The sequence below is a fragment of the Streptomyces sp. NBC_01260 genome (genome assembly GCF_036226405.1).
Classification (GTDB): domain Bacteria; phylum Actinomycetota; class Actinomycetes; order Streptomycetales; family Streptomycetaceae; genus Streptomyces; species Streptomyces laculatispora.
Genome location: NZ_CP108464.1, coordinates 6,226,343 through 6,687,715 on the forward strand (window position 1 = coordinate 6,226,343; position 461,373 = coordinate 6,687,715).

Annotated in this window: 397 protein-coding genes, 2 tRNA genes, 2 pseudogenes and 2 riboswitches (2 of these 403 only partly in view); of the genes and pseudogenes, 244 read left to right on the plus strand and 157 right to left on the minus strand. The window is 71.2% G+C overall.

Annotation, left to right across the window (positions count from 1 at the left end; genetic code table 11):
* Positions 1–107, plus strand: partial view of an NADPH-dependent F420 reductase gene (gene npdG / locus OG322_RS27805; RefSeq protein ID WP_123470336.1) — the end only. 604 nt of this gene lie to the left of the window's left edge; 107 of the gene's 711 nt are visible here — the last part of the coding sequence; its start codon lies beyond the left edge, outside the window; the stop codon is at positions 105–107.
* Between the two features lie 81 nt (positions 108–188).
* Positions 189–380, plus strand: coding sequence for a hypothetical protein (locus OG322_RS27810; protein WP_123470335.1), 192 nt, complete (start codon positions 189–191; stop codon positions 378–380).
* Between the two features lie 17 nt (positions 381–397).
* Here the strand turns inward: OG322_RS27810 and OG322_RS27815 are convergent, their stop codons facing one another.
* The gene (locus OG322_RS27815; protein WP_329307166.1) at positions 398–1,195 is read right to left on the minus strand and encodes a site-2 protease family protein; all 798 of its coding nucleotides are present in this window, start codon (positions 1,193–1,195) and stop codon (positions 398–400) included.
* 202 nt (positions 1,196–1,397) lie between these two features.
* On the opposite strand from OG322_RS27815, the gene OG322_RS27820 reads away from it, so the two are divergent.
* Positions 1,398–4,721, plus strand: coding sequence for a BTAD domain-containing putative transcriptional regulator (locus OG322_RS27820; RefSeq protein ID WP_329307167.1), 3,324 nt, complete (start codon positions 1,398–1,400; stop codon positions 4,719–4,721).
* Positions 4,722–4,731: 10 nt separating this feature from the next.
* Here OG322_RS27820 and OG322_RS27825 read toward each other — a convergent pair whose 3' ends face one another.
* The 3 genes from OG322_RS27825 to panB all read right to left on the minus strand — a co-directional run bounded on the left by OG322_RS27825 (position 4,732) and on the right by panB (position 7,602).
* Positions 4,732–5,589: an ABC transporter permease gene (locus OG322_RS27825; protein ID WP_123470326.1), complete on the minus strand. Its 858-nt coding sequence runs from the start codon at positions 5,587–5,589 to the stop codon at positions 4,732–4,734.
* Entirely contained in the window at positions 5,586–6,596 is a 1,011-nt protein-coding gene (locus OG322_RS27830; RefSeq protein ID WP_329307168.1) for an ATP-binding cassette domain-containing protein, read from the minus strand. The genes OG322_RS27825 and OG322_RS27830 overlap by 4 nt, the downstream gene beginning before the upstream one ends.
* Positions 6,597–6,717: 121 nt before the next feature.
* Complete coding sequence (gene panB, locus OG322_RS27835) at positions 6,718–7,602, minus strand: 3-methyl-2-oxobutanoate hydroxymethyltransferase (RefSeq protein WP_123470322.1); 885 nt, start codon at positions 7,600–7,602, stop codon at positions 6,718–6,720.
* Positions 7,603–7,801: 199 nt separating this feature from the next.
* Here panB and OG322_RS27840 point away from each other — a divergent pair, with 199 nt between their 5' ends.
* From OG322_RS27840 to OG322_RS27855, 4 genes are all read left to right on the plus strand, one after another.
* Positions 7,802–9,418 (plus strand): DHA2 family efflux MFS transporter permease subunit, encoded by a 1,617-nt coding sequence (locus tag OG322_RS27840; protein WP_329307169.1) that lies wholly within the window; start codon positions 7,802–7,804, stop codon positions 9,416–9,418.
* Between the two features lie 117 nt (positions 9,419–9,535).
* The gene (locus OG322_RS27845; RefSeq protein WP_266412154.1) at positions 9,536–10,228 is read left to right on the plus strand and encodes a TetR/AcrR family transcriptional regulator; all 693 of its coding nucleotides are present in this window, start codon (positions 9,536–9,538) and stop codon (positions 10,226–10,228) included.
* Positions 10,229–10,418: 190 nt separating this feature from the next.
* Positions 10,419–11,441: an endonuclease/exonuclease/phosphatase family protein gene (locus OG322_RS27850; RefSeq protein WP_123470316.1), complete on the plus strand. Its 1,023-nt coding sequence runs from the start codon at positions 10,419–10,421 to the stop codon at positions 11,439–11,441.
* A gap of 236 nt (positions 11,442–11,677) precedes the next feature.
* The gene (locus OG322_RS27855) at positions 11,678–12,883 is read left to right on the plus strand and encodes an MFS transporter (RefSeq protein WP_123470314.1); all 1,206 of its coding nucleotides are present in this window, start codon (positions 11,678–11,680) and stop codon (positions 12,881–12,883) included.
* Between the two features lie 81 nt (positions 12,884–12,964).
* Here OG322_RS27855 and OG322_RS27860 read toward each other — a convergent pair whose 3' ends face one another.
* The 6 genes from OG322_RS27860 to OG322_RS27885 form a co-directional block, all read right to left on the minus strand.
* Positions 12,965–14,719: an NAD+ synthase gene (locus tag OG322_RS27860; RefSeq protein ID WP_123470313.1), complete on the minus strand. Its 1,755-nt coding sequence runs from the start codon at positions 14,717–14,719 to the stop codon at positions 12,965–12,967.
* 79 nt (positions 14,720–14,798) lie between these two features.
* Complete coding sequence (locus tag OG322_RS27865; protein ID WP_329307170.1) at positions 14,799–16,370, minus strand: multicopper oxidase family protein; 1,572 nt, start codon at positions 16,368–16,370, stop codon at positions 14,799–14,801.
* An 83-nt stretch (positions 16,371–16,453) separates the two neighbouring features.
* Positions 16,454–16,855, minus strand: coding sequence for a DUF6153 family protein (locus tag OG322_RS27870; protein ID WP_123470309.1), 402 nt, complete (start codon positions 16,853–16,855; stop codon positions 16,454–16,456).
* 102 nt (positions 16,856–16,957) lie between these two features.
* A complete protein-coding gene (locus tag OG322_RS27875; RefSeq protein WP_123470307.1) occupies positions 16,958–17,383 on the minus strand; it encodes a CBS domain-containing protein in 426 nt (141 codons plus the stop codon).
* Positions 17,384–17,521: 138 nt separating this feature from the next.
* A complete protein-coding gene (locus tag OG322_RS27880) occupies positions 17,522–18,274 on the minus strand; it encodes a DUF305 domain-containing protein (RefSeq protein WP_124283886.1) in 753 nt (250 codons plus the stop codon).
* On the minus strand, positions 18,271–18,957 hold the full coding sequence (locus tag OG322_RS27885) for a DUF3105 domain-containing protein (RefSeq protein WP_443066563.1): 687 nt from the start codon (positions 18,955–18,957) through the stop codon (positions 18,271–18,273). The genes OG322_RS27880 and OG322_RS27885 overlap by 4 nt, the downstream gene beginning before the upstream one ends.
* A 242-nt stretch (positions 18,958–19,199) precedes the next feature.
* Between OG322_RS27885 and glnA (OG322_RS27890) the strand changes: the two genes are divergently transcribed.
* Both glnA (OG322_RS27890) and OG322_RS27895 read left to right on the plus strand, forming a co-directional pair.
* The gene (gene glnA / locus OG322_RS27890) at positions 19,200–20,561 is read left to right on the plus strand and encodes a type I glutamate--ammonia ligase (protein WP_123470305.1); all 1,362 of its coding nucleotides are present in this window, start codon (positions 19,200–19,202) and stop codon (positions 20,559–20,561) included.
* A gap of 167 nt (positions 20,562–20,728) precedes the next feature.
* A complete protein-coding gene (locus OG322_RS27895) occupies positions 20,729–21,952 on the plus strand; it encodes an NADH:flavin oxidoreductase (protein WP_123471461.1) in 1,224 nt (407 codons plus the stop codon).
* Positions 21,953–21,982: 30 nt separating this feature from the next.
* On the opposite strand, the gene OG322_RS27900 is transcribed toward OG322_RS27895, so the two are convergent.
* Entirely contained in the window at positions 21,983–22,573 is a 591-nt protein-coding gene (locus OG322_RS27900; RefSeq protein WP_123470303.1) for an acyl-CoA-like ligand-binding transcription factor, read from the minus strand.
* 159 nt (positions 22,574–22,732) lie between these two features.
* Between OG322_RS27900 and OG322_RS27905 the strand changes: the two genes are divergently transcribed.
* From OG322_RS27905 to OG322_RS27915, 3 genes are all read left to right on the plus strand, one after another.
* Positions 22,733–24,232: an MDR family MFS transporter gene (locus OG322_RS27905; RefSeq protein WP_123470301.1), complete on the plus strand. Its 1,500-nt coding sequence runs from the start codon at positions 22,733–22,735 to the stop codon at positions 24,230–24,232.
* Positions 24,233–24,357: 125 nt separating this feature from the next.
* A complete protein-coding gene (locus tag OG322_RS27910; RefSeq protein ID WP_123470299.1) occupies positions 24,358–24,585 on the plus strand; it encodes a hypothetical protein in 228 nt (75 codons plus the stop codon).
* A gap of 262 nt (positions 24,586–24,847) precedes the next feature.
* On the plus strand, positions 24,848–25,642 hold the full coding sequence (locus OG322_RS27915; RefSeq protein ID WP_329307171.1) for a putative protein N(5)-glutamine methyltransferase: 795 nt from the start codon (positions 24,848–24,850) through the stop codon (positions 25,640–25,642).
* 35 nt (positions 25,643–25,677) lie between these two features.
* On the opposite strand, the gene OG322_RS27920 is transcribed toward OG322_RS27915, so the two are convergent.
* Entirely contained in the window at positions 25,678–26,217 is a 540-nt protein-coding gene (locus OG322_RS27920) for a pyridoxamine 5'-phosphate oxidase family protein (RefSeq protein ID WP_329307172.1), read from the minus strand.
* 300 nt (positions 26,218–26,517) lie between these two features.
* Between OG322_RS27920 and OG322_RS27925 the strand changes: the two genes are divergently transcribed.
* A complete protein-coding gene (locus OG322_RS27925) occupies positions 26,518–29,508 on the plus strand; it encodes a bifunctional [glutamine synthetase] adenylyltransferase/[glutamine synthetase]-adenylyl-L-tyrosine phosphorylase (protein WP_266412174.1) in 2,991 nt (996 codons plus the stop codon).
* 131 nt (positions 29,509–29,639) lie between these two features.
* On the opposite strand, the gene OG322_RS27930 is transcribed toward OG322_RS27925, so the two are convergent.
* Both OG322_RS27930 and OG322_RS27935 read right to left on the minus strand, forming a co-directional pair.
* Positions 29,640–30,536 carry a phosphatase PAP2 family protein gene (locus OG322_RS27930; protein WP_123470292.1) on the minus strand — a complete coding sequence of 299 codons (897 nt, stop codon included), beginning with the start codon at positions 30,534–30,536 and terminating at the stop codon, positions 29,640–29,642.
* A gap of 135 nt (positions 30,537–30,671) precedes the next feature.
* The gene (locus OG322_RS27935) at positions 30,672–31,739 is read right to left on the minus strand and encodes a LacI family DNA-binding transcriptional regulator (RefSeq protein ID WP_123470290.1); all 1,068 of its coding nucleotides are present in this window, start codon (positions 31,737–31,739) and stop codon (positions 30,672–30,674) included.
* Between the two features lie 370 nt (positions 31,740–32,109).
* Between OG322_RS27935 and OG322_RS27940 the strand changes: the two genes are divergently transcribed.
* From OG322_RS27940 to OG322_RS27980, 9 genes are all read left to right on the plus strand, one after another.
* Positions 32,110–33,387 (plus strand): extracellular solute-binding protein, encoded by a 1,278-nt coding sequence (locus OG322_RS27940; RefSeq protein ID WP_123470287.1) that lies wholly within the window; start codon positions 32,110–32,112, stop codon positions 33,385–33,387.
* A 21-nt stretch (positions 33,388–33,408) separates the two neighbouring features.
* The gene (locus OG322_RS27945) at positions 33,409–34,428 is read left to right on the plus strand and encodes a carbohydrate ABC transporter permease (RefSeq protein WP_123470285.1); all 1,020 of its coding nucleotides are present in this window, start codon (positions 33,409–33,411) and stop codon (positions 34,426–34,428) included.
* Positions 34,425–35,303 (plus strand): sugar ABC transporter permease, encoded by an 879-nt coding sequence (locus tag OG322_RS27950; protein WP_123470283.1) that lies wholly within the window; start codon positions 34,425–34,427, stop codon positions 35,301–35,303. Before OG322_RS27945 ends, OG322_RS27950 begins: the two co-directional genes overlap by 4 nt.
* 105 nt (positions 35,304–35,408) lie before the next feature.
* Positions 35,409–37,091 carry a glycoside hydrolase family 13 protein gene (locus OG322_RS27955; protein ID WP_123470281.1) on the plus strand — a complete coding sequence of 561 codons (1,683 nt, stop codon included), beginning with the start codon at positions 35,409–35,411 and terminating at the stop codon, positions 37,089–37,091.
* Positions 37,076–38,134, plus strand: coding sequence for a LacI family DNA-binding transcriptional regulator (locus OG322_RS27960; RefSeq protein ID WP_123470279.1), 1,059 nt, complete (start codon positions 37,076–37,078; stop codon positions 38,132–38,134). Before OG322_RS27955 ends, OG322_RS27960 begins: the two co-directional genes overlap by 16 nt.
* Positions 38,135–38,623: 489 nt before the next feature.
* Positions 38,624–40,336, plus strand: coding sequence for a carbohydrate-binding module family 20 domain-containing protein (locus OG322_RS27965; protein WP_123470277.1), 1,713 nt, complete (start codon positions 38,624–38,626; stop codon positions 40,334–40,336).
* 77 nt (positions 40,337–40,413) lie between these two features.
* Positions 40,414–45,741 carry a pullulanase-type alpha-1,6-glucosidase gene (gene pulA, locus OG322_RS27970; protein WP_329307173.1) on the plus strand — a complete coding sequence of 1,776 codons (5,328 nt, stop codon included), beginning with the start codon at positions 40,414–40,416 and terminating at the stop codon, positions 45,739–45,741.
* A gap of 196 nt (positions 45,742–45,937) precedes the next feature.
* The gene (locus OG322_RS27975; protein WP_329307776.1) at positions 45,938–47,974 is read left to right on the plus strand and encodes an ATP-binding protein; all 2,037 of its coding nucleotides are present in this window, start codon (positions 45,938–45,940) and stop codon (positions 47,972–47,974) included.
* A gap of 78 nt (positions 47,975–48,052) precedes the next feature.
* Positions 48,053–48,403, plus strand: coding sequence for a 5-carboxymethyl-2-hydroxymuconate Delta-isomerase (locus OG322_RS27980; RefSeq protein ID WP_123470271.1), 351 nt, complete (start codon positions 48,053–48,055; stop codon positions 48,401–48,403).
* A gap of 2 nt (positions 48,404–48,405) precedes the next feature.
* Here the strand turns inward: OG322_RS27980 and OG322_RS27985 are convergent, their stop codons facing one another.
* The 5 genes from OG322_RS27985 to OG322_RS28005 form a co-directional block, all read right to left on the minus strand.
* A complete protein-coding gene (locus OG322_RS27985) occupies positions 48,406–49,128 on the minus strand; it encodes a TetR/AcrR family transcriptional regulator (protein ID WP_123470269.1) in 723 nt (240 codons plus the stop codon).
* Between the two features lie 60 nt (positions 49,129–49,188).
* Entirely contained in the window at positions 49,189–50,265 is a 1,077-nt protein-coding gene (locus OG322_RS27990; protein ID WP_185095737.1) for a PDR/VanB family oxidoreductase, read from the minus strand.
* Between the two features lie 8 nt (positions 50,266–50,273).
* A complete protein-coding gene (locus OG322_RS27995) occupies positions 50,274–51,179 on the minus strand; it encodes a metal-dependent hydrolase (RefSeq protein WP_123470265.1) in 906 nt (301 codons plus the stop codon).
* Between the two features lie 76 nt (positions 51,180–51,255).
* The gene (locus OG322_RS28000; RefSeq protein WP_124283875.1) at positions 51,256–53,226 is read right to left on the minus strand and encodes a hypothetical protein; all 1,971 of its coding nucleotides are present in this window, start codon (positions 53,224–53,226) and stop codon (positions 51,256–51,258) included.
* Between the two features lie 120 nt (positions 53,227–53,346).
* On the minus strand, positions 53,347–53,892 hold the full coding sequence (locus tag OG322_RS28005; protein WP_266412176.1) for a carboxymuconolactone decarboxylase family protein: 546 nt from the start codon (positions 53,890–53,892) through the stop codon (positions 53,347–53,349).
* Positions 53,893–53,961: 69 nt separating this feature from the next.
* Between OG322_RS28005 and OG322_RS28010 the strand changes: the two genes are divergently transcribed.
* Both OG322_RS28010 and OG322_RS28015 read left to right on the plus strand, forming a co-directional pair.
* Positions 53,962–54,480 (plus strand): MarR family winged helix-turn-helix transcriptional regulator, encoded by a 519-nt coding sequence (locus tag OG322_RS28010; RefSeq protein WP_266412177.1) that lies wholly within the window; start codon positions 53,962–53,964, stop codon positions 54,478–54,480.
* A 146-nt stretch (positions 54,481–54,626) separates the two neighbouring features.
* A complete protein-coding gene (locus OG322_RS28015) occupies positions 54,627–56,300 on the plus strand; it encodes an alpha-L-fucosidase (protein WP_206432303.1) in 1,674 nt (557 codons plus the stop codon).
* Here OG322_RS28015 and OG322_RS28020 read toward each other — a convergent pair.
* Both OG322_RS28020 and OG322_RS28025 read right to left on the minus strand, forming a co-directional pair.
* On the minus strand, positions 56,297–56,944 hold the full coding sequence (locus OG322_RS28020) for a response regulator transcription factor (protein ID WP_123470255.1): 648 nt from the start codon (positions 56,942–56,944) through the stop codon (positions 56,297–56,299). The genes OG322_RS28015 and OG322_RS28020 overlap by 4 nt on opposite strands.
* Entirely contained in the window at positions 56,929–58,197 is a 1,269-nt protein-coding gene (locus OG322_RS28025) for a sensor histidine kinase (RefSeq protein ID WP_123470252.1), read from the minus strand. The genes OG322_RS28020 and OG322_RS28025 overlap by 16 nt, the downstream gene beginning before the upstream one ends.
* A 237-nt stretch (positions 58,198–58,434) precedes the next feature.
* Between OG322_RS28025 and OG322_RS28030 the strand changes: the two genes are divergently transcribed.
* Positions 58,435–60,567 carry an MMPL family transporter gene (locus OG322_RS28030; protein WP_329307174.1) on the plus strand — a complete coding sequence of 711 codons (2,133 nt, stop codon included), beginning with the start codon at positions 58,435–58,437 and terminating at the stop codon, positions 60,565–60,567.
* Between the two features lie 65 nt (positions 60,568–60,632).
* On the opposite strand, the gene OG322_RS28035 is transcribed toward OG322_RS28030, so the two are convergent.
* The 5 genes from OG322_RS28035 to OG322_RS28055 form a co-directional block, all read right to left on the minus strand.
* Positions 60,633–61,250 (minus strand): winged helix-turn-helix domain-containing protein, encoded by a 618-nt coding sequence (locus OG322_RS28035; protein WP_329307175.1) that lies wholly within the window; start codon positions 61,248–61,250, stop codon positions 60,633–60,635.
* A 281-nt stretch (positions 61,251–61,531) separates the two neighbouring features.
* Positions 61,532–61,834: a hypothetical protein gene (locus tag OG322_RS28040; RefSeq protein ID WP_123470248.1), complete on the minus strand. Its 303-nt coding sequence runs from the start codon at positions 61,832–61,834 to the stop codon at positions 61,532–61,534.
* 79 nt (positions 61,835–61,913) lie between these two features.
* Positions 61,914–62,948 carry a glutamine synthetase gene (gene glnII / locus OG322_RS28045; protein ID WP_123470246.1) on the minus strand — a complete coding sequence of 345 codons (1,035 nt, stop codon included), beginning with the start codon at positions 62,946–62,948 and terminating at the stop codon, positions 61,914–61,916.
* 132 nt (positions 62,949–63,080) lie between these two features.
* The gene (locus tag OG322_RS28050; protein ID WP_123470244.1) at positions 63,081–64,214 is read right to left on the minus strand and encodes an ARPP-2 domain-containing protein; all 1,134 of its coding nucleotides are present in this window, start codon (positions 64,212–64,214) and stop codon (positions 63,081–63,083) included.
* Positions 64,211–65,689, minus strand: coding sequence for a hypothetical protein (locus tag OG322_RS28055; protein ID WP_443066564.1), 1,479 nt, complete (start codon positions 65,687–65,689; stop codon positions 64,211–64,213). The genes OG322_RS28050 and OG322_RS28055 overlap by 4 nt, the downstream gene beginning before the upstream one ends.
* A gap of 210 nt (positions 65,690–65,899) precedes the next feature.
* Between OG322_RS28055 and OG322_RS28060 the strand changes: the two genes are divergently transcribed.
* Positions 65,900–66,808 (plus strand): Gfo/Idh/MocA family protein, encoded by a 909-nt coding sequence (locus OG322_RS28060; RefSeq protein ID WP_123470240.1) that lies wholly within the window; start codon positions 65,900–65,902, stop codon positions 66,806–66,808.
* 29 nt (positions 66,809–66,837) lie between these two features.
* Here OG322_RS28060 and OG322_RS28065 read toward each other — a convergent pair whose 3' ends face one another.
* Complete coding sequence (locus OG322_RS28065; RefSeq protein ID WP_123470238.1) at positions 66,838–67,197, minus strand: arsenate reductase family protein; 360 nt, start codon at positions 67,195–67,197, stop codon at positions 66,838–66,840.
* Between the two features lie 119 nt (positions 67,198–67,316).
* On the opposite strand from OG322_RS28065, the gene OG322_RS28070 reads away from it, so the two are divergent.
* A complete protein-coding gene (locus OG322_RS28070) occupies positions 67,317–67,586 on the plus strand; it encodes a hypothetical protein (protein ID WP_123470236.1) in 270 nt (89 codons plus the stop codon).
* A 78-nt stretch (positions 67,587–67,664) separates the two neighbouring features.
* Here the strand turns inward: OG322_RS28070 and OG322_RS28075 are convergent, their stop codons facing one another.
* A complete protein-coding gene (locus tag OG322_RS28075) occupies positions 67,665–68,105 on the minus strand; it encodes a hypothetical protein (RefSeq protein WP_123470234.1) in 441 nt (146 codons plus the stop codon).
* Between the two features lie 129 nt (positions 68,106–68,234).
* On the opposite strand from OG322_RS28075, the gene OG322_RS28080 reads away from it, so the two are divergent.
* Complete coding sequence (locus OG322_RS28080; protein ID WP_123470232.1) at positions 68,235–68,720, plus strand: hypothetical protein; 486 nt, start codon at positions 68,235–68,237, stop codon at positions 68,718–68,720.
* Positions 68,721–68,875: 155 nt separating this feature from the next.
* Positions 68,876–69,106, plus strand: a complete 231-nt coding sequence (locus OG322_RS28085; protein ID WP_329307176.1) for a hypothetical protein — start codon at positions 68,876–68,878, stop codon at positions 69,104–69,106.
* Positions 69,107–69,140: 34 nt separating this feature from the next.
* Here OG322_RS28085 and glnA (OG322_RS28090) read toward each other — a convergent pair whose 3' ends face one another.
* The gene (gene glnA / locus OG322_RS28090) at positions 69,141–70,550 is read right to left on the minus strand and encodes a type I glutamate--ammonia ligase (protein WP_123470227.1); all 1,410 of its coding nucleotides are present in this window, start codon (positions 70,548–70,550) and stop codon (positions 69,141–69,143) included.
* A 276-nt stretch (positions 70,551–70,826) separates the two neighbouring features.
* Here glnA (OG322_RS28090) and OG322_RS28095 point away from each other — a divergent pair, with 276 nt between their 5' ends.
* Positions 70,827–71,294, plus strand: a complete 468-nt coding sequence (locus OG322_RS28095) for an RDD family protein (protein ID WP_123470224.1) — start codon at positions 70,827–70,829, stop codon at positions 71,292–71,294.
* A gap of 150 nt (positions 71,295–71,444) precedes the next feature.
* Here the strand turns inward: OG322_RS28095 and OG322_RS28100 are convergent, their stop codons facing one another.
* The 4 genes from OG322_RS28100 to lipB form a co-directional block, all read right to left on the minus strand.
* Positions 71,445–72,155, minus strand: a complete 711-nt coding sequence (locus tag OG322_RS28100; protein WP_123470222.1) for a DUF4191 domain-containing protein — start codon at positions 72,153–72,155, stop codon at positions 71,445–71,447.
* A gap of 19 nt (positions 72,156–72,174) precedes the next feature.
* A complete protein-coding gene (locus OG322_RS28105; protein ID WP_123470220.1) occupies positions 72,175–72,375 on the minus strand; it encodes an SCO2195 family GlnR-regulated protein in 201 nt (66 codons plus the stop codon).
* Positions 72,376–72,669: 294 nt separating this feature from the next.
* Positions 72,670–73,650, minus strand: coding sequence for a lipoyl synthase (lipA, locus tag OG322_RS28110; RefSeq protein ID WP_123470218.1), 981 nt, complete (start codon positions 73,648–73,650; stop codon positions 72,670–72,672).
* A gap of 132 nt (positions 73,651–73,782) precedes the next feature.
* The gene (lipB, locus tag OG322_RS28115) at positions 73,783–74,595 is read right to left on the minus strand and encodes a lipoyl(octanoyl) transferase LipB (protein WP_123470216.1); all 813 of its coding nucleotides are present in this window, start codon (positions 74,593–74,595) and stop codon (positions 73,783–73,785) included.
* Positions 74,596–74,860: 265 nt separating this feature from the next.
* Here lipB and OG322_RS28120 point away from each other — a divergent pair, with 265 nt between their 5' ends.
* Positions 74,861–76,591 (plus strand): regulator, encoded by a 1,731-nt coding sequence (locus OG322_RS28120; RefSeq protein ID WP_123470214.1) that lies wholly within the window; start codon positions 74,861–74,863, stop codon positions 76,589–76,591.
* Between the two features lie 28 nt (positions 76,592–76,619).
* Here OG322_RS28120 and OG322_RS28125 read toward each other — a convergent pair whose 3' ends face one another.
* On the minus strand, positions 76,620–77,969 hold the full coding sequence (locus tag OG322_RS28125) for an NAD(P)/FAD-dependent oxidoreductase (RefSeq protein ID WP_329307177.1): 1,350 nt from the start codon (positions 77,967–77,969) through the stop codon (positions 76,620–76,622).
* A gap of 262 nt (positions 77,970–78,231) precedes the next feature.
* Positions 78,232–79,131: a TIGR01777 family oxidoreductase gene (locus OG322_RS28130; RefSeq protein WP_123470210.1), complete on the minus strand. Its 900-nt coding sequence runs from the start codon at positions 79,129–79,131 to the stop codon at positions 78,232–78,234.
* Positions 79,132–79,184: 53 nt separating this feature from the next.
* Between OG322_RS28130 and OG322_RS28135 the strand changes: the two genes are divergently transcribed.
* On the plus strand, positions 79,185–79,712 hold the full coding sequence (locus tag OG322_RS28135) for a GNAT family N-acetyltransferase (RefSeq protein WP_123470208.1): 528 nt from the start codon (positions 79,185–79,187) through the stop codon (positions 79,710–79,712).
* 25 nt (positions 79,713–79,737) lie between these two features.
* Here OG322_RS28135 and OG322_RS28140 read toward each other — a convergent pair whose 3' ends face one another.
* Positions 79,738–80,367, minus strand: a complete 630-nt coding sequence (locus tag OG322_RS28140; protein WP_124283865.1) for a TetR/AcrR family transcriptional regulator — start codon at positions 80,365–80,367, stop codon at positions 79,738–79,740.
* Between the two features lie 140 nt (positions 80,368–80,507).
* On the opposite strand from OG322_RS28140, the gene OG322_RS28145 reads away from it, so the two are divergent.
* Positions 80,508–81,278 (plus strand): SDR family NAD(P)-dependent oxidoreductase, encoded by a 771-nt coding sequence (locus OG322_RS28145; RefSeq protein ID WP_124283864.1) that lies wholly within the window; start codon positions 80,508–80,510, stop codon positions 81,276–81,278.
* Between the two features lie 28 nt (positions 81,279–81,306).
* On the opposite strand, the gene OG322_RS28150 is transcribed toward OG322_RS28145, so the two are convergent.
* The 7 genes from OG322_RS28150 to OG322_RS28180 form a co-directional block, all read right to left on the minus strand.
* Positions 81,307–81,828: a DUF4240 domain-containing protein gene (locus OG322_RS28150; protein ID WP_123470202.1), complete on the minus strand. Its 522-nt coding sequence runs from the start codon at positions 81,826–81,828 to the stop codon at positions 81,307–81,309.
* Between the two features lie 80 nt (positions 81,829–81,908).
* Entirely contained in the window at positions 81,909–82,889 is a 981-nt protein-coding gene (locus OG322_RS28155; protein ID WP_123470200.1) for a helix-turn-helix transcriptional regulator, read from the minus strand.
* Between the two features lie 261 nt (positions 82,890–83,150).
* Positions 83,151–85,820 carry a pyruvate dehydrogenase (acetyl-transferring), homodimeric type gene (aceE, locus tag OG322_RS28160; protein WP_123470198.1) on the minus strand — a complete coding sequence of 890 codons (2,670 nt, stop codon included), beginning with the start codon at positions 85,818–85,820 and terminating at the stop codon, positions 83,151–83,153.
* 299 nt (positions 85,821–86,119) lie between these two features.
* Positions 86,120–86,743 carry a GntR family transcriptional regulator gene (locus OG322_RS28165; RefSeq protein WP_266412193.1) on the minus strand — a complete coding sequence of 208 codons (624 nt, stop codon included), beginning with the start codon at positions 86,741–86,743 and terminating at the stop codon, positions 86,120–86,122.
* A gap of 149 nt (positions 86,744–86,892) precedes the next feature.
* Entirely contained in the window at positions 86,893–88,728 is a 1,836-nt protein-coding gene (gene sucB, locus OG322_RS28170) for a 2-oxoglutarate dehydrogenase, E2 component, dihydrolipoamide succinyltransferase (protein WP_329307178.1), read from the minus strand.
* A gap of 61 nt (positions 88,729–88,789) precedes the next feature.
* Positions 88,790–90,178: a dihydrolipoyl dehydrogenase gene (gene lpdA, locus OG322_RS28175; RefSeq protein WP_123470192.1), complete on the minus strand. Its 1,389-nt coding sequence runs from the start codon at positions 90,176–90,178 to the stop codon at positions 88,790–88,792.
* A gap of 490 nt (positions 90,179–90,668) precedes the next feature.
* Entirely contained in the window at positions 90,669–92,204 is a 1,536-nt protein-coding gene (locus OG322_RS28180; protein WP_123470190.1) for a leucyl aminopeptidase, read from the minus strand.
* A 247-nt stretch (positions 92,205–92,451) separates the two neighbouring features.
* On the opposite strand from OG322_RS28180, the gene OG322_RS28185 reads away from it, so the two are divergent.
* On the plus strand, positions 92,452–93,297 hold the full coding sequence (locus tag OG322_RS28185; protein ID WP_123470188.1) for an endo alpha-1,4 polygalactosaminidase: 846 nt from the start codon (positions 92,452–92,454) through the stop codon (positions 93,295–93,297).
* 19 nt (positions 93,298–93,316) lie between these two features.
* On the opposite strand, the gene OG322_RS28190 is transcribed toward OG322_RS28185, so the two are convergent.
* On the minus strand, positions 93,317–94,096 hold the full coding sequence (locus OG322_RS28190) for an adenosylcobinamide-GDP ribazoletransferase (protein WP_124283860.1): 780 nt from the start codon (positions 94,094–94,096) through the stop codon (positions 93,317–93,319).
* Positions 94,097–94,184: 88 nt separating this feature from the next.
* Between OG322_RS28190 and OG322_RS28195 the strand changes: the two genes are divergently transcribed.
* Positions 94,185–94,946 (plus strand): hypothetical protein, encoded by a 762-nt coding sequence (locus OG322_RS28195; RefSeq protein WP_123470184.1) that lies wholly within the window; start codon positions 94,185–94,187, stop codon positions 94,944–94,946.
* Here OG322_RS28195 and OG322_RS28200 read toward each other — a convergent pair.
* The 5 genes from OG322_RS28200 to OG322_RS28220 all read right to left on the minus strand — a co-directional run bounded on the left by OG322_RS28200 (position 94,889) and on the right by OG322_RS28220 (position 100,854).
* Positions 94,889–95,620, minus strand: coding sequence for a hypothetical protein (locus tag OG322_RS28200; protein ID WP_123470182.1), 732 nt, complete (start codon positions 95,618–95,620; stop codon positions 94,889–94,891). The two genes, OG322_RS28195 and OG322_RS28200, sit on opposite strands and share 58 nt — an antisense overlap.
* Entirely contained in the window at positions 95,617–97,428 is a 1,812-nt protein-coding gene (locus OG322_RS28205; protein WP_123470180.1) for a phosphatidylglycerol lysyltransferase domain-containing protein, read from the minus strand. The genes OG322_RS28200 and OG322_RS28205 overlap by 4 nt, the downstream gene beginning before the upstream one ends.
* A 91-nt stretch (positions 97,429–97,519) precedes the next feature.
* On the minus strand, positions 97,520–98,653 hold the full coding sequence (gene cobT / locus OG322_RS28210) for a nicotinate-nucleotide--dimethylbenzimidazole phosphoribosyltransferase (RefSeq protein ID WP_123470178.1): 1,134 nt from the start codon (positions 98,651–98,653) through the stop codon (positions 97,520–97,522).
* Positions 98,654–98,782: 129 nt separating this feature from the next.
* A complete protein-coding gene (locus OG322_RS28215; protein WP_123470176.1) occupies positions 98,783–99,610 on the minus strand; it encodes a class I SAM-dependent methyltransferase in 828 nt (275 codons plus the stop codon).
* Positions 99,611–99,651: 41 nt separating this feature from the next.
* Entirely contained in the window at positions 99,652–100,854 is a 1,203-nt protein-coding gene (locus OG322_RS28220) for a bifunctional adenosylcobinamide kinase/adenosylcobinamide-phosphate guanylyltransferase (RefSeq protein WP_123470174.1), read from the minus strand.
* A gap of 128 nt (positions 100,855–100,982) precedes the next feature.
* On the opposite strand from OG322_RS28220, the gene OG322_RS28225 reads away from it, so the two are divergent.
* The gene (locus tag OG322_RS28225; protein ID WP_123471458.1) at positions 100,983–101,192 is read left to right on the plus strand and encodes a hypothetical protein; all 210 of its coding nucleotides are present in this window, start codon (positions 100,983–100,985) and stop codon (positions 101,190–101,192) included.
* A gap of 73 nt (positions 101,193–101,265) precedes the next feature.
* On the opposite strand, the gene OG322_RS28230 is transcribed toward OG322_RS28225, so the two are convergent.
* The 3 genes from OG322_RS28230 to OG322_RS28240 form a co-directional block, all read right to left on the minus strand.
* Positions 101,266–102,351 (minus strand): S1C family serine protease, encoded by a 1,086-nt coding sequence (locus tag OG322_RS28230; protein ID WP_329307179.1) that lies wholly within the window; start codon positions 102,349–102,351, stop codon positions 101,266–101,268.
* 167 nt (positions 102,352–102,518) lie between these two features.
* A complete protein-coding gene (locus OG322_RS28235) occupies positions 102,519–103,271 on the minus strand; it encodes a class I SAM-dependent methyltransferase (RefSeq protein ID WP_329307777.1) in 753 nt (250 codons plus the stop codon).
* 89 nt (positions 103,272–103,360) lie between these two features.
* A complete protein-coding gene (locus tag OG322_RS28240; protein ID WP_123470168.1) occupies positions 103,361–103,960 on the minus strand; it encodes a DUF3043 domain-containing protein in 600 nt (199 codons plus the stop codon).
* A 296-nt stretch (positions 103,961–104,256) separates the two neighbouring features.
* On the opposite strand from OG322_RS28240, the gene OG322_RS28245 reads away from it, so the two are divergent.
* From OG322_RS28245 to OG322_RS28265, 5 genes are all read left to right on the plus strand, one after another.
* Complete coding sequence (locus OG322_RS28245; RefSeq protein WP_123470166.1) at positions 104,257–105,039, plus strand: PspA/IM30 family protein; 783 nt, start codon at positions 104,257–104,259, stop codon at positions 105,037–105,039.
* A gap of 9 nt (positions 105,040–105,048) precedes the next feature.
* Positions 105,049–105,327 (plus strand): PspA-associated protein PspAA, encoded by a 279-nt coding sequence (gene pspAA / locus OG322_RS28250; RefSeq protein ID WP_123470164.1) that lies wholly within the window; start codon positions 105,049–105,051, stop codon positions 105,325–105,327.
* Between the two features lie 148 nt (positions 105,328–105,475).
* Complete coding sequence (locus OG322_RS28255; RefSeq protein ID WP_329307180.1) at positions 105,476–106,738, plus strand: sensor histidine kinase; 1,263 nt, start codon at positions 105,476–105,478, stop codon at positions 106,736–106,738.
* The gene (locus OG322_RS28260) at positions 106,735–107,430 is read left to right on the plus strand and encodes a response regulator (protein ID WP_123470160.1); all 696 of its coding nucleotides are present in this window, start codon (positions 106,735–106,737) and stop codon (positions 107,428–107,430) included. The genes OG322_RS28255 and OG322_RS28260 overlap by 4 nt, the downstream gene beginning before the upstream one ends.
* A gap of 165 nt (positions 107,431–107,595) precedes the next feature.
* Positions 107,596–110,751, plus strand: coding sequence for an efflux RND transporter permease subunit (locus OG322_RS28265; RefSeq protein WP_329307181.1), 3,156 nt, complete (start codon positions 107,596–107,598; stop codon positions 110,749–110,751).
* Between the two features lie 95 nt (positions 110,752–110,846).
* Here OG322_RS28265 and OG322_RS28270 read toward each other — a convergent pair whose 3' ends face one another.
* The 3 genes from OG322_RS28270 to nadA form a co-directional block, all read right to left on the minus strand.
* On the minus strand, positions 110,847–115,901 hold the full coding sequence (locus OG322_RS28270; RefSeq protein ID WP_124283856.1) for a tetratricopeptide repeat protein: 5,055 nt from the start codon (positions 115,899–115,901) through the stop codon (positions 110,847–110,849).
* Entirely contained in the window at positions 115,891–117,300 is a 1,410-nt protein-coding gene (locus tag OG322_RS28275; RefSeq protein ID WP_124283855.1) for a lipase/acyltransferase domain-containing protein, read from the minus strand. The genes OG322_RS28270 and OG322_RS28275 overlap by 11 nt, the downstream gene beginning before the upstream one ends.
* A gap of 162 nt (positions 117,301–117,462) precedes the next feature.
* Positions 117,463–118,659: a quinolinate synthase NadA gene (gene nadA, locus OG322_RS28280; protein ID WP_123470152.1), complete on the minus strand. Its 1,197-nt coding sequence runs from the start codon at positions 118,657–118,659 to the stop codon at positions 117,463–117,465.
* A gap of 237 nt (positions 118,660–118,896) precedes the next feature.
* Between nadA and OG322_RS28285 the strand changes: the two genes are divergently transcribed.
* A complete protein-coding gene (locus OG322_RS28285; RefSeq protein WP_123470148.1) occupies positions 118,897–119,253 on the plus strand; it encodes a HesB/IscA family protein in 357 nt (118 codons plus the stop codon).
* A 145-nt stretch (positions 119,254–119,398) separates the two neighbouring features.
* On the opposite strand, the gene OG322_RS28290 is transcribed toward OG322_RS28285, so the two are convergent.
* Positions 119,399–120,862 (minus strand): hypothetical protein, encoded by a 1,464-nt coding sequence (locus OG322_RS28290; RefSeq protein WP_329307182.1) that lies wholly within the window; start codon positions 120,860–120,862, stop codon positions 119,399–119,401.
* A gap of 162 nt (positions 120,863–121,024) precedes the next feature.
* Complete coding sequence (locus OG322_RS28295) at positions 121,025–121,222, minus strand: hypothetical protein (RefSeq protein WP_123470144.1); 198 nt, start codon at positions 121,220–121,222, stop codon at positions 121,025–121,027.
* A gap of 181 nt (positions 121,223–121,403) precedes the next feature.
* On the opposite strand from OG322_RS28295, the gene OG322_RS28300 reads away from it, so the two are divergent.
* Positions 121,404–122,378 carry a carbohydrate kinase family protein gene (locus tag OG322_RS28300; protein WP_123470142.1) on the plus strand — a complete coding sequence of 325 codons (975 nt, stop codon included), beginning with the start codon at positions 121,404–121,406 and terminating at the stop codon, positions 122,376–122,378.
* Between the two features lie 20 nt (positions 122,379–122,398).
* Here the strand turns inward: OG322_RS28300 and OG322_RS28305 are convergent, their stop codons facing one another.
* Positions 122,399–123,781, minus strand: a complete 1,383-nt coding sequence (locus tag OG322_RS28305; RefSeq protein WP_123470140.1) for a cysteine desulfurase/sulfurtransferase TusA family protein — start codon at positions 123,779–123,781, stop codon at positions 122,399–122,401.
* Positions 123,782–124,051: 270 nt separating this feature from the next.
* Between OG322_RS28305 and ctaC the strand changes: the two genes are divergently transcribed.
* The 4 genes from ctaC (at position 124,052) to OG322_RS28325 (ending at position 128,517) form a co-directional block, all read left to right on the plus strand.
* On the plus strand, positions 124,052–125,014 hold the full coding sequence (gene ctaC / locus OG322_RS28310; RefSeq protein ID WP_123470138.1) for an aa3-type cytochrome oxidase subunit II: 963 nt from the start codon (positions 124,052–124,054) through the stop codon (positions 125,012–125,014).
* The gene (gene ctaD, locus OG322_RS28315; protein WP_123470136.1) at positions 125,011–126,747 is read left to right on the plus strand and encodes an aa3-type cytochrome oxidase subunit I; all 1,737 of its coding nucleotides are present in this window, start codon (positions 125,011–125,013) and stop codon (positions 126,745–126,747) included. The genes ctaC and ctaD overlap by 4 nt, the downstream gene beginning before the upstream one ends.
* A complete protein-coding gene (locus OG322_RS28320; protein WP_123470133.1) occupies positions 126,744–127,142 on the plus strand; it encodes a cytochrome c oxidase subunit 4 in 399 nt (132 codons plus the stop codon). Before ctaD ends, OG322_RS28320 begins: the two co-directional genes overlap by 4 nt.
* Positions 127,143–127,263: 121 nt before the next feature.
* On the plus strand, positions 127,264–128,517 hold the full coding sequence (locus tag OG322_RS28325; protein ID WP_123470130.1) for a L,D-transpeptidase: 1,254 nt from the start codon (positions 127,264–127,266) through the stop codon (positions 128,515–128,517).
* A 59-nt stretch (positions 128,518–128,576) separates the two neighbouring features.
* On the opposite strand, the gene OG322_RS28330 is transcribed toward OG322_RS28325, so the two are convergent.
* On the minus strand, positions 128,577–128,978 hold the full coding sequence (locus OG322_RS28330) for a hypothetical protein (protein ID WP_124283854.1): 402 nt from the start codon (positions 128,976–128,978) through the stop codon (positions 128,577–128,579).
* A gap of 211 nt (positions 128,979–129,189) precedes the next feature.
* Between OG322_RS28330 and ctaE the strand changes: the two genes are divergently transcribed.
* From ctaE to OG322_RS28360, 6 genes are all read left to right on the plus strand, one after another.
* Positions 129,190–129,810, plus strand: coding sequence for an aa3-type cytochrome oxidase subunit III (ctaE, locus tag OG322_RS28335; RefSeq protein ID WP_123470126.1), 621 nt, complete (start codon positions 129,190–129,192; stop codon positions 129,808–129,810).
* Between the two features lie 63 nt (positions 129,811–129,873).
* Positions 129,874–130,683, plus strand: coding sequence for a cytochrome bc1 complex diheme cytochrome c subunit (gene qcrC, locus OG322_RS28340; RefSeq protein ID WP_123470124.1), 810 nt, complete (start codon positions 129,874–129,876; stop codon positions 130,681–130,683).
* Positions 130,680–131,732, plus strand: coding sequence for a cytochrome bc1 complex Rieske iron-sulfur subunit (qcrA, locus tag OG322_RS28345; RefSeq protein WP_123470121.1), 1,053 nt, complete (start codon positions 130,680–130,682; stop codon positions 131,730–131,732). The genes qcrC and qcrA overlap by 4 nt, the downstream gene beginning before the upstream one ends.
* Positions 131,729–133,354 carry a cytochrome bc1 complex cytochrome b subunit gene (gene qcrB / locus OG322_RS28350; protein WP_123470119.1) on the plus strand — a complete coding sequence of 542 codons (1,626 nt, stop codon included), beginning with the start codon at positions 131,729–131,731 and terminating at the stop codon, positions 133,352–133,354. The genes qcrA and qcrB overlap by 4 nt, the downstream gene beginning before the upstream one ends.
* A gap of 126 nt (positions 133,355–133,480) precedes the next feature.
* Entirely contained in the window at positions 133,481–134,545 is a 1,065-nt protein-coding gene (gene trpD / locus OG322_RS28355) for an anthranilate phosphoribosyltransferase (RefSeq protein ID WP_123470117.1), read from the plus strand.
* A gap of 83 nt (positions 134,546–134,628) precedes the next feature.
* A riboswitch (SAM riboswitch) is annotated at positions 134,629–134,746 on the plus strand.
* A gap of 172 nt (positions 134,747–134,918) precedes the next feature.
* Positions 134,919–136,334: an aminotransferase class V-fold PLP-dependent enzyme gene (locus tag OG322_RS28360; RefSeq protein ID WP_124283853.1), complete on the plus strand. Its 1,416-nt coding sequence runs from the start codon at positions 134,919–134,921 to the stop codon at positions 136,332–136,334.
* A 62-nt stretch (positions 136,335–136,396) separates the two neighbouring features.
* On the opposite strand, the gene OG322_RS28365 is transcribed toward OG322_RS28360, so the two are convergent.
* Entirely contained in the window at positions 136,397–136,678 is a 282-nt protein-coding gene (locus OG322_RS28365; protein WP_123470113.1) for an Lrp/AsnC family transcriptional regulator, read from the minus strand.
* Positions 136,675–137,412: a rhomboid family intramembrane serine protease gene (locus OG322_RS28370; RefSeq protein WP_185095694.1), complete on the minus strand. Its 738-nt coding sequence runs from the start codon at positions 137,410–137,412 to the stop codon at positions 136,675–136,677. Before OG322_RS28370 ends, OG322_RS28365 begins: the two co-directional genes overlap by 4 nt.
* Before the next feature lie 161 nt (positions 137,413–137,573).
* Between OG322_RS28370 and OG322_RS28375 the strand changes: the two genes are divergently transcribed.
* The 5 genes from OG322_RS28375 (at position 137,574) to OG322_RS28395 (ending at position 143,065) form a co-directional block, all read left to right on the plus strand.
* Entirely contained in the window at positions 137,574–137,816 is a 243-nt protein-coding gene (locus OG322_RS28375; protein WP_024494175.1) for a hypothetical protein, read from the plus strand.
* Positions 137,817–137,853: 37 nt separating this feature from the next.
* The gene (locus tag OG322_RS28380; protein WP_329307778.1) at positions 137,854–139,215 is read left to right on the plus strand and encodes an NYN domain-containing protein; all 1,362 of its coding nucleotides are present in this window, start codon (positions 137,854–137,856) and stop codon (positions 139,213–139,215) included.
* 284 nt (positions 139,216–139,499) lie between these two features.
* On the plus strand, positions 139,500–140,525 hold the full coding sequence (locus tag OG322_RS28385) for a C40 family peptidase (RefSeq protein WP_123471456.1): 1,026 nt from the start codon (positions 139,500–139,502) through the stop codon (positions 140,523–140,525).
* A 237-nt stretch (positions 140,526–140,762) separates the two neighbouring features.
* Positions 140,763–141,794 (plus strand): C40 family peptidase, encoded by a 1,032-nt coding sequence (locus tag OG322_RS28390; RefSeq protein WP_123470105.1) that lies wholly within the window; start codon positions 140,763–140,765, stop codon positions 141,792–141,794.
* 17 nt (positions 141,795–141,811) lie between these two features.
* Positions 141,812–143,065: a hypothetical protein gene (locus OG322_RS28395; protein WP_185095693.1), complete on the plus strand. Its 1,254-nt coding sequence runs from the start codon at positions 141,812–141,814 to the stop codon at positions 143,063–143,065.
* Here OG322_RS28395 and OG322_RS28400 read toward each other — a convergent pair.
* Positions 143,022–144,254, minus strand: coding sequence for a glycosyltransferase family 87 protein (locus tag OG322_RS28400; protein ID WP_123470101.1), 1,233 nt, complete (start codon positions 144,252–144,254; stop codon positions 143,022–143,024). The two genes, OG322_RS28395 and OG322_RS28400, sit on opposite strands and share 44 nt — an antisense overlap.
* Before the next feature lie 101 nt (positions 144,255–144,355).
* Here OG322_RS28400 and OG322_RS28405 point away from each other — a divergent pair, with 101 nt between their 5' ends.
* Positions 144,356–145,498 (plus strand): glycosyltransferase family 4 protein, encoded by a 1,143-nt coding sequence (locus OG322_RS28405; RefSeq protein ID WP_124283851.1) that lies wholly within the window; start codon positions 144,356–144,358, stop codon positions 145,496–145,498.
* A 96-nt stretch (positions 145,499–145,594) separates the two neighbouring features.
* On the opposite strand, the gene OG322_RS28410 is transcribed toward OG322_RS28405, so the two are convergent.
* Positions 145,595–147,391 carry an AMP-dependent synthetase/ligase gene (locus tag OG322_RS28410; RefSeq protein ID WP_123470097.1) on the minus strand — a complete coding sequence of 599 codons (1,797 nt, stop codon included), beginning with the start codon at positions 147,389–147,391 and terminating at the stop codon, positions 145,595–145,597.
* A gap of 279 nt (positions 147,392–147,670) precedes the next feature.
* Here OG322_RS28410 and OG322_RS28415 point away from each other — a divergent pair, with 279 nt between their 5' ends.
* The 6 genes from OG322_RS28415 (at position 147,671) to OG322_RS28440 (ending at position 152,704) form a co-directional block, all read left to right on the plus strand.
* On the plus strand, positions 147,671–148,477 hold the full coding sequence (locus OG322_RS28415; protein ID WP_329307183.1) for a metallophosphoesterase family protein: 807 nt from the start codon (positions 147,671–147,673) through the stop codon (positions 148,475–148,477).
* A gap of 122 nt (positions 148,478–148,599) precedes the next feature.
* A complete protein-coding gene (locus OG322_RS28420) occupies positions 148,600–149,049 on the plus strand; it encodes an SRPBCC family protein (RefSeq protein ID WP_123470095.1) in 450 nt (149 codons plus the stop codon).
* A gap of 4 nt (positions 149,050–149,053) precedes the next feature.
* Positions 149,054–150,292, plus strand: a complete 1,239-nt coding sequence (locus tag OG322_RS28425) for an ArsA family ATPase (protein WP_123470092.1) — start codon at positions 149,054–149,056, stop codon at positions 150,290–150,292.
* 94 nt (positions 150,293–150,386) lie between these two features.
* The gene (locus OG322_RS28430) at positions 150,387–150,845 is read left to right on the plus strand and encodes a DUF5304 domain-containing protein (protein WP_123470090.1); all 459 of its coding nucleotides are present in this window, start codon (positions 150,387–150,389) and stop codon (positions 150,843–150,845) included.
* 73 nt (positions 150,846–150,918) lie between these two features.
* Positions 150,919–151,860, plus strand: a complete 942-nt coding sequence (locus tag OG322_RS28435) for an ROK family glucokinase (protein ID WP_123470088.1) — start codon at positions 150,919–150,921, stop codon at positions 151,858–151,860.
* A gap of 82 nt (positions 151,861–151,942) precedes the next feature.
* Positions 151,943–152,704 (plus strand): endonuclease/exonuclease/phosphatase family protein, encoded by a 762-nt coding sequence (locus tag OG322_RS28440; protein ID WP_329307184.1) that lies wholly within the window; start codon positions 151,943–151,945, stop codon positions 152,702–152,704.
* Between the two features lie 15 nt (positions 152,705–152,719).
* Here OG322_RS28440 and OG322_RS28445 read toward each other — a convergent pair.
* The 3 genes from OG322_RS28445 to OG322_RS28455 form a co-directional block, all read right to left on the minus strand.
* Positions 152,720–153,651 (minus strand): IS5 family transposase gene (locus OG322_RS28445; protein WP_266411293.1). Its coding sequence is split into 2 segments (ribosomal slippage): positions 152,720–153,301 and positions 153,304–153,651, totalling 930 coding nucleotides; the frame shifts between segments, so codons are not numbered across the junction.
* Positions 153,652–153,733: 82 nt separating this feature from the next.
* Positions 153,734–154,414, minus strand: a complete 681-nt coding sequence (locus OG322_RS28450) for a hypothetical protein (RefSeq protein WP_329307185.1) — start codon at positions 154,412–154,414, stop codon at positions 153,734–153,736.
* The gene (locus OG322_RS28455; protein ID WP_329307186.1) at positions 154,407–155,186 is read right to left on the minus strand and encodes an alpha/beta hydrolase; all 780 of its coding nucleotides are present in this window, start codon (positions 155,184–155,186) and stop codon (positions 154,407–154,409) included. Before OG322_RS28455 ends, OG322_RS28450 begins: the two co-directional genes overlap by 8 nt.
* A 282-nt stretch (positions 155,187–155,468) precedes the next feature.
* Here OG322_RS28455 and OG322_RS28460 point away from each other — a divergent pair, with 282 nt between their 5' ends.
* From OG322_RS28460 to OG322_RS28480, 5 genes are all read left to right on the plus strand, one after another.
* On the plus strand, positions 155,469–156,242 hold the full coding sequence (locus OG322_RS28460; RefSeq protein WP_241199941.1) for a lysophospholipid acyltransferase family protein: 774 nt from the start codon (positions 155,469–155,471) through the stop codon (positions 156,240–156,242).
* Positions 156,243–156,274: 32 nt separating this feature from the next.
* Positions 156,275–157,492: a MacS family sensor histidine kinase gene (macS, locus tag OG322_RS28465; RefSeq protein WP_123470076.1), complete on the plus strand. Its 1,218-nt coding sequence runs from the start codon at positions 156,275–156,277 to the stop codon at positions 157,490–157,492.
* On the plus strand, positions 157,489–158,187 hold the full coding sequence (locus OG322_RS28470; RefSeq protein WP_123470074.1) for a response regulator: 699 nt from the start codon (positions 157,489–157,491) through the stop codon (positions 158,185–158,187). Before macS ends, OG322_RS28470 begins: the two co-directional genes overlap by 4 nt.
* A gap of 118 nt (positions 158,188–158,305) precedes the next feature.
* On the plus strand, positions 158,306–159,334 hold the full coding sequence (locus OG322_RS28475) for a 6-phosphofructokinase (RefSeq protein WP_124283848.1): 1,029 nt from the start codon (positions 158,306–158,308) through the stop codon (positions 159,332–159,334).
* Positions 159,335–159,476: 142 nt separating this feature from the next.
* Positions 159,477–160,481, plus strand: coding sequence for a 2-hydroxyacid dehydrogenase (locus OG322_RS28480; protein WP_123470070.1), 1,005 nt, complete (start codon positions 159,477–159,479; stop codon positions 160,479–160,481).
* A 27-nt stretch (positions 160,482–160,508) separates the two neighbouring features.
* Here OG322_RS28480 and OG322_RS28485 read toward each other — a convergent pair whose 3' ends face one another.
* The 3 genes and pseudogenes from OG322_RS28485 to OG322_RS28490 all read right to left on the minus strand — a co-directional run bounded on the left by OG322_RS28485 (position 160,509) and on the right by OG322_RS28490 (position 165,443).
* Positions 160,509–162,401 (minus strand): anthranilate synthase family protein, encoded by a 1,893-nt coding sequence (locus OG322_RS28485; protein ID WP_124283847.1) that lies wholly within the window; start codon positions 162,399–162,401, stop codon positions 160,509–160,511.
* 101 nt (positions 162,402–162,502) lie between these two features.
* Positions 162,503–162,559 carry a trp operon leader peptide gene (locus OG322_RS41660; protein ID WP_073735655.1) on the minus strand — a complete coding sequence of 19 codons (57 nt, stop codon included), beginning with the start codon at positions 162,557–162,559 and terminating at the stop codon, positions 162,503–162,505.
* 94 nt (positions 162,560–162,653) lie between these two features.
* A pseudogene (locus OG322_RS28490) lies at positions 162,654–165,443 on the minus strand (N-acetylmuramoyl-L-alanine amidase).
* A gap of 196 nt (positions 165,444–165,639) precedes the next feature.
* Between OG322_RS28490 and OG322_RS28495 the strand changes: the two are divergent.
* Together OG322_RS28495 and OG322_RS28500 are read left to right on the plus strand one after the other, a co-directional pair.
* The gene (locus tag OG322_RS28495; RefSeq protein WP_164494414.1) at positions 165,640–166,986 is read left to right on the plus strand and encodes a class II 3-deoxy-7-phosphoheptulonate synthase; all 1,347 of its coding nucleotides are present in this window, start codon (positions 165,640–165,642) and stop codon (positions 166,984–166,986) included.
* 171 nt (positions 166,987–167,157) lie between these two features.
* Positions 167,158–167,442 carry a (2Fe-2S)-binding protein gene (locus OG322_RS28500; RefSeq protein WP_123470060.1) on the plus strand — a complete coding sequence of 95 codons (285 nt, stop codon included), beginning with the start codon at positions 167,158–167,160 and terminating at the stop codon, positions 167,440–167,442.
* A gap of 34 nt (positions 167,443–167,476) precedes the next feature.
* On the opposite strand, the gene bfr is transcribed toward OG322_RS28500, so the two are convergent.
* Positions 167,477–167,956, minus strand: coding sequence for a bacterioferritin (bfr, locus tag OG322_RS28505; RefSeq protein WP_123470058.1), 480 nt, complete (start codon positions 167,954–167,956; stop codon positions 167,477–167,479).
* Between the two features lie 154 nt (positions 167,957–168,110).
* Between bfr and OG322_RS28510 the strand changes: the two genes are divergently transcribed.
* Complete coding sequence (locus OG322_RS28510) at positions 168,111–168,743, plus strand: sulfite oxidase-like oxidoreductase (protein ID WP_123470055.1); 633 nt, start codon at positions 168,111–168,113, stop codon at positions 168,741–168,743.
* Positions 168,744–168,772: 29 nt separating this feature from the next.
* On the opposite strand, the pseudogene OG322_RS28515 reads toward OG322_RS28510, so the two are convergent.
* From OG322_RS28515 to thiO, 6 genes and pseudogenes are all read right to left on the minus strand, one after another.
* Positions 168,773–169,138: pseudogene (locus tag OG322_RS28515) on the minus strand (DUF4396 domain-containing protein); the annotation flags it as partial.
* A 42-nt stretch (positions 169,139–169,180) separates the two neighbouring features.
* Entirely contained in the window at positions 169,181–170,038 is an 858-nt protein-coding gene (locus tag OG322_RS28520; protein ID WP_329307187.1) for a deoxyribonuclease IV, read from the minus strand.
* Between the two features lie 6 nt (positions 170,039–170,044).
* Positions 170,045–171,964, minus strand: coding sequence for a Stk1 family PASTA domain-containing Ser/Thr kinase (pknB, locus tag OG322_RS28525; RefSeq protein ID WP_329307188.1), 1,920 nt, complete (start codon positions 171,962–171,964; stop codon positions 170,045–170,047).
* 288 nt (positions 171,965–172,252) lie between these two features.
* On the minus strand, positions 172,253–173,047 hold the full coding sequence (locus OG322_RS28530; protein ID WP_266412211.1) for a thiazole synthase: 795 nt from the start codon (positions 173,045–173,047) through the stop codon (positions 172,253–172,255).
* A 2-nt stretch (positions 173,048–173,049) separates the two neighbouring features.
* Positions 173,050–173,268, minus strand: coding sequence for a sulfur carrier protein ThiS (thiS, locus tag OG322_RS28535; RefSeq protein WP_266412212.1), 219 nt, complete (start codon positions 173,266–173,268; stop codon positions 173,050–173,052).
* Complete coding sequence (gene thiO, locus OG322_RS28540) at positions 173,265–174,443, minus strand: glycine oxidase ThiO (protein WP_124283843.1); 1,179 nt, start codon at positions 174,441–174,443, stop codon at positions 173,265–173,267. The genes thiS and thiO overlap by 4 nt, the downstream gene beginning before the upstream one ends.
* A riboswitch (TPP riboswitch) is annotated at positions 174,441–174,553 on the minus strand. It overlaps the preceding gene by 3 nt.
* 213 nt (positions 174,554–174,766) lie before the next feature.
* On the opposite strand from thiO, the gene OG322_RS28545 reads away from it, so the two are divergent.
* From OG322_RS28545 to OG322_RS28570, 6 genes are all read left to right on the plus strand, one after another.
* Complete coding sequence (locus OG322_RS28545) at positions 174,767–175,963, plus strand: NAD(P)/FAD-dependent oxidoreductase (RefSeq protein ID WP_398914071.1); 1,197 nt, start codon at positions 174,767–174,769, stop codon at positions 175,961–175,963.
* Positions 175,964–176,069: 106 nt separating this feature from the next.
* Positions 176,070–177,818, plus strand: coding sequence for a peptide-N4-asparagine amidase (locus OG322_RS28550; protein ID WP_329307189.1), 1,749 nt, complete (start codon positions 176,070–176,072; stop codon positions 177,816–177,818).
* A 42-nt stretch (positions 177,819–177,860) separates the two neighbouring features.
* Complete coding sequence (locus OG322_RS28555) at positions 177,861–178,226, plus strand: Rv2175c family DNA-binding protein (protein ID WP_123470033.1); 366 nt, start codon at positions 177,861–177,863, stop codon at positions 178,224–178,226.
* Positions 178,227–178,323: 97 nt separating this feature from the next.
* A complete protein-coding gene (gene thiE, locus OG322_RS28560; protein ID WP_123470031.1) occupies positions 178,324–178,977 on the plus strand; it encodes a thiamine phosphate synthase in 654 nt (217 codons plus the stop codon).
* A gap of 139 nt (positions 178,978–179,116) precedes the next feature.
* Entirely contained in the window at positions 179,117–180,034 is a 918-nt protein-coding gene (gene metF, locus OG322_RS28565; protein ID WP_123470029.1) for a methylenetetrahydrofolate reductase [NAD(P)H], read from the plus strand.
* Positions 180,035–180,083: 49 nt separating this feature from the next.
* Complete coding sequence (locus tag OG322_RS28570) at positions 180,084–181,019, plus strand: hypothetical protein (protein WP_329307190.1); 936 nt, start codon at positions 180,084–180,086, stop codon at positions 181,017–181,019.
* Between the two features lie 90 nt (positions 181,020–181,109).
* Here the strand turns inward: OG322_RS28570 and OG322_RS28575 are convergent, their stop codons facing one another.
* The 5 genes from OG322_RS28575 to OG322_RS28595 form a co-directional block, all read right to left on the minus strand.
* Positions 181,110–182,624, minus strand: coding sequence for a phytoene desaturase family protein (locus tag OG322_RS28575; RefSeq protein ID WP_329307191.1), 1,515 nt, complete (start codon positions 182,622–182,624; stop codon positions 181,110–181,112).
* A 31-nt stretch (positions 182,625–182,655) separates the two neighbouring features.
* Positions 182,656–183,273, minus strand: a complete 618-nt coding sequence (locus OG322_RS28580) for a DUF4126 domain-containing protein (protein WP_123471453.1) — start codon at positions 183,271–183,273, stop codon at positions 182,656–182,658.
* 362 nt (positions 183,274–183,635) lie between these two features.
* Positions 183,636–184,247 carry a TetR/AcrR family transcriptional regulator gene (locus tag OG322_RS28585; RefSeq protein WP_123470026.1) on the minus strand — a complete coding sequence of 204 codons (612 nt, stop codon included), beginning with the start codon at positions 184,245–184,247 and terminating at the stop codon, positions 183,636–183,638.
* 29 nt (positions 184,248–184,276) lie between these two features.
* Positions 184,277–186,364 carry a YhgE/Pip family protein gene (locus tag OG322_RS28590; protein ID WP_123470023.1) on the minus strand — a complete coding sequence of 696 codons (2,088 nt, stop codon included), beginning with the start codon at positions 186,362–186,364 and terminating at the stop codon, positions 184,277–184,279.
* Positions 186,336–187,151 (minus strand): ATP-binding cassette domain-containing protein, encoded by an 816-nt coding sequence (locus OG322_RS28595; RefSeq protein WP_266412219.1) that lies wholly within the window; start codon positions 187,149–187,151, stop codon positions 186,336–186,338. The genes OG322_RS28590 and OG322_RS28595 overlap by 29 nt, the downstream gene beginning before the upstream one ends.
* Before the next feature lie 166 nt (positions 187,152–187,317).
* Here OG322_RS28595 and OG322_RS28600 point away from each other — a divergent pair, with 166 nt between their 5' ends.
* From OG322_RS28600 to OG322_RS28610, 3 genes are all read left to right on the plus strand, one after another.
* The gene (locus tag OG322_RS28600) at positions 187,318–187,842 is read left to right on the plus strand and encodes an SAV_6107 family HEPN domain-containing protein (protein ID WP_123470018.1); all 525 of its coding nucleotides are present in this window, start codon (positions 187,318–187,320) and stop codon (positions 187,840–187,842) included.
* 103 nt (positions 187,843–187,945) lie between these two features.
* Positions 187,946–188,704, plus strand: coding sequence for a methyltransferase (locus OG322_RS28605; protein WP_123470015.1), 759 nt, complete (start codon positions 187,946–187,948; stop codon positions 188,702–188,704).
* Between the two features lie 284 nt (positions 188,705–188,988).
* On the plus strand, positions 188,989–189,387 hold the full coding sequence (locus OG322_RS28610) for a DUF3040 domain-containing protein (protein WP_123470013.1): 399 nt from the start codon (positions 188,989–188,991) through the stop codon (positions 189,385–189,387).
* A gap of 212 nt (positions 189,388–189,599) precedes the next feature.
* Here the strand turns inward: OG322_RS28610 and OG322_RS28615 are convergent, their stop codons facing one another.
* The 4 genes from OG322_RS28615 to OG322_RS28630 all read right to left on the minus strand — a co-directional run bounded on the left by OG322_RS28615 (position 189,600) and on the right by OG322_RS28630 (position 195,259).
* Positions 189,600–192,008, minus strand: coding sequence for a transglutaminase TgpA family protein (locus OG322_RS28615; protein WP_123470011.1), 2,409 nt, complete (start codon positions 192,006–192,008; stop codon positions 189,600–189,602).
* A 10-nt stretch (positions 192,009–192,018) separates the two neighbouring features.
* Positions 192,019–193,404, minus strand: a complete 1,386-nt coding sequence (locus OG322_RS28620; RefSeq protein ID WP_123470008.1) for a DUF58 domain-containing protein — start codon at positions 193,402–193,404, stop codon at positions 192,019–192,021.
* Positions 193,404–194,453: an AAA family ATPase gene (locus OG322_RS28625; RefSeq protein WP_123470005.1), complete on the minus strand. Its 1,050-nt coding sequence runs from the start codon at positions 194,451–194,453 to the stop codon at positions 193,404–193,406. Before OG322_RS28625 ends, OG322_RS28620 begins: the two co-directional genes overlap by 1 nt.
* 242 nt (positions 194,454–194,695) lie before the next feature.
* The gene (locus OG322_RS28630) at positions 194,696–195,259 is read right to left on the minus strand and encodes a beta-class carbonic anhydrase (RefSeq protein ID WP_266412222.1); all 564 of its coding nucleotides are present in this window, start codon (positions 195,257–195,259) and stop codon (positions 194,696–194,698) included.
* A gap of 402 nt (positions 195,260–195,661) precedes the next feature.
* Here OG322_RS28630 and rsmH point away from each other — a divergent pair, with 402 nt between their 5' ends.
* The 16 genes from rsmH to OG322_RS28710 all read left to right on the plus strand — a co-directional run bounded on the left by rsmH (position 195,662) and on the right by OG322_RS28710 (position 213,693).
* Positions 195,662–196,627: a 16S rRNA (cytosine(1402)-N(4))-methyltransferase RsmH gene (rsmH, locus tag OG322_RS28635; protein ID WP_123470001.1), complete on the plus strand. Its 966-nt coding sequence runs from the start codon at positions 195,662–195,664 to the stop codon at positions 196,625–196,627.
* A gap of 103 nt (positions 196,628–196,730) precedes the next feature.
* On the plus strand, positions 196,731–197,291 hold the full coding sequence (locus OG322_RS28640) for a cell division protein FtsL (RefSeq protein ID WP_329307779.1): 561 nt from the start codon (positions 196,731–196,733) through the stop codon (positions 197,289–197,291).
* A 4-nt stretch (positions 197,292–197,295) separates the two neighbouring features.
* Positions 197,296–199,284 (plus strand): peptidoglycan D,D-transpeptidase FtsI family protein, encoded by a 1,989-nt coding sequence (locus tag OG322_RS28645; RefSeq protein ID WP_329307192.1) that lies wholly within the window; start codon positions 197,296–197,298, stop codon positions 199,282–199,284.
* An 18-nt stretch (positions 199,285–199,302) separates the two neighbouring features.
* Entirely contained in the window at positions 199,303–201,021 is a 1,719-nt protein-coding gene (locus OG322_RS28650; RefSeq protein WP_123469997.1) for a UDP-N-acetylmuramoyl-L-alanyl-D-glutamate--2,6-diaminopimelate ligase, read from the plus strand.
* A 4-nt stretch (positions 201,022–201,025) separates the two neighbouring features.
* Entirely contained in the window at positions 201,026–202,432 is a 1,407-nt protein-coding gene (locus OG322_RS28655; RefSeq protein WP_123469994.1) for a UDP-N-acetylmuramoyl-tripeptide--D-alanyl-D-alanine ligase, read from the plus strand.
* Positions 202,429–203,499 (plus strand): phospho-N-acetylmuramoyl-pentapeptide-transferase, encoded by a 1,071-nt coding sequence (gene mraY / locus OG322_RS28660; protein WP_123469991.1) that lies wholly within the window; start codon positions 202,429–202,431, stop codon positions 203,497–203,499. Before OG322_RS28655 ends, mraY begins: the two co-directional genes overlap by 4 nt.
* Positions 203,481–204,923: a UDP-N-acetylmuramoyl-L-alanine--D-glutamate ligase gene (murD, locus tag OG322_RS28665; protein ID WP_241199940.1), complete on the plus strand. Its 1,443-nt coding sequence runs from the start codon at positions 203,481–203,483 to the stop codon at positions 204,921–204,923. Before mraY ends, murD begins: the two co-directional genes overlap by 19 nt.
* Positions 204,924–205,038: 115 nt before the next feature.
* Complete coding sequence (gene ftsW / locus OG322_RS28670) at positions 205,039–206,481, plus strand: putative lipid II flippase FtsW (RefSeq protein ID WP_266412223.1); 1,443 nt, start codon at positions 205,039–205,041, stop codon at positions 206,479–206,481.
* A 6-nt stretch (positions 206,482–206,487) separates the two neighbouring features.
* Entirely contained in the window at positions 206,488–207,582 is a 1,095-nt protein-coding gene (murG, locus tag OG322_RS28675) for an undecaprenyldiphospho-muramoylpentapeptide beta-N-acetylglucosaminyltransferase (RefSeq protein WP_123469986.1), read from the plus strand.
* Between the two features lie 50 nt (positions 207,583–207,632).
* Entirely contained in the window at positions 207,633–208,427 is a 795-nt protein-coding gene (locus OG322_RS28680; protein WP_123469984.1) for a cell division protein FtsQ/DivIB, read from the plus strand.
* Between the two features lie 276 nt (positions 208,428–208,703).
* Positions 208,704–209,918: a cell division protein FtsZ gene (gene ftsZ / locus OG322_RS28685; protein ID WP_123469982.1), complete on the plus strand. Its 1,215-nt coding sequence runs from the start codon at positions 208,704–208,706 to the stop codon at positions 209,916–209,918.
* Positions 209,915–210,673, plus strand: coding sequence for a peptidoglycan editing factor PgeF (gene pgeF, locus OG322_RS28690; protein WP_206432298.1), 759 nt, complete (start codon positions 209,915–209,917; stop codon positions 210,671–210,673). Before ftsZ ends, pgeF begins: the two co-directional genes overlap by 4 nt.
* A 6-nt stretch (positions 210,674–210,679) precedes the next feature.
* Positions 210,680–211,399, plus strand: coding sequence for a YggS family pyridoxal phosphate-dependent enzyme (locus tag OG322_RS28695; RefSeq protein WP_123469980.1), 720 nt, complete (start codon positions 210,680–210,682; stop codon positions 211,397–211,399).
* A gap of 125 nt (positions 211,400–211,524) precedes the next feature.
* On the plus strand, positions 211,525–212,136 hold the full coding sequence (locus tag OG322_RS28700) for a cell division protein SepF (protein ID WP_073735522.1): 612 nt from the start codon (positions 211,525–211,527) through the stop codon (positions 212,134–212,136).
* Between the two features lie 71 nt (positions 212,137–212,207).
* Positions 212,208–212,492 carry a YggT family protein gene (locus OG322_RS28705; RefSeq protein ID WP_123469979.1) on the plus strand — a complete coding sequence of 95 codons (285 nt, stop codon included), beginning with the start codon at positions 212,208–212,210 and terminating at the stop codon, positions 212,490–212,492.
* A 49-nt stretch (positions 212,493–212,541) separates the two neighbouring features.
* On the plus strand, positions 212,542–213,693 hold the full coding sequence (locus tag OG322_RS28710; protein ID WP_123469977.1) for a DivIVA domain-containing protein: 1,152 nt from the start codon (positions 212,542–212,544) through the stop codon (positions 213,691–213,693).
* A 296-nt stretch (positions 213,694–213,989) separates the two neighbouring features.
* Here OG322_RS28710 and ileS read toward each other — a convergent pair whose 3' ends face one another.
* Positions 213,990–217,136, minus strand: a complete 3,147-nt coding sequence (gene ileS / locus OG322_RS28715; RefSeq protein ID WP_123469974.1) for an isoleucine--tRNA ligase — start codon at positions 217,134–217,136, stop codon at positions 213,990–213,992.
* Positions 217,137–217,684: 548 nt separating this feature from the next.
* On the opposite strand from ileS, the gene OG322_RS28720 reads away from it, so the two are divergent.
* The 4 genes from OG322_RS28720 to OG322_RS28735 are packed head-to-tail and all read left to right on the plus strand — an operon-like array spanning position 217,685 to position 220,682.
* Positions 217,685–218,527 (plus strand): TraR/DksA family transcriptional regulator, encoded by an 843-nt coding sequence (locus tag OG322_RS28720; protein WP_185095689.1) that lies wholly within the window; start codon positions 217,685–217,687, stop codon positions 218,525–218,527.
* A gap of 57 nt (positions 218,528–218,584) precedes the next feature.
* The gene (lspA, locus tag OG322_RS28725) at positions 218,585–219,238 is read left to right on the plus strand and encodes a signal peptidase II (RefSeq protein WP_124283835.1); all 654 of its coding nucleotides are present in this window, start codon (positions 218,585–218,587) and stop codon (positions 219,236–219,238) included.
* A gap of 23 nt (positions 219,239–219,261) precedes the next feature.
* On the plus strand, positions 219,262–220,203 hold the full coding sequence (locus OG322_RS28730; RefSeq protein WP_123469968.1) for an RluA family pseudouridine synthase: 942 nt from the start codon (positions 219,262–219,264) through the stop codon (positions 220,201–220,203).
* Positions 220,200–220,682: a GNAT family N-acetyltransferase gene (locus tag OG322_RS28735; protein WP_329307193.1), complete on the plus strand. Its 483-nt coding sequence runs from the start codon at positions 220,200–220,202 to the stop codon at positions 220,680–220,682. The genes OG322_RS28730 and OG322_RS28735 overlap by 4 nt, the downstream gene beginning before the upstream one ends.
* A 24-nt stretch (positions 220,683–220,706) precedes the next feature.
* On the opposite strand, the gene OG322_RS28740 is transcribed toward OG322_RS28735, so the two are convergent.
* Positions 220,707–223,022, minus strand: coding sequence for a glycosyl hydrolase family 95 catalytic domain-containing protein (locus tag OG322_RS28740; RefSeq protein ID WP_329307194.1), 2,316 nt, complete (start codon positions 223,020–223,022; stop codon positions 220,707–220,709).
* A gap of 241 nt (positions 223,023–223,263) precedes the next feature.
* On the opposite strand from OG322_RS28740, the gene OG322_RS28745 reads away from it, so the two are divergent.
* Entirely contained in the window at positions 223,264–224,850 is a 1,587-nt protein-coding gene (locus tag OG322_RS28745) for a Na+/H+ antiporter (RefSeq protein ID WP_123469960.1), read from the plus strand.
* A gap of 21 nt (positions 224,851–224,871) precedes the next feature.
* On the opposite strand, the gene OG322_RS28750 is transcribed toward OG322_RS28745, so the two are convergent.
* Positions 224,872–225,993, minus strand: a complete 1,122-nt coding sequence (locus tag OG322_RS28750) for a mechanosensitive ion channel family protein (RefSeq protein ID WP_329307780.1) — start codon at positions 225,991–225,993, stop codon at positions 224,872–224,874.
* Positions 225,994–226,030: 37 nt separating this feature from the next.
* On the opposite strand from OG322_RS28750, the gene OG322_RS28755 reads away from it, so the two are divergent.
* Complete coding sequence (locus OG322_RS28755) at positions 226,031–226,609, plus strand: dienelactone hydrolase family protein (RefSeq protein WP_329307195.1); 579 nt, start codon at positions 226,031–226,033, stop codon at positions 226,607–226,609.
* Positions 226,610–226,670: 61 nt separating this feature from the next.
* On the opposite strand, the gene OG322_RS28760 is transcribed toward OG322_RS28755, so the two are convergent.
* The 3 genes from OG322_RS28760 to OG322_RS28770 all read right to left on the minus strand — a co-directional run bounded on the left by OG322_RS28760 (position 226,671) and on the right by OG322_RS28770 (position 229,661).
* Positions 226,671–227,486, minus strand: a complete 816-nt coding sequence (locus tag OG322_RS28760) for a DsbA family protein (protein WP_329307196.1) — start codon at positions 227,484–227,486, stop codon at positions 226,671–226,673.
* A 52-nt stretch (positions 227,487–227,538) separates the two neighbouring features.
* Positions 227,539–228,270 (minus strand): hypothetical protein, encoded by a 732-nt coding sequence (locus OG322_RS28765; RefSeq protein WP_185095736.1) that lies wholly within the window; start codon positions 228,268–228,270, stop codon positions 227,539–227,541.
* 65 nt (positions 228,271–228,335) lie between these two features.
* Positions 228,336–229,661 (minus strand): DUF2252 domain-containing protein, encoded by a 1,326-nt coding sequence (locus OG322_RS28770; protein WP_123469952.1) that lies wholly within the window; start codon positions 229,659–229,661, stop codon positions 228,336–228,338.
* Between the two features lie 181 nt (positions 229,662–229,842).
* Here OG322_RS28770 and dnaE point away from each other — a divergent pair, with 181 nt between their 5' ends.
* Complete coding sequence (dnaE, locus tag OG322_RS28775; RefSeq protein WP_123469950.1) at positions 229,843–233,379, plus strand: DNA polymerase III subunit alpha; 3,537 nt, start codon at positions 229,843–229,845, stop codon at positions 233,377–233,379.
* A gap of 98 nt (positions 233,380–233,477) precedes the next feature.
* On the opposite strand, the gene OG322_RS28780 is transcribed toward dnaE, so the two are convergent.
* The gene (locus OG322_RS28780; protein ID WP_123469948.1) at positions 233,478–233,657 is read right to left on the minus strand and encodes a hypothetical protein; all 180 of its coding nucleotides are present in this window, start codon (positions 233,655–233,657) and stop codon (positions 233,478–233,480) included.
* Positions 233,658–233,935: 278 nt separating this feature from the next.
* Between OG322_RS28780 and OG322_RS28785 the strand changes: the two genes are divergently transcribed.
* The 7 genes from OG322_RS28785 (at position 233,936) to OG322_RS28815 (ending at position 239,139) form a co-directional block, all read left to right on the plus strand.
* Positions 233,936–235,267, plus strand: a complete 1,332-nt coding sequence (locus OG322_RS28785) for an NYN domain-containing protein (protein WP_123469946.1) — start codon at positions 233,936–233,938, stop codon at positions 235,265–235,267.
* A 182-nt stretch (positions 235,268–235,449) separates the two neighbouring features.
* On the plus strand, positions 235,450–235,653 hold the full coding sequence (locus tag OG322_RS28790; protein WP_241199939.1) for a hypothetical protein: 204 nt from the start codon (positions 235,450–235,452) through the stop codon (positions 235,651–235,653).
* 5 nt (positions 235,654–235,658) lie between these two features.
* A complete protein-coding gene (locus tag OG322_RS28795) occupies positions 235,659–236,120 on the plus strand; it encodes an ATP-binding protein (RefSeq protein ID WP_260147521.1) in 462 nt (153 codons plus the stop codon).
* A complete protein-coding gene (locus OG322_RS28800) occupies positions 236,117–236,311 on the plus strand; it encodes a hypothetical protein (RefSeq protein WP_123469944.1) in 195 nt (64 codons plus the stop codon). The genes OG322_RS28795 and OG322_RS28800 overlap by 4 nt, the downstream gene beginning before the upstream one ends.
* 99 nt (positions 236,312–236,410) lie before the next feature.
* Positions 236,411–237,385, plus strand: a complete 975-nt coding sequence (locus tag OG322_RS28805; protein WP_124285122.1) for an ABC transporter ATP-binding protein — start codon at positions 236,411–236,413, stop codon at positions 237,383–237,385.
* A gap of 85 nt (positions 237,386–237,470) precedes the next feature.
* Positions 237,471–238,349: an ABC transporter permease gene (locus OG322_RS28810; RefSeq protein ID WP_443066565.1), complete on the plus strand. Its 879-nt coding sequence runs from the start codon at positions 237,471–237,473 to the stop codon at positions 238,347–238,349.
* Between the two features lie 34 nt (positions 238,350–238,383).
* Positions 238,384–239,139 (plus strand): ABC transporter permease, encoded by a 756-nt coding sequence (locus tag OG322_RS28815; protein WP_329307197.1) that lies wholly within the window; start codon positions 238,384–238,386, stop codon positions 239,137–239,139.
* Between the two features lie 238 nt (positions 239,140–239,377).
* On the opposite strand, the gene ybaK is transcribed toward OG322_RS28815, so the two are convergent.
* The 4 genes from ybaK to OG322_RS28835 form a co-directional block, all read right to left on the minus strand.
* Positions 239,378–239,881, minus strand: a complete 504-nt coding sequence (ybaK, locus tag OG322_RS28820) for a Cys-tRNA(Pro) deacylase (RefSeq protein ID WP_123469937.1) — start codon at positions 239,879–239,881, stop codon at positions 239,378–239,380.
* A 22-nt stretch (positions 239,882–239,903) separates the two neighbouring features.
* Positions 239,904–240,647, minus strand: a complete 744-nt coding sequence (locus OG322_RS28825) for an LON peptidase substrate-binding domain-containing protein (RefSeq protein WP_123469935.1) — start codon at positions 240,645–240,647, stop codon at positions 239,904–239,906.
* Positions 240,648–240,652: 5 nt separating this feature from the next.
* Complete coding sequence (locus tag OG322_RS28830; protein ID WP_123469932.1) at positions 240,653–241,690, minus strand: hypothetical protein; 1,038 nt, start codon at positions 241,688–241,690, stop codon at positions 240,653–240,655.
* 244 nt (positions 241,691–241,934) lie between these two features.
* The gene (locus OG322_RS28835; RefSeq protein WP_123469929.1) at positions 241,935–243,536 is read right to left on the minus strand and encodes an oxidoreductase; all 1,602 of its coding nucleotides are present in this window, start codon (positions 243,534–243,536) and stop codon (positions 241,935–241,937) included.
* 177 nt (positions 243,537–243,713) lie between these two features.
* Here OG322_RS28835 and hisD point away from each other — a divergent pair, with 177 nt between their 5' ends.
* The 14 genes from hisD to OG322_RS28905 all read left to right on the plus strand — a co-directional run bounded on the left by hisD (position 243,714) and on the right by OG322_RS28905 (position 258,956).
* A complete protein-coding gene (gene hisD, locus OG322_RS28840; protein WP_123469926.1) occupies positions 243,714–245,036 on the plus strand; it encodes a histidinol dehydrogenase in 1,323 nt (440 codons plus the stop codon).
* Entirely contained in the window at positions 245,033–246,205 is a 1,173-nt protein-coding gene (locus OG322_RS28845; protein WP_123469923.1) for a histidinol-phosphate transaminase, read from the plus strand. The genes hisD and OG322_RS28845 overlap by 4 nt, the downstream gene beginning before the upstream one ends.
* Positions 246,202–246,804 carry an imidazoleglycerol-phosphate dehydratase HisB gene (hisB, locus tag OG322_RS28850; protein WP_123469921.1) on the plus strand — a complete coding sequence of 201 codons (603 nt, stop codon included), beginning with the start codon at positions 246,202–246,204 and terminating at the stop codon, positions 246,802–246,804. Before OG322_RS28845 ends, hisB begins: the two co-directional genes overlap by 4 nt.
* Entirely contained in the window at positions 246,801–246,968 is a 168-nt protein-coding gene (locus OG322_RS28855; protein ID WP_164494307.1) for a hypothetical protein, read from the plus strand. The genes hisB and OG322_RS28855 overlap by 4 nt, the downstream gene beginning before the upstream one ends.
* An 8-nt stretch (positions 246,969–246,976) precedes the next feature.
* Positions 246,977–247,618: an imidazole glycerol phosphate synthase subunit HisH gene (hisH, locus tag OG322_RS28860; RefSeq protein WP_123469919.1), complete on the plus strand. Its 642-nt coding sequence runs from the start codon at positions 246,977–246,979 to the stop codon at positions 247,616–247,618.
* The gene (priA, locus tag OG322_RS28865; protein WP_123469917.1) at positions 247,618–248,343 is read left to right on the plus strand and encodes a bifunctional 1-(5-phosphoribosyl)-5-((5-phosphoribosylamino)methylideneamino)imidazole-4-carboxamide isomerase/phosphoribosylanthranilate isomerase PriA; all 726 of its coding nucleotides are present in this window, start codon (positions 247,618–247,620) and stop codon (positions 248,341–248,343) included. The genes hisH and priA overlap by 1 nt, the downstream gene beginning before the upstream one ends.
* Positions 248,340–248,738, plus strand: a complete 399-nt coding sequence (locus tag OG322_RS28870; RefSeq protein WP_123469915.1) for a RidA family protein — start codon at positions 248,340–248,342, stop codon at positions 248,736–248,738. The genes priA and OG322_RS28870 overlap by 4 nt, the downstream gene beginning before the upstream one ends.
* Complete coding sequence (hisF, locus tag OG322_RS28875; RefSeq protein ID WP_123469913.1) at positions 248,735–249,490, plus strand: imidazole glycerol phosphate synthase subunit HisF; 756 nt, start codon at positions 248,735–248,737, stop codon at positions 249,488–249,490. Before OG322_RS28870 ends, hisF begins: the two co-directional genes overlap by 4 nt.
* Before the next feature lie 192 nt (positions 249,491–249,682).
* Positions 249,683–250,612: a bis(hydroxyethyl) terephthalate hydrolase gene (gene bdeA, locus OG322_RS28880; protein ID WP_123469911.1), complete on the plus strand. Its 930-nt coding sequence runs from the start codon at positions 249,683–249,685 to the stop codon at positions 250,610–250,612.
* A 224-nt stretch (positions 250,613–250,836) separates the two neighbouring features.
* Positions 250,837–253,647 carry a helix-turn-helix transcriptional regulator gene (locus OG322_RS28885; protein WP_124283826.1) on the plus strand — a complete coding sequence of 937 codons (2,811 nt, stop codon included), beginning with the start codon at positions 250,837–250,839 and terminating at the stop codon, positions 253,645–253,647.
* Positions 253,648–253,842: 195 nt separating this feature from the next.
* Positions 253,843–255,219, plus strand: coding sequence for a PucR family transcriptional regulator (locus tag OG322_RS28890; RefSeq protein ID WP_123471446.1), 1,377 nt, complete (start codon positions 253,843–253,845; stop codon positions 255,217–255,219).
* A 221-nt stretch (positions 255,220–255,440) separates the two neighbouring features.
* Complete coding sequence (locus OG322_RS28895) at positions 255,441–257,039, plus strand: sodium/solute symporter (protein ID WP_329307198.1); 1,599 nt, start codon at positions 255,441–255,443, stop codon at positions 257,037–257,039.
* A 38-nt stretch (positions 257,040–257,077) separates the two neighbouring features.
* Positions 257,078–257,665, plus strand: a complete 588-nt coding sequence (locus OG322_RS28900) for an ArsR/SmtB family transcription factor (RefSeq protein WP_123469907.1) — start codon at positions 257,078–257,080, stop codon at positions 257,663–257,665.
* Positions 257,666–257,690: 25 nt separating this feature from the next.
* Entirely contained in the window at positions 257,691–258,956 is a 1,266-nt protein-coding gene (locus OG322_RS28905) for an MFS transporter (RefSeq protein WP_123469905.1), read from the plus strand.
* A 35-nt stretch (positions 258,957–258,991) separates the two neighbouring features.
* Here OG322_RS28905 and OG322_RS28910 read toward each other — a convergent pair whose 3' ends face one another.
* A complete protein-coding gene (locus OG322_RS28910; RefSeq protein ID WP_123469903.1) occupies positions 258,992–259,624 on the minus strand; it encodes a TIGR03085 family metal-binding protein in 633 nt (210 codons plus the stop codon).
* Positions 259,625–259,708: 84 nt separating this feature from the next.
* On the opposite strand from OG322_RS28910, the gene hisI reads away from it, so the two are divergent.
* From hisI to lgt, 11 genes are all read left to right on the plus strand, one after another.
* The gene (gene hisI / locus OG322_RS28915) at positions 259,709–260,092 is read left to right on the plus strand and encodes a phosphoribosyl-AMP cyclohydrolase (protein ID WP_123469901.1); all 384 of its coding nucleotides are present in this window, start codon (positions 259,709–259,711) and stop codon (positions 260,090–260,092) included.
* A gap of 11 nt (positions 260,093–260,103) precedes the next feature.
* Entirely contained in the window at positions 260,104–261,591 is a 1,488-nt protein-coding gene (locus tag OG322_RS28920; RefSeq protein ID WP_123469899.1) for an anthranilate synthase component I, read from the plus strand.
* An 85-nt stretch (positions 261,592–261,676) separates the two neighbouring features.
* Positions 261,677–262,336, plus strand: a complete 660-nt coding sequence (locus OG322_RS28925; RefSeq protein WP_123469897.1) for a TIGR02234 family membrane protein — start codon at positions 261,677–261,679, stop codon at positions 262,334–262,336.
* 138 nt (positions 262,337–262,474) lie between these two features.
* Positions 262,475–262,723, plus strand: a complete 249-nt coding sequence (locus OG322_RS28930) for an HGxxPAAW family protein (protein WP_123471445.1) — start codon at positions 262,475–262,477, stop codon at positions 262,721–262,723.
* A gap of 80 nt (positions 262,724–262,803) precedes the next feature.
* Positions 262,804–263,418, plus strand: a complete 615-nt coding sequence (locus tag OG322_RS28935) for a DUF2752 domain-containing protein (RefSeq protein ID WP_443066566.1) — start codon at positions 262,804–262,806, stop codon at positions 263,416–263,418.
* Positions 263,419–263,533: 115 nt separating this feature from the next.
* Positions 263,534–264,343, plus strand: a complete 810-nt coding sequence (trpC, locus tag OG322_RS28940; RefSeq protein WP_123469893.1) for an indole-3-glycerol phosphate synthase TrpC — start codon at positions 263,534–263,536, stop codon at positions 264,341–264,343.
* Positions 264,340–264,567, plus strand: coding sequence for a tryptophan biosynthesis modulator TrpM (gene trpM / locus OG322_RS28945; RefSeq protein ID WP_370375325.1), 228 nt, complete (start codon positions 264,340–264,342; stop codon positions 264,565–264,567). Before trpC ends, trpM begins: the two co-directional genes overlap by 4 nt.
* Before the next feature lie 137 nt (positions 264,568–264,704).
* A complete protein-coding gene (gene trpB, locus OG322_RS28950; protein ID WP_329307199.1) occupies positions 264,705–265,991 on the plus strand; it encodes a tryptophan synthase subunit beta in 1,287 nt (428 codons plus the stop codon).
* Positions 265,988–266,800: a tryptophan synthase subunit alpha gene (gene trpA, locus OG322_RS28955; protein WP_123469886.1), complete on the plus strand. Its 813-nt coding sequence runs from the start codon at positions 265,988–265,990 to the stop codon at positions 266,798–266,800. Before trpB ends, trpA begins: the two co-directional genes overlap by 4 nt.
* Positions 266,801–266,875: 75 nt before the next feature.
* Positions 266,876–267,703, plus strand: coding sequence for a thioredoxin domain-containing protein (locus OG322_RS28960; RefSeq protein ID WP_123469466.1), 828 nt, complete (start codon positions 266,876–266,878; stop codon positions 267,701–267,703).
* A gap of 98 nt (positions 267,704–267,801) precedes the next feature.
* Complete coding sequence (lgt, locus tag OG322_RS28965; RefSeq protein WP_329307200.1) at positions 267,802–268,836, plus strand: prolipoprotein diacylglyceryl transferase; 1,035 nt, start codon at positions 267,802–267,804, stop codon at positions 268,834–268,836.
* A 165-nt stretch (positions 268,837–269,001) separates the two neighbouring features.
* Here the strand turns inward: lgt and OG322_RS28970 are convergent, their stop codons facing one another.
* Genes OG322_RS28970 through OG322_RS29000 form a run of 7 tightly spaced genes read right to left on the minus strand, consistent with a single transcriptional unit; the run spans position 269,002 to position 276,929 of the window.
* Complete coding sequence (locus OG322_RS28970) at positions 269,002–269,823, minus strand: HpcH/HpaI aldolase/citrate lyase family protein (protein ID WP_123469462.1); 822 nt, start codon at positions 269,821–269,823, stop codon at positions 269,002–269,004.
* Positions 269,820–271,019 carry a CaiB/BaiF CoA transferase family protein gene (locus OG322_RS28975; protein WP_123469460.1) on the minus strand — a complete coding sequence of 400 codons (1,200 nt, stop codon included), beginning with the start codon at positions 271,017–271,019 and terminating at the stop codon, positions 269,820–269,822. The genes OG322_RS28970 and OG322_RS28975 overlap by 4 nt, the downstream gene beginning before the upstream one ends.
* The gene (gene rbsK / locus OG322_RS28980) at positions 271,016–271,900 is read right to left on the minus strand and encodes a ribokinase (RefSeq protein ID WP_123469458.1); all 885 of its coding nucleotides are present in this window, start codon (positions 271,898–271,900) and stop codon (positions 271,016–271,018) included. Before rbsK ends, OG322_RS28975 begins: the two co-directional genes overlap by 4 nt.
* Positions 271,897–273,279 (minus strand): ADP-ribosylglycohydrolase family protein, encoded by a 1,383-nt coding sequence (locus OG322_RS28985; protein ID WP_123469456.1) that lies wholly within the window; start codon positions 273,277–273,279, stop codon positions 271,897–271,899. The genes rbsK and OG322_RS28985 overlap by 4 nt, the downstream gene beginning before the upstream one ends.
* Positions 273,276–274,478, minus strand: coding sequence for an ADP-ribosylglycohydrolase family protein (locus OG322_RS28990; RefSeq protein WP_329307201.1), 1,203 nt, complete (start codon positions 274,476–274,478; stop codon positions 273,276–273,278). Before OG322_RS28990 ends, OG322_RS28985 begins: the two co-directional genes overlap by 4 nt.
* Positions 274,405–275,715, minus strand: coding sequence for an ADP-ribosylglycohydrolase family protein (locus OG322_RS28995; protein WP_241199936.1), 1,311 nt, complete (start codon positions 275,713–275,715; stop codon positions 274,405–274,407). The genes OG322_RS28990 and OG322_RS28995 overlap by 74 nt, the downstream gene beginning before the upstream one ends.
* Complete coding sequence (locus OG322_RS29000) at positions 275,712–276,929, minus strand: ADP-ribosylglycohydrolase family protein (RefSeq protein WP_329307782.1); 1,218 nt, start codon at positions 276,927–276,929, stop codon at positions 275,712–275,714. The genes OG322_RS28995 and OG322_RS29000 overlap by 4 nt, the downstream gene beginning before the upstream one ends.
* Positions 276,930–277,193: 264 nt before the next feature.
* Here OG322_RS29000 and OG322_RS29005 point away from each other — a divergent pair, with 264 nt between their 5' ends.
* From OG322_RS29005 to OG322_RS29015, 3 genes are all read left to right on the plus strand, one after another.
* The gene (locus tag OG322_RS29005) at positions 277,194–277,928 is read left to right on the plus strand and encodes a VIT1/CCC1 transporter family protein (protein WP_123469452.1); all 735 of its coding nucleotides are present in this window, start codon (positions 277,194–277,196) and stop codon (positions 277,926–277,928) included.
* Positions 277,929–278,338: 410 nt separating this feature from the next.
* Positions 278,339–282,907, plus strand: coding sequence for a glutamate synthase large subunit (gene gltB / locus OG322_RS29010; protein ID WP_123469450.1), 4,569 nt, complete (start codon positions 278,339–278,341; stop codon positions 282,905–282,907).
* A complete protein-coding gene (locus tag OG322_RS29015) occupies positions 282,900–284,444 on the plus strand; it encodes a glutamate synthase subunit beta (protein WP_123469448.1) in 1,545 nt (514 codons plus the stop codon). Before gltB ends, OG322_RS29015 begins: the two co-directional genes overlap by 8 nt.
* 119 nt (positions 284,445–284,563) lie before the next feature.
* Here OG322_RS29015 and OG322_RS29020 read toward each other — a convergent pair whose 3' ends face one another.
* The gene (locus OG322_RS29020; protein ID WP_123469446.1) at positions 284,564–285,487 is read right to left on the minus strand and encodes a rhomboid family intramembrane serine protease; all 924 of its coding nucleotides are present in this window, start codon (positions 285,485–285,487) and stop codon (positions 284,564–284,566) included.
* Positions 285,488–285,623: 136 nt separating this feature from the next.
* Between OG322_RS29020 and OG322_RS29025 the strand changes: the two genes are divergently transcribed.
* The 5 genes from OG322_RS29025 to OG322_RS29045 all read left to right on the plus strand — a co-directional run bounded on the left by OG322_RS29025 (position 285,624) and on the right by OG322_RS29045 (position 289,839).
* Positions 285,624–286,208 (plus strand): HutD/Ves family protein, encoded by a 585-nt coding sequence (locus tag OG322_RS29025; protein ID WP_123469444.1) that lies wholly within the window; start codon positions 285,624–285,626, stop codon positions 286,206–286,208.
* Between the two features lie 89 nt (positions 286,209–286,297).
* The gene (locus OG322_RS29030; protein WP_124283820.1) at positions 286,298–286,804 is read left to right on the plus strand and encodes a pyridoxamine 5'-phosphate oxidase family protein; all 507 of its coding nucleotides are present in this window, start codon (positions 286,298–286,300) and stop codon (positions 286,802–286,804) included.
* A gap of 68 nt (positions 286,805–286,872) precedes the next feature.
* On the plus strand, positions 286,873–287,484 hold the full coding sequence (locus OG322_RS29035; protein ID WP_266412238.1) for a TetR/AcrR family transcriptional regulator: 612 nt from the start codon (positions 286,873–286,875) through the stop codon (positions 287,482–287,484).
* A gap of 289 nt (positions 287,485–287,773) precedes the next feature.
* Entirely contained in the window at positions 287,774–287,977 is a 204-nt protein-coding gene (locus OG322_RS29040) for a cold-shock protein (RefSeq protein WP_015607926.1), read from the plus strand.
* Between the two features lie 242 nt (positions 287,978–288,219).
* A complete protein-coding gene (locus tag OG322_RS29045; RefSeq protein ID WP_123469438.1) occupies positions 288,220–289,839 on the plus strand; it encodes a DEAD/DEAH box helicase in 1,620 nt (539 codons plus the stop codon).
* A 112-nt stretch (positions 289,840–289,951) separates the two neighbouring features.
* Here the strand turns inward: OG322_RS29045 and OG322_RS29050 are convergent, their stop codons facing one another.
* The 3 genes from OG322_RS29050 to OG322_RS29060 form a co-directional block, all read right to left on the minus strand.
* Positions 289,952–290,935 (minus strand): ankyrin repeat domain-containing protein, encoded by a 984-nt coding sequence (locus OG322_RS29050; protein WP_266412241.1) that lies wholly within the window; start codon positions 290,933–290,935, stop codon positions 289,952–289,954.
* Positions 290,936–290,986: 51 nt separating this feature from the next.
* Positions 290,987–291,895 carry a hypothetical protein gene (locus tag OG322_RS29055; protein WP_266412242.1) on the minus strand — a complete coding sequence of 303 codons (909 nt, stop codon included), beginning with the start codon at positions 291,893–291,895 and terminating at the stop codon, positions 290,987–290,989.
* A 76-nt stretch (positions 291,896–291,971) separates the two neighbouring features.
* A complete protein-coding gene (locus tag OG322_RS29060) occupies positions 291,972–293,798 on the minus strand; it encodes a glycoside hydrolase family 35 protein (protein ID WP_329307202.1) in 1,827 nt (608 codons plus the stop codon).
* Positions 293,799–294,018: 220 nt separating this feature from the next.
* Between OG322_RS29060 and OG322_RS29065 the strand changes: the two genes are divergently transcribed.
* Together OG322_RS29065 and OG322_RS29070 are read left to right on the plus strand one after the other, a co-directional pair.
* A complete protein-coding gene (locus tag OG322_RS29065) occupies positions 294,019–294,897 on the plus strand; it encodes a helix-turn-helix domain-containing protein (protein WP_124283817.1) in 879 nt (292 codons plus the stop codon).
* Between the two features lie 35 nt (positions 294,898–294,932).
* Positions 294,933–295,268: a chorismate mutase gene (locus OG322_RS29070; protein WP_123469428.1), complete on the plus strand. Its 336-nt coding sequence runs from the start codon at positions 294,933–294,935 to the stop codon at positions 295,266–295,268.
* Between the two features lie 31 nt (positions 295,269–295,299).
* Here the strand turns inward: OG322_RS29070 and OG322_RS29075 are convergent, their stop codons facing one another.
* Entirely contained in the window at positions 295,300–295,449 is a 150-nt protein-coding gene (locus tag OG322_RS29075; protein WP_241199935.1) for a hypothetical protein, read from the minus strand.
* A gap of 348 nt (positions 295,450–295,797) precedes the next feature.
* On the opposite strand from OG322_RS29075, the gene OG322_RS29080 reads away from it, so the two are divergent.
* The 6 genes from OG322_RS29080 (at position 295,798) to pepN (ending at position 305,830) form a co-directional block, all read left to right on the plus strand.
* Positions 295,798–298,317, plus strand: coding sequence for a sensor histidine kinase (locus OG322_RS29080; RefSeq protein ID WP_123469426.1), 2,520 nt, complete (start codon positions 295,798–295,800; stop codon positions 298,315–298,317).
* Between the two features lie 250 nt (positions 298,318–298,567).
* On the plus strand, positions 298,568–298,657 hold the full coding sequence (gene kdpF / locus OG322_RS29085; protein ID WP_123469424.1) for a K(+)-transporting ATPase subunit F: 90 nt from the start codon (positions 298,568–298,570) through the stop codon (positions 298,655–298,657).
* Positions 298,658–298,669: 12 nt separating this feature from the next.
* Positions 298,670–300,334, plus strand: coding sequence for a potassium-transporting ATPase subunit KdpA (gene kdpA, locus OG322_RS29090; protein ID WP_266412245.1), 1,665 nt, complete (start codon positions 298,670–298,672; stop codon positions 300,332–300,334).
* Positions 300,334–302,463: a potassium-transporting ATPase subunit KdpB gene (gene kdpB / locus OG322_RS29095; RefSeq protein WP_329307203.1), complete on the plus strand. Its 2,130-nt coding sequence runs from the start codon at positions 300,334–300,336 to the stop codon at positions 302,461–302,463. Before kdpA ends, kdpB begins: the two co-directional genes overlap by 1 nt.
* A 34-nt stretch (positions 302,464–302,497) precedes the next feature.
* A complete protein-coding gene (kdpC, locus tag OG322_RS29100) occupies positions 302,498–303,127 on the plus strand; it encodes a potassium-transporting ATPase subunit KdpC (RefSeq protein WP_311317003.1) in 630 nt (209 codons plus the stop codon).
* Positions 303,128–303,325: 198 nt separating this feature from the next.
* Positions 303,326–305,830, plus strand: a complete 2,505-nt coding sequence (pepN, locus tag OG322_RS29105) for an aminopeptidase N (RefSeq protein WP_123469418.1) — start codon at positions 303,326–303,328, stop codon at positions 305,828–305,830.
* Positions 305,831–306,005: 175 nt separating this feature from the next.
* On the opposite strand, the gene OG322_RS29110 is transcribed toward pepN, so the two are convergent.
* Positions 306,006–306,665 carry a TetR/AcrR family transcriptional regulator gene (locus tag OG322_RS29110; protein WP_123469416.1) on the minus strand — a complete coding sequence of 220 codons (660 nt, stop codon included), beginning with the start codon at positions 306,663–306,665 and terminating at the stop codon, positions 306,006–306,008.
* Between the two features lie 187 nt (positions 306,666–306,852).
* Here OG322_RS29110 and OG322_RS29115 point away from each other — a divergent pair, with 187 nt between their 5' ends.
* The 3 genes from OG322_RS29115 (at position 306,853) to OG322_RS29125 (ending at position 311,124) form a co-directional block, all read left to right on the plus strand.
* Positions 306,853–307,971 (plus strand): serine hydrolase domain-containing protein, encoded by a 1,119-nt coding sequence (locus tag OG322_RS29115; RefSeq protein ID WP_329307204.1) that lies wholly within the window; start codon positions 306,853–306,855, stop codon positions 307,969–307,971.
* Between the two features lie 322 nt (positions 307,972–308,293).
* A complete protein-coding gene (locus OG322_RS29120) occupies positions 308,294–309,691 on the plus strand; it encodes a pyridoxal phosphate-dependent decarboxylase family protein (protein WP_124283813.1) in 1,398 nt (465 codons plus the stop codon).
* Positions 309,688–311,124 (plus strand): lysine N(6)-hydroxylase/L-ornithine N(5)-oxygenase family protein, encoded by a 1,437-nt coding sequence (locus tag OG322_RS29125; protein WP_123469412.1) that lies wholly within the window; start codon positions 309,688–309,690, stop codon positions 311,122–311,124. Before OG322_RS29120 ends, OG322_RS29125 begins: the two co-directional genes overlap by 4 nt.
* A 79-nt stretch (positions 311,125–311,203) precedes the next feature.
* On the opposite strand, the gene OG322_RS29130 is transcribed toward OG322_RS29125, so the two are convergent.
* On the minus strand, positions 311,204–313,015 hold the full coding sequence (locus OG322_RS29130) for a bifunctional metallophosphatase/5'-nucleotidase (protein WP_329307783.1): 1,812 nt from the start codon (positions 313,013–313,015) through the stop codon (positions 311,204–311,206).
* Positions 313,016–313,180: 165 nt separating this feature from the next.
* On the opposite strand from OG322_RS29130, the gene OG322_RS29135 reads away from it, so the two are divergent.
* Both OG322_RS29135 and pyk read left to right on the plus strand, forming a co-directional pair.
* A complete protein-coding gene (locus tag OG322_RS29135; protein WP_123469410.1) occupies positions 313,181–313,879 on the plus strand; it encodes an SIMPL domain-containing protein in 699 nt (232 codons plus the stop codon).
* 125 nt (positions 313,880–314,004) lie between these two features.
* Positions 314,005–315,438 carry a pyruvate kinase gene (gene pyk, locus OG322_RS29140; RefSeq protein WP_123469408.1) on the plus strand — a complete coding sequence of 478 codons (1,434 nt, stop codon included), beginning with the start codon at positions 314,005–314,007 and terminating at the stop codon, positions 315,436–315,438.
* A 6-nt stretch (positions 315,439–315,444) separates the two neighbouring features.
* Here the strand turns inward: pyk and OG322_RS29145 are convergent, their stop codons facing one another.
* Both OG322_RS29145 and OG322_RS29150 read right to left on the minus strand, forming a co-directional pair.
* Positions 315,445–316,206: a helix-turn-helix domain-containing protein gene (locus OG322_RS29145; RefSeq protein ID WP_123469406.1), complete on the minus strand. Its 762-nt coding sequence runs from the start codon at positions 316,204–316,206 to the stop codon at positions 315,445–315,447.
* Between the two features lie 109 nt (positions 316,207–316,315).
* A tRNA-Leu gene (locus OG322_RS29150) sits at positions 316,316–316,390 on the minus strand.
* 97 nt (positions 316,391–316,487) lie between these two features.
* Here OG322_RS29150 and OG322_RS29155 point away from each other — a divergent pair.
* A complete protein-coding gene (locus OG322_RS29155) occupies positions 316,488–317,138 on the plus strand; it encodes an ANTAR domain-containing response regulator (RefSeq protein WP_123469404.1) in 651 nt (216 codons plus the stop codon).
* Positions 317,139–317,209: 71 nt separating this feature from the next.
* Here the strand turns inward: OG322_RS29155 and OG322_RS29160 are convergent, their stop codons facing one another.
* The 7 genes from OG322_RS29160 to OG322_RS29190 all read right to left on the minus strand — a co-directional run bounded on the left by OG322_RS29160 (position 317,210) and on the right by OG322_RS29190 (position 326,373).
* Complete coding sequence (locus OG322_RS29160; RefSeq protein ID WP_124283812.1) at positions 317,210–317,926, minus strand: ABC transporter ATP-binding protein; 717 nt, start codon at positions 317,924–317,926, stop codon at positions 317,210–317,212.
* Positions 317,923–318,819, minus strand: a complete 897-nt coding sequence (locus tag OG322_RS29165; RefSeq protein WP_185095684.1) for an ABC transporter ATP-binding protein — start codon at positions 318,817–318,819, stop codon at positions 317,923–317,925. Before OG322_RS29165 ends, OG322_RS29160 begins: the two co-directional genes overlap by 4 nt.
* A gap of 5 nt (positions 318,820–318,824) precedes the next feature.
* A complete protein-coding gene (locus tag OG322_RS29170; RefSeq protein ID WP_329307205.1) occupies positions 318,825–320,624 on the minus strand; it encodes a branched-chain amino acid ABC transporter permease in 1,800 nt (599 codons plus the stop codon).
* Between the two features lie 5 nt (positions 320,625–320,629).
* Entirely contained in the window at positions 320,630–321,559 is a 930-nt protein-coding gene (locus OG322_RS29175; RefSeq protein WP_124283810.1) for a branched-chain amino acid ABC transporter permease, read from the minus strand.
* Positions 321,560–321,660: 101 nt separating this feature from the next.
* The gene (locus tag OG322_RS29180) at positions 321,661–322,872 is read right to left on the minus strand and encodes a branched-chain amino acid ABC transporter substrate-binding protein (RefSeq protein WP_329307784.1); all 1,212 of its coding nucleotides are present in this window, start codon (positions 322,870–322,872) and stop codon (positions 321,661–321,663) included.
* Between the two features lie 647 nt (positions 322,873–323,519).
* On the minus strand, positions 323,520–323,990 hold the full coding sequence (locus OG322_RS29185) for a PaaI family thioesterase (RefSeq protein ID WP_123469392.1): 471 nt from the start codon (positions 323,988–323,990) through the stop codon (positions 323,520–323,522).
* 109 nt (positions 323,991–324,099) lie between these two features.
* Positions 324,100–326,373 carry an FdhF/YdeP family oxidoreductase gene (locus OG322_RS29190; RefSeq protein WP_329307206.1) on the minus strand — a complete coding sequence of 758 codons (2,274 nt, stop codon included), beginning with the start codon at positions 326,371–326,373 and terminating at the stop codon, positions 324,100–324,102.
* A gap of 157 nt (positions 326,374–326,530) precedes the next feature.
* Here OG322_RS29190 and polA point away from each other — a divergent pair, with 157 nt between their 5' ends.
* The gene (polA, locus tag OG322_RS29195) at positions 326,531–329,242 is read left to right on the plus strand and encodes a DNA polymerase I (protein WP_123469388.1); all 2,712 of its coding nucleotides are present in this window, start codon (positions 326,531–326,533) and stop codon (positions 329,240–329,242) included.
* A 28-nt stretch (positions 329,243–329,270) separates the two neighbouring features.
* Here polA and OG322_RS29200 read toward each other — a convergent pair whose 3' ends face one another.
* Entirely contained in the window at positions 329,271–330,143 is an 873-nt protein-coding gene (locus OG322_RS29200) for a DUF4184 family protein (RefSeq protein ID WP_329307207.1), read from the minus strand.
* Positions 330,144–330,329: 186 nt separating this feature from the next.
* Here OG322_RS29200 and OG322_RS29205 point away from each other — a divergent pair, with 186 nt between their 5' ends.
* The 3 genes from OG322_RS29205 to OG322_RS29215 all read left to right on the plus strand — a co-directional run bounded on the left by OG322_RS29205 (position 330,330) and on the right by OG322_RS29215 (position 333,385).
* Complete coding sequence (locus OG322_RS29205) at positions 330,330–332,012, plus strand: lytic transglycosylase domain-containing protein (protein ID WP_329307208.1); 1,683 nt, start codon at positions 330,330–330,332, stop codon at positions 332,010–332,012.
* A 137-nt stretch (positions 332,013–332,149) separates the two neighbouring features.
* A complete protein-coding gene (locus tag OG322_RS29210; protein ID WP_123469382.1) occupies positions 332,150–332,287 on the plus strand; it encodes an SPW_0924 family protein in 138 nt (45 codons plus the stop codon).
* Between the two features lie 90 nt (positions 332,288–332,377).
* Positions 332,378–333,385, plus strand: coding sequence for a DUF3068 domain-containing protein (locus OG322_RS29215; protein ID WP_123469379.1), 1,008 nt, complete (start codon positions 332,378–332,380; stop codon positions 333,383–333,385).
* Here OG322_RS29215 and hrpB read toward each other — a convergent pair.
* Positions 333,372–335,873 carry an ATP-dependent helicase HrpB gene (gene hrpB, locus OG322_RS29220; protein WP_123469377.1) on the minus strand — a complete coding sequence of 834 codons (2,502 nt, stop codon included), beginning with the start codon at positions 335,871–335,873 and terminating at the stop codon, positions 333,372–333,374. The two genes, OG322_RS29215 and hrpB, sit on opposite strands and share 14 nt — an antisense overlap.
* A 78-nt stretch (positions 335,874–335,951) precedes the next feature.
* On the minus strand, positions 335,952–336,764 hold the full coding sequence (locus OG322_RS29225; RefSeq protein WP_123469375.1) for a class I SAM-dependent methyltransferase: 813 nt from the start codon (positions 336,762–336,764) through the stop codon (positions 335,952–335,954).
* Positions 336,765–337,161: 397 nt separating this feature from the next.
* Between OG322_RS29225 and rpsA the strand changes: the two genes are divergently transcribed.
* The gene (gene rpsA / locus OG322_RS29230) at positions 337,162–338,682 is read left to right on the plus strand and encodes a 30S ribosomal protein S1 (protein ID WP_123469373.1); all 1,521 of its coding nucleotides are present in this window, start codon (positions 337,162–337,164) and stop codon (positions 338,680–338,682) included.
* Positions 338,683–338,776: 94 nt separating this feature from the next.
* Here the strand turns inward: rpsA and OG322_RS29235 are convergent, their stop codons facing one another.
* Positions 338,777–339,739 carry a right-handed parallel beta-helix repeat-containing protein gene (locus tag OG322_RS29235; protein ID WP_329307209.1) on the minus strand — a complete coding sequence of 321 codons (963 nt, stop codon included), beginning with the start codon at positions 339,737–339,739 and terminating at the stop codon, positions 338,777–338,779.
* Between the two features lie 513 nt (positions 339,740–340,252).
* On the opposite strand from OG322_RS29235, the gene OG322_RS29240 reads away from it, so the two are divergent.
* The 3 genes from OG322_RS29240 (at position 340,253) to OG322_RS29250 (ending at position 342,360) form a co-directional block, all read left to right on the plus strand.
* Positions 340,253–341,191, plus strand: coding sequence for a PAC2 family protein (locus OG322_RS29240; protein WP_185095670.1), 939 nt, complete (start codon positions 340,253–340,255; stop codon positions 341,189–341,191).
* 131 nt (positions 341,192–341,322) lie between these two features.
* Positions 341,323–341,925 (plus strand): dephospho-CoA kinase, encoded by a 603-nt coding sequence (gene coaE, locus OG322_RS29245; protein WP_329307210.1) that lies wholly within the window; start codon positions 341,323–341,325, stop codon positions 341,923–341,925.
* 66 nt (positions 341,926–341,991) lie between these two features.
* Positions 341,992–342,360, plus strand: coding sequence for a tetratricopeptide repeat protein (locus OG322_RS29250; RefSeq protein ID WP_123469365.1), 369 nt, complete (start codon positions 341,992–341,994; stop codon positions 342,358–342,360).
* Between the two features lie 44 nt (positions 342,361–342,404).
* Here OG322_RS29250 and OG322_RS29255 read toward each other — a convergent pair whose 3' ends face one another.
* Positions 342,405–342,683 carry a DUF6343 family protein gene (locus OG322_RS29255; RefSeq protein ID WP_405701516.1) on the minus strand — a complete coding sequence of 93 codons (279 nt, stop codon included), beginning with the start codon at positions 342,681–342,683 and terminating at the stop codon, positions 342,405–342,407.
* Between the two features lie 78 nt (positions 342,684–342,761).
* On the opposite strand from OG322_RS29255, the gene OG322_RS29260 reads away from it, so the two are divergent.
* Together OG322_RS29260 and OG322_RS29265 are read left to right on the plus strand one after the other, a co-directional pair.
* Positions 342,762–343,880, plus strand: a complete 1,119-nt coding sequence (locus tag OG322_RS29260; protein WP_329307211.1) for an ADP-ribosylglycohydrolase family protein — start codon at positions 342,762–342,764, stop codon at positions 343,878–343,880.
* Positions 343,881–343,971: 91 nt separating this feature from the next.
* The gene (locus OG322_RS29265; protein WP_123469361.1) at positions 343,972–344,682 is read left to right on the plus strand and encodes a class I SAM-dependent methyltransferase; all 711 of its coding nucleotides are present in this window, start codon (positions 343,972–343,974) and stop codon (positions 344,680–344,682) included.
* On the opposite strand, the gene OG322_RS29270 is transcribed toward OG322_RS29265, so the two are convergent.
* A complete protein-coding gene (locus OG322_RS29270) occupies positions 344,666–345,013 on the minus strand; it encodes a hypothetical protein (protein ID WP_123469867.1) in 348 nt (115 codons plus the stop codon). The two genes, OG322_RS29265 and OG322_RS29270, sit on opposite strands and share 17 nt — an antisense overlap.
* A gap of 264 nt (positions 345,014–345,277) precedes the next feature.
* Here OG322_RS29270 and OG322_RS29275 point away from each other — a divergent pair, with 264 nt between their 5' ends.
* The 3 genes from OG322_RS29275 (at position 345,278) to OG322_RS29285 (ending at position 350,804) form a co-directional block, all read left to right on the plus strand.
* Positions 345,278–346,300 carry a slipin family protein gene (locus tag OG322_RS29275; protein ID WP_123469359.1) on the plus strand — a complete coding sequence of 341 codons (1,023 nt, stop codon included), beginning with the start codon at positions 345,278–345,280 and terminating at the stop codon, positions 346,298–346,300.
* Between the two features lie 188 nt (positions 346,301–346,488).
* Positions 346,489–349,494 carry a DEAD/DEAH box helicase gene (locus OG322_RS29280; protein WP_329307212.1) on the plus strand — a complete coding sequence of 1,002 codons (3,006 nt, stop codon included), beginning with the start codon at positions 346,489–346,491 and terminating at the stop codon, positions 349,492–349,494.
* A complete protein-coding gene (locus tag OG322_RS29285) occupies positions 349,491–350,804 on the plus strand; it encodes an SWIM zinc finger family protein (protein ID WP_123469355.1) in 1,314 nt (437 codons plus the stop codon). The genes OG322_RS29280 and OG322_RS29285 overlap by 4 nt, the downstream gene beginning before the upstream one ends.
* A 4-nt stretch (positions 350,805–350,808) precedes the next feature.
* Here OG322_RS29285 and OG322_RS41665 read toward each other — a convergent pair whose 3' ends face one another.
* Positions 350,809–351,483, minus strand: coding sequence for a hypothetical protein (locus OG322_RS41665; protein ID WP_405703433.1), 675 nt, complete (start codon positions 351,481–351,483; stop codon positions 350,809–350,811).
* 230 nt (positions 351,484–351,713) lie between these two features.
* On the opposite strand from OG322_RS41665, the gene OG322_RS29295 reads away from it, so the two are divergent.
* The gene (locus OG322_RS29295; protein WP_123469353.1) at positions 351,714–352,445 is read left to right on the plus strand and encodes a DUF7873 family protein; all 732 of its coding nucleotides are present in this window, start codon (positions 351,714–351,716) and stop codon (positions 352,443–352,445) included.
* Positions 352,446–352,478: 33 nt separating this feature from the next.
* Positions 352,479–352,565, plus strand: a tRNA-OTHER gene (locus OG322_RS29300).
* A 314-nt stretch (positions 352,566–352,879) separates the two neighbouring features.
* Here the strand turns inward: OG322_RS29300 and OG322_RS29305 are convergent.
* Positions 352,880–353,515, minus strand: coding sequence for a peptidase (locus OG322_RS29305; RefSeq protein ID WP_124283803.1), 636 nt, complete (start codon positions 353,513–353,515; stop codon positions 352,880–352,882).
* Positions 353,516–353,536: 21 nt separating this feature from the next.
* On the minus strand, positions 353,537–354,748 hold the full coding sequence (locus tag OG322_RS29310; protein WP_123469349.1) for a pyridoxal phosphate-dependent aminotransferase: 1,212 nt from the start codon (positions 354,746–354,748) through the stop codon (positions 353,537–353,539).
* An 85-nt stretch (positions 354,749–354,833) separates the two neighbouring features.
* Here OG322_RS29310 and OG322_RS29315 point away from each other — a divergent pair, with 85 nt between their 5' ends.
* The gene (locus OG322_RS29315) at positions 354,834–355,511 is read left to right on the plus strand and encodes a winged helix-turn-helix transcriptional regulator (RefSeq protein WP_123469347.1); all 678 of its coding nucleotides are present in this window, start codon (positions 354,834–354,836) and stop codon (positions 355,509–355,511) included.
* 107 nt (positions 355,512–355,618) lie between these two features.
* Complete coding sequence (locus OG322_RS29320; protein WP_123469345.1) at positions 355,619–356,110, plus strand: cupin domain-containing protein; 492 nt, start codon at positions 355,619–355,621, stop codon at positions 356,108–356,110.
* 64 nt (positions 356,111–356,174) lie between these two features.
* On the opposite strand, the gene OG322_RS29325 is transcribed toward OG322_RS29320, so the two are convergent.
* Positions 356,175–356,540 carry a nuclear transport factor 2 family protein gene (locus tag OG322_RS29325; protein WP_123469343.1) on the minus strand — a complete coding sequence of 122 codons (366 nt, stop codon included), beginning with the start codon at positions 356,538–356,540 and terminating at the stop codon, positions 356,175–356,177.
* 40 nt (positions 356,541–356,580) lie between these two features.
* Here OG322_RS29325 and OG322_RS29330 point away from each other — a divergent pair, with 40 nt between their 5' ends.
* Positions 356,581–357,243 carry a nucleotidyltransferase domain-containing protein gene (locus tag OG322_RS29330; RefSeq protein WP_241199931.1) on the plus strand — a complete coding sequence of 221 codons (663 nt, stop codon included), beginning with the start codon at positions 356,581–356,583 and terminating at the stop codon, positions 357,241–357,243.
* Positions 357,244–357,328: 85 nt separating this feature from the next.
* A complete protein-coding gene (locus OG322_RS29335; protein WP_123469341.1) occupies positions 357,329–357,976 on the plus strand; it encodes a uridine kinase in 648 nt (215 codons plus the stop codon).
* A 692-nt stretch (positions 357,977–358,668) separates the two neighbouring features.
* Here the strand turns inward: OG322_RS29335 and OG322_RS29340 are convergent.
* Positions 358,669–359,679: a hydroxyacid dehydrogenase gene (locus OG322_RS29340; RefSeq protein WP_123469339.1), complete on the minus strand. Its 1,011-nt coding sequence runs from the start codon at positions 359,677–359,679 to the stop codon at positions 358,669–358,671.
* A gap of 483 nt (positions 359,680–360,162) precedes the next feature.
* Between OG322_RS29340 and OG322_RS29345 the strand changes: the two genes are divergently transcribed.
* The 9 genes from OG322_RS29345 (at position 360,163) to OG322_RS29385 (ending at position 369,869) form a co-directional block, all read left to right on the plus strand.
* Positions 360,163–361,491, plus strand: a complete 1,329-nt coding sequence (locus OG322_RS29345; RefSeq protein WP_123469337.1) for a sugar ABC transporter substrate-binding protein — start codon at positions 360,163–360,165, stop codon at positions 361,489–361,491.
* Positions 361,488–362,459, plus strand: coding sequence for a carbohydrate ABC transporter permease (locus tag OG322_RS29350; protein WP_123469335.1), 972 nt, complete (start codon positions 361,488–361,490; stop codon positions 362,457–362,459). The genes OG322_RS29345 and OG322_RS29350 overlap by 4 nt, the downstream gene beginning before the upstream one ends.
* Positions 362,456–363,322, plus strand: coding sequence for a carbohydrate ABC transporter permease (locus OG322_RS29355; protein WP_123469333.1), 867 nt, complete (start codon positions 362,456–362,458; stop codon positions 363,320–363,322). The genes OG322_RS29350 and OG322_RS29355 overlap by 4 nt, the downstream gene beginning before the upstream one ends.
* Positions 363,323–363,456: 134 nt before the next feature.
* On the plus strand, positions 363,457–364,803 hold the full coding sequence (locus OG322_RS29360) for an alpha-L-fucosidase (RefSeq protein ID WP_123469331.1): 1,347 nt from the start codon (positions 363,457–363,459) through the stop codon (positions 364,801–364,803).
* Between the two features lie 45 nt (positions 364,804–364,848).
* Entirely contained in the window at positions 364,849–366,282 is a 1,434-nt protein-coding gene (locus OG322_RS29365; RefSeq protein ID WP_123469329.1) for a polysaccharide lyase 6 family protein, read from the plus strand.
* A gap of 32 nt (positions 366,283–366,314) precedes the next feature.
* The gene (locus OG322_RS29370) at positions 366,315–367,739 is read left to right on the plus strand and encodes a polysaccharide lyase 6 family protein (protein ID WP_123469327.1); all 1,425 of its coding nucleotides are present in this window, start codon (positions 366,315–366,317) and stop codon (positions 367,737–367,739) included.
* Positions 367,740–367,847: 108 nt separating this feature from the next.
* Complete coding sequence (locus OG322_RS29375; protein ID WP_123469325.1) at positions 367,848–368,687, plus strand: sugar phosphate isomerase/epimerase family protein; 840 nt, start codon at positions 367,848–367,850, stop codon at positions 368,685–368,687.
* Between the two features lie 61 nt (positions 368,688–368,748).
* A complete protein-coding gene (locus OG322_RS29380) occupies positions 368,749–369,396 on the plus strand; it encodes an SGNH/GDSL hydrolase family protein (protein WP_123469323.1) in 648 nt (215 codons plus the stop codon).
* A 110-nt stretch (positions 369,397–369,506) separates the two neighbouring features.
* Positions 369,507–369,869: a cupin domain-containing protein gene (locus OG322_RS29385; RefSeq protein WP_123469321.1), complete on the plus strand. Its 363-nt coding sequence runs from the start codon at positions 369,507–369,509 to the stop codon at positions 369,867–369,869.
* A 66-nt stretch (positions 369,870–369,935) separates the two neighbouring features.
* Here the strand turns inward: OG322_RS29385 and OG322_RS29390 are convergent, their stop codons facing one another.
* The 3 genes from OG322_RS29390 to OG322_RS29400 all read right to left on the minus strand — a co-directional run bounded on the left by OG322_RS29390 (position 369,936) and on the right by OG322_RS29400 (position 372,944).
* Positions 369,936–371,234 carry an MFS transporter gene (locus OG322_RS29390; RefSeq protein ID WP_123469319.1) on the minus strand — a complete coding sequence of 433 codons (1,299 nt, stop codon included), beginning with the start codon at positions 371,232–371,234 and terminating at the stop codon, positions 369,936–369,938.
* A gap of 76 nt (positions 371,235–371,310) precedes the next feature.
* The gene (locus tag OG322_RS29395) at positions 371,311–371,853 is read right to left on the minus strand and encodes a methylated-DNA--[protein]-cysteine S-methyltransferase (protein WP_124283800.1); all 543 of its coding nucleotides are present in this window, start codon (positions 371,851–371,853) and stop codon (positions 371,311–371,313) included.
* An 89-nt stretch (positions 371,854–371,942) separates the two neighbouring features.
* Positions 371,943–372,944: a glycerophosphodiester phosphodiesterase gene (locus OG322_RS29400; RefSeq protein WP_329307213.1), complete on the minus strand. Its 1,002-nt coding sequence runs from the start codon at positions 372,942–372,944 to the stop codon at positions 371,943–371,945.
* Positions 372,945–373,154: 210 nt separating this feature from the next.
* On the opposite strand from OG322_RS29400, the gene OG322_RS29405 reads away from it, so the two are divergent.
* From OG322_RS29405 to OG322_RS29425, 5 genes are all read left to right on the plus strand, one after another.
* Positions 373,155–374,030, plus strand: a complete 876-nt coding sequence (locus OG322_RS29405) for an MHYT domain-containing protein (protein ID WP_123469315.1) — start codon at positions 373,155–373,157, stop codon at positions 374,028–374,030.
* Between the two features lie 39 nt (positions 374,031–374,069).
* Positions 374,070–376,187, plus strand: a complete 2,118-nt coding sequence (gene uvrB, locus OG322_RS29410) for an excinuclease ABC subunit UvrB (RefSeq protein ID WP_123469313.1) — start codon at positions 374,070–374,072, stop codon at positions 376,185–376,187.
* A 131-nt stretch (positions 376,188–376,318) separates the two neighbouring features.
* Positions 376,319–376,897: a TerD family protein gene (locus OG322_RS29415; protein ID WP_123469311.1), complete on the plus strand. Its 579-nt coding sequence runs from the start codon at positions 376,319–376,321 to the stop codon at positions 376,895–376,897.
* Positions 376,898–377,135: 238 nt separating this feature from the next.
* Complete coding sequence (locus OG322_RS29420; protein ID WP_123469309.1) at positions 377,136–379,061, plus strand: TerD family protein; 1,926 nt, start codon at positions 377,136–377,138, stop codon at positions 379,059–379,061.
* A gap of 259 nt (positions 379,062–379,320) precedes the next feature.
* Positions 379,321–380,313: a TerC family protein gene (locus tag OG322_RS29425; RefSeq protein WP_123469307.1), complete on the plus strand. Its 993-nt coding sequence runs from the start codon at positions 379,321–379,323 to the stop codon at positions 380,311–380,313.
* An 80-nt stretch (positions 380,314–380,393) separates the two neighbouring features.
* Here OG322_RS29425 and OG322_RS29430 read toward each other — a convergent pair whose 3' ends face one another.
* Positions 380,394–381,050 carry an MBL fold metallo-hydrolase gene (locus OG322_RS29430; RefSeq protein WP_329307214.1) on the minus strand — a complete coding sequence of 219 codons (657 nt, stop codon included), beginning with the start codon at positions 381,048–381,050 and terminating at the stop codon, positions 380,394–380,396.
* A 10-nt stretch (positions 381,051–381,060) separates the two neighbouring features.
* Positions 381,061–381,753 (minus strand): maleylpyruvate isomerase family mycothiol-dependent enzyme, encoded by a 693-nt coding sequence (locus OG322_RS29435; protein WP_266412268.1) that lies wholly within the window; start codon positions 381,751–381,753, stop codon positions 381,061–381,063.
* Between the two features lie 175 nt (positions 381,754–381,928).
* Here OG322_RS29435 and uvrA point away from each other — a divergent pair, with 175 nt between their 5' ends.
* Together uvrA and OG322_RS29445 are read left to right on the plus strand one after the other, a co-directional pair.
* Positions 381,929–384,988: an excinuclease ABC subunit UvrA gene (gene uvrA, locus OG322_RS29440; protein ID WP_123469301.1), complete on the plus strand. Its 3,060-nt coding sequence runs from the start codon at positions 381,929–381,931 to the stop codon at positions 384,986–384,988.
* A 258-nt stretch (positions 384,989–385,246) separates the two neighbouring features.
* On the plus strand, positions 385,247–385,675 hold the full coding sequence (locus tag OG322_RS29445) for a Rieske (2Fe-2S) protein (RefSeq protein WP_329307215.1): 429 nt from the start codon (positions 385,247–385,249) through the stop codon (positions 385,673–385,675).
* Between the two features lie 100 nt (positions 385,676–385,775).
* Here OG322_RS29445 and OG322_RS29450 read toward each other — a convergent pair whose 3' ends face one another.
* On the minus strand, positions 385,776–386,702 hold the full coding sequence (locus OG322_RS29450; protein WP_329307216.1) for a hypothetical protein: 927 nt from the start codon (positions 386,700–386,702) through the stop codon (positions 385,776–385,778).
* Positions 386,703–386,929: 227 nt separating this feature from the next.
* Here OG322_RS29450 and OG322_RS29455 point away from each other — a divergent pair, with 227 nt between their 5' ends.
* From OG322_RS29455 to OG322_RS29520, 14 genes are all read left to right on the plus strand, one after another.
* Positions 386,930–387,547 carry a papain-like cysteine protease family protein gene (locus tag OG322_RS29455; RefSeq protein WP_123469295.1) on the plus strand — a complete coding sequence of 206 codons (618 nt, stop codon included), beginning with the start codon at positions 386,930–386,932 and terminating at the stop codon, positions 387,545–387,547.
* 4 nt (positions 387,548–387,551) lie between these two features.
* Positions 387,552–388,451 (plus strand): hypothetical protein, encoded by a 900-nt coding sequence (locus OG322_RS29460; protein WP_329307217.1) that lies wholly within the window; start codon positions 387,552–387,554, stop codon positions 388,449–388,451.
* Positions 388,452–388,605: 154 nt separating this feature from the next.
* Positions 388,606–390,681, plus strand: a complete 2,076-nt coding sequence (gene uvrC, locus OG322_RS29465; RefSeq protein WP_124283797.1) for an excinuclease ABC subunit UvrC — start codon at positions 388,606–388,608, stop codon at positions 390,679–390,681.
* Entirely contained in the window at positions 390,678–391,643 is a 966-nt protein-coding gene (gene rapZ, locus OG322_RS29470; RefSeq protein ID WP_123469289.1) for an RNase adapter RapZ, read from the plus strand. The genes uvrC and rapZ overlap by 4 nt, the downstream gene beginning before the upstream one ends.
* A complete protein-coding gene (locus OG322_RS29475) occupies positions 391,640–392,674 on the plus strand; it encodes a gluconeogenesis factor YvcK family protein (RefSeq protein ID WP_123469287.1) in 1,035 nt (344 codons plus the stop codon). Before rapZ ends, OG322_RS29475 begins: the two co-directional genes overlap by 4 nt.
* The gene (whiA, locus tag OG322_RS29480; RefSeq protein WP_123469285.1) at positions 392,665–393,654 is read left to right on the plus strand and encodes a DNA-binding protein WhiA; all 990 of its coding nucleotides are present in this window, start codon (positions 392,665–392,667) and stop codon (positions 393,652–393,654) included. Before OG322_RS29475 ends, whiA begins: the two co-directional genes overlap by 10 nt.
* Positions 393,655–393,911: 257 nt before the next feature.
* Positions 393,912–394,919: a type I glyceraldehyde-3-phosphate dehydrogenase gene (gap, locus tag OG322_RS29485; RefSeq protein ID WP_123469283.1), complete on the plus strand. Its 1,008-nt coding sequence runs from the start codon at positions 393,912–393,914 to the stop codon at positions 394,917–394,919.
* Positions 394,920–395,027: 108 nt separating this feature from the next.
* Positions 395,028–396,239, plus strand: a complete 1,212-nt coding sequence (locus tag OG322_RS29490) for a phosphoglycerate kinase (RefSeq protein ID WP_123469281.1) — start codon at positions 395,028–395,030, stop codon at positions 396,237–396,239.
* A gap of 6 nt (positions 396,240–396,245) precedes the next feature.
* Positions 396,246–397,022: a triose-phosphate isomerase gene (tpiA, locus tag OG322_RS29495; RefSeq protein ID WP_123469279.1), complete on the plus strand. Its 777-nt coding sequence runs from the start codon at positions 396,246–396,248 to the stop codon at positions 397,020–397,022.
* A gap of 114 nt (positions 397,023–397,136) precedes the next feature.
* Entirely contained in the window at positions 397,137–397,373 is a 237-nt protein-coding gene (gene secG, locus OG322_RS29500; RefSeq protein WP_072483071.1) for a preprotein translocase subunit SecG, read from the plus strand.
* Between the two features lie 108 nt (positions 397,374–397,481).
* Positions 397,482–397,817 carry an RNA polymerase-binding protein RbpA gene (locus tag OG322_RS29505; RefSeq protein WP_078617917.1) on the plus strand — a complete coding sequence of 112 codons (336 nt, stop codon included), beginning with the start codon at positions 397,482–397,484 and terminating at the stop codon, positions 397,815–397,817.
* Between the two features lie 153 nt (positions 397,818–397,970).
* The gene (gene pgi / locus OG322_RS29510; protein WP_123469859.1) at positions 397,971–399,623 is read left to right on the plus strand and encodes a glucose-6-phosphate isomerase; all 1,653 of its coding nucleotides are present in this window, start codon (positions 397,971–397,973) and stop codon (positions 399,621–399,623) included.
* A gap of 4 nt (positions 399,624–399,627) precedes the next feature.
* A complete protein-coding gene (locus OG322_RS29515; protein ID WP_123469277.1) occupies positions 399,628–400,131 on the plus strand; it encodes a PH domain-containing protein in 504 nt (167 codons plus the stop codon).
* Complete coding sequence (locus OG322_RS29520; protein WP_123469275.1) at positions 400,128–401,696, plus strand: PH domain-containing protein; 1,569 nt, start codon at positions 400,128–400,130, stop codon at positions 401,694–401,696. The genes OG322_RS29515 and OG322_RS29520 overlap by 4 nt, the downstream gene beginning before the upstream one ends.
* Before the next feature lie 177 nt (positions 401,697–401,873).
* Here the strand turns inward: OG322_RS29520 and pgl are convergent, their stop codons facing one another.
* The 5 genes from pgl to tkt are packed head-to-tail and all read right to left on the minus strand — an operon-like array spanning position 401,874 to position 408,483.
* Entirely contained in the window at positions 401,874–402,659 is a 786-nt protein-coding gene (gene pgl, locus OG322_RS29525) for a 6-phosphogluconolactonase (RefSeq protein WP_123469273.1), read from the minus strand.
* Complete coding sequence (opcA, locus tag OG322_RS29530) at positions 402,656–403,693, minus strand: glucose-6-phosphate dehydrogenase assembly protein OpcA (RefSeq protein WP_123469271.1); 1,038 nt, start codon at positions 403,691–403,693, stop codon at positions 402,656–402,658. The genes pgl and opcA overlap by 4 nt, the downstream gene beginning before the upstream one ends.
* The gene (gene zwf / locus OG322_RS29535; RefSeq protein ID WP_123469269.1) at positions 403,690–405,222 is read right to left on the minus strand and encodes a glucose-6-phosphate dehydrogenase; all 1,533 of its coding nucleotides are present in this window, start codon (positions 405,220–405,222) and stop codon (positions 403,690–403,692) included. The genes opcA and zwf overlap by 4 nt, the downstream gene beginning before the upstream one ends.
* A 5-nt stretch (positions 405,223–405,227) precedes the next feature.
* A complete protein-coding gene (gene tal / locus OG322_RS29540) occupies positions 405,228–406,346 on the minus strand; it encodes a transaldolase (RefSeq protein WP_123469267.1) in 1,119 nt (372 codons plus the stop codon).
* Between the two features lie 34 nt (positions 406,347–406,380).
* Positions 406,381–408,483 carry a transketolase gene (gene tkt, locus OG322_RS29545; RefSeq protein WP_123469265.1) on the minus strand — a complete coding sequence of 701 codons (2,103 nt, stop codon included), beginning with the start codon at positions 408,481–408,483 and terminating at the stop codon, positions 406,381–406,383.
* 435 nt (positions 408,484–408,918) lie between these two features.
* Here tkt and OG322_RS29550 point away from each other — a divergent pair, with 435 nt between their 5' ends.
* Both OG322_RS29550 and OG322_RS29555 read left to right on the plus strand, forming a co-directional pair.
* Positions 408,919–409,872: a heme o synthase gene (locus tag OG322_RS29550; protein WP_123469263.1), complete on the plus strand. Its 954-nt coding sequence runs from the start codon at positions 408,919–408,921 to the stop codon at positions 409,870–409,872.
* A 97-nt stretch (positions 409,873–409,969) separates the two neighbouring features.
* Positions 409,970–410,326 (plus strand): hypothetical protein, encoded by a 357-nt coding sequence (locus tag OG322_RS29555; protein WP_123469261.1) that lies wholly within the window; start codon positions 409,970–409,972, stop codon positions 410,324–410,326.
* 318 nt (positions 410,327–410,644) lie between these two features.
* Here OG322_RS29555 and OG322_RS29560 read toward each other — a convergent pair whose 3' ends face one another.
* The 3 genes from OG322_RS29560 to OG322_RS29570 all read right to left on the minus strand — a co-directional run bounded on the left by OG322_RS29560 (position 410,645) and on the right by OG322_RS29570 (position 413,456).
* On the minus strand, positions 410,645–411,655 hold the full coding sequence (locus OG322_RS29560) for a COX15/CtaA family protein (protein ID WP_123469259.1): 1,011 nt from the start codon (positions 411,653–411,655) through the stop codon (positions 410,645–410,647).
* A gap of 89 nt (positions 411,656–411,744) precedes the next feature.
* On the minus strand, positions 411,745–412,512 hold the full coding sequence (locus OG322_RS29565; protein ID WP_329307218.1) for an ABC transporter permease: 768 nt from the start codon (positions 412,510–412,512) through the stop codon (positions 411,745–411,747).
* Positions 412,509–413,456: an ABC transporter ATP-binding protein gene (locus OG322_RS29570; RefSeq protein WP_329307219.1), complete on the minus strand. Its 948-nt coding sequence runs from the start codon at positions 413,454–413,456 to the stop codon at positions 412,509–412,511. The genes OG322_RS29565 and OG322_RS29570 overlap by 4 nt, the downstream gene beginning before the upstream one ends.
* A gap of 263 nt (positions 413,457–413,719) precedes the next feature.
* Between OG322_RS29570 and OG322_RS29575 the strand changes: the two genes are divergently transcribed.
* From OG322_RS29575 to OG322_RS29615, 9 genes are all read left to right on the plus strand, one after another.
* The gene (locus OG322_RS29575) at positions 413,720–414,460 is read left to right on the plus strand and encodes a helix-turn-helix transcriptional regulator (RefSeq protein WP_123469253.1); all 741 of its coding nucleotides are present in this window, start codon (positions 413,720–413,722) and stop codon (positions 414,458–414,460) included.
* A complete protein-coding gene (sufB, locus tag OG322_RS29580; RefSeq protein ID WP_123469251.1) occupies positions 414,457–415,878 on the plus strand; it encodes a Fe-S cluster assembly protein SufB in 1,422 nt (473 codons plus the stop codon). Before OG322_RS29575 ends, sufB begins: the two co-directional genes overlap by 4 nt.
* Positions 415,879–415,940: 62 nt before the next feature.
* Positions 415,941–417,122, plus strand: coding sequence for a Fe-S cluster assembly protein SufD (gene sufD, locus OG322_RS29585; RefSeq protein ID WP_329307220.1), 1,182 nt, complete (start codon positions 415,941–415,943; stop codon positions 417,120–417,122).
* Entirely contained in the window at positions 417,122–417,439 is a 318-nt protein-coding gene (locus OG322_RS29590; RefSeq protein ID WP_123469247.1) for a bifunctional 3-phenylpropionate/cinnamic acid dioxygenase ferredoxin subunit, read from the plus strand. The genes sufD and OG322_RS29590 overlap by 1 nt, the downstream gene beginning before the upstream one ends.
* A 7-nt stretch (positions 417,440–417,446) precedes the next feature.
* A complete protein-coding gene (gene sufC, locus OG322_RS29595; protein WP_123469245.1) occupies positions 417,447–418,211 on the plus strand; it encodes a Fe-S cluster assembly ATPase SufC in 765 nt (254 codons plus the stop codon).
* The gene (locus OG322_RS29600) at positions 418,208–419,476 is read left to right on the plus strand and encodes a cysteine desulfurase (protein ID WP_329307221.1); all 1,269 of its coding nucleotides are present in this window, start codon (positions 418,208–418,210) and stop codon (positions 419,474–419,476) included. Before sufC ends, OG322_RS29600 begins: the two co-directional genes overlap by 4 nt.
* 20 nt (positions 419,477–419,496) lie before the next feature.
* Entirely contained in the window at positions 419,497–419,952 is a 456-nt protein-coding gene (sufU, locus tag OG322_RS29605; RefSeq protein ID WP_164494306.1) for a Fe-S cluster assembly sulfur transfer protein SufU, read from the plus strand.
* Positions 419,949–420,287: a metal-sulfur cluster assembly factor gene (locus OG322_RS29610; RefSeq protein ID WP_056783575.1), complete on the plus strand. Its 339-nt coding sequence runs from the start codon at positions 419,949–419,951 to the stop codon at positions 420,285–420,287. Before sufU ends, OG322_RS29610 begins: the two co-directional genes overlap by 4 nt.
* 161 nt (positions 420,288–420,448) lie before the next feature.
* Positions 420,449–421,843: a DUF3616 domain-containing protein gene (locus OG322_RS29615; protein ID WP_123469857.1), complete on the plus strand. Its 1,395-nt coding sequence runs from the start codon at positions 420,449–420,451 to the stop codon at positions 421,841–421,843.
* 188 nt (positions 421,844–422,031) lie between these two features.
* On the opposite strand, the gene OG322_RS29620 is transcribed toward OG322_RS29615, so the two are convergent.
* Positions 422,032–422,724: a TetR/AcrR family transcriptional regulator gene (locus tag OG322_RS29620; RefSeq protein ID WP_123469855.1), complete on the minus strand. Its 693-nt coding sequence runs from the start codon at positions 422,722–422,724 to the stop codon at positions 422,032–422,034.
* A gap of 51 nt (positions 422,725–422,775) precedes the next feature.
* Between OG322_RS29620 and OG322_RS29625 the strand changes: the two genes are divergently transcribed.
* The 3 genes from OG322_RS29625 (at position 422,776) to OG322_RS29635 (ending at position 424,793) form a co-directional block, all read left to right on the plus strand.
* The gene (locus tag OG322_RS29625; protein ID WP_123469241.1) at positions 422,776–423,900 is read left to right on the plus strand and encodes an FAD-dependent oxidoreductase; all 1,125 of its coding nucleotides are present in this window, start codon (positions 422,776–422,778) and stop codon (positions 423,898–423,900) included.
* The gene (locus tag OG322_RS41670) at positions 423,807–424,028 is read left to right on the plus strand and encodes a DUF397 domain-containing protein (RefSeq protein ID WP_123469238.1); all 222 of its coding nucleotides are present in this window, start codon (positions 423,807–423,809) and stop codon (positions 424,026–424,028) included. The genes OG322_RS29625 and OG322_RS41670 overlap by 94 nt, the downstream gene beginning before the upstream one ends.
* Positions 424,029–424,163: 135 nt before the next feature.
* Positions 424,164–424,793: an alpha-ketoglutarate-dependent dioxygenase AlkB gene (locus OG322_RS29635; protein ID WP_329307222.1), complete on the plus strand. Its 630-nt coding sequence runs from the start codon at positions 424,164–424,166 to the stop codon at positions 424,791–424,793.
* 73 nt (positions 424,794–424,866) lie between these two features.
* On the opposite strand, the gene OG322_RS29640 is transcribed toward OG322_RS29635, so the two are convergent.
* Positions 424,867–425,655: an SDR family NAD(P)-dependent oxidoreductase gene (locus OG322_RS29640; protein WP_266412283.1), complete on the minus strand. Its 789-nt coding sequence runs from the start codon at positions 425,653–425,655 to the stop codon at positions 424,867–424,869.
* Positions 425,656–425,776: 121 nt separating this feature from the next.
* Between OG322_RS29640 and OG322_RS29645 the strand changes: the two genes are divergently transcribed.
* Positions 425,777–426,358 (plus strand): TetR/AcrR family transcriptional regulator, encoded by a 582-nt coding sequence (locus tag OG322_RS29645; RefSeq protein ID WP_123469232.1) that lies wholly within the window; start codon positions 425,777–425,779, stop codon positions 426,356–426,358.
* 154 nt (positions 426,359–426,512) lie between these two features.
* Here OG322_RS29645 and OG322_RS29650 read toward each other — a convergent pair whose 3' ends face one another.
* Positions 426,513–427,475, minus strand: coding sequence for a hypothetical protein (locus tag OG322_RS29650; RefSeq protein ID WP_124283794.1), 963 nt, complete (start codon positions 427,473–427,475; stop codon positions 426,513–426,515).
* 313 nt (positions 427,476–427,788) lie between these two features.
* On the opposite strand from OG322_RS29650, the gene OG322_RS29655 reads away from it, so the two are divergent.
* A complete protein-coding gene (locus OG322_RS29655) occupies positions 427,789–432,330 on the plus strand; it encodes a DNRLRE domain-containing protein (RefSeq protein WP_329307223.1) in 4,542 nt (1,513 codons plus the stop codon).
* Between the two features lies 1 nt (position 432,331).
* Complete coding sequence (locus OG322_RS29660; RefSeq protein ID WP_123469223.1) at positions 432,332–432,781, plus strand: hypothetical protein; 450 nt, start codon at positions 432,332–432,334, stop codon at positions 432,779–432,781.
* A gap of 166 nt (positions 432,782–432,947) precedes the next feature.
* Here OG322_RS29660 and OG322_RS29665 read toward each other — a convergent pair whose 3' ends face one another.
* Positions 432,948–434,066: a DUF7847 domain-containing protein gene (locus tag OG322_RS29665; RefSeq protein ID WP_329307224.1), complete on the minus strand. Its 1,119-nt coding sequence runs from the start codon at positions 434,064–434,066 to the stop codon at positions 432,948–432,950.
* 108 nt (positions 434,067–434,174) lie between these two features.
* Here OG322_RS29665 and OG322_RS29670 point away from each other — a divergent pair, with 108 nt between their 5' ends.
* Positions 434,175–434,495: a DMT family transporter gene (locus OG322_RS29670; protein WP_123469222.1), complete on the plus strand. Its 321-nt coding sequence runs from the start codon at positions 434,175–434,177 to the stop codon at positions 434,493–434,495.
* Positions 434,495–435,031 (plus strand): TetR/AcrR family transcriptional regulator, encoded by a 537-nt coding sequence (locus tag OG322_RS29675; RefSeq protein ID WP_329307225.1) that lies wholly within the window; start codon positions 434,495–434,497, stop codon positions 435,029–435,031. Before OG322_RS29670 ends, OG322_RS29675 begins: the two co-directional genes overlap by 1 nt.
* Before the next feature lie 163 nt (positions 435,032–435,194).
* Here OG322_RS29675 and OG322_RS29680 read toward each other — a convergent pair whose 3' ends face one another.
* Complete coding sequence (locus OG322_RS29680) at positions 435,195–435,860, minus strand: tyrosine-protein phosphatase (protein ID WP_241199926.1); 666 nt, start codon at positions 435,858–435,860, stop codon at positions 435,195–435,197.
* A 97-nt stretch (positions 435,861–435,957) separates the two neighbouring features.
* Positions 435,958–436,860, minus strand: coding sequence for a winged helix-turn-helix transcriptional regulator (locus tag OG322_RS29685; protein ID WP_123469216.1), 903 nt, complete (start codon positions 436,858–436,860; stop codon positions 435,958–435,960).
* Between the two features lie 104 nt (positions 436,861–436,964).
* Here OG322_RS29685 and OG322_RS29690 point away from each other — a divergent pair, with 104 nt between their 5' ends.
* Complete coding sequence (locus OG322_RS29690; protein WP_123469851.1) at positions 436,965–438,200, plus strand: MFS transporter; 1,236 nt, start codon at positions 436,965–436,967, stop codon at positions 438,198–438,200.
* Positions 438,201–438,428: 228 nt separating this feature from the next.
* Positions 438,429–439,418, plus strand: a complete 990-nt coding sequence (dapD, locus tag OG322_RS29695; protein ID WP_124283788.1) for a 2,3,4,5-tetrahydropyridine-2,6-dicarboxylate N-succinyltransferase — start codon at positions 438,429–438,431, stop codon at positions 439,416–439,418.
* Here the strand turns inward: dapD and dapA are convergent.
* Positions 439,415–440,308 (minus strand): 4-hydroxy-tetrahydrodipicolinate synthase, encoded by an 894-nt coding sequence (gene dapA, locus OG322_RS29700; RefSeq protein ID WP_123469849.1) that lies wholly within the window; start codon positions 440,306–440,308, stop codon positions 439,415–439,417. The two genes, dapD and dapA, sit on opposite strands and share 4 nt — an antisense overlap.
* 140 nt (positions 440,309–440,448) lie before the next feature.
* On the opposite strand from dapA, the gene OG322_RS29705 reads away from it, so the two are divergent.
* Entirely contained in the window at positions 440,449–441,117 is a 669-nt protein-coding gene (locus OG322_RS29705; RefSeq protein ID WP_123469212.1) for a DUF4232 domain-containing protein, read from the plus strand.
* A 43-nt stretch (positions 441,118–441,160) separates the two neighbouring features.
* Here OG322_RS29705 and OG322_RS29710 read toward each other — a convergent pair whose 3' ends face one another.
* Positions 441,161–442,279, minus strand: coding sequence for a lipid II:glycine glycyltransferase FemX (locus OG322_RS29710; RefSeq protein WP_329307226.1), 1,119 nt, complete (start codon positions 442,277–442,279; stop codon positions 441,161–441,163).
* A 135-nt stretch (positions 442,280–442,414) separates the two neighbouring features.
* On the opposite strand from OG322_RS29710, the gene OG322_RS29715 reads away from it, so the two are divergent.
* The 4 genes from OG322_RS29715 (at position 442,415) to OG322_RS29730 (ending at position 446,982) form a co-directional block, all read left to right on the plus strand.
* The gene (locus OG322_RS29715; RefSeq protein ID WP_123469208.1) at positions 442,415–443,131 is read left to right on the plus strand and encodes an antibiotic biosynthesis monooxygenase; all 717 of its coding nucleotides are present in this window, start codon (positions 442,415–442,417) and stop codon (positions 443,129–443,131) included.
* A gap of 178 nt (positions 443,132–443,309) precedes the next feature.
* A complete protein-coding gene (locus OG322_RS29720) occupies positions 443,310–444,797 on the plus strand; it encodes a hypothetical protein (protein ID WP_329307227.1) in 1,488 nt (495 codons plus the stop codon).
* Positions 444,798–444,953: 156 nt separating this feature from the next.
* Entirely contained in the window at positions 444,954–446,432 is a 1,479-nt protein-coding gene (locus tag OG322_RS29725) for an alkaline phosphatase PhoX (RefSeq protein ID WP_329307228.1), read from the plus strand.
* A gap of 319 nt (positions 446,433–446,751) precedes the next feature.
* Positions 446,752–446,982 (plus strand): hypothetical protein, encoded by a 231-nt coding sequence (locus OG322_RS29730; protein ID WP_037711258.1) that lies wholly within the window; start codon positions 446,752–446,754, stop codon positions 446,980–446,982.
* Positions 446,983–447,110: 128 nt separating this feature from the next.
* Here OG322_RS29730 and OG322_RS29735 read toward each other — a convergent pair whose 3' ends face one another.
* The 3 genes from OG322_RS29735 to OG322_RS29745 form a co-directional block, all read right to left on the minus strand.
* On the minus strand, positions 447,111–448,319 hold the full coding sequence (locus OG322_RS29735; RefSeq protein ID WP_329307229.1) for a TerD family protein: 1,209 nt from the start codon (positions 448,317–448,319) through the stop codon (positions 447,111–447,113).
* Between the two features lie 111 nt (positions 448,320–448,430).
* A complete protein-coding gene (locus tag OG322_RS29740; RefSeq protein WP_124283784.1) occupies positions 448,431–448,649 on the minus strand; it encodes a hypothetical protein in 219 nt (72 codons plus the stop codon).
* Positions 448,650–448,700: 51 nt separating this feature from the next.
* The gene (locus OG322_RS29745; protein ID WP_329307230.1) at positions 448,701–449,510 is read right to left on the minus strand and encodes an NAD-dependent epimerase/dehydratase family protein; all 810 of its coding nucleotides are present in this window, start codon (positions 449,508–449,510) and stop codon (positions 448,701–448,703) included.
* A gap of 331 nt (positions 449,511–449,841) precedes the next feature.
* Between OG322_RS29745 and OG322_RS29750 the strand changes: the two genes are divergently transcribed.
* Together OG322_RS29750 and OG322_RS29755 are read left to right on the plus strand one after the other, a co-directional pair.
* Positions 449,842–450,822: a 5-dehydro-4-deoxyglucarate dehydratase gene (locus OG322_RS29750; RefSeq protein ID WP_124283782.1), complete on the plus strand. Its 981-nt coding sequence runs from the start codon at positions 449,842–449,844 to the stop codon at positions 450,820–450,822.
* Positions 450,819–451,997, plus strand: coding sequence for a hypothetical protein (locus OG322_RS29755; protein ID WP_124283781.1), 1,179 nt, complete (start codon positions 450,819–450,821; stop codon positions 451,995–451,997). The genes OG322_RS29750 and OG322_RS29755 overlap by 4 nt, the downstream gene beginning before the upstream one ends.
* On the opposite strand, the gene OG322_RS29760 is transcribed toward OG322_RS29755, so the two are convergent.
* The gene (locus OG322_RS29760) at positions 451,980–453,212 is read right to left on the minus strand and encodes an MFS transporter (RefSeq protein WP_123469847.1); all 1,233 of its coding nucleotides are present in this window, start codon (positions 453,210–453,212) and stop codon (positions 451,980–451,982) included. The genes OG322_RS29755 and OG322_RS29760 overlap by 18 nt on opposite strands.
* A 265-nt stretch (positions 453,213–453,477) precedes the next feature.
* Between OG322_RS29760 and OG322_RS29765 the strand changes: the two genes are divergently transcribed.
* The 8 genes from OG322_RS29765 to OG322_RS29800 all read left to right on the plus strand — a co-directional run.
* Positions 453,478–454,134 (plus strand): GntR family transcriptional regulator, encoded by a 657-nt coding sequence (locus OG322_RS29765; protein WP_123469194.1) that lies wholly within the window; start codon positions 453,478–453,480, stop codon positions 454,132–454,134.
* Between the two features lie 32 nt (positions 454,135–454,166).
* A complete protein-coding gene (locus OG322_RS29770; protein WP_329307231.1) occupies positions 454,167–455,069 on the plus strand; it encodes a dihydrodipicolinate synthase family protein in 903 nt (300 codons plus the stop codon).
* Positions 455,066–456,802, plus strand: a complete 1,737-nt coding sequence (gene araD, locus OG322_RS29775; protein ID WP_329307232.1) for an L-arabinonate dehydratase — start codon at positions 455,066–455,068, stop codon at positions 456,800–456,802. Before OG322_RS29770 ends, araD begins: the two co-directional genes overlap by 4 nt.
* 184 nt (positions 456,803–456,986) lie before the next feature.
* The gene (locus OG322_RS29780) at positions 456,987–457,916 is read left to right on the plus strand and encodes a carbohydrate ABC transporter permease (RefSeq protein ID WP_123469189.1); all 930 of its coding nucleotides are present in this window, start codon (positions 456,987–456,989) and stop codon (positions 457,914–457,916) included.
* On the plus strand, positions 457,913–458,833 hold the full coding sequence (locus OG322_RS29785) for a carbohydrate ABC transporter permease (RefSeq protein ID WP_123469187.1): 921 nt from the start codon (positions 457,913–457,915) through the stop codon (positions 458,831–458,833). The genes OG322_RS29780 and OG322_RS29785 overlap by 4 nt, the downstream gene beginning before the upstream one ends.
* Before the next feature lie 5 nt (positions 458,834–458,838).
* Positions 458,839–460,023 (plus strand): Gfo/Idh/MocA family protein, encoded by a 1,185-nt coding sequence (locus OG322_RS29790; protein ID WP_123469185.1) that lies wholly within the window; start codon positions 458,839–458,841, stop codon positions 460,021–460,023.
* The gene (locus tag OG322_RS29795; RefSeq protein ID WP_124283778.1) at positions 460,020–460,847 is read left to right on the plus strand and encodes a PmoA family protein; all 828 of its coding nucleotides are present in this window, start codon (positions 460,020–460,022) and stop codon (positions 460,845–460,847) included. The genes OG322_RS29790 and OG322_RS29795 overlap by 4 nt, the downstream gene beginning before the upstream one ends.
* Positions 460,844–461,373: the 5' portion of a glycoside hydrolase family 43 protein gene (locus OG322_RS29800; RefSeq protein ID WP_124283777.1), read on the plus strand. It continues 1,024 nt past the right edge of the window; only the first 530 of its 1,554 coding nucleotides appear in the window; the start codon lies at positions 460,844–460,846; its stop codon lies beyond the right edge, outside the window. Before OG322_RS29795 ends, OG322_RS29800 begins: the two co-directional genes overlap by 4 nt.

Below are 461,373 nucleotides of genomic sequence, written 5' to 3' on the forward strand. Positions count from 1 at the left end.
CGGGACGGCTGCGGGGCGCCCACCAGGTCGAGTCGCTGGTCGCCAACCTGATCTCGGTCAACCGCCGCTACAAGGCACACGCGGGGCTGCGCGTCACCGACGTGTGAGCCGCACCCCGCTCGGAGCGGCCGGGGGCATGGGGGACACTGGACGGGACCGCGCACCATCCCCCGACAGGAGCCGTCCCCATGCCCCGCCTCGCTCTCTACGCCGTCGTCGTCTGCGTCCTCGCCGTCGCCGCGGCTGTGCTCTCCTTCGTGCAGGGCAGCTGGCTCCTCGGGATCATCTGGGTGCTTCTGGTCGGGCTCTCGTCCAACATGGCCTGGTACTACCTGCGCCGCCGGCGCGCCACTGCCCAGGCCGCGCAGAGCGCCTCCTAGCCGCGTAAAGGGGCTTCCTAGCCGTTCAGCGAGCAGACCGCGTTCGGCGTCTGCCAGAACCGGTAGGCGTCGAGACCGCAGTACGTGTCGAAGTCGCTGACGCCGAGCGACCGCAGCAGCGCGTCGACCGCGCCGAAGAACGCCGCGTTCACCCCGGGAACCCACAGCAGGGCGAAGACCGCGATCAGCCCGAACGGGGCGAACGGCTCCACCTGGCGGCGCACCGAGTGCGAGAGCCAGGGCTCGATCACCCCGTAGCCGTCCAGACCCGGCACCGGTACGGAGTTCAGGATCGCCGCCGTCACCTGGAGCAGCGCCAGGAAGCCCAGCGCGTACCGGAAGGCGGCCGGGACCCCGTCCAGCGCGTGCAGCCAGAACGGCGCCGTGCACACGATCGCGAACAGCACATTGGTCAGCGGCCCCGCCGCCGAGATCAGGCTGTGCCGCCAGCGGCCGCGGATCCGGCCGCGCTCGATGAAGACGGCGCCACCCGGCAGCCCGATCCCGCCCATGATCACGAACAGCACCGGCAGCACGATGCTGAGCAGGGCGTGGGTGTAGCGAAGGGGATTGAGCGTGAGGTATCCCTTGGCGCCGATGGTGATGTCGCCGCTGTGCAGCGCGGTCCTGGCGTGGGCGTACTCGTGGAGGCAGAGCGACACGACCCAAGCAGCCGTGACGAAGAGGAACGTGGCGAACCCCGGCTGATCGGCGAAGTCCGTCCACACCGCCCAGCCGGACACCGCCGCGACGGCGGCGATCCCGAGGAAGACCGGGCTGATCCGCCGGTCGCTGCGCGCTGTTGCGGTGGTCATCGGCGGCTCCAGGTGGCTGCGGGAGGAACGGGAGCGGGCGGGCGGCGAGCCCCGACCGTACAGGCGACACGGCCAAAACGTCTGGCATCCTGCCGGTGGTTCCGTAAAGGGTGGGGGCATGACAGGCAGTACGGCGGACGGCCCGCACGCATACGGCCGGGCTGCGGTCCCGCTCCCGGCCCCGGTCACGGAGAATGGGCGCGTGCGCTACAGCATCCTCGGTACCACCCAGGCACTCCGCGACGACGGCACGGCCGTCGCCGTCGGCGGGGCGCGGCTGCGCGCCCTGCTCACCGTTCTCGCGCTGCGGGCCGGCCGGGCGGTGCCGGCCGCCGTGCTCGTCGGCGAGGTGTGGGACGGGGACCCGCCCGCCGACGCGCCGGGCGCCCTGCAGGCACTCGTGGGCCGGCTCCGGCGGGCGCTCGGCCACGCGGCGGTCGCCTCGACGGAGAGTGGCTACCGGCTGACCGCCGGACCGGACACCGTCGACCTGTTCCGCTTCGAGCGCCTCGCGGGGGAGGGGGCACGGGCCCTGGAGGAGGGTGATCCGGCGAAGGCCGTGACCCTCCTCGATGACGCGCTGGGCCTGTGGCGCGGACCGGTCCTCGCCGATCTCCCCGACCGGCACGCCGAGGCCGCCCGCTGGACGGCCCGCCGGCTCGACGCCCGGCGCACCCGCCTCACCGCCCTGCTCGCCCTCGGCCGGGCCGAGCAGGTGCTGCCGGAGCTGGCCGCGCTCTGCGGCGAGCACCCCATCGACGAACCGCTCCAGGCGCTTCGGCTGCGGGCCCTGCGCGACGCCGGACGCACCGCCCAGGCGCTGGCCGCGTACGAGGAGGTGCGCACCGTGCTCGCCGACCGGCTCGGCGCCGACCCGGGCGCCGAACTGAGTGCGCTGCATGCCGAACTGCTCCGCCAGGAACCGGCGCGCCCGGCCGTACCCGCGCCCCCGGCCGGCCGCCCCGCCCCCGCCGCCCCTCCCGGCAACCTCCGGGTCAGGCTCACCAGCTTCGTCGGACGGGAGAGCGACATCGACACCCTGCGCGGCGACCTCTCCGGCGCCCGGCTCGTCACCCTGCTCGGCCCCGGCGGCGCGGGCAAGACCCGGCTCTCCCAGGAGGCCGCCGAATCCGTCGATCCCGCCACCTGGCCGGACGGGGTCTGGATGGCCGAACTCGCGCCGGTCGACGATCCCGAATCGGTGCCGGAGGCCGTCCTCACCGCCCTCGGCGGCCGCGAGACCGTGCTGCGCGGTGCGGGCGCCGAGGAGCTCCGGGCCGTCGAACGGAGCGGAGGAGGCGAACCGCTCGCCCGGCTCACCGAACACTGCTCCGGGCGCCGGATGCTGCTGCTCCTGGACAACTGCGAGCACGTCATCGAGGCCGCCGCCGCCCTCGCCGACCACCTGCTGGCCCGCTGCCCGGAGCTCACCGTCCTGGCGACCAGCCGTGAACCCCTGGGCGTACCGGGCGAGTTCGTCCGGCCCGTCGACCCGCTGCCCGAGCCGATGGCGCTGCGCCTGTTCGCCGACCGGGGCGCCGCCGCGCTGTCCGGCTTCCGGGTCGACGCGGACGAGCGGACGGCGGCGGCCACCGCCGAGATCTGCCGCCGCCTGGACGGGCTGCCGCTCGCCATCGAACTCGCCGCCGCCCGGCTCCGGATGCTCACTCCGCGCCAGATCGCCGACCGGCTCGACGACCGGTTCCGCCTGCTGACCGGCGGCAGCCGCACCGTACTGCCGCGCCAGCAGACCCTGCGGGCGGTCGTCGACTGGTCCTGGGACCTCCTGGACGAGGACGAACGCACCGCCCTGCGGCGGCTGTCGGTCTTCTCCGGTGGCTGGAGCCTCGCCGCCGCCGAGGCGGTCTGCGCGGACCGGCCGCAGGACGCGCACGACGTCGCCGGAGTGCTCGGCTCGCTCGTCGACAAGTCACTCGTCGTCGCCGCGCCCGCCGCGGACGGCCGGATGCGCTACCGCCTCCTGGAGACCGTCGGTGAGTACGCCGCCGAACGGCTCGACGAGGCGGGGGAGCGGGAGTCCGTCGAACGGCAGCACCTGGTGTTCTTCCGGGAGCTGGCCCGTACCACCGACCCCGAACTCCGGGGCCCCGGACAGCTCGCCGCCATCGAACTGTTCCAGCGCGAGTACGAGAACCTGCGCACCGCCCTGCGCCACGCCGTCGCCGCCCGCGACGAGCAGGAGGCCCTGTGCATGGTGATCTCGCTCTCCTGGTTCTGGCAGATACGGGATCTGCGCGCCGACGCCCTGCAATGGGCCGAAGCGGCCGCAGCCCTCGGCCCCGATCCGTTCGCCCCGCCCGTCACCCCCGCGCCCTCCCTCCACGAACGCTGCACCGACGCGCCGCCGCCGATGGGCCCCGAACTGCTCCAGGAGGCGCGGCGCCAGGTCGCGCTGGTCCAGCTGGTCAGCATGGACCACGCGATGGACGAGTTGGTGAGCGGCCCCGGGATGGCGCGGCTGCGCATCATCGCCGCCACCTACCGGGTCGGCCAGCCGCAGACCTGCCGTACCCCGGCATCGCTGTGGTTCTTCGCGGTCCTGCTCACCGGGGACATCGCCGATCTGCGCACGATGCTGGACGAAACGGTCCTGGCCGCACGGGGGTTCGGCTACGAGTGGGAGCTGGCCGCGGCGCTCCAGATGCGCGCCAACGTACTGGCCAACCGGCCCGACTGGTCGGGTGAGGCCCGGGGGGACGCCGACGAGAGCCTGGCGGTGTTCCGCCGCCTCGGCGACGACTGGGGCACGGCCGAGTCGCTCTCCTCGCGCGGCGAGGTCAACGAGAAGACGGGCGACTACACCCAGGCGGCCGAGGACTATCTGGCCGCGGTCGGTTACGCGGAGAAGCTCGGTGCCCACGCCCAGGTGTTGGTGCTCCGCACCCGGTACGCCTCCGTGCTGACCGAGCTCGGCCGCGGCGAGGAGGGCGAGGCGATCCTGCGGGAGGTGATCGAGGAGTCCCGGCACTCGCCTCACGGCGGGAGGTCGTTCGCCCAGCTCTTCCTGGCCATGTGGCTGGGCCGGTCCGGCCGGACCGCCGAGGCCCGCGAAAACTTCACCACCCTGCGCGAGGAGTTCCACTCGGAGACCCGGGCGGTCTTCGACGGATTCGTGCTGGGCGGTGTGGCCTGGCTGGACAACCTGGACGGGCGGTACGCCGAAGCCCTGGCCGGGGGCCTTCAGTCGCTGGCACGCGCCGACGATCCGCTCGCGCAGATGGTGGCGCCGCAGATGGCCGTGACCCATCTGGTCGGCGTCGCGCGGGCACTGGGCGGACTCGGCGGGGAGCGCCGGGCCGCGCTCGCGGGGCGGCTGCTGGGCGCCTGCCGGGGGCTGCTGCCCGCCGGGCATGTGCTGACGTCGATGGAGCGGGAGAACTGCACGGCGGCCGAGGAACTGGCCCGTGCCGCTCTCGGGGACACCGCCTTCGAGACCGCGTACGCCGAGGGCGGCGGCCTCTCCGTGAAGGAGGCCACCGCCCTCGTCGAGGCGTACCGGGACTGAGCCCCGGCCGTCAGGACTTCTTGCGGAACTTGGACACCGCGATCGGGGCCATCACCGCGGTGATGACCACGGTCCAGCCGAGCGTCAGCCAGACCGAGTGGCCGACCGGGCCGCCCATCATCAGAGCGCGGGCCGAGTCGGCCAGGTTGGACAGCGGGTTGTAGTCGGTGAACGTCTGGAGCCAGCCGGGCATCGTCTGCGGCGGGGCGAAGATCGAGGAGCCGAACTGGAGCGGCATCATCACGAGCATCCCCATTCCCTGGACGGCCTGGGTCGTCTTCAGGCTCAGTCCGAGCAGGATGAAGATCCACATGATGGCGGCGCCGAACGCGGCCGCCAGCCCGATCGCACCGATCAGCCCCAGCACCGAGCCGTGGAGCTCCATGCCGAGCGCGAAGCCCATGCCCAGCAGGATCAGCGTGGCGACCATCATCCGGCCGAGCTCGACCACGATCTTGGCGATGAGCACCGAGGAGCGGGCGATCGGCATGGTGCGGAACCGGTCCATGACCCCCTTGCGGAAGTCGTCGTTGACACCGCTGCCGACGGCCATGGCGATGTTCATGCCCATCATCGCCATCAGGCCGGGGATCAGGTAGTTCAGGTACTCCTGCCGGCCGCCGCCCATGCTGCCGCCGACGGAGCCGCCGAAGACGTACACGAACAGCAGCACGAAGATGACCGGCATCAGGAGCGCGTCGAACATCGACTCCGGATCCTTCTTGATCTGGAGCAGATTGCGCCGCACCAGCGCCCCGATGTGCCGCAGGTTGTTCCGGAGCCCTATCCCGCCCTCGTCGTGGACCTTCGTGGCCGGGGCGGCGGGCGTCGTGCCGGTGGGGGTGGGCGTCAGAGTCGTGGTGCTCATGCCGCGACCTCCTGGGGAATCGTGTCGGTGACGGTGGCCTTGCCGCCCGTGATGGCGAGGAACACCTCGTCCAGGCTGGGCAGCGCGGTGGCGACGTGCGCCAGCGAGAAGCCCCGGGTGCCGAGCAGGCCGATGACGGCGGTGAGCTGCTCGTCGCTGAGGATCGGTACGTACAGCAGTCCCTCGTCCGGGACCGCCTGCGCGCCCGCGACCCCGTCCAGACCGGCCTCGCGCAGGGCCTGCGCCATCGAGGCCAGTTCGGCCGGGTCCGAGGGGCGGAGCTGCAGGGTGCGGCCGCCGACCTTGGCCTTCAGCTCGTCGACACCGCCGCGGGCGATGATCTTGCCCTGGTCGATGACGGTGAGCTCGCTGGCGAGCTGCTCGGCCTCTTCCATGTACTGGGTGGTGAGCAGCACGGTCGCCCCCTCCGCGACCATCCTCTGCACCTCGTCCCAGACCTCGTTGCGGGTGCGGGGGTCGAGCCCCGTCGTCGGCTCGTCCAGGTACAGCACGGCCGGGCTGCCGATCATGGACGCGGCCAGGTCCAGCCGGCGCCGCATGCCGCCGGAGTAGTCCATGGCGGCCTTCTTCGCCGCGTCGGTGAGCGAGAAGCGCTCCAGCAGCTCGTCGGCGCGGGACCGGGCCTTCTTGCGCGGCAGATCGAGCAGCCGCCCGATCATGTAGAGGTTCTCCCAGCCGGAGAGCTTCTCGTCGACCGAGGCGTACTGCCCGGTCAGACCGATGGTGCGGCGCAGCTGGCGGGGCTGCTTCACCACGTCGTAGCCCGCCACCACCGCGTGTCCGGCGTCGGGCAGGATCAGGGTGGACAGGCAGCGTACGAGGGTGGTCTTGCCGGCGCCGTTGGGGCCGAGCACTCCAAGGACGGTGCCCTCGCGTACGTCGAGGTCCACGCCGTCCAGAGCCTTGGTCGAGCCGTAGTGCTTGACCAGTCCCCGTACCTCGACGGCGTTCCCGCCGCTCCTGGGGTTCTTGTCGATTCGCGTCATGCCCACTATCAGAACAGTCGCCACCGACAGTCCACCGACAGCGGGCCGACAGCCCGCCGATGGGGGAAGTCGGCGGGCTGTCGGTGGTGCCGGCAGTGGTCGTCCGGCTCGTGGGATCCGGTCAGTGGAAGGTGTGCTCCGGCGCCGGGAAGCTGCCGCCGACGACCTCGTCCGCGTACGCCTTGGCGGCGTCGCCGAGGATCTGGCGCAGGTTGGCGTACTGCTTGGTGAAGCGCGGCACCTTGCCGCCGGTCAGACCGACCATGTCGGTGTAGACCAGCACCTGGGCGTCGGTGTCCGGACCGGCGCCGATGCCGACGGTCGGGATGTGCAGGGTGCGGGTGACCTCGGCGGCCAGTTCGGCCGGTACGAGTTCCAGGACGACGGCGAACGCGCCCGCGTCCTGCACGGCCTTGGCGTCGCGCAGCATCTGCTGGGCGGCCTCCTCGCCGCGGCCCTGCACCCGGTAGCCCATCGCGTTGACGGACTGCGGGGTCAGCCCGATGTGGGCCATGACCGGGATGCCGGCGTCGACCAGCAGCTTGATCTGCTCGTGGCTGCGCTCGCCGCCCTCCAGCTTGACCGCGCCGACCCCGGACTCCTTGATCAGCCGGGTGGCGTTGCGCAGGGCCTGGACGGGGCCCTCCTGGTAGGCCCCGAAGGGCAGGTCGGCGACGACGAGGGCGCGCTTGGTGCCCCGTACGACGGCGGCGGAGAGGATGGCGATCTCGTCCATCGTGACGGGCACGGTGGTCTCGTAGCCGAGGTGACAGTTGCCCATCGAGTCGCCGACGAGCATGACCGGGATGCCGGCCTCGTCGAAGACGGACGCGGTCATCGCGTCATAGGCGGTGAGCATGGGCCACTTCTCGCCGCGCTCGGTGGCGGCGGCGATGTCGTGGATGGTGATGCGGCGGTTGCTCTTGCCTCCGTACAGCGCCTTGCTGCTGTCGGTGCGGGCTCCCGCGGGAGGTGTGGACTGGTTTTGCGCAGCCTGAAGCGACATGGCCAACGGCTCCTTCGTCATCTCGAGGCGCCCTGACGGCGTCCCCGGATCCCTTCCATGGTGGCATCCCGGAGCCGGTCACGGGAAGTGGGCCCGCACACGTCGCCCGGACGGCGGTACGGCGGCGGCGAGTTCCTGCCCGGTAAAGACTTTCCAATACGAGACGGTCTCGTATCGAAATGAGGTTAGGCTCTTGCCCATGTCCATACCGTCCGGCGCTCCCGCCGTCGTGCCCCAGGTCCCGGAGGCGGTCCACCGCCGCCGCTGGGCGATCCTCGTTGTCCTGATGTTCAGCCTGCTCATCGTGGTGCTGGACAACTCGATCCTGAACGTCGCCGTCAAGACGATCGCATCCCCCGCACCCACCGGACTGGGGGCCACCCAGAGCGAGCTGGAGTGGGCGATCAACTCCTACACCCTCGTCTTCGCCGGGCTGCTCTTCACCGCGGGCCTGCTCGGCGACCGCATCGGGCGCAAGAAGGTGCTGCTCCTGGGCATCGTGCTCTTCGGCACCGGCTCGGCCTTCGCCGCCATGTCCGGCTCACCCGGCGAACTCATCACCTGGCGTGCCGTGATGGGCCTCGGCGCCGCCTTCGTGATGCCGGCCACCCTCGCCGTCCTGATGAACGTCTTCGAGCGCGACGAGCAGCCCAAGGCCATCGGCATCTGGGCCGGCAGCGTCGGTCTCGGCATCGCGATCGGCCCGATCACCGGCGGGCTGCTCCTGGAACACTTCTGGTGGGGCTCGATCTTCCTGGTCAACGTGCCCGTGGTGGTCATCGCGCTGATCGCGATGGTGGTCCTCGTGCCGGACTCCAGGGACCCCAGGCCGGGCCGTCTCGACCCGATCGGTGTGGTGCTCTCCATCATCGGCCTGGTGCTGCTGGTGTACGGCATCATCCGCGGCGGCGAGCTGGCCGACTTCACCGATGTCTCCGTGCTCCTGCCGGCCATCGGCGGCCTCGCCGTCCTGGTGGTGTTCGTCCTCCACGAGAAGCGCAGCAGCAGCCCGGCCATCGACATCACGTACTTCAGGAAGCCGGCCTTCTCCGCCGCCGTCGCCGCCATCGCGCTGGTCTTCTTCGCGCTGATGGGCGTGACGTTCTTCTCCGCCTTCTACATGCAGAGCGTGCGGGGCTGGAGCGCCCTGCAGTCCGGGCTGCTGATCCTGCCGCTGGCCGTCGCCCAGATGGTCTTCGCGCCCAGGGCGCGGCTGGTGGTCGCACGGTTCGGCGCCCGCGCCGTGTGCACCGTCGGCATGCTGATGGTCGCGGTCGGACTGGCGGCGTTCGCGCTGTTCGACGCCGACACCCCCGTCTGGCTGATGTGTGTGGTCTTCTTCGTGCAGGGCACGGGCATGGCCCATGTGATGCCGCCGGTCACCGTCGCCGTGATGCAGGCGCTGCCGCGCGAGAAGGCCGGCTCCGGCTCGGCCGTCAACAACACGTTCCGGCAGGTCGGCGGCGCGCTCGGGATCGCCGTCCTCGGATCGGTGCTGTCCGCCGTCTACCGCGGTGACATCGAGGGGCACCTCGGTGCGCTCCCGGCCGCCGCCAGGGACACCGCGGCGGAGTCCATCGAGGCGACGCTCGGCATCGCGGAGAAGATGGGACCGGCGGGCGCCCCGCTGGTCGCCGCCGCGCACGACGCCTTCCTGGACGCCATGCACGTCACGGCCATCAGCTCGGCCGTCGTCGCCCTGCTCGGCGCGATCGTGGTCGCGCTGTTCCTGCCGGGCCGGACGCCCGCCGCGCAGTCGCCCACGCGGGACGACGCGCAGGACGAGCCCACGGCGTCCGCGCCCGCGGCCCGGTGACGCCGCGGGCCCCGCACGGCTGACGGCCCACGGCCCCGGCCGGTGGCCCCGATCCGGTGGAGGCGGCCGGGCGTCGTCCGTTCGGGGAGAATCGGGGGCGGCGAAAGGTGGTTTCACGTGCAGGGTCAGGCATCGGACCGGGACGAGCAGGCTCCGGGCGAGCGCGAGCGCGACCGCGGCGACGATCAGGAGCCCCGCCGCGGCCGCCCGCGCAGTGCGGCGGCCGAGCGGGCCATCCTGGACGCCGTCGTCGAGCTGCTGGAGGCCGGCGAACCCCTCGCCGGCCTGTCCATCGAGCGGATCGCCCGCACCGCCGGGGTCGGCAAGGCCACCATCTACCGGCGCTGGACCGACAAGGAGGAGCTCTTCGTCGACGTCCTGCGTGACATCGAGCCCCCGGAACCCGATGTCTCCGGCACCGGCGGGCTCCGCGATCTGCGCGTACTGCTGGAGTCGATGCGCAGGCGCGGCCTGGCCCAGCGTTCCTCCGTACTGCTGCACAACGTCTTCGCCCAGATGAAGAGCCATCCCCGGCTCTGGTCCGAGTACCAGTGCACCGTGATAGCGCCGCGCCGCGTCGCCATGCTCGCGGCCGTCCGGCGAGCCGTCGAAGCCGGTGAACTGCGGGGCGACACGGACGTGGAGCTGATGGACGACCTGTTCCTCGGCCCCATGCTCGTACGCACCATTCACCGGCCGGACGCGCCGCTGCCCGAGGACCTCGCCGACCGCATCATCCAGCTGCTGGTCGAGGGCGTCGGGCCGCGGCCGCCGGGCGCCGGACCCGGCGAAGCCGCAGGCCACGGCTGACGCGCCCGGACCCGCGCGAGTGTGATCGTTCTGTCACAAGCCACCGCAGACCGCCTCCGGCCGGAACTCACCGCACCACCTTGTTCGTCCTGGTGGCAGTACGGCCGTCGTCGGCGGCGGGAAACGCATCGTTCATCGCCTAGGGTCGTTGGCGCGGAGATGTGCACGGCAAGGCAGTGAGGACAGCGCGATGGTGCAGGCGTACAGGGCGGACACCGGGAACGGCGGCGAGGGACCGCAGCCCTCCGGATCCCGCTTCCGGGACCTGCGCGACAGGCTGGCCCGGGACCGGGGCATCTGGCGGCGAGGGATCGTCCTGGCCGGCTGCTCGGTCCTGCTGACCCTCGTGATGCTCCTGCACGCCCACATCCCGAACACCATCGGCAACCTGGGCAGCCTCACCGAGACGTTCCTGCCCTGGATCGCCCTCTTCGTGCCGGTGCTGCTCGTGCTGGGCCTGGTGCGGCGCTCCGCGACCGCCCTGATCGCCCTGCTGCTCCCGGTCGTGGTCTGGTTCCACGTGTTCGGCGGTCTGCTCACCGACAAGTCGGGCGGGGGCGGCGATCTCACCGTCGCCACCCACAACGTCAACGCGGACAACGCCGACCCCTCGGGCACCGCCCAGCAGGTCGCGGGCTCCGGCGCCGATGTCATCGCCCTCCAGGAACTGCCCGCCGGGCAGGTGAAGACGTACGAATCGGCGCTCGCCGACCGCTTCCCGTACCACTCGGTCCAGGGGACCGTCGGCCTGTGGAGCAAGTACCCGATCAGCGACACCCGCCCGGTGGACATCAAGATGGGCTGGGTCCGGGCCATGCGGACCACCGTCGCCACGCCCGAGGGCAAGGTCGGCTTCGTCGTCGCGCATCTGCCCTCGGTACGGGTCAAGCTGCACGCCGGATTCACCGCGAACCAGCGCGACCAGAGCGCGGACGCACTCGGTGCGGCCATCGCGGACGAACGGCTCGACCGGGTCGTCCTGCTCGGCGACCTCAACGGCACCATGAACGACCGCTCGCTCAACGCGATCACCTCCCAGATGCGCTCCACCCAGGGCGCGGCCGGTGACGGCTTCGGATTCAGCTGGCCCGCGTCGTTCCCGATGGCCCGGATCGACCAGATCATGGTGAAGGGCGTCGACCCGGTGTCGTCCTGGACGCTCCCCGCGACGGACAGCGACCACCTCCCGATCGCCGCGCGCGTCAAACTCTGACGTCACGGTCCGTTCACGGCCGCTGCCGGCGGCCGTTACCTCCCGGCATAAACCGTCTGAGAGTATTTGCTCCGATCAGGGACCGAGGCCGGCCGGCGACGGAGCCGGTCCGCCGCTGTGCGCTCCGGCCCCCGCGTCCGGCAGCGTCGCCATGCCCCGGCTCCCTCCTGCGCCTCGTGCCGCGCCCGGCCTCGCCCGCCGCGGTGGACGAGCCCCCTGCGGAAAGGTCTCTCCTCATGCCTCTGGCTCTGCTCGCACTCGCGGTGAGCGCCTTCGGCATCGGTACCACGGAGTTCGTGATGATGGGCCTGCTGCCCGAGGTCGCGGACGATCTCGGCACCTCCGTCCCCACAGCGGGCTATCTCGTCTCGGCCTATGCGATCGGTGTGGTGCTCGGCGCCCCGCTGCTCACCGCCCTCGGCTCCCGTATCCCGCGCAAACGGATGCTCCTGCTGCTGATGGCGCTGTTCACCGTCGGCAACCTCGCCTCCGCGCTCGCCCCCGGCTTCGGCTGGCTGCTCGCCGCACGGGTGCTGGCCGGGCTGCCGCACGGCGCGTTCTTCGGCGTCGGCGCGGTCGTCGCCGCCCGGCTGGTCGCCGACGGGCGCCAGGCGCGGGCCGTGGCGACGATGTTCCTCGGCCTGACCGTCGCCAACATCGTCGGCGTGCCCGCCGCCACCCTGCTCGGCCAGCACCTCGGCTGGCGGGCCACGTTCCTGGTGGTCGCGGTGATCGGGCTGTGCGCGATGGCCGCGCTCGCCCGGCTCGTCCCGCGGATCCCGGCCGAGGCGCACACCGACGTCCGCCACGAGGTGCGTGCCCTGGGCAACCGGCAGGTGCTGCTCGGACTGCTCACCGCCGTCCTCGGCTTCGCCGGGGTCTTCGCCGTGTACTCCTACCTCTCGGCGATGACGACCGAGGTGATGGGCTTCGGCGAATCCTCGGTGACGCCGGTGCTGGCACTCTTCGGTATCGGCATGACCCTGGGGGCGCTCGCCGCGGGCCCGCTCACGGACCGGGCGCTGCGTCCCACGCTGTACGGATCGCTGGGCGCGCTCGCGGTCGTCCTGGCCGTCTTCCCGTTCGCCGCCCAGGTGCAGTGGGCCGCGCTGGTGATGGTGGTGCTGCTGGGAGGGGTCGGCTTCATGACGACCACGCCGTTGCAGATGCTCGTCATGAACAAGGCCAAGCACGCCCCGACCCTGGCGTCCGCCTCCAACCACTCCGCGTTCAACCTGGCCAACGCGGGCGGCGCGTGGCTGGGCGGGGTGGCCATCGCGGCAGGCTGGGGCTGGACGTCCCCGGCCCTGGTCGGCGCGGTCCTGGCCGTGGCGGGCCTCGCGGTGGCGGTCACGGCGGGCGTACTGGACCGCGACCGCGCACCGTCCAGGGTGGTGGCCGGCGCCCGGCCCGTGCGGCAGGAGTCCGGAGCGGACGTGTGACTCGAGCCCGCCCGGCGATTGAGGACAACCCCTCAGCCGGACGGGCCCGCCGTCACATCCGCAACACCCGTCCCCCCGGCGTCAGCCGGACTCGCGCCAGCGGTTCGTGATCGGCAGTCGCCGGTCCTTGCCGAAGCCCTTGGGCGAGATCTTCGTGCCCGGCGGATACTGCCGCCGCTTGTACTCCGCCGTGTCCACCATCCGCAGGGTCTTCGCGACCAGCGCCTGGTCGAACCCGGCCGCCACGATCGTGTCGATCCCCTGGTCCCGGTCGACGTACATCTCCAGGATCCGGTCCAGCACGTCGTAGTCGGGCAGCGAGTCCGTGTCGACCTGCCCAGGACGCAGCTCCGCGCTGGGCGGCTTGGTGATGGAGGCCTCCGGGATCGGCGGGGTCTGCCCGCGCTCCTCGGCGGCCCGGTTGCGCCACTTCGCCAGCCGGAAGATCGACGTCTTGTAGACGTCCTTGATCGGCCCGTACGCGCCGACGGAGTCGCCGTACAGCGTCGAGTAACCGACCGCCAGCTCCGACTTGTTGCCCGGCGCCAGGACGATCTGCCCCTCCTGGTTGGAGACGGCCATCAGCATCGTGCCGCGCAGCCGCGACTGGAGGTTCTCCTCGGCGAGACCGGTGAGCCCCAGCGACCCCATGTACGCGTCGAACATCGGCTCGATCGGTACGGTCCGGAAGTTCAGCCCGGTACGCCGCGCCAGCTCGGCCGCGTCGCCCTTGGAGTGGTCCGAGGAGTACTTCGACGGCATCGAGATGCCGTAGACGTTCTGCGCCCCCAGCGCGTCGCAGGCGATCGCCGCGACCAGCGCCGAGTCGATCCCGCCGGAGAGCCCGATGAGCACGCTGCCGAAGCCGTTCTTCGCCGCGTACGCCCGCAGGCCCACGACGAGCGCCGAGTACAGCTCCTCGTCGTCGTCGAGCCGGTCCGCGTACCCTCCGGCCAGCTCCGCCTCGTACGCGGGCAGCGGCTTCTCGGAGAGGACCACGTGGTCGATGCGCAGCCCGTCGTTCACCACACCCGACGGCGCGTCGGGCGCGGCGGCCGGCAGGTCGAGGTCGATGATCACGCTGCCCTCGGCGAACTGGGGGGCGCGGGCGATCACTTCGCCGTGCTTGTCGACGACGATCGAGTCGCCGTCGAAGACCAGCTCGTCCTGGCCGCCGATCATCGCCAGATAGGCCGTCGTGCAGTCGGCCTCCTCGGCCCGCTTGCGGACCAGTTCCAGCCGGGTGTCGTCCTTGTCCCGCTCGTAGGGCGAGGCGTTGATCGAGAGGAGCAGTCCGGCCCCGGCGGCCCGCGCGGCCGGCACCCGGCCGCCGTCCTGCCAGAGGTCCTCGCAGATCGCGAGCGCGACATCGATCCCGTGCACCCGCACGACGGGCATCGAGTCGCCCGGCACGAAGTACCGGAACTCGTCGAAGACGCCGTAGTTGGGCAGGTGGTGCTTGGCGAAGTTCAGCGCGACCCCGCCGCGGTGCAGCACCGCGGCGGCGTTGCGCGGGGACCCGGCGGGCTGGCCGTAGCGCGGCGCCGGGAAATCGGAGCGGTCGAGGTATCCGACGACGACCGGCAGTTCCCCGAAGCCCTCCTCGTCGAGACGGGCGGCGAGCGCGCGCAGCGCGTCCCGCGACGCCTCGACGAAGGACGACCGCAGGGCCAGGTCCTCGACGGGGTAACCGGTCAGCACCATCTCGGGGAACGCCACCAGGTGGGCGCCCTGCTCGGCGGAGTGCCGGGTCCAGTGGAGGATCGCCTCGGCGTTGCCGGCGAGGTCACCGACGGTCGAGTCGATCTGATTCAGTGCGAGGCGTAGTTGAGGCACGCCGCCCAGTGTAATCGTCTGATTGACGCGATGTCCTGGCGGGCCGCGCGAAGGACCGTGCGGCCCGCCAGGGGGCCGGTCAGCTGCGGTAGCCGACGACCGTCATCATGCCCGCCTCCGCGTGGTACAGGTTGTGGCAGTGGAGCATCCACAACCCCGGGTTGTCGGCGTCGAAGTCCACCGTCAGCGACTGCCGGGGCAGCACGATCGCGGTGTCCTTACGGGCCCCGGACGCGTTCCCGGCCAGCGCGAACGTGTGCCCGTGCAGATGGACCGGGTGCCACATCGCGGTCGGGTTCCGCAACTCCAGCCGGACCCGCTCCCCGGCCCGCACCGGATGGCGCTGGTCGGCGCTGTACGGCTTCCCGTCGAAGGCCCAGTCGTACGCCGCCATGGAACCGGTCAGCCTCAACCGCACCGTGCGGTCGGGCTCACGGCCGGGCAACGCCACGGACGCGTCCGGGGCCAGCCGGTCGGCCGTCACCAGCTGACCGGTCAGCTCCTTCGGCCGCACGGAGGCGCCGGGCGCCGCGCCCGTGCCGGTACGGAGCAGCGCCATCGCGGAGGCCTTCTTCCCCTCGGCCAGCGCGGTCAGCGGGAACACCCCGTCCCCGGCGGTCACCAGCACGTCGTACCGCTCGCCCATGCCGAGCAGCAGGGCGTCCGTCGTGGTGTGCCGGACCGGGAAGCCGTCCGTGTGCGTGATCGTCATCCGGTGGCCGCCGAGTGCGACGCGGAACGCGGTGTCACCGCCCGCGTTGATGATCCGCAGCCGGATCCGGTCACCGGGCCGGGCGCCGAAGGCGGACGGGTCCTGCGGAGTGCGGCCGTTGATCAGGTAGTACGGGTAGGCGACATCGCCCGCGTCACCGCCCAGCAATGTGCTGGTGGCGCCCATGAGCATGCGCGAGGGCCCGGTTCCGGTACCGGCCGAGGGGGCGGCCTCCATGGCGTGCCCGCTGTGACCGCTGCCCTTGGTGAGCTCCTGGAGCACCGCGTCGGGGGTGGAGCCGTCCACCCCGTCGAGCCAGTCGTCCAGGACGACGACCCACTCCTTGTCGTACGACAGCGGCTCCTTCGGGTCCTCGACGATCAGCGGCGCGTACAGCCCGCGGTCCAGCTGGACGCCCGAGTGCGGGTGGAACCAGTACGTGCCCGGATTCGGCACCGCGAACCGGTAGGTGAAGTCCTTGCCCGGCTCGATGGCCCGCTGGGTCAGCCCGGGGACACCGTCCATGTCGTTGCGCAGGGCGAGCCCGTGCCAGTGCAGCGAGGTCGACTGCGGAAGGTGGTTGGCGAGGGTGAGGTCGAGCGTGTCGCCCGCGGTGACCCGCACCTCCTGGCCGGGCAGCCGGTCCCCGTACGCCCAGGTGCTGACGGTGTGCCCGCCGCCCAGGTCGAACCGGGACGGGGTGGCGGTCAGGGAGACCTTGCGTACGGGACCGGAGCCCCGGCGCTCCTCGGCCGCCGCGACCTCGGGGCCGTCGGGGGCCACGTATCCCTTGGGGACCGTCGTGCCGGACGGACCGGAGTGGTCCATGCCGGAGTGGTCGGTGGACGCGGCGCTGTCGGAGCAGGCGGCGAGAACTCCGGTACCGGCAAGGGCGATCGATGCGCCGAGTACGGCGCGTCGGGTGTGCTGAGCGGACATGGCTGAGTGCACCTCAAAGATGTTGTCGGTGTGCTGAAAGGCGGACGGGGGCGCGGTGCGCCCCGGACGGGGGCGCGGTGCGCCTATATCCGCAGTACCGACAGGTCAGTGAGAACGGCCTTGCGCGGCCGTGGCGGGGGAGGGGGCCGCGGCCTCCACGACGTACGGGTCCCGGCGCCTCCCGCCACGCTGTCCGCGGGCCGCCGCGCCACCATGAGCACGGTGAGCAGGGCGAGGCCCCAGACGGAGAGCACGGCGAGGCAGACGGCCATCGGGTCCATGCCCCGCATGGGCGCCGGACGGGCGGGGCGCCGGGCGTCCGGGTGCACGGTCCCCGCGGCCGTCGCGTGCGAAGCGGTCATCGCGGCGGCACCCTGCCCGCTGTGCTCCGCCGGGTGGCCGACGGTGTGCATGGTGACGATCCCGAAGAGCAGCGCGGCGAACAGCAGCAGCTGCCCGTACCTCGCACCCCTCATTCCGAACATGCCGGCCACCCTACCCCCACCGGGTATACGAACGGGGACGGCCCGCTGCCCCGCGCGCGGCGGGAGGGCGGGCCGTCGGGTCGTGGGCGGGCGCGGTGCCGGTCAGCTGTGGGCGTAGACCTTCTCGGCCCAGCCGGCGATCTGGTCGTCGGAGAGGTGCTGCGCCAGGTCGGCTTCGCTGATCATGCCGATCAGCTTCTTGTTCTCGACCACGGGAAGCCGGCGGATGCGATGGTTCTGCATCTCCTGAAGCACATCCTCCACCTCCGCGCCCGCGTCGATCCAGCGCGGCGTGCCGTGGGCGAGGTCGCCCGCGGTCACCTTCGACGGGTCGCGACCCATCGCTACGCAGTCGACCACGATGTCGCGGTCCGTGAGGATGCCGATCATCCGGTCCTGCTCGCCGTTGGCCGAGATGGGCAGCGCCCCGACTTTGTGCTCACGCATCAGCTGGGCGGCGCGGTCGAGGGTCTCGTGCGCCGGGATCCAGGTGGCGCCGGTGTGCATGATGTCCTTGGCGATGGTCATGGGATACCTACCTCCTGCGTGCCGGTGGGCACTGCCGTACGACCCCGAGCGAACCCATCGTGAGGGGCCCGTTCGGGGTACGCGACCGCTTGCACCCATTCGGGTGCACTTGCGGCGGGAGGGAACCTTCGAGGCCCGTCAGGCGCGGGGCGCCGAGCCGCGCTTCGCCAGCATCCCGGCCATCGCGTCCAGCTCGGACTGCTGGGCCTCGACCATGCCCCGGGCCAGCCGCTTCTCCGCCTTCACGGTGCACAGGCTCGCGCAGCCGCGGGCCATGTCGATCCCGCCCTTGTGGTGGTCGGTCATCAGCTGGAGATACAGGATCTCGGCCTGCCTGCCGTCGGCCTTGCGGAGCCGGCCGAGCTCGGTGCGGGTGGCCATGCCGGGCATGAGGGACCCGTCGTGGGCCTGGTAACCGCCCCCATGCCCCGGCATCCCGCCCATCCCGTCCATATCGCCCATGTCGTGGCCGTCGTGCCCACCGGCACCGGCACCGGACCCGTCGGCCATCCAGGCCATCGGCTCCTGTCCGGTGGCCACCTTGGGCAGCTCCCACAGATCCAGCCAGCCGAGCAACATGCCCCGCTGGTTGGCCTGTGTGTTGGCGATGTCGTACGCGAAACGGCGCACGTCCTCGTCCCGCGTGCGGTCCCGCACGATGAAGGACATCTCCACGGCCTGCTGGTGGTGGACCGCCATGTCCTGGGCGAACCCGGCGTCCGCCGAGTCCGCCGCGGGCGTGCGCGGGGCGGACTCGGACCCGGTCGCCTGGAGGTCCGCCCCGTCGTCCCGCGCGGAGGCCACCGTCGCCGCCCCCGCGAACAGCACCGCGAGCGCGACGGCGGAACCCGCCACCCACCGGGTGCGCCGGGTGCGCTCCGTAACCGTCACTGGGCCCCCAGTCCGCCGGTGCACGCCGCGCCCGGCTCGGGCGTCTGCGGCCCCTGCACGTACTTGGAGAAGAACTGCGCCACCCGGGGGTCGTCGGCGCCGTCCACCGTGACCTGCTTGCCCCAGGCGCTCAGCATGATCGTGCCGGCCTGGCCCTCGTACGGGCTCATCAGCGAGTACGGGGTCTTCCCGACCCGCTCGGCGAGCTTGTCCAGGTCCGCGACCGGGGCCTTGTCCGTGTACGTCACCCACACCGAACCGTGCTCCAGCGAGTGCACGGCGTTCATGTCGGGGATCGCCTTCTTGTACACCTCGCCGTCGCAGTTCATCCAGACGGGGTTGTGGTCACCGCCGACCGGGGGCTTCATCGGGTACGTCACGGTCTTGGTGACGTGGTTGCGGGTCAGCTTCTTCGCGTCCCACGTCTTCTCGCCCTCGATCGCGCCGTCGGCCGCGTCCTTCCCGTCCGCCCCGTGCTGCTCCGACACCTTCGCGTCGGCGGACTTCTGGTCCGCGGAGGCCTCGGACCTGTCGAGCAGTGTGTAGCTGCCGAAGGCGACGAGACCTGCGACGACGACGGCGCTGAGGCTTATGGCCAGCACACGGTTGCGGCGGTCCCGCACGCGGTCGGCGTTGCGCATCTGCTCTATGCGGGTCCTGCGGTCGTGGCTCTCGTGGCTCATGTCGTGGGTCCTTCTGCGAAGGGGCGATGAGGGTCTGGGCAGGTCGGAAATCCGGTGTGCGCAGGGCGGTTGCGAGGCCGCCGCATCCCTTGCACACCATGGCCGACGATCGTAGTGGGTGGCCGAGTGCTCCATCTCACGTCGTGTGCGTAATCTGGGTGAAATCCCGGGTCGTGATACTGGAGTTTCCCCCCTATCCCGGGCGGTGGTGCACGGACCGTCTGAACTGCAAGGATGTGGCTATGGACAAGCAGCAGGAATTCGTCCTCAGGACACTTGAGGAGCGCGACATCCGGTTCGTACGGCTGTGGTTCACCGACGTGCTCGGTTACCTCAAGTCCGTGGCCGTGGCCCCTGCCGAGCTGGAGCAGGCGTTCGACGAGGGGATCGGCTTCGACGGCTCGGCCATCGAGGGCTTCGCCCGGGTCTACGAGTCGGACATGATCGCCAAGCCGGACCCGGGCACGTTCCAGATCCTGCCCTGGCGCGCCGAGGCCCCCGGCACGGCCCGGATGTTCTGCGACATCCTGATGCCGGACGGCTCGCCGTCCTTCGCCGACCCGCGCTACGTGCTCAAGCGCATCCTGGCCAAGACCTCCGACCTGGGTTTCACCTTCTACACCCACCCGGAGATCGAGTTCTTCCTGCTGAAGGACAAGCCGGTCGACGGCAGCCGCCCCACCCCCGCGGACAGCTCCGGCTACTTCGACCACACCCCGCAGAACGTCGGGATGGACTTCCGCCGTCAGGCGATCACGATGCTCGAATCGATGGGCATCTCGGTCGAGTTCAGCCACCACGAGGGAGCCCCCGGCCAGCAGGAGATCGACCTGCGGTACGCGGACGCGCTGTCCACCGCCGACAACATCATGACGTTCCGCCTGGTCATGAAGCAGGTCGCGCTGGAGCAGGGCGTGCAGGCGACGTTCATGCCGAAGCCGTTCTCGGAGTACCCCGGCTCGGGCATGCACACCCACCTCTCCCTCTTCGAGGGCGACCGCAACGCGTTCTACGAGTCCGGCGCCGAGTACCAGCTCTCCAAGGTCGGCCGCTCCTTCATCGCGGGCCTGCTCACGCACGCCGCGGAGATCTCCGCCGTGACCAACCAGTGGGTCAACTCCTACAAGCGCATCTGGGGCGGCTCCTCCCGCGCCGCGGGCGCCGGCGGCGAGGCTCCCTCGTACATCTGCTGGGGCCACAACAACCGCTCCGCGCTGATCCGGGTCCCGATGTACAAGCCCGGCAAGACCGGCTCGGCCCGCGTCGAGGTCCGCTCCATCGACTCCGGCGCCAACCCGTACCTGACGTACGCGGTCCTGCTGGCCGCCGGCCTCAAGGGCGTCGAGGAGGGCTACGAACTCCCGGCCGGCGCCGACGACGACGTATGGGCCCTGTCCGACGCCGAGCGCCGCGCGATGGGCATCGAGCCCCTCCCGCAGAACCTGGGCGAGGCCATCTCCCTGATGGAGAAGAGCGAACTGGTCGCCGAGACGCTGGGCGAGCACGTCTTCGACTTCTTCCTGCGCAACAAGAAGCAGGAGTGGGAGGAGTACCGCAGCGAGGTCACGGCCTTCGAGCTGAAGAACCTGCTGCCGGTGCTGTAACCGCGGTTCAGCGCTGACTGAGCCCGCTCGTACGTGACTTCGGGCCGACGGTGCGACACCGTCGGCCCCAAGCTGTTTCGGGTACCCCGGCCGTCCGCGGGCCGGGACGGAAACCCGCAGCCGCCCCGGTGCTGACTATTCGTCAGTTCTCTGCGGTGCTGCGCGCCATGCTGGACGATGCGGAAGCGGCGGGAGCAGCGGGTTCGGCGTCCGACGGTGCGCCTGACGTACTGGCACCGGCCCGGCTGGGGCCGCTGAGGCTGCGCAACCGGGTGATCAAGGCCGCGACCTTCGAGGGCGCCACCCCCGAGGCACTGGTCACCGACGCGCTCATCGACTACCACCTGCGCCCTGCGGCGGGCGGTGTCGCCATGACCACCGTGGCCTACTGCGCGGTGTCCCCGGAGGGCCGCACCGAGCGCCGCCAGCTGTGGATGCGCCCCGAGGCGCTGCCGGGGCTGCGCGGGCTGACGCGGGCGGTGCACGACACCGGGGCCGCGGTCTGCGCCCAGTTGGGCCACGCCGGACCGGTGGCCGACGGCCGCTCCAACGGGCTGCCCGCCCTCGCCCCGATGGCCGGCTTCAACCCGCTCAGTATGCGGCGCAACAAGGCGGCCACCGCCGACGACATCGCCCGTGTCATCGAGGCCCATGCCGAGGCGGCGTTACTGGCGGCCGAGGCCGGCTTCGACGCCGTGGAGATCCACCTCGGCCACAACTACCTGGCCAGCGCCTTCCTCAGCCCCCGGCTGAACCGCCGCACCGACGCCTTCGGCGGCTCCCTGCGCGCCCGCGCGGCCGTGGCGCTGGGCATCACCCGGGCGGTACGCGACGCGCTGGGCGACCGCCTCGCCATCACCGCCAAGCTGAACATGAAGGACGGCGCGCCGGGCGGGCTCACCCTGGACGACAGCCTCCAGGTCGCACGCTGGCTGGAGGCGGACGGCTCGGTGGACGCTCTGGAGCTGACGGCGGGCAGTTCCCTGCTGAACCCGATGTACCTGTTCCGCGGCGACGCCCCTGTCGCCGAGTTCGCGGCGAATTTCCCACTCCCGCAGCGCCTCGCGATCCGGGCGCTGGGCCGCACCTTCTTCCGCACCTACCCGTATCAGCCGCTGTACCTGCTGGACGCCGCCCGGCAGTTCCGCGCCGCGCTCGGGCTGCCGCTGATCCTCCTGGGCGGGATCACCGACCGGCAGGGTATGGACCGCGCCATGGCGGAGGGGTTCGACTTCGTCGCCATGGCCCGCGCCCTGCTCCGCGAGCCCGACCTGCTGCACCGCATCGAGCGCGACACCGCCACCCGCTCGGAGTGCATCCACTGCAACCGCTGCATGCCCACGATCTACACGGGGACGCACTGCCCGCTGATCGGCGAACGGGGGCGCTGAGCGGCACGCGGGGGACCGGCGCCAGGGGCCTCAGCCGAAGCTCCGCCCCATCTCGTCCAGGATCTCTTCGATCACCTCGGCCGGCTCCCGCGCCAGGTCCTCCTCGATCCACACCCGCATCGCGATCCGCATCGACGAGAGGAACGCCGCCGCGAGGACCAGGGGGCGGACCGGGCCCGCCGAGTGGTCCTGGCGGGCGGTCACCGCTTCGGCCAAGTCGCGTTCCAGTGCTGCGTGGTTGGCGAGCTGGCGGGCGAGCAGGGAGGGGTGGCGCATGGCCAGTCGGGTGCGGACGGCCCATTCGCGTTCCGGAGGTGCCAGCCGTTCGGCGAACGGGGCCACCGCTGCCCGCAGCGCCGTCCAGGCGCTCTCCTCGGCGGGGCGTTCACGCACCGCGCGGACGAGGTCTCCTATCTGCTGCTCCTCGCCGTACAGGAGGGCGTCCTCCTTGCCGGTGAAGTAGTTGGAGAACGTTCTGCGGGAGATTCCGGCCGCGTCCGCCACGGCCTCCACCGTGACCTGGTCGAAGCCGTGCTCGACGGTCAGCCTCAGTGCCGCTTCGTGCACTGCCTGCCGGGTGGCTTCCTTCTTGCGTTCCCGCAGTCCCACTGAGCGCTCCATGGGCGCCATTATCCACCCGCCCGGTTATTATTGCGCAGTGGGCAAAATTGCCCATCGGGCATGTATGGTGAACCCTTGTTTTCTTCGTTCCCTTGTTCGAACACCTCCTGGAGGTTGCGCGTGAGCGCTCAAACGGCCGCGCCGACCGAGGTCGCGCCCATGGACCACCGCCATATCCTGCGCGCCCTGAGCGGTCTGCTCATCGTGCTGTTCGTGGCGATGACCAGCAGTACGGTGGTCTCCGTCGCGCTCCCGCAGATCATCGGGTCGCTCAACGGGACGCAGTCGCAGTACACCTGGGTCGTCACCGCGATGCTGCTCGCCTCCACGGCCTCCACGCCGATCTGGGGCAAGCTCGCCGACCTGTTCAGCAAGAAGCTGCTGCTCCAGATAGCCATCGGCATCTTCGTCGTCTCGTCGATCGCCTGCGGATTCGCCCAGTCCACCGAGCAGTTGATCGCCTTCCGTGCCCTCCAGGGCCTCGGGATGGGCGCGCTCCAGGTGCTCGTGCAGGTCATCATCGCGGCGATGATCAGCCCCAAGGAGCGCGGCCGCTACAACGGTTACCTCGGCGGCGTCATGGCCGTCGCCACCGTCGGCGGCCCGCTGCTGGGCGGTTTCATCACCGACACGTCGTGGCTCGGCTGGCGTTGGTGCTTCTTCATCGCCGTACCGTTCACGCTGCTCGCCCTCGTGATGCTCACCCGCACCCTGCACCTCACCGAGATCCGCCGCCCCGACACCAAGGTCGACTACCTGGGCGCCTCGCTCATCGCCGTCGGCGTCAGCGTGCTGCTCCTCTGGGTCACCTTCGTCGGCAACGACTTCGACTGGCTGTCCTGGCAGACGGCCGCCATGGTCGGTGCGAGCGTCGTGATCCTCGGCGGAGCCGTGGCCGTCGAGGCGCGGGTCAAGGAGCCCGTGGTGCCGCTCCATGTCGTACGCCGCCGGGACCCCGCCCTCGCCATCGCCGCGAGCCTCGCGGTCGGAATGGCGATGTTCGGCGGGGCGGTCTTCCTCGGCCAGTACTTCCAGATCGGACGCGGCTACTCGCCGACCGAGGCCGGACTGCTCACCATTCCGCTGATGTTCGGCGTGCTGGTCTCCTCGACCGTGGCCGGCCGGCTGGTGTCGAAGACCGGCAAGGTGAAGCCGTACATCATCACCGGCGTCGTCGTCCTCACCCTCGGATTCCTGGGGCTGTCCACCATCGACCACGAGACATCGCTCGTCCTCGTCTCGATCGGCATGCTCGCGGTCGGAGTCGGTGTCGGCATGTCGATGCAGAACCTCGTCCTCGTCCTCCAGAACACCGTCCCGCTCAGCGAACTCGGCGCGGCCAGCGGCGCGATCACCTTCTTCCGCTCGCTCGGCGGCACCATCGGCGTCTCGGTCCTGGGCGCGGTGCTCGCCAACCAGGTCGCCACGAAGATCACGGCCGGGCTGACGAAGCTCGGCGTCGACCCGGCGGCCTCGTCCTCCGGCGGCTCCACGCTGAACGTGGCCGCCATGCCGCCGGAGATCCGGGAGATCGTGCGGGCCGCGTACGGCGACGCGACGGGGCACATCTTCCTGATCTCGGCGGCCATTTCGGTCGTCGGCGTGATTGCCGCCCTGTTCCTCACCCCGACCAAGCTGCGCGACAGCGTGGACCTGTAGCCGGCGCGGGCGGGGGCGGGCTCCGGGGGCGGCGTCCGCCCCCGGAGCCCGTGGTCCGGTGGACTGCACCTGTCTGATCACTGACAATGGCAGCAGCAGGGACCGCAGTTGACGACGGGGGAGTCATGACCGAGATCTTCGTGCTGCTCGGCGTGCTGTTGAGCGTGATCGTCTTCCTGATCGTGAAGCTGGTACTCAAGGAACGACGCCGCCCCACGGACAACTTCGACGGCCAGCAGATCGAGCGGGAGCACAGTGCGGAGGCGCGGCACGTCAGGGCGGCCAACACCTCGATCGCCGTCCACAACCGTTTCCTCGACGGAGGCAACGACTGGCGGCCCCGGAAGCGATGACTCGCGCCGACACCCGGCGGTACGGCGGAAGGGCCCGAGCCCCGCTGGGGTAGGGTGACGCTTCCCCGCAAGGGGCGTACCGAAGAAGAATGAGTCCCCGCACGGGGACCCAGCGAAGATCCCCGCACGGGGACGTACCGAAGGAGGTGGGACCCATTACCGCTGTATCAGGCTGGGTGCTCACCCCTCGTCAACGCGTGGCCGACCGGACATAACCGGCCCGCGGAGCACCCATCGGCATTTTCCCGAAAGGCTCCGCTTCATGCCGGTCCCGTTGTCACCGCTTGCCCTCTCCCGCCTCGTCACCACACTCCGCACCGCCGGCTGCGTATTCGCCGAGGACGAGGCGGAGCTGATCGCCTCCACCGCCGCCGGCCCCGCCGCGCTCACCGCCATGGTGGAGCGCCGCGTCGCCGGTCATCCCCTGGAACACGTCCTGGGCTGGGCCGAGTTCAGCGGGCTGCGGATCGCCGTGGACCCCGGGGTCTTCGTCCCACGCCGCCGCACCGAGTTCCTGATCCGGCAAGCCGTCGAACTGGCCTCGGGGCCGGCCGTCGTGGTCGACCTCTGCTGCGGTACCGGCGCGCTCGGCGCCGCGCTCGCCGCAGCCCTGGACGGGGTCGAACTCCACGCCTCCGACGTCGAACCCGCCGCCGTGCGCTGCGCCCGGCGCAACATCGGTGAGCTGGGCCGGGTCTACGAGGGCGACCTCTTCGCACCGCTTCCCGGCTCGCTGCGCGGGCGCGTGGACGTCCTGCTCGCCAACGTGCCGTACGTACCGACCGGCGATGTCGCACTGCTCCCCGCGGAGGCGCGCGTGCATGAGCCGCTGGTGGCGCTCGACGGAGGCGGCGACGGACTCGACGTGATGCGGCGGGTGGCCGCCGAGGCGCCGCGGTGGCTGGCACCGGGTGGCAGCCTGCTGGTCGAGACGAGCGAACGGCAGGCGGCCCGTGCCGAGGAGACCGTGGGCGGCAGCGGGCTGATTCCGCGGGTGGTCTCCTCCGACGAGCTGTACGCCACTGTCGTGATCGGAACCATGCCCGCCGCCCCCTGATCAAGGAGCGGGCGGGGTCGGCCGGTCCGGGCGGCTCAGGCGAAGCGCCACCGGGTCTGGGTGAACGGGTCGCCCTTGCCGAAGCCGAAGACCGTGCGCGGGGACACCGCGAAGACCTGGGCCCGGTTGCCCTGGGCACCCACGAACACGCCGTCGGCGACATCGAAGTGCCAGACCGATCCGTACTTCGCCTCCCAGGCCTCGGCCAGAGCGGTCAGCCGGGCCTCATCCGTCACCCGGTCCGCCCGGCCCTCCACCACCACGTCGAAGCCCTCCGCCCAGGTGTTGGTGCCGGTCGTGAGGACCACTTCGGCGCTCGCCGCGAGATTACGGGCCTTGCGCTCCTCGGCGCCGGTGCAGAAGTGCAGCGCGCCCTGCCACCAGACCCCGATCAGCGGGGTGACGTGCGGGCGGCCGTCCGGGCGCACCGTCGTCAACCAGTACAGCTCGGCGCCGGACAGCAGTCTCTGCGCGTCGGCCCAGCGGGCGGGCCCTGCGCCGGGGCTGCTGTAGCGAGGGTCCAGCTCGGTGTCCGGGCCGGTGCTCTGTTCAGTGCGCTGTTCGGGTGCGGACATGGTCGGGGCCTCCCGGCGGGCGGAACGAGACGTGCCTGTGGAGTGGAGACTGTGCAGCCGTCCCGAATTCATCGGTGCGGCACCAGGGCCCGTCCGGCGGATCATGGCCGGGGGCGCGGCGTCCGGCACGGCACCACGCCGCGTTGCCGAAACGACCGGACAGCTCCGCCGGCAGGACGCTCCGGCGCCTTGCGACGCATCGCACCGGACGCCGCGCCCTTTCCGACCCTGATTCGCCGGACAGGCCCTAGGCTCGTAGAGCTGGAACGTGATCGGGCGGCGAGCAGGAGAGAGCACGGAATGACGACGTTGCCGGGGCGCAGAAGCAGTACGTTCACCCGACTGCTGCGGCACGGATTCACCGACCCGTCCGCCGCCGAGCAGCTGCTCGACCTGCCGGACCTGTCCTCCGTACGCTCCGATCCCGTCCTGCTCGAAGCACTCGGGGCCACCGCCGACCCGGATCTGGCACTGCGCGGCGTCGTACGGCTCGTGGAGGCGGAGGAGGCCGACGAGCGGCAGATCCTGCTGGACACACTCGTGACCGCCAAGCCGCTGCGGGACCGGCTGCTCGGGGTGCTCGGGGCGTCCGAGGCGCTCGGTGACCACCTGGCCCGCCACCCGCGCGACTGGCAGGCCCTCGTCACGTACGAGGCCGCCGATCTGCACCCCGGAGTGCCCGAGTTCGAGCACGAGCTGGCCGGGGCCGACGATCCGGACGCGCTGCGCGTCGCCTACCGCCGGTGCCTGCTGTCGATAGCGGCCCGAGACGTGTGCGGCACGACGGATGTCGCCGAGACCGCCGCCGAGCTGGCCGACCTGGCCACGGCGACGCTGCGGTCCGCGCTCGCCATCGCCCGCACGGCCACGCCCGAGGACGCCGCGCAGTGCCGCCTCGCCGTCATCGCGATGGGCAAGTGCGGCGGCCACGAACTGAACTACGTCTCCGACGTCGACGTCATCTTCGTGGCGGAACCCGCCGACGGCGCCGAGGAGAGCGCGGCCATCCCCGCCGCCACCCGGCTGGCCGCACACATGATGCGGATCTGCTCCGACACGACCGTCGAGGGCACCATCTGGCCCGTCGACGCCAATCTCCGCCCGGAGGGCCGCAACGGGCCCCTGGTGCGCACGCTGTCCTCGCACCTCGCCTACTACCAGCGCTGGGCCAAGACCTGGGAGTTCCAGGCGCTCCTCAAGGCCCGGCCGGTGGCCGGCGACCCCTCGCTGGGCGCCGATTACATGGAGGCCGTCTCGCCGCTCGTCTGGCAGGCCGCCGACCGCGAGAACTTCGTCCCCGACGTGCAGAAGATGCGCCGCCGCGTCATCGACACCATCCCCGTCGACCGGGTCGACCGCGAGATCAAGCTCGGCCCCGGCGGACTGCGGGACGTCGAGTTCGCCGTACAGCTGCTCCAGCTGGTGCACGGCCGCAACGACGCCACCCTGCGCAGCGGCTCGACCCTGGACGCCCTCGGCGCGCTCGCCCGGGGCGGCTACGTGGGGCGGGTGGACGCCGCACAGCTGGACGACGCCTACCGCTTCCTGCGCGCCATGGAGCACCGCATCCAGCTCTACCGGCTGCGCCGCACCCATCTGGTCCCGGAGGACGAGCCGGATCTGCGGCGGCTCGGCCGCTCCCTCGGCCTGCGTACCGACCCCATCGCCGAGCTCAACCAGGCCTGGAAGCGGCACGCCTCCGTGGTGCGCCGGCTGCACGAGAAGCTGTTCTACCGGCCGCTGCTCGACGCCGTCGCCCAGCTCGCCCCCGGCGAGTCCCGGCTCAGCGCGAAGGCCGCCGCGCACCGGCTCGAAGCCCTCGGCTACGAGGACCCGGCGGCGGCGCTGCGGCACCTGGAGGCGCTGTCGTCCGGTGTCTCGCGCAAGGCCGCCATCCAGCGCACGCTGCTGCCGGTGCTGCTCGGCTGGTTCGCGGACTCCGCCGACCCGGACGCCGGACTGCTCGGATTCCGCAAGGTGTCCGACGCGCTCGGCAAGACCCCGTGGTACCTGCGGCTGCTGCGGGACGAGGGCGCGGCGGCCGAGAACCTCGCCCGGGTGCTGTCGGCCGGCCGACTCGCCCCCGATCTGCTGCTGCGCGCCCCCGAGGCGGTGGCGATCCTCGGCGACCCGCAGGGGCTCAAGCCCCGCAGCCGGGACGCCCTGGAGCAGGAGGTGCTGGCCGCGGTGGGGCGGGCCGAGGACGCCGAATCGGCGGTGGCGGTGGTGCGCGGGGTGCGGCGGCGCGAACTGTTCCGGACGACGTCCGCGGACCTCATCGGCTCCTACGGCACCGAGGAGAGCCCCGCCGAACCGGACCCGGGCGCGCTCGTCGACCGGGTCGGCAGCGCGGTCACCGATCTGAACGCCGTCACGATCGCCGGGGCGCTGCGTGCCGCGGTGCGCGCCGAATGGGGCGACACACTCCCCACGCGGTTCGCCGTGATCGGCATGGGCCGCTTCGGCGGCCAGGAGCTCGGATACGGCTCCGACGCGGACGTCCTGTTCGTCCACGCGCCGCGCGAGGGCGTCGACGAGCAGGAGGCGAGCCGGGCCGCGAACCGGGTGGTGGCCGAGGTGCGCAGGCTGCTCCAGCTGCCCACCGCGGACCCGCCGCTGATCATCGACGCCGATCTGCGCCCCGAGGGCAAGAGCGGACCGCTGGTCCGCACGCTGAAGTCGTACGAGGCGTACTACCGGCGCTGGTCGCTGGTCTGGGAGAGCCAGGCGCTGCTGCGCGCCCAGCCGATGGCCGGCGACGCGGATCTGGGCCGCGCGTTCATCGAGCTGATCGATCCGCTGCGCTACCCGGCGGAGGGGCTGGGGGAGGACGCGGTCCGTGAGATCCGGCGGCTGAAGGCCCGGATGGAGTCCGAGCGGATGCCGCGCGGCGCGGACCCGACGCTCCACACCAAGCTGGGCCGGGGCGGGCTGAGCGACGTCGAGTGGACGGTCCAGCTGATGCAGATGCAGCACGGCTGGGCCGAGCCGGGGCTGCGGACCACCCGGACCCGTGAGGCGCTGGCCGCCGCCTGTGCGGCGGAGCTGATCTCCGGCGAGGACGCGCAGACGCTGGACGAGGCGTGGGTGCTGGCGACCCGGGTCCGCAACGCGGTGATGCTGGTGCGGGGGAGGCCGGCCGACACGTTTCCGTCCGGGCCGCGGGAGCTGACGGCGGTGGGGCGTTACCTGGGGTACGAGCCCGGGCATGTCGGGGACATGCTGGACGACTACCGGCGGATTACGCGGCGGGCGCGGGCGGTGGTGGACGAGCGGTTCTACGGGGCCTGAGGGCGCGGTGGGCCGGTGGGGCGCGACGCCCTCGTGCGGGTGGCGGCGCTGGTGCGCCTGGGTGCTTCGGGGCTGCCGCCCCGGACCCCGCTCACTCTCGCCGGAGAGGCTTGGTTTGCGCGGGCTCGAACTCAGTTCCTGCCCGCCGCCGCCTTCGCCCGGTGGACCGCGAGCGCGGACAGGCGGGGGCGGCGGGCTGCTCCGCGGGGAATCTGTTTCGGCAGGTGGTGCGGCAGCGCTCCGTACCAGGAGTACGACACCGCGTAGCCGAAGGCCAGGCAGGCCATGCCGCCCAGCGCGTCCAGCCAGAAATGGTTCGCGGTCGACACGATGACGATCAGGGTGACCGCCGGGTAGAGCAGGCCCAGGACGCGCGCCCAGGGCGCGGAGGCCAGCGCGAAGACGGTCAGGCCGCACCACAGTGACCAGCCGATGTGCATCGACGGCATCGCCGCGTACTGGTTCGACATGTTCTTGAAGTTGCCCGAAGCCATCGAACCCCAGGTCTGGTGGACCATGACCGTGTCGATGAACCGGCTGCCGTTCATCAGCCGGGGCGGGGCCAACGGGTAGAGGTAGTAACCGGCCAGCGCTCCCGCCGTGGTCGCGAACAGGGCCAGGCGGGCTGCCGCGTAGCGACCAGGGTGGCGGCGGAACAGCCATACGAGCACGCCGATGGTGACGATGAAGTGCAGTGTCGCGTAGTAGTAGTTCATCGACACGATCAGCCATGTCACCGAGTTGACCGCGTGGTTGACCGACTGCTCGACGGCGATGCCCAGGAACCGCTCGGCCGACCAGATCCAGTCGGCGTTGGCCAGGGCAGCCGCCTTCTGCTCAGGGACGGCGTTGCGCACCATCGAGTACAGCCAGTAACTGACCGCGATCAGCAGGATTTCGAACCAGAGGCGCGGCCGCCGGGGGGAGCGCGGCGAACGCAACCCGGCAAGGCTGTGGTCACGCAGCCTGCGCATCCGGTCCATGGTGCCGGGTTGCTTCGCGTTCGCCTCCGGAGCCGCCTCGTTCACGATGGGTGACGGGGTGGCCTCCGCGGGGCCTTCCTGTGATTTCACGCTCAATTCACCCATAGGCACAGAGTCTGCCAGATTCAACCGCTTCGCCTGATGATCCTCCGGCCGGGAGCGGGCTGTACGTCCTGCGGACTACGGGTGCGCGTGGGATCCTTGGACCGGCGGGGCGGCAGAAGCCGCGTCGGGACCGGGACCCGCGGCCGTCGAGCCGCGCACGACCAGCTCGGGCATGAAGACGAACTCGCTGTGCGGGGCGGGTGTGCCGCCGATCTCCTCAAGGAGCGTGCGCACCGCGGCCTGGCCCATCGCCGTCACCGGCTGCCGGATGGTGGTCAGGGGCGGATCGGTGAACGCTATGAGCGGGGAGTCGTCGTAGCCGACCACCGACAGATCGCGCGGCACGTCCTTGGACAGCCTGCGGGCGGCCCGGATCGCACCGAGCGCCATCATGTCGCTCGCGCACACCACCGCCGTGCAGCCCCGCTCCATCAGCGCTGACGCGGCCGCCTGGCCGCCCTCCAGCGTGTAGAGGGAGTGCTGGATCAGGCCCTCCACCTCGTCCGAGGTGAGGTTCAACTGCTCCTGCATCGTGGCGTGGAAGCCCTCGATCTTGCGGACCACCGGGACGAACCGCTTGGGGCCGACCGCCAGTCCGATCCGGGTGTGGCCCAGCGATACCAGGTGCGTCACCGCCAGCCGCATCGCGGCCCGGTCGTCCGGTGAGATGAACGGCGCCTGCACCTTGGGCGAGAAACCGTTAACCAGTACGAAGGGGACTCCCTGGGCGCGCAGTTGCTCGTAGCGCTGCATATCGGCCGAGGTGTCGGCATGCAGTCCGGAGACGAAGATGATGCCCGAGACGCCGCGGTCGACCAGCATCTCCGTCAGCTCGTCCTCGGTGGAGCCGCCGGGGGTCTGGGTCGCCAGCACCGGGGTGTAGCCCTGCCGGGTCAGCGCCTGCCCGATGACCTGGGCGAGCGCCGGGAAGATGGGGTTCTCCAGCTCGGGCGTGATCAGGCCGACCAGACCCGCGCTGCGCCTGCGCAACCGTACGGGCCGTTCGTAACCCAGGACGTCGAGCGCGGCAAGGACGGATTCGCGGGTGGCAGCGGCAACACCGGGCTTGCCGTTCAGTACACGGCTGACCGTAGCTTCGCTGACCCCCGCCTGAGTTGCGATATCGGCAAGCCGTGCGGTCATGGGACTGGACTGTACCGGGAGTGGGTCGGATTGCCCACCATGCGCAGGAATCGGACGGCGGTGGGCGCACGGCCGGGCGGCAGGGCGGCCCCGCGGGTCGGTTCAGCAACATCTTGCAAGGTCTTGCGGAGTCGGCCTGCGGGCTGCGGTCAGATCGTCGCACTGCGGAATCAGGGGCCGTGGCCTGCTCCTGTCAGGGTTCGGGGGCCCGCGTCAAGAGGCTTGACGGCAACCGTGAGGACACGCGAATGTAACGATCGTCGAAGCTTGCAGAAATCTTCCGCAAACTCTTTCGGCCTTCTTTCATCCTTGTTACGTTCACGTCGACCCGGCGCCGCGACGGAGCGGTACGGCAGTTGAAGGAGTTCAGATGCGACGTGGCATAACGGCCACCGCCCTGGTCGCGGCCCTGGCGCTCGCGGCGACCGCCTGCGGCAGCGATGACGACGATTCCAACGGCACCTCCAAGAGCTCGGGCGAGCTCTCCGGCACCGTGACGTGGTGGGACACCTCCACGGTGGGCAGCGAGGACAAGGTCTTCAAGAAGATCGCCGAGGGCTTCGAGAAGGAGCACCCGAAGGTCGACGTCAAGTACGTCAACGTCCCCTTCGGTGACGCGCAGAACAAGTTCAAGAACGCCGCGCAGTCCGGCTCCGGTGCCCCCGACGTGATCCGCTCCGAGGTCGCCTGGACGCCCGAGTTCGCCGACCTCGGCTACCTCGCCCCGCTGGACGGCACCCCCGCCCTCCAGAAGGCGGACGACTTCCTGAAGCAGGCCGCCGCGTCCACCAAGTACAAGGACAAGACGTACGCGGTGCCGCAGGTCATCGACTCCATGGGCATCTTCTACAACAAGAAGATCTTCAAGGACGCCGGCGTCGAGGTCCCCAAGACCGTCGGTGAGCTGAAGACCGTCTCCAAGAAGATCAAGGACAAGACCGGCAAGACCGGCCTCTACCTGCGCGGCGACGACGCGTACTGGTTCCTGTCCTTCCTGTACGGCGAGGGCGGCGACATGGTCGACGCCTCCAACCAGTCCATCACCATCGACAACCCGGCCGGCGTCAAGGCGATGAAGGTCGTCAAGGACCTCGTCGACTCCGGCGCCGCCAAGACCGACGCGACGGACGGCTGGGAGAACATGCAGTCGTCCTTCAAGGACGGCAAGGTCGCGATGATGATCAACGGCCCCTGGGCCGTCGCCGACACCTACACCGGCAAGGAGTTCAAGGACAAGGCCAACCTGGGAGTCGCCCCCGTCCCGGCCGGCTCCGCCGCGCAGGGCGCCCCGCAGGGCGGTCACAACCTCGCTGTCTACGCCGGTTCCAAGAACCTTGACGCCTCCTACGCCTTCGTCGACTACATGACCTCCGTCAAGACCCAGGCCCAGGTCACCAAGGAGCTCAACCTCCTGCCGACCCGCACCTCGGCCTACGGCCAGGAGAGCGTCGTCGACAACGAGATCGTCGGCTTCTTCAAGCCGGTCGTCGAGAGTGCCGTCGAGCGCCCCTGGATCCCCGAGACCGGCAGCCTCTTCGCGCCGCTCGTCACCGAGTACACCAAGGTCCTCACCGGACAGACCTCCCCGGAGAAGGCCGTCAAGACGACCGGCGACTCCTACCGCAAGCTCCTCAAGGGCTGGAAGTAACCCAGGAAGGCAGGCCGGCTGATGGCTGTCCACACCAGCCAGTCGGTGGCGAAGGCCGCGGGCGACGACGTCGTCGCCCGCGGCCGGAGCCGCGGTACTGGTAACCCTCCGCCCCCGGGCAGGCTCCGGCGGGCGCTGTCGACCCACTGGTACGCCTGGACCATGGTCGCCCCGGTCGTCATCGTGATCGGCGTGATCATCGGGTATCCGCTGGTCCGCGGCATCTACCTGTCGCTGACCGACGCCAACGAGCGCAACGTCGAGCGGTCCATCGGTGTCAACCACATCCCCGCGACGTACAAGTTCGTGGGTCTGGACAACTACACCGACGTGATCTCGGGCAACGAGTTCCTCGGCACGCTCGGCTGGACCCTGGTGTGGACGGTCTCCTGTGTGGCCATCACCTTCGCCCTCGGCATGGGGCTCGCCAACATCCTCAACCGCCGGATCGCCGGTCGTTCCGCGTACCGGATGGCGCTCATCCTGCCCTGGGCCATCCCCGGCTTCGTCTCCGTCTTCGCCTGGCGCTTCCTCTACAACGAGGACCGCGGGCTGCTCAACAAGATCCTCTCGGGGAACGGCTTCGATGGCATCCCGTGGCTCAACGACCCCACCTGGGCCAAGTTCTCCGTCATCGCCGTCAACGTGTGGCTCGGCGTGCCGTTCATGATGGTCGCCCTCCTCGGCGGGCTCCAGTCCATCCCCAGCGAGCACTACGAGGCCGCCGAGATGGACGGCGCCACCGCCTGGCAGCGCTTCCGCCACATCACGCTGCCCGGACTGCGCCCGGTCTCCACGACGGTGATCCTGCTCTCCACCATCTGGACCTTCAACATGTTCCCGGTGATCTTCCTGCTGACCAGCGGCGGACCCGGAGACGCCACCCAGATCCTGGTGACGCAGGCGTACAAGTTCTCGTTCGAGATCAGCCCGCGCGACTTCGCGCTCTCCTCCACGTGGGGTGTGCTGATCCTCGTACTCCTGATGCTCTTCGCCGCTGTGTACCGGCGAGTCCTCCGCACACAGGGAGATGACTGGTGACCACGGCCCCCGCGCCCTCCGCGCGGCACTCCGCGCCCAAGGTCCGGCTGCGCGGCGAGCGTTCGCCGCTGGCCTCCACCGCACTGCACCTGACGCTCGTCGTCGCGTCCGTGATCGCCGTCTTTCCCGTGCTGTGGGTCCTGCTCACCTCGCTGAAGCCCGCCGAGTTCGCCACCACCACGGACTTCTTCAAAGAGACGACGATCGAGAACTACACGAACCTGCTCCAGAACACGAAGTTCCTGACCTGGTTCGGCAACTCGGTGGTCGTCGCCGGCCTCACCACGCTCGTCGGCGTGATCGTCTCCGCCTCCACCGGCTACGCCGTCAGCCGCTTCCGCTTCCCCGGCAAGCGCGGGCTGATGTGGACGCTGCTGATCACCCAGATGTTCCCGGTCGCCGTCCTCATCGTGCCGATCTACAACATCATGGCGGGCATGGGGCTGCTCAATAAGCCCGCCGGTCTGGTCATCACCTACCTCACCATCTCGGTGCCCTTCTGCGCCTGGATGATGAAGGGCTTCTTCGACACCATCCCGCGCGAGATCGACGAGTCGGGGCAGGTCGACGGCCTCACCCCGTTCGGCACGTTCTGGCGGCTCATCCTGCCGCTGGCCAAGCCCGGTCTCGCCGTCACCGCGTTCTACTCCTTCATCACCGCATGGGGTGAAGTGGCGTACGCCTCCGCCTTCATGGTCGGCGAGGACAACCTCACGCTCGCGGGCGGACTCCAGCTGTTCGTCAACCGGTACGGGGCCCAGTGGGGTCCGATGACCGCCGCGTCCGTGCTCATCGCGATACCCGCGGCCCTGGTCTTCTTGTTCGCGCAGAAGCACCTGGTCACCGGCATGTCCGCCGGAGCCGTCAAGGGCTGACGTCCGCGCAGCACGACCGTACGACCCGCACGCACCAGTCACGGTGGCGCCGGCATCCCGACCCGGTCCCGGCGCCGCTCCCCACCCAGACACCCCAGGGACGACATGACCCAGCACCTCGCTGCCCCCTCCACCGGCACGTCCACCGACGCCCCGGGCCACCGCACCGGCTGGTGGCAGGACGCGGTGATCTACCAGGTCTATCCGCGCAGCTTCGCCGACGGCAACGGCGACGGCATGGGCGATCTCGCAGGCGTACGCGGCAGGCTCCCGTACCTCAGGGACCTCGGCGTCGACGCGGTGTGGCTCAGCCCCTTCTACGCCTCCCCGCAGGCCGACGCCGGGTATGACGTCGCCGACTACCGGGCCATCGACCCGATGTTCGGCACCCTGCTGGACGCCGACGCCCTGATCCGCGACGCCCACGACCTGGGCCTGCGGATCATCGTCGACCTGGTGCCCAACCACTCCTCCGACCAGCACGAGTGGTTCAAGCGCGCGCTCGCCGAGGGCCCCCGCTCCGCCCTGCGCGACCGCTACCACTTCCGCCCCGGCAAGGGCGCCGACGGCGAACTCCCGCCCAACGACTGGGAGTCCATCTTCGGCGGACCGGCCTGGACCCGGACCACCGACCCGGACGGCACGCCCGGCGACTGGTACCTCCACCTCTTCGCGCCCGAGCAGCCCGACTTCAACTGGGAACACCCGGCCGTCGCCGACGAGTTCCGCTCGATCCTGCGCTTCTGGCTCGACATGGGCGTCGACGGCTTCCGGGTCGACGTCGCGCACGGCCTCGTCAAGGCCGAGGGCCTGCCCGACCTGGGCTCGCACGACCAGCTGAAGCTGCTCGGAACCAGTGACGGCGTACTGCCGTTCTTCGACCAGGACGGTGTGCACGAGATCTACCGCAGCTGGCGCACCATCCTCGACGAGTACCCCGGCGACCGGATCGCGGTGGCCGAGGCCTGGACCCCGACCGTCGAGCGCACCGCCAACTACGTGCGCCCCGACGAGATGCACCAGGCCTTCAACTTCCAGTACCTGGCCACCGCCTGGGACGCGAAGGCGCTGCGCGAGGTCATCGACACCTCGCTGAACGCGATGCGCCCCGTCGGCGCCCCCACCACCTGGGTGCTCTCCAACCACGACGTCACCCGGCACGCCACCCGGTTCGCCAACCCGCCCGGCCTCGGCACCCAGATCCGTACCGCGGGCGACCGCGAGCTGGGCCTGCGGCGGGCCCGTGCGGCCACGCTGCTGATGCTGGCGCTGCCCGGCTCCGCCTACGTCTACCAGGGCGAGGAGCTCGGCCTGCCCGACGTCACCGACCTGCCCGACGAGGCCCGCCAGGACCCGTCGTTCTTCCGGGCCGAGGGCCAGGACGGCTTCCGCGACGGCTGCCGGGTGCCGATCCCGTGGACCCGCGAGGGCAGCTCGTACGGCTTCGGCGAGGGCGGCAGTTGGCTGCCGCAGCCCGTCGGCTGGGGCGAGCTCAGCGTCGAGGCCCAGACCGGTGCGGCCGGCTCCACCCTGGAGCTGTACCGGGCCGCGATCGCCGCCCGCCGGGTGCACCCCGGACTCGGCGCGGGCACCGCGGTGGAGTGGCTGGACGCCCCCGAGGGACTGCTGATCCTCGCCCGCCCCGGCTTCGTCTGCACCGTCAACACGACGGGCTCCGCCGTCCGCATCCCCGTACGCGGCACCGTCCTGCTGTCCAGCGCCCCGGTCACCACCGACGGCGCCGAGATCGAGCTCCCGGCCGACACCACGGTGTGGTGGACGGTGTGACCGTCCCCCCGCCCAGGACCGGCAGCTCGCTGAGGCTCTCCGACATCGCCGGACAGGCCTCGGTCAGCGAGGCGACCGTCAGCCGGGTGCTCAACGGCAAGCCGGGCGTCGCGGACACCACGCGTCAGCGGGTGCTCGCGGCGCTCGACATCCTGGGCTACGAGCGCCCGGTACGGCTGCGGCAGCGCAGCGCCGGACTGATCGGACTGGTGACGCCCGAACTCACCAACCCGATCTTCCCGGCGTTCGCGCAGTCCGTCGAACAGGTCCTGGCGGGCCACGGCTACACACCGGTGCTCTGCACCCAGCTGCCCGGCGGCGCCACCGAGGACGAACTCGTCGAGCAGCTCGTCGAACGCGGCGTCGGCGGCATCGTCTTCCTCTCCGGGCTGCACGCCGACACCTCGGCCGACCCGGCGCGCTACGCCGCGCTGACCGACCGCGGCGTGCCCTTCGTCCTGATCAACGGCTACAACGAGCGGATCAGCGCCCCGTTCGTCTCGCCCGACGACACCGCCGCCGTGCGGATGGCCGTGGGGCACCTCGCCGAACTGGGCCACCGCCGGGTCGGCCTGGCGATCGGTCCGCAGCGCTACGTGCCCTCCCGCCGCAAGCGGGACGGCTTCGTGGACGCCGCGGTGTCGCTGCTCGGTATGGACCGCGCCGAGGCCGAACTCCTGGTGTGCTCGACCCTGTTCAGCGTCGAGGGCGGCCAGGTGGCGGCAGGCGCACTGCTCGACCGCGGATGCACGGGGATCGTCTGCGGCAGCGACCTGATGGCGCTGGGCGTGGTGCGGGCCGCCCGGGACCGCGGACTGGTGGTGCCGCGCGACGTGTCCGTCGTCGGATTCGACGACTCGCAGCTGATCGCGTTCACCGACCCACCGCTGACCACGGTGCGCCAGCCCGTACAGGCGATGGCGGCGGCCGCGGTGGGCGCCCTGCTGGAGGAGATCGGCGGAAGCCCCGTACAGCGCACGGAGTACGTGTTCCAGCCGGAGCTGGTGGTACGGGGGTCGACCGCGGCGCTCCGCAGCGCCTGAGGTACACGGCGGAGCCGTGCGGCGAGGTCCTGGGTCCGGAGGGGGGATCCCGGGCCTCGCCGTGCGTGCGGGTGCTTCCGGATGCGTCCGGGCGTGCAGGAGGGGCACCAGGAGTCGACCCGGATGGGTCGGCGGGGAGTGTGACCCCAGGTGCCCCTCTTGTCCGTGACCGGCCCGGCCGGACGGGCGCGTGGGGCCCGGGGTAACGGGACCCCCGGCCGACCGGACCGGAGTCGGGAGAAACGTAACAGGGCTGCAATGTTTTGCGTAAGAGCTTGCAGGAAGAAATCTGCAGTATTTCGCGGGTGTGAGCGGGATATGAGCAGCTCATGTCCAAAGGGTTGACCGGAACCTGACGGGCTCGTACGGTCGCACCGCGGCAAGGTTTGCATTCTTGCAGCAAGAACATTCAGGAGCCTTGAGGGCAGGGCGCGTTGCCGTATGAGGCTGCACCGTCACCCGCGTTTCCCCCACCGCAGGAGGAAAGACATGGCACGCAGACCCCTGTCCGCGGCGCTCGCCCTGATAGCGGGCGCCGCCGCACTCGTGGTCCCCGCCACGAGCGCCGAGGCCGCCACGCCGGGCACCAAGGACGTCACCGCCGTTCTCTTCGAGTGGAAGTTCGACTCCGTTGCCAAGGCGTGCACGGACTCCCTCGGCCCGGCCGGATACGGCTACGTACAGGTCTCGCCGCCCCAGGAGCACATCCAGGGCGGGCAGTGGTGGACCTCGTACCAGCCGGTCAGCTACAAGATCGCCGGACGGCTCGGTGACCGCAGCTCGTTCGCCAACATGGTCAGCACCTGCCACAGCGCGGGCGTCAAGGTTGTCGCGGACTCCGTCATCAACCACATGTCGGCGGGCTCGGGCACCGGCACCGGCGGCTCCTCGTACACGAAGTACGACTACCCCGGTCTGTACTCCGCGCCCGACATGGACGACTGCACCGCGCAGATCAGCAACTACCAGGACCGCTACAACGTCCAGCACTGCGAACTCGTCGGCCTGGCCGACCTGGACACCGGTGAGGAGTACGTCCGCGGCAGGATCGCCGGATACCTCAACGACCTGCTCTCGCTCGGCGTCGACGGCTTCCGTATTGACGGGGCCAAGCACATCCCCGCCGGCGACCTCGCCAACATCAAGTCCCGGCTGAGCAATTCCGGCGCCTACTGGAAGCAGGAGGCGATCTACGGAGCCGGCGAGGCCGTCTCGCCCGACGAGTACGCGGGCACGGGGGACGTCCAGGAATTCCGCTACGCCCGCAGCCTCAAGCAGGTCTTCAACAACGAGAACCTCGCCAACCTGAAGAACTTCGGCGAGGGCTGGGGCTTCATGTCCTCCTCGAAGGCCGCGGTCTTCGTCGACAACCACGACACCGAGCGCGGCGGTGACACCCTCAGCTACAAGGACGGCGCCAACTACACGCTCGCCAGTGTCTTCATGCTGGCCTGGCCCTACGGCTCGCCCGACGTTCACTCCGGCTACGAGTGGTCCGACAAGGACGCCGGTCCGCCGGGCGGCGGCACGGTCAACGCCTGCTACAGCGACGGCTGGAAGTGCCAGCACGCCTGGCGCGAGATCGCCTCCATGGTCGGCTTCCGCAACACCGCCCGCGGCGAGGGCGTCTCCAACTGGTGGGACAACGGCGGCGACCAGATCGCGTTCGGCCGGGGCTCCAAGGCGTACGTCGCGATCAACCACGAGGGCTCCTCGCTGACCCGTACGTTCCAGACCTCGCTGCCCGCCGGTGACTACTGCGACATCCAGTCCGGCAACGGCGTCACCGTAAACGGCTCCGGCCAGTTCACCGCCACGCTCGGCGCCAACACGGCCCTCGCCCTCCAGACCGGCGCCCGCACCTGCTCCGGCGGCGGCACCGGTCAGACCGATCCCGGTACGGGCACCTCCGGCGCCACCTTCGGTGTCAACGCCACCACTCAGCTCGGCCAGAACATCTACGTCACCGGCAACCAGTCCGCCCTCGGCAACTGGAACCCCGCCGCCGCGCTGAAGCTCGACCCGGCCACGTACCCGGTCTGGAAGCTCGATGTGAGCCTGCCCGCCGGTACGTCGTTCGAGTACAAGTACGTCCGCAAGGACGCGAGCGGCAACGTCACCTGGGAGAGCGGTGCCAACCGCACGGCCACCGTGCCGTCCTCCGGCAAGGCCGCGCTGACCGGTGACGTCTGGCGGAGCTGACCTCCCCGCCCCGCCCGCCGGACGGGCCGCACCGGCCCGTCCGGCCCCGCATCCGCACCCCTTCGAGGAGAACCCGAGTGATACGTCCGTCCCCGCGCGTGCCCGCGCGAAGAGCGGCGCCCGCCGCCGTCGTCGCGGCCGCCCTGTGCGCGGCCCTCGTGCCCGCGCTGCCCGCCGCCGCGGCCGGGCCCCCCGCCGCGCCGTCGGACGCCAAGCTGGCCGCACAGCCCGCCCGCCACGATCTGACCCGTGAGCAGTTCTACTTCGTGATGCCCGACCGGTTCGCCAACGGCGACACCGGCAACGACCGGGGCGGGCTCACCGGCTCCCGGCTGGAGACCGGTTACGACCCCACCGACAAGGGGTTCTACCAGGGCGGCGACCTCAAGGGGCTGACCAGCAGGCTCGACTACATCAAGGGGCTCGGCACCACCGCCATCTGGCTCGCGCCGATCTTCAGGAACCGGCCCGTCCAGGGCACCGGCAAGGACGCCTCGGCCGGCTACCACGGCTACTGGATCACCGACTTCACCCAGGTCGACCCGCACTTCGGCACCAACGCCGACCTGACGAAGCTGATCGACAAGGCCCACGGCAAGGGCATGAAGGTCTTCTTCGACGTCATCACCAACCACACCGCCGACACCGTCGACTACGCCGAGAAGACCTACGGCTACAAGCCCAAGGGCGCCTACCCGTACCTCGACCGGAACGGCCGCCCCTTCGACGACAGCGCGGGCATGGCGAAGACGGACGCCGACTCCTTCCCGTACAAGCCGGTCACCACCGGCGGCAAGACGCCGTCCTGGCTCAACGATCCGACGATGTACCACAACCGCGGTGACTCGACCTATGCCGGCGAGTCCACCACGTACGGCGACTTCTCCGGGCTCGACGACCTGTGGACCGAGCGGCCCGAGGTCGTCTCCGGCATGGAGAAGATCTACGAGAAGTGGGTCCGCGACTTCGACATCGACGGCTTCCGCATCGACACCGTCAAACACGTCGACCTGGACTTCTGGACCCAGTGGGCGACCGCCCTCGACACGTACGCGGCCAAGCACGGCCGCGACGACTTCTTCATGTTCGGCGAGGTCTACTCCGCCGACACCGCGATCACCTCGCCCTACGTCACCCAGGGACGGCTCGACGCGACCCTCGACTTCCCCTTCCAGGAGGCGGCCCGCCAGTACGCCTCGCAGGGCGCCCCAGCCTCGAAGCTCGCCGCCGTCCTCGGCGACGACTACCGGTACACCACCGACAAGGCCAACGCCTACGAGCAGGTGACCTTCCTCGGCAACCACGACATGGGCCGCATCGGCACCTTCCTGAAGCAGGACAACCCGAAGGCCGATGACGCGGAACTGGTGAAGCGGGCCCGGCTGGCCAACGAGGTGATGTTCCTCAGCCGCGGCAACCCCGTCGTCTACTACGGCGACGAACAGGGCTTCACCGGCGCCGGCGGTGACAAGGACGCCCGCCAGACCATGTTCGCCTCGAAGACCGCCGACTACCTCGACGACGACGAGCTGGGCACCGACCGTACGCACGCCTCCGACGCGTACGACACCCAGCACCCCATCTACCGCTCCATCGCCGCTCTCTCCGAGCTGACCAGGAAGAACCCGGCGCTGCGGGACGGCGTCCAGACCGAGCGGTACGCCGAGGGCTCCGTCTACGCCTTCTCCCGTACGGACCCCGAGCGCGGCAACGAGTACGTCGTCGCCACCAACAACGGCGCCGGCGCGAAGACCGTCGAGCTGCCCACCGAGTCCGCCCGGATGGACTTCCGTACGCTGTACGGCGGTTCCGGCACGGTCCGCAGCGGCGCGGACAAGAAGGTCACCGTCACCGTGCCGGCCCTGTCCAGCATCGTGCTCCGCGCCGGGAAGCCGCTGGGCGCCCCCGCCGCCAGGCCGGCGATCTCCCTGAAGGCACCGGCCGCCGGAGCCACCGGCACCGTCGAGCTCTCCGCCGACGTGGACGGCGGCTCCCTGAACCGGGTCGTCTTCGCCGCCCAGCAGGGCAACGGGAAGTGGACCACGCTCGGGTCCGCCGACCACGCCCCGTACAAGGTCACCCAGACCATCGGCGACACCACCGCCGCCGGAACACCCCTGCGCTACAAGGCCGTTGTGGTCGACCGTGCCGGGCGCACCGCGAGCGCGCTCGCCTCGTCCACCGCCGGACAGGCGGCCGCCCCGGCGAAGCCCGTCGCCGTCGAACGCGACTACGCCGTCGTCCACTACAAGCGCGCCGACGGCGACTACGACGGCTGGCAGGCCAGGTCCGGCGAGAGCGCCGCGGACTTCACCGGGCGGGACGCCTACGGCGCCTTCGCCTGGATCAAGGTGCCCGAGGGTGCCTCCTCGGTCCCGTACACCGTCGAGAGGAGCGGCACCGCTGACGGGCCGGAGCGCGCCGTCGAGCTCGCGAGGACCGGACAGGTCTGGATCGAGCAGGGCGAGGACGGTCAGGCCGAAACCGCCCCCGAGGGTGCCTACCCGCCGCAGGACACCGGCAAGGCCGTCCTGCACTACTACCGGGCCGACGGGGACTACGACGGCTGGGGGCTGCACACCTGGACCGGCGCCAAGGAGCCCACCGACTGGGCCAAGCCGCTCCAGCCGGTGAAGAGGGACGCATCGGGTCTCACGTTCGAGGTCCCGCTCACCGACGGGGCCACCTCGCTCAGCTACATCCTGCACCGGGGCGACGAGAAGGACCTGCCCAGCGACCAGTCCCTCGACATCGCGAGCCACGGGCACGAGGTGTGGATGCTCGGCGGCACACCCGGCTACCTCCTCCCGCAGACCGGCGGCGTCCCCGCCCCCGACCTCACCAAGGCCGAGGCCCAGTGGATCGACTCCGCCACCGTCGTCTGGAAGGTGAAGGCCACCGAGGCCACCAGCCAGCAGCTCGTCTACGCGAGGAACGGCGGGATCTCCGTCACCGACGGCGCACTCTCCGACGAGGGCCAGTGGCTGCGGCTCAGTCCGTCCGCGCTGACCGACGCGCAGAAGGCGAAGTACCCGCACCTCAAGGACTACCCGGCGTTCACCGTGGACGCCCGCGACCGGGACCGCGTCCGTGACGCCCTGCGCGGCCAGCTGATCGCCACCCAGCGCGCGGCCAACGGCGCCCTGCTCGCCGCCACCGGGGTGCAGAGCGCCGGCGTGCTCGACGATCTCTACGGGAAGCCGGCGAGCAGCGCCTCGCTCGGCCCGGTCTTCCGGGGCGGCAGCCCCACGCTGTCCGTCTGGGCGCCCACCGCCCGCACGGTCTCGCTCGAACTCGGCGACAGGACCGTCCCGATGCGGCGCGACGACCGCACCGGCGTCTGGTCGGTCACCGGGAAGCGGGACTGGAACGGCAAGCCCTACCGGTACGTGGTGAAGGTCTGGGCGCCCACCGTCCAGAAACTCGTCACCAACAAGGTCACCGACCCCTACTCCACCGCGCTGACCACCGACTCCGCCCGGAGCCTCGTGGTCGACCTCGACGACCGCAAGCTCGCGCCCAAGGGCTGGGACGGGCTGCGCAAGCCCGCCGCGGTGCCGCTGCGCGACGCCCAGATCCAGGAGCTCCAGATCCGCGACTTCTCGATCGCGGACCCCACGTCCAAGCACCCCGGCGAATACCTCGCCTTCACCGACACCCGCTCCGACGGGATGAAGCACCTCAAGCAGCTCGCCGACTCCGGCACCAGCTATGTCCACCTGCTGCCCGCCTTCGATATCGGCACCGTTCCCGAGAAGAAGAAGGACCAGCAGAAGCCGGCCTGCGACCTGTCCGTCTACGCCCCCGACTCCGCACAGCAGCAGGCCTGTGTGGCGAAGGCCGCCGCGAAGGACGCGTTCAACTGGGGCTACGACCCGCTGCACTACACCGTCCCGGAAGGCAGTTACGCCTCCGACCCGGACGGCACCCGGCGCACGGTCGAGTTCCGGCAGATGGTGCAGGGGCTGAACGGCGCCGGTCTGCGGACCGTCATGGACGTCGTCTACAACCACACCGTCGCCGCCGGCCAGGACGGCAAATCCGTCCTCGACCGGATCGTGCCCGGCTACTACCAGCGGCTGCTGGAGGACGGCACCGTCGCCACCTCCACCTGCTGCGCCAACACCGCACCCGAGAACACCATGATGGGCAAGCTCGTCGTCGACTCGATCGTCACCTGGGCCAGGGAGTACAAGGTCGACGGCTTCCGCTTCGACCTGATGGGACACCACCCCAAGGCCGGCATCCTGGCCGTCCGCAAGGCCCTCGACGCCCTGACCGTCGCCAAGGACGGCGTCGACGGCAGGAAGATCATCCTGTACGGGGAGGGCTGGAACTTCGGTGAGATCGCCGACGACGCCCGCTTCGTCCAGGCCACCCAGAAGAACATGGCCGGCACCGGCATCGCCACCTTCTCCGACCGGGCCCGCGACGCCGTGCGCGGCGGCTCCCCGTTCGACGAGGACCCCGGCGTGCAGGGCTTCGCCACCGGCCTCTACACCGACCCCAACACCTCCGCGAACAACGGCACGAAGGCCGAGCAGAAGGCCCGGCTGCTCCACTACCAGGACCTGATCAAGGTCGGGCTCACCGGCAGCCTCGCCGGCTACACCTTCACCGACACCTCCGGCCACACGGTCAAGGGCTCGGACGTCGACTACAACGGAGCCCCGGCCGGATACGCCGCGGCCCCCGGTGACGCCCTCGCCTACGCCGACGCCCACGACAACGAGACGCTGTACGACGCCCTCGCCTTCAAGCTCCCGGCCGGCACCCCGGCAGCCGAGCGGGCCAGGATGCAGGTCCTTGCCATGGCGACGGCCACCCTCTCGCAGGGCCCCTCGCTCTCCCAGGCCGGCACCGACCTGCTGCGGTCCAAGTCCCTGGACCGCAACTCCTTCGACAGCGGTGACTGGTTCAACGCCCTGCACTGGGACTGCCGCGCGGGCAACGGCTTCGGCCGCGGACTGCCGCCCGCCGCCGACAACGAGGCCAAGTGGCCTTACGCGAAGCCGCTGTTGACCAATGCCGCGATCAGTCCCGGCTGCGCACAGATCAACGGCGCCTCGGCCGCGTACCAGGACCTGCTCACCATCCGCGCCACCGAGAAGGACTTCGGCCTCTCCACCGCCGGGCAGGTGCAGTCCACGCTCTCCTTCCCGCTCTCCGGCAAGGACGAGACCCCCGGGGTGATCACCATGCGGCTCGGGAAGCTGGTGGTCGTCCTCAACGCCGCCCCCGGCGCCACCACCCAGAAGGTCGCCGCCCTGGCGGGCAGGAACTACGCCCTGCACCCCGTTCAGGCGGCGGGCGCGGATCTTACCGTCAAGAAGGCGACGTACGAGCGGAGTTCGGGAAGTTTCACTGTTCCGGGGCGCACGGTGGCGGTGTTCTCCCTGCGCTGACCGCAACAGGTCTACCGTGAGGCCAGCCGCCGGGGAGAGCCGCAACAGCACACTCCCGGGCGCGCCCTCCCACTCCACCCGGCCGGGTCCCGGCCCCGATCCCGTACGCACCGGCAACCGCCTCGTCGGCCCGCCGGTGCCGTACCGGGCGCGGGGGCCGGGACCCGGCCTCTCCACCTGTTCAGCGACGGTGACGATGGTGAGCTACATCCCCGAGGAGACCACGAGCTTCGTCGGACGGAAGACGGAGCTGGGCCGGATCGAACGCGCCCTCGCCACCCGTCGGCTGACCACACTCACCGGCGCCGGCGGGGTCGGCAAGACCCGGCTGGCGGTCCGCGCGGCCGGTTGCGCGGAACCCGGCTACCGCGACGGCGCCTGGTGGGCCGACCTCGCTCCGCTCCACGACGACGGACTGCTCCTCGCCACCGTCTCCGACGCGGTCGGGCTCAGCGACCACACCCTGCGGATGCCCATGGACGTGCTGTGCGAGTGGCTCGCCGACAAGCAGCTGCTGCTCGTCCTGGACTCCTGCGAACATCTGCGCCCCGCCTGCGCCCACCTCCTCGGCGAGATCCTCACCACCTCACCCGGACTCACGGTGCTCGCCACCAGCAGGCAGCCCCTCGGCATCAAGGGCGAGCAGCTCGTCGAGGTGGAGCCGCTGCCCGTCGACGGCTCCGCCGACGCCCTCACCCTGTTCCGGGACCGGGCCGCCGCGGCCGCCCCGGGCACCGTGTTCGACGCATCGGGCACCGCCGCGGCGGCCGCCGAGATCTGCCGTCGGCTGGAAGGCATTCCGCTCGCCATCGAACTCGCGGCGGCGGGCACCGGCCGCCACACCGTCGAGCAGATCGCGCTGCGGATCGGCTCCCGCCTCGATCTGCTCGCCGACGCGTCGATCCGGCCGCAGCGCCACCGCACCCTGCGCACCACCATCGGCTGGAGCCACGAACTGTGCACCCCGCTGGAACGGCTGCTCTGGGCCCGGCTGACCGTGCTGCGTGCCGACTTCGACGAGGCCACGGCCCGCGAGGTCTGCGCCGGGGGACCACTCACCGGGGACGTGGTCCGCACGGCACTGCGCGGGCTGGTGGCCAAATCGGTCGTCGTGCGCGACGGCGTGCGCCACCGGATGCTGGACACCATCCGGGAGTACGGCCGGATGTGGCTGGCCGAACTCGGCGAGGAACGGGCCGCCGCCGACCAGCACGCCGCCTGCTTCCTGCAACTGGCCCGCAGCGCCCACGCGGGCTGGACCGGCGACGACCAGATCAGCTGGTACCACCGCATCGCCGACACGCACGCCGACCTGTGCGCGGCCCTCGACCACCTGCTCGTCCACGACACCGCCGCGGCCCAGGAGATGGCCGGCCGCATCGGCTTCTTCTGGTGCTGCTGCGGTCACCTGCCGCAGACCCGCGGCTACGCCCAGCGCGCTCTGGACGTCGGCCCGGCACAGGGCCCGCACCGCACCCGGGCCCTGTGGGTGCTCGGCATCTGCGTGATGCTCCAGGGCGACTACCCGGCCGCCGAGCGGATCGGTGAGGAATGCGTACGGGCGGCGGCCGACGACGGTTGCGACGAAGGCATCCTCGCCGCCGCGTACCTGCGCGGCCTCACCCATCTGATGGTCGGCCGGCCGGAGCTGAGCCTGCGCGAGGCGGACCGGGTGCTGCGCTGCACCGAGGCGGGCACCCCGCTCGAATCGGCCTACCGGCTGCGCTGCCACCTGATCACCGTCTTCGCCCTCACCGGCCTCGGCCGGCTGGACGAGGCGGCCGAAGCGGCAGTCGTCCTGCGCGCGGCCTGCGAGGCCATGGACGAATGCTGGACCCGCAGCTACGCCGACTACCAACTCGCCCTGATCGCCCTGCTCCAGGGCCGCGCCGAGGCGGCCGCCGCGCACGCCCGGTCCATGCTCGCCGGCAAGCACCGGCTCCGCGACAGCTTCGGCATCGCCCTCGGCCTGGACATCCTGGCCGCCGCGGTCGCCGCCCAGGGCGAGGGCGCCCACGCCGCCCGGGTGTACGGCACCGGACAGCTCTACTGGCGGATGGTCGGCCACCCGCAGCGCGGCACCCCGGAGCTGGGCCCGCTGCGCGAGGCCTGCGAACGCCAGGCCCGCGAGGCCGTCGGCGACGCCGCCTACCAGCGGGCCTTCGACCGGGGCCGGGCGGACAGCGCGGAAGCGGGCCTGGCGCTCGCGCTCCACGGCGAACTGCTCACCTAGCGGGCCCGGCTTGTGCACCCTCACCGGTCAAGGGAAGAGTGGGGCGGTCACCACCCGCGCCCTGCCCAGGAGAACGCCATGCCGCAGATCACCGTCGACTACTCCTCCCAGCTCGACGAGAGCTTCGACTTCCACGGCTTCGCGGGGGCGCTGCACCCGCTGATCGCCGAGACGGTCACCACCAAGATCGCCGCCTGCAAGACGCGCTTCCGCGAGGTCGCGGGGACGGTGGTGGCGGACGCCCCCGACGGCAACGCGATCGTGCACATCGAGATCGCGCTGCTGGCCGGCCGCACCCCGGAGATCAAGGCGCAGCTCACCGAATCGGTACTGGAACTGCTGGCAGGCCACATCCGGCCGACCGACGGGCTGACCCTGCACCTCTCGGCCGAGACCCGCGACCTCGACCCCTCCTACCGCAAGAGCTGAACCTACGGCAGCCGCTGCGCGGGCACGGCCGGCATGGCGGGTGCCAGTGCGGAGAGCCGCACCAGCAGGTCTGCGAACGGCCCGTCCGCCGGCTCCTGCGCGAGGGCCCGCAGCACGATGCCCGCCATCTCCTCGTTGTACGCGGCGCTCACGGCGGTCAGCGCCGCGAAGTCGTGCACGAGCTGCAACTCCAGCTCCGCGCGCGGGATGTGCCGCCCGTCCAGCCAGATCAGGGCCGTCGACTCGGCGAGCGACACCCAGGACCGTACGACCAACTCCAGCCGGGCCGGGGGTTCCTCGACTCCCAGGTGGGCCAGGATCTGCTCGCAGGCCGCCTGCCGCACCCCGTCGATCATCGCGTTCGCCGTGGACGATCCCACGGCCGGGCCGCCCCGCATCAGCGCGGCGAACCCCGGACCGTGCTCGTCGACGAAGTCGAAGAACCGTCCCATCACCCGCAACAGCCGTGCGCCCAGGGGGCCTTCGCGCGGCTCCAGGAACCGGGTCGCCAGCTCGTCGGCGGCCCGCCGCAGCGCCGCCTCGTACAGGCTCTGCTTGCCCGGGAAGTAGTGGTAGACCAGTGGCCGCGAGATCCCGGCGGCGGCGGCGATCTCGTCGATCGACACCTCGTCCGGGGAGCGGTGACTGAACAACTCCAGCGCGACACCGATCAGCTGCTGTCTGCGCTCCTCGACGCCCATCCTGCGCCGCACCCCGGTCGTCATGAGGAACAGCGTACCGACCGGCGCGAGCGGGACACGGCTCCCGGGTCCCCTCCCGGCCGCCTACAGATCCAGCACCAGCCGCTCGCCCCGGCACCGCGACACGCAGATCAGCATCGAGTCCCGCCGCTCCGGGTCCGTCAGGAGATCGTCACGGTGGTCGACCTCGCCCGCCAGGACGCGCTGTTGGCACGTACCGCAGAAGCCCTGCTCGCAGGAGTACGCGACGTGCGGCAGCTCCGCGCGCACAGCGGCCAGCGCCGACTGGCCCGCCGCCACCCGGACCGTGCGGCCCGAGCGGCGCAGCTCCACCTCGAAGGCCGCGGAGCCGGTGGCGTCCGGGGCCGCCGCGGAGAAGCGCTCCACGTGCAGGGTGCAGCCGGGCGGCAGCGCCGCGGCGACCGCCTCCATCAGGGGCTCCGGACCGCAGCAGTGGACCGCCGTGCCCGCCGCCGCGCCGGCCAGTGCCGCGGCGACATCCGGGTGGCCCGCCTCGTCCTGCGGTACGACGGTGACCCGGTCGCCGTCCGCGTCCAGCTCCTCGATCTCCTCCAGGAAGGGCATCGTCGCCCGGCTGCGGCCTCCGTACAGCAGCCGCCAGTCGGCTCCGGAGGCGGCGAGCGCGCGCAGCATCGGCAGGACCGGGGTGATGCCGATGCCGCCCGCGACGAGGACGTACGCGGGAGCGTCCGCCAGCGGGAAGCGGTTGCGCGGGCCGCGGATCTCGGCCTCCTCGCCCTCGCGGAGCCGGTCGTGCACCTCTGAGGAGCCGCCCCGGCCGTCCTCGGCCAGCCGGATCGCGACGGTGTACGTGTCCGGGTCGGCCGGGTCGCCGCACAGGGAGTACTGGCGGATCAGCCCGGACGGCAGCACCAGGTCCAGATGCGCGCCGGGCTGCCAGCGCGGCAGGCCGGAACCCTTCAGGCGGAGCAGCACGACGCCGTCCGCGGGAGTGGACCGTTCGGTGATCAGCAGCCGCCGTCCGGTGGTCGAACGGCGCTGCGAGTGGCCGGACACGGGCTCCTCCAGCGCCGGCAGCGGCCAGAGCGGGGACTTCTCGATGCGCCGGCGCATCGCCCGCTTGGCGAGCAGCGCGGCACCGGCCAGCACGACGGCGGTACGCAGCCGGGGGAGGGGCAGGGGCATGGTCAGCCGGCTTCCGTGGTGCGGGCCTCGGCGGCGACCGCGGCGGGTGAGTGGGCGAGATAGTCGACGGCCTGCGCCGTACTGCCCTCCTGCGTGGGGTGGTACGCCCGGCTCAGATAGCGTGGGACGGAACGCAGCATCGAGGGTGTGCTGGGCAGGGTGCCGCGCCTGCCGCTGCGGTAGAACTGCCGGAAGGACGCCCTGCCGTCCAGCAGGCTCGGGTCGTTCTCCATGAAGAACCGGGTGCCGCGCTGCCAGAGGAAGGCCAGCGCGGAGAACGCCGTCGCCCAGGTCCGCACCCGCCGCCGGTATCCGCCGTCGACATGCATGAACACATCGAAGGCGACCGACCGGTGCTCGACCTCCTCCGCGCCGTGCCAGCGCAGCAGATCCAGCATCGTGGGGTCGGCGCCGCGCCGGTCCAGCTCCTCGGCGTTCAGGATCCAGTCACCGAGGAACGCGGTGTAGTGCTCGATCGCCGCGATCGTCGCGACCCGCTCCATCAGCCACCACCTGCGCGCCCGGCCCGGCGGCAGCGTCCGGTCGCCGAGCAGCTTCTCGAAGAGCCAGTCGACCTGGGCCGTGTACGGGGTCGGGTCGAGGCCCAGCGCCTTCAGGTGCGGGAGCACGTCGTCATGGGCCTGGGAGTGCATCGCCTCCTGGCCGATGAACCCGATGACGTCCTCGCGCAGCTGCTCGTCGTGGATGTACGGGAGCACCTGGCGGTAGACGTGGATGAACCAGCGTTCCCCGGCCGGGAGCAGCAGATGGAGCACGTTGATGGTGTGCGTGGTGAACGGATCACCCGGCACCCAGTGCAGGGGCGTCCTGTCCCAGGCGAAGGAGACCCGGCGGGCCTTGAGCGTGATCCGCTCCGACGCGACCGCCGCTGGCTGCGTGTTAGACATGTTGTCAATGTACTGAGGGGTAGGCCCGGGGAACAGGGGCCTGCGGCGAATTCCTGAGCCCGGCCCCGACGGGCCCTCACCGCAGTGCCCCGACCCGGCTGCCGTCCGCGAGCCGCCCGTTCAGCTCCGCCCGGTCACCCGCCCTGGCGGGCACCGCGAGCAGCCGCCCCCGCGCGCGCCCCGTCACCCCGCCCGACGTGGTCAGCGAGGTGAACTGCTCACTGCCCGCCGCGAGCACGTACCACCGGCCCCCGTGCGACTTCCACAGCACGCCCGCCAGTACCCGCGGAGTGCGCGGCCCGCACGCGGGCGAGTCCTCGGAGCGCGCCGCGACGGCCCCCGGCGGACGGCTGCCGGGCGGCGCCAGGAACTGGGCGAGGACCCGGCTCCCGGTACCCCGCCAGGTCTCCGCCCGGGTGCACAGCCACTGGGCCGAACCGCTCCCCTCGGGCAGCGGCTGCGTCGCGTACACCCAGGAGTTGACCGACCGCACACCGTGCGAACGCACCGCGGGCAGCAGGCACGCGGTCCGCGCCCAGCTCCCGAACTCGGCCCGCCCCGCCACATCGTGCGGCTCCGACGGCGGGCCCGAGGTCAGCCGGGCCGGGGCGAGTTCACCGAGATCCGTCATCAGCCGGACCGCCGTGCCGTCGGACAGCTCGACCGCGTCCCAGGACCGGCAGCCGCCCGGGGCGCCCGGACCGGCCGGTGCGTCGGTCACCCCGTCCGGGGAGAGCAGCGCGTCGGTCACCCCGTCCGGGGAGCGGTGCAGCGCGCGCGGCGCACGGTCCGGCGCGAGCAGATCCCGTACCGACACCTTCCGCACCCAGGGCGCCGTCAGATAGCGGACCCGGCCGCCCGCGCGCTCCACGACCAGGGCGCCCGAGGATGCCGCGTCCGCCCCGTCGACCCGGGCGAAGTCGAGCGCCGCGCCCCGGGACGGATCGGCGTTGCGCGGCTCCGCGTACCGCACGACGCGCAGCCCGTCGTAGAACAGCGCCACCGCCGACGCGCCCACCTCGCCCGCGTACAGCAGCTGCGGTGCCCCCATCGGCGGCCCCACGGGCGTCCGCGGCGTCGCCGACGTCCGGACCCCGCTGCCCGGCCGCGCCCATACCGTCAGCGCCCGCCGCAGCAGCCGGGTGTCCTCGGTGCGGTCGCCCCGGGTGGGCCAGGCGGTGAAGTCGGTACGCGGCGAACGCCGCCAGAACGTCGCCGTCACCATCCGCAACGCCCCTGGATCCAGCGCCTCCTCGGCGGCCGGATTGCGCGCGTACGGCGGCGCGGCCGGGTCCCCGCGCCCCCAGCCGCCGCCCGGCAGCCCCAGCAGCGTCCCGCACACCAGAGCCGCGGCGGTGGCGGCCAGCGCGGCCCGCGCGTATCTGCGGCGGCGCGGCAGGTCCGGCGGCCTGGCCAGGAGCGAGCAGGGGTCGAACTCGGGCGAGGCCAGCAGCGCGTACGGCGCCGGGACCCCGTCCGCCTCCCGCAGGGCCGCGTGCGGATCCGCCACCCCCGCGGCGGCCAGCTCCCGCCGGATCTCGCAGTCCGCGAGCGAGTCGAGGCCACGCAGGACGAGCGCGGCGCGCGCCGGTCCGCTGACCGCCGACAGCCTCTGTTCCAGCGCGAGTTCCTCGGCTCCGCCGGAGTGCGGGAACAGCCGCAGCCCCCAGACCAGCGGCAGGACGGGCGGCAGCTGCGCGCGCCGCGGCCACCACCGCAGCCGCCGCGGCTTCCCCGCCGCCAGTGCGTTGCGCAGCACCTGCCGCCGGACGTACGCGTAACCGGGACCGGCCGCCGGTGCGCGGCCGGGACGGCTCGGCAGCCGGAGGCCTGCGCAGTCCGGCGATCCGGCCGCCCTGCGCGCGGCCTGCAGGGAGCGCTGGGCCAGGGCATGGGCCGTGAGGACGCGCCGGGAGCGGCTCGGCGAGGGCGGCAGGACGAGATAGCCGAGCCGGACCAGTCGCGGGTAGTGCTCGACGAGTGAGGCCTCGGACTGCTCCGCATCGACCGGTGCAGCGGCTGACGGTACCTCTGGCAGTGGGCGCACATTCAGCTGAACGAGCGAATCGTGCGATGGTCACTCCGGGCGCACCTGCCCGGAGCCGTTGTGCCGCGCGGGCCACGGGACGGCACCGTGGTGGTCCTTGGCTGGACGGCGGCCCAACTCTCAAGCGAACTGCATAAGTTGTGGATCGATGGGCGCCGCTGTCATCCGGTTGGCCAGGGTCGACATCGTGTAGGCGCCGATCCCCAGTACCACTTCCAGCGCGTTGCGGGAGGTGTAGCCGTGCGACAGGAACGACTGGAGCGTGCCGTCGTCCACGGCCCCGCTCGCCTCGATCACGGCGAGGGTGAACCGCCGTACCTCCTCCAGGTGTTCGTCCGGCAGCGGGCTCCCGCCGCGCAGGGCGGCGATGATCTCGCTGTCCGCGCCGAGGGCGGTGAGCTTTCCGGTGTGCATCGCCACGCAGAGGTGGCAGCCGTTGCGGGTGGCCACCGTCATGATCAGGACCTCGCGGGAGAGCGGATCCAGGGTCGTCGACTCGAAGAGCGCGCTCATCTTCAGGAAGCCGTTGAGCAGCTCCGGCGACGAGGCGAGCCGGCCGACGGCGGCGGGCAGACGGCCCTGCTTCGCCGTCACGGCCGCCATGGCGGGGCGGGCGGCGGCAGGAGCGGATTCGAGGGTGTGGTCGGGGAAGGCGGATAGGGGCATGGCTGACCTCTCGCGGTAAACTCGACAACGTGATTGACGAAAAGGTAAACGAGGTTGTCGGGTTTCGCAATGGCTGAGCGCGTGGAAGGGGGGCCGGGAGGGGGTGCGGGAGAGGTCTCTCCGGGCGTCCCCGGTGCGGGCTTCGAGCTGCCCCTGCTGCTGTTCGCCGGCTTCCGGTCGCTCATCGACGACCTGCACCGCGAGCTGGCCGAACAGGGTCACCCCGAGGTGCGGCCCGCCTACGGCTACGCGCTCCAGGCGGTGGGCCGCGACGGGGCGACCGCCAGCGAGATCGGCCGACGGCTGGGGGTCTCCAAGCAGGCCGCCGGGAAGACCGTCGACCGGCTCGAAGGCCTCGGATACGTCGAGCGCGCCGACGATCCGCAGGACGGCCGCCGCAAACTCGTCCGGCTCTCCCCGCGCGGAATCGACGTACTGGTGCGCTCGGCCGAGGGCTTCGACCGGCTGCGCGCCCAATGGGTCCGGGCGCTCGGCGCCGAACGGGTCGCCGCCCTGGAGTCCGACCTGCGCGCCATGGTCCCAGCGGACGCCTTCAGGCTCGACGCGACGAGCTGGTTCAACGGCTGACCGGGGCCGGTGAAGGCTTGGACTTTACCCACAAGAGATAGGACGTATGTGACAGGCGCCCTTCCCGCGGGCCCCTCGGTGCGGCAACATGCACGCGTCGGTACCCAAGAGATCCGACCACTCGTGGTCGAGAATGGGAGGGAACCATGGCACGACGCACCCATGTGCTCAGCGCGCTCGCACTGGCGGCCGCCGCCGCGCTCATCCCCGTGACCGCCACGGCGCAGCAGCCCGCACCTCGGCAGCCGGCACCGTCCGGCACCCCGTGCGGCGCGCCCGTGAGGCCTGCCTCGCAGATGACGGTGGAGCCCTGTGACAGCCCCGGCCGGATCATCGAGAAGGCGGCGAACATCGTTCCCACTCCGGGCCAACTGGCCTGGCAGCAGCGGGAGGTCACCGCCTTCACGCACTTCGGGATGAACACCTTCACCGGCCGCGAGTGGGGCTCCGGCACGGAGGACGAGAAGCAGTTCGCGCCGAAGAGCATCGACGCCGACCAGTGGATGCGCGCCTACAAGGCCGCCGGCATCAAACAGGTCATGCTGACCGTCAAGCACCATGACGGCTTCGTCCTCTACCCGAGCCGCTACACCGACCACTCGGTCGCCCTCAGCCCCGGCAGCCCCGATGTCGTCGCCCTCTATGTGAAGGCCGCCCGCAAGGCGGGCCTGAAGGTCGGCCTCTACCTCTCACCCTCCGACGGCGCGGAACTCCCGCACGCCTGGCACGCCGAGTGGGTCGAGCAGATCCGGGCCAAGCAGGCCGAGGGCAAACCGCTGAGCCTGCCCGAGCGGATGGCGCTGGCGGACGGCGACCGCGCCCCCGCAGGCCAGGGCCGCTTCGGCAACGGCAGCGCCGTCACCGAGCGCACCATCCCCACCCTCGTCCCCGGCGACGACCGCGCCGCCCGCGTGAAGAGCGGCAAGCTGCCCGCCTTCAAGGTGAAGGCGGACGACTACGACGCGTACTACCTCAACCAGCTGTACGAGATCTTCACCCAGTACGGCCCGGTCGAGGAACTCTGGCTGGACGGCGCCAACCCCTGGTCCGGCTCGGGCATCACGCAGAAGTACGACGTCAAGCAGTGGTTCGACATGGTCAAGGCGCTGTCGCCGAACACCGTCGTCTTCCAGGGCCCGCAGGGCGTCCGCTGGGTCGGCAACGAGTCCGGCGTCGCCCGCGAGACCGAGTGGAGCGTCACCCCGCACACCACCGACCCATGGACGGGGCTCGGCAGTCTCCCCAACGACTCGACCGAACCCGACATCGGCTCCCGGGCCAGGCTCCTCGACCCGGCGATCAACTACCTCCAGTGGTACCCGGCCGAGGCCGACGTCTCCAACCGACCCGGCTGGTTCTACCACCCCGACGAAAAGCCCAAGACAGCCGCGCAGTTGATGGACCTGTACGAGAAGAGCGTCGGGCGCAACGCCTCGCTCCTGCTCAATGTCCCGCCCGCGCCGGACGGCCGGATCGCCGACGAGGACGTCGCCTCGCTGACCGCCTTCGGGGCGGGCCTGCGCAGGGTCTACGGCGCCGATGTGCGCAAGCAGGGGCGGGGGCCGTACACCTTCGACCGGGTCGCCGTCCGTGAGGACATCCGGCACGGACAGCGGGTGGAGAAGTTCGCCGTGGAGGCCCGGGTCGACGGGACGTGGCAGCGGATCGCCGACGGCACCACCATCGGCCACGAGCGCATCCTGCCGCTGCCCGGGGCCGTCACCGCCTCGGCGGTCCGGATCAAGGTGCTGGAGTCACGGGCGAAGCCGTACCTGGGGGCCACGACGCTGCACCTCACCGCCGCGCCGGCCACGTCCTAACCGCGGTCCAGATACGCGAGTACCGCGAGAACGCGGCGGTTGTCGTCGTCGGAGGGCGGCAGGCCGAGCTTCCCGAAGATGTTCGAGGTGTGCTTGGCCACCGCCCGCTCCGTGATCACCATGTGCGAGGCGATCGCCGCGTTCGAACGGCCCTGGGCCATCTGCTCCATGACCTCTCGCTCACGCGGCGTCAGCCCGCCCATCGGCTTGTCCTGCGAGCGCCGCGACAGCAGTTGCGAGATCACCTGCGGGTCCATCGCGGTGCCGCCCGCGGCGACCCGGCGGACCGCGTCGATGAACTGGTCGGCGTCGAAGACCCGGTCCTTGAGCAGATAGCCGATGGCGCCGTTGCCGTCCGCCAGCAGCTCACGTGCGTACAACTGCTCGACGTGCTGGGAGAGCACGAGCACCGGCAGGCCGGGTCTGGCCCGCCGGGCCGCCAGCGCGCACTGCAGCCCCTCGTCCGTGTGGGACGGCGGAAGCCGGACGTCGACAACGGCGACGTCCGGCTGCAACTCGGCGAGGGCTCTGGTCAGTTCCGGTCCCGTCTCGACGGCGGCCGCGATCTCGAAGTCGTACGCCTCCAGCATGCGCACCAGGCCGTCGCGCAGCAGGAAGAGATCTTCGGCTAGGACAACTCGCAAGGGATCTCCATGGTCACCATGGTGGGACCGCCCGCGGGGCTGCTGACGGCCATGATGCCGTCGAATGTACCGAGTCGGCGTTCGACCCCGCTCAGACCCGAGCCCGATCCGGTCGACGCACCGCCCTTTCCGTTGTCCGTGACGGAGATCCTCAGCATCCCCTCCGCATCGTGCAGATCCACCCAGATCCGGTCCGCGCCCGAATGCTTCGCGGCGTTCGTCAGGATCTCGCTGACCGCGAAGTACGCGGCCGACTCGACCGGGGCCTGGGCGCGACCGCTCAGCTCCACGTCGACCTCGGTCCCGATCGGCATCCGCAGCGCCAGCGCCTTGACCGCGTCCCCGAGACCGCGCTCGGCGAGGACCGGCGGATGGATGCCCCGTACGAGATCACGCAGCTCCGTGAGCGCCTCCGCGGACGACTCGCGGGCCATCGCCAGGAGCTTCTTCGCCTGCGCCGGGTCCTTCTCGACCAGCGCCTCGATGGTGCCCAGATTCATGCCCATGGCGACCAGCCGGGCCTGCGCACCGTCGTGCAGATCGCGCTCGATGCGCCGCAGCTCCGAGGCGGCGGTGTCGACCGCCTCGTGCCGGGTCTCGGTCAGCCGGTCGATGCGCAGGGCGAGCTCCTGCTCATGGGTGGGGGCCAGCACCGAGCGGGCGATCACGAAGTGCGCGTGCAGCAGCCGTTCGCTCAGCAGTACACCGGTAGCGAAGAGCGCCACCCCGAGCGCCGCGGCGGCGAGCGCCGTCGCCTGACTGTCGACCGGGACGAACCCGTACCAGTACCGGTCGTGCGTGAAGACCCGCCACAACCCCGCCGCCAGGACGAAGCCCTCCACCGGGTAGATCATCAGCGCCGCCGCCAGGATCGACACCACATAGCCGGCCGTCATGTCGACCAGGAGCCACTGGATGTCCCGCCAGGTCGCCGGGTCCTTCAGCATCAGCCCGGTCCGCTCCACCTGTCCGGTGAACCCGCTGCGGACATCCGTCGGGAAGGGCCGGTACGGGACCGGGATACGGACATCCGACCAGGTGATCGCCAGCAGCCGGCGCTGATTGGCGTGCTTGCGGACCGCCGTCAGCACGTACGGGGTGGTGACCAGCCCGATTCCCAGCGGGATGAGGGAGATGGAGACCACCGCCAGCACGAACAGCGTGACCGACCCCACGATCGAGGCGAACGACAGCACCAGCCCGCGCCCAGCGGCCAGCAGCGCGGCCCTTGTCCGTCCGTGCGGCGTGTTCATATCGGTCCCTCTTCCCTCGCCGGCACTCGTGGCAGCCCCGGTCCGCACACAGTCTGACGCCTCGGGCGGCCGAGGTGTCAGCCGTTTCGACACCCGGCCGGGGTGTACCCAGCACCACCCCCGTTACCTCGCCCTACGTCACGCGGAGTGGGGGTTCCAGCGGCTGGGGCGGCGGGCCCGGGGTTCCTAGATTCGAGGTGTCTTTTCCGACGACTACATTCAGGGGGCGAACCCGCCATGGGGCGCAATCTCGCGGCACGTATCGGTGTGTGGAGCGCACACCACCGAAAGACGGCCATTCTCGGCTGGCTGCTCTTCGTCGTGCTCGCCGCGGGCATCGGCGGTGCGTCGGGCATGGTCGAGATGACCAACGCGGAGAACGGCGCGGGCGACTCGGCGCGTGCCGAGCAGATCCTCTCCGACGCCGGCCTCAGCCACCGGTCGGGCGAGCTGGTCATGGTGTCGTCGGCCGAGCCGGACGGCTGGCGGACCGCGGCGCGGGAGCTGACCGCGGCCCTGGGGAAGACCGGTGAGGTGACGGGCCTCGCGGCTCCGGTCGCCTCCGAGAACGGCAAGGACGCACTGATCACCTTCGAGATGAAGGGGGACGCTGCCACCGCGTCCGACCGGGTGCAGCCCGTCCTGGACGCCGTCGAGGGGGTCCAGAAGGAACGGACGGACGTCACGGTCCACCAGTTCGGCGACGCCAGCGCCGGGAAGTGGCTCGGCGACCTGCTCTCCGACGACTTCAAGAAGGCCGAGTTCACCGCCGTACCCCTGGCGCTGGGCATTCTGCTGGTCGCCTTCGGCGCCGTGGTCGCGGCCCTGCTGCCCGTCGGGCTCGCGCTGACCGCCTGCCTGGCCGCCTTCGGTCTGCTGTCGCTCGCCAGCCACCAGCTGCACCTCTTCCAGACCACGTACTCCGTGATGTTCCTGATGGGCTTCGCCGTAGGCGTCGACTACTGCCTCTTCTACCTGCGGCGCGAGCGGGACGAGCGGGCGGCGGGGCGCGACGCCGAGACGGCGCTGCGGATCGCCGCGGCGACCAGCGGCCGGTCCGTCCTGGTCTCCGGGCTGACCGTCATGGTCGCGATGGCCGGCATGTTCCTGTCCGGACTGCTGCTGTTCAAGGGCTTCGCACTCGCCACGATCATCGTGGTCTTCATCGCCATGATGGGCTCCGTGACGGTACTGCCCGCACTGCTCTCCTGGCTGGGCGACCGGATCGACGCCGGACGGGTGCCGCTGCTCAACCGGCGCGGCAAACGGGGTACGAAGCAGAGCGGCCGGATCGCCGGCAAGCTGCTGCGCCCCGTCCTGTCCAAGCCGAAGTTCTTCGCCGCCGCCGCGGTCGTCGTGCTGCTCGTGCTGGCCGCGCCCGCCCTCGGTATGAAGACCGAGGAGCTCGGCCTGGAGAAGCAGTTCGGCTCCAACTCCCAGCTCGCGGTCGCCTACCGCAGCATCAGTGAGGCCTTCCCCGGCGGGCCCGCCCCGGCCCAGGTGGTCGTCGAGGCGGACGACATCGAGGCACCCGGCGTACGCAAGGCACTCGACGGCTTCGACAAGGTGGCCGTCCACCGGGCGCAGAACGTCGCGGAGATCGAGATTCCGCTGCCGCACGGCGAGAGCGATCTGACCGAACTGCGCGAGGAGCGGCTGCCGGCCGCGTTCGACGGAACGGGCGCCCGTGCCTATGTGACCGGTGAGGTGGCCGGGTCCACGGACTTCAACGACCAGCTGAAGCGCGGCATCCTGCCCGTCTTCCTCTTCATCACCGCGGTGACCTTCCTGGTGATGCTGTTCTGCTTCCGCAGCTACGTCATCGCCGTCACCGCGATCCTGCTCAACCTGCTCTCGGTGGGCGCCGCGTACGGAGTGATGGTCGCCGTCTTCCAGCACGGCTGGGGCGCCTCGCTGATCGGCTCGGAGGGCGTCGGCGCGATCGAGTCCTGGATGCCGCTCTTCGTCCTGGTCGTCCTGTTCGGGCTCTCGATGGACTACCACGTCTTCGTGGTCTCCCGGATCCGCGAGGCCCGCGGCCGCGGTCTCTCCACCCCGGCCGCGATCGACGAGGGCATCCGGCGGACGGCGGGTGCGGTGACCGGCGCGGCCGTGATCATGGTGGCGGTGTTCTCGGTCTTCGGGACGCTGTCCATGCAGGACATGCAGCAGATGGGCGTCGGCCTGGCCGTCGCGGTGCTGCTGGACGCGACGATCGTCCGGATGGTGCTGCTGCCCTCCGTGATGGCGCTGCTCGGCGAGCGGAACTGGCGGACCCCGCGCGGACTGTCCCGGCTGCCCGCCCTGGACCACAGCGAGCCGGAGCCCGGCCCCGCGGCGGACCCGGTGGGAACGGGGCTGCGCGGCTGAACCCCGGCACCCGCGGTGGGCCCCGGCTCCGGTACGTACCGGAGCCGGGGCCCACCGCGCGCTGCTCAGGGCGCGTACTTGTACCCGACGCGCCGCACCGTCTGGATCGACCGGCGGTGCTCGACGCCCAGCTTGCGGCGCAGCCGGGCGATGTGGACGTCGACGGTGCGCCCGTCGCCGACATGCCCGTAGCCCCAGACCGTGGTGACCAGCTGGTCGCGGGTGTGCACCCGGTGCGGGTGCGCCACCAGATGTGCGAGGAGCTCGAACTCCAGGTAGGTGAGGTCGAGCGTGTTCCCGTTCACCGTGGCGGTGCGCTGGACGGGGTCGATGCGCACCGGACCGGTGGCCGGGTCCTCCAGCAGTTCCGGCACCACGTACTGGGCGGCCCCGGCCGCCGCGGCCGCGAGCGCCGGCTGCTGGTCGGCGGGGACGAGCACCAGATAGCCGACCATCGGCGGCCGGCCCGGCCGCGCGGGCAGGGTGTGCTGGGGTGCGGGCAGCCAGGTCGTGCCAGGCGCCAGGAACGCGGCCACATCGGCCGGCTGGAAGACCTCGTCCGGCGCGACGGCGCGCAGCCGGTGCCGGTTGGGGGAGGGCGGACGGTTGGGGGTGGCCGCAGCGGTCGCCGTCTGCGCTGCGGTGGCAGCGGCTGCGGCGGAGAAGGTACGGGTGTTCGCCATGAGGGTCAGCTCTTTCGCGCGAAGGAGTCGTCTGTGGACGGACTTGCTGCGTGCGCGCGGACCGAAGACCGGGGTGAGCGGCTTTAGAGGGCCAGCGCGTTCAACGCGCGGCAACACACCCGGTCGAAGTCGTGATGCTGACGGGAAGGCCAGAAGGGCTCGAGGTCGCTGCGACCTGTCGAGGTGTGCTGGAAGCTGGCCATGCCCCCATTGAACCAGAGAAAACGACCCCGCAGCAGACCTCTCCCACCCGTCGATACGGACCCTTTGCGTTACCTTCCTCACCTCGGGCGCCCGTGGATCGGGCCTCCGGTGCGGACGGCCGGATTCCCCGTCCGGACCGGATTCCCCCTCCCGACCGGGCCGGGAGAGGTCCTCGCCCTCAACCCACCAGCCGCTTGCGCCGGCCACAGCCGCTCCACCAGCAGGCGTGCCTGCGCCGGGCCCACCGGGTGCACGCCGTCCTTCACCAGGCAGTCCTCGGCCGACTCGGCGAGCTCCGCCACGCTGCCGTACCCGCCGCGCGGCAACGCCCGCACCCGCTCCTCCAGTTGATCGAGGATCTCCGGCGCGATCCCCGGCACGGGCTCCGGCTCCGGCAGGCGCCACACCTGGACGAACTCGCCCGGGATGTCCGCCCCTCGTACGGCTGCTGCCGCGGGATCAGGCCTGGCCGGCCTTGTCCAGCGCGGCGCAGCAGGTGTCGACGATCAGCCGCGTGACGACGTACGGGTCGACGTTGGCGTTCGGACGGCGGTCCTCGATGTAGCCCTTGCCGTCCTGCTCGACCTGCCACGGGATACGGACCGAGGCGCCGCGGTTGGAGACGCCGTAGCTGTACTCGTTCCACGGGGCGGTCTCGTGCAGACCGGTCAGCCGGTCGTCGATGCCCGCGCCGTAGTGCTTGACGTGGTCCATCGGCTTCGAGCCCTCGCCCAGCGACTCGCACGCCGTGATGATCGCGTCGTAGCCCTCGCGCATCGCCCTGGTGGAGAAGTTGGTGTGCGCGCCCGCGCCGTTCCAGTCGCCCTTGACCGGCTTCGGGTCGAGGGTCGCGGAGACGTTGAAGTCCTCGGCGGTGCGGTAGAGCAGCCAACGGGCGATCCACAGCTGGTCGGAGACCTCCAGCGGAGCCAGCGGGCCCACCTGGAACTCCCACTGGCCGGGCATGACCTCGGCGTTGATGCCGGAGATGCCCAGGCCCGCCTTCAGACAGTTGTCGAGGTGCTTCTCGACGATGTCGCGGCCGAAGATCTCGTCGGCGCCGACGCCGCAGTAGTAGCCGCCCTGTGCGGCCGGGAAGCCGCCCTCGGGGAAGCCGAGCGGCCGGTGGCCGTCGAAGAAGGTGTACTCCTGCTCGATGCCGAAGATCGGCTCCTGGCCCGCGAACCGCTCGGCGAGCGGGCGCAGTCCGGCACGCGTGTTGGACTCGTGCGGGGTCATGTCGATATGGAAGACCTCGCACAGGACCAGGACGTCGTCACCCCCGCGGATCGGGTCCGGGCAGGTGAAGACCGGCTTCAGCACCCGGTCGGAGGCGTGGCCCTCGGCCTGGTTGGTGCTCGACCCGTCGAAGCCCCAGATGGGCAGCTCCGACACGTCGGAGGACGGGGAACCGGGCAAGATCTTCGTCTTGGAGCGGAGCTTGGCGGTCGGCTCGGTGCCGTCGATCCAGATGTACTCAGCCTTGAACGTCACGGAAGCCATCCTTCGGGGGTGCTGCGGTCTATGCAGCGCAGCTTCGCAAGACGCGATTTCCCGTCCGTTGCCCTCGTGTGAACCCCGTGTTACCGAGGTTTCCGTGCGAGAACGGGCCGGTCGCACGGGCCCTCAGCCGCGGTCCCTGAGCAGCGGCTCGAAGCCGGCCGCCCGGATCCGCCGCACCAGCTCCGCCTCGGTCGCGCCCAGCGCCACCGCGGCACGCGGGAGCTGCCAGTCCGCGTCGGCGAGCCCTCGCAGCAGATGACCGCGCCGGATCTGCGCCTCGGACAGCCGGAACGTCTTCAGGTAGGCGACCCGCCCCGAGGAGTCGGTGATCGTCTCGCCGATGTGCTGCCCGCCCCGGTTCCGCAGGAAGGGCGGCAGGAACCGCCACAGCGTGAAGGAACCCATCCGGTACACCCGGTCGAAGCCGTACGAGGTGTCCAGCAGCTCCCGCGCGAACAGCGAGTCGTGCGCCTCGGTCCACTCCCGCTCCTGCTCCCGCGCGGCCGCCCGCAGACCGGCGAGCGTGTTCAGCCCCGGCCCGTTGGCGATCCGTGCCCCGAAACCGGCCACCGGGGCGCCGTACAGCGCGTACTGGTGGACCAGCTCCCCGTACAGGTCCTGGACGAGCGACGCGTGCAGCAGGCGGTAGTCGTCGGGGTGCGGCACCACGAAGGCCGCAGCGAGCGCGTCGGCCGCGTACACCATCACCCCGCACTGGCCGGGATGGATCTCGAACACCCGCAGCGCGTCGCCCAGCCCGCGCACCGACCACCCCAGGTACGCGTCCTCGGCACGCGGCGAGAGGCCGTCGCGCAGCGCCTGCCGCGACCACTCCTCCCAGGCGGTCGACGGTCCGCCGAAGTGCAGCGAGAGATAGCCCTCCATCGCGAGGTGCAGCGGCAGGAAGCGCAGCCGGTCGCCGGGCTGCCGCTTGGCCATCCGGTGGTGGCGGTGGCGCGGCAGCCGTACGGTCCTGGGCGGCACGCTCCCCGCGTCGCCGTGAGCCGTCAGCTGCGTGCCGTACGCGGCGGTCCCGGCACCCTCGCCGGACCAGTCGGCGACGAAGCCGTGCGGGATGTACGAGGTGTAGTGGGTCCGCGGCCCCACCTCCACGACACCGCTCCCGCCGCCCGCGTACACCTCGCGGTGCAGCCGGAGCCCCTCGACCGGCTTCTCGCGCACCAGCGGCACCAGCCGGATGCCGCCCCAGACCTGCGAGGGGCGGGCGGTGAGCCCGGTCAGTTCGAGCGTGTTCACAGCGGGTCCCCTTCCTGGCCGGCCGTCACGAACCGGGCGACCCGCCGGTCCAGGTACGCGTGCAGCGCGGCGGGTCCGGTCCGGCCCTCGGAGAACCGCGCGATCTCCACCAGGGACGGCAGATCCTCCGCGTCCCGGATACCCGCCGTCGGCACACTCGGGGAGAGCCGCCGGACGTCGAAACCGTCCGCGTCGTATACAGGGTTCACATGGACCACCGCCGTACGCCGGTCCGGATCGAGCCTGGTCCGCCACACCCGCAGCACCTCGCCCGCGAGCCCGGGAGGTGCGTTGTCCCAGCCGTCCGAGACGATGACCAGCCGGTCGGGACCGTACTCCAGGGCGTCCAGCACCCGGCTGCCGAGCGGCGTCGGACCCCAGGGCACGACCAGCAGCGGATCGCCGGCGCCGGAGGTCCACAGCGGGGTGTACGCGCCCGGCGCGGCGAGTGCCTCCAGCAGGAAGTGGCAGGCCAGCGCCACGGCGAGCGGACGGCGCCGCTTCTCGCCCGAACCGGACGAGGAGTAGCTGTCGTCCAGTACGGCGGCGACCCGCCCCCAGCCCCCGGCGTGCGGGCCCGCCGCGCGGCGGGCCGCGGTGCGCAGGGCCGAGGTCAGCTCCTCGCGGTGGCGCCCGCGCAGCTCCGCGGGGAACGTCAGGACGTACAGGGCGAGCCGGGTCAGCGGCATCACGGTCAGATCGACACCCGTCGGCAGCCCCTGCGGAGCGGCCGCACCGCGCTGCCCCTGGGTGCGCAGCCGCTCCAGCCGGGTCATCCGGGGCACCATCCGCTCCAGGAACGCCTCGCGCTTCATGCCGTGCCGGGCCGCGAAGCCCTCGGCGACGGTGAAGGGGAGTTCGCCGACGGCGCCCTGCTCGTAGTGGGCGCGGCGCCAGGCGTCGAGCAGCCGGTGCCGGTAGCGGGGCAGCTTCCCGGGCCGGAAGAGGAAGTCACCCAGCTCATCGCCGGCGCCACTGGCACCGCTCTCGCCGAGCCGCAGGTGCGCGTGGCGGGCCGCGTTCTTCAGCCCCGAGCGGTACTTCACCGCGTCATGCGCCGGATCGGGCCGCGCGGCCAGCCAGTCGCGCATGATCGCGCGGGTGCGCCGGTTGTTGACCTTGGCCGCGCGCAGTCCCCGGAACAGCCGGTACACCCGCTGCGGCGGCAGCTTCGCCAGCCGCGCGGCGATCAGCCGGCCCTCGGTGCGCTTCTCCTCGGCGGTGGCCTCGACGGCGTGCTCCAGCAGCCCCTGCACGATGCGCACCGCGTTGTGGTCGTTGATGTCGAGGGCGAGCGAGGCGGCGTACACCCGGCGGTAGTTGACCCGTACGTACGCGTGCAGGAAGTCCAGCGAGAGCTGCTGCCGGTCCGCGTCCGAGTGGAACTCGCGCTGGCCGGTGGCCGTGATGGCCGCGTTGACGAAGAGGAGCACGTCCTCGGCGGCGACAAGGTCGGCAAAGGTCTCGGTCGTCATGATGAATCCCCCGTGGTGTTCCGCGAGGCGGTACGCGCAAGCGGAAGCCGGCCGGGGAATGGGGGCGCGAGCAGCGAAATATTTGCTTTACAGGCAAGTCCCGGAAGTCGCACCGGAGTCCCGCGGCCGGCCCCGCCAACGTAACCGCCCGGCCACGCACCCCGCCACCGCATTCCTTCGGGACCAGGCCGCACCGGGCACACTTGTCCCATGACGATATCCGTGACCCCCCTGCGTATCGGCCTGGTCGGTACCGGCCCGTGGGCCCGCAACACCCAGGCCCCCGCCCTCGCCGCGCATCCCGGCGCCGTGCTGAGCGGGGTGTGGGGCCGCCGGGCCGAGGCGGCGCGGGAGCTGGCCGCCGCCCATGGCGCCCCCGCGTACACCGGTGACGCGGGGCTCGACGAGCTCTTCGCCGCGAGCGACGCCGTCGCGTTCGCCCTGCCGCCGGACGTCCAGGCCCCGCTCGCCGCCCGCGCCGCGGCGGCCGGCTGCCATCTGCTGATGGACAAGCCGGTCGCCACGAGCGTCGCGGCCGCCCGCGAGGTGGCCGAGGCCGCGGAGCGGTCCCGGGTCGCCTCCATCGTCTTCTGCACGCTGCGGTTCGCTCCGGAGACCTCCGCCTGGATCGCCGAACAGAGCGCGGCGGGCGGCTGGTTCACCGCGCACGCCCACTGGATCGGCGCCCTGTGGGCACCCGGCGTGGACAGCGAGTACGCCGCTTCCCCCTGGCGCCACGAGAAGGGCGGCCTCTGGGACGTCGGCCCGCACGCGCTCTCCGTCCTCATCCCGGTGCTCGGCGAGGTGACCCGGCTGACCGCCGCGCGCGGCCCCGCCGACACCCACCACCTCATCCTCGGCCACGCCTCCGGAGCCTCCAGCACGGTGACGCTCACGCTGGCCGCCCCGGTGGCGGCGGCCGGGGTGGAGGTCGAGCTCAGGGGCGAGCACGGGACCGTCGGGCTGCCCCGGTGGGACGGCGCCGTGGGTGCCTTCCGGGCCGCGGTGGACGCGCTGATCGAATCGGTGCGCACGGGGGTGGCGCACCCCTGCGACGTACGGTTCGGGCTCCGGCTGACGGAACTGCTCGCGGAGGCCGAGGCGCAGGCGGGCGCTTAGCGGGCGCCCGCCACTGGCCCGGGTGGGGCTCAGCGCCCCATGGCGTCCCGTACCGCCTCGTCCGTGCGCGCGACCACGGCCGTGCCGTCCTCGGCCGTGATGATCGGCCGCTGGATCAGCTTCGGGTGCGCGGCGAGCGCCGTGATCCACCGCTCCCGCGCATCCGCCACGCGCGGCCACTCCTTGAGCCCGAGCTCCTTCGCGTCCGCCTCCTGCGTCCGCGTGATGTCCCACGGCTCCAGCCCGAGCCGGTCGAGCACGGCCCGGATCTCGTCCGGTGACGGCACGTCCTCCAGGTAGCGGCGGACGGTGTAGCCGACGCCCTCCGCGTCGAGCAGCCGCACCGCGCTGCGGCACTTGGAACAGGCGGGATTGATCCAGATCTCCATGGGGCCAACGGTACGGGATGGACCCGCGAAAACCCCTCTGGCCAGGGGCGATTGTCAGTCCTGGGCAGTAAAATGGAGGTAGTTCGTGAGGGTTCCACCACCGTGCCAGGAGGTTGCCAATGGCCGTTGCCGCAGTCACGACCAAGCCGCTCCACAAGCCCCTGCAGAAGAAGCGTCTCCCCGCCGGCCGCCCCCGTGAGTGGTACGTCGCCCACAACCGCCGGCTGAAGGCGATGCGCCTGGCGATCGCCCTGCTCGACACGGGAGTTCACCAGCCGTCGAGCGCGAGCAACGCCCGGATACGTACGACCGCCGAACTGCTCGGCATCCACCCGCCGTCCGACACCACCTGCCGCATGGTCCGCGCGCTCATCCGTTACGGCCGCTGACCGCCGGCCACCGATCCAACCCGCTGCGCCCCGATCCGATGGCTGCGCCCCCGGGATGTCCGGGGGCGCAGCCGCGTATCAGTACCCGTCGCACGTGGCGGTGGCGAATGCGCCGGAGGCGCGGTCGGTCCGCCGGGTGATGTCGTCCACCCTCACGGAGCAGGCGACATCGCCGCCGGACCTGCCCAGGCTGACGACGAACGAGCCGCCGTTCATGAATCCCCGCGTCTCCAGCTCCCCGGCCCACGGCAGGGTCCGCAGGGTCAGCCGCCCGGTCGACAGGGCCTCGCCCTGCCAGGTGCTGTAAGTGAGCGTCACGTCCCTGGCGGTGCCGGTGACCTCGTACCTGACTCGCAGTCTCTGCGAGCTCTGCTCGGAGATCCCGTGGGCCAGGACCGCGGAGACCGCGCCCGCGGCCAGGGCCAGGAGCACGAGGACCATCAGCAGCACCCACGGCCAGAGCCGCCGCCGAGGGGGCTGCGGCCCGTCCGGTCCGTCGTCGGTCGCCTGCTCGCTCATGCCACCACCCTCCATGCTCCCGCCCCGGCCCGCGACCCCGCCGCCCCCTCACCCGTCCGGCCCGTACCGCATGCGCCCCCACCTGACGCCGCCTTGACTTGGGGCGATGGACGAGTGCTGGGAGGCGCGATGACTGGGCGAGGCGTACGGGGCGCAGGTGCTGTGCTGGCGGCGGTCATCGTGGCGGCGACGGCGACGGCGTGCTCGCACGACGGGGGCAGCGCGTCCGGCACCGTCTCCCAAGCGGCGTCGGCAGCCTCCTCGGTGGCGTCCAAGGGCGCCGACGCGGTCGCCTCGGCGACGGCCGCCGCCGAGGACAAGCTGAACAGCTTCAAGAACGGCGTGAACGCGAGCGGCGACGTCAAGGCCGGTGCGGCGGCCACCGGCAAGGACGGCCACGCCACCTCGAAGGTCACGGTGCGCAACGGCACCGACTCGAAGCAGTCCTACGCCGTGCAGATCAACTTCCGCGACCCGAGCGGGAATCTGCTCGACACGGTCGTGGTGACGGTCGATGACGTCGCCGCCAAGGGCACCAAGGACGCCACCGCCCGCAGCAACCGCAAGCTCGAAGGCGACGTCAGGGCCGAGGTGGGCGAGGCACTGAGGCACTGAGGCGCCGCCCTCGGTCCGGGGCCGCGGATTCCGTCGATCCGGGCCCGTCGACGACGGGCCCGCCGCCCGGCACGGCTTGACCCTCCCGCGACGGACGGGCAGCGGCTTCCGGATCGACCGTTGAGAACCCGCGCTGTCCGACAGCCCTGGGGTACATGCGGGACGCCGGGGTGCGGAGCCGGATCGAGAGCTGCCCCGACACGGCGTGGGAGCGGCTGAGCGGTGCGGTGCCCGGGATCAGGACCGCCGGGACCGTGCATGTCGTCCTGGTGCTCGGCGAGCCCGGCCACGCCGGCTTCTACGACGCGGTCGCGCCGGGCCTGACCCGCCCCTGCGCCGAAGAGCGTACGGCCGAGGGCCGTCACCCTCCGCGTCGCGCGGGGTGACGGCCCTCGGCCGTACCGTCTGTCTGCGTGATCCCTAGAGGTCGAAGTAGAGCTCGAACTCGTGCGGGTGCGGCCGCAGCTGGATCGGGGCGATCTCCTGCGTGCGCTTGAAGTCGACCCACGTCTCGATCAGGTCGGGCGTGAAGACGCCGCCTGCCAGGAGGTACTCGTGGTCCGCCTCAAGGGCGTCGAGGACGGCCGGGAGGGAGGTCGGGACCTGCTGCACGTTGGCGTGCTCCTCGGGAGCCAGCTCGTAGAGGTCCTTGTCGATCGGCTCGGGCGGCTCGATCTTGTTCTTCACGCCGTCCAGGCCGGCCATCAGGAGGGCCGAGAAGGCGAGGTACGGGTTGGACGACGGGTCCGGGGCGCGGAACTCGACGCGCTTGGCCTTCGGGTTGGAGCCCGTGATCGGGATGCGCATCGCGGCGGAGCGGTTGCGCTGCGAGTACACCATGTTGACCGGGGCCTCGAAGCCGGGGACCAGACGGTGGTAGGAGTTCACCGTCGGGTTGGTGAACGCCAGCAGCGACGGGGCGTGCTTCAGGATGCCGCCGATGTAGTAGCGCGCCATGTCCGAGAGGCCCGCGTAGCCCTGCTCGTCGTAGAACAGCGGGTCGCCGCCGGCCCACAGGGACTGGTGGACGTGCATGCCCGAGCCGTTGTCGCCGAAGATCGGCTTCGGCATGAAGGTCGCGGTCTTGCCGTTGCGCCAGGCGACGTTCTTCACGATGTACTTGAAGAGCATCAGGTCGTCGGCCGCGGCGAGCAGCGTGTTGAACTTGTAGTTGATCTCGGCCTGGCCGGCCGTGCCGACCTCGTGGTGCTGGCGCTCGACCTGGAGGCCGTTCTTGTCCAGCTCCAGGGAGATCTCGGCACGCAGATCGGCGAAGTGGTCGACCGGCGGGGTCGGGAAGTAACCGCCCTTGTAGCGGACCTTGTAGCCGCGGTTGTTCTCCTCCGACCCGGTGTTCCAGGCGCCCGCCTCGGAGTCGATGTGGTAGAAGCTCTCGTTCGCCGACGTCTGGAAGCGGACGTTGTCGAAGACGTAGAACTCGGCCTCGGGACCGAAGTACGCGGTGTCGGCGATACCGGTGGAGGCCAGGTACGCCTCCGCCTTCCTGGCCACGTTCCGCGGGTCACGGCTGTACTGCTCGCCGGTGATCGGGTCGTGGATGAAGAAGTTGATGTTGACGGTCTTGTCGCGGCGGAAGGGGTCGACACGAGCGGTCGACAGGTCCGCGCGGAGCGCCATGTCGGACTCGTGGATGGCCTGGAAGCCGCGGATCGACGAGCCGTCGAAGGCCAGCTCCTCGGTCGGGTCGAAGACCGCCGCCGGGATGGTGAAGTGCTGCATCACACCGGGCAGGTCGCAGAACCGGACGTCGATGAACTTGACGTCTTCGTCGGCGATGTACTTCTTCACGTCGTCGGCGTTCTGGAACATCCAACTCCTCCTACTCCCGGCCCGGGCGGGACGGGGTTGCAGCTCGTTGTGCGGCCAGTGCGGTGGCACACGCTGGACCCGACCATAGGCAGACCGGATTTCTCAAGCATGACCCATTTGTTTCGCCGAAGTTAACCGAGCCGGGTGTGAGTAGCGCCTCGTGAGCGTACGGCGACTGGTTCCGGGCGGGTTCCGGGCCGGTTTCCCGGCGGTGTCCCAAGGCGGCGGCTCCACCCGCCCGGCAGGGGGCTCGGGCGGGCGCAGTACCGTGGTCGGGTGGACAACAGGCAAGCAATCGGATCGTGGCTCTCCGGGCCGCGTGCGGCAGCCGAGGAGATGGGCGCCGACTTCGGGTACCGGGGCAAGAGGCTCGGTCTTCCCGAGCAGGGGCCGGGGGCCGTGGCGCCGCTCGGCCGCCGCTTCGGTGCGATCTTCATCGACTGGGCCCTGTGCCTGCTGATCGCATACGGGCTGTTCGCTCGCGGTGACCAGCAGGCCGCCGGCAACTGGGCGCTGGGGATCTTCCTCGTACTGAGCCTGCTCACCGTCGGCACCATCGGCTGCACGCCCGGCAAGCGCCTCCTGGGCATCAGGGTCGTCGCCGAGGGCGGCGGGCGGCTGGGGCTCGGGAGGGTGCTGGTGCGCAGCGTGCTGCTGTGCCTGGTGATCCCGGCCCTGGTCTGGGACCGCGACGGCCGGGGCCTGCATGACCGGCTGGCCCGCGCCGTTCAGGTCCGTATCTGAGCAGGTCCGTATCTGAGCGGATCCGTATCCATGGGCCGGCCGCGCGATGCGGCGGGCCCACGGAGTCCGCCGGCTGAGACGGCACATGAAGAGGGCGGGTCACGAACTCCTGGTTCGTGACCCGCCCTCTTCATGTGCCGTCTTCGTGCGTCAGCGCATCTTTCCGCCGCGCGGCATCCGCATACCCTTCGGCATCGGGCCCTTCGGCAGCGGCATGTTGCTCATCAGGTCGCCCATCGCGCGCAGCCGGTCGTTGGCGGCGGTCACCTGGGGGCCGGTCAGGACTCGCGGCAGCTTCAGCATCTTGGTGCGCACCTTCTTGAGCGGCACCTGGCCCTCGTCGTTGCCGACGATGATGTCGTGCACGGGTACGTCGACCACGATGCGGGCCATCTTCTTCTTCTCGGCCGCGAGCAGGGTCTTCACCCGGTTCGGGTTGCCCTCGCCCACCAGCACGATGCCCGCCTTGCCCACGGCGCGGTGGACGACGTCCTGGCTGCGGTTCATCGCGACCGCGGGGGTCGTGGACCAGCCGCGGCCCACGCGGTCCAGCACCGCGGCCGCAGCGCCCGGCTGCCCCTCCATCTGCCCGAAGGCGGCCCGCTCGGCACGCCGTCCGAAGACGATCGCCATCGCGAGGAGGGCGAGCACGAAGCCCAGGATGCCCACGTAGATCGGGTGGTTGATCAGGAAACCGATCGCGAGGAGGACACCGAAGGTGACGATTCCCACACCCGCGACGACAAGACCGATCTTGCTGTCGGTCCGCCTGGTCATCTTGTAGGTCAGGGCGATCTGCTTGAGCCGCCCCGCGTTCTCGGCGCTGTCCGCGCCTTCAGTGGTTTTTGCCTTCCTCGCCATGCAATGAAGTTTACGTGGCCTAAGAACGGTGCTCGGCCACGGCCTCCAGTACGTACTCGGACTCGACCCGGTCCTTGGCCCGGCGGCGGTCCTCCAGGACGGCCGTCCAGGCGTTGCGGCGGGCGGTGCGCTGGCCGCTGCTCAGCAGCAGCGACTCGACGGCGCGGAGGGCGTTGGTGACGGTCGGAATGGCGGTGGCGCGTACCGGCGCGGCCTGCATCGTGGAAGTCCCCTCGGAACGGATGCGCGGACTGAGCGGCGCTCAGTGGGCGGACTGTGTTGCGCGGACTGGATACGGAAGCGGCGTGGCAGCGGCCGGGAAAGCCACTGCGCCGCGTGCATCCAGGGTCACTGCTCGGTGTTACCAGCGCATGACCGGTCGGTCAAACACCAATGAAACCTTGATATGGGCGCCGCGCACGTCGGCGCGGCCCATCCGCGCCTCCGACCTGCGAGGAGCGGACGGGCCGCGCCGAATCAGTTATTACTGTTCAGTAGCTTCTTGTGCCCGGTTTCACACGGACGTCTGCTGCGCGGCCGGTGCGGTGGCGGTGGCGCCGCGCCGCTCGATCGCCTGCTGGAAGAGCCGGCCCGCGCGGTACGAGGAACGGACCAGCGGCCCGGACATCACACCGGAGTAGCCGATCGCGTCGGCCTCGTCCTTGAGCTCCACGAACTCGTGCGGCTTCACCCAGCGCTCGACCGGGTGGTGGCGCGGGGTCGGCCGCAGGTACTGCGTGATCGTGATGAGCTCGCAACCCGCGTCGTGCAGGTCCCGGAGTGCCTGGCTGACTTCCTCGCGGGTCTCGCCCATGCCGAGGATCAGGTTGGACTTGGTCACCAGACCGGCCTCACGGGCCCGGGTGATGACCTCCAGGGAACGCTCGTACCGGAAGCCGGGGCGGATCCGCTTGAAGATCCGCGGCACCGTCTCCACGTTGTGCCCCAGCACCTCGGGGCGCGAGGAGAAGACCTCGGCGAGCTGCGCGGGCTCTGCGTTGAAGTCGGGGATCAGCAGCTCCACCTTGGTGTGGCCGGTCTCCCGCTCCGCCGTCAGCGCGTGGATCTGGCGCACGGTCTCCGCGTACAGCCAGGCGCCGCCGTCCTCCAGGTCGTCGCGGGCGACGCCGGTGATGGTGGCGTAGTTCAGGTCCATCGTGACGACGGACTCACCGACGCGGCGGGGCTCGTCCCGGTCCAGCTCCTGGGGCTTGCCCGTGTCGATCTGGCAGAAGTCACAGCGCCGGGTGCACTGGTCGCCGCCGATGAGGAACGTGGCCTCGCGGTCCTCCCAGCACTCGAAGATGTTGGGGCAGCCCGCCTCCTGGCACACCGTGTGCAGACCCTCGCTCTTCACGAGCTTCTGCAGCTGGTTGTACTCGGGGCCCATCTTCGCCCGGGTTTTGATCCACTCGGGCTTCCGCTCGATGGGGGTCTGGCTGTTCCGGACCTCAAGGCGCAGCATCTTGCGCCCGTCGGGTGCGACAGCGGACACTCCGGCACTCCCCTTTGCTTTCACTGCATTGGATTCTTCGGCGAACACCAGGGTACGCCCGTAGTTCATACGGCTTTACGTCTGCCCAACCTGTGGCCGGCAGGGCCTATTCCCGGAGCGGTGTTCCGAGCGTCACGCCGTGGCCACGGCATCGGCCGCGCGCTCGATGGTGCGCGGGGCCGGCTCGGCGTTCTCCAGGACGTCCCTGAGGTGCTTCTCGACGACCGGGAGCACGTCCGCGATTCCGAGGTCGCGGCCCAGCTCGTACGCGAGCGAGGTGACGCCCGCGTCCCGGATGCCGCACGGCACGATCCGGTCGAACGAGGTGTTGTCCGGGTTCACGTTGAGCGCGAAACCGTGCATGGTCACGCCCTTGGCGACCCGGATGCCGATGGCGGCCAGCTTGCGGTCCTCGCGGCGCTGGCCGGCGTTGGACGGGGCGTACTCGGGGCCGTTCAGCCGGGCGTCGAACTCCTCGTCCCGGAGCCTCGGGTCGAAGTCGAGGGAGAGGCCGCCGATCGCCGGACGCTCCTCGACCGGGTCACCGAGCACCCAGACGCCGCTGCGGCCCTCGACCCGGCTGGTCCCCACCCCGAACTCGGCCGCCGTACGGATCAGCGCCTCCTCCAGACGGCGGACGTGCGCGACCACGTCCACCGGGCGAGGCAGCTTCTGGATCGGGTAGCCGACCAGCTGGCCCGGTCCGTGCCAGGTGATCTTGCCGCCGCGGTCCACGTCGATGACCGGCGTGCCGTCCAGGGGGCGCTCGCTGTCCGCCGTGCGCCGGCCGGCCGTGTAGACGGGCGGGTGCTCCAGCAGCAGGCAGGTGTCGGGGACGGTGTCCTCGAACCGTGCCGCGTGCACCTCGCGCTGCTTCTGCCAGGCCTCCTGGTAGTCGACGGCTTCCTCGCCGAACCCCAGACGGACGAACCGAAGCTCAGTCACGGCAGCAGCCTTTCTCCTTGCGGTGCCGCGGCCGGGGGGTGTCCCCGGCGCCACGTCACCATGCACCGAATCGCGCCTCCCGCAACTGTACGACCGGTCCCGGATTGTCGGCCCGGCAGGTTGTTCCCGTCAGCGTCCCCGCAATCCTCACACGATCGGATGAATGTGAAGCGAACGTGGCCGTGGTCGCCCCGCAGGCCGCTAAATTCGCGCCGTTCCATAAGGGCTGCCCGCCCGGCCCCGAAGGCAGGAGACCGTACAGCTGATGTCGGAACGACCTCCGCAGCGCACCCCCAACCGCCGACTCGCCTCGCTCATCACCGAAGCCGGATTCTCCAACGCCGGCCTCGCCCGCCGGGTGGACCAGCTCGGCCTCGAACACGGCCTCGACCTGCGGTACGACAAGACCTCCGTGACCCGCTGGCTGCGCGGCCAGCAGCCGCGGGGGACCACCCCGGCACTGATCGCGGAGGTGTTCACCCGGCGGCTGGGGCGCAGACTCTCCGCCCAGGACCTGGGCCTCGACGCCTGCGCTCCCGTCTACGCGGGCCTGGAGTTCGCCGCCACCCCCGCCGAGGCGGTCGACATCGTCAGCGGACTCTGGCGGAAGGACTCCGGCAGCCATGCGGAGCTGCGGAAGATCGCCTTCACCCCGGCAGGACTGGTCGTCCCCAGCCGGGACTGGCTGATCGGCCGGGCGGACGAGTGGGTGGGGCGCGGTGTCGAGCCCGGAGCGGTCGTGGGCGCGGCCGGCGGACCGGTGAGGGCCGGCGGCGGGGCTCCCGGCCCCGGCGGCCGGACACACGGTGTCCAGGCGGTCGGCGGGCCACGTGGGGCGTCCGGACTGAACGGGACGTACGGCACCGGAGCGAACGGGCACTCCGGGAGCGCCGGACTCACCGCGTCCGGCGGCCTCGGCGGCGCTCTGGGCGCGGTGCCCGAACAGGGCGGCACCCCCGCCCTCGGCGGCCGTCCGGGTCACCGGGGCCCCGCTGCGCCCCGGCTCCCCGGCTCACCCGCGCTCCCCGCCCCGGCGGGCTCCCCGGTACCGCCGGGCGTCCCCCGGCAGCGGCAGACCGACCGGTGCTCCGGCCAGAAGGTCGGCAGCGGCGACGTCGCCGCTCTGCGGTCGGTCGCCGAGCTCTTCCGCACCCTCGACCACGCATACGGCGGCGGCCACGCCCGGCAGGCCCTGGTCCGGTACCTGGAGCACGAGACGGAACCGATGCTGCGCGGCACGTACAGCGAGGCCACCGGACGCCGACTGTTCGCCGCCGCCGCCGATCTGACCCGCCTCGCGGGCTGGACCTCGTACGACATCGCGGCGCACGGGCTCGCCCAGCGCTACTTCGTCCAGTCCTTACGCCTCGCCCAGGCCGCCGGGGACCGGGCCTACGGCAGCTACGTCCTGATCACCATGAGCAGGCAGGCGGTCTACCTCGGACACGGCAGGGAAGCGGTGCAGCTGGCGCGGGTGGCTCAGCAGGGCATCGGCTCGGCTGCGCCGAACGCGGTCCTGGCCCTGCTGCACGCGGTCGAGGCGCGCGGCCACGGAGTGCTCGGGGAGGCCAAGGCCTGCGCGGCCTCACTGGCGCGGGCGGAGCGCGCGCTGGAGGTCTCCCGCCTCGGGGACGAGGTGCCGCACTGGGCGCGCTACTTCGACGAGGCCCAGCTCGCCGACGAGTTCGGGCACTGCCACCGGGACCTCCAGCAGTACCGGGCCGCCGCGCAGCACGCGGAGCGCTCGCTCCAGCTTCGCGCCCCCGCGTACGCCCGCAGCCGGCTGTTCTGCCGGGTGGTGCTGGCCTCCGCGCGGCTCGGCCTCGGTGAGCTCGACCAGGCCTGCAGGCTGGGCGCGGAGGCCGCTCAGCAGGCCGCCGAGATGCGATCGGTGCGCGCCACGGAGTACGTACGGGACTTCGAGCGCCGGCTCGAACCGTTCCGGGACGCCGCCCCCGTGCGCGGATACCGCGAGCGGGTTGCTGCACTCGGGTGAGACCGGCGCCCGATCCCCCGGGCCGCCCCTAAGCGGCCCGGGGGAGTGCGGCGGCGTTTCCGTACCCGGGCCGTACGCCCAGGTCGGTGAGGATCGCCTCGGCGGCGCGGCGGGCCGAGAACAGCGCCCCCTGGACCGTGCTCGTGTCCCGGTGGTCGCCGCACACGTACAGGCCCGCGAGCAGCCGGACCGGGCGGTGCGGGTCGTGCGGGGCCTCCATCGCGGGCACCGCCTCCGGGTCGTGGTGGACGGCCAGCAGCTCCCAGTCGTCGGTGGGCGTGCCGTACAGCGCGGCGAGATGGGCGCGGACCGCGCGGTCCGGACCGGGCGGCGGGGTGCCGAGCACCGTCGAGCTGATCAGCGTCCGGCCGTGCGGGGCGCGCGCGGGGTCGACCTCGCTCATTACCGCGGTGTGCGCGACCGGGCTCGCGCGGTCGGCGTCCAGTACCAGCGACGCCCCGGTCGGCGGGGGAGCGGGGGCGGTGTGGTGAAGCACCGTCACCGGGCGGAAGGACGGCACCCGCAGACCGGGCAGCAGTTCGGCGGCGGCGCCCGCGCCGGTGGCCAGCAGCAGTGAGCGGCAGCCCAGTTCGCCGTGCTCCTTGGTGCGCACCGAGGTGATGTCGGCGGCCGTGACCTGCACGCCCGTCCGTACGGTGCCGGGCGGCAGCGCCGCCGCCAGCAGTTCGGGCAGCGTCCCCGAACCTCCCGACGGTACGCAGAGCCTGCCGCTCGCATAGCTGCGCAGGGCGAGATCGGCGCACCGGCTGGACGTGGTGAGTCCGGGGTCGCTGAGCAGCGCGGTGAGCAGGGGGCGCACAAAGTCGTTGAGCGTACGGGAGGACAGGCCGCGGCCCGACAGGGCTTCGAGCGCGGTCCGTTCGGGCCGGGCCAGGACGCGGGCCCGGGGGGTGGCGGCGAGGCGGGACAGCGCCGCGCCGAGCCTGGCCTGGTCGATCGCGCCGCCCATGACCCCGGTGATGGTCCCGCCCAGCGGTGTCCGGGGGGCGCTTGCGAGGGCGCGCGCCGCCTTGAGCGCACCCCGGGCGTTGCGCGCGCCCCGTGCGCTCCGTATCTCCCCGGTCCGGTAGCGGCGGCCCTCGCTGTGGACGAGCACGCCGGGGGCGAAGTTCCGCAGGACGAGTCCGCCGAGTTCCGGTGCCGCGTACAGCTCGGGATACGAGGTGTTGAGGAGCGGGCCGAGGCGGTCGAGCCGGAACCCGTCCACCTCCTCGGTCAGCATCCGGCCGCCGACCCGGGGGCCGGCTTCCAGGACGCTGACGCTCACTCCCGCACTGGTCAGTCGGTGGGCCGCTGACAGGCCGGCGATCCCTGCCCCGATGATGACGACGTCCGCGTGGTGTGCCGTGCTGAGCACGTGCCCTCCCCGAGTCGGCGCAATTGGTGGGAGGCTCTTGCCCTCAACAGGCCACCGGAATGCGCGAGTTCGCCATGAGGCTAGGAGTGCGGCCGGATATTGGCGCAGTCGCGCGCACCGGGGCACCGGTGCACGGGGTCGCACATCCGTCTGAATTGGCCGACGGGTGGGGTTCCTGGCGTTGCCGGGACTTCCGGGGTTCGGGAGTCCCGGCTTCCGGGGGTGGCGGCGGGCCCGCCGCCACGGCTCGGAGCGGGCCGGATCAGCGCAGTGCCGCCCGGACGGCGGCGTCGATCCCGGGGAAGGCGAACGAGAATCCCGCGTCCAGCAGCCGCCCCGGCAGCACCCGCTGACTACCCAGCACATCCTCGGCGAAGTCGCCCAGGGCGATCCGCAGCGCCGGTGCGGGCGCGGTGAAGAGCGTCGGCCGGTGCAGCACCCGGCCCATCGCCGCCGTCACCTCGGCGTTGGTGACGGGGTCGGGGCCGGTCAGATTCACCGGTCCGGACAGCTCCGGGGTGTCGAGGATGTGCCGCATGGCCGCGATGTGGTCGTGCAGCGCGATGAAGCTCCAGTACTGCCGTCCGTTGCCCAGCCGCCCGCCGAGCCCGGCCCGGAAGAGCGGGAAGAGCCGGCCCCAGGCCCCGCCCTCCCGGGCGACGACCAGTCCGGTGCGGGCGTGCACGGTCCGCACCCCGGCCTCCTCCGCGGCGGCCGTGGCCTCTTCCCACTCCACGCACACCGATGGCAGGAACCCGTCGCCGGGCGGTGCGCTCTCGTCGACCGCCCGGTCCCCGGTGTCGCCGTAGAAGCCGATCGCGGACCCGGCCAGCAGCACCCTCGGCGGTGTGTCGAGCGAGGCGACGGCCTCCGCGATCGCGGCGGTGCCCAGCACCCGGCTGTCCCGGATCTCGCGCTTGTACGCCTCGGTCCAGCGGTGGTCGCCCACCCCGGCCCCGGCGAGGTGGACGACGGCGTCGCAGCCCACCAGTCCGGCCACGTCGACGTAACTGCGTTTCGGGTCCCACTCCACCTCGTCGCCGGACCGGGCCGGGTGCCGGACCAGCCGGACCACCTCGTGCCCGTCGGCCCGCAGGGAGCGCACGAGGGCCGCTCCGATGAGTCCGGTCGATCCGGTGACGGCGATACGGGAGCGCAGCATGGTGCCATCCTGCCGTACGGACCGGGCAGGGGCGGCGTGGCACAGTTGCGCGCATGTCCGAGATTCCCGCGCACCCGGCCCACCCCGTCCGTCCCTCGGTCCTCTCCGACGAAGCCGCTCTCGGTGAACTCGACCGCTCCACCTGGTCGACGCTGCACGCCGTGTCGCCGAGGCCGCAGCCGCCGTACCCGCCGTTCTTCGACGACAGCCACCGGCCGCCGGACTTCCTGGTGGCCGAGGCACGGGACGCGGCGGGCGAGGTGCGGCTGGCCGGGTACACCAGGCTGGTCCCGCCGACCCCGCTGGCCTGCAATACGCACGTACGCCAGATACAGGGCCTGGCCGTGGCCGACTGGGCGCGCGGCCGGGGGATCGCCAGGGGGCTGCTGCGGGCCGCGATGGCGGTGGCGCGGAACCAGGGCGCTAACCGGATCACCCTGCGGGTACTCGGGCACAACACGCCCGCGCGTGCGCTGTACGCGTCGGAGGGGTTCGTCGTCGAGGGAGTGCTGCCCAGTGAGTTCTTCCTGGGCGGGCGCTATGTCGACGATGTGCTGATGGGGCGTTCGCTCGCTCCTTGAGCGGGTCGCCGCTCAGGCTCTCCGCTCAGGCCGTGAACAGCCGCATTCCGCCGGTGAGTTCATGCAGACAGCGCACCGCGAGGTCGGCGGGGGAGCCGGCCCCGGTCGTCGGGGCGTCCGTGCCCGCCCATGTCTCCAGCGCCACCCGCACCGCGTCCGTGGCGGCCGCGGCGGCGAGCCGGATCTCCAGCGGGTCCGCCCCGTCGCCCGCCAGCCGGGTCAGCACCGGCAGCAGCCGCTCCTCCGAATCCTGGTTGACTCGGTACCAGACGGCCCGTAGCGCCGGATCGTCCTGCGCTGCCCGCAGCAGCCCGCGCGTCTGGCCGAGCTGCTCCGTGGCGTGCTCGTCGCCCGGACTCAGCGCCTCCGTGACCGCCCGTTCCAGGACACCGGCGAGCGGGGCGCCCGGCTCCGCCGCCCCGAGCAGCGCCTGCCAGCGTTCGGCGCCGCCGGTGAGCAGCGGCCCCACCGCGTCCTGCTTCGAGCGGAAGTAGCGGTAGAAGGTGCGCAGCGCGACGCCCGCCCGGTGGGCGATGTCCTCCGCCGTGGTGCCGTCGGGCCCGCGCTCGGCGAAGAGCGCGGCGGCCGCGCGTGCGATGTCCAGCTGGGTCGCGGCCTTGCGGCGTTCGGTGAGTGACGGCTGCTGGGGGCTCATTCCCCGCAGATTACCCCGGCCGGGCCCGATCCGCATCGATCTGATGCGCACAATGCCGTCATGGCAAAACGTGCCACGTAGGCGTACAGTGGACAAGAAATGAGATTGTCATCGGGGGATTCGAGATCGGGAGACCTCATATGAACCGCTACGAAGGCCGACGCGTACTCATCACCGGCGCGGGCTCCGGCATCGGACAGGCCACCGTCCACCGCGTCCTCGCCGAGGGCGGCCGTGTGGTCGCCGCCGATGTCAGCGAGGCGGGCCTGAAGGCCACGTACGGCACCGCCGAGGCGAACGGCACCGCCGGCCGCCTCACCACCACCGTCCTCGACATCTCGGACGAGACCGCCGTCCGTACCGGCGTCGCCGCCGCCGTGACCGCCCTCGGCGGACTGGACGTGCTGGTCAACGCGGCGGGCATCCTGCGCTCGGAGCACACGCACAAGACGTCGCTGGAGTTCTTCAACAAGGTCATCGCGGTCAACCTCACCGGCACGTTCCTGATGATCCGCGAGGCGATACCGGCACTGCTGGCGGGCGACAAGCCGGCCGTCGTGAACTTCTCCTCGACGTCGGCGAGCTTCGCGCACCCCTACATGTCGGCCTACGCGGCGAGCAAGGGCGGCATCCAGTCGATGACCCACGCGCTGGCCGCCGAGTACAGCAAGCAGGGGCTGCGCTTCGCCGCCGTCGCGCCCGGCTCGATCTCCTCCGACATGACCAGTGGCAACGGCCCGGGGCTCCCGGCCGACGCCGACATGTCGCTCTTCGCGAAGCTGGCCCCCGCGCTGGGCGAGGGCTTCGCCAGCCCGGACACCGTGGCGGGCGTCGTCGCGATGCTCGGCTCGCAGGACGGCGCGTTCATCACCGGTACGGAGATCCGCATCGACGGCGGCACCCACTACTGATCGGGAGCGCGGGCGGGCGCGGCAGGGCTCAGACGCTGCCGAACCGCTCCTGGAGCAGCGGGAAGCGGTCGGCCAGGGCCGCGTCGTCCTCGAAGCTGAACGCGGTGCCCTCCGGCTCGGCGGGCTGGGGCGGCAGCCCGAGGTCCGGCGTGACCACCCCGGTGAGCTGCTCGTACGCCTCGTCGGCGGCGTAGCCCAGCTCTTCCGCGTCCCCGTCGAGCTCCTCGTCGAAGTCGTCGAGGAGCTCGGCGAGGCTGTCCGGATCGTGCACGGCGCCCTCGAAGATCTCTCGGCCCTGGCCGATCAGCCAGCAGCGGAAGTAGTCGAAGGCGTCGTCGCTCGCCCCGCCGAGCAGTACGGTGGCGGCGCCCCACAGATCCCAGCGGTAGGCGCGGTTGTAGCGGGCCTCGAAGTGCCGGGCGAAGTCCAGCACGGAATCGGGATCGAGCTGCACCAGGCGTTCGACCAGCAGGTCGGCGTGGTCCTCGGGGTCACCGTCGGCGGCCTCGCGGGTGCTGTCGATGAGCTCCCAGAATTCCGTCTCGTCCATCACGGGTCCAGCATCTGCCTTGGCGGCGGGCGACGCACGCGGAGACACCGAAATGAAGCCTTACGGCTCCCCCGCAACCGTTACCGGGGCCGCCGGTAGAGCGCGTTCAGCTGTTCGGCGGCGGCGGCGAAGCGGCTACGCAGCGCGGCCGGCTCCAGGACCTCCAACTCCGGTCCCAGGGAGAGCAACTGGCCGTACGCGACGTCCAGGGACTCGACCGGCAGAGTGACCGTCACCCATCCGTCGGCCCCGGGCGGGCCGGCCGCGTCCAGGGCGTCCCGGGCGGCGGCGCGGTCCACGGTGTCCGGCAGCCGGCCGGCCGCCGCCTCCGAGAGACGCAGCGTCACCTCGGTACGCAGGATCGACCGGGCGAACTGGGCCGCGCGCTCGTTCCAGAAGCCCGGCAGGTCGAAGCCCTCGTCCCGGACGAACCGGGTGTCCGACACGGCGACGGCCGTGAAGCGGTCGATCCGGTACACCCGGAAGTCGTCCGCCGCGCGGGCGCAGAGGTACCAGACCCCGGCCTTGAGCACGAGTCCGTACGGCGCCAGCTCCCGTTCCACCTCGGTGTCCTGACCGGCTCGTCGGTAGCGCGCCAGAACCGTCCGGTCGTCCCGGACCGCCTCGGCCACGGCAGGCAGCAGTTCGGGGGTGGCCGGTTCCCGGTACCAGCCGGGTGCGTCCAGGTGGAAGCGCCGGCTGACACCGGTGGAGGCGTCCCGCAGGGAGGGGAGAAGGGCCGCCGACACCTTCAGCCGGGCGGCGGACGCGGCGTCCTCCAGGCCCATCTCGCGCAGCGCGGAGGGCAGCCCGGAGAGGAAGAGCGCCTCGGCCTCGTCACGGGCGAGACCGGTGAGCCCGGTGCGGTACCCGCCGACGAGCCGGTACCCGCCCGCCCGCCCCCGCTCCGCGTAGACCGGGATCCCGGCCTCGGAGAGCGCCTGGGCGTCCCGGGTGACGGTCCGCTCCGACACCTCCAGCTCCCGGGCGAGCTCGGCGGCGGTCATGGCGGGGCGGGACTGCAGGAGCAGCACCATTCTGATGAGCCGGGCAGCACGCATGCGGCCATTGTGACCGCGCCACGGGGCGTGTGTTCCCGGGCCCGGGGCGGCGGCCGCAAGCGCCGGCCGGGGGTGGCTGCAAGCGCCGGCCGGGCTTTGAAGTGCCGCCGGACCGGCTTGAAGTGCGAGCAGCGGCACATGGCAACGCTCCGGCGGGAAAAGCAGCCCGTCCGGCGATTGAGGACAGAGCCTGTGCCGGAGCGGGGCAGACGCACGCGGAGGACGGGGCGGGCAGCCGGGCCCGCCCCGTCCTCCGGGCCGTCAGAGCCCGTACCGCTCGCGGGCCTCCTTGACCGCCGACGCGGTCACCTCACCACGGCGGGCCAGCTGGGCCAGTGCCGCGACGGTCACCGACTGCGCGTCGACACCGAAGTGGCGGCGGGCAGCCTCGCGGGTGTCGGAGAGGCCGAAGCCGTCCGTACCGAGCGAGGACCAGTCCTGCTCCACCCACTGGCTGATCTGGTCCGGCACCGCGCGCATCCAGTCGCTGACCGCGAGGACCGGACCCGGTGCGCCTTCCAGCGCCTGGGTCACGTACGGCACCCGATGCTCGCCGCGGAGCAGCGCCTCGTCGCACTCCAGCGCCTCCCGGCGCAGCTCGCCCCACGAGGTGGCGGACCAGACGTCGGCCGTGACACCCCAGTCCGCGGCCAGCAGCTCCTGGGCCTCCAGGGCCCAGTGGATCGCCGTACCGGACGCCATCAGCTGAAGGCGCGGCGCGTCCGCCTTCGCGGGCGCGCCCTCCTTGAAGCGGTAGAGGCCCTTGACGATGCCCTCCTCGACGCCTTCCGGCATCGCGGGCTGCGGCTTCGGCTCGTTGTAGACCGTCAGGTAGTAGAAGACGTTCTCGGCGTCGGGGCCGTACATCCGGCGCAGACCGTCCTGGACGATCACCGCGATCTCGTACGCGAACGCCGGGTCGTAGTTGAGCGACGCCGGGTTCGTGGACGCGATCAGGTGCGAGTGACCGTCCGCGTGCTGGAGGCCCTCGCCCGTGAGGGTCGTGCGGCCCGCCGTGGCACCGACCACGAAGCCGCGGCCGAGCTGGTCGCCCAGCTGCCAGAACTGGTCACCCGTACGCTGCCAGCCGAACATCGAGTAGAAGATGTAGAACGGGATCATCGGCTCGCCGTGCGTCGCGTACGACGTGGAAGCGGCGATGAAGTCGGCCATCGCGCCGGCCTCGGTGATGCCCTCGTTGAGGACCTGGCCGTCCTTGGCTTCCTTGTAGTACATCAGCTGGTCGCGGTCGACCGGGTCGTACGTCTGGCCCAGCGGCGAGTAGATGCCGGCCGACGGGAACAGCGCCTCCATACCGAAGGTGCGGGCCTCGTCGGGGACGATCGGAACCCAGCGCTTGCCGGTCTCCTTGTCCCGCATCAGGTCCTTGGCCAGGCGGACGAACGCCATCGTGGTGGCCAGTTCCTGCTTGCCGGAGCCCTTCTTCAGCGCGCTGAACGCGCGCTCCTCGGGCTGCGGCAGGGCCACCGCGTGCACCCGGCGGGCCGGGGCGGGGCCGCCGAGGGCGGCACGGCGCTCCTGGAGGTAGCGGACCTCGGGGGAGTCGGCGCCCGGGTGGCCGTAGGGCACCAGGCTCTCGTCCAGCTTCGAGTCCGGGATCGGCAGCTCCAGGAGATCGCGCATGGCGCGGAACTGCTTGCCGTCGAGCTTCTTCATCTGGTGGTTGGCGTTGCGCGACTCGAAGCCCGGGCCGAGCGTGTAGCCCTTCACCGTCTGCGCGAGGATCACGGTCGGCGCACCCTTGTGCTCGACCGCGGCCTTGTACGCCGCGTACACCTTGCGGGCCTCGTGGCCACCGCGCGAGGTGTGGAAACACTCGGCGATCTTCGCGTCGGTGAGCAGCTTCGCCAGCTCGGCGAGAGCGGGCTCGGCGCCGAAGAAGTGCTGCCGGATGTAGGCGACGTCGCGGGTGGCGTACGTCTGGAACTGCGCGTCCGGGACCTCCCGGAGCCGGCGCACCAGGGCGCCCGTGGTGTCGAGCTGGAACAGCTCGTCCCAGGCGTTGCCCCAGAGCGTCTTGATGACGTTCCAGCCGGCGCCGCGGAACGCGCCCTCCAGCTCCTGGACCACCCGGAAGTTGGCGCGGACCGGACCGTCGAGCCGCTGCAGGTTGCAGTTGATGACGAAGGTCAGGTTGTCGAGCTGCTCACGGGCCGCGAGGGCGAGGGCGGCGGTCGACTCGGGCTCGTCCATCTCGCCGTCGCCCAGGAAGGCCCAGACGTGCGAGTTCGACGTGTCCTTGATGTTGCGGTTGGTCAGGTAGCGGTTGAAGCGCGCCTGGTAGATCGCCGAGAGCGGGCCGAGGCCCATCGACACGGTGGGGAACTCCCACAGCCAGGGCAGCCGCCGCGGGTGCGGGTAGGACGGCAGACCCTCGCCGCCCGCCTCCTGGCGGAAGTTGTCGAGCTGCTGCTCGCTCAGCCGGCCGTCCAGGAAGGCGCGGGCGTATATGCCGGGGGAGGCGTGGCCCTGGATGTAGAGCTGGTCGCCGGAGCCGTCCCCCTCCTTGCCGCGGAAGAAGTGGTTGAAGCCGGTCTCGTACAGCCAGGCCGCCGAGGCGAAGGTGGCGATGTGGCCGCCGACGCCGAGCCGGGAGCCACGGGTGACCATCGCGGCCGCGTTCCAGCGGTTCCAGGCGGTGATCCGGGACTCCATCTCCAGGTCGCCGTCGAACGCGGGCTCGGCGGCGGTCGGGATGGAGTTGACGTAATCGGTCTCCAGCAGTTTGGGCAGCGCGAGACCGGCGCCCTCGGCATGCTGGAGCGAGCGGCGCATCAGGTATGCGGCGCGGTGCGGGCCTGCGGCCTTGGTGACGGCATCGAGGGAGGCCGCCCATTCGGCGGTCTCCTCGGGGTCGCGGTCCGGGAGCTGGTCGAGCTCGCTCGGAAGCTTTCCTACGGGGTCGGTCATGTTCGCCGCCTTCCGGTGAGGAGGGGGGTGGAGAAGTCCCTGACTGGCAGGACAGGGCGATGGGGCCGGTGGGCCCGCTGGTGAACTCTAAGTCGCCGATCGATGATCGATCAAAGGATGAAAGGCAAAACTTCTCGATATGAAGAAAGTGGCATGGGGTGCCGCAGAACAGGGCACGGAGTGACGGGGTAAATCAGACAAAACAGGCGCTCGCCTGCACAGGAGAGCGCCCCTCACGACAGATGCGTACCCGCCCGGGAGTCAGCCGGCACCCGGCCAGTACTCGGCCCTCATGCGTTTCAGGCGCGCGGTGCGCAGCCGAGCACATGCGCCTTGACCAGCACACCGATGTCCGGGTCCTTGCGCAGGAACGCCTCGATGAGCGCCTCGTGCTCCTCGGCGTACGACTTCTGCACCGTGCCGAGCCAGCGGATCGAGAGCGCCGTGAACACCTCGATGCCCAGCCCCTCCCAGGTGTGCAGCAGCACCGCGTTCCCGGCCGCCCGGACCAGCTCGCGGTGGAAACCGACCGTGTGGCGCACCTGGGCCTCGCCGTCGGCCCGCCGGTCCGCCTCGTACAGCGCCGTCACATGGGGCGCGAGCAACGAGCAGTCCTCGCCTAGCCCGGGGGCCGCCAGCTCCGCGGCGATCTGCTCCAGACCGGCCCGGACCGGATAGCTCTCCTCCAGATCGGCCGCGGTGAGATTGCGGACCCGGACGCCCTTGTTGGGTGCCGACTCGATCAGCCGGAGCGTCTCCAGCTCCCGCAGCGCCTCGCGCACGGGCGTCTGGCTGACCTCCAGCTCGGTGGCGATGCGCCGCTCCACGATCCGCTCGCCCGGCTTCCAGCGCCCGCTGACGATCCCGTCCACGATGTGCTCGCGGATCTGCTCGCGCAGCGAGTGGACGACGGGCGGGGTCATGTGTGGCTCCTTCGGGGCAAACCGGTGCTGCCTGCACCCACCCCCGCTGCCGGGGGCGACAGGTGGTGTCTAGACAATACGGCGGCGCCCCCGCCCGGGAGTGTTCCGGACGGGGGCGCCGCTGGTGAGGCTGGTTACAACTGCGGTGCTCAGAGGCCGAGCTCGACCTCGAACTCACCGGCCTCCAGGATCGCCTTGACCGCGGTCAGGTAACGGGCGGCGTCCGCGCCGTCCACCAGACGGTGGTCGTAGGAGAGCGAGAGGTACGTCATGTCGCGGACGCCGATGACGGTGCCCTCGGCGGTCTCGATGACGGCCGGACGCTTGACGGTGGCGCCGATGCCCAGGATGGCTGCCTGGTTCGGCGGCACGATGACGGTGTCGAACAGCGCACCGCGCGAGCCGGTGTTGCTGATGGTGAAGGTGGCACCGGACATGTCGTCCGGCGTCAGGCCGCCACCGCGGGCCTTGCCGGCCAGCTCGGCGGTCTTCTTCGAGATACCGGCGATGTTGAGGTCGCCCGCACCCTTGATGACCGGGGTCATCAGACCCTTCTCGGCGTCCACGGCGATGCCGATGTTCTCCGAGTCGAAGTACGTGATCGTGCCTTCGTCCTCGTTGATCCGGGCGTTGACGACCGGGTGGGCCTTCAGCGCCTGGGCAGCGGCCTTGACGTAGAACGGCATCGGGGAGAGCTTGACGCCCTCACGGGCCGCGAAGGCGTCCTTCGCCTTGTTGCGCAGCTTCATCAGCTTGGTGACGTCGACCTCGACGACCGTGGTCAGCTGAGCCTGCGAGTGCAGCGCCTTCATCATGTTCTCGCCGATGACCTTGCGCATGCGGGTCATCTTGACCGTCTGACCGCGCAGCGGGGACACCTCCAGCTTCGGCGCCTTGGAGGCGGCATGGCCTCCGGCAGGCACGGCGGCGGGTGCCGGGGCAGCGGCGGCCTTGGCGGCCTCCGCGGCGGCGACGACGTCCTGCTTGCGGATACGGCCACCGACGCCGGTGCCCTTGACCGCGCCCAGGTCGACGCTGTTCTCGGCGGCGAGCTTGCGGACCAGCGGCGTGACGTACGCGCCGTCGTCACCGGAGGTCGCGGCCGGAGCGGCCGGGGCCGCCGGGGTGACCGGAGCCGGAGCCGGAGCAGCGGCGGCGGGCGCCGGAGCGGCCGGTGCCGGAGCGGCGACCGGTGCGGCCGGAGCCGCCGGAGCCGGGGCGGCCGGCGCGGGAGCGGCCGGTGCCGGAGCAGGCGGAGCAGCCGGGGCGGCGGGCGCCGGGGCAGCGGCGGCCGGAGCCGGAGCAGCGGCGGCCGGAGCAGCGGCCGGAGCGGCGGCCGGAGCAGCGGCCGGAGCGGCACCGGGAGCACCGATGACGGCGAGCTTGGCGCCGACCTCGGCGGTCTCGTCCTCGGCGACGACGATCTCCAGCAGCACACCGGAAACCGGGGCCGGGATCTCGGTGTCGACCTTGTCCGTGGAGACCTCCAGGAGGGGCTCGTCCTCCGTGACCTCCTCGCCGACCTCCTTCAGCCAGCGGGTGACGGTGCCCTCGGTGACGCTCTCGCCGAGCGCCGGAAGGGTGACGTCGGTCCCGGCGGCGCCACCGGCCGGGGCGGCGGCCGGAGCCTCGGCTGCGGGGGCCGGAGCGGCGGCGGGGGCCTCGACAGCCGGTGCCGGTGCCGGTGCCGGTGCCGGGGCGGCCTCGGGCTCGGCGGCCGGCGCTGCTGCGGCAGCCGGCGCGCCGGTGCCGTCGTCGATGACGGCCAGCTCGGCGCCGACCTCGACGGTCTCGTCCTCGGCGACCTTGATGGCGGCCAGGATGCCGGAGGCGGGGGCCGGGATCTCGGTGTCGACCTTGTCGGTCGAGACCTCGAGCAACGGCTCGTCGGCCTCGACGCGCTCGCCCTCGGCCTTCAGCCAACGGGTGACAGTGCCCTCGGTGACGCTCTCGCCGAGCGCCGGAAGGGTTACGGAAACCGACATGGTTTCAGTTGCTCCTTACGAATGTGCGGAAGTAGGTCGGTCGTCGCGCCCGGTCGACTGATCAGTCGTGGGAGTGCAGAGGCTTGCCGGCCAGAGCCAGGTGGGCCTCGCCCATCGCCTCGTTCTGCGTGGGGTGGGCGTGGATGAGCTGCGCGACCTCAGCCGGCAGCGCCTCCCAGTTGTAGATCAGCTGGGCTTCGCCGACCTGCTCGCCCATACGGTCACCGACCATGTGGACGCCGACCACGGCACCGTCCTTGACCTGGACGAGCTTGATCTCGCCCGCGGTCTTGAGGATCTTGCTCTTGCCGTTGCCCGCGAGGTTGTACTTGAGGGCGACGACCTTGTCCGCTCCGTAGAGCTCCTTGGCCTTGGCCTCGGTGATACCGACGGAGGCGACCTCGGGGTGGCAGTACGTCACCTTCGGGACACCGTCGTAGTCGATCGGAACGGTCTTCAGACCGGCCAGCCGCTCCGCGACGAGGATGCCCTCGGCGAAGCCGACGTGCGCGAGCTGGAGCGTCGGGGCCAGGTCGCCCACGGCCGAGATGGTCTCCACGTTCGTCCGCATGTACTCGTCGACGAGGACGTAGCCGCGGTCCATCGCGACACCGGCCTCCTCGTAACCGAGGCCCTGCGAGACGGGGCCGCGGCCGATGGCGACCAGCAGCAGCTCGGCCTCGAAGGTCTTGCCGTCGGCGAGGGTCACGCGGACGCCGTCCTGGGTGTACTCGACACCCTGGAAGAACGTACCGAGGTTGAACTTGATGCCGCGCTTGCGGAACGCGCGCTCAAGAAGCTTCGAGCTGTTCTCGTCCTCGACCGGGACCAGGTGCTTCAGGCCCTCGATGATGGTGACGTCGGTGCCGAAGGACTTCCACGCCGAGGCGAACTCGACGCCGATGACGCCGCCGCCCAGCACGATCGCCGACTTCGGGACCCGGTCCAGCTTCAGCGCGTGGTCCGAGGAGATGACGCGGTTGCCGTCGATCTCCAGGCCCGGGAGCGACTTCGGCACGGAGCCGGTCGCCAGGAGCACGTGGCGGCCCTGGATGCGCTGGCCGTTCACATCCACCGAGGTGGGGGAGGAGAGCCGTCCCTCACCCTCGATGTAGTGCACCTTGCGGGAGGCGATGAGACCCTGCAGCCCCTTGTACAGGCCCGAGATCACGTCGTCCTTGTACTTGTGGACGGCCTCCATGTCGATGCCCTCGAAGGTGGCCTTGACACCGAACTGGTCGGCCTCGCGCGCCTGGTCGGCGATCTCACCGGCGTGCAGCAGGGCCTTCGTCGGGATGCAGCCGTTGTGCAGGCAGGTGCCGCCGACCTTGCCCTTCTCGATCAGAGCGACGTCCAGGCCCAGCTGCGCTCCGCGCAGGGCCGCGGCATAACCGCCGCTACCACCGCCGAGGATCACTAGGTCGAAAACGGTGCTGGCGTCGTTCGCCACGTCACGTCCTCCATGCATGTGCGCCGTACGCCGGGCCCCGTCATCGGGGTGTGACCGGCCGGTCGGCTGGTGTTCGGCCGCTTTTGTCATTCGGCCCTGTGGTGGGGGCCCTGTCCTGCCGAGAACCCATCTTCGCACTTGTTGACGGTGGGCGGGACGCGGGGCCCGGGTCTGGGACGGATGTCCGTCCGTCCCAGGTGGTTACCGCTGCGTAGGGACGGGCTGATTTCGTCGAGAGCGAAACCCGCCCGGATCCGGCCGCGGTGCCGTGGGTGGAACACGGACGGCCCCGGACGTATGCCCGGGGCCGTCCATCAGCTGCGAGCTCAGAGGCCGCCGGGTGACCTCTGACCGGGCGGCCACGCCCTGGCACGCATGCTTCCGGCGTTGTCGTCGGTCGACGACGCTCCGCGTCGCCTCCCTCCTCCGCCTTGGAATCGCACGCACCAGACCGCGTCCGCTTTCCGGTCCGAGGTCAACCGCCGGCCTCTCAGCCGAGGTCTCCGGCTGCGGTGCGCTCCGCCAGCTTCACCAGGGTGCGGACCGCGGATCCGGTGCCGCCCTTCGGTGTGTAGCCGTACGGGGCGCCCTCGTGGAAGGCCGGGCCCGCGATGTCCAGGTGGGCCCAGGCGATGCCCTCGCCCACGAACTCCTGGAGGAACAGACCGGCCACCAGGCCGCCGCCCATCCGCTCGCCCATGTTGGCGATGTCGGCGGTCGGGGAGTCCATGCCCTTGCGCAGGTCGGCGGGGAGCGGCATCGGCCAGGAGGCCTCACCGACCTCGTCGGCGATCTCGTGGATCGAGGTGCGGAAGGCGTCGTCGTTCGCCATGATGCCGAAGGTGCGGTTGCCCAGGGCCAGCACCATCGCGCCGGTCAGGGTCGCCACGTCGACGATCGCGTCCGGCTTCTCCTCGGAGGCGCGGGTCAGCGCGTCGGCGAGGACGAGACGGCCCTCGGCGTCCGTGTTGAGGACCTCGACGGTCTTGCCGCTGTACATGTTCAGCACGTCACCGGGGCGGGTGGCGTTGCCCGACGGCATGTTCTCGGCCAGCGCCAGCCAGCCGGTGACGTTGACGCGCAGGCCCAGGCGGGCGGCCGCGACGACGGCGGCGAACACGGCGGCGGCGCCGGCCATGTCGCACTTCATCGTCTCGTTGTGGCCGGCCGGCTTCAGCGAGATGCCGCCCGAGTCGTAGGTGATGCCCTTGCCCACCAGGGCCAGGGTCTTCTCCGCCTTCGGGTGGGTGTAGGCGAGCTTCACCAGGCGCGGACCGCGGGCCGCGCCCTGTCCGACGCCGAGCAGGCCGCCGTAGCCGCCCTTGACGAGTGCCTTCTCGTCGAGCACCTGCACCTTGATGCCGTGCTCCTTGCCCGCGGCGGTGGCCACGGCGGCGAAGGACTCGGGGTACAGGTCGTTCGGCGGGGTGTTGATCAGGTCGCGGGCGCGGTTGATCTCCTCGACCAGCGCGACGGCGCGCTCCGCGGCGGCCTTGAACGCCTTGTCGCGGGGCTTGGCGCCGAGCAGGGCCACCTCGGCGAGCGGCAGCTTGGCGCCACCGGCGGCCTTGGGGGCCAGCTTGTTCTCGCCGCGCTGGTAGGCGGTGAAGGCGTACGCGCCCAGCAGCGCGCCCTCGGCGATGGCCTCGGCGTCCTCGACGGAGCCGACGGGCAGCGCGAAGCCGGCCTTCTTCGAGCCTGTGAGCGAGCGGGCGGCGCAGCCCGCGGCCCGGCGCAGTGCCTCGGCGTCGTAGGCGCCGTCCTTCTCCGGGACCGGGCCGAGTCCGGCCGCGATGACGACCGGGGCCTTCAGGCCGTCGGGTGCGGGGAGCTTGGTCAGTTCGCCCTCGGCACCACAGGCGCCCAGGGTCTCCAGGACGTTGGCGAGCTTTCCGCCGAACGCCTTGTCCACGGCCTCGGCGCCCGGTGCGAGGACCAGGCCCTTGACGCCCTTGGCGACGCCGACGACGAGTGCGTCGGCGCGCAGCGTCGCCGCACCGGAGGTGCTGAGAGTGAGAGCAGTCACGGTGGTGAAATCTCGCTTCCGTAGAGTTCTTTGCCGGTCGAGGGGTGGGCCGACCGTGCCCGGCGCATCGTAGACGCCGCCGCAATGTGCCGGGAATGAGCCTACGCGCGCCCTTGCCGCCGGATCACGGCGGCGGGCCGCCAGTGCGCTCCGGCAGTCGTACGGTTGTCATGCCGGGATGATCTTCCCGGGGGAACGGGGTGCGACCGCAACGATGTTGGCGGCACCGCGGCGAGCAGGGGGAACGATGCGCGAACGGGTGGCCACACGTGTGACCGGAGGGCCGGCTGTGCTGCCCGTCACCGTACTGATTCTGCTGGCCGTGCTGGCGGGCTGTGCCCCGGCGCCGGAATCCGCCGGGTCCGGCCGGCCCGCAGCGGGGCGCTGGCGGCCCGGACCGGGCACCGACTGGCAGTGGCAGCTCTCCGGCCGGCTGGACACCACCGTGGACGCCCCGGTGTACGACATCGACGGCTTCGATCACGACGCGGCCCAGGTGTCCGGGCTGCACCGCAAGGGGCGCAAGGTCATCTGCTACCTCTCCACCGGCGCCTGGGAGGAGTTCCGGCCGGACGCGGACGACTTCCCCGCCGCGGTCCTCGGGAAGAGCAACGGCTGGGCCGGGGAGCGCTGGCTCGACATCCGCCGCACCGGTGTCCTGGAGCCGCTGATGGAGACCCGGATCGCCATGTGCGCGAAGAAGGGCTTCGACGCGGTGGAGCCCGACAACATGGACGGCTACCGCAACCGGACCGGCTTCCCGCTGACCGCCGCCGACCAGCTGCGCTACAACCGGCTCATCGCCCGCGTCGCCCACCGCCACGGCCTCGCCGTCGGCCTGAAGAACGACCTCCCGCAGATTCCGCAGCTGGTGGGGGACTTCGACTTCGCGGTGAACGAACAGTGCGCCCAGTACGAGGAGTGCGAGGACCTCACCCCGTTCGTGAAGGCGGGCAAGGCGGTCTTCCACGTGGAGTACGAGCTGCCCGTGGCGCGGTTCTGCGCGCAGTCCCGGCGGCTGGGGCTGAGCTCGCTGCTCAAGAAGTACGAGCTCGGCGTCTGGCGCAGGGAGTGCCCGGCGGCCGGGAGCTGACGGGGCGGCGGACCGGCGGTCAGCCGAGCGCCAGCCCCACCAGCGTCACGGTCGCCGCCGTCTCCGCCAGCGCCCCGAACACATCGCCGGTCACCCCGCCGAAGCGCCGCACGCAGTGGCGCAGGAGCAGCTGGGCGACCGCGAGAGCGGTCAGGGCGGCGAGGCCGTACCGCAGCGCCCCGTACCCGCCGAGCAGCGCTCCCGCGCCCGCACAGGCCGCCACCGTCACGAGCGCGACCGCCACCGCGCCGCGGACCGGGACCGTGCCGGCCACCGCGGCGCCCAGCCCTTCCGGCCGGGCCGCCGGGACCCCGCTGCGGGAAGCCAGGGTGAGGGCGAGCCGGGCGACGGCCCCGGCCGCGACGGCCGCCACCGCACCCCGCACCCAGCTCTGCGCGTACAGCTGCTGAAGGACCGCCACCTGTGCCAGCAGCACGAACAGCAGGGTGATCACACCGAATGGTCCAATGTCCGACTGCTTCATGATCCGCAGCGCGTCCTCGGCCGGCTTTCCGCTGCCGAGGCCGTCGGCGGTGTCCGCGAGACCGTCGAGATGCAGCCCCCTGGTGAGGGCCGCCGGCACCGCGGCGGAGACGACCGCGGCGAGCAGCGGCCCCGAGCCGAACAGCAGCAACAGGCTCCCGGGCACCGCCGCGAGGACCCCCACGACCAGACCGGCCAGCGGGGCGCACAGCATTCCGGCCCGCGCGGCCCCGCGGTCCCAGCGGGTGACGCGGACGGGGATCACGGTGAGGGTGCCGAAGGCGAAACGTATGCCGTGGCTGTTCAGGGAGGTCACGGCGCGCAGGCTAATCGGTGGGCGCGGCCGATAGATTGTCCAAAACGCCATGGACCGGGGCGAAAGCGGTTTATCGGGAGTGGGTGGCATGGGTCACTGGTTCGATCAGAACATCGTCGAGCCGGGGAAGCTGCCCCTGCTCCTGGCGCTGGCCTCCTTCGTGCTGACCTTCGCGATCACCCGGGTCATCACCCGGATGATCCGGGCCGGGAAGGGACCGTTCCGCAACTTCACCCCGGGCGGGGTCCATGTCCACCACGTGGTGCCCGGCGTGGTGCTGAGCGTGGTCGGCGGCTTCGGCGCGGTGGCCAGCGGGCGGCACGGCGTCACGGCCGGGATCTGCGCGGTGGTCTTCGGCACGGGCGCGGGGCTGGTGCTGGACGAATTCGCGCTGATCCTGCACCTGGACGACGTGTACTGGACCGAGCAGGGCCGCCAGAGCGTGGAGGTCGTGGTCCTCACCGCGGCCCTGGTGCTGCTCGTCCTCGGCGGGTTCTCCCCGCTCGGCGTGAACGAGTTGAGCGACGACGAGCAGCAGGGCAGGATCGGCGTCGTCCTCACCCTCGTCGTCAACTTCCTTTTTGTGCTGATCTCCCTGTTCAAGGGCAAGACGCGGATGGCGGTGGTCGGCACCCTGATCCCGTTCGTCGCCCTGTTCGGGGCGATCCGGCTGGCCCGCCCCACCTCGATGTGGGCGAAGCGGTTCTACCGGAACCGGCACCGGGCCCGCTCCCGTGCGGTGCTGCGCGCCTACCACCACGACGTCCGCTGGGCCGGCCCGCGCCGCAGGTTTCAGGACTTGATCGGCGGCGCACCGGACCGGGTCCCGGCCCCCACGTCCAAACCCTGACCGCGGCGGCGCAGCCTGCGCCGGTCGTGGCGGGCCGAGACCGCGCACAGCACGAGGGCCGCCGCGATGGCCGCCAGATGCTCCTTGCCCGCCAGGTTGCCCTTGACGGCCACCTCGCCCACCATCGCCGCGATCACCAGCGCCCCGGTGAACCAGGCCCGGTGGACATGGCAGAGGTAGACCGCCAGGGCGACCACGGCGGCTGAGGGGCCGGTGTCGACGACCAGGGAGTCGGACGCGGGCAGCCCGAGGAACCCGTCGGGGCCGACCGCGACGCCGATGCGCGCGTACAGCGTCCCGGCCAGGGTGGCGACGTACGCGATCAGCAGCGTCCGCCAAGGGCCCAGGCAGATCTCGGCGATCCCGAACACCAGCAGCAACTGTGCCAGCGCACCCCACACCGGCAGGTCCAGCGCGGGGACGAACAACGACAGCGGGGTACGCAGCAGAGCCATCCAGAGCGGGTCTTCGGCCCGCACCGCACCGAGTGCCTGTACCGGGCCGAAGCCCCATGACTGGTTCTGCACCACCTGGAGCAGCGCGGTCAGGCAGACCGCGGCCAGCGTCATCGGGACGGCCCGCAGCCGGTCGGCGACGAGCGCCGCCCGTACGGTCGTCCACAGCGGACCCCACTCCCGGCGGGCCGCACGGCCGAGGGCGCGCAGCGGTCTCATCCACGCGGTCCGAGGTGCGAGCGGTGCAGCCACTTGGGCAGACCGGGCGCCTCCAGGAACCCTTCGGCGCGTCCCGCCGCGATGCCGATGCGCAGCAGGTCGGAGCTCTTCTCGAAGAGCATGTAGCGCGGTTCCCAGATCGGCCGGTACTTGGCGTTGGCGCGGTACAGCGATTCGATCTGCCACCAGCGCGAGAAGAAGCTGAGCAGCGACCGCCACAGCCTCAGCACCGGCCCGGCGCCGAGCCGCGATCCCCGCTCGAAGACCGAGCGGAACATCGCGAAGTTCAGCGAGACCTGAGCGATGCCGATCTTCTCGGCCCGTTGCAGGAGTTCGATGACCATGAACTCCATCAGGCCGTTCTCGGCGTTCCGGTCACGGCGCATCAGGTCGAGCGAGAGGCCGTTCGGGCCCCAGGGGACGAAGCTCAGCACGGCGCGCAGCTCGCCGGGACCGTCGCCATCGGCGGGCGCGGTGTTGATGTCCCGGCATTCGAGCATCACGCACTGGCCGTCGGCCGGGTCGCCGAGCCGCCCCAGCGCCATCGAGAAGCCGCGCTCGGTCGCCCCGTCGCGCCAGTCGTCGGCCCTGCGCACCAGTTCGGCCATCTCGGCCTCGGGGATCTCCTCGTGACGGCGCACCGTCACGTCGTACCCGGCCCGCTTGACCCGGTTGTACGCCTGGCGGACGGTGCGCATCGCCCGTCCCTCCAGGGTGAACTCGGCGGTCTCCACGATCGCTTCGTCCCCGAGCTCCAGGGCGTCGAGTCCGTGCCGGGCGTAGACGTTGCCGCCCTCCTCGCTGACCCCCATCGCCGCCGGGGTCCAGCCGTGCTCGCGGGCCTCGGCCAGCCAGGGGCCGATCGCCCCGGGCCAGGCCTCCGGGTCGCCGATCGGATCACCGGAGGCCAGTGAGACCCCGCCGACCACCCGGTAGGTGACGGCCGCCTTCCCGGTCGGCGACCAGATGACGCTCTTCTCGCGGCGCAGCGCGAAGTACCCGAGCGAATCCCGCTGGCCGTGCTTGTCGAGCAGGACGCGCAACGCCTCCTCGTCCTGCGGGCTGATCGGGTCGACCGCCCGGCGGGAGCGGAAGGCCGCGTACACGACGGCGATCAGCAGCAGCGTCGACATGATGTTGATCACGACGTTGACCCAGCCGGGCGTGGTGATCCCGGGGATCAGGGTGTCGTTGTCGGCGACGGACACCAGCCGCAGCGCGCCGTAGCGCCAGCGGTCCAGGAACGTCGAACGGGCCCCGTCGTGCGCGGTGTTGGTGACCGTGACCAGAGCCGTGGCGATCAGCGAGGCGACCAGCAGCCCGACGACCGCCACCAGCGCGGCCAGTTTCGGATTGGACCGGTCGCCCTTGGCGTAGAACTCGCGCCGGCCGAGGGCCAGCGCGAGGACGAAGGAGGCGGTAAGGACCAGCGAGATCCAGTTCTGCGGGTACCGGCGGATCTCCGGGAAGCCGATCACCGCGGCGAAGAGCAGCAGGGTGAGCCCGCTCAGCGCCATGTTGACGATCCACGCGGCCCGTTTGCGCCGCCGCATGGTGACCGCGAGGAAGAGCGCCACCACCCCGGAGGAGAAGCCCGCGGTGAGCAGATAGGGCGTGAAGTAGTTCTCGGTGTTGTGACGCCGCAGATCCTGGCCCAAGGTGACCCAGACGGCGCTCAGGAAGTTGATGAACGACACGACGCGCAGGTACCAGATGGCGAAGGCCGCGCTGCGTTGCGACCGGACGGTGCTTTGCGGCTGGACGGCGCCCCGTCCGGATTCCTCGCTGGCCAATCTGACCTCTCCCATGAAAAGCGATCATATGGGGCATCACACTTCATAAGGGGCGACTCTGCGGCCGGTGTCCGGCGACCGCAGCCGATTGGCCAGCTGCTCCCCGTCAGTCCCCGGACGGTTCGTTTCCGTTGGCCCCTTCGCCGCCGGCCGTCTCCTCGCCGTCCTTCTCGTCTTCCTTCTCGTCGTCCTCGTCGGCGGCCGGTGCGCGCTCGGGCAGTTCCGCCGCCAGCGCGGCCGCGGCCTGTACGAACGGAAGTGCGAGCAATGCCCCGCTTCCTTCGCCGGTGATGACGCCGTGGTCGAGCAGCGGGTTGAGCGCCATCCGGTCCAGCGCCTTCGCCTGCGCCGGTTCACCGCTCAGCTGACCCGCCAGCCACCAGTCCGGCGCCCGGAACGCCGCCCGCTGGCCGACCAGTGCGCAGGCGGCGGAGACCACCCCGTCCAGGATCACCGGGAGCCGGCGCACCGCGGCCTGCAGCAGGAAGCCGGTCATCGCCGCCAGATCGGCGCCGCCCACCGTGGCCAGCAGCTCCAGCTGGTCGCCCAGGACCGGCCGGGCCCGGCGCAGCGCGTCCCGGACCGCCGCGCACTTGCGCATCCAGGCCAGGTCGTCGATGCCCGCGCCGCCGCGCCCGGTGACCACCGAGGCGTCGGTGCCGCACAGCGCCGCGATCAGGGTGGCCGCGGCCGTCGTGCCGCCGACGCTCAGATCGCCGAGCACCACCAGGTCCGTGCCCGAGTCGGCCTCCTCGTCGGCGATCGCCATACCGAGGCGCACCGCCTGCTCGGCCTCCTCGGCCGTCAGCGCGTCCTCGATGTCGATCCGGCCGCTGCCCCGCCGTACCCGGGTCCGAACCACCTGCTCCGGCAGCAGCTCCGGGTCGCAGTCCAGACCGGCGTCGACGATCCGCACCGGTACGGAGAACCGGCGGGCCAGCACGGCGAGCGGCGTCGCACCCTCCAGCGTGGCCCGCACCAGTTCGTGCGCGCTGCCGGCCGCACGTCCGGAGACATCCAGCGCCGCCACCCCGTGGTCACCGGCGAACAGCACCACCCGTGGCTGCTCGATCGGCCTGACCGGCACGGCCTGTTGGGCGGCCGAGAGCCACTCGCCCAGCTCGTCGAGGCGGCCGAGTGCGCCCGGGGGCACGATGAAGCGCTCCCGGCGCTCCTCGGCATCTCGCCGTACACCCCCGTCGGGGCGTTCGATCAGGTCGGAGAAGTCGTCCAGATTCACGGGGGTCTGCCTCGCGGGTCGATACGTCGTGTGGGCCGGGGAGCCCGGCGGCGGGCTCAGAGGTCGCCGGGTGGCCTCCCACTGCGGAACAGTACCTGCCGCGATTTCCGGCCCCGGCCGGTGCGCCGCTCAGCCGCCGAACCGCAGTTGGGTCATGGCGGGGGTCAGGGTCCGCACCCCGGGAAGCAGATTCTGGACGCGGATCAGCTCACCCATCGCACCGCGCCCGCGCGGCAGGCGCAGCGCACGCACCTCAGTGATCGCCGGATGCGCGCCGCGCAGCTTCTGCCGCTCGCCCGGGTCCATCGCCCAGCGCATCGGCGGGACCGTCATGCCGCCGACCTTCGAGGTGCCCGCCACCGTGCCCTTCGCGATCCACCGGGACATCGAGTCCAGGACGAACACCCCGCCCGGCAGCCGCTCGGCACAGGCCGCGATGATCCTCCGCACCTCGGCGGGCCGCAGATACATCAGCAGCCCCTGCGCGGTGACGACGACACCCCGTCCCGCCGGGTCCTCGATCCCCTCCAGCCAGGAGAGAGCGGTCGCCGATCCGGACAGCGTCCGCAGCCGGTCCGACGGGGGCAGCAGCGTCCGGCGCAGCGAGGCCACCTCGGGCAGCTCCACGCTCAGCCAGTTCAGCCGGCCGTTGTCGACCCGCCAGAACCCGGTCTCCAGGCCGTCGCCGAGCGCCACCACGGTGGCCTCCGGACGGTCGGCGAGGTACGCCTGCACAGCCAGGTCGAAGCAGCGCGAGCGCAGTCCCTGCGCCTGAGAGCTGAACGCGTTGGGCAGACCGAACCGCTCCTCGAACGGGTAGTCCAGCCCCGCCAGCAGCTGGAGCGCCATCGGGTCGTCGAGCACCGGATAGCGCCGGCCGGCCTCGTACGCCCGGTTGTACAACGTCCACAACAGGGTCTCCGGTACCCCGTCCAGCATCGGCCGCACACGCGCCATGGCTCCGCTCCTCACTCCGTCCGCCGCCGGCCGGCAGCCCGTCAGCCGCGCAGCGTCAGCGACTGCCCGGCCACCACCAGCAGCACCTGCTCGCACTCGGCGGCCACCGAGGCGTTCAGCCGGCCCAGTTCGTCCCTGAAGCGCCGCCCCGCCGCCGTCGCGGGCACCACGCCGGAGCCGGTCTCGTTGGTCACCACGACGACGGTACGCCGCGTCCCGCGGACAGCGGCCACGAGTTCCGCCGTCCGCTTCCGCAGCGTGCTCTCCCCGCCGCCCGCCCACGCCGCGTCGTCCCAGGCATCCACCCGGTCCATCGCGTCCGTCAGCCAGAGCGACAGGCAGTCGATCAGCAGCGGGGGCCCGTCCGAGGTCAGCAGTTCCACCAGCTCGCAGGTCTCCTCGGTGCGCCAGGCTGCCGGTCTGCGCTCCCGGTGCAGTCCGATCCGGGCCGCCCACTCCGCGTCGCCGTTCCGGACGCCGCCGGTCGCCACGTACACGACCTCCGGATACGTCTCCAGCCGCCGTTCGGCCTCGACCGACTTCCCCGACCGCGCTCCGCCGGTGATCAGCGTGCGCCGGGGCACATCCGGTACCGCGTGGTACCCGCCGACCGCCAGGGTGGTCCCGTCCGGCACGGCCCGCGCGCCCGCCGCCGCGAGCCGGCGGTCGAGCTCCGGGCCGGGCGGTGCGTCATGGTCCAGATGGACGGCGACCACCTCGGTGGCCGGGCCGATCGCCGCGACGGCCCGCAGCCGGGCCACCGCGTCGGGCCGTCCCACGACGTCGCCGACCACCATGTCGTACGGCTCCGCCATCCGGTCGGTGAGACCGGCCGGGGCGGCGCCCGGCGGCAGGTAGAGCAGCCGCTCGCCCTCCGGCGCCGCCACTTCGTACCCGGTCCCCGGCGCGTCCATCGGCACGGCCCGCACCCGGTGCCCGCTGATCAGCGTCAGCACTTGCCCGTCCGGCACCCGGCCCGCCGGCGGCAGTCCCGCGGGCAGCTCGACGGCGGGGCCGTCGTGCGGATGGGTGAGCAGCACCTGACGTACGCCGGTGAGCGAGTGCCCCGCGCGGGCGGCGGCGAACACGGCCCCGGGGGTGAGATCGAGCAGCAGCGCGTCGTCGACCAGCAGGGCGGTCGCGGCCCTGCTGCGCACCCCGCGGGCGGTGGCGCAGGCGGCGCAAGGGCATTCGGGCCGCGGCAGCCCGTCGGGGGCTCCGGTGCCGAGCAGAGTCAGTTCCACGGTCCGATCCTCCCGCGTACCGGCACCGGGTGCGCGACGTGGGGGGTACGGGGCGCGCGCGGGCCCCTTCCCGTGCTGGTCCGAAGCACTAGGCTGCGGGACGGAACAAAGTGACCCAGGAGGCGGACATGGCGTGGACGTGGCGGTTCGAGAAGTCCGACGGTACGGAGACGGAGCCGGCCCTTCAGCCGGAGGAATTCACGACGCAGGGTGACGCGGAGTCCTGGATCGGTGAGTACTGGAAGGAACTCCTCGACGGCGGGGCGGCCCAGGTGACGCTCTTCGACGACGCGACGAAGATCTACGGCCCGATGAGCCTCCAGGCCGAGCAGAGCTGACCCGGACGGGCGCCGGGCGGCCCGAGGGCCCGCCCGGCGCCCGCGCCGGGCGGCCTCCGCGCCTCCGCGGCCCTCAGATCTCGCCCAGCGTGACGTCCGCGGTCTTCTCCGCCTCGTCGCGCAGATACGTCACGGTGACCTTCTGGCCCGGCTTGTCCGCGGCCAGCCCCTCCGACAGGGACGTGATCGTGGTGACCGGCGTGTCCCCGAGCTTGGTGATGATGTCGCCGACCTGCAGACCGGCCTTGTCGGCCGCTCCGCCCTTCGACACGCTGACGAGTGCGACCCCGGCGGGCTGGTAGCTGTCGTCGACGACCGTACGGCCGGTGATGTCCAGCGCCGCCCGGCCCGAGTCGGTGACCTTGCCGTTCTTGATGATCTGGTCGGCCACCGTCTTCACCATCGAGACCGGGATCGCGAATCCGATCCCCGGAGCGGCGCTGCCGCCCATCTGCGGGTCCGTCGCCCCCAGCGTCGGGATGCCGATAACCTCGCTGTTCAGGTTCACCAGCGCACCCCCGCTGTTGCCCGGGTTGATCGCCGCCGAGGTCTGCACCATGTTCGCGATGGTGGCCCCGGTGCCGCCGCCCGCACTGCTCTCGCTCACGGTCCGGCCGAGTGCCGAGACGATGCCCTGGGTGACGCTGCTGGACAGCCCGAGCGGCGAACCCATCGCCAGCACGATCTGCCCCACCGCGACCTTGTCCGAGTCGCCGAACTTCGCGGCCTTCAGCCCCTTGGGTACGGTGTCGAGCCTGATGACGGCCAGGTCCTGCTCGGGATAAGCGGCGACCAGCGAGGCGCTCAGCACCTTCTCACCGGTGGCCGAGCTGACCTTGAAGGTCTTCTCCGTGCCGACGACGTGGGCGTTGGTGACGATATGGCCGTTGGTGTCGTAGACGATGCCGGAGCCCAGGCTGTCCGACGCGTCGATCTGCACCACGGACGGAAGCACGTTCTCGATGACGGACTGGTATTCGTCCTGCAGATCGCCGGTGGCCTTCGAGGCCGAGCCCTGCTGGACCGGGCCGGACTTCGTCGCGTCCGGCCCGGAGGAGTTCGAGTCGGAGCAACCGCTGACCAGCGCGATCGCACAGACACCTGCGGTCAGAGGCAGCAGCAGCCGCCGCACTTGGCTGCGGGAGTGAAAGGAATCCATGTCCGGATTATTGCTTTTAGCCCCATTGGTGGCTCGTCGAGCGCACCCGCCCGAGCACAACACGCGGTTCTGAGCCCGTCCGGCGGTCGAGGGCGGCGTTCGAGCCGGTCCGGCCATCGAGGGCAAAGCGGCCGCCGGAGGACCCCGGCGAGACCACCCCGTACCGGCTAGCCCCGTACTCCGCACAGGTGCAGCAGCGCCGCCACCCCGCGATACGGATCCGTCCGGCCCGCCCGGTCCTCGGCCGCGAGCACCCGTTCCAGCTCCGCCGCGGCGGGCAGCTCCACGTCGTTGCTCACGTTGTCCGTGAAGACACGTACCCCGTACCAGGCGTGCAGCGGCGCCGCGATCCCGGCGAGCGTCGCGGTGAGGGCGTCGAGCCGGTCCGCGCGCACGGACACCCCGAGCCGGTTGGTGTACCGGTCCGTGTCGAACGAGGCCAGTGCCGCGTCCCAGTCCCCGGCGGTCCCGGCCCGCATCGCCAGTGCGTCCGCGTTCCGCACGAGCAGCGACAGCAGGCCGCCCGGCGCGAGCATCCTGGCCAGTCCGGCCACCATGGCGTCGGGCGCCTGGACATACATCAGCACCCCATGGCAGAGCACCACGTCGAAGCTGCCGGGCAGGAAGTGCACCCCGGTGTCCTGGCCGTTGCCCTCGATGAGCCGGACTCGCTCACGGATTCCCGCGGGCTCGCCGGCGAGCGCCTCGCGGGCGGTCCGCAGCATCTCGGCGTCGGACTCCAGCCCGGTCACGGTGTGGCCGGCCCGGGCCAGGCGCAGTGCCTGCGTGCCCTGGCCCGTACCGACGTCCAGGATCCGCAGCCGCTGCCCGACGGGGAAGCGGCCCGCGATCTGCTCGTCCAGCTGCCGGGCGACCAGCTCCTGGCGAACGGTGTTGCGCAGTCCGCCGAGCCCCTCCAGCCATGCCGCAGAGGCCCCCGAAAATCCGGATACGGCATCACCCGGCGGACCGGCGGACGAACCGCCGGCCGAGCCGAAGAGATCCGTACTCAGGGCCGCTCTCCGCGCTTGACCTGCGGCTTGGGCAGCCGCAGCCGTCGCATCTGGAGCGTGCGCATCAGGCCGTAGGCGACCGCGCCCCGCTTGGGCGTATCGGGGAACCGCTCGTTCAGCTGCTTGCGCAGCCGGAACGTGAGCCCGATCGAGTCGACGACGATCAGCACGATGACGCCGAGCCAGAGCAGCAGCGAGATGTTCTGGATGCCCTGCACCTGGATCACGCTGAGAATCAGGATGATCACGGCGAGCGGCAGGAAGTACTCCGCGATGCAGAAGCGCGAGTCCACGAAGTTACGGACGAAGCGCCGCACCGGGCCCTTGTCGCGGGCCGGCAGATAGCGCTCGTCACCACTGGCGAGCGCCTCACGCTGTTTGGCCATGTCCACGCGACGCGCTTCGCGCTGGCGCTTCATGGCCTCCTTGCGGTCGGTCGGCGCTCCACTGGAGGCACGACGGCGCTGCGTTTGGGCATCGCTGCGCTTGGGGGTGGGGCGACCTTTGGGGGCCTGCGGGTCGCGGGGCGTCTTGGAGAGGTCCGCCGTCACCTTGTTGGTGGGGGCCTTCTCTTCCTTGGAGCGGCTACGGAACACAAGGCCCAAGGGTACGGGGTCGATCGCGACGACCCCAGGCCGGTCGGGAACGATCCGGCAACGGCCTGCGTCCCCAGGAGTGTGCGAGCGGGACGATACGGGCGTTGCCAGCGGTTTCCCTGACCCTCACCTACTCCCTGGGCCGGAGCGCCGACCGGTGTCAGTCGTCCTTGGGGAGGACCACATCCTTGCTCGAACAGTGCGGTAATAGAGACAGGGCCCGTACTGTGGGTTCTGTTGGAGTGCTGGAGCCCAGTTAAGTCAGAAGGGGGCGCGCGAAGCCCATGAGCGGTGTCATGAAGCGTATGGGGATGATCTTCCGCGCGAAGGCAAACAAGGCCCTTGACAGGGCCGAGGACCCGCGCGAGACCCTCGATTACTCGTACCAGAAGCAGCTGGAGCTGCTTCAGAAGGTGCGCCGCGGTGTCGCCGATGTGGCGACGTCGCGCAAGCGTCTGGAGCTGCAGCTGAACCAGCTGCAGGGCCAGACCTCCAAGCTGGAGGACCAGGGCCGCAAGGCACTCGCGCTCGGTCGCGAGGACCTGGCCCGCGAGGCGCTGTCGCGCCGAGCCGCCCTCCAGCAGCAGGTCACCGACCTGGAGACGCAGCACACCACGCTGCAGGGTGAGGAGGAGAAACTCACTCTCGCGGCCCAGCGGCTGCAGGCAAAGGTCGACGCCTTCCGCACCAAGAAGGAGACGATCAAGGCCACCTACACAGCGGCTCAGGCGCAGACCCGGATCGGGGAGGCCTTCTCGGGCATCTCCGAGGAGATGGGCGATGTCGGCCTGGCGATCCAGCGGGCCGAGGACAAGACCCAGCAGCTCCAGGCGCGCGCGGGCGCGATCGACGAGCTGCTCGCCTCCGGCGCCCTGGACGACCCGACCGGCACGGCGAAGGACGATCTCACCGCCGAGCTGGACCGGATCTCCGGTGGTACGGATGTGGAGCTGGAGCTGCAGCGCATGAAGGCTGAACTGGCCGGCGGCTCCTCCTCGCAGCAGGCCATCGAGGGCGGCCCGCAGGACGCCCAGCAGCAGTCCCCGTCCCAGTCCCCGCACAAGTTCGACAAGAATTAAGGCAGCGTCATGATCGTACGGATCATGGGGGAGGGCCAGGTACTCCTGGCCGACAGTCATCTCGCCGAGCTCAACAAGCTCGACAACGAACTGCTCGCCGAAATGGAGAGCGGCGACGGCCCCGGCTTCCGCTCCACTCTCCACGCGCTCCTCGCAAAGGTGCGCGAAGTCGGCACGCCCTTGCCGGACGACTCCCTGGAGCCGTCCGAGCTGATCCTGCCGTCGCCCGAGGCGACCCTCGAAGAGGTGCGCGCCATGCTCCGTGACGACGGTCTGATTTCCGGCTGACAACCGGCAGCTCCAGCACCCGCACCCACGGTGCCCCGCGTCCGGTCCGCCGGACGCGGGGCACCGTTGTGCGTACGGCGGGGCGCCCGGCCCCCGCTCGCCGCCGGCCGGACGGATTCCCGCGCGACACGCCGTAACGTAGCTTGACGTGACCACCCTCGGAACCGGCGTTCTGCGCGTCCGGCACTGGCTGCGCGACCATCCGCTCGCGCTGGACGGAGCGCTCGCCCTGGGCGTGCTCGTGTCCATGATCATCGGTTCGTTCGCCGATCCGAGCTCGCACAGCGGACCCACCTTCGGCACCCGCACGCCCGCCGCGAGCAGCGTGCTCCTGATGGTGCTGGGCGCCCTCGCCCTGGTGTGGCGGCGCCGCCACCCGATGGCGGTCCTGGTCGCCACCGGCGGGCTGACGGTCGTCGAGCTGGTGATGGTGGACCCGCCGGCCCCGGTGGTGATGAGCGTGGTCATCGCGCTGTACACCATCGCCGCCCGCACCGACCGGCCGACCACCTGGCGGGTCGGGCTGCTCACGATGGCCGCGCTCACCGCCGCCGCGATGTTCTTCGGATCGGCGCCCTGGTACAGCCAGGAGAACTTCGGTGTCTTCGCCTGGACCGGCATGGCGAGCGCCGCGGGGGACGCGGTGCGTTCCCGGCGCGCGTTCGTCGACGCGATCCGGGAGCGCGCCGAACGGGCCGAGCGGACGCGTGAGGAGGAGGCCAGGCGAAGGGTGGCCGAGGAACGGCTGCGGATCGCCCGCGATCTGCACGACGTCGTCGCCCACCACATCGCCCTGGTCAACGTGCAGGCCGGGGTCGCGGCCCACGTCATGGACAAGCGCCCCGACCAGGCCAAGCAGGCGCTCGCCCACGTCCGCGAGGCGAGCCGCTCCGCGCTCAACGAACTGCGGGCCACCGTCGGGCTGCTGCGCCAGTCCGGCGACTCCGAGGCACCGACCGAACCCGCCCCCGGCCTCGCCGTCCTCGACGCGCTCGTGGAGACCGTGCGCCGGGCGGGGCTGCCCGTCGAGGTGGCCTGCGCGACCGGGGACGGCCCGCCGCTGCCCGCCGCCGTGGACCTGGCCGCGTACCGGGTGATCCAGGAGGCGCTGACCAATGTGCGCAAGCACGCGGGTCCCGGAGCGAAGGCCGAGGTGAGTGTCGTACGGGTCGGGGCCACGGCCGAGGTCATGGTGCTCGACAACGGCCGCGGAAACCCGGACGGCGGGGGCGAAGGCGGCGGCCATGGGCTGCTCGGTATGCGGGAACGGGTCACGGCTCTGGGCGGCACCCTCGCCGCCGGACCCCGTTACGGCGGCGGTTTCCGCGTCCATGCGATCCTGCCCGTCAAGGCCCTCCCGCAGCAGTCGGAGCAACCGGACGTGGTGGGCCGGACGGGGGAGAACGCATGACACCGGCCATCAGGGTCCTGCTCGTCGACGACCAGGCGCTGCTGCGCAGCGCGTTCCGGGTGCTGGTCGACTCGGAGCCCGACATGCAGGTGGTCGGCGAGGCGGCGGACGGCGCGCAAGCGGTGGAGCTGGCCCGGTCGACCTGCGCCGACGTGGTGCTGATGGACATCAGGATGCCCGGAACGGACGGGCTCACCGCGACCCGGATGATCAGTGCCGACCCGGATCTCGCCGGAGTGCGCGTGGTCATGCTCACCACCTTCGAGGTGGACGAGTACGTGGTGCAGTCGCTGCGGGCCGGTGCCTCGGGCTTCCTGGGCAAGGGGGCGGAACCGGACGAACTCCTCAACGCCATCCGTGTCGCCGCGGCCGGCGAGGCGCTGCTCTCACCGGCCGCGACCAAGGGGCTGATCGCCACGTTCCTCGCACAGGGCGGCGGTTCGGACGGCGAGGGGCCGGACGCCGCGGAGTACTCCGAGCGCCTCGCGGCCCTCACCACACGGGAGCGGGAGGTGCTGGTCCTGGTCGCGGGCGGGCTCTCCAACGACGAGATCGCCGAGCGCCTGGTGGTCAGCCCGCTCACCGTCAAGACGCATGTGAACAGGGCGATGGCGAAGCTGGGCGCCCGCGACCGGGCCCAATTGGTGGTAACAGCCTACGAATCGGGCCTTGTCCGCCCCAGGGTGGAGTGAGGGTGCAGCCGCGGCGTACTCCACCTGCGGTATGCGCGGCATAAGAAAGCGACCTGGGACCGACGCTTTCGGTCCGTCGGACAAGCGATCGTATAGATGGGCCGGGTCTGTCCCCGTGTTACCCCGCCCACCTGCCGCGTAAGCCACAGAAGAGAGACCTCACCCATGTCCTGGCTGTCCAGATTCAGCCTCGCGCAAAGGGCCCTGATCGGGCTGATCTCGATCGTCGCGCTCGTATTCGGAGCGATTGCGATCCCGCAGCTCAAGCAGCAACTGCTGCCCACCATCGAACTTCCGATGGTGTCGGTGCTCGCCCCCTATCAGGGCGCGTCCCCCGATGTGGTCGAGAAGCAGGTCGTCGAACCGCTCGAGAACTCGATCAAGTCCGTCGACGGTGTCACCGGAATCACCTCGACCGCCAGCGAGGGCAACGCCGTCATCATGGCGTCCTTCGACTTCGGCGACGAGGGCACCAAGCAGCTCGTCGCGGACATCCAGCAGGCGGTGAACCGCGCCCGCGTCCAGCTGCCCGACGGTGTGGACCCGCAGGTCATCGCCGGTTCGACGGATGACATCCCGACCGTCGTCCTCGCAGTCACCTCCGGCAAGGACCAGCAGGCGCTCGCCGACCAGCTGGACCGTACCGTGGTCCCCGCACTGGAGGCCATCGACGGTGTCGGTCAGGTGTCCGTCGACGGTGTGCAGGACCTCCAGATCTCCATCACCCCCGACGACAAGAAGCTCAGCTCCGCCGGCCTGAACGCGACCTCGCTCTCCCAGGCACTCCAGGCGGGCGGCGCGACCGTCCCGGCGGGTTCCTTCTCCGAGTCGGGCAAGAGCCGCACCGTCCAGGTCGGTGGCGCCTTCACCTCCCTGAAGCAGATCGAGGACCTGCGGGTCACCGGCCAGGACCCGACGACGGGCAAGCCCGGCGAGCCGGTCCGCATCGGTGACATCGCGACGGTGAAGCAGGAGCCGTCCACCGCGGTCTCCATCACCCGTACGAACGGCAAGCCGAGCCTCGCCGTCATGGCCACGATGGACAAGGACGGCAGCGCCGTCGCCATCTCGGACGCGGTCAAGGACAAGCTCCCGGACCTGCGCAAGGACCTCGGCGCCGGCGCCGAGCTGACCGTCGTCACCGACCAGGGCCCGCCCGTCTCCAAGGCCATCTCGGGTCTGACCACCGAGGGCGCGCTCGGCCTGCTCTTCGCGGTCATCGTGATCCTGGTCTTCCTGGCCTCGCTCCGCTCGACCCTGGTCACCGCGGTCTCCATCCCGCTCTCCGTGGTCCTCGCACTGATCGTGCTCTGGACCCGCGACCTCTCGCTCAACATGCTCACCCTGGGCGCGCTGACCATCGCGATCGGCCGGGTCGTCGACGACTCGATCGTCGTCCTGGAGAACATCAAGCGCCACCTCAGCTACGGGGAGGAGCGCCAGTCCGCGATCCTCGCCGCGGTGAAGGAAGTGGCCGGCGCGGTCACCGCCTCGACCCTCACCACGGTCGCCGTATTCCTGCCGATCGGTCTGGTCGGCGGCATGGTCGGCGAGCTCTTCGGCTCGTTCTCGCTGACGATCACCGCGGCGCTGCTGGCCTCCCTGCTGGTCTCGCTGACCGTCGTCCCTGTCCTGTCCTACTGGTTCCTGCGCGCCCCCAAGGGCAGCGCCGAGAACCCGGACGAGGCCCGGCGCAAGGCCGAGGAGAAGGAAGCCCGCAGCAAGCTCCAGCAGATGTACGTCCAGGTGCTGGGCTTCGCCACCCGGCGCCGCGTCGTCAGTGTGGTCATCGCCGTCGTCGTGCTGATCGGCACCTTCGGCATGGCTCCGCTGCTGAAGACCACCCTCTTCGACCAGGGCGAGCAGGAAGTCCTTTCCATCAAGCAGGAGTTGACCCCGGGCACCAGCCTGGCGGCCGCCGACGAGGCGGCCAGGAAGGTCGAGAAGCTCCTCGCCGACGACAAGGCCGTCAAGGAGTACCAGGTCACCGTCGGCTCGTCCGGCTTCATGGCGGCCTTCGGCGGCGGCACGGGGGCCAACCAGGCCTCCTACCAGGTCACGCTGAAGGACCCGGCCGAATACGACGCCACCGAGAAGCGCCTCGGCGAGGCGCTCGGCAAGCTCGACGGCATCGGTGACACGACCTTCGGCGAGGCCGGCGGTTTCGGCAGCCAGGACCTGAGCGTCGTGGTCAAGGCCGCCGACGCGGACGTCCTGACGAAGTCCTCCGAAATGGTGCGCAAGGCGGTGGCCGGCCTCAAGGACGTCAGCGACGTCCAGAGCGACCTGTCGCAGAGCATCCCCCGGATCTCGGTCAAGGCCAACGCCAAGGCCGCCGACGCCGGTTTCACCCAGGCAGCCCTGGGAGCGGCCGTCGCCGGTGCGGTGAAGGGCACCCCCTCAGGCAAGGCGATCATGGACGACACCGAGCGTGATGTCGTCATCAGGTCCGCCCACCCGGCCGCCACGATGGCCGAGCTGAAGAACCTCCCGCTCGGCCCGGTCAAGCTCGGCAGCATCGCCGACGTGAAGCTGGTCCCCGGACCGGTCTCCATGACACGGATCGACGGCCAGCGCGCCGCGACGATCACCGCCAAGCCCGTCGGTGACGACACAGGCGACGTCAGCAAGGCGCTCCAGAAGGAGATCGACTCCCTGGACCTCCCGGACGGTGCCACCGCCACCATCGGCGGCGTCTCCGAGGACCAGAAGGACGCCTTCGTCAAGCTGGCCCTGGCCATGCTGGCGGCCGTCGCGATCGTCTTCATGCTGCTGGTCGCCACCTTCCGGTCGCTCATCCAGCCGCTGATCCTGCTGGTCTCCATCCCGTTCGCCGCCACCGGCGCGATCGGCCTGCTCCTCATCACCGGGACCCCGATGGGCGTCGCGGCGATGATCGGCATGCTGATGCTGATCGGCATCGTGGTGACCAACGCGATCGTGCTGATCGACCTGATCAACCAGTACCGGGCGCAGGGCATGGGCGTCGTCGAGGCGGTCGTCGAGGGTGGACGCCACCGGCTGCGCCCGATCCTGATGACGGCCCTGGCGACCATCTTCGCCCTCCTCCCGATGGCGCTCGGCGTCACCGGCGAGGGCGGCTTCATCTCGCAGCCGCTGGCCGTCGTGGTCATCGGCGGTCTGGTCACCTCGACGCTGCTGACGCTGCTCCTGGTGCCGACGCTGTACGCCATGGTGGAGCTCCGCAAGGAGCGCCGCGCGAAGAAGAAGGCCGCGAAGCGCGCCGCCAAGGCGGGCGGGCCGGCCCCGGCCGAGTCGGAGGAGGCCTCCTCCGAGGAGCCGGAGCCCGCGAAGGCCTGATCCGCGTTGCCCGACGAGAGGGCCCTGTCCCACGCACCCGCGTGGGACAGGGCCCTTCCCGGTTTTTCCGGCGGTTCTCCGGCGGGCGGTGAGCGTCAGGCGGCCCCGCTTCCGCTGAGCGCCTGGACGATACGGAGCCACGTCGCACCGTGCGGGTGGGCGTGCTGGACGCTGAGGGCGCAGATCTCCCTCAGCAGCCGGACCCGGATCTCCTCGCGCGCCCGGGGCAGGAGCGTGGCCAGATCGTTCGGTTCGACGCCCTCGACCGCCCCGGAGAGCACCATGCCCGCCTGGGCGTGGGTGAGGGAGGACAGCTTGTCGTCGAAGACCTGCCCCTCCACGGCGGCCGCGTGCATCAGCGCGTTGCCGTCCCCGGCCGCCAACGCCCTTTCCACGTACGCCTGGAGGGCGTCGCGGTCCTCAACGAGGCGGTACGCGGCGTCCAGTCCTTCGGTGCGGGCGACATCGAGGACGGCGACGTGCGCGAGCGGAGTGGCCCCGGACGGCTGGACCTGGAGGATGCGGGGGTGGTCCTGGAGGAAGACCCGTGACTCCGCCCAGGTGTCGCACTCCACCCACTCCGCCAACTGCTCCCTGAGGATCAGCGGATCGTAGGCGGCGGTCACGCCGTGGAGGAGGACGGCCTCGCGGAGCGCGGCGTGCTGCAGCGCGGTGCGGGGGTCCAGGAGGGCCGCTTCTTCGAGGGCGGTAGCTGTCTCCCGGCTGCTGAGGGCCTCGGCGTTCCGGGACCAGAAGTCGCGTGACTGGGGCCAGTTGGGCGCGAACATCCAGGAACTGACGAGGTTCAGAGTCTCCGGCAACAGGGTGAGCCAGGCCGGTGCGGGGGCAAGGATTTCCGTCTCCCACGCCATGCGGACCGCGTCGGGATCGCCGTACGCGCGCAGCGCCCGCCGGGCCCGTACGGTCGCGGTGTCCGCCGTACCCGGCCCTCCGGAATCCTTGTCGAGGAACACCAGCAGTTCACGTAGGCCGGCCTCGGCCCAGGGGGCGGGGCAGGACAGCAGGAAGACGGCACGCTCCACGCCGAGGCGGCGAGCGGTCGCGGGGTGGGCTGCCGCGAAGTCCTCCACGGCCGCGTCGAAAGCGCGGATCGCCGATGCGTGGTCGTCCGTGCGGGTGAGACCCTCGGCCAGGTTGTTGAGAGCGGAGGTGAACACCGTCTCGAAGGCGCCGGGGTCCGCCATGGCCAGGCTCCGCCGGATGGCGACCGCTTCCCGCGCCGCAGTCACCGCCCTGCCGTAGTCGCGGTTCTGCCCCAGGTACACGCCGATGTTGTTGAGGGCGGTGGCGAGATCGGGAAGGAAGGCATCGGCCTGGTCGGCGACGAGCTCACGCCAGAGCCGTACGGATTCATGGGCCGATGACAGCGCTTCTTGCGGACTCCCCGTCGCGGCGAGGCTCTCCGAGAGCGGGGTGAGCGCTCCTGCGAGGCCGTGGCGGAAGGAGACCGGGTCCTGTGCGATGAGTTCGCGGTGGATGGCGACGGACTCCTCGGCCGCCCGCAGTGCGGCGGCCGGGTCCCTGGCGTCGTTGAGGTGGTTGGCCAGGTTGCCGAGCGTGTCGGCAAGGTCCACGCGGAAGACGGCAGGCTGCCGCGCGACGAGTTCACGCTGGATGGCGAGCGCTTCCCGGGTCGATTCGAGCGCGCCTGACACGTCGCCGACGACAGCGCGATTGCTGCCCAGGTGGCAGAGCGTGATGGCGAGCTTGGGAGAGAAGGCGTTCGGGTCCCGTGAGACGAGGCGCCGAGTGACGCTGACCGCTTCCTCGGCCGGGGTCAGAGCCGCTGAGGCTTCCCCGGCGGAGACGAGCGCACGTGCGAGGTTGTGGAGGAAGTCGGCGAGCACCGGAAGGTGTGCGGCCGGATGTTCCGCGACCAGTTCACGTTGGACGCGTACGGCCTCTCGCACCAATGCCACAGCGGTCTCCCGGTCTGCGGCCGTTGTCGTCGAGGCCAGGGTGTTCAGGGACATGGCGAGTCCCGCGCGGAACGCACCAGGGTGTTCTGCGGCGAGCCCGGCGTACAGACGTGCCGCCTCCCGCGCCGGGGCACGCGCCGCCTCGCGCTCCCCGGTGGCGGAGATGCGCTGCGACAGAACATGGAGAGCGTTGGCCAGACCCGGCAGGAAAGCGGCCGGATGGCGCGGACCGAGGTCCCGGTAGAGGCGTACCGCCTCCCGCGCGACCGCGAGGGCCCCCTCGCGGTCCCCGGCACTGGCGCGGTGCTTGGACAAGTCGCTCAGGGAACCGGCCAACAGGGGCAGATCGGCACAGTGGCGTTCGGCCTTGGTCCGCCGGATGCGGACGGCCTCCTCCGCATGTGACAGCGCGTCCGCACGAGCGCCGGTTTCGCTGAGGTGGTCTGCCAGATTGGCGAGGGCGGAGGCGAGCTCGCCCAGAAACGCGTCCGGGTGACGTGTGGCGAGCTCGCGGTAGATGCCGACCGCTTCCTCCGTGTGCGGGAGCGCCGCCCGGTGGTGTCCGCCGGCCCCCAGATGGGCCGCGAGGTTGGCGAGTGCGGCGGCGAGACCAGGACGGAAGGCCGATGAGCTCCGCGTGGTGAGTTCACGGTAGATGCGCACGGCTTCCCGCGCCGGATCGAGGGCGCCCTCGTGGTCGCCGACGCCCGCGAGGCGGTTGCCGAGGGTGCTGAGGGAAGCCGCCAGAGCCGGGAGCACGTCGGCGGCCCCGGAATGGGCCAGTGCCCGCTGGATGAGGACCGCCTCCCGCGCGGGTGCCAGAGCCCCCGCTCGATCGCCGGTGGCGGCGCAACGGGCGGCCACACCGGTCAGAGCACGGGCCACCGCGGCCCGGTGGCTTCCCGGAGACTCTCGTTCCAGTTCCTCCCACAGGGACAGTGCCTTCCGCGCGGCGGACAGCGCTCCCTCCAGTTCTCCCGCCGCGTCCAGCAACTGCGAGAGGACGTGGAGCGCTTCGGCCAGATACGGTGCCGCGCCCACCCCGCCCCGCTCCACCAGCCCCCGCAGCATCCCGATCCCCGGTGCGCCCTCCCGCGCCGCGTGCCGCGCCAGTGCCCGCACCACGTACGGATCGACCGCCCCCCAGTCGCCGCCCACCGCCCGCCGCTCGACGTGCGCGATGAGCGCGGCCAGTGCCACCTCGCCGGCCTCGGCACGCCCCGGTCCCTCCCGGTCCGCGAGGTATGACACGAACTCGCGGTGGTACAGGCGGTACACCGCCTGCCCGTCCTCGGAGTCCTCGACGACGTAGCGGCCGTATGCGGACAGCACCCAGTCCACGTCGTCCTCGCCGTACGACACGTCACCGCCGCTCAGTGCCCCGGCGACCTCCTCCCACACGCCTCCGGCCGGCATACCGCGCCCGACGGTCCACGCGAGGGCCGTCAGCAGGTCCCTGGCGGCGGACGGCAGTTCGGTGCCGTCCGCCAGGACCCGTACCGGCCCCGCCCGCAGGTCCTCCTCGAACGCGGCCTCGATGGAGTCCGGCAGACCGGCCGGCCACTGAGCCCCGCCGGTGACACGACCCCCCGCCAGCAGCGAGCCCGCCACCAGCCGCGCGAACAGGAACCCGCCGTCCACCGCCGTCGCACGGGCCGCGACCGCGTCGCCCGCCTCCCGCGCCCGGCCCTCCGGGACACCGGCGGCCGTGCACCGGCGGAACACGTACTCACTGATGTCCGCCCGGGTGTGCGGCTCCCGCTCCAGGTCCGCGGTGGTGACACCCGCACCGATCAGCCGGGCCAGAGCGTCCGGCAGGGTCTCGTTCCCCTCCCCGTCCTCCGCGATACGGCTGCGGAACGCGCGGTCGCGGGAGCCCAGCAGGACCGGGCTCGTCCGGCTGAGCGGGAAGACCAGCTCCTCGATCATGGTGCGGAGGTGTTCGGCCGGTACTTCGTCCAGGCCGTCCAGCACCAGCACCGGCTGCGGGGACAACGCGCGGAGCTCTCCCCGCAAGTCGTCCGCGTTGCGCGGTTCCGGCAGTCCGAGTTGCCGGGCCAGCTCCGAGGCCGCCTGGAGAGGGCTCAGGCCTCGCAGATGCACGGAGGCGAGGGAGCGGCCGGGGCGCAGGCCCGGGTCCGGGTCGTCCTCGCGCAGGCCCCCGTGCGCCTCGGTCTCCCTCCGCTGCACGGGATCGGTGAGCGTCGCGATCCGGCCCAGCACGGCCGACTTGCCGCAGCCCGCCGGGCCGGTCACCAGGAAGAGCCCGGCAGCGTCCGCCTCCAGCCATGCGGCGATCCGGCCCAGCACCTCCTTCCGGCCCGTGAAGAACCAGCCCTCCTCACGGTGCCCGACCCCGCGCGCCGCGAGCACCAGGTGCTCCACCAGCCGGGCAGGGGTCCCGGGCACATGGCGCGGGTTGGGAAAGACCGGGCGCCCGGTGCCGAGGGTGGCGGGCACCGGTGTCTGGCCCTCGCCGCGCCACCGCTCACCCAGCGCCGCCAGCAGGTCCGGGCCGCTGACCAGCTCGTTGTGGGCGCTCCAGGCCGAGCGGTACTCGGTGGTGGCGGGGCCGGACCTCAGGACCCGCGCCAACGCGGTGAGCAGCGGGCCACTGCCCTCCGACGTCTCGTCGCGCCGGCAGCTCGCCATGATCCCGAACCACTTGGCCTGGCCGGGCGGCGTGGAGGTGGCCGCCCAGCGCCGCAGGGTCTTCTCCAGGCCCCGGCCCACCGCGTCCCCCGCGTAGCAGGTGTCGATGATCACCAGGATCTGGTCGGCGCCCGACGCCACCGCGTCGTTGACCAGCGTCTCGGCCGGGACGCCCCGTCTGAGAGCACGTGCGTCGCGCGTCACCTGATCGGCGTCGAGCTCCAGGTCGCAGAGCGCGAGGCGCAGTTCGTCGTCGATCAGCACGCCGTGCCCCGACCAGACGATGATCGCGGGCCTCGCCTCCCCCGTCTCCCGCCAGCCCTCGCTCCAGGCCGTGAGGGACTCGTCGAAGGCCGCCCGGGACGGGTTCCCGCCGCCCACCACATGTGCGGCGATCCCCAGACCCTCCAGCAGTGCGGCGACCTCCTCCATCTGGGCCACCGCCCCGGTCAGCCGGGGAAAGCTCCGCCTGTCGGCGTACTCCTCGCACACCACGCACAGCGCCGTCCCCACCGGCTCGTTCCCACCGTCGCCCGCCACGCCCGGCTCACGCACCATGGCCCGCCCCGTTCTCCAGTACCAGCACCAGCGCGGTCATCACGACATGGCCCGCGTTTCCCGTACTCACCCGCACCCGGTGCGGTCCGGCCGGCAGCCCGGCCAGGCGTGCCGCGTAGCGGCCCCCGCCCAGGTTGTTCAGCGTCCGCACCGGCCGGCCCCCGGGCGCCGCGAAGACGGCCACCCGGTCGTGGCCCCGTATGTCCGGCGGGACCGTGGCCCGCAGCTCGTACACCTCGCCCTCGGTGATCGCGTCCGGGGCGTCCACCACCAACGGCACCTCCACGCCCTCCGGGCCCCGGTGGACCGGCGGGTCCGGGGTGAGCCAGTTGTAGAGGGCCTGGCGCAGCGCCGTGTTGTTCTGGAGCGAGCCGTGCTTCTCCCAGGGTGTGTACGCGGGCCGCCCCGCCGCCCCCACATGGGCGCTGGAGAGCCTGGGTACGCGGCCGTCGCCGCCCTCGTCGGTCCCGTCGATGGTGAGCAGTCCGGTCAGCCTCTCGCCCCGGACCTCGGCGGTGGTCGGCGTCGGCTGGAGCACCCCGCTGACCGGTACGTACTCCACCCCGTACGCCGCCCCCGCCCCGGACTCCCGCAGCGCCCCGTGGAAGCGGGCGGCGTCCTTGAGCAGGCGCGTGTCGGTCCCGGGCAGGCCGGTCACCTCACGGGCGTACCGCAGCGGCTCACCCGGCGCGGTGATCAGCGCGGCGTAGTCGGGGACGAGCTGGTGGAGGGACGGAAGGCTGCGGGCGAACGCGCTGAGGCCGGCACCGGCCGGGCCCACCCCGTTGACCAGATGGAGCAGGGCGTCCAGGGAGCCCCGGTACGGGGTTCCGAGCGTGATCACGCGGCGCGTCGTCTCCGCGCCGCCGCCTTGCTCCACGTACTGGCGGGCGACCAGTCCGCCCATCGAGTGGCAGACGAAGACGACCCGGGCCGTGGCCCGCTGCGGTGCCGAGGCCCGCCAGCGGCCGAGCTCCTCATCCACCCGCTCGGCCGGCCGGTCCGCGTTGTACCGGCAGGAGAGCCGCCAGTCGTAGCCGAAGCCGATCAGGTTGGCGGGGGCACAGGACTCGTCCCTCACGCCCCGGCGGCGCAGTGTGAAGTGGCGCTCCAGCCAGTCCAGGAAGCCGTCGTAGCCGTCCACGAGCGTCCCGATGCCCGGCAGGCCGTGCAGGTCGCGCACCGGACCGAGCGGGCGCACGCCGTCGCCCGGGTGAGCGTCGCCCAGGTCCTTGGGAAGCGCCAGCCCCTTGACGGACCGGCCGAAGGTACGGATGCCCCGGAGGAGGGCCCGGCCCGAGAGGCCCCAGACCTCGTGCCCGTCCGCGTCCGCCAGCCGGCTGCCGAGAATGCCCGGGACGACGACCACCAGATCGTCCACCGGGCTGCGAGAAGTCATGTGGCGCCGTACCCCCGTGAATGTGCGCTGCGGTGAGTAGCAGCGTAATTACGGAACGGACATCCTGGGTGCCGTATGGGGGAAAATCAGCCCGCCGCCACCACCTGCGCGAAAGGCCCCGGAGAAACGCCCGAAGGCGCCCCGGGGCCTTGTGCGGCCGGGCTACGGCAGGGCCAGCATCCGCTCAAGCGCCAGCTTGGCGTACTTCTCCGTCTCCGGATCGACCTCGATCCGGTTCACGAGGTTGCCCTCGGCCAGCGACTCCAGCGTCCACACCAGGTGCGGCAGGTCGATCCGGTTCATCGTCGAGCAGAAGCACACCGTCTTGTCGAGGAAGACGATCTCCTTGTCCTCGGCAGCGAAACGGTTCGCCAGCCGGCGGACCAGGTTCAGTTCGGTGCCGATCGCCCACTTGGAACCGGCCGGGGCCGCCTCCAGGGCCTTGATGATGTACTCCGTCGAGCCGACGTGGTCCGCGGCCGCCACGACCTCGTGCTTGCACTCCGGGTGCACCAGCACGTTGACGCCGGGTATGCGGGCGCGCACGTCGTTGACGGACTCCACCGAGAAGCGCCCGTGCACCGAGCAGTGCCCGCGCCACAGGATCATCTTCGCGTTGCGCAGCTCCTCGGCGGTCAGCCCGCCGCCCGGCTTGTGCGGGTTGTAGAGGACGCAGTCCTCCAGGGTCATCCCCATGTCCCGTACGGCGGTGTTCCGGCCCAGGTGCTGGTCCGGCAGGAAGAGGACCTTCTCCCCCTGCTCGAAGGCCCACTCCAGCGCGCGCTTCGCGTTCGACGAGGTGCATATGGTGCCGCCGTGGCGGCCGGTGAAGGCCTTGATGTCGGCGGAGGAGTTCATGTACGAGACGGGTACGACCTGCTCGGCGACCCCGGCCTCGGTCAGCACGTCCCAGCACTCGGCGACCTGCTCGGCGGTGGCCATGTCGGCCATCGAGCAGCCCGCCGCCAGGTCCGGCAGCACGACCTTCTGGTCGCCGGTGGTCAGGATGTCCGCGGACTCGGCCATGAAGTGCACACCGCAGAAGACGATGTACTCGGCCTCCGGACGCGCCGCGGCGTCGCGCGCCAGCTTGAACGAGTCACCGGTGACGTCCGCGAACTGGATGACCTCGTCGCGCTGGTAGTGGTGCCCGAGGATGAAGACCTTCTCCCCCAGCTTCTCCTTGGCAGCGCGGGCGCGCTCCACCAGGTCCGGGTCGGACGGGGAGGGCAGGTCGCCGGGGCATTCGACGCCGCGCTCGCTCCTGGGGTCGGCGTCGCGGCCGAGCAGGAGCAGGGCGAGGGGCGACGGCTGGACGTCGAGTTCCTGGACGGGGTGGGCCGTGGTCACGTCACGCACCCTTTCTTCTCTGCGAGGAGCTTCTCTACGAGGAGCCTTTTCGTCGAATTGACGCTATCTATCATAACCGCTTCACGTCACTTTGACGATGCCGATAACGTCAATGTGACGCACCCGCCCGAGGGGCCGGTGTGCGAGCATGAATGGAACAGGCAAGCGCGCGGCCCGGAATGAATCCGCGGTTCCGGCGGTTGCAACGTCGGCAAGCAGACTCCGTACAACCCGGGAGAGAAGCAGATGTCCGTATCGGACGAGACCACCACCGTGAGCGACGGCATCCTCCTGTCCGACGCCGCCGCAGCCAAGGTCAAGGGCCTGCTGGAGCAGGAAGGCCGTGACGATCTGGCGCTGCGCGTCGCCGTCCAGCCCGGCGGCTGCTCGGGCCTGCGATACCAGCTCTTCTTCGATGAGCGCTCGCTCGACGGCGATGTCGTGAAGGACTTCGACGGCGTCAAGGTCGTCACCGACCGGATGAGCGCCCCGTACCTGGGCGGCGCCTCCGTCGACTTCGTCGACACCATCGAGAAGCAGGGCTTCACGATCGACAACCCGAACGCGACGGGTTCCTGCGCCTGCGGCGACTCCTTCAACTAGAGCGCGAAGGCCGGGCGCACATTGTGCGCACGGCGCACATCGGGCACGCGTGGCTACGGCGGCGGCCCCGGGACCGGATCCCGGGGCCGCCGCCGTACCGCTGTCCGGTTCGGCCCCTGGCGGGCCGACGTCGGCGGGCGTCACGTCACCTCTGCGCGACCGCGCCGCCCGATGCGGCGTCGACGACCTTCCGGTCGCCCAGCGGCTGGTCCAGGGTGACCGTACGGGTCAGCTCCTTGGCGATCATGACGCAGACCTTCTTCGGGTCCGGCCCGGACTCCGCCACGGTCACCCGCACCGTGTCGCCGTCCTCGCGCGCGCTCACCTTGTACGTGCTGCACGCACCGCCCCAGAGCGTCACCGAGAGGGTCCGTCCGTCGGCGCTGTACGACTGGATCGCGCCGCCCGCCCTCGTCGTTCCGCCCGCGTCCGGGGCCTTCTCCGAGGGGGCGTCCTTCGCCAGGTACTCCGGGTCCACGGCCACCTGGGTGACGGTGTTGCCCGTCCCGCCCGAGGCCGGCCGGACCGTGAAGATCCAGGACGGCACGAGCAGCTGCTTGCCGTCCACGTAGCGCGCCGCCAGGCCGAAGACGGCCTTGTCGACCGTCACCGTCGTCGGCTCCGCCCCGGTCCGCGCGCCGCAGGCGGGCCCGGACGGCTTCGTGTCGTCCTTGAGCGGCGCGACGGTCGCGCACCCGCCGATGTTCTTGCGGGCGTCCGAGGGCTGGGCGGCGTTCAGCTGCTTCAGCGCCTCGGCCGCGCCGATCACCGGATAGTCGGCGCCTTTCTCCAGGCCCTTCAACTGCCCGCCACCGCCGATCACTTCACCGTCGGTGCCGACCTGGATCCCGGTCGCCCAGCCGTATGTCGGCAGTCCGTCCACCACCGGATCCGCGTTCACCACCCGGGCCGAGCCCATGAGTTGGTGTGCGTCGAGGGCTGCGCCGTCCTGGCCGGCCGCCTTCAGTACGGGCGCCGCGGCGGCCTTGGCGGCCTTCTCGCCCACCGGTGATCCCGATCCGCCCGGAGCCACGTGCTTGCCCGAACAGGTCGTCTTGTTCCCGCAGTTGTCCGTACCGCCGGAGCCGTAACGGGCGAAGGTCCAGGTGCCGGGCGCCTGCTTGTCCACCCGCAGCACCGGACCGGAGCCGTCCCCGTCGGAGCCCACCTTCCAGGAGGTGCCCTCGGCCTGCGGGGCGCCCTTCAGGCCGAGCGCCTTCGCCAGCCGGGTCACCTCGGCCGCGGAGACGGTTCCGCTCGTGCGCTGGACGGCGGCCTTCGCCGGACCGTCCGGCAGCGCTCCGGCCGCGCGGTAGACCAGCCGTTCGCCGTGCGGATCGGGCTCGCCCGGTGCGATGCCCCGCGGCGGGGCCGATGCGCTGGGGGAGTGCGTGGCCGGTTCGCCCGTCCGCTCGTCCACGGAGAGCGGTGGGGGAGCGCCGGCGCCGCTGCCCGCGCTGTCCTTGCCGCTACCGCCGTCCGCCGCGGTGGCGGCCCAGTACGCGCCGCCGCCACCGGCCAGCAGTACGGCTGCCGCCACCGAGGCCACGGCGAGCGGCGAACGCCGCCGGGGGCCGGTCACGTCGTTGTCGGGTCGCTCGGTGCTCACCGGATCGCTCCTTCGCCTGCATTGCCGTCATATGCCTGGCCCGGCATATCGCCCGCCCCTTGGGTGCGGACACCGATGGGACGGGGCGCGGGAGCGCACGGTTCCCCCGTGGGGCGGCAGTTGCGGCGGGAGCGCGGCCGGGGAGCGGCCGGAGCGCGGTCCTCAGTCGCCGTACTCCGACATCGCGTCGATCAGTCTGGCCGAGGCGGGCGGCACGGTCACTCCGTGAATCAGGGACGGCGCCACAGGGGTGGCGGCGACCTTTGTGGGTACCACCCAGTGCGGAGCCATCCGTGCGCAGTCCGAGCGCAGGTCCGCCAGGCCGGTCTCGGACTCGTGCGGGGCGATGTGGTTCGACATATCCGCACCGTAGGCACCGCAGAGCTCAGGAAGAAAGCCCTACTATCGGGTAGTTTTTCCCATTCAGGTCACCGTAGGAACCGGTAGCGTGAGGGGGCCCCGATTTCCGGGCCCCTCATCTGTCACGCCGCCCCGGGAACGCGGACACCGTTCCCCTCGACCTCCGCAGGAGCAGTCTCCCGTGCGTATCGCAGTCACCGGCTCCATCGCCACCGACCACCTCATGACCTTCCCCGGCCGATTCGCCGACCAGCTGGTCGCCGATCAGCTGCACACGGTCTCGCTCTCCTTCCTGGTCGACAACCTGGACGTGCGCCGGGGAGGTGTCGCCGCCAACATCTGCTTCGGCATGGGTCTGCTCGGCACCGCTCCGATCCTGGTCGGCGCCGCGGGCTCCGACTTCGACGAGTACCGGGCCTGGCTCGACCGCCACGGCGTCGACACCGGATCGGTGCGGATCTCCGAGGTCCTGCACACCGCCCGCTTCGTCTGCACGACGGACGCCGACCACAACCAGATCGGCTCCTTCTACACCGGCGCCATGAGCGAGGCCCGGCTGATCGAGCTGAAGGCCGTCGCCGACCGTGTGGGCGGTCTCGACCTGGTCTCCATCGGTGCCGACGACCCGGAGGGCATGCTCCGCCACACGGAGGAGTGCCGCTCCCGCGGAATCCCGTTCGCCGCGGACTTCTCGCAGCAGATCGCCCGGATGGACGGCGAGGAGATCCGCATCCTGCTCGACGGCGCCACCTACCTCTTCTCCAACGAGTACGAGAAGGGGCTCATCGAGTCCAAGACCGGCTGGACCGACGAGGAGATCCTGTCCAAGGTCGGCCACCGCGTCACCACCCTCGGCTCCCAGGGCGTGCGGATCGAGCGCGTCGGCGAGGAGCCGATCGAGGTCGGCTGCGCGGAGGAGATGAGCAAGACCGACCCGACCGGCGTCGGCGACGCCTTCCGCGCCGGATTCCTCTCCGGTCTCGCCTGGGGCGTCGGCCTGGAGCGGGCCGCCCAGGTCGGCTGCATGCTCGCCACCCTGGTCATCGAGACGGTCGGCACCCAGGAGTACACCCTGCACCGCACCCACTTCATGGACCGCTTCACCAAGGCGTACGGCCACGAGGCCGCGGCCGAGGTCCGCACGCACCTCGCGTAAGCAGGAGGCGGGACAGCCGGTCAGGACAGCCGGCGGACCACATAGGCCGAGCCCCGGTCCGCCGGCTCCTCACCCACGTACTCCTGCTCACGCATCGCGCACCAGGCCGGAATGTCGAGCCGGGCCGCCTCGTCGTCGGACAGGACGGTCACCGTCCCGCCCACCGGTACGTCTGCGATCACCTTTGCGAGCTCGATCACCGGGACCGGGCAGCGCTTTCCGAGCGCGTCGACGACCAGGGAGGCCGCCGGGGCGGGGGAGGGGGCTGCCGCCGCGGGCGCCCCCAGTTTCTCCCGCACCCCCGCCACCACCCCGGGAAGCACGTCGAGGAAGCGGTCGACGTCCTCCTCGGTGGTGCCCGTCGGCAGCGACACGCGGACGTTGCCCTCCGACAGCACCCCCATCGCCCTGAGCACATGGCTCGGGGTCAGCGTGCTGCTCGTGCAGGACGAGCCGGACGACACGGAGAAACCCGCCCGGTCCAGCTCATGGAGCAGGGTCTCCCCGTCGACGTAGAGACAGGAGAAGGTGACCAGATGCGGCAGCCGCCGCACCGGATCGCCGACGACCTCCACATCGGGCACCAGTGCGGGTACCCGGCTCCGGATCCGCTCCACCAGCGTCCTCAGCCGCACCGACTCGGCGGCGGCCTCCGCCCGAACCGCCCGCAGGGACGCCGCGGCGGCCACGATCGCCGGAATGTTCTCGAAGCCGGCGGCCCGCCCCGACTCACGCTCGTCGGCCGGTCCTTGGACCGCGAACCGGACACCCTTGCGCACCGCCAGCAGCCCGACCCCGGCCGGACCACCCCATTTGTGGGCGCTCGCCGCCAGCAGCGACCAGCCGCCCGGCACCGGCCCCTGGCCCAGTGACTGCGCGGCGTCCACCAGCAGCGGCACCCCCGCGTCCCGGCAGAGCCCGGCGACCTCGGCCACCGGCTGCTCCGTGCCGACCTCGTGGTTGGCGGACTGGAGGCAGGCCAGCGCGGTGTCCTCGCGCAGCTCCGCTCCGTACGCCGCCGGGCTCACCGCCCCCGAGCGGTCCACCGGCACCTCCGCGACCGATCCGCCCTGGGCCTCGTGCGCGGCGGCCGAATGGAGCACGGACGAATGTTCGATCGCCGACACCACCAGATGGCGACCGACACGCCGACGCCCGGCGAGGGCCCCGGAAATTCCGGAGTGCACCGCCCGGGTGCCCGACGAGGTGAACGTGAGCTCGTCGGGACGGCAGCCGACGGCCTCGGCCGCCGCCTCCCTGGCCGCGTCCAGCAGCAGCCGGGCCCGGCGCCCCTCGCGGTAGAGCCTGGCCGGATCGGCCCAGCCCTCGTCCAGGGCGGCAAGCAGCGCCTGGCGGGCTACGGGGTGGAGGGGGGCGGCGGACGCGGCGTCGAAGTAGGGCACCCGGCCACGCTAGCCCGGTCCGGACCCCGGCTCGGGACCGGCCGCCGGCACGGTCAGGAGAGGGGGCGTCAGATGACGGCCGGAGGAGTGGATTCCACCCCTTCGGGGAGTCGGGCGGCGCGTTGGGCACCCTCCCCGCGCGACCTCAAATAGCGTCCAGTAGGGTTTGGTCCGCATAAACATCCAAACCCCTGCCCGCGTCAGGGGCGGCGACCGACAAACGAGACGGGCGCGCCGACCGTGCGGGCGAGACTCTCGGGAAGGCGCTACGTGAGTCCCAACGGCTCCGACCGCTCGTCGCGGCGCCCGATGCGGCGGAAGCTGCCGCAGGTGCTGACTGCGGGCCTGATCCTGGCGACCGCAACCGGTTGCACATACAAGGATTTCCCCCGCCTCGGTATGCCTACGCCGGTAACGGAAGAGGCCCCACGGATCCTTTCCCTCTGGCAGGGCTCGTGGGCGGCAGCGCTCGCCACGGGCGTGCTGGTCTGGGGCCTGATCCTGTGGAGCGTCATCTTCCACCGGCGCAGCCGCACCAAGGTGGAGGTTCCTCCGCAGACCCGGTACAACATGCCGATCGAGGCGTTGTACACCGTGGTCCCTCTGATCATCGTCTCGGTGTTGTTCTACTTCACCGCGCGCGATGAATCGAAGCTCCTCGAACTCTCCCCGAAGCCCGCCCACACGGTCAACGTGGTCGGCTATCAGTGGAGCTGGGGCTTCAACTACATCGAGAACGTGGACGGCTCGACCGCCACGGGCAACGAGATCCCCAAGGAGCTCGACGCCATCCCGGACCGGTTCCGCAAGGACTTCCCCAAGGGTGCTGAAGGCGTCTACGACGTCGGTGTCCCGGGAACCCGGAATCCGCAGAACGGCAACCCCGGTCCGACCCTGTGGCTGGCCAAGGGGGAGAAGGTCCGCTTCGTCCTGACTTCGCGTGACGTCATCCACTCGTTCTGGGTGGTGCCGTTCCTCATGAAGCAGGACGTCATTCCGGGCCACACCAACTCCTTCGAGGTGACTCCCAACCAGGAGGGCACCTTCATGGGCAAGTGCGCCGAGCTCTGTGGCGTCGACCACTCCCGCATGCTCTTCAACGTCAAGGTCGTCTCCCCGGAGCGCTATCAGGCGCACCTCAAGGAGCTGGCGAAGAAGGGCAACACGGGCTACGTGCCGGCCGGCATCGAGCAGACTGACCCGGCCAGGAATGCGGAGACGAACAAACTGTGAGCATCCTCAACGAACCTCAGGGTGCCGCGGCAGCAGACGACTCGTACGAGGACGAGCTGCCGGTCCGGCGCAAGCAGCCGGGAAACGTCGTCGTCAAGTGGATGACCACCACTGACCACAAGACGATCGGCACGATGTACCTGGTCACATCGTTCGCGTTCTTCTGCATCGGCGGTCTGCTCGCGCTCTTCATGCGCGCCGAGCTGGCCCGTCCGGGCACGCAGATCATGTCGAACGAGCAGTTCAACCAGGCGTTCACGATGCACGGCACGATCATGCTGCTGATGTTCGCGACGCCGCTGTTCGCCGGGTTCGCGAACTGGATCATGCCGCTGCAGATCGGCGCGCCCGACGTGGCGTTCCCGCGGCTGAACATGTTCGCGTACTGGCTGTACCTCTTCGGTTCGATCCTCGCGGTGGCCGGCTTCCTCACCCCGCAGGGTGCGGCCGACTTCGGCTGGTTCGCCTACTCCCCGCTTTCGGACGCGGTCCGCTCGCCGGGCGTCGGTGCCGATATGTGGATCATGGGTCTGGCCTTCTCCGGATTCGGCACGATCCTCGGTTCGGTCAACTTCATCACCACGATCATCTGCATGCGCGCACCCGGCATGACGATGTTCCGCATGCCGATCTTCGTCTGGAACGTCCTGCTGACCGGTGTTCTGGTCCTGCTGGCCTTCCCGGTCCTCGCCGCGGCGCTCTTCGCGCTGGAGGCGGACCGAAAATTCGGGGCGCATGTATTCGACGCGGCCAATGGCGGCGCATTGCTATGGCAACACCTCTTCTGGTTCTTCGGCCATCCAGAGGTGTACATCATCGCTTTGCCCTTCTTCGGGATCGTTTCCGAAGTGATTCCGGTGTTCAGTCGAAAGCCGATGTTCGGATACATCGGCCTGATCGGCGCGACGATCGCCATCGCGGGTCTGTCCGTGACCGTGTGGGCCCACCACATGTACGTCACCGGCGGTGTGCTGTTGCCGTTCTTCTCGTTCATGACGTTCCTCATCGCGGTACCCACCGGGGTGAAGTTCTTCAACTGGATCGGCACGATGTGGAAGGGCTCACTGTCCTTCGAGACACCGATGCTCTGGGCCGTCGGCTTCCTGATCACCTTCGCCTTCGGTGGTCTGACCGGCGTCATCCTCGCGTCGCCCCCGATGGACTTCCACGTCTCGGACTCGTACTTCGTCGTGGCGCACTTCCACTACGTGGTCTTCGGCACCGTGGTCTTCGCGATGTTCTCCGGATTCCACTTCTGGTGGCCGAAGTTCACCGGCAAGATGCTGGACGAGCGGCTCGGCAAGATCACCTTCTGGACGCTGTTCGTGGGCTTCCACGGCACGTTCCTGGTGCAGCACTGGCTGGGCGCCGAGGGCATGCCGCGTCGTTACGCGGACTACCTCGCGGCGGACGGCTTCACCGCGCTGAACACGATCTCGACGATCTGTTCGTTCCTGCTCGGTCTGTCGATCCTGCCGTTCTTCTACAACGTGTGGAAGACGGCCAAGTACGGCAAGAAGATCGAGGTCGACGACCCGTGGGGCTACGGCCGCTCGCTGGAGTGGGCGACGTCCTGCCCGCCGCCGCGGCACAACTTCCTCACGCTGCCGCGGATCCGTTCGGAATCCCCGGCGTTCGACCTGCACCACCCGGAAATCACGGCGCTCGAACAGCTGGAGCACCACTCCGAGGGTGACAAGGCCCTCGCCGGCGGCAAGGAGGCGGGCAAGTGAAGATTCAGGGCAAGCTGTTCCTCTGGCTGGCGGTCTTCATGCTCGCCATGGCCATCACGTACGGCGTGTGGTCCAAGGAGCCGGCCGGTACGACCGCGCTCGTCCTGGCCTTCGGCCTGAGCGTCATGATCGGCTTCTACCTGGCCTTCACGGCCCGGCGGGTCGACGCGCTCGCGCAGGACAACAGGGACGCCGACGTGGCGGACGAGGCCGGCGAGGTGGGGTTCTTCTCCCCGCACAGCTGGCAGCCGCTCTCGCTGGCGGTCGGCGGTGCACTCGCCTTCATGGGAGTCGTCTTCGGCTGGTGGCTGCTCTACTTCTCGCTCCCGATGCTCCTGATCGGTCTGTTCGGCTGGGTGTTCGAGTACTACCGCGGTGAGAACCGCACCCAGTGACACCGCTCCACCCGTGACACCGCTCCACCTGACGGGGGCCCGCACTTCCACGCGAAGTGCGGGCCCCCCGTTTGCAGTCACCCCGCGCGCTGAATCGAATGAACCTTCTTAGCGTGGGTTCATGAACCACACGCCGCGCATCCGTCCCGTAGTGAGCTGCACTCTGCTGGTCGTGACCCTGGTCGCAGGGATGACCGCCTGTGGGGAGTCCGACGGCCATCCGCTCTCGGCGAAGCCGTACGACGCCGCGGACGAGATCTCCTTCAACGCGCCCGACGGCGGCAAGAAGGTCGACCCGGACAAGCCCCTCGAAGTCGGCGTCGACGGCGACGACGGCCGGATCACCGATGTGGCGGCCGTCGACACCGCAGGACGCCATCTGGCGGGCGAACTCGACGCCGACGGGCAGCGCTGGCACTCCACCGCCCCGCTCGCCGCAGGCACCCGGTACACCGTCAAGGTCAGCATGGAGGACCACGACGGCGCCCCAGGGGACCGCACGCTGTCTTTCGAGACCGCCTCCGCCAAGAGGTTCCTGAAGGTCACCTTCGGCCCTCAGGCGGGCACCTACGGGGTCGGGCAGCCCGTTACGGCGCAACTCAGCGCCCCCGTCGCCGACAAGGCGGCCCGCGCCACCGTCGAGCGCGCGCTGAAGGTGCGCTCCACACCTGCCGTGACCGGCTCCTGGTACTGGGTCGACAACAAGACGCTGCACTACCGGCCGCGGGACTACTGGCCGGCGAAGGCCACCATCGAGGTCAGCAGCAATCTGGCCGGCATCAAGGTGGCCAACGCGCTGTACGGGGCTCCCGCGAAAGCGTTGAAGATCACTACCGGCGACCGGATCGAGGCCGTGACCGACGCCTCGGAGCACTCCATGACGGTCAAGCGCAACGGCGAAGTGATCAACACCATTCCGGTGACCACGGGCAAGCCCGGCTTCTCCACCCGCAACGGCGTCAAGGTCGTGCTGGGCAAGGAGCAGCAGGTACGTATGCGCGGGGAGACGATCGGCATCGCGCAGGGCTCGAGCGACTCCTACGACCTGCTGGTCTACTACGCGACCCGGGTCACCTGGAGCGGTGAGTACGTGCACGCGGCCCCCTGGTCCACGGGATCACAGGGGTACGCGAACGTCAGCCACGGGTGCACCGGTATGAGCACCAGCGCGGCGGAGTGGTTCTACAACACCGTGCGCGAGGGCGACATCGTCCGCGTCGTCGGCAGCGAGGGCGAGACCATGACGCCGTTCGACAACGGCTACGGCGACTGGAACCTGTCCTGGGCCAAGTGGCAGAAGGGCAGCGCACTGCAGAACAGCACGCCCGACCGCGTGGACACGGTTCAGGCGGCGCGACTGCGCCCCGAGGTCTGAGCGGGGAGTGCGCTGCCCCTCGGAGGGGCCGGCAGCAGGGGGAAGGGCCCGCGGGCCCCTCAGGCCCCCACGGAGAGCCTGCTGCGCAGCAGGGCGGCCAGGGCGTCCGCGAACCCGACCGGCTCGACCGGATGGGTCACCGCCGCGTCGGCGCGGCTCCAGGTGGCCAGCCAGGCGTCCTGCGGGCGCCCGATCAGCAGCAGCACCGGCGGGCAGCGGAAGATCTCGTCCTTGATCTGGCGGCAGACGCCCATGCCGCCGGCCGGTGCGGTCTCACCGTCCAACACGCAGACGTCGACGCCTCCGTGGTCCAGTGCGTCCAGGACGGCGGGCAGGGTGGCGCACTCCAGGAACTCCACCGGCGGCACGTCCGCCGCGGGCCTGCGCCCTGCTGCCAGCCTCACCTGCTCACGGGTGTGTGCGTTGTCGCTGTAGACCAGGACCGTGGCGGTCGGCTGCATTGTTCCTCCGTGACATCTGTGTCTTCGGGGCTTAGGGGCATGGGGGCTGTCCTGCGGACGGCCCCCGGACCGATGCGCGGATCGTACTCCGCCCGACAGCCTGTCAGCACCGCCCGGGACAGCGGATCCATGGGCCGTTCGGGGAGGACACACCCCTCTGACACACCGAACGGCACCCCCCGGAGTGAGGGCGGGATAAGCGACCGACATAATGTCGGTCGTGGCGACAGCAACGACAGTAGAAACCGGGCACGCGCACCCGTCGGTCAATCGGCCGAACCTCACCAGCGTCGGAACCATCATCTGGTTGAGTTCCGAGCTGATGTTCTTCGCGGCCCTCTTCGCGATGTACTTCACCCTGCGATCGGTGACCGGACCAGAACACTGGAAGGAAATGGCGTCGTCCCTGAACGTTCCGTTCTCGGCGACGAACACCACCATCCTGGTGCTCTCCTCACTCACCTGCCAGCTCGGCGTCTTCGCCGCGGAGCGGGGCGATGTGAAGAAGCTCCGCGCCTGGTTCGTGATCACTTTCGTGATGGGTGCGATCTTCATCGGAGGCCAGATCTTCGAGTACACCGAGCTGGTGAAGCAGGACGGCCTCTCGCTGTCCTCGGATCCGTACGGCTCGGTGTTCTACCTGACCACCGGGTTCCACGGTCTGCATGTGACAGGCGGTCTCATCGCCTTCCTGCTCGTTCTGGGCAGGACATACGCAGCCAAGAGGTTCACCCATGAACAGGCGACCGCTGCCATCGTCGTGTCCTATTACTGGCACTTCGTCGATGTCGTGTGGATCGGCCTCTTTGCCACGATCTACATGATCAAGTAACCGGGCCCCGAGCCCGAACCACATCCAGCATCGAAGCAGAAGATCCTGACACCGGGGTAATCCGTGAAAAAGCTCTCCGCACGACGACGCCATCCGTTGGCGGCGGTCGTCGTACTACTCCTCGCGCTGGCGGCCACTGGGGGGCTGTACGCCGCGTTTGCGCCCGCGAGTAAGGCGCAGGCCGACGACACCGCCCAGTCCCTCGCCATCGACGAGGGCAAGAAGCTGTACTCCGTCGGTTGCGCCAGCTGCCACGGAACCGGCGGTGAGGGCTCCACCGACGGGCCCCAGCTTGTCGGCGTGGGCTCCGCCGCCGTGGACTTCCAGGTCGGTACGGGCCGTATGCCGGCACAGCAGCCGGGCGCCCAGGTACCGAAGAAGAAGGTCATCTACACCCAGGCCGAGATCGACCAGCTCGCGGCGTACGTCGCGTCGCTCGGCGCCGGCCCGATCGTCCCGACCAAGAGCCAGGTCAGCCCTGAGGGCGCGGACGTCGCCAAGGGCGGCGACCTGTTCCGTACCAACTGCGCTCAGTGCCACAACTTCACCGGCGAGGGCGGTGCCCTGACGAAGGGCAAGTACGCCCCCAGCCTTGAGGGCGTGGACCCGAAGCACATGTACGAGGCCATGCAGACCGGTCCTCAGAGCATGCCGTCCTTCCCGGACTCGACGATGCCCAATCAGCAGAAGAAGGACATCATCGCGTACATCCAGACCGTGAACAGCGCGCAGGCTGAGAGCCCCGGTGGCCTCAAGCTGGGCGGGCTCGGTCCGGTCAGCGAGGGTCTGTTCGGCTGGATCTTCGGGCTCGGCGCACTGATCGCAGTTGCCGTCTGGGTCGCGGCCCACACCGCTAAGGCCAAGAAGTCATGAGTAGCCAAGAGATTCCAGAAGAGAACCTGCCCGCAGAGCAGGTCCCCGCGCACGGCGCGGTAGAGGGCGCGGACGATCCGTTCGCCGACCCGGGGCTGCCGGCCCACCAGCCGCGCATCCAGGACATCGACGAACGGGCCGCAGACCGGTCCGAGCGCGCCGTCGCGTTCATGTTCACGCTGTCCATGCTGGCGACGGTCGGCTTCATCGCCTCCTTCGTCATCTTCCCGGTCGACAAGATCGTCTACATCTTCCCGTTCGGTCATGTGAGTGCGCTCAACTTCTCCCTGGGGCTGACCCTGGGCGTGGCGCTCTTCGCGATCGGCGCGGGAGCCGTCCACTGGGCGCGCACCCTGATGTCCGACGTGGAGGTCGCCGACGATCGGCACGCGATCTCTGCCGAGCCCGAGGTCAAGGCGAAGGTTCTCGCCGACTTCGCGGCCGGTGCCGAGGAGTCCGCGTTCGGCCGGCGCAAGCTGGTCCGCAACACCATGTTCGGCGCGCTGGCCCTGGTGCCGCTCGCCGGTGTGGTGCTGCTGCGCGACCTCGGTCCGCTGCCGGAGAAGAAGCTCCGCTCCACCCTGTGGGCCAAGGGCAAGCAGCTCATCAACATGAACACGATGGAGCCGCTTCGTCCCGAGGACGTGACCGTCGGTTCGCTGACCTTCGCCATGCCCGAGGGCCTGGAGGAGGACGCGGAAGACTTCCAGACGCAGATCGCCAAGGCTGCGCTGATGATCATCCGCATCGAGCCGTCCAACATCAAGGACAAGCGCGAGCGCGAGTGGGCCCACGAGGGCATCGTGGCCTTCTCGAAGATCTGCACCCACGTCGGCTGCCCGATCAGCCTGTACGAGCAGCAGACCCACCACGTGCTCTGCCCGTGCCACCAGTCAACCTTCGACCTCTCCGACGGCGCCCGCGTCATCTTCGGTCCGGCCGGTCACGCCCTTCCGCAGCTGCGGATCGGCGTGAACAGCGAGGGTAACCTCGAGGCGCTCGGTGACTTCGATGAGCCCGTCGGTCCTGCATTCTGGGAGCGCGGATGAGTACTGCGACCGATACGAAGCGCAAGGCGCCCGCCGGTGAGAAGATGGCCGACTGGGCGGACGGCCGGCTCGGGATCTACTCCCTGGCCAAGGCCAACATGCGCAAGATCTTCCCGGACCACTGGTCCTTCATGCTGGGCGAGATCTGCCTCTACAGCTTCATCATCATCATCCTCACGGGTGTGTATCTGACGCTGTTCTTCCACCCGAGCATGAACGAGGTCGTCTACCACGGCCCGTACGAGCCCATGCAGGGCATCCGGATGTCCGAGGCCTACGCCTCGACGCTGGACATCAGCTTCGACGTCCGCGGTGGTCTGCTGGTCCGGCAGATCCACCACTGGGCCGCGCTGATCTTCCTGGCCGGCATGTTCGTGCACATGATGCGTGTCTTCTTCACGGGCGCGTTCCGCAAGCCGCGTGAGATCAACTGGCTGTTCGGCTTCCTGCTGTTCGTGCTCGGTATGTTCACCGGCTTCACCGGCTACTCGCTCCCGGACGACCTGCTCTCGGGTACGGGTGTCCGCTTCACCCAGGGCGCGATCCTGGCCACGCCGGTCGTCGGCACGTACATCTCGATGTTCCTGTTCGGCGGGGAGTTCCCCGGTGGCGACATCGTCGCCCGGTTCTACTCGATCCACATCCTGCTGCTGCCCGGCATCATGATGGGCCTGCTGGTGGCACACCTGATCCTGGTCTTCTACCACAAGCACACGCAGTTCGCGGGTCCCGGCCGGACCAACAAGAACGTCGTCGGCATGCCGCTGCTCCCGGTGTACATGGCGAAGGCCGGAGGATTCTTCTTCCTGGTCTTCGGCGTCATCGCCGTCATGGCGGCCATCGCCTCGATCAACCCGATCTGGGCCATCGGCCCGTACCGCCCGGACCAGGTGTCCACCGGCGCCCAGCCCGACTGGTACATGGGCTTCGCCGAGGGTCTGATCCGAGTGATGCCCGGCTGGGAGATCAACCTCTGGGGTCACACGCTCGTCCTGGGTGTGTTCATCCCGCTGATGGCCTTCGGACTGGTGCTCGCGATCATCGCGGTCTACCCGTTCATCGAGTCCTGGATCACCGGGGACAAGCGCGAGCACCACATTCTGGACCGCCCGCGCAACGCTCCCACCCGTACGGCCTTCGGCGTGGCCTGGATCACCGAGTACATCATCGTCTTCATCGGCGGCGGCAACGACCTGTGGGCCACGCACTTCCACCTGTCGCTGAACGCCATCTCGTGGTTCGTCCGGATCTTCATCTTCGTGGGCCCGGTCATCGCGTTCATCGCCACCCGGCGGATCTGCCTCGGCCTTCAGCGCCGGGACAAGGAGAAGGTGCTGCACGGGCGCGAGTCCGGGCTCATCAAGCGCCTGCCGCACGGTGAGTTCGTCGAGGTCCACGAGCCGCTCTCACCCGCGGCGCTGCACACGCTCACCGCGCACGAGCAGTACAAGCCGCTCGAGATCGGCCCGACGGTCGACGAGAACGGTGTCGAGCGCAAGGTGTCCCTGGTCCACAAGGTGCGGGCCAGGCTCAGCCAGAGCCTGTACGGCGAGGACAACCAGATCGCCAAGCCCTCTGCCGAGGAGTACAAGGAGATCAACAGCGGCCACGGCCACCACTGATCACCTGAACTGATCGCCACAGCAGGAGCCCCGCCCATCCATACGATGGACGGGGCTCTTCGCTGTCCCCCGCGCTCGATAGGGTGGTCACATCCCTTTATCGGCTGTGGACCCCAGGAGCGGACCATGAACGTTGTGACCCCGGTCGGCGGCGACAGCGTGGCGGCTCGTACCTGGCCCGGCGTGCTGACCCCGCTGCTGCGCGGCGAGGACCTGAGCGCCGACGACACCGCGTGGGCGATGGACCGCATCATGAGCGGTGAGGCGACCGACGTGCAGATCGCCGGCTTCGCGGTGGCCCTGCGCGCCAAGGGCGAGACCGTCACGGAGGTCACCGGTCTGGTCCGTGCGATGTACGAGCACGCCACCACGATTCACGTGCCCGGCCGTACGGTCGACATCGTCGGCACCGGTGGCGACATGGCCAAGACGGTCAACATCTCCACCATGTCCGCGATCGTCGTGGCGGGGGCCGGGGCCAAGGTCGTCAAGCACGGCAACCGCGCCTCCTCCTCGGCCAGCGGCTCCTCCGACGTACTGGGCAAGCTCGGCGTCAATCTGGATCTGCCCCCGCAGCGCGTCGTCGAGGTGGCCGAGGAGGCGGGCATCACCTTCTGCTTCGCGGTGAAGTTCCACCCCGCCCTGCGGTACGCGGCGAAGGCCCGGGCGGAGCTGGGCGCCCCGACCACCTTCAACATTCTCGGTCCGCTCACCAATCCGGCCCAGGTGCGCTCCCAGGCCATCGGGGTCGCCGACCTGCGGATGGCACCCATCGTCGCGGGCGTGCTCGCCGAACGCGGCAACTCCGCGCTGGTCTTCCGCGGCGACGACGGCCTGGACGAGCTGACCACCACCGCGACCTCCAGGGTCTGGGTGGCCCGGGACGGCGTCGTGCGCGAGCAGGCCTTCGACCCGCGCGACGTCGGCCTGGAGCTGGTACCGGTGGAAGCGCTGCGCGGCGCCGACGCCTCGTACAACGCCGATGTGGCCCGCCGGCTGCTGGCCGGCGAGACCGGTCCCGTACGGGAGGCCGTCCTGCTCAACGCGGCGGCGGCCCTGGTCGCGCTGGACCAGGGGGAGGGCACGCTTACCGAGCAGCTCGCCGCCGGTATCGCGAAGGCCGCCGAGTCCATCGACTCCGGGTCCGCCGGGCGGGCGCTGGAGAGATGGGTCAGGGCCAGCAACGCCTGAGCGCAGGGAATGTGAAGCAGGGCGCAGTCCATGATCTGGACTGCGCCTTGCGCGTTCACCCACGTATGGCAAGATGCTGGGCAGGTCATGAGTGACAGCGACTACGGCCCCGGCCCGCTGTCCGGCAACCCTCCGTCCGTGGCGGGGTGCCCCGGGTGAAGACCAGGCCGTAGGCAGCGAGGTCTGCGGCAAGCGCGGACCCCTCGACGTCGTGAGACGTCCACCCGTGGGGTCCTGGTCCTCAGGGAGCCTCTGTGAGCAAGCGAATGCGATAGGGCTTTTCGGCCCTCCTCCGCACACCCTTCTTCTTCCTTCCGTGCTGCCGCGTATCCGCGGGCACGCGGAATTCGCCTGCCTGTTACGGGAGTTCGTCATGTCTGTCTTCACCGCTGCCGCCGACCAGTCCATTTGTGCCCCGTTGCCCGTTCTGGGGAAGGATGTGACGGTTCCGCTGGTGACCGGCGGTGAGGTCACGTACGCCGCGCTGGACTACGCCGCCAGCGCCCCGGCCCTGCAGCGGGTGTGGGACGACGTCGCCGCGTACGCGCCGTACTACGGCAGCGTCCACCGCGGCGCCGGATACCTCTCGCAGCTCTCCACGGACCTCTTCGAGAGCAGCCGGGTCACCGTCGCGGAGTTCCTCGGCTGCCGCGCCGACGATCAGGTGGTCTTCACCCGGTCGACCACCGACTCGCTCAACCTGCTGGCCGCGGCGGTTCCCGCCGACTGCCAGGTCTTCGTCTTCGAGACCGAGCACCACGCGTCGCTGCTGCCCTGGCGCGACGCCCGCGTGACCTACCTGAACGCCCCGCGCACCCCCGCCCAGGCCGTCGCCGCGCTGGAGCGGGCACTCGCCGACCGCGATCCTTCCCCGAGCTCTCAGCTTCGTTCGAGCAGGGGAGGCCCCACTGGTCCCGCGCTGGTCTGCGTCACCGGCGCCTCCAATGTCACCGGTGAGCTGTGGCCGGTCAAGGAGCTCGCCGCCGCCGCGCACGCTCACGGCGCGCGGATCGTGCTGGACGCCGCGCAGCTGGCCCCGCACCACCCCGTCGACATCGCCGAGCTGGACGTCGACTGGGTCGCCTTCTCCGGACACAAGCTGTACGCGCCGTTCGGCTCGGGCGTCCTGGCCGGCCGCTCCGACTGGCTGCGCGACGCCGACCCCTACCTGGCCGGCGGCGGCGCCTCCCGCAAGGTGGCCCGGCGGGCCGGCGGCGGGGTGGACGTCGAGTGGCACACCACCGCCGCCCGCCACGAGGCAGGTTCCCCCAACGTCATCGGCGTCTACTCCATCGCCTCCGCCTGCAAGGCGCTCACCGAGGCCGGATTCGAGGGCCTGGTCGCCCGGGAGCAGCAGCTCGTCACCGCGGTCCGTGCCGGACTCGCCGAGGTCCCCGCGGTCAAGGTGCTCTCGTTGTTCGGCGACGACGCCCCGCGGGTCGGCGTCATCTCCTTCGTGGTGGAGGGCTGGAACAGCTCGCACTTCGCCGCGGCGCTCTCCGCGGAGTACGGCATCGGGGTGCGCGACGGACTGTTCTGCGCCCACCCGCTGGTGCGCACCCTGCTCGGCAGCGACCCGCAGGACGTCGGCGAGTGCGGTGCGCCTGAGGCCGATCCGGGGGAGAGGTCGCTCAACGCGATCCGGGTCAGCTTCGGTGCCGGCACGCCGGACGAGCACATCGAGCGCTTCGTGCGGGCGGTCAAGGAGCTGGTGAGCGAGGGCGCCCAGTGGAAGTACCGCACCGAGGGCGGCCGTTGCGTCCCGGACCGGGGTACCGCCCAGGTCTGAGGGGCGCAGAACGCGTTCGGCCGGGTACGGACAGCTGTCCGTACCCGGCCGAACGTATGTACCTATGCGTCCAGGCCGATGGCGAAGGCCGCCTCCAGGTCGTGCTGCGAGTACGTACGGAACGCCACGTGGGTGTCGGTCCCCTCGACGCCGGGGATCTTGCTGATCCGGCCGGGGATGACGTCGGCCAGATCGTCGTGCTTGGCCACCCGGACCATGGCGATCAGGTCGTACGTACCGGTGACCGAGAAGACCTCGCTGACGCTGTCCAGCGCTGCGACGGCCTCGGCGATCTCGGGAATCCGGTCCACACTGGTCTTGATGAGCACGATCGCGGTGATCACGGCTGGCTTTCTCCCTCGGTGGCCGTGGCTGGAGATCTCACTCTAGCGCCACGCCGGTAGCGCCCCCAGGCGTAGAGGAAGCCGATGGCGAAGCCGACCACATGAGCGAGATAGGCCACGCCGGGGCCGCTGCCGGCGCCCTTGGCGGCCAGCCACTGCAGCACGAACCAGAAGATCAGCACGATCCAGGCGGGGAAGCGCAGCGGCAGGAAGAGCAGGAACGGGAACACGCTGGTGACCCGGGCCCTGGGGAAGAGGTAGAGGAAGGCGCCCAGTACCGCCGAGATCGCCCCGGACGCGCCGACGAGCGTCTCGTCGGACGTGGCGTGCGCGGCCGCGTAGGCGAGCAGGGCGAGGTAGCCGCAGCCGAGGTAGAAGAACGCGAACTCGGTGTGGCCCATGCGCTCCTCGGCCATCGCTCCGAACACGTACAGGAACAGTATGTTGCCGAGCAGATGCAGCCAGCTGCCGTGCACGAAGAGCGCGGTCAGCGGCGTGAGCAGGGCGTGGGCGGAGCCGTCCCAGAGTTCGCTCGGGATCACGCCCCAGCGCTCGAAGTACCCGGCCTGGGCGGACAGCAGGGCGTCCGCGCTGCCGTACACCGGGTTGAGCCCGGAGAGCGGGCTGATCGCGAAGACCACGCAGCACAGGGCGATGAGGGCGTACGTCACCGGCGGCCCGCCCGAGGTGGCCGCCCGCAGGAGTCTGCCGGCCGCAGCCCGCCGATCGATCATGAACAGAGCATGACGCAACTGGAGGGAACAGGACAGACCGCCTCGCCGTGCCGGTGGTATGCGGCGAGGCCGTAGGGTTACGGCAGGACATCCGCAGTTCGACGGCGCACCGCGAAGATCCTTATGTGGCAGCACGAGGCCCGACGAAAGAGGACGCAACGATGACGACGGTTCCCCAGCCGACCGAGGCGACCCGCTGGCGCTGCACGCTCTGCGGAAACCTCACGCGATTCGACGTGACGCGCTCCTCCAAGGTCGTCGAATACGTCCATCTCGACCTGGCCGGGGAGTCGAGCGTCGAGGAACGCGAGGTGGTCAGTGAGACCATCGAGTCGGTGCGCTGTCGTTGGTGCAACGCGGTGGACCAGATCGAGCTAGTCGACAGGCCCGGTGCCGACTCCTGACGGGGCCGTGCGGACATACAGTTTGAGGTGACGGATGGTGGAGCAGCCCGCTGGCGGCGCCGCGTCGGCCGATGCGGCCGACGATGCCGTGGAGGTGCTCGACCGCCCGCTGCCCGAAGGTGTACGGCGTCGGGTCGTCGCGCTGGTCTCGGACGCGTTCGGCGGCCTCACGGTCACCGAACTCCCGGCCCAGCTCAGACAGTACGCCCGCTTCACGCCGACCCGGCGTGCCAAGTTCGCCGGGAACGCGATGGCGGCCGCCCTGGAGGGCGACGCCGCGTTCCGCCGGCGCATCGGCGAACGGCTGAGGGAGACCCAGCCGGAGCTGAGTGCCGCCCTGGAGGCCGGCTCGCCGCCCGCCGCCGCCGACCCCGTCGATGTGGCCGCCGCGGCCTATGTGCTCCGTCCGGCCGGCTGGGTGAAGCTCCTCGCCGCCGCGGGTGAGGAGGCGCAGCGGGCCGACGCCGAGCGGGCCGACGACGAGATCCGGCGCGAACTGGGACGGCTGAGCGAGGAACTCGCCCAGGCCCGCGCCCAGACGAGGAGCGAGACCGAACGGCTCCGCAGTGACCTCGACGCGGCCCGCAAGGAGGCCGAGTCGCTCCAGCGCAAACTGCGCAGCGCGGCCAACGAGGTGAAGCGCGGCGAGGCCGCGCTGCGCCAGGGCAGGGCCGAGAGCGACGCCGTACGGGCCGAGGCGGCCGCCCAGGTCTCGGCGGCGGAGAGCGAGACCCGGAGGCTGCGGGCCCGGCTCGGCGAGGCGGAGGCGTCCGTCGAGGCGGGGCGCCGGGCCGCCCGCGAGGGGCGGTCGGTCGAGGACATGCGGCTGCGGCTGCTGCTCGACACGGTGCTCGAAGCGGCCGGCGGACTGCGCCGCGAACTGGCCCTGCCGCCGTCCTCGATGCGCCCCGCGGACACCGTCGACGCCGTCGAGCCGGGCCGGATGTCACCCAAGGACATTGCCGCCAGAGCCCTTTCGGACACCGATCCGGCGCTGCTGGACCAACTCCTCGCGCTGCCGCAGGCGCACCTCATCGTGGACGGCTACAACGTCACCAAGACCGGCTATCCGCAGCTTCCGCTGGAGAAGCAGCGGCTGCGGCTGCTGGGCGGCCTGTCGATGCTCGCCGCCCAGACGGGCGCCGAGATGACCTGCGTCTTCGACGGGGCCGAGCTGGCCGCTCCGGTGCTGCTCGCGCCGCCCCGGGGGGTGCGGGTGCTGTTCAGCAGGGCGGGGGTCACCGCGGACGAGCTCATCCGGCAGCTCGCGCGCGCCGAACCGTCCGGGCGGCCCGTCGTGGTGGTCTCGACCGACCGCGAGGTGGCCGACGGAGTGGCGAAGGCGGGGGCCAGGCCCGTTGCGTCCCTCTTGCTCCTGAAGCGGCTTTCGCGCGTTTAGCGAGACTTGTTGCGGCTCGTCGGAAATTACGGAACGGGCCGTCAATTCACCGCTACACGCAGTGTGGTGCGGGTAAAGAAGTGCCCGCTGTGACGAGATTTTTCCTGCGAGGATTTGAACTGATCACAGGATGGTCACTATGGTCGGGCCTCGAACCTTCGCACGGTTGATCACCCATCCGGGGTGGCAGTGAAGGAACCGCCGAGTCCGTGATCTGCACGGAGCCGGGGATTCATGTCCCCCACAGCCCGGTAGGCGGCTCGAGGAAGAAGGAGCTCGCCTTCGTGGCGTCCCACCGTCGACCCAAGAACCCGAGCCGCACCCGTGTGACCGTGCTCACCGCGACCGCCGCTGCGGCCGTGGCCCTGACCTCCCAGGCCGCTCACGCCGACCCCAAGCCGACCAAGAGCGAGGTCAAGGCGGAGGTCGACAAGCTCTACCACGAGGCGGAGGCGGCCACCGAGCAGTACAGCGGGGCCAAGGAGAAGCAGGAGAAGCTCGAGAAGCAGGTCGGCGCGCTGCAGGACAAGGTGGCGCGCGGTCAGGAGGAGCTCAACACGCTCCGTGCCGGGCTCGGTTCGATCGCCGCCGCGCAGTACCGCTCGGGTGGCATCGACCCCTCGGTGCAGCTCTTCCTCGCCTCGGACCCGGACAGCTTCCTCGACCAGGCCTCCTCGCTGGACCAGTTGACGGCCAAGCAGGCCGAGTCGCTGACGAAGATCCAGGAGAAGCAGCGGTCCCTCGCGCAGGAGCGCAAGGAGGCCCAGGACAAGCTGAACGACCTCGCGGACGTCCGCAAGACGCTCGGCGAGAAGAAGAAGCAGCAGCAGGGCAAGCTCGCCGAGGCCCAGAAGGTGCTCAACACCCTGACCGCCGCCGAGCGCGCGAAGATGCGCGAGGACGACCTGCGCGCCAGCCGCTCCGCCGGCGACCGGGTCGACCTGGGCAGCGAGGTCCCCGCCTCCGCCCGTGGAGCCGCCGCCCTTCAGGCTGCCTCCACCCAGCAGGGCAAGCCGTACGTCTCCGGCGGTACCGGCCCCAACTCGTTCGACTGCTCGGGTCTGACCCAGTGGGCCTACCACCAGGCCGGTGTCGAGATCACCCGCACCACGTACACCCAGATCAACCAGGGCACCCAGATCGGGCGCAGCCAGTTGAAGCCCGGGGACCTGGTCTTCTTCAGCAACACCTCGCACGTGGCCCTCTACGCGGGCAACAACACCGTGCTGCACGCCCCGAAGCCGGGTGCCGTGGTCCGCTTCGAGTCGATGAACACCGTCGGCAGCTACCAGACCGCCGTGCGCATCTGATCACGCCCGAACGGGCGAATTCCCGCGCCCCGTACTGACTGCCCGCCCCGCCGGAGACCACAGGTCACCGGCGGGGCGTCGCTGTTTGTGCCTCCCGTCCGTCCGGCGCGGCTTTTGTTCGCTCCGTGATCGCGCGACTACTGTCTGGCTGCCGCGTGGCTCCATGTGTCGGTCCGCCCGCCCCGGGTGGCAGGGGCTGCGCACATCTGCGTACAGCGGAAGGGAGTGCGGCGTCCTGTGGTGTCCCATCGCCGTTCCACACAGCCCGGCCTGAACCGGAGCGCCCGGGCCACTGTCCTGTCGGCCGCGGCGGCGACCGCCGCCGCGACGCTCGGCGCGGCCACCGCGAACGCCGAACCGCAGGACACCCGGCAGAGCGCCGGGGCCCGGGTGGACCGCCTCTACGCCGAGGCCGAGCAGGCCACCGAGCAGTACAACAAGGCCGGTGAGGACGTGAGACGGCTGCGCGGTGAGGTGGACCGGGCGCAGGACCGGGCGGCCCGGGGGCAGGAGCGCGTCAACGCGATGCGTACGGAACTCGGTTCCGCGGCCCGTGCGCAGTACCGGTCCGGCGGCATCGACCCCTCGCTCGCCCTGCTGCTCTCCTCCGATCCGGACAACTACCTCGACCGGGCCGCCGTGCTGGGCCGGGTGAACGACAGCCGGGCCAACACCCTGGCCGAACTCCGCAGGGCCCAGCGGGTGCTGGCCCAGACCCGGGCGGAGGCCGCCGGTTCGCTCGCGGACCTGGAGCGCGGCCGCGCGGCCGTCAGCCGCCACAAGCGGACCGTCGTGCGCAAGCTCACCGAGGCCAGGCGGCTGCTGAAATCACTTCCCGGCGCCGACCGGGCGGCGTTCGAGCGGGCCTCGCGCACCGGCCGGGACACCGGGGCCGGGACGGTGGCCGGACTCCCGGCGGGCTCGGCGAGGGCGGCGGCCGCCGTCATGGCCGTCCACCGGGCGCTGGGCCGCCCGTATGTCTGGGGCGCGAGCGGGCCCTTCGGATTCGACTGCTCCGGGCTGATGCAGTGGGCGTACGCACAGGCCGGGGTCAGCCTGCCCCGCACCTCGCAGGCCCAGCGGTACGCCGGCCGGATGGTGCCGCTCTCCGAGGCCCGGCCCGGCGATCTGGTCACCTACCGCGCGGACGCCAGTCATATCGGGATGTATGTGGGGAACGGCCAGGTCATCCATGCCCCGTACCCCGGCGCCCCGGTCCGCTACGACCCCGTCGGCATGATGCCCGTCTCCTCGGTCACCCGGGTCTGACCCTTACCCTCGTTCCTGTGGCTGATCAGGGGCGTACCGCGGAGCGGGCGCGTGGTGGACGACGGCGCGCGGCGGGCGCCGTGCTCGCCGCGCTGTTGTGCGCCTCCGCCTGCTCGGCCCCGGCCACTGACGTCCCGGACACCACCGCCGCCGATATCCGCGCCACCCTGGACCGCCGGGCCGCCGCGGTGCTGCACCACGACCCGGACGCCTATGCCGCGGTCGTCGCCCGGGACGCCACCGATCTGCGGGCCTCGCAGCGCAGGGAGCTCGGCCATCTCGCGGACATGCCGATCGGCTCCTGGACGTACCGGCTCGACGATGTCTCGCCGCACGGCGCGGACCGGGCCACCGCCGAGGTCCGGCTCGGCTACCGGATCAAGGGTTACGACAGCGCGCCGGTCTCCGTGGACCGGGTCCTCGACCTGGAACGGGACCCGGCGGACGGCCGCTGGTACCTGACCGCCGACCGCCCGGCGGAGGGCGGCGGCCGGCAGCTCTGGCAGCAGGGCGATGTCGAGGTGGTGCGCGGCACGCACAGCCTGGTGCTGGGCGTCGGCCGCCCCCGCGAGGAGCTGACCGGGATCGCGGCCACCGCGGACCGGGCGGTTCCCGCCGTCTCCGACGCCTGGCCGGAGCGCTGGGCCGGGCGCGTGGTGGTGCTGGTCCCGGACACCGTGCAGGACATGGCGGAGCTGCTCGGGTCGCCCGCCGCGAACTACCGGGGCATAGCGGCCGTCACCACCGGCGAGACCGGCGGCTCGGGCACGGCGCCCGCGGACCGGGTGATCGTGAACCCGAAGGCGTACGCGATGCTCGGCACCTTCGGGCAGCGCGTCGTCCTCACCCACGAGACCACCCATGTCGCCACCCGCACCCGCACCTCCGCCGCCACCCCGACCTGGCTCTCCGAGGGGTTCGCGGACTGGGCGGCCTACCGGGACGGGGACCGCACCGCCGCCGAGATCGCGCCCGAACTGGCGGAGGCCGTCCGGCGCGGGGAACTGCCCGCCGCCCTGCCCATCGACGAGGACTTCGGCTTCACCGAGGACCCGGACCGGCTGGCGAAGGCCTACGAGGGCGGCTGGCTGGCCTGCGAGCTCATCGCCGACCACTGGGGCGAGGAGGAGCTGTTCGCCTTCTACCGGGCCGTCGGGGGGCACTCAGGGCGGGACGGAGCGGTGGAGCAGGCCCTGCACGAGGTGCTCGGCACGACTCCGCAGGACTTCACGGCGCGCTGGCGGGAGTACGTTCGGGACCGGCTCGGCTGACCTCGGGGGCCGGCCGCGTCACCGTGTCACGCCACAGCCGCCCGCCCGCGATCAGCGTCGCGGCGACCAGCAGTCCGTTGCGCAGGAACATCAGGGTCACGCCCGTCGCGTCGCTCGTCACCACATGGACGAACCCGAGCGGGAACTCCAGCTGGGTGACGCCCGTCGCCGCCAGCACCAGACAGGCCGGCAGCGTCATCCGGCTCTCCCGGAAGACCAGGCACACCGCGGCCAGACCGACCAGCCACAGCATGTACTGGGGGCTGATCACCCGGCTCGTGGTGGTGAACAGCAGCACCGCGGTGAACGCCGCGTCCGCCGGCGTACTCACACCGAACGTGCGCGCCTTCAGCCGCCACACCAGCAGCCAGCCGAACGCCACCACGCTCAGCCCCAGCGCGAGCGTGCTCACCAGCGGCACGTGCGGGCCCAGGAACTCCAGCGAGCCGTAATGCAGCTCCACCCGGCCCTGCCAGCCGAACTGCCGCGCCACATGGAAGACCAGCGCACCCAGCGACTCGACCTCGGTGCCCCGGTCGCGCTGGAAACCGAGAAAGGCCAGCGCGCCGGGCGCCGCCAGAGCGCACAGCGCCAGCAGCCCGAGCGCCGTCCCGGCCGCGGTCGCCCACGCCAGGCGCGTCCGGCGCCCGCGAGCCGTACCGGCGAGCAGCAGCGCCGGCCACACCTTCAGCAGCGCCCCGACCGCCGCCAGCGCCCCCAGCACCCGTGGATGCCGCACCCCGGCCAGCAGCGCCGCCACCGCGACGGCCGTCACCATCACGTCGTACCGGGCGTACGCGGTCGTACCGAGCAGCGGCACCCCCGCGACCCACACCCAGGCCCCGGCCGTCCGACGGGCGGTGCCCCGGCCCGCGTACAGCAGCAGACCCAGCACCAGCGCGTCGCAGAGGAACGCCAGGACGAAGAAGGCCGAGGCGTAGTCCAGGAACGGCAGCAGGGCGGGGGAGAGGATCGCGAGTGCCGCGAGCGGCGGGTACTGCCAGGTGACGTCGGACTGCGGGTAGCTGCCCGAGCGCAGCACGTCGTACCAGCCCTGGTAGATCACCGACACGTCGCTCGTCACGTCGGGGCCCGGCAGCGTGATCACCTTGATGACGCAGAGCAGCAGGAGAGCCCTGGTGAGGGCCCACACCACGAAGGCCGGTTGTGCGCTGCTCGAACCCGTCATGTCCCGCCCTCGTCCGTTCCATCGGTGGTACGACAGGACATGATGCCCGGCGGGTCCGTGCGAGAGCCACGAGGCGGGGCCGCCCGGTACTGTCGGCGGCGATGGACAAGACCCTGATCGTGACCAACGACTTCCCGCCCCGCCCCGGTGGCATCCAGGCGTTCCTGCACAACATGGCGCTCCGGCTGGACCCGGACCGGATCGTTGTCTACGCCTCCACCTGGAAGCGCGGCCCCGAGGGCGCCGCGGCCACCGCCGCCTTCGACGCCGAGCAGCCCTTCACCGTGGTCCGCGACCGCACGACGATGCTGCTGCCGACCCCGCGGGTGACCCGGCGCGCCGTCCAGCTGCTGCGCACCCACGGCTGCTCGTCCGTCTGGTTCGGCGCCGCCGCCCCGCTCGGGCTGATGGCACCGGCCCTGCGCCGGGCCGGTGCGCGCCGGCTGGTCGCCACCACCCACGGGCACGAGGCCGGCTGGGCCCAGCTGCCCGCCTCCCGGCAGCTGCTGCGGCGGATCGGCGAGGGCACGGACACCGTCACCTATCTCGGCGAGTACACCAGGTCCCGGATCGCCGCCGCGCTCACCCCGGCGGCGGCGGAGCGCATGGTCCAGCTGCCGCCCGGCGTGGACGAGAAGACCTTCCACCCGGAGTCCGGGGGCGATCTGGTCCGGGCCCGGCTCGGGCTCACCGACCGGCCGGTCGTCGTCTGCGTGTCCCGGCTGGTGCCCCGCAAGGGCCAGGACACCCTGATCCTCGCGATGCCCGCGATCCTGGCCGAGGTGCCCGACGCCGTCCTGCTGATCGTCGGCGGCGGACCGTACGCGGGGGAGCTGAGGAAGCTGGCCGCCGGGACCGGAGTGCTGGACTCGGTGCGGTTCACCGGAGCGGTGCCCTGGGCGGAACTGCCCGCGCACTACGGGGCCGGTGACGTCTTCGCGATGCCGTGCCGCACCCGGCGCGGCGGTCTCGACGTGGAGGGCCTCGGCATCGTCTACCTGGAGGCGTCCGCGACCGGGCTGCCGGTGGTGGCGGGCGACTCGGGCGGCGCCCCGGACGCGGTGCTCGACGGCGAGACCGGCTGGGTGGTGCGCGGCGGTTCGGCCGAGGAGGCGGCGGAGCGGATCGTCGCGCTGCTCGGCGACGCGGAGCTGCGCCGGCGGATGGGGGAGCGGGGCCGCGCCTGGGTCGAGGAGAAGTGGCGCTGGGACCTGCTGGCGGAGAAGCTCAGGGCGCTGCTCTGAGCGGGCGTCGGGCCACCCGGCGGCCTCCGGGCCCGTGCACGCGGAAGGGGCCGCCCGCACGAGATGCGCGGGCGGCCCCTTTTGGTGGTGCCCCGGTCAGGAGCGGTAGATCGATTCGACCTCGTCCGCGAAGTCCTTCGCCACCACGTTCCGCTTCAGCTTCAGCGACGGCGTGATGTGGCCCGCCTCCTCGGTGAACTGGGCGGCCAGGATGCGGAACTTGCGTACGGACTCGGCCTTGGACACCGCGGCGTTGCCGTCGTCGACCGCCCGCTGCACCTCGGCCAGCAGCTCCGGGTCCTCGCGCAGCGACAGGGCGGTGGAGCCGACCGGCTTGCCGTGCTCCTCGGCCCAGCGGCCCAGGAACTCCTGGTCCAGCGTCACCAGCGCGCCCACGAACGGGCGTCCGTCGCCGACCACCATGCACTCCGCCACCAGGGCGTGCCCGCGGATGCGGTCCTCGATGACGGCGGGAGCGACGTTCTTGCCGCCCGCCGTGACGATGATCTCCTTCTTGCGGCCGGTGATCGCGAGATAGCCGTCCTCGTCGAGGGTGCCGATGTCGCCGGTGTGGAACCAGCCGTCGGCCAGCGCCTCGGCCGTCGCCACCTCGTTGTTCCAGTACCCGGAGAACAGGTGCTCGCCGTGCAGCAGCACCTCGCCGTCGTCGGCGATCCGCACGACCGAGCCGGGCAGCGGCTGGCCGACCGTGCCGATCTTCTGGCGGTCCCACGGGTTGAACGCGGTGGCCGCGCACGTCTCGGTCAGGCCGTAGCCCTCCAGGACGGTGAAGCCGATCCCGCGGTAGAAGTGCCCGAGCCGCTCGCCGAGCGGCGCACCGCCGGAGATCGCGTACTCGCCGCGTCCGCCGAGCACGGCCCGCAGCTTGCTGTAGACGAGCCGGTCGAACACCTTGTGCTTGAACCGCAGGCCCACGGACGGACCCTGCGGTGTGCCCAGCGCGCGGCTGTAGGCGATCGCCGTGTTCGCGGCCTTGTCGAAGATCTTGCCCTTGCCGTCGGCCTGGGCCTTGGCGCGCGCCGAGTTGTAGACCTTCTCGAAGACCCGCGGCACCCCGAGGATCAGGGTCGGCCGGAACGCGGCCAGTTCATCGGTGAGGTTCTTGATGTCCGGTACGCAGCCGAGCTTGATCGGGGCCATCACGGAGGCGACCTCGACCAGCCGTCCGAAGACGTGCGCGGCCGGCAGGAAGAGCAGGACGGAGCACTCGCCGGTACGGAAGAGGGGCTTGAGCCGTTCCACCACGTTGCCGCACTCCGCGAAGAAGCTGCGGTGCGTGAGCACACAGCCCTTGGGGCGTCCGGTGGTGCCCGAGGTGTAGACGATGGTGGCCGGGTCGTCGGCCTTGGCGCTCCTGCTGCGCAGATCCACGGTCTCCTCGGAGACCTCCGTACCCGAAGCGGTGAGCACGCCGACCGCACCCTTGTCGATCTGCCACACATGGCGCAGCTCCGGCAGCCGGTCGCGCACGGAGGCCACGGCCTCGGTGTGCGCGTCGCTCTCCACCAGGACCGCGACGGCGCCCGAGTCGCCGAGGATCCACTGGACCTGCTCGGCCGAACTGGTCTCGTACACCGGCACGGTGACGGCGCCCGCGCTCCAGATCGCGAAGTCCAGCAGCACCCACTCGTAGCGGGTGCGGGACATCAGGGCGACCCGGTCGCCGGGTTCGACACCGGCGGCGATCAGCCCCTTGGCGGCGGCTCTGACCTCGGTCAGGAACTGCGTGGCGGTGACGTCGGTCCAGACGCCCGCCACTTTGCGGCTCATCACCGCGACATCGGGATGCTGAGCGGCATTGCGGCGGATGAGATCCGTCAGGTTGCCGTCCGCGGGGACCTCGTACAGGGCCGGAAGGCTGAACTCGCGCAAGACTGCTGCTCCTCATCGGGCTCCGGTGCCACGGCTCTGTGTGACGCACCGGCTGCGGTCCAAGATGGCGGGTGCTCAGTGGGGTGAGCACGACTGGACTGCCCGGACGTTACCCACCAGTACTCGGTTCCGGATAGGGGGTTCCGGCCAGATGTCTTACGCGTCACACATAGAGGCGGGCCTTTCGCGCACAGTAGTGCACCCCGGCCGGGCCCTGGAAGTAACCGCAGGTCCGGTGGCCTCTACCCAGGCGGACGCCGGAGTCCTAGGGTGATCGTCATGGGAGCCGGACCGAACAGCCGGGGGGCCGCCGCCGGGCGGCGCACCCGAATTCACGTGGTCAGCGACGTGCACGGGAACACCGAGGCGCTGGCCCGCGCGGGGGACGGCGCCGACGCCCTCGTCTGCCTGGGCGACCTGGTGCTCTTCCTCGACTACGCCGATCACTCGCGCGGCATCTTCCCGGAACTCTTCGGGGTGGAGAGCGCCGACCGGATCGTCGCCCTGCGCACCGAACGCCGTTTCGAGGAGGCCCGGGACTTCGGCCGGGGCCTGTGGGCGGGCGTGGACCGCGACGCCGCGATCGTCTCGGCGGTGCGCAAGCAGTACGCCGAGATGTTCGCCGCGCTGCCCGCCCCGACGTACGCCACCTACGGCAACGTCGACATCCCCGGCCTGTGGCCCGAGTACGCCGGCCCCGGAACCACCGTCCTGGACGGCGAACGCGTCGAGATCGGCGGCCGCGTCTTCGGGTTCGTCGGCGGTGGCCTGCAGACCCCGATGCGCACCCCGTACGAGATCAGCGACGAGGAGTACGCCGCCAAGATCGAGGCGGTCGGCGAGGTCGACGTGCTCTGCACGCACATCCCGCCCGACGTCCCGGAGCTGACGTACGACACCGTGGCGCGCCGTTTCGAACGCGGCAGCCGGGCCCTGCTCGACGCCATCCGCCGGACCCGGCCCCGGTACTCCGTGTTCGGCCATGTCCACCAGCCCCTGGTCCGCCGGATGCGGATCGGCGCCACCGAGTGCGTGAACGTCGGCCACTTCGCCTCGACCGGCAGGCCGTGGGCGCTGGAGTGGTGACCGGGCCCGGCCGCACCGGGCGTCCCGGCAGGCCCTGGGCCGAGGCACGGCGCACACGCGATAGCCTTCTGGCGGCAGGCCTCTGCCGACCGACCGGTACACCGCACTGGAGGGCCACAGCGATGGCTGAACACACCAGCTCGAGCATCACCATCGAGGCGGCACCGGCCGACGTCATGGGCGTGATCGCCGACTTCGACCGCTATCCGGAATGGACCGGCGAGGTCAAGGAGGCCGAGGTGCTCGCCTCCGACGACCGCGGCCGCGCCGAGAAGGTCCGCCTGGTCCTCGACGCCGGGGCGATCAAGGACGACCACACCCTCGCGTACACCTGGATCGGCGACTACGAGGTCAGCTGGACCCTGGTCAAGTCCCAGATGCTGCGCGCCATCGACGGCTCCTACGCACTGGCCCCGCTCGGCGACGGCGACCGCACCGAGGTCACCTACCGGCTGACCGTCGACGTCAAGATCCCGATGCTCGGAATGATCAAGCGCAAGGCGGAGAAGGTCATCATCGACCGCGCCCTGGCCGGCCTGAAGAAGCGCGTCGAGTCCGTCCCGAAGGCCTGACCGGGTGCGTACGGTCCTGGTCACCGGCCCCGGCGGCTCCGGCCGTACCACCGTCGCGGCGGCGACCGCGCTGGCCGGCTCCCGCCGCGGCGCCCGCACCCTGCTGATCTCGGCGGACGCCATACCCGGCTTCCCCTCGGCCACCGAGCCCGCACAGGTCACCGACACCCTGTGGTCCGTCCGGACCGACTCCGCGGAGCACTTCCGCGGCGAACTCCTCGCCCTCCAGGACCAGCTGTCCGGTGTGCTCGGCCTGCTCGGCGGCAACCAGCTGGACGGTGAGGAGCTCACCGAACTCCCCGGCAGCGACCAGCTCGCCCTCCTGCAGAGCCTGCGCCGCGCCGCGCGGGGCGACTGGTCCCGCGACGGCTACGACCTCCTCGTCGTCGACCTGCCGCCGCTGCGTGAAGCCCTCGCCGTACTGGCCCTGCCCGAACAGCTGCGCCGCTATCTGCGCCGGCTGCTGCCCCAGGAGCGCCAGGCCGCACGCGCCCTGCGCCCGATGCTCGCCCAGCTGGCCGGCGTGCCCATGCCCGCACAGTGGCTGTACGAGGCGGCAGCCCGGCGCGACGCCGAACTGGCCGCCGTCCAGGCACTCATCGAGGACCGGGCCACCACACTCCGGCTGGTCGCCGAACCGGGCCCGGCCGCCGAGGACGCGCTGCGCACCGCCCGGACCGGACTCGCCCTGCAGGGACTGCGCGTCGATGCGCTGGTGGCCAACCGGGTGCTGCCCCGGCACTCCGCGGACCCCTGGTTCGCGGCGCTCGCCGCACAGCAGGAGAAGTGCCTCGACCACTGGCGCGAGGAGTGGGCCGCCGAAGCCCCGCCGGTGGAGGTGCCGCACCTGGGCCGTGACCCGCAGGGCCCCGACGACCTCACCGGTCTCACCAGCACCTCCGGTCCCACCGGCACCGATGACACGCTCGACGTGCCCATGGACGGCCGGGCCCCGGGCCGTGCCGAGGATCCCTGGTGGATCGAGGAATCCGGCGCGCCGGACGGGGCCGACGGCCCGGACGGAATACTGGTCTGGTGCCTGCGGCTGCCCGGAGCGGTCAAGAAGGACCTCCAGCTGGTCCGCCGCGGCAGCGAACTCCTGCTCACCGTCGGCCCGTTCCACCGCATCGTGCCCCTGGAGTCCGCGCTGCGCCGCTGCACCGTCTCCGGCGCCGCGCTCACGGACGGGGTGCTGCGCGTCCGGTTCACGCCCGACCCGGACCTGTGGCCCAGGACGAGCTGAACGGCTCACGGCCCGCCCTGTCACCGTTCGGGTAACGTCGTAGGTACGGGTCCCGTATGCCGGGCCGCCGGCCATCACGTCGCAGGAGTCCGCCATGAGCGAAGCCACCGATCGTCCCGTCGACGACGACGCGTGGGCGCAGGCCTGCGCCGAGGACCTCGCCGCCGAGAAGGCCCGCCGCCGTGCCGAGTACGGACCGCCGCCCGGCTCCGCGGCCGAGGAGCTGCGCAAGCTGATCGACGCGGTGGCCGACAAGGTCTCCTCCCTCCAGTCGCCGCTGTTCGGCATGGCGGCGCAGGGCGCGGTGCAGCAGGTCATCAAGCAGGCGAAGTCCGCGGTCGAACCCGTCATCGAACGCAATCCAGACGTTTTCGACCACATTGCCGCAGCCGGCGGCGAACTGCTCGCCGCCTACCGCTCCGCCGTCGAGGGTCAGGAACGCCGCTGGACCCAGGGCGCGGGAGACCCCGCGGGCACCGAAAAGAAGGCGGACGACGCCACCGACCCCCGCGACGAGGGGCCCGGCACCGGCGAGCAGATCGACCTGGACTGACCGGCGCCGACGGGGCGGGGCCCGGCCTCGGGTACGGTTGCCCCAGCGGGGCTCGACCGAAACTGAGGGATTCATGGGACTCACCATCGGCGTCGATATCGGCGGCACGAAGATCGCAGCTGGAGTGGTCGACGAAGAGGGCCACATCCTCTCGACCTTCAAGGTGCCGACCCCGCCGACGGCCGAAGGCATCGTGGACGCGATCGCGGCGGCGGTGTCCGGCGCGAGCGAGGGGCACCCGGTCGAGGCCGTCGGCATCGGCGCGGCAGGATACGTCGACGACAAGCGTGCCACGGTGCTGTTCGCACCGAACATCAACTGGCGGCACGAGCCGCTCAAGGACAAGGTCGAGCAGCGCGTCGGCCTCCCGGTGGTCGTCGAGAACGACGCCAACGCGGCTGCCTGGGGCGAGTACCGCTTCGGCGCGGGCCAGGGCCACGAGGACGTCATCTGCATCACGCTCGGCACCGGGCTGGGCGGCGGCATCATCATCGGCAACAAGCTGCGCCGCGGACGCTTCGGCGTGGCCGCCGAGTTCGGCCACATCCGGGTCGTCCCGGACGGTCTGCTCTGCGGCTGCGGCAGCCAGGGCTGCTGGGAGCAGTACGCCTCCGGGCGGGCGCTCGTCCGGTACGCGAAGCAGCGGGCCAACGCCACCCCCGAGAACGCCACGATCCTGCTGTCGCTCGGCGACGGCACGGTCGAGGGCATCGAGGGCAAGCACATCAGTGAGGCCGCCCGGCAGGGCTGCCCGGTGGCCGTCGACTCGTTCCGCGAGCTGGCCCGCTGGGCCGGTGCCGGACTGGCCGACCTCGCCTCGCTCTTCGACCCGTCCGCCTTCATCGTCGGCGGCGGCGTCTCGGACGAGGGCGAACTGGTCCTCGACCCGATCCGCAAGTCGTTCCGGCGCTGGCTGATCGGCGGCGAGTGGCGTCCGCACGCCCAGGTTCTCGCGGCCCAACTGGGCGGCAAGGCCGGACTGGTGGGCGCGGCGGACCTGGCCCGGCAGGGCTGATCCACCCAGCCACCACGGACATGCCGGACGCCCGTCGCGCCCCTCTCGGGGAGCGGCGGGCGTCCGCCGTATCGTGAGCGGCATGGCCATGATGTCGCTGCCAGAATCCCGTACCGAGCAGGACGGCTCGGCCGTCATCAGAGTGCTCAGCTACAACATCCGGTCGATGCGTGACGACGGTGCGGCGCTGGCCCGGGTGATCCGCGCCTGCGCACCCGATCTGGTCCTGGTCCAGGAGGCGCCGCGCTTCTTCCGCTGGCGCAAGCGAGCCGCCCGGCTCGCCGCCGCCACCGATCTGGTGGTCCTCGGCGGCGGAGCCACCGCGGCCGGACCGCTGCTGCTCTGCTCACTGCGCGCCGCGGTGGAGCGCACCGAGGACGTCCTGCTGCCGCTCACCCCCGGACTGCACCGCAGGGGCTTCGCCACCGCGGTCGTGCGGATCGCGGGCACCCGGCTCGGAGTGCTGAGCTGCCATCTGAGCCTCCAGCGGGAGGAGCGCCTCGCCCAGGCGGAGTCGCTGCTCGGCCAGCTGGACGCGATGGGGGTGGAACACGCCGTGGTGGGCGGTGACCTCAACGACGTACCGAGCGGGCAGGCGTTCCGCCGGCTGGCCGGGCGGCTCCAGGACTGCTGGACGGTACAGCCCCGGGGCGGCGAGCACACCTTCCCGCCGCACGACCCGCGCAAGCGGATCGACGCGGTCTTCGCGACCCGGGGCATCGAGGTGCTCGGCTGCGGTGTCCCGGCCGGGCTGCCCGGCGTGGCCGAGGGCGACCTGCTGGCCGCGAGCGACCACCTGCCGGTGCTGGCCGTGCTGCGGGTGCCCGCGGCCGGTGCGTCTTAGGTCCTGTTTCTCGGATCATGTACGGAGCCAGATCATGAGTGCTGCGAGTGTGACGGTGCCGAGGTAGATGTAGGCGCGTTTCTCGTAGCGGGTCGCGACGGCGCGGAAGCCTTTGAGGCGGTTGATGGTGCGTTCGACGGTGTTGCGCTTCTTGTAGAGCTCGCTGTCGAAACCGGTAGGCCGACCGCCGCGTGAACCTCGGTTCTTGCGGTGTCTCTGCTGGTCGAGACGTTCGGGGATGGTGTGCCGGATTCCGCGTCGTCGCAGGTAGCGGCGGTTCTTCCGGGACGTGTAGGCCTTGTCCGCCAAGACATGGTCGGGCCGGGTGCGTGGCCGGCCGACTCCGGCTCGCGGCACCAGAACCTGTTCCAGCACCCGCTCGAGCTGGGGTCCGTCTCCGTAGTGTCCGGGTGTCAGGACGAAGGCGAGGGGCCGGCATCGTCCCTCGGCAACGAGGTGGATCTTGGTGGTGAATCCTCCGCGGGAACGTCCCAGACATTCGCCGACCTGACCACCTCCTCCAGGCGGATGGTCAGTCTCCGCAGTACCGGATCGACCTGGTTCGTCCCCCACTTGGCCCCCCTTTGAGGGACGGCGGCCGGGGGCGCTTTCCTCGCACCGGCGGCGTGCTGGTGGGCTCGCACGGCTGTCGAGTCCACCGACACGTCCCAGTCGATGCCGCCCTCGGCGTCCTCGGCTACCTGGATGCGAGACAGCAGCATCTGCCAGGTTCCATCGGCTGACCAGCGACGATGTCGTTTATAGACCGTCTCCCATGGCCCGAATCGCTCCGGCAGATCCCGCCACTGCACGCCGGTCCGCACCCGGTAGAGAACCCCGTTGATCACCCGGCGGTGATCGCTCCACCGACCTCCACGCGTACCACCAGGAGGTAGGAACGACTCCAGCCGATCCCACTCCGCATTCGTCAGATCCCCACGGCCCATGAACCCAGCCTGGCCCCAACACCCCTCGCAGGTCAGGAGATCCGAGAAACAGGACCTAGGCCGTGTCCGCGAGATCCCGTGCTCAGACCACCGCGCCGCGGCCGGGGTCGTCGCCGTCCTCGTCGTCGTGCTCCATCCGCGCCACCAGTGTCACGAAGCCGCCCAGGAAGCCGCCGACGCAGATCGTCGTCAGCCACCAGGTCATCTCCCACTGGAGCAGCACCGCGAGCAGCAGCAGGACCGGTCCGCCGACCACCGCGAGCCAGGCGAACTTCGCCGTGACATCGGCCTCCGGCAGCGGCGGCGGCTCCGGCGGCACGAAGTGCCCCTCGCCGCTGTCGTCCCCGTCGTCGGTGTCACCCGCTGCGGGCTCCGCCGGCTCGTAGTCGCGCGGGCCGCCCCCGACGCCGGGGGCGAACACCACCGAGCTGCCGAGCGGCTTCTCCGGCGGCTTGGGCGGCCGCTTGCCGATGCCCTTGTCCGGGTCCAGCGCGGACAGCGGACCGTCCTCCAGCAGCGCGACATCCTCGATGGACCGGAACGGCCTCGCACCCGGCGGGTCCGGCGGCTCGTCGCCGTACCCCGCGACGATCGCCTTCCAGACGGCGTCCTCGTCGACCGGCCGCTCCCCGTCGCCGCCCTGGGCCAGGCCCGGGGCCTCCGACGGGGGTGCGCCGCCGTCATCGGGGACGGCCGCTCCCTCGGCGGGGAGCGGCTCGCGCTCCTCCTCGCTGCCCGCGCGATCCGCGTCGTGCTCAGCCACCGGACGTGCTCCCCTTCTTCCCGACGCTCGGAGCGAGGCGGCCGATGAACGAATAGCTCTCGTCGAAGATCCGCTCCGCATCGTGGTCCAACGTCGCCACGTGGTAGCTCTGTTCCAGGAGGATCTCCTCGACCTCCGTGGACGAGACCCGGCTCAGGATCCGGGCCGAGTCGGCGGGCGGCACGACATGGTCCTGCGGGCTGTGCAGCAGCAGGATCGGCTGGGTCACCTGGGGCAGTTCGGCGTCGACCAGCCGGAAGAACTTCCGTACCGAGTGCGCCGCGTGCAGCGGCACCCGGTCGTAGCCCACCTCTTCGGAGCCCGCCAGGGCGATGTCGCTGGTCAGGCCCTTCGTCGTCGGCACCAGATGACGGGCGACCGGCAGCGCGTGCGCCGCGAGACCGTGCACCTTGTTGGCCGGATTGACGAGCACCAGGCCCTGGACCGCGTGACCGTGCTTCGCCGCGAGCCGCAGCGAGAGGGCGCCGCCCATGGAGAGACCGAAGACGAAGACCTGGGCGCACCGCTCCAGCAGCGACCGCAGCTCCCGGTCCACCTCCGCGTACCAGTCCTGCCAGCCGGTCACCTGCATGTCCTGCCAGCGGGTGCCGTGCCCCGGGAGCAGGGGCAGCGAGACCGTCAGCCCGCGCGCCGCCAGGTAGTCGGCCCAGGGGCGCAGCGACTGCGGGGAGCCGGTGAATCCGTGGCAGAGGAGGACGCCGACCTCTCCGCCCTCGTGGCGGAACGGCTCGGCTCCAGGAAGGACCGGCACCGGGGTCTCCTGTTCGTGAGGCTCGGAGGGGAGCGAAAGGGGGAGTGCAGAAGGATTACTTCACCGTACGCGACCGGGCCGACACCGACCAGGGCCGTCACCGGCACGGGCCGGGTACCCCGGGCCGTGCCGGGCAGGAGCACGGACGGCGGTACGGGTTAGGGTCTGTCCGGGGGATCGCAGTCGGACAGGGTGAGGCGCCGTGCCGGACGTCGCGACCGCGGCTCCGAGCCGCCGGGCAGACCCTGAGGCCTGCCGGACAGCACACAGGAGGCACCCGAGTTGATCTACGGCGCTATGAAGTTCTCCATCGGCGGGTCGCTGAAGCTCGCGTTCAGGCCGTGGGTGGAGGGCCTGGAGAACATTCCCGCGCAGGGACCCGCGATTCTCGCGAGCAACCATCTGTCCTTCTCCGACTCCTTCTTCCTGCCCGCCGTCCTGGACCGCAAGGTCACCTTCATCGCCAAGGCCGAGTACTTCACCGCGCCCGGCGTCAAGGGCAAGCTGACCGCCGCCTTCTTCAAGGGCGTCGGCCAGCTCCCGGTGGACCGCTCGGGCGCCCGGGGCGCCGGCGAGGCGGCGATCAAGGCCGGCATCGAGGTGATCGAGAGCGGCGGCCTCTTCGGTATCTACCCGGAGGGCACCCGCTCGCCCGACGGCCGCCTCTACCGGGGCAAGCCCGGCGGGCTCGCCCGGGTGGCGCTCGCGACCGGGGCGCCGGTGATCCCCGTCGCGATGATCGACACGGAGAAGATCCAGCCGCCCGGCCAGGTGGTGCCCAAGCTGTTGCGCCCGGGGATCAGGATCGGCAAGCCGCTCGACTTCAGCCGGTACCACGGCATGGAGGGCGACCGCTTCATCCTGCGCTCGGTCACCGACGAGGTGATGTACGAGATCATGAGGCTCTCCGGGCAGGAGTACGTAGACATCTACGCGACCGCCGCCAAGCGGCAGATCGCGGACGAGGCGAAGCAGCGCTCGGAGGCCGCCAAGCGGGCCGCGTCCGACGGCCGGGACGAGCAGCGGGGTACGGACGAGGACCGCGACGGCGCCTGAGCGCGCGCCGGTCCGTGCGGGGGGAGAAGATGATGGCCAAGCGCGTGCGGGTCGTGCGGATGTCGGTCGAGCAGCCGCTGTGGCGTGCCCTGACCGCGTACCGCATTCTGACGATGCTCTACGCGATCCTGCTCGCCGTCTTCGGACGCGACAAGTACGACCGGCCGTGGGTGGCCGTCGCCTTCCTGACGGTCATGGCCGTCTGGACGCTCGCCACCCTGCCGAAGGTCGCCGGCGCGGTGGCCTGCACCAAGCGTTTCCTCGGCGCCGACCTCGCCCTCGCCCTCGCCGGTATCCTCCTCACCCCGCTCGCCGACTTCCAGGCCCAGCACGTCGACGGTCCGACCCTGCCGTCGATCTGGACCGCGGGTTCCGTCCTGGCCTTCGCGATCAAGGGCGGCTGGCGCTGGGCGGCCTTCGCCTCCAGCTTCGTCGCCGTCGCCAACCTCATCGAGCGCGCCGAACCCAGCCGCGACACCCTGCACAACGTCCTGCTGGTTTGGGTCGCCTCCATCGCGATCGGTTACGTCGTCGAGGTGGCCCGCGCCAGTGAGCGAACCCTCGCCCGCGCCCTGGAGATCGAGGCCGCCACCCGGGAACGGGAACGGCTGGCCCGCGACATCCACGACAGCGTGCTCCAGGTCCTGGCGATGGTGCAGCGCCGCGGTACGGCGATCGGCGGCGAGGCCGCCGAGCTGGGCCGGATGGCCGGGGAGCAGGAGGTCGCCCTGCGCACCCTGGTCTCCAGCGGCCTGGTGCCGCCCACCCGGGTCTCCGAGGACGCCGCCGAGGGCGCCGTGGTGCGTACCGTCGAGACGGACGACGACGCGCCGGGCGAGACCGATCTGCGCTCCCTGCTCGCCCCGCACGCCGGCTCCCGGGTCAGCTTCGCGGAGCCCGGCGCCCCGGTGCTGCTCGCGCCCGCGGCGGCGACGGAGCTGGCGGCCGCGGTCAGCGCCGCCCTGGACAATGTCCGGGTGCACGCGGGGCACAGCGCCCGGGCCTGGATCCTGGTCGAGGACTGGCCGGACGAGGTGATCGTCACGGTCCGGGACGACGGGCCGGGCATCCCGGAGGGGCGGCTCGCCCAGGCCGAGGGCGAGGGGCGCCTCGGCGTCGCCCTGTCGATACGCGGGCGGCTGGCCGAACTGGGCGGTACGGCCGAGCTGATCTCGGTGCCCGGCCAGGGCACCGAGGTAGAACTGAGGGTTCCGAAGACTCCACGGGGGAAGGCGGGTTCAGTCCGATGAGTGCAGAGCACGACCGGGGTGCGGCGCAAGAGCGGCCGGCCATCAGGGTGATGGTGGTCGACGACCACCCGATGTGGCGCGACGCCGTCGCCCGTGACCTCGCCGAGTCCGGTTTCGACGTGGTGGCGACCGCGGGCGACGGCCCGCAGGCGGTCCGTCGGGCCGGGGCCGTCCGCCCCGACGTCCTCGTCCTCGACCTCAATCTGCCCGGGATGCCGGGCGTCCAGGTCTGCAAGGAGCTCGTCGGCTCGCACCCCGGGCTACGGGTCCTGGTGCTCTCCGCGAGCGGCGAGCACGCCGATGTGCTGGAGGCGGTCAAGTCCGGCGCCACCGGCTATCTGCTCAAGTCGGCGAGCACCCAGGAGCTGACCGAGGCGGTCCGGAGCACCGCCGCCGGTGACCCGGTCTTCACCCCCGGCCTGGCCGGGCTGGTGCTCGGCGAGTACCGCAGGCTGGCCTCCGAACCCGCACCCGTGGCGTCCGACGAGCCGAAGGCCCCGGAGCTCACCGACCGGGAGACCGAGGTGCTGCGGCTGGTCGCCAAGGGACTCTCGTACAAGCAGATCGCCGAACGGCTGGTCATCTCGCACCGCACCGTCCAGAACCATGTCCAGAACACCCTGGGCAAGCTCCAGTTGCACAACCGGGTGGAGCTCGTGCGGTACGCCATCGAGCGGGGACTCGACGACATCTGAGATCAATTCCGGAGAATTGCAAGGGAATTGACCGTCCGACCCATCCCGGAGTGACCTGAATCACCCTTAGGCTGACCTGTGCATGGGGGGTGGCTCACTTCGGCGAAGGGATACTTCCATGCGGGTCGGAGTACTGACCGGGGGCGGCGACTGCCCCGGGCTCAACGCGGTCATCCGTGCCGTCGTCCGCAAGGGCGTGCAGGAGTACGACTACGACTTCATCGGCTTCCGGGACGGCTGGCGCGGACCGCTGGAGGGTGTGACGGTCCCGCTCTCCATCCCGGCGGTGCGCGGCATTCTGCCACGCGGCGGCACCATCCTCGGTTCCTCGCGCACCAACCCGCTCAAGGCGGAGCACGGTGTCCGCCGGATCCGGGACAACCTCGGCAGATACGAGGTCGACGCACTCGTCACGATCGGCGGCGAGGACACCCTCGGGGTGGCGGCGACCCTGTCCGACGAGCACGGCATCCCCTGCGTCGGCGTTCCCAAGACCATCGACAACGACCTCTCCGCCACCGACTACACCTTCGGTTTCGACACGGCCGTCGGCATCGCGACCGAGGCCATCGACCGGCTGCACACCACGGCCGAGTCCCATATGCGCGTCCTCGTCGTCGAGGTGATGGGCCGTCACGCCGGGTGGATCGCGCTGCACTCGGGACTGGCCGGCGGCGCCAACGTCATCCTCATCCCGGAGCAGCGCTTCCACACCGACCAGGTCTGCGCCTGGGTGTCCTCCCGGTTCCGGGCGAGCTACGCCCCGATCGTGGTGGTCGCGGAGGGGGCCGTGCCCGCGCAGGGCGAGATGGTCCTCAAGGACGGCTCGCAGGACTCCTTCGGCCATGTCCGTCTCTCCGGGGTCGGCGAATGGCTGGCCAAGGAGATCGAGCGCCGCACCGGCAATGAGGCCAGGACCACCGTCCTCGGCCACGTCCAGCGCGGCGGCACTCCCAGCGCCTTCGACCGCTGGCTGGCCACCCGGTTCGGCCTGCATGCCATCGACGCCGTGCACGACGGCGACTTCGGGAAGATGGTCGCCCTGAACGGCACGGACATCGTGCGGGTGCCGATCGCGGAGGCGACCGCCCGGCTCAAGACGGTCGACCCCGCGCTCTACGCCGAGGCGGGGGTCTTCTTCGGCTGAGGGGCTGCCGGGCGACCCCCGGTCGGCGCACCGGGGCCCGCGGCCTTATATTCGCGATGACCGGCCCTCGCGGGGGCCGCCCCCGCACCCCGGTGCGCGCGGGCGGGCCCCCTACCTCACCCGCACAGTCACGGGAGACGCAGTGGAAATCCTGGCCTTCGGCGTGCAGTCCGACGAGAAGCCGCTGATCGAGAAAGCCTTCGCCGGGAAGCACGAGGTCCGCTGCCTGGACGTCTTCCTGAACCGGGACACCGCACCCATCGCGGCCGGCTACGAGATCATCTCCACCAGCGTCAACGCCGACCTGGGCAGCAGCGTCCTGCAGACCCTCGCGGCCGGCGGCACGCAGATGATCGCCCAGCGCTCCACCGGCTTCAACAACATCGACCTGGACGTCGCCGAGCGCCTCGCCATGCGCGTGGCCCGGGTCTCCTCCTACTCGCCCCACTCGGTCGCCGAATTCGCCTGGACCCTGGCCATGGCGGTCAACCGCCGAGTCATCCGGGCCGCGAGCCGCACCCGCGACTTCGACTTCCGCCTCGACGGGCTCCTCGGCCGGGACATGCACGGCCGCACGGCCGGTGTCGTCGGCACCGGCAAGATCGGTGAGGCCTTCACCCGGATCGCCCATGGCTTCGGCATGAATCTGCTGGGCTGGGACGTCGCCGAGAACCCGGCCTGCGTCGAGCTCGGCATGCGGTACGTCGACAAGGACCAGCTCCTCGCCGAGTCCGACCTGATCAGCCTGCACGTCCCGCTGCTGCCCTCGACCCACCACGTCATCGGCAAGGACGCCCTGGCCCGGATGAAGGACGACGCGATCCTGATCAACTCCAGCCGCGGCGGACTCATCGACACCACCGCCCTGGTCGGGGAGTTGCGGGCCGGCCGGTTCCTCGGCGTCGGACTCGACGTGTACGAGGCCGAGGCCGGGCTCTTCTTCCTCGACAAGTCGATCGAGGGCATCGACGACGACACCCTGGCCCGGCTGGTCACCTTCCCGAACGTCATCGTCACCTCGCACCAGGCGTACTACACCGAGGACGCGGTGGGCCAGATCATCGAGGCCACCGTCCAGAACGTCGACGACTACCTGGCCCGCCGCGGCAGTGACAACGTCCTGGTCCCGGCACCGCCCGGACCCTGAGCACCCGACAGGGTCCGGGCGGCCGCCTCAGCCGCGCACCGGCAGTCCGGCCAGCAGCTCGCTCACGATCGCCGAGCCGCGCAGCGTCAGCACCGACTCCGGATGGAACTGCACCGAGGCGAAGCCGTCCCCGCGCAGCGCGTGCAGCTCCCCGGTCGCCCCGTCCACGCTCACCTCGATGCCGTGCGCCGCCAGCTCGGCGGCCACGGCGTCGTCGCAGCGCGCGGTGAAACTGTTGTAGAAGCCGACCGTCTCCGGCCGCCCGAACAGCTCGATCCGGGTCTGCGCACCCTGGTACGGCACCGTCTTGCGGACGATTTCCAGCCCCAGCTCCGCAGCGATCAGCTCATGACCCAGGCACACCCCCAGCAGCCCGTGCCGGTGGTCCCGGACCAGCTCCGCCGCCAGTGCCCGCAGCTGCCGCATCCTCGGATCGTCCGGATCGCCCGGATTCCCCGGCCCGGGGCCCAGCACCACGGGCCCCTCGTGCGCCCGCACGGCCTCGCGCAGCCCCGGCTCGTCGTAGCGGCGCACCGACACATCGAGACCCGAGGCGCGCAGCAGATGCCCCAGCATCGCGGTGAACGTGTCCTCGCCGTCGACCACCAGCGCATGGCCGGACAGCTCGTCGGTGCGCTCCTGCATCCGCAGCCAGAACGGTGCGAGCCCGTCCCGTCTGGCGTCCAGCGCCGCCCGCACCCGCGGGTCCGCGGCCAGTCGCGGCGGCGCGCCCGCCGTTCTCGGCCGGCCCGGCAGCACGCCCAGCGCGGTCAGCACCCCGGCCGCCTTCGCGTGGGTCTCGGCGACCTCGCCCGCCGGGTCGGAGTGGCGCACCAGCGTCGCCCCGACCGGCACCCGGAGCTGTCCCCGCGCCGAGATGTCGGCGGTCCGGATCAGGATCGGCGAGTCCAGCGTCTGCGCCCCGTCGGGTCCCTGCCGCAGCAGGGCCAGCGCACCCGCGTAGTAGCCGCGCCCGCCGGTCTCGTACCGCTCGATGACCCGGCAGGCGTTCTGCACGGGGGAGCCGGTGACCGTCGCCGCGAACATGGTCTCCTTCAGCACCTCGCGCACATCCAGCGAGGAGCGCCCGCGCAACTCGTACTCCGTGTGCGCGAGATGGGCCATCTCCTTGAGCCGGGGGCCGATCACCACACCGCCCATGTCGCCGACGGTGCACATCATCTTCAGCTCCTCGTCGACCACCATGGAGAGTTCCTCGGTCTCCTTGCGGTCGCCGAGGAAGGCCAGCAGGCTCTCGGCGGACGGCCCTTCGGCGGGGTAGCGGTAGGTGCCGCTGATCGGATTCATCACGACCGTCCCGCCGGACATCCGCACATGCACCTCGGGGCTGGCCCCGACCAGTGTCCTGTCCCCGGTGTGCACGACGAACGTCCAGTACGCGCCCCGCTCACCGGCCAGCAGCCGCCGGAACAGCGCCAGCGCGTCCGCCCTCCCGAACCCCGGGATCTCACCCCGGAAGGTCCGCCGGATGACGAAGTTCGCGCCCTCGCCCCGGCCGATCTCGTCCTCGATGACCCGCCGGACGGTCCCCGCGTACTCCTCGTCGGCGACATCGAACGCGCCGTCCTGGACCCGCACCTCGTGCGCGGGGAGCTGCTCCAGCGTCTCGTCGAGCGGCAGCGCGTAGGTCTCGTCCGCGACCAGGACGGCCAGCGGTGTTCCGTCGTCCCGTACGTCGAAGCCGCGCTCGGTGATCTGCCGGAACGGCACCAGGGCGAGCGAGGGCCGCTCACCGACCGGGAGGTCCGCCAGCCGGTCCACCTCCCGCACCTCACCGATCAGCACCTCGACGGTGTCGTGGTCATGGCCGGGGGTACGCCTGCGGAGCAGGGCGAAGGGCGGGCAGTCCTCGCCGAGAAGTCTCCGGACGATCGTGTGCGGTGCCGGGTGCGGTGTCATGGCGGGTGTTCCTTCCACTGGAATCAGCTGGGAGGAACGGCCCGTGGACACGGAAAAGGCCGCCCCTCGGGCGGCCTCTGCGTCTTTCTGCGTACGCGCAGTCAGTGGGCCGCCGGATGAGCGGTCCACCACCAGTTACGGGTCGAGTGCGCGAACATGCCCGAACCCTAACCCACGATCGGGCACGAGGAGGCCCGTTCCACCCGATGGATGGAACGGGCCTGCGGTCCGGTCAGCTCAACTCGGCTCAGCTCAGAACAGCGAGTTGTAGATCTGCCAGCCGGTGCCGACCTGTGCCTTGGTGTCGAAGGGCTGGGCCGCGTCACCGGTGCCCTTGTAGTACCAGAGCTCTCCCGATCCGTTCACGCCGATCAGGTCCCCGATGCCGTCCCGGTTCAGGTCGCTCGGACCCAGCATCAGCTTGTAGGCGCCCCAGCCGGAACCGATCTGCACCCGCTTGGCATACGGTGCGGTGGCGCTGCCGGTGCCCGTGTAGGTCCAGAGCACACCGGACTTGTCCCGCGCCACGAAGTCGGCCTTGCCGTCACCGTTCAGATCGCCGGTGGAGACGACGGCGTCGTAGATCTGCCAGCCCGTGCCTATCTGCGCCTTGGGGGCGAAGGGCTTCGTCGGGTCACCCGTTCCCTTGTAGAAATAGATCACCCCGGAGCCGTTGCGGGCGATCATGTCCGCCTTGCCGTCCCCGTCCAGGTCGCGCATGCCCCAGATGCCGTCGTACTGGTTCCAGCCGCTGCCGACCTTGAGCCGGGCCAGATACGGCTTGTCCGGGTTGCCGCTGCCGCGGTAGTACCAGAGCACGCCGTCCTTGTCGCGGGCCGTGATGTCGCCCGTGCCGTCGGCCCGCATCGCGGTCATGGCGGTGATGGCGGTGTAGTTCTGCCAGCCGTAGCCCATGAGGTAGCGCTTGTAGTACGGGGACGTGGCGCTGCCGGTGCCCTGGTACTGCCACATGTCGCCCGCGTTGTCCCGGCCGATGATGTTGTAGCGGTCCGTCCCGGCGTCCGGGACGGTGCTGTTCGCCTGCTGGACGTCGCTCGCCTTCACCCAGGCGATGCGGTGGTTGTAGCGGATCGGGTAGAAGAGGTTCGTGCTCCCCTTGACCAGCGTCCGGTCGTTGTCGGCCGTGCCGGCGAACGTACCCGCGAACCAGTAGTCACCGGCCTGCGCCGGACCGACCTGGGGGTAGGCCTGGCCCGCGGGGACGGTGTACTTCGACAGCGACTGGTCGTTCTTGTCCTGCACCGGGACGCCGGTGCCCGCGTAGGCGGCGTCCTCCGGGTAGGCGCGCCCGTACACCGGGATGGACGTCACACCCGCCTTGGGCTTCAGCACCGGCTGGGCGGTCTTGGCGACCGCCTTGGTGAACTGGCCGCCCGGGTTCTGGAACCAGGCCTTCTTGCCGCCGTACCAGATGGCGGTCCAGTCGGCCTTGGCCTCGGCGACGACGTACTGGCCTCCGGCGACGACCTTGTTGCCCCAGTTCGGGCCGTCGGTGGCCTTCACGTTCGGGATGTACGGGTCGCTGATCATCGCGGACGTCGTGGAGGCGGAGGTGTAGAGGTAGCCGAAGTTCGTCGGCTGCTTGGCCACCGTGCTGCCGCCGTACGTCAGCGTCGGCTGGTTGGCCGTGGTGAACGGGGGCACGACCCGGACCACCTGGCCGGCCTTGACCGGGCCGCCCGCGCCACTGGCGCCGGTCGGGGCGCCGATCAGGGACATGTAGTGGTTCCAGTCCCAGAAGGGTCCCGGGTCCCAGTGCTGGCCGGCGACGTTGCCGTCCAGGACGCCGGGCACCTCGTCGTGGCCGATGATGTGCTCACGGTCGAGCGGGATGGAGAACCGGGCGGCGAGGTACTTCACGAGCGTCGCGGACGACTCGTACTGCGGCTCGGTGTACCAGCTGCCCGACTTGATCGCGTAGCCCTCGTGCTCGATACCCACCGAGTGCATGTTCACGGTCTTGTTCGCCGCGTGCCATGCCTCGTTCCTGGTCTCGACCATCTGGGTGACCAGGCCGTCCTTGGCCCGGATCAGGTAGTGCGCGCTCGCGTAGGACGCCGGGTTCTGGAAGGTGGCCAGCGAACCGTCGTACCCGCCCTCCGTGTCGTGGATGACGATGTAGCGGATGTCCTCGCCACTGCCCGGACGGTCGGCGACGTTGTAGTTGCCGAAGTCGTCCGGGGCGCTGCTGTTCTGCTTTTACCCGGCGGGCCTGAAGTCGCAGTTCAGCCCGGACGGGCACTCCGGGGCCGGGGTCGCGGTGGTGCTCGCGTTCGTCGCCGCCAGCGGCATGTTCGCGGGTTTGACCGGGGTCACCGACGGGTCGGCGGGCAGCGACAGCTGCTGGCCGTCCGCCGTCAGCCGGCTCTCGCCGTTGCGGACGGACTCGAAGACGCGGTTGGCGAAGAGCGTGGCGCCCTTGGTGTCCGGTGCCTGGCTGTAGCGCGCCACGGCCGGGTACCACTTACCGGCGTCGTCGGGGAGCGAGTCGGTGGCCTCGCGCTGGTACTTCGCGAGCAGCGCCGCGCCCGCGCGGATGGACTGCGCGGTGTCGTCCTGCACGGCGCCGGCCGGCTTGTCGATCAGCTTCGCGGCCTCGTCCAGCGTGTGCAGCTCGGCCGCGCCGGTGTCCACCCGCTTCGGCAGGGTGCGCAGGGCGCGCTCGGCGTCGAAGTGCTTCGTCACGGCAGGGTCGCCGCTCATGTTGAGGTGTGCGAGCCGCTCCGCGTCCGTCGGCTGCTCGATGTCGTCCTCGGTGACCCGGGTGAGCCCCATGACGTTGTACGCGCCACTGGTGCTCGGCTCGCCGTCGTGGCTCTCCCACAGCGTCTGGCGGTAGGAGACCGCCATCAGCACACTCTGCGGTACGTCGAACTCGCGCGCCGCGTCCTTGAACTGCGTCTGCAGCGCGGCGGCCGCGGAGGCCGGCTTGCTGTCGGTCGTCACGGTGTCCTGGGACGCCATGGCGACCGTGCCGATCGTCGCGGTCGCCACGACCGCTGCCCCCACCCCGTAGAGCATCCGTCTCTTCTTGAGGTCCTTGCGATGGTTCTGCTTCAAAACCCCACCCCTGCGGTTCATTTGCTTGAAATCCGAAAACGGTGACGCTAGCAGCCCCGACTGTGTCCCTCGTCACTGGCACGCCGCCTCGTCCGTCTCAGTCACTGAGCATCAGGAAAAGCAGTCGACAGGACCCCGTAATGTGGGACCCGTGACCGTGAACGCCAATACCTCCGTCGCCGGTGGCAACACCTGGCGAGACCTTCCCGCGGCGCAGCAGCCCGAGTACCCCGACTCCGAGGCGCTGCGCGATGTACTCGCGGACCTCGCGTCGTATCCGCCGCTCGTCTTCGCGGGCGAGTGCGACCAGCTGCGCGCCCGCATGGGAGCCGTCGCCAAGGGCGAGGCGTTCCTGCTCCAGGGCGGTGACTGCGCCGAGGCCTTCGACGCCGTGTCGGCCGAGCACATCCGCGCCAAGCTGAAGACGCTGCTCCAGATGAGCGCCGTCCTCACCTACGCGGCCTCCGTGCCCGTCGTCAAGGTGGGCCGGATCGCCGGCCAGTACTCCAAACCGCGCTCCAAGTCGACCGAGACCCGCGACGGCGTGACCCTGCCGACCTACCGCGGCGACTCCGTCAACGGCTTCGCCTTCACCGAGGCCGAGCGCGTCCCGGACCCGGACCGGCTGAAGCAGATGTACCACGCATCCGCTTCCACCCTGAACCTCGTCCGCGCCTTCACCACCGGCGGTTACGCCGACCTGCGCCAGGTGCACGCCTGGAACCAGGACTTCGTGAAGTCGTCCCCGTCCGGCCAGCGCTACGAGGCCCTGGCCCGCGAGATCGACAACGCGCTGAACTTCATGAAGGCGTGCGGCACGGACCCGGCCGAGTTCAAGGCCGTCGAGTTCTACGCCTCGCACGAGGGCCTGTTGCTGGACTACGAGTCGGCGCTGACCCGCACCGACTCGCGCACCGGCGAGCTGTACGACACCTCGGGCCACATGGTGTGGATCGGTGAGCGCACCCGCCAGATGGACGGCGCGCACATCGAGTTCGCCTCGAAGATCCGCAACCCCATCGGCATCAAGCTCGGACCGACGACCACCGTCGACGAGGCGCTCGGCTACATCGACCGCCTCGACCCCGAGCGCGAGCCCGGCCGGCTGACCTTCATCGTCCGGATGGGCGCCGACAAGGTCCGCGACAAGCTCCCCGAGCTGGTCGAGAAGGTCACCGCCTCCGGTGCCACCGTCGCCTGGGTCACCGACCCGATGCACGGCAACACCTTCGAGGCCGCGTCCGGCCACAAGACCCGCCGCTTCGACGACGTCCTGGACGAGGTCAAGGGCTTCTTCGAGGTGCACAAGGGCCTGGGCACCCACCCGGGCGGCATCCACGTCGAGCTCACCGGTGACGACGTCACCGAGTGCGTCGGCGGCGGCCACGAGATCTTCGTGGACGATCTGCACCAGCGTTACGAGACGGCCTGCGACCCGCGGCTCAACCGCAGCCAGTCGTTGGACCTCGCGTTCCTGGTCGCCGAGATGTACCGGGATCAGTAGGCGTCACCGCTGGTAGCGCAGTTGCGACTGTGGGGCACGGATCGATGTGATCCGTGCCCCACAGGGCGTTCCGGGGCTTTTGCCGCCCTGAAGTGACGGGTAAGGTTAGGTTAGCCTCACCGATTATCGGGACGGCCGCCACGATCCATCCCGCCGGGAGGTGAAACCCGCATGTACGTCTGCTCGTGCTTCGGCGTCACGGAGCAGCAGGTCAAGAAGCATGCGGAAGCCGGCGCCTGCACGCCCCGCCAGATAGCCTCCGCCTGCAAGGCGGGGACCGACTGCGGCAGCTGCGTCCGCACCATCCAGGCGATGCTGGGCCGCGGCGCCTGTCCGCGCCGCGAACTGCTCGACCGGAAGCAGCCGCCCGGCGCGGTCGAACGTCTGGACGCCGGTACCGAACCCGGCGCCGTCCCCGCTCTCGGGCCGACGGCCGGATTCCCCGAAGCCGCCTGAGCGTGGCCGGGTACGGATGCCGGCCACGCGTCGGTCAGCTCTCCGGCTGCTCGATCAGCTGCGCGATGTAGAGCGGCTCGCCGAGTTTCTCGACCAGTTCCAGCTGGGTGTCCAGATAGTCGATGTGGTGCTCCTCGTCGGCCAGGATCGACTCGAAGATGTTCGCGGACGTGATGTCGCCCTTGCCGCGCATCAGCTCGATGCCCCGCTTGAGGCGGTCGATCGCCTCCACCTCGACCTGGCGGTCCGCCTGGAACATCTCGGTGACCGTCTGGCCCACGCGTACGTGGAAGAGCCGTTGGTAGTTCGGCAGTCCATCGAGGAAGAGAATCCGGTCGGTCAGGATCTCGGCGTGCTTCATTTCGTCGAACGACTCGGATCGGGTGTACTTCGCGAGCTTCGTCCAGCCGAAGTTGTCCTGCATCTTTGCATGCAGGAAATACTGATTGATGGCAGTCAATTCGGCGGTCAGCTGTTCGTTCAGGAACTCGAGGACCTCGGGGTCGCCCTGCATCGCAGAGGCTCCTTCCAACCGGTGAACTGGGCAAGTTGGCCGCATCTTCGCATCGCACCCGATGGTCGTCCAGTAAGTACATGCTTAGTGGTACTTGCCCGAAACGTCTCTGTGCTGGTCATGACCACCCCTGCCTGTCTGTCACCATGGAGTCATGGGTCAGCCGGAAAGCCGGGAACACCGCGCATCAGAGCAGTCCGAGCTTCCGCCGGGACAGCGACTGCAGCGCGGCTGGCCGGTCACCCATTACGGGCCGGTGCCGAAGTTCAAGCCCGACCGTTGGGAATTCCGCGTTTTCGGGGCCACGGCCGACGGTGACAAGCACTGCTGGAACCATCAGGAATTCTCGGCGCTGCCCTTCTCCTCGGTCGTCGCCGATCTGCACTGCGTGACGAAATTCAGCATGCTCGGCGCCGAGTGGGGCGGGGTGCTCGTCCGCGACGTCGTGGCACTCGCGCCGCCCGCGCCCCATGTCACCCACGTGATGGTCTGGGCCGAGTACGGATTCAGCTCGAACCTCAGGATCGACGACTTCACCGCCGAGCGGGCTCTGTTCGCCACCCACAAGGGCGGTGAGCTGCTCACCGCCGAGCACGGCTTCCCGCTCCGGCTGGTGGTTCCGCAGCTGTACGCCTGGAAGGGCCCCAAGTGGGTCCGGGGCATCGAGTACATGACCGCCGACCGCCGCGGCTTCTGGGAGGAGCGCGGCTATCACAACATCGGCGATCCGTGGAAGGAACAGCGCTACTCCTACCAGGAGGAGCCCGGGGACGGCCCCGAGCTCTGACCCCCGGCCCTGCCGGTCCCCGGGCCGCCTCAGTGGTGGTACTGGTGCACCACGGCGTGCCCCTTGCCGCGGCCGATCATCCACTTGTTGACCGGTGTGGTGACGACGAAGGCCACGGCCAGCGAAAGGGTGAGCGTTCCCCAGAACAGCGCGTCCGCGAGTGTCGCGTCCATCGCACCGGGCCACAGGGTGATCAGCCCGTTGTCGATCAGCTCCATCACCGCGATGGAGAGCGTGTCGGCGGCGAGGGCGACGCGGAACGCCGTACGGAAGTCGACGCCGGCCTTCCGGATGGAGCGCAGGGTCAGCGTGTAGCCGAAGAAGAACGCCAGGACGATCGCGAGGACCATCGTCGCCATGTTGCCCCACCCGAACGCCGTGCCGATCACCATGCGTATACCCCCCTGGGGTATTCCGCATCCGTGGGCGGGATCGGATCAGCTCCGGCCGCGCAGCTCCTTCAGCCGGGCCACGTCCGCCGCGTGGCCCTCCTTGCCGCCGGGTGTCTCGATGATCAGCGGAACGCCCTCGGTGGCCGGATGGGAGAACAGCTCGCGGAACGGCTCCTCGCCGATGTGGCCCGCACCGATGTTCTCGTGCCGGTCCTTGTGGGCTCCGGCCACGTCCTTGGAGTCATTGGCGTGGATCAGCTTCAGCCGGTTCTCGCCGACCGTCTCCACCAGCAGGTCCAGCGTCTCGTTCATCCCGCCGGGACCGGCCAGATCGTGTCCCGCCGCGAAGATGTGGCAGGTGTCGAGACAGATGCCGAGTTTCGGATGGGCGTCGAGTGCGTCGAAGTACGGGCCGAAGTCCCAGGTCCGTGAGCAGAGCGAGAACCCCTGACCGGCGGTCGACTCCAGCAGCAGGAACGGGTCGTCGTCGTGCGTCAGCTCGTCCAGCAGCGGCCGCATATGGGTGCGCACCTGGGCCAGCGCCTCCTCGCGGGGGCGGCCGTTGGTCGCCGAGCCGGTGTGCACCACGACGCCCAGGGCGCCGATCTCGCGGGCCCGGCGCAGGGAGTGGCGCAGTGAGTCCACGGACTTCTCGACGGTCGCCGCGGTGTGCGAGCCGAAATTGATCAGGTACGGGGCGTGGACGTACGCCGGCAGGGACCCGGCGGCGCACTCGGCGCGGAACCGCTCGTCCTGCGCCGGACTCCCGGCCGGGGTCGCCCATCCGCGCGGATTGGCGACGAAGACCTGGACGGCCTCCGCGCCCATCTCCCGGGCGTAGGGGAGGCCGGCCTTGGCGAGGCCGCCGGCCACCGGTACATGGCCGCCGACGGGGTTGCGCATACGGATCTAGAGCCCCTTGGTCTTGATGGTGATGGTGCTGCCCTCGGGGGCCCGGTCGCCGCCGTCGACGGACTGGCTCGCGATCGTGTCGCTGAAGGGGATGAACGGGCGGTCGACCTTGACCTTGAAGCCCGCGTCCTCCAGCTCGCTGCGGGCGTCGACGACGTCCTTGCCGGTGACGTCCGGGACATCGATCAGCTGCGGGCCCTTGGAGACCGTCAGCGTGATGGTGTCGCCCTCGGCGGCCTCCCGGCCCTCGGCCGGTGACTGCTCGGCGATGTCGCCCGCGTCCTCGGGGGAGTTCACCCGGTGGGGCAGCACCTTGGCCTTCAGCCCCTCCTCGTCCAGCGCGTCGGTGGCGTCCTTGACGGAGAGGCCGGTGACATCGGGGACGTCGACCGGGCTGCCCTTGGAGACCACGATCGCGATCGCGGTGTCCGGGTGGCGCTCGGCGCCCGCCTCGGGATCCGTCCGCACCACCTCACCGGCCCCCGCGTCCTCGCTGAACTCCTTGGTGGTCATACCGGGCACCAGGCCCGCCTTCGTCAGCTTCTGCTTGGCCTCGGCCAGGGTGCTGCCCTGGACGTCGGGCACCTTCACGATCTCGGGCCCGCGCGAGACGACGAGTGTCACCGAGCCGTTGCCCCGGATCCGGGCAGCCGACTTCGGGTCGCTGTCGATCACCTTGCCGCGGTCGACGGTGTCGCTGTAGGCGCGCTCGACGCCCTTCAGTTCGAGACCGGCGTCCGACAGCCGCCCCTTGGCCGCCTTCTCGCTCTGGCCGAGCACCGAGGGGACGTGGGTGAACTGGCCGGAGTTGATGTACCAGACGCCGCCGCCGATCCCCAGGACCAGCAGCACGGCGACGACCGCCGCGACGATGCCGCGCCGCGGCCCGCCGAGGAGCCCGGTCCGGCGGTCCGGCTGTGCCGGCGGCAGCGGCGGGGGCATCTCCAGCCGGCTGGTGTGGTGGGCGGTGCCCTGGCCGGGCGGCAGCACCCGCGGGATCACGCTCGTGCGGTCCTCGGCGGCGTCGCGCACCTCGGCGAGGGCCTGCGGTGGTATGGCGTCCAGCTGGGTGTCGGTGAGGCCGGAGCGGGCCCGGCGGGACTCGGCGAGCAGTGCCACCGCGTCGAACGGCCGGACCTCGGGGTCACGCGCGGTGGCGCTCGCGACCAGTGCGTCGAGCTCGGGCGCGAGACCCGGGACGAGGGCCGAGGGGGCCGGGACGTCCTCGTTCAGATGCTGGTAGATGACCTGGGCGGGGGAGTCGCCGGTGTGCGGTTTGGCTCCGGTGAGCATCTCGTACAGCACCACACCGCACGCGTACACATCGGCGCGGGTGTCCGCGGTGCCGTGCTCGATCTGCTCGGGGGCGAGATAGGAGACGGTGCCCAGGACGGACCCGGTGGTGTTGGTGACCGTGCCCACGGCCCGTACCAGGCCGAAGTCGGCGACCTTGACCCGGCCGTCGTCGCCTATGAGCACGTTCTCCGGCTTCATGTCCCGGTGCACGAAGCCCGCCCGGTGCGCGGCGCCGAGCGCGGCGAGCACCGGCTCCAGGATGTCCAGCGCGGCCCGCGGCTGCAGTGCGCCGCGCTCGCGCAGCACATCGCGCAGCGTGCAGCCCGCGACGTACTCCATCGCCAGGTAGACGTACTGGCCCTGGGCCCCCTGGTCGAAGACCCCGACCACATTGGGGTGCGCGAGCCCGGCCACCGACTTGGCCTCACGGATGAAGCGCTCGACGAACGAGGCGTCGGTCGCCAGCGCCGGGTGCATCACCTTGAGGGCGAGCGCCCGGTCGAGCCGGGTGTCCATGGCCCGGTAGACCGTGGCCATGCCGCCCACGGCGATGAGGGCATCGACGCGGTAGCGGCCGTCGAGCAGCTGCCCGACGAGAGGGTCCTGGAGGGTCGTATCCACGCAGCGAGTCTACGAGCCGACGCGGACACGCCCGACTGGCCGGGTGATACCGCGGCCTCGGAGGCTGTCGGGTGACCTGACGGCCAGGCGGTCACCTCTCGTCGCGCACGCTTCCCGCGATACCGCTATGTCCTGATAGCTCCGCTACCGGGACCTATCAGCACCTTGGAATCGCAGGCGCGGGACCGCGTCCGCTTCGCGGTCGCAGGTCACCCGCCGGCCTGGTACTGCAGCCGAGCCGTGACAGGGACACGCGATCCACCGCTGCCGGAGTTCCGGGTTCCGGGCTCAGAACGCCGGACGCTCCGGGTCCAGCGCCGCCCGGCCCGCCATCGGCGACGACGCCTCGGCGAAGTGCCGGCGCGGTATCCGTCCCGCGCGGTACGCCAGCCGCCCGCCCTCCACCGCATAACGCATCGCGGCGGCCATCAGCTCGGGCTCCTGGGCCCGGGTCACCGCCGAGGCGAGCATCACCGCCGCGCACCCGAGCTCCATGGCGAGGGCCGCGTCCGACGCCGTCCCGGCGCCCGCGTCCAGGATCACCGGGACCCGGGCCTGCTCGACGATCAGCTGGAAGTTGTGCGGATTGCGGATGCCCAGACCCGAGCCGATGGGGGAGCCGAGAGGCATCACCGCCGCACACCCCACGTCCTGGAGCCGGCGGGCCAGCACCGGATCGTCATTGGTGTACGGCAGGACGGTGAAACCGTCGTCCACCAGGATCTCCGCGGCGTCCAGCAGCTCGATCGGGTCGGGCAGCAGGGTCCGCTCGTCGGCCACCACCTCCAGCTTGACCCAGTCGGTGCCGAGCGCCTCGCGGGCCAGCCGGGCGGTGAGCACGGCCTCGCCCGCGGTGAAGCAGCCCGCGGTGTTCGGCAGGACGCGGATGGAGAGCCGCTCCAGCACGGAGAGCACGGAGCCCCGCACGGTCGGGTCGAGGCGGCGCATCGCGACGGTGGTCAGCTCGGTGCCGGAGGCGATGAGTGAGCGTTCCAGCACATCGAGGCTGGGCGCCCCGCCCGTTCCCATGATCAGCCGGGAGCCGAGGACGCTGTCCCCGAGGGTGAAGAGGTCGTCGGACACGGTCAGCCTCCCTGGACCGCGGTCAGGACCTCGACCCGGTCGCCGTCGGCGAGCGCCGCGGCGGACCACTGGCCGCGCGGCACGACGGTCTCGTTCAGCGCGGCCGCGACGCCCGAGGGCGCCCCGGTCAGGGTCGCGACGAGGGCGTCCAGGGTGGTGCCCGCGGCGACGGCGACGGCCTCGCCGTTCACGGACACGGAGAGGGGGAGGGGCGCGGTCATGCGGGCTGCTCCTGGGATACGGGGGCGGCGGAGGGGAAACGGCCGGGGGAGAAGGGGCGGGCCACCTCGGGCAGCTCGCCGTCGGCCAGCAGCTGCGCCATGGCGTCACCGGTGACGGGAGTGAGCAGCACCCCGTTGCGGTGGTGGCCGGTGGCGAGGTGGAGGCCGGGCAGCGCGGTGCGGCCGAGCAGCGGGGCGTTGTCGGGGGAGGCGGGGCGCAGACCGGCCCGGGTCTCGGTGAGCGGCAGCTCGGTGATGCCGGGCACCAGCTCGTGGGCGTCGCGCAGCAGCTCGTACACCCCGCCCGCCGTGACGGTGGTGTCCCAGCCCATCTCCTCGCTGGTGGCGCCGATCACCAGCTCGCCGTTCTCGCGCGGCACGAGGTAGACGTGGCTGCCCCGGACCACGGCCCGCACGGTGCGGCTGAGGAAGGGGGCGTACGCGGTGGGCACGGTCAGCCGCAGCACCTGGCCCTTGACCGGGCGGACGGGCGGCAGGACGTGGTCCGGCACCCCCGCGAGCCGGGCGCTGAGGCTGCCCGCGGCGAGCACGACCTGATCGGCCGCCGGCTCCGAACCGTCGGCCAGCACGGCCCCGGTGGCCCGGTCCCGCACCACCGAGAGCCGCTCGGCCCGGTGACGGTGGAAGACGACCCCGGCCCGCTCGCACGCCGTCAGCAGCGCGGCGGCCAGCCGGCGCGGGTCGACCTGGTGGTCGCCGTCGACCCGCAGCCCTCCGCGTACGCCCGGCGCGAGCATCGGCTCCAGGCGTCGGCACTCACGGCCGGTGAGCCAGTCCGACTCCAGTCCCGACCGGCGCTGCAGCTCGTGCAGTTCCCGCAGATGGGCGCGGTCGTCGGTATCCAGGGCGACGGCCAGCGTGCCGCAGGCGCGAAAGCCGATGTCCTGTCCGCTCGCCGCCTCCAGCTCGGCCGCGAACCCCGGATAGCGCTTGGCGGAGGCGACGTTGAGGCCCAGCAGCATCTCTTCGCCGTAGTGCAGTTCGGTGACGGCGGCCAGCATCCCGGCCGCGACCCGGGCGGCCCCGCCGCCCGGCTCGGGATCGACGACCGCGGTGCTCAGACCGCGCTGCGCGGCCCGCCAGGCAGTCACCAGGCCGATGATGCCGCCCCCGATGACGAGGACGTCGGACCCGCTCGTGCGGTGGATACGCATGGGCGTCCAGCCCCTCCCTTCGCCGGCATGACCCGGATCAGGTTCGTACGGTCGGAGGCCGTCCAGCCTCCCTCTCAGCCCGGTGCGTCCGGGCTCCCGCGAGTGTTCTACGTGGGCCACCCTAGACCCCGTCCCGCGGACCCGGAAAAGTGAGCCGTCACATGGGGTCCGGGCAGGGCGGTGGGTACGGCACGGTGGCGGACCACTTTCCTGACGACCCATCAGATGATTAAGGTGGACGGGTGAGCGAGCAGCAGCGGGCAGAGCGGTCGGAGCGGCAGTCGGAGCCGGCGGGGCGGCGGGTGGTCGTCGTCGGCGCGGGCATGGCGGGTGTGCAGACGGCGGTGGCCCTGCGGGAGCGGGGCTTCACCGGCGCCGTCACACTGATCGGCGCCGAACCCCATCAGCCGTACGACCGACCCCCGCTGTCCAAGGCGGTGCTGCTCGGCAAGGCCGAGGAATCCGCCTTCGACATCGACTTCGAGGCACTGGGCATCACGTTGCGGCTGGGCTGCGAAGTCACCGGCGTACGCGCCGGCGACCATGAGCTGGACACCTCCGCCGGGCCCGTTCCCTACGACGTCCTGGTCATCGCCACCGGCGCCGAACCCGTCGTGCTGCCCGGCTCCGAGGGCGTGCCTGGCGTCCATCTGCTGCGCACCCTGGACGACGCGGCGCGGCTGCGGCCCGTCCTGGACGCGCGGCACACCGTCGTGGTCGTCGGCGCGGGCTGGATCGGCGCCGAGTTCGCCACCGCGGCCCGCTCCGCGGGCTGCGAGGTCACCGTCGTCGAGGCCGCCGAACGCCCCCTCGCGGGCGCACTGCCCGCCGAGGTCGCGGCCCCGATGGCCGCCTGGTACGCGGAGAGCGGCGCCGGACTCCTCACCGGGGCACGGGTGGCCCGCGTCGAGCCCGGCAGTGTGGTCCTGGCGGACGGCCGCACCCTCCCGGCCGACGCGGTCGTCGTCGGGATCGGCGCACGGCCCGCCACCGGCTGGCTGGCCGGCTCCGGCATCGCGCTGGGGCCCGACGGATCGGTGACCGCCGACGCGGCGCTGCGCACCTCGCTGCCCGATGTGTACGCCGTCGGCGACTGCGCCTCGTTCCCCTCCGCGCGCTTCGGGGCGCGCCTGCTCGTCCATCACTGGGACAACGCCCTGCAGGGACCGCGGACCGCGGCCGCCCACATCATCGGGGCGGCCGGCGGGGACGGGGCGGAGCCGCCCGCCTACGACCCCGTGCCCTATTTCTGGTCGGAGCAGTTCGGCCGGTTCGTGCAGTACGCGGGACACCATGACGGCGCGGACACCCTGCTGTGGCGCGGCGATCCGGCCGGTCCCGCCTGGTCGGTGTGCTGGCTGCGGGACGGCGTTCTGGTCGCGGTGCTCGCCGTCGGCCGGCCGCGCGATCTGATCCAGGGGCGCAAGCTCATCGAGGCGGGGACGCGGCTCGATCCGGAGCGGGCCGGTGACGCGTCCGTACCACTGAAGTCGGCGACCCGTCAGGAGACTCACGGATAGCGGACGTTGACGTCCGGTATGTGGACTGCCTCTTGGAGGAAGAGGGAGATTGATGCACTGTGCATCTTTTGAAGTGATCATTTTTCGTACTCTTCGAAGGACGCATATGTTTCGGCACAGATGGACCCGCGCGCTGCGCGGAATCTCCATGGCCTCGGCGTCGGTCGCCCTCGTCGGAGGCGCACTGGCCGCCCCGGCCCAGGCGGACACCGCCCCCAAGCCCGGTTCCAACCCCGCCGTCGACTACCAGGACCCGGTCGATGCGACTCCGCCGGTCTCCCGCCCGGACACCGAGCACTGTTCGGTGACGGCCGTCGACCACGACTTCGGCTACACCCTCGGCGGCCCGCCGTACACCACCACGCTCACCCCGCCCAAGAAGTGCGAGGGCCCCTGGAACAAGGTCGTCCTCGACTGGTCGGGCAGTGTGAAGGGCCGCCAGTACGACCGCCTCGCCGCGGTCTTCATCGGCGGCGCGGAGGTCTTCCGCACCAGCACGGCCGAGCCCGACGACGACGGCATCAGCTGGCACGTCGCCAAGGACATCACCGACTTCACGCCGCTCCTCAAGGACCCCCAGAAGCTCCAGCTCGAACTGGGCAACGTTGTCAACGAGACGTACACCGGCGTGTACAGGATCAAGCTGAAGATCACGTACTACCAGGCCGACCGGCGTCACCCGGCCGCCACCACGGCCGACCGCGTCGTCCCCCTCGGTGACACCGGTTCCGACAGCGCTCCCTGGATGAGTGTCGGCAACGGCGGCTCCACCCGCACCGACGTCACCTTCCCGCGCAATCTGACTGACGCGCGCCTGGAGGTCTACGCCCGCGGCGGCGGCTGCGACGAGCAGTGGTTCGACGCGGTCCCCAGTGACCTGGCGGAAACCGCCCCCGACTACCTCTGTGGCGGCGGCCCCTACCGCGAGGTGCAGGTCACGGTGGACGGGCAGCCCGCGGGCCTCGCCCAGCCGTACCCCGTGGTGTACTCCGGCGGCATCGTGCCGACCCTGTGGCGCCCGATCCCGGCCATCGACCAGTTCGGGACCGAGGCGTACGACATCGACCTCACCCCCTTCGCGGGTCTGCTGGCCGACGGCAAGCCGCACGCCATCGGCATCACCCCCTACGGAGCGGCCGACAGCTGGAACGTCGACGGTTCGCTCTTCGTCGGCACGGACGCGCACAAGGCGCGCACGAGCGGCGGGGTGACCACCAACACCCTCAGCCACACGCCGGTCGTGAAGACCGTCCAGACCCCGGGCCGGAACGGCTCCACGGACGTCTCCGTGTCGACCGGCCGCTCCTGGAAGATCTCGGGATACGTCGAGACCTCGAAGGGCCGGGTCACCACCACCGTCGAGCAGAAGTTCGCGTACACCAACACGGACAACGTCTCCGCCACCGGCAGCCACCAGGTGATGCACCAGCGTGACCACGGTTCCACCACGGTGACGACCCAGGCCCGCGGACGCACGGACGCGCAGCGCAGCACCTGGTCCTACCCCATCGACGTGGACCTGGACATCCCGTTGTACGGCGACTACAACAACTACGACATGAAGGCGGCCGTCACCCAGCGCCGCGTGATCGTCGACACGTCCCGGAAGGGCTCCGCGCGCGGGTGGCGCACGGACGCGGTCACCGACGACACCGTGGACTCGGCCGGCAGCATCGCCCGCACGGCCGGCGTCGTCCAGTCGGCCGATGGGGCCTCCACCGAGAATTACCGGGGCACCACGGACACCGGGGCCTGCTACTCGCGCTCCCTGAGGACCGCCCACGGCTGGGTCACGGCCGACCGGCAGCACCACTGCCGCGTCGCCGACGTGGCACGCGAGGCCCTGAAGGGCTGAGTCCGGGTATCGGCTGTCAGTCCGGGATGGCAGGCTTGTCCCGTGACCGAGATTGACGCAAAGATCGATGCTCTCGTCCCTGCCTGGCTCCACCTTCCCGATATCGCCGAATTGTTCGGTATCGAGGTGACGCGTGTGCGGCAGCTGGTCAAGGAGGGCCAGCTCATCGCCGTACGACGTGGTGAGAACCGGGCCCTCCAGGTGCCTGCCGCCTTCATCGACGGCGACAAGGTGGTCAAGGGTCTTTCGGGGACCCTGACGCTCCTGAGGGACGACGGCTACTCCGACGCGGAGATGCTGGAATGGCTCTTCACTCCCGACCCGAGCCTGCCGGGCACGCCCGCGCAGGCGCTGAGTGAGAATCGCGGCACGGAGGTGAAGCGCCGGGCCCAGGCGCTCGCCGTCTGACCGACAGCCGTACGGGGGATGCGGGCCGCACGGTGCGGCCCGCATCCCCTCCGCACCACCTACCGAATGCCATCGCTTTCCCGGGGGGAACCGCACCATGTCCACGCCTCGCGCGCTGCTGTCCGATGCCCGGCTCTACCTGTGCACGGACGCCCGCAGGCGCCAGGGAGACCTCCCCGGGTTCCTCGACGCGGTCCTCTCCGGCGGGGTGGACATCGTCCAGCTCCGCGACAAGGGGATGGAGGCGGCCGAGGAGCTCGAACACCTCGCGGTCCTCGCCGACGCCTGCAGGCGTCACGGCAAGCTCCTCGCGGTCAACGACCGGGCCGACGTCGCCCATGCCATCGGCTCCGACGTGCTGCACCTGGGTCAGGGCGACCTGCCGGTGCCGGCCGCCCGCGCGGTCATCGGCCAGGACGTCGTCATCGGCCGCTCCACGCATGCCGAGGCCGAGGTGGACGCCGCGGTCGCCGAGCCCGGCGTGGACTACTTCTGCACCGGCCCCTGCTGGCCCACCCCGACCAAGCCCGGCCGGCACGCGCCCGGCCTCGGCCTCGTCCGGTACACCGCCTCGCTCGCGCCCGTCCGTCCGTGGTTCGCCATCGGCGGGATCGACGCCGGCAATCTCGACGAGGTGCTGGACGCCGGAGCGCGCCGCGTCGTCGTCGTCCGGGCCCTCACCGAGGCGGCGGACCCCGCGGCCGCCGCCTCGGAACTGGCCGGAAGGATCCGGGCGCGCGCCGACGCGTGATCCTGGGGGACGCGGGCGGGACCGCCCCGAGCGACGTGTTTGGGACAACAGTGTCCGAAGCGTGGACAAGTACCGGTCAATTCGGGCAATTCCCGCCGGTTCGGTTGGGTGGCCGCCACGCCCTGGTTAACCTGCCGTTATGGCCCTTGGCACACCCTCCACCAGGACAGATCGCGCGCGCACCGTGCGTGAGATGCTCGCGACCGGCGAGACCTTGCACTCGTTCGAGTTCTGGGCGCCCAAGACCGAGAAGGGCGAGCGGAACCTCTGGAACGCGCTGCGCCGGATCGAGGCGGTGGGGCCCAGCTTCGTCTCGGTGACGTACGGAGCCGGTGGGTCCACCCGGGCCGGGACGGTGAAGGCGACGCAGGACATCGCCGACGAGTCCACCCTGACCCCGGTCGCGCACCTCACGGCGGTCAACCACTCCATCGCCGAACTGCGCAACATGGTCGGTCAGTACGCGGACGCCGGAATCCGGAACATCCTCGCCGTGCGCGGGGACCCGCCGGGCGATCCGATGGGCCCGTGGGTCGAGCACCCGCAGGGTGTGCGGTACGCGGCCGACCTCGTCCGGCTGATCAAGGAATCCGGCGATTTCTGTGTCGGCGTCGCCGCATTTCCCGAGATGCACCCGCGCTCGGCCGACTGGGACACCGACATCCGGCATTTCGTGGACAAGTGCCGCGCCGGTGCGGACTATGCGATCACGCAGATGTTCTTCGATCCCGAGGATTACCTGCGTATGCGTGACCGGGTGGTCGCTGCCGGTTGCGACACCCCGGTCATTCCCGAGGTGATGCCCCTCACGAGCGTCCGTCAGTTGGAGCGTTTTCCGCAGCTCAGCAACGCGACCCTGCCCGCAGCACTGAAAGAACGCATCCTCGCCGCCAAGGACGACCCCGCCGCTGTACGCTCCATTGGCATCGACTTCGCAACGCGGTTCTGCGCGAAGCTGCTTTCCGAGGGTGTCCCCGGGCTGCACTTCATCACGTTGAACAACTCGACGGCGACGCTCGAAATCTACGAAAATCTCGGACTGCACAAGCAGTCGTGACCGGCCGTACCCGCCACGTTCCGGGGCGGCGGCCGTAGAAGGGGCGGGCATGGGCTGGACGGTCCTCTACATCGCGTTCGGCATCGTTGCGCTGTGGCTGCTCGGTGAGGTGCTGCTCCAGTACAAGGCGCGGCTTCGCTGGCGCCTGCTCGCCTTCACCGGCTTCGTCGGTGTGGTCATCGGTGTCCTGATGCCGTCCGTGCTCGTCATCACGATCGGCGCGATCGCCTTCGCGACCGGCCAGACGTACGTCACGCTCTCGTTCCGGCGCGGTTTCTCGACCGGCTGGGCCATAGGGGGCAGCCCCGGGGAGAGCCGTCGCCGCCGTGGCAACAGCGATCGCGAGCCCCGTCTCCAGGTCTCGGACCTGGAGACGGAGTACGACCCCGGCGCACCGCCGCAGCCGTCCCACGCCCCGCAGAGTCCGGCGGCGGTCTACGAGCCGGAGCCCCTGCCGGACGACACCGGGCAGTACGGCGTCTACACCGACACCCGGCCCCAGCAGGAGCACCAGGAGCACCAGGAGCCCCAGGGCCAGCCGCAGTACGCCGCCTACGACTCCTACACCGACTACTCCGCCCACCCGGCGCAGGGCGGCCAGGACATCTACGGCGGCCAGGACGGCTACGCGGGCCAGGGCACATACGCCGGGCAGGACGGCTACGCGGGAGCCGGGCAGTACGACTACGGCACGGCCGGGCAGCAGTACGCCGCGTACTCCGACCCGTACATCGGCACCGGCACGACCGCGGGCGCGCCGCAGTACGGCACGTACGACAGCTACGGGAACCACGACAGCAACGGCGGCCGGCAGCAGTACGCCGACCCTTACGCCCAGTCCCAGCAGTACGCCCCCGAGACCCCGCCGGGCGGGGTCTGGGTGCCGCAGCAGCGCGAGGGCGAGCAGTTCCCCCCGGAGCAGCCCGTACAGCCGGCCCCGTACCCGAACGGTTACGACACCGGCCACAACGACCAGTACCGCTAATGACACCACCGGCCGGCGGGGCATTCCGATCCCGTCCGGCGATCGAGGGCGAAGCGGCCGCCGGGACGCGCCCCGCGCCCGCCCGCCGCCTCACTGGGAGCCGCGGAACGCGTCCCCCTCGACGATGAGCCCCGCGACCAACGTCCCCGACATCCCCGCGTGCGCCAGCCCGCCGCCCGGATGCGACCAGCCGCCCGCCAGCAGCAGCCCCGGCACCCGGGTGCGGTTCCCCGCGTGCAGATACCCGCCACCGGCCCCGGCCAGCGCGGGCGGTGGCACCGCGCCCCCCTCCGCGCCGGTCTCCGCGGCCGTCTCCGCGGGCGTCCGCACCTGCGCGTGGATCAGTCGGTCCCGCAGGCCGGGTACGGCCGCGTCCGCCGCGTTGATCAGGGTGTCCGCGTACCGCTCCCGCAGCGCGGCGTCCGTCCAGTCCACCGGGCCGTGCGGGGCGACCGTCGCCACCAGCGTCACGGCCTCATGGGCCGCGTCGGGACGGGTCGAGGGGTCATCGGGGCGCAGCACCGTCACCGTGGGGCGCGCGGCGAGCCGGCCCCCGAACACCGCCTCGCGCTCGGCCGCCCCGTCCGCCGGGTGCACCAGCGTCCGGTGCACGGCATCGGCGGGCCGGGCCCCGGACAGCGACAGCAGGACCTGGAACCGGCCCGCCGCCCCGCCGCCCGGCCGGCGCCGGACCGTCACATCGCCGTCCTGCCACATGTCCTGACCGGGCATCAGTCCCGGGTGCGGCTGGAAACCCAGCACCACGTGACCGGCCTCCGCGACCGTCCCGTCGGCCAGCTCCACGCCCGCCGCCCGGCCGTCCTTCTCCACCACCCGGGCCACCTCGGCACCGAAGACGAACTCCACCTTCCGCGCCAGGCACCGCTCGTACACCGCCTGCGCCAGCGCCCGCATCCCGCCGGAGACGTACCAGCTGCCGAACGTCTCCTCCATGTACGGCAGCAGGGCCGCGCTCGCCGGGGCGTGCAGCGGATCCAGGCCGTAGGACAGCGCGTACCCGTCGAGGAGGGCGGCCAGCCGGGGGTCCGCCAGCTCCCAGGAACCTACCTCCGCCACCGTGCCGGCCCGCAACGCGGGGCGCAGCAGCCGCCGTCGTGCCGGCGCCGGGTACGGATCGCGGGCCAGCACCTGCCAGTCGGGGCGCAACGGCTCCTCCAGCAACGGCCGCCTGGACCGGTCCCAGGCATCCCCGGCCCGGTCCAGGAACGCTCCCCAGCTCTCACCGGCACCGTCCCCCAGCGCGGCGTCCAGCGCTGTCACGACCCCGGCCCGCGAGGCGTTCGGCAGCGAGACCGCGGTGCCGTCCGCGAAGACGTGGCGGCTCGCCGGATCGACCTGGGTCAGGGTGACGCACCGCTCCAGCGGTTCCTTGCCCGTCTTCACGAACAGGTCGCGGTAGACCGCCGGCAGATGCAGCAGGGAGGGCCCGGTGTCGAACGCGAAGCCGTCCCGGGCATGGCGGCCGACCGAGCCGCCGAAGGTCTGCGACCGCTCGTACACCGTCACCCGGTGGCCTGCCACGGCCAGCCGGGCCGCCGCCGACATCGCGCCCATCCCGGCGCCGATCACCGCAATACGTGCCATGGCAGCGACTTTATCGGCCGCCACCGACAGCTCAGCCGCCAGGCCACTGGGAAGCGGGGGCGGTCAGCCGCTTCTCCTCCCGCCGCTGCGCCCTGCGGCGCAGGAACCGGCGGACACGGGAGGCCAGGAAGACCAGGATCAGCAGGCCGAGCAGCAGCAGCGTGCCGGCGATGCCGGCCGCGATCACCGGATGGAACAGGGCGAACGTGACCACTCCGGCCACACCCAGGTCCTCGACCGTGCTCATGGCGATATTGCTGAACGGCTCGGGGGAGGTGTTGACCGCCATCCTGGTGCCCGCCTTCACCAGATGGCTCATCAGCGCGGTGGAACCGCCGACGGCCCCCGCCGCGAGCTCCGACAGCGAACCGTCCCCGCCCGCCAGGAGTGCCGCGACGACCGCTCCGGCGAGCGGCCTGATGAAGGTGTGCGCCGTGTCCCAGGCCGAGTCCACGTAAGGGATCTTGTCGGCCACCATCTCGCACAGGAAGAGCACACCGGCCACGACGAGCACATCGGTGCGCTGGAGCGAGGCGGGCACCTCGTCGCTCACGCCGGTCGCGCCGAAGATGCCGAGCAGGAGGACCACCGCGTAGGCGTTGATCCCGCTCGCCCAGCCGCTTGTGAACACCAGAGGGAGTACGGACACGGACGCGATCGTAACCAGATGGCGCAACCCCGCGGGAGTGCTTGGGTGCCCAGGGCTGAGTATCCGTACCTAGGGGGCCAATTGAGTAGGTACGCGGATGGGCCACGACCTGCGCGGACGGCAGAGTGGGGACCACGGAAGGGGCGCTGCGCCGGTACCGCCGGCACGGGGCGGCGGAGCAGGCGTGGTGCCCCGTCCGGAACGGGGGTGCGCGACGGAGGACCCGGGACCACGGGGGACGGCGGGGTCACGGGGGAAGGTTCTCCGGCAGCACGGATGACGCCGGTCGGGCGGGGCTCGGGGGGATCGAGCCCCGTCGGACCGGCGCCGTCGTGCGTCCGGGCCGCTGCGCGGGGCGCGGGTCAGCGCCCGCTGACCCGCCCGTGCAGCAGCAGGGACAGCGCCGAGTGCACGTCGTCGATCGACCGCTCCGGCTGGAACGCCTGCCAGTCCAGCGCCGCCACCAGCACCATGCCGACCAGCGCGGCCGCCGTCAGCGGGATGTCGATCTCCTCGCTGAGCTCGCCGCCCGCGACACCCTCCTTGAGCACTCCCTCGACCACGGCGACGGCCTCCTGGCGCACCACCAGCAGGGTCGCCTGCCAGGCCCGGTTCGTCCGCCACAGCTCGGCCACGTACAGCTGGGTGAAGGCGGGATAGCGGTCGATGAACGCCAGACCGGCCCGGATCATGGCGTCCAGCGCCTCGACCCGGCTGCCACCGCGCTCGTCGGTCTCCTCGGCCGCGGAGCGCAGCGAGGAGGTGAGCAGCCCGACGCCGTGGCGCAGCAGCTCCTCGAAGAGTTCCGTCTTGCTCTTGAAGTTGTAGTAGACCGTGCCCTTGGCGACCCCGGCGCGCTCGGCGATCTCGTCCACGGTGGTGGCCGAGAAGCCCTTCTCGGCGATGAGGGTCACGGCCGCCTCGTAGAGCTTCTGCCGGGTGGCCTGGCGGCGCGTGGTGCTACTGCTTTCCATGCTCCTGATTCTCACAGGTCCCGGAGCGCTCACAGGCTCAGCTCCGGGTGCAGCCGGTCCAGCGTCCACATCTGCTTGCGGCGCGCGGAGACGGCGGTCAGCGCGAGCGCGCCCGCGGTGAAGGCCAGCAGCACCGCGCAGCCCTGCCAGACCGGGCCGAGCCCGCCGCCCGTGATCAGCCGGCGCAGCCCCTCGACGACGTAGGTCATCGGCAGATAGGGGTGGATCGCGTTGAAGAAGCCCGGACTGGTCTGCACGGGGTACGTACCCCCGGCCGAGGTCAGCTGGAGCATCAGCACCGCGAGTACGAGGATGCGTCCCGCCGCCCCGAAGCGGGCGTTCAGCCACTGTACGATCGCGGCGAAGCAACAGGTCACCAGGGCAAGGAAGCCGATCGTCCCGGCGGCCCGGACCATCTGGAGGCCGAGCCCCCAGTGCAGTACGGACATCAGCGCGGCCACCTGGAGCAGACCGATCGCGGCCACCGGCAGCCAGCCCGCGAGGGCGATCCGCCAGGCCGGGGCCCCGGCCGCCAGTGCGCGCCGGTTGAGCGGCTGGATCAGCATGTACGCCACCATCGCGCCGACCCAGAGGGAGAGCGGGATGAAGTAGGGGGCGAAGCCGGTGCCGTAGTTGGGCGCGGCGTGCAGCGACCGGGAGGCCAGCTGCACCGGGTCGGACATGACTCCCGTACGGGCGTCGCGGTCCTTCTCGTCGTAGTCGGGGATCTTGCCGACCCCGTCGTTGAGGCCCTGCGCGAGCGTGGCCGAACCGTCGCCGAGCCGGATCATTCCGCTGTCCAGGCTCGTCGCGCCCTTCTTGAGGTCACCGACGCCGGTGTTCAGTTCTGCCGAGCTCGACTTGGCCGTGGACAGGCCGGTGTGCAGCTGATCGGCGCCCTCGGCGACCTTGTGGGCACCGGTGTTGAGCGCGTTGATCTTCTTGACCGCGCTGTCCAGGTCCTCGTCGAGATGCGGTGAGCGCTCGGCGAGGGCGTCGGCCTGCTTCTGCAGGGTGGCCAGCTGACCGCGCAACTGCGTGAGGTCCCCGTGCTGGTTCTTGACCAGGACGTTCACATCGTCGGCCACGGCCGCGACATCGGCCGCCGCCGTCACGGCCCGCTTCAGCGGCTCACAGACGGTGGAATCGGGGAGCGGCTGCTCCTCGCACCGGGTGCGGTGGACATCGGTGAGATCGTCGGAGGCCGTGTGCGCGGCGGTGGCGGCGGCGGGCGCGGCCTTCACCAGCGCGTCGAGGTTGTCCCGTACGGTCTGCGAGGAATCGGAGACCAGCCGGGCCGTGTCGCCGATCGACTTCCCGTTGTCCTTCAGGAACGGGCGGACGTCGGCCGCCACCCCGTTGACCTTGTCGGCGAGCAACTGGGTGCCGCCCGCGACCTGGCGCGAGCCGGTCTCCAGATCGCCCGCGCCCGCGTTCAGTCTGACGATGCCGCCGGCCAGCTTGTCGCTGCCCGCCTTCGCGTCCTTCAGCCCGTCCGCGAGGTCCTTCGAGCCCTTCTTCGCCTTGCCGATCCCGCCCTTGAGGTCGTCGGCGCCCTTGGCGGCCTTCGCCGTCGCGTCATGGAGATCGGAGAAGTTGATGAAGATCCGGTCGAGGAAGCCGCGCGAGGCGTTGGCCGAGGCGGCGGTGCGCACCTCGGAGAAGACCGTCCGGGAGATCTGGCCGACGATGTAGTTGTTCGCGTCGTTGGTGCGCACCTGGAGGGCGCCGGTCTCGGGGGAGTCGCCCGCGCTGGACGCGATGCGCTTGCTGAAGTCCGACGGCATGGTCAGCGAGAGGTAGTACGTGCCGTCCTCGACGCCCTTGTCGGCCTCGGCGGAGCTCACCTCGTGCCAGTCGAAGACCTTGGAGTCGAGCAGCTTGCCGGTGATCTCGTCCCCGGCCGCGACGCGCTTTCCCTCGGCGGACGCGCCCTTGTCGTCGTTGACCAGTGCGACCGGGATGCGGTCCAGGCGGCCGTACGGGTCCCAGAACGACCACAGGTACAGGGCGCCGTAGAGCAGGGGCAGCAGCAGAAGTGCGGCCAGTGCCGCGCGCGGCAGCCGCCCCCTGCCGAAGCGCCTCAGCTCAAGAGTGGCCAGTCTCGGCGAACGCATCGGCCGTCCCTTCGTCGTCCGTGGGGTCCGCCGGCTCCGCGGCGTCGGGGGTCTCGGTGTTGTCGGTACTGCTGGAGGGCTGCGCAGCCCCGGTGGTGTCCGTGCGTACGGTGAGCGCGTCCTCGGGGGCCTCGCTGCAGACGGCCAGCACGGTCGTGCCGCCGGCGGCGAGGGAGCGCAGCAGCTCCCAGACCTCGGCGCGCTCGGCGCCGGAGAGTTTGAGATCGGCGTCGTCCACCGCGATCAGCGCAGGCCGGCCGATCAGCGCGAGGGCGAGCGAGAGCCGCAGCGCCTCCAGCCGTTCCAGATCCCGTACGGAGGTCCGCTCGGCCTTGGGCAGGGTGGCGGGGTCGAGGCCGGCGGCGTCCAGCGCCGCGTCGATCCGGGCCCTGGCCGTGGCGGCGCGCTCGCGGCGCGGACGCAGCAGGGCGCGCGGGGAGCCGTCGTAGCGGCGCTGGAGCAGGGCGCGTTCGCGCAGGTGCTCGGCGACCGTGAAGGCCGGGTCGAGCTCGCTGACCCCGGGCACGGGTCCCAGTGCTGCGATGCGCCGTACGGCTGCGGCCCGCCGCGGCAGGCGCAGGCCGCCGGTCTCGGCGTGGCCCTCGGTGGAGCGCATCCGGCCGGTGAGGGCGAGCAGCAGGCAGGTGCGGCCGGAGCCGGACGGGCCCTCGACCGCGATCAGGGAGCCGGGCCCGGCGCTGAAGGTCACACCGCGGAAGGCCCAGCCGCGCGGCCCCTTGAGCCCGAGGTTCTCGGCGGCGACAGCTGCCCCGTGCGGGCTGTCCACAGGCCCTCTCCGTTCTTTGAACTGACTGGTCAGTGCAAAAAGGTAGCCTGAACTCGCGATCGAAGCAAAACCCCAGGTCAGGCGGTGATCGAAGCCGATTGTCAGTGGTGGCCGTCACGATGGATACAGACGGCCACGAAGCCGTTACGAGACAGGAGGTTCTGTCATGGCCCACTCGTCCGCAGCAGCCGCTCCGCGACGCCGCGCAGACGGCCCTGCCCCCTCACCGACCGGTCCGGCGCACGATGTCCACCCCGTTCTCCGGCGCGCCACGGCGCCGCCCGCCGCTCTCGATCTCCTCGCCCAGGCCCACGCCGGCCTCGAAGAGGCAGCTGTTCTCGACGTGCCCAACGAGCGGTATGCCACCGCCCACCTCGCCGCGCTGCGCGCCGCCGCCGCGGTCCTCGCCGTCCGGGGGCGCCCCGAGACCTCGCGGCGGCGCCGGGAGAGGATCCGCAGCGCCTGGGAGGTCCTCCCGGAAATCGCCCCCGAGCTGACCGAGTGGAGCGCGCTGTTCGCCTCGGGTGCCCGGCGGCGGGCCCGTGCGGAAGCGGGCATACCCGGAGCGGCCGGCCGGCGCGACGCGGACGACCTGCTGCGGGACGCGGCCATGTTCCTGCGCCTGGTGGAGCGGCTGCTGGTCCTCCAGCCGGTGCTTCCGCAGCCCCGCGGTGAGCGGCCCGACGAGTGAGGACGGCGCGGGCGGCGTGAGGCAATAGGGTGGTCGGGACCTATCACCTGCGCTGTTCACGCTCCGCCGTCAGCGGCGGCACCGTGCCGAGGAGACAACTGCCGTGTCGGACCAGCTGCGCCCCCGCGCCTCCCTCCGTACCGCCGTGGTCTGGGAGGTCCTCAAGGACGCCCTCGACCGTCAGGTCAAGGCGACCGGCAGGGACGCCCTGGACGTACTGGACACCGGCGGCGGCACGGGCAACTTCGCCGTACCGGTGGCCCGCCTCGGCCACCGGGTCACCGTCGTCGACCCCAGCCCCAACGCGCTCTTCGCGCTGGAGCGCCGCGCCGCCGAGGCCGGCGTCGCCGACCGTGTCCGCGGTGTCCAGGGCGACATCCTCGGCCTGTTCGACGTGGTCGAGCGCGGTGGCTACGACGCGGCGCTCTGCCACGGCGTCCTGGAGTACGTGGACGACCCCGCCGAGGGCGTACGGAACGCGGTCGACGCGCTCCGCCCGGCAGGTGCCCTCAGCCTGCTCGCCGCCGGGCTGGGCGGCGCGGTCCTGGCCCGTGCGCTCGCCGGTCACTTCACCGAGGCCAGGCAGGCGCTCAGCGACCCGGCGGGCCGCTGGGGCGACGGCGACCCGATGCCCCGGCGGTACACGGCGGAGCAGCTCACCGAGCTGGTCTCGGCGGCCGGTGTCGAGGTCGGCGCGGTCCACGGTGTACGCGTCTTCGCGGACCTCGTACCGGGCGTCCTGGTGGACACCGAGCCCGGTGCGATGGAAGCCCTGCTCAAGCTGGAGACGGCGGCTGCCGAACTGCCCGCTTTCCACGCGGTGGCGACCCAGCTGCACGTTCTGGGCACCAAGCCCGCCTGAGGCACCGGCCCTATCACGCCGCTAGCGCGGCTGATCAGCAACGCAGCCGCAGACGGAGTACGGCCCAGCAGCCCCGATCGGGGCCTCGGCCCCGTATGATCGGGGGACACCATCCGGCATGACGGATCGGAGGTTGGGGAATCAACGCCTCAGCAGCTGAGCCGTCGTGGCGGCCCGGACTGGCTGATTGGCAATGAGGGCGGGTTTCACGGGGACGATTCCCTGCCTATCCTGGAAGGGCCGCATACCGGCCGCCCCCCGCGGCCGACGACGAGGAGGACTCCGTGCCGCTCTCGGAGCACGAGCAGCGAATGCTCGAGCAAATGGAGCGAGCGCTGTACGCCGAAGATCCCAAGTTCGCGACAGCGCTCGAGGGAAGCGGGCTGCGTACGTACACCCGGCGACGGGTCTACCAGGCAGTTGCTGGCTTCCTGGTGGGTATCGCGCTCCTCATGGCCGGAATGGTCGCCCAGCAGATCTGGATCAGCGTGGTGGGGTTCCTCGTCATGCTGGGCTGCGCGGTGCTCGCGGTCACCGGTTGGCGCAAAGCGCCCAAGCCCGGTGAGCAACAGACAGCCGGAACCGGTGGCGGGGGCGAGCGTCGACAGCCCAAACAGCGCCGGACCGTGATGAACCGGATCGAGCAGCGGTGGCAGCGTCGCCGCGATGAGCAGGGCCATTAAGAGCTTCGGACACTGATGTGTGAGGGGCGGTCGCATTTCTGCGACCGCCCCTCACACGTGAGTCCGCGCCGGGGCGCCGGCCGGGCGGTGTGCTTTCGATCGCCGGGCGGGCCGGAGGAGACGCCGCAAACCCCTGGCGGGCCGGAAGAACCCCTGGGCGGGCCGGCCACAGCGTCCGGGTGGGCTCGCAGCCCACCCGGACACCGGGCGGGTCAGCCCTCCTGGCGGGACGGGCGTCGCAGCCAGGCGGGGCGTCGGGGCATGCTCCATCTGGCGGTCAGGGCTGCCCGGCGATCCGAGGCCGCCCACACCACCCGAATGGCCGATCGCGGAGCCATGACCGCGCGGAGCCGGGTGAACCGGCCGACGGAGGCCCGCAGCGCGGTCCGTACCGCCCGCACATCCTCCGAAAGCCCTGCCTCGGGCCGCGGCTCCGGCGCGTAGAGCGCCTGCTCCACCGCTCCCGCCACCCGGTGGACCGCCTCGGCCCCCTCGGTGTCGAGGTGCCCCAGCCGCACGATCCGGGCCGCGGCCCTGCGCGGGGTCAGCGACTCGTCCGGGGCGATGCCGTGGTCCCACGCCGTGTCGGTGATCTCCCGCCAGGCCGCCAGCGTTCTGGCGGTGGCGTCGCCCGGCGTACGCCCGGCGGAGAAGCTCAGCCTGCGGGCCCGGGCCCTGATCCGCCAGAGCATCGGCAGCGACGGCAGCAGCAGTACGAGCAGCACCAGCAGGGTCACGCCGAGCACCGTGCCCGCCGGCGTCCCCGAATCCGTCGGCCCCACCGCTCCCGGAGCCACCGTGCTGCCGCACTCGCCCTGCTTGCGCAGCTGCGGCGGGCAGCTGTCCGAGGCGGACGGGGCGACCGGCGTCGCGGCCGACGCGCCCGTCTCCGGGCGGGCCGGATCGGCCGGATCGCCGGAAGGGGCGTCCGGCAGGGTGTACGACGGCACGGTGCCACGCGTCGGCGTCGGCTCGAAGCGGGTCCAGCCGATGCCCTCGAAATACAGTTCCGGCCAGGCGTGCGCGTCGCGCAGCCCGACCGACATCGAACCGTCCGACTGCGCGGTACCGGGAGTGAAGCCGACGGCGACCCTGGCCGGGATTCCGAGCGTCCGGGCCATCGCGGCCATCGTGAAGGAGAAGTGGACGCAGAAGCCCTGCTTGTCCTTGAGGAAGCGGCCGATCGCCGCGCTGCCGGTGCCGGAGTTCACCGAGGTGTCGTAGGTGAACCCGCCGTCCGAGGCGAAGTAGTCCTGCAGCTTCACCGCCTGCTCGTAGGCGGTACCGGCGCCCCGCGTCACCCTGTCGGCCGTCTCCTTGACCACCTTCGGCAGTGAGCCGGGCACCCGGGTGTACTCGCGCTGGAGGGCGGCCGGGGCCGGTCCCGCGTTGGCGAGCTGGTCCGACGTCGGCTGTACGACCAGGCTGGAGACCTCGTACTGCGCCCCCTGGGTCGTCTCCCCGTCGTCACCGACCAGGGTGCGGCCCTCCGACTCGTACCGCCAGCGCCCGCCGACCCTGACCTCGGTCGCCGGATAGGGGAGGGGCAGATAGGTCTGCCGGTAGGAACGGGACGCGGAGATGTTCGAGCTGATCTCCGTGACCGCGACCTCCGGGGACAGACCCCCGGGGCTCGGAAGCCGCTTGGGCACGTCCTTCAGCCGGCGGGTCGACGCCCGCCATTCGTTTCCGTTGAACTGGTCCAGCGCCAGGATGCGCAGATAGAAGTCCTGCGGACTGTTCGAGTTGGTGCGGTACGACATCACCTGCCGGTTCTCCGGCTGGTTGAGGTTGTTCTGCAGGGAGACCAGCGGGTTCACCGCGGAGATGGTGCCGCCACCGCCCCCTCTGCCGTTGCCGGCCCCCGTGCCGGCCAGCAGACCGCTGTCGAGAGCGGGCAGCGCCGCGGGTACGGCCAGGGCGATTCCCAGGGCCAGCGCGCCGATGCGGCGCCCCGTGCGCACCGGGGCCAGCGCCCCGCCGCCCGAGAGGCTGCCACCGGCCGGGCCGCCGCTGGGCCGGGCCGCTCCGGCGAAGACCCGCCCCCACTGGGAGAGCCGGTCGCGCCCCTCGGCCAGCAGCAGGAGCAGATAGCCGCAGGCGGCGAGGAGGAACCACAGCCAGTCCGCGCCGCCGTCCGACAGCCCGGCCGCGACGGAGTACAGAGCCAGCAGGGGCAGCCCGGCCGGCGCGGCACTGCGGAACGTCACCGCCAGCACGTCCACCGCCAGACCGACCAGCAGCACACCGCCCACCAGCATCAGCCGGATGCCCGCCGTGGCCGGCGCCGGAATCGCGTACCGGCCGACGTCATCGGCCCCCGCGGACAGCAGATCCACGAGCAGCCGTACGGACTGCGGACCCGGCAGGAACCCCGCCACCGCCTGCTCCCGGGCGAACGCCACGGTCAGCAGCACCAGCGTGACCAGCATCTGCGCGACGACGGTCAGCAGCCGAGGCAGCGGCACCCGGCGGCTGAGCGCACCCACCCCGAACTGGATGGCCAGCAGGAACGCGGCCTGCACCATCCAGCTGACCGGGTCGACCAGCGGCAGCATCGAACATGCCGCCATCAGCGTCGCCGCAAAGGCGCACAGCGCCAGCCGACCACGACCGCTCATGACCGTCCCCTCATGACCAACCACTGGAGAAACCTGTCGTACCGCCCGTCGCGCCGCCCACGGCGGCGGACTGCGTCAGCGAACCCAGATGGCTCGCCTGCTGCCACAGCCGGGCGAGATCCGTTCCGGGCCTCACCGCAACCGCCGTCCACCCCGACTCGCGCAGCAGCCGCAGCCGCCGCTCGGACGCCGCCTCGGTGGCGGGCGACTCACCGTGCACCCAGGCGGCGCTGTCCAGCACGAACGCGACGGCACCACCGCTGCGCTGCCGCATCCGGGCGGCCACGGCCGCCTGCTCCTCGTCCAGGTCGCCGAGGAAGGCGATCAGCAGGCCCTCGTTGCCGCCGCGCAGCACGTCGTACGCACGGGAGAGACCGCCCCCGTCGGAGTGGTCGACGACGGCGAGGGTGTCCATCATCAGCCCGGCCGCGGCCGCGGAGTCCTGGCCGGAGCCGGCGAAACCGCCCGACCCCTCACTCGGGAGCGCGCTGCCCTCGTCCGTCAGCAGCCGGACCGCGAAGCCCCGTTCCAGCATGTGCACCAGCGCGGAGGCGGCCCCCGATACGGCCCACTCGAACGCCGAGTCGGGCCCGGTCCCCTGATACGCGATCTGCCGGGTGTCCAGGAGCACCGTGCATCTGGCCCGCTGCGGCTGCTCCTCGCGGCGCACCATCAGCTCGCCGTAGCGCGCGGTGGAGCGCCAGTGGACGCGGCGCAGATCGTCGCCGTGCCGGTAGCCGCGCGGGATCACGTCGTCCTCGCCGGCCAGCGCCAGCGACCGCTGCCGCCCCTCGCCGTACCCGGAGGACTCGCCCGCCAGCCGCACCGGCGGCAGCGGTTCGGTCCGCGGGATGACGACGAGCGTGTCGTACGCGCTGAACGAACGCGTCAGCTCGCACATCCCGAACGGATCGCTCAGCCGCAGCTGCAGCGGACCGAGCGGATAGCGCCCCCGCAGATCGGACTGCACCCGGTAGGAGACCTCGCGCCGGCCGCCCGCCTCGACCCGGTCCAGGACGAAGCGGGGCCGTGGACCGAGTACGTAGGGCACCCGGTCCTGGAGCATCAGCAGACCGGTGGGCAGCCGCGAGATGTTGTCCATCCGCAGATGGACCCGCGCCTCGGTGCCCGCGGGCACCCGGGACGGCGAGAGCCGCCGGGTGCCCGCGACCCGGTAGCGGGTCCGGAAGAGCACCGTCACGCAGACCAGCGGCAGCACGGCGAGGAGCAGTCCGACGCGCAGCAGGTCCCCCTGGCCCAGCACATACGCACAGGCCGCGGCGGCGATACCGGCCGCGAGGAAGGACCGTCCGCGCGTGGTCAGCCCGCTCAGCGCGGCCCGCAGACCGCCCTTGTCGTCGCTGTCGTCCATCGCGGTTGCCCCCCCGGCGCTCATCAGAGCCGCCGCGCGCCGGGCTGCTGCCGACTGCCGTACGCGCCGCCCGGCTCATGCTGCGGCATCGGGACGGCCGCACCGCCCGCCGCGGTCGGCACCGGTGTCTGCTGGAGGATCTCCAGCACGACCTGCTCGGCGGTGCGGCGGTTCAGCTGGGCCTGCGCGGTCGGCAGCAGCCGGTGTGCGAGCACCGCGACCGCCAGTGCCTGCACGTCGTCGGGCAGGCAGTAGTCCCGGCTGCTCAGGGCCGCGGTGGCCTTCGCCGCGCGCAGCAGATGCAGAGTGGCGCGCGGCGAGGCGCCGAGCCTGAGATCGGGATGACTGCGGGTGGCCCCGACGAGCTGCACCGCGTACCGGCGGACGGCGTCGGCGACGTGGACCGTCCGCACCGCTTCGATCAGCTTCACGATGTCGTGTGCGTGCGCCACCGGCTGGAGGTCGTCCAGGGGCGAGACACCGCCGTGCACATCGAGCATCTGGAGCTCGGCCTCCGGGCTTGGGTAGCCGATCGACACCCTGGCCATGAACCGGTCGCGCTGGGCCTCGGGCAGCGGGTAGGTGCCCTCCATCTCCACCGGGTTCTGGGTGGCCACGACCATGAAGGGGTCGGGCAGCTCGTAGCTGTGCCCGTCGATCGTGACCTGGCGCTCCTCCATCGACTCCAGCAGCGCTGACTGGGTCTTGGGCGAGGCGCGGTTGATCTCGTCGCCGATCACGATCTGGGCGAAGATCGCGCCCGGTTTGAACTCGAACTCGCGGCGCTGCTGATCGAAGATGGACACCCCGGTGATGTCCGAGGGCAGCAGGTCAGGTGTGAACTGGATACGCCGCACCGAGCAGTCGATGGACCGCGCCAGCGCCTTGGCCAGCATGGTCTTGCCGACTCCGGGGACATCCTCGATCAGCAGGTGCCCCTCCGCGAGCAGCACGGTCAGCGAAAGCCGTACGACCTCAGGCTTGCCCTCGATCACACTCTCCACCGACCTGCGCACCCGCTCCGCTGTGGTGGTCAGATCTGTGAGGCTCGCTCGATCGTCATAGGTCGTCACCCGGCCCTCCTCGGCCCTGCCCCACGCTCACCAGGAGCACGGGATTCCCCTGTCACGGGCCGGTGCTCCTGTGCGGCCCGGCCCACCCCGAAATACGGACACCTCGCCTGACGACGTCCGACGGGGTGTCACACCCGCATTCTTGTTGCCGTTACCGCTTCGTGTCACTTGCCTGGGACAACTGGGGCCGATATGTCGGGTTGGGTCGGCTTTTTTGATGCCCGGCGGAGACCTTCCGGAGGTCAGGAAGCCGGAAAGATCTCGCGCAGCAGACCGGTGGTCACATCGAAGACGAAGCCGCGCACGTCATCGCTGTGCAGCAGGAACGGCGACGTGCGGACGCGCTGCATCGACTGCCGCACATCCTGGTCCGCGTCGCTGTACGCCTCCACGGCCCAGACGGGGCGCTGGCCGACCTCCCCCTCGAGCTCCTGACGGAACTCCTCGGTGATCGACTCCATACCGCAGTTCGTGTGGTGGATCAGTATCACGCTGCGGGTGCCGAGGGCCCGCTGGCTGATCGTCAGTGAGCGGATCACGTCGTCGGTGACCACGCCGCCCGCGTTGCGGATGGTGTGGCAGTCGCCGAGCGCCAGGCCGAGCGCCTTGTGCAGGTCGAGCCGGGCGTCCATGCAGGCGACCACGGCGACGCGCAGCACCGGCTTCGCGTCCATGCCGGGATCGCTGAACTCGGAGGCGTACTCGACGTTCGCCTCGACGAGGCGGTCGGTGACCGTGCCGCCGGTGCCGGCCCGGCCGGTGACGGGAACGGACGGCTCGGCAGGAGAATGCGCGGAAGTCGACATGGACAAGACGTTAGCCCGGGTCGGCCGCTCCGGCGTGGCGTGGAAGCGGACAAAGAACGTCAACGGTGTTTGTTGTGAGGTAACCCACAAGCCTCACACTCGGTCACCCGACCGGGTGAACAAAAGGGAGGGACGACGCGCTGCCGGGTTGATTGATCGGGAATCGATCGAATGGCAGGGTGGGCCAAGACCGCCTGCCGGTCGGTCTAAAGTGACGGGAAGTTACCGACACCCTGCACATTCCGAAGTTTCCCCGTGTGCGCGGCGTACGTACGGCCCGGCCCTCTCCCGCCCGCCGGTCGGCTGACGCCACTTCCCCGGCGCCGGCGGACCTCCCCTTCGCGAGCGGGCGGGGACCAGGCCGTACGTGCCGCCACCCGGGACCTGAGCCTGAGAGGGCGCATGAGCCAGACCCGACACGTCCCGGTGATGCTCCAGCGGTGCCTGGACCTGTTGGCCCCGGCTCTTGAGGCACCGGGACCGCAGCCGCCCGTGGTCGTCGACTGCACGCTGGGCCTCGGCGGACACAGCGAGGCGCTGCTCTCCGCCTTCCCCACCGCCCGGCTGATCGCGCTGGACCGGGACAAGGAGGCGCTGCGCCTCTCGGGCGAGCGCCTCGCCCCCTACGGCGACCGCGCCACACTGGTGCACGCCGTCTACGACGAACTGCCCGAGGTGCTCGACCGGCTCGGCGTCCCCAAGGTCCAGGGGATCCTGTTCGACCTCGGTGTCTCCTCCATGCAGCTGGACGAGGCCGACCGCGGATTCGCGTACGCCCAGGACGCCCCGCTCGACATGCGGATGGACCAGTCGACCGGCATGGGTGCGGCCGAGGTGCTCAACACCTATCCGCCCGGCGAACTGGTCCGGATCCTGCGGGCGTACGGCGAGGAGAAGCAGGCCAAGCGGATCGTCTCCGCCGTCGTCCGCGAGCGCGAGAAGGAACCCTTCAGCAACAGTGCCAGGCTCGTCGAGCTGATCCGTGACTCGCTGCCGCAGGCCGCCAAGCGCACCGGCGGCAACCCCGCCAAACGCACCTTCCAGGCGCTGCGCATCGAGGTCAACGGCGAGCTCAGCGTGCTGGAACGGGCGATCCCGGCCGCTGTGCGGAGCCTCGCCGTCGGCGGGCGCATCGCCGTCCTCTCGTACCACTCGCTGGAGGACCGGCTGGTCAAGCAGGTGTTCGCGGCGGGCGCCGCCAACACCGCCCCGGCCGGGCTGCCGGTCGTCCCCGAGCGCTACCAGCCCCGGCTGAAGCTGCTCACCCGGGGCGCCGAGCTGCCCACCGAGGAGGAGGTCGCCGAGAACCGGCGCGCCGCCCCCGCCCGGCTGCGTGGCGCCCAGCGGATCCGGGCGGAGGAGCGATGAGCCCTTGGAGCCCCGGTGCGCGGACACGCCCCAGGGACGGGGCGGTGCGGTGAGCAAAGCGGCCGGGCAGCTGAAAGGGCGTGCCGCACGGCTCACCCGGCTGATGCCGGCCGGGCCGAGCAACGCGGCCCGGACCCCCTTCGTCCTGCTGGTGGTCCTGCTCCTGGGCGGCGGCCTGATCACCCTGCTCCTGCTGAACTCCGCGCTCAACGAAGGATCGTTCCGGCTGAGCGAGCTGAAGAAGCGGACCACGGACCTCACCGACGAGCAGCAGGCGCTCCAGCGCGATGTCGACAGCTCCGCCGAGCCCGACGCCCTGGCCCGCCGGGCCAGGGAACTGGGCATGGTCCCCGGCGGCAGCCCCGTCTTCCTGGGCCCCGACGGCACGGTCCGGGGCGTTCCCTCGGCCGCCACCGCCGGGCCGGCCCCCGCACCGCCGCAGAAGACCCCCGCACCGCCGCAGACCCCCGCACCGCCGCCGCGGACCACCGCGAGCCCGGCGGCGCTCTCCGGTTCGCCCGGCCCCACCCCTCCGGGCGGCGCGGCGGGCACGCCCGCCGCCACACCGAGTACGTCCGCGTCGGGCGCCGACGCGGCCGGGCCGAGCGGATCGACGACCACTCGTACCCCGGCAGACCAGCCCTCCACGAGCCCCGGCAGGTGACGCAGTGCCTTCCAAGGAACCACCGCGCCGGCGGGTCCCCGGCCCGGCGCGCCCCCGTAACGCGGCGCCCCGCTCCGGCCGCGCCCGTCCCGACGCGCGGCGTCGGACCTCGTCGGCCGCCGCGCGCAGGCCGGCGCCGCGCAGCCGCTCGGGCCGTCCGCTGCGGCTGGGCAGTCCGCGCCCCAGGCTGCGGCTGGTCAGCCTCGCCCTGACACTCGTCATGATCGCGTTCGTCGTCCGGCTCCTGCAGGTCCAGGCCGTTGACGCCAACGCGTACGCGGCCAAGGCCGACAGGAACCGCTACCTCAGCTACACCGTCGCCGCCGAGCGCGGCGAGATCACCGACCGCAGCGGCATCGCGCTGGCCACCAGCGTCGACGCGTACGACATCACCGCCGACCCCAAGATGTTCACACCGGCCGACAGCAAGGCCCCGGACGCCCCCCGGCAGGCCGCCGCCCTGCTCGCGCCCATCCTCGGTGCCGACGCCGCCGAGCTGACGAAGAAGCTGGCGAAGCCGAAGAGCCGGTACACGGTGCTGGCCCGCCGGCAGACCCCGCAGGTCTGGAAGCAGATCAAGGACCTCAAGTCGGTCTTCGCCGAGAAGGCCTCGAAGGACAAGGCAGCCGGCGGCCCCGGAGCCAATGTGCTGGCCGGTGTCTTCCAGGAGGCGACCACCAAGAGGGTCTATCCCAACGGCGGGCTCGCCGCCGGGATACTGGGTTATGTCAATGCCGAGGGAAAGGGCGCGGGCGGCCTGGAATCCCAGCTGGACAAGGAGCTGGCGGGCGAGGACGGCACGATCAGCTACGCCCAGTCCGGTGGCCGCCGGGTGCCCACCGCGGGCACCAAGGAGGTCCCGGCCGTCGCGGGCTCCGACATCGAGCTGACCATCGACCGCGACATCCAGTGGGCGGCCCAGAAGGCCATCTCCGAACAGGTGGCGAAGTCCAGGGCCGACCGTGGCTACGTGGTCGTGCAGAACACCCGGACCGGCGAGGTGCTCGCCATGGCCAACGCCCCCGGCTTCGACCCCAACGACCTCTCGCAGGCCGACGCGGCGTCGCTGGGCAACGCCGCGCTCCAGGACGTCTACGAGCCCGGCTCCACCAGCAAGGTCATGTCCATGGCGGCGGTGCTGGAGGAAGGGGCCGCCACCCCCGGTACCCACGTCACCGTCCCCAACCGGCTGCACCGCGGCGACCGGGCCTTCAAGGACGACATCGACCATCCCACCTGGTACCTGACGCTCAACGGCGTACTCGCCAAGTCCAGCAACATCGGCACCATCATGGCCGCCGGACAGCTCGGGAAGACCCAGGCCCAGGCCAACAAGACGCTCTACTCCTACCTGCGCAAATTCGGCATCGGCTCACCGACCGGACTCGGCTACCCGGGTGAGACCCCCGGCATCCTCGCCAAGCCGCAGGACTGGTCGACCTCGCAGCAGTACACGATCCCGTTCGGCCAGGGGCTCTCGCTCAACGCCATGCAGGCCGCCTCGATCTACTCCACGATCGCCAACGGCGGGGTCCGGATCGCACCGACCCTCGTCCGCGGCACCAAGGGGGCCGACGGCCGCTTCACCGCCGCCGACGCCCCGGAGCAGTCCCGGGTGGTCAGCGAGAAGACAGCCAGGACACTGGCGCGCATGCTGGAGTCGGTGGTCGGTGACCAGGAGGGCACCGGGACGAAGGCCAAGATCCCCGGCTACCGCGTCGCGGGCAAGACCGGTACGGCCAACCGGGTCGATCCGGTACGCGGCGGCTACCACGGCTACACCGCGTCCTTCGCCGGTTTCGCTCCTGCCGACGACCCTCAGATCACCGTCTACTGCGCGATCCAGAACCCCACCAAGGGCGGCTACTTCGGCGGCCAGATCTGCGGACCCATCTACAAGCAGGTCATGGAATTCGCCCTCAAGACGCTTCAGACCGCACCGTCGGGCAGCGAGCCGGCCAGGCTGCCGGTGACCTTCGAACCCGGCGAGTGAACTCAGGGAGACCATCCAGTGACAACCATCACCCCTGATCCCGGGAACCGGAACGGGAACCACCGCGACCCCGGCCCCTCACTTCGCGAGAGGCCGGGTGCTCCCGGTACGCTCACCGCCGTGCCCCACGCTGAACAGTTCCGAACCACCCAGAAGGACGCCCCTGTGAACTACCCGGGAGCGCCCCGCCCGGATCGGCTGCGGCCGACCTCCATCGGTGAGCTGGCAGCCCGGCTGGGAGTCGAACCGCCTGGCACCGGCGAAGTCACCGGCATCACCCACGACTCCCGGGCCGTACGCCCCGGAGACGTGTACGCGGCCCTGCCGGGTGCCCGCCTCCACGGCGCCGACTTCACCGCCCAGGCGGCCGGCCTCGGCGCGGCCGCCATCCTCACCGACCCCTCGGGCGCCGAACGCGCCGCCGCCACCGGACTTCCGGTGCTGGTCACCGAGGACCCGCGCGGCCGGATGGGCGAACTCGCCGCCGAGATCTACGGACACCCAGGCACCGACCTGCTCCAGATCGGTATCACCGGAACCTCCGGCAAGACCACCACCGCCTACCTCATCGAGGGCGGCTTCCGCGGCGCCGGACGCAGCACCGGTCTGATCGGCACCGTGGAGATGCGGATCGGCGACGAGCGCATCAAGTCCGAGCGGACCACCCCCGAGGCCACCGATCTGCAAGCCCTGTTCGCCGTCATGCGCGAACGCGGCGTCGACGCGGTGACCATGGAGGTCTCCAGCCACGCCCTGGTGCTCGGCCGGGTCGACGGCTGCGTCTTCGACGTCGCCGTCTTCAACAACCTCAGCCCTGAGCACATGGAGTTCCACTCCGGCATGGAGGACTACTTCCAGGCCAAGGCGCGGCTGTTCACCCCGCAGCGCAGCAGGCAGGGCGTCGTCAACTTCGACGACGAGTACGGCCGCAGGCTGATCACCGAGGCGTCCGTCCCGGTCACCACCTTTTCCGCCGAGGGTCACCCGGATGCCGACTGGCGGGCCGAGGACGTCGAGGTCGGCCAGCTCGGCTCCACCTTCACCGTCGTCGGCCCCAAGGACCAACGGGCCACCGCCCGGGCCCCGCTGCCCGGACCGTTCAACGTCGCCAACACCCTGGCCGCGATCGTCACCCTCGCGGTCGCGGGCATCGACCCGCAGATCGCGGCCGACGGCGTCGCCGCCGTGCCGGGGGTGCCCGGCCGGCTGGAGCGGGTCGACGCCGGACAGCCGTACCTCGCACTCGTCGACTACGCGCACAAGACCGACGCCGTCGAATCGGTGCTCCGCTCCCTCCAGAAGGTCACCGAGGGCAAGCTGCACATCGTCCTCGGCTGCGGCGGCGACCGCGACACCACCAAGCGCGGCCCGATGGGAGCAGCCGCGGCCCGGCTCTCCGACACCGCCGTACTGACCTCCGACAACCCCCGCTCCGAGGACCCCCTGGGCATCCTCGCCGCCATGCTCGCGGGCGCCGCCGAAGTGCCCGTGCACGAACGCGGTGACGTCCTGGTCGACGCGGACCGGGCCGCCGCCATCGCCGCCGCGGTCGGCCGGGCCGGGCCGGGCGACACCGTACTCATCGCAGGCAAGGGCCACGAGCAGGGCCAGGACATCCACGGAGTGGTGCGCCCCTTCGACGACCGGGTGGTCCTGCGCGAGGCCATCGAGCGGTCCCTGGGACACGAGAGCGCCGTCCACCGTGCCCCCACCCATGAGAACAACAGTCAGGGATGACCAAGTGATCGCCCTTTCCCTCGCCGAGATCGCCGAAATCGTCGGCGGGCAGTCGTACGACATACCGGATCAGGCAGTAACCGTCAGCGGGCCAGTCGTCATCGACTCCCGGGAGGTGAAGCAAGGCAGCCTCTTCGTCGCCTTCGCCGGCGAACGGGTCGACGGCCACGACTACGCGCAGCGCGCGGTCGAGGCGGGCGCGGCAGTCGTCCTGGCCGCCCGCCCCGTCGGCGTTCCCGCGATCGTCGTGGACGACGTGGTGGCGGCGCTCGGCGCGCTCGCCCGCGCCGTCGTCGGGCGCCTCGGCACCACCGTGGTCGCCCTCACCGGGTCCGCCGGCAAGACCTCCACCAAGGACCTGATCGCCCAGCTCCTGGAGCGCAAGGGCCCCACCGTCTACCCGGCGGGCAACCTCAACAACGAGATCGGACTGCCGCTCACCGCGCTGCGCGCCACCGATGAGACCCGGCACCTGGTCCTCGAAATGGGTGCCCGCTACATCGGCGACATCTGTTACCTCACCGGCCTCGTCCCGCCCCGGATCGGCCTCGTCCTGAACGTCGGCACCGCCCACATCGGCGAGTTCGGCGGGCGCGAGCAGATCGCACAGGCCAAGGGCGAGATGGTCGAGTCGCTGCCCGCGGACGGCCTCGCCGTACTCAACGCCGACGACCCGCTCGTCCGCGCCATGACCTCCCGCACCAAGGCCCGCGTCCTGCTCTTCGGTGAAGCCGCGGATGCGGACGTACGGGGAGAGAACGTGCGGCTCACCGACGACGGCTGCCCCGCGTTCCGCCTCCACACACCCACCGGGTGCAGCGATGTGACCATGCGCCTGTACGGTGAGCACCACGTGTCGAACGCGCTCGCCGCGGCCGCCGTCGCCCATGAGTTGGGCCTGTCCGCAGACGAGATCGCCGAGGCGCTCTCCGAGGCGGGCACCCTCTCCCGCTGGCGCATGGAGGTCACCGAGCGTCCGGACGGCGTGACGTTCGTCAATGACGCCTACAACGCCAACCCCGAATCCATGAGAGCCGCGCTGCGCGCGCTGGCCGCCATGGGGAAGGGGCGTCGTACGTGGGCAGTGCTCGGCCAGATGGCCGAGCTCGGCGACGCCTCGCTCACCGAGCACGACGCGGTCGGACGGCTCGCCGTCCGGCTCAACGTCAGCAAGCTCGTCGCGGTCGGGGGCAGAGAAGCCTCCTGGCTGCAACTGGGCGCATACAACGAGGGTTCGTGGGGTGAGGAGTCGGTGCATGTGTCCGACGCACAGGCTGCCGTCGACCTGTTGCGCAGTGAACTGCGCCCGGGAGACGTCGTGCTGGTGAAGGCGTCCCGGTCGGTCGGCCTGGAGCAGGTTGCCATGGCACTGCTGGATAACGCGACCGAGGGCGAGGTCGCCGGCCGATGAGGCAGATCCTCTTCGCGGGGGCCATCGGGCTCTTCCTGACCCTGGTCGGTACCCCGCTGCTGATCAAGCTGCTGGCCCGCAAGGGATACGGGCAGTTCATCCGGGACGACGGCCCGCGCAGCCACGGATCGAAGAAGGGCACGCCCACCATGGGCGGCATCGCCTTCATCCTGGCGACGATCATCGCGTACGTCCTGGCGAAGGTGATCACCGGCGAGGACATGCGCTTCTCCGGTGTGCTGGTCCTCTTCCTGATGGCCGGCATGGGACTCGTCGGCTTCCTCGACGACTACATCAAGATCGTCAAGCAGCGTTCGCTGGGCCTGCGCGCCAAGGCGAAGATGGCCGGTCAGCTGATCGTCGGTATCGCCTTCGCGGTGCTCTCGCTCCAGTTCGCCGACGCCCGCGGCAACACCCCCGCCTCCACCAAGCTCTCGTTCGTCGAGGACTTCGGCTGGTCGATCGGCCCGGTGCTGTTCGTGGTCTGGGCGCTCTTCATGATTCTCGCCATGTCCAACGGCGTGAACCTGACGGACGGTCTGGACGGCCTCGCCACCGGTGCGTCGGTGATGGTCTTCGGCGCGTACACCTTCATCGGGCTCTGGCAGTTCCAGGAGTCCTGCGCCAACGCGGCCACCCTCACCAATCCGAGTGCCTGTTTCGAGGTACGAGATCCACTCGACCTCGCGGTCGTGGCCTCCGCCCTGATGGGCTCCTGCTTCGGCTTCCTGTGGTGGAACACCTCGCCCGCCAAGATCTTCATGGGCGACACCGGTTCGCTCGCCCTCGGCGGCGCGCTCGCAGGTCTGGCGATCTGCTCCCGCACCGAGTTCCTGATGGCGGTGCTCGGCGGCCTCTTCGTGATGATCACGATGTCCGTCGTCATCCAGGTCGGCTCGTTCAAGATGACCGGCAAGCGGGTCTTCCGGATGGCGCCGCTCCAGCACCACTTCGAACTCAAGGGGTGGTCCGAAGTCCTTGTCGTGGTCCGCTTCTGGATCATCCAGGGCATGTGTGTGATCGTCGGTCTCGGCCTCTTCTACGCAGGATGGGCAGCCAAGAAGTGAGCAACGTGGACTGGCAGGGCAAGCACGTCACGGTCGCCGGACTCGGGGTCTCCGGGATTCCGGCGGCCCGGGTGCTGCGCGGTCTCGGCGCCGTCGTCACCGTCGTCAACGACGGGGACGACGAGCGCTCCCGTACCCAGGCCGCGGAGCTGGAGGCGCAGGGCATCACCGTGCGCCTCGGCGACGGGGCCACCCTGCCCGAGTCCACCGAGCTCATCGTCACCACCCCGGGCTGGAAGCCCGACAAGCCGCTGTTCGCCGCGGCCGCCGAGGCAGGCGTCCCGGTCTGGGGCGACGTCGAACTCGCCTGGCGGCTGCGCGGCCAGGACGGCCGGGAACCGGCCCCCTGGCTCGCGGTCACCGGAACCAACGGCAAGACCACGACCGTGCGGATGCTCGCCTCGATCCTGGAGGCGGCCGGGCTGCGCACCGCGGCCGTCGGCAACATCGGCGTCTCGCTCCTGGACGCGGTCCTCGGCGACGAGACGTACGACGTACTCGCCGTCGAGCTCTCCAGCTACCAGCTGCACTGGTCGCCCTCGCTGCGCGCCCACTCCGCGGCCGTCCTCAACCTGGCCCCCGACCACCTCGACTGGCACGGCTCCATGGAGGCGTACGTCGCCGACAAGGGCCGGATCTACGAGGGCAACAGCGTCGCCTGCGTCTACAACGCCGCGGACGGGGTCACCGAGGACCTGGTGCGCGGGGCGGACGTGGAGGAGGGCTGCCGGGCGATCGGCTTCACCCTCCACGCCCCCGGGCCCTCCCAGCTCGGGGTCGTCGACGGCATCCTCGTCGACCGCGCCTTCGTGACGAACCGGCACAAGCAGGCCCAGGAGCTCGCCGAGGTCGGGGACGTGAACCCGCCCGCCCCGCACAACATCGCCAACGCGCTGGCGGCCGCGGCGCTGGCCCGTGCCTTCGGCGTCGCGCCGGCCGCCGTACGGGACGGGCTGCGGGCCTTCCGCCCGGACCCGCACCGCATCGAGCGTGTCGCGGAGGTCGCCGGGGTCACCTACATCGACGACTCCAAGGCCACGAACACCCACGCGGCCGAGGCCTCCCTGGCGTCCTACGACCCGATCGTCTGGGTCGCCGGAGGACTGGCCAAGGGCGCCACCTTCGACGAGCTGGTGACCGGGTGCGCGAAGCGCCTGCGGGGCGTCGTGCTGATGGGCGCCGACCGCGCCCTGATCCGCGAAGCCCTCGCGCGACACGCGCCCGAGGTCCCGGTGGTCGACCTCGACCGGACCGACACTGGGGCGATGTCCGAGGCGGTCCGCGAAGCGGCACGGCTCGCCCGGCCGGGAGACACCGTACTGATGGCCCCGGCCTGCGCCTCGATGGACATGTTCGTCAATTACAACAAGCGGGGCGAGGCCTTCGCGGACGCCGTCCGCGCACTGGCCGCCGAGAGCGCCTGACGGGCCCGGCCTCCGCGCCGTACCGTCCCGGAGCAACCGGGCACGTACGGCTGTGCCGCGGGCGCGGGCCCTCGGCACCGAGGCCCCGGGCACGAGCAGTGGAGGGGACAGGACCATGCCGGCCGAAGAGAGCTCTGCCGCACGCGGCAGGGACCGCTCACGGGCGACCACGGCGATCAGCCGGGCGCTCCATCCGCCCCTCCTCGCGGCCGGGGGTGCCCCGCTGCCGGGCGGACTCGCCCTGCGCGTGCGGTCGGCCTCCGGCTCCCGGCGGCCCCCCGTGGGCCGCTCCAGGACCGCGGGCGGCCCGCGCACCCCCCGCGGCGGCGGTGTGCGGCGGTTCTACGAGCAGGCACGCCGGGCCTGGGACCGCCCGCTGACCGCGTATTACCTGATCCTGGGGGCCGGGCTGCTCATCACCGTGCTCGGGCTCGTCATGGTCTACTCCGCCTCGATGATCAAGGCGCTGGAGCTCGACAAGCCGGGCACCTACTTCTTCCGCAAGCAGTTCCTCGCCGCCGTCATCGGGGCAGGGCTGATGGCGATCGCCGCCCGGATGCCGGTCAAGCTGCACCGCGCCCTGTCCTACCCGCTGCTGATGGGCGCCGTCTTCCTGATGGTGCTGGTCCAGGTGCCGGGGATAGGGATGTCGGTCAATGGGAACCGGAACTGGCTCTACCTGGGCGGGCCCTTCCAGCTCCAGCCCAGTGAGTTCGGCAAGCTCGCCCTCGTCCTGTGGGGGGCCGATCTGCTCGCCCGCAAACAGGACAAGCGGCTGCTGGCCCAGTGGAAGCACATGCTCGTGCCGCTCGTCCCGGTCGCCTTCATGCTGCTCGGGCTGATCATGCTCGGCGGTGACATGGGCACTGCGATCATTCTCACGGCGATCCTGTTCGGGCTGCTCTGGCTGGCCGGGGCTCCCACCCGGCTGTTCGCCGGAGTGCTCGCCACCGCCGGCCTGATCGGCTTCGTGCTGATCAAGACCAGTCCGAACCGGATGGCCAGGCTCGACTGCATGGGCGCCAGCGAACCCGGGCCGGGCGGCTCGTGCTGGCAGGCCGTACACGGTATCTACGCTCTTGCGTCCGGCGGCTGGTTCGGATCCGGGCTCGGTGCAAGTGTGGAAAAATGGGGTCAACTCCCCGAACCCCACACCGACTTCATCTTCGCCATCACGGGGGAGGAACTGGGGTTGGCGGGGACGCTGTCGGTACTCGCCCTCTTCGCGGCTCTAGGCTATGCGGGTATCCGCGTGGCCGGACGCACGGAGGACCCCTTCGTGAGGTATGCCGCGGGAGGTGTGACCACCTGGATCACGGCTCAGGCAGTGATCAACATCGGTGCGGTGCTCGGTCTGCTTCCGATCGCCGGTGTCCCGCTCCCGCTGTTCTCCTACGGAGGGTCGGCCCTGCTGCCGACCATGTTCGCTGTCGGGCTGCTGATCGCGTTCGCGCGAGAGGATCCCGCCGCGAAGGCGGCCCTGGCCATGCGGAGGCCCGGGGTGAGATGGAAGACGATGAGACGGCGCATCAAGAAGCGTCCGTCCGGAGAGCGGTGAATTTCGGTGCATGTCGTACTCGCCGGTGGGGGGACCGCCGGCCACATCGAGCCCGCGCTTGCCCTCGCGGACGCCCTGCGCAGGCAGGACCCGAGCGTGGGAATCACCGCTCTCGGCACGGAGCGCGGACTCGAGACAAGACTCGTACCCGAGCGGGGGTACGAACTCGCCCTGATCCCGGCCGTACCGCTGCCGCGCAAGCCCACCCCCGAACTGATCACCGTCCCGGGAAGGCTGCGCGGCACCATCAAGGCCGCCGAGCAGATCCTGGAACGCACCAAGGCGGACTGCGTGGTCGGGTTCGGCGGCTACGTGGCGCTGCCCGGCTACCTCGCCGCCAAACGCGCCGGGGTGCCGATCGTGGTGCACGAGGCCAACGCCCGGCCGGGCCTGGCCAACAAGATCGGTTCGCGGTACGCGCACGGGGTCGCCGTCTCCACCCCCGACAGCAAGCTGCGCGGTGCCCGCTACATCGGCATCCCGCTGCGCCGCACCATCGCCACCCTGGACCGGGCCCGGGTCCGTCCGGAGGCGCGTGCCGCCTTCGGGCTCGACCCCAACCTGCCGACGCTGCTGGTCTCCGGCGGCTCGCAGGGCGCCCGCCATCTCAACGAGGTGGTCCAGCGGGTCGCCCCGCTGATGCAGCGCTCCGGCATCCAGATCCTGCATGTGGTCGGCCCGAAGAACGAAATGCCGCGTGTGGACAACATGCCCGGGATGCCGCCCTACATCCCGGTACCGTACGTGGACCGGATGGACCTCGCGTACGCCGCGGCCGACATGATGCTCTGCCGCGCGGGCGCGATGACCGTCGCCGAACTCACCGCCGTCGGGCTGCCCGCCGCCTATGTCCCGCTGCCGATCGGCAACGGTGAACAGCGGCTCAACGCCCAGCCGGTGGTCAACGCCGGCGGCGGTCTGCTGGTGGACGACGCGGCGCTGACTCCCGAGTGGGTCCAGGGCAACGTGCTTCCGGTACTGGCGGATCCACACAGATTGTATGAAATGTCCCGCGCTGCCGCCGAGTTCGGCCGCCGGGACGCCGACGACCTGCTGGTCGGCATGGTGTACGAGGCGATTGCCGCACGCCGAGGCGCGTGAGGCGGACGGGTCCGGGGGCGGCGCCCCCGGACCCGGCATAAGGAGCGAGCGTGGCCGGAGCGACGACCGCCCAGCGCGGTGCAGGGCAGCAGGAGGACACCCCGGACCGGCCGCCGCGCGCGGGCGCCGAAGGGCGCCGGATGTCCCGGCGGAGGCTGCTGATCGTGATCGCCGCGGCCGTGCTGGTGCTCGGCTCCGGCGCCGTCTGGGCGCTCTACGGCTCGTCCTGGCTCCGGACCGAACAGGTCCGGATCACCGGTGTCGACGTGCTGTCACCGGCCGAGGTGGAGGCCGCCGCGGCGGTGCCGATGGGGGCTCCGCTGATTTCCGTGGACACGGACGCCGTCGCCGACAGGTTGCGCCAGAAGTTGCCTCGTATCGACTCGGTGGATGTCGTACGGTCATGGCCGCACGGCATCGGACTTAAGGTGACCGAACGAAAGCCGGTTCTCTTGGTGAAAAAGGGCGCAAAGTTCATTGAAGTGGACGCCAAAGGTGTGCGCTTCGCCACGGTGGACAAGGCGCCCGGGCGCGTACCTCTGCTGGAATTGACAGCTGGTCAGTCAGCGAGTCTGCGCCGTTTCGGCAGTGACCGGCTGGTGCGGGAAGCGGTCCGGGTCGCGGGCGACCTTCCGGGCGGCGTCGCCAGGGACACCAAGGTCGTGCGGGTCACCTCGTACGATGCGGTTTCCCTGGAACTCACTCGGGGCCGTGAGGTGATCTGGGGGAGCGGTGAGGAAGGCGCGGTGAAGGCGAGAGTCCTCACCGCCCTCATGAAAGCCGCTCCCAAAGCAGGACACTTCGACGTGAGTGCACCCACCGCTCCTGCGGTGTCGGGCAGTTGACGGACATTCGGCCTGGCCAGCACCCTGGTTGGTCAGCGCTACGGGTGATCACATAGGGTGAAAAGAAAAACGGGAGGTTCGGCGTGTTCGTTGAACGTGCGCCACTTGTCGACTTAGTGTCCTGTTCGGAAGAGTCCATGAAGCAGACACACTGGTAACCCTAAACTTCAACGTTAGGGTTTGGGTCGGCGTTCGGACCGTCCCAATCGGCATCCGTCGTCGCGGCGGGACTACCGCCAAGCGACGACACGTAACTCGAGGCGAGAGGCCTTCGACGTGGCAGCACCGCAGAACTACCTCGCAGTCATCAAGGTCATCGGTGTCGGCGGCGGTGGTGTCAATGCCATCAACCGAATGATCGAGGTCGGTCTCAAGGGCGTCGAGTTCATCGCGATCAACACTGATGCGCAAGCCCTGTTGATGAGCGACGCCGACGTCAAGCTCGACGTCGGCCGTGAACTCACCCGTGGCCTCGGCGCCGGGGCGAACCCGGCCGTCGGTCGCAAGGCGGCAGAGGACCACCGTGAAGAGATCGAGGAGGTCCTCAAGGGGGCCGACATGGTCTTCGTCACCGCAGGCGAAGGCGGTGGCACCGGCACCGGTGGCGCACCCGTCGTCGCCAATATCGCGCGCTCGCTCGGCGCCCTGACGATCGGCGTGGTCACCCGCCCGTTCACCTTCGAGGGCAGACGTCGCGCGAACCAGGCGGAGGACGGCATCGCCGAACTCCGCGAAGAGGTCGACACCCTCATCGTCATTCCCAACGACCGACTGCTGTCCATCTCGGACCGCCAGGTCAGCGTGCTCGACGCGTTCAAGTCGGCCGACCAGGTGCTGCTCTCGGGTGTCCAGGGCATCACCGACCTCATCACCACCCCGGGCCTGATCAACCTCGACTTCGCCGACGTCAAGTCGGTCATGTCCGAGGCCGGATCGGCGCTCATGGGCATCGGCTCGGCGCGCGGCGACGACCGTGCGGTGGCGGCGGCCGAGATGGCGATCTCCTCGCCGCTCCTGGAGGCGTCCATCGACGGCGCCCGAGGTGTCCTGCTCTCCATCTCCGGCGGCAGCGACCTCGGTCTCTTCGAGATCAACGAGGCCGCCCAACTGGTGAGCGAGGCGGCGCACCCCGAGGCGAACATCATCTTCGGTGCGGTCATCGACGACGCACTGGGCGACGAGGTGCGGGTCACCGTGATCGCCGCGGGATTCGACGGCGGACAGCCGCCGGCCCGTCGCGAGAACGTCCTGGGAGCGAACTCCGCCAAGCGTGAGGAGTCGGTTCCGCCGGTCCGGGCCGCCGAGCCCGTGCGCCAGACGAGCGGACTGGGCTCCGTGCCCCCGCGCGAGGAGAGCCCGGTCCAGACCGAGCCGGTTCCGGTGGCCAGTGAGAGCCACCGGCCGCCGGTCGCTCCGCCGCACGTCCCGCCGGCCCGTCCCTACCAGGACTCCCAGGCCGAAGAGCTGGATGTCCCGGACTTCTTGAAGTGATAGGTCCGCAACACGCAGTGAGCTCGAAGGATTCTGTTTCTTCAGGGGGCGGCGCCCACTTCTCCTTCACCGACAGGTGGGGCGGAGTGAGCGCCGCCCCGTATGCGGAGCTCAACCTCGGCGGCGCGGTCGGTGACGACCCCGCCGCCGTTCTCGCCAACCGCGAGCGTGCCGCCCGCAGTCGCGGGCTCGACCCGGCGCAGGTCGTCTGGATGAACCAGGTCCACGGCAGGGACGTGGCCGTGGTCGACGGGCCGTGGGGCGACACGCCCGGGATTCCCGCCGTGGACGCGGTGGTGACCGCGCGGCGCGGACTCCCGCTCGCCGTCCTCACCGCGGACTGCACCCCCGTACTGCTCGCCGATCCGGTCGCCGGAATCGTCGCAGCGGCCCATGCGGGCCGTCCGGGTCTGGTCGCCGGAGTGGTGCCCGCCGCGATCGGGGCCATGGTCCGGCTCGGCGCGGACACCTCGCGGATCATCGCCCGCACCGGGCCGGCCGTCTGCGGACGGTGCTACGAGGTTCCGGCCGCCATGCGGGACGAGGTCGCCGCGAGCGTCCCCGCCTCCTGGTCCGAGACCAGCTGGGGAACCCCGGCCGTGGACGTCACCGCCGGAGTCCATGCCCAGCTCGATGCCCTCGGAGTCACCGACCGGCACATGTCGCCCTTCTGCACCCTCGAATCGGGCGACCATTTCTCGTACCGACGCGACCGCACCACGGGGCGGCTCGCCGGATATGTCTGGTTGGACTGATAGGGCATGACGGACCGTAAGGCTCAACTCGCGGCAAATCTCGCAGAGGTGGAGGAACGCATTGCTTCCGCCTGTGCCGCCGCCGGTCGCAAGCGGGAAGAGGTGACCCTCATCGTGGTCACCAAGACCTACCCCGCGAGCGATGTGCGGATCCTGCACGAACTCGGCGTGCGTCAGGTCGCGGAGAATCGCGACCAGGACGCGGCTCCCAAGGCCGCCGCATGTGCTGATCTGTCTCTCGCATGGCACTTTGTCGGTCAATTGCAGACGAATAAGGTTCGTTCTGTGGTGAGTTATGCCGATGTCGTGCAGTCGGTGGACCGCACCAAGCTGGTGACGGCACTCTCCGCGGCGGCCGCGCGTGACGGTCGTGAACTCGGGTGTCTCATCCAGGTCGCGCTCGACGCGGAGAGCGGTGAACGGGGGGAGCGGGGCGGCGTGGCACCCGACGGGGTCGAGGAGTTGGCCGCCGCGGTCGAATCCGCCCCCGGGCTGCGGCTGGCCGGTCTGATGACCGTCGCACCGCTCGCCGGGCCGTTCGCCGGCAGGCAACGGGCGGCGTTCGACCGGTTGATGGAAATCTCATCCCGGCTGCGCGGGAACCATCCGGCTGCGAACATGGTCTCTGCAGGGATGAGTGCGGACCTTGAGGACGCGGTTGCGGCCGGAGCGACACATGTGCGCGTCGGTACTGCGGTACTCGGAGTCCGACCCGGGCTCGGGTAACGTCGCCAAGCAAGTCGGACCACAGCAGAAAATATGGTCATTACCGCCCATGGCGGATAGGCCACAGTGGATCGCGGGCACTTGGTGACAGATGCCGATCCACCACAGAGCGGAGGACTCAGAGCATGGCCGGCGCGATGCGCAAGATGGCGGTCTACCTCGGCCTCGTGGAGGACGATGGGTACGACGGTCCGGGGTTCGACCCCGACGACGAATTCGAACCCGAGCCGGAACCCGAGCGGGACCGGCGCCGGCACCAGCCCGCGCATCAGGTGGAGCGCGAACGGGACGAACCGGTACGAGCGGTGCAGCCTCCGGCGCAGCGGGAGCCGGTTCAGATCCCGGCCGAGCGAGAGCGACCCGCCCGAATCGCCCCCGTGGCATCCATCACACCTGAACGCTCGAACTTGGAGAAGAACGCACCGGTGATCATGCCCAAGGTTGTGTCCGAGCGGGAGCCCTACCGCATCACCACGCTGCACCCCAGGACCTACAACGAGGCCCGTACCATCGGGGAACACTTCCGTGAGGGCACTCCGGTGATCATGAATCTCACGGAGATGGACGACACGGACGCAAAGCGACTTGTCGACTTTGCCGCGGGACTCGTCTTCGGTCTCCATGGCAGCATTGAGCGAGTGACGCAGAAGGTCTTTCTGTTGTCGCCTGCTAACGTCGATGTCACGGCGGAGGACAAGGCCCGCATCGCAGAGGGCGGATTCTTCAACCAGAGCTGAGAACACGACACCGGGAACAACCCGGCCGAGAGGCCGGAGCTACGAGAGCCAGGGGAGAGGGAAGCGCGAGGATGGGCGTCGCTCAAAGTGTTGTCTACATCGCGTTGATGTGTTTCCTCATCGTGCTGATCTTCCGGCTTGTCATGGACTACGTCTTCCAGTTCGCACGTTCATGGCAGCCGGGCAAGCCGATGGTGGTCGTTCTTGAGGCCGCTTACACGGTCACCGATCCACCGCTCAAGCTCCTGCGGCGGTTCATTCCGCCGCTGCGTCTCGGGGGCGTGGCACTCGACCTGTCCTTCTTCGTTCTGATGATCATCGTTTCCATCCTGATCAGCGTCGTGATCAGGTTGTGAGCGATACGGTCTTGCCGACTGCCGACGACTACGTAGAGGTGAAGAAGAGATGCCGCTGACCCCCGAGGACGTGCGGAACAAGCAGTTCACGACGGTCCGCCTCCGAGAAGGCTATGACGAGGACGAGGTTGATGCCTTCCTCGACGAGGTCGAATCGGAGCTGACCCGCCTGCTCCGTGAGAACGAGGACCTGCGCGCCAAGCTGGCCGCCGCCACGCGTGCCGCCGCGCAGAACCAGCAGCAGCAAGGCATGCGCAAGCCGGAGCAGCAGGACCGGCCCGGCGCACCGGTGCCGGCCGCCATATCTGGTCCGCCGGTCCAGCAGCAGCAGCCCCCGCAGATGGGTCCCCCCCAGCTGCCCGGTGGCGCTCCGCAGCTGCCCGCCGGCCCCAGCGGCCACGGCCCCCAGGGCCCGCACGGCCCCGGTCCGCAGGGCCCGCACGGCCCCGGCCCGATGCAGGGCGGTCCCATGGGTGGCCCGATGGGCGGCCCCATGGGCGGTCACAACCCCCAGCAGCAGCAGATGCAGCAGATGCAGCAGCAGCAGCCGCCGCAGATGCAGCAGCAGCAGCCGCCGCAGATGCAGCAGCAGGGCCCCGGCGGCGACAGCGCCGCCCGTGTCCTGTCCCTGGCGCAGCAGACCGCGGACCAGGCGATCGCGGAGGCCCGTTCCGAGGCCAACAAGATCGTCGGCGAGGCGCGCAGCCGTGCCGAGGGCCTGGAGCGCGACGCGCGTGCCAAGGCGGACGCCCTGGAGCGGGACGCGCAGGAGAAGCACCGCGTGGCGATGGGCTCCCTGGAGTCGGCCCGCGCGACGCTGGAGCGCAAGGTCGAGGACCTGCGTGGCTTCGAGCGCGAGTACCGGACGCGTCTGAAGTCCTACCTGGAGAGCCAGCTGCGTCAGCTGGAGACCCAGGCGGACGACTCGCTCGCTCCGCCGCGTGCCCCGGCGACCGCTTCGCTGCCGCCGTCGCCCTCGCTGGCTCCGGCCGGTGCGGGTGCCATGGGTCACGGCATGGGCGGCAACCACGGCGGTCACGGCAACCCGTCCATGGGCGGTGCCCCCTCGTACGGTGGCCAGCAGCAGATGTCACCGGCGATGACTCAGCCGATGGCACCGGTGCGGCCGCAGGCGCCGCAGCCGATGCAGCAGGCACCTTCGCCGATGCGCGGGTTCCTGATCGACGAGGACGACAACTGAGCGGCCGTCGCGCGATGAGCGCGTAGCCGTCGGCAGGCTGAGGGCCGGGCCCCGGGGTTTCCCCGGGGCCCGGCCCTTTGCCGTGGGCGGGGCGGGGGCCCGGGGTTCTCGGGGGCTTCCCCCGGCTTGATTTGGCTCGGCGGGGCTTGATCTGCGCGCCTGGGCGTGAGACTCGGCCTCGCCGGCGTGTGAGGGCGGGGTCCGGGGCGGAGCCCCGGGTACGGGAAGGGGCGGGTGGGGGACAACAGGAAGGGCCCGGCCCGGGAAACCCCCGGCCGGGCCCTTCCTCGGTGAGGTCAGCTCGTCTTGCGGAGGCGGAACGTCAGGGACAGACCCTCGTCCTCGAACGGCTCGCCGTACGCCGTGTCCGCCTCGCCCTGTGCGTAGTCCAGGGCCAGCACCTCGTCCGCGATCAGGGACGCGTGCTCGGTCAGCGCCTCGGCCGTCGCGGGCGACGTGGACGTCCAGCGGACGGCGATGCGGTCCGCCACGTCCAGCCCGCTGTTCTTGCGGGCCTCCTGGATGAGGCGGATCGCGTCACGGGCCAGGCCCGCACGTCGCAGTTCCGGGGTGATCTCCAGGTCGAGGGCGACCGTGGCGCCCGAGTCGGACGCGACCGACCAGCCCTCGCGCGGGGTCTCCGTGATGATGACCTCGTCCGGGGCCAGCGACACCGTCTCGCCGTCGACCTCGACCGAGGCCGTGCCCTCGCGCAGGGCCAGCGACAGCGCGGCGGCGTCGGCGTTCGCGACGGCCTTGGCCACCGCCTGGACGCCCTTGCCGAACCGCTTGCCCAGCGCCCGGAAGTTCGCCTTCGCCGTCGTGTCGACCAGCGAACCGCCGACCTCGGACAGCGAGGCCACCGAGGAGACGTTCAGCTCCTCGGTGATCTGGGCGTGCAGCGCGGGGGAGAGGCTCTCGAAGCCCGAGGCCGCGACCAGGGCCCGGGACAGCGGCTGACGGGTCTTGACGCCCGACTCGGCGCGGGTGGCCCGGCCCAGCTCGACCAGCCGGCGCACCAGCGCCATCTGCGTCGAGAGCGCGGGGTCGATCGCCGCCAGGTCCGCCTTCGGCCAGCCGGAGAGGTGGACCGACTCCGGGGCGTCCGGGGCGACCGGCACGATCAGGTCCTGCCAGACCCGCTCGGTGATGAACGGCGTCAGCGGGGCCATCAGCCGGGTGACCGTCTCGATGACCTCGTGCAGGGTGCGCAGCGCCGCCTTGTCGCCCTGCCAGAAGCGGCGGCGGGAGCGGCGTACGTACCAGTTGGACAGATCGTCGACGAACCCCGAGAGCAGCTTGCCGGCGCGCTGGGTGTCGTAGCTCTCCAGCGCCTGGGTGACCTGGTCCACCAGGGCGTTGAGCTCGCTCAGCAGCCAGCGGTCCAGGACCGTGCGGTCGGCCGGGGCCGGATCGGCCGCGGACGGCGCCCAGTTCGACGTACGGGCGTACAGCGCCTGGAAGGCGACCGTGTTCCAGTACGTGAGGAGCGTCTTGCGGACGACCTCCTGGATCGTGCCGTGGCCGACGCGCCGCGCCGCCCACGGGGAGCCGCCGGCCGCCATGAACCAGCGCACGGCGTCGGCGCCGTGCTGGTCCATCAGCGGGACCGGTTCGAGTGTGTTGCCCAGGTGCTTGGACATCTTGCGGCCGTCCTCGGCGAGGATGTGGCCCAGGCAGACCACGTTCTCGTACGACGACTTGTCGAAGACCAGGGTGCCGATCGCCATCAGCGTGTAGAACCACCCGCGCGTCTGGTCGATGGCCTCCGAGATGAACTGCGCCGGGTAGCGGCTCTCGAAGATCTCCTTGTTCTTGTGCGGGTAGCCCCACTGCGCGAACGGCATCGAGCCCGAGTCGTACCAGGCGTCGATGACCTCGGGGACGCGGTACGCCTCCAGCTGGCAGCTCTCGTGCGAGCAGGTGAACGTGATCTCGTCGATGAACGGCCGGTGCGGATCGAGGCCGGAGAGGTCGCTGCCGGTCAGCTCGCTCAGCTCGGCGCGCGAACCTACACAGGTGAGGTGGTCGTCCTCGCAGCGCCAGATCGGCAGCGGGGTGCCCCAGTAGCGGTTGCGGGACAGCGCCCAGTCGATGTTGTTGTTCAGCCAGTCGCCGTACCGGCCGTTCTTGACCGACTCGGGGAACCAGTTGGTCTTCTGGTTCTCCTCCAGGAGACGGTCCTTGACGGCGGTCGTGCGGATGTACCAGGACGGCTGCGCGTAGTAGAGCAGCGCGGTGTGGCAGCGCCAGCAGTGCGGGTAGCTGTGCTCGTACGGGACGTGCCGGAAGAGCAGGCCGCGGTCCGAGAGGTCCTCGGTGAGCGCCTCGTCGGCCTTCTTGAAGAAGACGCCGCCGACCAGCGGCACGTCCTCCTCGAAGGTGCCGTCGGGGCGGACCGGGTTCACCACCGGCAGCCCGTACGCCTTGCAGACCAGGAGGTCGTCGGCGCCGAAGGCGGGGGACTGGTGGACCAGACCCGTACCGTCCTCGGTCGTCACGTACTCGGCGTTGACGACGTAGTGGGCGGGCGCGGGGAAGTCCACCAGGGCGAACGGGCGCTCGTACGTCCAGCGCTCCATCTCGCGGCCGGTGAACGACCGGCCGGTCAGCTCCCAGCCCTCGCCCAGCGCCTTCTCGACGAGCGGGCGGGCGACGACGAGCTTCTCCTCGCCGTTCGTCGCGACGACGTACTCGACCTCGGGGTGCGCGGCGACGGCGGTGTTGGAGACCAGGGTCCAGGGGGTCGTCGTCCAGACCAGGAGGGCGGCCTCGCCGGCCAGCGGGCCGGAGGTGAGCGGGAAGCGCACGAAGACCGACGGGTCGACGACCGTCTCGTATCCCTGGGCCAGCTCGTGGTCCGAGAGGCCGGTGCCGCAGCGCGGGCACCAGGGGGCGACGCGGTGGTCCTGGACCAGCAGGTCCTTGTTGAAGATCTCCTTCAGCGACCACCACACCGACTCGACGTACTCGGGGTCCATCGTGCGGTACGCGTCGTCGAGGTCGACCCAGTAGCCCATCCGGGTCGTGAGTTCGGCGAAGGCGTCGGTGTGCCGGGTGACCGACTCCCGGCACTTGGCGTTGAACTCGGCGATGCCGTACGCCTCGATGTCCTTCTTGCCGTTGAAGCCCAGCTCCTTCTCGACCGCGAGCTCGACCGGCAGACCGTGGCAGTCCCAGCCGGCCTTGCGGCCGACGTGGTAGCCCTGCATGGTGCGAAAGCGCGGGAAGACGTCCTTGAAGACGCGGGCCTCGATGTGGTGGGCGCCGGGCATTCCGTTGGCGGTCGGCGGGCCCTCGTAGAACACCCACTCGGGGCGGCCCTCGGACTGGTCGAGGCTCTTGGCGAACACCTTGCTCTCGCGCCAGAAGTCGAGCACTGCGTGCTCCAGCGCGGGCAGGTCGACCTGGGCGGGTACCTGGCGGTACTGCGGCGATGTCATGTGCGGGCTTCCTCCGGCGGACGTATTCCACTTCCGTCGGAGGGACGAGAACCGGTTGGGTTCCCGCGGTACCACCCTCCTTGGCCCCGGGTGTGCGCCCGTGGCCCCCTCATTGGGGTGCGAAGCCGGTTCTACTTGCCTTGCGGCGTTCCTCCGACGGCTCCGGGTGATCTTCACGACGCGCTCGCCCCCGGGCTCCCACCGTCCCCGGGTCGCTCCTGGCTGCGTACGACGCTACTCGTCCCATCCACGCCTCTCGCTGCCGCCAGTGTACGGGGCCCGGGGTGCGGCGGCCGACCGGTTTGACGGCGGGCCCCGGCATGACCCGAATGGCCAGACACGCCGCTCGGAGTCCCGGTGCGGCCGGCCGGGGGAGCGGAAGGCGGATTACCGGGCGGGGAGCTGGGCACAACGGATTCAGGCGCGCTGTGATCCGGACACGGGGAGGGGCGATTCGGCGGCGTGCCCCGTTGCCGCGGGGCTGGGGTCGACTTATCGTCCCAGCGAGACTCGCGAGCAAGATCACAATGTGTGAAGGGGCCGCGGCCATGGTGGCGAAGAAGACCGCCGCAAAGAAGACGGCGTCAGCGGGATCCACGGGCGCGGCAGCCGGGGAGACAACGCCGGAAGCAGGCCCGGGCGACGCTTCGGACGCGGGTACGCGGCCCGTGGCCGAGGACGGGCCCGAGCCGGCTGCCGCGACGACGAGCGCTGCCGGGAAGACCGCGAAGCAGGCTGCCAAGGAGGCAGTGACCAGGAAACCGGCGACCAGGAAGGCGGCGGCGAAGAAGGCCGCGCCGAAGAAGACCGCGGCCGGGAAGACCCCGGCCAAGAAGGCTTCGAAGAAGGCCGCCGCGGCGGCCACGGGGGCGGCCGAGGCCGCCGAGCAGACGGGAGCCCACACGGTGGTAGCCAAGAAGAGCGCGGCCAGGACCCGGACCGCCGGACGGAGCACGGCACCCGTGCCCCCGGCCCGCGCCGCCGCGACCACGCCGGGGGAGCTGGCCGTACGGCCGGGTGAGGACCCCTGGACGCCGGAGGAGGTGTCGGCCGCCCGGTCCGAGCTGACCGGCGAGATCACCCGGCTGCGCAGCGAGCTGGAGGCCTCGGGCGCGGCGCTGGCCGGGCTGATGCGGGACTCCGGTGACGGGGCGGGTGACGACGAGGCGGACACCGGCACCAAGAACATCACCCGCGAACACGAGATGTCGCTCGCCGCCAACGCCCAGGAGATGCTGGAACAGACCGAGCGGGCGCTGGCCCGCCTCGACGCCGGGACGTACGGGCTCTGCGAGATCTGCGGCAATCCGATCGGCAAGGCACGGATGCAGGCGTTCCCCCGGGCCACCCTGTGTGTCGAGGACAAACAGAAGCAGGAACGACGCGGCTGATCCCCGCCGGTGTGTCGTACCCTCGTCCTCAGTCGGGAACTAGGTTGAGGGACTCACGTGGCAGAGGCGGAGAGCATCATCGGTACGCCGGACATCCCTGAGGCTGAGGGACACGAAGGAGCCGAGCCGGAGCGGAGCGACGGGGCCGGGGCCCCGGACGGGCCGGCGGCGGACACCACCGCGGCCGGGGACGGGGAAGCGGCGGTCGACCGTTCGCCGGCCACGCGCCGGCGACGGATCATCCTGCTCTTCTGCGTCGCCGTGCTCGCCTATCTGCTCGACCTGGGCAGCAAGATGCTCGTGGTGGCGAAGCTGGAGCACCAGGAGCCGATCGAGATCTTCGGCAGCTGGCTCAGGCTCGACGCGATCCGCAACGCGGGAGCCGCGTTCGGTATCGGTGAGGCCTTCACGATCATCTTCACGATCATCGCGGCGACCGTCATCGTGGTGATCGCACGGCTCGCGCGCAAGCTCTACAGCCTGCCGTGGGCCATCGCGCTCGGGCTGCTGCTCGGCGGTGCGCTGGGCAACCTCACCGACCGCATCTTCCGTGCGCCGGGCGTCTTCGAGGGCGCGGTGGTGGACTTCATCGCCCCCGCCCACTTCGCCGTCTTCAATCTGGCCGACTCCGCGATCGTCTGCGGCGGCATCCTCATCGTGATCCTTTCCTTCAAGGGTCTGGACCCCGACGGCACCGTGCACAAGGACTAGGACGCGCAAGGCATACTCGACAGGTGAGTACGCATCCCGAGATCCGAACCCTGCCCGTACCCGATGGCCTGGAAGGCGAGCGTGTCGACGCCGCCATCTCCCGCATGTTCGGTTTCTCCCGCACCAAGGCCGCAGAGCTGGCCGCCGCCGGGAAGGTACAGGTGGACGGTTCGGTGGCCGGGAAGTCCGAGCGGGTGCACGGCGGCGCCTGGCTGGAAGTGGAGATGCCGCAGGCTCCGGCGCCGGTGCAGATCGTGGCCGAGCCCGTCGAGGGCATGGAGATCGTCCATGACGACGACGACATCGTCGTGATCATGAAGCCGGTCGGTGTCGCCGCACACCCGAGCCCCGGCTGGACCGGCACCACCGTCATCGGCGGCCTCGCCGCCGCCGGGTACCGGATCTCCACCTCGGGTGCGGCCGAGCGCCAGGGCATCGTGCACCGGCTCGACGTCGGCACCTCGGGGCTGATGGTCGTCGCCAAGTCCGAGCGTGCCTACACGCTGCTGAAGGCCCAGTTCCGGGACCGGATCGTCGACAAGAAGTACCACGCGCTGGTCCAGGGCCACCCGGACCCGATGAGCGGCACCATCGACGCCCCCATCGGCCGCCACCCCACCCACGACTACAAGTGGGCGGTCGTCGCCGAGGGCAAGCCCTCCGTCACGCACTACGACCTGATCGAGGCGTACCGCGCCGCCAGCCTCCTGGACATCAAGCTGGAGACCGGCCGTACGCATCAGATCCGGGTGCACATGTCCGCCCACCGCCACCCCTGCGTCGGCGACCTGACCTATGGCGCCGACCCGACGATGGCCAAGCGGCTGGGCCTGACCCGGCAGTGGCTGCACGCCGTCCGGCTCGGCTTCGAGCACCCCTCGGACGGCCGCTGGGTCGAGTTCTCCAGCACCTACCCGGACGACCTCCAGCAGGCCCTGGACCGGATCGCGGCGGAGAGCGAATGACCGGCACGCCTCCCTCGTACACCACCCGCACCGCCACCGGGGAGCAGGACCGCGCCGCCTGCTTCCAGGTCCGCAAGGACGTCTTCGTCGGTGAGCAGAACGTGCCCGAGGAGATCGAGTACGACGCCTACGACGCGGACGCGGTGCATGTCATCGCCGTCGCGGCGGACGGCACGGCGCTGGGCACCGGACGGCTGCTGCACGGCCCCGGCGCTGCGGCGAGGACCGGCGGTGACGTCACAGTCGGCTCGCTGGGCCGGCTCGCGGTGACCAGTGGGGCACGCGGCCTCGGGGTCGGCGCGGCGCTGGTGCGGGCCATCGAGGACGCGGGCCGTGACCTCGGCCTCGCCGCCGTCGACCTGCACGCCCAGACGCACGCGCTCGGCTTCTACGAACGGCTCGGCTACGAGGCCTACGGCCCCGAGTTCCCCGACGCGGGCATCCCCCACCGGGCGATGCGCCGGCCGCTGGAGCGCTGAGGCCCGCGGCGGCCGGCCGCCGGGTCAGCCCGGCAGGCCCCATTTCGTCCACGCCCCGTTCGACGGCACGTCGCGCGGGCCCGCCCCGGTGTGGCGGGCACCCCGTGGGGTGATCACCGCTGTGGCGCCGCGGGGCAGGTCGACCGTGATCCGGCCCGGCCCGGTCTCCCGCCGGCGCAGCGGGCGGCCGTGGGTGTCCCGTACCTCGACCGGGCCCCGGACCGAGTGGTCCAGGGTCAGCGGAGCCCCCGCCTCGCTGTGGACCCGTACCCAGCGCGTGGCACCGTCCGAGCGGTCGGCGTCCACGAGGAAGGCCCCCTGGGTGCGCAGTGACGCGATCGACGCGTCGGCCCAGCGGTCCGAGACGGACGGGAAGACCTTCACCACTCCCTCGTGTCCCTGCACCACCATGTCGAGCATCGACTGGGCGGCGGACAACGGGCTCTCCAGGGCGAGGTTCTTGCCCTCCCGGTACATCGTGTTGACCGTCATCTGGCAGTCCGCGACCACCTTCAGATCGGTGAAGAAGGTCAGGAAGTCGAGGGCCTTCTCCGGCTCGTCCGTCACCGAGTACATCGACGAGGCGGTCGCGTAGCTGTAGCCGTGCCACAACTGCTGCATGGAGACCCAGTGGTCCATGGAGCGCCGCATCACATCCCGGTCCCCGGCCCGGTCCCAGCTGCGCTCGCGCAGCGGGTACAGCCAGAGCAGGTGCGAGTGGTGGCGGTGGGAGTCGGCCAGCGGGACGTCCTTGCCGATCATCACGCCGGCCACCGGGTCCTCGGCGTACGGGGTGAGGCGCCGTTCGATGTCCTGCCAGCGCCCGAGCCGCGGGTCGTTGTTGCGCAGCAGCTTCGAGGACGCGATGAGGGTGCGCACTCCCCAGCGGATGAGCGAGAGGTCATAGGTGCAGTCCTCGGCGTTGGCGTACTCGGGGGAGCGGGTCTCCAGCAGGTGCAGCCTGCCGTCCGGGCCCTCGTGCAGGAAGTGCGCGTAGAAGTTGACGGCCTTCGCGAGGATCGGGTGCACGACGTCGCGCAGGACGGACAGGTCCATCGAGTGCCGGTAGGACTGCCAGACGTTGTGCAGCGCCCAGATGAGGTTGCCGAAGTTGTCGGAGACGTGCTCCGAGCCGGGGGCGCCGACGTCGTAGGTGTCGCCCGCGCGCAGCTGCCAGTCGGAGGGGTGGCCCAGCGCGTAGCTCTCGCCGTCGCGGTACCCGGCCGGGACCGACGTCGGGAGGTTGTGCTCGAAGCGGCGGAAGGTGCTTGTCACCGAGTCGAGTTCGGGGTGGTTGGAACCGTGGACCGGCGCCATGCCGATCTGGACGTTGAGATTCCACCAGACCGCGGTCCAGTTGTTGCCGACCTCGGGGAACCAGGGGCCCCATTCGGAGATCGTCGGCCCCCCGGCCCTGGTCGACGCGGCGAGCTTGTAGAGCTGGATGAGGTAGAAGCTCTGCAGCCGCTTGTCCGGTACGGAGAGGAAGCTGCGCCGGTAGTACGCGTGCCACCAGCGGCGGTGACGGTCCACCAGCCGGTCCGGGTCCGCGGCCAGGGTGCGGTCCACGGCCCGCAGCGCGTCCGCCGTCGCCTCGGACACCTGGCCGGGGAAGCGGTACACGAGGTGGGCGGCGAGCAGCCGGCCGGTGCCCTCGCGCCGCTCGCGCCAGGCGGTGGTCCAGCCGCCGCCCGCGAGCAGTGGCTGTTCGACGAAACCGTCGCCGGCCCGCGGGTCCGGGTTGGGCGTGTAGTCCTCGGGCTTGCCGCTGCTGCGGGTGGTGGCGGCCCGCAGCCACTGGAAGGACCAGGCCGCGGCCTCCTCGCCCGGAGTGGGCCGGGTGGAGATCAGCAGGGCACTCGTGTCGTTCTGGACGAGGGCGGAGAAGGCCAGCGAGCCGCGGGTGGTGGTGACGGTGCCGCGCAGTTCGGCGTCGTACAGGTCCAGGGTCCAGTCGACGCCGGTGATCTCCCCGGCCAGGGTCAGGGTGAAGTACCCGATGGGGAGGCGGGAGAAGCCGATGCCGCCGCGCCACTGGCCGCGCTGGTCCTGCACCTGGCTGTGGCTCAGCATCAGCTTCAGGGTGTTGGCGGACTGGCCCGCGTACAGCTGGGCGCCGAGGTGGCCGTTGGCCAGGAACGGGGCCTGCTGCCAGCCGGTGGGGAGCGTGCGCCAGGTCATGGCGGCGTCCCGGACGGTCTTCTCGTGGACGTCGGGGCCCGGTCGGCCCGCCGGCGCCGGGGCGGTCGCGGCCCACGCGGTGGGGGAGCCGGCGATCCAGAACGCGGAGGTTCCGGCAGCGGCTGCGCCGACGAAATGCCTTCGGGAGAACGCGGTCACGTGGTCTCTCCTGCCAGTCATGTATGTGGTGAGAGTTCTCGTCCCTGAATGACGCATGCCGCATACTGCCCGCCCGGAGAGGGCAGCGGAAGAGGGCTGACCGCAGAAACATCGGAGGAATGGTCGGTCAGAAGGGCTGTGTGGCGGGGGTGTTGCCGGGATTGCGCGCCTTGCGTGGCAGGCTGGAACTCCGGGTCGGCCGATCGCCGCGGCCGGCTCGCCGCGCTCCGGAAGGCACCTCGTGGACCAATTGACCCTGCTGCTCATGCTGTTGCTCGGAGCAGTGGTCACCGTGCCGCTGGGGGAGCGGTTGAGGCTCCCCGCGCCCGTGCTGATGACGCTCGTGGGTGTCGGGATGGCCCTCCTCAGCTTCGTGCCGAATGTGGACATCCCGCCTGAGATCATCCTTCCCGCGCTGCTTCCGCCCTTGCTCTACGCCTCCGTGCAGCGCACCTCCTGGCGGCAGTTCGCTGCCAATAAACGACCGATCTTTCTGCTGGCCGTGGCGCTGGTCTTTCTGACGACGGCGGCCGTGGCCACGGTCGCCAACGCGATCGTCCCCGGACTGCCCATCGCCGCCGCCGTCGCACTCGGCGCGCTCGTGGCGCCGCCCGACCCGGTCGCGGCGACCGCGGTCGCCGGTTCGGTCGGGCTGCCCCGCAGGCTCGTCTCCATCCTGGAGGGCGAGGGGCTGTTCAACGACGTGACCGCGATCGTGCTCTACCACGTGGCGATCGCCGCCGCGGTGAGCGGCACCTTCTCGCTGCCGGAGGCGTTCGGGCTGCTGTTCCTCTCCGCCGTCGTCGCCGTGGCGGTGGGCGTCGCGCTCGGCTGGCTCACCATCAAACTCATGGGCCTGCTCGGCGATGCCACGCTCCAGGTCGGGCTCACCCTGCTGGTGCCGTTCGTCAGCTATGCGCTCGCCGAGGAGCTGATGGGCTCGGGCGTGCTCGCCGTCCTCACCACGGCGCTCTTCCTTGCCGAGCACACCGCCGACGCCGACGACGTCCTGGGCCGGCTCACCGGCCGTACCTTCTGGGAGATCGTCGACACCCTCGTCACCGGTGTCGCCTTCGGGCTGATCGGCCTCGAACTGCACAACGTCTTCGGGACGGCCGACGGGCGCGGACTGGAGATGGCGGGCTGGGCCCTCGCCGTCGTCGCGGTCGTCGTCGGCGTCCGGCTGCTCTATCTGCTGCCCGCGACCTGGCTGGCCAAGCGGCTGCACACCCGCCGTGACGTCAGCGAGGAGATCCCCACCGGCTGGCGGGAGACCGTCGTCATGTGGTGGGCCGGGATGCGCGGGGTGGCGTCGGTCGCGCTGGCGCTCGCGATCCCGCTGAAGACGGACGACGGAAAACCCTTCCCGGGCCGTGACGAGATCGTCTTCATCGCCTTCGCCGTGATCATGGTCACCCTGGTCTTCCAGGGCCTGACCCTGCCATGGCTGGTGCGCAAGCTGCGGGTCCGGGCGGACACCGACGCCGAGGAGGCGCTGGAGCGGGACCTCGCGATCCGGGCCGCCACGGCCGCCCGGCAGCGGTTCAAGGAGATCCAGGAGGTCGAGGAGTTCCCCGAGGACGTCGTGGAGCGCCTCCAGCGGCTGGCCTACGACGTGGGGGCGCGGATCAGCCCCGACATGGTCGACGACGAGCGGCGCGAGGCGTACGCGAAGCGCGCCGAGCGGTTCAAGGCGGTCAGCCGCATCCAGCGCGAGATGCTGTCGGCCGCCCGCCATGCGGTGCTCTCCGCGCGCAGCGAGGCCGGTGCCGATCCCGAGGTCGTCGACCGGGTGCTGCGGCAGCTGGACGTACGCAGTCTGCGCTGACCCGCTCCCGGGGCGGGCCGGTCAGCCGCGCCCGGTGCGCGGCGCCCTGTCCCGGCCCGCCGGCTTCCCGTTCGGGTGGGTCATGACCGGCCACCCGTCCTCGGGCGGCGGCGCCGCGGGCGCCGTCGCGATCCTCGGCAGGGCGTACGGATGGTGATCGCGCAGCCAGCCGATCATCTGCTCCCGGACCGCGCAGCGCACCGTCCAGATGTCGTCCGCGTCCTTCGCGGTGACCACCGCACGCACCACGACCGTGGAGGGGGTGGTGTCGGTGACGGCCAGCGACCAGTTCCGGCCGTCCCACGCGGCGCAGTCGCCCAGGATGTCCCGCAGCTGGTCGCGCATCGCGGCGACCGGCGCCGAGTGGTCCAGGTGGAAGAAGACCGAACCGGTCATCTGGGCCCCGCCGCGCGACCAGTTCTCGAAGGGCTGGCTCGTGAAGTACGAGACCGGCATCGTGATCCGCCGCTCGTCCCAGGTCCGTACCGCGAGGAAGGTCAGCGTGATCTCCTCGATCGTGCCCCACTCGTCGTCCACCACCACCGTGTCACCGATCCGCACCATGTCGCCGAAGGCGATCTGCAGGCCCGCGAAGAGGTTGCCGAGCGTGGACTGGGCGGCGACACCCGCGACGATGCCGAGGACACCGGCCGAGGCCAGCATCGAGGTGCCCACCGTCCGCATGGCCGGGAACGTCAGCAGCATCGCGGCGACGGCGACCGTCGTCACGATCGCGGTGACCACCCGCTGGATCAGCGTCACCTGCGTCCGCACCCGCCGCACCCGCGCCGGGTCCCGGGTGTTCGCCGCGTAGCGCGCGTACACCGAGTCCACCACCGCGATGGCGATCCGCAGCACCAGCCAGGCCGAGGCGCCGATCATCACCAGCGTCAGCGCCTGGCCGATGCCCCCGCGGTGGTCGCTGATCAGATCGAGCCCGGTCTGGGTGTAGCTGGCCCGCAGCAGCGCCGTGCACAACGTGACCTGGAACGGTATCCGGCAGCGCCGCAGCAGACCCCACAACGGGGTCTCGTGATGCCGCCCGTCGGCCCGTCTGAGCAGCAGGTCCACCAGCCAGCCGACCACCAGTGTGATCACTACCGAACCGCCGAGGATGATCAGCGGACGCAGTAGGGTCTCCATCCTGTCGCTCTCCAAGCTCTCGACGGTAACTGGCACCATGGGCCTCATGAACATCATGCTTTTCCACTCGACGTACGGTCTGCGCCCCTCGGTGCACGCGGCCGCCGACCGGCTGCGTGCAGCCGGGCACGAGGTGCGGGTGCCCGATATCTTCGCGGGGCACACCTTCGAAACCGTCGAGGAAGGACTGGCCTTCCAGCAGGAGACGGGCAAGGAGGAGCTGCTGAAGCGGGCCGTGCTGGCCGCTGCGCCCTACTCCGACTCCGGACTGGTCTACGCGGGCTTCTCGCTCGGCGCGTCCGTCGCCCAGACGCTGGCGCTCGGGGACGCGAAGGCCCGCGGGCTGCTGCTCTTCCACGGCACGTCGGACATCGCTCCGAGCGCCTCGGTGGACGAGCTGCCCGTACAGCTGCACGTCGCGGACCCGGACCCGTACGAGACGCACGACTGGCTGAACTCCTGGTACCTCCAGATGCAGCGGACCGGCGCCGACGTCGAGATCTACCGCTATCCCGGCGCGGGTCACCTGTTCACCGACGCGGAGCTGCCGGACTTCGACCAGGCCTCGGCCGAGCTGGCCTGGAAGGTCGCGATCGGATTTCTCGCCACGCTGTGAGCACGCGACGGGCTCCGCGCACGGAAGTATCGCGCGGGGCCCGTCGCAGGTGCGGAGCGGATCAGCCCTTCAGCGCCGCGGTGATCGCGGTGTTGAAGTCCTCCACCGTCATCGGGGCGTTCTTCTTGTCCGAGCCGGTCAGCGTCTTGCCGTCCATCTTGAGTGTCGGGGTGCCCTGCACGCCGCTCTTGTCGAAGGCCGCGGACATCTTCATCGCCCAGGCGTCGTACGTACCGTCCTTGACGCTCTTCTGGAACGCGGCGTTGCCCTTCAGCGCGTCCACCGTGTCGGCGATCTTGATCAGGTACGAGTCGTCCTTGAACTTGTCCTCGGTCTCCTGCGGGTGGTACTTGGCGGAGTAGAGCGCGTACTTGTAGTCGAGGAAGGCCTGGGGGCTCACGTCGAGGGCGGCGCCCAGCGCGCTCAGCGCGTTCTTCGAGCCCTCGCCGTTGTCGCTGTTGTCGATGAACGTGGCACCGATGTACTTGACCTTGTACTTGCCCGCATCGACGTCCTTGTGGACCGTCTCGCCGATCGCCTGCTCGAACGTGGAGCAGATCGGGCAGCGGGAGTCCTCGTACAGCTCCAGGGTCTTCTTGGCCGTCGACTTGCCGACGACGACGGTCGTGCCGTCCTTGCCCGAGGTGTTCTTCGGCGCGGTCACGTTCTTCGCGTCCTTCGCCTCGTCCCAGTGGCCGGGCTTGTTCAGCTGCATCACGCCGTAGCTGACACCTGCGGCGATCGCCAGGACGGCGACGATCGAGACGCCGACGACGACCTGCCGGCGGGTCTTGTCCTTCTTGGCCTGGCGGTCGCGCTCGGCGCGCAGCCGCTCGCGGGCGGCGGACTTGTTGGCCTGGCTGTTGCGGTTGCTCATGTTTCGGTTCTCCGTGGAGTGCGTGGTGGTGCGACGTCAGGGACTCGTGTGCTCAGGCGGTGGCGCAGGCCGAGCGCGGCGGTCCCCTACGTCCCACGGAGTGCACGAGGAGGCGGGCGGGTGCGTGCGCGTGGGGGCCCCGGGGCGCGGGCCGGGCCGGGCGGCGCACACGGTGACGGGTCGTGCCCGCCACGGCGACCGCGACCAGCAGCGGCCGGAACGCCAGCAGCGCGAAGGCGCCCAGCAGACGGGCGAGCGCCAGCTCGCCCCGGTGCAGCCAGACCGCTGCGAGCAGCCCGACCGTGACATGGGCGGCCAGCAGCAGCCACGGCACCAGGGGGCCCGGCGAGGCCAGCAGTGCGGCGGCGTCGTGCCCGGCGCCGGTCACCGAGGCCAGCGGGGTGCCCAACTCGCCGACGTTGGCGAACTGCGTCGCGCCCGCGCCCACATCTCCGCCGCCGCAGAACACATCGACGCCCACCGACCGCAGCGGACCGGCGATCGGGCCGCCGGCGGCGCCGTAACAGAGGTGCTGACCGGTGGTGAACACGGTGTCGGCGGCCAGCTCCAGCGGCACCAGCAGCCCGGCGATCGCCCCGAAGCCGCGCTCCCGGCCGGCCAGCGCGTACGCGACGGCGAAGACCCCGCCGGCCAGTACGGCGACGAGGGTCAGCGGCAACGGGACCCGGGAGAGCAGCACATGGGACGCAGCGGAGAGCGTCACGACGAGCGCTGTGAAGAGCGCCGCGCGTACGACCCTGAGCTGCGTCCCGGAGATGTCCATCGTCGAGGAGTGTCGCATGCGAACCTGTATGCGAGCCCTGAAGGGTCCCTCCCCTGTGGGAAGGCTCAGAGCCCCGGGATCCGGCCGTTGCGGAACAGGTCCACGAAGATCTGGTGGTCCGCGCGCGCCCGTGCGCCGTAGCTGTGGGCGAAGTCCACCAGCAGGTCCCCGAACCCCTCCTCGTCCGCCGCGATCGCCGCGTCGATCGCCCGCTCGGTGGAGAACGGCACCAGCGAGTGGCCGCTTTCGTCGTCCGCCGCGGAGTGCATCGTCGCCGTCGCCCGGCCGAGGTCGGCGACGACCGCCGCGATCTCGTCGGGCTCGTCGATGTCGGACCAGTCCAGATCGACCGCGTACGGCGACACCTCGGCGACCAGCTGACCGGCCCCGTCCAGCTCGGTCCAGCCCAGCCACGGGTCGGCGTGCGCCTGGAGAGCCCGCTGCGAGATCACCGTGCGGTGCCCCTCGTGCTGGAAGTAGTCCCGCACGGCCGCGTCCGTGATGTGCCGGGAGACCGCGGGGGTCTGCGCCTGCTTGAGGTAGATCACCACATCGTTCTCCAGGGCGTCGCTGTTGCCCTCCAGGAGGATGTTGTACGAGGGCAGCCCGGCCGATCCGATGCCGATCCCGCGCCTTCCGACGACGTCCTTGACCCGGTAGGAGTCGGGCCGGGTCAGACTCGACTCCGGCAGCGTCTCCAGGTATCCGTCGAATGCCGCGAGGACCTTGTAGCGCGTCGCCGCGTCCAGGTCGATCGCGCCGCCGCCGTCCGCGAAGCGGCGCTCGAAGTCACGGATCTCGGTCATCGAGTCCAGCAGCGAGAACCGGGTCAGCGCGCGGGCGGCCCGCAGTGCCCCCAGCAGCGGGCCCTCGGCGGTGTCCAGGGTGAACGGCGGCACCTCGTCATTCTTGGCGCCGGTCGCCAGTGCGTGGATCCGCTCGCGGTAGGCCGCGGCGTAGATCCGGACGAGTTCGGTGATCTGGTCGTCGCCCAGCGCCTTCGCGTAGCCGATCAGGGCGACCGACGCGGCGAAGCGCTTGAGGTCCCAGGTGAACGGGGCCACGTACGCCTCGTCGAAGTCGTTCACATTGAAGACCAGCCGGCCGTTGGCATCCATGTACGTGCCGAAATTCTCCGCGTGCAGATCGCCGTGAATCCACACCCGGCCGGTGCGCTCGTCGAGATACGGGCCGCTGTGCCGCTCCCGCTCCAGGTCGCTGTAGAACAGGCACGCCGTGCCCCGGTAGAAGGCGAAGGCCGAGCCCGCCATCTTGCGGAACTTGACCCGGAACGCGGCCGGGTCGGCGGCCAGCAGCTCCCCGAAAGCGGTGTCGAAAACCTCAAGGATCTGCTCCCCGCGCTGCGCTGCGCCGGTCTGCGTTTCCGACATCTCTGGGTGCCTCCTGGTACCTGGCGTGCGTGACGACGTACATGACAAATGAGACGGGCGTCCCAGCTCTTCCAACGCGCGACCGTATCCCGGAGTGCCCGCCGGTTGTCACCTCGGAGACGTAGACTTCCACGCTGTCCCCCCAAGCCGTCATCCTCAGTTTTCCCGGAGGCACAGCGCCGTGACCAAGCCGCCTTTCACGCACCTTCACGTCCACACCCAGTACTCGCTGCTGGACGGTGCCGCGCGGCTCAAGGACATGTTCGAGGCGTGCAACGAGATGGGCATGTCCCATATCGCGATGACCGACCACGGCAACCTGCACGGCGCGTACGACTTCTTCCATTCGGCCGCCAAGGCGAATGTGACGCCGATCATCGGGATCGAGGCGTACGTCGCCCCGGAGTCGCGCAAGCACAAGCGGAAGATCCAGTGGGGTCAGCCGCACCAGAAGCGCGACGACGTCTCCGGCTCCGGTGGTTACACCCACAAGACGATCTGGGCGTCGAACGCGAAGGGGCTGCACAACCTCTTCAAGCTGTCCTCCGACGCCTACGCCGAGGGCTGGCTGCAGAAGTGGCCCCGGATGGACAAGGAGACGATCTCCCAGTGGTCCGAGGGACTGATCGCCTCCACCGGGTGCCCCTCGGGCGAGGTGCAGACGCGACTGCGCCTCGGACAGTTCGACGAGGCGGTGCAGGCGGCCTCCGACTACAAGGACATCTTCGGCGAGGGCAAGTACTTCCTGGAGCTGATGGACCACGGCATCGAGATCGAGCGCCGGGTCCGTGACGGGCTCCTGGAGATCGGCCGGAAGCTGGACATCCCGCCGCTCGTCACGAACGACTCGCACTACACCTACGCCAACGAGGCGACCGCGCACGACGCACTGCTGTGCATCCAGACCGGAAAGAACCTCTCCGACCCGGACCGCTTCCGCTTCGACGGCACCGGCTACTACCTGAAGACGACGGACGAGATGTACGCCGTCGACTCCTCGGACGCCTGGCAGCAGGGCTGCGCCAACACCCTGCTCGTCGCGCAGCAGATCGACACCACCGGAATGTTCGAGAAGCGCGACCTGATGCCGAAGTTCGACATCCCGGACGGCTTCACGGAGATCACCTGGTTCCAGGAGGAGGTCCGGGTCGGGATGAACCGCCGCTTCCCGGGCGGTGTGCCGGAGGACCGGCAGAAGCAGGTCGAGTACGAGATGGACATCATCATCCAGATGGGGTTCCCGGGGTACTTCCTGGTCGTCGCGGACTTCATCATGTGGGCGAAGAACAACGGCATCGCGGTCGGCCCCGGTCGTGGCTCCGCCGCCGGTTCGATCGTGTCGTACGCGATGGGCATCACCGACCTCGACCCGATCGAGCACGGGCTGATCTTCGAGCGGTTCCTCAACCCCGAGCGCGTCTCCATGCCCGATGTCGACATCGACTTCGACGAGCGCAGGCGCGTCGAGGTGATCAGGTACGTGACGGAGAAGTACGGCGCAGACAAGGTCGCCATGATCGGCACCTACGGCAAGATCAAGGCCAAGAACGCGATCAAGGACTCCGCCCGCGTCCTCGGCTACCCGTACGCGATGGGCGACCGGCTCACCAAGGCCATGCCCGCCGACGTCCTGGGCAAGGGCATCGACCTCAACGGCATCACCGACCCCAAGCACCCGCGCTACAGCGAGGCGGGCGAGATCCGGGGGATGTACGAGAACGAGCCGGACGTCCAGAAGGTCATCGACACCGCCAAGGGCGTCGAGGGCCTGGTCCGGCAGATGGGCGTGCACGCCGCGGGCGTCATCATGTCCAGCGAGCCGATCGTCGACCACGCCCCGGTCTGGGTGCGGCACTCCGACGGCGTCACCATCACCCAGTGGGACTACCCGCAGTGCGAGTCGCTCGGCCTGCTCAAGATGGACTTCCTGGGGCTGCGCAACCTGACGATCATGGACGACGCCATCAAGATGGTGAAGTCCAACAAGGGCGTCGAACTGGAGATGCTCGCCCTCCCGCTGGACGACCCCAAGACGTACGAGCTGCTCTGCCGCGGCGACACGCTCGGGGTGTTCCAGTTCGACGGCGGGCCGATGCGTTCGCTGCTGCGCCAGATGCAGCCCGACAACTTCGAGGACATTTCCGCCGTCTCGGCCCTGTACCGGCCGGGCCCGATGGGCATGAACTCGCACACGAACTACGCCGAGCGCAAGAACGCCCGCCAGGAGATCACTCCGATCCACCCGGAGCTGGAGGAGCCGCTCAAGGAGGTCCTCGGCCTCACCTACGGCCTGATCGTCTACCAGGAGCAGGTCCAGAAGGCCGCCCAGATCGTCGCCGGGTACTCGCTCGGCGAGGCCGACATCCTGCGCCGCGTGATGGGCAAGAAGAAGGCCGACGAGCTGGCGAAGAACTTCGTCCTCTTCGAGGCCGGCGCCAAGAAGAACGGCTTCTCCGACGCCGCGATCAAGGCCCTCTGGGACGTACTGGTCCCGTTCGCGGGCTACGCCTTCAACAAGGCGCACTCCTCCGCGTACGGCCTGGTCACCTACTGGACCGGCTACCTGAAGGCGAACTACCCCGCCGAGTACATGGCGGCGCTGCTGACCTCGGTCAAGGACGACAAGGACAAGTCGGCGGTCTACCTCAACGAGTGCCGCCGCATGGGCATCAAGGTGCTCCCGCCGAACGTCAACGAGTCCGAGTCGAACTTCGCCGCACAGGGTGACGACGTCATCCTCTTCGGGCTGACGGCCATCCGCAACGTCGGTCAGAACGTCGTCGACTCGATCATCCGGTGCCGCAAGGTGAAGGGGAAGTACGGCAGTTTCCCCGACTTCCTCGACAAGGTCGAGGCGGTCGTCTGCAACAAGCGGACCGTGGAGTCCCTCATCAAGGCCGGCGCCTTCGACGAGATGGGCCACACCCGCAAGGGGCTCGTCGCCCACCACGAACCCATGATCGACAACGTGGTGCAGGTCAAGCGCAAGGAGGCCGAGGGGCAGTTCGACCTCTTCGGCGGCGGTGAGGAGGACAGCGACGAGCCGGGCTTCGGGCTCGACGTGGAGTTCTCCGACATCGAGTGGGAGAAGTCCTACCTGCTGGCCCAGGAGCGCGAGATGCTCGGGCTGTACGTCTCCGACCACCCGCTCTTCGGCATCGAGCACGTGCTGAGCGACAAGTCCGACGCCGCGATCTCGCAGCTCACCAGCGGCGAGCACAGCGACGGCGCGATCGTCACCATCGGCGGTATCATCTCCGGCCTCCAGCGCAAGATGACCAAGCAGGGCAACGCCTGGGCCATCGCCACCGTCGAGGACCTGGCCGGCTCCATCGAGTGCATGTTCTTCCCCGCCACCTACCAGCTGGTCTCCACCCAGCTCGTCGAGGACACCGTCGTCTTCGTCAAGGGACGCCTCGACAAGCGGGAGGACGTGCCCCGGCTCGTCGCCATGGAGATGCAGGTCCCCGACATCTCGAACGCGGGCACCAACGCCCCCGTGGTGCTGACCATCCCCACGGTCAAGATCACTCCGCCCATGGTCAGCCGGCTCGGCGAGGTGCTCAACAGCCACCGCGGCGACACGGAGGTGCGGATCAGGCTCCAGGGCCCCCGCAAGACCACGGTGCTCCGGCTCGACCGGCACCGGGTGAAGGCCGACCCGGCGCTCTTCGGAGACCTGAAGGTGCTGCTCGGCCCGTCCTGCCTGGCCGGCTGAGACTCCCGGAGGACCGCACACGCACGAGAGGGGCGCCCCGCGAAAGCGGGAGCGCCCCTCTCGGCTACCGGCCTGTGGCCGTACCGGAGAAGTCCCGGTCAGTTGTGGCCGAAACGCCGCTGATGCTTACGCGCAACATCGGCAGGGCTGCCCTGCGACTGAGCCTGCGGCTGGTTCTGCGACTCGAAAGCCGTCGACCGCGCCTCCTGCTCACCGCGCTCCGACTCGGTAGCGCGATCCTGCTGGCTGCCCTGCTTGCGGTTCTTGTTCTTGGCCATGGTGTTCCTCCTAGGGGGACTCTCGGGGCCAGGACCGCTGTCAGATTCACATAATCGGGTAAACCCCGCATGTTGGATCATTACCGTGCGTAGCGAGGGGGTATGATGCGCCGTTTTCCGGATCCGCCACGCCGATGATCGAGTTCCGGCCGTCAACCCCCGCGCGGTCGGGCAGACTCGAAGGAAACTCTGAGTAAGCGGGTCCGGTCATCGGAGGGTGCGACGCCGCGCTCCGAACGCCGGGCCCGCTGAACCCGTTCCCGAATTCCTGGAAGAGGGTGGAACGCGTGGACCGTTGCGTCGTCCTGGTGGACGCCGGCTACCTGCTGGGCGCAGCCGCGAGCCTGCTGGCCGGAGAGCCCGCCCGTTCCCGCATCACCGTCGACCATGCGGCCCTGATCCAGGGGCTCCGGGAGCGGGCGGAGGCCGATACGGAGCAGCCGTTGCTGCGGATCTACTGGTTCGACGGGGCCCCCGACCGCGTACCGCAGCCCGAGCACCGCAGGCTGCGCGTCATGTCGCGGGTGACGGTGCGCCTGGGGGCCCTCACTCGCAGTGACGGGCGGTGGGCTCAGAAGGGTGTCGACGCGGCGATGCACGCCGAGCTCACCGAGCTCGCGCGGAACCGGGCCTGCTCCGATGTGGTCCTGGTGACCGGCGACGGCGATCTGCTGCCCGGTCTGATGTCGGCCAAGGAACACGGCGTCGCCGTCCACCTCTGGGCGGTCCAGGCCGCCGACGGCGACTACAACCAGTCGGAGGACCTCGTCGCCGAGGCCGATGAACGGCGCGTGCTGGACCGGGCCTGGATCACTCGCGCCGTACGGGCCAAGGAGACCGGCGGCCCGTGCGCGCCGCCGCCCGCCGCGCGGAATTCCGAGATCGCCGCGATCCTCTCCGCACCGCTGCCCGAGGCGGCCCTCGCTGCCTCCGCCGAGCGGGCCTCCCAGGCCCAGGCCCAGGCCCAGGCCGAGGCCGCCCGCGACGAGGCGTCCGAGCCGCCCGACGAGAACGCCGCCCACACCCCGCACAGCCACGCGGGCCGCGGCGTCCCCACCCCGAAGGACCTCGCGGGCACCCTGCGCGGACCCGGAGCCCAGCCGGCTCAGCACCCCACCCAGCCGCCGCCCGCCAACGCCACCCTGCGCTGGTCCTCGGACCGGGGCTGGGTGGAGCGCGGCGGCCCCCTCGGCGAGTCCCCGGAGACCGCGTCCCTCCCGACGCTGGCCCAGATCACCAGCGCCGAGCAGCGCTGGGCGGACCGCGAGGAGGACATCACCACGGTCGGCGGCGACCCGTTCGAGGTGGGCCAGGTCTTCGCCCGGCGCTGGATGGAACGGCTGCCGGAGACCGTCCACCTGCAGAAGCTGTCCACCATGTACCCCCGGGTCCCGCACCGCATCGACGGCGAGCTGCTGCGGTACGCCGCCCGGTTCGGGCTGCTCGCGCACAAGGACGACCAGATCGACGAGCACGACCGGTACGCGATCCGGGCGGGATTCTGGCGCGAGATCGATGTACGGGCAGCCGCGGAGCACGCGCCGCCGCTGCCCGAGAAGCACGCTCCGCCGGCGGCGCGGACGGAGAAACCGGCGCCGGCCGGGGACTGAGGCCGTATCGGGGCCGGGCCGACGGGCAGTGACGACGACCGCAGGGCCGGTTTCGCGGCGCGAGGCGCTCCAGCTTGCCGGGCACGTCGCCGTGCGGATGGGCAAGACGGACTTTGCCCTGACCAGCCTGGAGCGCGCCACAGAGGCGGCGGGGCAGTCCTCGGACCCACTGCTCCTGTGGGATGATCGTCAACTCCACCGCGTGGACCTACCAGCGGCAAGGGCGCCTGGACGACGCGCTGCGTATCGCTCTCCGTGCCGCCGACGACATGAAGCGGGCGGGCCACGCTTCGACAGCTGATGGCCTGAAGGTCTGGGGCGCACTGACCATGAGCGCCGCCACGTCAGCTGCACGGAGCGGCGACTACGAGCGGGCGGCGGCGTGATGGAGGTGGCGGAGGCGGAAGCCGTCCGGGTCTCGAAACTGTCCGACGGCGGCGGCAACCGGATGGTGAGCGTCTTCAGCCCGTCGTCCGTCCGTATCGAGCGGATCGGTCTGGCCGTCCAGTACGGGCACCCCGAAGACGTCCTGAAGCCGGCCAAGGGCATGCGGCTGAGCCAGGACACCCCGCCGTCCTGGCGGACGTGGCCGCTGCTGGACGTGTCGCGGGCCCACGCGGACATCGGGGACGCCGCTGGAGCGGTGAAGACCCTGGAGTCCCTGCGCCGGGTGGCGCCGACGTGGATGCAGCACCACGCGTTGGCGGGCGTGCTGCCGACGCATCGGGCGCCTGAGGGCGAGCACGGGCGCGGTCTCCTGCTGGTGGCGACGTTGGCCGAGAGCTGGGACACCGAGCCGCTGCCTTGGGGCAAGCGAGTGTGGGCGGAGCTGCACGGGAGGGCGCGGGGATGACCGGACGCAGGCCCTGGGTGGGCGACTTGGTCCGCGACAGGGACGCCGACCGGCTCGCTGTCGTCACGGACGTACGGGGCGGCGCTCTGTGGGTTCTGCGGCCGGAGTGCGGAGGGGGCCAGTGGACTTCGGACCGGCCTGGCCGCCTGGCCGTGGTGACGCCGCGCGAGGAGATGCGGCACCGACTGTAGATACGCGGAAAGCCCCGGGCGTCATGGGGGTGCCCGGACCCCGTACTCTCGTACCTCGTGAGTACGGGCACAGCACAGGCGCAGACGGCGAACGGCACCGTGTGCGTGGTGCGTGACCTGGTCAAGACCTACCCCGCGGCCCGGGGCCGGCGCGGCACTCCCGCCACCCCCGAGGTACGCGCCACCGACGGCATCAGCCTGGACGTCCGGCGGGGCGAGATCTTCGGACTGCTCGGCCCCAACGGCGCCGGCAAATCCACCCTCGTACGGCAGCTCACGGGCCTGATGCGGCCCGACTCCGGCAGCGTCGACATGCTCGGCCACGACCTCGTGCGCCACCCCGAGCGGGCTTCCCGGCTGATCGGCTACCTCGGCCAGGAATCGACCGCACTCGACGAGCTGACGGTGGCGCTCGCCGCCGAGACCACCGGACGGCTGCGTGGCCTGCCGGTACGGGACGCCCGTGCCGAGCGCGACGCGGTACTCGATGAACTCGGCCTCGGCGAGATCGCCGGCCGCCCCCTGAAGAAGCTCTCCGGCGGGCAGCGGCGGCTCGCCTGTGTCGCCGCCGCGCTGGTCGGGGAGCGTCCGGTGCTCATCCTCGACGAGCCGACGACCGGTATGGACCCCGTTGCCCGGCGCGCCGTCTGGGCCGCCGTCGACCGGCGGCGTGCCGAACGCGGCGCGACGGTGCTGCTGGTCACCCACAACGTCATCGAGGCCGAGACCGTCCTGGACCGGGTCGCCGTCATCGACCGCGGCAAGGTCATCGCCTGCGACACCCCGGCCGGGCTCAAGGAGCAGGTCGCGGGCGAGGTCAGGGTGGAGCTGGTGTGGCGCGAGCGGGCACCGCTGGACGTGCCCGAGGTCGCGGCGCTGCGGGCGTCCGCGCAGGAGTCCGGACGCCGCTGGGTGCTGCGGCTGGGGCCCGACGAGGCGCGTGCGGCGGTCGCCGCGGTGACCGGTGGCGCGGCCTTCGCCGCGCTCGACGACTTCACCCTGGCGACGCCCAGCCTGGAGGATGTCTACCTGGCGCTCGGCGGGGGCGCTACCAAGGGGCTGGTGAAGTCATGACCGCGATGCGTGCGACGACCGGCACGGCCGGAGCGGACCGGTGCGGGCGGGCGGCCGGGCAGGGACCGAACAGGAGCAGCGCCAGGTGACGAGCATCGTTCCCACGGAGGTGGTGTCCGGGCAGTCCGGGCGGCCGGCACACTCCGAGCCGTCCGGCAGGTCCGGCAGGTCCGGCCAGGACGGTTTCGCCGACGGCCGGAGCACGGAGGCCGCGGAGCTCGCACCGAGGGCCCGGCTGCTCCCCTCGCTGGCGGCGGTCTACCGGGCCCAGATCTCCCGGGCCAGGGTCGCCCGCATCCCGCTGCTCTTCGTGGCGACCTTCCAGTCCGTCGGGATCATGGTCCTGATGCGCGGGGTCGTCGACGGCGGCTCCGAGGCGCGGGCTGTCGTGGCCGGGTCCACCGTCCTGGTCGTCGCCTTCGTCGCGCTGAACCTGCTGGCCCAGTACTTCGGGCAGCTGCGGGCCGGCGGGGGGCTCGACCACTACGCGACCCTGCCGGTGCCGCCCGCCGCCGTGGTGCTCGGAGCGGCCGGGGCGTACGCCTCGTTCACCGTGCCCGGCACGATCGTCACGGCAGTGGCGGGCAGCGTGCTCTTCGGGCTGCCGATGACCCACCTGTGGGTGCTCGTCGCCGTCATCCCGCTCTCCGGCGCGGCCCTCTCCGGACTCGGCGCCGCGCTCGGGCTGCTCGCGCCCCGGCAGGAGCTGGCCACGCTGCTGGGCCAGCTGGGCATGTCCGCGGCCCTGCTGCTGGGCGTGCTTCCGGCGGACCGGCTGCCGGAGCCGATCGGCTGGGCGCGCGACCTGCTGCCCTCCACGTACGGGGTCGAGGCGCTCGCCCGCTCCTTCGACGCCCACCCCGACTGGGCCGTCGTCGCCCTCGACCTGGCTGTCTGCGCCGTCGTGGGCGTCCTCTCGCTGGCCGTGGCGACCTGGGCGTACCGCAGGGCAGCGGTCCGGTGAGGCGCGGCACAGGGATGCCTGGCACGATGGCACGGTGACAGCACCTCTGACGCCGCCGCACCAGCCCTCGCCCCACGACCCGTGGCAGACGCCGCCGAAAGGGGGCGGCCCCGGAGGCTCCCATCCCGGGACCCTGCTCGAGTCGCCGGAGGAGAAGGATCTCCGTGCGGATCTGCGCCGGGCCGCCCTGATCTGCGCGGTGGTGACGGTCGCCGGTGTCGCGCTCGGGCTGCTGTGGCTGTCGCTGGCCCCCCGAGTGCCGCTGATCTCCGACAACACGGCCGTCTTCCTGAGTGACAGCGAGGGCGAGGAGGCGATCGGGGCCGACGGCACCTTCGCACTGCTCGCGCTGGCCTTCGGCGCGGTCTCCGCGGTGCTGGCCTTCTGCTTCCACCGGCGGGGCGGAGTCGCGCTCGTGGTGGGGCTCGCGGTGGGCGGGGTGCTCGGCTCGGTCCTCGCGTGGCAGCTGGGGACGCGGCTGGGGCCGACCAGTGACGTGGTCGCCCACGCACGTGCGGTCGGCAAGGGCGTGATCTTCGACGCGCCGCTAGAGCTGCACGCGAAGGGGGCGTTGCTGGCGTGGTCGCTGGCGGCGATGGCCGTGCATCTGGGGTTGACGGCGATGTTCGGGCCGCGGGATCCGGAGCCGGAGTGGGGGGTGTACCACGCGCCTGGGCCCGCGCCGGTGTATGGGCCGGCGCCGTCCTCCGGGCCCGCGCCGTCTTCCGGCCCCGCGCAGCCCGGGCCGTCGTCGTCGCCCGAGCCGCCCGAGCCGCCGACGGGGTCGTAGCCGGGCGGGTGCGTCGCAGCGGGGCGGGTGTTGGCCGCTGCGCGGGGCTGTCCCCTCCCCGCCCCTTCCCGGAACCGGGGCTCCGCCCCGGACCCCGGTCCTCAAACGCCGGACGGGCTGGGTTGGCTCGTCCTCAAACGCCGTGCGGGCTGGGTTGGCTCGCCCTCAAGCGCCGGACGGGCTGGAAGGGCTCGTTCTCGAACGGAGGACGGGCTTGGGTGTCCCTCCTCCGTAGTTCCTAGCCGCGGCCGATCGCCGCGAACACCGCGCCGGTCAGCGACGCCAGGTCCGCGGGGGACAGCTCGACCTCCAGGCCTCGGCGGCCCGCCGAGACACAGATCGTCCCGTGGGTCCGCGCCGACGCGTCCAGCACCGTGGGAAGCCGCTTGCGCTGGCCCAGGGGGGAGATGCCGCCCCGGACGTAACCCGTGGTCCGTTCCGCCGCCGCCGGGTCCGCCATGGTCGCCCGCTTGCCGCCGACCGCCGAGGCGAGGGCCTTCAGGTCCAGGGAGCCGGCGACCGGGACGACCGCGACGGTCAGGTGGCCGTCCACGTCGGCCACCAGGGTCTTGAACACCCGGTCGGGGGAGACGCCCAGCGCCTCGGCCGCCTCCTCGCCGTAGGAGGCCGACGCCGGGTCGTGCTCGTAGGCGTGCACCGTGAACGGCGTGCCGGCCGCGGTCAGCGCGACCGTGGCCGGGGTGCCGCCGGACTGGTGCTGCTTCTTCGCCTTCTTCGCCACGGGGGAGTGGCCCTCCGGTCGCTCAGTTGGGGTAGGTCGGGGCGCGGGTCAGGTCCACCGCGGGCAGCGACGGCAGATGCCGGATGACGGCGGTCTCGGCACGCAGCAGCGTCAGCTCCTCGCGGAGCCGGGTCGCGGTGTCCGGGGCCTGGAGCAGACGCTGCTTGGCCGGGATGTCCAGCACGGCCGCGGCGGCGACCAGGTACGAGACGACGGACGGGTCGTCGGGCAGGTCCGCGCCGGTGGTGAGGGAACGTTCGCTCGCGCCCGCCAGCCGCTTCTGGTAGCTGCGGAAGGCCCGCAGGACGCCCTCGGCGAGCGCACCCGCGTCCTCGCCCGGATCCTCCTCCAGCTCTTCGAGCTCGGCCGTCAGACAGGGGCCGCTCGCGTCCACCGAGAGCAGCCGGACACGGGTGGTGCCGGTCGCGAGGACCTCGAAGCTGCCGTCCGACCGCTCCCGGATCTTCGCCGCGTCGGCGATACAGCCCACCCGGTGGAACGTCTGGAGGGGATCGGGGCCGAAACCGTCCGCCGGGCCGCGCTCGACGGGAACGCGCCCCGGGTCCGGCATTCCGGCGGCCGTCGGGGCGGTCTCGCGGCCGTCGCGGATGGCGACCACGGCGAAGCGGCGCGGTTCGTCCTCATCGGTCTTCAGCAGTTCGCGCATCATGGCGCGATAACGCTCCTCGAAGACGTTCAGCGGCAGCACGAGGCCGGGGAACAGCACCGCGTTCAGCGGGAACAGAGGCAGGCGAGCGGTGGTCACAACGGTCAAGCGTAATGGCCGCGGGTCCGTCCCCGGTCGGCCCGGTGTCGTAAGGGCGTCACAGACGCCACCTGGAGCCGTGCGCCGTCGCGTGCGTCGAGGAACCTGCCGAGCGGATCGTCGGACACCGAGGACCACGGGAACGAGGCGGCGTGGGGTCCGATCTGCCGGAACTGTTCCAGTGCCTCGTCCCAGCGGCCCCGTACGACCAGCACGTACGCGAGCAGATTGCGGACCTCGGCCGGCCAGGGGTCGTTGGGTTCGAAGGAGACGGAGAGGGATATCGCCAGATCCGCGGCCCGGTCGATCCGTTCCACCTGCACCGAGGTGGTCCGCACGTCCGGTCCCTCGGTCAGCACGGCGAAGGCCGCCCGCAGCGGCAGTGCCTGCACCAGGGAACTGGGCAGCGAGTCCTCGGCGGCCCGCTCGGCGAAGTCGAAGCACTCGCGGTGCGAGCCGTACCAGGCGGCGGAGAGGTACTGGAGGGCGGCGACATGACAGCCGTAGTGGTGCGTGGAGCGCTGTATGGCCTGCTCCCACAGCGTCTCGAACGTGGTGTGCGTGGCATGGGTGCCGCGGGCGTGGTCGAGCGCGAGGCGCCAGGGCACCGGATCGCGCGGATCGCACTCCGCCGCGGCCGTGATCATCGGCCCCACCTCGCGCAGCTGCTCCGCGCGGGCGGGCGACTCCCAGGCGCGCGACAGGGCGAGCTGGGCCTTGACGAGCAGCGCGTCGGGGTCGTGCGGGGCGACGGCCAGCCAGTCGCACAGCCAGCCGTCCCGGCCGCGGGCGAAGGCGACGAGCCGGTGCAGATAGCGGTCCCGGCACTCCCACTCGCCCGCGTCCCGGGTGGTGGCCAGCAGCTTCGCGGCCGGCTCGTACTCCCCGAGCGCGGCGGCGACCAGCGCGGGCGAGAGTTTCTCGTCGGGGGCGTCGAGCATCACCGCATGATCCGCGGGCAACCCGGCCGACAGTTCCGGGGTGTGCCGGATCATGCGCGCGGTACGGAGCAGAGCGCGGAGGAAAGGCATGGTGCAGACCATTGAAAAGCGCTGGTCGGGGCGACGCCAGAGGGGCGCTGTGAAACTTTGGTGCCGAGTGAATGGGTTGCCTCGGGGATGGCCAAGAAAGAGTAAAGGAAATCGTGGAATCTGGCCTGTTTCTGTTGTTCCGGGGGTAGGGGGGCGTGGCGTGCTCTGGGCGCTGGGTATGCGCTCGGATGCCGCTCCACCCGTTTGCGGAACGGGTGGAGGCCGGCTGCGGAGGTGCAGTGGAGCCGCTCGGCGGTCAGCTGCGGCGCAGCAGCCGTGAGGCGCCTGCCGCGACGGTGGTGGCCAGTATCCAACCCAGCAGGATCAGGGCGGCTGCCACCCACTGCCAGCCGCCCTCCATCAGCCAGTAGCCGTCCTGGCCGAGATTGATCACCGGCACCAGCAGATCCAGCGCGTACAGCGCGGGGTTCCACTCCGGATGCTCGCTCCCCTTGATCGCCGCCGGCCGGTACTGCGAGAAGGCCACCGCTCCCGCCGCCCACAGCACCGCCATCCACACCGCGGCCCGCCCCGGCCGGTAGCCGTACGCCACCGTCCAGTCCTGGAGGTAGCCCCAGAGCTTCGCCGCGGGCGGCAGGGTCTCGCGGCGCCGCCGCTGCTTGGCGAGCAGCACCTCGCGGGCGTCCGCGTCCTCGCCGCTGCTGCGCAGCACGGCGGCCAGCCGCTCGTACGGCTCCGGCACGTACTCCGGGGTCGCCGCCGCCACCCACTCCAGGCGCCGGGAGAGCGGGAAGTGCCCGTACGGGACGAGGTTCTCGTACACGAATCCGCCCATCGCCAGACCGCCCGGACCGGGCCAGCTGGTCGACACGTCGATCAGCGTGACGATCTTCGCCCCGTTCAGCACCACCCGGCCCTGGGCCGGGCGTTCCGGGTTGAACCTCAGCTCGGGAGCCACTATCCGGCGCAGCGACAGCTCCTCGTGGCCGACGAGGACGAAGACGGCCTTGTGCAGATCGACCGCGTCACCGAACCGCCCGTCGTCCAGCCGGACCCCGCCCCGGCACCGGAAGACCTGCGCGCGGGTGCCGTGCGCCGGCGTCGGGGACGTGACGATCCCGTACGGGGGAGTGTTGCCCTGGTTCCCGGTGTCCACGCTGACCCACGCCTCGCTCATGTACAGCGTCCGCTCCACGCTCAGCTGCGGGGCGTTCAGTGCCCGGAGCCCCTGCGTGGCCCGGAGCCGGCTGCCGCGCAAGCTCAGCGAACCGCCGACCTTCGCCCCGCGCAGGCTCAGCTCGCCGAGCGTCTCGATCATCTCGGCCTGGAGGTCCTGCGCGACGGCGAGCCCGTCGCCGATGAACGCCCGCCCCTGCCGGTCGGGGCCGATGTCGATCTGGTTGATCAGCAGATCCGTGCCGATCTGCGCGTCCGTGAGGCGGATGCCCCGCTCGACCCGGCAGCGCGGCAGATGCAGATCGCCCTCGGTGCGCAGCCGGGCCGCCTCCAGCCGTGGAATCGCGCACCCGACCATCCGCAATGTCGTGAAGTGGCACTCGGGCAGCACCACTTCCTGCTCGAAGCGGCAGCCGGTCAGTTCCACGTACGGATCCACCCGCCCGCCCGCGAGATCCAGCTTCCCGGTGATCCGCAAGCCCCGGAGCTTCAGCGCGGCCACTCGGCCGGGCCTGGCCTTCGGGCCGCTCAGCAGCAACCGGGCGACGACCCGGGCGTCCACGCTGCGTTCCAGGCCCCAGGCGAGCGGGGCGAACGGATCGTTGAGCGCCGCGTCACGGGCGCGCAGATCGTAGGTGGTGCCGTTCCTGAAGGACTGCCACATGCCCAGCTCGGCCGCGCTGAGACCGTCCGGGAAATCCCCGTCGTGCGGTTCGGTCACCGACGCCCCTTCCGCTCGGAGCCTTGGACCGACCGGCACAAAGGGGGTCGGTCGGTAACCCCGTTATTCCCTCTGAGTGACCGTATGAACGCTAATAGTCAGCCGTGACAGCGAGGGCATGTATCAGCCAGTGATACGGGCGTCCGGGCGTCTGGGGCGGTCTGAGAGAATTGCGGTGTGATCTCTCGAATCGATCTGCGCGGCGATGCCCTCCCCGAGGGTGGCGCCCTGCGCGACCTGCTGCCCCGTGCCGAGTTCGACGTGGAAGCCGCCCTGGAGACGGTGCGGCCCATCTGCGAGGACGTACGCCATCGTGGCTCGGCGGCAGTGATCGACTGGGGGGAGAAATTCGACGGGGTGCGGATCGGCTCGATCCGGGTCCCGGCCGAGGCGGTCACCGAGGCGCTGGAGCGGCTCGATCCCGCCGTGCGCGCCGCGCTGGAGGAGTCGATCCGCCGCGCCCGCCTCGTCCACCGCGAGCAGCGCCGCACCACCCGCACCACCCAGGTCGTCCCCGGTGGCACCGTCACCGAGAAGTGGGTGCCGGTCGAGCGCGTCGGGCTGTACGTGCCCGGCGGGCGCTCCGTCTACCCGTCCTCCGTCGTCATGAACGTCGTCCCGGCCCAGGAGGCGGGCGTCGAGGGCATCGCCGTCTCCTCCCCGCCGCAGAAGGAGTTCGGCGGACTGCCGCACCCGACGATCCTGGCGGCCTGCGCCCTTCTGGGCGTCGACGAGGTGTACGCGGCCGGCGGCGCCCAGGCCGTCGCGATGTTCGCGTACGGAACGGCGGAGTGCCTGCCGGTCAACCTCGTCACCGGCCCCGGCAACATCTACGTCGCCGCCGCCAAGCGCCTCCTCAAGGGCCGCATCGGTATCGACGCCGAGGCCGGGCCCACCGAGATCGCGATCCTCGCCGACTCCACCGCCGACCCGGTGCACGTCGCCGCCGACCTGATCAGCCAGGCCGAGCACGACCCGATGGCCGCCGCGGTGCTGGTGACCGACTCCGAGGAGCTCGCCGCCGCCACCGAGGCCGAGCTGAAGCCGCAGGTTGCCGCGACCAAGCACGTCACCGACCGGATCGAGCCCGCGCTGGCCGGCCGCCAGTCCGCGATCGTCCTGGTCAACGACCTGGAGGACGGCCTCAAGGTCGTCGACGCGTACGCCGCCGAGCACCTGGAGATCCAGACCGCCGACGCCGCCGCCGTCGCCGACCGGGTCCGTAACGCCGGAGCGGTCTTCGTCGGCCCCTGGTCCCCGGTCTCGCTCGGCGACTACTGCGCCGGTTCCAACCACGTACTGCCCACCGGGGGCTGCGCCTGCCACTCCTCGGGCCTGTCCGTGCAGTCCTTCCTGCGTGGCATCCACATCGTCGACTACACCCGCGACGCGCTCGCCGAGGTCACGCACCACGTCGTGACCCTCGCCGAGGCGGAGGACCTCCCCGCCCACGGCGCCGCGCTCAAGGCCAGGTTCGGCTGGAAGGTCCCGCAGAAGTGAGAGACGACAGCACCACGAACGACAGCACCACGAACGCCGGCGGTACGCACAGCGGCACCACCCGCAACGCCTGGGACGACCTCCCGATCCGGGACGAACTGCGCGGCCAGTCCCCTTACGGGGCGCCCCAGCTCGACGTACCGGTCCGGCTGAACACCAACGAGAACCCCTACCCGCTCCCCGAGGCACTGGTCGACCGGATCGCCGAACGGGTCCGCGAGGCCGCCCGCGACCTCAACCGCTACCCCGACCGCGACGCCGTCGAGCTCCGCACCGAGCTCGCCCGCTACCTCAGCCGCACCGCCGGGCACCAGGTCACCCGTGCCAACGTCTGGGCGGCCAACGGCTCCAACGAGGTGCTCCAGCAGCTGCTGCAGACCTTCGGCGGCCCCGGGCGCACCGCGATCGGCTTCGAGCCCTCGTACTCGATGCACGCCCTCATCGCCCGCGGCACCGGAACGGGCTGGATCTCCGGGCCGCGCAACGAGGACTTCACCATCGACGTGGACGCGGCCCGCGCGGTCATCGCGCGCGAGCGTCCCGACATCGTCTTCATCACCTCGCCCAACAACCCCACCGGCACCGCCGTCGACGCCGAGACCGTCCTCGCGCTGCACGACGCCGCGCAGGCCGCCCGGCCGTCGATGGTCGTGGTCGACGAGGCGTACGGCGAATTCAGCCACCACGCCTCGCTGCTGCCGCTGATCGGGGGCCGCCCCCACCTGGTGCTCTCGCGCACCATGTCGAAGGCGTTCGGCGCCGCCGGACTGCGGCTCGGCTACCTCGCCGCGGACCCCGCCGTCGTGGACGCGGTCCAGCTGGTGCGTCTCCCGTACCACCTGTCCTCCGTCACCCAGGCCACCGCGCTCGCCGCCCTGGAGCACACCGATACGCTCCTCGGGTACGTCGCCCAGCTCAAGAGCGAACGCGACCGGATCGTCACCGAGCTGCGCGCTCTCGGCTTCGACGTCACCGACTCGGACGCCAACTTCGTCCAGTTCGGCCGCTTCGCCGACAGCCACACGGCCTGGCAGCACATCCTCGACCGGGGCGTCCTGGTCCGGGACAACGGCGTACCGGGATGGCTGCGGGTCTCCGCAGGGACCCCGGCAGAGAACGACGCGTTCCTCGATGCGGTACGCGAACTCAAGAAGGAGCACGACGCATGACTCGCGAGGCCCGCGTAGGAAGAGTGGAGCGGACCACCAAGGAAACCTCCGTGCTCGTCGAGATCAACCTCGACGGCACGGGCAAGGTCGATGTCGCGACCGGGGTCGGCTTCTACGACCACATGCTCGACCAGCTCGGCCGCCACGGACTCTTCGACCTCACGGTCAAGACGGACGGCGACCTGCACATCGACTCGCACCACACCATCGAGGACACCGCCCTCGCGCTCGGCGCCGCCTTCAAGCAGGCCCTCGGCGACAAGGTCGGCATCTACCGCTTCGGCAACTGCACCGTCCCGCTGGACGAGTCGCTCGCCCAGGTCACCGTCGACCTCTCCGGCCGCCCCTACCTGGTGCACACCGAGCCCGAGAACATGGCGCCGATGATCGGCGAGTACGACACGACGATGACCCGGCACATCCTGGAGTCCTTCGTCGCCCAGGCGCAGATCGCCCTGCACGTCCACGTCCCGTACGGACGCAACGCCCACCACATCGTGGAGTGCCAGTTCAAGGCGCTCGCCCGGGCCCTGCGCTACGCCAGCGAGCACGACGGGCGCGCGGCCGGAATCCTCCCCTCCACGAAGGGCGCGCTGTGACCGGCCTCAACACCATCCTGATCCTGGTCGGCCTCTTCCTGGCCGGCGGGGTCTACTCCTTCTCGAAGCAGGGCATGCCCAAGGGCGTCATCGTGCTGCTCGGAATCGGCTCCGTGATGTGCCTGGTCGCAGGCGTCATGCGGATCCAGGGACTCTGGGACTAGGGGCGGGCGTGGACACCAAGAAGAAGGTCGTCGTCTTCGACTACGGCTTCGGCAACATCCGCTCCGCCGAGCGCGCCCTCGCCCGGGTCGGCGCCGATGTCGAGATCACCCGCGACTTCGACACGGCGATGAACGCCGACGGGCTGCTGGTGCCCGGCGTCGGCGCGTTCTCCGCCTGCATGGAAGGCCTGAAGAAGGCCCGCGGCGAATGGATCATCGGCCGCAGGCTCTCCGGCGGGCGCCCCGTCATGGGCATCTGCGTCGGCATGCAGATCCTCTTCGAGCGCGGCATCGAGCACGGCGTGGAGACCGAGGGACTCGACGAGTGGCCGGGCACCGTCGGCCCGCTCAAGGCCGACGTCGTCCCGCACATGGGGTGGAACACCGTCGAGGCCCCCGAGGACTCCCGGCTGTTCGCCGGACTCGACCCCGAGGCCCGGTACTACTTCGTGCACTCGTACGCGGCGCACGAGTGGTCCCTCGAAGTCACCAACGCCAAGATCCGTGCCCCCAGGGTCACCTGGGCCACGCACGGTGAACGGTTCGTGGCGGCCGTGGAGAACGGCGCGCTGTGGGCCACCCAGTTCCACCCCGAGAAGTCCGGCGACGCCGGCGCCCAGCTGCTGACCAACTGGATCGAGACGCTGTAATGCCGAAGCTTGAACTGCTCCCCGCCGTAGACGTCCGCGACGGCCAGGCGGTCCGCCTGGTGCACGGTGAGTCCGGCTCCGAGACCTCCTACGGCTCCCCGCTGGAGGCCGCACTCGCCTGGCAGCGCGCCGGCGCCGAGTGGCTGCACCTCGTCGACCTGGACGCCGCCTTCGGTACCGGCGACAACCGCGCGCTCATCGCCGAAGTGGCCGGTGCCATGGACATCAAGGTCGAGCTCTCCGGCGGCATCCGCGACGACGCCTCGCTCGCCGCCGCCCTCGCCACCGGCTGCCGCCGGGTCAACCTCGGCACCGCCGCCCTGGAGACCCCCGAGTGGGTCGCCAAGGTCATCGCCGAGCACGGCGACCAGATCGCGGTCGGTCTCGACGTGCGCGGCACCACGCTGCGCGGCCGCGGCTGGACCCGCGACGGCGGCGACCTCTACGAGACGCTCGCCCGCCTCGACTCCGAGGGCTGCGCCCGCTACGTCGTCACCGACATCGCCAAGGACGGCACGCTCCAGGGCCCCAACCTGGACCTCCTGAAGAACGTCTGCGCCGCCACCGACAAGCCCGTCGTCGCCTCCGGCGGCGTCTCCTCGCTCGACGACCTGCGGGCCATCTCCTCGCTCGTCCCGGCGGGCGTCGAGGGCGCGATCGTCGGCAAGGCGCTGTACGCGAAGGCGTTCACCCTGGAAGAGGCGCTCAAGGCGGTCGCCGCATGACGGACTCCGTCAACCGGATCTCCTCCGGCGCCCCCTGGGAGGAGCAGTTCGGCTACTCCCGCGCGGTCGAGCTCCCGGGAGGCCTGGTGCTGGTGGCCGGGTGCACCTCGGTGGCCGGCGGGGAGATCTCCGCCGGCGGCCCCTACGAGCAGGCCGTCGCCTCCTTCGAGGTCGCGTTCGAGGCGCTGAAGCAGGTGGGCCTCGGCCGCGAGGACGTCGTGCGGACCCGGATGTACCTCACGCACGCCCGGGACGTCGACGACGTCGGCCGCGCCCACAAGGAGCTGTTCGACGACGTGCGCCCCGCCGCCACCATGGTCATCGTGTCCGGTCTCGTGGACCCGAGCCTGGTCGTCGAGATCGAGATCGAGGCTTATCGGGCAGGTGCCCGATGACGCTCGCGGTACGAGTCATCCCCTGCCTCGACGTGGACAACGGCCGCGTCGTCAAGGGCGTCAACTTCCAGAACCTGCGCGACGCCGGTGACCCTGTCGAGATGGCGAAGCTGTACGACGCCGAGGGCGCCGACGAGCTGACCTTCCTCGACATCACCGCCTCCAGCGGCGACCGCGAGACGACCTACGACGTGGTGCGCCGCACCGCCGAGCAGGTCTTCATCCCGCTCACCGTCGGCGGCGGCGTCCGCACCACCGACGACGTCGACAAGCTGCTGCGGGCCGGCGCGGACAAGGTCGGCGTCAACACCGCCGCCATCGCCCGCCCGGAGCTGATCCGAGAGATCGCCGAGCGCTTCGGCCGCCAGGTCCTGGTGCTCTCCGTGGACGCCCGGCGCACCCCCGCCGGCACCTTCGAGGTCACCACGCACGGCGGCCGCAAGGGCACCGGCATCGACGCCGTCGAATGGGCACACCGGGCCGCCGAGCTCGGTGCGGGCGAGATCCTGCTCAACTCGATGGACGCCGACGGCACGAAGGACGGCTACGACACCGAGATGATCGCGGCCGTCCGGGGCCACGTGACCGTGCCCGTCATCGCCTCCGGCGGTGCGGGGCGGCTCGCGGACTTCGCACCGGCCGTCGGCGCGGGAGCCGACGCGGTCCTCGCCGCGTCCGTCTTCCACTTCGGCGATCTGCGGATCTCCGAGGTCAAGGGCGCCCTCCGGGAGGCCGGCCACCCGGTCCGCTGAGCACGGGCAGGCGTCACCGGCCGCGAAGACCGGTGAAGTTGCCGATGTGTGCGACCGGGGTGCACCGCGAAAGTGGCGACCGCCAGAGAAATACGGCGGTTTCCACGCGGTGCACCCCGAAGGCCCCAGGTGACGACGGGCCCCCGGTCCCTGCCCGGCGTGGCTCCCGCCACGACCGAGAGGACCCCCCTCGTGCAGCAGCACCTCCCCTCCGGCGACATCTCCCCGCGCCACCGGATGTCCAAGAGCCGCTCCCGCATCGTCAAGGGCCTGCTGGCCGCCACCGTCGCCACCGCGGGTCTGTGCACCGCGCTGACGCCGGGCGCCCAGGCCGCCGGAAACCCCTACGAGCGCGGCCCGGCCCCGAGCAGTTCGAGCATCGAGGCGAGCCGCGGTTCGTACGCGGTCTCGCAGACCAGCGTCTCCTCGCTGAGCGTCAGCGGCTTCGGCGGCGGCACGGTCTACTACCCGACGTCGACCGCGGACGGCACCTTCGGCGCGGTCGCCATCGCGCCCGGCTTCACCGCTTACCAGTCCAGCATCGCCTGGCTCGGGCCGCGGCTCGCCTCGCAGGGCTTCGTCGTCTTCACCATCGACACCAACACCACGATGGACCAGCCCGACAGCCGCGGCCGCCAGCTCCTGGCCGCGCTCGACTACCTGACGCGGACGAGTTCGGTGCGCGGCCGGATCGACACCACCCGGCTCGGCGTGATGGGCCACTCCATGGGCGGCGGCGGCACCCTGGAGGCCGCGAAGAGCCGCACCTCGCTGAAGGCGGCGATCCCGCTGACCGGATGGAACCTCGACACCACCTGGCCCGAGGTCCGTACCCCCACCCTGATCTTCGGCGCCGACGGTGACACGATCGCCCCCGTCGCCACCCACTCCGAGCCGTTCTACCAGTCGCTCCCGAGCAGCCTGGACAAGGCGTACGTGGAGCTGCGCGGGGCCACGCACTTCACCCCGAACTCCTCCAACACCACGATCGCGAAGTACAGCATTTCGTGGCTGAAGCGCTTCATCGACAACGACACCCGGTACGAGCAGTTCCTGTGCCCGCTGCCGGCGGTGAGCCTGACGGTCGCCGAGTCCCGGGGCAACTGCCCCCATACCTCGTAGTTCCTGACGGCGGATGAGGGGCCGGACCGCTAACCGCGGTCCGGCCCCTCATCCGTCCCCGGCCCCTCCCGGCGCAGGGCCCCCACTGTGTGCGCGCACAGCCGACCGCGGCCCGCGTTGGGAGGGTGCCCCGCAACCGGCCGCGGACCGGGCGGCGGCGGACGCACACCTTCCGAGCCTGTTCACGCGGAAGTAACGTGCCGGCGGTGACCCCAATGACGACCGTGCACAGTCCCCTCCGGCTGTACGGCCGCAGCGGTGAACTCGCCATCCTGGACACGCTGTCGGCGCGGCTGCGCAACGGCGACGGCGGTGCGCTGGTGCTGACCGCGCTGCCGGGCATCGGCCGCACCGCCCTCCTGGACGGAGCCGTCGCCGCGCACCGCGAACGCGCTGTCGGCCCCGTCCTGACCGCCACCGCGGCCCCCGTCGAACAACGGCTGCCCCACAGCGGGCTGCACGCCCTGCTCTGCTCCGCGCCCGGCCCGCTCCCGCTGCCGCCCGACCAGGTGCTGCGCGACGGCATCGGACCGGCGGACCTGCTCACCCTGCTGCGGGAACTCGGCGCGGACCGGCCGCTGATGGTGTGCGTGGACGACGCGCACCTCTGGGACGCCGAATCGCGCGCCGCCCTCGGTTTCGCGGCCCGCAGGCTCGGCGCGGGCAGCCGGGTGGCGGTGGTGCTCGGCGCCGGGGACGGGGCGGGCTTCGCGGGGCTGCCCGCGCTCCGGCTCGGCCCGCTCGACGACGACGCGGCGGCGGCCCTCCTGGACCGGCTCACCGGCGCCGCGGGCGCCGCGGACCACCCGGTCGACCCGGTGGTCCGCGGCGAACTGCTGCGGGAGGCGGCCGGGAACCCGCGACTGCTCACCGGACTCGCCGGCCGGCTCACCCCCGACCAGCTCGCCGGGCGGACCGCGCTGCCCTCCCCGCTGCCCGGTGGCGAGGACGTCCTGGACGCGCACGCCGCCCGCCTCGGCGGACTGCCCCCGGACACCCGCACGCTCCTGCTGCTCGCGGCCGCCGCCGAGGAACACGAGCCGCAGGGTGCGGGCGCCGACGCCGCCCTGCTGCTGCGCGCCGCCACCGCGGCCGGGCTCGGCCCGGCCGCGCTCGACCTCGCGCTGCTCACCCCCGCCGGGACCGCGGGCGCACTCCAACGCGCGGGCAACCGCGTCCACTTCAGCCATCCGCTGCTGCGCCGGGCGATCCTGCACCGCGCCACCCCGCAGCGCCGCCGCGCGGTGCACGGACTGCTCGCCACCCTGCTGGCGACGGGGACCGCAGGTCTCCGCGGCCGGGTCCGGCCCGGCGGAGCCACCACGGCGACGGGGCCGCCCGCGCTCGCGGCGCTCGTCCAGCGGGCCGGTGCGGCCGCCGGCCTCGATGCCGCGCTCGCCGACGCGCTGGAGGCGGCGGCCGTCTCGCCGCGGCCGCACGCCGAGCGGGCGGCCGCACTCGCCCGCGCCGCGATGCTCTCCACCGACGAGGGGCTGCGGGCCGACCGGTTCGCCGCGGCAGCCGAGCACACCCGGCTCGCGGGCGACGCCGGGCGGGCCCGTGCGCTGCTGGCCAGGGCCGGCGGACGGCCCCCGCACGGCGGCGCGCACCGCGTGCGCGGGCTGCTCGCCCTGCGCGACGGGCCGGCCGCCGACGCCCGCGAGGAACTGCTCACCGCCGCGGCGCTGCTCGCCCCGCACGATCCCCGCCGCACCCTCGACGCGCTCCTCGGCGCCGCCGAGGCCGCCTGGGCGATGGGCGACGCCCTCGCCTACCTCGACGCGATGGCCCGGATCACCGTCCCCGTACCCGAGCGGGCCCTCGCGCAGTACCGCGACGGAATGTGCGCGATGCTGCGCGGCCGGGTCACCGAGGGCCACGCCCTGCTGCGCCACTGCCTCGACTCCGCCGGCCGGGCGCGGGATCCCGCCGCGATGCTGCGCGCCGGGGTGGCGGCGCTGGTGCTCGGCGACATCGACGCCGCGTGCCGGTCCGGGGCCAGGGCGCTGGCCGCCGTACGGGTGACCGGTCCGGACTCCCTGCTGCCCCAGGCCCTGGAGCACCTGGCGTACGCCGAACTCCGAGCCGGGCGTCATGCGCGGGCCCGCGCCCACGCCCTGGAGGGCCTGTGTGCCGCCCGCCGCACCGGACAGCCCAACACCGCCGCCCATCTGCACGCCGTGCTCGCGCTGGCCGCCTCCGTGGAGGGCGGCACACAGCCCTGCGCCGCGCACGCCGACGCCGCCCTGGCGGGCGCCGGACCGCACGGCCTCGCCCAGGCCGCGACCCTCGCCACCTGGGCGCTCGCCCGTGCGGACCTGGCCGCCGGACGCCCCGGCGAAGCGGCGGCCAGGCTCGGCCCGCTGGTCCGGCCCGGTCCGCGGCGCGGGCACTTCGCGGCCCGGATGCTCGCCGTACCGTGCTTCGTCGAGGCGTCAGTCCTGGCCGGGCGAACGGACCGGGGCGGGGGAGTGGGCCCGGTCGCCGACGCCGTCGCGGAGTTCGCCGTCTGGGTCACGTACACCACCGACCCCGCGGCCCCCGCCCAACTGGCCCGCTGCCGGGCCCTGCTGGCGCCGCCCGGGGAGGCGGCCGGACGGTACGAGGAGGCGCTCGCCCACCACGACCGCACCGGCGGCGACTTCGAACGCGCCCGCACCCAGCTGCTGTACGGGGCATGGCTGCGCCGGCGCCGCCGCACCCGGGAGGCCAGGGAACCGCTGCGGGACGCGCTGGTCGCCTTCGAGCGGTGCGGCGCGCGGGCCTGGGCGGACCGGGCGGGCGGCGAACTGCGGGCCGCCGGCGAAGCGGTGGAGGGGGCCGCCGCCGGGCGAGCTGACCCGCTCTGTGCGCTGACCCCGCAGCAGCAGCGGATCGCCCGGTGCGTCGCCGAGGGCGCCACCAACCGCGAGGTGGCGCTGCGGCTCTCGGTGAGCACGCGGACCGTCGACCACCATCTGCGCAATGTGTTCGCGGCGCTGGGCGTGCGCTCCAGGACCGAACTGGCCACGATGCTCGGCCGCCGGAGCGGGTGACGCGGCTGCCCGCGGAGGCCGGGTCAGCGGCCCCGGAGCCGGGAGGTTGCAGGACCGTGATGAGAAGTACGCCGCAGACCCCTAGGTACCGACTGGGCGGTATGCCATTCTGCGGGCGTCAGGATCATTCGGTGTGCTCATGCCCAACGCAGGGCTGGGCGATCCGGAGCCGGCCGAATCCCGGTGGAGGCCGCCATGCCGCAGGTCGTACGTTCACGGGTCAGGGCGCTGCACGGGCCGCCCCCCGTCGCGCCGGTGCCGCGCCGCTTCCGTTCGCTGGCCGACCGGGAAGCCGTCGCCGTGCTGCACCGGGCCGCCCGGGTGCTGATCGAGGCGCTGCCGGAGCTGACGGACCGGCTCGTCGAGGCGCTGCGGGAGCGGGAACCCGCCTACCGCTCCGCGATCGAGGCGGACGCGGCGGACATCTGGCAGGAGGTGCACCACTCGCTGCGGCACAACGTCGCCTCGCTGATCCAGCCCCGGGAGTTCCGGGACGCAGCCCACCGCACCTCCCGGCGGATCGGGGAGATCCGGGCCGAACAGGGCCTGCCGCTCGACGCGGTCCTGCACGCCTTCCGGATGGGTGGCGCGATGGTCTGGCAGGACCTCGTGGACGAGACCGCACGCCGGCACCCCGACGACACCCGGCTGCTGGTCCATGTCGCCGCGGACGTCTGGAACTTCGTGGACGAGCACTGCGGCGTCGTCGCCGACGCCTACCGGCAGACGGAACGCCGGCTGGCCTGGCGCCGGGAGAACCGCCAGCGTCTGATGGCGGCGGCGCTGCTGGACGGCACCGCCCGGATCGCCGAACTGCCGGACGCCGCGGCGGTGCTGGGGCTGCCGGAGCACGGCAGGTACGCGGTGCTCGCGGTCTCCACGCCCCGCCCCGCCCCGCACGGCACCGCGCACCCGCCGATGGCGCTGCCCACGGGCACCGACGCGCTCTGGCACCCGGGCCCGGACGCGGAGTTCGCCATCCTGCCGCTGAGCCCGGGCGCGGCGGCGGAGCCCTGCGCGGCGCTCACGGACGCGGCCGGACCGGCAGCCCCGGACGAGGCCGGTACGCGGCCCGGCGCACCGGCCGGCGCGGTCGACGCGGATGCCGGACTCGCCTCCCTGGCCGCCGGGTTGTCCGCCCCGCCCGGTGCCCGGATCGGCATCAGCTCCGTCGTCGACGGGCTGGCGGCCGTCGGGGACGCCCGGCGGCTCGCCGAGACCGCCCTGCGGGCGTGCCCGGCCGGCGGCGGGGTCGTCCTCCTCGACGAACAGCTGCCCGCCGCCCTGGTCGTCTCGTCCCCCGGGCTCGGCACGGCGCTCGCCGCCCGGGTGCTGGGACCGCTGGACCGGCTGGACCCCGCCGACCGCGACGTACTCATCGAGACGCTCACCGCGTGGCTCGACTCCGACGGCTCCGCCCAGCGGGCGGGGGCCCGGCTCTACTGCCACCGCAACACCGTCCTGAACCGGCTGCGCCGCTTCGAGCAGCTGACCGGCCGCTGCCTGACCCGCCCGTCCGACGCGGTCGAGGTCTCGCTCGCCCTTGCCGCGCGCCGCCTGCTGGCCGGCTGACGGGGCCCACCCGCCGTCCGTGGCGCGGGCGGCGGCTGGGCTCCCGCACAGTTCCCGGCGCTGCGGGCTGTACCGGCGCACCGCACCCGCCCCGCCCGCTGTACGCGCGACCGGGTGCCTGATGCCGTAACGCCCATGTCTTCAGCGCCCCCGACACCCCGCACCCCCGCGAGCGCCTGCGCGCCGGCCGCGACCCGTGCCCCGGCCCCGGGAACACACCGGTGAGCGGCGCCTTCGACGCCCGGTCGCTGGCCGTGGTCGTCTTCCTCGGATTCGTCGCCGTGTCCCTGCTGCTGTGCGGGCTGGCCGCGGCGGACGAGGACGACCCGGAACACTTCTACGCGGGCGGCGACTCCGCACTCGGCCCGGCCGGCGCCGGTCTGGCCATCGCGGGCGACTACATCTCGGCGGCCACCCTGCTCTCCACCACCGGTGCCGTCGCGCTCGCCGGTTTCGACGGCATCCTGTTCGCCGCCGCCACCGTCGCCTCACTGGTGCTGGTCATGCGGATCCTGGCCGAACCGCTGCGCCGCAAGGGCGTGTTCACCCTCGGGGACTTCCTCGCGGACCGGCTCGGCGACCCGTCCGTACGCCGCGCCCCGGGCATCACGACCCTGGTCGTCCTGGCCCCGCTGCTGCTGGTGCAACTCGCCACCGCGGGACGGGTCATGGCCGCCATGTCCGGGCTGCCGGACGGGGAGCTCACCGGCTGCACCGTGGCCGGCGGTGCGCTGATGGTCTGCTACTCCGCGGTCGGCGGAATGCGCGGCACGGGGTACATCCAGATCCTGAAGGTCGCGGTGGTGCCGGCCGCCGTGACCCTGCTCGCCGGCCTGGTGCTCGCCCGCTACGGCTGGAACCCGTTCGCCCTGTTCGACGCGGCCCGGCGCGGCAGCGGGACGGGCGGCGCCTACGCGCGCCCCGGGCTGCAGTTCGGCCACACGGTCGCCGGCGCCCTGGACCTGCTCGGCTTCCAGCTCACCCTGCTCCTCGGGGCCGCGTGCATGCCGCACATCATGATGCGGCTGCACCCGATGCGCGACAGGCGGACCGTGCGCCGCGCCACCCTCTGGGCCTCGGTCCCGGTGGCCTTCCTGTGCCTGGGTGTCGTCGTGGTCGGGTTCGGCGCGTCCGCCCTGCTGGGCCGCGAGGTCCTGCGGGCCGCGGACCCGGCGGGCGGTACGGCGCTGCTGATGGTGACGGGCGCCCTGGGCCCGGGCGCCGGCGGTCCGCGGGAGAGCCTGCTGTTCGCGTGCGTGGCCTGCGCGGTGTTCGCCACGACGCTGGCCGCGGTGGCCGGCATCACCCTGGCCGCCGCCTCGTCCCTGGCCCGCGACTTCACGGCGAAGGCCCGTACCCGTACGGCCGTCCGGTCCGGCCGGTCCGCCGGACGCGAGATCCTGCGCGCCCGGCTGTTCGTCGTCCTGATCGGCGCGCTCTGCGTCTGGGTGTCGGCCTTCACCCACGACCGCAATCCGCAGGTGCTGCTCTCGCTCTCGTTCGCGGCTTCCGCCTCCGTACTGCCGCCGGTCCTGCTGTACGCGCTGTTCAGGCCGGGCTTCAGCGCGCGGGGGGCGCGCTGGACGGTGTACGGCACGCTGCCGCTGACCGTCGCCCTGATGGTGTTCTCGCCCGCGGTCTCCGGTACGCCGGTCGCGCTCCTCCCGGACCGCGACTTCCACTGGTTCCCGCTCCAGACCCCGCGGCTGATCACGATCCCGGCCGGATTCCTCCTGGGGTACCTGGGTTCCCGCACCGGCCGGGCGCGGCGGGTGCGGGAACCCGGTCGCGAGAATCGCACAGCCTTTATTGCGCAATAGATATTGCGCAAGATTTCTTTCTTATCTACCGTGGGGGCATGGCAAGCAACGAATCACGCCGGGTGTCCGACCTCGGCACGCTCAAGGCGTTCGGGCACCCGCTGCGGATGAAGCTCTACCGGGCGCTCTACATCGCCCGGCAGGCCACCGCCTCGCAGCTCGCGGAGCAGGTGGACGAGCAGGTCTCACTGGTCAGCTACCACCTGCGCAAGCTCGCCGACCACGGCCTGATCGAGGCGGCCGACGGACCGGGCAGGGACGGCCGCGAGCGCTGGTGGCAGCCCGCGTCGAAGGGGCTGAGCTTCCACGACGAGGACTTCAGCGACGCGCCGGAGAAGGCCGCCACCCACACCGCCGTCAGCCGGCTCTCGTTCGACCAGCACATCGAGCTGTACCGCCGCTTCCTGGACGCGTTCCGGAGCTGGACGCCCCCGTGGCGCAAGAGCTCCTTCGCCTCGGAGTACCTCGCCCGGCTGAACCCGGAGGAGCTCGCCGCGCTCGAACGCGAGCTGCACCAGGTCATCAACCGGTACGAGGAACAGGGCCGCGCCCGCGACGAGGCCGGAGACACGGAGAACCGCGAGAACGTCGCGATGCACCTGTACGGATTCCCGTTCCGGACCTGACCCGGCCACCCGAGAGGACGCCCCCGTGACCGTCACGCTCACGCCCGAAGAGGCTCCGGAACGCCCCGCCCACCGCGACGGAAACGTCCTGCGCTGGCTCGGCGCCTACACCGCGTCGACGATCGGCGACAGCGTCTACTACATGGCCCTCGCCTGGGCCGCCGCCCGCACCGGAAGCGCCTACCAGACCGGCCTCGTGCTGGCGGTCGGCTCCATACCCAGGGCCCTGCTGCTGCTCGGCGGGGGAGTGCTCGCCGACCGGTTCGGGCCGCGCCGCGTCGTGGTCGTGAGCGACACCGCCCGCTGCCTCGTCATCCTCGGACTGGCCGGGGCGCTGCTCCTCACCTCGCCCACCGTGTGGATGCTGATCGCCGTCGCCCTGGTCTTCGGCGCGGCCGACGCCCTCTTCCTGCCCGCCGTCGGCGCCCTGCCGCCCCGGATCACCGCAGCCGGCCAGCTCGCCCGCGTCCAGGGGATGCGCGGCCTCGCCACCCGCGCCGCCAACCTCACGGGAGCCCCGCTCGGCGGCCTCGCCGTCGCCCTCGGCGGCCCGGTCCTCGCGTTCGCCGCGGCCGGTGTGCTCTTCGCCGTCTCGCTGCCGCTGCTGCTTTCCGTACGGATGAGCCCGCTGCCCGCCCCGGAGCAGCCGGCCGAACCCGGGCAGCCGGCCGAACCCGCCGGCACGGCCTGGCGCGAACTCGTCGACGGACTGCGCCACATCCGCCGCCACCCCCTGCTGGGTCCGCTGATGCTCGTCGTCGCCGTCAGCGAACTGGGCTTCGTGGGACCGCTCAACCTCGGCCTGATCCTGCTCAGCCAGGAACGCGGCTGGGGCGCCTCCGGAATGGGCTGGGTCATCGCCGCCTTCGGCGCCGGAGCGGGCGCGTCCGCGCTGCTGCTCGCCGTACGGGGGCGGCTGCCCCGGGCCGGGCTCGTCATGTGCCTCACCGTGCTGATCGGCGCGGCCGCCATCGCCGCCCTTGCGTACGCGCCCTCCGTACCGCTCGCAGCGGGTGTCGCGGCCCTCATCGGGCTCTTCGTCGGACTCGGCGGCGCCCTGTGCGGAGCCCTCGTCCAGACCGCCGCCGACCCCGCCTACCTGGGCCGGGTCACCTCGGTCTCGACCCTGTTCACCCACGCCCTCGCACCGCTCAGCTACCCGGTCACCGGCGCGGCCGCGGCCCTCTGGGGCACCGGCCCGGTCTTCGTCGCCAGCGCCTCGCTGTGCGCGGCGGGCGCGGTGGCGGGCCTGGCGCTCGCCCCGCTGCGCCGCGCGGAACTCCCGCGCTGAGCACCGGGTGCCGCGGCCCGCCGCCGGACCCGGACCTACATACCGAGCTTCGCCGTCGTCACCCGGGAGATCGCCTCCTGGTCACCCTCCAGCTCCACCCGCGCCGCGTCCTGCCGCCCGAACGCGAACAGCAGCAGCTCGCCCGGCTCACCGGTCACCGTCACCACCGGGGTGCCCTTGTGCGCGACCGCGGTCTGCCCGTCGGGACGGCGCAGCACCAGCCCCACCGGGGCCTTCCGCCCCAGCATCCGGGCCGCCTTCTCCGTACGCGACCACAGGACATCGGCGAAGACCGGGTCCAGCTCGCGCGCCGTCCAGTCCGGCTGGGCCCGGCGCACGTCCTCCGTATGGACGTAGAACTCGACGGTGTTGGCGACCTCGTCCAACTGCTTCACGCCGAACGGGGACATCCGCGGCGGACCCGTACGGATGAGCTGGATCAGCTCCTCGTACGGCTTGGAGGTGAATTCGTTCGTGATCCGCTCGCCCCGGCTCTTCAGGGGGCCGATCACCAGCCCGGCCGCCGCGTCGGGCCTGCGCTCCCGCACCACCACATGGGCTGCCAGGTCCCGGGCCGTCCAGCCGTGGCAGAGGGTCGGGGCCTCCGGGCCCGCCGCCTCCAACAGGTCGGCGAGCAGAAGTCGTTCGCGCTTCGCATGGGTCGACATGTCCGCCAGCGTACGACCGGTGTCCAGCGTCCGCCCAGTGGACGTACGCCCGGACGGCCCTCCTCGCCACGGCACAATGGGCACATGACCAGCACGCCCACGCCCGGCACCCCACCGCCCGCCAGCGGCCTCGACCCCGCCATCGCCGCCCGCCTCAAGCGCGGCGCCGACGGACTGGTCCCGGCCATCGCCCAGCAGTACGACACCGGCGAAGTGCTGATGCTCGGCTGGATGGACGACGAGGCCCTGCACCGCACCCTGACCACCGGCCGCTGCACCTACTGGTCGCGCAGCCGCCAGGAGTACTGGGTCAAGGGCGACACCTCCGGCCACATCCAGCAGGTCAAGTCCGTCGCCCTGGACTGCGACGCCGACACCGTCCTCGTCAGGGTCGACCAGACGGGTGCCGCCTGCCACACCGGCGACCGCACCTGTTTCGACGCCGACGTCCTCCCGCTCGGACAGTAGGGTCTGCCGCCATGGATCTCGACACCTTCCGCAAGCTGGCCGTCGACCGGCGCGTCATCCCCGTCACCCGCCGGCTCCTCGCGGACGGCGACACCCCGGTCGGGCTCTACCGCAAGCTCGCGGGTGAGCGCACCGGCACCTTCCTCCTCGAATCCGCGGAGAACGGCCGCACCTGGTCGCGCTACTCCTTCATCGGCGTACGCAGCGCCGCCACGCTCACCACCCGGGACGGCCGGGCCCACTGGGCCGGCACCCCGCCGGTCGGCGTCCCCGTCGACGGCGACCCGCTCCAGGCCCTGCGCGCCACCATCGAGACCCTGCACACCCCGCACGACCCGGAATCAGGACTGCCGCCCTTCACCGGCGGCATGGTCGGCTACCTCGGCTACGACATCGTGCGGCGGCTGGAGAAGATCGGCGAGAGCGGGGGCGACGACCTGAAGCTCCCCGAGCTGACCATGCTCCTCACCTCCGACCTCGCCGTCCTCGACCACTGGGCCGGCAGCGTCCTGCTCATCGCCAACGCGATCAACCACAACGACCTGGCCACCGGCGTCGACGAGGCGTACACCGACGCCGTGGCCCGGCTCGACGCCATGGAGCAGGACCTGCGCCGCCCCGTCGAGAACGCCCCTGCCGTCCTGCCGCCCTCCGAGCTCCCGCCGTACACCGCGCTGTGGGGCGGCCCGGCGTACCAGGACGCCGTCGAGGACGTGAAGGAGCGCATCAGGGCCGGCGAGGCCTTCCAGGTCGTCCCCTCCCAGCGCTTCGAGACCCCGTGCACCGCGAGCGCGTTGGACGTCTACCGGGTGCTGCGCGCCACCAACCCCTCGCCGTACATGTACCTCTTCCGGTTCGACGGCTTCGACGTCGCGGGCTCCAGCCCCGAGGCACTCGTCAAGGTCGAGGACGGCCGCGCGATGGTCCACCCGATCGCCGGGACCCGGCACCGCGGCGCCACCCCGCAGGAGGACCAGGCCCTCGCCGAGGAACTCCTCGCCGACCCGAAGGAACGCGCCGAGCACCTGATGCTCGTCGACCTCGGCCGCAACGACCTGGGACGGGTCTGCGAACCCGGCAGCGTCGAGGTCGTCGACTTCATGTCGGTCGAGCGGTACTCCCACGTGATGCACATCGTGTCCACCGTCACCGGCCGCGTCGCCGAGGGCCGCACCGCCTTCGACGTCCTCACCGCCTGCTTCCCGGCGGGCACCCTCTCCGGCGCCCCGAAGCCGCGCGCCATGCAGATCATCGAGGAGCTCGAACCCACCCGCCGCGGCCTGTACGGCGGCTGCGTCGGCTACCTCGACTTCGCCGGGGACTCCGACACGGCCATCGCCATCCGCACCGCCCTGCTGCGTGACGGAACGGCATACGTCCAGGCCGGGGCGGGCATCGTCGCCGACTCCGACCCGGTCGCCGAGGACACCGAGTGCCGCAACAAGGCCGCGGCGGTGCTGCGCGCCGTTCACACGGCCAACCGCCTCGGCGGCGCGTGAGCCCGGCCGGCGCACGCGGGGGCGGGTCGCGGGGGCTCCATCTCACACCCCCCATGTGCCGGTCACCCCGGGGCGGTAGGGGATAGTGGAGTACGTGAGTGCTGTCCCCGTACCCCAGCCCCGTGCCGAAGCCGTCTCCGCGCCCGACAGCGCGGGAAGCCGCCGAAGCCTGGCCGCCGGCCTGCTCCTCGGGGCAGCCGGGGCCACTGTCGTCCTGCTCGCCTCCGGGCAGACCTGGGCCCAGGGCCGGGCCGAGGTCGGCGGCGGCGCCCTGCCGATGAGCGCCGACGGACAGGACGTCACCGGTCTCCCGGCAGCCCTCGCCATCGTCGGCCTGGCCGCCCTCGTCGCCGTCTTCGCCGTCCGCAGCAGCGGCCGGCTGCTCGTCGCCGGACTGCTGGCCCTCAGCGGGCTCGGCGCCGCGCTGAGCGCCTTCCTCGGCGCCTCCGACAGCGCCGCGCTCGACGAGCAGGCCGCCCAGGCCACCGGCGACACCTCCGCCACCATCGGCGCCCTCAGCCACACCGCCTGGCCCTACGTGACCGCGGCCGGCGGTCTGCTGATCCTGCTCGCCGGGCTGCTCGCCCTGCGCTACGGCAGGCGCTGGCCCACGATGTCCGGGCGGTACGAGCGCGACGGCACCCCGCGTCCCCGCAAGGCCCCCCGCAAGGCCATGGATCCCGACCGGCCCGAGGACCTGTGGAAGGCCCTGGACCGCGGCGAGGACCCGACGCGCGAGGCATGACCCCCCGTTCATTGTCCCGTCCGCACGTACGGGACAATGGCCCTGAGCTCACAGCACAGCGGCACCCACAGCGGCACCGGCTCTGCGCACTGCGACACCGAGCGATACCAACAGCGCAACACCAACGAGGAGCAACTCATGGCGGGCAGCAGCCACGGACACACCCCGGCCGCCTGGACCGGTGTCATCATCTCCTTCATCGGCTTCTGCATCGCAGGCGTCTTCATGGTCGCGGCCAACCCGCTCGGCTTCTGGGCCGGTATCGCCGTCACCGTCATCGGCGGCATCGTCGGCCTCGCGATGAAGGCCGCCGGTCTCGGTATGCCGAAGGAGTCGGCGGAGCTGGCCCAGGCCAGGGCCCGCGCCGGACAGGCGCAGACCTCCTGACCCCGTCCGCAGGACGTACGCACGCGAGGCGCAGCCCGGACCGGGCTGCGCCTTTCCGCGTCAGCGGCGACAATCACCGGGTGGACGCTTCGCCATCTCCAGCCGCCGCCCCGCCGACGCCGGGCGACGGGCCCGCCCCCGGCGCCTCCGCGGCCTCCGGCCCCCAGCCCGCTCCCGGCGGCCCCCAGCCGCCGACGGGACCGCCGTCCGTGCCCGGCGGCCAGCTGCCCGCGCCCGGTCCGCCGGCCGGGTACCGGGGCCCGTTCCCGCCGGTCTTCCCACCGGCCCCCGTCCCCGCCTCGCGGCTGCGGCGGATCGCCGGCCCGGCCGGTGTCCTGGCCGGCGTCATCGGGGCCTTCGTCGTGGTCGGCTCCGTCGACCCCAACGAGCCCGGCCACTACCCGGTCTGCCCGCTGCTCCGCTTCACGGGCATCTACTGCCCCGGCTGCGGCGGGCTGCGCAGCGCCCATGCCGTCGCCCACGGCGACATCGCGGTGGCGTTCGGCTCCAACGCCCTCGCCGTCATCGGCTACGGGCTCTTCACCGTGCTCTGGGTCCTCTGGATGGTCCGCGCGGCCGCCGGGAAGCCCGTGCGGATCGCGCTGAAGCCCGTCCACTGGTGGGGGATCGGCGCCGTTCTCATGATCTTCACCGTCGTCCGGAATCTGCCGTTCGGATCGGCGCTGGCGCCGTGAATGCCCAGGTAGTGGGACATCTGTCGGCCGGATGCGAGCCCATCGGCCTCCTGCGGATACCATCGGTATGGCTGATCCTGTTCCCTTGTAACCGTCCCGGAAGGGGGCCGCTCGCGTGAGTGTGCTCGACGAGATCATCAACGGCGTACGCGCCGACCTCGCAGAGCGGCAGGCGCGCGTCAGCCTCGATGAGCTGAAGGAACGCGCGGCGCGCGCCCCCGAGGCGAAGGACGGAGTCGCCGCCCTGCGCGGCGAGGGCGTGACCGTCATCTGCGAGGTAAAGCGCTCCAGCCCCTCCAAGGGGGCCCTTGCCGCCATCGCCGACCCGGCCGCACTCGCCGCGGACTACGAGGCGGGCGGCGCGTCCGTCATCTCGGTCCTCACCGAGGAGCGCCGCTTCGGCGGTTCGCTGGCCGACCTGGAGGCCGTCCGCGCCAAGGTCGACATCCCGATCCTGCGCAAGGACTTCATCGTCACCTCGTACCAGCTGTGGGAGGCACGGGCGTACGGCGCCGACCTCGCACTGCTGATCGTCGCCGCCCTCGACCAGGAGGCCCTGGTCTCCCTGATCGAGCGCGCCGAGTCCATCGGCCTGACGCCGCTGGTCGAGGCGCACGACGAGGAGGAGGCGGAGCGCGCGGTGGACGCCGGCGCGCGGATCATCGGCGTCAACGCGCGCAACCTGAAGGACCTCAAGGTCGACCGCTCCACCTTCGAGCGCGTCGCCCCCGAGATCCCCGACCGCATCGTCAAGGTCGCCGAGTCCGGCGTCCGCGGCCCGCACGACCTCATCGCCTACGCCAACGCCGGCGCGGACGCCGTGCTGGTCGGCGAGTCGCTGGTCACCGGCCGCGACCCGCGGGGGGCCGTCGCCGACCTGGTCGCCGCGGGCGCCCACCCGGCGCTCCGGCACGGACGGGGCTGACCGCACCCTTGTCCGCCGACCGTTCCGCCTCCCGTGTCCGGCCGGGCCTGCGCCCCGCCGGGGCCACCGGCCGGGACCCGCACGCGCCGCTGGCGCGCGGCTGCCGCCCCCGCGGCTGCCGCGCCCCCGCACGCCGTGTGCACGGCCGGCGGGTGCGGTACGTGATCGGCGACGAGCCCGGCCAGGTCAACGGCATGCGATGGCGCACGGGGTCCGCGCAGTAAGCGAGCCCCGGCCGTCGCACCCACCGCCGCACCCGGCGGAACCGCACGACCGCACCGCCCGGCCAGGCCGCGGCGGCGCTCCGCTCACGGCGCAATACGGTGAACCCACCCATTGCCATGTCGAGGAGCACGTCGAGATGTCGTCCGACTTCTTCATTCCGGACCCGGAGGGTCTGATCCCCAGTGCCGAGGGGTACTTCGGTGCGTACGGCGGAAAGTTCATCCCGGAGGCGCTCGTCGCCGCCGTGGACGAGGTCGCCGTCGAGTACGACAAGGCGAAGGCCGACCCGGCCTTCGCCGCCGAGCTCAACGAGCTCATGATCAACTACACCGGCCGCCCCAGCGCCCTGACCGAGGTGCCGCGCTTCGCCGAGCACGCCGGCGGCGCCCGGATCTTCCTCAAGCGCGAGGACCTCAACCACACCGGTTCGCACAAGATCAACAACGTGCTGGGCCAGGCGCTGCTCACCAGGCGGATGGGCAAGACCCGGGTCATCGCCGAGACCGGGGCCGGCCAGCACGGCGTCGCCACCGCGACTGCCTGCGCCCTCTTCGGCCTCGAATGCACCATCTACATGGGCGAGATCGACACCCAGCGGCAGGCGCTGAACGTGGCGCGGATGCGGATGCTCGGCGCCGAGGTCATCGCCGTGAAGTCCGGCTCCCGCACCCTCAAGGACGCCATCAACGAGGCGTTCCGCGACTGGGTCGCCAACGTGGACCGCACGCACTACCTCTTCGGTACGGTCGCGGGCCCGCACCCCTTCCCCGCCATGGTCCGCGACTTCCACCGCGTCATCGGCGTGGAGGCCAGGCGGCAGATCCTGGAGCGGGCCGGCCGGCTGCCGGACGCCGCGGTCGCCTGCGTCGGCGGCGGCTCCAACGCCATCGGCCTCTTCCACGCCTTCATCCCGGACGCGGGCGTCCGCCTCATCGGCTGCGAGCCCGCCGGACACGGGGTGGAGACCGGCGAGCACGCGGCGACCCTGACCGCGGGCGAGCCCGGCATCCTGCACGGCTCGCGCAGCTACGTCCTCCAGGACGAGGAGGGCCAGATCACCGAGCCCTACTCCATCTCGGCCGGTCTGGACTACCCGGGCATCGGCCCGGAGCACGCGTACCTGAAGGACATCGGCCGCGGCGAGTACCGCGCGGTCACCGACGACGCGGCCATGCAGTCGCTGCGGCTGCTCTCGCGCACCGAGGGGATCATCCCGGCCATCGAGAGCGCACACGCGCTGGCCGGCGCGCTGGAGGTCGGCAAGGAGCTCGGCAAGGACGGCCTGATCCTGGTCAACCTGTCCGGCCGCGGCGACAAGGACATGGACACGGCGGCCCGGTACTTCGGGCTGTACGACGCCGACGCGACCGTCGAGGCGGACGCGGCCGGCAGCAGCGCCGAGATCGAGGGGGACGTCAAGTGAGCGGCAACATCGAGCTGTTGAACACCACCCTCGCCGCTGCCCGGGCCGAGGACCGGGCGGCGCTGATCGCCTACCTGCCGGCCGGCTTCCCGACCGTCGACGGCGGTATCGCGGCCATCAAGGCGGTGGCCGCCGGCGGCGCCGACATCGTCGAGGTGGGCCTGCCGCACAGCGACCCGGTGCTCGACGGCCCGGTCATCCAGACCGCCGACGACATCGCGCTGCGGGGCGGCGTGAAGATCGCCGACGTGATGCGCACGGTCCGCGAGGCGCACGAGGCGACCGGCATCCCGATCCTGGTCATGACGTACTGGAACCCGATCGACCGGTACGGCGTCGAGCGCTTCACCGCCGAACTCGCCGAGGCGGGCGGCGCCGGGTGCATCCTGCCCGACCTGCCCGTCCAGGAGTCCGCCCTGTGGCGCGAGCACGCCGGCAAGCACGGTCTCGCGACCGTCTTCGTCGTCGCGCCCAGCAGCAAGGACGAGCGCCTGGCCACCATCACGGCGGCCGGATCCGGCTTCGTCTACGCCGCTTCGCTGATGGGGGTCACCGGCACCCGCGTCTCGGTCGGTGAACAGGCCCAGGAGCTGGTGAGGCGCACCCGCGCCACCACCGACATCCCGGTCTGCGTCGGCCTCGGCGTCTCCAACGCCGACCAGGCCGCGGAGGTCGCCGGCTTCGCCGACGGCGTCATCGTCGGCTCCGCCTTCGTCAAGCGGATGCTGGACGCTCCCGACGAGGAGGCCGGCCTGGCGGCTGTCCGCTCACTGGCGGCCGATCTGGCCGAAGGTGTTCGAAAGCGCTGACACCTGGCGTAACCCGAATGGGTGGACCTGGGACCGGGGAGGCACGCGAGTGCCTCCCCGGTTCGTTGCTGCGGTGTGAGCGAGAAGAACCAAGAGGGAAAAAGGGCCGCGCGAGACCGGCTGAACCAGCAGCGTGAGCAGATGAAGGCGCGAGAGCGCCGCCGCCGCACGCTGATCGTCTCCACCGCCGTGGTGGGTGTCCTTGCGCTGGCCGCCGTCGTCGGCGTGATCGCCGCGAACAGCGGCGGCAAGGGCAGCAAGAACAAGGCATCGGGTCCCGCCGTCGCACCGTCGGGCGCGACCGGCAAGGACAGCCTGGCCATCCAGGTGGGAGCGGACGACGCCCCGTCCACGCTCACGATCTGGGAGGATTTCCGCTGCCCGGTCTGCGCCCAGTTCGAGAACGCGTTCAGGGACACGATCCACCAGTTGGAGCAGAGCGGGCAGCTCAAGGTCGAGTACCACCTCGCCACGCTGATCGACGGCAATCTCGGCGGCAGCGGCTCCCTCAAGGCCGCCAACGCGGCGGCCTGTGCCCAGGACGCGGGCAAGTTCTCCGCGTACCACGACGTCCTGTACCGCAATCAGCCGCAGGAGGCCGACGACGCCTTCGGCGACAACAGCAAGCTGATCGACCTGTCCAAGAAGGTCGACGGGCTCGACACCCCCGCCTTCCGCAGCTGTGTCGAGGACGGCACGCACGACAGCTGGGTCCAGAAATCCAACACCGCGTTCCAGAACGGCGGCTTCCAGGGCACGCCGACGGCGCTGCTCAACGGTGAGTCGATCTTCCCCAAGAAGGGGAACGAACCCATCACCGTGGCCAACCTGAAGAAGTGGGTCGCCGAGGCCAACAAGGGCAAGCGGACGGGCACGGTCACACCCGCCCCATCGGGGTCCTGAACGGCGGATACCTGGGGAATCGATGACCGGCTCGTTACCCAGACGTTGTCGGGCGGGTTGCCGTACCTCCCGCCCGGCAAGGTAGCGTCGACCCTGCCATGGACCTTGCCTACATTCCCAGCCCGTCGACCGGCGTGATCAATCTCGGCCCGATCCCGCTTCGCGGCTACGCGTTCTGCATCATCATCGGTGTCTTTGTCGCCGTCTGGCTCGGCAACAAGCGCTGGATCGCCCGAGGGGGCAGAGCCGGCACTGTTGCCGACATCGCCGTCTGGGCCGTGCCCTTCGGCCTTGTCGGCGGGAGGCTCTACCACGTCATCACCGACTACCAGCTGTACTTCAGCGACGGTAAGGACTGGGTCGACGCCTTCAAGATCTGGCAGGGCGGCCTCGGGATCTGGGGTGCGATCGCGCTCGGCGCGGTCGGTGCCTGGATCGGCTGCCGCCGCCGCGGGATCCCGCTGCCCGCCTGGGCCGACGCGCTCGCCCCCGGCATCGCCGTGGCCCAGGCCTGCGGCCGCTGGGGCAACTGGTTCAACCAGGAGCTGTACGGCCGGGCGACCGACGTCCCGTGGGCGCTGAAGATCAGCGAGGGCCCCAACCGGGTGGCGGGCACGTACCACCCGACGTTCCTGTACGAGTCGCTGTGGTGCATCGGTGTGGCGCTCCTCGTGATCTGGGCGGACCGCCGGTTCAAGCTCGGGCACGGGCGGGCGTTCGCGCTGTACGTCGCGTCCTACTGCGCCGGCCGCGCGTGGATCGAGTACATGCGCGTCGACGAGGCCCACCACATCCTGGGCCTGCGCCTGAACGTATGGACCGCGCTGATCGTGTTCGTGCTCGCGGTGATCTACATCGTGATCTCGGCGAAGGTGCGGCCGGGGCGCGAGGAGGTCGTCGAGCCGGAAGCGGTGGACGCCGGAGGCGTCGAGGACGCGGAGGCCGGTGACGCGAAGTCCGAGGACACGAGGTCCGAGGACACGAGGTCCGGTGACGCGAAGTCCGGCGACGCGAAGGCCGAGGACGCGGAAGCCGGTGACGCGGAGCCCGGGGACGATTCCGGTGACGCCGCGGTCGAGGCCGATGCGTCGGCGTCGAAGACGAGCGGTGCGGCGGAGACGGCCAAGGGCTGACGCCGGCACACACATCGACGAGCGAGGGGCCGCCGGACCATTCGGCGGCCCCTCGCTCGTCCATGTGCGCCACGGCCACCGTCGCGGGGGTGTCCTCAATCGCCGGACGGGCTGGATTTTCCGCGAGCCGCACCTGATCCGCGCGCCCGCCGGGGCGCGGGCCGGTCAGCGCCGGCCGGGCACTGCCGTCCGCCCGGCCAGGGCGAGCGTGCGGTGGGCCGAGGCCACCACCGCCGCGTCCACGAAGCGGCCGTCCGGCAGGGCCAGCGCACCCGCCTCGGTCCGGGCCGCCTCGACGATCTCCTGAGCCGCCTCGATCTCCTGCGTCGTCGGCCGGAACGCCCGCTCGATCACCGGCAGCTGCCGGGGGTGGATCGCCGCCCGGCCGAGAAACCCCAGCGCCCGCCCACGGGCGCAGGACGCCCACAGGCCGTCCAGGTCCCGGACATCCGGGAACACCGACTGGGTGGGCGGGGCCAGCCCGGCCGCCCGCGCCGCGACCACCGTCCGGCTGCGCGACCAGTCGAGCCCCGTATCGTCCCGCACTCCCAGATCGGCCCGGAGATCCGCCTCGCCCAGGGCGATGGACCGCACCTGGGGGTGGGCGGCGGCCACCGCGTACGCGTGCTCGATGCCGAGCGCCGACTCCAGCAGCGGACAGAGCGCGACCCCGGGAGCCAGGGCCGCGATGTGATGGACGGAGGCCGCGTGCGTGATCTTCGGCAGCCGCAGTTCGCCGAGGCCCGGCAGCCCGGCCAGGGCCAGGACGTCGGCCTCGGTGTGGACCCGGACGTGGACCGGCACCGTGCCGGCGGGTTCGGAGAGGAGCTCCACGGCGGCCGCCCGTGCGTACTCCTTGCGGTCCGGGGCGACCGCGTCCTCCAGGTCCACGATCACCACGTCCGCCCCCGACTCACGCGCCTTGCGCACCACGTCCGGCCGGTCCCCGGGGACGTACAGCCAGGTGAGGGGGATCGCCGGGGTCACAGGACCCGCTCCGCACGCAGCGCCGAGATCTCCGGGCCGGTCAGGCCCAGCCCGGTGAGGATCTCCTCGGTGTCCGCCCCGTGCGGCCGGCCCGCCCAGCGGATCGCCCCCGGGGTGCCGGAGAGCCGGAACAGGACGTTCTGCATTCGCAGCGGGCCCAGCTCGGGGTCGTCGACCTCGGTGATGGAGTCCAGCGCCCGGTACTGCGGGTCCTCCATCACGTCGCGGATGTCATGGATGGGCGCGATGGCCGCCTCCGCCTTCTCGAACGCCGAGATCGCGTCGTCCCGGGTGTGCCGGGCGATCCAGTTGCCGACCGCCTCGTCGAGCTCCTCGCAGTGGTCGGCGCGTGTGGTGCCGGAGCCGAACCACGGCTCGTCGATCAGCTCCGCCCGCCCCACCAGGCGCATCACCCGCTCGGCGATGGACTGCGCGGAGGTGGAGACGGCCACCCACTGCCCGTCCGAGGTGCGGTAGGTGTTGCGCGGGGCGTTGTTGCGCGAGCGGTTGCCGGTGCGCGGCTGGACGTAGCCGAGCTGGTCGTACCAGAGCGGCTGCGGGCCGAGCACGGTCAGGATCGGTTCGATGATCGCCAGGTCGACGACCTGCCCCTCACCGGTGCGTTCCCGCCCGGCGAGCGCGGTCATCACCGCGAACGCCGTGGCGATCGCCGCGATCGAGTCGGCCAGACCGAACGGCGGCAGCGTCGGCGGCCCGTCCGGCTCCCCGGTGATCGCCGCGAATCCGCTCATCGCCTCCGCGAGCGTGCCGAAGCCGGGCCGGTGCGCGTACGGGCCGAACTGGCCGAAGCCGGTGACCCGGGCCAGTACCAGCCGGGGGTTGACGGCGTGCAGTTCCTCCCAGCCCAGCCCCCACCGCTCCAGCGTGCCCGGCCGGAAGTTCTCGATGATCACATCGGTGTCGGCGGCGAGCCGCAGCAGGATGCCGCGGCCGCCGGGCCCGGACAGATCGAGGGTCATGGTGCGCTTGTTGCGGCCGAGCAGTTTCCACCACAGCCCGATGCCGTCCTTCGTGGGGCCGTGGCCCCGGGACGGGTCGGGCCGGCCGGGATGCTCGATCTTGATCACCTCGGCGCCGTAGTCGCCGAGCATGGTGGCGCACAGGGGGCCCGCGAAGAGCGTGGCGAGATCGATGACCCGGAGCCCGGTCAGCGGCGCTGGCGCCGGCCCGGTCACGCGGCGTCGATTTCGCTGCGGTACGGCATGGAAGTGGAGGCGCCGTGCTTCTGTACGCAGAGCGCGGCGGCCGAGGAGGCCCAGGCGATGGCCTGCGGCACCGGCCGGCCCTCGCCGATCGCCACCGCGAGCGCGCCGACGAAGGTGTCCCCGGCGCCGGTGGTGTCGACGGCGGTGACGTCGGGGGCGGGGAAGTGGACGGCCGTGCTGCCCCGGGCCGCGTACAGGCACCCCTTCGAGCCGAGCGTGATGACGACCGCGGGCACCTGGCCGAGCAGCACCTCCGCCGCCGCGTGCGGTTCGAAGTGCCCGGACAGCTCGGCCGCCTCGTGCTCATTGGGGATCAGCAGGTCGACGCAGTCGAGGAGTTCGTCGGGCAGCTGCTGCACGGGGGACGGGGTGAGGAGAATCCGTACCCCCTGGGCATGACCGGCCCGCGCCCCCTCGATCACGGCGGACAGCGGCAGCTCCAGCTGGAGCAGCAGCAGATCGGCACCGGCGATGGCGGCGATCTCGCCCGGACCGAGCGCGGTGACGGCGCCGTTCGCGCCGGGGATGACCACGATCGCGTTGGAGCCCTTGGCGTCCACCACGATGTGTGCCGTACCGCTGGGCCCCTCGGCGGTGTGCAGCAGATCGGTGTCGACGCCCGAGTGCTCCAGGTTCTCCCGCAGCCGGACACCGTACTCGTCGTTGCCGACCGCACCGATCATCATCACGTCACCGCCCGCACGGGCGGCGGCGACGGCCTGGTTGGCCCCCTTGCCGCCGGGCACGGTGCGGAACTCGCTTCCGGTGACGGTCTGTCCGCGCTCCGGAGCCCGGTCGACGTAGGCCACAAGATCCATATTGGTGCTGCCGAGCACCGCGATACCGGTCATGGGCGGAGTGCCTCCTGATGGGTGAGCCGGTGGGTCAGGTCGGCGAGGGTGTCGAAGCCGACCGAGTCGAAACCGGGGACGGACGTGGCGAGACGGTTCTTCAGCGGGGTGGTCCACCGGTCGGGCAGCGCCTCGGGCCGCCCGGCCAGCAGCCCGGCGAGCGAACCGGCGGTCGCCCCGTTGGAGTCGGTGTCCCAGCCGCCGGACACCGCACGGCAGATCGATCCGGTGAAATCACCGTCGGCGTGCGTGAGCGCGGCGGCGAGCAGCGCCGCGTTGGGCAGCACATGCACCCAGTGGTACCGGCCGTACGTGTCGTGGAGCCGGTCGACGACGCTGTCGAAGCCGGACGCGTCGCGGGCCGCCGCGACACCGTCCCGGACCGCCTGCGCGAACCGCGAACGCGGTGGTACGACCCGGAGCCCGGCGGCCAGACAGCCGTGCACACCGGCCTCGCCGCCGGCCGCCTCGGCGAGCGCCGCCGCGGTGAACATCGCGCCGTACACCCCGTTCCCGCTGTGCGTGAGGACCGCGTCCCGGTGGGCCTGTTCCGCTGCCGCGCCCGGGTCGCCGGGATGCGTCCAGCCGTGCACATCGGCGCGGATCTGCGCCCCGATCCACTCCCGGAACGGATTGCGGTGCAGAGCGGTGTCCGGCGGCTCGACGCCGTCGAGCAGATTGCGGTACGCGACCCGCTCGGCGGTGAACGTCCGGCCCGCCGGAAGCTCGTCCAGCCAGAGGCGGGCGAGGTCGGCGGTGGTGAACGAACGGCCGTAGCGCTGGAGCAACACCACCGTCAGCAGCGGGTAGTTGAGATCGTCGTCCTCCGGCATCCCGTCGATGTTCTCGGCGAGCGAGGTGGTCGCGGAGCGCCGGTTCCAGGGATACGTGGCCGACAGGGCCGGGGGCAGCCCCTTGGCGGTGAACCAGGTGGAGAGCGGCCAGTTCCCGGTGGCGCGGGCCAGCGCGCGGATGCCCTCCAGCGGCAGCTTCTCCACCGGCTTGCCCAGCAGACAGCCGGCGGCGCGCCCCAGCCAGGCCGCGTGCAGCCGGTCGCGGCCCACAGCGGCCGGGTCCGTGCGGGGGAGCGGCCAGTGCGGGCAGGCGGCCCGGATCTCGTCCAGGCCGGTCGGCTCGTCGTCGGCCAACGGCGATTCCAGCAGGGCGAGTTCGTCCAGCAGGTGCTCGGCGACCGCGCGCAGTTCCGGCGGCGCGGGGGGCTCGGAGGCGCCCGCGCGGTCCGGGGCGGGCGACCCGCCGGCCTCGTACCACCGGCGCTCGATGTCCCGGGCGTCGCGCCCGTCCTCGGCGGCCTGCCGCAGCTCGTGCCCGACCAGGTCCTCCGGCTGTACCCAGGTGGCCCGCACCCTCGTGTTCACGGCGTGTCCGTCAGCGTGGCGAAGGCGCTCTCGTGGGCGCGGCGGCGGGCCGTGTCGTGTGCGAACACCTCGCGGGCGACCTCCGCCAGGGTCCGGGCCGGGGCGTGCAGGTCGAGGCGGCTGGCCCCGGCGACCGTGCTCACCCAGTCGGCGGGGATCGCCCCTTCGCCGTGCAGCGCGCCCGCGATGGCGCCGCTCATGGTGGCGATCGAGTCGCAGTCCCGCCCGTAGTTGACCGACCCCAGGACCGTGCGCCGGTAGTCCCCGTCTCCGACGAGCAGCATGCCGAGTGCGACGGGGAGTTCCTCGACGGCATGCAGCCGGGAGGGGCGCCGGGCGCCGAGCGAGGGGGCGCGGTAGTCGGGGCCCACGGTGTCGAAGGGGGCGACGGCCTCGCGCAGCGGGCCCAGGGCGGACTCGAAGTCCCGGTAACCGGATGCCGTTTCGCACACCGCCTCGATGGCGGCCTGGGTGCCGTCCTTGGCGAGTGACAGACAGGCCGCGACGACCGAGGCGGGCGTCGCCCCCGGCACGCAGGCCGCGGCGACGGCGGCCGCGAAGACTCCGGCCGCCTCCCTCCCGTACGACGACTGGTGGGCGCCCGCGACGTCCAGCGCCTCGGCGTAGGCGGCCTGCGGATGGGCCGCGTTCACCAGGCCGACCGGCGCCATGTACATCGCCGCCCCGCAGTTGACGATGTTGCCCGAGCCCGCCTCGCGCGGGTCCACATGGCCGTAGTGCAGCCGGGCGACGATCCACTTCTCCGCGAGGAAGATCCGCTGGAGCGGCAGCGCCTCGGCCTCCAGCTCCGGAATCCAGCGAGGGTTCGAGATCAGCTCCGGTACGAGGTGGTCGGCGACGGAGTACGCGTCGAGATGGCCGCGCACCTTCCCGTACACCCGGATCAGCGCATGGGTCATCAAGGTGTCGTCGGTGACGTGCCCGTCGCCCTTGTGGTACGGGGCGATGGGGCGGGCGGTGCGCCAGTCGTCGCCGTCCCAGGGGCCGACGACGCCGGTGATCCGCCCGCCGTGGCGGGCCACGATCTGCTCCGGGGGCCGGCCCTCGACCGGACCGCCGAGCGCGTCGCCGACGGCGGCGCCGACGAGCGCGCCCGCGATCCGTTCATCGAGTGTGAGCGCCGTGGGCGTCGTGGGCGGTGCGGACCTCGTGGGCGCCGGGGGCGCTGTGGATGTCATGTCCGAATTGTCCACCCCGAGGTGCCGGTTCCGTGTCTGCCAGCAGCCCGGCGAGTTCCATCAGGTCCGTGCCCGCGAAACGGGGCAGCGCACACCCCGCCAGAGTGCGGCAGGCCTCACGCCAGCCGTCGGGCACGGATCTGATCGAGCCGAGCGCACCCGTCAGCGCACCGGCCAGGGCCGGCGCCGAATCGGCGACCCTGGACAGGCAGGCCGCGGACGGTACGGCCTGAGCGATCTCGCCGCGGGCCGCGGTGGCCAGGGCGAGGGCGACCGGGACGGTCTCGGCCGCGGCGATCCCGTAGCTGTAGACGTGGTCGACGATCTGATGCTCCAGCACCGGTACGAGGGCGAAGGCGCCGGCCTTCTCACCGGCGAAGTCGCGGGCGATCCGGACCGCGTGGGCGGCGTTGCGGGCGATCTCGGTGCCCTCGGGGAGCTGCGCCAACGCGGCGTTCACCGCCGTGTCCACGTCCGCCCCGCCGAGCGCCTCGGCGATCGCGGCGGCCATCGCCCGCGCCCCGTGCACCCCGTCGCCGTCCTGGGTGTAGCGCGCGTCGAACTCGGCGAGGTCGGCCGCCGCCGCGGGGTCGCCTGGGTGGACGACGGCCAGTACGGCGGCCCGCACACACGCCGCGTCGTCGAAGTAGTGCGGGTTGTCGTGGCCGGTGGCGGGCGGGCGCAGCCCGGCGGCCAGATTGCCGAGCCCGGCCCGGACCGAGATCCGGGCCCGCAGCGGCAGGACCGCCGACTCGACCTCGGGTGCCCGGGCGGCGGCCGCGGCGACCTCGGCGGCCAGCGCGTTCCAGGCGACGTCCACCGCGGCCCGCATCCGGCGGCCGGGGGAGAGGCCGTGCAGCGGGCCGGCCGCCGAGGTCAGCACGGTCCCGGCCGCGAACGCCGCCCATTCGGCGTCGTCGGACGGGCCGAGCCGCAGGGGTTCCGGCGGCTGGTTGAGCGCGATGGGGACGGGCAGTGTGGTGGTCGCGTTCTGCTCGGCGAAGGTGTCGAGCTCGCGGGTGAGGCGCCGGGTCCACTCCGGCATCCGGGCCGCCCGGTGCCGCGCGGCCGGCCAGCCCGCGGCGTCCCCGGAGGCCAGCCCGAGCAGCAGCCCCTCGATCCGGGCCCGCCGCCCGGTGTCCGGCGGGCCGGGGGGCGGCGCGGCCGGGGTGCTGCCCTCGCGCCCGCGCGCCGGGTCCGGGTGCCCGGACCGCGAGGTGTCCTTCGCCGTGGTCATCGCCCCACCGCCGTTCCGCCCGCGACGGGGACCGGCGCGGTGCCCTCGGGTGCTCCGGGTGGCTCGGGTGCTCCGGTTGGTCCGCTGCCGTGCCCCCCGCCGCCGCCGCCGGGCTCCGGGGCCGCGGGCCCCTCCGCGCCCCGTTCGTCCGCCTCGGCCGGGGTGAGCAGCTCCGCGATGTCCAGCACGTGGTAGCCGCGCATCGACGGGAGGCAGCTGCCCCGGACCGGGCCGATCGCCTCCGCCCAGTGGCGCGGAATGGCCGAGGCCCCGTGCAGCGCCCCGGCCAGGGCGCCCGCCACCGCGGCCGTGGTGTCGGCGTCGCGGCCCATGTTGACCGCGGTCAGCACCGCCGTACGGAAGTCGCCGCGCGCCGCGGCGAACGCCCCGAAGGCCAGCCCCACCGCCTCCGGGGCCAGGTCCGTCCACGGGTAGCCGCCGACGACCACGGCCGAGCGCACCGCACGTTCCCTCGTGAGCCGGTCGGGGTACGTGCGCTGGGCGGCCGTCACCGCACGGCGCAGCGAACGAGCGGTCCAGCAGTCCATCGGTACGACGGAGAGCGCGGCCGCGATCACGGAGGTGACCCCGGCCCCCGTCATCGCGGCCGCCACCCCGGCCGCCACCGCCTGGCCGCCGTAGATGCCCTCGCCCTCGTGGCTGACCCGGCCGTCCACCGCGACCAGCCGGGCCGCCTCGGCCGGGCGGCCCGCCGCGAAGACGCCGAACGGCGCCGCCCGCATCGCCAGGCCGTCGCTCCAGGCGTGCCGGTGCTGGGCGGAGATCGGGGCGGTGAGTCCCCGGCGCAGGTTCTCCAGCGTGCCGCGCTCGCTGAACCCGGCACCGCGGAACGGCCCCTCGTCCAGGTCCGCGATCCACAGCCGCCAGGCCCGCTCGACATGGGTCACGGTCAGGGCCGAACCGTGCCGGGCCAGCAGCAGCCCGGAGAAGATCGCGTACTCCGTGTCGTCGGTGCCCGCCGGGTCGTCGCTCACGAAGCTCTCGATCCGGCCCCAGCGGCGGCGGATCTCGGAGGGCCGCATGTTCTCCGCGGGGGCGCCCAGTGCGTCGCCGACCGCGAGGCCCAGCAGCGAACCCCTGGCCCGGTCACCCGGGCCGCCCCGGACCGTTTCGCCCGGGGCCGGCGCCCCGCGTACAGCCGCCCGCCTGCCGTCCGTGTGCGGCGCTGCCGGATTTCCTGCGATCAGCTCCATCGCGTCGACCCTTCGCTCGTACCGAGCCAGTTCCCGTACCTGTGGGATCTGTGCCACGCGAAGCCATGACAGAGGCCGATAATCGCAACAAAAGGGCCACTCGGATGACGGTCTTCGGACAGCAAGGCAAGCCGTACCTACCTGGTCACGGACAGTGGTAAGTACGGCCTGCCTTGCTGGCGGGGGCCATTTTTCGTGCGTACTTTCGATGGTGTCGAGCGGGGGCGGAGCGGGCTGGACCCGCTGCCGGAGAAGGGGAGAGCTGTGTCCATCATCGAGACCGACGCCGTACTGCACGAGGCGCACCGGGACAACCACACGCACCGCGACGTGAACGGTGGCTGGCTGCGGCCGGCGGTGTTCGGCGCCATGGACGGTCTCGTCTCGAACCTCGCCCTGATGACCGGTGTCGCGGGCGGTGCGGTCTCGCACCGGACGATCGTGATCACCGGACTGGCCGGTCTGGCCGCGGGCGCCTTCTCCATGGCGGCCGGCGAGTACACCTCCGTCGCCTCGCAGCGTGAGCTCGTGGAAGCCGAACTAGACGTCGAGCGACGGGAGTTGCGCAAGCACCCGCTGGACGAGGAGCGGGAGCTCGCCGCACTCTACGAGTCCCGCGGAGTCGAGCCCGGCCTCGCCCGCGAGGTCGCCCGGCAGCTGTCGCGCGACCCGGAGCAGGCCCTGGAGATCCATGCCCGCGAGGAGCTCGGCATCGACCCGGGCGATCTGCCCTCGCCGCTCGTCGCGGCCGTCTCCTCGTTCGGCGCCTTCGCGCTGGGCGCCCTGCTGCCCCTGCTGCCGTACCTGCTCGGCGCGAATACGCTGTGGCCGGCCGTGCTGCTCGCCCTGATCGGCCTCTTCGGCTGCGGTGCGGTGGTGGCCCGGGTCACGGCCCGCAGCTGGTGGTTCAGCGGACTGCGCCAGCTGGTGCTCGGCGGCGCGGCGGCCGCGGTCACCTACGGCCTGGGCATGCTGTTCGGCGTCGCCGTCGGAGGCTGAGGCACGACGTGGGCCGGGCCGGGATCGAAACCGCGATCCCGGCCCGTTACGTGTGCGCCATCTGTGTGACGTACGTCTTGGCAGCCACCGCTGGGCGGTACGGCCTCGCGCGACGTAAAATGAGACTCTATGCAGGACTGCACATAAGTAGTCGTTACCCGGCGGTTTCGTTTGTGCTCCCGCCGGGCATGAGCCGTAGACACCGCAGGCAACGACGCCTGCTCTCTGCGGTCCCCCCGGGCGCCGATCCTCCGACTGCGACCCACTCCACCGCCATCGCGGTGTCCGTATGTTGGAACGAGCTATCCGCTTCTTGAGAAGCGTCCCATCATGTAATCTGCACGAAATTTCGCAGAGGGCCAACGTCGTCCCTCGGCTGTTCATATGCCACGACGACGACGGGAGAGCCGATGCGCACCGACGCCTGGTCGCCCATGGACGGTCGCCCCGCCCAGCAGGGGATGTACGACCCCCGCAACGAGCACGACGCCTGTGGTGTCGGGTTCGTGGCCACTCTGACCGGTGTGGCCGGCCACGAGCTGGTCGAGCAGGCGCTGACCGTACTGCGCAATCTCGAACACCGCGGCGCCACCGGATCCGAGATCGACTCCGGTGACGGCGCCGGAATCCTGCTCCAGGTACCGGACGCCTTCCTCCGCGCAGAGGTCGCCTTCGACCTCCCCGAGGCCGGTGCCTACGCCGTCGGCATCGCATTCCTGCCCGCGGACGACTCCACAGCAGCGGTCCGCGGCCTTGAGAAGATCGCCACCGAAGAGGGCCTGAACGTCCTCGGCTGGCGCGACGTCCCGGTCACCCCCGGCATCCTCGGCAAGGGCGCCCGCGCCACCATGCCCGAGTTCCGCCAGCTCTTCGTCGCGGACGGCGAGAGCACCGGGATCGTCCTGGACCGCAAGGCCTTCGTGCTGCGCAAGCGCGCCGAGCGTGAGACCGGGGTCTACTTCCCGTCGCTCTCCGCCCGCACGATCGTCTACAAGGGAATGCTCACCACCGGGCAGCTGGAGCCGTTCTTCCCGGACCTCTCCGACGACCGGTTCGCCACCACGGTCGCGCTGGTCCACTCGCGCTTCTCCACCAACACCTTCCCGAGCTGGCCGCTCGCACACCCGTACCGCTTCGTCGCGCACAACGGCGAGATCAACACGGTCAAGGGCAACCGCAACTGGATGAAGGCCCGCGAGTCCCAGCTCGCCTCCAGCCTCTTCGGCCCGGAGCAGCTGGACCGGATCTTCCCCGTCTGCACCCCGGACGCCTCCGACTCGGCCTCCTTCGACGAGGTCCTGGAGCTGCTCCACCTCGGCGGCCGCTCGCTGCCGCACTCGGTGCTGATGATGGTCCCCGAGGCGTGGGAGAACCACGACTCCATGGACCCGGCCCGGCGCGCGTTCTACCAGTACCACTCCACGATGATGGAGCCCTGGGACGGCCCGGCCTGCGTCACCTTCACCGACGGCGTCCAGGTGGGCGCGGTCCTCGACCGCAACGGTCTGCGACCCGGCCGCTACTGGGTCACCGACGACGGCCTCGTCGTGCTCTCCTCCGAGGTCGGCGTCCTGGACATCGACCCCGCCAAGGTCGTCCGCAAGGGCCGCCTGCAGCCCGGCAAGATGTTCCTCGTCGACACCGCCGAGCACCGCATCATCGAGGACGACGAGATCAAGGCGTCCCTCGCCGCCGAGCAGCCCTACCAGGAGTGGCTGGAGACCGGCGAGATCGAGCTGGAGGACCTCCCCGAGCGGGAGCACATCGTGCACACGCACGCCTCCGTCACCCGCCGCCAGCAGACCTTCGGCTACACCGAGGAAGAGCTCCGCGTCATCCTCGCCCCGATGGCCCGCACCGCCGGCGAGCCGCTCGGCTCCATGGGCACGGACTCCCCGATCGCCGCGCTGTCCGCCCGCCCCCGGCTGCTCTTCGACTACTTCACCCAGCTGTTCGCGCAGGTCACCAACCCGCCGCTGGACGCCATCCGCGAGGAGCTCGTCACCTCGCTGCGCTCCACGCTCGGCCCCGCGGGCAACCTGCTGGAGCCGACCGCCGCGGCGTGCCGCAGCGTCACGCTGCCGTTCCCGGTGATCGACAACGACGAGCTGGCCAAGCTCATACACATCAACGCCGACGGCGACATGCCGGGCATGAAGGCCGCCACGCTCTCCGGCCTCTACCGGGTCGGCGGCGGCGGCGAGGCGCTGGCCGCGCGGATCGAGGAGATCTGCACCGAGGTCGACGCCGCCATCGAGGACGGCGCCCGCCTGGTCGTCCTTTCCGACCGGCACTCCGACGCCGAGCACGCGCCGATCCCGTCGCTGCTGCTCACCTCGGCCGTCCACCACCACCTCATCCGCACCAAGCAGCGCACCCAGGTGGGGCTGCTGGTCGAGGCCGGTGACGTCCGCGAGGTCCACCACGTCGCGCTGCTGATCGGCTTCGGCGCCGCCGCGGTCAACCCGTACCTGGCCATGGAGTCCGTCGAGGACCTGGTCAGGGCCGGCACCTTCATCGAGGGCATCGAGGCCGAGCAGGCCATCCGCAACCTCATCTACGCGCTGGGCAAGGGCGTCCTGAAGGTGATGTCCAAGATGGGCATCTCCACCGTCGCCTCCTACCGCGGCGCCCAGGTCTTCGAGGCCGTCGGCCTCGACGAGGACTTCGTCGCCCAGTACTTCAACGGCACCGCCACCAAGATCGGCGGCGCCGGACTCGACGTCATCGCCAAGGAGGTCGCCGCCCGGCACGCCAAGGGCTACCCCGCCACCGGCATCTCCGCCTCGCACCGCGCGCTGGAGATCGGCGGCGAGTACCAGTGGCGCCGCGAGGGCGAACCGCACCTGTTCGACCCGGAGACGGTCTTCCGCCTCCAGCACGCCACCCGCAACCGCCGCTACGACATCTTCAAGCAGTACACCGACCGGGTGAACGAGCAGTCCGAGCGGCTGATGACGCTGCGCGGCCTGTTCGGCTTCGTCTCGGACCGCGAGGCGATCGACATCGAAGAGGTCGAGTCCGTCTCCGACCTCGTCAAGCGCTTCTCCACCGGCGCCATGTCCTACGGCTCGATCTCCCGCGAGGCGCACGAGACCCTCGCCATCGCCATGAACCAGCTGGGCGGCAAGTCCAACACCGGCGAGGGCGGCGAGGACGCCGACCGGCTGTACGACCCGGCGCGCCGCTCCTCCATCAAGCAGGTCGCCTCCGGCCGCTTCGGTGTCACCAGCGAGTACCTGGTCAACGCGGACGACATCCAGATCAAGATGGCGCAGGGCGCCAAGCCCGGCGAGGGCGGCCAGCTGCCCGGCCACAAGGTCTACCCGTGGGTCGCCAAGACCCGGCACTCCACCCCGGGCGTCGGCCTGATCTCCCCGCCGCCGCACCACGACATCTACTCCATCGAGGACCTGGCCCAGCTGATCCACGACCTCAAGAACGCCAACCCGGCGGCCCGCATCCACGTGAAGCTGGTCTCCGAGGTCGGCGTCGGCACGGTCGCCGCCGGTGTCTCCAAGGCACACGCGGACGTCGTTCTCATCTCCGGCCACGACGGCGGAACGGGCGCCTCCCCGCTCACCTCGCTGAAGCACGCGGGCGGACCCTGGGAGCTCGGCCTCGCCGAGACCCAGCAGACGCTGCTGCTCAACGGACTGCGCGACCGCATCGTCGTGCAGACCGACGGCCAGCTCAAGACCGGCCGCGACGTCGTCATCGCCGCACTGCTGGGCGCCGAGGAGTTCGGTTTCGCGACCGCGCCGCTCGTCGTCTCCGGCTGCGTCATGATGCGTGTCTGCCACCTGGACACCTGCCCGGTCGGCATCGCCACCCAGAACCCGGTCCTGCGCGACCGCTTCTCCGGCAAGGCCGAGTACATCGTCAACTTCTTCGAGTTCATCGCCCAGGAAGTCCGCGAGATCCTCGCCGGGCTCGGCTTCCGTACGATCGAAGAGGCCGTCGGTCACGCCGAGCTGCTCGACACCGACCGTGCGATCACGCACTGGAAGGCCCAGGGCCTCGACCTCGCCCCGCTCTTCCACGTCCCCGAGCTGCCCGAGGGCGCCGTCCGCCACCAGGTCGCCGAGCAGGACCACGGCCTGTCCAGGGCCCTGGACAACGAGCTGATCAAGCTCGCCGCCGACGCCCTGAAGGCCGACAGCGCCGAGAGCGCCCAGCCGGTCCGCGCGCAGATCGCGATCCGCAACATCAACCGGACCGTCGGCACCATGCTCGGCCACGAGGTCACGAAGAAGTTCGGCGGTGCGGGCCTGCCCGAGGACACCATCGACATCACCTTCACCGGCTCCGCAGGCCAGTCCTTCGGCGCCTTCCTCCCCAGCGGTGTGACGCTGCGCCTGGAGGGCGACGCCAACGACTACGTCGGCAAGGGCCTCTCCGGCGGCCGCGTCATCGTCCGCCCGGACCGCGGCGCCGACCACCTCGCCGAGTACTCCACCATCGCGGGCAACACCATCGCCTACGGCGCCACCGGCGGCGAGCTGTTCCTGCGCGGCCGCACCGGCGAACGTTTCTGCGTCCGCAACTCCGGCGCCACGGTCGTCTCGGAAGGCGTGGGCGACCACGGCTGCGAGTACATGACCGGCGGGCACGCCGTCGTACTCGGCGAGACCGGACGCAACTTCGCGGCCGGCATGTCGGGCGGCGTCGCCTACGTCATCGACCTCGACCGCGACCACGTCAACGTCGGGAACCTCGGCGCGGTCGAGGAGCTCTCCGACGCCGACAGGCAGTGGCTGCACGACGTCGTGCGCCGCCACCAGGAGGAGACCGGATCCACGGTCGCCGACAAGCTCCTCGCCGAGTGGGACAGCGCCGCCGGCGGTGCGTCCCGTTTCAGCAAGATCATCCCGTCCACCTACAAGGCAGTGCTCGCCGCCAAGGACGCCGCTGAGCTCGCCGGTCTCTCCGAGCAGGAGACCACCGAGAAGATGATGGAGGCGGCGACCAATGGCTGACCCCAAGGGCTTCCTGACCACCGGCCGAGAGGTCGCCGAGACCCGCCCCGTCGGCGAGCGCGTCAAGGACTGGAACGAGGTCTACGTTCCCGGCTCGCTGCTCCCGATCATCAGCAAGCAGGCCGGCCGCTGCATGGACTGCGGCATCCCGTTCTGCCACCAGGGCTGTCCGCTGGGGAACCTGATTCCCGAGTGGAACGACTACGCCTACCGCGAGGACTGGACGGCCGCGTCCGAGCGGCTGCACGCCACGAACAACTTCCCGGAGTTCACCGGGCGGCTCTGCCCCGCCCCGTGCGAGTCGGCGTGTGTGCTCGGCATCAACCAGCCGGCCGTCACCATCAAGAACGTCGAAGTCTCCATCATCGACCAGGCGTGGGACCGCGGCGACGTCACCCCGCAGCCGCCCGAGCGCCTCTCCGGCAAGACCGTGGCCGTCATCGGCTCCGGCCCCGCCGGACTCGCGGCCGCCCAGCAGCTGACCCGGGCCGGCCACACGGTCGCCGTCTACGAGCGCGCGGACCGCATCGGGGGCCTCCTGCGGTACGGCATCCCCGAGTTCAAGATGGAGAAGTCGCACATCAACCGCCGCATCGAGCAGATGCGCGCGGAGGGCACCAAGTTCCGCACCGAGGTGGAGGTCGGCACGGACGTCGACGCCGCCAAGCTGCGCCGCCGCTACGACGCCGTCGTCATCGCCGCCGGTGCCACCGTCTCCCGCGATCTGCCCGTCCCGGGCCGCGAGCTGAACGGTGTGCACTTCGCGATGGAGTACCTGCCGCTCGCCAACAAGGTGCAGGAGGGCGACCTGACGGTCTCCCCGATCACCGCCGAGGGCAAGCACGTCGTCGTCATCGGCGGTGGCGACACCGGCGCCGACTGCGTCGGCACCGCCCACCGGCAGGGCGCGCTCTCCGTCACTCAGCTGGAGATCATGCCCAGGCCGGGGGAGGACCGGAACGCCGGCCAGCCCTGGCCGACCTTCCCGATGCTCTACAAGGTCACCTCCGCGCACGAGGAGACCGAGGTTCTGGCGGGCCTGAAGGAGGGCGCTGAGCCGGGGCAGGGCCCCTCCTCGCCGAAGGCGGGTGAGGGACGGATCTACTCCGTCTCCACCACCCACTTCGAGGGCTCCGCGCCCGAAGAGGGACAGACCGTCGGCAACGTCCAGTCGCTCCACCTCATCGAGGTGGAGTTCAAGGACGGCAAGCTGGAGCAGAAGCCCGGCACCGAGCGGACGATCCCCGCCCAGCTGGTCACCCTCGCCATGGGCTTCACCGGCACCGACCAGGCCAACGGCCTGGTCCAGCAGTTCGGCCTGGAGCTCGACGCCCGTGGCAACGTCGCCCGCGACGACGACTACGCTACTAACGTGGACGGCGTCTTCGTCGCCGGTGACGCGGGCCGCGGCCAGTCCCTCATCGTGTGGGCCATCGCCGAGGGCCGCTCCGCGGCACGCGGCGTGGACCGCTTCCTCACCGGAGCCAGCGCACTGCCGGCCCCGATCCGCCCGACGGACCGTTCCATGACGGTCTGATCGCGGCACACCAGACGTCCCGTACAACGGCGTACGGAACTGAACGCGGCGCCTGCCCGTCCCCGACCGGACGATTCGGCAGGCGCCGTGGCGCGTCCCGGGGCAGGCGCACGGCCGGCTCAGCCCGTCAGCGCCGACGTCTTGAGGACCACCAGCAGCATCAGCACGGCGAACAGCACCACACACCCGGCGGCCTGGACCGTCGTACGGCGCTCCGCCGGGGCGTACGCGTAGACGACCGTCACCAACGCACCGGTCAGCAGCCCGCCCAGATGCCCCTGCCACGAGGTGAATCCCGCCGAGATCACCATCCAGACCAGGAACCCGGCCAGGAACCTGTTCACCGCGTGCATGTCCCGGCCCAGCCGCCGGTTGATGACGTAGAAGGCCGCCGCGAGCCCGAAGACCGCCCCCGAGGCGCCCACCGCGGTGTCCAGCGGTGCGATCAGGTACACCAGCACCGAACCGCCCAGCGCGGACAGCAGGTACAGCGCGAGATAGCGGACCCGCCCCAGTTGCTCCTCGACGACCCGGCCGAGGTTCCACAGCGCGTACATGTTGAAGACGATGTGCAGCACCCCGAACGGCACCGAGCCGAGGGAGGACTCGCCGGGTGGCAGGTGCAGGAAGGCACTGGTCAGCAGCCGGTACCACTCACCGTCCACCACCCCGATGACATCGAGGCCGGGATAGCCGCCGGTCACGTAGACGTACTGGCTGCCGTCCGGACCGGCCAGCCCCGCACCCGTCATCCCGAACCGGTCGACGATCCCCGGGCGCACCAGCTCGACCAGGTACACCAGGATGTTCAGGCCCATCAGCACATAGGTGACGAGCGGAACCGCGCTCCTGGCCACCGCCCCGCCGAAGACCGTCCGCGCCTGGCGGACCGAACGCCGCCCCTCCTTCACGCACTCGACGCAGTGGTGGCCGACCGCGGCCTCGCGCATGCAGTCCGGGCAGATGAAGCGCTCACAGCGGGTACAGCTCACATACGTCTCGTACGAGGGATGGCGGTAGCACGTGGTGATGGCGGCCTCCATGGCCGGCTCCTTCATCGGTGGACGGGCAAGAGCGGCCGGTGGGGGGCGGCGGCGATCAAGATAGCGAACCCCCGGGAGTACGGACCATCCGGGCTTAGGCTCGGGGTCCCGAACCCGTCGAGACTGGAGAACCCGCATGACCTCCGAGGCGTTCCGGATCCTGCGCGCGGCCGGCCGCGCGCAGGTGCCCTGGAAGAACGGCGGGGGAGTCACCCGCGAGATCGCCGCGTCCCCCGGCGCGGCGGCCGGCACCTTCGACTGGCGGGTCAGCCTGGCGGACGTGACCGAGGACGGGCCGTTCTCCGCGTTCCCCGGCGTCGACCGCACCCTGACCGTGGTGGAGGGCGCCGGGATGGACCTCATGGTGGACGGTGAGCACCACATCGTCGACGAGCCGTACTGGCCCCACGACTTCCCGGGCGACGTGGAGACCGACGGACGGCTGCTGGCGGGCCCGGTCGTCAATCTCAACGTGATGTACCGCAGGGACCGTACGCGGGCCGAGGTGGCGGTCGTCCGCGGCACCCTGCGGCTGATGGCGCCCGAGGGCGGGGCGGTGCTGGCCGTGGCGCTGGAGGACGGCGCCGTCATCGACGGTACGGACACCGGACTCGGCTGCTACGACGCGGTGTTGCTGCACGGCCGGGCGTCGTGCGTGCTGCGGACGCAGGGATGGGCGGCGCTGATCACGCTGACGGGACACGGGCCCGGCGGCCGGTAGCGGCACCGGGAGGCACCCGAACGGGTGGTCCGCGACAGCCGGTAGGAATCCGGACAGAGGATGTCGGGATTCCGGAGTTCGATGAACCCATGACATCGAACTCCTGGGCAGATTTCCGGACCGCGGAGCCGGACTTCGCGGACGCCGTGCGACACCGCTTCCAGCAGTACAGGCACCACGTCCTGGCGACCCTGCGCAAGGACGGGTCGCCCCGGGTGACCGGCCTCGAAGTGGAGTTCCGGCTGGGTGAGCCGTTCCTCGGCATGATGCCGAACTCCCGCAAGGCGCTGGACCTGCGCCGCGACCCCCGCTTCGCCGTGCAGGCCAACCCCGGCCCCGACTCCGAGATGGCCGACGGGGACGTCCGGATCTCCGGACGGGCGGTGGAGGTGACCGACCCCGTGGTGCTGGCCCACTTCATCGACGAGGTGAAGCCGCCGGAACCCTTCCACCTCTTCAGGATGGAGCTGACCGAGGTGGTGCACACCGGCCTTGAGGGCGGCGACACCCTGGTCATCCGGGTCTGGCGCCCCGGCCGGCCGCTGCGCTCCTTCCGCAGGGGCAACGACGACGGATCCCTGTCCGAGACCTCCTGACGGGCCCGGCAGGGCGCCCCTGGGGCCGGCAGGGCGGCGGGGGAGGCGCCCGGGCGGAGAATGGGCGGGTGCCTACCAAGAAGAAGCCACAGGCGACGCCTTCCCCCGAGCGGCGCGGCGAACTCCTCGCCACCGCCGCCGAGGTGTTCGCCGCGCAGGGATACAACGCCACGACCGTCCGCAGGATCGCGGACGCGGCCGGAATGCTCGCGGGCAGCCTCTACTACCACTTCGATTCCAAGGAATCGATGGTCGACGAGATCCTCTCCACCTTCCTGAACGAGCTCTGGGAGGGGTACGACGCCGTTCTCGACGCCGGGCTCGGCCCCAGGGAGACCATCGAGGCGCTCGTCACCGAGTCCTTCCGCGAGATCGACCGGCACCGTGCCGCCGTCGCCATCTACCAGAAGGAGTCCCAGCACCTGGCGGCCCAGCCGAGGTTCCGGTACCTCGCCGACTCCCAGCAGAAGTTCGAGAAGGCCTGGCTCGGCACCCTGGAGCGCGGCGTCGCCGACCGGGTCTTCCGCGACGACCTCGACATCCGCCTCACCTACCGGTTCGTCCGCGACACCGTCTGGGTCGCCGCCTCCTGGTACCGGCCGGGCGGACAGCACAGCCCCGAGGAGATCGCCCGCCAGTACCTGTCGATGGTCCTGGAAGGGATCGCCCTGCGCGGCTGAGGCGGTCCGGGATCTCGGGTGATCTTCGAACGGCTCCGACCCGTACGCCCCAAGGGTTCACTCGGACAACAGCCGGCCGGCGGCGTGGCGTGTCCCACCGCTGGTCGGCAGATCGTGCTACGGTGGTCCGGTTGCAGTTTTGGTACCCATGAACTTTATGTGCGCCTGACGGGAATGCTTCCTCAGGCGCTTTAATGTTTTCCGGCTTTCTCCGGGTGGGGCTCAATGCGGCGACTTGGAATTCGTAAAGTGCGGATTTCCGGCACTGCACCTGTTTTAGGAGAATGACATGGCTACTGGAACCGTGAAGTGGTTCAACTCGGAAAAGGGCTTCGGCTTCATCGAGCAGGACGGCGGCGGCGCTGACGTCTTCGCCCACTACTCCAACATCGCCACCCAGGGCTTCCGTGAGCTCCAGGAGGGCCAGAAGGTCTCCTTCGACGTCACGCAGGGCCAGAAGGGCCCGCAGGCGGAGAACATCGTCCCGGCCTAATTGCCGGACGCGTACCTCGCAGCCGGGGCCCGCACCGTGAAGGTGCGGGTCCCGGCTTGTGCTGTCCCTGGGAAGTACGGAAGTCCCGGGCGCCTTCGAGCGCCCCGCACCGGGTGCGACGAAGCACCCCGGGTGTTCCGGGCCCCCGCGCACCGCGTGCCGCAGTCCGCATTCCGCGCAGGCCCCGGCAAGTCCCAGCAGTCCCACGTAGTTCCCAGGAATCCCCAGGAGGGCAATTCCGTATGACCCGCTCCGAACGTCAGGACCGTCCCGCCCGCAATCGCCCGTCGAGGGGGCGTGGCACGGCCCAGGCAAAGGCAACCGCACAGGGTTCCGGCAAGGGATCCGGCAAGGCGTCGCCGCGTCGCAAGGCCACGCCGCCGCAGGGTGAGTTCGCCCTGCCCGAAACCATGACCCCCGCACTGCCCGCCGTCGAGGCGTTCGCCGAGCTGGACATGCCCGCCGCCCTGCTGAAAACCCTTGCCGCGCAGGGCGTCACCGACCCGTTCCCGATCCAGGGCGCCACCCTGCCGAACTCGCTCGCCGGCCGGGACATCCTCGGCCGCGGCCGTACCGGCTCCGGCAAGACCCTGGCCTTCGGCCTCGCGCTGCTGGCCCGCACCGCCGGACGCCGCTCCGAGCCGAAGGCGCCGCTCGCCCTCGTCCTCGTCCCGACCCGCGAGCTCGCCCAGCAGGTCACCGACGCACTGACGCCGTACGCGACGTCCGTCAACCTGCGGATGGCCACCGTCGTCGGCGGGATGTCGATCAGCAAGCAGTCCGGCACCCTGCGCCGCGGCGCCGAGGTGCTCGTCGCCACGCCCGGCCGGCTCAAGGACCTCATCGAGCGCGGTGACTGCCGCCTCGACCAGGTCGCCATCACCGTCCTCGACGAGGCCGACCAGATGGCCGACATGGGCTTCATGCCGCAGGTCGTCGCCCTGCTCAAGCAGGTCGAGGCGGACGGGCAGCGGATGCTCTTCTCCGCGACCCTGGACAAGAACATCGACCGGCTGGTCAAGATGTTCCTGACCGACCCCGTCGTGCACTCGGTCGACCCGTCCGCCGGTGCGGTCACCACCATGGAGCACCATGTGCTCCACGTGCTCGACGAGACCGACAAGAAGGTCGTCGCCACGAAGATCGCCGCTCGCGAGGGCCGGGTGATCATGTTCGTCGACACCAAGCGTGCCGCCGACCGCTTCGCCAAGCGGCTGCTCGCCAGCGGTGTACGGGCGGCCGCCCTGCACGGCGGCCGCTCGCAGCCGCAGCGCAACCGGACCCTGGACCAGTTCAAGAACGGCCAGGTCACCGCGCTCGTCGCGACGAACGTGGCGGCGCGCGGCATCCATGTCGACGACCTCGACCTGGTCGTCAACGTGGACCCGCCCACCGACCACAAGGACTACCTCCACCGCGGCGGGCGCACGGCGCGCGCCGGGGAGTCCGGCAGCGTCGTCACGCTGGTGCTGCCCGAGGAGAAGCGGGAGATGACCCGGCTGATGCAGGACGCGGGCATCGCGCCGCGCACCACCCGGATCAAGTCCAGCGACGAGGAGCTCACCCGGATCACCGGGGCGCGTGAGCCCTCCGGTGTCGCCATCGTGATCGAGGTCCCGCAGCCGACCCAGCCGAAGCCGCGCACGCGGCCCGGCGGCACGGGGTCCGGTGCGGGCGCCGGTGGTGGTTTCCGCTCGGGCACGCGTGGGCGCGGCCGGCGCGGCGGCGGTACGGGGGGTGCCGGAGGCGCCGGTGCGCAGGGTGCGGGTGGCGCGGGCGGTTCCGGCCGGGGCTCCGGTGCGGGGCGCTCGGGCAGCTCCGGTCGTGGCGGTGCGCCTGCGCGTGGTCGTCGCGCGGCCTAGCCGTTGTTCTCAGCCCGTCCGGCGTTTGAGGACGGAGCGTCAGCCGGGTTCGCCCGGGCGTCGCTTCCGTCCTCAGACGCCGGACGGGCTTGTTTGCGGGCGGGTTCTGTCCTCAGGCGCCGGACGGGTCCTGGCCCAGACGGGTCAGTACGTCCGCGCCGAACGCCTGCCGCAACGGGTCACCGCTTGAGCACCACGCGGCCGCCGCCTGCCGGGTCTCCTCGTCGCCGCGCTCGCGCAGCGCCTCCGCCGACGCGTGCCAGTTGTCCAGGTCCGGGCTCCCGGACCGCAGCGCCCGGCGTGCCAGCTCCTCGAACGGGGCCAGGAGACCCAGCTCGGTCTCCAGGAGCGTGGCGATCGCGCCGTGCCCCGTCTGGTGGTCCTGGCCCGCGAACGGCTCCCCGTTCCGCTCCAGTTCGACGGTCAGTGTCTCCCCGCCGTCGATGACCGCGCGGTGCACCGAGATCCGGTGCACGTCCGTGTCCCCGTACGCGTCCAGCAGTCCGCCGCGCATCTCCTGCTCCAGGTCCACCTCCAGCATCCGCCGCGCCTCGGCGAGCGCCTCCTCCAGCACCCCCTCCGGCGCTCCCGCACCGTGGTCCAGCAGTGCCCGAACCGTCTCCAGGGAGCCGCGCCGGACGGCCAGGAGGAGGGGCGCCTCGCCCCCCGGCCCCGGCAGGCAGGGGTCGGCGCCGTGGTCGAGCAGCGTCCGCGCCGTCCGCGCGTGGCCGAGCCCCACCGCCCAGCGCAGCGCCGTGAACCCGAACTGCTCGCGCAGGTCGGGCCGGGCCCCGGCGGACAGCAGCGCCTCGACCACCTCGGTGTGACCGCCGCACGCCGCGCCGCAGATCGGCAGGTCACCCGACTCCGGACCGCAGGCCCGGTCGGGATCGGCGCCGGCGGCGAGGAGCAGCCGCACCACGCCCGGCCGGTCCGAGACCGCCGCCAGGTAGAGCGGGCTCGCGCCGTTCTCGTCGGACGACTCGGCGGCTGCACCGGCGCGGAGCAGCCGCACGACGGCGTCCTCGCCCTCGTGCAACGCGTCGAACAGGCTCTGCCCGTCCGCCGCCGCCTCCGCCATCGGATCTTCTGTCACATTTCGACTGTAATACCTCTGGCGCCAAGCCCCGTTGCGGGCGGCGCCCTCTCACGTCGTGCAGTCCAGCACCGTGCGGCACAGCGCGCACCGGGCCCGCACCCGGCCGCGCACCGGAACCCTGTTGCGCTGATGGCAGGTCGGGCACGGGAAGGCGACCCGGAGCCCGTCCCGGGCGGTCTCGAAGGTGTACGGGGGCTCAGGCCCCGGGGCCGCGCCCGCACCGGGATGGTCCTGGGCGTACCGCCGGTCCTTGGCGTACCGGCGCCGGCCCGCCCAGCCGGCGGCCGTCAGCGGCGGCTGCAGCCTCTCGCGCAGGGCCTGTGCCCGGCCCTTCGTGTACGCCGTGTAGGCCTGCGGGCTGGTGAACCACGGCGAGGGGTCCTCGTCGAAGGCGAGTGCCCGCTTGGCCAGTACGTACCCGAACTCCTCAGGGGTCAGGTAGCCGAGCTTCTGGCTGGAGGTGGCGTCCTCCCGGAACGCGTCCAACAGCAGCCAGCCCGCCCCCAGATAGGCGGCCGCGGTGTCGGTGAGGATCTCGTTGTCGCGGGTGCCCGCGAACTGGAGGCCGAGCCGGTGCAGCAGCACGTGCATGACCTCGTGCGACAGCGCGGCGCCGATGTCCCTGCGGTGGGTGCGGAACCGGTCGTTGAGCTCGATGAAGTACTCCGGCCCGGCCGCGAGTTCGACGCTTCCCGCATGTTCCATCGCACGGAACGCGACGACCATGCGGGCGTCCGGCAGACGCAGGTGCTGCACCATCGCCCGCGCCACGCGCTGCGCGCCGAGATGCAGATCGTCCGAGTCGGCGAAGGCTGCGTCGGCGGGGAGGAGGCTCGGCGCGAAACGGTGGACACCGTCGTACGACAGCCGCCGGTACAGCGCGGTGATCGCCGACCGGACGGTGTCGAGGTGCGGGAAGCCGTGCACCACCGGGCTGCCGTGGGGGCTGTCGCTCACGCCCTCACCCCCGTCCGCGCCGCTCGGCTGTGCCCACTGTAACCGGGGCGGCACCGAGCGGCCCGGGTCGCGGCCCTCAGGGGCGGGCATCCTCCGGGGTGCCGGCAGCGGCAGCGGTGTCCGTCCGGACGGGCAGCCCCGGTCCCAGCTCCGCGTAGGGCGCGCCCGCGTCCTCCACCTCCAGCACCCATACCTCGTTGACGCCGTCCCGCAGGACCGGCCCCGGTACGTACAGCGTCCGCTGCGGGCCCGCCGACCAGTACCGCCCGAGGCAGAACCCGTTCACCCAGACGAACCCGCGCGTCCAGCCCGGCAGTTCAAGACCCGCGTGCCCGGTGCCGTCCGTGTCCGCGAGCTCGAAGGAACCCCGGTACAGGCCGCTGCGCCCGGACCCGTCGACCGGGACGAACGGGACGCCGGCCACCGCCGCCGCGTCCTCGAACGCGTCGAGCCGCAGCGCCCGCGCCCGTACGCCGTGCAGGAACTGGCGCTCGTGCAGCACGCCCCCGGTGATCCCCTTGGGCTCGCCGAGGCGCGGCCCGTAGTTGACCCGGCCCAGCGACTCCACCCACAGCTCGACCTCGGCGGGCCCGGCCACCGGCTCATCGAGGGTGCCGTCCTCCTCGCTCAGGACGCCCCTGCGGACACCGTCCACGTACACCACCGCCCGGTCCCTCAGGCCCGACACCCCCAGGGTGTACGGCCGTCGGGGACCCGGGACGCCGACCCGGTAGCGCACCAGGCCGCGGTCGACGCCGAGCTCCTCGAACGTGGGCGGAACACCGGACTCCGGCTGCTCCTCGTCGCCGAGTGCCTCCATGACGTCCTGCAACGACGCCCAGCCGGTCAGCGCGGCCCGCAGCGGGGCGGCGAGTCCGGCGGGCTCGTCCGGCAGTTCGGGCAGCGGTCCGTCCGCGTACTCGGCGAGGACCTTCCGCAGCAGCCAGAACTTCTCCGTGGGCCGCCCGTACTCGTCCACCGGCGCGTCGTAGTCGTACGACGTCACCGTCGGCAGGAGCTCCTGGTCCTGGAGCGGGCCCGAGCGGTTGGCGCCCGCCCAGCCGCCGAAGTTCGTCCCGCCGTGCGCCATGTAGATGTTGACCGACGCCCCGCACTCCAGGATCTCCCGCAGCGCCTCGGCGGCCTGTGCCGGATCGCGTACGACCGGCGGCGCGCCCCAGTGCTCGAACCAGCCGCACCAGAACTCCATGCACATCAGCGGGCCCGCGTCCCGGTGACGCCGGAGCACCCGGAACGCCTCGCGCGCCCCCGAGCCGAAGTTCGCCGTGGCGAGCAGACCGGGCACCGAGCCGCCCGTGAGCATGTGGTCCTCCGGCCCGTCGGAGGTGAACAGCGGGACGCTCACGCCGTACTCGCCGAGCATCGCGGCCACCTGCCGCAGATAGACCTGATCGGTGCCGTAACTGCCGTACTCGTTCTCCGCCTGGACCATGATCACCGGGCCGCCGCGGTCGATCTGCCGCTCCACGACCTGGGGCAGCAGTTCGGCGAACCAACGCCGCACCGCGCCCAGATAGCCGGCGTCGCGGGTTCGCACCCGGCGCCCGAACCCTCCGGTCACCCAGACCGGCAGACCACCGTTCTCCCACTCCGCGCAGATGTACGGACCCGGGCGGACGATCGCCCACAGGCCGGCCCGCTGGGCCGCGTCCAGGAAGCGGCCCAGTGCCGCCACGTCGTGGAACCTGCCCGGCTGCGGTTCGTGCAGATTCCACGGCACGTACGTCTCGACACAGTTCAGGCCCATCGCCCGCAGCATCGACAGCCGGTGGTCCCACTGCGCCTCGTGCACCCGGAAGTAGTGCAGGGCGCCCGACAGCAGCCGTACGGGCCGCCCGTCGAGCCGGAAGTGGTCGTCGTCGCCCACCGTGAAGTCAGCCATCGTGCTCGTTCTCTCCTGTGCGGGCGGTCCCGGAGTGCCCTGCTCCGCGACCGGTACGGCCGGAATGCGGCACGTGTGACGGAGCGGGTGAACCCGGGAGGAATGTCGCGACCCAGCCTCACCCCCTGGCGTGCGGCCGGTCCATGGACAAAGATCATTGCTGTTTGGACGCAGCACATCGCTGTCGGCGCACGACGCGAGAACCGGGGAGCGAAAGCCGATGTACCACACCTGGATGCGCTTCTTCACCCCGAGCCCGCTCCACCACCGCCTCGGCCTGGTCTGCCTCGGGGTGGGCCTCCAGCACGGCGCGCTGCCCACCGTCGGGCCCCGCACCCTGGACCACCACGTGGCCGTGGTCATCAACTCGGGCAGCGGCTGGTTCGCCGGGCCGGACGGGCGGCGGATGCCGGTCACCGGGCCCAGCCTGATCTGGCTGACCCCGGGCACCCCGCACCACTACGGCGCCGACCCGGCCACCGGCTGGGACGAGAGCTTCGTCGACTTCACCGGCCCCGCCACCACCACGTACACCGAACTCGGCTACATCGAGCCGGACCGCCCGCTGGTCCCGCTCTCCGACACGGCGGCACCGCGGGCCGCCATCGGCCGGATGGTGCGGGCGGCGCGGCGCGGGAACCCGCTGCTGGAGGTGGAGACCGGTGCGGCCGTCCATGAGCTGCTCGTCGCGCTGCGCCGGGCCCGCGCCGATGTCAGCCCCGACGGCGACCCGGTGCTCCAGGCCATGACCCGGGACGCGTTCCAGCCGCTCTCCGTCGCCGAGCACGCCGCCCGGCACGGCATGACACCCGCCGAACTGCGCACGGCCGTCCGGCGCGGTGCGGGCTGCAGCCCCAAGGACTACCTCCTCGGCATCCGGCTCGGCCGCGCCAAGGAGCTCCTCGCCACCAGCGATCTGCCGGTCGCGGCCGTCGCCCGCCGCGTCGGGTACGACGATCCGGCGTACTTCTCCCGCCTGTTCGCCCGCCGCGTCGGCACCGCCCCGGTCCGCTTCCGCGAGCAGCAGGGGCGCAGTGTGCCGGGCGGCTGGAGCGACCGGGTGCCGGACCCCGACCACCCGCCCACGATCACTCCGTAGCCCGCTCCGCCGGACAGGCCCTAAGCTCGACGACCATGACCACGAGCGACATCGACGATTCCGTAGGCACCGAGCTGAACCGGCTGCGCGAGAGCATCGACAACATCGACGCGGCAGTTGTCCACATGCTCGCCGAGCGCTTCAAGTGCACCCAGCAGGTGGGCCATCTCAAGGCCGCCCACCAGCTCCCCCCGGCCGACCCGGCGCGCGAGGGCCGCCAGATCGCCCGGCTGCGCCAGCTCGCCGAGAGCGCCCACCTGGACCCGGCGTTCGCCGAGAAGCTGCTGAACTTCATCGTGGCCGAGGTCATCCGCCACCACGAACGCATCGCCGACGAATCGGCGAACGGCACGGCCGGCACGAGGGCGTGAGCGGCGCCGGGTCCGCCCCGGTCGTCGCCGCTCAGGGCGAGCTCTCCCCCAGCGGGCGGTCCGCCGTCTCCTCGGCCAGGGTCCCCGCCACCGCCGCGCCCACCGTCCCCAGCATCACGAACACCGCCGCGACGCTGTCTCCCGCCGCGTGGACCACCGGCCAGGATCGGGCCGAGGTCACCGCGAATGCGCTGGACCCGGGCCCACGGGCGGCGCGGGCATCTGTACCTGAGCCGCTGACGAGGGCCCGTACGAGAAGGTCCCCAGCGACAGCGTCCCACTGGGCCGGCTCGACGCTCCCGATGACGAATGGCGGATCCAGCGGCTGAGCAGTGAATTGCTCAGCGGTGATCCGGACCCGGCGTTGGACCCATGGTCCGCTGGTCGTCCAGGCGTTGCGGGCCCGGCGCCGACGACAGCCGAACATCTCCGCCGCCATCGCCGGTGTCGTCGAGTGGAACGGCACTGACGGGCGCACCATGGAAGGGCGCGAACACGACGTGGGGGTGACCTGGGCAGGAGTCCGCCAGTGGCACGTGGACGGTTGCGGATCTACCTCGGGGCCGCCCCCGGGGTCGGGAAGACGTACGCCATGCTTGCCGAGGGGCAGCGGTTGCGTGCACGGGGCACGGATGTGGTCGTCGGCTTCGTCGAGCCGCACGGGCGTCGGCCGACCGCGGCCATGGCCGACGGTCTGGAGGCGACAGCCCGCCGTACGCTGAGCCACCGCGGTGCGCTCTTCACCGAGATGGATCTCGACGCGGTGCTGGCCCGCCGTCCCCAGGTCGCGCTGGTCGACGAGCTGGCCCACTCCAATGTTCCGGGGGCCCGCAACGCCAAGCGGTGGCAGGACGTCCAGGAGCTCCTGGACGCCGGCGTCGATGTTGTCACCACGCTCAATGTCCAGCACCTGGAGTCCCTCAACGACGTGGTACGGCAGATCACGGGGGTCACCCAGCGGGAGACCCTGCCCGACGAGGTGGCCCGCCGGGCCGACCAGATCGAACTGGTCGACCTGCCACCGGAGGTGCTCCGCCGCCGCCTGGTCCATGGCGACATCTATGCGCCGGACCGCATCGAGTCCGCCCTCACTCACTACTTCCGGGTCGGTAACCTCACCGCCCTGCGCGAGATCGCCTTGCTGTGGCTGGCCGACCGGGTGGAGGAAGGGCTGCAGCGCTACCGCGCGGAACATGGCGTCGTCGCTCCCTGGGAGACCCGGGAGCGCATCCTGGTGTCCCTGAGCGGCGGGCCGGAGGGCGAGACACTGATCCGCCGTGCCGCGCGGATCAGCGCTCGTACCCCCGGCACCGAGTTGCTGGCCCTCCACGTGGTCCGGGAGGACGGACTCGCCGACGTCGACCCGGCGGTACTGGACGCCCAGCGCACTCTTGTGGAGTCGCTCGGCGGCAGCTACCACCAGACCACCGGCGAGGATGTTGTCGATGCCCTGCTCCAGTTCGCCGAGGCGGAGAACGTCACCCAGATCGTGCTGGGCGCGAGCCGGCACGGTCGCCTCGCCTCCCTCCTGAGAGCAGGTGTGGGAGAGCGGACGATCAAGGGGTCCGGCCCCATCGACGTGCACATCGTCACCCATGGGGAGGCGGCAGGGGCTGCTGCGTCGAGGCTTCCGCATCCGAGCCGTGGCACGGGCCCGAGACGGTACTGGGCTGCGCTGGTCGGTGCCGTGGTGCTGCTGCCTGTACTGACGCTCCTGCTGACCGCGGTGCGTGGCCACCTCGGCCTCTCCAGCGACCTGGTGATCTATCTGCTCGCCGTCGTCGTGGTCGCCCTGGTCGGAGGGCTCTACCCCGCGTTGCTCGCCGCCATTGCCGCGGCGCTGCTCGCCGACTACTACTTCACCGCACCGGTGCACTCGCTGGCCGTCGAGCGCCCGGACGCGATTGCCGCGCTCGTGGTGTTCCTTGCCACGGCCGCTCTCGTCGGCACGGCAGCGGGAACGGCTGCTCAGCGTACGCACCAGGCAGTACGCGCGACATCTGAGGCGAGAGCGCTGAGCCGTCTGGCCGCCGCCATGATGCGTGGCCAGGACCTGACGGCACTGGTGGAGCAGATCCGGGAGAACTTCGGTCTCAGTGCGATCAGCCTGCTCGAAAGGGACCCGGAAGCATCTCCCGTGCCCCGCTGGTACGTGGTCGCCAGCGCCGGGGAGCGGCCACCGGAAAAGCCCTACGAGGCGGATGTGGAAAGCCCCGTCGACGACAATCTCACGCTGGCCGCGCGCGGCTCGGGACTGAGTACGCAGGACCAACGCGTCCTCGCTGCGTGCGCCGCCGAACTGGGGCTGGCACATGCGCGAGGGCGGATCGCCGGGTGTTCCGGTGGCACGGACGCCTTCGCTGACGCCGAACGTACCCGGGCATCCCTGCTTCTCGCGGCAGGACGCGATCTGCGTGCTCCGCTGCACACGGCCGAAGAAGCACTCGTGCGCCTGCGGAGTCGACGCGCCGTCGGGACTGTCCCGGAGGAGGCGCAGTTGCTGGAAGCTGCCCGTGCGGCGGTGCACCGTGCGGCGCAGCTGGTCACTGATCTCGACGATGTGAGCCGTCTGCACGCCGGGGCACTCGATCTCTACCTCCGCCCGGTCGACCTCAACGAGATGCTGGGTGCTGCCTTGGACGACCTCGGGCCCGGCGGTCACTCGATCATTCTGCGCCTGCCGGAACAGCTGCCCGACGTGATCGCCGACGCCGCTCTCCTCACCCGTGCGCTGACCGCCCTGGGGGCCGACGCATTGCGTCACAGCCCGTCGGACCGGCCCCCCGTCGTCACCGCCGGGGTCCAAGCCGGCCGCGTGATGATTCGGGTGGAGGACGGCACGCCCGACCGGGGCCCGGAACCGGGCCCCGGGGCTTCCCGGGCTCCGGGTCCCAGGGCCGGCAGCCTGGCCGTACGGCTGTCGCGCGACTTGGCCGAGGCCATGGACGGGACCCTGGAGACGGCCGCTGAGAGCCCCGGTTTCTCGGTGATGCTCACTCTTCCGAGCTCCGCGCCCGGCGGCAGCGCGACATCCAGCCGCAACGAGTGAATCCACGCACGTCACCGTCATCCCATCGGCGTACAGGGTGGCAGGGTAATTCCGACGCCAACTGATATAGCGTCATAAATGAATTGATCTCGTTTCCGGATCAACTCCATATGCCAGTCGGGAGGGCCCGAAAAGTCCCGTCCCTCATGACTTTGCGGGGTGCTTCGCGGGTGTCGGACATCGCGTACATCGGCCTCACGGCAGTGGTGTTCGCCCTCATCGGCCTGGCCGCCAAGGGGGTCGGACGCCTGTGAACGTGGAAAACGTCGTCGGCCTGATCGTTGCCGCGTGCCTCGTGATCTACCTGGTCATCTGCCTGATCTTCCCAGAGAAGTTCTAGGAGAAAGCCCGGATGAACGACACCCTCGCGGGCTGGCTCCAGGTGCTTGCCCTGGTGGTCGCGCTAGGTCTCTCATTTCGCCCGATGGGCTCCTACATGGCCCGCGTCCTGACCGCTGATCACCACGGGCGGGTCGAACGCCTGGTTTACCGGGCAGGCGGAGTGAACGGCGACGCCGACCAGAAGTGGTCGGTCTACCTGCGGAGCATCCTGGCCTTCTCAGCCGTATCGGTACTGTTCCTGTACGCATTTCTGCGCCTGCAGAACCATCTCCTGCTGTCCCTGGGAATGAAGCCGATTGCCGCGGACCAGTCGTTCAACACCGCGGCATCCTTCGTCACCAATACCAACTGGCAGTCGTATTCGGGTGAGTCGGCGATGGGGCATCTGGTCCAGATGGCGGGCCTCGCGGTGCAGAACTTCGTCTCCGCAGCCGTGGGGATTGCCGTCGTCGCCGCGCTGATCCGGGGCTTCAACCGGAAGAAGACCGATCGCGTCGGGAACTTCTGGGTGGACCTGACACGGATCGTGCTTCGCGTTCTGCTGCCACTGGCTTTCGTCTTCGCGATCGTTCTGGTGGCTGCCGGTGCCGTTCAGAATTTCCACGGAGTCCACGACATCACCACCATCGCGGGCGGGCACCAGGGCCTGACCGGAGGCCCCGTCGCCTCCCAGGAGTCCATCAAGGAACTGGGCACCAACGGCGGTGGTTTCTACGCCGCGAACTCCGCGCACCCCTTCGAGAACCCCAACGCCTTCACCAACCTGATCGAGATCTACCTCATGCTGGTCATCGCGTTCTCGCTCCCGCGGACTTTCGGGACGATGGCCGGCGACCACCGCCAGGGATACGCCGTCGTCGCCGTGATGGCATTGATCTGGGGCGCGTCGGTCGCCATCGTCACCGCCAACGAGCTGCACAGCGTCAGCAGCACCGCCGGTCACGCGGCCGGCGGAATGATGGAGGGCAAGGAGACGCGGTACGGGATCTGGGCCTCGGCCCTGTTCGCCGTGTCCACCACCCTCACGTCGTGCGGAGCGGCCAACTCCTCCCACGACTCGTACACGCCGGGCGGCGGCGGCATGACGATCTTCAACATGATGCTGGGGGAGATCGCGCCCGGCGGCGCCGGGTCCGGGCTCTACGGGATCCTGATCCTGGCGATCGTCGCGGTCTTCGTCGCCGGACTGATGGTCGGCCGGACACCCGAGTACCTGGGCAAGAAGCTCCGGGGCCGGGAGATGAAGTTCGCCTCGCTCTACATCCTGACCACGCCCGCGGTCGCACTGGTGGGGGCGGGGCTGGCGATGGCGCTCCCGGGGGAGAGGGCGGCCATGCTCAATTCCGGTCCGCACGGCTTCTCCGAGGTCCTGTACGCCTTCGCGTCGGCCGCGAACAACAACGGCTCGGCGTTCGCAGGGCTGAGCGTGAACACCGTCTGGTACAACACCACACTTGGTGTGGTCATGCTCGTCGGCCGGTTCCTGCCCATGGTGTTCGTCCTGGCGCTCGCCGGCTCGCTCGCAGAGCAACAACCTGTTCCGGTCACCGCGGGCACCCTGCCCACTCACCGGCCGCAGTTCGTCGGGCTGTTGACCGCAGTGATCCTCATCGTTGTCGGTCTGACCTACTTCCCCGCGCTCGCGCTCGGACCCCTGGCGGAGGGCCTGCACTGATGTCCACGACCGCCGCTCCCGCTCCCACCCCGCCCGGTGCCGGGCGTCAGCAGCATCGGGTCCCGGGCGGACTGCTCGACCCCCGGCAGCTTCTGACGTCCTTCCCCGACGCCCTGCGCAAGCTGGATCCGCGGGTGATGGTCCGCAACCCCGTCATGTTCGTGGTGGAGGTCGGGGCGGTGCTGACCACGCTGTCGGCCATCAGGGCGCCCAGCGTCTTCGCCTGGGTGATCACGGGATGGCTCTGGCTGACATCCGTCTTCGCCAACCTCGCCGAAGCAGTGGCCGAGGGGCGCGGCAAGGCCCAGGCGGAGACTCTCCGACGGGCCAGGACGACGACGGTGGCCCGCCGTCTCACCGGCTGGCGGCCAGGCGCGACCGACGCCGCGGAGCAGGAGGTTCCCGGCGCCGCTCTCCGTCTGGGTGATCACGTCGTCGTCGAGGCCGGGCAGACCATCCCCGGCGACGGAGATGTGGTCGAGGGCATCGCGAGCGTCGACGAATCGGCCATCACGGGCGAGTCTGCGCCGGTGATCCGCGAATCGGGTGGCGACCGGTCGGCGGTCACGGGCGGTACCAAAGTGCTCTCGGACCGGATCATCGTGAAGATCACCTCGAAGCCGGGGGAGACCTTCATCGACCGGATGATCGCACTCGTGGAGGGGGCCGCGCGGCAGAAGACGCCGAACGAGATCGCGCTCAACATCCTGCTGGCATCCCTCACGATCATCTTCCTGATCACGGTGGCGACCCTGCAGCCCTTCGCCGTCTTCGCCGGGGCGGAGCAGACCATCGTCGTCCTTGTCTCCCTCGTGGTGGCCCTTATCCCCACGACGATCGGCGCACTGCTCTCGGCGATCGGCATCGCGGGCATGGACCGGCTCGTGCAGCGCAACGTGCTGGCGATGTCCGGGCGTGCGGTGGAGGCCGCGGGCGACGTGAACACCCTCCTGCTCGACAAGACCGGCACCATCACCCTCGGCAACCGCCAGGCCGCCGAGTTCCTGCCGGTGGGCGGGGTGAGCATCGAGGAACTCGCGGATGCCTCGCAGCTGTCGTCAATCGCCGACGAGACACCCGAGGGCCGCTCGATCGTCGTCCTCGCCAAGCGGCGGTACGCGCTACGCGGCCGTAGCGAGGGAGAGCTGGCCCAGGCACGGTTCGTACCCTTCACCGCTCAGAGCCGGATGAGCGGAGTCGATATCAACGGTCCTCAGGAGAAGCTGTCTTTGCGCAAGGGAGCGGCGACGGCAGTGATGCGCTGGGTCCGTGACAACGGCGGCCACCCCACGGCAGAGGTCGGCGGCATCGTCGACGGCATCTCCGCGAGCGGCGGCACCCCGCTGGTCGTCGGCGAAGTGACCCGGCACGGCGACGCGCCCGGCGCCCGCATCCTCGGTGTCATCCACCTCAAGGACGTCGTCAAGGCAGGCATGCGCGAACGCTTCGACGAACTGCGCCGCATGGGCATCAAGACCGTCATGATCACCGGCGACAACCCGCTGACCGCGCGCGCCATCGCCGAGGAGGCCGGTGTCGACGACTTCCTCGCCGAGGCCACGCCCGAGGACAAGATGGCCCTCATCAAGCGCGAGCAGGCGGGCGGCAAACTCGTCGCGATGACCGGCGACGGCACGAACGACGCCCCGGCGCTCGCCCAGGCGGATGTCGGCGTGGCCATGAACACCGGCACCTCGGCCGCCAAGGAGGCCGGGAACATGGTGGACCTGGACTCCGACCCGACCAAGCTGATCGAGATCGTCGAGATCGGCAAGCAGCTGCTGATCACCCGTGGTGCGCTGACGACGTTCTCCATCGCCAACGACGTCGCGAAGTACTTCGCGATCATCCCGGCCATGTTCGCGGCTGTCTACCCGGGCCTGGACAAGCTCAACATCATGCGACTGCACAGCCCGACCTCGGCGATCGCCTCCGCGATCGTCTTCAACGCGCTGATCATCATCGCTCTGATCCCGCTGGCGCTGCGCGGCGTGCGCTACCGGCCGTCCTCCGCGGCGACACTGCTCAGCCGCAACATCTGGATGTACGGGCTCGGCGGGCTGGTACTGCCCTTCGTCAGCATCAAGCTGCTCGATCTCCTCATCCAGTTCATCCCCGGCCTGCGCTGACAGACGTCCGACGAGAGAAGAAGGCGATCCCAGGGTGTGCGCCCACCTTCCCCCCGTACTCCAGCACCATCTGACCGCCTTGCGGATGCTGCTGGCCTTCACCGTGATCACCGGCATCGCCTATCCGCTGCTCGTCACCGGCATCTCCCAGGCCGGTCTCTCCGACCGGGCCAACGGCTCGCTGCTGACGACGAACGGCACGCCGGTGGCCTCCAGCCTGATCGGCCAGAACTTCTCCCTGCCGAAGAAGAATCCCCAGGACGAGAAGGAGACACTGCGCCCCGACCCCAAGTGGTTCCAGCCCCGCCCGTCCGCCGGCGGCTACGACCCCACGGTCTCCGGTGCCTCCAATCTGGGCCCGAACAACACCGACCTGATCAAGACCGTCAAGGACCGCCGCGCAGCCGTCGCCGCCTTCGACGGGGTCCAGCCCGCGTCCGTCCCCGCGGACGCCGTCACCGCCAGCGGCTCGGGTCTCGACCCGGCGATCTCGCCGGCGTACGCCCACGAACAGGTGGACCGCGTCGCGAAGGCCCGTCATCTCGCCCCCGCCAAGGTCAAGGCACTGGTCGCCCGACACGTCCAGGGACGTGTACTCGGATTTCTGGGTCAGGAACGCGTCAATGTCGTCGAACTCAACCACGGTCTGGCCAGGCTGACGTGACCAGAATGCGGGGAGGACCGGACTCGTGCCCGTCCGCACCACGGCCCGCTGATCACCCGCCGGCCAAACCGCCGGGCCAGCACGCCCCGGCCTCAATTCCCCCCAGGGCCGTAAGCCCTCGAAGGACCTGTTACGAACCCGCTCAGCCCGCCGCGAACCCGCCTGCACACCGCGCACCGCATACGGCAGCATGGGCCCATGTCCGTACTGATGCGCGATGAAGCGCAGACCCGAGCCCAGTTCCTCGACGTACAGCGGTACACGATCGACCTCGATCTGACCGCGGGGGAGGAGACCTTCGACTCCCGCACCCTCATTCGGTTCACCGCCCTCGCGGACGGCGACACCTTCGTCGAGATCAAGCCCGCCACCCTGCGCTCGATCAGCCTCGACGGGCACCCACTCGACCCCGCGGACCTCGACGGCAACCGGTTCCCGCTCACCTCCCTGACCAGCGGCGAACACGAACTCCGCATCGACGCCGCCATGCGCTACTCCCGCACCGGCGAAGGCATGCACCGCTTCACCGACCCCGCCGACAACGAGACCTACCTCTACACCCAGCTCTTCATGGAGGACGTCCAGCGCGTCTTCGCCGCGTTCGACCAGCCCGACCTCAAATCCGTCTTCGCCCTCACCGTCACCGCCCCCGAAGGCTGGACCGTCCTCGGCAACGGCACCGCCCAGCACACCGGGGACGGCCGCTGGACCATCGCCCCCACACCGCCGATCTCCACCTACCTCGTCGCCGTCGCCGCCGGCCCCTGGCACTCCGTGACCACCGAACACGCCGGACTGCCCTTCGGTATCCACTGCCGCCGCTCCCTCGCCCCCCACCTCGACACCGACGCCGAGGAAATCCTCGACATCACCCGCGCCTGCTTCGACCGGTTCCAGGAGAAGTTCGACGAGCCCTACCCCTTCGACTCCTACGACCAGGCCTTCGTCCCCGAATTCAACGCGGGCGCCATGGAGAACCCCGGCCTCGTCACCTTCCGCGACGAATTCATCTACCGCTCCGCCGTCACCGACACCGAGCGCCAGGTCCGCGGCATGGTCATCGCCCACGAAATGGCCCACATGTGGTTCGGCGACCTCGTCACCCTCGCCTGGTGGGACGACATCTGGCTCAACGAGTCCTTCGCCGAATACATGGGCTACCAGACCCTCGCCGAAGCCACCCGTTTCACCGACACCTGGGTCGACTTCGGCGTCGCCCGCAAGGGCTGGGGCTACGACGCCGACCAACGCCCCTCCACCCACCCCGTCGCACCCGACCCGGCCGCCGTCCCCGACACCGCCTCCGCGATGCTCAACTTCGACGGCATCTCCTACGCCAAGGGCGCATCCGCCCTGCGCCAACTCGTCACCTGGCTCGGCGAGAAGGACTTCCTGGCCGGTATCAACACCCACTTCGCCCGCCACAAATTCGGCAACGCCACCCTCGCCGACTTCATCGACAACCTCGCATCCGCCACCGACCGCGACGTCCACGCCTGGGCCGGCCAGTGGCTGCGCACCACCGGAGTCGACACCCTCACCCCGCACATCACCGAAACCGACACCACCTGGTCCCTGGCCGTCGACCACCACGGCTCCCGCCCCCACCGCATCGCCGTCGGCACCTACGACCACGCCATCGACACCCAGTCCGGCCCCGACCGGCTCGTCCTGCGCGACCGCTTCGACATCGGCATCCCCCAGGACGACGCCCCCACCACCCGCCCCGGCCGCCGCCCCGCCCTCGTCGTCCTCAACGACAGCGACCTCACCTACGCCAAGGTCCGCCTCGACCCGGACTCCTGGAACACCGTCCTGAGCAGCCTCTCCGGCATCCCCGACGCACTCACCCGAGCCGTCGTCTGGAACACCGCCCGCGACATGGTCCGCGACGGCGAACTCGCCCCCGCCACCTACATCGAGGCCGCCCGCACCCACCTCCCGCACGAAACCGACCTCGCACTCCACCAGGGCGTCCTCACCTTCGCCGACACCCAGGTCGCCGGACGCTACCTCAGCCCCGAAGACCGCCCGGCCGCCCTCACCACCCTGAGCGCCCTGTGCCGCGACCTCATCCGCCGCACCGAGGACGGCAGCAACCCCGGCCTCCGCCTCATCGCCGTACGCCACCTCATCGACGCCGCCACCCAGCCCGACGCCATCCAGGGCTGGCTCACCGAAGGCACCGTCCCCGGCGGACCCGAACTCGACGCCGAACTGCGCTGGCGCATCCTCACCCGCCTCGCCGTCCTCGGCGCCACCGACGAATCCGCCATCGCGGCCGAACTCGGCCAGGACCCCAGCGCCACCGGCCAGGAAGGCGCCGCCCGCTGCCGCGCCGCCCTGCCCACCCCCCAGGCCAAGGCCGCGGCCTGGCAGGCCATGTTCACCGACGACAGCCTCTCCAACTACCTCTTCAGCGCCATCGCGCAGGGCTTCTGGCAACCCGAACAGACCGACCTCGTCAGCGCGTACGTGCCCCGCTACTACCCCGAGGCAACGAAACTCGCCGTCCGCCGCGGACCCGCCATCGCCGAAGCCGCCGGACGCTACGCGTTCCCCGCGTACGCCATCGACGCCAACAGCCTCCACCTCGGCGAAGAGGCACTCACCGACCAGGCACTCATCCCCGCCCTGCGCCGCAAACTCGCCGACCAGATCGACGACCTGCGCCGCGCCCTCGCCGTCCGCGACGCTCACTGACCCGGACCCGGCGAACCCGCACCACCCGTGCCCGGCCCGCCCTCACCACCGAGGGCAGGCCGGGCACACCCGTGCGCGGGGACGGGGCACCGAGGAGCGGCGCCGAGGGGGAGTGCCGGCAGCCGGCCGGTCGCCGGTACTGCCGGGCCGGTCGGCATGATCCGGACGAGGGCCCCTAGCCCGAGCGGACCGCGGCCTCGACGTGGGCGAGCTGGGCGGCGAGGAGCTCCACGAATGCTTCGCGGCGGTCCACCCCGAGGGGGCGGACGTCGCGGGCGAAGTGGGACAGGGCGGGGAAGCGTTCGGGGTCGGCGCCCAGGACCGCGACGCGGAACAGCTCCATGCCCTGTTCGTACTCCTGGGGGGTGATGGTGCTGACCCCGGCCTCGGAGGCGATCAACGCGGAGAGGAGAACCGCGATCCGGTGATAGTGCGCCGGGATCTTCTCGTCGGGCAGCCCTGACGCCCGCAGTGCCTGCAGCACCTCTTCCATGACCAGCCGGGAACCGGTGCCGCTCGACGCATGGCGCCCCCAGACCGCGGCGAGTTGGGGCTGCTGACCGAAGGCCTCCCTCACCCGCAGGCCCAGGGCGGTGATGCGCTGCTTCCAGTCGCCCTCGGGGCGGTAGCCGTCCATGGCGGCCAGAAGAATCCGGTCGGCGACCGCGCGCAGCAGTTCGGTCTTGCTGCGGAAGTGCCGGTAGAGGCTGGAGGAATCGGTCCCGAGGGCCGCGGCGAGCTTGCGCACGCTGAACGACTCGGCGTCGCCCGTGCGCAGCAGATCCGCCGCCGCATCCAGGATCTCCTCGGTCGACCAACGCCTTCGCCCAGTCATCCCGCTCCTCTCGTCGGGTCCCAGTCTAACTGATGCACTTGGTGTTGCACGCACTGCGTGCATAATGAGGACAAGGGTGTGCCGAGCAGCCGGCAGCAGGGCTTACCGGCATGCCACCCGTGCCCCGTCACCCGGGTCGGGCGACCTGTGCGGAGCCCATCCCGGGAACCACGAAAGGACGCATGCCATGAGGAACCCACTGGATTCCGCGGAGCTGGACGCCGCCATCGAGAACGTCCACCGCGCGGGAATGCCGGGCCTGTTCGCCGAAGTACGTGACGGCGACCAGATCTGGCGCGGCGCCGCCGGTGTCGCCGATACCGCCACCGGCCGCCCCGTGACCGCGGACATGCGGCACCGCGTCGGCAGCATCACCAAGACCTTCACCGCCGCCGCGGTGCTGCAACAGGTCGAGAGCGGCCTGATCGGCCTGGACACACCGATCGGCCACTACCTTCCGGGGCTGGTACCCGGAGAGCGCGGTGACGCGATCACCGTCCGGATGCTGATCAACCACACCAGCGGTCTCGCCGAGTACCTCCCCTACGCCTACCCCTCCCTCAAGGGGTTCCCCAGGCTCGCCGACACCGGACCCCAGAGCCTGGACGACAACCGGTTCACCCGGTTCCACTCCACCGACCTCATCGAGAGGGGAGTCGGCGCACCTGCCACCGGCGCCCCGGGCAGCACACCGGGCATCTACTCCAACACCAACTACCTGCTCCTCGGCGAACTCCTGGAACACGTCACCGGCACCACGGCCCAGCAGTGCATCACCCGAAACGTCATCGAGCGCGCCGGACTCCGGAACACCGAACTCCCCACCGGGCCGTACGTCGACGGACCGCACTCACAGATCTACGAGTCGTGGCTCGGCATGATCGACCCGCCGCGCGACTACAGCGTCTACGACATGTCGTTCGTGGGACCGGCGGCCTCGCTGATATCGACCGTCACGGACCTCAACCGCTTCTACGGCATGCTGCTGGCCGGCGAGATCGTCAGCATGTCATCGCTGGCCCAGATGCAACGCACCGTCCCGGTCGTCTCCCAGGAGGGAAAGACGATCGAATACGGCCTCGGCCTGTACCCGACCGAGGCTCCCGGCCAGGCCACCTTCTGGGGCCACGGCGGCACGGCCTGGGGCGCGGGAGCGCTGACCATGACCCGCGCCGACGGCAACCGGCAGATGTCCGTCGCGCTGAACCTGCAGAGGTGGAACACCCTCGACCCCTCCGGCAATCCGCAGCCCCACCCCATCGACGCCGCCCTCGCGGCCCTCTGCCGCGTGGCGATGTACGGCTGACCCGAACCGGAGAACGTCCCCCCAAGGCGCCACCGCGCGCCCGGAGCACGCCGCCGGGGCCGGGACCACCGGTCGCTCCCGGAGCACGTCCCCCGGGCACCCGGTGGCCCCGGCCCCGGCGTTCGTGCGCCACCGCGGCCTGCGGAACCTCCTCAACAGCCCACGAACAGCCGCACCTATACCACCCGAACCCCCACCACCACGCCCCCCTCGCACACCCGTCCCCCGTTCGAGTTCAGATCACCGGGCTCACCGGCCGCGCCACCCGAAACCCGGACAAGCTGGGATGTCCACCCATGCGCTCCGAAGGGCCACCACCGCCATGCCCACCCCGCCCCTCGCCGGAGGCACCACCGGCCCCGCCGCCCTGCGCCCCCTCCTCGACACCGTGCTCACCGCACTCCAGGACGGCGCCCTCCGACGCGACGGCCCCCTCCCCGCAGGCGGCCCCGACACCGTCACCCCCCACCTGCGCACCGCCCTCCACCCCGTCATCCCCGACCACGGCACCGGCGCCCACCACGCCCTCACCACCCTCATCAGCGCCCTCACCCAAGGCGCCGCAGACCCCGCCGACCCCCTCTGCGCAGCCCACCTCCACACCCCGCCCCTCGCCCTCGCCGCAGCAGCCGACCTCGCCGCCTCCGCCCTCAACCCCTCCATGGACTCCTGGGACCAGGCACCCGCCGCCTCCGCCCTCGAAGCCGACCTCACCACCGCACTCGCCACCGAGATCTACCCCCGCCGCACCGCACCCGACGCCCTCGTCACCACCGGCGGCACCGAAGCCAACCAACTCGCACTCCTCCTCGCCCGCGAACGCCACGGCCCCGTCCAGACCATCCGCGGTGCCAACGCCCACCACAGCATCACCCGCGCCGCCTGGCTCCTCGGCCTCCCCGAACCCATCACCATCCCCGCCCCCACCGGCGTCATGGACCTCACCGCCCTCGCCGACACCCTCGCCCGACTCCAGGGACCACTCCTCGTCACCGCCACCGCAGGCACCACCGACACCGGCCAGATCGACCCCCTCAGCGACATCGCCGACCTCTGCTCCACCCACGGCGCCGAACTCCACATCGACGCCGCCTACGGCGGACCCCTCCTCTTCAGCCCCACCCACCGCAGCAAGGTCCACGGCCTCGACCGCGCCCACAGCGTCACCCTCGACCTGCACAAACTCGGCTGGCAACCCGCATCCGCAGGCATCCTCGCCGTCCCCGACCACCACCACCTCGACCCACTCCACCACCACGCCCCCTACCTCAACGCCGACGACGACACCGAAGCCGGCCTCCCCGACCTCCTCGGCCGCTCCCTGCGCACCACCCGTCGGCCCGACGCACTCAAAATCGCCGTCACCCTCCAAGCCCTCGGCCGCACCGGACTCGCCGACCTCATCGACCGCACCTGCACCGCCGCCCACCACCTCGCCGACCTCATCACCAAAACCCCCACCCTCGACCTCTACGAACACCCCACCATCACCACCGTCCTCTTCCGCCCCACCGACACCGACGACCACACCGTCGCCACCATCCGCCGCACCCTCCTCACCCGAGGCCACGCCGTACTCGGCCGCACCCACACCAACGGCCGCCTCTGGCTCAAAGCCACGCTCCTCAACCCCCACACCACCCCCCAGGACCTCCAAAAGCTCCTCGACCTCGTCACCCACCTCGCCACAGCACTCGCGAAAGGCAGCACACCCCGATGACAGCCCGGCCAGCCCGGCCAGCCCGGTCCACCCCCGAAACCGACCAGCCACACGACCTCGTCGGCATCGGCATCGGCCCCTTCAACCTCTCCCTCGCCGCCCTCGCCCACGGCATCCCCGGCGCCCCCCACCCCCTCGCCGCCACCTTCTACGAACAACGCCCCGCCTTCCACTGGCACCCCGGCCTCCTCATCGACGGCGCCAGCCTCCAAGTCCCCTTCCTCGCCGACCTCGTCACCCTCGCCGACCCCACCAGCCCCTGGACCTTCCTCAACTACCTACGCACCCGCGACCGGCTCTTCCCCTTCTACTTCGCCGAGCGCTTCCACATCCAACGCGCCGAATACGACGCCTACTGCCGCTGGGTCACCGAACAACTCCCCGGCCTCCACTTCGGCCACCAGGTCGACGCCATCCGCTGGAACCCCGAACGCGCCCTTTTCGAAGTCGACTTCACCCAACTCGACACCCACGGCGAAGCCGAAGCGCTCGGCCGCGCCCACACCCGCCACATCGCCCTCGGCGTCGGCACCGAACCCCACATCCCCGAACCCCTCAAATCCCTCGCCGAAGCCGGATCAGTCCCCGTCATCCACTCCGCCGACTACCTCCACCACCGCGAACAACTCCTCAGCGCCGAGCACATCACCGTCATCGGATCAGGACAGTCCGGCGCCGAAATCTTCCTCGACCTCCTCCGCGCCCGCCCCGCCGGCCGCGAAAAACTCCACTGGCTCGCCCGCACCCCCGCCTTCGCACCCATGGAGTACTCCAAACTCGGGCTCGAACACTTCACCCCCGACTACACCCGCTACTTCCACGCCCTCCCCGAACCCGTACGCGACGCACTCGTCCCCCACCAATGGCAACTCCACAAAGGCATCGACCACGACACCATCACCGCCATCCACGAAGAGCTCTACCGCCGCACCCTCCACGGCGGCTGGCCCGACGCCACTCTCACCCCCGGCGTCTGCGTACGCACCGCAGGCCGCGTCGCCACCACCCGCGTCGAACTCCACCTCGAACACCCCCAACAAGGCACCCGCTCCCACCTCACCACCGACGCCGTCGTCCTCGCCACCGGCTACCGCGAACGCCCCCTCGACCAGATGCTCGACGGCCTCCACACCCACCTGCGCCGCGACACCTCCGGCCGCCCCCGCATCGACGACCAGTTCCGCCTCGACCTCGACCCCGCCATCACCGGCAACATCTACGTACAGAACGCCGAACGCCACACCCACGGCGTCGGCGCCCCCGACCTCGGCCTCGCCGCCTGGCGCAGCGCCACCATCCTCAACAACCTCACCGGCACCACCGCCTACCACCTCCCGCAACGCACCGCCTTCACCACCTTCGGCCTCACCCCCCACACCCCGAAAATCCCCGCCCAAGGCCCCGCCCTCACCCCCCTCGTGCAGAGCAACTGACACCCCCGCCCCACCCCGGCACACAGAAAAGCGGCCGCCCCCAACCCAAAAGGAAAGGAGACGGCCGCCCACCACAGACCTAGAACACCGGCGTACCGTCCCGCGTCAGCCGCCAGTCCACCGAAGCGAACTGCCCACCATCCACCGAACCCTTCGCCTGCACCCACGCAATAATGGTGTTCCGGATCTCCTCCGAATTCGCCCACAACTGCTTCGCACCCGGCACATGCGGGAAGTTGCCCCCACCACTCGCCCGGTAGTTATTCACCGCCAGCACGAACTGCGCCGTCGGATCAATCGCCTTGCCCTCGAACGAAAGGCCAACAATCCGCGAACCATTCGGCTTCGCGATGTCGATGTCATACGTCAGACCCGACACCGCGTCATAATTGTAATCCGGAGTGTTGCCCGCATTCGTCAACTTCGCCGGATCCACCGGAGCGCCCGCCGCCGTCTGCACGTAATACCGCGCCGAGAACTCCAGATAGTCCTTGATCTGCGCACCCGTCAGCAAGCGCGCCTCAAGCGTGTTCTCGAACGGATACAGACCAGCCGCATCCTTGATCGTCACGTCCCCGGCCGGAATCTGCGCCGTACGCGAGAAACACGACGCCTGCGACAACACCGGCAGCGCCGCGTACGCGCCACCCGCCAGCGCCGCCTTCACCGTCTCCGCCTGGACGACATTGATCAGATCGATGATCGGCTCGTCCTTCCACGCCGCCTCGGCCGTCGTCATCGCCGCCGTCGACGTACCGATCACCTGATTGACGTACGCCACAACCTTCTTGTGCTCATCCGCCAGCAACCGCGTGATCCGCCGGTCCTCCGCCGCCGCGTTGGAGTTCAACACCTGCGACCCCGCCTTCTCGACCACCCAGCGGCCCTTCTCCCACACCAGATCGAAGTCGAACAGCGTCAGCCGCTGCCCCCACTTCAACGGCTCCGAGAGCACGACCTTCTTACCGGTCTCCTTGTTCTCCACGAAATACTCGGGGATCTCCAGATGCGCATGGCCCACCAGAATCGCATCGATCCCCGGCACCTGCTCCGCCACCAGACCCGCGGCATTCTCCACATACGGAATCTGATCACCGTACGACGACGTCCCGCTGTTCCCCGAATGCGCCGAAACGATCACCACATCCGCACCCATCGAACGCAGCCGAGGCACAAACTTCGCCGCCTGCTCCTCCAGCCCCGGGAACACCATCTTGCCGCCGACGTTCACCTTGTCCCAGATCGCGATCCCCGGATTCGTCAGCCCCAGGATCGCCACCTTCACATCCCGGCCGTGCGGCGTGCGCAGCTTCTTGATCACATACGGCGCGAACGCCGGCTTCAACGTCTTCGCATCCAGCGCGTTCGCACCCAGCAGCGGGAAGTCGCACTGCTCCTCGAACTTGCGCAGCACCGGAATGCCGTAGTTGAACTCATGGTTGCCCAGCGCCGCCGCGTCATAGCCGATCACATTCATCGCCTGCGCCATCGGATGCACCGGACCGTGCTTCGCCGTGATCGGATCGATCTTCGCGTAGTAGTACGACAGCTGCGTGCCCTGGATCGTGTCACCCGCATCGATCATCAGGGTGTTGTGACGGCCCTTCTCCCGACGCACCTGCTCCACCAGCGTCGAGATCTTCGCCAGACCGACGTCGTTGTGATCCTTGTCGTCGAACTCCTTGTCCGTGAAATAGTCCCAATTGAAGACATTTCCGTGCAGATCGGTCGTACCCATCACGGTGAACGAGTACCGCTTCTGCGGACGTCCATGACCGTGCCCATGCCCGTGACCGTGCGCCTCGGCGGGAACCGTGGCGCCCCCCGCGATCGCGACACCGGCACCGGCCGCGGCCGATGTGCCCAGGAACGTCCTTCGATTCAGCGGCATCTTGTCTCCCACATCTCAGTTCTCTCCGTACACAACGCGCGTAGACCCCGCGCACGCGTGGACAACGCGCGTAGATAATCACCCACGCACCGCACCCGGCAACACCCCCCACAGGTTTCGTTTCGATGACCACCCGCTGTCGCACCCGGGTGCCACAGTGGACCCATGACCGACACCCCGTACCCCTACGGCACCCCCGACCACCCCCGCCTCGCCGTCCGGGGCGAAGCCCATCTCGAAATCGACCCCGAAACCGCCCGCGTCGGCATCACCGTCAGCGCCCGCGGAAAAGACCGCCGCGCCGCCCTCGACGACCTCACCCGGCGCAACACCACCGTCCTCGAACTCGCCCGCACCTACGGACAAGCCGTCGAAAAGCTCGAAACCGGCACTTTCTCCATCACCCCCGAACTCACCCAGCGCGGCCGCGACGAAAAGATCCGCGCCTACCACGGCCGCGTCCACATCACCGCCGTACTCAACGACTTCACCGCACTCGGCGAATTCACCACCCGCATCGCCGACCTCGACATGACCCGCATCGACGGCCCCTGGTGGGCCCTGCGCCCCGACTCACCCGCCCACGGCGAAGCCCGCCGCCAAGCCGTACGCGAAGCCGTCCAACGCGCCCGCGAATACGCCGACGCCGTCGGCGCCCGACTCGCCGCCCTCGTCGAACTCGCCGACCTCGGCGCCGAGAACGCCGCCCCCGCCATGCCCGCCGCCCCCGGCGGCTACGGCCGCACCCGCGGATTCGCCGGCGCGGCGGCCGAACCCGCCCCCGCACTCGACCTCGAACCACAACGCCAGACCGTCCATGCCCAGGTGAACGCCCGCTTCATCATGACCCCACCAACCCTCTGACCGGAATGCTCATCCGAGCACCCCGCCGCACAATTCAACACTTGTCAAAAACCCTTCACCCAAAGGTTGTTGAGCAGTCATGCGGAGCCAATTAACTACCCGTAGGTAAGGTCTAGGCTCAAACCATGCGCCGAGCGAAAATCGTTTGCACCCTAGGACCCGCCACCGACACATATGACCAGATCAAGGCCCTGGTCGAAGCGGGAATGGACATGGCCCGCCTCAACCTCAGCCACGGCACCTATGCCGAACACGAAGAGCGCTACCACCGAGTACGCAAAGCATCCGACGAAACCGGACGCAGCGTCGGAATCCTCGCCGACCTTCAAGGCCCGAAGATCCGCCTCGGACGCTTCCGTGAGGGACCCGTACTCCTTGAACGCGGCGACGACTTCACCATCACCGTCGAGCCCATGGAAGGTGACCGCCACGCCTGCGGCACCACCTACGAAGGTCTCAACGCCGACGTCGCCCCCGGTGAACGCATCCTCATCGACGACGGCCGCGTCACCCTCGAAGTCACCGAAGTCGACGGCCCCCGCGTCCACACCACGGTCATCGAAGGCGGGATGGTCTCCGACCACAAGGGACTCAACCTCCCCGGCGTCGCCGTCTCCGTCCCCGCCCTCTCCGAAAAGGACATCGACGACCTCCGGTGGGCCCTGCGCACCGGCGCCGACATCATCGCGCTCTCCTTCGTACGCAGCGGACGCGACATCGAACCCGTCCACCGCGTCATGGACGAGGAAGGCCGCCGCCTCCCCGTCATCGCCAAGGTCGAGAAGCCCCAGGCCGTCGAGAACATCGACGACATCGTCGCCGCCTTCGACGGCATCATGGTCGCCCGAGGCGACCTCGGTGTCGAAATGCCCCTGGAGCAGGTGCCGATCGTCCAGAAGCGCGCCATCAAGCTCGCCCAGCGCAACGCCAAGCCGGTCATCGTCGCCACTCAGATGCTCGACTCGATGATCGACAACTCCCGCCCCACCCGCGCCGAGGCCTCCGACGTCGCCAACGCCGTCATCGACGGCACGGACGCGGTCATGCTCTCCGGCGAGACCAGCGTCGGCAAGTACCCCATCGAGACGGTCCGCACGATGTCCCGCATCGTCGAAGCCGCCGAGGAGGACATCCTCGCCAAGGGCCTCCCGCCGCTCACCGACCGCAACAAGCCCCGCACCCAGGGCGGCGCGGTCGCCCGCGCGGCAGCCGAGATGGGCGACTTCCTCGGCGCGAAGTTCCTGGTCGCCTTCACCCAGAGCGGCGACACGGTCAAGCGCCTCTCCCGCTACCGCTCACCGATCCCGCTCCTGGCCTTCACCCCGGACCCGGCCACCCGCTCCCAGCTGAACCTCACCTGGGGCGTGGAGACGTTCCTGGGTCCGCGCGTGGACTCGACGGACGCGATGGTGGCGCAGGTCGACGAGGAGTTGCTGAAGATCGGCCGCTGCCGGAAGGGCGACGTCGTGGTCATCACGGCCGGCTCCCCGCCCGGCGTCGCGGGCTCGACGAACCTGGTGCGGGTGCACCACATCGGCGAGGACGACAGCCCGAAGTAGCGGTCCTCAGTACTTCGGCCCGACGTGAGCGTCCATGAGGGCGACGGACGCCCGTCGGGCGACGGAGATGTTCCTGCTGTTGGGCTGCTTCCACTCGACTCCTACCTGGTCCAGCGCACCGGTGAAGAGCCCCAGGATGTCGGCCGACAGGTTGGTGAAGAAGTAGCGCGGGTACTCGTACCGTCTGCGCTCGCCACCGACGAGGCGCGTGGTCCAGTTGGTGATCCGGCAGCCGTCGGAGTGGATGAGGCCACGGACGAACTCCCAGGGGTAGGTGTCGACGATCTCCCGCTGCCAGGGTTCGAGAGCAATCCTGCGCTCGTGCTTCTTGCCGGGGCCGTGCTGCGGGAAGAAGCAGGGCCAGTGCTTGCTGAAAGCGGTGACGTACTGACAGCCCTGCCCCTGTACCCGGAAGACCTTGTTGGCCGGGCGTGCGATCCGGACTGCTTCGGCGCAGGCATCGATGAGACCCGGCCATGCGTCGGCGCATGCGATGCGAAGGGAATAGACGCCCCGCTTGAACGAGCTGATGCAGCCGTCGCCGAGATAGAGCCCCAGGAGGTAGGAGTACGCGCAGGGGTGTTCGACCTCGGTGGCTGTGTCGCCGCACCTGGGGCATGGCCTGGCTCGCCCGTCGAGTGGTTCGACGCGGGTTTGCCAGGAGCGGATCGCGGCGCGGGACGGTCCGGTTTCCTTGCTCACGGAATTGAGGCTGCGCCCTTGCGCGACCAGCGCCAGCGCTCGCTTCCGGGTCGCCATGTCGTACATGGAGCCGAGCCTTGCGCGGTGACGGGGATCCGGCGCGGGAATACCGCACCAATAGCCGGATCAAGTGAAGTTCTTCGATTCCGCTCTTACCTTGGAATCGAAGGAAAAGTGCCCCAGGTGGGATTCGAACCCACACTGTCCGCTGTTTGAGAGCGGCCTCTCTAACCAGTTGGAGTACTGGGGCCTTAGAAAGGAAGGGCTATAGCCGCCCTGCGCGTCACTACCTTACAGGAGCTGGGTAGGCTCGTGGGAGCTGTACTTGTTCTGAACCAAGGAGCCCCGTGACCACCCCCGAGTCGCCCCAGCCCGTCGCCGACGACGACAAGTCGCACGTCCCGCCGCTGACGACCCGCGTCGTCATCGCCGAGGACGAGGCGCTCATCCGCCTCGACCTCAAAGAGATGCTGGAGGAAGAGGGATACGCGGTCGTCGGTGAGGCCGGGGACGGGCAGCAGGCTGTCGAGCTGGCCCGGGAGCACAAGCCGGACCTGGTCATCCTCGATGTGAAGATGCCGGTCCTCGACGGGATCTCCGCCGCCGAGAAGATCGCGGAGGAGTCCATCGCGCCCGTCCTGATGCTCACCGCGTTCTCGCAGCGCGACCTCGTGGAGCGGGCCCGGGACGCCGGGGCGATGGCGTACCTGGTGAAGCCGTTCAGCAAGAGCGACGTGGTGCCGGCCATCGAAATGGCCGTGTCGCGGTTCGCGGAGCTGAAGGCGCTGGAGGGCGAGGTCGCGGACCTGTCGCAGCGGCTGGAGACCCGGAAGCTGGTGGACCGCGCGAAGAGCATTCTGCAGACGGACTACGGGCTGTCCGAGCCCGCCGCGTTCCGCTGGATCCAGAAGACGTCGATGGACCGGCGGCTGTCGATGCAGCAGCTCGCCGAGGCGTTGATCGAGGACGCCGAGGAGAAGAAGAAGGCGGCCGAGTAGCCCCGTACTCGAGAGAAGGCCCGCGCCCCGGAAACAGTCCCGGGGCGCGGGCCTTCCGCGTACGCGCGGTTTCAGTCCTCGCCGAGGTAGGCCTTGCGGACCGACTCGTCGTGGAGGAGGTCCGCGCCGGTGCCGGAGAGGACGATCTTGCCGACCTCCATGACGTGGCCCTCGTCGGCCAGGGAGAGCGCGGCCTGGGCGTTCTGTTCGACGAGCAGGATCGTGGTGCCCTGGGACTTGAGCTCGACGATGGTCTCCATGATCTTCTGCATCATGATCGGGGAGAGGCCCATGGAGGGTTCGTCGAGCATCAGGAGCTTGGGCTGGCACATCAGGGCCCTGCCCATGGCGAGCATCTGCTGTTCGCCGCCCGAGAGGGTGCCCGCGGCCTGCTTCCTGCGTTCCCCGAGGATGGGGAAGAGGTCGTAGGCGCGCTGGATGTCCTTCTCGATGCCCGCCTTGTCGCTGCGGAGGTAGGCGCCGAGCTGGAGGTTCTCGGTGATCGTCAGCCGGGGGAAGATGTGCCGGCCCTCGGGGGAGTGGGCCAGGCCCAGAGCGACGATCTTGTGGGCGGGGATGCCCGCCAGCGGCTTGCCCTCGAAGAGGATGCGGCCGCCGATGGGCTTGAGCAGCCCGGAGAGGGTGCGCAGGGTGGTGGTCTTGCCCGCACCGTTGGTGCCGATCAGGGTGACGACCTGGCCGGCTTCGACGCTGAAGGAGATGCCCTTGACGGCTTCGATCTTGCCGTAGGCCACGCGGAGGTCCTCGACCTCTAGCAGTGCGGTCATCGGGTGTCCTCCTCCTCGGTGCTGGTGGTGTCGGTGGTGGTTACGGCGCCCTTGGTGGCGACGGCCTCCGCGGCTTCGACCTCGGCGAGTTCCTCGGCGCCGGGGGCGCCTTCGAACGGGGTGCCGAGGTAGGCGGCGACGACGCGTTCGTCGCTCTGGACGACGTCGGAGGTGCCTTCGACGAGCTTCTCGCCCTGGACGAGTACGGCGACGCGGTCGCAGAGGTTGAAGATGAAGCGCATGTCGTGCTCGATGACGAGTACGGCGATGCCCTGGTCGCGGATGGCGAAGATGAGCTCTTCGGTGACGCGGGTCTCCTGCGGGTTCATGCCGGCGGTGGGCTCGTCCAGGAGGAGGAGGCCGGGGTCGCTGGCCAGTGCGCGGGCGATCTCCAGCTTGCGCTGGTCTCCGTAGGGGAGATTGCGCGCGAGGTGGTCGGCCTTGTCCTGGAGGCCGATGAACTCCAGGAGCTCCATGGCGCGTTCCCGGCTGGCGTTCTCGGCCTTGGTGAAGCCGGGGAGGCGCAGGAGGGCGGACCAGAGGCCTTCCTTGGTCCTGGTGTGGCGTCCGACGAGGACGTTCTCCAGGACCGTCATGTTGGCGAAGAGCCGGATGTTCTGGAAGGTGCGGGCGATGCCTGCCTGGGTGACGAGGTGGGGCTTGGGGGGCAGGACGGTGCCCTTGTAGCTGACCTTGCCCTCGGTGGGGACGTAGAGGCCGGTGAGGCAGTTGAAGAAGGTGGTCTTTCCGGCGCCGTTGGGGCCGATGAGGCCGACGATCTCGCCCGCGTTGACGGTGAGGTCGACGTCGTGGACGGCGGTGAGGCCGCCGAACCGCATCGTGACGCCGCTGGCGTCGAGCACGGGGGTGCCGGTCTTCGTGGTGGTGGTCATGGTGGTCACGCCCCCGCCTTGGCGATACCCGCGTCGACGTCGTCGGGCTTCCGGGGTTCCGGTACGTCGAGCTGGTCGGTCTCGTGGAATTCGAGCTGCTTCCTGCGGTCGGCGACCAGTCCTTCGGGGCGCAGGCGCATCAGGAGGATGAGTGCGACGCCGAAGAGGAAGAGCTGGTAGTCCTGCATGAACTGGAGCTTGGCCGGGATGAGGTAGAGCAGCGCCGCGCCGACCAGGGGTCCGCTGAGGGTTCCCATGCCGCCGAGGATGACGGCGGCGAGGAGGAAGGCGGAGTTCGGGGGCACGGAGCCGGCGAACTGGTACTGCTCGGGCGTCACGGTGTAGTTGACGTGCGACTGCACGGTTCCGGCGAGTCCGGCGAGGGTGGCGCCGAGGGCGAAGGCGAGCAGCTTGAGCCGGAAGGCGTTGATGCCCATGGCGGTGGCCGCGGTCTCGTCCTCGCGGATGGCGACCCAGGCGCGGCCGATGCGGGATTCCCCGGAGCGGCGGAAGACGAGGACGACGACGGCGGTGAAGACGAGCATGAGCAGGTAGTAGTTGGCCGACCTGCCGAGGGTGAAGCCGCCGATGTCGTGCTTGAGCCCGAAGTCGATTCCGAAGAGGTTGAGGTCGGGGATGCTCGGGATGCCCTGGGAGCCGTTGGTGAGGTCGGGTCCGCTGTTGCCGTTGAGGTTGTTCACGGTGAGGCGGAAGATTTCACCGAAGCCGAGGGTGACGATGGCGAGGTAGTCGCCGCGTAGTCGCAGGGTTGGTGCGCCGATGAGTACGCCGAAGACGAGTGAGGCCCCGGCGCCGGTGAGGACGGCGGCCCAGAAGGGGAACTCGACGCCGATGGCCGACATGGTGGAGCCGGAGACCAGGGCGGCGGCGTAGGCGCCGACGCCGAGGAAGGCGACGTATCCGAGGTCGAGGAGGCCGGCGAGGCCGACGACGACGTTGAGGCCGAGCGCGACGGTCGCGAAGATGAGGATGTTGGCGCCGATGAGCGCGTATTCCTCTTTCTGCTGGGTGAAGGGGAAGCAGACGGCTGCGACGAGGGCCGCGGTGAGGGTGATGTTGCGGTGCTTCGCGGTCATCGCGGTGATGCGGGAGATGAGTCCGGCACGGTTCAGCGCGGTGAAGGCGAAGGCGGCGGTGATGAGGAAGCCGATGAACAGTTCGGTGTAATCGGTGTCGACGCCGTAGGCGAAGATGTAGAGGCCGATGCCGAAGGTTATGGCGATGGTGAGGATTTCGGCCCAGGCGGGGAGGGGCGCGGCGCGGCGGGCGGGCGGTGCGCTGAGGCCGTTGCGGAAGCGCTGCCAGCCGGCGTCGGGGTTTCCGGTGTCGGGGAGGGGCTGGTCGGCGGGGAGTCCGTGGGCGGCTATGACGGCGATGAGTGAGCCGATGCCGCTGACCCAGGCGCCGGGTTCGAGGTTGACGACGCCGCCGAGGTCGTAGGTGATGGCGCCGATGGTGTAGGCGGTGGTGCCGAAGGTGCCGAGTGCCAGGAGGCGGACGGGGCTGTTGGTGCCGCCGGGGGTGAGCCAGCCGAGGCCGCGGATGCCGTACCCGGAGAGGGCGAGGAGCAGGGTGAGCGCGGCGCTGATGAGGGTGAGGACCTGGAGGCCGCCGGGGTAGCCGGTGACGGTGAGGTCGCCGGGGAACTGATCGGTCCAGGTCCAGGCGAGGAAGGTGCCCACGAGGGCGACGGCTGCGCCTGCCGTGGTGGCGATGCGGGCCGCGGGGGCGGGCATCGGGATCAGGGCGGTGGCGGGGGGCGTGGTGGTGTTGTTGGTGGTCATCCGTATCACGCCCGATCCGCGACGCGTTCGCCGAGCAGGCCCTGGGGGCGGAGCAGCAGGACGATGATGAGGAGGACGAAGGCCCATACGTCCTTCCAGGCGCCGCCGCCGAAGAGTTCCATGCCGGGGACGTCGCTCATGTAGCCGGTGGCGAGTGATTCGGCGATGCCGAGTACGACGCCGCCGAGCATGGCGCCGTAGATGTTGCCGATTCCGCCGAGTACGGCTGCGGTGAAGGCCTTGAGCCCCATGATGAAGCCCATTTTGAAGCCGATCTGGCCGTTCTTGAGCCCGTAGGCGACGGCGGCGACGGCTGCGAACGCGGCACCGATGGCGAAGGCCATGACGATGATGCGGTCGGTGTTGATCCCCATGAGCTTCGCGGTGTCGGGGTCCTGGCTGGTGGCCTGCATGCCGCGGCCGGCGCGGGTCTTGGAGACGAAGAGGCCGAGGGCGATCATGCAGACGGGTGCGGTGATGAGGACGAAGATGTCGCCGCGTTGGATGTGGGCGCCGAAGATGTCGATCGCTTCGCCCTTGAACTGCGGGAAGGAGCGGTCCTTCTTGGCGTCGGGGTACCACTTCCAGATGGCCTGCTGGAGGGCCAGGGAGAGTCCGATGGCCGTGATGAGCGGGGCCAGTCGCGGTGCGTTGCGCAGCGGCCGGTAGGCGAAGCGTTCGGCGGCTGTGCTGATCGCGACGGAGCAGATGACGCCGCCGATGATCATGAGGGGGATGATTGCGAGGAGGTTGGTGCCGGCCGGCATCCAGAGGTAGACGGTGAGGGCCCCGAAGCCTCCGATCATGAAGATCTCGCCATGGGCGAAGTTGATGAGCTGGATGATTCCGTAGACCATCGTGTAACCGATCGCGATGAGTCCGTACATCGCGCCGAGGATGAGTCCATTGGCCAGCTGTTGCGGCAGTTCGTGCACCGCAGGGCCTCCGTGGAGTGGTTCGGATATGGCACCGCGCGGGAGCGCTCTTGGCGCCCCCGCGCGGTCTGGTGTCAGTCAGTGCGTGACCGGGGAGCTTGTTACGGCTTGTAGGCCTCGCTGAGCTTGGACGTCCACTTGCCGCCGTTGACCTGGTAGGCGGTCATCATGGTGTTGGTGGTGTCGCCGAACTCGTCGAACGAGACGGGGCCGGTGACGCCGTCGAACTTGACCTTGCTCATCGCGGCGAGGACCTTGGCGCGGGCGTCGTCGGGGAGCTTGCCGTCGTTGTCGGCGACGGCGATCTTGACGGCCTCGATGATGGACCAGGTGGCGTCGTAGGTGCCGCCGCCGTAGGCCTCGTAGGCGTCCTTGTATCCGGCCGTCTTGTAGTTCGCGATGAAGGTCTTGGCGGAGTCGAGCTCCTCGACGGGCTTGCCGACGGAGGTGGCGATGTCGCCCTGGGCCTTCTTGTTGAGCTTGATGAAGTCGGCGCTGTACATGCCGTCGCCGCCCATGAGGGGGATCTTGACGCTGTCCTTGAGCTGCTGGCTCAGGGGCGCGCCGGCGGGGTACTCACCGCCGTAGTAGACGGCCTTGGCGCCGGACTTCTTGACCTTGGTGACGACGGCGTTGAAGTCGCGGTCGTCGGGGTTGACGTGGTCGGCGCCGACGATCTTGCCGCCGAGGCCGGTGAAGGTCGCCTTGAAGGAGGCTGCGAGACCGGCGCCGTAGGGCTTCTGGTCGTCGATGAGGTAGACCTGCTTGATCTTCGCGTTGTTGTAGAGGTACTTCGCTGCGAAGGCGCCCTGGATCTGGTCCGTGGTGGCGGTGCGGAAGTAGGTCTTGAAGGGGCGCTTCTTGTCGCCGGTCTTCCAGTTCTCGCCCTGGGTCAGTTCGGTGCCCGTGTTGGCGGGGGAGACCTGGGTGAGGCTGGCGTCGTTGAGCGGCTTCTGCATCGACTGGGAGACGCCGGAGTTCAGGGGGCCGACGACGCCGAGGACGGTGTCGTCGTCGATGAACTTCTGGGCGTTCTGCTGGCCGACGGAGGGCTGTGCCTGGTCGTCGAGGGGCTTGACGACGAAGTTGATGCCGGGGACGGTCTTGTCCTTGTTCGCCGTCTTGGCGGCGAGGTCGGCGGAGTTCTTGATGCCGAGGCCGAGGGCGGACAGGTCACCGGTGATGGGTGCGTCGACGCCGATGACGACGGTCTGGTTGCCGCCGCTGTCGCTGCTCTTCTTGTCGTCGTCGCGCGACCCGCAGGCGGTGAGTGTCAGTGCTCCTGTGGTGAGCACTGTGGTGAGGATGAGCAAAGAACGGTGTCGCACGAAAAGTCCTTTCCCTGGCGCGGCCTCCTCTGCTTGAGGTGCCGTGTCGTTCGCCGGGCCGTACGGGTCGGTACAGGGCCGTGCCGCAGACGCGCCCGGCGGCGCGGTGACTGGCGGTGACTCTAAGGGCAGGGGCGGGGGTCGGGGATGGGTCAGCCGAATGATGTGACTGTCTTGTTATGCCTTTGAGGAAGGCTTGAGGTGGCTGTGTGGACATGTACGGCTTTTTACCGGACGGTGAAGTGACCGCATTCTGAGAACGCGCAGCTCTGCTAAGGGGCTTGAACCGATCTTGCTGCTGTCGCGCGGTGGGGGTGCTGGAGGGCGCGTGAGCGCGCGCGGAAGTGCCCGGCGCCTGCGGGGCCGGGTTCATCGGGCTGCGTCGGGGCGGGTGCACATGGCGCGATTGTTACGCAGTGTTACATCGGGGGCCGGTGCGGTCGACGCGGGGTGGCGGGTGTGCAGGCGGGGCGGAGTGCTGAGTGGGCCACAGAACGGGGTTTGTGGTCAAGGTTGTTGGCCGGTGTCGATGTGCAAGTTCGGTGTGTGGAGCCGTGGTTGTGGGCGGATATGGCGCTGCCCGGCCGGTTTGCGGTCCGGCCGGGCAGTGGTGGTGCGGGGGTGCCGGAGGGTCAGGAGCTTTCGGCCTTGGGCGCGTCACGCAGGAGGCAGGTGAGCCGGGCGGTGCAGACGCGCTTGTCGTCTTCGTCGGTGATGACGATCTCGTACGTGGCGGTGGTGCGGCCGCGGTGCACGGGGGTGGCGACGCCGGTGACGAGCCCGCTTCGTACCCCTCGGTGATGGGTGCAGTTCAGGTCGACGCCGACGGCGAGTTTGGTGGCGCCGCCGTGGAGCATGGTGCCGACGGAGCCGAGGGTTTCGGCGAGGACGGCGGAGGCGCCGCCGTGGAGGAGCCCGTAGGGCTGGGTGTTGCCTTCGACGGGCATGGTGCCGACGACGCGGTCCGCGGAGGCCTCGGTGATCCGGACGCCCATGCGTTCGCCGAGGTGGCCGGCGGAGAAGAGGGCGGGCAGGTCGACGCCCAGGGCGGCGTACTCGTCGATGATCTCCTGGGGGAACTTGGGTGCGGTGTGCTCGCCCATGGGGTCCGGCTCCGTCTCTCTGCGGTGGTTCGTTGCTGTGTGCGTTGTTCTTATCAGACGGCTGAGCGGACGCTTAGTGCGCGCTCGCGGTGAGGGCCGCCGCGCGGTGTCAGCGCAGGTTCTCGAAGCGGATCACGACGGACTTGCTGGCGGGGGTGTTGCTGGTGTCGGCGGTGGAGCCGAGGGGGACCAGGACGTTGGTCTCGGGGTAGTAGGCGGCGGCGCAGCCCCGGGCGGTGGGGTAGTGGACGATGCGGAAGCCGGGGGCGCGCCGTTGCGTTCCGTCCTTCCATTCGCTGACGAGGTCGGCGTGGGCGCCGTCGGTGAGGCCGAGGGCGGCGGCGTCGTCGGGGTTGACGAGGACGACGCGGCGGCCGCCCTTGATGCCGCGGTAGCGGTCGTCGAGGCCGTAGATGGTGGTGTTGTACTGGTCGTGGGAGCGCAGGGTCTGCAACAGGAGCCGTCCTTCGGGGAGTTCGGGGTACTCGACGGGGGCGGCGGTGAAGTTGGCCCTGCCGGTGGCGGTGGGGAAGCGGCGGGAGTCGCGGGGGCCGTGCGGGAGGGTGAATCCGCCGGGGTGGGCGACGCGTGCGTTGAAGTCCTCGAAGCCGGGGACGACGCGGGAGATGCGGTCGCGGATCGTCGCGTAGTCCTTCTCGAACTCCTCCCAGGGGGTGGTGGAGGCGGGTCCGAGTACGGCGCGGGCGAGGCGGGCGACGATGGCGGGTTCGGAGAGCAGGTGGGGGCTTGCGGGGGTGAGGTTGCCGCGGGAGGCGTGCACCATGCTCATGGAGTCCTCGACGGTGACGAACTGCTTGCCGCCCGCCTGGACGTCCTTGTCGGTGCGGCCCAGTGTGGGCAGGATCAGGGCCCGGGTGCCGGTGACCGCGTGGGAGCGGTTGACCTTGGTGGAGACGTGCACGGTGAGGCGGGCGTTGCGCATGGCGGCCTCGGTGACGTCGGTGTCGGGGGAGGCCGCGACGAAGTTGCCGCCCATGGCGAAGAAGACCTTGGCGTCGCCGTCGCGCAGTGCCTGGATGGAGCGGACCACGTCGTAGCCGTGGTGGCGCGGCGAGGTGATGCCGAATTCCTTGTCGAGGGCGTCCAGGAATGCGGGTGCGGGCCGTTCGAAGATGCCCATGGTGCGGTCGCCCTGGACGTTGGAGTGGCCGCGTACGGGGCAGACTCCGGCGCCGGTCCGGCCGATGTTGCCGCGCAGCAGGAGGAAGTTGACGACTTCGCGGATGGTCGGCACGGAGTGCTTGTGCTGGGTGAGGCCCATGGCCCAGCACACGATGGTGCGCTTCGAGGCGAGGACCATCGCGAGGGCCTGTTCGATGGCGGCGCGGTCGAGGCCGGTGGCGGCGAGGGTCTCGTCCCAGTCCGCTTCGGCGGCCGCCGCCGCGAACGCCTCGTAGCCGTGGGTGTGTTCGGCGACGAAGGGCTCGTCGACGGCGCCCTCGGTCTGCAGGATCAGCTTGTTGAGGAGCCGGAAGAGGGCCTGGTCGCCGCCGATGCGGATCTGGAGGAAGAGGTCGGTGAGGGCCGCACCCCTGATCATGCCGAGGGGGGTCTGGGGGTTCTTGAACCGTTCGAGTCCGGCCTCGGGCAGCGGGTTCACCGAAATGATCTTCGCGCCGGCGGACTTGGCCTTCTCCAGGGCGGAGAGCATCCGGGGGTGGTTGGTGCCGGGGTTCTGTCCGGCGACGATGATCAGGTCGGCGCGGTGCAGGTCCTCGAGGGAGACGGAGCCCTTGCCGATGCCGATGGTCTCCGTCAGTGCCGAGCCGGAGGACTCGTGGCACATGTTGGAGCAGTCGGGCAGGTTGTTGGTGCCGAATTCGCGGGCGAACAGCTGGAGCAGGAACGCGGCCTCGTTGCTGGTGCGCCCGGAGGTGTAGAAGAGGGCCTCGTCGGGGGAGCCGAGCGCGCCGAGCTCCTCGGCGATGATGGCGAAGGCGCGCTCCCAGGTCACGGCCTGGTACCGGTCGGCCCCCTCGGGCAGATACACAGGTTGCGTGATGCGTCCCTGCTGGCCGAGCCAGTAGCCGCTGCGGGTGGCGAGATCGGCGACCGGGTGGGCGGCGAAGAAGTCCGGGGTGACACGGCGCAGTGTCGCCTCCTCGGCGACGGCCTTGGCGCCGTTCTCGCAGAATTCGGCCGTGTGCCGCTTGTCGCCCTCGGGCCAGGCGCAGCCGGGGCAGTCGAAGCCGTTCTTCTGGTTGACCTTGAGGAGGGTCTGCGCGGTGCGGCGCACCCCCATCTGCCGCTGGGCGACGCGCAGGCTGTGGGCGACGGCGGGCAGCCCGGCGGCGGCGCGCTGGGCCGGTTCGACCTGCGGTGCGTCCTGGACCGGGTCACCTGCGGGCGGCTTGGTGGCCATCGTGTTCCCCTTTGAGCCGGCTGCGGACCGTGCGGGGTCCGCTGTGCGTGTTTCCTTGTCCTTTGATCCTGGCACGCGGCGGGGGCGGGCGGCCCGGGAGCGGTCGCGGGGCCGTCGCCGGTCCGGAATGTCAGTGGTACATGGCAGGATCGGGGGCGTGGCTGAGACGGCATCGAAGAAGACGGCAGACAACCGACCGCGCCTGCTCCTGATGGACGGGCACTCCCTGGCGTACCGGGCGTTCTTTGCGCTGCCTGCGGAGAATTTCACGACCGGGGCGGGGCAGCCGACGAACGCGGTGTACGGCTTCGCGTCGATGCTGGCGAACACGTTGCGTGACGAGGCGCCGACGCATTTCGCGGTGGCGTTCGACGTGTCCCGCAAGACCTGGCGCTCGGAGGAGTTCCCCGAGTACAAGGCGAACCGGTCGAAGACGCCGGACGAGTTCAAGGGCCAGGTCGAGCTGATCGGGGAGTTGCTCGACGCGATGCACGCCGACCGGTTCGCGGTCGACGGCTTCGAGGCGGACGATGTCATCGCCACGCTGGCGACCCAGGCCGAGGCGGCCGGGTTCGAGGTGCTGATCGTCACCGGTGACCGGGACTCGTTCCAGCTGATCACGGACAACGTCACGGTGCTGTACCCGACCAAGGGTGTCTCGGAGCTGACGCGCTTCACCCCGGCGAAGGTCGAGGAGAAGTACGGGCTCACCCCGCAGCAGTACCCGGACTTCGCGGCGCTGCGCGGTGACCCGTCGGACAACCTTCCCGGCATTCCCGGCGTCGGCGAGAAGACGGCCGCGAAGTGGATCAACCAGTTCGGCTCGTTCGACGAGCTGGTGGCGCGGGCCGAGGAGGTCAAGGGCAAGGCCGGGCAGAATTTCCGCGACCACCTGGACGCGGTGCGGCTGAACCGGCGGCTGACCGAAATGGTCCGTGACGTGGCGCTGCCGAGGACCCCGGCCGATCTGGAGCGCGCCCCCTACGACCGCACCGCGGTCACCGGTGTGCTCGATGTGCTGGAGATCCGCAACCCGAGCCTGCGCGAGCGGCTGCTGGCGGTGGACCCCGGCGCCGCCGAGGACGAGGCACCGGCACCCGCCGCGGGCATCGAGCTGGACGGCTCGGTGCTGGGCGCGGGCCAGGTCGCCCCGTGGCTGGCCGAGCACGGCGGGCAGCCGCTCGGCGTCGCCACGGTCGACACCTGGGCGTTCGGCAGCGGCACGGTCACCGAGATCGCGCTCGCCGCGGCCGGCGGGGCCGCCGCCTGGTTCGACCCCTCGCAGCTCGACGAGGCCGACGAGCAGGCGTTCGCGGCCTGGATCGCGGATGCCGGGCGGCCGAAGGTCATGCACAACGCGAAGAGCGCCATGCGGGTCTTCCCGGAGCACGGCTGGCGGATCGGAGGCGTCTCGATGGACACCGCGCTCGCCGCCTACCTGGTCAAGCCCGGCCGGCGTTCCTTCGCGCTGGACGCCCTCGCGGTGGAGTACCTGGGGCGGGAGCTGGCCCCGGCGGCCGCCTCCGACGGGCAGCTGGCCTTCGGCGCGGACGACCAGGCGGAGGCCGACGCCCTGATGACGCAGGCCCGTGCGGTCCTGGATCTCGGGGACGCGTTCACGACGCGGCTGAAGGAGGTCGGTGCCGCCGAGCTGCTCCACGACATGGAGCTGCCGACGTCCATCCTGCTCGCCCGCCTGGAACGGCACGGCATCGCGGCCGACCGGGCCCATCTGGAGGGCATGGAGCAGCAGTTCGCGGGCGCCGTGCAGCAGGCGGTCAAGGAGGCACACGCCGCGGTGGGCCGGGAGTTCAACCTCGGCTCGCCCAAGCAGCTCCAGGAAGTGCTCTTCGGCGAGCTGGGCCTGCCGAAGACGAAGAAGACGAAGACGGGTTTCACCACGGATGCCGACGCCCTGGCGTGGCTGGCCGCACAGACCGAGCACGAGCTGCCCGTCATCATGCTGCGCCACCGCGAGCAGGCGAAGCTCCGGGTGACGGTCGAGGGCCTGGTCAAGACGATCGCGGCGGACGGCCGCATCCACACCACGTTCAACCAGACGGTGGCGGCGACGGGCCGGCTCTCCTCGACCGACCCCAATCTGCAGAACATCCCCGTCCGTACGGACGAGGGCCGGGCGATCCGTCGCGGCTTCGTCGTCGGCGAGGGCTTCGAGTCGCTGATGACGGCGGACTACAGCCAGATCGAACTGCGGGTGATGGCCCACCTCTCCGAGGACGCGGGCCTGATCGAGGCCTTCACCTCCGGCGAGGACCTGCACACCACGGTCGCCTCGCAGGTCTTCGGCGTCGAGAAGCCGGCGGTCGACCCGGAGATGCGGCGCAAGATCAAGGCCATGAGCTACGGGCTGGCCTACGGTCTCTCCGCGTTCGGCCTCTCCCAGCAGCTGAACATCGAGGCGGGCGAGGCCCGCGGTCTGATGGACACCTACTTCGAGCGGTTCGGCGGGGTCCGCGACTATCTGCACCGGGTGGTGGAGGAGGCCCGTGCCACCGGCTACACGGAGACGGTCTTCGGCCGCCGCCGCTACCTGCCGGACCTGAACAGCGACAACCGCCAGCGCCGGGAGACGGCCGAGCGGATGGCGCTCAACGCACCGATCCAGGGCACTGCCGCGGACATCGTCAAGGTCGCGATGCTCCACGTCGACCGGGCGCTCACCGAGGCGAAGCTGGAGTCGCGGATGCTGCTCCAGGTGCACGACGAAATCGTGCTGGAGATCGCCGCGGGTGAGCGCGAGCAGGTGGAGCGCATCCTGCGCCACGAGATGTCGACGGCGGTGCGGCTGCGCGCTCCGCTGGACGTGTCGGTCGGCGTGGGCAGGGACTGGGAGTCCGCCGCGCACTGACGGACAGGGCTTCGGGGGCGTCCCGCCCTCAGTCGTCGGACGGGCTCGTCTTCCGGGCCCGTCCGGCGACGGGGAGCGACGGTGCGCCGGTGCCGCCGCGGCCCGGGAGCCGCATCCACACCCCGTACAGCACCAGTCCCGCCGCCAGTCCGGCGCCCGCGCCGAAGCACGCGGTCGGGATGATGTCGAGCGGTGTGTCGAGGTGCCCGAAGTACGCGTACCAGCGCGCGCACCGGTGAACGATGCCCAGCAGCACGCACAGGCCGATGGCACCGCCCGCGTACCACCGGGCCCGGCGGTCGAGCACGGGTACGGAGGCCGGCGCCGGCTGTTCGCCGGTGCGCCGCAGCGCGGACACGGTGAACCAGGTGAGCACGGTCAGCGCCAGTGCCGAAGTGCCGTACTGCACCAGCTGGAACACCGGGTACCCGCCCGCGTCTTGGCCGAGCACCGGCACCAGCCGCACCCCCCACCGGCCGTGGTGGGTGAACGCGTCCCAGACGACATGCGTACCGGCCCCGATGACCGCCGACGCCACGAACCACGCACCGTCCCGGACACTCCGCGGTCCCCGCCCCGGTGCACGGCGGGCTCCCCGCACCAGGGCGTACACCCGCCCCTGACGGTTGTGCGGCAGCAGCGCCACCAGTGGTTCGCGCAGCAGCAGCCACAGCGCCACGGTCGCCGCGGTGATGAGGACATCCACCGTGAACACGCCCCACACCGCGTGAGTCACCTGCCCGAACTCCATGGCGCCCGGAATGGCGGTGTCCGCGTAGTACGTGATGTCGGGGGCGAACGAACCGGCGACGAGGGCCGAGGCGACGAGCGGCCCGCGCCCCGTTCCGTCGCGGTGGAGCCCCGGCAGGACGGCTGCGGCATGGCTGAGGGTGAACGGCATGGTGGAAGTATGTGTGAGCCGCCGTCACACAAGCGCCGCCCCCTGTACACCTGGTGATCCGGAACGTGAGAAACCGGTGAGAAGCGGTGAGGCCGCTGTGTTCGGGCGGCACAAGTTGCCGTAGGGTCGCCTGAGTCCAGGCGCAGGGGAGCGCGGACAGCCGACGACGGGGAGGGCCCACACGTTATGGCAGTGCAATTCGGTCGCCGACTGCGCAGAGGGGCGACCACCACTGCTGTGGCCGCCGCCGCTGTCGCGGCACTCTCCGCCTCGCAGGCCCCCGGTTCGCCCCTGGTCGCGTCCGAGGACGACCAGCCGGCCGCGGGTGCGACGCCCTCGGACGACAACGCGGCCTCCGGCAACTCGCCCTACTTCACGGACCTGCCGCCGCTGAACACGCCCGGCAAGCCCGGTGCCTCAGCCGATCTGCCGGTGACGGGCAGTGCCGAATCGGGCATACCGGCCTCGATCCTGGCGGCGTACAAGAAGACCCAGCAGACCGTCGCCGGCACGGACGCCGCCTGCCGGCTGCCGTGGCAGCTCCTCGCCGCGATCGGCAAGGTCGAGTCCGGCCAGGCCCGCGGCGGCCGCGTCGACGCGCAGGGCACCACGCTGTCCCCGATCCTCGGCCCGGCCCTCAACGGCCAGGGGTTCGCCCTGATCAAGGACACCGACAACGGCGCCTACGACGGGGACTCGACGCACGACCGCGCGGTCGGCCCGATGCAGTTCATCCCGTCCACCTGGGAGACCTGGGGCCAGGACGGCAACGGCGACGGCCGCGAGGACCCCAACAACATCTACGACGCGGCGCTCGCCGCCGGACGCTACCTCTGCGCCGGCTCCCGCGACCTGTCGCTCGCCGCGGACCTGGACCGGGCGGTCCTGAGCTACAACCACTCGGACGAGTATCTGCGTACCGTCCGCTCCTGGTTCGACTACTACAAGCGCGGCACTCATGAGGTCCCGGACGGCAGCGGCGTCCTGCCGGCCGGCCCCGGCACCGGTACGGACACCCCGCGTCCCGGCCGCCCCGACACCACGACGTCGCCGTCACCGTCGCCCTCGCCGCACGGTTCGAAGACCCCGAAGCCTCCTTCGAAGCCGAGCCCCTCCCCGACGGACCCGGGCGGTCCGGCCGGCAAGCCGTCGTACCCGCCGCCGACTCCCGGTCCCACGCCGTCCCAGACCCTGGCCGGGCTGAAGAACGCGGGCACCGGCCCGCTGACCGCCACGGCGGGCGACGCCTTCGCCGAGCGGATCAAGGTGCGGGCGCGGAACGGCTTCGGCGGTCCGCTCGCCAAGGTGTCCGTGACCTTCGCCATCACCGGGGACACGGACGCGGCGTTCGCAGGCGGGAAGCGCACCGTCATCCTCGCCACCGGCGCCGACGGCACGGTCACCGCACCAGTGCTGAAGGCGGGCGAGAAGACGGGTGAGTTCGCCGTGCGCGCGACGGCCACCGGCACCTCGCTGCCCGCCGTCAGCTACCCCGCGACGGTCACCGCCCGGCAGGCCGACGCGATCGCCAGGACCGACACCGGGAAGCTGACCGCCGCGCCCGGCGCCACCTTCGCCGACATCGAGGTCGCGGCCACGTACAAGGAGGCGGTCGCCCACGGCGTCGCCGTCACCGCCACCATGATCACCGACGACGAGAAGCCGGTCGAGAACGACAAGGGCCCGTACTTCGAGGAGAAGGACGGCAAGCAGGTCCGTTCCCTCACGGACCTGAGCACCGACGCCGACGGCAAGCTCGTCCTCTCGAAGATCCACGCCGGCGACACGGCGGGCACGTACAAGCTGCGCCTCACCACCGAGGGCGGCGCCACCGTCATCATCGAGCTCACGGTCGAGGCCGCGGCCTGACCGAACCGTCACCCGGAACAGCCCCTTCGCCGAGACCCGGCGGAGGGGCTGTTCTACGTGTTCTCATCTCGCGCCCCGGTTGCTACGGTGCCCCAGCCCTGACGACCCATCAGCTACACGCTCCCGGGAGGCCGAGCATGCGTGCCCTCGTCGCCGCCGCCATCGGACTGGCCGCCGCTCTCGCCCTCGTGCTCACCATCAGCGCGGTGGGCGCACCACCCGGCGAGACCTCGCCCAAACCCCTGCTGACCACGGTCCCGGGCCCCAAGAACTAGCCGTCCGCCGCGCAACACCGTCACACCGCGCAACGCCGTCCGCACCGCACAACGCCGTCCGCACCACGGAATGCAGAGGGAGGACACCCCATGCGCCGCCGAGCCAGCCTCGTACTCCTGGCCTTCGCCGTCTTCTTCGCCGCACTGTCACCGCTGCTGCGCTGGTACGCCTTCCCGCGGCTGGCGAAGATCCCGCCGAACCAGTACCAGGAGACGGTGCTGGAGGCGAAGCCCGCGACCCTGCTCGACTACAGCACCCTCACGGCCAAGAAGGTCGACAAGATCACCATCGTGCAGACCCTCAAGGGCAATGTGGAGGAGTCCGAGAAGATCGAACGCAGCGCCGGCCGCGACGTCGTCGTCTGGGACGCCCTCTCCTATGTCCAGGGCCCCGACGGCAAGATGGTCTCCAAGATCCCCGAGCGCTACATCTTCGACGCGCACAGCCAGGCCCCGGTCCACGCCACCGGCGAAATGGTGGACGGCGACCGGGTCAGCCGCGAGGGCATCGAGTACAAGTGGCCCTTCCTCACCGAGAAGCGCGACTACGAGTACTTCGACGCCCAGACCCGCACCAGCTCACCCATCCACTACAAGGGCACCCAGACCTTCCGCGGTCTGAAGGTCTACTACTTCGAGCAGACCGTCCCGTGGACCAAGGTCCCCATGCCGAAGACGATGCCCATCAAGGGCATCACCCCGCAGCAGATCGCCAAGACCGGAATGACCCGCTGGTACACCACCAAGCGGATGTTCTGGGTCGACCCCGTCACCGGGGCGCCGGTCAACGGCGAGGAGATCCACAAGGAGGAGATGCGGAACGCGAAGGCGATGGGCATGCCCAAGGACACCGTCACCGTGTTCGCCGGGGACGTGAAGATGCGCGAGGACTACATCGCCTCGATCGTCGACCAGGTCAAGTCCCAGCGCCTGCTGGTCCTGCTGCTGACCTCGTACCTGCCCTGGGGCTTCCTCTTCCTCGGCGCCGCGCTCCTGGCCCTCGCGCTCTGGCTGGAGGCGCGCTCCCGGCGGCCGGGCACACCGAGGCCGCACATCGCACCGGATCCGGTCCCCGACCCGGAACCTACTCCCGCTTGAGCCGGGCCTTGGTGAACCGGGTCGCCTCCACCGTCGTCGGGTCCTCGGGCCACGGGTGCTTCGGGTAGCGGCCGCGGAGCTCCGCGCGCACCGCCTTGTAGCCCTCCTGCCAGAACGACGCGAGATCGGCTGTCACCGCGGCCGGGCGGCCGGCGGGGGAGAGCAGATGGACCAGGACCGGTACCCCGGCCACCCGCGGGGTCTCCTGGAGACCGAACAGCTCCTGGAGCTTCACCGCGAGCACGGGCTGCGCCCCGCCGTACTCCACCCTGATCCGCGAACCGCTCGGCACCTCGATCCGCTCCGGAGCCAGCTCGTCCAGCCGGGCCCCCTCGCCGGTCGCCCACGGCAGGAGCCGGCGCAGCGCCTGCCCGGCGTCGATCCCGGCGAGCGCGGAGCGGCGCCGGGCCCGCGACAGCTCGGGCTCCAGCCACTCCTCGGTACGGTTCAGCAGCGCCTCGTCCGACACATCCGGCCAGGGCGCGCCCAGCTCCCGGTGCAGGAAGGCCAGCCGCTCCCGCAGCGCTCCGGTGTCCCGGGTCCAGCGCAGCAGGCCGAGACCCTCCCGCCGCAGGCCCTCCAGCAGGGCCTCGCGGACCAGGGCGGGTTCCGGCTGCTTCAGCGGGCGCGCCGACAGCTCGATGGCGCCGAGGCGTTCCACCCGGCGGGCCACCACGTCGCGGCCGTCCCAGCGGACCTCCTCGCCCGCGAACCGCAGGTGCCCGGCGGCCAGCCGCGCCGTGTCCTCGTCGATCACCGCGGCGAGCCGGACCCGCGCGGACGCCGACTGGGCCGGACGGTCCGCGACCGCGACCGCGAGCCACGCCGCACTGCGCAGCCGTGAGCCGTCCCGCAGCTCCGCGCCCGTGCCGGACGCCATCAGGAACGTCCCCTCGCCCCGGGCCCGCGCCACCCGCTCCGGGAAGGCCAGGGCCGCCACCAGGCCGACGGCGGCATCGTCCGGGCCGGATCCGCCGCCGTCGGCGCCCTTGGACGAGGAGGACAGCCGCCGCACCTCCTGGCGCCAGCGGGCCGCGTAGGAGTCCTTGCCCTGGCGCGCGGTGCGCAACGCGGCCGCCAGGTCGTCCCCGTACTCCCGGGGCGGTTCCTCGCTCAGCAGCGCCACCACCTCCGCGGCCCGGCGTCCGCCGACCGAGGCCGCCCCGTCCAGCAGCGCCCTGGCCAGCCGCGGATGCAGCCCCAGCCGCGACATCCGGACACCCCGCTCGGTCACCCGCCCGTCCGGGCCCACCGCGCCGACCGCGGTGAGCACCTCGTGGGCCGCGCCCATCGCACCGGCCGGGGGCGCGTCGAGCAGCGCGAGTCCGGTTGCCCGCGGATCGCCCCAGCAGGCCGCCTGGAGCGCGAACGCCGCCAGGTCGGCCACCTTGATCTCCGGGGAGGGGAACCGCGCGAGCCGCCCGTCCTCGGCCTGCTCCCAGCAGCGGTAGACCGCCCCGGGTGCCTCGCGGCCGGCCCGGCCCGCGCGCTGGCGGCCCGACGCCTGCGAGGCCCGTACCGTCGTCAGCGCGCTCAGACCGCGGGCGTGATCGGTGCGCGGCTCCCTGGCCAGCCCCGAGTCGACGACGGTCCGCACCCCCGGCACGGTCAGCGACGACTCCGCCACCGAGGTCGCCAGCACCACCCGCCGCCCCTCGGCCGAACCGGCCAGCACCGCGTCCTGCACCGCCGCCGGGGCCCGCCCGTGCACCTGCAGCACCTCGGCCGCGATGCCGGACAGCTGCCCCGCCACCCGGCCGATCTCGCCGACCCCGGGCAGGAAGCACAGCACGTCGCCGTCCCGCTCGGCCAGCGCCCGCCGCACCACCGAGGCGACATGGGCCAGCAGCGCCGGATCGACCCTCATCCCGTGCGGCGGCTTCACCGGCCGGACCGGTGGCGCCCAGACCACCTCCACCGGGTACGAGACGCCCTGCGCCTCGACCACGGGGGCGTCGCCGAGCAGCCGGGCCCAGCCCTGCGCGTCCGTCGTCGCCGACGCGGCGACCAGGCGTAGATCGGGCCGGATCGCCGCCCGTACGTCGAGGAGGAACGCGGCCACCGTGTCCGCGTCCAGATGGCGCTCGTGGCACTCGTCGATGATCACGGCATCGATTCCGGACAGCTCCTGGTCGCGCTGGAGCCGCTGCAGCAGCACGCCGGTGGTGACCACCTCCACCACGGTGTCCGGCCCCACCACCCGTTCCCCGCGCACGGTGAACCCGACCCGCTCGCCGGCCCGCTCGCCGAGCAGCCAGGCCATCCGCCGCGCCGCAGCACGGGCCGCGATCCGCCGGGGTTCGGCGACCACGACCCGGCGCACCGGTCCGTCACCGGTCAGCCCGGCCAGGACCAGGGGGACGAGGGTGGTCTTGCCGGTGCCGGGGGGTGCGCACAGCACGGCGACACCGCGGTCGTCGAGGGCCCGCCGCAGTGCGGGCACGGCGGTGCGGACGGGCAGCTGGTCCAGGGCGTCGGTGCGGATCACGCCCCCAGTCTCGTACCCCCGGGGACCGGCCCCTTCACCGGACGGTGTTCAGCCCCGCGCGCATCAGTCCCGCACGCATCAGTCCCGCGCGCAGACGAAGATCGCGGTTCCGGGGATCAGGTTGCCGCGCAGCGGCGACCAGCCGCCCCACTCCTGGCTGTTCCAGGCGGGCCACTCCGGTTCCACCAGGTCGACCAGGCGGAATCCGCCCGCCACCACGTCCCGCACCCGGTCACCGAGCGTCCGGTGGTGCTCGACGTACACCGCGTCGCCGTTCTCGTCCTGCTCGACGTAGGGGGTGCGGTCGAAGTAGGAGGCGGCGACGGACAGGCCCTCGGGCCCCGGTTCGTCCGGGAAGGCCCAGCGGACCGGATGCGTGACGGAGAAGATCCAGCGGCCGCCGGGGCGCAGCACCCGGTGCACCTCGCGGAACACCTGGGCCGGGTCGGCGACGAACGGCACCGCGCCGTAGGCGGAGCAGGCCAGGTCGAAGCTGCCGTCGCGGAAGGGCAGCACCCCGGCGTCGGCCTGGACCAGGGGGATGCCGTCGCCGATCCGCAGGGCGTGCTGGAGCTGGCGGTGCGAGAGGTCCAGGGCGACCGGGCGGGCGCCCTGGGCGGCCAGCCAGCGGGAGCACTGCGCCGCGCCCGCACCGATCTCCAGGACGTCCAGGCCCTTGAGCGCCGGTGCGGGGCCGAGCAGTCCGGCCTCCGCCTCGTCGAGCCCCTCCGGGCCCCAGACGAACCGGTCGTCGCCGAGGAAGCCGCCGTGGTCGCTCTGGTACTCGTCCGCGTTGCGGTCCCACCAGCCTCGGCTGGCCCGGCTGCTCTCGGCCTCGTCCGCGCTGCGGCGTGTCGCCTCGGGCTCGGCCTGGTGGATCTCTTGGCTCATCGTGTCCGTCGCTGTAGTTTGCCTTCACCCCGTCGTACGCGGTACGTACCAAGGGGGACCTGTGAGTACGGAACCCGTGTGTCCGGGACATCACCGGGCCGATGTGGCCTCGGTGAACACGAGTTGTGCCGGGTATGGGGCGTTCCGCCCCTGGTGTGCGCCTTCGCGCATTGACCGTGCCCTGCTGCGCCCGTATGCTACAAGTTGCGCTGCGAGCCTGCGCGCCTCAGACCTAGCAGGCCGCGCTCGCATCTGTTGTATGTCCCCTCGGTTCACGAGGCGCCTCCCGCTCGCGGGATTCGGCGCTTCCCGGGCTGTCCGGCTTCTGCAGAGGCGATACGGGCTCACGGCGTAGCAGTACCTACGACTCACTGTCCGTACCGGAGCCCTTTCCCACATGACGAGCAGCACCGAGACCACCGCCACCACTCCGCAGGTTGCGGTCAACGACATCGGCGACGCGGACGCGTTCCTCGCGGCGATCGACGAGACGATCAAGTACTTCAACGACGGCGACATCGTTGACGGTGTCATCGTCAAGGTTGACCGCGACGAGGTTCTCCTCGACATCGGTTACAAGACCGAAGGTGTCATCCCGAGCCGCGAGCTCTCGATCAAGCACGACGTCGACCCGAACGAGGTCGTCAAGGTCGGCGACGAGATCGAGGCCCTGGTTCTCCAGAAGGAGGACAAGGAAGGCCGCCTGATCCTCTCGAAGAAGCGCGCTCAGTACGAGCGTGCCTGGGGCACCATCGAGAAGATCAAGGAAGAAGACGGCATCGTCACCGGTACCGTCATCGAGGTCGTCAAGGGTGGTCTCATCCTCGACATCGGCCTCCGGGGCTTCCTGCCGGCGTCGCTCGTCGAGATGCGCCGCGTCCGCGACCTCCAGCCGTACGTGGGCAAGGAGCTCGAGGCCAAGATCATCGAGCTGGACAAGAACCGCAACAACGTGGTCCTGTCCCGCCGTGCCTGGCTCGAGCAGACCCAGTCCGAGGTTCGCCAGACGTTCCTCACGACCCTCCAGAAGGGTCAGGTCCGCTCCGGCGTCGTCTCCTCGATCGTCAACTTCGGTGCCTTCGTGGACCTGGGTGGCGTCGACGGTCTCGTGCACGTCTCCGAGCTGTCCTGGAAGCACATCGACCACCCCTCCGAGGTTGTCGAGGTCGGCCAGGAGGTCACCGTCGAGGTTCTCGACGTGGACATGGACCGCGAGCGTGTCTCCCTGTCGCTCAAGGCGACGCAGGAAGACCCGTGGCAGCAGTTCGCCCGGACGCACCAGATCGGGCAGGTTGTTCCCGGTAAGGTCACCAAGCTCGTTCCGTTCGGTGCGTTCGTGCGCGTCGACGAGGGCATCGAGGGCCTGGTCCACATCTCCGAGCTGGCCGAGCGCCACGTGGAGATCCCGGAGCAGGTCGTCCAGGTCAACGACGAGATCTTCGTCAAGGTCATCGACATCGACCTCGAGCGTCGTCGCATCAGCCTCTCGCTGAAGCAGGCCAACGAGTCCTTCGGTGGCGACCCGGCCTCGGTCGAGTTCGACCCGACGCTGTACGGCATGGCCGCGTCGTACGACGACCAGGGCAACTACATCTACCCCGAGGGCTTCGACCCCGAGACCAACGACTGGCTCGAGGGCTTCGAGGCTCAGCGCGAGGTCTGGGAGACCCAGTACGCCGAGGCGCAGACGCGCTTCGAGCAGCACCAGGCCCAGGTCATCAAGTCCCGCGAGGCCGACGAGGCCGCTGCTGCCGAGGGCGCTGCTGCCCCGGCCGGCAGCGCTCCGGCTGCCTCGAGCGGCGGCGGTGGCGGCGGTGGCGGTTCGTACTCCTCGGAGTCCGCGGACAACTCCGGCGCCCTGGCGTCGGACGAGGCCCTGGCTGCCCTGCGCGAGAAGCTGGCGGGCGGCCAGAGCTGACGCTCTGACCCTCCGGCCGGTCATCGGCTGCAGTAGATGAAAGTGAGGCCCGCTCCCTTCGGGGGGCGGGCCTCACTCGTGTCCCCGATGGCCGCTACGGGGTGACGGCGATGTTGGTCAGGCCCTTGCCCCCGGTCACCGTGTTGCTGCCGCGGACCGTGGTGGCACAGCTCGTGCTGTAGTTGGTGACGTTGAACGCGAGCTGTTTGTCGCCCGTCGAGCCGGACAGGTCCGAGGCGTTGTCGCGAAAGACGGTCCCGCAGCCCCAGCCGCTCTGCTGGGTGTGCGTCTCGTAGCCGTTGTTGGTCGTACGCGAGCCGTGGTTGCCCTCGACCAGCACGTCGTTGCCCTTCACGTCGACCCAGGAGTCGTCGTAGTTGGCCCCGGTCAGCCCGCTGCCGTCGAAGGTGTTGCCGGCGATCCGCGCACCCGTGGTGCCCTCCTTGATGTCGACGTTCTCGCCGCCGACATCCGGACCGATCGTGTTGTCCAGGATCTGGACCCGGTCGCTGTTGTCGGAGAGATCGCCCGCCGTGCCGACGTAGACGCCCTCGCCCATGCCGCGGCCGTCGTGCCCGGTGTCGTAGATCCGCGAGTTCCTGATGACGCCGTCGCTGCTGGACTTACGGAAGTGGACGCCCTCCATGTCGAGGTCGTGCACGGTCACCGAGTCGATGACGACGCCTTTGGCGCCGTCGGCCATGATGCCCTTCTGGCCGCCGGAGACGGTGATGCCCTTCACGGTCCAGTACGAGGCGCCGTTGAGGTGCAGTCCGTAGCCGCCGCCGGCCGTGAGGACCGCCCCGGCGGAGCCGGTCAGGGTGATGCGCGCGGAGGCGGTGCCGGGGGCCGTCGCCTTGAAGTTGCCGGTGTACGTGCCGTTCGCGAGATGGATCGTGTCACCGGGACCGGCCGCGGTGAGGGCCGACTTGAGCTGGGCCGCGGTGCTCACCTCGATGACCGTCGCGGCACCGGCGCCGCCGGCCGAGGCGAGGACCGGGCCGCCGGTGGCGAGGGCGGTGGACAGCAGGGCGGGGAGCAGCGTGCGGGTGCGCATGGGGGTGCCTTCCCGTCGAAGGATTCAGGTTCAGGGTTCTCGTACATGAACGTGGGGCGAGGTTCTGAACTTGCTGCCCGTGAACGTAGGGACGGAGTGACGCCGTGTCAAGGTCTGGACCATTGCCGGGGGAATGGCGGACGGTGCGGACGGAGGGAAACACGCCCAATGCGCGCGTAACTGACGGCCCGTAACGCGGCCTCGCGGGTCGGCGAACTGCGGACCCGGCCGGATTCCGCAGTGGTCACCCTCGACTTCCGTCGTGAACTCGGCGCTCCCGTCGAGGTGTTCATCGATCTGCACGCCAACGCCTGGATCCACGAAGAGGAGGCGGGCATGAGGAGGCGGGCATGGGGCCGGGTGCGGAAGCCCGGCGCGGAAGGCCGATACGGAAGGAGGCCACCGCACTGCACTCGCGGGTACGTGGGTAAACACCCCGTGAAGGGGTGCGGCAGGGAATGCCCGTGCCCCTCGGGACGTTCTTCTTCAGGAACACAAGGAGGAGCGGTAACCGTGGCTGATCCGCAGAGTTTGTACGAATGGGACCCGAAGGGCCTGGCTGTCGTCGACATGGCGCTTGCCCAGGAGTCGGCCGGCCTGGTCATGCTCTACCACCTCGAGGGGTACATCGACGCGGGTGAGACCGGTGAGCAGATCGTCGACGGTCTGCTCGAATCGCTGCCCCACCAGGTGGTGGCCCGCTTCGACCACGACCGCCTCGTCGACTACCGCGCACGGCGTCCCCTGCTGACCTTCCGGCGCGACCGCTGGACGGCGTACGAGACCCCGACGCTGGACGTCCGGGTGGTCCAGGACGCCACGGGGGCCCCGTTCCTGCTGCTGTCCGGGCCGGAGCCGGACGTGGAGTGGGAGAGGTTCGCCGCCGCCGTCGAGCAGATCGTCGAGCGGCTCGGGGTGCGTCTGGCGGTCAACTTCCACGGCATTCCGATGGGCGTCCCGCACACCCGCCCCGTCGGCGTCACCCCGCACGGCAACCGCACCGACCTCATGCCCGGCCACCGCAGCCCGTTCGACGAGGCGCAGGTGCCCGGCTCCGCCGAGGCACTCGTCGAGTACCGGCTGATGGAGGCCGGACACGACGTACTCGGCGTCGCCGCCCATGTGCCGCACTACGTCGCCCGCTCCGCCTACCCGGACGCCGCGCTCACCGCGCTGGAGTCGATCACGGCGGCGACCGGACTGGTCCTGCCGGCCATCGCCCACGCGCTGCGCACCGAGGCGCACCGCACCCAGACGGAGATCGACCGCCAGATCGGGCAGGGCGACGAGGAACTCGTCTCGCTGGTCGAGGGCCTTGAGCACCAGTACGACGCGGTGGCGGGCTCCGAGACCCGGGGCAACCTGGTCGCCGAGCCGGTCGACCTGCCGTCCGCCGACGAGATCGGTCTCGAATTCGAGCGGTTCCTGGCCGAACGGGAAGGCGACAGCTGACCGTCGGCACCACGACCGCCCTGCGTCCGTCCGCCGCTCCGGAACGGCGACGCAGGCCGGTCGGGCCGGGCGCAGACCCGGCACCAAGGGCGCCCGCCAGGGATGACGGGACATCCCTTAGGCTGCCGCCCATGCTGAAAGTGGGCCTGACCGGTGGAATCGGCGCCGGCAAGAGCGAAGTGTCACGGCTGCTCGTCGGCCACGGAGCCGTCCTCATCGACGCCGACCGGATCGCGCGCGAGGTCGTCGAGCCCGGCACCCCCGGGCTCACCGCTCTCGTCGAGGCGTTCGGCACCGGGATCCTGACCCCGGAGGGCACTCTGGACCGGCCGAAGCTCGGCTCGATCGTCTTCTCCGACGCCGAACGGCTCGCCGCGCTCAACGCGATCGTCCACCCGCTGGTCGGTGCCCGCTCCGCCGAGCTGGAACGGGCCGCGGGCCCCGACTCCGTGGTCGTCCACGACGTCCCCCTCCTCACCGAGAACGGCCTCGCCCCCCTCTACGACCTCGTCGTCGTCGTCGACGCCGCTCCAGGGGCCCAGCTGGAGCGCCTCGTGCGACTGCGCGGGATGACGGAGGCGGACGCCCGTGCCCGGATGGCCGCGCAGGCCACCCGTGAGCAGCGGCTCGCCGTCGCCGACCTGGTCATCGACAACGACGGACCGGTCGAGGCCCTGGAGCCGCAGGTCCGCGAGGTCTGGTCGCAGCTGCTGCGGAGGGCCGCGGCGGGCTGACCCGGACCGGAATACCGGACCCTGGAGCGACGTTCACACCGAGGTGCCCGAGGGAAGGATGCGACCGTGCCCGAGAGGAACCCGGAAACCCACGTCATTGACTTCCGCGCGGCCGAGCAGCTGCTGGCCGCGCGCGATCCCCGGGGTGCCGTGAAGCTGCTCGACTCGGTGATCGCCTCCCACCCCGAGAACACCGCCGCCCGGCTGCTGCGTGCCCGCGCCTTCTTCGCGGCCGCCCAACTGCGCCCCGCCGAGCTCGAATTCGAACTGGTCCTGGAGCGGGAACCGGACAACGCGTTCGCGCACTTCGCGCTGGCCCGGACCTTCGAGCGGGCCGGCCATCCGGAACGGGCAACCCGTCACTTCAGGCTCGCGGCGGCGCTCGACCCCAACCCGGAGTACCTGAGGGCCGCCCGCTTCGACGCGGAGGGCTGAGGCCGGTCGTCGCGTACTGGCCCGCCCGCCGCCGGGGAGCGTGGTCAGTGCCCGTACCGCCGCCGTCCCCCGTGGCCCGGTTCGTGCGGCGGGACGGTGCGGCCCGGCTGGTAGCGCGGGCCCTGGTGGATGCGGTGGACGATCACGGCCAGATCCACCAGCACCAGGACGAGCAGCACACCGCACACGGCCGCCCACCCCGGGCGGCCGGTCAGGGTGAATGCCGTCAGGCCGAAGACGGCCCAGGCCAGGCCCCATAGACTCAGCCAGAGCCGCATTCGCAGAGCACTGAGTGCAGTCGTCGGTTCACTACCGGTACGCATGGCGATCGCCTCTTCTACCAGCATGGACCCGCGACGGTGGAATGCGGCGGACCGACGAGAGAGGGTGGGGTGCCGGCGATGAGCGGTACGGCATGGGGGAACGACTCCGTCCGAAGGGCCCGGGTCCGAGGGTGTCTGCTGGGCGGGGCGATCGGGGACGCGCTGGGCAATCCGGTGGAGTTCCTGTCGCTCGCGGGTATCCGGCGGGCACACGGGGAGCAGGGCGTACGCGGTCTCACGGCCGACGAGGACGGGGTGGCCGGGCGCGTCACGGACGACACCCAGATGACGCTCTTCACGGCCGAGGGGCTGATCAGGGCCCACTCCCGGGCCATGCTCAGGGGAATCGGCGGCGCCGAGACCGCGGTCATCAGGCACGCCTACCTGCGCTGGCTGGACACCCAGAACCACCCCGCGCCGCCCGGCCGCGAAGGGGATGACCCCGTCCGCACCGGCTGGCTCAGGCAGCAGCCCTGGCTGTACGCGCGCCGCGCCCCCGGCAACGCCTGCCTGACCGGGCTCACGGCCGGGCACACCCCCGACCCGATGGCCCCGCTCGGCGAGCCCGGCCCGGTCAACACCGGCTCCAAGGGCTGCGGCACGGTGATGCGCTCCGCCCCCTTCGGCCTGACCGGCCAGAACGCGGGTGCGAGCTTCGGGCTGGCCGCCCGCTGTGCACAGATCACCCACGGCCACCCCACCGGCGCCTACGCGGCCGGCGCGCTCGCGGCGATCGTCTCCCATCTCCTGGACGGCGACTCGCTGCCCGGTTCCGTACTGCGGGCCATGGAGCTGCTGGCCCGCCACCCCGGGCACGAGGAGACGACCGCCGCGCTCCGGGCGGCCTTCGAGCTGGCCGCCCAGGGCGCCCCGAGCGCGGAGAAGGTGGAGTCGCTCGGCGCGGGCTGGGTGGCCGAGGAGGCGCTCGCCATCGCCGTGTACTGCGCACTGGTTCTGCCGCGTGCCGCCCAGGTGGACGAGGCCCTGCTGCTCTCGGTCAACCACTCGGGCGACAGCGACTCCACCGGCGCCGTCTGCGGCAACCTGCTCGGCGCCCACCACGGCGACGTACACCTTCCGCCGTCCTGGCTGGTGCTCACGGAAGGGCGGGCGGTGATCGCCGAGGTGGCCGACGACCTGTCCCTGGAGTTCGAGCACGCGGTCCAGTGGCCGCCCGGCCGCTACCCGGGGTGCTGACGTGAGCTGAGGGTGCGGGTCAGCCGGTCAGCCGCCCCTGGCTACGGTTTCGGACGGGAACGGCCCCCGGCGACGGTTCGTTCGGCGATGTATGAGCGGACAACTGGTACGTGAGGGCTATTCAGGCACCGGTCCCGGCGCGATCACCCCGGACGGCTGCGCCGTGGAGTTGTACACCCGGCTGTCCGTCGGCAACGAGCCGGATGTGATCGCCGGGGCCGTGCCCGCCGGGTCGAGGATCCTCGAACTGGGCTGTGGAGCGGGCCGGGTGACGCATCCGCTGATCCGCCGCGGTTTCGACGTCACCGCGGTGGACGAGTCGGCGCAGATGCTGGAGAAGGTGCGCGGAGCGCGTACGGTGCGGAGCCCCATCGAGGCCCTGGAGCTCGGTGACGAGACGTTCGACGTGGTGATGCTGGCGTCGTTCCTGGTGCACTCGGGCGAGCACCGGGTGCGGGACGGACTGCTGCGGACCTGCCGGAGGTACGTGCGCGACGGCGGGGTGGTGCTCATCCAGCGCGAGGGTCCGGACTACCACACCGGACTCCCGAGGGAGCGCGTCGAACCGGCCGGGTACACGCTGCGGATCGTGTCCTCGCAGCCGGTCGGCGACGGGGTGCGCTCGGTGCGCGCCGAGTACGAGTTCGACGACGCCCGGTGGTCGCAGACGTTCCTGTCGCGGCCCCTGTCGAAGGAACAGTTCGAGGGGTATCTGGCGGCGGCCGGTCTGGGCGTGGACCGTTATCTCACGGATGACGGCGTCTGGGTGCGGGCCGTGCCCGGGCTCAGTGGACCGTGCTGAAGCTGCGCCAGGGCAGCGAGCTGGGCGCTCGCACGTCGGTGAGCGTGGTGGGGAGGTAGGTCGTACCGGGTCCGGTGCAGTCGCGTGTGCGGTACAGGATGATGTCGATCAGGGTCCCGTTGGCCACTTCCTTGGCACCCGCGGGGGCGAGCGGGTGGCAGCCCCGCACCGAGGGGCTGTTCACCATGATCACGGCCTCCCGCTCGGTCGTGTAGGTGACCGGACCGACAGCGGTCCGGCCGAGGCCCGAACAGCCCGCGACGGTGAGGGTCAGGAGGGCCGTCCCGGCTGCGGTGCCGAGACGGCGGCGTCGGTTGTCGATCACGGGCATGGGCAGGTCCTCGTCTGTCTCGTCCGGCTCATCCGTACGCACTCCGTCACGCCGTCCCCGTACGCCACGGGGGTACGTGCTGACGCTGGTCACCTTGCCCGCTCTCCGGCGGCCCGGCATCCGGGAGACGGCCGGGCGGGCTACGGGTGCACGGAAGGTGCGGACAGAGGTTCGACCGATACCCAAACAGGGCATACCGTGGTAATAGCGTCTTATGTGGCGCGAAGTGAGTGTTCCGATGTCTTCGGCTGGCAGGGGGCCGTCATGGTCCAGGAGCTCTTGATCGCTTTGGTTGTGGTGGTTCTGGCGGGTCTCGCGTACACAGCGGCCGCCGCCCGGGTCGTCAAGCAGTACGAGCGGGGTGTGGTGCTGAGGTTCGGCCGGCTCCGGAACGACATACGAGGGCCCGGATTCACCATGGTGCTCCCCGGCGCGGAGCGGCTGCGCAAGGTCAATATGCAGATAGTGACGATGCCGGTGCCGGCCCAGGACGGGATCACCCGCGACAACGTCACGGTGCGGGTGGACGCGGTCATCTACTTCAAGGTGGTCGACGCCGCGAGCGCGGTCGTCGAGGTGGAGGACTACCGGTTCGCCGTCTCGCAGATGGCGCAGACGTCGTTGCGTTCGATCATCGGTAAGAGCGATCTGGACGATCTGCTGTCCAACCGGGAGAAACTGAACGAGGGCCTGGAGCTGATGATCGACAGCCCCGCGGTCGGCTGGGGCGTACAGATCGACCGGGTGGAGATCAAGGACGTCTCGCTGCCGGAGACGATGAAACGCTCCATGGCGCGTCAGGCCGAGGCGGACCGTGAGAGGCGCGCCCGGGTCATCAACGCGGACGCGGAGCTGCAGGCATCGAAGAAGCTGTCCCAGGCGGCCGCGGAGATGTCCTCCCAGCCCGCGGCACTGCAGCTGAGGCTGCTCCAGACCGTGGTGGCGGTGGCCGCGGAGAAGAACTCCACACTGGTGCTGCCGTTCCCGGTGGAGCTGCTCCGCTTCCTGGAGCGGGCACAGCAGCCGACAGCGCCGCAGCAGGCCGTGCAGGCCGCGCCGCAGATGCCGAAGGCCCCGGCCGGGACAGCGCCGCCGGTGGCGCCCGCGCCGGCGTCCTCACCGGCCGAGACGCAGTCCGCGGCGCCCGCGCCTTCGCCCGCACCGCCGTCACCGGGTGCGTCCGCGACGCCGGGTCCGGCGCGAACGGCTCCCGCGCCCAAGCCCACCCCGTCTGCCGTGAGGCCCCGGCCCCGCCCCACCGGCTCGAAGCCGCTCGCCAGGCACTGATGCCACCGGCCCACGGGCCCGCCGCCGTACCCCGTCCGAACCGAGGGGGCGGCGGCGGGCCCGTTGTGGTCCGCTGTCAGACCCCCCGCCTAGACTCGCGAGTCAGAAGGGATCCGGTGCCGGTCAGGCGCCGGGGACAGCGCACTCGGAGCCCGCGACCAGGGCCTTGGACATGAGGGGAGGGGCCGGTGGCCATCGCATCACCGCCGCAGGACGCGGCCGTCGGCCGCCTGCTGCGCTGTGCGGCCGTCTTCCTCCCCGCAGCGCTGCCGAGGGAGGGACGCATCGCGTTCTGGGACCCGGAAGGGGCCCCGCTCCCCGGCCTCGGCGAAACGACCGCCCCCGGCGAAACGTCCGGCACCGGCTTCGGTTCCGGCGGCGGCCTTGCTTCCGGCCCTGGCTTCGCGGTCGGCACCGGCGACCGGGTCTCCGAGATCACGGTTGTCCGGCGGCACGGCGGTCAGGGCGACGTCCGCCGGTACACCGTGCCGGCCCTCGTGCTGCCCCTGGCCGACGCCGTACCCCTGCTGGCCCGTGCCCGGCACCAGCAGTCCGCCCACCCCGCCACCCGCTGCTGGGGCGCCGCCGCGCTGCACGCGCTCCATCTGGTGGCCCGCGGCCGGATGCTCCCCGGGCTGACGGCCGAGGACCACGACGCCTGGCGGGCCGGGCCGCGCGCCGCCGAGGACGTCGCCCATCTGCGTGCGGTCGCCGCGGCCATGCCCCCCGAGGGGTACGCGGTGCCGTTCCCCGACCGCACGCCCCTCCAGGTTCCCGACCCCGAGCCGCTCATCGCCTCCTTCCTCGACGCGGTGGCCGACACCCTGCCCCGTACCCCCGCGGCGGCGTTCGCCATGGGTGCGCCCTTCGCCGCCCGGGAGGCCCAGCACCTGCCCGGCGCCCGGGAGTGGGCCGTGGCGGTCGCGGCCGGACTGGACGCGGGCGTACGGGTGTCGCTGCGCCTGGACCTCTCCGCGTACGAACTCTTCGACACGGCCGGTTCCGATGACACGGCCGGTTCCGACGATGCGGCCGACCTCTCCGGCGCGGTGGAGATCCCCGGTGGTGACGGTCCGGCCGCCTCGCGGCATGCCGCCGCGGCCATCACCCAGGTGCACAGCCTCGCCGACCCGACCTATGTCGTCGACGCCGCCGCGCTGTGGGCCGGCGGGGCCGGCGAGCCCTTCGGCCCGCGGGCCCGGATCGACGCCGTGCTCGCGCTGCGCCGCGCCGCCCGTGTCTGGGCCCCGCTGGAACGGCTGCTGGACCAGCCCGTCCCCGACGTGCTGGCCCTCACCGAGGACGAGCTGTACGAGCTGCTGAGCGATGCCGGGGCCCGGCTCTCGGCCGCCGGGGTGAGCGTGCACTGGCCCCGGGAGCTGGCCCGTTCCCTCACCGCGGCCGCCGTGGTGCGCCCGGCGCCGGGCACCGCCACCGACCGCACGGCGTTCTTCGACGCCGAGCAGCTCTTCGCCTTCAACTGGCAGCTCTCGCTGGGGGACCAGCAGCTCACCGAGGCCGAGATGGACGTGCTCGCCGAGGCCCACCGCCCCGTGGTGCGCCTGCGGGACCAGTGGGTCGTCGTCGACCCCGCGCTCGTCCGCAAGGCGCGCAAGCGGGAGCTGGGCCTCCTCGACCCGGTGGACGCCCTCGCCGTCGCCCTGACCGGCAGCGCCGAGGTGGACGGCGAGCAGGTCGACGCCGTGCCGGTCGGCGCGCTGGCCGCGCTCCGCTCCCGCATCGTCGATGACGACACGGCGATCGCACCGCCGCCCGGCCTCGACGCGACGCTCCGCGACTACCAGCTGCGCGGGCTGGCCTGGCTGGACCGGATGACCTCGCTGGGCCTCGGCGGCTGCCTCGCCGACGACATGGGCCTCGGTAAGACGATCACCCTCATCGCCCTGCACCTGCACCGCGCCCACCCCGCGCCCACCCTGGTGATCTGCCCCGCCTCGCTGCTGGGCAACTGGCACCGGGAGATCAACCGCTTCGCCCCCGGCGTACCCGTGCGCCGGTTCCACGGCACCGACCGCACCCTCGCCGAACCCGACGGCGGCTTCGTCCTCACCACGTACGGCACGATGCGCTCCAGCGCGGCCGAACTGGCCGCGCACAGCTGGGGACTGGTCGTCGCCGACGAGGCACAGCACGTGAAGAACCCGCACTCCTCGACGGCGAAGGCGCTGCGCACCATTCCGTCCCCGGCCCGGGTCGCCCTGACCGGCACCCCCGTCGAGAACAACCTCTCCGAGCTCTGGGCGCTGCTCGACTGGACCACGCCCGGACTGCTCGGCCCCCTCAAGGCGTTCCGGGCCCGGCACGCCCGGATCGTGGAGAACACCGGCACGGCTGCCGGGATCGGCAACGACGAAGCGGTCGAGCGGCTCTCCAGGCTGGTCCGCCCCTTCCTGCTCCGCCGCAAGAAGTCGGACCCGGGCATCGCCCCCGAGCTGCCGCCCAAGACGGAGACCGACCACCCCGTCTTCCTCACCCGCGAACAGGCCACGCTCTACGAGGCAACGGTGCGCGAGACCATGGCGTACATCGAGGCGTCGGAGGGCATCGCCCGGCGCGGCCTCATCATGAAGCTGCTGGCCTCGCTCAAGCAGATCTGCAACCACCCCGCGCAGTACCTGAAGGAGGAGCCGACCCGGCTCGTCGGCCGCTCCGGGAAACTCGACCTGCTCGACGAACTCCTCGACACGATCCTCGCCGAGGACGGCTCCGTCCTCGTCTTCACCCAGTACGTGACCATGGCCCGGCTGCTCTCCGCGCATCTCACCGCGCGGGCCGTTCCCTCCCAACTGCTGCACGGCGGTACGCCGGTGGCCGAGCGGGAACGGATGGTGGACCGTTTCCAGTCCGGCGAGGTGCCGGTGTTCCTGCTCTCCCTGAAGGCGGCGGGCACCGGGCTGAACCTCACCAGGGCCGCCCATGTCATCCACTACGACCGCTGGTGGAACCCGGCCGTCGAGGAACAGGCCACGGACCGCGCCTACCGCATCGGCCAGACCCAGCCGGTCCAGGTGCACCGGCTGATCGCCGAGGGCACCGTCGAGGACCGGATCGGCGAGATGCTGCTGGCCAAGCGGGCCCTGGCCGACGCCGTGCTCGGCGCCGGGGAGACCGCGCTGACCGAGCTCAGCGACCGCGACCTGGCCGATCTCGTCTCCCTCCGAAGGCCGTCATGAGCCCCCGCGCGCAGCCCGCCCCCTCCGCCCGCGCTCCCCGGCCCGTCGCCCGGTCCCGGCCGGGCCCCGACGACCTGCGGCGGACCTTCGAGGCGGTACCCGCGCGGACGTCCGGCGACGACGAGCCGTTCGCGGACAGCTGGTGGGGCCGGTCCTGGGTGGCGGCGCTGGAAGCCCTCTCGATGGACGCGGCGAGACTCGCCCGCGGCCGTGCGTACGCGGACGGCGGGCATGTCGCCGCGGTCACCGTCACCCCCGGCCGCGTCGTCGCCTACGTGCACGGCAGCCGCCCCCGGCCCTACCGCGCCGAACTGCGGCTGCGCACCCTCACCGACGCCGACTGGGACACCTTCCTCGACGCGGTCGCCGCCCGCCCCGGCCACCTTGCCGCGCTGCTCACCAAGGAGATGCCGCACTCCCTGGCCGACACGGCGGCCGCCTCCGGGGTCGCGCTGCTCCCTGCGGCGAACGACCTGGACCCCAGCTGCTCCTGCCCCGACCACGGCTGGCCCTGCAAGCACGTGTCGGCGCTCTGCTACCAGATGGCCCGGCTCCTGGACGCCGATCCGTTCGTCCTGCTGCTCCTGCGCGGCCGGGGCGAGCGCGAACTCCTGGAGGACCTGGGCCACCGCAACGCCGCGCACTCCGCACGGGAGCGGCCCGAGGCCCCCGCCGCCCCCTCCGTACCGGCGCAGGACGCGCTCGCCGACCGCTTCCTGCCTCCGCTGCCCGCCCCGTTCCCGGTGGAGCCGCACCCCGGGCAGCCGCCGTCGTACCCGAGCCTGCCCGGCAGCCGGGACCCGCTCGCCCTCGACCAGCTCGCCACGGACGCGGCCGCCCGCGCCCATGCCCTGCTCACCACCGGCCTCGACCCGCTCGCCGGGCTCACCCCCTGGCAGGACGCGGTCCGGCTGGCAGCCGCCCGCCCCACCGCGGGGCTCACCGCCACCACCCGCGCCCTCTACCGCGAACTGGCGTCCGCCACCGGCCGCAACACCACCGACCTGGCCCGCGCCGTCGCCGCCTGGCGCCAGGGCGGGGCCGAGGGGCTGGACGTCCTGGAAACGCCGTGGGACCCCCCGGCGGGCCCGTTCGACCGGGCCCGCCCGGCTCTCGCAGCCGCCGGATTCCCCCGCTTCCAGCCCTGGCGCAACCAGCTCACCCACCCCGGCGGCACGCTCCAGCTCCGCTTCGGCCACGACGGCCGCTGGTACGGCTACGAGTCCGACCCGGGCCAGGACGAGTGGTGGCCGCGCGCCGCACCGGACTTTGACCCGGTGGGCGCACTCCTGGAGCTCAGCGGGGGCTGACCGGTCAGCCCTTCAGCAGGAACAGTAGACCGATCAGCACGAGGGCGACGATCGGCAGCACGATCAGCCGCCCCTTGCGGAACGACTCGTTCTCCTGCTGCGTCAGTCCGCGGCCGGCCCCGTGCACGGACGCCAGGTGCTCCCCGGCCATGTCGATGATCCGCTCCGTGGTCAGGAGCGACGGACACCACTCGCAGTGTGCGCAGACCAGGAAGTCGCGGTACGGGTCGTACCGGAAGTCCCGCTCGATGTTGACCGTGAAGACCTGCCCCTGCTCGGTCGTGGCGGTGAAGTGACGTATCGCGGCGCCCATGCGGCCTGCCCCCTGCTGATCGGTGTCCGGTGCTCCGGTACCCGGCCGCGGCACAGTACCCGACTGTTCAGGGCCGGTGCGGGGCGGGCGGTACAGCGTCGACGGGGGCCGCGGCGGAACCCGGCGGAACCGGTTCATGCCGCAGCAGCGCCCGCATCCGGACGGCCCGGCGATCAGGTCGAGCAGCAGCATCGGGTCCCCATCTTTGTCGATGAAGGCGAGGAACTGGCGGTCGGTCACATCCGGCCCACCGCCGGGCCGTTCGGTCCCGAAGAGCAGCCGGGTCCCGGCCGGGTTCCTCTCGCCGTTGGAGTGGGAGAGGCGGGAGAGGCGGGAGAGGCGGGAGAGGCGAGGGAGCCGGGGCATGGGGAAAGGCGTGGGGAAACCCTTCGTTCCAGGTGCGGGGGAGAGGGCGCGGACGCGCGGGACTCACTGTGGCAACTGGCCCCCGCCGGACGGCGGCCGAACAGGGGCGCCGCCGGGAAGCCACCCGAACGGACCGCCGCGCACAGGCGCACCGGACGGCGCGCCTGTGCGCATCCGGTGCGGCAAAAACCGCTGGTGCAGGGCGCGTTGCTGTTGCTAGCTTCCTGGACGTGGCGAAACTCAATCAGATCATCGCAGTGGAGAAGGGCGTCAAGTCCAAGGCTCATCAGGACCTGACGGCGGCGCATCACGGCCTCCAGAAGGCCGGTCTGCTGGCCGGGATCTCCCGGACCTACCAGCCGAAGGACGAGGAGGGCGAGCAGTTGCCGCCCGAGTCGACGCCGGTGCAGATCAAGGCCGAGGATGTGCTGCGCGACACGGCGGTGACCCTCACCCGGCTCTTCGACGTGACCGCCACCAAGGACTGGGCGAACTGCGCGGCCCGTGCCGACATCTCGGTCGACGGCCGGGTGCTGGTGGCCGGCGTTCCGGTGTCGTATCTGCTCTTCCTGGAGAAGCAGCTCACGGACATCACCACCTTCATCCGCAAGCTGCCGGTGCTCGAAGCCTCGGAGGCCTGGGCACAGGACCCGTCCACCGACTCCTGGAAGACCGAGCCGGTGCGGACCCTGCGCACCAAGAAGGTGCCCCGCAACCACGTGAAGGCGGAGGCCACCGAGAAGCACCCGGCCCAGGTCGAGGTGTACTACGAGGACGTTCCGATCGGCTACTGGACGACCGTGAAGTTCTCCGGGGCGCTGCCCGCACGGCGGATCAACGAACTGACCGACCGCGTCGAGAAGCTCCAGCAGGCTGTCAAGTTCGCCCGCGAGGAGGCCAACGGCGTGGACGTCACGGACCAGCGGGTGGGTGATGCGGTCTTCGGTTACCTCTTCGGGTGACCGGCCATGGAATCCCCGGCGGCGGTCGAAGCCGCCGGGGTGCGCGAGGAGCGCAAAGCTGAAACTGAAGTTTGTCGTGACGACGCGGTTCCGGTGGAGGTTCGAGTCCTCCCCCCGGCACTTCCGTACCTTCTTACGGATGCGGGCCGGGGTGGCCCAACTGGCAGAGGCAGGCCGCGATCAATCTCAGACTCTTGCTCCAGACTCAGCATGCGCCGCCTATCGCCGAATCGACCGGGCCCGTGCCCGTGTGCGTCGAGATGCCGGTTCGACTCCGGCCCGTGGAGCTTCGGTCCGCGGTCGTCTAAAGGCAGGACGCGACGACATAAAACTGACACGGGACCTTAAAAGTGTCGGCGTGCCGTACAGGTGGCAATCACAGGGCTCGGGGGCCGGCTACGCCCCCGGGCCCGCTCCCGTTCGGGGCCGCTGTGTCATGCCCGCACGCGCAGCGAGACCCCGCGCCCGGCGAAGAAGCGCTCGAACTCGGCCAGCGGGAGCTCCGCCGACCGGGTCGCGGCCGTCGTCCCGGACGGGTTGTGGAAGTGGACGCCCGTGCCGTCGGCCGTACGGGCGGTCAGGAGCACCAGGTGCCCGCCCCGTCCCGGTGCGGGCTGCCGCGGGCGGCGGATCGCGTAGTGCACGGAGGCCATGACGGACCGGCCCTCGTCCAGCAGGGGCGGGATCTCCTCCGGCGAGAGGTGCCGGTGGACGGTGGCGTCGAGGCCGTGCCTCTCCTGTACGTACGCGGCGAAGGGGGCGTAGACCAGGCCCCGGATCGCGCCGTCGGGGTCCTCGGTGTACGCGCCGTACCCGAGCGCCCCGTCGCGCAGCGCGAAGAGGGGCGGGGCGCCGGCGCCGAGTGCCATGCGCAGACAGGTCATCCCGCACAGATGGCCCGCCCAGCGCGCGTACTCCGCGGGCGACTTCGCGCCCGACTCGGCCCACGCGGGGTCGGCGGCCGGGTCGAGCCCGTCCTCGACGATCGGCCCGACGAGCTCGAACGAGGCGAACTGGGTGTGGACCGGCACCTGGCAGGTGGGGCAGCTGGGGCAGTTCACGATCGGCATCCGTTCATCCCCGGCATCCGGTCACTGCCGGTACCCGGTCAGGAAGCGGCCGATCCGGCTGATGGCCGCGTCAAGATCGTCAGCGTACGGGAGGGTCAGGATGCGGAAGTGGTCGGGCCGCGGCCAGTTGAAACCGGTGCCCTGCACGACCTGGATCTTCTCGCGCAGCAGCAGGTCGAGGACGAACCTCTCGTCGTCGACGAGGGGATGCACCTTCGGGTCGATGCGCGGGAAGGCGTACAGCGCGCCCCTGGGCTTCACGCACGACACCCCGGGGATCTCGTTCAGCTTCTCCCAGGCGCGGTTGCGCTGCTCGTACAGCCTGCCCCCGGGCACCACCAGCTCCCGGATCGACTGTCGGCCACCGAGCGCGGCCTGGATCGCGTACTGCGCCGGGGCGTTGGGGCAGAGCCGCATGGAGGCGAGCATGGTCAGCCCCTCCAGATAGCTGCGCGCGTGCTGCTTCGGGCCGGACACCACCATCCAGCCCGAACGGAAGCCGGCCACGCGGTACGTCTTGGAGAGACCGCTGAAGGTGAGGCAGACCAGGTCCGGGGCGAGGACCGCCACGCTGTGGTGCTCGGCGTCGTCGTAGAGGATCTGGTCGTAGATCTCGTCGGCGAACACCATCAGGCCGTGCCTGCGGGCCAGGCCGAGGATGGATTCGAGGACCTCGCGGGGGTAGACGGCGCCGGTCGGATTGTTCGGGTTGATGATCACGACGGCCCTGGTGCGGTCGGTGATCTTCGATGCCATGTCGGCCAGGTCGGGGTTCCAGTCCGAGGCCTCGTCGCACATGTAGTGCACGGCCTTCCCGCCGGCCAGCGTCGTCACCGCGGTCCACAGCGGGTAGTCCGGGGACGGGATCAGCACCTCGTCACCGTCCTCCAGCAGCCCCTGCACGGCCATGGAGATCAGCTCGGAGACACCGTTGCCGAGGAAGATGTCGTCCACGCCGACCTCGGTGAGCCCCATCGCCTGGTAGCGCTGCGCCACGGACCGGCGGGCGGAGAGGATGCCCCGTGAATCGGTGTAGCCGTGGGCCTGCGGGAGCATCCGGATCATGTCCTGGACGATCTCCTCGGGCGCCTCGAACCCGAACAGCGCCGGGTTGCCCGTGTTGAGGCGGAGCACGCTGTGACCCGCCTCCTCCAGGGCGTTGGCGTGCTCGATGACCGGTCCCCGGATCTCGTAACAGACCTCGTTGAGCTTGCTGGACTGGCGGAACTCCATGCGGTGCCTCCCCGACCCGACTGTGATACTTGGTTTTACCAAGCTTGAGCTTGGAAAGTCCAACAACATGTCTAGACTGCGTCGTATGCCACGTCAGCAACAGCACGCGACCCGACCGGCCCGCCGCCGGAGTTACGACCAGTTCTGTGCCGGCGCGCGTGCGCTGGACGCCGTCGGCGACCGGTGGACCCTGCTGATCGTCCGTGAACTGCTGGCCGGTCCACGCCGGTACACCGATCTGCACGCCGACCTTCCCGGCGTCAGCACGGATGTCCTCGCCTCCCGGCTCAAGGACATGGAGCAGGGCGGACTGGCCACCCGCCGCAAACTGCCGCCGCCCGCCGCCGCCTCGGTGTACGAACTCACCGAGCGGGGTCATGGACTGCTGCCCGTCCTCGCCGCACTCGCCGAATGGGGGGCGCCCGCGCTCACTGAGCGGCGGCCCACGGACGCGGTCCGGGCGCACTGGTTCGCGCTCCCGCTGCTGCGCGCGCTGGACGGGCCCGGGGGGCCGGCCGGCGACGGAGTGCTCGACGTACACCTCGACGAGGGCGAATTCCATGTCCGTACGGGGGCGCGGGCGCCGGGCAGCGCGGTCTACGGAGACGGTCCGGCCGCCCACGCCGATGCGCGCATCGCGCTCGACGCCGAGCTCTGCCTGGCACTGGGCCGCGGTGAGACGACGTTCGCCGAGGCGGTCGGGGACGGGCGGATCGAGGTGTCCGGCGAGGGGCCGCTGGCCGCAATGCTGCGTGGCGCATGACGGCGGCGCCGGGATGGTTCGCCCGGCCGACTCCTGGGTAGCGTCGGGGCATTTGGGATGTCGGGGACACCGATGATGCCCGGGACACTGATGCAGAGGAGTTGCCCATGAGATTCGGCAGACAGCAGGGGCGGCCGGGCAAGGTGCTTGTCATCGGGGGCTGTGTGGCAGCGCTCGGCTTCGTGCCGTCGGCGGCCGTCGCCACCCCCGGCAGCGGTGTGAGCGCCACCGTCGTCGCGGAGGGCACATCGCCGGGCAAGCTGAAGGTGAAGACGCCGAAGGGCCGTACCGACGTCACCTTCCGGACGATCACCATCGAGCCCGGCGGCTCCACCGGCTGGCACACCCATCGCGGTCAGCTGATCGCGGTCGTCAAGCAGGGGACGCTCACGCGCACCCTGGACGACTGCTCGGTCGAGGTGACACCCGCCGGAACGTCCTTCATCGAGCCGTCCGGGGCGAAGCACCGCCATATCGGCCGCAATCTGGGGACCGAGCCCGTCGTCCTCTGGGTGACCTACCTGCTGCCCAAGGGCAGCGAACTCTCCGACGACGCCGACGCCGTGGACTGCGGCGGGAAGAGCGGCGGGAAGAACTGAAGCAGGGCTGAGGCGCGCCCCCTGCCGTCCCGGCCGGCCACCGCGCCGCCGCGGACGCCGGCCGTCAGCGGGCCAGCGTCTCCCCGTACGCGCCGAGGCCGGCGACCACCAGGCCGTCCCGGAACGTCAGCACCTCGTACACCCGGCCGCCGATCTGGTTGCGGTAGTCGATCACCAGGGTGCCGACGCTCACCCGGACGTCCATCACCTCGAACTTCAGGTCGGGGATGAGCTCGAGCCCGCGGGCCCAGTACGCACGCAGCTCGTCCTTGCCGCGCACGGTGCCGGAGGGGTCGCCGGTGAACCGGGCGATCATGGGCGAGCTGAAGGTCACCTCGTCGTGATAGTGCGTCAGGACGCGTTCCAGGTCGTGGGAGTTCCAGTCGTCCTGCCATTGCGCGGCGAACGTGCGGGCGAATGCGAGGTCCATGAGGAAGAGCGTACGAGGCGGGGCGGAGGGGTGGCAGGCCGTGAGCGAAGAGGGCCCCGAGGACCTCGACCCCGCGCGCCGGGCCGCGTTGGCGCGGGAGGTCCTGTGTGCGCTGCGTACCCACTGTGCCGGGTCGCGTGCGGAACCGAGAGGTTCGCTCGCCCGGGGGACCGCCGACGCGTACAGCGATATCGACCTCCTCTGGATCGTGCCCGACGGCCGGTTCGAGGACTGTGTCGCCGCCGTCCCGGACCTGCTCGGCACGGTCCGCGGCGTCGCCTCCCTGCGGGTCGACCCCGGTCTGGGGAACTCCCGCAAGAGGCGGCTCCTCTTCGTCGACTTCGACCGCCTGCCCCTCTTCTGGCGCCTGGACCTGGAGATCGTCGCCCTGTCCGTCGCCGGCCGGCCCGGCTACGACCAGGACAATCCGGCGGCGCGCCGTGACGACTGGTCGAGGCCCGCCAGCGCGCTCGCCAACGCGGTCTCCGCGGTGAAGGCGGTGCTGCGCGGACAGCCGCAGACCGCCCGGGGCCTGCTGGAGCGCGGCTTCGCCCGCATCGGGGCGGTGGACACCGTCTCCGGTGACTGGTTCGCCGACATCACCCGCCTCGCCGAAGCCGCCGCGGCGATCGAACCGGCCCGGGGGCCGCTCGCCGAGCGCGTCGTGCGGCTGGCGGCGGACCATCGGGCGGAACTTTGCTGACGGGCCCGGCCGGGCGCCGGCCGGGGGTCCGCCAACGCCCCGGGTGATGCGGACAGCCCCGCCGCGACGGGGCGATGATGGATGCGTGCGATATGAAGCGATCACCTGGGAACGGCTGGCGGACGCCCTTGCCTCGCACGCCGACGCGCTGAAACCGTCCGACGGCGGGCCCTGGCTCAAGGTTGCCGTCGACGGGGCTCCGGCCGCCCGGACCGGCGAGCTGGCCGAGTCGGTCGCACAGGCGCTGCGGCTCCGCGGCCGGGCCGTGCTCCCCGTGTCCACGGCGGGATTCCTGCGGCCCGCCAGCCTGCGGTACGAGTACGGCAAGCGGGACCCCGACTCGTACTACGGCAGCTGGTTCGACACCGGGGCGCTGTGGCGTGAGGTGTTCGGGCCGCTGGAGGCGGGCGGCAGCGGGCGGGTGCTGCCCGATCTCTGGGACCCGGCGACGGACCGGGCCACCAGGAGCCCGTACCGGCTCCTGCCGGAGGGCGGGGTGCTGGTGGTGCACGGGCCGTTGCTGCTGGGGCACTGGTTCCCGTTCGACCTGAGCGTCCACCTGCGGCTGTCGCCGGGTGCGCTGCGGCGGCGCACCGAGGAGGACGAGCGGTGGACACTGCCCGCCTTCGCGCGGTACGAGGACGAGGTGGCGCCCGCCGGGAGCGCGGACGCGGTCGTCCGGGCCGACGACCCGCGCCATCCCGCCTGGACGGGGCTGCGGCGGGACGGGTAGCTCTGAGGCGTAAGGGCGTAAGGGCGTAAGGGCGTAAGGGCGTAAGGGCGTAAGGGCGCACGGGTGAACGCTGCGGAGTCCGCAGGTCGGGACGAGCGGAACCTCGACCCCGATGACGCGCAGCCCGCCAGGGATTGCGGGACAGCCTTGGGTGATTCGTGCCGAGGGATGTGCCGAGAACGACCTGCCCGCCATGCCGACACGGGCATATGAGTTCCGCCCCGGCTGTATCAGGCCCCTTGCCGACGCCGTCCCGAAAGGCCGAGGCCCGCAATTCGCTGTGACATTGCCGTGCAACGCGATGATCGGCCGTGCGCGCACATCCCCGGTGGGTCCGTCGGCGCGTGTGAAAGTACCAATGGGCCTTGAGGAATTCGGCCTTGAGCCCTTTCGGGTTCACGGCCTGCTCCTTTGCTCACGCGGCGGCCGGGCCGAATGAACATGCGGAACGACAGTGCGGGACAGCCCTTGGGCCGTTGCCTGCCCCGAACTATCACTCCTCCCGCTTACGTCTCACTCACGTTTCACTAACGTTTCGCTGACGTGGCGTCCCTGGGCTGCGGGCTTGCGGAATTGGGTGCCGATCGGGCTTGCCCGGTCCCGGGCATTCGGTACAGCATGGCCGCCTCGCGTGACGTCACGACCGGACGTCCCCCGGGGAAGGGAGCCTTGGCGGCAGTGCCTGGGCGGCGTCAGGCCAGAGAAGCGGCCCGGGCGGGGTCGATGGCATGCCGGAGCGGCAGGTCCTGTGTGAACCGGCGCAGTTCGTCGAGCACGAGCTGTCCGAGACGGTGGCGTTCGGCGCCCAGGGCGCCGCCGAGGTGCGGCGTCAGAACAACGTTGGGAAGGGTGAAGAGTGGCGAATCATGGGCCGGGGGCTCGGGATGCGTTACGTCGAGCACGGCGGTGAGGTCGGGCCTGGCACGCAGGACCTGAGCGGCGGCCGTCTCGTCGATCAGCGCGCCCCGCGCGGTGTTGATCAGCGTCGCGCCGGGCCCCAGGGAGTTCAGCAGCGGTGCCCCGATCGTGCCGCGGGTCTCGGGCAGGAGCGGTGCGTGGAGGCTGACGACATGACAGGTGGCGAAGAGTTCCTCGACGGGGACCAGCCGGACGCCCGCCTGCCGGGCGGCATCCGGGGAAGCGACGGGATCGGTGGCGAGGATCTCGACGTCGAAGCGGGTGAGGTGGCCGGCGACGAGCCGGCCGATGTGCCCGAGTCCCAACAGGCCCACCCGTGACCGGTAGGCGCCCGGGACGTCGGGATTGTGCGGGAAGCGGCGGCTGCTCGCGACCTCCCGCGTGATGCGGTGTGCCTGCTTCAGTCCGAGGAGGACCTGGGCGAGGGTGAACTCCGCGACCGGGACGGCATTGGCCGCGGCGGCGGAGACGATCGGGATGCCGCGCTCCCAGAAGGCGGGCGTGGTCAGGTGCCGGACGGACCCTGCCGCGACGAGAACCGCCCGCAGCCCGGCGGCGTGCGACAGGAAGGCGGTATCGAGGACGGGCGCACCCCAGCCCGTGAGCAGGATGTCGACGTTCCTCAGCACCTCGGGGTTCTCGTCGAGCTCCTGCTTGGTGAGGGGCGGTCTCTGCCAGTGCACGAGCCGGCCGATCCCGGCCAGCACCTCGGGCGGGTAGACGTCCGCCCGGCGTTCTTCCTCCATGACCAGCAGGGCTGTCGGTGCGGTGGCCGGTTCGCTCATGTCGGGTCTGTCTCCTCGGCCCGTCCGGTGCTGGACCGGCAGCCGGGCGGCCGTCGGTCCCTGCTCGGGTCTGTGGGCAAGTGTCTGACTGAATGTCGTGGATTGGTGTGGCCTGTGTACTTCTCAGGCTGGATGGCTTGCAGGGACGATACATCGGATCACTGGAATGTCCTCGCGTGCGGCTCGGATGTCCAGTCCTCGCTGTTCGGGTGGTTGTTGTCGCGGTCCGTACCGTGCCGGATCGGAGTGGTTGTTGGCATGGATGGTTGAACTGGCCTGCTATCAGGCGATATCTGGCGGCGATAGCGCCCTCGCGCGTTCCGGGTTGCCGGGGGCGTGCCCGGGAGGGTGTCCGGCGGGGGCCGTGCCAGCCGGTGGAAACTTTTTGTATTCATCGGACTATTGACCACTGATTCCGACCCCGTTACCGTCCCAGAAAGCGCTTTCCAGGCCAACTGTGACGCGTCGAAAACGGGAGTTGTGATGCAGAGATCGCGTTGGATCGGTGCGGGTGTCCTCGCCTCGACACTGGTCCTCACCAGCTGTTCATCCGGGCCTGCGGGAGTGGATGCCAAGCAGAACCCCAAGGCGCCTCTGGAGCTCTGGACCAGGACGACACCGGGCGGACCGGGGGAGCAGGGCGCGCTCAAGCTCGCCACCGCCTTCGAGAAGGCCACGGGCTACAAGGTCGAGGTCACGGCCATCTTCGACGACTTCGAGACCAAGCTGCAGCAGCGGGCCGCCCAGAAGAATCTCCCCGACATCGTCATGAACGACGTGACACAGCTCGGGGCCATGCACAGCCAGGGTCTGCTCCGGGAGATCGACCTGGACAAGATCAAGGACAGCGAGCAGATCATCGGCCAGGGGCTGGACTCCGGGAAGACCGTGGACGGCAAGCAGTACGGACTGCCGTACTCGGCGCAGGCGTCCGCGCTGCTCATCCGCAAGGACTGGCGGCAGAAGCTCAAGCTCGACGTCCCGCAGAACTGGGACGACTTCGCCGCGATGGCCAAGGCCTTCACCACCCAGGACCCCGACGGCGACGGCAAGAAGAACACCGCCGGTCTCGCCGCCCCGCTGTCCACCAAGCGCGGCTACGCCTCCTGGTACTTCTCCAACTTCCTCTGGGCCGCGGGCGGCGACTTCATTACCGAGGCCGGTAAGGGCACGTACAAGCCGGCGGTGACCACGAAGGCATCGGTCGAGGCCATGCAGTGGTTCCGCGACCTGGGCTGCAAGGCCAAGGCCATCCAGCCCGGCGCCGTCACCATGGACACCCCGCCGACGAACGAGACGTTCGAGGCGGGCCGGACCGGCATGTTCGTCGTCGGCCCGTACCTGCTGCCCCGCTTCGACGAGACCCTCGGCAAGGACAAGTACGAGGTCGTGCCGATGCCCAAGGGCCCCAAGGACGCCACCGTTCTCGCCGAGGGCGGCTCCGTCTATCTGATGGCCGGCTCCGAAAACCGGGCCGGCCAGGACGCCTTCGCCGGCTTCGCCGTCTCCGCCGAGGGCCAGAAGACGGCGATGGCGGGCGACACCGGCTACATCGTGCAGCTTCCCGTCAACAAGACCGTGGACATCTCCCAGGTGCGTCCCGACCCGCGCTGGAAGACCTACGCCCAGGCGTACCAGGATTCCGGCCGGTACGCGCCGTCCATCCCGAACTGGACCCCGGTGCGGCAGGCGACGGCGGACACCGTGAACGCGCTCATGGCGGACTGCGGTCTCGACACCGAGGCCAAGCTGGGTGAGCTCGACAAGCAGCTCGCCGACATCCTCAAGGAGCAGGGGATCGCCGCGTCATGAGTCTCGACCAGGCGGAACCGGCCGCCCCTCCGTCAGCCGGGCCCGCCCCCCGGAAAGCGGGGCGCCGGGACGGCGGGGCCACCGGCCTCCTGGGGCGCAGCCGCAGATCGGGCCGGTGGTGGACGCCCTGGCTGTTCCTCGCCCCCGCTCTGCTTCTTTTCCTGTACTTCAAGTTCATCCCCATGGCCAACGCGCTGACCATGTCCTTCCAGGAGGTTCAGCCCTACCTGGGGAACAAGTGGGTCGGCACCGAGAACTACGCCACGGTTCTGCAGTCCCACGGATTCCGCGAGGCCGCGTGGCACACGGTCGTCCTCGCCGCCGGGCAGACGGCCGGCTCGATGGCACTCGGCCTCGCCCTCGCCCTGCTGATGGAAGGGCAGAGCCGCCGGCTGAAGTTCGTGCGCTCCGCGGCGTTCCTCCCGGTGGTGGTGCCGATCGCGGTCGTCGCCGAACTGTGGCGGATCATGTACCACCCGACCGGGGACGGCATGCTCAACTCCCTCCTCGGCCTGGTGGGGATGGGCCCGTCGGGGTTCATCAACGACCCCGACACGTCGATGGCCTCCATCATGCTCACCGGCATCTGGCGGGGCGCCCCCTACGACATGATGATCATCCTCGCCGGTCTGACGAGCGTGGACCGCGGTCTGTACGAGGCCGCCAAGGTCGACGGCGCGTCGAGGCGGCAGCGGGTCTGGCACGTGACCGTGCCCGGACTGCGGTCGGTGTTCTCGATCCTGTTCATCCTCGCCGCGATCCGCGGACTACGGGTGTTCACCGAGGTGTTCCTGCTCACCAACGGTGGACCCGACGGTTCCACCGAGGTCGTCATGACCCTCATCTACAAGCTCGGGCTTGAACAGAACCGGCTCGGTGTCGGAGCGGCGGGAGCGGTCCTGCTGTTCGTCGCGACGCTGCTCCTGACCGTCGTCGTCCAACTGCTGCGGCGGAGGGAAAGCAAGTGAGTGCGCAGACCGAGACCGCGCTGGGCCTGACCGAGAGCCGGAGTGCCGGCGGACGGATTCTGCGGGCCGTCGTCTACCTGCTGGTCCTGATCGTCTTCGCGGGGCCCCTGCTGGCCCTGCTCGTCAGCGCCTTCGGCCACGTCAAGGACCCGACCCAGCTGAGCGTCATCCCCTCGGGCATCACGCTGGACAACTTCAGGATCGCCTTCGACCAGGGGGTGCTCACGTACCTGCTGAACTCGTTCTTCGTGGTCGGCGGCGGGCTGCTGCTCCAGGTGGCCGTCTCCGTCCTGGCCGGGTACGCGCTGGCCAGGAAGGTCTTCCCCGGGATGACGCTGGTGCTCGTCGCCGTCCTGGCGACGCTGATGCTGCCCGAGGAGATCCTGGCCCTCCCGCTGTCCCTGATCCTCGCCGATCTGCCGGTCGTCCACTTCAACCTCATCGGCACCCTGGCCGGAATGATCGTTCCGCTGGGCGCCTGGGGATTCTCCATCCTGGTGATGACCGAGTTCATGAAGGACGTGCCCCGCGAACTGGAGGAGGCCGCCCGCATCGACGGCGCCGGAGATCTGCGGATCTTCGCCCAGATCATCCTGCCGATGTGCAAGCCCGCCCTCGGTGTCATCGGGGTCTTCGGCTTCACCATGATCTGGGACCAGTACCTGCTGCCCCTCCTCGTCTCCACCAACTCCTCCTCGTACACGCTCCCGCTGGCGCTGCGGACCCTGCGGATCGACCCCTCCGTCACCCCCGGAGTGGTGATGGCCGCCTCCCTGCTGGCCCTGCTGCCCTCCGTGATCGTCTTCCTGTTCTTCCAGCGGTCCTTCGTCAGCGGTCTGTCCTCCGGCGCGCTCAAGGGCTGACCCCGCAGCCCGCGCCCTGCCCCCGCCCCGCGTACGGCACCGTGACGCACCCGCCCGTCGGCCGCCGTCCCCCTACGAACAGCCCCGACGCACCTCCGACACCCCCCGCCGCCGACGAGAAGGAGCGATTCCGCATGACCCCGAGCGCCGACACCCCGCAGGCGTACCCGTCCGAGGACCGTGCTCCCGAAGGAACCCCGGAGACGACCTGGTTCACCACCGCCCGGTTCGGCATGTTCGTCCACTGGGGCCTGTACTCCCTCGCCGCGCGGCACGAGTGGGTCAAGAACCGGGAGGAGCTGACCGACGAGCAGTACCAGGTCTACTTCGACCACTTCGACCCCGACCGCTACGACCCGGTCCAGTGGGCCAGGGCGGCCAGGGCGGCGGGTATGCGGTACGTCGTCCTGACCGCCAAGCACCACGACGGCTTCTGCCTGTGGGACAGCGCCCTCACCGAGTACAAGGTCACCAACACCCCGCACGGCCGCGACCTCGTCGGCCCGTTCGTCGAGGCGTGCCGCGCCGAAGGGCTCAAGGTCGGCCTCTACTACTCGCTGATCGACTGGCACCACCCGTCCTTCCCCGTGGACGGCACCCACCCGCAGCGCGACGACGAGGAGTTCAAGGCCGCCAACGCCGACCGGGACATCCGCGACTACCAGCGCTATCTGCACGGTCAGGTGCGTGAACTGCTCACGTCGTTCGGGCGCGTCGACTACCTGTTCTTCGACTTCTCGTACGCCGGGCGCACCTGGTGGGGTGGCAAGGGGCCCGACGACTGGGATTCCCCGAAGCTCCTGGAGATGATCCGGGAACTCCAGCCGCACGTCCTCGTCAACGACCGGACCGGCCTTCCCGGGGACTTCGTCACCCCCGAGCAGTACCAGCCCTCCGGCCCGATGACCGAGAACGGGCGCCCCGTGCTCTGGGAGGCCTGCCAGACGCTCAACGGGAGCTGGGGCTACGACCGCGACAACCTCGACCACAAGAGCGCCGACCTGCTGATCCGCATGCTCGTCGACGGAGTGTCCAAGGGCGGCAACCTGCTGCTCAACGTGGGCCCCACCGGCCGCGGCGATCTCGACCCGCGCGATTGCGCGATCCTCGGCGAGATCGGCCGGTGGACGGAGCTGCACGAGCGGGCGATCCGCGGCTGCGGCCCGTCGCCGTACACCGCCCCGGCCGAATGCCGCTACACCCAGCGCGGCGACCGGCTCTACGTCCACCTGTTCGCCTGGCCGTTGCGCCACCTGCACCTGCCGGGTCTCGCCGGCCGGGTGCGCTACGCCCAACTGCTGAACGACGCGTCCGAGATCATCCCGGTCCACATCGACCCGGACCGGCCCGCGGTCAACACCGAGATGGGCGGACAGCCCGCCGGAACGCTCACGCTCCAGATCCCGGTCCGCCGCCCCGACACCGCCGTCCCCGTCATCGAACTGTTCCTGGACACCACGGCCGACCCGGCCGACGGCTGACCCGAAGCCGGAACAGGTTCCGTCCACCGCACTCACGGAGGCACCATGCAACGCCGCACGTTCCTCATGAGCACCGCAGCAGGGGTGGCGCTGGCCGCCGCCCCCGTCGGCGGACCGCTGACCGCAAGCGCGACAACGGCCCCGGCGACCGTCCGCACGCCGGCCGAACTCCAGGCGGCGATCGACCGGGCGCGACCCGGTGACCGGATCGTCGTGGCCGACGGGACCTACACCGTCCCGCCGGACAGCCCCCTCACCATCCGGAACAAGCGGGGCACCGAGCGCGCACCCGTGACGATCGTCGCCCGGACCCGGGGCGGCGTCGTCCTGGAGGGCGAGCACAGCTTCGTCTTCGAGGCGTCCAGCCACATCACCCTCAGCGGCTTCTCCTTCCGCCAGAGCAGCACCCTGGACATCCCCCCGGACTGCTCGCACATCAGGCTCACCCGCAACGACTTCCAGCTGGCCGACATCGAGGGCCTGCACTGGGTGATGGTGCGCGCGGACGACAGCACGGTCGACCACAACCACTTCCACGGCAAGAGCACGCTCGGCATCTACCTCGGCATCGAGGGCGCGGGCACGGACGAGATGGCCCAGCGCGTCCACGTGTACCGCAACTACTTCTCCGACCACACCTTCGCCGGCTCCAACGGCGGCGAGCCGATCCGGCTCGGCGTCAGCCCCCGGGCGCTGTCCGCCGCCCACGCGGTCGTGGAGTACAACCTGTTCGAGCGCGCCGACGGGGACCCCGAGGCGATCTCGGTGAAGAGCTCGGACAACACCATCCGGTACAACACCATCCGCGACAGCCTGGGCGGCATCGTCCTGCGGCACGGCAACCGCAACCGGGTGGAGGGCAACCACCTCGTCGACGGCCAGGAAGGTGTGCGGATCTACGGCAACGACCATGTGATCGTCAACAACTACCTCGCCGGCCTGTCAGGGCGCGCCCTGGTGATCGGCAGCGGTTCCGAGCGCGACCACCTGCCCGGCGAGACGCCCGAGGCGCGCCGCGGCAACGACGCCCCCGACCGGATCCTCGTCGCGTACAACACCCTGGTCGACAACAACGGCACGCTGTCCGGCGAGAGTCAGCGCCCGCACGAGCCGCGGGACGTCACCGTCGCCGACAACCTGTTCGTCGCGGACACGGGCCGACTCGTCGAGATGGCGAACACCGTGCGCTTCACCTGGTCGGGCAACCTCCTGTGGGGCGCCGCCGCCGACGGCAACATTCCCGCCGGTGGCGGCACCCGTGTCGACCCGAGGCTGGTGAAGGACCCGCACGGCATCGCGCGGCCGGCCGCCGACAGCCCGGCGATCGACGCGGGCACACTCCGCTGGCCGCCCGTCACCCATGACATCGACGGGCAGCCGCGCGGCCGGGCCCGGGACGTGGGCGCGGACGAGCACTCCCGCCGGCCACCGAGGCGCGGACCCCTGACCCCGGCCGACGTCGGTCCCCACGCCGGCTGAGCGCACCCATCCGCTTCGACGCAGGAGGCACCATGCAACGACGCACGTTTCTCAGAAGCACCGCGGTGGCCGCCCTCGCCGCCGTACCGCTCACCACCTCGCTGTCGGGGAGCGCATCGGCGGCCGACATCCCGGTCGCCTCCCTGGCCCAGCTCCAGAGCGCGATCAACGGCGCCGCGCCCGGTGACCGCATCGTCGTCGCCGACGGCACCTACACGGTTCCGTCGGGGAGTGCGATCAACATCTCCGGCAAGAACGGCACCGCGGCGCAGATCACCATCGTCTCGAAGACCCGCGGCGGCGCCGTGCTGCGCGGCGAACGCGGCTTCGTGCTCAGTAATTCGAGCAACATCACCATCAGCGGCTTCTCCTTCCGGCAGAGCACCACGATGGAGATCCCGGCGGACTGCTCGGCGATCCGGCTGACCCGCAACGACTTCCAGCTCGCGGACGCCGGCGATCCGTACTGGCTCGTCGTGCGCGCGGATGACTCGAAGATCGACCGGAACCACTTCCACGACAAGACCACCGCGGGCATCTTCATCGTCGTCGATGGCACGGGCAAGACCGCCATGGCCCAGAACCTTCACATCTTCCGGAACCACTTCTCCGATCACAGCTTCACCGGGGCCAACGGAGGCGAGCCCATCCGCCTCGGCGTCAGCGGCCGGGCACTGTCCGAGGCCAACGCGATCGTCGAGTACAACCTGTTCGAGCGCTGCAACGGCGACCCCGAGGCCATCTCGGTGAAGTCGTCGAAGAACACCATCCGGTACAACACCATCCGGAACAGCCGGGGCGGCATCGTGCTGCGCCACGGCAACCGTTCCCTGGTGGAGGGCAACCACCTGATCGGTGGCATTGACGGGGTGCGCATCTATGGCAACGACCACAGAATCGTCAACAACTACCTGAGCGGGCTGTCCGGCCGGGCCCTGGTGATCGGCAGCGGCACCACCCGTGACCACAACAGCGGCGAGACGCCGGACGAGCGGACGGGGAACGACGCCTGCGACCGCGCGGTGATCGTGCACAACTCCCTGATCAACAACACCGGCATGCTCTCGGGCGAGACTCGGACGTACGAGCCGCAGGACGTGACCGTCGCCGACAACCTGCTGGTCGGCGACTCGGGCAGCCTCGTCGCGATGGGAGCCACCTCCGGCTTCACCTGGCAGACCAACCTGTTGTGGGGTGCGGCCACGAACGGCAACATCCCCTCCGGGGGCTTCACCCGGGCCGACCCGCTGCTCAGCCAGGGCACGGACGGTGTTCTGCGGCTGTCGTCGGGCAGCCCGGCGATCGGCGCCGCCACACTGGGCAGCGCCGCCGTCGCCGATGACATCGACGGGGACCAGCGCGGCAGCGTACGGGACATCGGTGCCGACGAGTACTCGACGGCGCCCGCGCTCCGGCACCCCCTCACGGCCGCGGACGTGGGTCCGAACGCCGCCTGAGTGACCACGGTGCCGGGGCACCGCCCAGCCTGCCCGGTCCGCCCGCCCCGTCCGGGCGGACCGCCCGAGAGCGCCTGAAAGACCGGACAACCGCAGGAAGGCAGTGTCATGACCGAGGAGAGCAGCCGGAGTGCGCAGGGCCGCGCCCCGCTCCGCCCGCAGGCCGGGCCGGAAGCGGGAAGGGCCAGGCTGGGCCTGTGCTCGGTCACGTTCCGCCGGCTGCCGGCCGCCGAGGTCGCGCGACGCGCCGCGGACGCTGGCCTGGAGGTGATCGAGTGGGGGGCGGACGTGCACGCGCCCGCGGGGGAGCCCGACACCGTCCGCGCGGTCCGTGAGGCCACCGACCGGTACGGGATGGCCTGTTGTTCGTACGGCTCGTACTTCCGCGCCACCCCGGGCGAACTGGCCGGATTCCCCGCCGTCGCCCGCGCCGCGGTGCTTCTCGGGGCGCCGCGGATACGGGTGTGGGCGGGCGCGGCCGGATCGCGGTCCGCCCGGCCCGAGGAGCGGCGCGAGACCGTGAGCTGTCTGCGGGAGGCGGCGCGGATCGCTGCGGACCACGGACTCGGGCTCGCACCCGAGTTCCACGGGGGAACGCTCACCGACACCGTCGCCTCGACCGCTCGGCTGCTGGACGAGGTGGGCGCGGACAACGTCCGCACGTACTGGCAGCCGCCGCTCGACACGCCCGGCGAGGAGGCACTGGCGGGACTCGCGTCGCTCGCCGACCGGGTCTGCGCCGTGCACGCCTTCTCGTGGTGGCCGGGCAACAACCGGCTGCCGCTGGCGGACCGTTCGGACCTGTGGACGGCCGCCCTCGGCCTGCTGGACGGCCGGGGTGTCGAGGCGCTCCTGGAGTTCGTGCCCGGCGACGATTCCGCGGTGCTGGACAGGGAAGCCGCGACACTGAGGGGATTCGCAGGCCAGACCCCCTCCGGCCGAACGTAGTCGACCGTACTCCCGCAGGTCACGAGGGATGCTCCATCGCCCCGACATCAGGACGGCATACATGCGCATCAAGAACGACGACACGCTTGTGTTCATCGGTGACTCCATCACCGACGCGGGCCGCGACCGTGCGGATTCCGCTTCGCTCGGCGGGGGTTACGTCCACGAGATCGCGCAGACCCTGCGCGACCGGGCGGACGACGGACCCGGACCCCGTGTCATCAACAGGGGGATCAACGGCGATCGTGTGTACGACCTCGAAAGCCGCTGGACCACCGATGTCATCGACCACCGGCCCACCGTGGTCACTGTCAAGATCGGCATCAACGACACCTGGCGGTGCTACGACCAGGGACTGCCCAGCCCGCTCGACGTGTTCGAGGAGTGCCTCGACCGGCTGCTCGCGGGCGCGGCGCGCGAGCTGTCCGCACGGCTGGTCGTCATCACCCCGTTCCTGCTCCCGGTCGGGCCGGACCAGGAGAGCTGGTTCGAGGACCTGTCTCCCCGCACCGACGCCGTTCTGCGGGCAGCCGTGAACAACGGGGCCCAGGTGGTCCGCGCAGACCTCGTCATGATCCGCGCGGCACAGGACCGGGAGCCGGCGGCGCTGGCCCCGGACGGCGTCCACCCGAGCCGTCTCGGGCACCGGCTGATCGCCGATGCCTGGCTCGCCGCGGTCGACTCCGCTGCCGCGGACCCGCGGAGGTAGCGCCCCGTCCTCACGCGGGCCGACCCGTCGCCGTGCGTGCCCGTGCCCGAATTCCGCGCCGGCCCGGGGCCCTGCGGGACACTCCGGGCCGGTCGCTAGAGTGACCGCTCATGACCACAATTGATCAAGCTCCCGCCTCTTTCGCCGTGCACATCCCGGACGCCGTACTCGAACCGGAACCGCTCGATCCCGCACAGGTCGTGTCGGGCGATCCGCAGGTCACCGGCAAGGTGCTGTGGGAGTCGGCCGACGGCAAGCAGCTGCGCGGGATCTGGCAGATCACGCCCGGCGTGGTCACCGACACCGAGGCCAACGAGCTGTTCGTGGTCGTCAGCGGGCGCGCCACCGTGGCGGTCGAGGGCGGCGCGACGCTGGAGATCGGACCGGGCGACGCCTGCGTGCTGCGCGAGGGTGACCGTACGACGTGGACCGTGCACGAGACGCTGCGCAAGGCGTACCACATCAGCCTCTGAGGTCTCCGAAGTCTCCGGAGCCTCTGACGCCCTCGGCGCCTGAACCCGCTTTCCGCCCCGCCGGGCTCAGGCCCCGGCGGGGCGGGTGAGGGACCGGCGCAGCGCCAGCGCGGCCATCGGCAGCAGCAGACATGCGCCGGTGAGGTTCAGCCAGCCGTAGCTCGCCCGGGAGACGATGACACCGGCGACCGCGCCGCCGATGCCCGCCGACGCGTTCATGGTCAGGTCCGACAGACCCTGTACGGCGGCGCGGGCGGGCTGCGGCACGGAGTCGGTGAGCAGCGCCGAACCGGCTACCAGTCCCGCGGACCAGCCGAGCCCGAGCACGAACAGGCCGGCCGCGGTCCTGCCGTGAGCGGCGCCCGCGGTCCCCGCCAGCAGTGCGGCCAGGGAGAGCAGCCCGACCGCCAGGCCGATGACGGTGAGCCGGCCGAAGCGGTCCGACAGCCAGCCCATCACCGGCGAGAACGCGTACATCCCCGCGATGTGGCCGCTGATCACCAGGCCGATCAGCTGGAGGTCCGCGCCGTGGTGGCCGAGGTCGACCGGGGTCATCACCATGATCGAGACCATCGCGGTGTGCGAGACGGTCACGGTCACCAGCGCCAGCCGGGCCATCGGCGACGCCCGCACGGCCGCGATGCCCGCACGCAGCGAACGGTTCCCGGCCGACCCGCTCTCCTGCGGGGCCAGCGCGCGCGCCGTGAGCAGCGGATCGGGCCGCAGCAGCGCCGCGACCACGAGCGCGGCCAGAAGGAAGATGCCGGCCGCCCAGACGAACGGCCCGGCCGTCTCGGACACGGCGGTGCCGCGGAAGACCCGGCCCGCCGGTGCCGCGATATTGGGCCCCAGCACCGAGCCGATGGTGGTGGCCCAGATGACCGTCGAGATCGCCCGGCCGCGCCGCTCGGGCTCGGCCAGATCCGCCGCGGCGAACCTCGCCTGCAGATTGGCGGAGGAGCCCGCGCCGAACGCGGCCATGCCGAGGAGCAGCAGCGGGAAGTTCTCCACCGCGGTGGCCAGCACCACGAGGCCGGCGCCGAGCGCGCCGATCAGATACGCCAGTACGAGACCGGGGCGGCGGCCGCGCGAGGTCATCAGCGCGGCCAGCGGCAGCGACAGCAGGGCCGTGCCGGTCACCGACGCGGTGGGCGCGAGGCCCGACAGCGCCTCGGAGCCGCTGACCTGTGTCGCCAGTACGGGGGCCAGGGCGATGCCGACGGGCACGCCGAGGCCGCCGAGTATCTGGCCGGCGATGAGGACGGCGGTCGTTCTGCGCCGGAGTGCGGGCAGGTCGGCCGCCGTGACCCGCCCGGCGGTTCGTGGCCTGCCGGGGGTGTCGGATGCGTCGCGGGTGTTGGTCACCGAGGAAGTGTGCCAGCTCGTGCGTACGTGCGGAACGAGGGCTCCGGCCGGCCCGGGGCGGCACCACGGGCCGGGGTCAGAACAGCGGCTCGGGCAGCACGCCCTCCAGCGCCAGCAGCCGCCGTTTCGTCTCCAGGCCGCCGCCGAAGCCGCCGAGCCCGCCGTCGCGCTCCACCACCCGGTGGCAGGGCACCACGACCGGCAGCGGATTGGACCCCATGGCCGCCCCGACCGCCTGGGCCGCTCCGGGCTGCCCGACCCGCTCGGCGAGCTCCCCGTAACCGGCGACGGCGCCGTACGGCACGCCCGCCGACAGCTCACGGAGCACCTGGCGGTTGAAACCGCTCGTCAGCGACCAGTCCAGATCGAGGGAGAAATCCCGCAGCGTGCCCGCGAAGTACGCCGCGAACTGGCGTATCGGCTTGGCCAGCCGCGCGGAGCCCGGTGATTCGACCGGCTCCGCGCCGAGCCGGGTGCGCAACTGGGCCAGTGCCCTGTCCCGTACCGCCGGACGCGCGTGGAAGACCACGCTCACCAGCCCGGCGTCGGTCGCGGCCAGCAGCAGCGGGCCGATGCCGCTCTCCACGACGGCCCACTCGACAACCCCGTTGCTGTTCATGGCAACCACCGTACGGCCGGCCACTGACAACGGTCGGCGGCCGGCCACGACAGCGGTCCGGGGTCGGCCGGCCCGCGGTCCCGGGGCGGTCAGCCCGCGGTCTCACGCACCCCGGTGGCCGCCCGCACCACGTCCGGCGCGTTGGTGATGATGCCGTCCACGCCGTAGCCGGTCACCCGGAGCGCGTGCGCCGCGTCGTTGACCGTCCACGTGTTGACCCGGAGCCTCTTGTGGTGCGGCCCCTTCAGCGCGTGCACCGCCGCCACGTACTCGCCCGAGACCGAGGTGTACGCCGGGTTGATCTGGTCGGTGAACTCGGCGTACGAGGGCAGCTGGGCGACGGCCGGGGCACCCAGGAAGCCCGTGATCACGTCCGGACGCTGCTCGTGCACCTTGCGCAGGCTGTCCGCGCCGAAGCTCTGGATCACGAGGCGGTCGCGGACATGGCTGTCGTCGAGCCACCCCTCCTGGCGCAGCGCCCGCAGGGCCGCCCGCTCGATTCCCGGGTAGATCTCGGGGCTCTTGATCTCCATGAGCAGGTTCTGGTGGTGATGCCCGATCCGGTCCAGGTACTGCCGGAGGGTGGGTACCCGGGTACCGGCGTACCGCGCCCCGAACCAGCTGCCCGCGTCCAGCCGGGCGATCTCGGCGGCCGTGAAGTCCTTGACCGCCCACGGTGCGCGGCCCGGGAAGACCTTCTCGGCATCGGTGGTCCGCTTCAGATCGGTGTCGTGGATGACGACGAGGACGCCGTCCTTGGTGAACTGGATGTCGTTCTCCACCCAGTCGAAGCCGAGTTCGGCGGCCTTGTCCACGGCCGCGAGGGTGTTCTCGGGAGCGTAGGCCGACGCGCCCCGGTGGGAGATGACGAGCGGGGCGCCGGTACGGGCCGGAGCGCGGCCGCTCGCCGTCCCCACTCCGGTACCGGTGGTCGCTGTCGTGTGCCGGGCGGTGACGGAGCGGGTCGCCGTCACGGTGTGCCCGGCCGCGGTGGTGTCCGTGACCGGTGCACCGGTGTTCGACATCAGGAACGTGCCGGCGCCCAGCAGTGCGGCGGCAGCGACGGAGGCAGTTGCGGTGCCTGCGTACACGTTGACTCCTTGCGTCAGAGTTGCGGACGGCCCGAGGCTCGCAGCCGCCGCCGAACAAGGGACAGGCGAGGGATGGCCGCCATGTGAACGCACCCCGGGGACCGCGTCATGGGCCGGTGCCGCTGTCGATAAAATGCAGTTCTTCTGTTTGTTTGCCGGGCCTCGCGCCTTAGGGTCGTCCGCACCCGGGCTTCTGCGAAGGGCGTGTGTATGCAGGGCACAATCGACGGTTTCAGCTATGGGGCGGTGACCCCCGTCGCGGCGTTCCTCATGGCCTGTCTCGGCGCCGCGCTGGGGCTGCGCTGCACCACTCGGTCCCTGCGCACGGAACGTTCCTTCAAAGCCGGCTGGCTGGCTCTCGGCGCGACCTCCATAGGCTCGGGCATCTGGACGATGCACTTCATCGCGATGACGGGTTTCTCCGTCGAGGAGGTACCGATCGGCTACGACAAGCCGGTCACGTTCGCCAGCCTCGCCGTCGCGATCGTCATGGTCGGTGTCGGGATCTTCCTTGTCGGGTACCGGGGCGCCACCCCGATGGCGCTGGTGACGGGCGGCACGATCACCGGACTCGGCGTGGCCACCATGCATTACCTCGGCATGACAGGTATGCGACTTGATGGGCAGTTCGAGTACGACACGATCACCGTGACGCTCTCCGTGGTCATCGCCGTGGTGGCCTCGACCGCCGCGCTCTGGGCCGCTGTCTCGATCCACGGCTTCCTGCCCAGCCTCGGTGCCGCCGTCGTGATGGGCGTCGCGGTCAGCGGAATGCACTACACGGGCATGGCGGCGCTCCGGGTCCACCTGCACCCCGCCACGCTCACCGGCACCACCACCGGCGACGCCCCGACCGGCCTCCTCGTGCCCATGCTGATCGGTCCGGCCTGCTTCCTGCTGCTCGCCGGGGTCGTCGTGATGTTCGACCCGCTGGTGGTGATGGGGACCCCGGACTGGGACGACGCCGCGGCCGGACGGGCCCTCGGTATCCCCGCCCAGCGCCAGGTACCCCGGTTCGGCACGCACGCCGACCCGGCGTCCTTCCACTCGCAGCGGCGCGACCCCGTGGAGCACCACGACCGCTGACCCGGCCCCGTTGTCAGTGGGGGGTCGTACGGTGGATGCATGCGGCCCGTTTCGAAGATCGAACGTTCGGTGGCGCCTTTCGAGGTCGTCAGTCCCTACCAGCCCAGCGGCGACCAGCCGACGGCCATCGCCGAGCTGGAGCGGCGCGTCAGGGCAGGTGAGAAGGATGTCGTGCTCCTCGGCGCGACCGGCACCGGAAAGTCGGCGACCACCGCCTGGATGATCGAGAAGCTGCAGCGCCCCACCCTGGTGATGGCGCCGAACAAGACCCTCGCCGCCCAGCTGGCCAACGAGTTCCGCGAGCTCCTGCCCAACAACGCCGTCGAGTACTTCGTCTCGTACTACGACTACTACCAGCCCGAGGCGTACGTCCCGCAGTCGGACACCTACATCGAGAAGGACTCCTCGATCAACGAGGAGGTCGAGCGGCTGCGCCACTCCGCGACGAACTCACTGCTCACCCGGCGTGACGTCATCGTGGTCGCCTCCGTCTCCTGCATCTACGGCCTCGGCACACCGCAGGAATACGTGGACCGGATGGTCCAGCTCAAGGTGGGCGACGAGATCGACCGCGACCAGCTGCTGCGCCGCTTCGTCGAGATCCAGTACAGCCGCAACGACCTGGCGTTCGCCCGCGGCACCTTCCGGGTGCGGGGCGACACCATCGAGATCTTCCCGGTCTACGAGGAGCTCGCCGTCCGCATCGAGATGTTCGGTGACGAGATCGAGGCGCTCTCCACCCTCCACCCGCTCACCGGCGAGGTCATCAGCGAGGACCAGTCCCTCCACGTCTTCCCCGCCAGCCACTACGTGGCGGGACCGGAGCGCCTGGAGAAGGCCGTCGGCGGCATCGAGAGCGAGCTGGAGCAGCGGCTGGCCGAGCTGGAGAAGCAGGGCAAGATGCTGGAGGCCCAGCGGCTGCGGATGCGCACCACGTACGACATCGAGATGCTGCGCCAGATCGGCACCTGCTCAGGTGTCGAGAACTACTCGATGCACTTCGACGACCGCACCCCCGGCACCGCGCCCAACACCCTCCTCGACTACTTCCCCGAGGACTTCCTCCTCGTGCTCGACGAATCGCATGTCACCGTGCCGCAGATCGGCGCGATGTACGAGGGCGACGCCTCCCGCAAGCGGACCCTCGTCGACCACGGCTTCCGGCTGCCGTCCGCCCTGGACAACCGCCCGCTGAAGTGGGAGGAGTTCCTCGGACGGATCAACCAGACGGTCTACCTCTCCGCCACCCCCGGCAAGTACGAGCTCTCCCGGGGCGACGGCTTCGTGGAGCAGATCATCCGCCCCACCGGCCTCGTCGACCCGGAGATCGTCGTCAAGCCCACCGAGGGCCAGATCGACGACCTGGTGCACGAGATCCGCAAGCGCACCGAGAAGGACGAGCGGGTCCTGGTCACCACCCTCACCAAGAAGATGTCGGAGGACCTCACCGACTACTTCCTGGAGCTCGGCATCCAGGTCCGCTACCTGCACAGCGACGTCGACACCCTGCGCCGCATCGAGCTGCTGCGCGAACTGCGCTCGGGCGAGTACGACGTCCTGGTCGGCATCAACCTCCTGCGCGAGGGCCTCGACCTGCCCGAGGTGTCACTCGTGGCGATCCTCGACGCCGACAAGCAGGGCTTCCTGCGCTCGGGCACCTCGCTGATCCAGACCATCGGCCGCGCGGCTCGCAACGTGTCCGGGCAGGTCCATATGTACGCGGACAAGATCACCCCGGCGATGGCGCAGGCCATCGACGAGACCAACCGGCGCCGCGAGAAGCAGATCGCCTACAACACCGAGCGCGGGCTCGACCCGCAGCCACTGCGCAAGAAGATCAACGACATCGTCGCGACGATCGCCCGCGAGGAGGTCGACACCGAGCAGCTGCTGGGCACCGGATACCGCCAGGCGAAGGGCACCAAGGCGGCCGTGCCCACGCTGGGCATCAAGGCCGGTTCCGCGAAGGCCAAGAGGGACGGGGCGGTGGTCACCGACCGCCCGGCCACCGAGCTCGCCGGGATCATCGAGGAGATGACCGACCGGATGCGTGCGGCCGCCGCGGACCTGCAGTTCGAGGTGGCCGCCCGACTGCGGGACGAGGTGGGGGAGTTGAAGAAGGAGTTGCGCCAGATGCGGGAGGCGGGCCTGGCCTGACCCCGTGGTGCGGGGTGTGTTGCAAGACCGACACAAAACGGCCCGGACCCGATGCGCCGGTGGCGCGACTGCGTAGGGTGCTGGAATCCGCGCAAGGACGGTTTGCGGGGAAAGCGGAGAGGGGACAGCGCGTGACGGTCAATATGACCAAGGGCCAGGCCATCAGCCTGCAGAAGAGCGACGGGGGGACCCTGACCGCGGTTCGGATGGGGCTCGGCTGGCAGGCGGCGCCGCGTCGCGGTCTGTTCGGTTCGCGCACCCGGGAGATCGACCTGGACGCCTCGGCGGTCCTGTTCGCCGACAAGCAGCCGGTCGACGTCGTCTTCTTCCGGCACCTCGTCAGCGACGACGGCTCGGTCAAGCACACCGGGGACAACCTGGTCGGCGGCGCCGGCTCGGGCGGCGACGACGAGGCCATCCTGGTCGACCTCCAGCGGGTGCCGGTCCACATCGACCAGATCGTCTTCACGGTGAACTCCTTCACCGGCCAGACGTTCCAGGAGGTACAGAACGCCTTCTGCCGCATCGTCGACGAGACCAACGGCCAGGAGCTCGCCCGCTACACGCTGGACGGCGGCGGGCAGTACACCGCCCAGATCATGGCGAAGGTGCACCGCGCGGGGAACGGGTGGCAGATGACCGCCATCGGCACCCCGGCCAACGGCCGCACCTTCCAGGACCTCATGCCGGCGATCCTGCCGCACCTGTAGGCAGAGCCGGACCAGCCGGTCCGTATCGGTACGCGCAGCTCCCGGAGGCATCGGCCGCCGGGAGCTGCACCGCATCGAGGCCCCGGCAGTACGTACGACCGGCGGCAAGCAAGTCCCTGCGGTACGCACGGCATGGCAGTACGCACGACATGCAGTACGCACGACAATGGCACCGGACGGTGCCGCACCGCACGCGGCACCGCGCCGCGCGGCAGCAACTCGTCGAGGGGACAGGGCAATGACGGCCGAGCTGGTCCGGGGGCAGAACCACACCTTGCCCCAGACCCGTCTGGAGATCCGGATATCGGCAGGTGCGCCCGTCGTGGCCGGGGCCACGCTCGGCGACGAGCACGGCACCGTGCACGGCGTCGAGCGGATCGCCCACCCCGGCTCGCCGCAACTGCCGGGGCTCGAAGTGTCCAGGCAGGCCGCGGCCGACCACCGGCTCGCCGTCGACCTCGACGCCCTGCCCGACGGGGTGCACCGGGTCACGGTGCTGCTGGCCCTGCCGCTGGAGGCGGGCGGCCCGATCAGGTTCGGAGCCGTGGCCGCGCCCTTCGTCGCCGTCACCGGACTCGACGGCGACGAGATCGCCACCTTCACCCTGACCGGCCTGGACACCGAGTCCGCGGTCGCCGCCCTGGAGCTCTACCGCCGGCAGGGCGGCTGGAAGGTCCGCGCGGTCGGCCAGGGCTATGCGGGCGGTCTCGCCGCGATGCTCGCCGATCAGGGCGTGGACCGGGCGGCCGAACTGGCCGGGTCGATCCAGGCGGCGGTCGCCCGGGGCATGGCCCGCTCCGTGTCGCCGCCCCCGCCCCGCACCCCGGAGGGCGACCGGGTCAGGCACGCGGCGGGCCCCGCACCTGCCCCGGGCGGCGGTCAGCCCCCCGTCCGGCCCCCGGCCGCCCAGCAGCCCGAGCCCCCGGCCGCCGTCCCGTCCGGCCCCATCGACTACGCGCACCCGCGCCGCCAGTCAGCAGCGCCCCCGCCGCCCCCTCCCGCCGCGCCGCCCGCCGCGCCCGGACAGCCGGCGCAGCCCGTCGCCGGGGACGCGACCGGATGGTCCATGGACGAGCGCCTCTACAACCAGATCTGGGGGATGTTCGAGGACCTGGCCAGGGCCACCGCCGCGTACCGCAGCGCCGTCGACTTCGCCGAGTCCCGGATGGACCAGGAGCTGGCGCAGACCCTGTCCGACCCGCGCAGCCGGATCGGCGGTGCGGGCGACCGGGCCCGTGAGCAGGCCCGTGCCAAACGCGACGAGCTGACCGGCCGGGCCCGTGAGGCGCTGGACCGCGACCTCGCCCAGCTGGCCGCCGAGTCCGCCGTGGTGGAACCGGCGCTCCCCGCCCCGTACGCGGGCTGGGACAACCCCGTCTGGCACGCCTACCGGGTTCCGATGGAGATCCCGATGGCGCTGCGGATCGGCGACCTGCACCTGCCGGAGAGCACCGCCCTGCGTATCCCGCTGCTCGTACGGCTGCCGCTGGAGCGCGGGATCTGGATCGACAGCGGGCGTACGGCCTCCGAGGCCGCCGCCCCGACGGACAGCGACCAGTTGCACCGGCTGGCCATGGAGAGCGCGGTCCTGCACGCCGCCCGGCTGCTCGCCGTCTACCCGGCGGACGAGTTCTCGGTCCATGTCATCGACCCGGCGGGCTCTGCCGCGGCCGCGCTCGCCCCGCTGGTCCGCTCCGGGGTGCTCGCGGGCCCGCCCGCGTCCGGTCCCGGGGGAGTGTCCTCGGTCCTCGCCCAGCTCACCCGGCGGGTCGATCTGGTGCAGATGGCGATCCGGGCCGGTGCCGCGGATTCGCTGCCGCCCGATCTGGACCCGGCCGAGCAGCTGCTGATCGTCAACGACTTCCCGCACGGCTTCGACGACCGGGCCGTCACCCAGCTGCGCTACCTCGCCGACGAGGGGCCGTCCGTCGGCGTCCATCTCCTGATGGTCGCGGACCGGGAGGACGCCTCCGCGTTCGGGCCGGTGCTCGATCCGCTGTGGCGGTCGCTGCTCCGGATCACCCCGGTCGCCGACGACCATCTGGCCGACCCCTGGGTCGGCCACGCCTGGACGTACGAGCCGTTGAGGACGCCTCCCGGCAGCGGCGTTCTTGAGCTGGTGCTCGCCCAGGTGGCGGCCGCCCGCCGCACCGGACCCCGCTGACCTGCTCCGTCCCGGTTCGGCTACTACCACTCTGACCTGGGGTTTTGAGACTCCTTTAGTCTTCTCTTTACCTTTACTTGGTAATTCCTGTACTGTTCTTCGAGCGGAGGGGAGTACTCCCGATCGCGGCGTTCCCGTCAGTACGGACTGTGACCGGTCCCGGGGCGCCGGCCAGGCGCGCAGCCCGCGCGCCCAGGTGGAAGAGACCTCCGGCAGCGACGACGCTGATCAGTAGCCGTAGCGAACTGCCGGAGGCGCAGTGGACGTTTCATGGACCCTCTGGGCGCTGACCATTCTTGGTCTGAGCGCCCTCATCGCCGTCGACTTCTTCATCGGGCGCAAGCCCCATGACGTGTCGACCAAGGAAGCCGGAATCTGGACGATCGTCTGGATCGCGCTGGCCGCCCTCTTCGGACTCGGCCTGCTCGCCTTCGGCGAGACCCAGGCCTCGGGCGAGTTCTTCGCCGGCTTCATCACCGAGAAGTCGCTGAGCGTCGACAACCTCTTCGTCTTCGTGCTGATCATGGCGAAGTTCTCGGTGCCCTCCCACCTCCAGCAGCGGGTGCTGCTCTTCGGCGTACTGATCGCACTGGTGCTGCGGGCGGTCTTCATCGCCGCGGGCGCCGCGGTCATCGCCAACTTCTCGTGGGTCTTCTACATCTTCGGCGCGTTCCTGATCTTCACCGCCTGGAAGCTCATCCAGGAGGCGCGGGCCGACGACGAGGAGGAGGAGTTCGAGGAGAACCGCCTCCTGAAGACGATCGAGCGCCGCTTCGGAGTCGCCGACAGGTACCACGGCACCAAGCTCTTCATCCGCAACAACGGCAAGCGCGTCATGACGCCCCTGATGGTCGTCATGCTCGCCATCGGCACCACCGATGTGCTGTTCGCGCTGGACTCGATCCCGGCGATCTTCGGGCTGACCCAGGACCCGTACATCGTCTTCACCGCCAACGCCTTCGCCCTGATGGGGCTGCGGCAGCTGTACTTCCTGATCGGCGGTCTGCTGAAGAAGCTGGTCCACCTCAGCTACGGGCTCTCGGTGATCCTCGGCTTCATCGGCGTCAAGCTGGTGCTGCACGCCCTGCACGAGTCCGGGGTGAACGTCCCCGAGATCTCCATCCCGGTCTCGCTCGGCGTCATCTGCGGCGTGCTGGTGATCACCACGATCACCAGCCTCCTCGCCAACAAGAAGCAGGCCGCCGCGGAGGCCGAGGACAGCGCGGACAAGGGCGCCGGAATCGACGCCTGACCGGCCGCGAGGCCCGGTGGCGCACACGGTGCGGCCCCGGTGGCGTCCGCTCCACGGAGCGGACGCCACCGGGGCTTTTTTCACCAGCCGCGGGCGCGCCACTCGGGCAGCTGCGGACGCTCGTCGCCGAGCGTGGTGTCGTGGCCGTGGCCCGGGTAGACCCAGGTCTCGTCCGGCAGCGGGGCGAAGAGCTTGGTCTCCACATCGTGCAGCAGGCTCACGAACGCCTCGGGGTCCTTGAACGTGTTGCCGACCCCGCCCGGGAAGAGGCAGTCCCCGGTGAACAGGTGCGGAGCGCCGTGCGGGTCGTCGTAGAGGAGCGCGATCGACCCCGGCGTGTGCCCGCGCAGATGGCGGGCGGTCAGGGCGACCTGCCCGACCCGGATCGTGTCGTTGTCGTCGACGAGCACATCGGTGGGGACCGGGATTCCCTCGGCGTCGTGGCGCCCGGCGTACGTACGCGCACCGGTGGCCGCCACGACCTCGCCCAGCGCCTGCCAGTGGTCGCCGTGCCGATGGGTGGTGACGACCGAGGCGATCGAGTCGTCACCGATCAGCCGCAGCAGGGTCCCGGCCTCGTTGGCCGCGTCGATCAGGAGCTGCTCGCCGGTGGCCCGGCAGCGCAGCAGGTAGGCGTTGTTGTTCATCGGGCCGACGGCGACCTTGGAGATCATGAGATCCGTCAGCTCGTGCACGTCCGCCCGCCCGCCGACCTTGACCGCTCCGCTGTACGTCATGCGTCTCAGCCTATAGCGGGGGCAGTACGGGCAGGGGCAGTCCGCCCTCGACGGTCAGCGCCGACCCGTCGCGGCGCCCGCTGAGCCAGCCGAGCAGCTCGGGGGCCGTGCCGCGGACCACGACGGGGCCGCCCTCCGCTCCGCCGCCCGTCGTCCAGGACCGGCCCTTGTCGTCGGCCATGCCCGTGGACACCACATCCGGGTGTCCGCCGAACCGCTCGGCGAGGAAGTCGATCTCGCGGGCGGCGAACTCGTCGGGCAGATCATCCAGCTCGTATCCCAGCCCCAGGTCGACATGGTGCAGCTCGACCTCGACGCGGCGGCGGAAGGGGATCCGGGAGGCCGAGTCCGTCACGCCGTTGCGCAGCGTGACGGTGCGTGACCAGTCGGCCGGGGCCGCGGCGGCCGCCGCGAAGCGGGCCGCGCTCGCCGCCAGGTCGGCCAGCTGTTCGGCCTGTGGCCGGGGCGCGTCGCGCTCGATGTCACCGTCGCGGGTTTCGCTGTCTGCGTACATCGGCCGGCCCTGGAGAACATTTACCAGCGCGTCGGCGTTACGTGAGAGGTGCGCGACGACATGACCCCGGCTCCAGCCGGGCAGCCGCGACGGCCGGGCGAGCTCGGAGTCGTCCAATTTCTCCGTGGCGCTGAGCAGCCGTTCGGTCGCTTCACGTAGGGCGTCCAGGTCGTGCGCGTGATCAATCATGGGGCCGAGCGTAGCCCCGCCACTCATTCGGGTGAAGGAGTCATCAGCCGTCCGTAAATCGAATGCGCGTGCTATACGCTCGGAGTCGAAAGCTCCGTACATCGCTGTGGCACCCCCCATACCCTGGGGCAGGGGCTCAGTTCCCCCGCTTCTCTCTAGAAAGGTGCGGACCGGCGTGGCCGACCGTCTCATCGTCCGTGGCGCTCGCGAGCACAACCTCAAGAACGTCTCGCTCGACCTTCCCCGCGACTCCCTCATCGTCTTCACCGGGCTCTCCGGGTCGGGCAAGTCGTCGCTCGCGTTCGACACGATCTTCGCCGAGGGGCAGCGCCGTTACGTGGAGTCCCTCTCCTCGTACGCCCGGCAGTTCCTCGGCCAGATGGACAAGCCGGACGTCGACTTCATCGAGGGTCTGTCGCCCGCCGTCTCCATCGACCAGAAGTCGACCTCGCGCAACCCGCGCTCGACGGTCGGCACCATCACCGAGGTCTACGACTACCTCCGGCTGCTCTTCGCCAGGATCGGCAAGCCGCACTGTCCCGAGTGCCGTCGGCCGATCTCGCGCCAGTCGCCGCAGGCGATCGTGGACAAGGTGCTCGGCCTGCCCGAGGGCAGCCGTTTCCAGGTGCTCTCGCCGCTGGTGCGCGAGCGCAAGGGCGAGTTCGTCGACCTCTTCGCGGATCTGCAGACCAAGGGGTACAGCAGGGCCAGGGTCGACGGCGAGACCATCCAGCTCTCCGAGCCGCCCGCGCTCAAGAAGCAGGAGAAGCACACCATCGAGGTGGTCATCGACCGCCTCACCGTCAAGGACAGCGCCAAGCGCCGGCTGACCGACTCGGTCGAGACCGCGCTGGGCCTCTCCGGCGGCATGGTCGTGCTCGACTTCGTCGACCTTCCCGAGGACGACCCCGAGCGTGAGCGGATGTACTCCGAGCACCTCTACTGCCCGTACGACGACCTCTCCTTCGAGGAGCTGGAGCCGCGCTCCTTCTCCTTCAACTCGCCCTTCGGTGCCTGCCCCGACTGCACGGGCATCGGTACGAGGATGGAGGTCGACCCGGAGCTGATCGTCCCGGACGAGGAGAAGTCCCTCGACGAGGGTGCGATCCACCCCTGGTCGCACGGTCACACCAAGGAGTACTTCGGGCGGCAGATCAACGCGCTCGCCGAAGCCCTCGGATTCCGTACGGACATCCCCTGGGCCGGGCTCCCGCAGCGCGCCAGGAAGGCCCTGCTGCACGGCCACAAGATCCAGACCGAGGTCCGCTACCGCAACCGGTACGGGCGCGAGCGCGCCTACACCACCCCCTCTTTCGAGGGCGCGGTGCAGTTCGTCAAGAGGCGGCACTCCGAGGCGGAGAGCGACTCCAGCCGGGAGCGCTTCGAGGGCTACATGCGCGAGGTGCCCTGCCCGACCTGCGAGGGCACCAGGCTCAAGCCGATCGTCCTCGCGGTGACGGTGATGGAGAAGTCCATCGCCGAGGTCTCCGCGATGTCGATCAGCGAGTGCGCCGAGTTCCTCGGCCGGATGAAGCTGAACGCCCGCGACAAGAAGATCGCCGAGCGAGTGCTCAAGGAGGTCAACGAGCGGCTGAAGTTCCTGGTCGACGTGGGCCTGGACTACCTCTCGCTGAACCGTGCGGCCGGCACCCTGTCCGGCGGCGAGGCGCAGCGCATCCGGCTCGCCACCCAGATCGGCTCCGGCCTGGTCGGCGTGCTCTACGTGCTGGACGAGCCGTCCATCGGCCTGCACCAGCGCGACAACCACCGGCTGATCGAGACCCTGGTCCGGCTCCGCGACATGGGCAACACGCTCATCGTCGTCGAGCACGACGAGGACACCATCAAGGTCGCCGACTGGATCGTCGACATCGGCCCCGGCGCCGGCGAGCACGGCGGCAAGGTGGTCCACTCCGGATCGCTCAAGGAACTGCTGGCCAACGACAAGTCGATCACCGGTCAGTACCTGACCGGCAAGAGGTCGATCGCGATGCCCGACATCCGGCGTCCCGTCGACCCCTCGCGCCTGCTCACGGTGCACGGCGCCCGGGAGAACAACCTCCAGGACATCGACGTCTCCTTCCCGCTCGGGGTGCTGACCGCCGTGACCGGTGTCTCCGGCTCGGGCAAGTCGACGCTGGTCAACGACATCCTCTACACCCACCTGGCGCGCGAGCTGAACGGCGCCAAGTCGGTCCCCGGCCGGCACACCCGGGTCGACGGGGACGATCTCGTCGACAAGGTGGTGCACGTCGACCAGTCGCCCATCGGCCGTACGCCCCGGTCCAACCCGGCCACGTACACCGGTGTCTTCGACCACGTCCGCAGGCTGTTCGCGGAAACGATGGAGGCCAAGGTCCGCGGCTATCTGCCGGGCCGGTTCTCCTTCAACGTCAAGGGCGGCCGCTGCGAGAACTGCTCCGGCGACGGCACCATCAAGATCGAGATGAACTTCCTGCCGGATGTGTACGTCCCGTGCGAGGTCTGCCACGGAGCGCGCTACAACCGGGAGACCCTGGAGGTCCACTACAAGGGCAAGTCCATCGCCGAGGTGCTGGACATGCCGATCGAGGAGGGCCTGGAGTTCTTCGAGGCCGTGCCGACCATCGCGCGGCATCTGCGGACGCTCAACGAGGTCGGCCTCGGATACGTCAGGCTCGGCCAGTCCGCGCCGACGCTCTCCGGCGGTGAGGCACAGCGGGTGAAGCTGGCCAGCGAGCTCCAGAAGCGCTCGACCGGCCGCACGGTCTACGTGCTGGACGAGCCGACCACCGGTCTGCACTTCGAGGACATCTCCAAGCTCATCAAGGTGCTCTCCGGCCTGGTCGACAAGGGCAACACGGTGATCGTCATCGAGCACAACCTCGATGTCGTCAAGACCGCCGACTGGGTCATCGACATGGGTCCCGAGGGGGGCAACGGCGGCGGTCTGGTCATCGCCGAGGGAACCCCGGAGTACGTGGCCGGGGTCCCCGCCAGCCACACCGGAAAGTTCCTCCAGGGCATCCTGGACGCGGACCGGGTCAGCGAGGCGGCGGTTCCCGCGGCCCGTAAGCCGGTCGGCAGGACAGCCGCGAAGAAGGCGGTCGCCGCGAAATCCGGCCCCGCCAGGAAGACGGCGACGGCGAAGACGGACCGGAGCACCACGGCGAAGGCCACCGGGGCGGCTGCGGGTAAGAAGCCGGCGGCGAAGAAGCCCGCGGCGAAGAAGGCGGCCGGCGCGCGCAAGGCCTGACGGCCGGACGAGGCGGCGGTTCCCGACCGGGGACCGCCGCCTCGCGCACGACCGGCGTCGGGGCCCCGTCTCGGCGCCGTCGCCTCCCCGGCGCCACCACCACGGCTCTGACCAGGCGCGATCGGGTGCGACCGGGCCGGGCGCAGCGGCGTCCGCATCCGCCGGTATCGTCGGATACGTCACCGATGCCTCCGCTGCCACTGTGGTCCCAGGCACCTCTGGCACCGCACCTCATTCCCTCCGACCAGTGGAGACCGCATGTCCGGCCAGCCCGCCGCCCGCCGTACCGTGCTGAAGGGCGCCGCTCTCGCAGGCGTCGCCGGGCTGGGAGTGGCCGCCTGCTCGACCGATTCGAAGCTCGGGCACGCCCAGACGCCGACCCCCACCGCACCCGTCGAGCTCGGCGCCCCGGACGAGGTCCCGGTCGGCGAGTCCAAGCTCTACCGCGAGCAGCGCGTCATCGTCACCTGCCCGGCCAAGGGCCAGTACAAGGCATTCAGCGCCCAGTGCACCCACGCGGGCTGCCTGCTGGACAAGGTCGAGGACAACGAGGGGCACTGCCCCTGCCACGGCAGCCTCTTCGACACCACCACCGGCAAGGCCGTGCACGGTCCGGCGACCGTGCCGCTGCCCTCCGTCCCGGTCAGGGTCGAGGGCGGCCGGCTGGTCGTCGGCCCCGACGCCTGAACCGGCCGGTCCGAGATCTGAACCGGCCGGTCCGGCACACGGCCGGTCCGGCGTCCGGCCCGTCCGGACACCGCGGCCGGCCCCGCCTCCGCGGCCCGGCTCACTCCCAGTCCCAGTCGATGCCGACCAGACCGGGCCGCACCCCCTGCTCCACCAGATGGACCGTCCGGTGGCGGCCGGTGAGGGTGAGGTCGGTCCGGGCGCCGCGCGGCGCACCCGTGGAAACCTGGGCGAAGCGCCGGCACCGCACCGGCAGCGCCTCCTCGTCGAACCGGACCTGGAGCACGTACTGCCCGCCGCCGAAGCTGAAACCGCGCACGTACTCGCCGCACGGCCCTCCCGTACCGTCCTCGAAGCCGTAGCCGAAGAGGTACGTCTCGCCCGCCCGCAACCGGGTGTCGAAGAGCAGCTCGGCGACCAGCACCCCCGTCTCCGCGTCCCAGCGGACCCGCCCCGTCCGGCAGTTCTCCCGGGCACTCACCCCGACCCGGGCCGGATCACAGCCCGGATCGCCGCGGTACACGGCGAGATAGCGGTCGATCCCGTCGCGGTGGGCGCGCACCACATGCTGGGAGTCGCGGCGCTGCATCCGGCGGCCGGGCCCGATCCGTACCCGCTCCTGGTGCCCCACCGTGTGCAGCCCGCCGTCCGCGGGTGACTCCATCGCGGTGAGCAGCCGCTCGACCGCGCCGGACCCGTCCATCAGGGAACGGTACGAACGGGCGGGCGGTCGGTCGGCCTCCGTGCGGCACTCCCCGGCTCCCAGCAGCCCGAGCAGCGAGTTCCCCGGCAGCTCCAGTACCTCCTCCAGCGCCTTCACCGCCCGCAGGGACTCCGGGCGCTGCGGACGCCTGGCCCCCTGCTGCCAGTAACTCAGGCTGGTCACGCCGACCTTGACCCCGCGGTGCGCCAGATGGTGCTGCACCCGCTGGAGCGGCAGCCCGCGCACCGAGAGCGCGGTGCGCAGCGCCAGATGGAACGGGCCGGTGTGCAGCACTTGCGCCAGTTCGGCCTCGGTGCGCTGCATGGGTCCTCCAGGTGAACGTTCACGTCGTGCGGGAGCGGGGCCGCGCCGACGGGTGCCGGTCCGCAGGTGGCCAGGGGGATGCGTTCACGTGTCCGCCCCTGGCGTTCACACCGCGATGTTCCCCCGCATTGAAGCGTGTTGACCCGTTCCCGACAACGGTTGATGCTCCTCGACAGCGTCCGGACGCGCTCCTTGGAACCCCCACCCCCCGCCCCGGGAGGAACGCCATGCGCAACCGAAGAGTCAGGCCCCGACGGCTGTCCGTCACGGCCGTACTCGCCGCCCTGCTGCTCGCCGTACCGACGGCGACCGCCGCCGCGGCGGACCAGAACCGCTCCGCAGCCTCCGCCGCCGGCACCCTCGCCGCGGCCCAGCGGCTGAACATCACCATGCAGGCCCAGCAGAAGACCAACTGGTGCTGGGCCGCCGCGGGTAACACCGTCTCCGCCTGGTTCGGCCGGAACCACACCCAGAACGAGTTCTGCAACGCCGCGTTCGGCCGGGCCCAGGGCTATGAGTGCCCCAACTCGCAGGCCTCGCTCGGCAACGTCCAGGACGGTCTGTCCTGGGCCGGCATCAGCCCCGGTTCGTACGTCACCGGCTGGCTGCGCTACCCCACCGTGCAGGCCGAGATCTCCGCCGGGAGGCCGGTGGAGACCCGCATCCAGTGGTCCTCGGGCGGCGGCCACATGCACGTCCTGTACGGCTACGACGACGCGAACAGCTGGGTCTACTGGGGCGATCCCTGGCCCTCCAACAACCGCTACAACTGGGCCTCGCACGCCTGGTACGTGAACAACAGCGAGTTCTCCTGGACCCATTCGCTCTACCGGATCGGGGCGTGACGGCATGAACTCCACCGGTTCCCCGGCCCACCCCGCCGCGCGTACCGCGCGCTCCGCCGCCGCGGCCCTCGCCGCGGCCGGCGTGCTGGCCGGGTCCGCACTGCTCACCGTCGGCGCCCCGCAGGCGGTTGCCGCCACCGGACCCGCGGCCACTCCGGCGGCCCTGGCGGCGGCCCATGAGGCGGCCACCGGCGCCGCCACCCTGGACACGCTGTCCCGGTTCTTCGCCCGGGAGGGGGCGGTCACCAGGGCGGCGGCCGCCCCACGGATCGAGGGCGCTGCCGTGCCCGTACGCACACTGGCCGCGGACTTCGTCGCCGGTGAACCGGGGGCCGAGGTAGCCCACCTCGACTACCTCGCCAGCACCGCCGTCTCCTCGGACGGGCAGAAGGCGTCCCTGTGGACGCTGCCCGAGCCGGGGAAGGACGGGCGGTGGCAGGTGGTGAACATCGCCACCGGCGACGACGAGGTCCGGTACACGGCCGCGGGCGCCCGCAAGCTGCCCGGCGGCACCGTGTTCCGGGAGCCGCAGATCGACGCCTGGTACGTCCAGAAGGGCAGCCGGGTGCTCCCGCTGGACCGGGACGCGGTGGGCGCGGTCGGGGCGGACGGCACCACTCTGGCCGCCTACCGCACCCGGGTGCGGGCCGCGTACGCGGACAAGCTCCCCGGCTCCGGATACGCCCGCTCCGGCCGGGCGGGCGGCTACGGACCCGCCGGAGCGGAACCGGCCGCAGGACGGCCGGGGTCCGGCGCCGGACGGTCCGGGCCGGCCATCGCGGCGCACACGGGCGCGGACACCGCACTGACCGCGGCCTCCGGCGCCGCGGCGGCGGGCGCCCTCGCCGTACTCGGCCTCTGCGGCGCGACGGCCCTGCGCCGCCACCGCCGCCGGGCCCGCTGACCGTCCCGGCGAAGCCTCGGCGCGGCTGACCGCGGTGGCCGCCCGCTCCCGCTGACCCCGTGCTCCGGGCCGCGTACCCCCAACGCGCGTTCCGGAGCACGGCGCCTTCCACGAGCACGCCGCGCTGTCACTGCCCGCAAGTAGGGTGGGAGACATGGCAGACCCCTCCAGCTACCGCCCCAAGCCGGGACAGATCCCCGACTCCCCGGGGGTCTACAAATTCCGCGACGAGCACCGCCGGGTGATCTACGTCGGGAAGGCGAAGAACCTGCGCCAGCGCCTGGCCAACTACTTCCAGGACCTGGCGGGCCTCCATCCGCGTACGCGCACGATGGTGACCACCGCCGCGTCCGTGGAGTGGACCGTCGTCTCCACGGAGGTCGAGGCGCTCCAGCTGGAGTACTCCTGGATCAAGGAGTACGACCCCCGGTTCAACGTCAAGTACCGCGACGACAAGAGCTATCCGTACCTCGCGGTCACGCTCAACGAGGAGTTCCCGCGCGTGCAGGTGATGCGCGGGGCCAAGAAGAAGGGCGTGCGCTACTTCGGTCCGTACGGCCACGCCTGGGCGATCCGCGAGACGGTCGATCTGATGCTGCGGGTCTTCCCCGTCCGTACGTGCTCCGCCGGTGTCTTCAAGAACGCCGCCAGGACCGGCCGCCCCTGCCTCCTCGGTTACATCGGCAAGTGCTCGGCCCCCTGCGTCGGCCGGGTGACGCCCGAGGAGCACCGCGAACTCGCGGACGACTTCTGCGACTTCATGGCCGGCCGCACCGGCGCGTACATCCGCCGCCTGGAGAAGGACATGATGGCGGCGGCCGAGGAGATGGAGTACGAGCGGGCGGCCCGCCTCCGCGACGACGCCGAGGCGCTCAAGCGCGCGATGGAGAAGAGCGCCGTCGTGCTCGCCGACGCCACCGACGCCGACCTCATCGCGGTCGCCGAGGACGAGCTGGAGGCCGCGGTCCAGATCTTCCACGTCCGGGGCGGCCGGGTGCGCGGCCAGCGCGGCTGGGTCACCGACAAGGTGGAGAACGTCGACACCTCCGGACTGGTCGAGCACGCGCTCCGGCAGCTGTACGGCGAGGAGGCCGGGGACGCCGTCCCCAAGGAGGTCCTCGTCCCGGCCCTCCCCGAGGACCCGGACGCGGTCTCCCAGTGGCTGGCCGATCGCCGGGGCTCCCAGGTCAGTCTGCGCATCCCGCAGCGCGGCGACAAGAAGGACCTGATGACCACGGTCCAGCGCAACGCCCAGCAGGCCCTGGGGCTGCACAAGACCAAGCGCGCCTCCGACCTGACCACCCGCTCGCGGGCCCTGGAGGAGATCGCCGAGGCGCTCGGCCTGGACACGGCACCGCTGCGCATCGAGTGCTTCGACATCTCCCACCTCCAGGGCGACGACGTGGTGGCGTCGATGGTGGTCTTCGAGGACGGCCTGGCCCGCAAGGGGGAGTACCGCCGCTTCCAGATCAAGAGCTTCGAGGGACAGGACGACGTCCGCTCGATGCACGAGGTGATCGGTCGGCGCTTCCGCCGCTACCTGCACGAGAAGGAGCGCACGGGGGAGTGGGAGGAGACCCCCGCACCCACGGGCCCCGCACCCACGGGCCCCGCACCCACCGGCCCCGCACCCACCGGCCCCGCAGGCCCCGCGCCCACCGGCTCCGCACCTGACTCCGCCGCCGAGCCCCGTGAGGACGACGGCCGGCCCAAGCGGTTCGCCTACCCGCCCCAGCTCCTCGTGGTCGACGGCGGGCAGCCCCAGGTCGCCGCGGCCAAGCGGGCGCTGGACGAGCTGGGGATCGACGACATCGCCGTCTGCGGCCTCGCCAAGCGCCTCGAAGAGGTCTGGCTGCCCGATGACGATGACCCGGTGGTCCTGCCCCGCTCCAGCGAGGGCCTCTACCTCCTGCAGCGCATCCGCGACGAGGCGCACCGTTTCGCCATCACCTACCAGCGCGCCAAACGGGCCAAGCGCATCCGTTCCAGCCCCCTGGACGCCGTCGCCGGTCTCGGCGAGACCCGCAAGCAGGCCCTGATCAAGCATTTCGGCTCCGTGAAGAAGCTGAGGCAGGCGACAATCGAAGAGATCTGCGAGGTTCCGGGGATAGGCCGCACGACGGCGGAATCAGTGGCCGTCGCGCTCGCCTCGACCACCCCGGCCGCGCCCGCCGTGAACACGGCCACAGGAGAGATCATTGAAGAGGACGACGGGGGCAGTACGACATGACTGAGCGCGAATATGAACAAGGGCACGACCGCACAGACCGAGCAGACGGAGCAGGACACGTGAGTACGGGCACCCCGGCCGAGACGGGCGACAGCACGGCTGCCATCCCCGAGCTGGTGATCATCTCCGGTATGTCGGGCGCCGGGCGCAGCACGGCGGCCAAGTGCCTGGAGGACCTCGGCTGGTTCGTCGTGGACAACCTGCCGCCCGCGCTGATCCCCACCATGGTGGAGCTCGGCGCCAGGTCCCAGGGCAATGTGGCCCGGATCGCCGTCGTCGTCGACGTACGGGGCCGCCGCTTCTTCGACAATCTGCGGGAGTCCCTCGCGGACCTGGAGGCCAAGGGCGTCACCAGGCGGATCGTCTTCCTGGAGTCCTCCGACGACGCGCTGGTCCGCCGCTTCGAGTCGGTCCGGCGCCCGCACCCCCTCCAGGGCGACGGCCGCATCGTCGACGGCATTGCCGCCGAGCGCGATCTGCTGCGCGAGCTGCGCGGCGACGCCGACCTGGTGATCGACACCTCCAGCCTGAACGTGCACGAACTGCGCGCCAAGATGGACGCCCAGTTCGCGGGCGACGAGGAGCCGGAGCTCCGCGCCACGGTGATGTCCTTCGGCTACAAGTACGGACTGCCGGTCGACGCCGACCTGGTGGTGGACTGCCGGTTCCTGCCCAACCCGCACTGGGTCCCCGAACTGCGCCCCTTCACCGGGCTCAACGAGGAGGTCTCCGCGTACGTCTTCGACCAGCCGGGCGCCAAGGAGTTCCTCAACCAGTACACGGAGCTGCTCCAGCTCATCGCCGCGGGATACCGCCGCGAGGGCAAGCGCTACGTGACCATCGCCGTGGGCTGCACGGGCGGCAAGCACCGCTCCGTGGCCATGTCGGAGAAGCTTTCGGCCCGGCTGGCCAGCGAAGGGATCGAGACGGTGCTCGTACACCGGGACATGGGGCGCGAGTGACCAGTCGCACCCTGCGTCTGCGCCGGCTGCGCAGAGCCACCTCTGCACTGTCCGGCCGCAAGCGCGGCGCACAGCCCAAGGTCGTCGCGCTCGGCGGCGGCATGGGGCTGTCCGCCTCGCTGGCCGCGCTGCGGCGGATCACCGGTGATCTGACCGCCGTGGTCACCGTCGCCGACGACGGCGGCTCCAGCGGCCGGCTCCGCGAGGAGCTGGGCGTCCTGCCGCCCGGTGATCTGCGCAAGGCGCTGGCCGCCCTGTGCGGTGACGACGACTGGGGCCAGACCTGGGCCCAGGTCATCCAGCACCGCTTCCAGTCCAAGGGCGATCTGCATGAGCACGCCGTCGGCAATCTGCTGATCGTCGCCCTGTGGGAGCAGCTCGGCGACCATGTCCAGGCCCTCGACCTGGTCGGCAAGCTCCTCGGGGCGCACGGCCGGGTGCTCCCGATGTCCGCCGTGCCCCTGGAGCTCCAGGCGCTGGTACGGGGACACGACCCGCAACGCCCGGACGACGTGGACACGGTGCGCGGCCAGGCCACCGTGGCGCTCACCCCGGGCGAGGTCCAGTCCGTGCACGTCGTCCCGCACGACCCGCCGGCCGTCCCGGAGGCGGTCGCCGCGGTTCTGGACGCGGACTGGGTGGTACTCGGTCCGGGGTCCTGGTTCTCCTCGGTCATTCCGCATCTGCTCGTCCCCGATCTGCTGGACGCGCTGATCGAGACGAAGGCCCGAAAGGTCCTCTCGCTGAACCTCGCGCCGCAACCCGGTGAAACAGATGGGTTCTCTCCGCAGCGTCATTTGGAGGTTTTGGGACGACACGCCCCTAAACTCGCCTTGGACGTGGTGCTGGCCGACGAGGCCGCCGTGCCCGACCGCGAGTCCCTCGCCGACGCCGCAAAACGGCTCGGTGCCGCGGTCGAGCTGGCGCCGGTGGCCTCACCCGACGGCGTTCCGATTCATGATCCGGAGCTGTTGGCCGCCGCGTACGACCGTATTTTTCGGATGCATGGAAGGATCGGCCCATGGCGATGACGCCAGCGGTGAAGGACGAAATCTCTCGGCTTCCCGTAACCCGGACCTGCTGCAGGAAGGCAGAAGTCTCGGCGATTCTTCGGTTCGCGGGTGGGCTGCACCTGGTGAGCGGCCGGATTGTGATCGAGGCGGAGCTGGACACCGCGATGGCGGCGCGCCGGCTGAAGCGGGACATTCTCGAGATCTTCGGGCACAGCTCGGAGCTGATCGTGATGGCCCCCGGCGGGCTGCGGCGCGGCTCCCGCTACGTCGTACGGGTGGTGGCGGGCGGCGACCAGCTGGCCCGGCAGACGGGTCTGGTGGACGGCCGCGGCCGTCCCATCCGCGGACTTCCCCCGCAGGTGGTCTCGGGGGCCACCTGCGATGCCGAGGCCGCCTGGCGCGGGGCCTTCCTGGCCCACGGCTCGCTCACCGAGCCGGGGCGCTCCTCCTCACTGGAGGTGACCTGCCCGGGTCCGGAGGCGGCGCTCGCGCTGGTCGGCGCCGCCCGCCGGCTCTCCATCTCGGCGAAGGCCCGTGAGGTGCGCGGCGTGGACCGGGTCGTCGTCCGCGACGGCGACGCGATCGGCGCCCTGCTCACCCGGCTGGGCGCCCATGAGTCGGTGCTGGCCTGGGAGGAGCGGCGGATGCGGCGCGAGGTCCGCGCCACCGCCAACCGCCTCGCCAACTTCGACGACGCGAACCTGCGCCGTTCGGCCAGGGCCGCGGTGGCCGCGGGTGCCCGTGTGGGGCGCGCGCTGGAGATCCTGGGCGAGGAGGTGCCCGAGCACCTCGCGGCGGCCGGACGGCTGCGCATGGAGCACAAGCAGGCCTCCCTGGAGGAGCTGGGCGCCCTCGCCGATCCGCCGCTGACCAAGGACGCCGTCGCGGGCCGTATCCGCCGGCTGCTGGCGATGGCCGACAAGCGGGCCCAGGACCTGGGTATCCCGAGCACGGAGTCCACCCTCAGCGAAGAGCTGGCCGACGGCCTGGTCGGCTGATCCCGGCCCCGTCGGCGGGCCGGAGCAGGAACGCGCCACGTTCCCGGGGGCGTTGACACTGCGTAATCGTGGCAGGGGGCGGGGGAGGGCAACCGGAGGCCCGTGCTCCTACTGAGGAGTACGGGCCTGCGCCGTTCTTCCCGCCCTGCTCGATGTCACTCCCAGGGCCTCGGAGGGGTAGTGTCGTAGGCGGTCGGGGACATCCCATACAACTCGCCGGCGTCGAAAACCGGCGTACCTAACGAGGAGATCGGTTCGTGACGATCCGCGTAGGCATCAACGGCTTTGGCCGCATCGGTCGTAACTACTTCCGCGCGCTGCTGGAGCAGGGTGCGGACATCGAGATCGTGGCTGTCAACGACCTGGGTGACACTGCGACCACGGCTCACCTGCTGAAGTACGACACCATTCTGGGTCGTCTCAAGGCCGAGGTCAGCCACACCGCCGACAGCATCACCGTCGACGGCCACACCATCAAGGTGCTCTCCGAGCGCAACCCGGCGGACATCCCGTGGGGCGAGCTGGGCGTCGACATCGTGATCGAGTCGACCGGCATCTTCACCAAGAAGGCCGACGCCGCCAAGCACATCGCGGGCGGCGCCAAGAAGGTCCTCATCTCGGCTCCGGCCAAGGACGAGGACATCACGATCGTGATGGGCGTCAACGAGGAGAAGTACGACGCGGCCAACCACCACGTCATCTCCAACGCCTCCTGCACCACCAACTGTGTCGCGCCGATGGCCAAGGTTCTCGACGAGAACTTCGGCATCGTCAAGGGCCTCATGACGACGGTCCACGCGTACACGAACGACCAGCGGATTCTGGACTTCCCGCACTCCGACCTGCGTCGCGCCCGCGCCGCCGCGGAGAACATCATCCCGACCACGACGGGTGCCGCCAAGGCCACCGCCCTGGTCCTGCCGCAGCTCAAGGGCAAGCTCGACGGCATCGCGATGCGCGTCCCGGTCCCGACCGGCTCGGTCACCGACCTGGTCATCACGCTGGAGCGCGAGGTCACCCGCGACGAGGTCAACGCCGCCTTCCAGAAGGCTGCCGAAGAGGGCTCCCTCAAGGGCCGCCTCGTCTACACCGAGGACCCGATCGTGTCCTCGGACATCGTCTCGGACCCGGCTTCCTGCACCTTCGACTCGCTGCTCACCATGGCAGAGGGCAACCAGGTGAAGGTCATCGGCTGGTACGACAACGAGTGGGGCTACTCCAACCGCCTCGTCGACCTGACCGTCTTCGTCGGCAGCCAGCTCTGACCCTCGAATCGGCAGGCACCTCGATGTGAGCACGGGGCTCGAACAGCGCAACGAAGCGCCGTTCGAGCCCCGTTGCATGCTCTCTCGTCCTTCCAAGGAGTCCAGAAGATGAAGACCATCGACGAACTTCTCGCCGAAGGGGTCACCGGCAAGCGCGTATTCGTCCGCGCCGACCTCAACGTGCCGCTCAGCGGCACCACCATCACCGACGACGGCCGCATCCGTGCCGTCCAGCCGACCGTGGAGAAGCTGGCTGCGGCCGGTGCCCGGGTCGTCGTCGCCTCGCACCTGGGCCGCCCCAAGGGTGCCCCGGACCCGGCGTTCTCGCTGGCTCCCGCGGCCGCCCGGCTCGGTGAACTGCTCGGGACCGGCGTGGCCTTCGCGACCGACACGGTCGGCGAGTCCGCCCGCGCCACGGTCGCCGCCCTCACCGACGGCAAGGTCGCCGTCATCGAGAACCTCCGCTTCAACGCCGGCGAGACGTCGAAGGACGACGCCGAGCGCGGCGCGTTCGCCGACCAGCTGGCCGAGCTCGCCGACGTGTACGTGGGCGACGGCTTCGGCGCCGTGCACCGCAAGCACGCCTCGGTCTTCGACCTTCCGGCCCGGCTGCCGCACGCCGCGGGCGACCTGATCGCCACCGAGGTCGGCGTCCTGAAGAAGCTCACCGACGACGTGCAGCGGCCCTACGCGGTCGTGCTCGGCGGCGCCAAGGTCTCCGACAAGCTCGGCGTCATCGACCACCTCCTGGAGCGGGCCGACCGCATCCTCATCGGCGGCGGCATGGCGTACACCTTCCTCAAGGCCCAGGGCCACGAGGTCGGCAGCTCGCTGCTCCAGGAGGACCAGATCCCGGTGGTGCTGGAGTACCTCAGGCGCGCCGAGGAGAAGGGCGTGGAGTTCGTGCTCCCCGTCGACGTCGTGGTCGCCCCGGCGTTCCCCGACCTCAAGACCAAGGCCCCGGCCCACCCCGCCACCGTCGCCGCCGACGCCATGCCGGCCGGCCAGATGGGGCTGGACAACGGTCCGGAGACCAACAAGCTCTACGCATCGAAGCTCGCCGACGCGGCCACCGTCTTCTGGAACGGCCCCATGGGAGTCTTCGAGCACCCCGATTTCGCCGAGGGCACCAGGGCGGTCGCCCAGGCCCTCGTCGACTCGTCCGGCTTCAGCGTGGTCGGCGGTGGCGACTCCGCCGCGGCCGTCCGCATCCTGGGCTTCGACGAGAACGCGTTCGGACACATCTCGACCGGTGGCGGCGCCAGCCTCGAATACCTCGAGGGCAAGACGCTTCCCGGCCTCGCCGCACTGGAGGACTGACCTTTCATGACCACCCGCACCCCGCTGATGGCGGGCAACTGGAAGATGAACCTCAACCACCTTGAGGCCATCGCACACGTCCAGAAGCTCTCCTTCGCCCTGGCCGACAAGGACTACGACGCCGTCGAGGTCGCCGTCCTGCCGCCCTTCACCGACCTGCGCTCCGTGCAGACGCTGGTCGACGGCGACAAGCTGAAGATCAAGTACGGCGCCCAGGACATCTCGGCGCACGACTCCGGCGCGTACACCGGTGAGATCTCCGGCCCGATGCTCGCCAAGCTGAAGTGCACCTATGTCGCCGTCGGACACAGCGAGCGCCGCCAGTACCACGCCGAGACCGACGAGGTCTGCAACGCCAAGGTGAAGGCCGCGTACAAGCACGGCCTGACCCCGATCCTCTGCGTCGGCGAGGGCCTGGACATCCGCAAGGCCGGCGAGCAGGTCGCCTACACGCTCGCCCAGCTGGACGGCGCGCTGAAGGACGTCCCGGCCGAGCAGGCCGAGTCCATCGTGATCGCCTACGAGCCGGTCTGGGCCATCGGCACCGGCGAGGTCGCCACCCCCGACGACGCGCAGGAGGTCTGCGGTGCGATCCGCGGCCGCCTCGCCGAGCTGTACTCGCAGGAGCTGGCCGACGCGGTCCGCATCCAGTACGGCGGCTCGGTCAAGTCCGGCAACGTCGCCGCGATCATGGCGCAGCCCGATGTGGACGGCGCGCTGATCGGTGGCGCCGCCCTGGACACCGACGAGTTCGTCAAGATCGTCCGCTTCCGCGACCAGTGAGTATGCGGTAGCGCGGATCCGTCGTACCCTTGCGGGGGCCGAGGAGGGCACAGCCTCCCGGCCCCCGTTGTTCGCATACGCAGTCCAGGAATTCCGGAAAGTAGGGACCAGCCCGTGATTTTGGCGTTCGAGATCGCCCTGATCGTCTTCAGCCTGCTGCTGATGCTGCTGGTGCTGATGCACAAGGGAAAGGGCGGCGGTCTCTCCGACATGTTCGGTGGCGGCATGCAGTCGTCCGTCGGTGGCTCCTCGGTCGCCGAGCGCAACCTCGACCGGATCACCGTCGTGGTCGGTCTGGGCTGGTTCGCATGCATTGTGGTGCTTGGTCTGCTCATCAAGCTGGACAACTGACCCGTCGTAAGCGATTCCTGTGAGGGTGTAACTCCAATCACTGGACGCGCGTTGGGCCTTACGTAGACTGGGGCATCTTCGAGCACCATCACGCAGGGAGTTACGACCGTGGCAAGTGGCAACGCGATCCGGGGAAGCCGGGTCGGAGCGGGGCCGATGGGGGAGGCCGAGCGCGGCGAGTCCGCGCCACGCGCCCGCATCTCCTTCTGGTGCTCGAACGGGCACGAGACGCAGCCGAGCTTCGCCCATGACGCCCAGGTACCGGAGACCTGGGACTGCCCGCGCTGCGGTTTCCCGGCCGGCCAGGACCGTGACAGCCCGCCGGACCCGCCGCGTACCGAGCCGTACAAGACGCACCTCGCGTACGTCCGCGAGCGGCGCAGCGACGAGGACGGCGAAGCCATTCTCGCCGAGGCCCTCGCGAAACTCCGCGGCGAGATCTAGACGTTGTTCACCGGCCGGACACCCCCAGGGTGCCCGGCCGGAATGCTTCCGCCGTGCCGCAGCCCGCCGCCGTCCCGTCCGTCCACCTGATCAATTAGGTTGGAGGGGCAGCGGGGAACTGCGGTGACGAGGAGAAGTGGGCTGATGTCCGGGATGAACGCACAAAGTCGAACCAGGCTCAACCAGACGCCGGAATGGACCGCGCTGGGAAAGCACCGTGAGCAGCTCGGGACGACCCATCTGCGCGAGCTGTTCGCGGACGATCCGGAGCGCGGCACCGGATACACGCTGCGGGTCGGCGACCTGTACGTCGACTACTCCAAGCAGCTGGTCACCGATGAGACGCTCCGGCTGCTGCGCGAACTCGCCGGGGCCACCGGGGTCGCCGGGCTGCGGGACGCGATGTTCCGCGGCGACAAGATCAACACCACCGAGGACCGCGCCGTCCTGCACACCGCGCTGCGCGCCCCGCGCGACGCCGTGATCGAGGTCGACGGCGAGAACGTGGTGCCCGCGGTGCACGCGGTGCTCGACAAGATGGCCGCCTTCTCGGAGCGCGTCAGGTCGGGCGAGTGGACCGGGCACACCGGCAAGCCGATCAGATGCATCGTCAACATCGGCATCGGCGGCTCCGACCTCGGCCCCGCGATGGCGTACGAGGCGCTGCGCTCCTTCACGGACCGCTCGCTCACCGTCCGCTTCGTCTCCAACGTCGACGGCGCCGATCTCCACGAGGCCGTGCACGACCTCGACCCGGCCGAGACGCTCTTCGTCATCGCGTCGAAGACCTTCACCACGATCGAGACGATCACCAACGCCACCTCTGCCCGCGACTGGCTGCTGACCGGACTGGGAGCCGGTCAGGACGCGGTTGCCAAGCACTTCGTGGCGCTGTCGACGAACGCCGAGAAGGTCGCGGACTTCGGCATCGACACCGCGAACATGTTCGAGTTCTGGGACTGGGTCGGCGGCCGCTACTCGTACGACTCCGCCATCGGCCTCTCGCTGATGATCGCCATCGGCCCGGACCGGTTCCGCGAGATGCTCGACGGCTTCCACCTCGTCGACGAGCACTTCCGCACCGCCCCGGCCGAGGAGAACGCCCCGCTGCTGCTGGGTCTGCTCGGTGTCTGGTACGGCGCGTTCTTCGACGCCCAGTCGCACGCCGTGCTGCCCTACAGCCACTACCTGTCCAAGTTCACCGCGTACCTCCAGCAGCTGGACATGGAGTCCAACGGCAAGTCGGTGGACCGGGACGGCAATCCGGTGGACTGGCAGACCGGACCGGTCGTCTGGGGCACTCCCGGCACCAACGGGCAGCACGCCTACTACCAGCTGATCCACCAGGGCACGAAGGTCATCCCGGCCGACTTCATCGGCTTCGCCGAGCCGGTCGAGGGTCTGCTGCCCGGCCTGGTCGCCCAGCACGATCTGCTGATGGCCAACTTCTTCGCCCAGACCCAGGCGCTGGCCTTCGGCAAGACACCGGAGGAGGTGCGCGCCGAGGGCGTCGCCGAGGAGCTGGTGCCGCACAAGACGTTCCGCGGCAACCACCCGACGACGACGATCCTGGCCGACCGGCTGACGCCTTCGGTGCTCGGCCAGCTGATCGCGCTGTACGAGCACAAGGTCTTCGTCCAGGGCGCGATCTGGAACATCGACTCCTTCGACCAGTGGGGTGTCGAACTCGGCAAGGTCCTCGCCAAGAAGATCGAGCCGGTGCTGACCCAGGGCGAGGGCGCCGAGCAGCTGGACAGCTCGACCGCCGCGCTCGTCGCCGCGTACCGCGAGCGCAGGGGGCGCTGAACCCATGCCCACGGGGGAGGGGGCGGTCCGGCTGCGGCCACCGGTCAACACGCTGGACCCCCGGGTCGTCGGCTGGTGGCGGACCCGGTGGCTGCTGCTGACCGCCGGTCCGGTGGTGGTCCTGGCCGTGCTGGGCGTGTTCCTCGCGTCCGCCCGGTTCTGGCTGCTGCTCTGCGCCGCGGTCCTGGCGGCCGTCGGCGCCGGCTGCGCCGTCCTTCTCCCCCTGTGGTGGTTCCGCACCCATCGCTGGGAGGTCACCGACGAGGCGGTGTACGTCCGTACGGGGGTGCTGTGGCAGGAGTGGCGGATCGCGCCGATGTCCCGGATCCAGACCGTGGACACCGTGCGCGGCCCCCTCGAACAGCTCTGCCGGCTCGCCACGGTCACCGTCACCACCGCCTCGGCCAAGGGCGCGGTCCGGATCGAGGGCCTCGACCACGAGCTGGCTGCCGAGCTCGCCGAGCGGCTGACCCGGATCACCCAGGGCACCCCCGGGGACGCCACATGAGCACGGCGAACACTGCCCCGGACGAAGCCTCGCTGGGCGAGGGGCGCGCTGACGGGCCCGCGCCTCCCGCCGACTGGCGGCGGCTCGACCGGCGCACGGTCCTGCTCGCCGCTCTTGTCACCGCGGGCGTGGCGGCCGGTGCCGCCGTGCCGACCGCACTCGGGCTCTCCGGGCGCCTCGGGTCCGGCCCCGCCGTCGCCTGGGTACTGACGGGCGCCGTCCTGCTGATCGCCTCCGGCGCGGGCGGCGACTACGTACGCTGGCGCCGCACCCGGTACCGCGTCGGCGCCGACCGGGTCGAACTCCACACCGGCCTGCTGCTGGTCAAGAGGCGCTCCCTGGCCCGCGAACGCATCCGGAGCGTCGACCTCACCGCCCATCCGCTCCAGCGCGTACTCGGACTCGTCACCGTCCGGATCGGCACCGGTGAGCACACCGGCGGCGAATCCACCCTGGAGCTCGACCCGGTCCTGCGGGCCGAGGGCGAACGGCTGCGCCGCGCACTCCTGGCGCGGGGCCTCACCGCCACCTCGGGCAGCCACCGCGAGGGCGAGCTGGTCTCCCTCGACCCGCACTGGATCCGCTACGCGCCGGTCTCGTTCGTCGCACCCGCGCTCGGCGGCGCGGCGGCCGGGGCCGTGCTGCAGGTCAGCGACTGGTTCGGGGCGCAGGGCCAGGTGATCGAATGGGTCGGCGACCGCTACCGGGACACCTCCCTGCTCTCGGTGATCGTGCTCCTCGCCGTCGCCGGGGTGCTCGCCGGGGTCGTCGGCGCGCTGGGCCTCTGGGTCGAGATGTGGTGGAACTACCGCCTCGAACGCGAACCCGGCGGCACCCTGCGCATCCGACGCGGCCTGCTCACCTCCCGGTCCGTCTCCATCGAGGAGCGCAGGCTGCGCGGGGTCGACCTCGTCGAGCCGCTCGGCGTCCGGCTGCTGGGCGCCGCCCGGGTCGACGCCATCACCACCGGACTGGCCAAGGACGACGAGGAGCAGCACGGCAACCACAACACCCTGCTGCCCGCCGCGCCCCGGCCGGTCGCCGGTGCCGTCGCCGCCGCCGTGCTGCGCGAGACCACGTCCCCGACCGGCGCCCCGCTGACCGCGCACCCCGCCACTGCCCGCGGCCGGCGGCTGCGCCGGGCGCTCTGGGCGGTCCTCGCCCCGGTCCTCGTCCTCGCGCTGCTCGGCGCCCTGCTGACGCCCGTCCTGCTCTGGATCGCGCTCGGCTGCGCGGTCGTGGGACTGCCCGCCGGGGTGCTGCTGGCCCGGGACGCCTACCGCGGTCTCGGACACGCGCTCAGCGGCGCGTACCTGGTGACCCGCTCGGGCGCCCTGCGCCGCTCCACCGCGGCGCTGGAACGGGCCGGGGTGATCGGCTGGACGGTGCGCCAGTCGTACTTCCAGCGGCGGGCCGGGCTGCTGAACATCACCGCCACGACCGCCGCCGGAGCGGGCGCCTACACGGTGTACGACGCGGACGCGGCCGAGGGGCTGGACTTCGCCTCCGAGGCCGTCCAGGGCCTGCTGGAGCCCTTTCTGGAGCGGGTCCCGCCGGGGGAGTGAGCCAGGCCGGCCGGGCTCGGTGCTGACGGGCGCCGACTTCCGGAAGGCCGCTGCGCGCCGTACGTCCGACGCGCCCGCCGCCACGGTCCCGCTGCGCAGGGGGCGAGCCGTTCACGCCGCAGGCCCGGCCGCTCCGAGGAGCGAACCGGGCCTGCGGGTCATGCCACTGACGGCCGATCAGGCGGAAGCCGGCGGATAGAGGGCGCGCGGCAGCTGCGAGGCCGCCGCCGCGTCCAGCAGCCACAGCGTGCGACTGCGTCCGTACGCACCCGCCGCAGGGGCCTGGATCTCCCCGGCACCCGACAGGGCGATGGCCGCGGCCTCCGCCTTGTCCTCGCCCGCCGCGAGCAGCCACACCTCGCGGGCCGCCCGGATGGCGGGCAGCGTGAGCGTGACCCGGACGGGCGGCGGCTTGGGGGCCCCGTGCACACCGACGACGGTGCGCTCGGTCTCCCGTACCGCGGGCAGCTCGGGGAAGAGCGAGGCGACATGCGTGTCCGGGCCGACGCCCAGCATCAGCACGTCGAACACCGGCACCGGACCGTGGTCCTCCGGACCGGCCGCGGCGGCCAGCTCGGCGGCGTACGCGGCCGCGGCGGCCTCGACGTCCCGGCCGTGCGGGCCGTCCGACGCGGGCATCGCGTGCACCCGGGACGGGTCCAGCGGCACCGAGTCCAGCAGGGCCTTGCGGGCCTGCGTGACATTGCGCTCCGGATCGCCCTCCGGCAGGAACCGCTCGTCGCCCCACCACAGGTCGAGCCGCGACCAGTCGACCGCGTCCCGGGCGGGCGCCTCGGCGAGCGCGGCCAGCAGGCCGTTGCCGTTGCGTCCGCCGGTGAGCACGACCGATGCGTGACCGCGTGAGGCCTGGGCGTCCACGACCTTCGTGATCAGCCGGGCCGCGGCGGCCTGCGCCATCAGCTCCTTGTCGCGGTGCACGACGAGCTGGGGGACGACGCTCACTTCGACGCCGCCTTCTTCGCCGCCGTCTTCTTGGCGGCGGGAGCGGCGGACGCGCCGTCCGGCTTCTCGGCCGCGGCGGCCTTGGGAGCGGCGGCCTTGGACGCGGCTGCCTCCCCGAGCCGTTGCACGCCGAACTTCACCGAGGACGCATAGGTGTTGTCCGGGTCGAGCCGGCGCAGTTCCTCGGCCAGCAGCTCCGCGGTCTCCCGCCGCTTGAGCGCCACCGCGCGGTCCGGCTGCCCCACCATGGAGAGCGTGGCCAGCGAACCGTCGGCCCGGTCCAGCACGATCGTGCCGTTCTTGGTCTCCATCTTGACGGCCGTCAGACCCGGGCCGCCCGACAGGGTGCGCTCCACCGGCACCTGGAGCCGGTCCGCGAGCCACATGGCCAGCAGCTCGCAGCTCGGGTTCTCGGACTCGCCCTCGACCGATGCCGAGACCACGTCCACGGACTGCTGGTCCAGCGCGGCCGCCAGCATCGAGCGCCACGGCGTGATCCGGGTCCAGGCCAGATCGGTGTCGCCGGGGGTGTACGACTTCGCGCGCACCGCCAGCTCGGCGCTCGGGTGCTCCGCCGAGTACGCGTCCGTGATCCGGCGCTGGGCGAGCGCGCCCAGCGGGTCCTTCGCCGGATCGGCGGGTGCCGCCTCCGGCCACCAGACCACGACCGGCGCGTCCGGCAGCAGCAGCGGCAGGACCACCGACTGCGCGTGGTTGACCAGTTCGCCGTGGAGCCGCAGCACCACGGTCTCGCCGGTGCCCGCGTCGGAGCCGACCCGGACCTCGGCGTCCAGCCGCGCGTCGCGCCGGCTGCGCGGCGAACGGCTGACCCGCTTGATCACCGCGATGATCCGCGAGGGGTGCTCGCGCGAGGCGTCGCCCGCCGACTTGAGGGCGTCGTAGGCGTTTTCCTCGTCGGTGACGATGACCAGCGTGAGGACCATGCCGATCGCCGGGGTGCCGATGGCACGACGGGCCGACACGAGCGCCTGGTTGATCTTGCTGGAAGTGGTTTCCGTGAGATCGATCTTCATGGCCGGCGCCAGCTCCGTCCGTCTCGTGCGAGCATCTCGTCGGCCTCGGCCGGGCCCCAGGTGCCCGACGAGTACTGCGCGGGCTTGCCGTGCTTGTCCCAGTACTCCTCGATCGGGTCGAGGATGTCCCAGGAGAGTTCGACCTCCTGGTGGCGGGGGAAGAGGTTGGCGTCGCCGAGCAGCACATCGAGGATGAGCCGCTCGTACGCCTCCGGGCTGGACTCGGTGAAGGACTCGCCGTAGGCGAAGTCCATCGTGACGTCCCGGACCTCCATCGAGGTGCCGGGCACCTTGGAGCCGAACCGCACGGTCACGCCCTCGTCCGGCTGGACCCGGATGACCAGGGCGTTGCTGCCCAGCTCCTCGGTCGCCCCGGACTCGAAGGGCAGGTACGGGGCGCGCTTGAAGACGATCGCGATCTCGGTGACCCGGCGGCCGAGCCGCTTTCCGGTACGGAGATAGAACGGCACACCCGCCCAGCGGCGGTTGTTGATCGTCAGCTTGATCGCGGCGAAGGTGTCGGTCTTCGACTTGGGGTCGATACCGTCCTCCTCCAGGTAGCCGAGGACTTCCTCGCCGCCCTGCCACGCGTGCGCGTACTGGCCGCGCACGGTGTGCTTGCCGAGGTCGTCCGGCAGCTCGACGGCCGTGAGGACCTTGAGCTTCTCGGCCACCAGCGCCTTCGGGTGGAAGGAGCCGGGCTCCTCCATCGCGGTCAGCGCCAGCAGCTGGAGCAGGTGGTTCTGGATGACGTCCCGGGCGGCGCCGATGCCGTCGTAGTAGCCGGCCCGGCCGCCGATGCCGATGTCCTCGGCCATCGTGATCTGGACGTGGTCGACGTAGCTCCGGTTCCAGATCGGCTCGAACATGGTGTTGGCGAACCGCAGCGCCAGGATGTTCTGGACCGTCTCCTTGCCCAGGTAGTGGTCGATCCGGAAGACCTCGTTGGGCGGGAACACGTCGTGCACGAGATGGTTGAGCTCCTGCGCGCTCTTCAGGTCGTGGCCGAAGGGCTTCTCGATGACGGCACGCCGCCAGGAACCCTCCTTCTGGTCGGCCAGCCCGTGCTTCTTGAGCTGCTGGACGACCTTGGGGAAGAACTTCGGCGGCACGGAGAGGTAGAAGGCGAAGTTGCCGCCCGTCCCCTGTGCCTTGTCGAGTTCCTGGATGGTCGCCTTCAGGGTCTCGAAGGCGTCGTCGTCGTCGAAGTTGCCCTGGACGAAGCGCATCCCCTGGATGAGCTGCTGCCAGACCTCTTCACGGAACGGAGTACGGGCGTGCTGCTTGACGGCGTCGTGGACCTCCTGGGCGAAGTCCTCGTCCTGCCATTCGCGGCGCGCGAAGCCGATGAGCGAGAAGCCCGGCGGCAGCAGGCCGCGATTGGCCAGGTCATAGACGGCGGGCATCAGCTTTTTACGGGACAAATCGCCCGTGACGCCAAAGATGACCAGGCCCGACGGCCCCGCGATGCGCGGGAGCCGTCGGTCCTGGGCGTCACGGAGCGGGTTGGCTCCGGGAACACCAGACAAAGTGGTCAGCCCTCCGAAGGGGCGAGGCGCTTGAGTTCCGCCTCTGTCGAGTTGAGCAGGTCGATCCAGGACGCCTCGAACTTCTCGACACCCTCGTCCTCAAGGAGCTGGACGACGTCGTCGTACGAGACACCGAGCCCGTTGACGGCATCGAGCTCGGCGCGGGCCTGCTCGTAGGTGCCGGCGATGGTGTTGCCGGTGATCTGCCCGTGGTCCGCGGTGGCGTCCAGGGTGGCCTCGGGCATGGTGTTCACCGTGCCGGGGGCGACCAGGTCGTCCACGTACAGGGTGTCCTTGTACGCGGGGTCCTTCACACCGGTGGAGGCCCACAGCGGACGCTGCTTGTTGGCGTGCGCCTTGTCCAGCGCCGCCCAGCGGTCCGAGGAGAAGACCTCCTCGAACGCCTGGTAGGCGAGCCGGGCGTTGGCGAGAGCGGCCTTGCCCTTCAGCGCCTTCGCCTCGTCGGTGCCGAGCGCGTCGAGGCGCTTGTCGATCTCGGAGTCGACACGCGAGACGAAGAACGAGGCCACCGAGTAGATCTTGGAGAGGTCCAGGCCCGTGGCCTTCGCCTTCTCCAGGCCCGCCAGGTAGGCGTCCATGACCTCGCGGTAACGCTCCAGCGAGAAGATCAGCGTGACGTTGACGCTGATGCCCTTGCCGATGACCTCGGTGATCGCCGGCAGACCGGCCTTCGTCGCCGGGATCTTGATGAGCGTGTTCGGCCGGTCCACCAGCCAGGCCAGCTGCTTGGCCTCGGCGACGGTGGCATCCGTGTGGTGCGCCAGACGCGGGTCGACCTCGATGGAGACCCGGCCGTCCTGGCCGTCCGTGCTGTCGAAGACCGGACGCAGGATGTCGGCGGCGTCACGGACGTCCGCCGTCGTGATCATGCGGATGGCCTCGTCGACCGTGACCTTGCGGGTGGCGAGGTCGGTGAGCTGCTGCTCGTAACCGTCGCCGTGCGAAATCGCCTTCTGGAAGATCGACGGGTTGGTGGTGACACCCACCACGTGCTGCTGGTCGATCAGCTCGGCGAGGTTGCCCGAGGTGATCCGCTTGCGCGACAGGTCATCGAGCCAGATCGCCACGCCCTCGTCGGAGAGGCGCTTGAGTGCGTCTGTCATGAGAATTGCATCTCCTACTAGTCGTATAACGGCGTCAGCGCGCGGCGGCCGCGAGAGATTCCCGCGCGGCGGCGGCAACGTGCTCGGCGGTGAAGCCGAACTCGCGGAAGAGGACCTTCGCGTCGGCCGAGGCGCCGAAGTGCTCCAGCGAGACGATCCGGCCCGCGTCCCCGACGTACCGGTACCAGGTCAGCGCGATGCCCGCCTCGACGGCCACACGCGCCTTCACGGACGGCGGCAGGACGCTGTCCTTGTACGCCTGGTCCTGCTCCTCGAACCACTCGACACACGGCATCGAGACCACCCGGGTCGGGATGCCGGCCGCCTGCAGCTCCTCGCGCGCCCCGACGGCGAGCTGCACCTCGGAACCGGTAGCGATGAGGACGAGCTGGGGCGCCGCGCTCTGCCCGTCGGGCGTCTCCGCGTCGAAGATCACGTAGCCGCCCTTGGCCGCGTTCTCGTTCGCCTCGTACGTCGGCACGCCCTGACGGGTCAGTGCCAGGCCGTGCGGGGCGCCCTTGCCGAACACCTTGGTGTAGCGGCGCAGGATCTCGCGCCAGGCGATCGCGGTCTCGTTGGCGTCGGCCGGGCGGACGACGTTCAGGCCCGGGATGGCGCGCAGCGAGGCCAGGTGCTCCACCGGCTGGTGGGTCGGGCCGTCCTCGCCGAGACCGACCGAGTCGTGCGTCCACACGTAGGTCACCGGCGCGTGCATCAGCGCGGACAGGCGCACGGCGTTGCGCATGTAGTCGGAGAACACCAGGAAGGTGCCGCCGTAGATGCGGGTGTTGCCGTGCAGCGCGATGCCGTTCATGGCGGCGGCCATCGCGTGCTCGCGGATGCCGAAGTGGATTGTGCGCCCGTACGGGTCCGCGCCCGGCAGCGGATTGCCCGCCGGCAGGAACGACGACGTCTTGTCGATCGTGGTGTTGTTCGAGCCCGCGAGGTCGGCCGAGCCGCCCCACAGCTCGGGGACGATCTCGCCCAGCGCCTGGAGCACCTTGCCGGAGGCGGCGCGGGTGGCGACACCCTTGCCGGTCTCGAAGACCGGGAGCTTGTCCTCCCAGCCCTTGGGCAGCTCGCCCGCGCGGATGCGGTCGAACTCGGCGGCGCGCTGCGGGTTCGCGGTGCGCCAGGCGGCGAAGGCCTTCTCCCACTCGGCCTTGGTCTCACGACCGCGGTCCAGCGCCTCACGGGTGTGCGCGATGACCTCGTCGGCGACCTGGAAGGACTTCTCCGGGTCGAAGCCGAGGACCTTCTTGGTCGCGGCGACCTCGTCGGCGCCGAGGGCCGAGCCGTGCGCGGCCCCGGTGTTCTGGGCGTTCGGAGCGGGCCAGGCGATGATCGAGCGGGCCGCGATGAACGACGGGCGGGTGGTCTCGGCCTTCGCGGCCTGGAGCGCCTCGTACAGACCCGCCGGGTCCAGGTCACCGCTGGGCAGCTGCGCGACACGCTGGACGTGCCAGCCGTAGGCCTCGTAGCGCTTCAGGGTGTCCTCGGAGACCGCGGTCTCCGTGTCGCCCTCGATGGAGATGTGGTTGTCGTCCCACAGGAGGACCAGGTTGCCCAGCTTCTGGTGCCCGGCCAGCGAGGACGCCTCCGCGGAGATGCCCTCCTGGAGGCAGCCGTCGCCGGCGACGGCCCAGATCATGTGGTCGAACGGCGAGGTGCCGGGGGCCGCCTCGGGGTCGAACAGGCCGCGCTCGTAGCGGGAGGCCATGGCCATGCCCACGGCGTTGGCGACACCCTGGCCCAGCGGGCCGGTGGTCGTCTCCACGCCCGTGGTGTGGCCGTACTCCGGGTGGCCCGGAGTCTTCGAGCCCCAGGTGCGGAAGGCTTCGAGGTCCTCCAGCTCCAGGCCGTACCCGGCCAGGTAGAGCTGGATGTACAGGGTCAGGCTGCTGTGGCCCACCGAGAGCACGAACCGGTCACGACCGGTCCACTCCGCATCGGCGGGGTCGTGCCGCATCACCTTCTGGAAGAGGGTGTACGCGGCGGGAGCCAGGCTCATGGCCGTACCCGGGTGGCCGTTTCCGACCTTCTGTACGGCGTCCGCGGCGAGAACGCGGACAGTGTCCACGGCCCGCTGGTCCAATTCGGTCCACTGGAGGTCTGTGGTGGTCGGCTTGGTGCTCACCCTGAGTCAGGGCTCCTCTCCACTGTTGTAAACCGGTGGCTGTGACCGCACCGGGCGTTGTCGAGCCTACCCCCGTCGCAACCCGCGATTTCCGGGTAATCCCAGGGTGCGGGCGGCCCGCCGGATTCGCCTCCCGTATGAGCGCGCGGGCTCACCGATGTGCCACTCCGATGAGCGCGGGGACCCACTCCTGAGGCACTGCGAAGAGCGTGCCGGAACACCCCTGCGCGAGTCCTCCGGGTGCCCGGGATTCCCGGTGTGTCACCCGGATGAGCCAAGCCCTCCACGCAGGTGCCGCAACGGTCCCCCGCGCCACATCAACACGACGCGACCCCCGCGAAGAGCGGCATGTCCCCAACGTCTACAGTGGACTGGTTCGCGCAAGTCTTTACCGGGCCCTCACGCCCGGAGCTTGCTGGGATTTCTCTGTCAGGGGTGTGCGTGACGGCCGTCGAGTCCCGACCCGCAGGGGTCGCCTTGACTCCGAGCCCAGGGGGCCATCGCCCATTCGGGGCCCGTGTCAAGGCATTCGTGGCACTGACCAAGCCTCGGATCATCGAGCTGTTGCTGATCACCACTGTTCCGGTGATGTTCCTGGCCGCTCAGGGTGTACCCGACCTGTGGCTCGTGCTCACTACCACCATCGGCGGCTACCTGTCCGCCGGCGGTGCCAATGCACTGAACATGTACATCGACCGCGACATCGACGCGTTGATGGACCGTACGTCGCAGCGACCGCTGGTCACCGGCATGGTGAGCCCGCGCGAGTGCCTGGCCTTCGGTATCGCCCTCGCGGTGATCTCGACGGTCTGGTTCGGACTGCTGGTGAACTGGCTGTCGGCGGCGCTGTCGCTCGGCGCCCTGCTCTTCTACGTCGTCGTGTACACGATGCTGCTGAAGCGCCGCACCTCGCAGAACATCGTCTGGGGCGGTATCGCGGGCTGCATGCCGGTCCTCATCGGCTGGTCGGCCGTGACGAATTCGATGTCCTGGGCCGCGGTGATCCTCTTCGCCGTCATCTTCTTCTGGACACCGCCGCACTACTGGCCGCTCTCCATGAAGGTGAGGGACGACTACGCGCGAGTCGGCGTCCCGATGCTTCCGGTCGTTGCCACCAATCGGGTGGTTGCCCGCCAGATCGTGCTCTACAGCTGGGTCATGGTCATCGTCTCGCTGCTGCTGACCCCGCTGGGCTACACCGGCTGGTTCTACACGGTTGTGGCCTTGCTCACCGGTGGCTTCTGGCTCTGGGAGGCACACGGCCTGCAGAGCCGGGCCAAGGCCGGAGCGGCCGGGGCCAAGCTCAAGGAGATGCGGCTGTTCCACTGGTCGATCACCTATGTGTCGCTGCTGTTCGTCGCCGTCGCCGTGGACCCCTTCCTGAGGTAGTCCGCTCCTTCGGCCTCCGCCGGCGGGCGGGGTGCGTGGCCCACGCCACGTGCCCCGCCCGTCGCCAGTTGATCTACCCGTCGGTAGCATCCTGTCCATGGCAGAGACGGCTGAGACCCAGCAGGTGGACGGCAAGCAGGCGGCGCGCGCGGAGCGCAGGGCGGCGCGGCTCGCCAAGCAGATCGGCGCCTTCGCGAAGGCCCACGGCGGTGCCGAGGGGCAGCTCGCCTACATCGGACAGACGGGCACCCGCATCGTCCTGGTCGGCGAGGACGGCGGCTGGGGCGATCTGGTCGCCCCGTCGTACGCGGTCGCCGAGAGCGCCGCGCGGAAGTCCGGGATCACGATGCACGAGTCCTTCGACGGCGAGTTCGCCGCCAAGGTGCGCACCGGTCCGTACGAGTGGACGCGGATGGCCGGCATCCAGATCGGCGGCCCGGCCAACAAGGCCTAGGGCCGAACGGGCCGAGCTGGCCGAACAGAACGGCCGCCCCGGCGCACGGCGGCCGGTGGACCTCGTTGCGGGCGGCCCGGACGCGCATGGCTCCGGCACCGGCCGGAGCCGCGCCGCCCCGGGCCCGTCCGGCGACGCCCTCGCCGACGCCGGCGGTCCGGAGAGGTGCGCGCCGAAGCTGAAGGCGGCTCTCCGCGACGACACCGCCACCGTTGCCGCCGTGGTGCGCCTCTCGCCGCGCGACCGGCACACCGGTGAGCGGGTGCGCCGGCCCGCTTCGACGACAGCCACCTCTGCCGTTCGTGTGTCGGCGGCGGCTCAGGCTGTCGCGGGCTCCGGCTGCTCGGCGGCCGGGCCGGACACCTGGGCGGCGGCCACCGGCCGCTCGCGCTGCGACAGCAGGACGCGCACCACACCGATCCACACCAGGCACGAGCCGAACATGTGCAGCCCGACCAGGATCTCCGGCGTGTCCGTGAAGTACTGGACGTAACCGATCACACCCTGCGCCATCAGGATCAGGAAGAGGTCCCGGGCGCGGTGCAGCGGGCCGATGGGCGCGTCGACGGCCTTCAGGACGAACCAGAGCGCGACGGTCAGCGCCACCACGACCCAGGCGAGATCGGCGTGCAACTGCGCGATCATCTTCCAGTCGATCGGGATGCGGTGGACGTCGCTGGAGTCACCGGCGTGCCGGCCGGCCCCGGTGACCACCGTGCCGACCGCGATCAGCAGCCCGGCCGCGACCACCAGCAGCCAGGTCAGCTGCGAGACCGCCTTGCCGACCAGCGGGCGCGGCCGGGTGTCGCCCTCCCGGACGCGCTGCCAGGTCAGCAGGGCGAGGGTGAGGAGCGCGGTGGAGAGCAGGAAGTGCGCGGCGACCGTGTACGGGTTGAGGCCGACCAGCACGACGATGCCGCCGAGGACGGCGTTGCCCATGACCACCCAGAACTGCGCCCAGCCGAGCCGGGTGACGCTGCGCCGCCACGGCTTCGCGGACCGGGCGGCGATGATCGCCCACCCGACCGCCGCGCACAGGACGTACGTCAGCATCCGGTTGCCGAACTCGATGACGCCGTGGAAGCCCATGGCACTTGTCGCCGTCAGGCTCTCGTCGGTGCACTTGGGCCAGGTCGGGCAGCCGAGACCGGAACCGGTCAGCCGCACCGCGCCGCCGGTGACGACGATGGCGACGGCCATCACGACGGCCGACATCGCCGCACGGCGCACCGTCCGGGGGGACGGCGTCCAGCGTTCGGCGATGTACTGGAGCGGGTTTCGCACGGCTTGAGCGACTTCGGCTCGGGTCAGCTTGGGCACGCGCACCATCGTAGGCGGCCGCTTGTGCAAGCTTTCACGAGGGGGACGAGTTACCCGAAACGTCTACGGAGCGCATCCGGCGGCTCACGGACCCGGTATCACTCCCAGTGGAAGAACCGTGCCGCCGCGCCCAGGCCCAGCACCGCCCAGACGGCCAGGATGCCGAGGTCGCCCCACGGCATCGCCGCACCGTGCTGGAGTACGTCCCGCAGGCCGTCGGACAGGGCGGCGATCGGCAGCAGCCCCAGCACGGACTGGACCGCGTCCGGGAACTTGTCCAGCGGCACGATGACTCCGCCGCCGACCAGCAGCAGCAGGAAGACCAGGTTGGCGGCGGCGAGGGTCGCCTCCGCCTTCAGCGTCCCGGCCATCAGCAGGCCGAGCCCGGAGAACGCGGCCGTGCCGAGGACGAGCAGCAGCAGGACGGCGAACGGGTTGCCGTGCGGCGACCAGCCCAGCGCGAAGGCGATCACCGTCAGCAGCACCACCTGGAGCACCTCGGTGACCAGCACGGCCAGGGTCTTGGCGGTCATCAGTGCCCAGCGGGGCAGCGGGGACGCGCCGAGCCGCTTGAGCACCCCGTAGCGCCGTTCGAAGCCGGTGGCGATGGCCTGGCCGGTGAAGGCCGTGGACATCACGGCGAGCGCGAGGATGCCGGGGGTCAGGAAGTCGACCGACTCGCCCGAGCCGGTGTCCACGATGTCGACCGCGCTGAACAGGACCAGCAGCAGTGCCGGGATGACCACCGTCAGCAGCAGCTGCTCGCCGTTGCGCAGCAGCATCCGCGTCTCCAGCGCGGTCTGCGCGGCGATCATGCGGGGCAGCGGGGCGGCGCCCGGCCGGGGGGCGTACGTACCGGCGCTCATGCGCGCAGCTCCTTGCCGGTCAGTTCCAGGAAGACGTCCTCCAGGGTGTGGCGCTCGACGGAGATGCCGGAGGGCATCACGCCGTTCTGCGCGCACCAGGAGGTGACGGTGGCCAGCAGCTGCGGGTCGACCTGGCCGCTGATGCGGTACGCGCCCGTGCTGAGCTCGACCGCCTCCGAACCGTCGGGCAGCGCCTTCAGCAGGGAGCCGAGGTCGAGACCGGGGCGGCCGGTGAAACGCAGGGTGTTCTCGGCGCCGCCGCGGCAGAGCGTCTCCGGGCTGCCCTGGGCGATGAGCCCGCCCGCGTCGATGATCGCGACGTCGTCGGCGAGCTCCTCGGCCTCGTCCATGAAGTGGGTGGTGAGCACGACCGAGACGCCGTCGGTGCGCAGTTCCCGTACGAGGTCCCAGGTGGAGCGGCGGGCCTGCGGGTCCAGGCCCGCGGTCGGCTCGTCGAGGAAGACCAGCTCGGGGCGGCCGACGACGGCCATCGCGAGGGCGAGCCGCTGCTGCTGGCCGCCGGAGAGCCGCCGGTAGGTGGTGCGGCCGCAGCCGCCCAGGCCCAGGCGCTCGATCAGGGCGTCCACGTCCAGTGGGTGGGCGTGGAGTTTCGCCATGTGGCGGAGCATCTCGTCGGCGCGTGCGCCGGAGTAGACGCCGCCGGACTGGAGCATCACGCCGATCCGGGGGCGCAGCCGCGCCGCGTCGGTGACGGGGTCGAGGCCGAGGACCCGGACCGTCCCCTCATCCGGACGGCGGTACCCCTCGCAGGTTTCGATCGTGGTGGTCTTCCCGGCGCCGTTGGGGCCGAGGACCGCGGTGACCGCACCGGCGCCCATGCACAGGTCGAGGCCGTCCACCGCCGTCCTGTCGCCGTACCGCTTCACCAGGCCGCGGACCTGGACAGCCGGGCCGGACGGGGGTGGGGCGGGCTCGCTCTTCATGGGCGGTAAGTCTAGGCAGCCGCCGTCCGGGTCCCCGTCCCGGGGCTGGGCAGGCACTCCCCCGAGCTCGTGGCGTCGATCGAGCCGGGGAGACCCCGTCCGGCTCAGTCCTCCGCCCCGCGGCCGCACGCACCCGGTCCCGCTCCTCCACCCGCCCCCATGGCCGGTCGGTCTTAATTAGGTAACCCTAAGTGATCGATTCCACGGTAGATCGTTTCGGACCGTGGTTGTCAGGGCCGGATGAATTACGCAACAATGGCGTTGTGAAATACGTTGGCGAGGCTCCGCAGGAGGAACTCGCGACCGGTGAGCGTTCGACGCGCAACCGGATCGCGCGCTCCGTCCTGGACCACGGCCCGTCCACCGCCGCCGATCTCGCGAAGCGCCTGGGTCTCACCCAGGCCGCCGTCCGCCGCCAGCTCGATGCCCTCGTCTCCGACGATGTCGTCGAGGCCCGCGAGCAGCGGGTGTACGGGGCGCGCACCCGTGGCCGTCCGGCCAAGGTGTTCGCCCTGACCGACTGCGGCCGGGACGCCTTCGACCAGTCCTACGACGCGCTCGCCGCGGACGCCCTGCGCTGGATCGCCGAGACCTCGGGCGACGAAGCGGTCATGGCGTTCGCCCGTGCCAGGGTCGCCGACCAGTCGGCGGCCTACCGCGCGGCGATCGAGGACGCGGATCCCGAGACCCGTACGGAGGCGCTGGCCAAGGCCTTGTCCGCCGACGGGTACGCTGCTACGGCGCGTAGCGCGCCGGGCCCGCAGCAGGGTGAGCAGCTGTGCCAGCACCACTGCCCGGTCGCACACGTCGCCGAGCAGTACCCGCAGCTGTGCGAGGCGGAGACAGAGATCTTCTCCAGCCTCCTGGGGACCCATGTGCAGCGTCTCGCCACCATCGCCCACGGCGACGGGGTGTGCACGACCTACATCCCGCGCAGCGGCCACCCCACCTCACAGACCACTGATTCAGCATCCACAAGCAAGTCCGGGAGGAACCCCGCATGACGCTCCCTACGGAGACTGCCCATCCTGAGCTCGATGGCCTGGGCACGTACGAATTCGGCTGGGCCGACTCCGACGCGGCAGGCGCGGCGGCCAAGCGCGGCCTCTCCGAGGCTGTCGTCCGCGACATCTCGGACAAGAAGAACGAGCCCGAGTGGATGCTGAAGCTGCGGCTCAAGGGCCTCAAGCTCTTCGGCAAGAAGCCCATGCCGAACTGGGGCTCGGACCTGTCGGGCATCGACTTCGACAACATCAAGTACTTCGTGCGCTCGACGGAGAAGCAGGCGGAGTCCTGGGAGGACCTGCCCGAGGACATCAAGAACACGTACGACAAGCTCGGTATCCCGGAGGCGGAGAAGCAGCGCCTCGTCGCCGGTGTCGCCGCGCAGTACGAGTCCGAGGTCGTCTACCACCAGATCAACGAGGAGCTGGAGGCGCAGGGTGTCATCTTCATGGACACCGACACCGCGCTGAAGGAGCACCCGGAGCTCTTCAAGGAGTACTTCGGCACCGTCATCCCCGTCGGTGACAACAAGTTCGCCTCGCTGAACTCGGCCGTGTGGTCCGGTGGCTCGTTCATCTACGTGCCGAAGGGCGTGCACGTCGAGATCCCGCTCCAGGCCTACTTCCGTATCAACACGGAGAACATGGGCCAGTTCGAGCGGACGCTGATCATCGTCGACGAGGACGCCTACGTCCACTACGTCGAGGGCTGCACCGCGCCGATCTACTCCTCGGACTCGCTGCACTCCGCGGTCGTCGAGATCATCGTGAAGAAGGGCGGCCGCTGCCGCTACACGACGATCCAGAACTGGTCGAACAACGTCTACAACCTGGTGACCAAGCGCGCCGTCGCCTACGAGGGCGCCACCATGGAGTGGGTCGACGGCAACATCGGCTCCAAGGTCACCATGAAGTACCCGGCCGTCTACCTGATGGGCGAGCACGCCAAGGGCGAGACCCTGTCCATCGCCTTCGCGGGCGAGGGCCAGCACCAGGACGCCGGCGCCAAGATGGTCCACATGGCCCCGAACACCTCGTCCAACATCGTCTCCAAGTCGGTGGCACGAGGCGGCGGCCGCACCTCCTACCGCGGTCTGATCGAGATCGGCGAGGGCGCGCCGGGCGCGAAGTCCAACGTCCTGTGCGACGCGCTGCTGGTCGACACGATCTCGCGCTCCGACACCTACCCCTACGTCGACGTCCGCGAGGACGATGTGTCGATGGGGCACGAGGCGACCGTCTCCAAGGTCTCCGAGGACCAGCTCTTCTACCTGATGAGCCGCGGCATGACCGAGTTCGAGGCGATGGCGATGATCGTGCGCGGCTTCGTCGAGCCGATCGCGAAGGAGCTCCCGATGGAGTACGCCCTTGAGCTCAACCGGCTGATCGAGCTGCAGATGGAGGGTTCGGTCGGCTAGTACACCGACGACCGAATCCCCCCGACATCTGTCTGACTGAGAAAGCGAGCACTACGACAGCCATGGCTGAGGCTCAGAACATTCCGGCGGGTTCCACCACCGCCGGCTCCATCGCGGTGGCCGCCGAGTCGACCGTCGCCACGCGCATGAGCGCACCCCCGTCCTTCGACGTCGCGGACTTCCCGGTCCCGCACGGCCGCGAGGAGGAGTGGCGGTTCACGCCGCTGGAGCGGCTGCGCGGCCTGCACGACGGCACGGCCGTCGCCAACGGCGGCGGCGTGAAGGTCGCGATCGAGGCCCCCTCGGGCGTCACGGTCGAGACCGTCGGTCGCGACGACGCCCGGCTGGGCAAGGCCGGTACGCCGGTGGACCGGGTGGCCGCGCAGGCCTACTCGTCCTTCGAGCAGGCCTCCGTCGTCACGGTCGACAAGGAAGCCGTGCTCACCGAGCCGATCCGGATCGCGGTCCACGGCGAGGGCGGGGTGGCCTACGGCCACCAGGTCATCGCCCTGGGCGCCTTCGCCGAGGCCGTCGTCGTCATCGACCACACCGGTGACGCGGTGCTCGCCGCGAACGTCGACTACGTCCTGGGCGACGGTGCGAAGCTGACCGTCGTCTCCGTCCAGGACTGGGACGAGAAGGCCGTCCACGTCGGCCAGCACAACGCGCTGGTCGGCCGGGACGCCTCCTTCAAGTCCATCGTCGTCACCTTCGGCGGCGACATCGTCCGCATCCACCCGCGGATCGCCTACGCGGGCCCCGGCGGCGAGGCCGAGCTCTTCGGCCTGTACTTCACCGACAAGGGCCAGCACCAGGAGCACCGCCTCCTGGTCGACCACAACGCCCCGCACTGCAAGTCCAACGTGGCCTACAAGGGCGCGCTGCAGGGCGACGGCGCGCACGCCGTGTGGATCGGTGACGTCCTGATCCAGGCCAGTGCCGAGGGCACCGACACCTACGAGATGAACCGCAACCTGGTTCTCACCGACGGTGCGCGGGTCGACTCGGTGCCGAACCTGGAGATCGAGACCGGCGAGATCGTCGGCGCCGGCCACGCCTCCGCGACCGGCCGCTTCGACGACGAGCAGCTGTTCTACCTCCAGTCCCGCGGGATTCCCGCCGAGGAGGCCCGCCGCCTCGTCGTGCGCGGCTTCTTCGCCGAGCTGGTGCAGCAGATCGGCCTGCCGGACGTCGAAGCCCGTCTCCTCGACAAGATCGAGACCGAGCTGAAGGCGTCGGTCTGATGGCCTTCGTCAAGGTGTGTGCGCTGAGCGAGCTGGAGGACGACACCCCCAAGCGGGTGGAGCTCGACGGCACGCCGGTGTCCGTCGTCCGCACCGAGGGCGAGGTGTTCGCGATCAACGACATCTGCTCGCACGCGAACGTCTCACTGTCCGAGGGCGAGGTCGAGGACTGCATGATCGAGTGCTGGCTGCACGGATCGAGCTTCGACCTGCGCACCGGCAAGCCGTCCGGCCTTCCCGCGACGCGCCCCGTCCCCGTATACCCCGTCAAGATCCAAGGGGACGATGTGCTCGTCTCCGTCACCCAGGAGACCTGAGTCACCCATGGCAACGCTTGAAATCAACGACCTGCACGTCACCGTCGAGGCCGACAACGCCACGAAGGAGATCCTCAAGGGCGTCGACCTGACCGTGAAGCAGGGCGAGACCCACGCCATCATGGGCCCCAACGGGTCCGGCAAGTCCACCCTCGCGTACTCCCTCGCAGGCCACCCCAAGTACACGATCACCAGCGGCACGGTGACCCTGGACGGCGAGAACGTCCTGGAGATGACCGTCGACGAGCGCGCCCGCGCCGGTCTGTTCCTCGCCATGCAGTACCCGGTCGAGATCCCCGGTGTCTCGGTCTCCAACTTCCTGCGCACCTCCGCCACCGCCGTCCGCGGCGAGGCGCCCAAGCTGCGTACCTGGGTGAAGGAGGTCAAGGAGGCGATGGCCGAACTCCAGATGGACCCCGCCTTCGCCGAGCGCAACGTCAACGAGGGCTTCTCCGGCGGTGAGAAGAAGCGCCACGAGATCCTTCAGCTGGAGCTCCTCAAGCCGAAGATCGCGGTCCTCGACGAGACCGACTCCGGTCTGGACGTCGACGCGCTGAAGACCGTCTCCGAAGGCGTCAACCGGGTCCGCGAGTCCGGCGAGGTCGGCACCCTGCTGATCACGCACTACACGCGCATCCTCAAGTACATCAAGCCCGACTTCGTGCATGTCTTCGCCAACGGCCGCATCGCCGCGTCCGGTGGCGCCGAACTCGCCGACACGCTGGAGAACGAGGGCTACGAGGCCTACACGAAGGGTGGCGCTTCCGCGTGACTGACGCCCGACAGGGGCTCTCCGGCCTCCTCGACACCGAGGCGATCCGCAAGGACTTCCCGATCCTGGACCGCACGGTCCACGACGGCAAGAAGATCGTGTACCTGGACAGCGCTGCGACCTCGCAGAAGCCGCGCCAGGTGCTCGATGCCCTCAACGAGTACTACGAGCGGCACAACGCCAATGTGCACCGCGGTGTGTACACGATCGCGGAAGAGGCCACGGCGCTGTACGAGGGCGCCCGTGACAAGGTCGCCGCGTTCATCAACGCGCCCAGCCGCAACGAGGTGATCTTCACCAAGAACGCCTCCGAGTCGCTCAACCTCGTGGCCAACATGCTCGGCTGGGCCGACAAGCCCTACCGGGTCGACCACGAGACCGAGATCGTCACCACGGAGATGGAGCACCACTCCAACATCGTGCCCTGGCAGCTGCTCTCGCAGCGCACGGGCGCGAAGCTGAAGTGGTTCGGCATCACCGACGACGGCCGGCTCGACCTGTCCAACATCAACGAGATCATCACCGAGAAGACGAAGATCGTCTCCTTCACACTGGTCTCGAACATCATGGGCACGATCAACCCGGTCGAGCAGATCGTCCGGCGCGCCCAGGAAGTCGGCGCGCTGGTCTGCATAGACGCCTCGCAGGCGGCCCCGCACATGGTGCTCGACGTGCAGGCGCTGCAGGCCGACTTCGTGGCCTTCACCGGCCACAAGATGGTCGGACCGACCGGCATCGGCGTGCTCTGGGGACGGCAGGAGCTCCTGGAGGACCTGCCGCCGTTCCTCGGTGGCGGCGAGATGATCGAGACCGTGTCGATGCACTCGTCGACGTACGCCCCGGCGCCGCACAAGTTCGAGGCCGGTACGCCCCCGATCGCCCAGGCCGTCGGCCTCGGCGCGGCCGTGGACTACCTCTCGGCGATCGGCATGGAGAACATCCACCGCCACGAGCAGGCGATCACCGAGTACGCGGTGAAGCGCCTCCTGGAGGTCCCGGACCTCAGGATCATCGGTCCGGCCACCGCCGAGGACCGCGGGGCCACGATCTCGTTCACGCTCGGCGACATCCACCCGCACGATGTGGGCCAGGTACTCGACGAGCAGGGCATCGCCGTCCGGGTCGGACACCACTGCGCACGGCCGGTCTGCCTGCGGTACGGAATTCCTGCGACGACGCGAGCGTCGTTCTATCTGTACTCCACGCCCGCCGAGGTCGACGCCCTGGTGGACGGTCTGGAACACGTCCGGAACTTTTTCGGTTAGACAGCGGCGAGGGTTGACTGGTGAAGCTTGATTCCATGTACCAGGAAGTGATCCTGGACCACTACAAGCACCCCCAAGGGCGCGGCCTGCGGGACGGCGACGCCGAGGTGCATCACGTCAATCCGACGTGCGGTGACGAGATCACGCTGCGCGTGCGGTACGACGGCGAGACCATCGCCGATGTGAGTTACGAGGGTCAGGGCTGCTCCATCAGCCAGGCCAGCGCCTCCGTGCTGCACGAGCTGCTGGTCGGCAAGGAACTGGGCGAGGCCCAGAAGATCCAGACCGCGTTCCTGGAGCTGATGCAGTCCAAGGGACAGCTGGAGCCGGACGATGCGATGGAGGAGGTGCTGGAGGACGCGGTCGCGTTCGCCGGTGTCTCCAAGTACCCGGCCCGGGTCAAATGCGCGCTGCTGAGCTGGATGGCGTGGAAAGACGCGACGGCGAAGGCGCTGTCCGAAGGGAAGACGGCATGAGCGACAACGAGACTCTCACCACCAAGCCGGCCTCCGAGGAGGAGGTCCGCGAGGCGCTGTACGACGTCGTCGACCCCGAGCTGGGCATCGACGTCGTCAACCTGGGCCTGATCTACGGCATCCATGTGGACGACGCCAACATCGCCACCCTCGACATGACCCTGACGTCGGCGGCCTGCCCGCTGACCGATGTCATCGAGGACCAGGCGAAGTCCGCCACCGACGGCATCGTCAACGAGCTGCGGATCAACTGGGTCTGGATGCCGCCGTGGGGCCCGGACAAGATCACGGACGACGGCCGCGAGCAGCTGCGCGCGCTGGGCTTCAACGTCTGAGCGACACCGTGTGAGTGTGCGTCCGACGCACATGTGAACGGCCCCCGGCACCAGCCGGGGGCCGTTCTGTGTTGTTCGTCCCCCGTATCCCCGGCGTCCGCCCGCCGTTGGCACGAGAATCGGAACCTGCTTTGCGACACCACGCCGACGAGAGGTACACCGTGCTGCATCAGCTTGTCCTCCCTCACCGCCGGACCGTCGCCGCCGCGGGAGGTGCCCTGGCGCTGGCGGCCCTCGGTCTCGGCGCACCCGCGCACGCCGCGAGCTACGGGACGCCGACGATCACGCTGTCGGCCGGTTATCTCTCCGGCGCCGTCGGCGCGAGTGCCGACCCGGTGGTGACGGTCACCGTCGGGCAGAGCGGAGCCGATGTGTCCGCGCTCGGTGTGGCGGCGTCCGCCAGCTCCAAGTCGTCCGTCGCCGCGACCGGCGATGTGACCGTGACCGGGACGGGCGCCACCCGGCAGCTCCGGGTCGCCGCCCACGCCCGGGGCTACACCGACCTCACGATCAAGGTCACCGGCCTCGGCGGGAAGACCGCCACCAAGTCGCTGCACTACGCGGCGTCCGCCGCCGTGCAGAACGCCGCCGACACCCGCTACCTCACAGGCTCCTCGGACGCCTCGGCCGCCGTCGACGTCGGTGGCGGCTACGTGGTGGTGGCGGACGACGAGACCAACACCCTGCGCCTGTATGACAGTTCGGTCTCCGGCGCCCCCGTCCGCACGTGGGACGTCGCCTCGAAGCTCGGGGTGTCCAAGGAGATCGACATCGAGGGCGCGGCCCGGGTCGGGAACACGATCTACTGGACCGGTTCGCTGGGCAACAACAAGGACGGCGAGTACAAGTCCGACCGCAACACCGTCTTCACCACGACGGTGAGCGGCTCCGGCGCCGCCACCCAGCTGACCGTCGGCGGGAAGTACAAGAAGCTCCGCGACGACCTCGTCGCCTGGGACAAGGCCAACGGCAACCGCTACGGCTTCGCCGCGGGGACGGCGGACGGCGAAGCGCCCAAGCAGATCGACGGGTTCAACATCGAGGGCCTGGAGTTCGCACCCGGCTCGACGACCACCGCCTACCTCGGCTTCCGCGCCCCGCTCGTCCCGCCGAAGGGGGGCGGCAAGGCGCTGCTCGTGCCCGTCACCAACTTCGACAAGGTGGCCGGCTCCGGGGCGAAGGCGTCGATCGGCACCCCCGTCGAGCTGGACCTCGGCGGGCTCAGCATCCGCGACATCCGCAAGAACTCCGCCGACCAGTACCTGATCGTGGCCGGTTCCTGGGCTGCGGACGACAACTCCGACCCGTACGCCCTCTACTCCTGGGACGGTATCGCGGGACACGCGCCGCAGAAGCGGCTCGACCTGCCGACCACCGACCCGGGCGGCTGGGAGGCCGTCGTCGACGTCCCCGACCTGAACACGCCCGGCGCACGTGCCCAGCTGATCACGGACGCGGGCTCGGCCGATCTGTACGGGGACGGCACGGAGGCCAAGGACCTCGACCACGACGAGTGGAAGAAGTCCCGAGCCACCTGGTTCACCGTCAACGGCTGAACGGTAGCGGCGACCCCCGCGGTTCCCGCCCCGAACGAGCGTGCCCGCCGGCCCGACCGGCGGGCACGGTCGTCTCCTTGTCCCAGGCCGTCCGGCGTCAGAGCTTGCCGCTGAACCAGCCGAGCGGGCAGATGCGCAGTCCGGCGGCGTCATGCGGTGTCACGGATGTCACCTGGAGATCCCGGGCGTCACGCCGGCGGCCGGGTGAGTTTGGCGGCCACGGCGTCGAGGACCCAGTCCAGGCCGGTCGCGAAGGACGCCTCGGCGCCCACCTCCGTGCCGTCGTACACGGCCTTGGCCAGCGCCGGGAAGCGGCCCGTGGCCAGCATTCTCGTCACGTGCGGGCCGGAGGCGCGCTGCCAGTCGGGCTTCGACAGGCCCGTGGCGCGCTCGGCCCGCAGGTTCGCGATCTCGCGCCTGATCGCGCCGGTGAAGTAGGCGCTGACCGTCTCCACGGCGCGCATGACGGTGTCGATGTCGGCGAGCCCGTCGAGGGCGGCCAGCGTGGTCTCGGCCAGGGCGAGGCCGTTCGGGCCCAGGGCCGGGCGGCCGCCGAGGAGGTCGGCCAGCCATTCGTGGCGGAGAGCGGCCTGCCTGGTGCGGTGGGCGAGGACGCGCAGGGCCTCGCGCCAGTCAGCGGGCTGCTCCTCGGGGAGAATCTCGGCGTTGACCTCGTCCACCATGAGGTCGAACAGCTCCTCCTTGGTGGAGATGTATCCGTACAGCCGCATCGGCCCGGCGTTCAGCCGGGCGGCGACCTTGCGCAACGACACCGCCTCCAGCCCGCCCTCGTCGGCCAGCGCGACGGCAGCCGCGACGATCCGCTCCCGGTCGAGCGGCACGGGGCGAGTCGGCGGCTCCGGCCGGTCCCACACAGTCATGGTCACACCGTACTGTTGCGATGCCTCGTCCTGGCAGTACGGTGTATCGACATGAGACAGCGTATCGCCGTGATTGGAAGCGGCCCCGCCGGCCTTACCCTCGCCCGCGTCCTGCACCGCCATGATCACCCCGTCACCGTCCTCGAGCGCGATGCCGCCCCCGACGCCCGGCCCCCGGGCGGCGCGCTGGACCTGCACGAAGGGCTGGGCCAGCTCGCGCTGGAGAAGGCGGGACTGCTCGCGGAGTTCCAGGCGCTGTCCCGTCCCGAGGGGCAGGCCATGCGCATCCTGGACGCGGACGGGACCGTCCTGCGCGACTGGCAGCCCCGTCCGGGTGACCGGGCCAATCCCGAGATCGACCGCGGACAACTCCGTGACCTGCTGCTCGGCCCCCTGGACGTGCAGTGGGGGCGGGGTGTGACGGAGGTGGTGCCGGAGGCCCGGGACGGCGTGCTGGTCCGATGCGCGGACGGGCGACAGGAGACGTTCGACCTGGTGATCGGTGCGGACGGCGCCTGGTCCCGGGTCCGCCCGGCAGTCTCGTCCGTGACGCCGCACTACACCGGCGTCACCTTGGTCGAGAGCTCCCTCGACGACATCGACGCCCGCCACCCTGACCTTGCCGGGTTGATCGGCGACGGTTCCGTGGCTGTGTACGGCGTGAACCGCGCCCTCGTCGCCCAGCGCGGCAGCGGCGGCCACGTCAAGGTGTACGCCCAGTTCCGCGCGCCGCTGGACTGGCACACGAACCTGGACCTGGCCGACGTCGAGGCCGTGCGGTCAAGCCTGCTGGCTCTGTTCGACGGCTGGGCCGCCCCCGTCCTCGGCCTCCTGCGCCACGGCACCGCTTTCGTCCACCGCCCCCTCCACGTCCTGCCCGTGTCCCACACCTGGGCCCATGTCCCCGGCGTGACGCTGCTGGGCGACGCCGCCCACCTGATGCCCCCGCTGGGGGCGGGTGCGAATCTCGCGATGCTGGAAGGCGCCGAACTCGCCGAGTCCGTCGCAGCCGCCTCCGGCCCCGGAGATCTGGACGAGGCCGTCCGCGTCTTCGAGGAGCAGATGTGGGCGCGGGCCGGCAGGTGGGCGAAGATCACGGCGGCCGGTCTGGAACGCCTCGTGAGCCCGGACCCCGCTGCAGCCCTCGCTCTCTTCGACGAAGTCCAGCCGTCCTGACTGTTTCGCGCGGCACAGTCCCCGTCCGTGACTCCCGGCACCCGACCGGTCCGGTGCTGAACCTTCCCGCCGGTTCGTTCTCTTGTTTCATGGCGGGAGTCAAGGCCGGAGTGTGCGGCACCGCCTGACCGCCCGGTGGGGCCGATTGCCGGGCGATCCCTTGCCGGGGGTGCCTTTACGGACCGAGGCGGGTCTCGCGGTTCACCATCCGACCGGCCGTGCCGATTATTAGCGCACCTGTTCGATTCACGTACGCTGGACACATGGCAACGCACCAGCTCCAGGGATCACTCTTCGACCAGAGCGACGACGTGCGCCTGGGCCCGCTGGGCGGGATCCACCGGACGGTCCTCGGTGACGGGGCCTGGATCGACCTGCTGCCGGGCTGGCTCAGCGGCGCCGGAGTCCTGTTCGAACGGCTGGCCGCGGACGTCCCGTGGAAGGCGGAGCGCCGGCAGATGTACGAGAGGGTCGTGGACGTGCCCCGGCTGCTCGCCTTCTACCGGGCCGGCGAACCGCTGCCGCACCCCGTTCTCGACGAGGCGCGCCGGGCCCTGAGCGCGCACTACGCCGCCGAGCTCGGGGAGGAGTTCACGACGGCCGGCCTGTGCCACTACCGCGACGGGCGCGACAGTGTGGCCTGGCACGGCGACCGCATCGGACGGGGTGCCCGTGAGGACACGATGGTCGCCATCCTCTCCGTCGGCACCCCCCGCGACCTGCTGCTCCGCCCGCGTCACGGCGGCGGGACCGTCCGCCGCCCGCTGGGACACGGCGACCTGATCGTGATGGGCGGCTCGTGCCAGCGGACCTGGGAGCACGCCATCCCCAAGTCGGCCCGGTCGGCTGGAGGGCGTATCAGCATCCAGTTCCGGCCGCACGGGGTGCAGTAACCGGTCCCGGACCCCCTGAAGCGGCCGGCTTGAGCTGGGAAGCCGCGGGCCGGGCCGCGTCCTGGACGGTGTGTCAGACGGTCTTGACGGATCCGCCGTCAATCAGCAGGTCTGTGCCGGACACGCTGGCCGCCAGCGGTGAGGCGAGGTAGGCGATGGCCGCAGCGACCTCGGACGGTTCCAGCATGCGGCCGGTGGTCATGCCCATCGCGGCCGGGAGCTGAGCCAGCAGCTGCTCCTGGGTGACCCCCATGGAACGGGCCAGCTCCGCGCCGTAGCCGTCCGGGCTCTCCCACATCGCGGTACGCACCGCGCCCGGCGAGATGGTGTTGACGCGCACGCCCTGCGGTCCGAACTCCTCCGCCAGCGCCTTGCCGAAGGCAGTCAGCGCGGCCTTCGCGGTGGTGTAGGGGACGGGCCCGGCATGCGGCATCCGGGCGCTGTTGGAGGAGACGTTGACCAGCGCCCCGCGGCGGCGCAGCAGGCTGGGCAGCGCCGCCCGGCTGGTCCGCACGGCGGCCAGGAAGTTCAGGTCGAGGGACTGCTGCCACTGCTGGTCGGTGAAGGAGAGGAAGCCGCCGGTTTGGCCCTCTCCGCTGTCGCCGCCGCCGACGTTGTTGACGAGCAGGTCGAGGTCGCCGAACTCGGTGATGGCGCGGTCGATCAGCTGGGCAGGGGCGTCGGGGGCCAGCAGGTCCATCGGCAGGGCCAGGGCGCCGGTCTCCTTCAGCTCCGGGGTGATGGTGCGGGAGGCGGCTACCACCCGAACGCCTTCGGCGGTGAGCGCCTGGACGGTGGCCAGTCCGATGCCGCGGCTTGCGCCGGTGACCACGGCGGTGGTGTTCGTGAGCTGCAGATCCATGGAGGCACTCCTGTCGTGGAAATCAATCAATAGCGACTTCAGTGACGCCATAAAGCTAGTAGATGCAACATCAATGATGCAAGTAGTCCGCGATCGGCGTCCCCGATGTACTGTCTGATCCATGGAGACGAGAGGGCGCGCGCTGCGCGCCGATGCGGAGCGGACGGTGCGGACGATCCTGGAGGCGGCCGAACGCGTGCTGGCCGCCGACCCGGCGGCGACCATGGAACAGATCGCAACGGCGGCCGGGGTGGCCCGCACCACCGTGCACCGGCGCTTCGCCACCCGCGAGGCGTTGGTCGAGGCGCTGGCGGCCTGGGCGACCGAGCGGTTCCACCAGGCCGTGGAGGCCGCCCGCCCACTCACCTCCCCGCCGCTGGTCGCCCTGCACCAGGTGACCGCCAACGTCCTTCAGGTGAAGATCGGCTGGAGCTTCGCGATGAGCAGGACCGCTTCGTCCGGCCCCGAGGCGGCGCGCGTGCAAGCCGATGTCCTGGCCCAGTGCGATCAGCTCTTCCGACGCGCGCAGGAGGCCGGCCTGCTGTCCGCGGACACCGACCTGGACTGGGCCCGCCGGGTCTACTACGCCCTCATCCACGAGGCGGCCGAGGAAGGGCGGGAGGTCGTCGATATCGGCGCCGTCGACCAGTTGGCCGCACGTGTGGTGGACACCCTGCTGCACGGAGTCGGGGCACCGGGGTAGACCTTGCTCCGGCAGCGGAGACGGCGGGTCTCCCAGCCGGATGGTGACGGTGGTCTCGTCGTCCGTGACGTCGTCGATGGTGAGGCGGAGGACGCGGCTGACGGGTTGCGCGTGGAGAAGGAATCCGTGACCGCCCGGCTCTCCGCCCTACCGCTCACGCCCGGTGCAGGGGGCGATGGCGGCGGTGTCGATGTCGGTGCCGGGCCAGCGGCGACGCAACAGGGCCGCCGTGGACCGGCACCAGGCCGCCAGGTGGGGGAGTATCCGGTGCGCCTCGGCGGTGCGGGCTCCGGATTCCAGCAGGGCCACCATCTGGGTGCGGAAGTCGTTGCCGGGGCCGCGTGCGTCCAGCGACGTGAGACGGTCGGCGCGCGTCATCACCCAGACCATGGAAGCCGAGGCCAGGCCGAAGCCGAAACGCTGGTCGTCCTCGGCCTCGGGGGACCGTCCGGGCAAGGGCCCGGCGGAATGCCTCGACCTGGCCCGGCCCCGATACCGCCGACCAGTTCGGGCCGGGGACCGCGAAGCCGGTCGCGGCGGTGAGGGCATGGCGGAAGCCCGCCCTCTCGAAGTCGATCAGCCGGCCGCCGCCGCTCGGTCCGGTCAGGACGTTGTGTGACTCGGTGTCGCCGTTGGTCAGGGCCAGGAACGGGCCGGGATCTGCCAGTTCGGCCACGGCCGCTTCCAGATCGCGCTCCGCTGCGGTGGGCAGCGGGACGCCGAAGGCGGCGGCCCGGGCGAGCCCGTTCCGCCAGAGGCCGGTGCAGGCGTGTTCCCGGTCGCCCAGCTGGCCGGCGCCGGTGCCCAGTGCCGTGCGGCGGGCGTTGAACAGCGCGGCGCGGCCGGCGGATGCGGCGGCCGGCTCGCCCATCGAGGAAGCGAAGGCGGTCAGTTCGGCGTCCAGGGCCGGGGTGTGGCCGTCGCGGTGCAGCAGTCCGGCCAGTTCGGTGCGCGGGTACAGGTCCTCCAGCGCGAGCAGGCGGGAGTCCGGTGAGGCGGCGTGCAGGCCCGGTGCGAGGTCGAGACGGAGGTCGTCGGCGATGAAGTCGAGCGCGGCCTGCTCGCACCGCGTCAGCTCCGCGGCGGAGCGAGGCCGTATCCCCCGGGGCGGAGGCATTTCAGCCACCTCGCGGCCTCACCCCGGCGAGACCCACCCAAAGATCGTCACATGTGGATCGTTGACTCATGACCATGGTCCCAAGGGCCGACCAGGGCAGGGGAGATGGACCAGGGGGCCACGAGATCCGGCACATGCAGTTCGCCAGCACCGGAGCGACATATTCCCTTTGTGGGCATGACATGTGGAGACCTAGGATCAGCCGTCCTTCGACCATCATCAACTTGAGGGATTCCCTGTGCATCAATCCGCGCAGCTCACCCCGGCCCCCGGCCGACGAAGACGCTTGAGACGACTAGCCCTGGCGGCAGGCTTGTTGGCCGCTCTCGTGTGCGCCCCGCTGCCCCTGCTCAACGAGCTCGCGTTCGCCGAGGATGCCGATCCGGCGGCCGAAGCGCCTGCGGAGCAGCGGACGAACGGCGCCCGGAGCGAGATAGTCTCCGAGCGCACCGATTCGACCACCACCTGGGCCAACGCCGACGGCACCACCACCGTCGAGGCCTACACCGGCCCGATCCGGGTCAAGCAGCCCAACGGCAGCTGGCGGCCCGTCGACACCACCCTCGTGGCGGAGGACGGCGTGGTGAGGCCGAAGGCCGCTGCCGCCGATATCACCTTCTCCGGCGGCGGTACGGGCGAACCGCTGGCCGAGGTCACCCGCGGCGGCCACACCCTCGGGCTCGACTGGCCCGGCAAGCTGCCCGAGCCCCGCCTGGACGGTTCATCCGCCGTCTACCCCGGTGCTGTCGAGGGCGGCGACCTCGTGGTGACCGCCCTCAAGGAGGGCTTCTCCCACTCCGTCGTCCTGCACGAGCGCCCCGACGGCCCGGTCAGTTACCGACTGCCCGTCTCGACCGACGGCCTCACCCTGCATGAGACCGCCGACGAACGCCTTCGCTGGAACGACAGCAGCGGCCGTACGGTGGCCACCGCGCCGCTGCCGGTTATGTGGGGCGCGGACGAAGATCCCGCCTCCGGTGAGCCCGAGGACATCGCGGCCATCGACGTCACGATCGAGCGGGACGCGGACACCGGCGGCCAGGTCTTGGTTCTGGAACCCGACCCGAAGTTCCTCGCCGACCCCGATCTGCGGTACCCGGTCACCATCGACCCGACCGACTCCCTGCTCGGCCCCGTGACCGACACCTGGGTTCAGTACGACGACTACCTCACCTCGCAGCGCGGCTCGACCGAACTGAAGGCCGGTACCTACAACGGCACCGAGAAGGCCCGCTCGTACCTGAAGTTCGACGCGGCGAAGTACGCCGGCAAGCACGTCCTCGACACCGACCTGCGCCTGTACTCGTACTACTCGTCCACGTGCGGCACCACCAACTCCGGCAACCAGGTACGCCGTATCACCTCGGCCTGGGACCCCTCGGCCATCACCTGGGCCGAGCAGCCCACGACGACCACGACCGGCGCCGTGACCTCCATGGCGGCCAAGGGGTACAACGCCGGCTGTCCGGCGGGGCACGTCTCCTGGGACATCGACGGGATCGTCCAGGCCTGGGCCGACGGCCAGCCCAACGAGGGGGTGCGGATCGCGGCCGTCGATGAGACGGACCCCCTGACCTGGCGCCGCTACTATTCGGCGAATCAGACGGACGGCTCGCACAACGCCGCCTACGAGCCCTCCCTGACGGTCACCTACAACTCCAAGCCCGCAACCGCGGCGGCCGTCTCCCCGCTGTCGGGTACCTACACCTCGGACACCACGCCCACACTGTCCGCGAAGGCCACCGACGCCGACGCCCAGCAGCTCACCCTGACCTTCGAGGTCTGGGCGGCGAACGGCACCGCGGCCCTGCAGTCCGGCACGTCCGCCTCCGTGGCCTCCGGAGCGGTGGCGACCCACACGGCCGGCACCCTGGCGTCGGGCGGCTACAAGTGGCGGGCCAGGGCGTCCGACGGCACTGACGCCGGGGCCTGGTCGGGGTGGCAGACGTTCACCGTCGACACCACCGTCCCGTCCACCCCCGCCATCACCTCCACCAGCCACCCCTCGGCGTCGGCCTGGTACAGCGCCACCACCTTTTCGGGCGCGCTTGCCGCGACCGACGCCTCCGGCGTGAGCGGATACGCCGTCAAGCTCGACCAGAATCCGACGACGGCCGCCGGATTCACCGTGACGCAGACCGCTGCCGCCGTGAACTGGTCCGGGCGCGCTGACGGAACCTGGTGGGTGCACGCGGCCGCCAAGGACAAGGCGGGACTGTGGTCCACGACCCAGCACCGTGGCTTCAACGTGGACGCCACCGCCCCGGGCGCGCCCGGCGGCCTGGTCTCCTCCACGCACCCGGTGACGACCAGCGCGTACGCCGGGCGCACCGCGTCGTTCGGCTGGTCGGCGCCCACCGACCTGTCCGGCGTCGCCGGTTACGCCGTCAGCGTGGACCGCGTTGCGGACACCCTGCCGGCCGGCAGCGGCACCGTGCAGGCGACGACGAAGTTCACCACGACCGTCGACGCGGACGGTACCTGGTACGTGCACGTGCGGGCCAAGGACCAGGCGGGCAACTGGTCGTCCAGCGCCGCGCACCTGCCGTTCCGGGTCGACACGACGCTGCCGCCGAGCCCGGTGATCAGCTCCTCCACGCATCCCGACCAGACGGGCGCGTACAGGAGCGGCTCCTTCCAGGCGGCCTGGACCGCGCCCTCCGGCGCCTCCGCCGGGTACAGCATCGTCGTTGACGCCACCAGCGACACCGTGCCGGACAGCACGTCGGAGACGACCGGTACCGCGTACACGACGACCCGTGCCGAGGGCACCTGGTACCTGCATGTGCGCGGCATCGACGGCAACGGCGTGGCCGGGGCCACCTCGCACTACCGCTTCACCGTCGACACCACCGCGCCCGGCGCCCCTGCCGTGGTCTCGACGGCCTACCCGTCGGACGCCTGGGCGGGCGGCGCACAGGTGACCGGGGCGTTCACGCTGACGCCGGACGGCGCCGACACCCGCATCCTGACGTACCGGATCGACGGCGGCTCCGCGCAGAGCGTCACCACCAGCGGCGGCCCGGTGGCGCTGCCGGTCACCCCGGCCACCGAGGGCAGCCACCAGCTCGTCGTCACCGCGACCGACCGGGCCGGCAACGTATCGGCCGCGGCCAAGCGCGCCTTCCACGTGGGACAGGCGGCCGTCACCGCACCCGCCAACGGCGAGGTGCTCGTCGGCTCGGCCGACCTCGCGGTCGGAGCGCCGGCCTCGCTGACGGAGGTCACGTTCCTGCAGCGGTCCTCGTCCGCCGACCCGTGGCAGGTCATCCCGGCCTCCCAGGTCACTCGCGCCGACGGCACCGCCGTGACCTGGCCGGTGCCACTCGCCGGCGGCTCGGCGCCAAAGCTGCTGTGGGACACCTCGTCCCTGTCCGGCAGCGGCGGTCGGCAGATCGGCGCCCGCTTCGGCGGACCGTACGGCCCGCCGGAGGCCGAACCGGTCTCGGTGATCGTCGACAGGGTCGAGGTCATCGAGGGCGGATCGGACGACGGCATGCAGGAGTCGCAGCCGGCCAAGGCCTACGCCCTGGAGCAGGCCGAGACGCGCGCGGCGAACAGCCCCGACACCTTTGCCCCGCCCTACGTCGACCCGGCCACGGGTGATCTGGTCGCGCCGGTGGTGCAGGCGGCCTCGGCCGACGAGGCGTCCGCACCGATCCAGGTGACGCAGGCCCCGGCCGACGAGGGCAGCGGAATGCCCGCCGCTGACACGGAGGACGGCACCAAGCCCGACACCGAGACCACCGAGACGGAGACTCCGGCGCCACCCGCCGACGGGGCCGAGGAGTCCACCGGCGAGGAGTCGTTCGAGATGCCGCAGGACACCACGGAGACGACTCCCGCGCCCGCCGGGCCGACCGTCACCGAGGAGGTTGCCCCGCGCGCCGAGGTGGTGGAACACAGTGTCACCGCGCTGGAGTCCGTGCGCGACGAGGTCCTGCAGTTGCCGGAAGCGGAACTGCCCGGCGTGAGCGGGCTGCGCGTGGCGTCCGTGGACGCCGCGAACAACCGTGTCGTCGTCAGGACCGAGGCGGCCACCCCGGCGCTGGTCATGGCCCTGGGCGACCGGTACGGTACCGACACCGTGGCCGTGCAGGTCGCCCCCGGCGTCGACGCACTGGAGCCCCAGGCGACCCGTTACAACGACACCTCGCCCTACTACGGCGGGGCACGTTTCTACTCGCAGCTGACCGTCAGCTCGGCGTCGTGGTGCACGGCGGGCTTCCCCTGGAGGTACAACGGCAATTGGTACATGGTGACCGCAGGCCACTGCACCACCGGCAACGGTGCCGTCCTCAACCCCAGCCAAAGCGACTACATCGGTCCCGTCGTGCGGGACAACTGGAAGAACGGGTACGGCTCGGTGAAGCTCTCCGGCCAGAGCTACTACGCGGGTGACCTGTCGCTGTACCGGGTCAACAGCGACAGCTCCGCGTCGGCCCGGATATACAAGGGCGGCAAGACGTCCAGCTCGTCGCGCCCCGTCCACGACTACTGGCGGCGCTGGGCGCAGAGCGGTGACAAGGTCTGCACGGGCGGCATGATGACCGGCGAGAAGTGCGGCTGGAAGGTGACCGACACGCAGGTGACCGTCCACTACTCGGGGGGTACGACGGCCAAGAACATGGTCGTGGCCAAGAAGACGTCCGGCTCCTGCACCATCAACGGTGACTCAGGCGGCCCGGTGTACACCGTCGATGGCAGCGGACGCGCCTTCGCCAAGGGCATCATTTCCGGCGGCGGGGGTGGCGGCGGCGACAACAGTGGCGGTTTCTTCGACCCGTGCTGGCTGTACTTCACCGATATCGGGCTGGCCAACAGCGCCTTCCCCGGCACAGTAGCGAGGTATTGATATGCGCCGTGCCCTTCTCGCCCCACTGCTGGTGGTGGCCCTGACCGGATGCTCGGTCTTCGGCCAGGACACACCCTGCCGGCAGGCCGACGCGGACTCGCAGGTGTCCGCTGTGTGGCGGCCCGCCGACTTCGGCGGCCGGGATGAGGTGAAGATCCGGCTGTGCGTGGACGACAGCTGCGAGGAGAAGGCATCGGGCAACCCCGATGACCCGTTCACCTCGCTGACGGTCCGGCTCCCCGACGACGTGGGCGCGACCACCGTGCCGGTACGGCTCACCGTTACCTCCGCGAAGAGCGGTGACACGGTCGTCGAGGACAGCACCCGGGCCAAGCTGACGGAGCAGCACCCCAATGGCACCTCCTGCCCGCCCACAGCATGGACGGCGACGTTCCGTGCCCACCCCGAAAAGGGCCTCAGCTCCCCCAAGGGAATGAAGCTCCAGGGCTGAGCCCCCGCGCAAAGCGCCCGCCCCCCCGGCACGACCGGAAGGGGCGGGCGCTTTGCGTCGAGCCCCGGGACGTGTTCCGGGTTCGGGTCGTGTCGGCCGGAGGCTGCGGACGCGAGGACGCCCCTGCGGGGCCTGAACCCCGGTGCCTGCCCGGTGGGAGAAGGCCTCAGCCCGTGTACTGCGGCGGTACCGCGGCGGCCTCGGCGAGGACCGGGCCCAGGTTCTCGGTGCGGATGCGGCGGTCCACGTACAGCAGTCCGGTCACCAGCGGCGGGAAGGTGGCCACGATCAGCTGGCTGACCAGCTGACCGATCATCATGACCACCAGATAGCCGCTCATGGCGACGATGATCGAGGCCGGGTTCGGGTCGTCGCCCAGGTTCGCCGAGCCGAGCATGCCCGAGAACATGCCGATGAACGAGAACGGCAGCTGGATCAGATAGCTCGCGACCCCCGCGATGGCGCCTGCCAGCAGGCTGATCCCGAAGATCCGCCACCAGTCGCCGCGCACCAGCGCGGACGAGCGGCGCATCGCCGCGATGGGGCCCTGGTTCTCGAAGACCACGGCCGAGGGCGCCAGGCTGAACTTCACCCAGAGCCAGACCGCCAGCGGTGCCGTCACCATGGCGCCGACGATGCCGATGACGACCAGCGCGATCGAGGCGCCGCCGTCCATGGCGATCGCGCCGATCATGAGGGCGATGATCCCGGCCCAGGCGAGCAGGAGCGGGATCATCGCGATCGCCCAGGTCAGGAAGACCGTTCCGATCACGGCGGGCACCCGTGCCCAGGCCCGGCGCCAGACCGCGGAGAAGGTGGTCGGCCGGCCCAGCACCGCTTCCTGGAGGACCGCGGGTACGGCCGCGTACATCAGGGCCGTGGAGAGCACGGCCGCGATCAGGCACACCAGCGCGATCGAGCAGAGGGCGATCACCACCGGTACCCAGTCATCGGTCCTGGGGTCCTCGTCGGAGCCGAGCGAGAACATCCGGTCCAGATGGCCCGAGGTCGCGGAGTAACCGATCGCGAGCGCCGCCACGACCACGGCCAACGCCCCGCCGTACACGGCCGCGCCGATGCCGAACAGCTGCTTGCCGTGACGGCCCACGGTGGAGAACGCGCCGTTGAATATGTCCCCGAGCCTCAGCGGCCCCAGGGGTATCACCCCGGGCTTGGGCGGCATCCAGCCGCCGCCCCAGCCGCCCCAACCGGGCGGCCCTCCGGGAGGCCCCCCGTACGGCGCGCCTCCGTACGGCCCGCCGCCCCACCCTGCGTCCTGCGCCACTTCTGCTCCGTCTGTCAGCCGATCATGTACATGGACGGACCACGGTAGCGCCCCCGGTGCCCGGGTGACCCCGGGCCTTCGCTGCCATCGATGCGTACACTCGTACACATGGGATATGGACTGCTGGCCGCGGCCATCGCGGCGGAGGTGGCCGGGACGACCGCCATGAAGTACAGCGAGGGGTTCACCCGGCTCTGGCCCTCGCTCATCACCGTCGTCGGCTATCTGCTCGCCTTCTCGCTGCTCGCCCAGACCCTCAAGACCATGTCGATGGGCACCGCCTACGCGATCTGGGCCGGGATCGGCACCGCCGCCGTCGCCGTCATCGGGATGCTGTTCATGGGGGAGTCCGGCAACCTGGTCAAGGTCGCGGGCATCGTGCTGGTCATCGCCGGTGTGGTGGTGCTCAACCTGGGCGGTGCGCACTGATGGCGCGGCGGTACGACCCCGAGCGGCGCGCCCGGATCATCGACGCGGCGATCCGGGTGGTCGGTGCCAAGGGCATCGCCGGGCTCAGCCACCGCTCCGTCGCCGCCGAGGCCGATGTGCCGCTCGGTTCGACGACGTATCACTTCGCCTCACTGGACGAGCTGCTGACCGCCGCGCTCCGCCGGTCGAACGAGAACTTCGCCGGGCTCATGCGCGAGAGCCCGGCCCTCGCCGACCCGGCCGCCGACCTCGCGGCCGAACTCGCCCGGCTGCTGGGGGAGTTCTTCGGTGGTGGCCGCGGCCGGGCGGAGCTGGAGTACGAGCTCTACCTCGCCGCCCTGCGCAGGCCCGCGCTGCGGCCGGTCGCCGCCGAGTGGACCGACGACACGGCCGGGCTCCTCGCGGCACGCACCGGTCCGGCCACCGCGCGGGCACTGGTCGCGCTGATGGACGGAATCTGCCTCCAGGTCCTGCTCACCGGCGGGGTCTACGACGAGGCGTACGCACGGGAGATGCTGGGTCGGATCGTCGGCTGAGCGGACGCGGCCGGGGCGGTGCGCTGCCGACGGGCGCTGCTGTCGGCAGCGGCCGGGCGGGAGGCTTGCCGTCCCCGCCTGACCACAAGAGCGCCGGGGTCCGGCACAGGGCCCGGAAGAGCAAGGCGGGGCTGTGCGTCACCCCGACCGGCGTCGGCGTCCGTCACCCCGACGTCCTTGCCGCCAGTCGGAACAGTGCCCTGAGTTCCGACTCCTCGGCGCCGTGCGCGACGAGATAGCCGGGGACGGAGCCATGGTGGCTGCGGATCCAGACCAGGGCTCTCCGGAGATGGGTGGCAGCGACCGACCGGGTGCCGTGAGCCGATCCGGACGACGACACCGGGCCGGTCAGGCTCAACTCCGCGTTCGAGCGCAGGAAGTCCTGGGTGACCTCGGCTTCGGACGCCCCCAGCAACGTCTGGAGAACCGCGACCACGACGCCGGTACGGTCTTTCCCCGAGGCACAGTGGACCAGAACGGGCGGACCGTCGGCCGCGAGGAGACGACGGACGACCGCAACCACGGACCGCCCGGCGTGCTCGGCCATGGACGGATACAGCTCCAACTGGTCGTCCGGCCAGGCCTGCTCGGCGAACACCGGGGCATGCAGGAGCTCGAAGCCGAGGCCGTGAAGCGCGTCAGGCCTGGCCGCGACCTCAGGGGTGCTCCGCAGGTCCACGACAGTGCGCACACCGAGACCGGCCAGAGACCGCGCGTCCTGCGCCGACAACTCGTGCAGCGCGCCGGAGCGGTAGAGCACGCCCCGCCGGAGGGGCCCCACACCACCCGCGTCCCGGAAGTTCTTCACTCCGCTCATACCGGCTCGCACAGCACTGTCTCCATCCGATCAACGATCGCGTCGCCACGGTCCGCCCACATCAACGGGGCACGCCTTTCACGCCCGGCGAGCGTTCCCCGTCACTGCTTCAGCCGGCCGCCCCGGCCGTTCCCGCTCCCGCCGCGGCCCGGACCACCGCCAGCGCCGCCCGCACGCTCTGTTCGATGTCGGTGATCGGGTACAGCGCCTCGCGGACCGTGCGGTCCCGGTCCACCACCAGCGTCAGCCGCTTCAGTCGGCTGATGCCCGCCGCCCGGAACGTCGGCAGCCGCAGCGCCGCCGTCAGTTCCAGTCCGGCGTCCGACAGGAGCGGGAAGCGCAGCCGCTCCGCCTCCGCGAACGCCCGCTGCTCGTCCGGGCGCTGGGTGGAGACGCCGTGCACCGTCGCGCCCGCCGCGGTGAACTCGGCCAGCTGGTCGCGGTAGGTGCACGATTCGAGGGTGCAGCCCCGCGCGCCGGGGATACCGGCCCAGTCCGGCGGATAGGACTCCTGGCGGGCGTAGGCGCCGGGGAAGAAGTACAGGACGGTGTACGGGGTGTCGGCGACCGGGTCGTGCTCGCCCCCGGTGTGGAACGGCAGGCTCAGCTCCGGCACCCGGGTGCCCACCAGCGCGTGCACCCGTGCGGCCTCGTGCGAGGACTCCTGTGTGGTGGCCATGGTCGCTCCGTCTCCCGTCACCCAGGCGTCGCCCCAGTCCTGGAGCGCGATCAGCACCGGCAGCAGGGCGCGGCCGCGCGGGGTCAGCCGGTACTCGTACCGGGCGGGCCGCTCCTGGTACGGCTCCCGGGACAGCACGTCCGCGTCGACCAGCAGCCGCAGCCGCTCCGTCAGGACCTTGCGGGACACGCCCAGCTCGTGCTGGAGCGCGTCGAAACGGTGCACCCCCCGCGCCGTGTCCCGCACGATCAGCAGGGTCCACCAGTCTCCGACCACATCGAGCGCCTGGGCGATCGCGCAGTCGGCGTCGGCCAGGCTGGTGCGCTGGGGCATGGGTTCCTCCGTCACGTCGGACGGCCATTCAACTGGATTGACCTGCGGAAAGCATGCTGCCATAGTCCGTTCCCAAAGGGAACTCGCTGGGGAGGGTGTTCGGGATGGGGATGGTGCGGGGTGTGCCGCGCACGGTGCGGCTGCTGGCCCTCGGCGCGTTCTTCAACGGGGTGGTGAGCTTCACCTTCGTCTATCTCTTCGTCTACCTGACCGGCCAGCGCGGACTGTCCGTCGCCCAGGCCGGGGTGCTCAGCGGCATCGGCGGCGCCGGGCTGGTCGCGGGCAATTTCACCGGCGGCTGGTTCGGCGACCGGTACGGGCACCGCCGGATGCTGCTGCTCGGCGCCTGTGTGAGCGGGGCCGTGCTCGTCACCCTCCCGCTGCTGCCCCTCGCGGCGCTGTACTGCGTTCTCCCGCTCGCGGAGTACGCGAGCGGAGTGGTGCGCGCCGCGAACTCCGCGCTCGTCGCGGTCTCCGTCCCCGAGGGCGGCCGGCGCCAGAGCTTCGCCCTCACCCGCTTCGCGGGCAACGGGGGCTTCGCCCTCGGACCGCCGCTCGGCGCGCTGATCGCCGCCCGCTTCTCGTACGACTGGCTCTTCGTCATCGACGGCGTCGGCACCCTGCTGTACGCCGGGTACGCGGCACGCATCCTCCCCTCCCGGGGCACCGCGCACTCCCGGCCCGTGCGCGGCCCGGACGCCCCCGGGCTGTGGAGCGAACTGCGGGCCAGGCCCGCGGTACCGGTGCTCCTCGCCGCGATCGTCTGCGTCGACCTCGTCTACCGGCAGCAGTACTCGACCCTTCCCGTCTTCCTCGCCGACCACGGCCACGGCACCCAGTTCTACGGCTGGCTCATCGCCGTCAACGGCGGCGTCATCCTCTGTCTCGAACTCCCCGCCGCCCACGCGCTGCGCGACCGGGCGCCGCTCGGCATCGTGGGCGTCGGACTGCTGCTGGTCGGGACCGGGTACGCGCTGCTGATCCCCGGCGCGGGGGCGCCGTTCGCCGTCATGATGATGCTCTCGCTGACCCTGGGCGAGATCCTCTACAAGACCCCGGCCACGGCCTACGTCGCCGACCAGGCGCCCGCCCATGCCCAGGGCCGCTTCCAGAGCCTGTACGCGGGCGCCTCCATCAGCGGACAGGTGCTGGCACCGCCCCTGGGCGGCGCCCTCTACACCACCGCGCCCGCGCTGCTCTGGCCCGCCTGCGCGGTGCTGGCCTGCGGCGCCGGAGTGGCCGTGCTCGCGGCCCGGCGGCTGCGGGAACCCGTGAAACCGCTTCGGGCGACCGGAGGTGACATGCCCCGTGCGGAGACGGAGGCGGCGGAGTCACGGTGACCCGGACCACCGGGGGATGAGGCCCGGCTGTCGTCAGCCGGCCTCCGGCCCGGCTCGGGACTCCGACGCCGTACGGGGGGACACGGGGGTGCTCCCCGTACGGCGGTCCTCCGGGACGGGGCCGGTCCGCGCGGGTCGCGGGCCGGCCCCCGGATGCCCGGGGGCCGCGACGCCCGGACGCTGAGACCGGTTCGCCGGGGCGGCCCCCGGCCGGTTAGGTTTCTGGTCATGACCGACACGACTTCCACCCGTACCTCCGGCGCCGTGGCCGCCGGCCTCGCCACCATCGCCGGCGACGGTTCCGTTCTCGACACCTGGTTCCCCGCCCCCGAGCTCACCGCCGAGCCCGGCCCGGCCGGAACCGAGCGGCTCACCCCCGACCGTGCCGTCAACCTGCTCGGTGAGGGCGCCGCCAAGGCCATCGGAGTGGATGCCCGCCGCGGGGTCGAGGTCGTCGCCGTGCGTACGGTCATCGCCTCGCTCGACGACAAGCCGCTCGATACGCACGACGTGTACCTGCGGCTGCACCTGCTCTCGCACCGCCTCGTCCAGCCGCACGGCCAGAACCTGGACGGCATCTTCGGTTTCCTCACCAACGTGGCCTGGACCTCGCTCGGCCCGGTCGCCGTCGACGACCTGGAGAAGGTGCGGCTGAACGCCCGCGCCGAGGGCCTGCACCTCCAGGTCACCTCGGTCGACAAGTTCCCGCGCATGACCGACTACGTCGCACCGAAGGGCGTCCGGATCGCCGACGCCGACCGGGTGCGGCTCGGCGCGCACCTCGCCTCCGGCACCACCGTCATGCACGAGGGATTCGTCAACTTCAACGCCGGCACCCTCGGCACCTCCATGGTCGAGGGCCGCATCTCCGCGGGCGTCGTCGTGGGCAACGGCTCCGACATCGGCGGCGGCGCGTCCACGATGGGCACCCTCTCCGGCGGCGGCAAGGAGCGCATCGTGATCGGCGAGCGCTGCCTGGTCGGCGCGGAGGCCGGTGTCGGGATCGCGCTGGGCGACGAGTGTGTCGTCGAGGCCGGTCTGTACGTCACCGCCGGTACCCGGGTCACCCTGCCGGACGGTCAGGTCGTCAAGGCGCGCGAGCTCTCCGGCGCCTCGAACATCCTCTTCCGCCGCAACTCGGTGACCGGCACCGTCGAGGCCCGCCCGAACAACGCGGTCTGGGACGGCCTCAACGACGTCCTGCACAGCAACGACTAACATACGGCGAGCAGTTCCTCGTACGCCCTTCGCAGCCCGTCGGCCGCCTCGCGCCCGGCGGGCTGCAGCGGTTCCCGGACCGGGCCCGCGTCCAGCAGCGCCTTCGCGGTCACCGTGCCGGGCAGCCCGGACGCCATCATCAGCCCGACGAGCGGCGCCAGGAGCCCGTTCAGCCGCGCCGCCCCGGCGGTGTCCCCGGCGTCGAACGCGTCCAGCACGGCCCGCAGCGGGCGGGGCGCCACGTTGGCGACGGTACTGACGTAGCCCGCGCCGCCCACCGCGTACAGCGGCAGATTCAGCTCCTCGCAGCCCGAGTAGTACCCGAGCGCGGTGGCGGCGATCACCCTCGTCGCGCCCAGCAGGTCCTGCGAGCAGTCCTTCACCGCCACGACACGCGGGTGCTCGGCCAGTCGCAGCACCGTCTCCGGTTCGATGCGGGTGCCGGTGCGGCCGGGGATGTCGTACAGCATCAGCGGGAGGCCGGTGGACTCGGCGACCCGCAGGAAGTGCGCCTCGACGGCGGCCTGCGGCGGCCGGCTGTAGTACGGGGTCACGACCAGCAGGCCGTCGGCGCCCGCTCGTTCCGCCTGCCGGGCCAGCTCCACGGTGTGCCGGGTGTCGGCGCTGCCGACGCCCGCGACCACCGGCACCTGCGCGCCCACCGCTTCCCGCACCGCGCGCAGCAACGCGGCCTTCTCGGCGTCCGAGGTGGTCGGGGACTCGCCGGTGGTACCGCTGAGCACCAGGCCGTCGCAGCCGTCCGCGACCAGTGCCGCGGCGTGCCCGGCGGCCGCGTCCGGATCGAGGGCGCCGTCGGCGGTGAACGGAGTGACCAGGGCGCACAGGGCGCGGCCGAAGGGGCGCGGGCGGGATGCTGCAGGAGGCGTCATGTCCGAAGTGTCCGCCCCCGGACCGTGAAGGTCCACTTAGTTCCTCTCCGGACGAAGCTGAAGCAACGCTCAACAATTCCGTGCTCTGGCATGATCGGCCGCACATTGCGGCGGGCCGACGTGGGGGCGGATGCATGGGCATGCGGGCACTGAGGAGGACAGGGATACGCGGACCTGTCCGGGCGGTTCTGATCGTGGCCGGAGCACTCACCCTGTCCGGGTGCGCGGGATTCCTCGTGCCGGCGGGGGAGGGGGAGGCGGGCCCCAGCCCGTCGCACACGGCATCCGCGGGGGTGCGCGCGAGCACGCCGTCCCCCCTGGACATCGCCTCCGGGCCCGCCGAGCGTCCGGGGGCGCCCGTCCGCCCGGCCCCGGCGCCCTCCGCCACCGGCTGCCCGGACTCGGGCCTCGTCGTGGCCATGGGCCCCGTGGAGGCCGCCCTCGGCCACCGTGCCGTCGGGCTCACCCTGACCAACTGCGGCAGCAAGCCCACCCGGGTCGACGGCTACCCCTCCGTCCAGGCCATCGACGAGAACGGTGACGCGCTGCCGGTGAAGGTGAACCCGGGCTCGTCGTACTTCGGCAACGACAAGGGCCCCGAAGAGGTCATGCTGGCCCCCGGGAAGACCATGCGCTCGCTCCTGGTCTGGGTCTCCACCCCGACCGGCGGCGACCTGATCGAGGGCGACGCGCTGGAGATCGCCCCGGCGCCCGGTCTGGAGGCGCGTACCTTCCCGCTGGAGGGCAGCGACGTACGACTGCTCGACGAGTTCAACATGACGGGCTGGCGCACCTCGCCGCCCGAGTGAGGGGCTGCGGCCGAAGCCCGGCCCGGCACGGTGGCCCCGGACGTCAGCGGCGGGACATGTACAGGCCGAAGGCCTTGTGCAGCAGCTTGTTGACCGGGTAGTCCCACTCACCGACGTACTCGGCGGCCAGGCCACCGGTGCCCGCCTTGAAGCGCAGCAGGCCCATCAGGTGGTTGCTCTCGTCGAGGGTGTCGGTGATGCCGCGCAGGTCGTAGACGGCCGCGCCCCGCGCGTGCGCGTCGCTCATCATCCGCCACTGGATCGCGTTGTTGGGCTGCACCTCGCGCCTGCGGCTGGTGGAGGCGCCGTAGGAGTACCAGACGTGCGTCCCGACCGTCAGCATCGTCGCAGCGGAGAGGACCTCCCCGTCGTGGTGGGCGAGGTACAGCCGCATCCGCTCGGGATCCTCGGCGCGCAGCGCCGTCCACATGCGCTGGAAGTAGCCGAGCGGGCGGGGGATGAAGCGGTCGCGTTCGGCCGTCTCGCGGTACAGCTCGTAGAAGGCCGGAAGGTCGTCGTGGCCGCCCTCGACCACCTTGACGCCTGCCTTCTCCGCTTTCTTGATGTTGCGCCGCCACTGCTGGTTCAGTCCGCCGCGGATCTCCTCCAGCGACCGCCCGGCGAACGGCACCTGGAAGACGTACCGGGGCTGTCCGGCGCTGAAGCCCTCCGTGCCCCCGTCCTCGCCCTGCTGCCAGCCCAGTCGGCGCAGCTGGGCCACCAGCTCGGCGGCCCCCGGCTCGCTGACGTCCGGCTCGACGTCGCGCAGCCTGCGCGCGGCCGGATCCCCGATGGCGTCCTTGACGGTCTGCGCCTCCCAGCGGCGGGCGATCACGGGCGGGCCCATCCGCAGCGTGAACGCGCCCCGCGCCTTGACATGGGCCACCAGCGGATCCAGCCAGGGGCGCAGATCGCCCTCGTGCCACGGGATGACCGGACCCTCCGGCAGGTAGGCCAGATACCGCTTCAGCCGGGGGATCGGCCGGTACAGGACCAGCGCGGCGCCGACGATCTCCCCGGCCTCGGACCAGCCGATGCTCTCCGCGCGCCAGTCGGGCTTCACCTCGCCCCACGAGGGGACCTGCATATGGCTCGCGGAACCCCGTCCCGCGACAAACGCCAGGTGCTGTTCGCGCGTGATGACCTCGACCCGCAGCGACATGAGGTACTCCGTTCGTTGTCCGATTCGTCAGCCTAACGACGAAAGCGCGGGCCGCAGTTGACCTCAAGCGCACTTGACGTAACAGGGTGGCCGTCACAGGCGCACCGCAGGGGAGCGCCGGTGAGGGGAACAGTCATGAGCGTCGAATTCGTGTCCCGGCCCGATTTCACCCGAGCGGACGCGGGGATCGTCAAGGTCAGCACCTGGGACGTCGGCACACCGGAGCGGCAGCGGCAGGCCGTCGAGGCCATCCGGGACACGTGGGCAGGCCGCCAGTGGCCGCAGCCGGGGCCGCTCTCCTACACCGTCCACGCGGGGGAGGACGGGAAGACGCTCCTCCACTACTCGCAGTGGAAGGACGAGGAGAGCCACCTGGCCTTCGTCCGCGGCGGCCGGGACGCGCGCAACGACGCTATCGACGCGGCCGTGCCGGGGATCGAGCGAATCGGGATTCATACGTACGAGCTCTACCGGTCCTCGCGGCTCGGCGGGCCGGACGCGCGGGAGCCCGGGTGCGTCGTGATCGTCGACGTCGAGTTCGAGGGAGCGGACAAGGCCCGCCAACGCGACTGGGTCGACGGTGTGTTCGAGGCGCTGGGGACGGACCCGGCGCCCGCACCGGGCGGTATCGGCGCGCACTTCCATGTGAGCACCGACGGAACCCGGGTGCTCAATTACGCGGAATGGGTGAGCACACAGGCCCATGCCGACGCGCTGGCCGGACCCGGGGACGGGGTCGGGTCGCGGACACCGCAGTGGGAGCGGGTGCAGACCTACCCCGGGGTGACCGGCGGCGGAGTGCACCGCTACACCCCCGCGCTCAGTCTGCGGCCGGGGGGCCAGGGGCGGTAATCGTGCAGGTCCGTGCGCCGGTTGCCGGGGCTCCGCGGGCGGGCCGCGGCGGACCTGCCCGGGTACCGGGCGGCGTGGGACGAAATACGTCTACGCTTGGGCCGCCTGTCCCCGTACGCGCCCGGAGCCATGGCCCCGGCGACGCGTACGCCCCGTACGTTGCTAGGAGAACCCCCTGATGTCCGCAGAGCGCCCCACCCTGCCGCCGGTACGGCTGCACACCGAGGCCGAGCTGGCACGGGACGCGCTTGCCGCGCCGCTGCTCGCCCGCGCCGTCCGGCTCGCCCGCTGGGCCGGGCCCGGCACCAGGGTGGGCGCCGGCGGCGAGCTCGTCGAAGCGCAGCTGCCCGCGGCGGCCGCGCACCTCGGCCTCACCGCGGACGAGGACGGTGCGGCGGAGGCCAGCGAGGCCTGGCGGCTCGCCGTCGACACCGGGCTCGTCGAGGTCGAGGACCCGGCGGACGAAGAGGCGGACTCGGGTACGGAGGACGGCCAGGGCGAGGAGGCGGAGGGCACCGTCACCGCGGGCGAGAACCTGGCGCTGCTGACCGGCGGATCACCGCAGGACGTCCTGGCGATCTGGCTCGACGGCCTGGAGGCCGCCCACGCCGATGCCACCGCCCCCTTCTTCGACGACTTCGCCGACCTCGTCGGCGAGGACGGGTCGATCGACTTCGACGCCCTGGACTGGGACCCGGAGACCGAGGCCGAGTTCCTCGACGGCGTGCTCGGCAACCTCTACCTGCTCACGGTCTCCGACAGCGCCGCGGGCGACGCGCCCGTACCGCTGCCCGCACTCGCCGCGTCGATGATCGTGCCCGACGACATGGGCGAGCCCACCGACGACATCCTGGAGCAGGTGTCGGACGCGATGATGCGCCTCGACGACCAGTTCCGGGTGCTGGAGCCCATCGGCATCGTCGAGTACCAGCCGGTGGACGAGGCGCTGCTGGCCGAGGAGGGCGAGGACGCCACCCCGCCCGCCGACGACGACGACGTCACCCGGTACGGGATGGTGAAGCTGACCCCGCTCGGCCTGTACGGCATCCGGGCCAGGATGCTGGACGCGGGTGTGGAGGCCCCGGCGATCGGGGACCTCGTCGACAAGAGCGCCGACGCGCTCCTCGGCGGTATCGCGTACTACCCCGAGGACGCGGCCCGCAGCGAGGTCGAGCTGTGGCTCGCCCGGCGCGGCGCCGGCGGTGCCGCCGCCGAGCTCCTGGACGCGGCCCGCGGCGAGGACCCGCAGGCACCGCTGCGCCGCCTGCACTGCCAGCAGGCGCTCGCCCTGGTCGGCGCGGAGGCGGAGCCCGCCGTGCGCGCCGTGCTCGACGACGCGGAGCTGGGCGGCCTCGCCCGGGTCTGGCTCGCGGAGCTGGGCGCCGCCGACGTGCCCGCGCCCCCGGAGCCGATGATCTTCTGGCTCGCCGTCGACACGATCGCGGCGCAGCTGGAGGCGGACGGCGATCTGGACGAGCTCCAGGGCCTGGTCGAGGGGCTGTCCGGCCAGCACAGCGGCTTCTTCGACGAGGTGTGGCGGGTGGACCACCCGGCGACGGCGGATGTCCTTGAGGCGATGGGCCGGCTGCACAGCGACAAGAAGCTGGCGAAGGACGCCCGCAAGGCCGCCTTCAAGGCCCGGTCGCGGAGCGGCTCGGCCCGCTGAGACGGGCGGGGACGGGCGGCGGGGCGGGGCCGCCCCGCCGCCGGTGATGTTCACGGAACGCATTCCCTGGAAGTCGTCCTCAGTTCAACTGGTGTTGGCGCCGGCGCGGGACGGTGATCCCGCCAACAATCGCCCCAGCTGCACCAGGAGTACGTGATGGCCTTCACGCGCAGGGAATTCACCAGACAGTCCGCCCTCACCGGTGCCGGCATCGCCCTCACCGGAACCGTCGCCGCGCTGGCCACCGCGCCCGGCGCCCTCGCCGCCGGGGACTCGAAGCACGGCCACGACGACCACGGCCACGGTCACGACGGACACGGCCACGGTCACAGCCACGAGCCCGGCTACGGGGCACTGCTCCCCGACCCGAAGGGCATACTCGCGCTGCCCGCCGGATTCTCGTACAAGATCATCACCCACAGCGGTGTCACCAAGCTGGAGACCGGCGAGTACACCCCCTCCAACCACGACGGCACGGCCGCCTTCGAGGGCGCGCGCGGCGTCACCCTGCTGGTGAACAACCACGAGCTGGCCGGCGTCCGCGCCGACTGGGAGCACCCGGTCCCGCTCACCGACGGTCTCGTCTACGACGCGGTCGCGGGCGGCGGCTGCACCGTCGTGGAGACCCGCCGCGACGGCCGCACCGCCGAATGGGTCGGCATCGCCGGCACCTCCACCAACTGCGCCGGTGGCGCCACCCCGTGGGGCACCTGGCTCACCTGCGAGGAGACCGAGGACAAGGCCGGCAAGAACGGCCTGCTCAAGGACCACGGCTACGTCTTCGAGGTCGACCCGTACGACAAGCGCGCCAACCGCGACCCGCGCCCGATCAAGGCGTTCGGCCGGTACGCCCACGAGGCCGTCGTCATCGACCCCAAGCAGGGCCACGCCTACCTCACCGAGGACGCGTCCGGCCCCAACGGACTGCTCTACCGCTGGGTTCCGCCGCACGGCTTCAGGCACGGCCGCGGCAAGCTGCGCACGCTCGCCGCCGACGCCGGTGTCCTCCAGGCCACCAAGTGCTTCGACCGGAGCGGCAAGTTCGTCGACGACCTCTCGCGCGCCACGAAGATCGGCACGGTCTACGGCGTGGACTGGGTCGACGTCCCCGACCGTGACGCCAGGACCGTCTCGGTGCGCAAGCAGTTCGGCGACAAGGACGTCACCCGGGCCCGCAAGCTCGAAGGCATGTGGTGGGGCGACGGCGGTGCCTACATCGTCTCCTCGTTCGCCCGCGGCGAGAGCCCGGTCCAGCACGACGGCCAGGTCTGGTTCTACGACCCGAAGCGCCGCACGCTGACGCTGAAGGTGCTTCTCGGCGTCAACGCCGACCCCTCCGTGGACGGTGCCTTCGACGGCCCGGACAACATCACCGTCTCGCCGTACGGCGGCCTCGTGATCGCCGAGGACGGCGAGGGCGTCCAGCACCTGTTCGGGGCCACCGAGAGCGGCCGCACCTACCCCATCGCGCGCAACGAGCTGAACGCCGGGACCGAGGAGGACCCGGAGTACAGCGAGTTCACCGGAGTCACGTTCTCGCCCGACGGGAAGACGCTGTTCGCCAACATCCAGACGCCGGGGATCATGCTGGCCATCACCGGCCCCTGGAAGCGTCAGCCGCGGCACGAGAAGTAATTCGTACGAGTGATCCGGGTCGGGTCGCGCCCGTGTCACCCGGAAGCGGGACGTGGCGGCGTGGCACCGGCCTGCGGGGGCGGCCCGGTGCGGTCCGTCGCCACGGGCCGGTGCGCCGCGGCGGGCACGCCCCGCGAAAAGCGATAACCGCCACACCGCCGGGGCCTTTCGGACGCCGGGCTTCGGGGCGGTGCCCTTGCCGGAAGCGGGGTGGGAGGCCGGCCGGCGGCGGAATCCCTGATTACGAATCCGGCATCAGTGGGGCCCCAGGAGCGGTCGGGCATGGCGTCGGGCGTTTCCAGGGCGCATACTCAAGGTAATGAAACAGTCAGCCGGATCCCGGCGTCACCTGCCTTCCAGTCCCTTCAACCGCCCGGCCCAGGCGGCCCCACCGGTCGAATTGTTCGATGTGGGCGACAGGGTGTCGCACGACCAGTTCGGACTCGGCCGAGTCCTTGCTGTCGAGGGCGACAACGACGCAGTGCTCATCGACTTCTCGGGGCGACAGGGGAGGATCCTGAGCCCGTACTCCAAGCTGACCAAGCTCTGAGAGAAGCGACGAGCACGCGCCGCGTCCGACGTGTCCGCCGTATCCCTCTCGCAGACGGCCTTCAGGGGCACCCGCAACCAGCCGGGTGCCCCTGAAGCCGTTGCGCCGGTGGCCGGCGCGACCGGGCCCTAGAGCGACTGGGCGGCGGGCTTGACCATGCCCCGGACGGTGCGCGACTTCACGAAGTCGCCCACCGCGGTCATCTCCCACTCGCCGGAGAACTGCTTGATCAGCTTGGCCATGATCACGCCGGTCTGCGGCTCGGCGCCCGTCAGGTCGAAGCGGACCAGCTCGTCGCCGGTGGCCGCGTCGATCAGCCGGCAGTAGGCCTTGGCCACCTCGGTGAACTTCTGGCCGGTGAACGAGTTGACCGTGAAGACCAGACCGGTCGCCTCCGCCGGAATCCGGCCCAGATCGACGACGATCACCTCGTCGTCCCCGGCGCCCTCGCCCGTGAGGTTGTCGCCCGAGTGCTTGATGGCGCCGTTCAGGATGGAGAGCTTGCCGAAGTAGCAGCTGTCCAGGTGGTTGCGGTTCGGGCCGTAGGCGATCACCGACGCGTCCAGGTCGATGTCCTTGCCCCGGAACGCGGGCTCCCAGCCGAGGCCCATCTTGACCTGGGAGAGCAGTGGCCGGCCGCCCTTGACCAGCGACACCGTCTGGTTCTTCTGCAGGCTGACCCGGCCCTTGTCCAGGTTGATCCGGCCGGGGGCCGGGGGCGCCGGAGGGGCGACGGGCGGGGCCGGCGGGGCGACCGGCGCCGGAGGGGCGGAGAGCCGCGGGTCCACCGGGGCGGCGGCGGTCACCGGGGGTGCCACCGGGGCGGGCGCGGGCTCGTCCTCGACCGAGACGCCGAAGTCGGTGGCGATGCCCGCCAGCCCGTTGGCGTAGCCCTGGCCGACCGCGCGGGCCTTCCAGGCGCCGCCCCGCCGGTAGATCTCGATGACCACGAGCGCGGTCTCGGCGCCCAGCCGGGGCGGGGTGAAGGTGGCGAGCGCACTGCCGTCGTCCGCGTTGCGCACGGTGGCGCTGGGCTCGATGCCCTGGAAGGTCTGACCCGCTCCGTCCGGGCTCGCGGTGACGACGATCTTCTCGATGCCGGGCGGCACGGCAGCGGTGTCGACCACGATCGCGTCGGGTGCGCTGCCGCCGCCGGAGCGGTAGGTCACGCCGGGGCCCGCGGGCTGGTTGTAGAAGATGAAGTCGTCGTCGGAGCGCACCTTGCCGTCGGCGGTGAGCAGCAGGCCCGACACGTCGAGCCGCACCGGAGCGGCGACGTCCACCGCCACGCGGGGGGCGGAGAGAGGGATGTTCGAGCCGGGTGTCATAGCGGTCATGCACGGGGTAACGAATGACCCGGCTTTGCCGTTCCCTTACCTTTGGGCGGCTTCGCCCGTACGGCGGCAGCGCAGCCCCCACCCGGGTATGTCAGCTCATGTCAGCTCATGTCAACGGTTTCTGGGGTGGTCGCGCGCGGTGCGCTCGTTGCCGTGCTTGTACGCACCGGTCCAGCGGGCCATCACCAGCTGTGCGTCGCCCGCCCCCACCTCCGCCAGGAACGTCTCCGCCCGGCCGCCGCGCAGGGTGCCCGCGGGGCGGCCGTGGTGGGTGAGGGTGACGCTGTCGTCGCCGTGCCGCTGGTACCGGAATCCGGAAGGTCTCGCCATGAGCGCATCATGCCTGACCCGGCCCGGTGCGAGGGCGGCCTTTTTCCGCGCTCAGTACGGCCAGATCGGCGCGTTGGTGCAGAAGTGGCCGCCGAGGTGGGCGTGGTCCGGGTTGTCCGGGTCGAGCTCGCCCTGTTCGGCGATGAGCTTCGCCGCGTACGGCTCCGAGTCGTCCCTCGGCTCGTAGCCGAGCGAGCGGGCCGAGGTCAGGTCCCACCACAGCCGGGTGTTGTCGGAGGAGCCGTGGATGACGGTGTGCCCCACGTTCTCGGCGGTGAGCGCGGCGTCGAAGAGCCGGGCGCCGTCGCCGGGGCTCATCCAGACCGAGAGCATCCGTACGGATGTCGGCTCCGGGAAGCAGGAACCGATGCGCACGGAGACGGTCTCCAGGCCGTGCCGGTCCCAGTAGAGCTGGGCGAGATCCTCACCGAAGGACTTGGAGAGGCCGTAGAAGGTGTCCGGCCGGCGCGGGGTTCCGATCGGAATCAGCGGGTCGCCGGGGAGGGGGCGGGGGGTGAATCCGACGGCGTGGTTGGAGGAGGCGAAGACGATCCGCCGCACGCCCTCCGCGAGAGCGGCCTCGTAGAGGTTGTACGTGCCCTCGATGTTCGCCCGGAGGATCTTGTCGAACGAGGCTTCCAGGGAGATGCCCGCAAGGTGGATGATCGCGTCGACGCCCCGCACGGCCTCGCGCAGTGCCTCCTTGTCGCCGAGGTCGGCGGTGATCGCGTCCGGCTCGCCCTCGATGGGAACCATGTCGAAGAGCCGGAGCGCGTAGCCGTGGGCGGGCAGCAGTCCGCGCATCAGGGTGCCGAGGCCGCCGGCGGCGCCGGTGAGCAGGACGGTGCGGGGAGCGGGCATACGCGGATCTCCTCGGTGCTTACGCGCGGCGGGCACGCGCGAAACGGTCGCGCCGTACGTGCGGAACGTACATGAAACCCGTCAAATCCATGGATGACATTCACATGCATGGACAAGCTAAGAAGTGATGCGCCGGTGCGTCAAGTGTCGCGCACGGCTTGGGCGCGGCTCACCGGGAGTGCCGAACTCCGCCTCGATCGGATCGCGGCGAACCGACGGGTCGCGGGTACTCGTCTTGACCTGCGCCGAGGGGCTGCTTTAGCGTGAGGGCGTTCATAAATATGGACGTCGATCAGAATTGTGTACGCCTGAACCTGCTCAGGGAGCGCCCGTGACCTCAGCCCCACTCGCCGCCCGACTCACCGCTGTCGCCGGGCCGCTCTTCTTCCCCGTCACCGCCTACGGACCCGACGGCTCCGTCGACCTCGATGCCTTCCGCGCGCATGTGCGCAAGGGCATCGACGCCGGTGCGGCGGCCGTCTTCGCCTGCTGCGGCACGGGTGAGTTCCACGCCCTGACGCCCGAGGAGTTCCGGCTCGTCGTCGCCGCGGCGGTCGAGGAGACCGCAGGCCAGGTGCCCGTCGTGGCGGGCGCCGGATACGGCACCGCCCTCGCGGTCCAGTTCGCGAAGCTCGCCGAGGAGGCGGGCGCGGACGGGCTCCTCGCCATGCCTCCGTACCTGGTCGTGGCCGACCAGGAGGGGCTGCTGGCCCACTACACGGCACTCGCCGCCGCCACCGGCCTGGAGACGATCGTCTACCAGCGCGACAACGCCGTCTTCACCCCGCAGACCGTTCTCGCCCTGGCGCGGACGCCGGGGATCATCGGCCTCAAGGACGGCTACGGCGACCTCGATCTGATGCAGCGGATCGTCAGCGCCGTCCGCACCGGACTGCCCGGCCGGGACTTCCTGTACTTCAACGGGCTGCCCACCGCCGAGCTCACCGGCCTCGCCTACCGGGGCATCGGCGTCACGCTCTACTCCTCCGCCGTCTTCGCCTTCGCGCCCGATATCGCGCTGGCCTTCTACCGGGCCCTCGAAGCCGGCGACGACGACCTCGTCAACGCGCTGCTCGACCACTTCTACCGGCCGCTCGTCGAACTGCGGGCCAAGGGCCGCGGTTACGCGGTCTCGCTGGTCAAGGCGGCCGTCCGGCTCCAGGGCCTGGAGGTGGGCGAGGTGCGCAGCCCGCTCACCGAGCCGCCGGCCGCGCACATCGAGGAGCTGACCGGGATCATCGCGAGCGGCCGCGCGCTGCTGGAGCGGAGCGGCGACGAGCCCGGCGGCAGCGGCACCGGGGAGCGCGGGTGAGGACCTCCGCCTTCCTGTACCCCTGGGACGTCGTCGGGGACCCGGACGCGGCCGCCCGCGTCGCCGACCTCGGCGTGCAGCAGGTGACGCTCGCCTCCGCCTACCACTCCACCCGGGCGCTGACCCCGCGCCACCCGGGCCACCGCATCGTCACGGCCGAGCACGCCGCGGTGCTCTACCCGCCGGACGCCGCACGGTGGGCGGGGCGCGCGCTGCGTCCCCGCGCGCAGTCCTGGGTGGCCTCGGACGATCCCTACGCCGAGGCCGCCGAGGCCCTGGCCGGCGCGGGTCTCCAGGTGCACAGCTGGGTGGTCCTCGCGCACAACTCCCGGCTGGGCGCCGAGCACCCGGACACCTCCGTGGTCAACGCCTACGGCGACCGCTACCCGTGGGCCCCCTGCATCGCGCAGCCCGCGGTCCGCGCCCATCTGGTGGACCTGGCGGCGGAGGCGGCGGTACGCGGCGGTACGCACGGCACCGAGCTGGAGTCCTGCGGCTGGTACGGCTTCGCGCATCTGCACGCCCACGACAAGATCGCGGGCGTCGCTCTCGGCGACGCGGCGCAGTACCTGATGTCGCTCTGCTTCTGCCCCGGCTGCCGGACCGGGTACGCCGGTCAGGGGCTGGACGCCGATGAGCTGGGCCGGGCGGTACGCCGGGCGCTGGAGCCGGCCTGGTCCGGTGCGGGCTCCCCGGAGGCCGGCTGGTCCGGTGTCGAGAAGCTCCTCGGCGCGGGTCCCGCCGCCGCCACCCTCCAGTGGCGCGCCGCAGTGGCCCGCGGGCTCCAGGAGTCGGTGGTCGCCGCGGTGCGGGCGGCCGCGGCGCCGGAGTTCCAGGTGCTGCTGCACGCCGACCCCGCGCCGTACCGCTCCGGTGCGAACGTGGGCGTGGACCCGGAGCACATCCTGTCCGTGGCGGACGGCGTGGTGCTGCCCTGCACCGGCGCCGACGCGGCGCGCGAGGCCGTGCTCGGCCCGTTCGCCGGCCGCGAGGGTGTGCTCGCGGCCAACCTCACCGTGGTGCGGGGGATGGGCGGCAGCCCGGACACCCTGGAGCGCGACGCCGGGCACGCGGCCTCGCTCGGCGCGAACCAACTGCGGCTGTACCACGCGGGCCTGGCCTCCGGCCCGGACCTGGAAGCCGTGGCCGAAGCGCTCTCACGCCTCGGCCGATGAGGAACGCGGGCCGGCGGCGGTGTGCGTCAGCACCCCTCGCCGGCCCGTGACCAGGGCCACCGCGGCCGCCAGCGCCACCGCGCCCACCAGCGGCAGCAGCACCTGGACGTCCACCAGCGCGACCAGTCCCGCGCCGAGCGCCAGCGCCACGGCGTTGGGCGCCATCATCAGCGTGTTGGCGGTCGCGGCCGTGCGGCCGAGCAGCGCGTCCGGGGTCTCCCGCTGCACCGCCGTCATCGCGGCGATCAGCACGCACGGCAGCCCGGCCCCGATCAGGCCGCACGCCAGCAGCGCCACCGTGTCGTACGGCACCGCCCGCAGACCCACCGCCACCCCGAACAGGGCGATTCCCGCCGCCGTGAACACTCGTTCCGGCAGCCGCCGCAGCAACGGTCCGGCCAGCAGCCCGACCGCGACGGACCCGACGCCCTGCGCCACGGAGAGCACACCCGCGTACGCCGGGGAGTGCCCGAGTGTCCCGTCCACGACGGCGTACAGCGTCGCCCCGTTGAGCCCGGCGCACAGCATCGTGACCGATCCGGCGAGCACCAGTGGACGCAAGCGCGGCGACCCCCACACCTGCCGCATCCCGGCGGTCCACCCGCCCGCCCCGTCCTCGGCCACCGCCGGGACGGGCCGCCGTACCCGCAGCAGTCCGTAGAGCCCGGCGGCCAGCGCGAAGGAGACCGCGTCCAGCAGGGCCACCGAGGCGCCGCCGAAGCGCGCGCAGAGCGCGGCGCCGGTCAGCGGGGCCACCAGTTTCATGCCCTCGTTCGCCATCATCCGCAGGCCGTTGAAGTCCCCCAGCAGCCGGGCGTCCACGGCCCCCGCGACCAGCGCCGACTCCGCCGGGTCCATCAGCACGAAGCTCGTCCCGTACAGCGCCAGCACCGTGAACAGGAGCCAGATCCGCCCTGCCGAGTCCACCGTGGTCAGGGTGGTCAGCAGCAGGGCCATCACGACGTTCGACCAGACCAGCAACGGCTTCCTGGGCAACCGGTCGGCCACCGCCCCGAGGACCGGCCCGAAGAGCACCGGCATCCAGACGGTGAACAGGGCGAGCGCCGCCAGACTGTCCGAACCCGTCAGCGACTTGACCCAGATCCCGGCCGCCAGCGACATCGCCGAGCTGCCGAACCCGGAGACGACGACCGCTGCCAGGAACAGCCCGGCCGTCCGGTCCCGCAGTACCCGCCCCGCCGCCGACCCCGCCATCGTGCCCACCGAACCTCCCTGACCTGCACGTGTGTTGTGCGGTCAGGCTGGCCGCTAAGGCCCGCGCGGGGCATCGGGAAGATGCCGTAGGCGGCCTGGCGGGGCGGCCCGGTGCCGCGATCCGTGTACGGCACACGTCGTAGTCCGGCGAAGTTCTTCTGCCAGAAGCGTTGACGAAACATTCATGGCGCCTCTAGCTTCATCGCGTCGTACTTCGTACGTCATATATGAGACGCGATACGCGAGATGCGAGAGCCCTTCACCCATGACCTTTGCGCCCACCCCGATTCCGTCCCGCACCCAGTACGTGCTGGAGGCGATCAAGCACGCGATCCTCACGGCGCAGCTGAGACCAGGGCAGGCGCTCGTCGAGACCGAGCTCGCCGCACAGTTCGGGGTCTCCAAGACCCCCGTCCGTGAGGCGCTCAAGACCCTCGCCGGTACCGGGCTCGTCGTCATGAGCCAGTACAAGGGCGCGATCGTGCGGCTGGTCGACGCGACGATGGCCAGGGAGGTGTACGACGTGCGGCTGCTGCTCGAACCGGAGGCGCTGCGCCGCTCCATCTCCCGCAAGGCCTCGCTCGACGCGGCCCAGGAGGCCCTGGAGCGGGCCGACTCGGCCGGCGACAAGGCGGACAGGTCGCTCGCCAACCGGGACTTCCACCGGGCGCTCTACCTGCCCTGCGGCAACCCCCTGCTGGCGCGGATGCTCGACGAGGTCCGCGACCAGGCGGCCCTCGTGTCGACCGTCGCCTGGGCGACCGTCCCGTCCTGGGAACGGGAGGCGGCCGAGCACCGGGAGATCCTGCGGCTCGCGCTCGCCGACGACGCGGACGCCGCGGCCGGGGCCCTGCACGAACACATCGCGTCGTTCGTCCGCCGCGCGTTCCCCGACGACGAAGACGGGGGCGGCGCGGCGTGAACCACCAGCACACCGACGAAAGGCCTGTCCGCATGGACCTCACACCGCTGAAGGCGGCCCTCGCGGACGTCGTGGCGATCCCGGTGACCCCGTTCGCCGCGGACGGCACCATCGACACGGCGGCGCACCGCGCCCTGCTGCGCAGGCTGCTCGACGGCGGCGTACGCATCCTCACCCCGAACGGCAACACCGGCGAGTTCTACGCGCTCACCCCCGAGGAGCGGCGCACCGTCACCGAGCTGACCATCGACGAGGCGGGCGGCCGTGCCGCGATCCTGGTCGGGGTCGGGCACGACGTGCCGACCGCCGTCGCCGCGGCCGAGCACGCCCGGGACGCCGGGGCCGGGATGGTGATGGTGCACCAGCCCGTCCACCCGTACGTCTCGCAGGACGGCTGGATCGACTACCACCGGGCCATCGCGGAGGCCGTCCCCGGACTCGGCGTCGTGCCCTACATCCGCAACCCGCACCTGGACGGGGAGTGCCTGGCCACGCTCGCCGACGGCTGCCCCAACGTCATCGGCGTCAAGTACGCCGTCCCGGACGCCGCCCGCTTCGCCGCCTTCGCCCGGGACGCGGGTCTCGACCGGTTCGTCTGGATCGCCGGCCTCGCCGAGCTGTACGCCCCCTCCTACTTCTCCGCGGGCGCCACCGGATTCACCTCCGGCCTGGTCAATGTCGCCCCCGGTGTCTCGCTGGCCATGCTGGAGGCGCTGCGGGCCGGCGACCAACGGGCCGCCATGAAGGTCTGGGAGCGGATCCGCCGCTTCGAGGAACTGCGCGCCGACCGGCAGTCCGCCGACAACGTGACGGTCGTCAAGGAGGCCCTGGCCTCGCTCGGCCTGTGCGGCCGCGATGTACGCCCGCCCAGCCGGGTGCTGCCCGAGCCGCAGCGCGCCGAGGTCGCCGACCAGGTCGCGGGGTGGTCCATATGACCCCCGGGGCCGGCCGCGTCAGCTCCGAGGAACTGCGCAGCCACCAGTGGTACGGCACGGACGGGCTCCGCTCCTTCAGCCACCGCGCCCGCACCCGCCAGCTCGGCTACCTCCCCGAGGAGCACCTCGGCAAGCCGGTCATCGCGATCCTCAACACCTGGTCCGACATCAACCCCTGCCACGTCCACCTGCGCGAGCGCGCCCAGGCGGTCAAGCGGGGGGTCTGGCAGGCGGGCGGCTTCCCGCTCGAATTCCCGGTCTCCACCCTCTCGGAGACGTTCCAGAAGCCGACCCCGATGCTCTACCGCAACATGCTGGCGATGGAGACGGAGGAGCTGCTGCGCTCCTACCCCGTCGACGGTGCGGTGCTGCTGGGCGGCTGCGACAAGTCGACGCCCGCGCTGCTGATGGGCGCCGCCTCCGCCGATCTGCCGGCCGTCTTCGTACCGGCCGGGCCGATGCTGCCGGGGCACTGGCGCAATGAAGTCCTCGGCTCCGGCACCGACATGTGGAAGTACTGGGACGACAAGCGGGCCGGACTCATCGGCGACTGCGAGATGGCCGAACTGGAGAACGGGCTCGCCCGCTCGCCCGGCCACTGCATGACGATGGGCACCGCCTCCACCCTGACGGCCGCGGCCGAGGCGCTCGGCGTCACCGTCCCCGGCGCCTCCTCCATCCCGGCCGTCGACTCGGGCCACGACCGGATGGCCGCGCGGTCCGGACTCGCGATCGTCGAACTGGTGTGGCAGCAGAGGAAGTTGTCGGAGATCCTCACGGCGGACGCGTACGAGGACGCCGTCGCCACCGTCCTCGCGCTCGGCGGTTCCACCAACGCCGTCATCCACCTCATCGCGATGGCGGGCCGCTCCGGGATCACGCTCACCCTCGACGACTTCGACCGCATCGCCCGCACCGTTCCGGTGCTGGCCAATCTGCGGCCCGGCGGGAAGTACCTCATGGAGGACTTCCACTTCGCCGGCGGGCTGCCCGGCTTCCTGGCCCGGCTCACCGACGTACTCCACCTGGACCGGCCCACGGTCACGCACGACACCCTGCGCGCACAGCTCGACGGCGCGCTGGTGCACAACAGCGACGTCATCCGGGAACGCGACAACCCCCTCGCCGACGAGGGCGGCGTGGCGGTGCTGCGCGGCAACCTCTGCCCGGACGGCGCGGTCATCAAGCACATCGCCGCCGAACCCCACCTGCTGCGCCACACCGGTCCCGCGGTCGTCTTCGACGACTACCAGGAGATGCAGCGCACCATCAACGACCCGGCCCTGGCCCTCACTCCGGACCATGTGCTGGTGCTCCGCAACGCCGGACCCAAGGGCGGCCCGGGTATGCCCGAGTACGGCATGCTGCCGATCCCCGACTACCTGCTGAAGCAGGGCGTACGGGACATGGTGCGGCTCTCCGACGCCCGGATGAGCGGCACCAGTTACGGGGCCTGCGTGCTGCACATCGCACCCGAGTCCTATGTCGGCGGGCCCCTCGCCCTCGTCCGCAGCGGTGACCTGATCACCCTGGACGTCGAGGCGCGCCTGCTCCATCTCGACGTCAGCGAGGAGGAGTTGTCGCGGCGCAGGGCCGGGTGGGCGCCGCCGGCCAACCGGTACGAGCGCGGTTACGGCGCGCTCTACCAGGACCAGATCACCCAGGCCGACACCGGCTGCGACTTCGCCTTCCTGGCCCGGCCGGGAGACGTGCCCGACCCGTACGCCGGCTGAACGGCCCCACCGGAATTCCGCGCACCGCCTCGTTCGGTACACCGAACGTCATGCGGGAAGCGCTTGCGCACTACACGCATCGCACCACCGAGCACCACCCGGCAGCACCGGGCGCAGTCCAGTGCCGCCCAGCCCCGCCGAGCACCAACCCGCACCCCCGTGCCAGAGAGAACGGAGACGTGTCATGGCCCAAGCCGCCGCTGTGGCCACACCGCCCAAGGTGCCCAGGCGCCGCTCCGCGAGCCCCCGCCGACTGCCGTATCTGCTGATCGCCCCCGCGGGGCTGCTGATGCTGGGCTTCATCGCCTATCCGGTGGTCAGCGTCTTCTACTACAGCCTGCAGAACTACAACGTCACCAAGCCCTGGCGGAACGGCTTCGCGGGCCTGGACAACTTCACCCGGATCTTCACCGAGGACGACCAGTTCTGGACCACGCTGGGCTTCAGCGCCCAATGGGTGGTCACCCAGGTCGCGCTCCAGCTCACCCTCGGACTGGCCCTCGCCCTGATCGTCAACCAGACCTTCATCGGCCGCGGCATCTCCCGCGCCATGGTCTTCTCGCCCTGGGCCGTCTCCGGCGTGCTGACCAGCACCATCTGGATCCTGCTCTACAACTCCTCGACCGGATTCAGCCGTTACCTCGCGGACGCCGGGATCGGCGACTACGGCACCTCCGTGCTCTCCGACACCGGAACCGTCTTCTGGGCCGCGACCGTCGCCGAACTCTGGCGCGGGGTCCCCTTCTTCGCCATCCTCATCCTCGCCGACCTGCAGTCCGTCTCCAAGGAGCTGTACGAGGCGGCGTCCGTCGACGGCGCCGGGCGGCTGCGCCAGTTCTTCCACATCACCCTGCCGCACCTGCGGGACGCGATCATCCTCGCCACCCTGCTGCGCGGCGTGTGGGAGTTCAACAACGTCGACCTGCTCTACACCCTCACCGGAGGCGGACCGGCGGGCGAGACCACCACCCTGCCGCTCTACGTCGCCAACACCGGCATCGAGGGCCACGACTTCGGCTACGCCTCGGCGCTCACCACCGTCGCCTTCGTGATCCTCCTCTTCTGCTCGATCGTCTACCTGCGCCTGAGCAAGTTCGGAGGCGACCACAAGTGACTGCCGCACTGGCCGAGAAGAACGGCACCGACTCCGCACACCCGCCCGCGCCGAGCAGCCGGCCGCCCACCGCGCACCGGCGCCGCAAGCCCGGTCGCGAGCGCGCCTTCGACGAGGTGCCGCGCTGGCAGATCTACGTACCGCTCGGCATCTACCTGGTCTTCACCCTCATCCCGTTCTACTGGATGCTCCTGTTCGCCGTGCGCCCCGCCGGGTCCACCTCGCTGGTGCCGTGGCCGATGACCGGGGAGCACTTCTCCAAGGTCTGGAACGAGCGCAGCTTCGCCGTCTTCTTCCAGAACAGCATGATCGTCGGGGTCTGCACCCTGATCACCACCACGCTCGTGGCGCTGGCCGGCGGTTACGCCCTCGCCCGGTTCAACTTCAAGATCAAGAACGCCTTCATGCTGGCGCTGCTCTGCTCGCAGTTCATCCCGGGCGCGCTGATGCTCGTACCGCTCTTCGAGATCTTCAAGAACCTCCGGATGATCAACTCCCTGGGGAGCGTGGTCATCGCCGAGACGGTCTTCCAGCTGCCGCTGTCGATCATCCTGATCAGCGGATTCATCAAGAACGTGCCCGTCTCGCTGGAGGAGGCCGCCTGGGTGGACGGCTGCTCGCGCCTGCGCGCCTTCTGCGCGGTGGTGCTGCCACTGCTGCGGCCGGGGCTGATCGCGGTCGGCTCGTTCGCCTTCGTGCACAGCTGGAACCACTTCCTGTTCGCCCTGATGTTCCTCAGCGAGCAGGACAAGCAGACGATCCCGGTCGGCCTGAACACTCTCATCGGCGCGGACAGCGTCGACCTGGGCGCGCTCGCCGCGGGCGGTGTGATCGCCGCGGTCCCCGTGGTGATCGTCTTCGCCTTCATCCAGAAATGGCTGATCACCGGCTTCAGCGCCGGCGCAGTGAAGGGCTGACGCGCATGGGCCCCATGAACACGCACACCACTGCGCTGCCGATCGTCCTCGCGGGCGCCCGCGGCCACGGGCGCTGGCACCTCGCCAACATCCGCCGCCTCCAGGACCGGGGCCTCGTCCGGCTCGCCGGAGTCTGCGAGCTGAACCCGCTCAGCGAGGGAGAGCTCGCCGCCTTCGCCGCTGAACCCCCCGAGCAGTCGGCCGACTTCGGGGCGCTCCTGGACTCCACCGGGGCCCGCGCCGCCGTGATCTGCACCCCCATCCAGACCCATGCCGAACTGGCCCTCACCGCCGCCGGACGCGGCGTCCACCTCCTGCTGGAGAAGCCGCCCGCCGCGACCCTGTCCGATTTCGAGCGGATCCTGACCGGGGTACGGGACGCCGGCACCGCCTGCCAGGTGGGCTTCCAGTCCTTCGGCTCGCACGCGGTGCCCGCCATCCGCGAACTCGTCCGGACCGGCGCCATCGGCACCGTGCGGGGCTACGGGGCCGCGGGCGCCTGGGTCCGCGACGACACCTACTACCGGCGGGCGCCCTGGGCCGGGCGGCGGCGGATCGGCGACACCGACGTGGTCGACGGGGTGCTGACCAACCCGCTCGCGCACGCCGTCGCCACCGCCCTCGAACTCGCCGGCAGCGCAGCGGCCAAGGACATCGCCTCGATCGAGACCGAGCTCTTCCGCGCCCACGACATCGAGGCCGACGACACCTCCTGCGCACGCATCACCACCGCGTCCGGGCTGCCGGTCACCGTCGCCGTCACCCTCTGCGCCGAACAGGCCGGGGAACCCTATGTGATCGTCCACGGCGACCGCGGCCGGATCACCTTCTGGTACAAGCAGGACCGGGTCCTCGTCCAGCGCGCCGGACACGGACCGCGGGAGACCGTGCACGGGCGGACCGACCTCCTGGAGAACCTCGTCGACCACCTGACGCACGGCACGGCGCTGCTGGTGCCGCCGCACCGCACCGGTGCGTTCATGCGGGTCGTCGAAGCCGTACGCAACGCCCCCGAGCCGCTCGTCCTGCCGTCCGGCGCCTGGCACACCGCCCCCGCCCTCGCCGGCGGCGGCACCCGCCGGGTGGTGCGCGGCATCGACGCGGCCGTCGCGGCGGGCGCCGACACCCTCACGCTCTTCTCCGAACTCGGCGTCCCCTGGGCGCTTCCCACCGAGGTGAGTTCATCGTGACGACCACCGCACTCCTGAGCTGCGCCGGCCGCCCGGTCGGCCGCTACACCTACCTCCCCGCCCCCGGGGGCCGCCCCTACCTCCACCCGGTCACCACCCTCGGCGGCACCCCGGTCACCGAGGAGCACCCGGCCGACCACCTCCACCACCTGGGCACCTCGGTCGCCGTGCCCGACGTGGCGGGGCACAACTTCTGGGGCGGCCGCACCTTCGTCCGCGACCAGGGCCCCACCGCGCTCGACAACCACGGGGTCCAGCGCCACCTCGGCTGGAAGCTCCGCGACCCGGACGGCTTCGTCGAGGAGCTCAGCTGGGAGGCGGACGACACCGAGCTGCTGCGGGAGCACCGCACCGTCGCCGCCGCCGAACTCTCCGACACCGCCTGGGCGCTGGACTTCTCCTTCTCGCTCACCAACCGCGGCAGCTCGGACCTGTCGATCGGCAGCCCCGCCACCAACGGCAGGCCGGGCGCCGGATACGGCGGCTTCTTCTGGCGCGCGCCCAAGGAGCCCGCGGCGCCCGCCGTGTTCAGCGGCCTCGGGGACGGCGAGGAGGCGGTGCACGGGCGCGTCGCCGACTGGGTCGCGATGAGCGGCGACGGCTGGACCCTGGTGTTCGCGGGGGCGACCGCGGAGACCCGGCAGGACCCGTGGTTCGTGCGGACCACCGAGTACCCGGGCGTCGGCTCGTCCCTCGCCGCCGCCCACCGGCTCCCCGTCCCCGCCGGCGCCACCGTCGTACGCCGGGTCGTCACCGTCATCGCCGACGGCCGGCTCGACCGGGCGGCGGCCGCCGCCTACGTCCGCCGGGCGGTGACCGCGTGAGCGCCCCCGGCGGACGGCCCTGGACCGCGGACCTCGGCGACGGCACCTACCGCAACCCGGTGCTCAACGCCGACTGGTCCGACCCCGACGTGGTGCGGGTCGGCGAGGACTTCTACCTCACCGCCTCCAGCTTCGGCCGGGTCCCCGGACTGCCGCTGCTGCACTCGCGCGACCTGGTGAACTGGTCACTCATCGGCCATGCCCTGGACCGCCTCGAACCCGCCGCCGACTTCGCCGTGCCGCGCCACGACCGCGGGGTGTGGGCGCCGTCGCTGCGGCACCACGCCGGACGGTTCTGGATCTTCTGGGGCGACCCCGACCACGGCATCCAGCAGATCAGCGCCGAGGACGTCCGCGGCCCGTGGACCGCGCCCCATCTGGTGAAGGCGGGCAAGGGACTGATCGACGCCTGCCCGCTGTGGGACGAGGAGACCGGCGAGGCCTATCTCGTGCACGCCTGGGCCAAGTCCCGTTCCGGGATCAAGAACCGGCTCACCGGCCACCGGATGAGCCCCGACGGCCGGGA

What these genes read in the sequence shown, in the direction of transcription:
- OG322_RS27810 (WP_123470335.1), top strand. Translation starts at nt 189, where the DNA reads ATGCCCCGCCTCGCTCTCTACGCCGTCGTCGTCTGCGTCCTCGCCGTC.
- OG322_RS27815 (WP_329307166.1), bottom strand. Translation starts at nt 1,195, where the DNA reads ATGACCACCGCAACAGCGCGCAGCGACCGGCGGATCAGCCCGGTCTTC.
- OG322_RS27825 (WP_123470326.1), bottom strand. Translation starts at nt 5,589, where the DNA reads ATGAGCACCACGACTCTGACGCCCACCCCCACCGGCACGACGCCCGCC.
- OG322_RS27830 (WP_329307168.1), bottom strand. Translation starts at nt 6,596, where the DNA reads ATGACGCGAATCGACAAGAACCCCAGGAGCGGCGGGAACGCCGTCGAG.
- panB (WP_123470322.1), bottom strand. Translation starts at nt 7,602, where the DNA reads ATGTCGCTTCAGGCTGCGCAAAACCAGTCCACACCTCCCGCGGGAGCC.
- OG322_RS27840 (WP_329307169.1), top strand. Translation starts at nt 7,802, where the DNA reads ATGTCCATACCGTCCGGCGCTCCCGCCGTCGTGCCCCAGGTCCCGGAG.
- OG322_RS27850 (WP_123470316.1), top strand. Translation starts at nt 10,419, where the DNA reads ATGGTGCAGGCGTACAGGGCGGACACCGGGAACGGCGGCGAGGGACCG.
- OG322_RS27855 (WP_123470314.1), top strand. Translation starts at nt 11,678, where the DNA reads ATGCCTCTGGCTCTGCTCGCACTCGCGGTGAGCGCCTTCGGCATCGGT.
- OG322_RS27865 (WP_329307170.1), bottom strand. Translation starts at nt 16,370, where the DNA reads ATGTCCGCTCAGCACACCCGACGCGCCGTACTCGGCGCATCGATCGCC.
- OG322_RS27870 (WP_123470309.1), bottom strand. Translation starts at nt 16,855, where the DNA reads ATGTTCGGAATGAGGGGTGCGAGGTACGGGCAGCTGCTGCTGTTCGCC.
- OG322_RS27875 (WP_123470307.1), bottom strand. Translation starts at nt 17,383, where the DNA reads ATGACCATCGCCAAGGACATCATGCACACCGGCGCCACCTGGATCCCG.
- OG322_RS27885 (WP_443066563.1), bottom strand. Translation starts at nt 18,957, where the DNA reads ATGAGCCACGAGAGCCACGACCGCAGGACCCGCATAGAGCAGATGCGC.
- glnA (WP_123470305.1), top strand. Translation starts at nt 19,200, where the DNA reads ATGGACAAGCAGCAGGAATTCGTCCTCAGGACACTTGAGGAGCGCGAC.
- OG322_RS27895 (WP_123471461.1), top strand. Translation starts at nt 20,729, where the DNA reads ATGCTGGACGATGCGGAAGCGGCGGGAGCAGCGGGTTCGGCGTCCGAC.
- OG322_RS27900 (WP_123470303.1), bottom strand. Translation starts at nt 22,573, where the DNA reads ATGGAGCGCTCAGTGGGACTGCGGGAACGCAAGAAGGAAGCCACCCGG.
- OG322_RS27905 (WP_123470301.1), top strand. Translation starts at nt 22,733, where the DNA reads ATGGACCACCGCCATATCCTGCGCGCCCTGAGCGGTCTGCTCATCGTG.
- OG322_RS27910 (WP_123470299.1), top strand. Translation starts at nt 24,358, where the DNA reads ATGACCGAGATCTTCGTGCTGCTCGGCGTGCTGTTGAGCGTGATCGTC.
- OG322_RS27915 (WP_329307171.1), top strand. Translation starts at nt 24,848, where the DNA reads ATGCCGGTCCCGTTGTCACCGCTTGCCCTCTCCCGCCTCGTCACCACA.
- OG322_RS27920 (WP_329307172.1), bottom strand. Translation starts at nt 26,217, where the DNA reads ATGTCCGCACCCGAACAGCGCACTGAACAGAGCACCGGCCCGGACACC.
- OG322_RS27925 (WP_266412174.1), top strand. Translation starts at nt 26,518, where the DNA reads ATGACGACGTTGCCGGGGCGCAGAAGCAGTACGTTCACCCGACTGCTG.
- OG322_RS27935 (WP_123470290.1), bottom strand. Translation starts at nt 31,739, where the DNA reads ATGACCGCACGGCTTGCCGATATCGCAACTCAGGCGGGGGTCAGCGAA.
- OG322_RS27940 (WP_123470287.1), top strand. Translation starts at nt 32,110, where the DNA reads ATGCGACGTGGCATAACGGCCACCGCCCTGGTCGCGGCCCTGGCGCTC.
- OG322_RS27945 (WP_123470285.1), top strand. Translation starts at nt 33,409, where the DNA reads ATGGCTGTCCACACCAGCCAGTCGGTGGCGAAGGCCGCGGGCGACGAC.
- OG322_RS27955 (WP_123470281.1), top strand. Translation starts at nt 35,409, where the DNA reads ATGACCCAGCACCTCGCTGCCCCCTCCACCGGCACGTCCACCGACGCC.
- OG322_RS27965 (WP_123470277.1), top strand. Translation starts at nt 38,624, where the DNA reads ATGGCACGCAGACCCCTGTCCGCGGCGCTCGCCCTGATAGCGGGCGCC.
- OG322_RS27975 (WP_329307776.1), top strand. Translation starts at nt 45,938, where the DNA reads ATGGTGAGCTACATCCCCGAGGAGACCACGAGCTTCGTCGGACGGAAG.
- OG322_RS27980 (WP_123470271.1), top strand. Translation starts at nt 48,053, where the DNA reads ATGCCGCAGATCACCGTCGACTACTCCTCCCAGCTCGACGAGAGCTTC.
- OG322_RS27985 (WP_123470269.1), bottom strand. Translation starts at nt 49,128, where the DNA reads ATGACGACCGGGGTGCGGCGCAGGATGGGCGTCGAGGAGCGCAGACAG.
- OG322_RS27995 (WP_123470265.1), bottom strand. Translation starts at nt 51,179, where the DNA reads ATGTCTAACACGCAGCCAGCGGCGGTCGCGTCGGAGCGGATCACGCTC.
- OG322_RS28005 (WP_266412176.1), bottom strand. Translation starts at nt 53,892, where the DNA reads ATGCCCCTATCCGCCTTCCCCGACCACACCCTCGAATCCGCTCCTGCC.
- OG322_RS28010 (WP_266412177.1), top strand. Translation starts at nt 53,962, where the DNA reads ATGGCTGAGCGCGTGGAAGGGGGGCCGGGAGGGGGTGCGGGAGAGGTC.
- OG322_RS28015 (WP_206432303.1), top strand. Translation starts at nt 54,627, where the DNA reads ATGGCACGACGCACCCATGTGCTCAGCGCGCTCGCACTGGCGGCCGCC.
- OG322_RS28025 (WP_123470252.1), bottom strand. Translation starts at nt 58,197, where the DNA reads ATGAACACGCCGCACGGACGGACAAGGGCCGCGCTGCTGGCCGCTGGG.
- OG322_RS28030 (WP_329307174.1), top strand. Translation starts at nt 58,435, where the DNA reads ATGGGGCGCAATCTCGCGGCACGTATCGGTGTGTGGAGCGCACACCAC.
- OG322_RS28035 (WP_329307175.1), bottom strand. Translation starts at nt 61,250, where the DNA reads ATGGCGAACACCCGTACCTTCTCCGCCGCAGCCGCTGCCACCGCAGCG.
- OG322_RS28055 (WP_443066564.1), bottom strand. Translation starts at nt 65,689, where the DNA reads ATGACGACCGAGACCTTTGCCGACCTTGTCGCCGCCGAGGACGTGCTC.
- OG322_RS28060 (WP_123470240.1), top strand. Translation starts at nt 65,900, where the DNA reads ATGACGATATCCGTGACCCCCCTGCGTATCGGCCTGGTCGGTACCGGC.
- OG322_RS28065 (WP_123470238.1), bottom strand. Translation starts at nt 67,197, where the DNA reads ATGGAGATCTGGATCAATCCCGCCTGTTCCAAGTGCCGCAGCGCGGTG.
- OG322_RS28070 (WP_123470236.1), top strand. Translation starts at nt 67,317, where the DNA reads ATGGCCGTTGCCGCAGTCACGACCAAGCCGCTCCACAAGCCCCTGCAG.
- OG322_RS28075 (WP_123470234.1), bottom strand. Translation starts at nt 68,105, where the DNA reads ATGAGCGAGCAGGCGACCGACGACGGACCGGACGGGCCGCAGCCCCCT.
- OG322_RS28080 (WP_123470232.1), top strand. Translation starts at nt 68,235, where the DNA reads ATGACTGGGCGAGGCGTACGGGGCGCAGGTGCTGTGCTGGCGGCGGTC.
- OG322_RS28085 (WP_329307176.1), top strand. Translation starts at nt 68,876, where the DNA reads ATGCGGGACGCCGGGGTGCGGAGCCGGATCGAGAGCTGCCCCGACACG.
- glnA (WP_123470227.1), bottom strand. Translation starts at nt 70,550, where the DNA reads ATGTTCCAGAACGCCGACGACGTGAAGAAGTACATCGCCGACGAAGAC.
- OG322_RS28100 (WP_123470222.1), bottom strand. Translation starts at nt 72,155, where the DNA reads ATGGCGAGGAAGGCAAAAACCACTGAAGGCGCGGACAGCGCCGAGAAC.
- OG322_RS28105 (WP_123470220.1), bottom strand. Translation starts at nt 72,375, where the DNA reads ATGCAGGCCGCGCCGGTACGCGCCACCGCCATTCCGACCGTCACCAAC.
- OG322_RS28120 (WP_123470214.1), top strand. Translation starts at nt 74,861, where the DNA reads ATGTCGGAACGACCTCCGCAGCGCACCCCCAACCGCCGACTCGCCTCG.
- OG322_RS28130 (WP_123470210.1), bottom strand. Translation starts at nt 79,131, where the DNA reads ATGCTGCGCTCCCGTATCGCCGTCACCGGATCGACCGGACTCATCGGA.
- OG322_RS28135 (WP_123470208.1), top strand. Translation starts at nt 79,185, where the DNA reads ATGTCCGAGATTCCCGCGCACCCGGCCCACCCCGTCCGTCCCTCGGTC.
- OG322_RS28140 (WP_124283865.1), bottom strand. Translation starts at nt 80,367, where the DNA reads ATGAGCCCCCAGCAGCCGTCACTCACCGAACGCCGCAAGGCCGCGACC.
- OG322_RS28145 (WP_124283864.1), top strand. Translation starts at nt 80,508, where the DNA reads ATGAACCGCTACGAAGGCCGACGCGTACTCATCACCGGCGCGGGCTCC.
- OG322_RS28150 (WP_123470202.1), bottom strand. Translation starts at nt 81,828, where the DNA reads ATGGACGAGACGGAATTCTGGGAGCTCATCGACAGCACCCGCGAGGCC.
- OG322_RS28155 (WP_123470200.1), bottom strand. Translation starts at nt 82,889, where the DNA reads ATGCGTGCTGCCCGGCTCATCAGAATGGTGCTGCTCCTGCAGTCCCGC.
- aceE (WP_123470198.1), bottom strand. Translation starts at nt 85,820, where the DNA reads ATGACCGACCCCGTAGGAAAGCTTCCGAGCGAGCTCGACCAGCTCCCG.
- OG322_RS28165 (WP_266412193.1), bottom strand. Translation starts at nt 86,743, where the DNA reads ATGACCCCGCCCGTCGTCCACTCGCTGCGCGAGCAGATCCGCGAGCAC.
- sucB (WP_329307178.1), bottom strand. Translation starts at nt 88,728, where the DNA reads ATGTCGGTTTCCGTAACCCTTCCGGCGCTCGGCGAGAGCGTCACCGAG.
- OG322_RS28185 (WP_123470188.1), top strand. Translation starts at nt 92,452, where the DNA reads ATGCGCGAACGGGTGGCCACACGTGTGACCGGAGGGCCGGCTGTGCTG.
- OG322_RS28195 (WP_123470184.1), top strand. Translation starts at nt 94,185, where the DNA reads ATGGGTCACTGGTTCGATCAGAACATCGTCGAGCCGGGGAAGCTGCCC.
- OG322_RS28200 (WP_123470182.1), bottom strand. Translation starts at nt 95,620, where the DNA reads ATGAGACCGCTGCGCGCCCTCGGCCGTGCGGCCCGCCGGGAGTGGGGT.
- OG322_RS28205 (WP_123470180.1), bottom strand. Translation starts at nt 97,428, where the DNA reads ATGGGAGAGGTCAGATTGGCCAGCGAGGAATCCGGACGGGGCGCCGTC.
- OG322_RS28215 (WP_123470176.1), bottom strand. Translation starts at nt 99,610, where the DNA reads ATGGCGCGTGTGCGGCCGATGCTGGACGGGGTACCGGAGACCCTGTTG.
- OG322_RS28225 (WP_123471458.1), top strand. Translation starts at nt 100,983, where the DNA reads ATGGCGTGGACGTGGCGGTTCGAGAAGTCCGACGGTACGGAGACGGAG.
- OG322_RS28230 (WP_329307179.1), bottom strand. Translation starts at nt 102,351, where the DNA reads ATGGATTCCTTTCACTCCCGCAGCCAAGTGCGGCGGCTGCTGCTGCCT.
- OG322_RS28245 (WP_123470166.1), top strand. Translation starts at nt 104,257, where the DNA reads ATGAAGCGTATGGGGATGATCTTCCGCGCGAAGGCAAACAAGGCCCTT.
- pspAA (WP_123470164.1), top strand. Translation starts at nt 105,049, where the DNA reads ATGATCGTACGGATCATGGGGGAGGGCCAGGTACTCCTGGCCGACAGT.
- OG322_RS28260 (WP_123470160.1), top strand. Translation starts at nt 106,735, where the DNA reads ATGACACCGGCCATCAGGGTCCTGCTCGTCGACGACCAGGCGCTGCTG.
- OG322_RS28265 (WP_329307181.1), top strand. Translation starts at nt 107,596, where the DNA reads ATGTCCTGGCTGTCCAGATTCAGCCTCGCGCAAAGGGCCCTGATCGGG.
- OG322_RS28270 (WP_124283856.1), bottom strand. Translation starts at nt 115,901, where the DNA reads ATGGTGCGTGAGCCGGGCGTGGCGGGCGACGGTGGGAACGAGCCGGTG.
- OG322_RS28275 (WP_124283855.1), bottom strand. Translation starts at nt 117,300, where the DNA reads ATGACTTCTCGCAGCCCGGTGGACGATCTGGTGGTCGTCGTCCCGGGC.
- OG322_RS28285 (WP_123470148.1), top strand. Translation starts at nt 118,897, where the DNA reads ATGTCCGTATCGGACGAGACCACCACCGTGAGCGACGGCATCCTCCTG.
- OG322_RS28295 (WP_123470144.1), bottom strand. Translation starts at nt 121,222, where the DNA reads ATGTCGAACCACATCGCCCCGCACGAGTCCGAGACCGGCCTGGCGGAC.
- OG322_RS28325 (WP_123470130.1), top strand. Translation starts at nt 127,264, where the DNA reads ATGAACCACACGCCGCGCATCCGTCCCGTAGTGAGCTGCACTCTGCTG.
- OG322_RS28330 (WP_124283854.1), bottom strand. Translation starts at nt 128,978, where the DNA reads ATGCAGCCGACCGCCACGGTCCTGGTCTACAGCGACAACGCACACACC.
- ctaE (WP_123470126.1), top strand. Translation starts at nt 129,190, where the DNA reads ATGTCGGTCGTGGCGACAGCAACGACAGTAGAAACCGGGCACGCGCAC.
- qcrA (WP_123470121.1), top strand. Translation starts at nt 130,680, where the DNA reads ATGAGTAGCCAAGAGATTCCAGAAGAGAACCTGCCCGCAGAGCAGGTC.
- qcrB (WP_123470119.1), top strand. Translation starts at nt 131,729, where the DNA reads ATGAGTACTGCGACCGATACGAAGCGCAAGGCGCCCGCCGGTGAGAAG.
- trpD (WP_123470117.1), top strand. Translation starts at nt 133,481, where the DNA reads ATGAACGTTGTGACCCCGGTCGGCGGCGACAGCGTGGCGGCTCGTACC.
- OG322_RS28360 (WP_124283853.1), top strand. Translation starts at nt 134,919, where the DNA reads ATGTCTGTCTTCACCGCTGCCGCCGACCAGTCCATTTGTGCCCCGTTG.
- OG322_RS28370 (WP_185095694.1), bottom strand. Translation starts at nt 137,412, where the DNA reads ATGATCGATCGGCGGGCTGCGGCCGGCAGACTCCTGCGGGCGGCCACC.
- OG322_RS28375 (WP_024494175.1), top strand. Translation starts at nt 137,574, where the DNA reads ATGACGACGGTTCCCCAGCCGACCGAGGCGACCCGCTGGCGCTGCACG.
- OG322_RS28400 (WP_123470101.1), bottom strand. Translation starts at nt 144,254, where the DNA reads ATGACGGGTTCGAGCAGCGCACAACCGGCCTTCGTGGTGTGGGCCCTC.
- OG322_RS28405 (WP_124283851.1), top strand. Translation starts at nt 144,356, where the DNA reads ATGGACAAGACCCTGATCGTGACCAACGACTTCCCGCCCCGCCCCGGT.
- OG322_RS28415 (WP_329307183.1), top strand. Translation starts at nt 147,671, where the DNA reads ATGGGAGCCGGACCGAACAGCCGGGGGGCCGCCGCCGGGCGGCGCACC.
- OG322_RS28420 (WP_123470095.1), top strand. Translation starts at nt 148,600, where the DNA reads ATGGCTGAACACACCAGCTCGAGCATCACCATCGAGGCGGCACCGGCC.
- OG322_RS28430 (WP_123470090.1), top strand. Translation starts at nt 150,387, where the DNA reads ATGAGCGAAGCCACCGATCGTCCCGTCGACGACGACGCGTGGGCGCAG.
- OG322_RS28435 (WP_123470088.1), top strand. Translation starts at nt 150,919, where the DNA reads ATGGGACTCACCATCGGCGTCGATATCGGCGGCACGAAGATCGCAGCT.
- OG322_RS28440 (WP_329307184.1), top strand. Translation starts at nt 151,943, where the DNA reads ATGGCCATGATGTCGCTGCCAGAATCCCGTACCGAGCAGGACGGCTCG.
- macS (WP_123470076.1), top strand. Translation starts at nt 156,275, where the DNA reads ATGGCCAAGCGCGTGCGGGTCGTGCGGATGTCGGTCGAGCAGCCGCTG.
- OG322_RS28470 (WP_123470074.1), top strand. Translation starts at nt 157,489, where the DNA reads ATGAGTGCAGAGCACGACCGGGGTGCGGCGCAAGAGCGGCCGGCCATC.
- OG322_RS28475 (WP_124283848.1), top strand. Translation starts at nt 158,306, where the DNA reads ATGCGGGTCGGAGTACTGACCGGGGGCGGCGACTGCCCCGGGCTCAAC.
- OG322_RS28485 (WP_124283847.1), bottom strand. Translation starts at nt 162,401, where the DNA reads ATGACACCGCACCCGGCACCGCACACGATCGTCCGGAGACTTCTCGGC.
- OG322_RS28500 (WP_123470060.1), top strand. Translation starts at nt 167,158, where the DNA reads ATGTACGTCTGCTCGTGCTTCGGCGTCACGGAGCAGCAGGTCAAGAAG.
- bfr (WP_123470058.1), bottom strand. Translation starts at nt 167,956, where the DNA reads ATGCAGGGCGACCCCGAGGTCCTCGAGTTCCTGAACGAACAGCTGACC.
- OG322_RS28510 (WP_123470055.1), top strand. Translation starts at nt 168,111, where the DNA reads ATGGGTCAGCCGGAAAGCCGGGAACACCGCGCATCAGAGCAGTCCGAG.
- OG322_RS28520 (WP_329307187.1), bottom strand. Translation starts at nt 170,038, where the DNA reads ATGCGCAACCCCGTCGGCGGCCATGTACCGGTGGCCGGCGGCCTCGCC.
- thiS (WP_266412212.1), bottom strand. Translation starts at nt 173,268, where the DNA reads ATGACCGCGCCCCTCCCCCTCTCCGTGTCCGTGAACGGCGAGGCCGTC.
- thiO (WP_124283843.1), bottom strand. Translation starts at nt 174,443, where the DNA reads ATGCGTATCCACCGCACGAGCGGGTCCGACGTCCTCGTCATCGGGGGC.
- OG322_RS28545 (WP_398914071.1), top strand. Translation starts at nt 174,767, where the DNA reads ATGGCGGGTGTGCAGACGGCGGTGGCCCTGCGGGAGCGGGGCTTCACC.
- OG322_RS28550 (WP_329307189.1), top strand. Translation starts at nt 176,070, where the DNA reads ATGTTTCGGCACAGATGGACCCGCGCGCTGCGCGGAATCTCCATGGCC.
- thiE (WP_123470031.1), top strand. Translation starts at nt 178,324, where the DNA reads ATGTCCACGCCTCGCGCGCTGCTGTCCGATGCCCGGCTCTACCTGTGC.
- metF (WP_123470029.1), top strand. Translation starts at nt 179,117, where the DNA reads ATGGCCCTTGGCACACCCTCCACCAGGACAGATCGCGCGCGCACCGTG.
- OG322_RS28570 (WP_329307190.1), top strand. Translation starts at nt 180,084, where the DNA reads ATGGGCTGGACGGTCCTCTACATCGCGTTCGGCATCGTTGCGCTGTGG.
- OG322_RS28575 (WP_329307191.1), bottom strand. Translation starts at nt 182,624, where the DNA reads ATGGCACGTATTGCGGTGATCGGCGCCGGGATGGGCGCGATGTCGGCG.
- OG322_RS28585 (WP_123470026.1), bottom strand. Translation starts at nt 184,247, where the DNA reads ATGGAAAGCAGTAGCACCACGCGCCGCCAGGCCACCCGGCAGAAGCTC.
- OG322_RS28590 (WP_123470023.1), bottom strand. Translation starts at nt 186,364, where the DNA reads ATGCGTTCGCCGAGACTGGCCACTCTTGAGCTGAGGCGCTTCGGCAGG.
- OG322_RS28600 (WP_123470018.1), top strand. Translation starts at nt 187,318, where the DNA reads ATGGCCCACTCGTCCGCAGCAGCCGCTCCGCGACGCCGCGCAGACGGC.
- OG322_RS28615 (WP_123470011.1), bottom strand. Translation starts at nt 192,008, where the DNA reads ATGAGCGGTCGTGGTCGGCTGGCGCTGTGCGCCTTTGCGGCGACGCTG.
- OG322_RS28620 (WP_123470008.1), bottom strand. Translation starts at nt 193,404, where the DNA reads ATGAGCGCCGGGGGGGCAACCGCGATGGACGACAGCGACGACAAGGGC.
- OG322_RS28630 (WP_266412222.1), bottom strand. Translation starts at nt 195,259, where the DNA reads ATGTCGACTTCCGCGCATTCTCCTGCCGAGCCGTCCGTTCCCGTCACC.
- rsmH (WP_123470001.1), top strand. Translation starts at nt 195,662, where the DNA reads ATGAGCCAGACCCGACACGTCCCGGTGATGCTCCAGCGGTGCCTGGAC.
- OG322_RS28640 (WP_329307779.1), top strand. Translation starts at nt 196,731, where the DNA reads ATGCCGGCCGGGCCGAGCAACGCGGCCCGGACCCCCTTCGTCCTGCTG.
- mraY (WP_123469991.1), top strand. Translation starts at nt 202,429, where the DNA reads ATGAGGCAGATCCTCTTCGCGGGGGCCATCGGGCTCTTCCTGACCCTG.
- murD (WP_241199940.1), top strand. Translation starts at nt 203,481, where the DNA reads ATGGGCAGCCAAGAAGTGAGCAACGTGGACTGGCAGGGCAAGCACGTC.
- ftsW (WP_266412223.1), top strand. Translation starts at nt 205,039, where the DNA reads ATGCCGGCCGAAGAGAGCTCTGCCGCACGCGGCAGGGACCGCTCACGG.
- OG322_RS28695 (WP_123469980.1), top strand. Translation starts at nt 210,680, where the DNA reads ATGACGGACCGTAAGGCTCAACTCGCGGCAAATCTCGCAGAGGTGGAG.
- OG322_RS28700 (WP_073735522.1), top strand. Translation starts at nt 211,525, where the DNA reads ATGGCCGGCGCGATGCGCAAGATGGCGGTCTACCTCGGCCTCGTGGAG.
- OG322_RS28705 (WP_123469979.1), top strand. Translation starts at nt 212,208, where the DNA reads ATGGGCGTCGCTCAAAGTGTTGTCTACATCGCGTTGATGTGTTTCCTC.
- OG322_RS28710 (WP_123469977.1), top strand. Translation starts at nt 212,542, where the DNA reads ATGCCGCTGACCCCCGAGGACGTGCGGAACAAGCAGTTCACGACGGTC.
- ileS (WP_123469974.1), bottom strand. Translation starts at nt 217,136, where the DNA reads ATGACATCGCCGCAGTACCGCCAGGTACCCGCCCAGGTCGACCTGCCC.
- OG322_RS28720 (WP_185095689.1), top strand. Translation starts at nt 217,685, where the DNA reads ATGGTGGCGAAGAAGACCGCCGCAAAGAAGACGGCGTCAGCGGGATCC.
- OG322_RS28735 (WP_329307193.1), top strand. Translation starts at nt 220,200, where the DNA reads ATGACCGGCACGCCTCCCTCGTACACCACCCGCACCGCCACCGGGGAG.
- OG322_RS28750 (WP_329307780.1), bottom strand. Translation starts at nt 225,993, where the DNA reads ATGGAGACCCTACTGCGTCCGCTGATCATCCTCGGCGGTTCGGTAGTG.
- OG322_RS28755 (WP_329307195.1), top strand. Translation starts at nt 226,031, where the DNA reads ATGGGCCTCATGAACATCATGCTTTTCCACTCGACGTACGGTCTGCGC.
- OG322_RS28760 (WP_329307196.1), bottom strand. Translation starts at nt 227,486, where the DNA reads ATGAGCAACCGCAACAGCCAGGCCAACAAGTCCGCCGCCCGCGAGCGG.
- OG322_RS28765 (WP_185095736.1), bottom strand. Translation starts at nt 228,270, where the DNA reads ATGGACATCTCCGGGACGCAGCTCAGGGTCGTACGCGCGGCGCTCTTC.
- OG322_RS28770 (WP_123469952.1), bottom strand. Translation starts at nt 229,661, where the DNA reads ATGTCGGAAACGCAGACCGGCGCAGCGCAGCGCGGGGAGCAGATCCTT.
- OG322_RS28780 (WP_123469948.1), bottom strand. Translation starts at nt 233,657, where the DNA reads ATGGCCAAGAACAAGAACCGCAAGCAGGGCAGCCAGCAGGATCGCGCT.
- OG322_RS28790 (WP_241199939.1), top strand. Translation starts at nt 235,450, where the DNA reads ATGATCGTCAACTCCACCGCGTGGACCTACCAGCGGCAAGGGCGCCTG.
- OG322_RS28800 (WP_123469944.1), top strand. Translation starts at nt 236,117, where the DNA reads ATGACCGGACGCAGGCCCTGGGTGGGCGACTTGGTCCGCGACAGGGAC.
- OG322_RS28830 (WP_123469932.1), bottom strand. Translation starts at nt 241,690, where the DNA reads ATGGTCTGCACCATGCCTTTCCTCCGCGCTCTGCTCCGTACCGCGCGC.
- hisB (WP_123469921.1), top strand. Translation starts at nt 246,202, where the DNA reads ATGACTCGCGAGGCCCGCGTAGGAAGAGTGGAGCGGACCACCAAGGAA.
- priA (WP_123469917.1), top strand. Translation starts at nt 247,618, where the DNA reads ATGCCGAAGCTTGAACTGCTCCCCGCCGTAGACGTCCGCGACGGCCAG.
- OG322_RS28870 (WP_123469915.1), top strand. Translation starts at nt 248,340, where the DNA reads ATGACGGACTCCGTCAACCGGATCTCCTCCGGCGCCCCCTGGGAGGAG.
- hisF (WP_123469913.1), top strand. Translation starts at nt 248,735, where the DNA reads ATGACGCTCGCGGTACGAGTCATCCCCTGCCTCGACGTGGACAACGGC.
- OG322_RS28890 (WP_123471446.1), top strand. Translation starts at nt 253,843, where the DNA reads ATGCCGCAGGTCGTACGTTCACGGGTCAGGGCGCTGCACGGGCCGCCC.
- OG322_RS28900 (WP_123469907.1), top strand. Translation starts at nt 257,078, where the DNA reads ATGGCAAGCAACGAATCACGCCGGGTGTCCGACCTCGGCACGCTCAAG.
- OG322_RS28910 (WP_123469903.1), bottom strand. Translation starts at nt 259,624, where the DNA reads ATGTCGACCCATGCGAAGCGCGAACGACTTCTGCTCGCCGACCTGTTG.
- hisI (WP_123469901.1), top strand. Translation starts at nt 259,709, where the DNA reads ATGACCAGCACGCCCACGCCCGGCACCCCACCGCCCGCCAGCGGCCTC.
- OG322_RS28920 (WP_123469899.1), top strand. Translation starts at nt 260,104, where the DNA reads ATGGATCTCGACACCTTCCGCAAGCTGGCCGTCGACCGGCGCGTCATC.
- OG322_RS28930 (WP_123471445.1), top strand. Translation starts at nt 262,475, where the DNA reads ATGGCGGGCAGCAGCCACGGACACACCCCGGCCGCCTGGACCGGTGTC.
- trpB (WP_329307199.1), top strand. Translation starts at nt 264,705, where the DNA reads ATGTCGTCCGACTTCTTCATTCCGGACCCGGAGGGTCTGATCCCCAGT.
- lgt (WP_329307200.1), top strand. Translation starts at nt 267,802, where the DNA reads ATGGACCTTGCCTACATTCCCAGCCCGTCGACCGGCGTGATCAATCTC.
- rbsK (WP_123469458.1), bottom strand. Translation starts at nt 271,900, where the DNA reads ATGACCGGTATCGCGGTGCTCGGCAGCACCAATATGGATCTTGTGGCC.
- OG322_RS28990 (WP_329307201.1), bottom strand. Translation starts at nt 274,478, where the DNA reads ATGACATCCACAGCGCCCCCGGCGCCCACGAGGTCCGCACCGCCCACG.
- OG322_RS28995 (WP_241199936.1), bottom strand. Translation starts at nt 275,715, where the DNA reads ATGACCACGGCGAAGGACACCTCGCGGTCCGGGCACCCGGACCCGGCG.
- OG322_RS29000 (WP_329307782.1), bottom strand. Translation starts at nt 276,929, where the DNA reads ATGGAGCTGATCGCAGGAAATCCGGCAGCGCCGCACACGGACGGCAGG.
- gltB (WP_123469450.1), top strand. Translation starts at nt 278,339, where the DNA reads ATGCGCACCGACGCCTGGTCGCCCATGGACGGTCGCCCCGCCCAGCAG.
- OG322_RS29015 (WP_123469448.1), top strand. Translation starts at nt 282,900, where the DNA reads ATGGCTGACCCCAAGGGCTTCCTGACCACCGGCCGAGAGGTCGCCGAG.
- OG322_RS29020 (WP_123469446.1), bottom strand. Translation starts at nt 285,487, where the DNA reads ATGGAGGCCGCCATCACCACGTGCTACCGCCATCCCTCGTACGAGACG.
- OG322_RS29025 (WP_123469444.1), top strand. Translation starts at nt 285,624, where the DNA reads ATGACCTCCGAGGCGTTCCGGATCCTGCGCGCGGCCGGCCGCGCGCAG.
- OG322_RS29030 (WP_124283820.1), top strand. Translation starts at nt 286,298, where the DNA reads ATGACATCGAACTCCTGGGCAGATTTCCGGACCGCGGAGCCGGACTTC.
- OG322_RS29040 (WP_015607926.1), top strand. Translation starts at nt 287,774, where the DNA reads ATGGCTACTGGAACCGTGAAGTGGTTCAACTCGGAAAAGGGCTTCGGC.
- OG322_RS29045 (WP_123469438.1), top strand. Translation starts at nt 288,220, where the DNA reads ATGACCCGCTCCGAACGTCAGGACCGTCCCGCCCGCAATCGCCCGTCG.
- OG322_RS29060 (WP_329307202.1), bottom strand. Translation starts at nt 293,798, where the DNA reads ATGGCTGACTTCACGGTGGGCGACGACGACCACTTCCGGCTCGACGGG.
- OG322_RS29065 (WP_124283817.1), top strand. Translation starts at nt 294,019, where the DNA reads ATGTACCACACCTGGATGCGCTTCTTCACCCCGAGCCCGCTCCACCAC.
- OG322_RS29070 (WP_123469428.1), top strand. Translation starts at nt 294,933, where the DNA reads ATGACCACGAGCGACATCGACGATTCCGTAGGCACCGAGCTGAACCGG.
- kdpA (WP_266412245.1), top strand. Translation starts at nt 298,670, where the DNA reads ATGAACGACACCCTCGCGGGCTGGCTCCAGGTGCTTGCCCTGGTGGTC.
- kdpB (WP_329307203.1), top strand. Translation starts at nt 300,334, where the DNA reads ATGTCCACGACCGCCGCTCCCGCTCCCACCCCGCCCGGTGCCGGGCGT.
- pepN (WP_123469418.1), top strand. Translation starts at nt 303,326, where the DNA reads ATGTCCGTACTGATGCGCGATGAAGCGCAGACCCGAGCCCAGTTCCTC.
- OG322_RS29110 (WP_123469416.1), bottom strand. Translation starts at nt 306,665, where the DNA reads ATGACTGGGCGAAGGCGTTGGTCGACCGAGGAGATCCTGGATGCGGCG.
- OG322_RS29115 (WP_329307204.1), top strand. Translation starts at nt 306,853, where the DNA reads ATGAGGAACCCACTGGATTCCGCGGAGCTGGACGCCGCCATCGAGAAC.
- OG322_RS29120 (WP_124283813.1), top strand. Translation starts at nt 308,294, where the DNA reads ATGCCCACCCCGCCCCTCGCCGGAGGCACCACCGGCCCCGCCGCCCTG.
- OG322_RS29125 (WP_123469412.1), top strand. Translation starts at nt 309,688, where the DNA reads ATGACAGCCCGGCCAGCCCGGCCAGCCCGGTCCACCCCCGAAACCGAC.
- OG322_RS29130 (WP_329307783.1), bottom strand. Translation starts at nt 313,015, where the DNA reads ATGCCGCTGAATCGAAGGACGTTCCTGGGCACATCGGCCGCGGCCGGT.
- OG322_RS29135 (WP_123469410.1), top strand. Translation starts at nt 313,181, where the DNA reads ATGACCGACACCCCGTACCCCTACGGCACCCCCGACCACCCCCGCCTC.
- pyk (WP_123469408.1), top strand. Translation starts at nt 314,005, where the DNA reads ATGCGCCGAGCGAAAATCGTTTGCACCCTAGGACCCGCCACCGACACA.
- OG322_RS29145 (WP_123469406.1), bottom strand. Translation starts at nt 316,206, where the DNA reads ATGTACGACATGGCGACCCGGAAGCGAGCGCTGGCGCTGGTCGCGCAA.
- OG322_RS29160 (WP_124283812.1), bottom strand. Translation starts at nt 317,926, where the DNA reads ATGACCGCACTGCTAGAGGTCGAGGACCTCCGCGTGGCCTACGGCAAG.
- OG322_RS29165 (WP_185095684.1), bottom strand. Translation starts at nt 318,819, where the DNA reads ATGACCACCACCACGAAGACCGGCACCCCCGTGCTCGACGCCAGCGGC.
- OG322_RS29170 (WP_329307205.1), bottom strand. Translation starts at nt 320,624, where the DNA reads ATGACCACCAACAACACCACCACGCCCCCCGCCACCGCCCTGATCCCG.
- OG322_RS29185 (WP_123469392.1), bottom strand. Translation starts at nt 323,990, where the DNA reads ATGGGCGAGCACACCGCACCCAAGTTCCCCCAGGAGATCATCGACGAG.
- OG322_RS29190 (WP_329307206.1), bottom strand. Translation starts at nt 326,373, where the DNA reads ATGGCCACCAAGCCGCCCGCAGGTGACCCGGTCCAGGACGCACCGCAG.
- OG322_RS29200 (WP_329307207.1), bottom strand. Translation starts at nt 330,143, where the DNA reads ATGCCGTTCACCCTCAGCCATGCCGCAGCCGTCCTGCCGGGGCTCCAC.
- OG322_RS29205 (WP_329307208.1), top strand. Translation starts at nt 330,330, where the DNA reads ATGGCAGTGCAATTCGGTCGCCGACTGCGCAGAGGGGCGACCACCACT.
- OG322_RS29210 (WP_123469382.1), top strand. Translation starts at nt 332,150, where the DNA reads ATGCGTGCCCTCGTCGCCGCCGCCATCGGACTGGCCGCCGCTCTCGCC.
- OG322_RS29215 (WP_123469379.1), top strand. Translation starts at nt 332,378, where the DNA reads ATGCGCCGCCGAGCCAGCCTCGTACTCCTGGCCTTCGCCGTCTTCTTC.
- OG322_RS29225 (WP_123469375.1), bottom strand. Translation starts at nt 336,764, where the DNA reads ATGAGCCAAGAGATCCACCAGGCCGAGCCCGAGGCGACACGCCGCAGC.
- rpsA (WP_123469373.1), top strand. Translation starts at nt 337,162, where the DNA reads ATGACGAGCAGCACCGAGACCACCGCCACCACTCCGCAGGTTGCGGTC.
- OG322_RS29235 (WP_329307209.1), bottom strand. Translation starts at nt 339,739, where the DNA reads ATGCGCACCCGCACGCTGCTCCCCGCCCTGCTGTCCACCGCCCTCGCC.
- coaE (WP_329307210.1), top strand. Translation starts at nt 341,323, where the DNA reads ATGCTGAAAGTGGGCCTGACCGGTGGAATCGGCGCCGGCAAGAGCGAA.
- OG322_RS29255 (WP_405701516.1), bottom strand. Translation starts at nt 342,683, where the DNA reads ATGCGTACCGGTAGTGAACCGACGACTGCACTCAGTGCTCTGCGAATG.
- OG322_RS29260 (WP_329307211.1), top strand. Translation starts at nt 342,762, where the DNA reads ATGAGCGGTACGGCATGGGGGAACGACTCCGTCCGAAGGGCCCGGGTC.
- OG322_RS29265 (WP_123469361.1), top strand. Translation starts at nt 343,972, where the DNA reads ATGAGCGGACAACTGGTACGTGAGGGCTATTCAGGCACCGGTCCCGGC.
- OG322_RS29270 (WP_123469867.1), bottom strand. Translation starts at nt 345,013, where the DNA reads ATGCCCGTGATCGACAACCGACGCCGCCGTCTCGGCACCGCAGCCGGG.
- OG322_RS29275 (WP_123469359.1), top strand. Translation starts at nt 345,278, where the DNA reads ATGGTCCAGGAGCTCTTGATCGCTTTGGTTGTGGTGGTTCTGGCGGGT.
- OG322_RS29285 (WP_123469355.1), top strand. Translation starts at nt 349,491, where the DNA reads ATGAGCCCCCGCGCGCAGCCCGCCCCCTCCGCCCGCGCTCCCCGGCCC.
- OG322_RS41665 (WP_405703433.1), bottom strand. Translation starts at nt 351,483, where the DNA reads ATGCCCCGGCTCCCTCGCCTCTCCCGCCTCTCCCGCCTCTCCCGCCTC.
- OG322_RS29305 (WP_124283803.1), bottom strand. Translation starts at nt 353,515, where the DNA reads ATGCCGATCGTGAACTGCCCCAGCTGCCCCACCTGCCAGGTGCCGGTC.
- OG322_RS29310 (WP_123469349.1), bottom strand. Translation starts at nt 354,748, where the DNA reads ATGGAGTTCCGCCAGTCCAGCAAGCTCAACGAGGTCTGTTACGAGATC.
- OG322_RS29315 (WP_123469347.1), top strand. Translation starts at nt 354,834, where the DNA reads ATGCCACGTCAGCAACAGCACGCGACCCGACCGGCCCGCCGCCGGAGT.
- OG322_RS29320 (WP_123469345.1), top strand. Translation starts at nt 355,619, where the DNA reads ATGAGATTCGGCAGACAGCAGGGGCGGCCGGGCAAGGTGCTTGTCATC.
- OG322_RS29325 (WP_123469343.1), bottom strand. Translation starts at nt 356,540, where the DNA reads ATGGACCTCGCATTCGCCCGCACGTTCGCCGCGCAATGGCAGGACGAC.
- OG322_RS29340 (WP_123469339.1), bottom strand. Translation starts at nt 359,679, where the DNA reads ATGAGCGAACCGGCCACCGCACCGACAGCCCTGCTGGTCATGGAGGAA.
- OG322_RS29345 (WP_123469337.1), top strand. Translation starts at nt 360,163, where the DNA reads ATGCAGAGATCGCGTTGGATCGGTGCGGGTGTCCTCGCCTCGACACTG.
- OG322_RS29350 (WP_123469335.1), top strand. Translation starts at nt 361,488, where the DNA reads ATGAGTCTCGACCAGGCGGAACCGGCCGCCCCTCCGTCAGCCGGGCCC.
- OG322_RS29360 (WP_123469331.1), top strand. Translation starts at nt 363,457, where the DNA reads ATGACCCCGAGCGCCGACACCCCGCAGGCGTACCCGTCCGAGGACCGT.
- OG322_RS29365 (WP_123469329.1), top strand. Translation starts at nt 364,849, where the DNA reads ATGCAACGCCGCACGTTCCTCATGAGCACCGCAGCAGGGGTGGCGCTG.
- OG322_RS29370 (WP_123469327.1), top strand. Translation starts at nt 366,315, where the DNA reads ATGCAACGACGCACGTTTCTCAGAAGCACCGCGGTGGCCGCCCTCGCC.
- OG322_RS29375 (WP_123469325.1), top strand. Translation starts at nt 367,848, where the DNA reads ATGACCGAGGAGAGCAGCCGGAGTGCGCAGGGCCGCGCCCCGCTCCGC.
- OG322_RS29380 (WP_123469323.1), top strand. Translation starts at nt 368,749, where the DNA reads ATGCGCATCAAGAACGACGACACGCTTGTGTTCATCGGTGACTCCATC.
- OG322_RS29385 (WP_123469321.1), top strand. Translation starts at nt 369,507, where the DNA reads ATGACCACAATTGATCAAGCTCCCGCCTCTTTCGCCGTGCACATCCCG.
- OG322_RS29395 (WP_124283800.1), bottom strand. Translation starts at nt 371,853, where the DNA reads ATGAACAGCAACGGGGTTGTCGAGTGGGCCGTCGTGGAGAGCGGCATC.
- OG322_RS29405 (WP_123469315.1), top strand. Translation starts at nt 373,155, where the DNA reads ATGCAGGGCACAATCGACGGTTTCAGCTATGGGGCGGTGACCCCCGTC.
- uvrB (WP_123469313.1), top strand. Translation starts at nt 374,070, where the DNA reads ATGCGGCCCGTTTCGAAGATCGAACGTTCGGTGGCGCCTTTCGAGGTC.
- OG322_RS29420 (WP_123469309.1), top strand. Translation starts at nt 377,136, where the DNA reads ATGACGGCCGAGCTGGTCCGGGGGCAGAACCACACCTTGCCCCAGACC.
- OG322_RS29430 (WP_329307214.1), bottom strand. Translation starts at nt 381,050, where the DNA reads ATGACGTACAGCGGAGCGGTCAAGGTCGGCGGGCGGGCGGACGTGCAC.
- OG322_RS29435 (WP_266412268.1), bottom strand. Translation starts at nt 381,753, where the DNA reads ATGATTGATCACGCGCACGACCTGGACGCCCTACGTGAAGCGACCGAA.
- OG322_RS29445 (WP_329307215.1), top strand. Translation starts at nt 385,247, where the DNA reads ATGTCCGGCCAGCCCGCCGCCCGCCGTACCGTGCTGAAGGGCGCCGCT.
- OG322_RS29450 (WP_329307216.1), bottom strand. Translation starts at nt 386,702, where the DNA reads ATGCAGCGCACCGAGGCCGAACTGGCGCAAGTGCTGCACACCGGCCCG.
- OG322_RS29455 (WP_123469295.1), top strand. Translation starts at nt 386,930, where the DNA reads ATGCGCAACCGAAGAGTCAGGCCCCGACGGCTGTCCGTCACGGCCGTA.
- OG322_RS29460 (WP_329307217.1), top strand. Translation starts at nt 387,552, where the DNA reads ATGAACTCCACCGGTTCCCCGGCCCACCCCGCCGCGCGTACCGCGCGC.
- uvrC (WP_124283797.1), top strand. Translation starts at nt 388,606, where the DNA reads ATGGCAGACCCCTCCAGCTACCGCCCCAAGCCGGGACAGATCCCCGAC.
- rapZ (WP_123469289.1), top strand. Translation starts at nt 390,678, where the DNA reads ATGACTGAGCGCGAATATGAACAAGGGCACGACCGCACAGACCGAGCA.
- whiA (WP_123469285.1), top strand. Translation starts at nt 392,665, where the DNA reads ATGGCGATGACGCCAGCGGTGAAGGACGAAATCTCTCGGCTTCCCGTA.
- OG322_RS29490 (WP_123469281.1), top strand. Translation starts at nt 395,028, where the DNA reads ATGAAGACCATCGACGAACTTCTCGCCGAAGGGGTCACCGGCAAGCGC.
- tpiA (WP_123469279.1), top strand. Translation starts at nt 396,246, where the DNA reads ATGACCACCCGCACCCCGCTGATGGCGGGCAACTGGAAGATGAACCTC.
- pgi (WP_123469859.1), top strand. Translation starts at nt 397,971, where the DNA reads ATGAACGCACAAAGTCGAACCAGGCTCAACCAGACGCCGGAATGGACC.
- OG322_RS29515 (WP_123469277.1), top strand. Translation starts at nt 399,628, where the DNA reads ATGCCCACGGGGGAGGGGGCGGTCCGGCTGCGGCCACCGGTCAACACG.
- OG322_RS29520 (WP_123469275.1), top strand. Translation starts at nt 400,128, where the DNA reads ATGAGCACGGCGAACACTGCCCCGGACGAAGCCTCGCTGGGCGAGGGG.
- opcA (WP_123469271.1), bottom strand. Translation starts at nt 403,693, where the DNA reads ATGAAGATCGATCTCACGGAAACCACTTCCAGCAAGATCAACCAGGCG.
- tal (WP_123469267.1), bottom strand. Translation starts at nt 406,346, where the DNA reads ATGACAGACGCACTCAAGCGCCTCTCCGACGAGGGCGTGGCGATCTGG.
- OG322_RS29555 (WP_123469261.1), top strand. Translation starts at nt 409,970, where the DNA reads ATGGCAGAGACGGCTGAGACCCAGCAGGTGGACGGCAAGCAGGCGGCG.
- OG322_RS29560 (WP_123469259.1), bottom strand. Translation starts at nt 411,655, where the DNA reads ATGGTGCGCGTGCCCAAGCTGACCCGAGCCGAAGTCGCTCAAGCCGTG.
- OG322_RS29565 (WP_329307218.1), bottom strand. Translation starts at nt 412,512, where the DNA reads ATGAGCGCCGGTACGTACGCCCCCCGGCCGGGCGCCGCCCCGCTGCCC.
- OG322_RS29570 (WP_329307219.1), bottom strand. Translation starts at nt 413,456, where the DNA reads ATGAAGAGCGAGCCCGCCCCACCCCCGTCCGGCCCGGCTGTCCAGGTC.
- sufB (WP_123469251.1), top strand. Translation starts at nt 414,457, where the DNA reads ATGACGCTCCCTACGGAGACTGCCCATCCTGAGCTCGATGGCCTGGGC.
- sufD (WP_329307220.1), top strand. Translation starts at nt 415,941, where the DNA reads ATGGCTGAGGCTCAGAACATTCCGGCGGGTTCCACCACCGCCGGCTCC.
- OG322_RS29590 (WP_123469247.1), top strand. Translation starts at nt 417,122, where the DNA reads ATGGCCTTCGTCAAGGTGTGTGCGCTGAGCGAGCTGGAGGACGACACC.
- sufC (WP_123469245.1), top strand. Translation starts at nt 417,447, where the DNA reads ATGGCAACGCTTGAAATCAACGACCTGCACGTCACCGTCGAGGCCGAC.
- OG322_RS29610 (WP_056783575.1), top strand. Translation starts at nt 419,949, where the DNA reads ATGAGCGACAACGAGACTCTCACCACCAAGCCGGCCTCCGAGGAGGAG.
- OG322_RS29620 (WP_123469855.1), bottom strand. Translation starts at nt 422,724, where the DNA reads ATGACTGTGTGGGACCGGCCGGAGCCGCCGACTCGCCCCGTGCCGCTC.
- OG322_RS29625 (WP_123469241.1), top strand. Translation starts at nt 422,776, where the DNA reads ATGAGACAGCGTATCGCCGTGATTGGAAGCGGCCCCGCCGGCCTTACC.
- OG322_RS29635 (WP_329307222.1), top strand. Translation starts at nt 424,164, where the DNA reads ATGGCAACGCACCAGCTCCAGGGATCACTCTTCGACCAGAGCGACGAC.
- OG322_RS29640 (WP_266412283.1), bottom strand. Translation starts at nt 425,655, where the DNA reads ATGGATCTGCAGCTCACGAACACCACCGCCGTGGTCACCGGCGCAAGC.
- OG322_RS29645 (WP_123469232.1), top strand. Translation starts at nt 425,777, where the DNA reads ATGGAGACGAGAGGGCGCGCGCTGCGCGCCGATGCGGAGCGGACGGTG.
- OG322_RS29650 (WP_124283794.1), bottom strand. Translation starts at nt 427,475, where the DNA reads ATGCCTCCGCCCCGGGGGATACGGCCTCGCTCCGCCGCGGAGCTGACG.
- OG322_RS29660 (WP_123469223.1), top strand. Translation starts at nt 432,332, where the DNA reads ATGCGCCGTGCCCTTCTCGCCCCACTGCTGGTGGTGGCCCTGACCGGA.
- OG322_RS29670 (WP_123469222.1), top strand. Translation starts at nt 434,175, where the DNA reads ATGGGATATGGACTGCTGGCCGCGGCCATCGCGGCGGAGGTGGCCGGG.
- OG322_RS29675 (WP_329307225.1), top strand. Translation starts at nt 434,495, where the DNA reads ATGGCGCGGCGGTACGACCCCGAGCGGCGCGCCCGGATCATCGACGCG.
- OG322_RS29685 (WP_123469216.1), bottom strand. Translation starts at nt 436,860, where the DNA reads ATGCCCCAGCGCACCAGCCTGGCCGACGCCGACTGCGCGATCGCCCAG.
- OG322_RS29690 (WP_123469851.1), top strand. Translation starts at nt 436,965, where the DNA reads ATGGGGATGGTGCGGGGTGTGCCGCGCACGGTGCGGCTGCTGGCCCTC.
- dapD (WP_124283788.1), top strand. Translation starts at nt 438,429, where the DNA reads ATGACCGACACGACTTCCACCCGTACCTCCGGCGCCGTGGCCGCCGGC.
- dapA (WP_123469849.1), bottom strand. Translation starts at nt 440,308, where the DNA reads ATGACGCCTCCTGCAGCATCCCGCCCGCGCCCCTTCGGCCGCGCCCTG.
- OG322_RS29705 (WP_123469212.1), top strand. Translation starts at nt 440,449, where the DNA reads ATGCGGGCACTGAGGAGGACAGGGATACGCGGACCTGTCCGGGCGGTT.
- OG322_RS29710 (WP_329307226.1), bottom strand. Translation starts at nt 442,279, where the DNA reads ATGTCGCTGCGGGTCGAGGTCATCACGCGCGAACAGCACCTGGCGTTT.
- OG322_RS29715 (WP_123469208.1), top strand. Translation starts at nt 442,415, where the DNA reads ATGAGCGTCGAATTCGTGTCCCGGCCCGATTTCACCCGAGCGGACGCG.
- OG322_RS29720 (WP_329307227.1), top strand. Translation starts at nt 443,310, where the DNA reads ATGTCCGCAGAGCGCCCCACCCTGCCGCCGGTACGGCTGCACACCGAG.
- OG322_RS29725 (WP_329307228.1), top strand. Translation starts at nt 444,954, where the DNA reads ATGGCCTTCACGCGCAGGGAATTCACCAGACAGTCCGCCCTCACCGGT.
- OG322_RS29730 (WP_037711258.1), top strand. Translation starts at nt 446,752, where the DNA reads ATGAAACAGTCAGCCGGATCCCGGCGTCACCTGCCTTCCAGTCCCTTC.
- OG322_RS29735 (WP_329307229.1), bottom strand. Translation starts at nt 448,319, where the DNA reads ATGACCGCTATGACACCCGGCTCGAACATCCCTCTCTCCGCCCCCCGC.
- OG322_RS29740 (WP_124283784.1), bottom strand. Translation starts at nt 448,649, where the DNA reads ATGGCGAGACCTTCCGGATTCCGGTACCAGCGGCACGGCGACGACAGC.
- OG322_RS29745 (WP_329307230.1), bottom strand. Translation starts at nt 449,510, where the DNA reads ATGCCCGCTCCCCGCACCGTCCTGCTCACCGGCGCCGCCGGCGGCCTC.
- OG322_RS29760 (WP_123469847.1), bottom strand. Translation starts at nt 453,212, where the DNA reads ATGGCGGGGTCGGCGGCGGGGCGGGTACTGCGGGACCGGACGGCCGGG.
- OG322_RS29765 (WP_123469194.1), top strand. Translation starts at nt 453,478, where the DNA reads ATGACCTTTGCGCCCACCCCGATTCCGTCCCGCACCCAGTACGTGCTG.
- OG322_RS29770 (WP_329307231.1), top strand. Translation starts at nt 454,167, where the DNA reads ATGGACCTCACACCGCTGAAGGCGGCCCTCGCGGACGTCGTGGCGATC.
- araD (WP_329307232.1), top strand. Translation starts at nt 455,066, where the DNA reads ATGACCCCCGGGGCCGGCCGCGTCAGCTCCGAGGAACTGCGCAGCCAC.
- OG322_RS29780 (WP_123469189.1), top strand. Translation starts at nt 456,987, where the DNA reads ATGGCCCAAGCCGCCGCTGTGGCCACACCGCCCAAGGTGCCCAGGCGC.
- OG322_RS29790 (WP_123469185.1), top strand. Translation starts at nt 458,839, where the DNA reads ATGGGCCCCATGAACACGCACACCACTGCGCTGCCGATCGTCCTCGCG.